This window comes from Candidatus Nitrospira nitrificans, assembly GCF_001458775.1.
Taxonomy (GTDB): Bacteria; Nitrospirota; Nitrospiria; order Nitrospirales; family Nitrospiraceae; genus Nitrospira_D; species Nitrospira_D nitrificans.
In genome coordinates this window covers 115,344-467,695 of record NZ_CZPZ01000012.1, presented here as the reverse complement: position 1 = coordinate 467,695, position 352,352 = coordinate 115,344, and the positions used below count along the sequence as shown (strand labels likewise).

The 352,352-nt window shown below is 57.1% G+C and carries 334 protein-coding genes, 3 tRNA genes and 1 pseudogene (1 of these 338 only partly in view); 145 read left to right on the top strand and 193 right to left on the bottom strand.

Going from position 1 to position 352,352, the window contains the following annotated elements; translation table 11 throughout:
* The 12 genes from COMA2_RS10305 to COMA2_RS10250 form a co-directional block, all read right to left on the bottom strand.
* A partial coding sequence (locus COMA2_RS10305; protein WP_175304522.1) for an alcohol dehydrogenase catalytic domain-containing protein occupies positions 1-386 on the bottom strand: 386 nt, incomplete at its 3' end.
* A 308-nt stretch (positions 387-694) separates the two neighbouring features.
* Positions 695-1,063: a hypothetical protein gene (locus COMA2_RS10300; RefSeq protein WP_090897344.1), complete on the bottom strand. Its 369-nt coding sequence runs from the start codon at positions 1,061-1,063 to the stop codon at positions 695-697.
* Positions 1,064-1,430: 367 nt separating this feature from the next.
* The gene (locus COMA2_RS10295) at positions 1,431-2,843 is read right to left on the bottom strand and encodes a Do family serine endopeptidase (protein WP_175304521.1); all 1,413 of its coding nucleotides are present in this window, start codon (positions 2,841-2,843) and stop codon (positions 1,431-1,433) included.
* A gap of 137 nt (positions 2,844-2,980) precedes the next feature.
* On the bottom strand, positions 2,981-3,310 hold the full coding sequence (locus tag COMA2_RS10290) for a YnfA family protein (protein WP_090897339.1): 330 nt from the start codon (positions 3,308-3,310) through the stop codon (positions 2,981-2,983).
* An 11-nt stretch (positions 3,311-3,321) separates the two neighbouring features.
* Positions 3,322-6,462 (bottom strand): efflux RND transporter permease subunit, encoded by a 3,141-nt coding sequence (locus tag COMA2_RS10285; RefSeq protein WP_090897336.1) that lies wholly within the window; start codon positions 6,460-6,462, stop codon positions 3,322-3,324.
* The gene (locus COMA2_RS10280) at positions 6,459-7,676 is read right to left on the bottom strand and encodes an efflux RND transporter periplasmic adaptor subunit (RefSeq protein WP_090897332.1); all 1,218 of its coding nucleotides are present in this window, start codon (positions 7,674-7,676) and stop codon (positions 6,459-6,461) included. Before COMA2_RS10280 ends, COMA2_RS10285 begins: the two co-directional genes overlap by 4 nt.
* Positions 7,673-8,932, bottom strand: a complete 1,260-nt coding sequence (locus COMA2_RS10275) for a TolC family protein (RefSeq protein ID WP_090897329.1) — start codon at positions 8,930-8,932, stop codon at positions 7,673-7,675. The genes COMA2_RS10280 and COMA2_RS10275 overlap by 4 nt, the downstream gene beginning before the upstream one ends.
* A gap of 98 nt (positions 8,933-9,030) precedes the next feature.
* A complete protein-coding gene (locus COMA2_RS10270; RefSeq protein WP_139077251.1) occupies positions 9,031-9,420 on the bottom strand; it encodes a hypothetical protein in 390 nt (129 codons plus the stop codon).
* Positions 9,421-9,602: 182 nt separating this feature from the next.
* Positions 9,603-10,469: a copper resistance protein B gene (locus COMA2_RS10265; RefSeq protein WP_217490697.1), complete on the bottom strand. Its 867-nt coding sequence runs from the start codon at positions 10,467-10,469 to the stop codon at positions 9,603-9,605.
* Between the two features lie 19 nt (positions 10,470-10,488).
* Positions 10,489-12,282 carry a copper resistance system multicopper oxidase gene (locus COMA2_RS10260; protein ID WP_090897324.1) on the bottom strand — a complete coding sequence of 598 codons (1,794 nt, stop codon included), beginning with the start codon at positions 12,280-12,282 and terminating at the stop codon, positions 10,489-10,491.
* Between the two features lie 27 nt (positions 12,283-12,309).
* Positions 12,310-14,937 (bottom strand): heavy metal translocating P-type ATPase, encoded by a 2,628-nt coding sequence (locus COMA2_RS10255; RefSeq protein WP_090897427.1) that lies wholly within the window; start codon positions 14,935-14,937, stop codon positions 12,310-12,312.
* Between the two features lie 55 nt (positions 14,938-14,992).
* A complete protein-coding gene (locus tag COMA2_RS10250; RefSeq protein WP_090897321.1) occupies positions 14,993-15,649 on the bottom strand; it encodes a DsbA family protein in 657 nt (218 codons plus the stop codon).
* A gap of 55 nt (positions 15,650-15,704) precedes the next feature.
* Between COMA2_RS10250 and COMA2_RS10245 the strand changes: the two genes are divergently transcribed.
* The 14 genes from COMA2_RS10245 (at position 15,705) to COMA2_RS10180 (ending at position 29,871) form a co-directional block, all read left to right on the top strand.
* Positions 15,705-16,286, top strand: a complete 582-nt coding sequence (locus COMA2_RS10245; protein WP_090897319.1) for a Slp family lipoprotein — start codon at positions 15,705-15,707, stop codon at positions 16,284-16,286.
* Positions 16,287-16,380: 94 nt separating this feature from the next.
* A complete protein-coding gene (locus COMA2_RS10240) occupies positions 16,381-17,100 on the top strand; it encodes a GntR family transcriptional regulator (RefSeq protein ID WP_090897316.1) in 720 nt (239 codons plus the stop codon).
* 296 nt (positions 17,101-17,396) lie between these two features.
* On the top strand, positions 17,397-18,110 hold the full coding sequence (locus tag COMA2_RS10235; protein WP_090897313.1) for a GntR family transcriptional regulator: 714 nt from the start codon (positions 17,397-17,399) through the stop codon (positions 18,108-18,110).
* Positions 18,111-18,682: 572 nt separating this feature from the next.
* Complete coding sequence (locus COMA2_RS19770) at positions 18,683-19,126, top strand: oxamate carbamoyltransferase subunit AllH family protein (protein ID WP_139077249.1); 444 nt, start codon at positions 18,683-18,685, stop codon at positions 19,124-19,126.
* A gap of 313 nt (positions 19,127-19,439) precedes the next feature.
* Positions 19,440-20,996, top strand: coding sequence for an acyl-CoA synthetase FdrA (fdrA, locus tag COMA2_RS10225; protein WP_090897309.1), 1,557 nt, complete (start codon positions 19,440-19,442; stop codon positions 20,994-20,996).
* Positions 20,996-22,405, top strand: a complete 1,410-nt coding sequence (locus tag COMA2_RS10220; RefSeq protein ID WP_090897424.1) for an oxamate carbamoyltransferase subunit AllG family protein — start codon at positions 20,996-20,998, stop codon at positions 22,403-22,405. The genes fdrA and COMA2_RS10220 overlap by 1 nt, the downstream gene beginning before the upstream one ends.
* An 18-nt stretch (positions 22,406-22,423) precedes the next feature.
* Positions 22,424-23,374, top strand: a complete 951-nt coding sequence (arcC, locus tag COMA2_RS10215; protein ID WP_090897306.1) for a carbamate kinase — start codon at positions 22,424-22,426, stop codon at positions 23,372-23,374.
* Between the two features lie 37 nt (positions 23,375-23,411).
* Positions 23,412-24,548 carry a BMP family ABC transporter substrate-binding protein gene (locus COMA2_RS10210; protein ID WP_090897304.1) on the top strand — a complete coding sequence of 379 codons (1,137 nt, stop codon included), beginning with the start codon at positions 23,412-23,414 and terminating at the stop codon, positions 24,546-24,548.
* An 8-nt stretch (positions 24,549-24,556) separates the two neighbouring features.
* A complete protein-coding gene (locus COMA2_RS10205; protein ID WP_217490694.1) occupies positions 24,557-25,609 on the top strand; it encodes an ABC transporter permease in 1,053 nt (350 codons plus the stop codon).
* Entirely contained in the window at positions 25,609-26,526 is a 918-nt protein-coding gene (locus tag COMA2_RS10200) for an ABC transporter permease (protein ID WP_090897303.1), read from the top strand. The genes COMA2_RS10205 and COMA2_RS10200 overlap by 1 nt, the downstream gene beginning before the upstream one ends.
* Positions 26,527-26,583: 57 nt before the next feature.
* Positions 26,584-27,264 carry a biuret amidohydrolase gene (gene biuH, locus COMA2_RS10195; protein WP_090897299.1) on the top strand — a complete coding sequence of 227 codons (681 nt, stop codon included), beginning with the start codon at positions 26,584-26,586 and terminating at the stop codon, positions 27,262-27,264.
* Positions 27,261-28,784, top strand: a complete 1,524-nt coding sequence (locus COMA2_RS10190; protein ID WP_090897296.1) for an ABC transporter ATP-binding protein — start codon at positions 27,261-27,263, stop codon at positions 28,782-28,784. The genes biuH and COMA2_RS10190 overlap by 4 nt, the downstream gene beginning before the upstream one ends.
* The gene (locus COMA2_RS10185; RefSeq protein WP_090897294.1) at positions 28,781-29,479 is read left to right on the top strand and encodes a cysteine hydrolase family protein; all 699 of its coding nucleotides are present in this window, start codon (positions 28,781-28,783) and stop codon (positions 29,477-29,479) included. The genes COMA2_RS10190 and COMA2_RS10185 overlap by 4 nt, the downstream gene beginning before the upstream one ends.
* The gene (locus COMA2_RS10180; RefSeq protein ID WP_217490693.1) at positions 29,476-29,871 is read left to right on the top strand and encodes an allophanate hydrolase-related protein; all 396 of its coding nucleotides are present in this window, start codon (positions 29,476-29,478) and stop codon (positions 29,869-29,871) included. Before COMA2_RS10185 ends, COMA2_RS10180 begins: the two co-directional genes overlap by 4 nt.
* A 668-nt stretch (positions 29,872-30,539) precedes the next feature.
* Here the strand turns inward: COMA2_RS10180 and COMA2_RS19765 are convergent.
* From COMA2_RS19765 to COMA2_RS20180, 17 genes are all read right to left on the bottom strand, one after another.
* A complete protein-coding gene (locus COMA2_RS19765; protein ID WP_139077247.1) occupies positions 30,540-30,884 on the bottom strand; it encodes a hypothetical protein in 345 nt (114 codons plus the stop codon).
* 226 nt (positions 30,885-31,110) lie between these two features.
* A complete protein-coding gene (locus COMA2_RS10175; protein WP_090897291.1) occupies positions 31,111-31,635 on the bottom strand; it encodes a DUF6036 family nucleotidyltransferase in 525 nt (174 codons plus the stop codon).
* Positions 31,622-31,948: a hypothetical protein gene (locus COMA2_RS10170; RefSeq protein ID WP_090897289.1), complete on the bottom strand. Its 327-nt coding sequence runs from the start codon at positions 31,946-31,948 to the stop codon at positions 31,622-31,624. The genes COMA2_RS10175 and COMA2_RS10170 overlap by 14 nt, the downstream gene beginning before the upstream one ends.
* A gap of 254 nt (positions 31,949-32,202) precedes the next feature.
* On the bottom strand, positions 32,203-32,535 hold the full coding sequence (locus tag COMA2_RS10165) for a helix-turn-helix transcriptional regulator (protein ID WP_090897418.1): 333 nt from the start codon (positions 32,533-32,535) through the stop codon (positions 32,203-32,205).
* Between the two features lie 241 nt (positions 32,536-32,776).
* The gene (locus COMA2_RS10160; protein ID WP_090897286.1) at positions 32,777-33,124 is read right to left on the bottom strand and encodes a DUF2946 family protein; all 348 of its coding nucleotides are present in this window, start codon (positions 33,122-33,124) and stop codon (positions 32,777-32,779) included.
* 244 nt (positions 33,125-33,368) lie between these two features.
* Positions 33,369-35,735: a TonB-dependent receptor family protein gene (locus COMA2_RS10155; RefSeq protein ID WP_090897284.1), complete on the bottom strand. Its 2,367-nt coding sequence runs from the start codon at positions 35,733-35,735 to the stop codon at positions 33,369-33,371.
* A 92-nt stretch (positions 35,736-35,827) separates the two neighbouring features.
* Positions 35,828-36,145, bottom strand: coding sequence for a hypothetical protein (locus COMA2_RS10150; RefSeq protein WP_090897281.1), 318 nt, complete (start codon positions 36,143-36,145; stop codon positions 35,828-35,830).
* Entirely contained in the window at positions 36,142-36,711 is a 570-nt protein-coding gene (locus COMA2_RS10145; protein WP_090897278.1) for a TlpA family protein disulfide reductase, read from the bottom strand. The genes COMA2_RS10150 and COMA2_RS10145 overlap by 4 nt, the downstream gene beginning before the upstream one ends.
* Positions 36,701-37,978, bottom strand: coding sequence for a sialidase family protein (locus tag COMA2_RS10140; RefSeq protein WP_090897275.1), 1,278 nt, complete (start codon positions 37,976-37,978; stop codon positions 36,701-36,703). Before COMA2_RS10140 ends, COMA2_RS10145 begins: the two co-directional genes overlap by 11 nt.
* Positions 37,979-38,037: 59 nt before the next feature.
* Positions 38,038-38,943: an energy transducer TonB gene (locus COMA2_RS10135; protein ID WP_090897273.1), complete on the bottom strand. Its 906-nt coding sequence runs from the start codon at positions 38,941-38,943 to the stop codon at positions 38,038-38,040.
* A 335-nt stretch (positions 38,944-39,278) separates the two neighbouring features.
* Positions 39,279-40,838, bottom strand: a complete 1,560-nt coding sequence (locus tag COMA2_RS10125; RefSeq protein WP_090897268.1) for a hypothetical protein — start codon at positions 40,836-40,838, stop codon at positions 39,279-39,281.
* 76 nt (positions 40,839-40,914) lie between these two features.
* Positions 40,915-41,259 (bottom strand): hypothetical protein, encoded by a 345-nt coding sequence (locus tag COMA2_RS10120; protein ID WP_090897265.1) that lies wholly within the window; start codon positions 41,257-41,259, stop codon positions 40,915-40,917.
* Between the two features lie 33 nt (positions 41,260-41,292).
* Complete coding sequence (locus COMA2_RS10115) at positions 41,293-42,363, bottom strand: transporter (protein WP_090897263.1); 1,071 nt, start codon at positions 42,361-42,363, stop codon at positions 41,293-41,295.
* A 94-nt stretch (positions 42,364-42,457) separates the two neighbouring features.
* On the bottom strand, positions 42,458-42,760 hold the full coding sequence (locus COMA2_RS10110) for a hypothetical protein (RefSeq protein ID WP_139077245.1): 303 nt from the start codon (positions 42,758-42,760) through the stop codon (positions 42,458-42,460).
* A gap of 15 nt (positions 42,761-42,775) precedes the next feature.
* Positions 42,776-43,327 carry a peroxiredoxin family protein gene (locus COMA2_RS10105; RefSeq protein ID WP_175304520.1) on the bottom strand — a complete coding sequence of 184 codons (552 nt, stop codon included), beginning with the start codon at positions 43,325-43,327 and terminating at the stop codon, positions 42,776-42,778.
* Between the two features lie 274 nt (positions 43,328-43,601).
* Entirely contained in the window at positions 43,602-43,910 is a 309-nt protein-coding gene (locus tag COMA2_RS10100; protein ID WP_090897256.1) for a hypothetical protein, read from the bottom strand.
* A gap of 44 nt (positions 43,911-43,954) precedes the next feature.
* Positions 43,955-44,116, bottom strand: a complete 162-nt coding sequence (locus COMA2_RS20180; protein WP_175304519.1) for a hypothetical protein — start codon at positions 44,114-44,116, stop codon at positions 43,955-43,957.
* A 12-nt stretch (positions 44,117-44,128) separates the two neighbouring features.
* Between COMA2_RS20180 and secA the strand changes: the two genes are divergently transcribed.
* The 19 genes from secA to COMA2_RS10005 all read left to right on the top strand — a co-directional run bounded on the left by secA (position 44,129) and on the right by COMA2_RS10005 (position 66,452).
* Positions 44,129-46,852, top strand: coding sequence for a preprotein translocase subunit SecA (secA, locus tag COMA2_RS10095; RefSeq protein ID WP_090897255.1), 2,724 nt, complete (start codon positions 44,129-44,131; stop codon positions 46,850-46,852).
* Positions 46,853-47,172: 320 nt separating this feature from the next.
* Positions 47,173-47,400 carry an AbrB/MazE/SpoVT family DNA-binding domain-containing protein gene (locus tag COMA2_RS10090; protein ID WP_090897252.1) on the top strand — a complete coding sequence of 76 codons (228 nt, stop codon included), beginning with the start codon at positions 47,173-47,175 and terminating at the stop codon, positions 47,398-47,400.
* 2 nt (positions 47,401-47,402) lie between these two features.
* Positions 47,403-47,801 (top strand): type II toxin-antitoxin system death-on-curing family toxin, encoded by a 399-nt coding sequence (locus COMA2_RS10085; RefSeq protein ID WP_090897249.1) that lies wholly within the window; start codon positions 47,403-47,405, stop codon positions 47,799-47,801.
* A 686-nt stretch (positions 47,802-48,487) separates the two neighbouring features.
* Positions 48,488-49,663 (top strand): class I SAM-dependent methyltransferase, encoded by a 1,176-nt coding sequence (locus tag COMA2_RS10080; protein ID WP_175304518.1) that lies wholly within the window; start codon positions 48,488-48,490, stop codon positions 49,661-49,663.
* Between the two features lie 161 nt (positions 49,664-49,824).
* Positions 49,825-50,196 carry an NADH-quinone oxidoreductase subunit A gene (locus COMA2_RS10075; protein WP_090897244.1) on the top strand — a complete coding sequence of 124 codons (372 nt, stop codon included), beginning with the start codon at positions 49,825-49,827 and terminating at the stop codon, positions 50,194-50,196.
* 98 nt (positions 50,197-50,294) lie between these two features.
* Positions 50,295-50,774, top strand: a complete 480-nt coding sequence (locus tag COMA2_RS10070) for an NADH-quinone oxidoreductase subunit B (RefSeq protein ID WP_090897242.1) — start codon at positions 50,295-50,297, stop codon at positions 50,772-50,774.
* A gap of 83 nt (positions 50,775-50,857) precedes the next feature.
* Positions 50,858-52,609 (top strand): NADH dehydrogenase (quinone) subunit D, encoded by a 1,752-nt coding sequence (gene nuoD / locus COMA2_RS10065; RefSeq protein WP_090897241.1) that lies wholly within the window; start codon positions 50,858-50,860, stop codon positions 52,607-52,609.
* A gap of 95 nt (positions 52,610-52,704) precedes the next feature.
* The gene (locus COMA2_RS10060) at positions 52,705-53,235 is read left to right on the top strand and encodes a complex I 24 kDa subunit family protein (protein WP_090897238.1); all 531 of its coding nucleotides are present in this window, start codon (positions 52,705-52,707) and stop codon (positions 53,233-53,235) included.
* 197 nt (positions 53,236-53,432) lie between these two features.
* Positions 53,433-53,666, top strand: coding sequence for a four helix bundle protein (locus tag COMA2_RS21090; protein WP_342672610.1), 234 nt, complete (start codon positions 53,433-53,435; stop codon positions 53,664-53,666).
* A gap of 19 nt (positions 53,667-53,685) precedes the next feature.
* Positions 53,686-54,993 carry an NADH-quinone oxidoreductase subunit NuoF gene (gene nuoF, locus COMA2_RS10050; RefSeq protein WP_090897235.1) on the top strand — a complete coding sequence of 436 codons (1,308 nt, stop codon included), beginning with the start codon at positions 53,686-53,688 and terminating at the stop codon, positions 54,991-54,993.
* A 62-nt stretch (positions 54,994-55,055) separates the two neighbouring features.
* Complete coding sequence (gene nuoG / locus COMA2_RS10045; RefSeq protein ID WP_090897232.1) at positions 55,056-57,722, top strand: NADH-quinone oxidoreductase subunit NuoG; 2,667 nt, start codon at positions 55,056-55,058, stop codon at positions 57,720-57,722.
* Between the two features lie 47 nt (positions 57,723-57,769).
* A complete protein-coding gene (nuoH, locus tag COMA2_RS10040; protein ID WP_090897229.1) occupies positions 57,770-58,846 on the top strand; it encodes an NADH-quinone oxidoreductase subunit NuoH in 1,077 nt (358 codons plus the stop codon).
* A 14-nt stretch (positions 58,847-58,860) separates the two neighbouring features.
* Positions 58,861-59,427, top strand: coding sequence for an NADH-quinone oxidoreductase subunit NuoI (gene nuoI / locus COMA2_RS10035; RefSeq protein ID WP_245630959.1), 567 nt, complete (start codon positions 58,861-58,863; stop codon positions 59,425-59,427).
* A gap of 88 nt (positions 59,428-59,515) precedes the next feature.
* Entirely contained in the window at positions 59,516-60,058 is a 543-nt protein-coding gene (locus COMA2_RS10030; RefSeq protein ID WP_090897226.1) for an NADH-quinone oxidoreductase subunit J family protein, read from the top strand.
* A gap of 63 nt (positions 60,059-60,121) precedes the next feature.
* Positions 60,122-60,427 carry an NADH-quinone oxidoreductase subunit NuoK gene (gene nuoK, locus COMA2_RS10025; RefSeq protein ID WP_090897223.1) on the top strand — a complete coding sequence of 102 codons (306 nt, stop codon included), beginning with the start codon at positions 60,122-60,124 and terminating at the stop codon, positions 60,425-60,427.
* A gap of 98 nt (positions 60,428-60,525) precedes the next feature.
* Positions 60,526-62,424, top strand: coding sequence for an NADH-quinone oxidoreductase subunit L (gene nuoL, locus COMA2_RS10020; RefSeq protein ID WP_090897220.1), 1,899 nt, complete (start codon positions 60,526-60,528; stop codon positions 62,422-62,424).
* A gap of 93 nt (positions 62,425-62,517) precedes the next feature.
* Positions 62,518-64,107 carry an NADH-quinone oxidoreductase subunit M gene (locus COMA2_RS10015; protein ID WP_090897217.1) on the top strand — a complete coding sequence of 530 codons (1,590 nt, stop codon included), beginning with the start codon at positions 62,518-62,520 and terminating at the stop codon, positions 64,105-64,107.
* Positions 64,104-65,570 (top strand): NADH-quinone oxidoreductase subunit N, encoded by a 1,467-nt coding sequence (locus tag COMA2_RS10010; protein ID WP_090897215.1) that lies wholly within the window; start codon positions 64,104-64,106, stop codon positions 65,568-65,570. Before COMA2_RS10015 ends, COMA2_RS10010 begins: the two co-directional genes overlap by 4 nt.
* A 36-nt stretch (positions 65,571-65,606) precedes the next feature.
* Positions 65,607-66,452 carry a YihY/virulence factor BrkB family protein gene (locus tag COMA2_RS10005; protein WP_175304517.1) on the top strand — a complete coding sequence of 282 codons (846 nt, stop codon included), beginning with the start codon at positions 65,607-65,609 and terminating at the stop codon, positions 66,450-66,452.
* A gap of 89 nt (positions 66,453-66,541) precedes the next feature.
* On the opposite strand, the gene COMA2_RS10000 is transcribed toward COMA2_RS10005, so the two are convergent.
* A complete protein-coding gene (locus tag COMA2_RS10000) occupies positions 66,542-67,702 on the bottom strand; it encodes a site-2 protease family protein (protein ID WP_090897209.1) in 1,161 nt (386 codons plus the stop codon).
* A 70-nt stretch (positions 67,703-67,772) separates the two neighbouring features.
* Between COMA2_RS10000 and COMA2_RS09995 the strand changes: the two genes are divergently transcribed.
* The 5 genes from COMA2_RS09995 to uvrC all read left to right on the top strand — a co-directional run bounded on the left by COMA2_RS09995 (position 67,773) and on the right by uvrC (position 72,642).
* The gene (locus tag COMA2_RS09995; protein ID WP_175304516.1) at positions 67,773-68,492 is read left to right on the top strand and encodes a polysaccharide deacetylase family protein; all 720 of its coding nucleotides are present in this window, start codon (positions 67,773-67,775) and stop codon (positions 68,490-68,492) included.
* Positions 68,485-68,961 (top strand): GNAT family N-acetyltransferase, encoded by a 477-nt coding sequence (locus COMA2_RS09990; RefSeq protein WP_090897203.1) that lies wholly within the window; start codon positions 68,485-68,487, stop codon positions 68,959-68,961. The genes COMA2_RS09995 and COMA2_RS09990 overlap by 8 nt, the downstream gene beginning before the upstream one ends.
* A 61-nt stretch (positions 68,962-69,022) precedes the next feature.
* Positions 69,023-69,430 (top strand): VOC family protein, encoded by a 408-nt coding sequence (locus COMA2_RS09985; RefSeq protein WP_090897202.1) that lies wholly within the window; start codon positions 69,023-69,025, stop codon positions 69,428-69,430.
* Between the two features lie 144 nt (positions 69,431-69,574).
* A complete protein-coding gene (gene dapF / locus COMA2_RS09980) occupies positions 69,575-70,444 on the top strand; it encodes a diaminopimelate epimerase (RefSeq protein ID WP_090897201.1) in 870 nt (289 codons plus the stop codon).
* Between the two features lie 362 nt (positions 70,445-70,806).
* Positions 70,807-72,642 (top strand): excinuclease ABC subunit UvrC, encoded by a 1,836-nt coding sequence (gene uvrC, locus COMA2_RS09975; RefSeq protein ID WP_090897199.1) that lies wholly within the window; start codon positions 70,807-70,809, stop codon positions 72,640-72,642.
* Here uvrC and COMA2_RS09970 read toward each other — a convergent pair.
* Complete coding sequence (locus COMA2_RS09970; RefSeq protein ID WP_245630958.1) at positions 72,634-74,010, bottom strand: OmpP1/FadL family transporter; 1,377 nt, start codon at positions 74,008-74,010, stop codon at positions 72,634-72,636. The genes uvrC and COMA2_RS09970 overlap by 9 nt on opposite strands.
* Before the next feature lie 238 nt (positions 74,011-74,248).
* Here COMA2_RS09970 and COMA2_RS09965 point away from each other — a divergent pair, with 238 nt between their 5' ends.
* Positions 74,249-75,067 (top strand): helix-turn-helix transcriptional regulator, encoded by an 819-nt coding sequence (locus tag COMA2_RS09965; RefSeq protein ID WP_175304514.1) that lies wholly within the window; start codon positions 74,249-74,251, stop codon positions 75,065-75,067.
* Between the two features lie 61 nt (positions 75,068-75,128).
* Here COMA2_RS09965 and COMA2_RS09960 read toward each other — a convergent pair whose 3' ends face one another.
* Positions 75,129-75,884 (bottom strand): acyl-homoserine-lactone synthase, encoded by a 756-nt coding sequence (locus tag COMA2_RS09960; protein ID WP_090897194.1) that lies wholly within the window; start codon positions 75,882-75,884, stop codon positions 75,129-75,131.
* Positions 75,885-76,264: 380 nt separating this feature from the next.
* On the opposite strand from COMA2_RS09960, the gene COMA2_RS09955 reads away from it, so the two are divergent.
* From COMA2_RS09955 to COMA2_RS09945, 3 genes are all read left to right on the top strand, one after another.
* Positions 76,265-77,068, top strand: a complete 804-nt coding sequence (locus tag COMA2_RS09955; RefSeq protein WP_175304513.1) for a sensor histidine kinase — start codon at positions 76,265-76,267, stop codon at positions 77,066-77,068.
* Positions 77,065-77,745: a response regulator gene (locus COMA2_RS09950; protein WP_090897189.1), complete on the top strand. Its 681-nt coding sequence runs from the start codon at positions 77,065-77,067 to the stop codon at positions 77,743-77,745. The genes COMA2_RS09955 and COMA2_RS09950 overlap by 4 nt, the downstream gene beginning before the upstream one ends.
* Positions 77,746-78,349: 604 nt before the next feature.
* On the top strand, positions 78,350-78,925 hold the full coding sequence (locus tag COMA2_RS09945; RefSeq protein ID WP_245630957.1) for a TIGR00645 family protein: 576 nt from the start codon (positions 78,350-78,352) through the stop codon (positions 78,923-78,925).
* A gap of 100 nt (positions 78,926-79,025) precedes the next feature.
* Here the strand turns inward: COMA2_RS09945 and COMA2_RS09940 are convergent, their stop codons facing one another.
* From COMA2_RS09940 to COMA2_RS09930, 3 genes are read right to left on the bottom strand one after another with little or no spacing between them, the layout of a single operon-like run.
* Positions 79,026-80,600, bottom strand: a complete 1,575-nt coding sequence (locus tag COMA2_RS09940; protein ID WP_090897186.1) for an ATP-binding protein — start codon at positions 80,598-80,600, stop codon at positions 79,026-79,028.
* The gene (locus tag COMA2_RS09935) at positions 80,597-83,875 is read right to left on the bottom strand and encodes a PAS domain S-box protein (RefSeq protein ID WP_090897183.1); all 3,279 of its coding nucleotides are present in this window, start codon (positions 83,873-83,875) and stop codon (positions 80,597-80,599) included. The genes COMA2_RS09940 and COMA2_RS09935 overlap by 4 nt, the downstream gene beginning before the upstream one ends.
* A gap of 6 nt (positions 83,876-83,881) precedes the next feature.
* The gene (locus COMA2_RS09930; RefSeq protein ID WP_090897181.1) at positions 83,882-85,024 is read right to left on the bottom strand and encodes an FIST N-terminal domain-containing protein; all 1,143 of its coding nucleotides are present in this window, start codon (positions 85,022-85,024) and stop codon (positions 83,882-83,884) included.
* A gap of 1 nt (position 85,025) precedes the next feature.
* Here COMA2_RS09930 and COMA2_RS20175 point away from each other — a divergent pair, with 1 nt between their 5' ends.
* Positions 85,026-85,184 carry a hypothetical protein gene (locus COMA2_RS20175; RefSeq protein ID WP_175304512.1) on the top strand — a complete coding sequence of 53 codons (159 nt, stop codon included), beginning with the start codon at positions 85,026-85,028 and terminating at the stop codon, positions 85,182-85,184.
* 260 nt (positions 85,185-85,444) lie between these two features.
* Here COMA2_RS20175 and COMA2_RS09925 read toward each other — a convergent pair whose 3' ends face one another.
* The 7 genes from COMA2_RS09925 to pdhA all read right to left on the bottom strand — a co-directional run bounded on the left by COMA2_RS09925 (position 85,445) and on the right by pdhA (position 95,434).
* Positions 85,445-87,853 carry an ATP-binding protein gene (locus COMA2_RS09925; protein ID WP_175304524.1) on the bottom strand — a complete coding sequence of 803 codons (2,409 nt, stop codon included), beginning with the start codon at positions 87,851-87,853 and terminating at the stop codon, positions 85,445-85,447.
* 260 nt (positions 87,854-88,113) lie between these two features.
* Positions 88,114-88,443, bottom strand: a complete 330-nt coding sequence (locus COMA2_RS09920; RefSeq protein WP_090897179.1) for a DMT family protein — start codon at positions 88,441-88,443, stop codon at positions 88,114-88,116.
* A gap of 319 nt (positions 88,444-88,762) precedes the next feature.
* On the bottom strand, positions 88,763-89,350 hold the full coding sequence (locus COMA2_RS09915; RefSeq protein ID WP_090897176.1) for an AbiU2 domain-containing protein: 588 nt from the start codon (positions 89,348-89,350) through the stop codon (positions 88,763-88,765).
* A gap of 254 nt (positions 89,351-89,604) precedes the next feature.
* Positions 89,605-92,112 carry an excinuclease ABC subunit UvrA gene (uvrA, locus tag COMA2_RS09910; protein WP_090897407.1) on the bottom strand — a complete coding sequence of 836 codons (2,508 nt, stop codon included), beginning with the start codon at positions 92,110-92,112 and terminating at the stop codon, positions 89,605-89,607.
* Between the two features lie 166 nt (positions 92,113-92,278).
* Positions 92,279-93,472: a dihydrolipoamide acetyltransferase family protein gene (locus tag COMA2_RS09905; protein ID WP_090897174.1), complete on the bottom strand. Its 1,194-nt coding sequence runs from the start codon at positions 93,470-93,472 to the stop codon at positions 92,279-92,281.
* 20 nt (positions 93,473-93,492) lie between these two features.
* Positions 93,493-94,461, bottom strand: a complete 969-nt coding sequence (locus COMA2_RS09900) for a pyruvate dehydrogenase complex E1 component subunit beta (RefSeq protein ID WP_090897172.1) — start codon at positions 94,459-94,461, stop codon at positions 93,493-93,495.
* A 7-nt stretch (positions 94,462-94,468) separates the two neighbouring features.
* The gene (gene pdhA / locus COMA2_RS09895) at positions 94,469-95,434 is read right to left on the bottom strand and encodes a pyruvate dehydrogenase (acetyl-transferring) E1 component subunit alpha (protein WP_245630953.1); all 966 of its coding nucleotides are present in this window, start codon (positions 95,432-95,434) and stop codon (positions 94,469-94,471) included.
* Between the two features lie 248 nt (positions 95,435-95,682).
* Here pdhA and mpqE point away from each other — a divergent pair, with 248 nt between their 5' ends.
* The 6 genes from mpqE to COMA2_RS21310 all read left to right on the top strand — a co-directional run bounded on the left by mpqE (position 95,683) and on the right by COMA2_RS21310 (position 103,615).
* A complete protein-coding gene (gene mpqE / locus COMA2_RS09890) occupies positions 95,683-96,459 on the top strand; it encodes a methyl-plastoquinone biosynthesis methyltransferase MpqE (protein ID WP_090897166.1) in 777 nt (258 codons plus the stop codon).
* Between the two features lie 80 nt (positions 96,460-96,539).
* Positions 96,540-98,162: a B12-binding domain-containing radical SAM protein gene (locus COMA2_RS09885; RefSeq protein WP_090897162.1), complete on the top strand. Its 1,623-nt coding sequence runs from the start codon at positions 96,540-96,542 to the stop codon at positions 98,160-98,162.
* Positions 98,163-98,394: 232 nt separating this feature from the next.
* Complete coding sequence (locus tag COMA2_RS09880; protein WP_090897160.1) at positions 98,395-100,461, top strand: universal stress protein; 2,067 nt, start codon at positions 98,395-98,397, stop codon at positions 100,459-100,461.
* Positions 100,462-100,541: 80 nt separating this feature from the next.
* Positions 100,542-101,927, top strand: a complete 1,386-nt coding sequence (locus tag COMA2_RS09875; protein ID WP_090897157.1) for a radical SAM/SPASM domain-containing protein — start codon at positions 100,542-100,544, stop codon at positions 101,925-101,927.
* 95 nt (positions 101,928-102,022) lie between these two features.
* On the top strand, positions 102,023-102,532 hold the full coding sequence (locus COMA2_RS09870) for a DUF4149 domain-containing protein (protein ID WP_090897154.1): 510 nt from the start codon (positions 102,023-102,025) through the stop codon (positions 102,530-102,532).
* 462 nt (positions 102,533-102,994) lie between these two features.
* A complete protein-coding gene (locus COMA2_RS21310; protein ID WP_090897151.1) occupies positions 102,995-103,615 on the top strand; it encodes a response regulator in 621 nt (206 codons plus the stop codon).
* 278 nt (positions 103,616-103,893) lie between these two features.
* On the opposite strand, the gene COMA2_RS09860 is transcribed toward COMA2_RS21310, so the two are convergent.
* The 20 genes from COMA2_RS09860 to COMA2_RS09760 form a co-directional block, all read right to left on the bottom strand.
* Positions 103,894-104,352: a hypothetical protein gene (locus COMA2_RS09860; RefSeq protein ID WP_139077243.1), complete on the bottom strand. Its 459-nt coding sequence runs from the start codon at positions 104,350-104,352 to the stop codon at positions 103,894-103,896.
* A 257-nt stretch (positions 104,353-104,609) separates the two neighbouring features.
* A complete protein-coding gene (locus COMA2_RS09855) occupies positions 104,610-105,368 on the bottom strand; it encodes a phytanoyl-CoA dioxygenase family protein (protein WP_245630951.1) in 759 nt (252 codons plus the stop codon).
* A gap of 47 nt (positions 105,369-105,415) precedes the next feature.
* Positions 105,416-106,123: an outer membrane lipoprotein periplasmic chaperone LolA gene (locus tag COMA2_RS09850; protein WP_090897147.1), complete on the bottom strand. Its 708-nt coding sequence runs from the start codon at positions 106,121-106,123 to the stop codon at positions 105,416-105,418.
* Positions 106,120-108,543 (bottom strand): DNA translocase FtsK, encoded by a 2,424-nt coding sequence (locus COMA2_RS09845; RefSeq protein WP_090897145.1) that lies wholly within the window; start codon positions 108,541-108,543, stop codon positions 106,120-106,122. The genes COMA2_RS09850 and COMA2_RS09845 overlap by 4 nt, the downstream gene beginning before the upstream one ends.
* A 148-nt stretch (positions 108,544-108,691) precedes the next feature.
* The gene (phoU, locus tag COMA2_RS09840; RefSeq protein WP_090897143.1) at positions 108,692-109,366 is read right to left on the bottom strand and encodes a phosphate signaling complex protein PhoU; all 675 of its coding nucleotides are present in this window, start codon (positions 109,364-109,366) and stop codon (positions 108,692-108,694) included.
* Between the two features lie 4 nt (positions 109,367-109,370).
* Positions 109,371-110,171 (bottom strand): phosphate ABC transporter ATP-binding protein PstB, encoded by an 801-nt coding sequence (gene pstB, locus COMA2_RS09835; RefSeq protein WP_217490691.1) that lies wholly within the window; start codon positions 110,169-110,171, stop codon positions 109,371-109,373.
* 58 nt (positions 110,172-110,229) lie between these two features.
* A complete protein-coding gene (pstA, locus tag COMA2_RS09830; protein WP_090897139.1) occupies positions 110,230-111,651 on the bottom strand; it encodes a phosphate ABC transporter permease PstA in 1,422 nt (473 codons plus the stop codon).
* A gap of 93 nt (positions 111,652-111,744) precedes the next feature.
* The gene (locus tag COMA2_RS09825; RefSeq protein ID WP_090897136.1) at positions 111,745-114,063 is read right to left on the bottom strand and encodes an ABC transporter permease subunit; all 2,319 of its coding nucleotides are present in this window, start codon (positions 114,061-114,063) and stop codon (positions 111,745-111,747) included.
* 132 nt (positions 114,064-114,195) lie between these two features.
* Positions 114,196-115,188, bottom strand: a complete 993-nt coding sequence (locus tag COMA2_RS09820; protein WP_090897397.1) for a PstS family phosphate ABC transporter substrate-binding protein — start codon at positions 115,186-115,188, stop codon at positions 114,196-114,198.
* Positions 115,189-115,345: 157 nt separating this feature from the next.
* Complete coding sequence (locus COMA2_RS09815) at positions 115,346-116,689, bottom strand: porin (RefSeq protein WP_217490690.1); 1,344 nt, start codon at positions 116,687-116,689, stop codon at positions 115,346-115,348.
* A gap of 615 nt (positions 116,690-117,304) precedes the next feature.
* Positions 117,305-117,868, bottom strand: a complete 564-nt coding sequence (gene msrA, locus COMA2_RS09805; protein WP_090897132.1) for a peptide-methionine (S)-S-oxide reductase MsrA — start codon at positions 117,866-117,868, stop codon at positions 117,305-117,307.
* Between the two features lie 50 nt (positions 117,869-117,918).
* A complete protein-coding gene (locus tag COMA2_RS20165; RefSeq protein WP_175304510.1) occupies positions 117,919-118,077 on the bottom strand; it encodes a hypothetical protein in 159 nt (52 codons plus the stop codon).
* 233 nt (positions 118,078-118,310) lie between these two features.
* The gene (locus COMA2_RS09800; protein ID WP_175304509.1) at positions 118,311-118,691 is read right to left on the bottom strand and encodes a PilZ domain-containing protein; all 381 of its coding nucleotides are present in this window, start codon (positions 118,689-118,691) and stop codon (positions 118,311-118,313) included.
* A 107-nt stretch (positions 118,692-118,798) separates the two neighbouring features.
* Entirely contained in the window at positions 118,799-119,434 is a 636-nt protein-coding gene (locus tag COMA2_RS09795; RefSeq protein WP_175304508.1) for an OmpA family protein, read from the bottom strand.
* 1,048 nt (positions 119,435-120,482) lie between these two features.
* Positions 120,483-121,172 (bottom strand): hypothetical protein, encoded by a 690-nt coding sequence (locus COMA2_RS09790; RefSeq protein ID WP_139077241.1) that lies wholly within the window; start codon positions 121,170-121,172, stop codon positions 120,483-120,485.
* An 869-nt stretch (positions 121,173-122,041) separates the two neighbouring features.
* Positions 122,042-122,118: transfer RNA gene (locus tag COMA2_RS09780), tRNA-Arg, on the bottom strand.
* A gap of 64 nt (positions 122,119-122,182) precedes the next feature.
* Positions 122,183-122,683, bottom strand: a complete 501-nt coding sequence (locus COMA2_RS09775; protein ID WP_090897118.1) for a shikimate kinase — start codon at positions 122,681-122,683, stop codon at positions 122,183-122,185.
* Positions 122,680-123,537, bottom strand: a complete 858-nt coding sequence (locus COMA2_RS09770; RefSeq protein ID WP_175304507.1) for a shikimate dehydrogenase — start codon at positions 123,535-123,537, stop codon at positions 122,680-122,682. Before COMA2_RS09770 ends, COMA2_RS09775 begins: the two co-directional genes overlap by 4 nt.
* Positions 123,538-123,583: 46 nt before the next feature.
* Positions 123,584-124,345 (bottom strand): SDR family NAD(P)-dependent oxidoreductase, encoded by a 762-nt coding sequence (locus COMA2_RS09765; RefSeq protein ID WP_090897116.1) that lies wholly within the window; start codon positions 124,343-124,345, stop codon positions 123,584-123,586.
* Positions 124,342-125,220, bottom strand: a complete 879-nt coding sequence (locus COMA2_RS09760) for a tRNA (adenine-N1)-methyltransferase (protein WP_090897391.1) — start codon at positions 125,218-125,220, stop codon at positions 124,342-124,344. The genes COMA2_RS09765 and COMA2_RS09760 overlap by 4 nt, the downstream gene beginning before the upstream one ends.
* A gap of 126 nt (positions 125,221-125,346) precedes the next feature.
* Here COMA2_RS09760 and COMA2_RS09755 point away from each other — a divergent pair, with 126 nt between their 5' ends.
* The 7 genes from COMA2_RS09755 (at position 125,347) to COMA2_RS09725 (ending at position 132,274) form a co-directional block, all read left to right on the top strand.
* Positions 125,347-126,684 (top strand): NfeD family protein, encoded by a 1,338-nt coding sequence (locus COMA2_RS09755; RefSeq protein WP_175304506.1) that lies wholly within the window; start codon positions 125,347-125,349, stop codon positions 126,682-126,684.
* Between the two features lie 15 nt (positions 126,685-126,699).
* A complete protein-coding gene (locus tag COMA2_RS09750; protein WP_090897110.1) occupies positions 126,700-127,446 on the top strand; it encodes a slipin family protein in 747 nt (248 codons plus the stop codon).
* A gap of 259 nt (positions 127,447-127,705) precedes the next feature.
* Positions 127,706-128,956, top strand: coding sequence for an RNA polymerase sigma factor RpoD/SigA (locus tag COMA2_RS09745; protein ID WP_090897108.1), 1,251 nt, complete (start codon positions 127,706-127,708; stop codon positions 128,954-128,956).
* Positions 128,957-129,159: 203 nt separating this feature from the next.
* Positions 129,160-129,903: a lipoyl(octanoyl) transferase LipB gene (gene lipB / locus COMA2_RS09740; RefSeq protein WP_175304505.1), complete on the top strand. Its 744-nt coding sequence runs from the start codon at positions 129,160-129,162 to the stop codon at positions 129,901-129,903.
* 11 nt (positions 129,904-129,914) lie between these two features.
* Entirely contained in the window at positions 129,915-131,165 is a 1,251-nt protein-coding gene (locus tag COMA2_RS09735) for a Glu/Leu/Phe/Val family dehydrogenase (RefSeq protein ID WP_090897102.1), read from the top strand.
* A gap of 113 nt (positions 131,166-131,278) precedes the next feature.
* Positions 131,279-131,572, top strand: coding sequence for a hypothetical protein (locus COMA2_RS09730; RefSeq protein WP_090897098.1), 294 nt, complete (start codon positions 131,279-131,281; stop codon positions 131,570-131,572).
* Between the two features lie 171 nt (positions 131,573-131,743).
* Positions 131,744-132,274, top strand: a complete 531-nt coding sequence (locus COMA2_RS09725; RefSeq protein ID WP_090897096.1) for a hypothetical protein — start codon at positions 131,744-131,746, stop codon at positions 132,272-132,274.
* Between the two features lie 177 nt (positions 132,275-132,451).
* On the opposite strand, the gene COMA2_RS09720 is transcribed toward COMA2_RS09725, so the two are convergent.
* From COMA2_RS09720 to COMA2_RS09705, 3 genes are all read right to left on the bottom strand, one after another.
* Positions 132,452-133,228: a D-alanyl-D-alanine carboxypeptidase family protein gene (locus tag COMA2_RS09720; protein ID WP_175304504.1), complete on the bottom strand. Its 777-nt coding sequence runs from the start codon at positions 133,226-133,228 to the stop codon at positions 132,452-132,454.
* Positions 133,229-133,608: 380 nt separating this feature from the next.
* Positions 133,609-133,815, bottom strand: coding sequence for a hypothetical protein (locus tag COMA2_RS09710; RefSeq protein ID WP_090897090.1), 207 nt, complete (start codon positions 133,813-133,815; stop codon positions 133,609-133,611).
* A 93-nt stretch (positions 133,816-133,908) separates the two neighbouring features.
* Positions 133,909-135,105, bottom strand: coding sequence for an FG-GAP repeat domain-containing protein (locus tag COMA2_RS09705; protein WP_090897088.1), 1,197 nt, complete (start codon positions 135,103-135,105; stop codon positions 133,909-133,911).
* A 170-nt stretch (positions 135,106-135,275) separates the two neighbouring features.
* Here COMA2_RS09705 and COMA2_RS09700 point away from each other — a divergent pair, with 170 nt between their 5' ends.
* A complete protein-coding gene (locus tag COMA2_RS09700; RefSeq protein ID WP_090897086.1) occupies positions 135,276-135,596 on the top strand; it encodes a hypothetical protein in 321 nt (106 codons plus the stop codon).
* A gap of 73 nt (positions 135,597-135,669) precedes the next feature.
* On the opposite strand, the gene COMA2_RS09695 is transcribed toward COMA2_RS09700, so the two are convergent.
* The 18 genes from COMA2_RS09695 to COMA2_RS09610 all read right to left on the bottom strand — a co-directional run bounded on the left by COMA2_RS09695 (position 135,670) and on the right by COMA2_RS09610 (position 152,527).
* Positions 135,670-136,671, bottom strand: coding sequence for a PCP reductase family protein (locus tag COMA2_RS09695; protein ID WP_175304503.1), 1,002 nt, complete (start codon positions 136,669-136,671; stop codon positions 135,670-135,672).
* A 26-nt stretch (positions 136,672-136,697) separates the two neighbouring features.
* Positions 136,698-136,979, bottom strand: a complete 282-nt coding sequence (locus COMA2_RS09690; protein ID WP_090897082.1) for an HU family DNA-binding protein — start codon at positions 136,977-136,979, stop codon at positions 136,698-136,700.
* Between the two features lie 48 nt (positions 136,980-137,027).
* A complete protein-coding gene (gene sppA / locus COMA2_RS09685; protein ID WP_090897080.1) occupies positions 137,028-137,930 on the bottom strand; it encodes a signal peptide peptidase SppA in 903 nt (300 codons plus the stop codon).
* A 36-nt stretch (positions 137,931-137,966) separates the two neighbouring features.
* Positions 137,967-139,682, bottom strand: coding sequence for a 30S ribosomal protein S1 (locus COMA2_RS09680; protein ID WP_090897078.1), 1,716 nt, complete (start codon positions 139,680-139,682; stop codon positions 137,967-137,969).
* A 55-nt stretch (positions 139,683-139,737) separates the two neighbouring features.
* Complete coding sequence (locus COMA2_RS09675; protein ID WP_090897076.1) at positions 139,738-140,430, bottom strand: lysophospholipid acyltransferase family protein; 693 nt, start codon at positions 140,428-140,430, stop codon at positions 139,738-139,740.
* Positions 140,427-141,086 carry a (d)CMP kinase gene (gene cmk / locus COMA2_RS09670; RefSeq protein WP_175304502.1) on the bottom strand — a complete coding sequence of 220 codons (660 nt, stop codon included), beginning with the start codon at positions 141,084-141,086 and terminating at the stop codon, positions 140,427-140,429. Before cmk ends, COMA2_RS09675 begins: the two co-directional genes overlap by 4 nt.
* A 46-nt stretch (positions 141,087-141,132) precedes the next feature.
* The gene (aroA, locus tag COMA2_RS09665) at positions 141,133-142,455 is read right to left on the bottom strand and encodes a 3-phosphoshikimate 1-carboxyvinyltransferase (RefSeq protein WP_090897071.1); all 1,323 of its coding nucleotides are present in this window, start codon (positions 142,453-142,455) and stop codon (positions 141,133-141,135) included.
* On the bottom strand, positions 142,452-143,345 hold the full coding sequence (locus COMA2_RS09660; RefSeq protein ID WP_090897068.1) for a prephenate dehydrogenase: 894 nt from the start codon (positions 143,343-143,345) through the stop codon (positions 142,452-142,454). The genes aroA and COMA2_RS09660 overlap by 4 nt, the downstream gene beginning before the upstream one ends.
* Before the next feature lie 7 nt (positions 143,346-143,352).
* A complete protein-coding gene (aroF, locus tag COMA2_RS09655; protein ID WP_090897064.1) occupies positions 143,353-144,366 on the bottom strand; it encodes a 3-deoxy-7-phosphoheptulonate synthase in 1,014 nt (337 codons plus the stop codon).
* Between the two features lie 18 nt (positions 144,367-144,384).
* Positions 144,385-145,470, bottom strand: coding sequence for a histidinol-phosphate transaminase (gene hisC, locus COMA2_RS09650; RefSeq protein WP_090897062.1), 1,086 nt, complete (start codon positions 145,468-145,470; stop codon positions 144,385-144,387).
* Positions 145,471-145,472: 2 nt separating this feature from the next.
* Complete coding sequence (gene pheA / locus COMA2_RS09645) at positions 145,473-146,549, bottom strand: prephenate dehydratase (protein WP_090897060.1); 1,077 nt, start codon at positions 146,547-146,549, stop codon at positions 145,473-145,475.
* A 160-nt stretch (positions 146,550-146,709) separates the two neighbouring features.
* Positions 146,710-147,714, bottom strand: a complete 1,005-nt coding sequence (ruvB, locus tag COMA2_RS09640) for a Holliday junction branch migration DNA helicase RuvB (protein ID WP_090897058.1) — start codon at positions 147,712-147,714, stop codon at positions 146,710-146,712.
* 16 nt (positions 147,715-147,730) lie between these two features.
* The gene (locus COMA2_RS09635) at positions 147,731-148,153 is read right to left on the bottom strand and encodes a hypothetical protein (RefSeq protein ID WP_139077238.1); all 423 of its coding nucleotides are present in this window, start codon (positions 148,151-148,153) and stop codon (positions 147,731-147,733) included.
* Between the two features lie 70 nt (positions 148,154-148,223).
* Positions 148,224-148,832, bottom strand: coding sequence for a Holliday junction branch migration protein RuvA (gene ruvA / locus COMA2_RS09630; RefSeq protein WP_090897052.1), 609 nt, complete (start codon positions 148,830-148,832; stop codon positions 148,224-148,226).
* A gap of 47 nt (positions 148,833-148,879) precedes the next feature.
* Positions 148,880-149,638 (bottom strand): YebC/PmpR family DNA-binding transcriptional regulator, encoded by a 759-nt coding sequence (locus COMA2_RS09625; protein WP_090897049.1) that lies wholly within the window; start codon positions 149,636-149,638, stop codon positions 148,880-148,882.
* A gap of 135 nt (positions 149,639-149,773) precedes the next feature.
* The gene (locus tag COMA2_RS09620) at positions 149,774-150,529 is read right to left on the bottom strand and encodes a hypothetical protein (protein WP_139077236.1); all 756 of its coding nucleotides are present in this window, start codon (positions 150,527-150,529) and stop codon (positions 149,774-149,776) included.
* Positions 150,530-150,621: 92 nt separating this feature from the next.
* Positions 150,622-151,353 (bottom strand): PCP reductase family protein, encoded by a 732-nt coding sequence (locus tag COMA2_RS09615; RefSeq protein WP_090897045.1) that lies wholly within the window; start codon positions 151,351-151,353, stop codon positions 150,622-150,624.
* Between the two features lie 256 nt (positions 151,354-151,609).
* The gene (locus tag COMA2_RS09610) at positions 151,610-152,527 is read right to left on the bottom strand and encodes a GlxA family transcriptional regulator (RefSeq protein ID WP_175304501.1); all 918 of its coding nucleotides are present in this window, start codon (positions 152,525-152,527) and stop codon (positions 151,610-151,612) included.
* Positions 152,528-152,677: 150 nt separating this feature from the next.
* Between COMA2_RS09610 and COMA2_RS09605 the strand changes: the two genes are divergently transcribed.
* Together COMA2_RS09605 and COMA2_RS09600 are read left to right on the top strand one after the other, a co-directional pair.
* Positions 152,678-153,208: a carboxymuconolactone decarboxylase family protein gene (locus tag COMA2_RS09605; protein WP_090897042.1), complete on the top strand. Its 531-nt coding sequence runs from the start codon at positions 152,678-152,680 to the stop codon at positions 153,206-153,208.
* 84 nt (positions 153,209-153,292) lie between these two features.
* Complete coding sequence (locus COMA2_RS09600) at positions 153,293-153,751, top strand: HPP family protein (RefSeq protein WP_090897039.1); 459 nt, start codon at positions 153,293-153,295, stop codon at positions 153,749-153,751.
* A 174-nt stretch (positions 153,752-153,925) separates the two neighbouring features.
* Here the strand turns inward: COMA2_RS09600 and COMA2_RS09595 are convergent, their stop codons facing one another.
* The 7 genes from COMA2_RS09595 to COMA2_RS09565 form a co-directional block, all read right to left on the bottom strand.
* Positions 153,926-155,101, bottom strand: coding sequence for a hypothetical protein (locus COMA2_RS09595; RefSeq protein WP_139077234.1), 1,176 nt, complete (start codon positions 155,099-155,101; stop codon positions 153,926-153,928).
* 187 nt (positions 155,102-155,288) lie between these two features.
* Complete coding sequence (locus tag COMA2_RS09590; protein ID WP_245630950.1) at positions 155,289-157,133, bottom strand: GTP-binding protein; 1,845 nt, start codon at positions 157,131-157,133, stop codon at positions 155,289-155,291.
* Between the two features lie 140 nt (positions 157,134-157,273).
* A complete protein-coding gene (gene cysD / locus COMA2_RS09585; RefSeq protein ID WP_090897034.1) occupies positions 157,274-158,071 on the bottom strand; it encodes a sulfate adenylyltransferase subunit CysD in 798 nt (265 codons plus the stop codon).
* Between the two features lie 26 nt (positions 158,072-158,097).
* Positions 158,098-159,138 carry an anthranilate phosphoribosyltransferase gene (trpD, locus tag COMA2_RS09580; RefSeq protein WP_175304499.1) on the bottom strand — a complete coding sequence of 347 codons (1,041 nt, stop codon included), beginning with the start codon at positions 159,136-159,138 and terminating at the stop codon, positions 158,098-158,100.
* Between the two features lies 1 nt (position 159,139).
* Positions 159,140-159,856, bottom strand: coding sequence for a phosphoadenylyl-sulfate reductase (locus tag COMA2_RS09575; protein ID WP_090897029.1), 717 nt, complete (start codon positions 159,854-159,856; stop codon positions 159,140-159,142).
* Positions 159,857-159,872: 16 nt separating this feature from the next.
* On the bottom strand, positions 159,873-162,383 hold the full coding sequence (locus COMA2_RS09570) for a sulfurtransferase TusA family protein (protein WP_090897026.1): 2,511 nt from the start codon (positions 162,381-162,383) through the stop codon (positions 159,873-159,875).
* A 43-nt stretch (positions 162,384-162,426) separates the two neighbouring features.
* Positions 162,427-162,864 (bottom strand): RrF2 family transcriptional regulator, encoded by a 438-nt coding sequence (locus COMA2_RS09565; RefSeq protein WP_175304498.1) that lies wholly within the window; start codon positions 162,862-162,864, stop codon positions 162,427-162,429.
* A gap of 308 nt (positions 162,865-163,172) precedes the next feature.
* Between COMA2_RS09565 and COMA2_RS09560 the strand changes: the two genes are divergently transcribed.
* The 7 genes from COMA2_RS09560 to rplT all read left to right on the top strand — a co-directional run bounded on the left by COMA2_RS09560 (position 163,173) and on the right by rplT (position 167,502).
* Positions 163,173-163,751 (top strand): helix-turn-helix domain-containing protein, encoded by a 579-nt coding sequence (locus COMA2_RS09560; protein WP_090897021.1) that lies wholly within the window; start codon positions 163,173-163,175, stop codon positions 163,749-163,751.
* A gap of 80 nt (positions 163,752-163,831) precedes the next feature.
* Positions 163,832-164,104 (top strand): HU family DNA-binding protein, encoded by a 273-nt coding sequence (locus tag COMA2_RS09555; protein ID WP_090897018.1) that lies wholly within the window; start codon positions 163,832-163,834, stop codon positions 164,102-164,104.
* A gap of 131 nt (positions 164,105-164,235) precedes the next feature.
* Positions 164,236-164,310, top strand: a tRNA-Val gene (locus tag COMA2_RS09550).
* A gap of 82 nt (positions 164,311-164,392) precedes the next feature.
* A complete protein-coding gene (thrS, locus tag COMA2_RS09545) occupies positions 164,393-166,321 on the top strand; it encodes a threonine--tRNA ligase (RefSeq protein ID WP_090897016.1) in 1,929 nt (642 codons plus the stop codon).
* Positions 166,322-166,353: 32 nt separating this feature from the next.
* Positions 166,354-166,842 carry a translation initiation factor IF-3 gene (infC, locus tag COMA2_RS09540; RefSeq protein ID WP_245630949.1) on the top strand — a complete coding sequence of 163 codons (489 nt, stop codon included), beginning with the start codon at positions 166,354-166,356 and terminating at the stop codon, positions 166,840-166,842.
* A gap of 44 nt (positions 166,843-166,886) precedes the next feature.
* Complete coding sequence (gene rpmI, locus COMA2_RS09535) at positions 166,887-167,081, top strand: 50S ribosomal protein L35 (protein ID WP_217490689.1); 195 nt, start codon at positions 166,887-166,889, stop codon at positions 167,079-167,081.
* Positions 167,082-167,133: 52 nt separating this feature from the next.
* The gene (gene rplT / locus COMA2_RS09530) at positions 167,134-167,502 is read left to right on the top strand and encodes a 50S ribosomal protein L20 (protein WP_090897010.1); all 369 of its coding nucleotides are present in this window, start codon (positions 167,134-167,136) and stop codon (positions 167,500-167,502) included.
* Positions 167,503-167,947: 445 nt separating this feature from the next.
* On the opposite strand, the gene pheT is transcribed toward rplT, so the two are convergent.
* The 5 genes from pheT to fmt are packed head-to-tail and all read right to left on the bottom strand — an operon-like array spanning position 167,948 to position 174,350.
* Complete coding sequence (gene pheT, locus COMA2_RS09525; RefSeq protein WP_090897008.1) at positions 167,948-169,663, bottom strand: phenylalanine--tRNA ligase subunit beta; 1,716 nt, start codon at positions 169,661-169,663, stop codon at positions 167,948-167,950.
* Between the two features lie 7 nt (positions 169,664-169,670).
* Positions 169,671-171,236 carry a phenylalanine--tRNA ligase subunit alpha gene (gene pheS / locus COMA2_RS09520; protein ID WP_090897005.1) on the bottom strand — a complete coding sequence of 522 codons (1,566 nt, stop codon included), beginning with the start codon at positions 171,234-171,236 and terminating at the stop codon, positions 169,671-169,673.
* Positions 171,237-171,245: 9 nt separating this feature from the next.
* Positions 171,246-171,947: a ribulose-phosphate 3-epimerase gene (rpe, locus tag COMA2_RS09515; RefSeq protein ID WP_090897002.1), complete on the bottom strand. Its 702-nt coding sequence runs from the start codon at positions 171,945-171,947 to the stop codon at positions 171,246-171,248.
* Positions 171,947-173,368, bottom strand: a complete 1,422-nt coding sequence (rsmB, locus tag COMA2_RS09510; protein WP_090896999.1) for a 16S rRNA (cytosine(967)-C(5))-methyltransferase RsmB — start codon at positions 173,366-173,368, stop codon at positions 171,947-171,949. Before rsmB ends, rpe begins: the two co-directional genes overlap by 1 nt.
* Positions 173,369-173,408: 40 nt before the next feature.
* Positions 173,409-174,350 (bottom strand): methionyl-tRNA formyltransferase, encoded by a 942-nt coding sequence (gene fmt, locus COMA2_RS09505; RefSeq protein WP_090896997.1) that lies wholly within the window; start codon positions 174,348-174,350, stop codon positions 173,409-173,411.
* Between the two features lie 87 nt (positions 174,351-174,437).
* On the opposite strand from fmt, the gene COMA2_RS09500 reads away from it, so the two are divergent.
* A tRNA-Met gene (locus COMA2_RS09500) sits at positions 174,438-174,514 on the top strand.
* A 220-nt stretch (positions 174,515-174,734) separates the two neighbouring features.
* The gene (locus COMA2_RS20160; RefSeq protein WP_175304497.1) at positions 174,735-174,908 is read left to right on the top strand and encodes a hypothetical protein; all 174 of its coding nucleotides are present in this window, start codon (positions 174,735-174,737) and stop codon (positions 174,906-174,908) included.
* A gap of 652 nt (positions 174,909-175,560) precedes the next feature.
* Here COMA2_RS20160 and COMA2_RS09495 read toward each other — a convergent pair.
* Positions 175,561-175,845, bottom strand: a complete 285-nt coding sequence (locus COMA2_RS09495; protein WP_175304496.1) for a GNAT family N-acetyltransferase — start codon at positions 175,843-175,845, stop codon at positions 175,561-175,563.
* Positions 175,846-176,565: 720 nt separating this feature from the next.
* Between COMA2_RS09495 and COMA2_RS20155 the strand changes: the two genes are divergently transcribed.
* Positions 176,566-176,736 (top strand): hypothetical protein, encoded by a 171-nt coding sequence (locus COMA2_RS20155; protein WP_175304495.1) that lies wholly within the window; start codon positions 176,566-176,568, stop codon positions 176,734-176,736.
* Between the two features lie 250 nt (positions 176,737-176,986).
* Positions 176,987-177,349, top strand: coding sequence for a response regulator (locus COMA2_RS09485; protein ID WP_090896990.1), 363 nt, complete (start codon positions 176,987-176,989; stop codon positions 177,347-177,349).
* Between the two features lie 244 nt (positions 177,350-177,593).
* On the opposite strand, the gene amoC is transcribed toward COMA2_RS09485, so the two are convergent.
* From amoC to ttcA, 3 genes are all read right to left on the bottom strand, one after another.
* The gene (gene amoC / locus COMA2_RS09480; RefSeq protein WP_090896989.1) at positions 177,594-178,409 is read right to left on the bottom strand and encodes a bacterial ammonia monooxygenase, subunit AmoC; all 816 of its coding nucleotides are present in this window, start codon (positions 178,407-178,409) and stop codon (positions 177,594-177,596) included.
* A gap of 44 nt (positions 178,410-178,453) precedes the next feature.
* Entirely contained in the window at positions 178,454-179,116 is a 663-nt protein-coding gene (locus COMA2_RS09475; protein WP_217490688.1) for a hypothetical protein, read from the bottom strand.
* A gap of 273 nt (positions 179,117-179,389) precedes the next feature.
* On the bottom strand, positions 179,390-180,304 hold the full coding sequence (gene ttcA / locus COMA2_RS09470) for a tRNA 2-thiocytidine(32) synthetase TtcA (RefSeq protein ID WP_090896986.1): 915 nt from the start codon (positions 180,302-180,304) through the stop codon (positions 179,390-179,392).
* 70 nt (positions 180,305-180,374) lie between these two features.
* Here ttcA and COMA2_RS09465 point away from each other — a divergent pair, with 70 nt between their 5' ends.
* The 4 genes from COMA2_RS09465 to COMA2_RS09450 all read left to right on the top strand — a co-directional run bounded on the left by COMA2_RS09465 (position 180,375) and on the right by COMA2_RS09450 (position 183,657).
* Positions 180,375-180,872 carry an arsenate-mycothiol transferase ArsC gene (locus COMA2_RS09465; protein ID WP_090896984.1) on the top strand — a complete coding sequence of 166 codons (498 nt, stop codon included), beginning with the start codon at positions 180,375-180,377 and terminating at the stop codon, positions 180,870-180,872.
* 151 nt (positions 180,873-181,023) lie between these two features.
* Positions 181,024-182,085 carry a putative zinc-binding metallopeptidase gene (locus tag COMA2_RS09460; protein WP_090896982.1) on the top strand — a complete coding sequence of 354 codons (1,062 nt, stop codon included), beginning with the start codon at positions 181,024-181,026 and terminating at the stop codon, positions 182,083-182,085.
* Complete coding sequence (locus tag COMA2_RS09455; protein WP_090896980.1) at positions 182,082-183,104, top strand: D-alanine--D-alanine ligase family protein; 1,023 nt, start codon at positions 182,082-182,084, stop codon at positions 183,102-183,104. Before COMA2_RS09460 ends, COMA2_RS09455 begins: the two co-directional genes overlap by 4 nt.
* Before the next feature lie 166 nt (positions 183,105-183,270).
* Positions 183,271-183,657 carry a hypothetical protein gene (locus COMA2_RS09450; protein ID WP_139077232.1) on the top strand — a complete coding sequence of 129 codons (387 nt, stop codon included), beginning with the start codon at positions 183,271-183,273 and terminating at the stop codon, positions 183,655-183,657.
* 505 nt (positions 183,658-184,162) lie between these two features.
* Here COMA2_RS09450 and COMA2_RS09445 read toward each other — a convergent pair.
* The 3 genes from COMA2_RS09445 to COMA2_RS09435 form a co-directional block, all read right to left on the bottom strand.
* Positions 184,163-185,449, bottom strand: coding sequence for a hypothetical protein (locus COMA2_RS09445; protein WP_139077230.1), 1,287 nt, complete (start codon positions 185,447-185,449; stop codon positions 184,163-184,165).
* Positions 185,450-186,459: 1,010 nt separating this feature from the next.
* Positions 186,460-186,702: a hypothetical protein gene (locus COMA2_RS09440; RefSeq protein ID WP_090896973.1), complete on the bottom strand. Its 243-nt coding sequence runs from the start codon at positions 186,700-186,702 to the stop codon at positions 186,460-186,462.
* A 559-nt stretch (positions 186,703-187,261) separates the two neighbouring features.
* Positions 187,262-188,296, bottom strand: a complete 1,035-nt coding sequence (locus COMA2_RS09435; protein ID WP_090896972.1) for an IS481 family transposase — start codon at positions 188,294-188,296, stop codon at positions 187,262-187,264.
* A gap of 533 nt (positions 188,297-188,829) precedes the next feature.
* Here COMA2_RS09435 and COMA2_RS09430 point away from each other — a divergent pair.
* Together COMA2_RS09430 and COMA2_RS09425 are read left to right on the top strand one after the other, a co-directional pair.
* The gene (locus COMA2_RS09430) at positions 188,830-190,242 is read left to right on the top strand and encodes an OmpA family protein (protein WP_090896969.1); all 1,413 of its coding nucleotides are present in this window, start codon (positions 188,830-188,832) and stop codon (positions 190,240-190,242) included.
* A gap of 201 nt (positions 190,243-190,443) precedes the next feature.
* Positions 190,444-190,926, top strand: coding sequence for a hypothetical protein (locus tag COMA2_RS09425; protein WP_090896966.1), 483 nt, complete (start codon positions 190,444-190,446; stop codon positions 190,924-190,926).
* Positions 190,927-190,935: 9 nt separating this feature from the next.
* Here the strand turns inward: COMA2_RS09425 and COMA2_RS09420 are convergent, their stop codons facing one another.
* Positions 190,936-191,541 (bottom strand): 2,3-bisphosphoglycerate-dependent phosphoglycerate mutase, encoded by a 606-nt coding sequence (locus COMA2_RS09420; protein ID WP_090896963.1) that lies wholly within the window; start codon positions 191,539-191,541, stop codon positions 190,936-190,938.
* Between the two features lie 68 nt (positions 191,542-191,609).
* Positions 191,610-192,263: a zinc-ribbon domain-containing protein gene (locus tag COMA2_RS09415; RefSeq protein WP_090896961.1), complete on the bottom strand. Its 654-nt coding sequence runs from the start codon at positions 192,261-192,263 to the stop codon at positions 191,610-191,612.
* Positions 192,264-192,433: 170 nt separating this feature from the next.
* Here COMA2_RS09415 and COMA2_RS09410 point away from each other — a divergent pair, with 170 nt between their 5' ends.
* The 8 genes from COMA2_RS09410 to dapB all read left to right on the top strand — a co-directional run bounded on the left by COMA2_RS09410 (position 192,434) and on the right by dapB (position 200,678).
* Positions 192,434-193,651, top strand: coding sequence for an acetylornithine transaminase (locus COMA2_RS09410; protein WP_090896959.1), 1,218 nt, complete (start codon positions 192,434-192,436; stop codon positions 193,649-193,651).
* Positions 193,651-194,628, top strand: coding sequence for an ornithine carbamoyltransferase (argF, locus tag COMA2_RS09405; RefSeq protein ID WP_090896958.1), 978 nt, complete (start codon positions 193,651-193,653; stop codon positions 194,626-194,628). Before COMA2_RS09410 ends, argF begins: the two co-directional genes overlap by 1 nt.
* A gap of 8 nt (positions 194,629-194,636) precedes the next feature.
* On the top strand, positions 194,637-195,851 hold the full coding sequence (locus COMA2_RS09400; RefSeq protein WP_090896956.1) for an argininosuccinate synthase: 1,215 nt from the start codon (positions 194,637-194,639) through the stop codon (positions 195,849-195,851).
* A complete protein-coding gene (gene argH / locus COMA2_RS09395; RefSeq protein WP_090896954.1) occupies positions 195,851-197,263 on the top strand; it encodes an argininosuccinate lyase in 1,413 nt (470 codons plus the stop codon). The genes COMA2_RS09400 and argH overlap by 1 nt, the downstream gene beginning before the upstream one ends.
* On the top strand, positions 197,260-197,487 hold the full coding sequence (locus COMA2_RS09390) for a hypothetical protein (protein ID WP_090896953.1): 228 nt from the start codon (positions 197,260-197,262) through the stop codon (positions 197,485-197,487). Before argH ends, COMA2_RS09390 begins: the two co-directional genes overlap by 4 nt.
* A gap of 44 nt (positions 197,488-197,531) precedes the next feature.
* Positions 197,532-198,803 (top strand): diaminopimelate decarboxylase, encoded by a 1,272-nt coding sequence (gene lysA / locus COMA2_RS09385; protein WP_090896950.1) that lies wholly within the window; start codon positions 197,532-197,534, stop codon positions 198,801-198,803.
* Between the two features lie 2 nt (positions 198,804-198,805).
* Positions 198,806-199,678 (top strand): 4-hydroxy-tetrahydrodipicolinate synthase, encoded by an 873-nt coding sequence (gene dapA / locus COMA2_RS09380; protein WP_090896948.1) that lies wholly within the window; start codon positions 198,806-198,808, stop codon positions 199,676-199,678.
* 196 nt (positions 199,679-199,874) lie between these two features.
* Positions 199,875-200,678, top strand: a complete 804-nt coding sequence (gene dapB, locus COMA2_RS09375) for a 4-hydroxy-tetrahydrodipicolinate reductase (protein ID WP_090896945.1) — start codon at positions 199,875-199,877, stop codon at positions 200,676-200,678.
* Between the two features lie 1,068 nt (positions 200,679-201,746).
* Here dapB and COMA2_RS09365 read toward each other — a convergent pair.
* A complete protein-coding gene (locus COMA2_RS09365; RefSeq protein ID WP_090896940.1) occupies positions 201,747-202,058 on the bottom strand; it encodes a hypothetical protein in 312 nt (103 codons plus the stop codon).
* Between the two features lie 171 nt (positions 202,059-202,229).
* Between COMA2_RS09365 and fsa the strand changes: the two genes are divergently transcribed.
* Positions 202,230-202,877: a fructose-6-phosphate aldolase gene (gene fsa, locus COMA2_RS09360; RefSeq protein ID WP_090896938.1), complete on the top strand. Its 648-nt coding sequence runs from the start codon at positions 202,230-202,232 to the stop codon at positions 202,875-202,877.
* Positions 202,878-202,939: 62 nt separating this feature from the next.
* Here the strand turns inward: fsa and COMA2_RS09355 are convergent, their stop codons facing one another.
* Positions 202,940-203,671 carry a uracil-DNA glycosylase gene (locus COMA2_RS09355; RefSeq protein ID WP_090896936.1) on the bottom strand — a complete coding sequence of 244 codons (732 nt, stop codon included), beginning with the start codon at positions 203,669-203,671 and terminating at the stop codon, positions 202,940-202,942.
* A 119-nt stretch (positions 203,672-203,790) separates the two neighbouring features.
* On the opposite strand from COMA2_RS09355, the gene COMA2_RS09350 reads away from it, so the two are divergent.
* From COMA2_RS09350 to COMA2_RS09315, 8 genes are all read left to right on the top strand, one after another.
* Complete coding sequence (locus COMA2_RS09350; RefSeq protein ID WP_090896935.1) at positions 203,791-204,840, top strand: lytic transglycosylase domain-containing protein; 1,050 nt, start codon at positions 203,791-203,793, stop codon at positions 204,838-204,840.
* Positions 204,841-204,845: 5 nt separating this feature from the next.
* Positions 204,846-206,189, top strand: a complete 1,344-nt coding sequence (locus tag COMA2_RS09345) for a glycerate kinase type-2 family protein (protein WP_245630948.1) — start codon at positions 204,846-204,848, stop codon at positions 206,187-206,189.
* 15 nt (positions 206,190-206,204) lie between these two features.
* Positions 206,205-208,826 carry a PEP/pyruvate-binding domain-containing protein gene (locus COMA2_RS09340; RefSeq protein WP_090896932.1) on the top strand — a complete coding sequence of 874 codons (2,622 nt, stop codon included), beginning with the start codon at positions 206,205-206,207 and terminating at the stop codon, positions 208,824-208,826.
* Positions 208,827-208,956: 130 nt separating this feature from the next.
* Positions 208,957-210,327, top strand: a complete 1,371-nt coding sequence (gene rmuC, locus COMA2_RS09335; protein WP_090896931.1) for a DNA recombination protein RmuC — start codon at positions 208,957-208,959, stop codon at positions 210,325-210,327.
* Positions 210,328-210,337: 10 nt separating this feature from the next.
* The gene (locus tag COMA2_RS09330; protein ID WP_090896928.1) at positions 210,338-210,769 is read left to right on the top strand and encodes a pyrophosphohydrolase domain-containing protein; all 432 of its coding nucleotides are present in this window, start codon (positions 210,338-210,340) and stop codon (positions 210,767-210,769) included.
* Positions 210,766-211,278, top strand: coding sequence for a PilZ domain-containing protein (locus COMA2_RS09325; protein ID WP_090896927.1), 513 nt, complete (start codon positions 210,766-210,768; stop codon positions 211,276-211,278). Before COMA2_RS09330 ends, COMA2_RS09325 begins: the two co-directional genes overlap by 4 nt.
* A gap of 145 nt (positions 211,279-211,423) precedes the next feature.
* The gene (locus COMA2_RS09320) at positions 211,424-211,660 is read left to right on the top strand and encodes a type II toxin-antitoxin system Phd/YefM family antitoxin (protein ID WP_090896924.1); all 237 of its coding nucleotides are present in this window, start codon (positions 211,424-211,426) and stop codon (positions 211,658-211,660) included.
* A 50-nt stretch (positions 211,661-211,710) separates the two neighbouring features.
* Positions 211,711-212,013, top strand: a complete 303-nt coding sequence (locus tag COMA2_RS09315) for a type II toxin-antitoxin system VapC family toxin (RefSeq protein WP_342672611.1) — start codon at positions 211,711-211,713, stop codon at positions 212,011-212,013.
* 235 nt (positions 212,014-212,248) lie between these two features.
* Here the strand turns inward: COMA2_RS09315 and COMA2_RS09310 are convergent, their stop codons facing one another.
* Together COMA2_RS09310 and COMA2_RS09305 are read right to left on the bottom strand one after the other, a co-directional pair.
* Positions 212,249-212,692, bottom strand: coding sequence for a HEPN domain-containing protein (locus tag COMA2_RS09310; protein ID WP_090896919.1), 444 nt, complete (start codon positions 212,690-212,692; stop codon positions 212,249-212,251).
* Positions 212,682-213,020, bottom strand: a complete 339-nt coding sequence (locus tag COMA2_RS09305; RefSeq protein WP_090896917.1) for a nucleotidyltransferase domain-containing protein — start codon at positions 213,018-213,020, stop codon at positions 212,682-212,684. The genes COMA2_RS09310 and COMA2_RS09305 overlap by 11 nt, the downstream gene beginning before the upstream one ends.
* Before the next feature lie 42 nt (positions 213,021-213,062).
* Here COMA2_RS09305 and COMA2_RS09300 point away from each other — a divergent pair, with 42 nt between their 5' ends.
* The 4 genes and pseudogenes from COMA2_RS09300 to COMA2_RS21085 all read left to right on the top strand — a co-directional run.
* On the top strand, positions 213,063-213,254 hold the full coding sequence (locus COMA2_RS09300; protein WP_090896916.1) for a hypothetical protein: 192 nt from the start codon (positions 213,063-213,065) through the stop codon (positions 213,252-213,254).
* Positions 213,255-213,509: 255 nt separating this feature from the next.
* Positions 213,510-213,797, top strand: a complete 288-nt coding sequence (locus COMA2_RS09295; RefSeq protein ID WP_217490687.1) for a type II toxin-antitoxin system Phd/YefM family antitoxin — start codon at positions 213,510-213,512, stop codon at positions 213,795-213,797.
* Between the two features lie 2 nt (positions 213,798-213,799).
* Complete coding sequence (locus COMA2_RS09290; protein WP_090896911.1) at positions 213,800-214,231, top strand: type II toxin-antitoxin system VapC family toxin; 432 nt, start codon at positions 213,800-213,802, stop codon at positions 214,229-214,231.
* A gap of 64 nt (positions 214,232-214,295) precedes the next feature.
* Positions 214,296-214,427, top strand: a pseudogene (locus COMA2_RS21085) (hypothetical protein); the annotation flags it as partial.
* Between the two features lie 183 nt (positions 214,428-214,610).
* Here COMA2_RS21085 and COMA2_RS09280 read toward each other — a convergent pair.
* Both COMA2_RS09280 and COMA2_RS09275 read right to left on the bottom strand, forming a co-directional pair.
* Positions 214,611-215,033: a hypothetical protein gene (locus COMA2_RS09280; RefSeq protein ID WP_139077226.1), complete on the bottom strand. Its 423-nt coding sequence runs from the start codon at positions 215,031-215,033 to the stop codon at positions 214,611-214,613.
* Between the two features lie 145 nt (positions 215,034-215,178).
* Positions 215,179-218,568, bottom strand: coding sequence for a DUF7948 domain-containing protein (locus COMA2_RS09275; RefSeq protein WP_456236590.1), 3,390 nt, complete (start codon positions 218,566-218,568; stop codon positions 215,179-215,181).
* 467 nt (positions 218,569-219,035) lie between these two features.
* On the opposite strand from COMA2_RS09275, the gene COMA2_RS09270 reads away from it, so the two are divergent.
* The 3 genes from COMA2_RS09270 to COMA2_RS09260 all read left to right on the top strand — a co-directional run bounded on the left by COMA2_RS09270 (position 219,036) and on the right by COMA2_RS09260 (position 223,947).
* Positions 219,036-221,054, top strand: a complete 2,019-nt coding sequence (locus COMA2_RS09270; RefSeq protein ID WP_090897380.1) for a TonB-dependent receptor plug domain-containing protein — start codon at positions 219,036-219,038, stop codon at positions 221,052-221,054.
* A gap of 185 nt (positions 221,055-221,239) precedes the next feature.
* A complete protein-coding gene (locus COMA2_RS09265; protein WP_090896900.1) occupies positions 221,240-222,220 on the top strand; it encodes an ABC transporter substrate-binding protein in 981 nt (326 codons plus the stop codon).
* Complete coding sequence (locus COMA2_RS09260) at positions 222,217-223,947, top strand: sensor histidine kinase (RefSeq protein WP_090896899.1); 1,731 nt, start codon at positions 222,217-222,219, stop codon at positions 223,945-223,947. The genes COMA2_RS09265 and COMA2_RS09260 overlap by 4 nt, the downstream gene beginning before the upstream one ends.
* A gap of 60 nt (positions 223,948-224,007) precedes the next feature.
* Here the strand turns inward: COMA2_RS09260 and COMA2_RS09255 are convergent, their stop codons facing one another.
* The 5 genes from COMA2_RS09255 to COMA2_RS09235 all read right to left on the bottom strand — a co-directional run bounded on the left by COMA2_RS09255 (position 224,008) and on the right by COMA2_RS09235 (position 228,986).
* Positions 224,008-225,387 (bottom strand): sigma-54-dependent transcriptional regulator, encoded by a 1,380-nt coding sequence (locus tag COMA2_RS09255; RefSeq protein ID WP_090896897.1) that lies wholly within the window; start codon positions 225,385-225,387, stop codon positions 224,008-224,010.
* A gap of 102 nt (positions 225,388-225,489) precedes the next feature.
* On the bottom strand, positions 225,490-226,356 hold the full coding sequence (gene panC, locus COMA2_RS09250; RefSeq protein WP_090896895.1) for a pantoate--beta-alanine ligase: 867 nt from the start codon (positions 226,354-226,356) through the stop codon (positions 225,490-225,492).
* Complete coding sequence (folK, locus tag COMA2_RS09245; RefSeq protein WP_090896893.1) at positions 226,353-226,907, bottom strand: 2-amino-4-hydroxy-6-hydroxymethyldihydropteridine diphosphokinase; 555 nt, start codon at positions 226,905-226,907, stop codon at positions 226,353-226,355. The genes panC and folK overlap by 4 nt, the downstream gene beginning before the upstream one ends.
* Positions 226,908-226,995: 88 nt before the next feature.
* Positions 226,996-228,171: an LL-diaminopimelate aminotransferase gene (locus tag COMA2_RS09240; protein ID WP_090896890.1), complete on the bottom strand. Its 1,176-nt coding sequence runs from the start codon at positions 228,169-228,171 to the stop codon at positions 226,996-226,998.
* Positions 228,172-228,299: 128 nt separating this feature from the next.
* Positions 228,300-228,986, bottom strand: coding sequence for a type 1 glutamine amidotransferase (locus COMA2_RS09235; RefSeq protein WP_090896889.1), 687 nt, complete (start codon positions 228,984-228,986; stop codon positions 228,300-228,302).
* Between the two features lie 123 nt (positions 228,987-229,109).
* Between COMA2_RS09235 and COMA2_RS09230 the strand changes: the two genes are divergently transcribed.
* Both COMA2_RS09230 and COMA2_RS09225 read left to right on the top strand, forming a co-directional pair.
* A complete protein-coding gene (locus tag COMA2_RS09230; RefSeq protein ID WP_090896886.1) occupies positions 229,110-231,065 on the top strand; it encodes an alpha-amylase family glycosyl hydrolase in 1,956 nt (651 codons plus the stop codon).
* A gap of 111 nt (positions 231,066-231,176) precedes the next feature.
* The gene (locus tag COMA2_RS09225; protein WP_090896885.1) at positions 231,177-231,995 is read left to right on the top strand and encodes a hypothetical protein; all 819 of its coding nucleotides are present in this window, start codon (positions 231,177-231,179) and stop codon (positions 231,993-231,995) included.
* A 27-nt stretch (positions 231,996-232,022) separates the two neighbouring features.
* On the opposite strand, the gene COMA2_RS09220 is transcribed toward COMA2_RS09225, so the two are convergent.
* The gene (locus COMA2_RS09220) at positions 232,023-232,760 is read right to left on the bottom strand and encodes a class I SAM-dependent methyltransferase (RefSeq protein ID WP_090896883.1); all 738 of its coding nucleotides are present in this window, start codon (positions 232,758-232,760) and stop codon (positions 232,023-232,025) included.
* A 285-nt stretch (positions 232,761-233,045) separates the two neighbouring features.
* Between COMA2_RS09220 and COMA2_RS09215 the strand changes: the two genes are divergently transcribed.
* The gene (locus tag COMA2_RS09215) at positions 233,046-233,663 is read left to right on the top strand and encodes a hypothetical protein (RefSeq protein WP_090896881.1); all 618 of its coding nucleotides are present in this window, start codon (positions 233,046-233,048) and stop codon (positions 233,661-233,663) included.
* 247 nt (positions 233,664-233,910) lie between these two features.
* Here COMA2_RS09215 and COMA2_RS09210 read toward each other — a convergent pair whose 3' ends face one another.
* Positions 233,911-234,318: a hypothetical protein gene (locus COMA2_RS09210; RefSeq protein WP_139077224.1), complete on the bottom strand. Its 408-nt coding sequence runs from the start codon at positions 234,316-234,318 to the stop codon at positions 233,911-233,913.
* Between COMA2_RS09210 and COMA2_RS09205 the strand changes: the two genes are divergently transcribed.
* Positions 234,317-234,799: a hypothetical protein gene (locus COMA2_RS09205; RefSeq protein ID WP_090896876.1), complete on the top strand. Its 483-nt coding sequence runs from the start codon at positions 234,317-234,319 to the stop codon at positions 234,797-234,799. The genes COMA2_RS09210 and COMA2_RS09205 overlap by 2 nt on opposite strands.
* A gap of 96 nt (positions 234,800-234,895) precedes the next feature.
* Here the strand turns inward: COMA2_RS09205 and COMA2_RS09200 are convergent, their stop codons facing one another.
* From COMA2_RS09200 to COMA2_RS09190, 4 genes are all read right to left on the bottom strand, one after another.
* The gene (locus tag COMA2_RS09200; protein WP_090896874.1) at positions 234,896-235,318 is read right to left on the bottom strand and encodes a WD40/YVTN/BNR-like repeat-containing protein; all 423 of its coding nucleotides are present in this window, start codon (positions 235,316-235,318) and stop codon (positions 234,896-234,898) included.
* On the bottom strand, positions 235,318-235,929 hold the full coding sequence (locus tag COMA2_RS09195; RefSeq protein ID WP_175304492.1) for a WD40/YVTN/BNR-like repeat-containing protein: 612 nt from the start codon (positions 235,927-235,929) through the stop codon (positions 235,318-235,320). Before COMA2_RS09195 ends, COMA2_RS09200 begins: the two co-directional genes overlap by 1 nt.
* Positions 235,930-236,732: 803 nt before the next feature.
* Positions 236,733-236,867: a hypothetical protein gene (locus COMA2_RS20905; protein ID WP_281176439.1), complete on the bottom strand. Its 135-nt coding sequence runs from the start codon at positions 236,865-236,867 to the stop codon at positions 236,733-236,735.
* A 319-nt stretch (positions 236,868-237,186) separates the two neighbouring features.
* Positions 237,187-238,287, bottom strand: coding sequence for a lipocalin-like domain-containing protein (locus COMA2_RS09190; RefSeq protein ID WP_245630947.1), 1,101 nt, complete (start codon positions 238,285-238,287; stop codon positions 237,187-237,189).
* A gap of 213 nt (positions 238,288-238,500) precedes the next feature.
* On the opposite strand from COMA2_RS09190, the gene COMA2_RS09185 reads away from it, so the two are divergent.
* From COMA2_RS09185 to COMA2_RS09170, 4 genes are all read left to right on the top strand, one after another.
* Positions 238,501-239,190, top strand: coding sequence for an LON peptidase substrate-binding domain-containing protein (locus tag COMA2_RS09185; protein WP_090896866.1), 690 nt, complete (start codon positions 238,501-238,503; stop codon positions 239,188-239,190).
* The gene (locus tag COMA2_RS09180) at positions 239,190-240,155 is read left to right on the top strand and encodes an ATP-binding cassette domain-containing protein (protein WP_090896863.1); all 966 of its coding nucleotides are present in this window, start codon (positions 239,190-239,192) and stop codon (positions 240,153-240,155) included. Before COMA2_RS09185 ends, COMA2_RS09180 begins: the two co-directional genes overlap by 1 nt.
* A gap of 91 nt (positions 240,156-240,246) precedes the next feature.
* On the top strand, positions 240,247-241,026 hold the full coding sequence (locus tag COMA2_RS09175; RefSeq protein WP_175304491.1) for an ABC transporter permease: 780 nt from the start codon (positions 240,247-240,249) through the stop codon (positions 241,024-241,026).
* A gap of 103 nt (positions 241,027-241,129) precedes the next feature.
* On the top strand, positions 241,130-241,987 hold the full coding sequence (locus COMA2_RS09170; protein WP_090896859.1) for a SirB1 family protein: 858 nt from the start codon (positions 241,130-241,132) through the stop codon (positions 241,985-241,987).
* A gap of 37 nt (positions 241,988-242,024) precedes the next feature.
* On the opposite strand, the gene COMA2_RS09165 is transcribed toward COMA2_RS09170, so the two are convergent.
* The 3 genes from COMA2_RS09165 to COMA2_RS09155 form a co-directional block, all read right to left on the bottom strand.
* Positions 242,025-242,780, bottom strand: a complete 756-nt coding sequence (locus tag COMA2_RS09165; RefSeq protein WP_090896857.1) for an MBL fold metallo-hydrolase — start codon at positions 242,778-242,780, stop codon at positions 242,025-242,027.
* Positions 242,781-242,804: 24 nt separating this feature from the next.
* The gene (locus COMA2_RS09160; protein WP_217490686.1) at positions 242,805-246,206 is read right to left on the bottom strand and encodes an AAA family ATPase; all 3,402 of its coding nucleotides are present in this window, start codon (positions 246,204-246,206) and stop codon (positions 242,805-242,807) included.
* A 276-nt stretch (positions 246,207-246,482) separates the two neighbouring features.
* Positions 246,483-248,528, bottom strand: a complete 2,046-nt coding sequence (locus COMA2_RS09155) for an AarF/UbiB family protein (protein ID WP_217490685.1) — start codon at positions 248,526-248,528, stop codon at positions 246,483-246,485.
* Positions 248,529-248,740: 212 nt separating this feature from the next.
* Here COMA2_RS09155 and COMA2_RS09150 point away from each other — a divergent pair, with 212 nt between their 5' ends.
* Positions 248,741-249,376, top strand: coding sequence for a HEAT repeat domain-containing protein (locus tag COMA2_RS09150; protein WP_090896851.1), 636 nt, complete (start codon positions 248,741-248,743; stop codon positions 249,374-249,376).
* A gap of 194 nt (positions 249,377-249,570) precedes the next feature.
* Here the strand turns inward: COMA2_RS09150 and COMA2_RS09145 are convergent, their stop codons facing one another.
* Positions 249,571-249,876 carry a HigA family addiction module antitoxin gene (locus COMA2_RS09145; protein ID WP_090896848.1) on the bottom strand — a complete coding sequence of 102 codons (306 nt, stop codon included), beginning with the start codon at positions 249,874-249,876 and terminating at the stop codon, positions 249,571-249,573.
* A gap of 13 nt (positions 249,877-249,889) precedes the next feature.
* Positions 249,890-250,168 carry a type II toxin-antitoxin system RelE/ParE family toxin gene (locus COMA2_RS09140; RefSeq protein ID WP_090896845.1) on the bottom strand — a complete coding sequence of 93 codons (279 nt, stop codon included), beginning with the start codon at positions 250,166-250,168 and terminating at the stop codon, positions 249,890-249,892.
* Positions 250,169-250,349: 181 nt separating this feature from the next.
* Here COMA2_RS09140 and COMA2_RS20150 point away from each other — a divergent pair, with 181 nt between their 5' ends.
* Entirely contained in the window at positions 250,350-250,490 is a 141-nt protein-coding gene (locus COMA2_RS20150; RefSeq protein WP_175304490.1) for a hypothetical protein, read from the top strand.
* A gap of 24 nt (positions 250,491-250,514) precedes the next feature.
* Here COMA2_RS20150 and COMA2_RS09135 read toward each other — a convergent pair whose 3' ends face one another.
* On the bottom strand, positions 250,515-251,354 hold the full coding sequence (locus COMA2_RS09135) for a metallophosphoesterase (protein ID WP_139077220.1): 840 nt from the start codon (positions 251,352-251,354) through the stop codon (positions 250,515-250,517).
* 125 nt (positions 251,355-251,479) lie between these two features.
* On the opposite strand from COMA2_RS09135, the gene truD reads away from it, so the two are divergent.
* The 3 genes from truD to COMA2_RS09120 all read left to right on the top strand — a co-directional run bounded on the left by truD (position 251,480) and on the right by COMA2_RS09120 (position 254,640).
* Positions 251,480-252,526, top strand: coding sequence for a tRNA pseudouridine(13) synthase TruD (truD, locus tag COMA2_RS09130; RefSeq protein WP_217490684.1), 1,047 nt, complete (start codon positions 251,480-251,482; stop codon positions 252,524-252,526).
* A gap of 72 nt (positions 252,527-252,598) precedes the next feature.
* Positions 252,599-253,843, top strand: coding sequence for an ornithine cyclodeaminase, nickel-pincer nucleotide-dependent (locus tag COMA2_RS09125; RefSeq protein ID WP_090896839.1), 1,245 nt, complete (start codon positions 252,599-252,601; stop codon positions 253,841-253,843).
* Entirely contained in the window at positions 253,840-254,640 is an 801-nt protein-coding gene (locus COMA2_RS09120; RefSeq protein ID WP_090896835.1) for a dimethylarginine dimethylaminohydrolase family protein, read from the top strand. Before COMA2_RS09125 ends, COMA2_RS09120 begins: the two co-directional genes overlap by 4 nt.
* Positions 254,641-255,493: 853 nt before the next feature.
* Here the strand turns inward: COMA2_RS09120 and COMA2_RS09105 are convergent.
* On the bottom strand, positions 255,494-255,853 hold the full coding sequence (locus COMA2_RS09105) for a hypothetical protein (RefSeq protein ID WP_090896827.1): 360 nt from the start codon (positions 255,851-255,853) through the stop codon (positions 255,494-255,496).
* A 261-nt stretch (positions 255,854-256,114) separates the two neighbouring features.
* Between COMA2_RS09105 and COMA2_RS09100 the strand changes: the two genes are divergently transcribed.
* Positions 256,115-257,137, top strand: coding sequence for an NAD(P)H-dependent glycerol-3-phosphate dehydrogenase (locus tag COMA2_RS09100; protein WP_090896824.1), 1,023 nt, complete (start codon positions 256,115-256,117; stop codon positions 257,135-257,137).
* A complete protein-coding gene (gene larB / locus COMA2_RS09095; RefSeq protein WP_090897373.1) occupies positions 257,134-257,931 on the top strand; it encodes a nickel pincer cofactor biosynthesis protein LarB in 798 nt (265 codons plus the stop codon). The genes COMA2_RS09100 and larB overlap by 4 nt, the downstream gene beginning before the upstream one ends.
* Positions 257,932-257,950: 19 nt before the next feature.
* Here larB and COMA2_RS09090 read toward each other — a convergent pair whose 3' ends face one another.
* Positions 257,951-258,451, bottom strand: coding sequence for a hypothetical protein (locus COMA2_RS09090; protein WP_139077218.1), 501 nt, complete (start codon positions 258,449-258,451; stop codon positions 257,951-257,953).
* Between the two features lie 208 nt (positions 258,452-258,659).
* Between COMA2_RS09090 and larC the strand changes: the two genes are divergently transcribed.
* Genes larC through rsmA form a run of 5 tightly spaced genes read left to right on the top strand, consistent with a single transcriptional unit; the run spans position 258,660 to position 263,090 of the window.
* Positions 258,660-259,889, top strand: a complete 1,230-nt coding sequence (gene larC / locus COMA2_RS09085; protein WP_342672609.1) for a nickel pincer cofactor biosynthesis protein LarC — start codon at positions 258,660-258,662, stop codon at positions 259,887-259,889.
* Positions 259,886-260,887 (top strand): sodium:calcium antiporter, encoded by a 1,002-nt coding sequence (locus COMA2_RS09080; protein ID WP_090896814.1) that lies wholly within the window; start codon positions 259,886-259,888, stop codon positions 260,885-260,887. The genes larC and COMA2_RS09080 overlap by 4 nt, the downstream gene beginning before the upstream one ends.
* The gene (gene pdxA, locus COMA2_RS09075) at positions 260,877-261,959 is read left to right on the top strand and encodes a 4-hydroxythreonine-4-phosphate dehydrogenase PdxA (protein WP_090896811.1); all 1,083 of its coding nucleotides are present in this window, start codon (positions 260,877-260,879) and stop codon (positions 261,957-261,959) included. The genes COMA2_RS09080 and pdxA overlap by 11 nt, the downstream gene beginning before the upstream one ends.
* Entirely contained in the window at positions 261,949-262,266 is a 318-nt protein-coding gene (locus tag COMA2_RS09070) for a hypothetical protein (RefSeq protein WP_090896808.1), read from the top strand. Before pdxA ends, COMA2_RS09070 begins: the two co-directional genes overlap by 11 nt.
* A gap of 2 nt (positions 262,267-262,268) precedes the next feature.
* Entirely contained in the window at positions 262,269-263,090 is an 822-nt protein-coding gene (gene rsmA / locus COMA2_RS09065; protein WP_175304489.1) for a 16S rRNA (adenine(1518)-N(6)/adenine(1519)-N(6))-dimethyltransferase RsmA, read from the top strand.
* Between the two features lie 103 nt (positions 263,091-263,193).
* On the opposite strand, the gene COMA2_RS09060 is transcribed toward rsmA, so the two are convergent.
* Positions 263,194-263,817, bottom strand: a complete 624-nt coding sequence (locus tag COMA2_RS09060) for an OmpA family protein (RefSeq protein ID WP_175304488.1) — start codon at positions 263,815-263,817, stop codon at positions 263,194-263,196.
* Positions 263,818-263,831: 14 nt separating this feature from the next.
* Positions 263,832-265,061: a hypothetical protein gene (locus tag COMA2_RS09055; RefSeq protein ID WP_090896801.1), complete on the bottom strand. Its 1,230-nt coding sequence runs from the start codon at positions 265,059-265,061 to the stop codon at positions 263,832-263,834.
* Positions 265,062-265,341: 280 nt separating this feature from the next.
* Between COMA2_RS09055 and COMA2_RS09050 the strand changes: the two genes are divergently transcribed.
* The 3 genes from COMA2_RS09050 (at position 265,342) to COMA2_RS09040 (ending at position 267,133) form a co-directional block, all read left to right on the top strand.
* Positions 265,342-265,539 carry a hypothetical protein gene (locus tag COMA2_RS09050; RefSeq protein ID WP_090896798.1) on the top strand — a complete coding sequence of 66 codons (198 nt, stop codon included), beginning with the start codon at positions 265,342-265,344 and terminating at the stop codon, positions 265,537-265,539.
* 151 nt (positions 265,540-265,690) lie between these two features.
* On the top strand, positions 265,691-266,026 hold the full coding sequence (locus COMA2_RS09045) for a hypothetical protein (RefSeq protein WP_090896795.1): 336 nt from the start codon (positions 265,691-265,693) through the stop codon (positions 266,024-266,026).
* Between the two features lie 189 nt (positions 266,027-266,215).
* Positions 266,216-267,133, top strand: a complete 918-nt coding sequence (locus COMA2_RS09040) for a GGDEF domain-containing response regulator (RefSeq protein ID WP_090896794.1) — start codon at positions 266,216-266,218, stop codon at positions 267,131-267,133.
* 41 nt (positions 267,134-267,174) lie between these two features.
* Here COMA2_RS09040 and COMA2_RS09035 read toward each other — a convergent pair whose 3' ends face one another.
* Complete coding sequence (locus COMA2_RS09035; protein ID WP_090896791.1) at positions 267,175-267,969, bottom strand: right-handed parallel beta-helix repeat-containing protein; 795 nt, start codon at positions 267,967-267,969, stop codon at positions 267,175-267,177.
* Between the two features lie 266 nt (positions 267,970-268,235).
* On the opposite strand from COMA2_RS09035, the gene ybgF reads away from it, so the two are divergent.
* Positions 268,236-268,727 carry a tol-pal system protein YbgF gene (gene ybgF / locus COMA2_RS09030; RefSeq protein WP_175304487.1) on the top strand — a complete coding sequence of 164 codons (492 nt, stop codon included), beginning with the start codon at positions 268,236-268,238 and terminating at the stop codon, positions 268,725-268,727.
* Positions 268,728-268,763: 36 nt separating this feature from the next.
* On the opposite strand, the gene COMA2_RS09025 is transcribed toward ybgF, so the two are convergent.
* Positions 268,764-269,267, bottom strand: a complete 504-nt coding sequence (locus COMA2_RS09025) for a DUF2726 domain-containing protein (RefSeq protein ID WP_090896786.1) — start codon at positions 269,265-269,267, stop codon at positions 268,764-268,766.
* A complete protein-coding gene (locus COMA2_RS09020) occupies positions 269,264-270,463 on the bottom strand; it encodes an anhydro-N-acetylmuramic acid kinase (protein ID WP_090896783.1) in 1,200 nt (399 codons plus the stop codon). The genes COMA2_RS09025 and COMA2_RS09020 overlap by 4 nt, the downstream gene beginning before the upstream one ends.
* 165 nt (positions 270,464-270,628) lie before the next feature.
* Between COMA2_RS09020 and COMA2_RS09015 the strand changes: the two genes are divergently transcribed.
* From COMA2_RS09015 to COMA2_RS09005, 3 genes are read left to right on the top strand one after another with little or no spacing between them, the layout of a single operon-like run.
* Positions 270,629-271,561: a metal ABC transporter substrate-binding protein gene (locus COMA2_RS09015; RefSeq protein WP_175304486.1), complete on the top strand. Its 933-nt coding sequence runs from the start codon at positions 270,629-270,631 to the stop codon at positions 271,559-271,561.
* A gap of 39 nt (positions 271,562-271,600) precedes the next feature.
* A complete protein-coding gene (locus COMA2_RS09010; RefSeq protein WP_175304485.1) occupies positions 271,601-272,392 on the top strand; it encodes a metal ABC transporter ATP-binding protein in 792 nt (263 codons plus the stop codon).
* A 16-nt stretch (positions 272,393-272,408) separates the two neighbouring features.
* Positions 272,409-273,239, top strand: coding sequence for a metal ABC transporter permease (locus tag COMA2_RS09005; RefSeq protein ID WP_090896776.1), 831 nt, complete (start codon positions 272,409-272,411; stop codon positions 273,237-273,239).
* Between the two features lie 53 nt (positions 273,240-273,292).
* On the opposite strand, the gene COMA2_RS09000 is transcribed toward COMA2_RS09005, so the two are convergent.
* Entirely contained in the window at positions 273,293-273,946 is a 654-nt protein-coding gene (locus COMA2_RS09000) for an outer membrane beta-barrel protein (RefSeq protein WP_090896774.1), read from the bottom strand.
* A 266-nt stretch (positions 273,947-274,212) separates the two neighbouring features.
* Between COMA2_RS09000 and COMA2_RS08995 the strand changes: the two genes are divergently transcribed.
* Positions 274,213-274,842 carry an outer membrane beta-barrel protein gene (locus tag COMA2_RS08995; RefSeq protein WP_175304484.1) on the top strand — a complete coding sequence of 210 codons (630 nt, stop codon included), beginning with the start codon at positions 274,213-274,215 and terminating at the stop codon, positions 274,840-274,842.
* A gap of 364 nt (positions 274,843-275,206) precedes the next feature.
* Here COMA2_RS08995 and COMA2_RS08990 read toward each other — a convergent pair whose 3' ends face one another.
* The 8 genes from COMA2_RS08990 to atpH all read right to left on the bottom strand — a co-directional run bounded on the left by COMA2_RS08990 (position 275,207) and on the right by atpH (position 282,638).
* Complete coding sequence (locus COMA2_RS08990) at positions 275,207-275,638, bottom strand: GNAT family N-acetyltransferase (RefSeq protein ID WP_090896768.1); 432 nt, start codon at positions 275,636-275,638, stop codon at positions 275,207-275,209.
* A gap of 317 nt (positions 275,639-275,955) precedes the next feature.
* A complete protein-coding gene (locus COMA2_RS08980) occupies positions 275,956-276,378 on the bottom strand; it encodes a hypothetical protein (RefSeq protein WP_090896762.1) in 423 nt (140 codons plus the stop codon).
* Positions 276,372-277,376: an RluA family pseudouridine synthase gene (locus COMA2_RS08975; RefSeq protein ID WP_090896759.1), complete on the bottom strand. Its 1,005-nt coding sequence runs from the start codon at positions 277,374-277,376 to the stop codon at positions 276,372-276,374. The genes COMA2_RS08980 and COMA2_RS08975 overlap by 7 nt, the downstream gene beginning before the upstream one ends.
* Positions 277,377-277,509: 133 nt before the next feature.
* Entirely contained in the window at positions 277,510-277,932 is a 423-nt protein-coding gene (locus tag COMA2_RS08970) for a F0F1 ATP synthase subunit epsilon (RefSeq protein ID WP_090896757.1), read from the bottom strand.
* 173 nt (positions 277,933-278,105) lie between these two features.
* Complete coding sequence (atpD, locus tag COMA2_RS08965; protein ID WP_090896756.1) at positions 278,106-279,551, bottom strand: F0F1 ATP synthase subunit beta; 1,446 nt, start codon at positions 279,549-279,551, stop codon at positions 278,106-278,108.
* A 30-nt stretch (positions 279,552-279,581) separates the two neighbouring features.
* Complete coding sequence (gene atpG / locus COMA2_RS08960) at positions 279,582-280,460, bottom strand: ATP synthase F1 subunit gamma (RefSeq protein WP_090896753.1); 879 nt, start codon at positions 280,458-280,460, stop codon at positions 279,582-279,584.
* A gap of 108 nt (positions 280,461-280,568) precedes the next feature.
* Positions 280,569-282,089: a F0F1 ATP synthase subunit alpha gene (gene atpA / locus COMA2_RS08955; RefSeq protein WP_090896750.1), complete on the bottom strand. Its 1,521-nt coding sequence runs from the start codon at positions 282,087-282,089 to the stop codon at positions 280,569-280,571.
* 9 nt (positions 282,090-282,098) lie between these two features.
* The gene (gene atpH / locus COMA2_RS08950; protein ID WP_090896748.1) at positions 282,099-282,638 is read right to left on the bottom strand and encodes an ATP synthase F1 subunit delta; all 540 of its coding nucleotides are present in this window, start codon (positions 282,636-282,638) and stop codon (positions 282,099-282,101) included.
* Positions 282,639-282,889: 251 nt separating this feature from the next.
* On the opposite strand from atpH, the gene COMA2_RS08945 reads away from it, so the two are divergent.
* The 4 genes from COMA2_RS08945 to COMA2_RS08930 all read left to right on the top strand — a co-directional run bounded on the left by COMA2_RS08945 (position 282,890) and on the right by COMA2_RS08930 (position 286,638).
* A complete protein-coding gene (locus tag COMA2_RS08945; RefSeq protein WP_090896746.1) occupies positions 282,890-283,972 on the top strand; it encodes a HEAT repeat domain-containing protein in 1,083 nt (360 codons plus the stop codon).
* Between the two features lie 219 nt (positions 283,973-284,191).
* Positions 284,192-285,478, top strand: coding sequence for a DUF2130 domain-containing protein (locus COMA2_RS08940; protein WP_090896743.1), 1,287 nt, complete (start codon positions 284,192-284,194; stop codon positions 285,476-285,478).
* 529 nt (positions 285,479-286,007) lie between these two features.
* A complete protein-coding gene (locus COMA2_RS08935; RefSeq protein WP_175304483.1) occupies positions 286,008-286,340 on the top strand; it encodes a type II toxin-antitoxin system RelE/ParE family toxin in 333 nt (110 codons plus the stop codon).
* Positions 286,327-286,638, top strand: a complete 312-nt coding sequence (locus tag COMA2_RS08930) for an XRE family transcriptional regulator (protein WP_090896737.1) — start codon at positions 286,327-286,329, stop codon at positions 286,636-286,638. Before COMA2_RS08935 ends, COMA2_RS08930 begins: the two co-directional genes overlap by 14 nt.
* 106 nt (positions 286,639-286,744) lie before the next feature.
* Here COMA2_RS08930 and COMA2_RS08925 read toward each other — a convergent pair whose 3' ends face one another.
* The 6 genes from COMA2_RS08925 to COMA2_RS08910 form a co-directional block, all read right to left on the bottom strand.
* On the bottom strand, positions 286,745-287,998 hold the full coding sequence (locus COMA2_RS08925) for a class I SAM-dependent methyltransferase (protein WP_090896733.1): 1,254 nt from the start codon (positions 287,996-287,998) through the stop codon (positions 286,745-286,747).
* A gap of 6 nt (positions 287,999-288,004) precedes the next feature.
* The gene (locus COMA2_RS08920; protein WP_217490683.1) at positions 288,005-289,279 is read right to left on the bottom strand and encodes a Z1 domain-containing protein; all 1,275 of its coding nucleotides are present in this window, start codon (positions 289,277-289,279) and stop codon (positions 288,005-288,007) included.
* 93 nt (positions 289,280-289,372) lie between these two features.
* Positions 289,373-289,594 carry a hypothetical protein gene (locus COMA2_RS20455; RefSeq protein WP_217490682.1) on the bottom strand — a complete coding sequence of 74 codons (222 nt, stop codon included), beginning with the start codon at positions 289,592-289,594 and terminating at the stop codon, positions 289,373-289,375.
* The gene (locus tag COMA2_RS20450; RefSeq protein WP_217490681.1) at positions 289,578-289,859 is read right to left on the bottom strand and encodes a hypothetical protein; all 282 of its coding nucleotides are present in this window, start codon (positions 289,857-289,859) and stop codon (positions 289,578-289,580) included. Before COMA2_RS20450 ends, COMA2_RS20455 begins: the two co-directional genes overlap by 17 nt.
* Before the next feature lie 340 nt (positions 289,860-290,199).
* The gene (locus COMA2_RS08915) at positions 290,200-290,490 is read right to left on the bottom strand and encodes a BrnA antitoxin family protein (RefSeq protein ID WP_086417635.1); all 291 of its coding nucleotides are present in this window, start codon (positions 290,488-290,490) and stop codon (positions 290,200-290,202) included.
* Positions 290,453-290,773, bottom strand: a complete 321-nt coding sequence (locus tag COMA2_RS08910) for a BrnT family toxin (protein ID WP_090896729.1) — start codon at positions 290,771-290,773, stop codon at positions 290,453-290,455. The genes COMA2_RS08915 and COMA2_RS08910 overlap by 38 nt, the downstream gene beginning before the upstream one ends.
* Before the next feature lie 158 nt (positions 290,774-290,931).
* Between COMA2_RS08910 and COMA2_RS21305 the strand changes: the two genes are divergently transcribed.
* From COMA2_RS21305 to COMA2_RS08895, 3 genes are all read left to right on the top strand, one after another.
* Positions 290,932-291,192 carry a DUF1810 family protein gene (locus COMA2_RS21305; RefSeq protein WP_090896727.1) on the top strand — a complete coding sequence of 87 codons (261 nt, stop codon included), beginning with the start codon at positions 290,932-290,934 and terminating at the stop codon, positions 291,190-291,192.
* Between the two features lie 271 nt (positions 291,193-291,463).
* Positions 291,464-291,763 (top strand): type II toxin-antitoxin system prevent-host-death family antitoxin, encoded by a 300-nt coding sequence (locus COMA2_RS08900; protein WP_139077215.1) that lies wholly within the window; start codon positions 291,464-291,466, stop codon positions 291,761-291,763.
* Positions 291,756-292,184 carry a putative toxin-antitoxin system toxin component, PIN family gene (locus COMA2_RS08895; protein ID WP_175304481.1) on the top strand — a complete coding sequence of 143 codons (429 nt, stop codon included), beginning with the start codon at positions 291,756-291,758 and terminating at the stop codon, positions 292,182-292,184. Before COMA2_RS08900 ends, COMA2_RS08895 begins: the two co-directional genes overlap by 8 nt.
* A gap of 88 nt (positions 292,185-292,272) precedes the next feature.
* Here COMA2_RS08895 and COMA2_RS20145 read toward each other — a convergent pair whose 3' ends face one another.
* From COMA2_RS20145 to COMA2_RS08835, 13 genes are all read right to left on the bottom strand, one after another.
* Positions 292,273-292,425 carry a hypothetical protein gene (locus COMA2_RS20145; RefSeq protein WP_175304480.1) on the bottom strand — a complete coding sequence of 51 codons (153 nt, stop codon included), beginning with the start codon at positions 292,423-292,425 and terminating at the stop codon, positions 292,273-292,275.
* Positions 292,426-292,507: 82 nt separating this feature from the next.
* Entirely contained in the window at positions 292,508-293,563 is a 1,056-nt protein-coding gene (locus COMA2_RS08890) for an OmpA family protein (protein WP_090896719.1), read from the bottom strand.
* A gap of 118 nt (positions 293,564-293,681) precedes the next feature.
* Positions 293,682-294,101, bottom strand: coding sequence for a large-conductance mechanosensitive channel protein MscL (gene mscL, locus COMA2_RS08885; protein ID WP_090896716.1), 420 nt, complete (start codon positions 294,099-294,101; stop codon positions 293,682-293,684).
* A 47-nt stretch (positions 294,102-294,148) separates the two neighbouring features.
* Complete coding sequence (locus tag COMA2_RS08880) at positions 294,149-295,246, bottom strand: DUF481 domain-containing protein (protein ID WP_090896714.1); 1,098 nt, start codon at positions 295,244-295,246, stop codon at positions 294,149-294,151.
* A 145-nt stretch (positions 295,247-295,391) separates the two neighbouring features.
* Positions 295,392-296,084 carry a response regulator gene (locus tag COMA2_RS08875; RefSeq protein ID WP_090896711.1) on the bottom strand — a complete coding sequence of 231 codons (693 nt, stop codon included), beginning with the start codon at positions 296,082-296,084 and terminating at the stop codon, positions 295,392-295,394.
* 182 nt (positions 296,085-296,266) lie between these two features.
* Positions 296,267-296,503: a hypothetical protein gene (locus tag COMA2_RS08870; RefSeq protein WP_139077213.1), complete on the bottom strand. Its 237-nt coding sequence runs from the start codon at positions 296,501-296,503 to the stop codon at positions 296,267-296,269.
* 35 nt (positions 296,504-296,538) lie between these two features.
* Entirely contained in the window at positions 296,539-296,853 is a 315-nt protein-coding gene (locus tag COMA2_RS08865) for a hypothetical protein (protein ID WP_090896706.1), read from the bottom strand.
* Positions 296,854-297,195: 342 nt separating this feature from the next.
* A complete protein-coding gene (locus COMA2_RS08860) occupies positions 297,196-298,998 on the bottom strand; it encodes a sigma-54 interaction domain-containing protein (RefSeq protein WP_090896703.1) in 1,803 nt (600 codons plus the stop codon).
* Position 298,999: 1 nt separating this feature from the next.
* On the bottom strand, positions 299,000-299,515 hold the full coding sequence (locus COMA2_RS08855) for a Rab family GTPase (protein WP_090896701.1): 516 nt from the start codon (positions 299,513-299,515) through the stop codon (positions 299,000-299,002).
* Positions 299,512-301,275 carry an OmpA family protein gene (locus tag COMA2_RS08850; RefSeq protein ID WP_090896696.1) on the bottom strand — a complete coding sequence of 588 codons (1,764 nt, stop codon included), beginning with the start codon at positions 301,273-301,275 and terminating at the stop codon, positions 299,512-299,514. The genes COMA2_RS08855 and COMA2_RS08850 overlap by 4 nt, the downstream gene beginning before the upstream one ends.
* 69 nt (positions 301,276-301,344) lie before the next feature.
* Positions 301,345-301,962, bottom strand: coding sequence for a hypothetical protein (locus tag COMA2_RS08845; protein ID WP_090896694.1), 618 nt, complete (start codon positions 301,960-301,962; stop codon positions 301,345-301,347).
* 256 nt (positions 301,963-302,218) lie between these two features.
* Positions 302,219-303,022 carry a mechanosensitive ion channel family protein gene (locus COMA2_RS08840; protein ID WP_090896690.1) on the bottom strand — a complete coding sequence of 268 codons (804 nt, stop codon included), beginning with the start codon at positions 303,020-303,022 and terminating at the stop codon, positions 302,219-302,221.
* A gap of 12 nt (positions 303,023-303,034) precedes the next feature.
* A complete protein-coding gene (locus COMA2_RS08835) occupies positions 303,035-304,684 on the bottom strand; it encodes an AsmA family protein (protein WP_090896688.1) in 1,650 nt (549 codons plus the stop codon).
* Positions 304,685-304,874: 190 nt separating this feature from the next.
* On the opposite strand from COMA2_RS08835, the gene COMA2_RS08830 reads away from it, so the two are divergent.
* On the top strand, positions 304,875-305,192 hold the full coding sequence (locus COMA2_RS08830) for a P-II family nitrogen regulator (RefSeq protein WP_090896685.1): 318 nt from the start codon (positions 304,875-304,877) through the stop codon (positions 305,190-305,192).
* Between the two features lie 52 nt (positions 305,193-305,244).
* A complete protein-coding gene (locus COMA2_RS08825) occupies positions 305,245-305,463 on the top strand; it encodes a hypervirulence associated TUDOR domain-containing protein (RefSeq protein ID WP_090896683.1) in 219 nt (72 codons plus the stop codon).
* Between the two features lie 83 nt (positions 305,464-305,546).
* On the opposite strand, the gene COMA2_RS08820 is transcribed toward COMA2_RS08825, so the two are convergent.
* The 4 genes from COMA2_RS08820 to COMA2_RS08805 all read right to left on the bottom strand — a co-directional run bounded on the left by COMA2_RS08820 (position 305,547) and on the right by COMA2_RS08805 (position 308,421).
* A complete protein-coding gene (locus COMA2_RS08820) occupies positions 305,547-306,197 on the bottom strand; it encodes an isochorismatase family protein (protein WP_090897372.1) in 651 nt (216 codons plus the stop codon).
* Positions 306,198-306,561: 364 nt separating this feature from the next.
* Positions 306,562-307,392, bottom strand: a complete 831-nt coding sequence (locus COMA2_RS08815) for an alpha/beta fold hydrolase (RefSeq protein ID WP_090896680.1) — start codon at positions 307,390-307,392, stop codon at positions 306,562-306,564.
* Between the two features lie 134 nt (positions 307,393-307,526).
* The gene (locus COMA2_RS08810; RefSeq protein ID WP_175304479.1) at positions 307,527-307,961 is read right to left on the bottom strand and encodes a CBS domain-containing protein; all 435 of its coding nucleotides are present in this window, start codon (positions 307,959-307,961) and stop codon (positions 307,527-307,529) included.
* A gap of 13 nt (positions 307,962-307,974) precedes the next feature.
* The gene (locus COMA2_RS08805) at positions 307,975-308,421 is read right to left on the bottom strand and encodes a CBS domain-containing protein (protein ID WP_090896674.1); all 447 of its coding nucleotides are present in this window, start codon (positions 308,419-308,421) and stop codon (positions 307,975-307,977) included.
* Between the two features lie 340 nt (positions 308,422-308,761).
* On the opposite strand from COMA2_RS08805, the gene COMA2_RS08800 reads away from it, so the two are divergent.
* Positions 308,762-309,667 (top strand): universal stress protein, encoded by a 906-nt coding sequence (locus COMA2_RS08800; RefSeq protein WP_090896671.1) that lies wholly within the window; start codon positions 308,762-308,764, stop codon positions 309,665-309,667.
* A 181-nt stretch (positions 309,668-309,848) separates the two neighbouring features.
* Complete coding sequence (locus COMA2_RS08795) at positions 309,849-312,671, top strand: cation-translocating P-type ATPase (RefSeq protein WP_090896669.1); 2,823 nt, start codon at positions 309,849-309,851, stop codon at positions 312,669-312,671.
* A 125-nt stretch (positions 312,672-312,796) separates the two neighbouring features.
* Here COMA2_RS08795 and COMA2_RS08790 read toward each other — a convergent pair whose 3' ends face one another.
* The 10 genes from COMA2_RS08790 to COMA2_RS08740 all read right to left on the bottom strand — a co-directional run bounded on the left by COMA2_RS08790 (position 312,797) and on the right by COMA2_RS08740 (position 327,438).
* Positions 312,797-314,965 (bottom strand): amylo-alpha-1,6-glucosidase, encoded by a 2,169-nt coding sequence (locus COMA2_RS08790; protein WP_090896666.1) that lies wholly within the window; start codon positions 314,963-314,965, stop codon positions 312,797-312,799.
* Between the two features lie 12 nt (positions 314,966-314,977).
* On the bottom strand, positions 314,978-316,267 hold the full coding sequence (locus tag COMA2_RS08785) for an MFS transporter (protein WP_090896663.1): 1,290 nt from the start codon (positions 316,265-316,267) through the stop codon (positions 314,978-314,980).
* Complete coding sequence (locus COMA2_RS08780) at positions 316,267-317,310, bottom strand: BON domain-containing protein (RefSeq protein WP_090896658.1); 1,044 nt, start codon at positions 317,308-317,310, stop codon at positions 316,267-316,269. Before COMA2_RS08780 ends, COMA2_RS08785 begins: the two co-directional genes overlap by 1 nt.
* Positions 317,311-317,495: 185 nt before the next feature.
* Positions 317,496-318,839: an MFS transporter gene (locus COMA2_RS08775; protein ID WP_090896655.1), complete on the bottom strand. Its 1,344-nt coding sequence runs from the start codon at positions 318,837-318,839 to the stop codon at positions 317,496-317,498.
* A 1-nt stretch (position 318,840) separates the two neighbouring features.
* Complete coding sequence (locus COMA2_RS08770) at positions 318,841-319,926, bottom strand: glycosyltransferase family 4 protein (protein WP_090896653.1); 1,086 nt, start codon at positions 319,924-319,926, stop codon at positions 318,841-318,843.
* Between the two features lie 462 nt (positions 319,927-320,388).
* On the bottom strand, positions 320,389-321,621 hold the full coding sequence (locus COMA2_RS08765) for a hypothetical protein (RefSeq protein WP_090896650.1): 1,233 nt from the start codon (positions 321,619-321,621) through the stop codon (positions 320,389-320,391).
* Positions 321,622-321,679: 58 nt separating this feature from the next.
* The gene (locus COMA2_RS08760; protein ID WP_139077211.1) at positions 321,680-322,627 is read right to left on the bottom strand and encodes a hypothetical protein; all 948 of its coding nucleotides are present in this window, start codon (positions 322,625-322,627) and stop codon (positions 321,680-321,682) included.
* A gap of 402 nt (positions 322,628-323,029) precedes the next feature.
* Positions 323,030-325,861 (bottom strand): cation-translocating P-type ATPase, encoded by a 2,832-nt coding sequence (locus COMA2_RS08750; RefSeq protein ID WP_090896642.1) that lies wholly within the window; start codon positions 325,859-325,861, stop codon positions 323,030-323,032.
* A gap of 177 nt (positions 325,862-326,038) precedes the next feature.
* Positions 326,039-327,055, bottom strand: a complete 1,017-nt coding sequence (locus tag COMA2_RS08745) for a sodium:calcium antiporter (RefSeq protein WP_090896641.1) — start codon at positions 327,053-327,055, stop codon at positions 326,039-326,041.
* 107 nt (positions 327,056-327,162) lie between these two features.
* Positions 327,163-327,438, bottom strand: coding sequence for a hypothetical protein (locus COMA2_RS08740; RefSeq protein ID WP_090896638.1), 276 nt, complete (start codon positions 327,436-327,438; stop codon positions 327,163-327,165).
* Between the two features lie 203 nt (positions 327,439-327,641).
* Between COMA2_RS08740 and COMA2_RS08735 the strand changes: the two genes are divergently transcribed.
* Positions 327,642-329,147, top strand: coding sequence for an aldehyde dehydrogenase family protein (locus COMA2_RS08735; RefSeq protein ID WP_090897369.1), 1,506 nt, complete (start codon positions 327,642-327,644; stop codon positions 329,145-329,147).
* A 177-nt stretch (positions 329,148-329,324) separates the two neighbouring features.
* On the opposite strand, the gene COMA2_RS08730 is transcribed toward COMA2_RS08735, so the two are convergent.
* From COMA2_RS08730 to COMA2_RS08715, 4 genes are all read right to left on the bottom strand, one after another.
* On the bottom strand, positions 329,325-329,918 hold the full coding sequence (locus COMA2_RS08730; RefSeq protein ID WP_090896635.1) for a class I SAM-dependent methyltransferase: 594 nt from the start codon (positions 329,916-329,918) through the stop codon (positions 329,325-329,327).
* Positions 329,919-330,040: 122 nt separating this feature from the next.
* Positions 330,041-330,631: a nuclear transport factor 2 family protein gene (locus COMA2_RS08725; RefSeq protein WP_090896632.1), complete on the bottom strand. Its 591-nt coding sequence runs from the start codon at positions 330,629-330,631 to the stop codon at positions 330,041-330,043.
* Positions 330,632-330,987: 356 nt separating this feature from the next.
* Positions 330,988-331,269: a hypothetical protein gene (locus tag COMA2_RS08720; protein WP_090896629.1), complete on the bottom strand. Its 282-nt coding sequence runs from the start codon at positions 331,267-331,269 to the stop codon at positions 330,988-330,990.
* Positions 331,270-331,375: 106 nt separating this feature from the next.
* Positions 331,376-332,212 carry a CBS domain-containing protein gene (locus tag COMA2_RS08715; protein WP_175304478.1) on the bottom strand — a complete coding sequence of 279 codons (837 nt, stop codon included), beginning with the start codon at positions 332,210-332,212 and terminating at the stop codon, positions 331,376-331,378.
* Positions 332,213-332,795: 583 nt separating this feature from the next.
* On the opposite strand from COMA2_RS08715, the gene COMA2_RS08710 reads away from it, so the two are divergent.
* Both COMA2_RS08710 and COMA2_RS08705 read left to right on the top strand, forming a co-directional pair.
* Complete coding sequence (locus tag COMA2_RS08710; RefSeq protein ID WP_090896623.1) at positions 332,796-333,113, top strand: hypothetical protein; 318 nt, start codon at positions 332,796-332,798, stop codon at positions 333,111-333,113.
* Positions 333,110-333,316, top strand: coding sequence for a hypothetical protein (locus tag COMA2_RS08705; RefSeq protein ID WP_090896621.1), 207 nt, complete (start codon positions 333,110-333,112; stop codon positions 333,314-333,316). Before COMA2_RS08710 ends, COMA2_RS08705 begins: the two co-directional genes overlap by 4 nt.
* 389 nt (positions 333,317-333,705) lie before the next feature.
* Here the strand turns inward: COMA2_RS08705 and COMA2_RS08695 are convergent, their stop codons facing one another.
* Positions 333,706-334,191: a macro domain-containing protein gene (locus tag COMA2_RS08695; RefSeq protein ID WP_090896616.1), complete on the bottom strand. Its 486-nt coding sequence runs from the start codon at positions 334,189-334,191 to the stop codon at positions 333,706-333,708.
* Positions 334,192-334,345: 154 nt separating this feature from the next.
* Here COMA2_RS08695 and COMA2_RS08690 point away from each other — a divergent pair, with 154 nt between their 5' ends.
* Positions 334,346-334,798 carry a GNAT family N-acetyltransferase gene (locus tag COMA2_RS08690; RefSeq protein WP_090896615.1) on the top strand — a complete coding sequence of 151 codons (453 nt, stop codon included), beginning with the start codon at positions 334,346-334,348 and terminating at the stop codon, positions 334,796-334,798.
* Between the two features lie 75 nt (positions 334,799-334,873).
* On the opposite strand, the gene COMA2_RS20445 is transcribed toward COMA2_RS08690, so the two are convergent.
* The 3 genes from COMA2_RS20445 to COMA2_RS08675 form a co-directional block, all read right to left on the bottom strand.
* The gene (locus tag COMA2_RS20445; RefSeq protein WP_217490679.1) at positions 334,874-336,115 is read right to left on the bottom strand and encodes a formylglycine-generating enzyme family protein; all 1,242 of its coding nucleotides are present in this window, start codon (positions 336,113-336,115) and stop codon (positions 334,874-334,876) included.
* 394 nt (positions 336,116-336,509) lie between these two features.
* Positions 336,510-339,641, bottom strand: a complete 3,132-nt coding sequence (locus COMA2_RS08680) for an efflux RND transporter permease subunit (protein ID WP_090896612.1) — start codon at positions 339,639-339,641, stop codon at positions 336,510-336,512.
* Complete coding sequence (locus tag COMA2_RS08675; protein WP_175304477.1) at positions 339,638-340,891, bottom strand: efflux RND transporter periplasmic adaptor subunit; 1,254 nt, start codon at positions 340,889-340,891, stop codon at positions 339,638-339,640. Before COMA2_RS08675 ends, COMA2_RS08680 begins: the two co-directional genes overlap by 4 nt.
* A 202-nt stretch (positions 340,892-341,093) precedes the next feature.
* Here COMA2_RS08675 and COMA2_RS08670 point away from each other — a divergent pair, with 202 nt between their 5' ends.
* The gene (locus tag COMA2_RS08670; RefSeq protein WP_090896606.1) at positions 341,094-342,044 is read left to right on the top strand and encodes a glutathione S-transferase family protein; all 951 of its coding nucleotides are present in this window, start codon (positions 341,094-341,096) and stop codon (positions 342,042-342,044) included.
* 557 nt (positions 342,045-342,601) lie between these two features.
* Here the strand turns inward: COMA2_RS08670 and COMA2_RS08665 are convergent.
* On the bottom strand, positions 342,602-342,865 hold the full coding sequence (locus COMA2_RS08665) for an adenine nucleotide alpha hydrolase family protein (RefSeq protein WP_090896603.1): 264 nt from the start codon (positions 342,863-342,865) through the stop codon (positions 342,602-342,604).
* Positions 342,866-342,987: 122 nt separating this feature from the next.
* On the opposite strand from COMA2_RS08665, the gene COMA2_RS08660 reads away from it, so the two are divergent.
* Positions 342,988-343,917, top strand: a complete 930-nt coding sequence (locus COMA2_RS08660) for an MlaA family lipoprotein (RefSeq protein WP_139077209.1) — start codon at positions 342,988-342,990, stop codon at positions 343,915-343,917.
* A 1,279-nt stretch (positions 343,918-345,196) separates the two neighbouring features.
* Here COMA2_RS08660 and COMA2_RS08650 read toward each other — a convergent pair.
* The 8 genes from COMA2_RS08650 to hypD all read right to left on the bottom strand — a co-directional run.
* Positions 345,197-345,850 carry a response regulator gene (locus COMA2_RS08650; RefSeq protein WP_090896597.1) on the bottom strand — a complete coding sequence of 218 codons (654 nt, stop codon included), beginning with the start codon at positions 345,848-345,850 and terminating at the stop codon, positions 345,197-345,199.
* Complete coding sequence (locus COMA2_RS08645) at positions 345,847-347,853, bottom strand: PAS domain-containing sensor histidine kinase (protein ID WP_090896594.1); 2,007 nt, start codon at positions 347,851-347,853, stop codon at positions 345,847-345,849. Before COMA2_RS08645 ends, COMA2_RS08650 begins: the two co-directional genes overlap by 4 nt.
* A 386-nt stretch (positions 347,854-348,239) precedes the next feature.
* Entirely contained in the window at positions 348,240-348,698 is a 459-nt protein-coding gene (locus COMA2_RS08640) for a CBS domain-containing protein (RefSeq protein ID WP_090896591.1), read from the bottom strand.
* An 8-nt stretch (positions 348,699-348,706) separates the two neighbouring features.
* Positions 348,707-349,564, bottom strand: a complete 858-nt coding sequence (locus COMA2_RS08635; RefSeq protein ID WP_175304476.1) for a prohibitin family protein — start codon at positions 349,562-349,564, stop codon at positions 348,707-348,709.
* 46 nt (positions 349,565-349,610) lie between these two features.
* Complete coding sequence (locus tag COMA2_RS20140; RefSeq protein ID WP_175304475.1) at positions 349,611-350,012, bottom strand: hypothetical protein; 402 nt, start codon at positions 350,010-350,012, stop codon at positions 349,611-349,613.
* A 217-nt stretch (positions 350,013-350,229) separates the two neighbouring features.
* Positions 350,230-350,598: a c-type cytochrome gene (locus COMA2_RS08630; RefSeq protein ID WP_090896588.1), complete on the bottom strand. Its 369-nt coding sequence runs from the start codon at positions 350,596-350,598 to the stop codon at positions 350,230-350,232.
* Between the two features lie 311 nt (positions 350,599-350,909).
* Complete coding sequence (gene hypE / locus COMA2_RS08625; protein ID WP_090896586.1) at positions 350,910-351,965, bottom strand: hydrogenase expression/formation protein HypE; 1,056 nt, start codon at positions 351,963-351,965, stop codon at positions 350,910-350,912.
* Between the two features lie 109 nt (positions 351,966-352,074).
* A protein-coding gene (hypD, locus tag COMA2_RS08620; protein ID WP_090896583.1) for a hydrogenase formation protein HypD crosses the window boundary here: on the bottom strand, positions 352,075-352,352 show its final stretch. The gene runs 859 nt beyond the window's last position; the window shows 278 of its 1,137 coding nt (coding positions 860-1,137); the start codon falls outside the window, past its right edge; the stop codon is at positions 352,075-352,077.

Below are 352,352 nucleotides of genomic sequence, written 5' to 3'. Positions count from 1 at the left end.
AAACTGGTCAGCGGAAGCGCCGCAGCTTCCGTAAAGGAGAGGGTGTTCGGTTTCAAGGCCACCAGCCGTTCATCCACCAGTTGCCACGTTGCGTAGGAGCCGGCCCTCTTGAGATCCCCACTGTAGAAGACTTCGTCACCAACTTTGAACCGCGTTGCATCCGTGCCATGGGCAAGCACGATGCCTGCTGCGTCCCACCCCAAGATGACAGGCTGTCCGTCGGAGCCGGATCGCCTGGTTCGAACCTTGTAGTCGATAGGATTCAACCCGACGGCCTTCACCTCAACTAATAAATCACGACCGCTGGGTGTCGGGTCCGGCAACTCCATGGGTTGCAGATTGAATTGATCCAGCGAATGGGCATGGGTATACCCGATCACCTTCATCACTCACCTCCATGTTTGGCTATCTAGAGATACGACTTGATCTCCGTCAAGACAAGGATGCACATTCGGAGTTATCTGATTCATCGGTCCTGGTCATTCACGAGGTTGGTGTTCATTACAGAAACTCTTGCAGTAATTACCAACACCCTCATCTGGTTCACGGACTTAGATTTCAATCTTCAGCTGGTTCCGCTCCAGAAGTGTTCAGGCCTCCTCTGTTGGATCGGAAATTCCGCCGGGCTAGGGGACCCACAGATAGCAGCTGAATTGTGACGTTCTACAAAACTTCGAATGTGCAATTCTGTTCTTCACTGATCGATTGGATTCATACGCTGCTCAAACTCCTTTCGATCAAGCTTCATCAAATCTTTAGAGGCAGCAATGCTTTTGGCCAATCTCATAACCACTGAGGAGGCACAGAGAGGGCCAGCATCCAGCAGAGCATCTCCCAGAGCGTTTCCAATTTTCACCTCCGGCTGTGTGAGAAAAGTCTCATATCGTTCGGCATGTTGTGCTATATCCAGCTCCCCACCAGCTACAGACAACAATTCCGCTGCAGCGGCTGCCAAAAATACTGCTGCTCGCTGGCCAGTAGTGGCCTTCATTTTGACTGCCAGAAGAAGTCTAACTGCTACCACAAGTTCAGGAATTGGATCGTTCTTCCTTTTTCTTGCCATGATGACCTCTCCTAGTTTTTGTTACCTTGTGGAAGTATGACCACGCGTGAATGCGGCATCTCCAAACATTCGAATGTCGTTCAGCATGGCATCAAGTGAATCGCTAGTACCACAGAGTCGACAACTGCCTTTGGGCATGCTTATTCCAGAGATTGGCTGACGACTATAACACGGTCGTCGCTGTGGCTGAACTGTGGCAGAACTATCCTGTCCGATCTGTTTTCATCGGCATCTCTCCTACCTCTTGATCCTCTGTAAGTGATTGAGATTGAAACGATGCGGTATTATCGGAGCCTATAGTCTCTGACCCTGTAGGGGCTTCAAATCTCGCGGACTCTGTCGTCCTAGCGAGCCACCTTCTCTTTCACTACTCTCCCTGAATCGGAATGTACATGATGTTGCCCTGGCGGTTCACCAGGAGGAGGGCGAGGTCGGCGGGTTTGAGGGGATCGGCGAGACGTTGCAGTATCCCGAAGCTGTTCACATGCTGTCGGTTCAGTTCCAGGACCACGTCGCCCGGCTGCAAGCCGGAGGCTTCGGCCAAGCTCCCTTCTTCAATATCCGTCACCACGACTCCGCTATTCACCGGCAAATCCATCTGGCGTGCGAGAGGTGGCGTCACGTCATCGAAGACCACGCCTGCGAGAGGATGGACCGTCGATGCCGTCGACGACGCAGCCTGACTTTTCTTCGTCCGTTCACGCGGCGCTTCTTGAATGATCAGCTCAGCCTGATAGCCCTTGCCTTCCCGGATAAGGTCCAGACGATGCTTGCTGCCGATCGGTGATTGCGCCACCAAGTTCCGCAGCTGGCCGCTGTCCATCACGTCGCGCCCGTCGAAACGCACCACGACATCGCCCCGTTTCACACCGGCCCGTTCGGCCGATCCCTTAGATTGCACGTCCGTCACGATCGCACCTTTGACGTCCGGCAGGCGAAAAATCTTCCCCAGATGGGGACTGACGTCTTGCGTCGAGGCCCCTAGAAATCCCCGCACCACGCGGCCTGTCTTAATGAGGCTTTGCATGGCGGCGCGGGCCATGTTGCTGGGAATCGCAAACCCGACCCCCACACTTCCGCCGGTGGGACTGGCAATGGCCGTATTGATCCCGATCAGCTCGCCCTGGATGTTCACGAGCGCGCCGCCGGAATTCCCGGGATTGATCGGGGCATCGGTCTGGATGAAGTCTTCGAAGTCCGCTACGCCGACGTCTGCGCGACCGACCGCGCTCACGATGCCGAATGTGACGGTGCGGCTCAAGCCCAGCGGGTTCCCGATGGCAAGCACGAAGTCGCCGACGGCCAGATGGCTCGAATCTCCCCACACGGCCGTCGGCAGATTCGACGCGTGAATCTTCACCACCGCGACGTCGGTTTTTGGATCCGTCGCGACGACCTTGCCTTTGTATTGGCGGCGATCGGCCAAGATGACTTCCACATCGACGGCATCGGCGACCACATGATTATTCGTGATGATGTAGCCGTCCGGTGTGACGATCACGCCGGACCCCTGGCCATATTGCCGGCGAGTCGGCGGCTCTTTAAACAGACCAAACGGCAATGCCTCGTCGCTGAACGCCTGATCGCGCACCATGACCGTCGAGGCGATACTCACCACCGCTGGGATGACTTTATTCGCGGTCCCTTTCACCTGGCTTTGCAAATCGGAACTGTTTACGGCGGATATCTGCTGAGTGCCGGCCGATCCTGAAACAGGAAACGTCAGACTGCCCAGAACTCCCCAGATGACGAGGCGCGTCAGAAGTCTGCTCCGTTTCACCGATGCGGATCTCCTATGAGAATGGATGATGCGTTCATACCAATGCCGTCGGCCAGCCTATCACGCAGGACAAGCCCATGCATTCATAATCTTGATAAGACACCCTGGGCATCTCGGATGACATCCCTTGCACGCAGTCATGACCTGGGCGCATACATCATGATGCTCACGCCGAGCAGGCAGAGAACGGCTCCCAATGCGTCGTAACGATCCACGGTGGTTCCGTCAATGCCCCACCCCCACAGTAAGGACAGTAAAATAAACATGCCGCCGTACGCCGCATAGACCCGTCCAAAGTGAGCAGGCTGTAGAGTCGGAATAATGCCGTAAAGAATCAGGATGACAGCGCCCGCTGCGCCGTAGCTCCAGTGCCGGCCCTCTCTAATCGCCAGCCACACCAAGTATCCGCCGCCGATTTCACACAAGCCGGCCAGAACAAAAAGCCCGAACGAGCCAGCGAGGGACATAGATTCCTCCTTCACGATGCGCCGCGAACGGTGGCAGGCCGCATGTCCGGCTGAGGGTCACTGATTCGTTGCTCTGCCCGCTGTTCAATCCATCGATACAAAACAGGCAGCACGATCAACGTCAATGCCGTCGATGAGATTAATCCGCCGATGACGACGGTCGCCAGTGGTCGCTGGATCTCAGAACCTGGTCCGCTCGCAAGGAGCAGCGGCATCAGCCCCAGAGCAGCCACGAGTGCCGTCATCAATATGGGCCGAAGTCGCATGACCATGCCGGTCAACACCGCCTCGTCAAGCGGCATGCCCTGGTGTCGCAATTGGTTGATGTATGAGATCTTCACGACCCCGTTCAGCACGGCCACTCCGAAGAGAGCGATGAAACCGACGGAGGCCGGGACCGAAAGATAGAGTCCTGCGATCAGCAGCGCCGCGAGGCCGCCGACCATGGCAAATGGAATTGCGAGCAGAATCAACGCCGCCTGCCGTAGATTTCCAAAGGTCAAAAACAAGAGCAGGAAAATGAGCCCGGTGACCAGGGGCACCACGATAGCCAGGCGGGTCATGGCTCGTTGTTGATTTTCGAATTGCCCTCCCCATGTCACGTAATAGCCGGGCGGAAGCCGGACCAGACTTCCCACCGCTGCCTGGGCTTCTTCGACGGCGCCGACAAGGTCGCGCCCGATCACATTGACTTCGACGACGATGCGGCGGCTGGCTTGCTCGCGGCTGATTTGCGCCGGACCTTCCACGATCTGAATATCCGCAAGCTCCCGCAGCGGGATGCGGGAACCATCCGGCGCCGTCACCCACAAGGCGGCGATCGACTCGACATCGGCCCGCCGGTCATCCGGAAATCGCACCATGATCGGGAACCGCCGTTGCCCTTCGAAGACTTCTCCCGCCTCAATCCCTGCCCCGACGGCCTCGATAACCTCCGTGATGTCGGCTACATTGATTCCATGTCGCGCCACCTTGGACCGGTCGATGTCGAGTTTCAAGTAATACAGCCCTGCGATCCGCTCCACGCGCAGATCGGATAGGCCTTTCACCTGTCGTACTGTCCGAGCGATCTCGTCCGCCTTCACCTGTAACATAGTGAGATCGTCGCCGAACAGCTTGATCGCCACCTGCGACCGGACTCCGGACACCAACTCGTCCACGCGCATCGCGATCGGCTGGGATAACCCGAACGCAATGCCGGGCACCTGTTCCAGTCGCTCGCGGATCTGTTGTTCAATCTCGCTTTTCGTCCGGGCCCGCCGCTCTGATTCCGGCTTGAGCAAGACGTACATATCGCTGAGTTCCATGCCCATGGGATCCGTCCCCAATTCGTTCGCGCCGGTACGCGACACCACGGAACGCACGTCCGGGATATCCAGCAAGAGCCGTTCGACTTCACCCGCTATCTTGAGTGATTCGCTCAGGCTGATACTCGGAAGTCGCACCAAATTCACTACGACCGACCCTTCATCCATAATGGGCACGAACTCTCGGCCGATGAACGGAATCAGCGCCAATCCGCCCGCGAGCAGGGCAGACGCCGCCCAGATGACGACGGGTGTTTGACGAATCGCCTGCTCCAAGAATCGTCGATAGTACCGACGCCCCCGCGTCAACGCATGCCCGGCTCCCTTCGCCGGGCGTGGACGCATCAACATGGCCGCCAACACGGGCACCACCGTCATCGAGAGCGCCAGCGAACTCAACAGGACAATCACCACCGTCAACGCCAGCGGAATGAACATTTTGCCTTCGATGCCTTGGAGCGTCAGCAACGGCACGAATGTCAGGGCAATAATCAATTCCCCGAAGAGACTCGGTCGCCGCACTTCCAGCACGGCCCGAAGCACCACGGGGAGCCGTTCCGCCAAGGTCGTCGGAGGACTGAGGCCTTCTGATCGCTCATTCAAGTGACGCTCCACGTTTTCCACCTGCACGATCGCCGCATCCACGATCATCCCCAGGGATATCGCGAGACCGCCCAACGACATGAGATTCGCCGACAGACCGGTCCGCTGCATAATCAGGAAGGTGGCCAATGTCGCCAGCGGCAGCATGAGGGCGACCACGAGCGCGCCGCGCACATTCCGAAGAAACAGATAGAGAACCAGGACCACCACCGCGGCCCCCTCCAATAGCGCTCGCTCGACCGTATCGAGCGCCCGGGTGACGAGTTCGAGGCGATCATAGAACGGGGTCAGCGTCACACCGGCCGGCAACACGCGATTGATCAGCGCCACCTTGTCCTTCACCGCGGATACCACCTCTCGGCTGTTTCCTCCTCGCATCATCACGGCGATCCCTTCGAGCACCTCCCCCTTTCCATCTCGCGTGACACCGCCTAGCCGGACGGCGTGGCCTTGCCGAACCTGGGCCACGTCGCGGAGATACACCGGCGTCCCTTTATGAGCCGCGACGACGATGCGTTCCAAATCCTCCGAGGATCGCGCCAGTCCTTGTCCCGTGACGACCAGCTTGTCGCCGCCCTTCTCGATGTAACTGCCCCCGGCGTTCTGATTATTTTCCGTGACGGCTGTCTGCACCCGGCGCAACGTCAGGCTCAGACTCGTGAGTCTGCTCGGGTCCACGAGGACCTCGTACTGCTTCGCCAACCCACCCAAGGTGTCGACGTCCGCCAAACCCGGCACCGCCCGCAACATCGGTCGAACCACCCAGTCTTGGAGCGTACGCAAATCCAGGAGATCGTGCGACGGCCCCTCCATGAGATACATAAACACTTCGCTCAGACCCGTGCTCACCGGTCCGAGCAGGGGTTCAGCGCCCCGCGGAAGCTTGGATCGCGTTTGGACGAGTCGTTCTAGAATCAATTGCCGCGCGAAATAGATATCGACACTCTCCTCGAACACGACGGTAATCACGGAGAGCCCGAAGCGAGAGACCGACCGCAACTCCGTCTTGCCCGGCAGGTTGGTCAATTCGATCTCAAGCGGAAAGGTCACGAGCCGTTCGATTTCAGGCGGAGCGAGCGCCGGGGCGCGGGTGATGACTTGGACTTGGACGGGCGTCACGTCCGGAAAAGCGTCGATGGACAGACGGTTGAATGCCGCGACTCCGCCCACGATCAATGCCGCACCCGCAAGCAGCACGATCAGCCGCTGCTCCAGCGAGAGACGGATCAGCCGTTCCATCATAGCGGACCTCCCATCGGCATTTGCTCGCGGAGCGCTTCGGACTTCAAGGCATAACTTCCCTGAGTAACGACCTCGTCACCCTCTTTCACACCGGTCTTGACTTCGACATGATCGTTCGAAACCTCGCCGATTTTCACTTCTCGCGATTCAAATCGGCGGGGACCTTGCGCGACGAACACCATCGTCCGGCTGCCGACCTGCTGGATGGCCGTACGGGGCACGGCCAAGACCGACTGCTCCGGCGTGATCAACGTCACTTCGGCGAACATTTCCGGACGTAAGCGCCGGTCGGGGTTGGGAATATCCGAACGCGCCATGATCGTCCGAGTCGCCGGATCCACCATGGCGCCCACATAGCTGACGGTGCCGCGAAAGACAGTATCCGGGTAGGCCGCCACACGCACATCGACATTCAGTCCGGATTGCAGTCGCCCGGCCTGTTGCTCCGGAAAGTCCGCGCGAACCCACACGGTAGAAAGGTCCGCAACGGCGAAGAGCACCTTATTGGGATCGACCACCTCCCCGACCGTCGCGTTCCGCTCGACGACTTCACCTGAAAACGGAGCTCGGAGAAACACCTGCGCCACCTCCGCATGCGGCAACTTCTCCGCGCCCAACCGTTCGATCTCTCGCTCCGTCATGCCGAGGAGATGCAGTTTCTCTTCGGCTTCGTGGAGGTCGGCTTTGGCATTTTCGGAGTCGGCCTCGCGCCGCTGATATTCGCCGGCTCCGATGGCACCTCGCTCAAAAAGCGCCTGGGCCCGTTCGAGCGCCTTTTCCGTTACTCTTGCCGCCGTCCTGGTTTTACGATATTCCAACTGCGCCTCTCCGAACGCCGGGCTATCAAGCAGGAGCAGACGGTCTCCGGATTTGACCCGATCGCCGAGATTGGCATACACGGCCACGATCCGCCCCGGCACGCGGGCGCTGAGATGCGCGAGTCGATTCTCGTTGGAAAGAATCTTTCCCGCTTGCGCCTTCAAGGACATCTGTATGGGATGGAATCCCACCCGCTCTGTCTGAAGCTGCGCAAGCGTCGCGCTCCCTTCCTGCAACTCGATCACACCGGACTGAGCCGATGATGTGACTGAAGCCGGTGGCTTCACTGCTTCATCTTGTTTAGCTTGGCAAGCCGTAACAGCGATCGCCGCCGTCAGAACCGTGAGAAAGGAGCGCACGACCGTGGACGGCGGACGCAGCAGGCTGAATCTCATGGCAAACCTCCCACCGCCTGTTCCAGTCTCGCCAGCGCAAGCGAATAGGCTGCTCTGGCCTGTGTCGACTCAAGAAGCGTCTGACGGTAGACGCGCTGCGCGTCGATGACTTCGAGAAGACTCGCCACGCCGTTCCGAAAACTGAATTGCGCGATATCGAGCGCTTCCTTCGCTTGATAGAGAAGCCCCCTTTCGAAGACCTGGATCTGCCGCCGAGCGGTCTGCATCTCTTGGAAATACTGCGTCACCGCCTGTTCCAACTCGTACTGGATTCGGAGACGTTCGGCTTGCGCTCGATGATGCGTCCCCACGGCTGTGCCGATCTCTCCCTGTCGCCGATACCAAAGAGGGACCGGCACGCTCAATCCCGCCACGATGGATTCGTCGCCGGCTTCCCGATGGTACTGCCCGATGACCGACACATTCGGGATACGCGCCGCGCGTTCATGCTCCAGCGAAAATCGGGCTTGCTCCACCGCTTTCTCCTGCCGGCGAAGCGCCGGATGGCGGGCCATGGCCTGCTCCGTCAGGAAGCGAAGATCCGGATCGGCCTTCGGCGCCTCAAATTCGCCGTGAATGGCGAATCGCTCTCCCAGCGCCTTTCCCGCGATCTTGTTGAGATTGGCGCGTGCGACCAGCAATGCGTTTTCCGCGCGCGCCAGGTCCTTATCGGCCTTTTGCAGCTCCACCGTCGCTTTGACCAATTCGAATTTCGGCGACTCTTTCGTTTCCACCCGAGCGCGAATGAGCGTGACGAAATCCTCGACGGTTCTGAGATTTTCTTTGGCCAGCTGCGCATCCTGTTGGGCGAACAGCAATTGATAGAATCCGGCCTTGACTTCCGCCGTGACCGTCACTTTGGCTTCTTCGATTGCGGCGAGCGCGCCGGAGAATCCCGCGTCCGCGGCTCGCTGTCGTGCCGACCGTTTTCCCGGCCATTCCAGCGGCTGCTCAACCGTGATCGTCCGTTCCGCGATTGAGACACCCGTACGCGGGTCTCGAATCGAACCCCGGCCGGCCGCGCCGGTCACGGTCGGATTCAAATAGGCACCGGCGGCGATCTGTCTGCCTTGGCTTTCTTCCAACGCAGCCGCCACCCCGGTCATGACCGGACTGTGTTTATGCGCAAGGGTCAAGATTTCAGGCAGTGAATAGGGCGAGATATGGGAATCGTCAGCCCTTGCCATGTCGCTCACGGTGTGAAGATCCAGAAAACAATAGACGACGAATGCGATCGCGATCTTATACGGAATCATAATCGTCTCCTCGAGAGACACATGCACCCGGCGACGCCCGAGCGATAGGCACCCTCAGGGGGTCTACGACGGCGCGACGTGTTGTGAAAGAATGCGGATTAGACGAGAAGATGGGGCGGCGCGCGAGAGAAAACCGAACGAACAAATGGTTTCGGCGGCGAGACGGCACCGGCGCTGTTCTGAATTCGGGCACACCGCTCCATGCCTGAAACTTCGGCAGGCGAAGCTCCCAGCACCGGCACTAAAAACGGCTTGAGCGACTTTCGATCGGTTGCATCGCTCAGGAGTGATAAACCGAACTCGGGATGCCTGTCTCCGACATGGGCGAACCGGGCACCGATACCTGGATCACCTTGCCGATCGTGGTCGGACTCGCAGTCGAGGTCGGATGACCACGCCATGTGCACCGTCCCACCGTGAACATGCCCGACTTCTCCATGCCGATGGTCCGCCTCGGGATGGACATGGAACAAGGGTGCCGCGAGCATCCAGAGAGCTGCCCAGGCCAGCACAACCATCCGAGACCAAGATGATGTTCCATTTTTTGGTTGCATTACATAACCAGTCTAGCACAGGCGCACATGGGCATCAATTGAGCATCTCTTGCCGTCTATTGCTCGCGCGGCATGCACCGCCGATCCGGACCGGCGCTTCACAACCTCTGAACAAGTCAGTGCCACATCCTCACTCCGACCATGAATCGTATCTGACTCGGGTCTCCCCCCTGTTGACGCACCAGAGTGGCTGTCTCGCCGAAGCTTCGGTCGAATGACAGGCCGATGTACGGGGCAAACTTCCGATGAATTTCGTAGCGCAGGCGAGCCCCAAACTCCAGATTGTTGAACCCTGAGCCGGTTGTAAACTCTTCCACCCGCTGGATAGCCAGGTTTGTCTGAAAGCGGCCCTGGAGGATGAGACGTTGAGTGAGCAAAAAATCTTTCGTATACGACAGACGGGCCGACACAGCGCCGCTCTGATCAATGAATAACGCCGATTCAAACTCGTAGTTGTACGGCACAATTCCCTGTAGCCCGATCACCCCCATGCCGCGCGCCACAGTCCCACCACGAAACGATTGCGTTTCCATTCGACCACCGACTTGAATGTCGTAATGCTTCCAGAGGAACCGGCCATACAGCAGTTGGAAGTCCACATCGTAATCAGCCTTGAAGGCGGTGTCCTGTTGCCCTTCACTCTTGAACCAGAGTCGGTTGTAATCTCCGCCGTACCACCCTTCGATATCCCAGCGGTAATCGCTGTTGCTGCCGTTTCCACCTGTGCGGGGGCGATATTCCAGGACATCGACCAACGTAAATAGGTGGCGTTCCCGATCGTGCACAGGATGAGGCCAATCCTGTCGTGGTATGCCAGTCGCCGGGGTCCGAACGCGCTCCTGCAGAACTTCGACTGGAGCGCCATCCGCATGCGCAACCCCATGCCCATGGTCGGCTTCCGCTGAGACGGTTGTCGATCCGATACCTGCGCTCAATACACAGGCAGCCAACACTCCGCAACCCTTGGAGAGCGCTGAGCTCACCGGCTCAATCTCCCGTTTGCTATGACGTGACCTCGACGATGCGAAACATGCCCGCTTCCATATGGAGGAGGAGATGGCAGTGAAAGGCCCAAGGCCCAGAGGCGTCGGCAGTGACCGCAACGGACAGCCGTTCGGCTGGTTTGACCACGACGGTATGCTTCCGGGGAAGATAGGCCCCGGATCCGTTTTCCAGCTGCATCCACAGCCCATGTAGGTGGAGCGGATGTTCCATCATTGTGTCGTTCACGAACGTGAGCCGAACTCGTTCCCCATAACGGACACGAATAGGCTCCGGCGCATCCGAGAACTTCTTGCCGTCGAACGACCACATGTAGCGTTGCATATGGCCGGTGAGGTGCAACTCGATCTCCCGCTCCGGCGCTCGTTGGTCCTGATAGGGAACGAGGCTCTTCAAGTCGGTGTACACGAGGACACGCCTGGAGCTCTGTTCAAATCCTCTTCCCGGTTCATGCATCCGGTTTTGTGAATATTCAGCTACCGCTTGGTTACCGGTGCCATGGTCATCCGGGCCATGGTTGACCGGTGTTGCGCCAGGGATCGACGAATGGTCTCGACCATCACCCTCCTCGCCATGTTGCATGCCTTTGCCGTGCATTGTGTCATGATCATTCGTGGCAGACCCAATCACGGCATGGCCAGTGTGGCCATGTCTCAACATTCCCATGTCCTCCATCGTGCGAAGCGGGCGGGCACGGCGTTCCGGGATCTCCCCTTCCATCCCTGGCCGGGGAGCAAGGGTTCCGCGAGCGTATCCGCTCCGATCCATGGGTTCGGCAAAGATGGTGTACGCACGATCCTCGGTCGGATGGACAATGATGTCGTAGGTCTCGGCGGGGCCGAAGCGAAACTCGTCAACAACGACCGGCTGCACGTTCTGGCCGTCGGCTTGGACCACCGTCATGGTGTGCCCAGGAATGCGGACATCATAAAACGTCATCGCGGCGGCATTGATGAAACGCAGCCGCACCCGCTCGCCCGGTCGGAAAAGACCGGTCCAGTTGCCGGCGGGTGACAAACCATTCATGAGGAACGTGAACGTCGATCCGGTCACATCGGCAAAATCCGTCGGATCCATCCGCATCTCGTCCCACATCACGTAATTCCGCAGAGCGGGCCACAATCCCCATCTTGCCGCGTCTGAAAGAAATTCACCGGCATCGCGTTTCTGATAGTTGTAATAGCCGGACTGTTTTTTGAGATTGTCGAACAACACCTCAGCAGACTCGAAGCTCCACTCCGAAAGCATCACGACATGCTCCCGGTCATACTGAAACGGCTCCGGCTCGATCGGATCCAGAATGATCGGCGCGTACATACCCTGTAATTCCTGACCACCCGAGTGACTGTGATACCAATAGGTCCCGCTCTGCTTGATGGGAAAGTGATAGGTAAAGGTCGATCCGGGCATAATGCCGCCGAAGCTGACACCCGGCACTCCATCCATGCGAGCGGGCAGGAGTAATCCGTGCCAGTGGATCGAGGAAGTCTCTTTTAATTGATTCATGACACGCAGGGTTGCTGTTTGGCCCTCTTTCAAACGGATGAGCGGACCAGGGATCGTCCCGTTGATCGCCACGGCAATCCCGATTTTTCCGTCCATGGCCAAGGACTCTTCGCCGATCACCAGCTCGATCAACTCCCCACTGAGCGTCGAAATATCCGGACGGGAACGAGCGGCGGATAGCAACGGATGGCTCGCGCAGGAGGCAAGGAGCGGTTGGATCCCGGCAAGCAACCCCAATGCCCCTGCTCGCTTCAGCAAGAGGCGTCTCGATATCACCTCATGATTCATCTTCGATGAGCGGTATGCCCAAGGTTGTTAGAGCGCCAGTTTTCGGAGGCGCAGTGCGTTCGCGATCACTGAGACGGAACTAAACGTCATGGCAGCGCTCGCGATCATGGGGCTCAAGAGCACCCCGACGAACGGGTAAAGAATCCCAGCGGCAATGGGAACCCCAAGGATGTTGTAAATGAACGCAAAGAACAGATTCTGCCGGATGTTGCGCATCGTCCCTCTGCTCAACCGGCGCGCCCGCGCGATGGCTCGGAGATCTCCCTTGACCAGCGTGACCCCCGCGCTTTCCATCGCCACATCGGTGCCGGTCCCCATCGCGATCCCCACCTGAGCCTGCGCCAAGGCCGGTGCATCGTTGATCCCGTCGCCCGCCATCGCCACGACATGTCCTTCTGATTGGAACCGTTTGATGACCGCCGTCTTCTGCTCAGGCAACACCTCGGCATGGACATCATCGATATGAAGCCGCCGCGCCACCGCCTCGGCTGTCGTCCGGTTGTCGCCGGTCAGCATCACGATCCGCAGGCCTTCACGATGCAACAGGTCGATCGCCTCCGGCGTGGAGGACTTAACGGGATCGGCGACCCCCAACAATCCTGCCGGCTTGCCGTCGATCGCCGCGAACATCACGGTCTGGCCCTCAAGTCTCAAAGGTTCAGCCTGCGCCGACAAGGCCGTCGTCTCGATGTTCGACTCGTCGAGAAACAGCGCAGTCCCCACGGTCACCACACGGCCCTCAACCGTCCCCGTGACCCCTTTCCCCGTGAGCGAACGAAAATCCTGCGCCTTCGCGGGAACGATTCCCTTGTCTCGCGCGCCGGACACGATCGCCGCCGCCAAGGGATGCTCGCTGCTTTGCTCCAAACCGGCTACGAGCCGCAAAAGGTCCGTCTCGCTGAAGTCCGATAGCGGAGCGACCGCCATGAGACGAGGCTTGCCCTCCGTCAGCGTGCCGGTTTTGTCCACGACGAGAATATCCACCTTTGCCAAGGTCTCCAGCGCTTCCGCGTTTCGGATCAGCACCCCTGCCGTCGCGCCGCGGCCGGTCCCGACCATGATCGACATGGGCGTCGCAAGGCCTAAGGCGCAAGGACAGGCGATGATCAACACCGCAACGGCATTCAATAGCGCATAGGCCATGCGCGGTTCGGGACCAAGGAAGGCCCACATCGCGAAGGTGACAAGGGCGACCGCGATGACGATCGGCACGAAGTAGGCCGCGACAAGATCCGCGAGCCGTTGTATCGGCGCGCGCGTACGTTGCGCTTCGCTGACCATCCGCACGATTTGCGCCAACAACGTCTCTCGGCCGATTCGCTCAGCCCGCATCACGAAACTACCGGTTCCGTTGACCGTTGCCCCGACGACCTTGTGACCCGATTGCTTTTCCACGGGGATCGACTCGCCGGTGACCATCGATTCATCAACGGCGCTCGACCCCTCCAGCACCACCCCATCCACCGGAATCTTTTCGCCGGGTCGCACACGCAACCGATCGCCGACCCTGACCTGATCCAACGGAATATCCGCTTCTTGCTCATTGCTGCGGACAACCCGGGCCGTTTTGGGTGCCAGCCCCAAGAGGGCTTTGAGGGCGCTGCTGGTCCGGCTCCTGGCTCGCAACTCCAACACTTGCCCTAACAACACGAGGGCGATGATGGCCACCGCCGGTTCGAAGTAGACGGCAAGCTCCCCTCCATGCACGCGGAAGGAATCGGGAAACATCCCCGGAACCAGCGTGGCCGCAACGCTGTAGAGGTACGCCGCGCCGGTCCCAAGTCCGATGAGGGTGAACATGTTCAGATGGCGGCTGACGATCGACGCCCACGCTCGTTCAAACAGCGGTCGACCAATCCATACCACTACCGGCGTGGCCAGCAAGAACTGGAACCACACGAGCGCTCGTCCGGAAACAAGTTGTTGCAACGGTCGGCCCGGCATCATCTCAGAAATCATCAGCGCGAAGATCGGTGAGCCCAGACCCACGCTCTGCCAAAACCGGCGCGTCATATCCACCAGTTCCGGATTGATTTCCTCCACTGTCACCGTGCGTGCTTCCAAGGCCATTCCGCAAATCGGGCAGACACCCGGCGCCGACTGGACGACCTCCGGGTGCATGGGACAGGTATATTCGGTACGGGTCGGCAGCACGCTCACGTCCGCCGGCTCCAATGCCATTCCGCAGATAGGGCACGCTCCCGGCTTGGTTTCGGAAACCTCAGCATCCATTGGACAGATGTACGTGACGACTCCACCGGCTGGAACGGGTATAGGCTTGGGAGCCCGTTGTTCAAGCGGGAGCAGATAATATTCGGGATCACCACGGAACTTTTCGAGACACCGGGTGGCGCAGAAGAAATACTTCTTTCCTCGATACTCGTGGATACCAGCCGCCGTCGCCGGTTGCACCGTCATGCCGCACACCGGATCGATTTCGCCCGGCGTAGCCTGCGCCATCATCGGCAGCGGCTTCCGTGGAGCGGGCATCGTGACGGGAGTGAGCGGTTTTTTGCTCAGCGCGCGCTCGGGGTCGGCGCGAAATCGTTCCAGGCAGGATGTCCCGCAGAAATAGTAGGTCGTGCCTTTGTAGTCATACCGACCCGCCGCCTTGGCGGGATCAACCGTCATACCGCAGATCGGATCAATAGCCATTTTCATCCAGGGAGACGTGCTCACCCCTTACCTTTCGCCTCTCGCTCCTTACCAGTTACTTCTTCGCATCGGCATCGAGAATGCTCCGAATGATGGTGACGACATTTTCAGGCGTCATATTCGCCCCGTCGACTTTGATATTACCGTCCAACAGAAGCGACGGCGTAGATGACACCTTGATCCGTTCGCCCAATCGCCGCCCTTCCTCGAACAGTTTGGCCGGTTTTCCGCTTTCCAGCCCCATTTCGAACATGTTGGCATCCAAACCGACCTCCCTGATCAACATGGAACGAATAGAGCGATCCAGCACCCCATCGAGCTTTTCCTTGTGAATGATGCGGAACAAGACAGCCTTCATCTGATCGCCTTTGCCCATCAGCTTCGCCTGCTCGTACATGTCGAACGGGGTCGGCAGCTTCCCGGGAATCACGGGGAATCCGACCATGGTGACCTCGACCTTGTCCCCGAATTCCTTCAGCAACAGAGGCACCCCCGTCTCCTCGAAGTGATGACAATGCGGGCAATAGAAGTCCGCAAATTCGATCACTTTGACCTTTCCTGGTTGATGGGTCGACGGCTCATCCTTGAGGATCTCGAACTTGCCCTTCAGCTCCGGCTTGGCCGCGGCGGCGCTCACCGATGCATGCACATACCCGATCACACCCACCATCATCAGCACACCCATCCAGATCGACTTCGTTCGACCGTTCATCTGAAAACTCCTTTCACGGGTAAAGACTCGTGCCCCATTATAACGGATAGAGCGAATGAAGCGCTTCCTTGCCGTCTGTTATAATTCATTGATGCGACAATTCCGATCCCTCGTCATGACGGCCTTCTTGTTGGTGGCCCCGGGCTGCGCATTGCTCGGCGGCCGGACCGACATAGACACGTCGAACATTCCGCAGATCACCTTCTCGCAGGTCAAAACGGCGCCCGAATCGTATCACGGTCAGCCTGTCACCTTCGGCGGGAAAGTCCTGGCGGCCAAGCGGCTCAAAGAAGGAACGAGGATCGAAGTTCTCCAATTGCCGCTGACGTCCTCTTCGCAACCAGTCATGGATCTGAGCAAGTCCCAGGGTCGCTTTATCGCTTTGCAGAAGCAGTTCCTCGACCCCGCCACCATTCCGGCCGGCACATTTGTGACGATTGCAGGAGAGGTCGCCGGCTCGTTGACGATGCCGCTGGACGAGACGGAATATACCTACCCGCTTTTGCACGTCACCAACCTGCGAACGTGGGCGGACGACGAAGACGATGCCCCCCGCATTCGTCGCCACATGGGTCCAGGTCCTTATTGGGGTCCGTACTGGTCTCCGTACTGGAGGCCGTGGCCTTACTACTGGTGAGCGCCATCGGTCGGAAGCTCCAGGAGTCGCCCTCGAAGACATCGCGATTGCCGGATGACGGAGAGGAAGATGCCCGCCCGCTGGAGGAGCACAGATGACAAAAATGGCCCGTCGGGAGAATCGAAGAAAGAAACACGGCTCCTCGAACCTGAGCTCGTCCGTCGTGGCCACGCTGAAGGAACAAATCGTTCACTGGCACTACCCGCCGGAACATCGGTTGACCGAAGATGAATTGTGCAAAACCTTCGGCATGAGCCGCAGTCCGGTTCGGGAGGCGCTCCGGGTACTGGCATCCGACGGCTTCGTCAAGAAGCTGCCGAATCGGGGCTACGTAGTCAAACAGCATACTATCGAAGAAATCGAGGAGCTGTACGAGGTGCGTTTGGCATTGGAACTCTATGCCGTCGAATGCCTAGCGAGCAAAACACAGACGACGAAGCTTGCGGCCGAGCTCGCCGACCTCACCCAAACCTGGACCGAACTCTTGAAGGAATCGTCCAAGAAACCGGAGGAATTCGCCATACTGGACACGCTCTTTCACGATACCCTGGCCCGAGTCTTGGGAAACAAATCCCTTCTGCGGCACCTTCGGACCATCAATGAACGGCTGAGGCTGTTTCGAATGCTCGATTTCCAGAGGCGAGACCGCGCCGAACACACCTGCCACCAACATCTGAAGATCTTGGAGCGGATTCGAGTCCGGGATCCGCAGGGCGCGCGGGCCGCCATGCAAAAAAATATCGAAGAGGGACGTCACAATATCGGCATAGCGATCAAGGATGCGCTGGCCAGAGCTTACTTGAAGAACACCTAAAGGGCGCTGTGTAATCCCGCCAATCAGGTGGTCCCCGTCGCGCCTTGGACTGAGTGACGCCGGGTGGCGCAGTGACGACACTCTGTCCCCCCCTCCCCCCTTTTGCAGACGATCGACATTTTTCATGCCCGTGAGAATGAGCACAAGCAGGACGTCCAAGTAGATTGAACTTGGTAGACCTGATTGTATACAATCAAAAAATGGCCGCCGCCGGAAAGACAATCGGTTGTTTGTCCGCGCATGATGACATCCGGCTTGGAATTGTTTCCTGAGACTCGGAGTCCCGAAAGAGCAGCATGATTCGAAACGATCAAATGGCGGAGGGAGAATCATCCAACCTTAGTTCGTCGATTGTGGCCACCCTGAAAGAACAGATCCTTCACTGGCACTACCCGCCCGAACATCGGCTGACCGAAGTCGAACTCTGCAAGACATTCAACGTGAGTCGGAGTCCTGTCCGGGAAGCGCTCCGTGTCCTGGCAACCGATGGATTCGTGAAAAAATTGCCGAATCGTGGCTACGTGGTCAGGCAGCATAACATCGACGAAATCGAGGAGCTCTACGAGGTTCGCGTAGCATTGGAACTGTATGCCGTTGAATGCTTGGCGAGAAAGGGTCCGCTCAATGAGAATGCCAAGGAAGACTTGGTGAAGCTGAAGAGGACATGGACCGACCTACTGAACGGATCTTCCAAGAAAGCCGAGGAACTCGCCAGACTCGACACTCTGTTTCACGAGACGCTCGCCCATGCGGCAGGGAACAAGACGCTCTTGCGGCACCTTCGCACCATCAACGAGCGCTTGATGCTGTTTCGCATGATCGATTTCGACAAGCCGGATCGAGCCAAAAGCACATGCCATCAACATCTTAAAATCCTAAAATGCATAACAGCCAAGGATGCGCCTGGAGCACGGGCGGCAATGCAACAAAACATCGATGAGGGACGCAACAACGTCCATACCGCGATCAAGGACGCATTAGCCAAAGCCTACTCGATGAAAAGCTCATGAGCGCCCCGTAATTTCTGGACGATGGGGTATCCATCGTGCGTTTTCAGGCCCTTTCGGTCGGTATTCAGGTACCGCGCCATCCTTTCAGCGGAACCGTGCACAGTGTGTTCCGCCAGGCCTGCAATCTGTGGCTCGAGCCTGATACACTTCTGACCTTACTTCCATGCCGGAAAGGTAATGTCCCTCACGGCATTCGCCTAGACACCCCATCTCATTTTGTCTTCCCGCATGCCGTTCGAGTCGGACGATCGGCCGCATGTCGGGGAGGAATTCTCCGCATCGACGGAGCTGATTGTTCCGTCGATCTGCGGCCTGCGCGTCCCTGGCACATCGATCTCAACGAGTTGCCCATCGATCTTGGCCGACCCACGCAGGCTCGATCCTGGGCCGTGGCTTGGTCTGAATTGAACAGGCATTGCCACACATACGGCATATCGGAGAATCTGGGAACCTTTTCCCTATCAGAAAGACGACCTGCCACTTCGGCGGTCTCGGAGATTCTTCTCCGACAGGGCGCTCACACGATCCCGTCGCTTCTACAAGCGACGCGCCGCCTTCAAGTAGGAGATGCCATGATCTCCGTTAAAGCGCTAATCGGCCTTGGGCACGGCCTTACGCCATCGGGCGATGATTTTCTCGTAGGTTACATGGCTGGACTATGGTGCACGGCTGGGAGCCACCCATCTCGGATGCGATTTCTGACGGCTTTAGGATCGGAGCTGTCGAAAGTGTCACGGAACACCAATGAGATCAGCTGCGCCTATCTCCGGTCCGCATCCAAAGGCCATGTCTCTGAACCGATCGCGCAGTTGGCGCAGCAGCTGTCCCAGGCGAACGATATGAACGGCGTCAGGGCAGCCGCGCAAACCGCTCTACAGGTCGGGCATACGTCCGGCCGCGACGGTGTGTCGGGGATGTTATTGGGCTGTCTTGTTTGGCAGGAGCTGTCTCCTCATTTGATTTGCGGCGGCCTTCTTCGTTTGTCTGTTCTCTGCGATTCAATGGCCCGACGATGAAACCAGAGTCGAACGATGCAAGAGGCGCAGATGACGGCCGGTCCTCGGTTGATTCGGCCTATGACTTAAAACCCGCGCTTTGCTCTTGACTTGGTATACAATTTTGTGTTCAAGTTCCATTCGACGGTCCGAGAAGTCAGGCATTCAGGTCGGTAGCACTTTTCAACCGATCGGTTCTCTCGTCTAAGACGAGACATCGCGCCGCAGGATTTGCCGTTCGCCACATAAGCCATCGGCGGGAGGTCGACCCACCCGCCTGACGTTGAACGCCGCGAGCCAACCCAGGCAAAGGCGTCAATGGGAGACCCTCTACATGGCCAGGGCGACAAAAATAATCCGGAATTTCTACCGCGATTCCGTCTCGCTAATGCAGCTTTCCTCCTCGTTTGCCAAGCTGCCCGGCGTGGAACAAGCGTCGGCCGTGATGGCCTCTGCCAATAACATCAGTCTCCTCCAAGAGGCCGGCTTGCTGGCCGAATCGATTGAAGCCTCCGCCAACGACCTCTTGATTGCCCTTCAAGGAGAAGCCGATGCGCTGGAATCGGCGCTTGCCGCGGCGGAATCCTCGCTGAAACAACCTTCCCCTTCATCGACCGGCAGTGAACAATCCCGCGGCATTGCTCCCCGCAGCATCGAGATGGGACTCGGAAACCTCGTCGACGCAAACCTCGCCCTGATCTCCACGCCTGGCGAGTACGCGGCGGCGGAGGCCTTCAAGGCGTTGAGTCTCGGCCTCAATGTCATGCTCTTCAGCGACAACGTCGGGCTTGAGGACGAGATCGCGCTCAAACGGTTCGCCCAGGAACGCGATCTCATTGTCATGGGCCCGGACTGCGGAACCGCCATTATCAACGGCATCCCGCTTGCGTTCGCGAATGTGGTGCGTCGCGGAGTCATCGGTGTCGTTGCCGCATCCGGCACCGGTCTCCAACAGGTCACCTGCCTGGTCGATCGATGGGGCGGCGGCATCTCGCAGGCGATCGGAACGGGCGGGCACGATCTGCGCCGCGAGGTCGGCGGTATTTCCATGCTTCAGGGCCTCAAGGCGCTGGCGGCTGATCCCTCCACCTCCGTGATTGTGCTCATTTCCAAACCTCCGTCGCCGGAAGTAGCCGCCAAGGTACTGGAGGCGGCCGGCGTCGCGGGGAAGGCGGTGGTGGTCAATTTTCTTGGCGCCGACCCCGATCAGGCACGACGCAAGAATATGTACCCCGCCGCCACACTCGAGGATGCGGCGGCGGCGGCGGTGGCGCTCGCCGACGGCAAAACTCCGGAAGCCAGGAGAGCGAGCGTGCCTCCTCTTTCCACCACGCTCCTCGCTCCGCGGCAGCGATACGTTCGGGGCCTCTATAGCGGCGGCACCTTTTGCTACGAGGCGTCGCTCCTCCTGAAAAAAGAACTGGGGCAGATCAATTCCAACACGCCCGTGGAGCCGGAGGATCGTTTAAGCGATGTCTGGATCAGTCGAAACCACACGGTCATCGATCTGGGCGACGATCTCTTCACGCGCGGGCGACCCCATCCCATGATCGACCACCGGCTCCGAAATGAGCGGTTGATCAGGGAAGCAAGCGATCCCGAGGTGGCAGTGCTCATCCTGGACATTGTCCTTGGCTACGGATCTCACCCCGATCCTGCCGCTGAAATGATCCCGGCGATTCAGAAGGCGCGTGATCTTGCCGCCGAAGCAGGCAGACATCTGGTCATCGTGGGATTCGTCTGCGGCACGGCTGCAGACCCGCAGAATCTGTCCAAGCAGGAGACGGCTCTTCGAGAGGCCGGGGTCATCCTTGCGGAGAGCAATGCTCAGGCTGTGCGCATGGCTGCCTCCGTGGTCCGGGAGGTCGGCGTCGTCGGAGAACGATTGTGATACAAGCGTTGTTTCAGGAGAAGCTCCATGTCTTGAATGTCGGTCTATCTTCCTTCGCCGATTCCATCACGAGGGCGGGAGGATCGGTGCTCCAGATTGAATGGGCTCCGCCCGCTCAGGGAGAGCAGGAGGCCGGTCGTGCGTTGGCCCGGTTGATCAATCTACTCTCTGTCGAAACCGCCAACCGGACCGCGTTCGATGCCTATCAATCAGCCCAGCCGGTGTTGAACGGCGTGGGCACCGCCGGCCAGGTGTTGCCCCACATCACGGAGCGGATGATCCTGCACAGTGGTCCTCCCATTGCGTGGAAGGAGATGTGCGGCCCCATGAAGGGAGCCATCGTCGGGGCGATTCTCTATGAAGGCTGGGCGGAGAGTCTCGCCGAGGCGGAAGCCATGGCCTCCGGCGGTGACATTGCGTTCGAGCCGTGCCACCACCACAATGCCGTCGGCCCGATGGCCGGGATCATCAGCCCATCCATGCCGGTCTGGATGGTGACCAATACGACCAACGGGAATCAGGCGTTCAGCAACTTGAACGAGGGCCTCGGCAAGGCGCTCCGGTTCGGCGCCAATGGTCCGGACGTGATCACCCGTCTCACATGGATGGGGCAGGTACTCGCGCCGACCCTGCGAGCCGGCATCGAGCTCCTAGGCGGGGTAGACCTCAAGCCCATGATGGCGCAGGCTCTCCACATGGGCGACGAGGTGCATAATCGTAACGCCGCTGCCTCCTCGTTGTTTCTGAAACGCCTCATCTCAGCCTTGTTGAAGACACGCGCCTCCGCTGCCGACATCGCGGCGGTCGTCGAGTTCATCGCCGGCAACGACCACTTCTTCCTGAATCTGTCCATGGCGGCTTGCAAAGCCATGACCGACGCCGCTCATGGCGTTCCGGGCAGCAGCATGGTCACAGCCATGGCCCGTAACGGAGTCGAGTTCGGCATCAGGGTCAGCGGCACAGGGAACGGGTGGTTTACGGCACCCGCGCCGATCGTCGATGGACTCTTCTTTCCCGGTTACACCACGGCCGATGCCGCGCCTGATTTAGGAGACAGCGCCATCACCGAAACCGCCGGTGTCGGCGGATTCGCCATGGCGGCATCCCCGGCCATCGTCAAGTTCGTCGGCGGCACGCCGCAGGACGCGATCGACAACACCATGGCCATGACGCATATCACCGTCGGCCGCAACAATGCCTTCACGCTGCCGGCGCTGAACTTTGCCGGCTCACCGGCGGGCATCGACATCCGGAAGGTCGTCGATACCGGCATTCAACCGATCATCAACACAGGGATCGCCCATCGCGAGGCAGGGATCGAACAAATCGGAGCGGGGATCACCCGCGCTCCCCTCGCCTGTTTCACGCAGGCGGTGTCGGCGTTGGCCAAGATGATGAGCGCGACGTGACGCGCTCGAAGGACTCCTATGGGATCGTCTAACAAACTTGCCGTCGTGGCTGTCGGAGGCAACGCGTTGATCCGCGACAAGAATCACGAATCGATTCCGGATCAAAGTCGAGAGGCGGCCGTCACGACGCATCACATCGCGGACATGATCGCAGCCGGGTGGAATGTCGTCATCACCCATGGGACCGGTCCTCAGGTCGGCTTCATTCTCCGCCGTTCTGAATTGGCCCTGGAAGAAGTTCCTCCCGTGCCGATGGACTATGCCGATGCCGACCTGCAGGGCGGCATCGGATACATGTTTCTCAAAGCCCTCTACAACGAATTCCGCGTACAGAAGATCGATCGGAAGGCGGTGGCCATCATCACGCAGACCTTGGTGGATCGAAACGATCCGGCATTTGCCGATCCCTCCAAACCGATTGGATCGCACATGGACGAAGAGACGGCGCAGCGACTTGCCCGCCGCCAGGGATGGATCGTCAAGGACGATGCAGGGCGCGGATGGCGGCGGGTGGTGCCGTCGCCGCAGCCGAAGACGATCGTCGAGCTGGCGGCCATCAACCTCTTGGCCCGATCGGGGTTCGTCGTGATCGCCTGTGGGGGCGGGGGGATTCCCGTGATTCAAGACGAAGACGGAAGCCTGATCGGCGTCGAAGCCGTCATCGACAAGGACTTGGCATCAAGCCTGCTGGCCCGTGGCATCGGGGCTGATTTGTTGCTGGTCTCCACAGGAGTCGAGAAGGTGGCCATCAACTTCAATACGCCGGACCGGCGATGGCTGGACCGCATGACCGTGGCTGAAGCGAAGAAACATTATGCGGACAATCAATTCGACAGAGGCAGCATGGGACCGAAGATTCAGGCGGTGATCGACTTCATAGAAGGGGGTGGGCAGACCGGATTGATCACCAATCCCGAGAATATCGGTCGCGCCCTTGCCGGCGAAACGGGAACATTTATTGTGAAGTAGGTGTACCGCCACACATCTCACCCTGAGGGAGGACCCTATGTCCGAATCACGCAAACTGACGAGACGCCAAGTGCTACAGGGGACCGCAGCCGCCGGGGCGCTGGGCATGTTGGGCAATGTGGAGTGGATCGGCCAAGCCTGGGGCGCATCGGACAAGGTGAAGATGGGCTTCATCTTTGTAGGCCCGCGAGACGACTATGGGTACAACCAGGCACATTTCGAGGGGAAAGCGGCGGTCGCCAAACTTGATTGGGTGAAGGCCTTCGATGAGGAAAAGGTGCCCGAAACCATCGAGGTCCAGAAAACCATGGAAAGCATGGTCAAACTGGACGGGGCTCAGGTGCTCTTCCCCACGTCGTTCGGATATTTCGATCCTCACATCCTGAAGGTTGCGCCGCAATTTCCCAACATCCGGTTTTTGCATTGTGGCGGGCTGTACCAGGACGGCAAACACCCCAAGAACGTCGGAAGTTACTTTGGCTTCATCGATGAGTCGCAATATATCGCCGGCATCGTGGCGGGCGGGATGAGCAAGAGCGGGAAGCTGGGGTTTGTCGCCGCGAAGCCTATTCCACAAGTGTTGCGCAACATCAACAACTATACCCTCGGCGCCCGCAGCGTCAGGCCCAACTGTACGACCCATGTGATTTTCACCGGCGACTGGTCGCTGCCGGTCCGCGAAGCGGAAGCCACGAACAGCTTGGTCGACCAGGGCATTGATGTCATCACGTGCCACGTCGACAGCCCCAAGGTCGTCGTCACGACCGCCGAAAAACGAGGCATCTTTTGCACCGGATATCACTGCAACCAATCCAAACTTGCCCCGAAGGGGTATCTCACCGGAGCGGAATGGAATTGGGCCAAGGTCTACATGGATTATGCCGACCTGATTCGAAAAGGGCAGACGGTCCCCCATCTCATCCGGGGCGGTTTGAAGGAAGGAATCGTCAAGGTCTCCGAATACAACCAGGTGGTGACGGAAGCCGTCCGCAAACAAGCCGACGCGGCCAAAGACAAATTCATGAGCGGCGGGATGGTCGTGTACAAGGGCCCGATCAAGGACAATACCGGCCGCGTCGTCATTGCCGGAGGAAAGGAGCATGCCCAGACCGACATCTGGCTGGAAAGCATGGATTGGCTGGTCGAAGGAGTCATCGGTTCAACCAGGTCGTGAGCATCGCCGTGCCACAGACCTTGAACAAAGCGCTGGAACCGTTCCTCATCATCGTCGGATCCCTGACGGTCTCCATGGTGTTGTTCGGAATCTTTGTGGCGTCGGCCGGAGCCGATCCGTTCGAGGTCTATCAGACGATGTATCGCGCCGCCTTCGGCACCTCATTTTCCTGGCAGAACACATTGGTGCGAGCCGCGCCGTTGATGCTGACCGCCCTTTGCACCGCGCTGCCCGGGTATCTGGGCTTGATTATTATCGGAGGCGAAGGCGCCGTCGTCATGGGAGGCCTCTTCGCGGCCATTGCGGCTCTCACCATGCCGACAGCTCCACCCATGGTCGTGTTGACCGCCATGACGATGGCCGGCATGGCGGCGGGCGGTCTCTGGCTCGCGATAGGAGGAGCATTGCGGCACTATCGCGCCGTCAATGAAACCATCAGCAGCCTGTTGCTGAACTACATCGCCATCGCCCTGCTGAACCATCTTGTCACCAGCACCTTTCGTGATCCGGAAAGCCTCAATCATCCTTCGACCCATCATATCGGCGAGGCCAATATGATCGGCGTCATTCCTGGAACAGATCTTCACTGGGGATTGGTGTTCGGTATCGTGGCTTGTGTCCTCGCCTGGTTTCTCATGCATCACACCGTCTTCGGCTTCGCGTCTCAGATCGCCGGGGGCAATGTCCGTGCGGCCCGGATCGCGGGCCTGCCGGTCGGGCGGCTGATCATGATCATCTGTTGCGTGGCGGGGGCGGCAGGTGGGCTCGCGGGCATGCTGGAAGTGGCGGCCATCCACGGCAGGGCCAATGATACTCTCAATGCCAATTATGGGTATGCCGGCATTCTCGTCGCATTTGTGGCGCGGAACAATCCATTGGCCATCATTCCTGTCGCCGTCTTGTTGGGAGGCATTCGCGCCAGCAGCGGGTTATTGCAGCGCACGCATGAACTGCCCGATGCGACCGTGCTCGTCATGCAGGGAATCATTTTCCTCGTCATCCTCTTCAGCGAAACCCTGTACGGTCGTTTTGCGAAATTACAGAAACAAGGAGCCTCCTGATGGAAGTCGGATGGTGGGGAGTGCTGATCGCGGTGCTGGGCGGAGCGATTCGAATCGGGACGCCGTTTCTGTTTGTGTCGTTGGGCGAATGTTTGACCGAGAAGAGCGGCCGCATCAATTTGGGCCTGGAAGGCACACTAGTCATGGGCGCGATGACAGGCTATGCCGTCTCGCTGCACAGCGGGTCTCCCTGGCTGGGAGTCCTGTGTGCCGGATTGGCCGGCATGGTGCTCGGCGCCCTGCACAGCTGGCTCTGCAGCTTCAAGCGAGTCAACGATATCGCGGTGGGTATCGCGATGATGCTGTTCGGCACGGGGTTGGCCTTCTTTCTGGGAAAGCCGTATATCCAACCCTCCGCTCCCCGATTGCCCTCCATCGATCTCGGAGGCTGGAGCGAGGTGCCTCAGATCCAGGCGGCCTTGCAGATCAACGCCTTGTTTCTGGTGGGAATCGTCGCGGCTGTCTTGCTTGGGTGGATGCTGAAAAATACAGCCTGGGGGCTGAAAGTCCGGGTCGTCGGCGAAAGCGCGGATGCGGCGCGCGCCCTGGGATTGCCGGTTGATCGGATACGGATCCTCAGTACGGCTCAAGGAGGATTTTTAGCCGGAATCGGCGGGTCCTATCTCTCCCTCTATTATCCATTCAACTGGAGCGAAGGCCTTTCGAGCGGGCAGGGGCTGATGGCGGTGGCATTGGTGATCTTTGCCCGTTGGCAGCCGGTGGGTTGTCTCTGGGTTTCACTCTTGTGGGGAGGGGCAGCTGCGTTGGGGCCATCCTTGCAATCCGTGGGAGTCACCGGCGGATATTATATCTTCAACGCGATCCCTTACATCATGACGCTGGCAGTGATGATCATCACCTGCTCCCCCCGACGCACTCTCGTGGGAGTACCGCACGAACTCACAGTGACCCGCTGAATGGTGATACAGGATGAATCGTGAACATCAAACCTAAAGATCCATCAGAGGTGAGCCATGAGTAGGTATGTCGCATCCGATCCCTATCCCTATCCATACAATGGAGATCTGCGGCCGGACAATTCGGTCTTTCTCATCATCGACATGCAGACGGATTTTTGCGGCAAGGGCGGCTATGTCGACAAGATGGGCTACGACATTTCTCTCACCCGCGCCCCCATCGCGCATATCCTCAAAGTGCTCTCGAAAGCCAGAACCATCGGCATGCATGTCTTCCACACCAGGGAAGGCCACCGGCCGGACTTGGCGGATCTCCCGGACAATAAGCGGTGGCGCAGCCGGAGAATCGGAGCCGGCATCGGAGATCCCGGTCCTTGTGGGAAAATCCTGGTTCGAGGAGAGCCGGGATGGGAGATCATTCCTGAACTCGCTCCTAAGCCGGGCGAACCGATCATCGATAAGCCGGGCAAAGGTTCGTTCTGGGCGACCGATTTGGAAATGTTGTTGCGGCTTCGCGGCATCCAGAATGTGATTTTGGCGGGAATCACCACCGATGTGTGCGTGCATACCACCATGCGCGAAGCGAATGATCGCGGTTTTGAATGTCTCTTGCTGGAAGATTGTTGCGGCGCAACTGATGTGGGGAATCACCAGGCTGCGATAAAAATGGTCACCATGCAGGGCGGCGTGTTCGGCGCCGTGGCAAAATCGGATTCCCTATTGGAGGCGCTGTCATGACGGATGGAGTTCCTCCCGATTTACAAGCGTTGGGGATTACCAAACGTTTTGGGCCGCTCACAGCCTTGAAGGACGTGAACTTTCACTTGCGGTCGAGCCAGTTCCACGCGCTGCTCGGTGAAAACGGCGCGGGCAAGAGCACCCTGGTCAAATGCATCATGGGATATTACCACCCTGATGAGGGAAAACTGTTGTTGGATCAGCAGCCGGTCACGATTCGCAGCCCACGCGACGCACAAACCTTCGGGATCGGCATGGTGTATCAACAATTCACCCTCATCCCCAACATGACGGTCCTCGAGAATCTGGTGATCTCCAAGGCCAAGTTGGACTCCGTCATCGATTGGGAGAAAGAAGAGCATCAGCTGACAGGGTTCATGGACAAAATGCCGTTCAAGGTGTCGCTCGCCGCTCGCGTCAGTTCGCTCGCCGCGGGCGAAAAACAAAAGGTGGAAATCCTCAAACAACTCGCGCTGCGGAACCGCATCCTTATTCTGGACGAACCAACCTCGGTCCTGACGCCACACGAAGCGGATGAAGTCCTAGGCCATCTTCGAGCCATGACCCTGGCGCGACAATTGAGCGTCCTGATCATTACCCATAAGCTTCGCGAGGTGGCGGCATTCGCCGACGAAGTGACCGTCCTTCGCAAGGGGCGATTCGTGGGTTCCGGGAACGTCTCCGAGCTGAAAGTCTCGCAGATGGCGGAGATGATGGTGGGCTCGGAAGTGACGGTGAAGCCGAAGCAACGGACCGTCCCGTTAAGGAAAGTTCCGAAGCTGGTCCTGCGCGATATCCGTGTCAAGGATGATATCGGTGTGGAAGTCGTGCGGGGCCTGCATCTCACCATCCATGAAGGCGAGATCGTCGGAGTGGCCGGGGTCTCGGGCAACGGCCAGCGAGAACTGGTCGAGATCCTGTCGGGACAACGCCAGGCCGCTTCCGGCACGATCCACGTGCAGGATCAGCCGTTTCAGCCGACCCGCGAGAAGATCATGCGACACAAGATTTTTTGCCTGCCGGAAGAACCGCTCCAGAACACGTGCGTCGGACGCATGACGGTGGCGGAGAACCTGGCCTTTCGCAATTTCGATCTTGCGCCTCACGCGGTGGGCGGCTGGCTCATCAGTCGCCCCGCGCTGCGCCGAAGCGCGTTCGGACTCATCGAGCGCTACAACATCAAACCACCCTATCCCGACACGCCCATTCAGTCGCTCTCGGGGGGCAACGTGCAGCGCGCGGTCTTGGCGCGTGAACTATCGGCGGAGGTGGAGATTCTGATCATCGCCAACCCCTGTTTCGGGCTGGACTTTCTGGCCATGGAGGAAATCCGCCTGCAGATCGTCGCCGCGCGCAATCGCGGGACGGCCGTGCTGCTGGTCAGCGAAGATCTCGACGAGATATTGGAGCTATCCGATCGCACGGTGGTGATGTTCAACGGTCGACTGGTCTACGAAACCATGTCGTCCGGCGCGGATCTGGGGATCATCGGGCGACACATGGCAGGACATACGACATGAATACCGTCGTCGCTTCTCCCTATCCTTATCCATTGCCCGTGAGAGACTCGGGCGATCGCGTGGCATTGGTGATCATCGATATGCAGCGCGATTTCGTCGAGCCGGGCGGATTCGGCGCGGCGCTTGGGAATAAGGTCGAGCATCTGCAAAAAATCGTGCCGACCGTCGCGAAACTCCTCAAGACCTTTCGTGAGTTGGGATTGCCCGTGATTCACACGAGGGAAGGCCATCGCCCCGATCTCTCGGATTGTCCATCCGCCAAGAAACGGCGCGGACATTCCACGCTCCGCATCGGCGATCCCGGTCCGATGGGACGCATTCTGGTCTTGGGAGAGCCGGGAAGCGATATCGTCCCGGAATTGCGTCCGGAGGCCGGCGAACTCGTCATCGACAAGCCGGGCAAGGGGGCCTTCTACGCCACCGATTTACAGGAGCGCCTGACGACGCTCGGCATCACGCACTTGGTGTTTACCGGCGTGACGACGGAAGTCTGCGTGCAAACCAGCATGAGAGAGGCCAACGACCGGGGATTTGAATGTCTCCTGATCGAGGATGGGACGGAAAGCTATTTCCCCGAGTTTAAACAGGCCACAGTCCGCATGATTCAATCCCAAGGCGGCATTGTCGGCTGGGTCACTTCGGCTGATCGTCTCATCGAATCTCTTCGGCAGGCCTACGCAGGGAGCGCCTCGTGAATCAGAGCGACGTGCTGCTCGCGGTCAACGGCACGCTGATGCGAGGACTCGAGCTCAACCCAAACATGGTAGCCGCCAAGGCAACGTTCGTCCGGGAGACGATGACCGAGCCGGCCTATCGCCTCTGGACGATCAACGACGAGCATCCCGCCATGCTGCGTGTCACCGACGGGACCGGCGTCAAGGTGGCGGTTGAAGTCTGGTCGGTACCTGTCACGGGGTTGGCGGGGATCTTGCTGAACGAACCCCCCGGTCTGTGCATCGGGAAAGTGCGTCTGGAAGACGGAGGCATTGTCTTGGGCGTGTTGGGTGAGCCGGCGCTCGTCGAAGGTCATCGGGAGATCACCGCCTACGGCGGCTGGCGGTCATATATAGCCCGGCATCCCCGTTAGGGCTTCTCAAAGAAAAATCTCGCATGCCCGTATGATAGATACGGTACGAGGAAATGGATTGTGCTGTGTATCCCCGAAGGGCCAGAGAGTCGGAAGGAGGCAGCCACCGACTCCCTGGGCAGGTCTGGAAGAAGAGTGCGCAACTGCCAGACCCGTTTCCTTTGATTGTTCAGCAAGTGCCGCGCTACGGGACCGATCGCGCTTGTCCGACCCTCTTCGCGTTTCGTACGTTGAGCCTCGGAGTGACGCAAGAACGCCGGCGGCGGACTTTTTCACCATCCTGTTAGACATCGTCGACAAAAAATGAGCCGGGGCGGAGGTAGACGGAGGCAACACCTGCGCCCCGGGTCGGTCCGAGCGAGGGGGAGGCTCGACCGGACAGCGATAGCTCGGTACTTTTCGAATGGGCTTGGATGACTCGCTACTTCCTTCCATTTCCTGTTTCGCGTGGATGGACCTGAGCCGGGCTTCCCTGGGAACGGAATGCCGCGTCCCGATCCTCCGGGGAGAGGCAGGCCGCCGCTCCTGAAATATCATTTCATTGTTCCGATGGACTGACAGATGGATCGAGATGACTCAGACAGAATACGTTCCGGAAAAACGAGACGAACCGGATCGGCAGACCGGCCATCGACTCGATACAGAGCACGGAACGTGTCCCACCTGAATCATCCGAGCGCCAAAACAGGCGGAGCGCGAGCGGGTCGTGAAATAGAGTGATCAACCGAATGCGAACAGGCGATGGACAGTGCCTCCGAGGCTACGACGAGACCGACCAACACAATGGGCGCCGACGCCATTGGCCCAGCCTGTGAGGCCATCTGGCAAGACCAGGTACAGAGCGGTGAATGGGCAGACTCCTGTGAATGGTGATGGGACCCGGACGGCGCGACAGGCATGGAGGCGCACCCTGCCGCCGGCACAACCAGTCCCACATACACCAAGATGGTCAGGCCAACGACGGAACGGCGGAACCGGATAACCCGATATGCGCTGATAGTCTGTCCCTTCATGGCCTTTCTACTTACGCTTTTGTCCTCCATTCGTCCACTGACGCCTGCTCCAGTTGCAACAGAAACTGCGGCGCAATCCACTCCATGCGAAGCGAGCCTTCACATAGATCGGTCATCCATTCCCCGCACAACTCGCGAAGCGCGGAGTCAGCTCCGCTTAGTTGGATTGCGCGGCATGCGCGGCCAGATCCACGCCTGCGGCAAAAACGTTCATTAATAAGGCGGGTTAGGGAGCAGTCTGCACCAAGTCTTGGCAAAACCTGTCGACTGTGCGCTCGAAGAGGAACAGCGCCGTGTCTTCGAGCGAGGCAGCCAAAGCTGCTGCGGCAGCGACGCGGACTTGCTGGGCGGATACGCCGAAGCGCTCCGCGATCCAGGCCGCGTCGGCAAGATCCTCATCGGTGCCGCGGCGGAGTTTGGCAACGATGAAATCCACCGGATCCAAGAGGGACACCCGGACTTTCGATTCGTCGATCATGACCGTGGCGCGATCACGATACCCAGGCGGCATCGCCACCACCGACCAGCCAGACAGACTTTGCCCTAGATTAGCGGGAATGTTGTGGCGGCTCAAAAACGCCTTTAAGGACCGGACGCCGTCACGGAGTTCGCCGTCTATGTCGATCGTTGCGCGGGAGGGATGGCCGTATGCCAGCATAGCCATGCCGCCGATCAAGACTAAATCGACCGCATGTCCTGTCTCATCGACATATTCCCGGAGCAATGCGCGCAGGCGGTCAAGCGTGAGCATGGGCAAATTCGAGAGCCTCCGCAAGCTGACGATGGAGCCGCTCATCGATGGGGCCATGGTCTTCTGGAAGCGGGGCGCGTGATACAAGCCCGGAGACGAGGGTGCGATATCTCGTGTGCCACCGGCATGCCGTCTCATACGCTTCCCGAACCAACGGCTGGCGCAGGGCTGTCCACTCGATGGAATCATTCACCAAAATTTCAAGCCAGAGAATGCGAGCGATTCGCGGATGACACAGCGCCTCATCGAGGGACGCCACTCCAAGATAGGCCGGCAGCAGCTTCAGCAAAGGCGGAGCGGGTGTCGTAGACATGGGTGGGAATTCTACACCGGTTCCGCCACGTTGCCAACTCGAACGAACGAGGCAGGACGGATACCTCATACATCCGGTCAGAAGGCGTCCATTGCTTGATCGATGTTTTCAGTTGGTCTCATACCATGTCACCCTCCACGGCCGTGAGGCTGAGCGTTTCTCAAACTCCAACAAAAAGCCGGCCGACGAGACCCTCCTGCCGCAAACCGATCACAACACGGTTCACCGACCCATAGAATGCCGCCCCGGAAAATTCATTCCCAGAGGCTCAACAGGGTGAGAGACACATCGTCCACACATGGCATCGACGTTGACTGCCGACACCGCTCACCAACCTTGGAGTGATCGACCGCTATGTGAGCGGGCGCTGCGAGGCTTCCGTCCTGCGTGGCGCCCACGCAATGTAGATCGATCAATGCCGACACCGTATTGCTGAAGATTCTCAAACTGCCGGCGCCCAAGCGCGTTCCGCCCAGTCGTCCGGCCTCGACCCAGCGATACACCGTCCAGCGACTCACATTGAGAATCTTCGCGGCTTCGTCCACGCGGAGCAGTCTTTTATGCTGCAAGGTACTGATTGCATTCATGATCAATTCCTCCATCTCTGTCTTGAATAGTGACCTGCGACAATCGGGAAGTCGTTTGCCGGTTTCGCCCCACCCTTCCTTCGCCGTTCACAATGGCAAGAGAAAAGACCGACGCACTCATCCGAGTCAACGACTGCTTGACTCAGACAGCATTCACGATGTGTCGCGATTGAAACGACCTCAAACTACGCATCAAGAGAACGGCATCCTCGGGAACGAGCGATACGTTCGATCTTGCTGCCTATCCGCGCGAGAGAAATACCGCGCTTGGAGGCGCCCGAGGATGACGTGTCGGAGAAGCAGATGAGAGGAAATGTGTGTCAGGAACCGAGATTTGTTGTTCGACAATGGGCCGGGAGACCGCCACCGGCGGCTGCGCCACTGCGACGACATCCGACGTGGCCTGGCAAGCCCAGGCGCAATATGCGCTTTGGGGAGATGATTGTTCTTCACCGTGGTGATGATGCGCCTGAACTCTGTCGGCATGGGCCAGCGTGCAGCCGACAGTCATCACGACCAGTGCCACGTACATCAGCACGACACACCCGGCGATGGAAATGCAAAAAGAAGTCCGGCAGAAGCGTTTCATGTTCGTATAATGTCTACCACCAGGTTGCCGTAGCGTTCTTGGAGACAACTACTCCTATGGCCTTGTACAGGAACGCTCGCCGGCTGTCTACCTACAGGTGCTCACGCATGCTACAGATGTGACCTGCCGCCCCTAGGGCCGTCCGGCATGTTGGCGGCATCTCGTCCAATACAGAGGAACGCCACCATGAGTCCCACCACCGTATGAGTGAGCGCGTCATGCAGCGATCTCTTGCCCCATCGCACTAAAAGAGTCCCAACGTCACACCGCCGTAGATCGCCCGTCCATAGCCGGCGAAGAAGATCTGTTGTCCGGCGGCAGCCGCATGCGTTTCCCCGCCGATCACCTGTCCGGAGGCGGCATACTTCGTATCGGCGATGTTATCGACTTCGATAAACAGCTTGGCGAATCGGAACCATGACGATTTTGCAGTCTCGATGTTCTTGTACACATTCACGTTCCCGATCACGTAGGAAGGAAATCCGAACGTGTTGCTGTTGTTCAAGAAATAACTATTGGAATAGTTGCCTTCCACCCACGCGCCCAATCCCAACGGCGCATGATAGTATTCCAACTTGCCGTTCAAGATGTCGGTCGGCACATTGGGCACCTGCTTGCCGTCGCGGACAAGGAACCCGGCGGCGGTCCGGTCGGAGAAATTGATGTACTCGGAATCAATGTGGGTGTAAGCGCCGGCTATCCGCAGACCCGCCACCGGCCTCCAATCGGCGAACACTTCGACACCGCGGTATCTGGAAGAGTCCGCATTGACCGACGCGGCGAGATTTCCCGTCACCACCTGCGTGATGACTTCGTCTTTGTAAAAGGTGTAAAACGCGGCGACGTGGACCAGCAACGTCGGATGCAGCCTCGCCTCCGTGCCGATTTCCAAGTTCAGGTTCTTCTGTGGCTTCAGGCTGAAGTTGGTCCCGGGTTGTCCCGTAACGGGATCCCGCAGGAGATTGCCGAATTGGGGGATGCCGTAGCCGGTCGACGCTCTGATCCAATGGCGATAGTCCGGTGATGGTTTCCAGGTGATCGATCCCTCCGGCGCCCAGTTGGAAAAGGTGCGATTCGCGCTCGCGCGTGAAGCCAACGCACCGGTCGCTGGATCGTAGTTCGTCGCATGCACGCTGAGACGGGACTGTTCGAAGCCGAGCCCGACCGCCAAGATCCAGTTCGGGTAAAATTCCAGTTCCTCCCGGATACGGCCGCCGATGTTGAAAATGGTCCCTCGGCTGTTCTGGATCAGCGCTCCTTTGGTTCCGAAGCCGTCCGCCAAATTTTGGAAGGTGTTGCCCTTCTGCTCCATCTGATTCACGAAAAAACCGACGTAGCTCCTCAACGGCATGGTTCCCAGCCGGCCATCGTGTCGCAAATCGGCGTAGCTCTTGTAATTCGGGTTGGTGTTCTCGCCGATCGTCGAAAATGACTGTTGGATGTCTTTGACGTCGTAGTCGGCTTCCACCGTCACGACCGTATCGGCATTGATCTGCCGCTCATAGATCCCTCCGATAAGAGTGCGCCGATCGACCCGGCTCTGATTGAGCAAAAGGGCATCGGCACAGCCGCCGTTGAAGGTGCCGGGCGCGCAGATTGTTTGCGCGCCGCCGGCCTGCCGGTCGTCGGCAAAGAATTGTCCCTGCGTGAGTCTGGTCGGCACCTTCGTATTGAGCCAGTTGGTGATCGCCTTGAAATAGAAATTCTGCCGATCATCGATCTTGTAACGAATGTTAAAATTGAGAGTCTGCGTGTTGTAATTACTGTGTTGGATATAGCCGTCCTCCGCGACATGACTCCCGAACATCGAGATATCGAACCGATCGGTTTCTTGACCGATCGCGACACCGTACTTCTGATATCCATAGGATCCGCCCGAAAAGAACGTTTCCAATCCTCGAATGTCGCTCCCTCGTCTGGTTCGGAAATGAACCATTCCACCCAAGGCATAGTTATCATACAAGGACGAGGACGCCCCTCGAATGACTTCGACGCCGCGCATGAACCACGGATCATGAATGTCGAGCCGTGAGAGGCCGTCGGATTGAGTCTGAACGAATCCGTCTTCGTAGACCTTGATGTCTCGAATCGCGAAGGTCGTCTTGGCGCCCTGCCCGCGGATCATGATGCTGAAATCGCGAGGCCCGTTCGCCTGGCGCAAGACGACCCCGGGAAGCGATTCCATGGATTCTTTCATGGTTCTCGTCGGCTGGGATTCGGTTTCGGAAGGAACCGTCGCCGACAGCGAGACGCCTTCCGGTCGCTTCTGAAACCGCTTGCTGACGATGCTCATGTCGGACAGATCGAAATCCGGCTTGGCATCGGCCGCGGCTTCCGTCGCTGCTTCCCCAGGACCAGACTCGGCTGTCTCCTTGATAATCGGCGAGCGCTCGGCTTGGGGCTTTTCACTTTCTTTCTTCTGTTGCAGTTCTTCAAGCTCCTGCAGAATAGTCTTCAGCCGATCTCTCAGCTCTTTCTCTCTCGACATGGCCACCGGATCGGCGGGTGGAGCATCTTGCGCAAACACAGCCGCGCCTCCGATTGCGATCAACGCCAAGACTGCGACGGGAATCGCGGACCACTTTCGAAACGTTCGTGCATCGACAAACATAGCGGCTCACTCCCTCCATGTGGTTAAACGGATCTTCCGGCAGAGAATCCACCTAGGATCCCCTGTCATGACCGAATGAACAGAATGTAAAGTTAGATTGCGCTCAGCGAGGGTGGCGCGCGAGAACGAGAGATTTTCGTCAGAAGACGGGCTGATGGGGCCGCGCTCGCCACCCGCTGCATCGTGATCAAGAGAAGACCGGCAAGCACCGGCGCGGCAGCGTGAAGGCTGCTCATGGAGCTGGCCTGACAAGCCCAGGCACAGAATACGGAGTGCGCGGCATGGGGCGGGTCGTGATGCGCATGCGCGGGTTCGGTCTTCAGCATGAAGAGGCAGCCTGCTGTGCCCCACGCCAGCGCCGAGTAGAGCAGGACCATCCCAACCGCGACGACGGCACACCAACGCTTCATTTCATGCCTTCAAGAACATGCCGCACCAGGGCGACCGACTCTTCGCTGCCCCATGCCCGAGGTCCGACTGCGCGACCGATAGCCCGGCCGTCTTGCGTAAGCAGCACGGTGGTCGGCAAGCCGCGGACCATAAAGGATCGTGAAACATCTTCACGTTCATCGAACAGAACAGGCAGATCGATCCCCAGATGATGAAGAAACTGCTTGATGCCTTGTGGATGCATGTCCGTCGTGATGGTCACGACCTGAAACTGCGCGGGATCGAACCGCGATTGGAGTCCGGCGAGCGAAGGCATTTCCTCTTTACAAGGCCCGCACCACGTCGCCCAGAAGTTCAGGAGCACGACCTTCCCCGCCAGTTCTTCGGAGCGGATCGTTCCGCCATCGAGCCCCTGGAGATCAAACGCTGCGATCGGCTGACCAGCATGAATTCGAGTGACCCGCAGGGCCGCGAAAGGGTCGCTTGTTGCGGCCGCGGCATTATGGAACGAGCTACCGACTCCCAACAGAACCAGGCATCCTGCCGTCAGCCATCTCCGTAGCGCCGCGCGGATCTTACTGCCCATGGTCGTCGGTCCTCTCAAGTCCCTCGCTCTGTGGAGGGAACTGCAACGTTTGGGTCACAAGTCGATGGGCCGGCATGGCGTGTTCCTTCCAACCCATCACCACCGTTCCATGCCGATTGACCGCCACCGTCGGCGTCTGTCCATTTTTCTCGTTCAGCTTGATCGGCGCGTTGAACGACCGGCCACGATCGAGCGAAAAGCTGGCCACGACTTCCCGGCGAACAGGTGACTGTTCTTCCCAGACCACGGCAATCCGTCCTGCCGGATCGACCGCCATCTGCGGATGGTCGGGGAAGGTCCCCTTGGAACGGTTGAGCTGTTTCTTCGTTGAAAACGTCTTGCCCTGGTCGTCGGAATAGGCGAGGTAGATCGCGGGCGTCTCATCGGCCCCCTCCGTGTACCACGCCACGTACAGCCGCCCTTGCCGATCGACCGCGAGCGACGCCGGACGATGGGGGCAGGCCGGATACACCCATCGATCATTGCCGACCACGACCGAAGAAGAAAATGTTTCGCCGCCGTCCGTCGAGCGCGAGACGACGGTCTCGCGAATATGGCCTTCAAAAATCTTTCGCCACGCGACGTACACCACTCCGTCGGCGGATGTCGAGACCGCCGTCCTGCAGCAGACGCAGGTCTCGTCGTCGATCTTGAGGTTCTTCGCGATCGTGCGACCCTGATCCGTCGATCGTGCCACGAATGTTCCCGGTTCCTTTTTCCCTTCGCGGCCGTCGATCCAGGCCATGTGCACAACCCCATCCTGAGCGACCTGGACCGAGTCGAACGTGTGCTGCATGACTTGGCCGTCATCGTTCACGAGCACCGATGGCGCGAATGTCCGCCCTCCGTCGGTGGATCGACTGAGCCGCAGCTCGCCGGCGAACGGCTTCTCCGGCGTGATCTTCGGATGGGTCTGCGACCAGGTCACAAACACGTCGGTTCCGCGGACCGCCACGGCCGGAGATTCTTGACGATAATAGACATGCTCGATCGGCTGATTGACGGGGACGGGAGTTCCAAGGGGTCCACCGGCTTGTTCGGACCTTGCGAAGAAAATCGTGCGACTCTCTTTATCTTCTTCCACCCAGGCAGCCGAAACAAAACCCTGCTCATCAATCTGCACCGACGGGCCGACCACGCTTTTCACCTGGTGCACCGTCATCGTCTTGGGCCCCAGCCGGATGGCCGGCTCGAACGTCCCGGCCCACGCCGTGATCGCGACGAGCAATGGCGGCATCACAAGAAGTGCGGCAGCGAATCTCTTCATCGGTACCCCTTCATGATCATGAATCTATTCGAGTCCAGGACCTCAACATCTCTCACCCTTCAGTTTGCCAAGCTGTACACGATCGGAAGGCTCACGATGATCTGCGGCTTGCCGATCGCATGTTTCATATGGAGCGGACAGGCGAGTTTCACCGCCTCGATCGCCGCCGCATCGAGCGCGCTGTACCCGGAACTTTTCTGGACAAAGACGTCTGCCAAGTGGCCATCGGCACGGATGACGACCTTCACGATCACCTTTCCTTCCTGACTATTCATGCGGGCCGAATTCGGATAGCGCTTGAGCTCCGCCACCCGCCGCCAGAGCGACTCGGCCAGCCACTGATGATCGATTTTAGCTTCAGCGCTCGCTCCAGCAGACCTGATCACCTGTACCGGAGCGGCATCCACCCGATTATCCTGCGACGAAACGAGCGCGGGAGCCTCTTGAGTGCCAGGAGTTTCGGAGGCCGATTGAGGAGCTGGTGCGGCCGGCTCCTGCTGAACAGGGAGGGATTCGACCGGTTCGGGTGAAGCAGCCACGGCAACCGGTTCAGGCATCGGCTGAGCGATTTCGGCGATCGACCGCTCAACCGGCTCTTCACGTACCTGCGGACTCTCTACCTTTGATTCAATCGGTTGCACGGTTTCGATCGTCGGTCGTGATGGCTCGATCTTCCGCTCAATCGGCGTGACGGTCTGAGGCATCGCCGGCACCGATTTCGGTGGAGGTGGAGGCAGGACCTGAGCGGACGGTTGATGATGGGCCACAACCGACGGGACCCGCTCCGATTTCGATTCCGGTTTCGCCGCCTCTACCAATGCCACGTCCCACTGGAAGACTTCCTCAGGCAAGAGGGGTTGGACCTGCGTGACACACATCGCCGCCAACCCCACCGCGAGGCCATGCAAGGTCAGCGAGATTCCCCAGGCCGGGAAAAAGAACCGGTTGTCATCGACCGAGATCATCTCGCATGTCCTTCCGACGCGTCATAGACCGCCGCGCAATCTTCACGACACTCTCCTGGCAGGTCGCGGAACAACTCACTTTGGGCTCCAGCCCCGTCACAGATATTGAGGTGCACAGGATATCAACGCATCGCGCAGGATGCTCAAAAAGTGCGGGACGGAGGCCAAGGGAGGCGCGCCCCCGTCCCACGCTGGTCCGAGCCGGAGGGCAGCCTGCTCGGACAAGATACTCTTCTCGCAATCGATCATCGGTCCATCGATGGGCAGCCCATCGGACATTGAGAGATCCGATGGACTACCCGCTCCAAGCTTCCACTCGGACGAGTGGATCACCTTTAAGAGGTCGCTTGATTATTCGCGGCCGCTATACCCTCGTAGTAAAACAGGATGGCGCCCGGGTTAACCCCGACCACGAGGCTGTTGCCCTGGATCTGGTTATTGGCATTGATGAGGGTCACCGAGCCGGTCACCCCCGCCCCTCCGTTCGACACCAACACCGCGTTCGCCTGGCCGGCGCCCTGCACCAACACATCGAAATTGTGCGTGCCGGCTGGAGCCAGAGTGATTTCGGCTACCGACTGAAGCGCGGCGGGGAAGGCTGATGGGTTGAATACAAAGAGGCGATCCTTCTTCTGCGCAGCCTTTTGAGCGTCATTCCCCGTGTCGGTGTTTGACGCGAGCAAGTACATACGCTGCCCATCCGGCGTGAATTTGAACGTCGACGGAACGACATCCAGAAGATCAGGAAGATTGATAATGGTCAGCGTGCCCGAGCCGCTGAGATCGACCACCCCGAGCTTGCCGATGATGTGTTGGGCATCGGTAGTAAGATCGACCCCTCGGAGGAAAAGGAACCGGCCGTTCGGCGTGATCCCGTACGAGGTATAGGGCGTGCCGGCCAAGCTCAGCCTCCTGGTGATGGCCCCCTCATTATGGCCAGGCCCCAGCGCAACGAGCTTGGGATCGACCTCGACAAATTCGTTATAGCCTTCCTGGAAGCTATAAATCTTCCCCGTAAATGTTGACCAGCGGATGCCATGCGGGTGTGAGCCATTGCCCGTAAAGGGTGCGTTGAGAGCCTTGGCGCTTTCGTCGTCGCAGGCCGGGCCTGGAGGATTCAAGGCCGCCTGGCCGGCGTTCGTGCACAAATCAAGCCTGGCAACCATCTGACGATACGTAGGGGAAGTTGCACTCGTATTGTCGAGAAACGCCATCTGGCCGCCTTTTTCATTCGTAATCACCGTATATTTGGGAATAGTTGAATCGGTTGCTGTGGGTCGAGAAAACGCTGTGACGCCATGCCCGGCCGCAAGCGTGCACGTTGTCCCGACCACCGACGGAGGATTCCCGCCTGTTCCGAGATGAGAGTTGTGGAGGACCGTGACGGATGCGCCGACAGGGCAGCCGGCGTCGTTTCCGTTCGTCGCATCGCCATCGTTCATCGACCAGATGACCTCTCCATCGGTCTGATCACGATAGATATGCACAGGACGAGTCCCTACGGGGAGATTCGCTTCATGAATCGGCGTCGCTCCACTAAGGGGATCGATCGTGGAAATTTTTCCTCCTGCCGTGAGATTCATAAAGACCCAATCGCCGCTGGACACCTGCATATCTCCCAATGCATTGTTCTCGAATTCGCCTGCTGATCCCATTGTCGAAATGAGCTTTAGATTACCCTGCGTGTCCGTGCCGACGACCGACAGTGTGTTTTGATTGCCGACACCACTGTTCTTGACAAATGCGATCGGCCCTTGCAACGCCGCGCTGCCGCCCGAAGACGGGGCTGTTGTCGTGGATTCTCCTGAATTGCACGCCGCGAGACCGATCAGCGCAAGTCCCAACGCGCCGGTTGTGATACTGGATACATAGCTTCGTCGATTTAGAGCTTCCATGAACTGTTCCTTCCTCGTTAGTACCTATCGTCTTTTCACATTGAGGAGCGCAGCCCGCTCCCTCACTGCATCTGTGCTATGCGATCCGACGCGCGCCTTGTGGCGGGCCGCGAGGCGGGAAGTCCCCATCGGAGGCGGCATCTTGTCGGGGGATGACACCAAGGCTCCAGACGCGGCTCACGTGAGTATCGGCTGACAGTATCCCCTGTCCGCCGCCGCCTTGGATATCGAGCCCGCCGCAGTGCCACGCGCAATGAGTGTGACTGTGTTGACCGTTCTGCGTCTGCCCGCTCGGACAGTGGGACGCGGTCCATTGCGGCGTCAGATTCCCCTGCGTGACCGACAGCGATCCGGTCAACCACAGCACGGCGCAACAGCCGCTCAGCATCCGAGAAACTTGTCGTCGCGTCATTGTCGTCATGGCCGATTCGATCCCACTGTTCCCGCCGCCGTTCTAAGAAGAGCCCCCGAACAGTTGGAATGATTTCGTCACCCCGAAGATGTAGCTGATCTGTTGTTCCAGATTGCCGTTGAAGTCTCGATGGATGGGAATTTGCGCGATGAAATAGGCTGAGGCGAAGTTGAAGACGTTCACCATGATGCCCGGCGAATAGGCGACATAGGTCGAGCCGGTGGTCGGTATGGCCCGAAACTTGACCGCCGGATCGAGCAGTATGGGCGCGCCGCCCGGATTGAATTGAAACAGTGACGCGTCCATGGCGTCGTTCTGCAGCCATCGAAAATTGAACTGCTGCGTCAGCACCAACCAGGGAGTCTGCTCGAGCGGGATGATATTGACCCCCAAGCTCGCGTTGATTTCATCGCCGAACTTGTAGCCGTCGCTGTTCTTCGCCGTGTATCGATAACTCGCCGACGCGAACTGATTCACCCGATGGGGAATCAGCTCATAGGTCTGATAGAGCATGGGGACCACACCGACGTTCCCACGACCGATTTGGAGGGTCGATTCGGCCAACGTGTTTCCCTGGGCGAATCGACCATAACTGCCCGTCGGAAAATCAACCCCCACTCCTATGACGATCATGCTCCGCAAGGTGGGCAACACGTTGTATTTCAGGATGGCGCGAATATCGCCGAGTCCCCTCTCGCTGTAGGGCACCGGTGTAAGGCCTCCGATCTGCGCATCCGATTCCACATGCTTGTAGGGGATCGCCACTTGGATGCCTAGACGGTCGGTCAAGCCATAGTTGAGATCCAGCGTCGCGATGCGCGTCGTCGTCTCGATCCGGTTCACATCCAAGTTGGCAAGCGTGAGGGTTCTCCCGCCCTGATCGGCAAAGGGGATACGTCCGCCCTCGCCCGGGGGCGCTTCCATGGGGGTGACGTTGTAGATGGCGTTGACGGTCAACAGCCCTTTCATCGGCACTTGTTGTTGAGACCCGATCACCACAAAGCAACTGACCGAGCCGCATGACGCCTCGACCTGGGACGGGTTGAGCAGCGAGGCCACCATTCCGACGACACCACCGACAGCGAGAACACCGGACCAGACCATGCGCACCATGATTCCCAACTCTTTCTGTTCTTGTGACGCAGCGGAACCCGCACATCGGGTCCTGCCACGGGACACGGTTGTTAAGAATGCCCTCTGTGGGACGTTATGCGAGGAAACGAGGAGGACCGCGGAAGAAGTACGGGAGTGAAACCACACTGAGGGCTATGTCATAGGAAGGAATGGCGATCCATGCCAGAAGCTGAAGACCCGACACCAAATGAACGGCCGAGGAGCCGATCCCCACGCCGCCGGCGCATAGCCATGCACAGATGCCGGTCGAATGAGCGCCGGCCGCATGATCCGCATGGTGCTGCGCATGGCCGACGCTGGGAGCAGCCATGAACCCGCTCATCACCACAATGACGAGCAACAATCCCCAAACTATGGCGGGTCGTCTTGCGTTCATCGTCATGCCGTCTGGTCAGCGCAGAGAGGCCGCGTTCATCGATTCCGGTTTCTGGATCCGCGCCACCGTGTCGAGGATCACCTGCTCAGTCAACAGACCGCCCTTGATATATTCTTGAACGACGCCCTTTTCGTCAATAAACACGCTGACCGGCAACCCGAAGACCCCGAACTGGTTCGCCACTTTGTTGTCTCGATCCATCAACACCGGGAACGTATGACCGTGTTGCTTGATGTGCTCTCGCACTTTGGCCTCGTCTTCCAGTTCGTTGACCGCCAGCACCACGAAGCCCTTCTCGCGAAGTTTGTCATACGTGGCCTGCATCGCGGGCATTTCCGTCGTGCAGGGTTTGCACCAGGTCGCCCAGAAATTCACGAGCACGACCTTGCCTCGATACCGGCTGAGACTCTGCTGCGTGCCTTCCAAATCAACCAAACGAAAATCTTCGGCGGCCGTCCCGACCGCAGGGACCCGAGAACCCATCGCCCAGACCAGACCACCGCCGACCACGAGCGCGAAGCTGAGAACGAACAACCCAATTTTGGATGGATGGTGCTTTCTCGTCATTGTCATCTCCTTAGCCACCGTCATGGATTCGTCATGAGTCGCTTTTCATCTAACTGGAACGGCTTGATCACACCACAATAGTCAACAGTCCGGCTGAACTCGTCCCGCGCCAGACCATGTGAGCGTTTGTACCAAGCAACAGCGAGAATATGGAATGCGCAACCACCATGACGTCCAGGATTCCCTCTCCCAGGTACAACCTTGACTCGCCCACGGAACTAGGAACCGCCGCGTGGCGACGTAGACAAACTGCGCTGACTCACGCGGCGAAGGCTTATGATAAGGAAATGGATGGAGGAGCGCGGCTGGAACAGATACGCAGGGGTTCAGAAAAAAAGTCACTGGAATGAACGATCGAAACAAGAGCGATGGGGTTACGCTCGGCACGAATCAAGACCACTTCAGTGTTGAGGACCGTGCCGGCGGCGCACATCCAGGAACAGAGCAGTGTCCCGTGCGTGGCCGCTTGATGCTGCGCATGGTGTCCGGCATGTTCCGCGGATTGCGCTTGCGCCAGCCCGCCGACTGCCAACACACAGAGCACCAGGACAACGGAGAGGAACTTGCGGAACGTGTAGTCCATTGAAGACGCTTCCCGGAAAGACCGAATGTCGACCTAACCCTACATCACAGCAACAATTCTTGCAAATAGTAGGTGACCAGAACGACGCCTGTCAAGCCGGCGTGACGCCGCCGGAGAATCGCGGTAGGATTCACCGGACAGATGCTGTATACTTCCTGGATTATTTTCGGCGCCGACGCGCCTTCACCGACGACCTTGATCATCATCCTAATCGTCCTATGGTTACACAAGTCCTCAATCTGATCTTCGGCAGTAAAAACGACCGTGAAATCAAGACGCTGCGACCGATCGTGGAGCAGATCAACGGCTTGGAAGCTGGGCTCACGCCACTGTCCGATCAAGCCCTTGCCGACAAGACGCAGGACTTCAAGAAACGGCTGGAAGCCGGTCAGACGCTGGACGACATCTTGCCCGAAGCGTTCGCCGTCTGCCGGGAAATGTCCCGCCGCAAGCTCACTATGCGGCATTTCGACGTGCAGCTGATCGGCGGCATGATTCTCCACCGCGGCCGGATCGCCGAAATGAAAACGGGCGAAGGAAAAACACTCGTTGCGACCTTGCCGATCTATCTCAACGCGTTAGAAGGCAAAGGCGTCCATCTGGTCACCGTGAACGATTATCTCGCCAAACGTGACGCCCAGTGGATGGCTCAGCTGTACCACGCATTGGGGTTGTCCACGGGGATCATTCAGCACGACGCGTCGTTCATCTATGACCCGACCTTCGATGCATCCGACAAACGGCTGCAGCATCTTCGACCATGCACCAGGCCCGAAGCCTATCGCGCGGACATCACGTACGGCACGAACAATGAGTACGGGTTCGATTATCTGCGCGACAACCTGGTGGTCAACGATTTGCGTCAATGTGTCCAGCGCGAGCTGAATTTCGCCATCGTCGACGAAGTCGACAGCATTTTGATCGACGAAGCGCGGACGCCGTTGATCATCTCGGGTCCGACCGACCAGACCACCGACCTCTATTACCGAATCAACGCGATCATTCCGCAACTCAAGGCCGAAACAGACTACACCATCGAGGAGAAGACCAAGACCGCGTCACTGACGGAAGACGGCAATGTGCGCGTCGAAAAACTGCTCGGCGTGGACAACTTGTACGATCCGGCCCACATGGATATGGTCCATCATGTGGTGAAGGCGCTGCAGGCCTATACGCTGTATAAACGCGACGTCGACTATGTGGTGAAGGACGGCGAAGTCATCATCGTGGATGAGTTTACCGGGCGCTTGATGCCGGGCCGCCGGTGGAGCGATGGGCTGCATCAGGCCGTCGAAGCCAAAGAGGGCGTCAAGATCGCCAATGAGAATCAGACGCTCGCGTCCGTCACCTTTCAGAATTATTTCCGCATGTACAAAAAGCTCAGCGGCATGACCGGCACCGCGGATACGGAAGCGGCCGAATTCGCCAAGATCTACAACCTCGACGTCAACGTCGTGCCGACCAACCGCAAAATGATTCGGCAAGATTATGCCGACGTGGTGTATCGGACGGAGAAAGAAAAGTTTGCGGCGATCGTGGAAGAGATCAAGGAATGCCACGAGCGCGGCCAGCCGGTGCTCGTCGGGACCATTTCCATCGAGAAATCCGAAAAGATTGCGGGCCTCCTGAGCCGCAACGGCGTGAAACATAACGTGCTCAATGCCAAGCAGCATGAGCGGGAAGCCGAAATCGTCGCGCAAGCCGGACGCAAAGGCGCGGTGACGATCGCCACGAACATGGCCGGACGTGGCACCGATATTCTGTTGGGCGGCAATCCGGATTTCATGTACAAGCAAGTGCTCTATCGAGAGGAAAACATCGCCGAGAGCCGCAAGCTCGAAATCTATGAAGGCATCCGGTCCGACTGTGAGAAGGATAAGCAGGACGTCATCGCGGCGGGCGGGCTTCACATCCTCGGCACCGAACGGCACGAGAGCCGCCGGATCGACAATCAGCTTCGTGGACGGGCCGGTCGCCAGGGTGATCCCGGTACCTCTCGATTCTACCTGTCGCTCGAAGATGACCTGATGCGGATCTTCGCCTCCGAACGGGTTTCGCAGTTGATGCTGAAGCTCGGCATGGAAGAAGGCGTTCCCATCGAACACGGCATGGTGACCCGCGCCATCGCGAACGCGCAGAAAAAGGTCGAAGCCCATAACTTCGAAATCCGCAAACAGCTCCTCGAATACGATGATGTCATGAACAAGCAGCGCGAGGTGATCTATCGCCATCGCCGCGCCGTGCTGAGCGGAGAGAACTTGACCGCCGACCTCCATGACATGATGACCGGCTCGATCGAATCGACGCTGAACGTGTACTGCCCCGCTGAACAATATCCGGAAGAGTGGGACGTGAAAGGATTGACCGAGGTCATGCATGGTCAGTTCGGCCTCGACATCACGCACGGCAAGCAAGACGGCGGGGACTCGCTCCGCGATGTCGGGCGCGACGCATTGCTGGAGGATCTTCGGGCCCAGGTGCGAGAGGCCTACGCCAAAAAAGAAGAGGAGCTGGGAGCGGAGTTGATGCGTTTTCTCGAGAAAACGTTCATGCTCCAGGTCATCGATCATCATTGGAAGGATCATCTGTTGGCGATGGACCACCTGCGAGACGGCATCGGCCTTCGTGGTTACGGGCAGAAAGATCCATTGATTGAGTATAAACGCGAGGGGTTCGATCTGTTCGCCGGCATGATGGACCGAGTCAAATCCGACACACTTGACCGGCTCTTCCATGTGCAGGCCGTCCGGCACGAAGGAGAACAGCCGGCCACTCCGCCGCAACCGATCATTGCGCATCCGCCACCCAAACTCACCTTGAACCGCGGCGACGAACCGATCGCGGCGCACACCCCCGCCCAGCGGACAGAAAACAAGGTCGGCCGCAATGATCCCTGCCCCTGCGGCAGCGGCAAAAAATATAAGAAGTGCCACGGGACATAGAGGGAGAGGGTCGGGTGTGGGAGCTGGACCTTCAGCTCCGGCATGACTTGATCTGCTCCCACTGCAAGTGAACCGCTTCGCCCTTTCCAACCACGCCTTTGCCAAGCTGTCCACCATGAACTCACACTGCTTACACGCCATCCGTTGATCACGCAATACGCCGTAAAGACCGTCTGGCGGGACAGAAACGACCCACGGGCCGAGTCCTATCCGAGCGGAAGCCCTGCCCTTGGGACGAACACAACCCCTGCGTCGAGATGTGAACGTGCCATGGACACCGGCTCAGCCATGTTGTAACATTGTATAAACGGAGGTGCGAGATGATCAAAACCCTTCAGAAGCACGGCAACAGCATGGCGCTGGTCATCGAAAAGCCGATGATGGAAGCGCTTGGCATCAAGGAGAATACCCCGCTTCAACTCACCGTCAGCGGCAATGCGCTCGTCATCACGCCGGCCAATGTTGGAATCGGTCGAGAGGAGGTTGAGGTGTCGCTGAAAAAGATGCGTCGCCGGTACGGACCGATGCTCAAGCGATTGGCGGACTAACCGTGAAAGAAATTGTTTTTCTCAGTCCGGAAGACGTGCTGATCATTCACTCCAGCGCCATCGAACAAGAGGGCGGCATGGAAGGAATGAGAGATTACGGTCTTCTCGATGCAGCCGTCGCCATGCCTCGGCAACAATTCGGCGGATCGTATTTGCACGAGGACTTGGCCGCTATGGCTGCGGCTTATCTGTTCCACATCGCTCAAAACCACCCGTTCCTCGATGGAAATAAACGAGCCGCGGTAATGGCGGCGTTCGTCTTCCTCGATAAAAACGGCATCGAGCTGATGGTCTCTCCCCAAGACCTCGAAACCGTGACGCGGGGGGTCGCGGCCGGTGAGATGGCTAAGGATGAACTGAGCCGTTGGATGCGAAAGCAGACCGGCGGCGGCAACAGATAGGCTCCACGGGCCACACAACCGTATTCATGTTACTGGTCCGTGGGAATATATGCTCCCAACTTCCTAAGCTTGTCCAACTGGCATCCATCACCAGGCCCGGCTGAAGCAATTTTGAGACAAGTTCTACCCGGGAAATGCCACGAAGCGTACGACTATGTCGGACACAGCGGTTTCTGCTGTTTTGATCACAGCATCTATCGGGTGCAACACGTTGTGGGTCGGTTTGCCTATCCTGCATCTTCTGTAGCGAACCACAGCGTATCCGACAAAGGAGAATAAAAATCCCACGAGCATCGGTGGCGATGCCGTGGGCTCTGTTCGTCAAGAACGCTGGTCTCGAAAGCCCTATGAATATTCGACCCCTATACCAGAGATCAGACTGATGCAACGAGGCCAAAACCCATAGCCAGAGAGCCTGCCCCAAAGCCATCACGCATTGAAGACGTTCGAGCCCGATCACCCCTCACCTTATCGCGATCCGCGTTGACAGACGACGGTGAGCAGAAATCGATGCGCGAGTTCGATCCTGGGCGATAACCTTTGCCTATTCTTCCTTGTTCCGCCTTGACTTACCGCTCTTCCGAAGGCTACTCTACTTCCCCTTCGGCACCCAAAGATGGGCAGGCGCTGCCCATAGGCTAGGGGTGTCGCTTTTTTCATCTTGGATGGTGAATTTGGAGCTTTCCGTGAGCACAGGGCACCCGGAACTCGTTGCTACCATTGCCTCTGAGATCGCCGCTTCAGGCCCGATTCCATTCGTCCGTTTCATGGAATTGGCGCTGTACCATCCGCAATTCGGCTATTACATGCGTCCCGCTCAACCAGCCCAAGAACGGATCGGCTGGCGAGGGGATTTTTACACGAGCTCGGATGTCCATCCCATCCTTGGGCAAGCGCTGGCCGCACAAGCCGAACAGATGTACCGATTACTCGGCCAACCCCATCCCTTTACCATCGTTGAAATGGGGCCCGGCAAAGGTTTGCTGGCGAAGCACATTCTGGCAACCTGCGCGCATCGCTACCAATCGTTTTTTCAGCACCTTCGGTATGTCTTGATAGACCGAAGCCCCGCCATGCGCGAGGTGCAGCGCGCGAACCTGGCTTCTTGGCTGGATCGAGCAGCCCTCCTGACATGGGCGGACGATCTTCCCCATCTGACCCCTCATGGTCTGTCTGGGTTGCTCTTGAGCAATGAACTCGTCGATTCGTTTCCCGTCCACCGCGTTCAGGTCACGGCAGAGGGAATCAAGGAACTCTGGGTGGATTATCGGGACGGGCAGTTCATTGAATGTCTCAGACCGCTGTCCTCCACAACCCTCGCCGATCATCTGGACCGTTTGCGCGCTGAGTGGCCGGAAGGCTATCGAACCGAGATCAATCTCCGAGCCCTGGACTGGATGGAGCAAGTCGCTCGGCATCTGGATCGTGGCTTCGTGCTCACCCTTGATTACGGCCACACGGCCCAGGACCTCTATCGGCCGGATCGAAAGAACGGCACGTTTCTTTGTTACTTCCGGCAATCCGTCAACGAAGATCCGTTTCTGCGCATCGGCGACCAGGACATGACCGCCCATGTGGATTTTTCGTGCTTGGCGGCAACCGGCGAAGGACAGGGACTCCGGACGACCGGTTTCACGAACCAGATGAGTTTTCTCATGGGACTCGGCGCCGAACAGATGATCGCGGAGTTGGAACAGGACAGCCCGGCGTTCAACGCGGCCGTTCATCTGCTCAGACCGAATGGGATGGGCACGACGTTCAAGGTGCTCATCCAACACAAGGGCCTCGCGCGCCCTGAACTCGACGGTTTGCGGTACAAACCGTTCTTTGGTTCGGCGCTGACGACGCAATCTGCCGCATAAGGGATGTAGAATGATGTCATCTGCGTCATCCGGCGACGTTTCACGTTTCACGCTCGCCTCCCAGACTCGTCGATGCGGGCTTTGCGGGCGAAGTCTCGCCCAAGGCGGACGAAGCGGGTTTCACGCTTCACGCTTCACGCTTCACGCTTCACGGAGTTCCCATGGGTGACACAGCCGTTCCGGAAAACTATGTCCCGATCCTCATTTTCATCGGCGTGGGCATCGCCCTGGGGACGCTGACGCTCTTGCTCGGCTGGTTCGTCCGCCCGAATCAACCCTATCGGGCCAAATTGGCCCCCTACGAGAGCGGAAGCCCGCTGTTTCAGGACGCCCGCGTCCAGTTTCCGATGCGGTATTACATCATCGCGATGCTGTTTGTGATCTTCGATATTGAGATTGTCTTTATGTTTCCCTGGGCGGTTGCTTTCACCAGTCTCGGGCTGGTTGGATTAGTGGAGATGACCCTGTTCATCGCCATTCTGGTGGTGGGATTCTGGTACGCATGGAAAAAAGGAGCGCTGGAGTGGGATTAGTAAATACGTTAAACGATATTCGTGAATCGTTAAACGCAAGATCCGCACAACCACGATGAATGCCCTGTCGGTTAACGTGTAACGAATAACGATACATTATGAGTCTATTAGAACGGCAGTTTGACGCGAATATCGTGACGACGAATCTTGACGCGGTCGTCAACTGGGCCAGGAAGTCGGCGCTGTGGCCCATGACGTTCGGCCTGGCTTGCTGCGCCATCGAGATGATTGCGAGCGTCTCTTCCCGATACGACCTTGACCGCTTCGGCGCCGGGGTCTTTCGCGCCTCACCCAGGCAATCGGATCTCATGATCGTCGCGGGAACGGTCTCGCGCAAGATGGCCCCGGTCATTCGACGGATTTACGACCAGATGCCCGAGCCTCGATACGTGATCTGCATGGGCTCGTGCGCGACCTCGGGCAATCACTACAACAGCTACGCGGTCGTTCAGGGTGTGGATCAAATCATACCGGTCGACGTCTATGTACCCGGGTGTCCGCCGCGACCAGAGGCTTTGCTGGACGGACTCTTAAAGTTACAAGAGAAGATTCAGCGCGAAAAGGTATTTGTAAAGTAGTCATTTGGTCATTCGTCATTGGCGCGCGAGATTGGACATCACCACCAACCAGTGACCACTGACTACTGACCAGGCTTAAAACCATGCAATCCCTCACTGAAACCTTGCTGAAGAAGTTCCCCGAGGCGGTCCTTTCCGTCGATGTCGACACGGCTCGATCGGAAGTGACCGTTCATGTCGCTGCCCCAAGAATCTTGGAGATCGCCCGGTTTTTGCACGACGATCCCGAGGCTTGTTTTGACCATATCACCGATATCTGCTCCGCCGACTATCCGGCCGACCAGCAGCGGTTTGAGGTCATCTATCTTTTATTATCGCTTCCCCACGGCAAACGAATCCGCCTGAAAGCGCGGATCACCGAAGACAACCCGTCGCTGGATTCCGTCACGAGCGTCTGGCGCGGCGCGGCATTCCTGGAGCGGGAAGTGTACGACATGATGGGGATCCGGTTCACAGGCCACCCGGACCTGCGCCGCATCCTCCTGCCGGAAGACTACGCGGAAGGCTATCCGTTACGGAAGGATTTCCCGACGGAAGGCCGTGGCTGGCGCAGTCAGTTCGACTTTATTCCTCGTCTTGATGAGCCGCCGATCGAGCAGGTCGACAGTGAAGTCTCCGCGGCTGAAAGGAAGTTGTTCCTGTTGGAGCCGAACGGCTCTTCGTCAAACCGGCGGGAAGAACTGTTGCTGAATATGGGCCCGCAACATCCAAGCACGCATGGAGTCGTGCGGGTTGTCCTGGAGCTGGATGGAGAACGGATCGTCAAGGCCACGCCGGATCTCGGCTATCTCCATCGGGGAGTCGAGAAATTAGCCGAAGGTCTGGCCTACATGCAGATCATCCCCCATACCGACCGCCTCGACTATGTCTGCGCCATGGCGAACAACTATGCCTATGTCCGAGCCGTCGAGAAGCTCCTCGATATCACCGTGCCTGAACGAGCGGAGTATGTCCGCACCATTGTCGCGGAGATGCAGCGCATTCTGGGTCATCTGTTCTGGTTGGGCGCGCAGGCCCTGGATATCGGCGCCATGACGGTCTTCTTCTGGACGTTTCGAGAGCGGGAAACCCTGCTCGACATGTTCGAACGGCTGTGTGGGGCCAGACTGACCTTGAATTATTACCGGATCGGCGGCGTGGATAGCGACTTCACTCCGGAGTTAGTGGACCGCCTGAAAGCCTTTCTCGAAACCTTCCCGCAGAAGGTGGACGAGTACGATTCGCTGCTCGCGGGCAATCGGATTTGGCTGGGACGAACGAAGCATGTCGCCGTCATCTCCGGAGAGGATGCCATCAATTTCGGCATGACCGGCCCTGCCTTGCGGGGATCCGGCGTGTCTTATGATGTACGTAAACTCGAGCCCTACGGCGTCTACCACAAAGTGGACTGGGAAGTGCCGGTCGGAAAAAACGGCGACACGTATGATCGCTATTGGATTCGTGTCGAGGAGATGCGCCAGAGCGCGCGGATCATTTCACAATGTCTCGATCAGATGCCGCCCGGGCCGATCATCGCCGATATCCCGCAATACATTCCTCCGCCCAAACCGCAAGTGATGCGCGACATGGAGAGCTTGATTCACCATTTCATTATTTTTACGCAAGGGTTCAAGCCGCCGAAGGGGGAAACCTATTGCGCGACCGAAGCGCCGAAGGGGGAATTGGGATTTTTCATCATCAGCGACGGATCTCCACGCCCGTATCGGTTGAAAATTCGCTCGCCCTCCTTCATCCACATGGGTGCATTCGACCATATGGCGCGCGGTTACCTGATTTCCGACATCATCACGATTTTCGGCACCTACGATGTGGTCATGGGGGAATGCGATCGGTAAGGACGTTACACGTGAATCGTTATTCGTTAAACGCAAGAATCGACTACATTCCGGCGATTAACTTTTAACGAATAACGAAATGACAAGGTGGTCCAGTGTTGCAAGACAAATATAAGGACGAAATAGCCGAGATCTTATCGCGCTATCCGGTCAAGCGCTCCGCGTTGATCCCACTCCTCTATGTCGCGCAGCGTGACCAGGGCTATGTGACCGAATCGGCCATGCAAGAGATCGCGCATCTGCTCAGGCTGACGCCTCCGCAGGTCTATGAAACGATCACCTTTTACACGATGTTCAACCTGAAGCCGGTGGGCAAATTCCACATTCAGGTGTGCAAATCCCTCATGTGCGCCCTGGTCGGATCGGATACGGTGATCGAATGGATCAAGGCGAAGCTGGGGATCGCCCCGGGTGAATCGACGGCGGACGGACTGTTCAGCCTCACCGCGGTGGAATGTTTGGCCGCGTGCGGGACCGGGCCCATGATGCAGATCAACGAGGACTATTACGAGCAACTGACCGAGGACAAACTGGACCGCATTTTGGCCGATCTGCGCTCGACCGGAACCAGCCGGCTGAAGAGCGGTCCGTTTATGTGGCCCTTGCCGGTGAACGTTGAACGTTAATCGTTATTCGTTAAACGAGGGACTACATACGTCAAAAGATAAACCATAACCGTTCGAACCTTTGAAGGTCTTGATGTCTGGAAGGTTTGTCGGGAGTTATGTATCAGACTTTCGAATTTGGCTGAAACTTTTCCAAAGGATGAAAAAATCGGCTGACTGATCAACTCATTCGTGCTTCTCGTTCCGTAACTGCCAACTTGGCAGAAGGATATGGTGGCTTCCATTACTCAGAAAATGCTCAGTTTGCAAGGCAGGCCCGTGGATCATTGTATGAAATTCTAGATCATTTAATCGCATGCAAAGATGAGAAGATTATTGAAGAAGAAAGCTTTGATCGGATTCGAGGCGACATCTTGAGAGCCATTACCATCGTGAACGGTTTTATCAGGTATCTTAAGTCTGCGAAGTCAAAGTCAGCTTCTGGCGATTGACGGTTAACGATTAACGCATATGGCGAAACACGAACTGATCCTGCTCAAAAATATGTCGCAACCCGGCTATACCGGGTCGCTGTCTGACTATGAGAAGACCGGAGGCTATCAAGCCTTGCGCAACACGCTCGGGAAAATCACCCCGGCAGACGTGACGACGATCGTCCGAAAATCGGGTCTGCGCGGCCGAGGCGGCGCAGGCTTCCCGACCGGCGTGAAATGGGGATTTCTACCGAAAGACTATCACGGCCCCCGATATCTGTGCTGCAACGCCGACGAGAGCGAGCCCGGTACGTTCAAGGATCGTCAACTCATGGAGCGGGACCCTCATCAAGTATTGGAAGGCATCGTATTGGCCTGCTATGCCATCGGCGCGGAATCCGCCTACATCTATATCCGCGGGGAAATGGTCTTGGGCTCAAAGATCTTGGAACAGGCCATCGGCGAAGCGAGAGCCGCCGGATATATCGGAAAGAACATCCTCGGCACAGGCATCAACGCGGACGTGTGGGTGCATCGGGGAGCGGGCGCCTATATCTGCGGCGAGGAAACGGCCCTCCTGGAATCACTCGAAGGCAAACGCGGACTCCCCCGCATCAAGCCGCCGTTTCCAGCCACGCATGGGCTCTATAATAAGCCGACCGTGGTCAATAACGTCGAGACGCTGGCGAACCTCCCCCACATCGTTACCCGAGGCCCCGAATGGTTTGCGGCGATCGGTTCGCCGCCGAAGAGCACCGGCACCAGGGTCTTCTGCGTCAGCGGGCATGTGAAACGACCGGGCAACTATGAAGTTCCGATGGGAATGACGGTCCGCGAATTGGTGTATGAGTACGCTGGCGGCATGCGATCCGACAAGCCGATGAAGGCCTTTATTCCAGGTGGAGCATCGGCGCCTTTTCTGACGCCGGCCCATCTCGACGTAAAACTGGATTTCGAGCACGTGGCGGCGGCGGGATCGATGTTGGGATCAGGGGGCGTGACGGTCATGGAAGAGGGCACCAGCATGGTCTGGGCCGCGCTTCGGCTCATGGAATTTTTCTACCATGAGTCCTGCGGGAAATGCAGCCCTTGCCGAGAAGGCAGTTCCTGGCTCGTCCAGACACTCCGTCGAATTTTGGCGAAGCGAGGTCGGATGGAGGACCTTGAAACCTTGTTGGATCTATGCAAAAACATCGCAGGCCGCACCGTCTGTGCCTTCGGCGACGCGGAAGTCGCGCCGATCCAGAGCACGCTGAAGCATTGGCGGCAGGAATACGTCGACCTCATCAATGAAGCAGAAGCGGCGAATTTGATCATGCCGGGGCAAGTGGGAATAAGACGTTAATCGTGAATCGTTATTCGCAAGAATCATGTTTAACGGTTAACGTTTAACGAATACTGGAGAGCATGGCAGACACAGCAATACCAACTGTGCGCATCACGATCGACGGGATGACGGTCAACGTCCCCAAAGGCACATTGGTGATCGAAGCGGCCCGTCGCGTCGGTGTCATGATTCCGCATTTCTGCTATCACCCGAAACTCAAACCCGACGCCAATTGCCGCATGTGCCTGGTCGAAATCGAAAAGATGCCCAAGCTTCAAACGGCCTGCAGCACGCCGGCCGACGAAGGAATGAGCGTACGCACCGCCACCACGGTGGTCGACGACGCCCATAAATCGGTGCTCGAGTTCATTCTTGCCAATCATCCGCTGGACTGTCCGGTCTGCGATCAAGGGGGGAAGTGCGACCTTCAAGACTTTTCGCACCAGTACACCGCCACCAGCCGGTTCGTTGAAACCAAGCGCATCTTCCAAAAGGAGTATTTCAGTCCGCTGATCGAAACGCAGATGAATCGCTGCGTCCAATGCCTCCGCTGCGTCCGGTACTGCGATGAAGTCATGGACGTCAAGGCGTTGGCGCCGGTCGGTCGCGGCACCATGACGGAAATCAAGCACTTCGGCTCCCACCCGCTCGATTGTGAGTTCTGCGGGGGCTGCGTGCAGATCTGTCCGGTCGGAGCGATTACCAGCCGACTGTCCATGTACGAGTACCGGCCCTGGATGCTGAAACGAGCCGAAACCATCTGCGGGTACTGCGGCGATGGGTGTCAGATCACCGTGCAGACGAAGGGGCAGGAACTCATTGAAGTGAATTCGGCGCATGGAGCGGGACGCAACAACGGCGATCTGTGTGCCCGGGGGTTTTTTGGATTCCATGCGGCCAGCCACCCCGATCGCCTCACTCACCCGCTCATACGGCGTGATGGCGCGCTCGTGCAAGCGACCTGGGAAGAAGCTCTGGAGTATGTCGCAAGCCGTGTCGGCGAAATTAAAGCCGCCCATGGGGGACAGAGTTTCGGAGGCTTGATTTCCGGACGCTGCACCAATGAAGAATTGTACCTGTTCCAGAAGTTTCTTCGCGTGGCCGTCGGCACCAACCATATCGACAGCAGCGCCCGCTATGGCCATGTCAACGGCCTGCATGCCATGCGACTCGTGCAGGGGACGCATCGGTGGACCGTCACCTTCGACGACATCCTGGACGCGGATGTCCTGCTCCTCGTCGGGACGAACATCACCGAGACCAATCCCATCACCGGTCTCAAGGTGAAAGAGGCGGTGAAGAAACGTCGGGCGACGCTGATTACGATCGAGTCGTTGGAGCCAGTCGTCGACACGATCAGCAACATCGCCAATCTCTCGCATCATCATTTCCGCATCCCGACCAGCGACACGCACCATGCGATCGTCGGCCTGGTGAAGGCCGTCGTCGAACAGAATTTGATCCACCCTGATCTTGCGCAACGGCATCCGTCCTACGTCCAGGCCATGACGAGCGCGCTGCAACAGATCTCTTGGCAGGACCTCCAAGCGGCGACCGGGATCGAGCCGGATGCGTTTGCGCGGGCCGCGGCGGCGGCGGCAGGAGCGCGCCGAGTCGTCATCCTGGCCGGTCAGCCCCTATTGCGAAGCGACCATGGCTACCGCGGATGTTTGACCCTCCTCGATCTGCTTCTCCTGACCGGGAAGTTGGAGGAGCCCGGCTGTGGCTTTGCGCCGCTCGCCGAAGAAAACAACGACCAGGGCGCGGTCGAAATGGGAACCATCGCCGAATTTCTTCCCGGCGCGCATCCCCTCGCCAGCGACACGGAGCGCGAGAGGATCGCAACGCAATGGAAAAGCGAACTTCCGACCGAGAGAGGGGCTTCCCTCATCGAGATGTTGAAGCGAGCCAAGGCCGGATCACTCAAGGCGATGTTCATCGTCGGAGAGAATCCGGTCGGAAGCCTCCCTGCGGCGATACATGCCGAGGCCTCGCTGCGCGCTCTCGATCTCCTGGTGTGCCAAGAGCTGTTTTTGACGGAGACGGCCGCCTTGGCCCATGTCGTGTTGCCGGTCGCGTCTTCTCTGGAAAAACACGGAACATTTACCAATACCGAGGGACATGTGCAGGCCGTTCGCCCGGCGATCGAGCCTGTCGGAGAGAGTCGCCCCGACTGGGAAGTCTTTTCCGCGCTTTCCATCTTATTGAACTCACCCATGGAATATGCCGAGAGCAAAGAGATTCTCAAGGAAATCCGAAGCCTCATACCTGGCTACGGCTCGCTGGGGCCGGCGCCGTTGCCGCCCAAAGTGGATCGCTCGGCCGTGGACCGCTATCTCACCGCCGGATATCAGCGCGACCTCGCCACGAGGTACCGCCCGATCCCACGAACGCCCAGACCGGACGGCACCGTGCGGCTGGAATTGTCGCAGAGCCTGTTCCACTCAGGAAAATTGTCCACGCGCTCGAAAGGGCTGTTACAAATCGAGGGCAGCGGCCGGCTCCGCATCAATCCGCTCGATGCCGCGCGCTTTACCTTATCGAACGGCGACCGCGTCCGCCTCTCCAGCACTTCCGGAGAAATGACCACCGAGGTCAAAATTATGGAACGGGTCCCGCAAGGAACGGCATGGTTCCCCTCTCACTTTGGTCAACAGGCCGTCCAACTATTTGAATGCGCTGTCGATCCGATCACCCATGCGCCGTCGTTCCGGACGGCGACGGTGTCCATCATGAAGGTGGCGTGATGACTCTTTTTCAACGCGGATCACTGTGCTAATCGAGGAGTCCTATCGTGACTGAATTCGGATTGCGTCTCGCTATCTCCCTGACCCAGATCGCCGCGGTCATGGGCATCGTAGTCATCACTGTGCTCATCCTCACCCTTGCGGAACGAAAAGTCCTCGGCTGGATGCAGGACCGCATGGGTCCGATGGAAGTAGGACCTTACGGCATTCTCCAACCGTTTGCGGATGCCATCAAGCTCTTCTTCAAGGAAGACATCATCCCCGCCGGGGCCAACAAGTTCCTGTTCACGATGGCTCCGATCCTGTGTTTGATTCCCGCGTTCATCGGATTTGCCGTCATCCCGTGGGGCCCCAATCAGACGTTCGAGGTCGGCGGCATCACCGTGAGGCCGTTTGTCGTCAGCGACATCAATATCGGCATTCTGTACATCCTAGCCTTCGCGTCGCTCGGCGCCTACGGCATCATCCTGGGGGGATGGGCGTCCAACAGCAAATACTCGTTGCTCGGCGGGCTCCGATCGGCGGCGCAGATCATCAGTTATGAGCTCAACGTGGGACTGTCCATCGTCGGCGTGTTGATTCTGGCCGGCACGCTCAGCCTGGTGAAAATCACCGACGCCCAGGCCGGAGGCTTTTGGAATTGGTATCTCTTCGCGCTGCCGGCCCCGCAAATTTTCGCGTTCGTCATCTACGTGATCTCGGCGGTGGCGGAAACCAACCGAGTCCCGTTCGACCTGCCGGAGGCGGAAAGCGAGCTCGTCGCCGGCTTCTTCACTGAATACAGCGGCCTCCGATTCGCATTCTTTTTCCTCGCCGAGTACGCCAACATGGTGTTAGTGTCCTGCGTGGCGGCCGCGCTGTTCCTCGGCGGATGGAACGCCCCGTACCCGGGAACGATTATGGCGCTCCTCGGCCTGCCGTCCTTGGCCTGGGTCGAGAACACCATGTGGTTCGCGGTCAAGACGTACTCGTTCTTGTTCCTCTTTTTCTGGCTGCGAGCCACGCTGCCGAGACTGCGCTACGATCAATTGATGAGGTTCGGCTGGAAGGTGCTGTTGCCCATCGCGTTGGGAAACATCGTCGTGACGGCCCTCGCGGTGTTTTTCTACCAACAGATGAAATAGCGGGCGAGATCGATATGGCATCTACGACGACCACCAAACGTTTGAACCTGCGCGAATGGTTCAAAACGATCACGTTCTACGAGATCCTCGTCGGCATGAAAGCGACGTTGTCGCATCTCCTCAATTACCGTCCCGTGACCTTGCAGTACCCTCACGAAAAACGCACGCTGCCGGATAATTACCGCGGCATGCTCGCGCTGCTCCGATACGACGATGGGACCGAGAAGTGCGTGGGATGTGATCTCTGTGAAGCCGCCTGTCCGTCGCGCGTCATCCGTGTCGTCAGCGCCGAAGTGCCGGGTGAACCGACGAAGCGGTACTCGAAAGAATATTACATGGACATGACCCGGTGCTTGTTCTGCGGGATGTGCGTGGATGCCTGCCCTGTCGATGCGCTGGGCATGACGAGAGAATTTGAGTGGGCGGTCTACGACAAGCGCCAGCTGCACCTGAACAAACAACAATTACTCGCGATCGGCGACCGTTCGTTTCCGATCCGCGAGAAACGTTTGGAACTGCAACATCCAAACGTCGCGTTCTTCAACGTCGCATTCAAACACGTGCCGCCAAAACCGGACTGACTTTCAAAGAACACGCATCGAACGGCCGATGACGACAACACCGTTGCGGTAGTCTAGTCCAGGTCGGTCGCTAACCCAGGAACCGTCCATGTCACAGCTGTTTTTTGGATACTTCGCCGGGATGATCGCCGTCACTTCTATTCTGGTGGTGGCATTGAGAAATCCCGTTTACAGCGCGCTGTCGCTCTTGGTCATGTTTTTCCATGTCGCGGGACTCTTCATCACGCTTCATGCCGAATTTCTCGCGGCCGTGCAGATTATCGTCTATGCCGGGGCCATTCTCGTGCTGTATCTGTTCGTCGTCATGTTGCTCAATGTCACGCAAGACGACCGGTACCACAGCCAATGGCGGATCGCAGGGATTGTCTGCGTGCCGTTGCTCATTGAGTCCGTCTTGCTGCTCTCCGGCGGAGCCGGCGCCGTCATCACCGGGAGTCCGTCGCTCCAGTCGGAGCCGCATGATGCCCTCGCCATCGACAATACCTTGGCCATCGGCAAGACGCTTTTTTCAACCTATTTGTTCCCGTTCGAGGTGGCCTCCTTGGTGCTCCTTGTGGCAATGATCGGCGCCATCGTCCTCGCCAAACGCGACATCGGCGAGGGCGAAGCAGGAGGAGTCAATGGTCAATAGTCAATGGTCAGTGGAGACCGTGCTGCCTCATTCTTCTTTCCAATGACAAATGACTGGTGACCGATGACTATTCCGATTTCCTATTACCTCATCTTGAGCGCCATCGTCTTCCTGACAGGCGTCGTGGGCGTGTTGATCCGGCGCAATATCATCGCCATTCTGCTGTCCGTGGAACTGATGCTGAACGCGACCAACATCAACTTCGTCGCATTCTCCGATCATCTGCAGGATCTCGGCGGTCAAGTGTTTGTCTTTTTTGCCTTGACGGTCGCCGCCGCCGAGGTCGCCGTCGGCCTCGCGATCATCATCGCCCTGCACCGATCGAGATCGACCATCAATGTCGAAGAGTTCAACCTGCTCAAATGGTAGAAAAAGTCAATGGTCAACGGTCATTGTTGAAGAAACATGGTTCAACCTATTTTCGCCGAGTGACCTATTGACCAATGACTAATGACTGTTGACCACTTATGATCTACGCCCTCATCCCACTTCTGCCGCTGATCGCCTTTCTGGTATTAGGCCTGGCGGGATCGCATATTAAGGACCGCGCGCACTTGGTTGCGGTTCCGGCGGTGCTGCTGTCGTTCGCGTTGTCGCTGTCGGCATTTTTCGAGGTCGTCTCGGGGTCCGTCGTTTCTGTTCCACTCTATACGTGGTTGGCTTCCGGTCACCTCGACATTCACATCGGTCTCCATATCGACCGACTCACCGCCGTGATGCTCCTATTGGTCACCGGTGTCAGCTCGCTCGTGCATGTCTATACGATCGGCTATATGCATGGCGAGTCGGGCTATGCCCGTTTCTTCGGCTACATCGCGCTGTTCACTTTTTCCATGTTGATGTTGGTGCTGGCCGACAACTTATTACAGCTCTTCGTGTTCTGGGAGGCCGTCGGGCTATGCTCCTATTTGTTGATCGGGCACTGGTACGAGCGCGCCGCCGCCTGCGCAGCCGCCACCAAGGCCTTTCTGGTGAACCGCGTCGGCGATTTCGGCTTCATGCTCGGCCTTCTGCTCATCTGGTACCAATTCGGCTCACTGAACTATCTTGATATCTTCCCCGCCCTCCATGAAGCGACGGATGTGACGATGAACCTCCTTGGTCCTTTCGGCGGCACATGGGAAGTGTCGGTATTCACGCTTATTGCGCTCTTATTGTTCACCGGCGCAGTGGGCAAGTCGGCGCAAGTTCCGCTCCACGTCTGGCTGCCTGATGCGATGGAAGGACCGACACCGATTTCGGCCCTCATTCACGCCGCCACGATGGTCACCGCCGGCGTCTTCATGGTGGCGCGTCTCGCCCCGATCTATAACCTTTCTCCGATCGCGATGGACGTGGTGGCGATGACAGGCGCGGCGACGATGGTCCTCGGCGCCACGATCGCGCTGACTCAGACCGACATCAAGCGTGTCGTCGCCTATTCGACGGTCAGTCAGCTCGGGTACATGATCATGGCGTGCGGGCTCGGCGCCTATGCCTCCGGCATCTATCACTTATTGACGCACGGCGCGTTCAAGGCCTTGCTGTTTTTAGGCTGCGGCTCCGTGATTATTGCCCTGCACCATGAGCAAGATATGAGGCACATGGGCGGCCTCAAAGACAAGTTGCCGATTACCTACTGGACGTTTGTGGTGGGCTCGCTGGCGCTTGCCGGCTTTCCTCTGACGGCCGGCTTCTTCAGCAAGGACGACATCCTCGTGTCCGCCTGGTCATCCGGCGACCTTGGTCGGATCCTGACGCTCGTTGGTCTGCTGACGGCTCTCCTGACCGCCTTTTACAGTTTCAGGCTCGTGTTCGTCACGTTTTGGGGGACTTCACGTGTCGATCCGCGCCATGCCGATCATGTCCATGAGCCGCCGCAGACGATGACGACCCCGCTTCTCATTCTGGCGTTCTTCAGTGTTCTGACGGGCTATCTCGGCATCCCATCATTTCTGGAGCCGGTCTTTTCAACCGGGGGCGACTCAACCGCTCATCATGGCTCGGAGGGCCTCATGATTATGGCCGCGGCAACCGCGATGGGTCTGATCGGGATTGCCGCCGCCTATTATGTCTATGTCCTCAACCCGGATCTTCCGGATCGCTTGGCTCGGCAGTGGGGCAGCCTCTATCGCGGCTCGTTGAACAAATGGTATGTCGACGAAGCATACGATCGTCTATTCGTGCGACCGACGTTTGCGGCAGCCTCCGGACTCTGGAAGCGGGTTGATATCCAAGTGATCGATGGAACCGTCAACGGTATCGCGCGTGCCGTCACCTGGGGAGGCTGGCTGTTACGATTGGTCCAGAGCGGACAGACCCAACATTACGCGCTGGCAATGGCGGTCGGAGTGGTCGTAATCGTGACAGTCTTTCTGATTTCGTAGAAGGAAGAGTCAATGGTCATTCGTCATTGGTCACTGGAGAGCACGTCGTCCTGCTCTTCTTTCCAACGACGATTGACCACTGGCCAATGACCGATGACCAGTTTCCCTTGGCTTACACTATTGATTTTCATCCCCCTGGCCGGAGCGGCTGCGGTCTTTGTCGTGAAGGACACCTCGACCCGGCTGCTCGCCCTTACGGTCACCGTGATCGACCTCCTGATCTCATTCCCGCTCTGGTGGCTGTTCGATGCGTCATCCGGTCAGATGCAGTTCGTTGAATCGGCCCGGTGGATTCCGGCGCTGTCCATCAACTACCGGCTCGGCCTCGACGGAATCAGTCTCCCGCTCGTCCTCATGACGACGGTCCTGATGCCGCTCTGCATCTTGATTTCCTGGTACTCCATTGAGAAGAGGATTCGAAGTTTCATGGCCATGCTGCTGATCATGGAAAGCGCCATGATCGGGGTATTCTGCGCGCTGGATTTCGTGCTGTTCTATGTGTTTTGGGAAGCGATGCTGATCCCGATGTATCTCCTGATCGGAGTCTGGGGCGGACCCAATCGCCTCTACGCCGCGATCAAATTTTTGCTCTATACCCTCGCCGGCAGCGTCTTGCTGCTGGTCGCAATCTTGGTCTTGTACTTCCAAGGCGGCCATACGTTCGACATTCTTCAATTGAGCCAAGGCGCCTATTCCCAATCGTTGCAATTCTGGCTCTTCCTCGCGTTCTTCGCCGCCTTCGCCGTCAAGGTCCCTATGTTCCCGTTCCATACCTGGCTGCCCGATGCGCACGTGGAAGCGCCCACGGCCGGCAGCGTGATCCTCGCCAGCGTGCTGCTCAAGATGGGCACCTATGGGTTTCTGCGCTTCAGCCTTCCCATGTTGCCGGATGCCTCACAGCTGTTCACTCCGTTCATCGTGGGGCTTTCGATTGCGGCGATCATCTATGGAGCCTATATGGCGTTGGCGCAAGCCGATCTTAAAAAACTCATCGCCTATTCCAGCGTGAGCCATATGGGGTTCGTGACTCTCGGCCTCTTCATGTTCAATATTCAAGGAATCGAAGGCGCCGTCATGCAGATGGTGAACCACGGCATCACCACCGGTGGACTCTTTCTCTGCGTCGGAATGATTTACGAACGCACCCATAGCCGACAGATCGCCGACAATGTCGGCCTCACGAAACCGATGCCGCGGTATGCGACGGTCCTGGTCATTTTCGCCTTGTCTTCATTGGGGCTGCCCGGCACGAACAGTTTCGTCGGGGAGTTTATGATCCTTGTAGGCACCTTCCTCTGGAGCAAAATCGCCGCCGCCCTCGCCTCGTTGGGAATCATCCTCGCGGCGGCCTACTTGCTCTGGATGGTTCAACGTGTCGCCTTCGGCGTCTCCGACCCGCACATGCTCCCGAAACTTCGCGATGTGAACCTGCGTGAGATGATCACCGTGGTGCCGCTTGTCGCATTGATCTTTTTGATCGGGATCTTTCCGAACCCCATCTTGACCCGCATGCATCCCAGCGTTGAGAAAGTCATCGCGCGCATCTCCCCCCCGGTTGCTGAGCGAGCTTCAGCCATGCGCCGAGATGCCTCCTTCACTCCATCGATGGAGCATGCCATCACGACAATCGGACCGACGTTCAGTCAAGAAGCGCAGGCCGGGACGGAGGGCCGACCGCAATGACCTTCTCGGCGGCGGACTTGTTCCTCATCCTTCCGGAATTGCTGATCGTCACGGCAGCCTGCATCGTGCTCGTGCTCGATCCGGTGCTGCGGGCCTCCGACAAAGACGGCTTGGTGTGGCTGAGCCTGGGAACACTTGCCGTGTGCATGGGATTGACGGCTTCCCAAATACAGGCTCCCGCCGCAATCTTCAGCGGGCTCGTCGTGATCGATGCCTACGGAGCCTTCTGGAAGCTGCTCCTCTACTTCGTCACCGGCCTGACCATTCTTCTCTCTCATTCCTATTTGAAAGAAGAGCGGCTGTACTTCGGCGAATATTACGGCTTCGTCCTGCTCTCGCTCTCGGGGATGATGGTCATGGTCTCGTCGGCCGATTTGTTGACCCTCTATCTGGGCACCGAGCTGATGTCCCTCTCGCTGTATGTCATGGCGGGCCTGAAGCGATCGGAACCTCGCTCCTTGGAAGCCTCGGCCAAGTACTTCGTGTTGGGAGCGTTTTCATCGGGAATCCTCCTCTACGGCATCTCGCTCCTCTATGGAGCGACCGGAAGCACCAGGCTGCCGGAGATCGCCGCGGCGATCTCCGGTCGTAACCTGGACGATCCGCTCTTGTTGTTTGCCACGATCCTGCTCGCGGTCGGATTCGGGTTCAAACTTGCCGTGGTGCCGTTTCACATGTGGACGCCGGATGTCTACCAAGGCGCTCCGACCTCCGTCACCGCCTTCATGGCGGTTGCAGCCAAAGCCGCAAGCTTCGGCGCATTTCTCAGAGTGTTCATCGAAGGACTCGGTGGCCTGAAAGCCAACTGGTCCGCGATGTTCCTCATCCTTTGCCTTGCCACCCTGATCTTGGGGAATATCGTCGCATTGGTGCAAACGAATGTGAAACGCATGCTGGCCTACTCAAGCATCGCCCATGCCGGCTACGCGCTGATCGGCGTGGTCGCAACCGGACACATCGGGACCTCGTCCGGTATCGCCAGCGTGCTGCTGTATCTCTCGCTCTATGCGTTCATGACGTTCGGCGCGTTCGCCATCGTCGCCATGCTTCGCAAGGACGGGATCGAAGGAGAAAACATCGAAGATTTCACCGGTCTCGCCAAACGGCATCCGGTGGCCGCGCTGCTCATGTTGATCTTCATGGTCTCGCTGGCGGGCATTCCTCCGACCGCGGGGTTCATCGGAAAACTGTATGTCTTTATGTCGGCGGTGGAAGCCGGTCTGCCGTGGCTGGCTGCCGTCGCGCTCATCTTTGCCGTCATCTCGGCCTATTACTACCTCCGGCTGGTGATGGTCATGTACATGCGCGAGCCGATCGACCTGTCGAGCGCGAGCCCTCGCATGGTCATGTCACCGAGTCTCTCCATCGTGTTGGCCTGCGCGGTGGCCGGGGTGGTCATCTTTGGGATCTATCCGAACCCACTCGTGGACTTCGCCATGCAAGCGGTATCAGCGCTCAAGTAAGGCCGTCGTGGGTTGCCGATCCGCATGCGGAGCATCATGACCGTCCTCCGCTTCCTGATCGAGACTGTCACCGCGTTCTTGCGCCAGGGCTGCCCGAGTCTGGCGGCGGCCTTGGCCTTTTTCTCCCTACTCTCGCTCTTTCCGCTCGTCTTTCTTCTCCTGTATGGGATCAGCTTCCTGGTCAGCCAAACCATCATCGGCGAGCAATTCATCCTGAGCTTCCTGAAGGGCTTTCTGCCTTCATTGGGTGAACGATTGGCTGAAGAGCTGCACCGGATCAGCGCATTGGAAAGTGTGCGCTGGCTCGTATTTCTGTCGTTCTTCTGGTTTGGAGGGCTCGTTTTTTACGAGCTCGACTACGCGCTCAACGTGGTATTTGAAAGCACCCAAAAGCGTCACCCGTTGATTTCTTCCGCGATCTCCATCGCCCTGCTGGGATCGACAGGGCTTCTATTGTTCCTCTCCTATGTCGCCACGCAAACCATCACCTTTCTGACCGCCTATGCGCCGAAGCTGTGGGGGCTCGATCTCGTCGCCCTCGCCGCCCATGATTTTCATCTCACATACACCCTCCCCTTTTCCCTGGCGTTCCTGACGGTGAGCCTGCTGTACCGCCTGGTGCCTCGCCGCCGCCCTCAGTGGCGCCACGCCATGGCAGGCGCGCTGACGTTCAGCCTGCTCTGGGTTTCGGCGAAGTTGTTGTTCGTGAGCTACAGCGACTATGCCACGGTCTACGCACGGCTCTATGGATCGTTGTTGGAGGTCGTCCTCTTGCTCCTGTGGGTGTACTATTCCGCCGGACTCTTGCTTTTCGGTGGGATCATCGCCCGCAAGCTACAACAGGTCACCTGCCTGCCTCAACCAACGACGACTGATGATTAGAGACCGGAATGAGTCACTGGTCATTGGTCAATAGTCACTGGATGGCCGAACATCGTCTAATGACCTATAACGAATGACCAATGACGCGATTATCGGCTGGAACCGCTGCGTAGCTGTAGAAAATGCACGATGGTCGAATGGGTCACAAGCCCGACGATTTCCCCATCCTGCATGACCACCAAGCGATCCCACCCTTCGCGGGCCATACGCTCCAGCGCATGCATCACAGGACTATCCGGCTCGATCACCAACGATTCCGAACGAGGACGCATCACCTGCTCGACCCTGCGCCAGGGCCACAGCGACGGCGGGACGCTCTGAATCTCAAGCGTGGTGATCAGTCCCACCAATCGCCCGTCCTCTAACACGGGGAAACCGCCGTAGCCATAGGATTGGAAATACTGATTCACCGCCACATCCAGCGTGCAATGCGACGGAACGGAGGCGACCGTCGTCGCCATGACATCCCGAATAGGGACCGCCGCCAACGACTGGCGCATGTCGGCTTGGCGACGGCTCGCCAGGGCGGCGGCGAAGAGAAACATGCCGATGACCACCACCCACCCGCCGTTCGATGCCATCGACGTCGGCAATCCGCCGCTCGCGGCCCCGTACAGCACGACAAGGCCCGCCAGCCCAAGCATCAATCCAAACGCAAGGCCGACCCCTGCGGCTTGCTTGGTCGCTCGATAAAAATCCTTTCCCCATGCCCACAGCCCCGCGCGTAACATCCGCCCGCCGTCCAGCGGAAAACCTGGAATCATATTGAAGAGCCCGAGTTGCATATTGACGAAACCCAGCAAGGCCCCGAGCATGACCCACCCCTGGAGGCCATGTTGCCGTTGAATCGCCTCGGCCAGCTCCACGAACCCAAAGCACAGACCGCCGATCACAAAGCTGACCGCCGGCCCGGCCAACGCAATGAGAAATTCGGCGCGGGGTGTGGGGGCTTCCTTCCGCATGTGAGCCACGCCGCCGAAAATAAACAACGTAATCTTTTCAATCGGGATGTGGTAGTACAACGCGACGTAGGAATGGCCGAGCTCATGCAAGAGCACGGAGGCGAATAACAGGACTGCCGCGAGGCCCCCCATGGCCCAATAACGTCCGGACGTGAGCCCGGGCAAACTGTCCGGCAAATACCCGGTCGAGAGCGACCAGGTGACGAGGAGAAACACCACGAACCATGAGGCATGGATGCGGATCGGAATTCCCAACGCGCGACCGATTTCCCAGGAAGGTACTTGCATCGACAACACCGTAACAGCGGAATACGCAAGGGGTCAATTCTTCTCCATCGGTTCAGGTATACTAGCCCCCATGCGACGACACGTTCTGCGACGCCTGCTGATCGGCTTGCTGTCAGCCGCGGCTTCCTGGCCGTTCGTTCCCGTAGACGGTGTGGCCCAAGTGATCAAGTCCGGTCCACCGACCTGCCCGGGTGTGGCACTGACATTCGATCTCTGTCCCGTGCGGAAGGGACCCGGCTACGATCGGCCGTTGATGGACTATCTGATCACACATCATATTCCCGCCACCTTCTTCATGTCCGGCAAGTGGATAGCCAAACATGAACCGGAAGTGAACCGTCTGTTGGGCATGGAATTTTTCGAAGTCGGGACCCATGGTGACGTCCATGCCCACCTTCCCATGCACAATGCCGACGAACAGCGCGCGGAGATCCTTGGCCCCGTCAAAATCCTGCAAGACCGTTATGCCCGTCCGGCGACGTTGTTTCGGCCGCCGTACGGCGAATACAACGACGTGACCGTCGCCGTGACACAGCTGCTCGGCCTGCAGTTCATCCAATGGAACATCGAATCGGGCGATCCGGACCCCACGCTCTCCGCCGAGCGGATCCTCGCCAAAGTCGCGCAGCGCGCGAAACCGGGGAGCATCATCGTCTTCCATGCCAACGGCAAGGGCAAGCAAACCCGGCAAGTGATCGAGCAGCTCACGTCGGACATCCTGCCCCGGAAAGGACTCCGACCCATGACCGTCAGCGAGCTGCTGAACTGTACTCCCCCGACCCATGACTGACCCGGTGATCAGGAACATACAGCCGGACGATCGTGAGCCCGTCGTTCAATTGCTCGGTGAGTCCGATCCCTGGAGAAGACTCGGATACTCGAAGGACGATTGGAACCGCATCTTTTGTCCGACGCCTCAGGGAAGAGACTGTTATGTCGCTCTTCTCGATGGACAAGTGGCGGGCGTCGCCATCGTGAAGCAGAAATTTCTCCTGGGCGATTATTTGGAGCTCTTAGGCGTGGCTGAATGGGCTCGTCAGAAGGGAATCGGCGGTCGGCTGTTGCAGCACATCGAGGAGCTCGTCTTTCAGAGAACCAAGAACCTCTTCGCCTGCGTGTCGGACTTTAACGAGTCCGCTAGGGCCTTCTACAAGAAACACGGCTATCTGGAAATCGGCCCCATGCCCAATTTTTTGATTCCAGGCAGCGCCGAAGTGCTCTTGCGCAAAACGGCAGGACCGGCAAGAAACAGTCAATAGTCATTGGTCACTCGTCATTGGTATGATGAGAGAGCATTCGCCGTTCAATGACCATTGATCAATGACTAATTTACGAGTCAAAAAGTTTCTCCACACCCGCATGCGGGTCAGCGATTTGGATGAGACCATCCGGTTTTACTCGACCGTCTTGGGCCTTGAGGTCATCGAACGGAAAACCTCGCCTCGCGGATCACACCTCGCCTTCTTGAAGGTACCCAACAGCGACGAGTTGATCGAACTGACCAGTTTCCCGCCAAGCGGCCCGGTGAAGGTCCAGGAAGACCTCGTGCATTTGGCTTTTCAAGTCGAAAGCCTCGATGAAACGATCGCTTCGCTCAATGCGCAGCGGGTCAAGATCACCGACGGCCCGACGACCACCTCTTCCGGCAGCCGGTTCATCTTCATTGACGCGCCCGACGGTTATGAGATCGAGCTCATTGAACGGCCGGCCGGCGAGACAATCGTGTGAGACTCGTGAAGCGTATCGGCCAACGGTTTCAGGTTTCATGTTTCAAGTTTGAGGTTTTGGATTCTGCACAACTTGAAACTTCGAACATGAAACCTGGAACTCAGGATCGGAGGAATGAACGACGAGATACGGAGGAGGAGAAGAATGAAGAACGGTTTCTTCCGCGGACATGGCCTCGGCAACGATTATCTGGTGATGGATCGCAAGGAGCTGACGTTCAAGTTGATCCCAAAGAACATCAAGTCGGTCTGCGACCGCAATTGGGGCGTAGGCAGCGACGGAATTTTAGCGTTGGTCCCTTCGAGGAAGGCGGATTTCGGCCTGCGCATTTTCAACCCGGACGGCAGCGAGGCGGAAAAGTCGGGGAACGGCCTCCGAATCTTTGCGCGTTATCTCCATGCGACCGGGAAGACGAAGAAAACGCGTTTCACGGTCGAGACAAAGGGCGGGCTGGTCGGCATTGACCTGCATATAAACCGGCATGGCGATGCAGCCGCTGCGACCGTCGCGATGGGCGTCGCCACGTTCAAGCCGGATGCGCTCCCCTGTTCACTGAACGTGCCTGAGTTGATTCAGCAGCCGATCGAAGCGGCAGGCCGCTCGTTGATTTTTACCGGCGTCAGTGTCGGCAATCCCCATTGTGTCGTCTTCAAGCCCACCGGAGAATCCTGGTCACGGGAGGAACTCTTGGCCCTTGGGCCGGCCCTGGAAAACCACAGGCTGTTTCCTAAACGGATCAACGTGCAGCTCGCGGTTCCAACCGGACGTAACGAAGTCTTCATTCTGATTTGGGAGCGAGGCGCAGGAGAGACGCAGGCCTCCGGCTCGTCGTCCTGTGCGGCAGCCAGCGCGGCGGTGCGCCTGGGCTTGGTCAAGAGTCCCGTCACCGTGAAGATGCCGGGGGGCGTGCTGAATATCACCGTGGCTCCGGACTTCAGCCTCACCATGAAGGGGCCGGTGGCCGAAGTCGCGCGTGGGACATTGAGCCCGTCGTTCGTCCGCTCGCTACGCTGACCACGTCAATGGTCATTGGTCAATAGAACCGGAGAACCGGCTATGACAAATTCAAGGAATGTCACATCTTTCCAAGATTTGGATGTTTGGAGAACCGGGAGAGACATCCGCAGACGTCTCTATCTCATCGCAAATCGACTGCCAAGACGAATCCTACCTGACAAAGGAGGAAGTGGAATCGCTGCATGAAGAATTGTTCACGTTCCTCCGTCTCTTGAACGGATATATCCGCAGCATTGGGACAGCAGACCATCAATAGCCCTCTCCCCACCATCATTGATAAAATGGTTACTCGTCCTGGCGACCATTGACTAATGACCGTTGACCAATGATTGTACCCGTTCCCCATTGACTATCGACCAATGACTGTTGACTTCCAATCCAAACTCGCCCATCTGCCCGGTAGTCCCGGCGTCTACTTGTTCAAGAACGAGCAAGGAGAAATCATTTACATCGGGAAAGCCGCGGTGCTCGCCGATCGCGTCCGATCCTATTTCCAGAAGGGAGCAGACCACAGCCCCAAGACCGGTCTTCTCGTCAGTTGCGTCACGGACGTAGAGACACTGGTGACCCGATCTGAGCTTGAAGCCCTGATTCTGGAGAGCAATCTGGTCAAGCGCCACAAACCCCGTTTCAACATCGTGTTGCGGGACGACAAGCAGTATCCCTATGTGCGGCTGCCCATCAAAGACGATTTTCCACGCCTCTCGATCGTGCGCCGCGTGCAAAAAGACGGGGCCCTTTACTACGGCCCCTATACCCCCGCGAACGCCTTGCGGGAAACGTTGAAAGTCATCAAACACGTCTTTCCTCTCGCCACATGCGCGATAGACATCGACGGGACCGCCGACCGCGCCTGCATCGAATTCGAGATCAAGCGATGCATGGCGCCCTGCACCGGCAATCAGTCGAAAGAGGAGTACCACCAGATCGTCAAACAGGTCCGCCAGTTTTTGGAAGGCCGGGATCTTGAATTACTGGACGATCTGCGTGCCCGCATGGAAACGGCGGCCGACCGGGAGGAATTCGAAGAAGCGGCCCGGCTGCGCGACCGTCTCTTTAAGATCCAACGCATGCTGGAAAAGCAGCGGATCACGCAGACCTCGTCGACCGATCAGGACGTGATCGGCTTAGCCAGACAAGGTTCGGCAGTGGACCTCCAGATTCTGTTCGTGCGCGGCGGCTTGCTGATCGGACGGAAAGATTTCTTCTGGCCTCAGTCGGCGGACACGCCGGACGAGGAGCTGGTCCGGTCCGCGATCGAACAGTTCTACAACAAGGACGGCCAGCCGCCCAGAGAAGTCCTGAGCCCGGCCAAACTGGAGGACGCCATGTTGATCGAACAGTGGCTCTCCGACAAGCGGGGCGAACCAGTCCGGATTCTGACACCCGAACGCGGCGCCAAGCATCAGCTCGTCCTCTTAGCCGAAGAGAATGCGGCGGCGGCGGTCGCCGATCACTTGCGCGATGAGGAACTCGACCGGCAAGCGGGTGAGGAGCTGAAACGGCTGCTGAGGCTGGAACAGGCTCCACATCGAATCGAAGGGTTCGATATCTCGAATACGATGGGCAACCAATCAGTCGCCTCGATGGTCGTGTGGGAAGACGGACAGATGAAGAAGGCGGACTATCGGCGGTTCAAAATCCAAACGGTCACAGGGGCCAACGACTTCGCCAGCATGAAAGAAGTGGTCACGCGTCGCTACCGGCGAGAGGAGAATCTGGCGCAGCCGGATCTGATTCTCATCGACGGCGGGTTAGGCCAACTGGCCGCCGCGCTGGAGGGACTCAAGGAGGCGGGACACCCGGGGCTACCGATCCTGGGGCTGGCCAAGGCCCGCGGCGACAAAGAGGAGCGCGTCTTCTTGGCGGGAAGAAAAAATCCGATTGTCCTCCGATCCACCTCTCCGGCCACCCATCTGTTGCAACATGTTCGCGATGAAGCGCATCGCTTCGCGATCACATTTCACCGAAAGTTGCGCGGCAAGTCACTGCTCAGTTCAAAACTGGATCAAGTCGTCGGGATCGGGGAAATTCGGCGCAATCAGCTTCTCAACCGGTTCGGCAGCCTCGACAAGCTGGTTTCGGCCAGCGATGAAGCCCTACGGGAGGCAGGACTCACTGCGGAGACCGTGTTGAATTTCCGCCGGGCGCTTGAACAAGAGCATCCGTCGACCTCGACTCGCCGCTTAAAATAAATACCGAAAACTGAACGTTCCCAGATGGACGAAGGCGTGGTAGGTCCCGTCCACGGTCGGATTTTGATTGCCGGTCACCGTGCGTGATTCATAGAACCATTCCTGATAAGCAAGATCGAGCCCGATGCCTTTCGGCCACAGCGCCGACTCGCCGCTGCACGGAATCAGACCCAGGAATCGTCCCGCTCCTTTGCAAAGCACTCCCGCGCCGAGGGACAATGTGTGTGCCGTCAGGGAAATGGTCGCAGGATTGAAGGTCCGATCAGGGACGGGATCTTCCGTATAGGTATAACCGGAACGGGCTGCGATGTCCCAATCCGGCAACCAGCGTGGATTCAGCCATTTATATTCGGTTCCGACCGCGATCACCGGCACGTTCTTCCACTGTTGGGGCTGGGGAATCGTCCCACCGGTTGAAAGGCGGACATCAAGATTCCTATTCAAACTCCACCCCACATATTCGACATCGACTTCGACTTTCCATTCCCGCTCTGGGGATCGAATCGGCCAGACCGCGAGCGCCCCGAGCACCATCTGCGGCAATACAAGATCCGTCGAGGCATCGGCCATTTTTATTCCATTGACGAGAAACGACCCTTTCAAGGGCATCACAGCCTGCGAGCGATAGACAAGCCCGATTGAAACAACCGATTTACCGGCCTGGTTCTTCACGGGAGTATAGAGCATGCTCGCCGTCAGGCCGGCTCCGGTTCCCTGACCGTTTAGTTCGACGGACGCTCCGGCCGGAATTCCCAATCCTCCGGCGCTCACCTGTTTTTGTTCCACATGTCCTTCACCGAGAAAGCTTGCAAAGGTATAAATGTCGGCGCTCACACCGACAGAGAGCGCATCGCTTATTTTATACGCAATCGTCGGTTTGATTGCGATCAGCGGGAGCGCGGCCGAGGTGACGGCCGTGTTGAACGGACCATCAACAGGGTAGCTGGTATTCAAGCCGAACGGCGCCGCCAACCCGATCCCCACCGTCACGGGCGAGAGAAGGGGCGATCCAAGCGGGGCGAGATTGGCGCTGAGATAAAAGTTGCTGGGAGGGGGCCAGTTCACGCTCCCGTTGAAATCGCCGCGACTATCGAGACCGGCCGGGCTCTTGAACTTGACGGAACCCCCAACCGCATTCAGCCCCAGGATGCTTTGAACTCCTACCGCTTGAGTCAACCCGGCCGGGTTGTAGTGGATGGCTGAAGCATCATCGGCTTCCGCCGCGAATGCATTGCCCTGCCCCGCGGCGCGCGCCCCTTGAGGCTGAAAACGTAGGGCCTGCGCTTGAGCATCCGTCGGCTCCAGGAGGCAAGACCAGAAGATGACCATGAAAATACCTCCGCCGAGATATCGCGCATGGGTCAACATATGAGCCCTCCACTAACGCGTGTATCCCCCGCTGAAGAAAGGCTACACTGATCGGCTCCGATCCTCCTCGACGCTTTTCATTCGATACATACATAAGCGTACTAGCGTCATATGTCTCACGCATAGAGATGATCGGCCCTAGTACGTATTTGTGATGCCCCTAGTACGATTTATCGAGTTCTACGAGGTGATTGTATGGTAAATTTGAGCCCTCCTTCTTATGTTAGGAGGCTCACCGATGGCTCATGCACTCACGAGACAACCGTTCTCACGCGCGACATTCGACACACTCTCTAAAGTCGAATGTCAAAACCTTCTAGAAATTCTCCACTACGTGATGCAAGCGGAGACTCCCGATCACGTGCGGGATGTGCTTATTCGATTTCAAAACTATTTCTCCTTCACGAAAGCCTTAGGAGGTCTCGTCCGCCTCGGACCGAATCAAACATTCGCCGGATTCGGGAATGTCGTCAATGCCAGTTATCCGGATGAATGGCTGTACCTGTACTGGAAAAATGGGTTTGCGGACGTCGACCCGGTGTTCAAATCAGCCTTGACCTCAGCCGGCACTCAGCATTGGCAGGAGATCTATCGGGGCATGTCCTCCGAGAAGGAACAGGAGTTTATCGCCACCGCTCGCCAATTCGGCCTGTGCGACGGCATCACCACAGGATCGGTCGATCAAGCCTGTGGGGTCGCGACCTTCTGTTCGTTCGCCAGCGAGCAACCGCTTGATGCGAAGCGATTGGTTCCGCTCGTCGAATACCTGGGATATTATATTCACATGGCCTTGCTCAGAACCGCCTCGAAATCGGTGTCGGCAACCGGTCAATGCGTGAAAGGGCTTTCCTCTCGAGAAGTCACGATCCTCAATTGGATGAAGAACGGAAAAACCAATTGGGAAATCGGCAAGATTCTCGGAGTCAGCGAACGAACGGTCCGATTCCACATCGAGCGCATCTTTTCCAAACTCGAGGTGACGTCCCGCTCTCAGGCCGTTGCGACCGCCATCGAACACGGCCTCCCGGCACTTCACGGCTTGCCGTCAGCCATGTAGACATTCCCTTACATCCCCCGAGAGCCGATGCCGCTCTCGGTCGCCTGGTATCGGAGCTCGGCTAGGCGGCGCGCACGAGTCGCCGATCTTTTGCGAATTCAGCATACTCCACGATATCGTTTTCTTCGCGCTCCGTCGACGATTCCAGCTGCGCCCGGCTGAGAGCGGGCGTCGTTGTCGTGAGCCATTCGAGCATGCTCGGGCGACATGCTGAGGCTTGCATGCGAAATTCATCCAGATCGAGCAACCCACCGATAGAGAGCACCTCGGCCGGCGGGAGCGCGACCGGTTCCCCGATGGCATGGCACGGCCACCCCATGCGCTGAACCACCCGCAACAGCCTGTACTCGACCACCATATAGGTGTAGCGAACATCGTGAAGCCGGCACCATTGGTACATGCCCTTGAAGATGACTTTCATTAATCTTGCTGAAAGGCCACGATCAGCAATCGTCGGATCGACGGCTAGTCGTGTAATCTCCGCCGTATCGATTTCCTTCCGAACTTGGTGGCTTCCCACGAGGCAGGCGCTGAATTCACTTTCCAACATGAAGGGGACAGGCGCATGGGTCATGCGCACTAATCCCAACAATCTATTGTCGGCCCCAAACACCCCGATCGAGGTGCTCCACGCATCATAGACATCAGCTTCCAATCTGTCGGCCCGTTCAGGCACCCACTTCAGCCGTTCAGCAAACACACGATGCCGCAATTGATAGGCCTGGGTCATCTCCTCCTTTGTTTCGAGCGTCTTGACCAGAAGCTCTCCTTCGTAGAACGCGACTTCTCTTTCCTCTCTGATTGCTGTGACGTGCATGTGCAACCTCCTTGTCGGATTAGGGCTCGATATAAGCCCAATTCATTGGTGTACGTAGAGTCATTAGGACCGGTCGGCCAGTTAAAGTGGCCGAATGTTTCCATTTCAAGTAGCAAGACGGCACCTGGCGGACTCGCCAGGTGCCGTCCAGGTCTGGCTCACGTAAGTACTGGTACCGTCTGCTTGGTTTCCGGAGATGATGAGGAAGCTGAGGGAGGGATGGTGGCGTGACGGCAAGAGGTCGAGGGATTCACCTAGGGCTTGGCCATCCACCTGGCGTATCCGCCAGGTGTGTTACCTGTCCCTTTAGCTTACAAATACCGATCATGTGGTGCTGAACAGGTCCGTTATTGATGAGAAATGCGAAAGGAGGGTGTGGCGTGACACAAGGCAAGGCCAGTTTTCACTTATTGGACGGAGGGCTTCAGTCAACCTCCATATTGTCGACGGCTCGGCCGGTCCGACCACCGACGGAATCTCTCGATCTTTACCAGTTGCAGCCTTGCGTCGGCGAGTTAACGACCGCATTCAAAGCGACTGAAGGCCGGTTGAGTAAACTCCTGGAAGATCGGAGCCGTGTCGGTCGAGATCTCCATGACTCCGTGCTGCAATCGTTGTATGCCATCGGGTTGAACATAGAAGCGGCGCGGCGGTCTCGGAACGACCAGACGATGGAACGGAAGGAAGCCGACGACCGGATGATCCACCAGATCAATCAACTGATTCATGAGATCCGTGGGATGATTCGAGAGTTAGAGTCGGGCAGTGTTCAAGAATTCGACTTGTCATCGGAGCTCTCCACGTTATGCTCGACCTACGAGCAAGCCGGGCGGTTGTGCATTAAGCTGGATATCCAACGCAGCGCCGTCGAGGTGCTGACGCACGAGGAAGAGCGCGAAATCCTGAATATCGTGCGCGAGGCGCTCAGCAATTGCGCGCGGCACGCCGACGCAACCCGAGTGGTCATCTCGATTCGCATGCGGGGCGCGAGGGTTCGCGTGAGCATTCAGGACGACGGCATTGGATTTTCGCCGTCGGACGGGCATCCACGAGGCTATGGGCTTGCGAATATGGAGGCTCGAGCCAAGCGGCTCGGCGGGGTCTTGCGGGTTCAGTCCAAGACAGGAGCAGGGACGCACGTCATCGCGGAATTTTCCTTAGAACCTCAGTTGACATCCATATGAAACCATCACCGACCAGCATCATTCTTATCGACGACCATGAGATGGTTCGTCGAGGGTTGCGCGCGCTGCTGCACCTCGAACCGGATATGGCGATCGTCGAGGAGGCCGGAACGGTGGCGGACGGCGTCGCGGCCGTGGAACGTCTCGCCCCGCAGATGGTGTTACTCGACGTGAAACTTCCGGACGCCTCGCTGACCGAAGCCTGCCGACGACTGCTGGCCGTGGCGCCGAAGCTTCGGATCCTCGTCCTGACGAGTTACGCAGAAGATTCCTCGGTGATGGCCGCCGTCCAAAACGGAGCCCACGGTTACGTCCTCAAGGATATTCGAATGGATGAGCTGATTCGCGCCATTCGCACCGTCGCCGGCGGACAGGGCTACCTCGACCCACGAGTCACCCAGCAAGCCCTGCGCTGGATTCGGACCAGTTCGCACCTGGGAACGACGCCCCATGGGACTTCTCGACTCTCCCCGCAAGAACGCTTGATCCTGCCGCTTCTGGCTGAAGGAAAAACAAATAAAGAGATCGCCGTCCAGCTCCGCTTGAGCGACAAAACGGTGAAAAACTACCTGGCCAATATCTTTGATAAACTGCAGGTCAAGCGTCGGACAGAAGCCGTGGCCTGGTTCATGAGGGAAACCCAGGTGCCTGGTGGGGCGAGAAGCCAAAACTTCTAACACGTCAAGCACCGACTCATGCCCGCGGTTTTTCCTCATTCCCTCTCTGACCCTGACGCTCCCTCCAGCATTGCCCGCTGATCGCTCACTATCCACTGAACTAGCAGGCTGTTGACAAAGTCCGCCAGCGGCGTTCCCCGCCTTGCCGAAGCGGCTTCGCGAGACAGGTCGCGACGCTTGGAAATGTGAAGCCCGCTTCGACGAGTCTGTGAGGCGCGCGAGGCCCCCGGCTTCGCCGCGCCGGGCGTCGACGAGGCGCGAGGCGAGCGCGCTGGGATGGGCGGGTGAGAATGACGGCCTCTCTGAACAGCCTGCGGGGCATTAGGATTCCCTCTGTGAGAGTAAAGGAGGCTTCATCCCTTGGTCGTCAGATAGTTCGTCAATAACCTGCCAGTCGATTCTCGCCGACAAGTTTGTGAATTGCAGCAGGCATTGGCTCATGCGGAACGTGCCCATCGCCCGGGGCAGGCTGGACGGCTCGCGCGGCCCATCGACACCACGCACACATGGAATTGACAGCTTCGCATTCACTAACTAGGATACGCTCCGTCGTCGATTCGTCACGGGAAAGAGCCCGCATCGTTGTCCAGCTAGGAGGGTTTTGATGTTCGATTCTGATTCGACCGAATCCCACGATATGCACAGACCACCGAAGACTTCACACTCAGCCGCCAATCACGTCGAGGCCACGTTCGAATCCATTGTCTTTGCGAGTCGATGGATTCAAGCTCCGCTCTATGGTGGACTCATCGTGGCGGAGCTGCTCTATGCCTACAAATTTCTCGTCGAGCTCTGGGAAATGGTGCTCCACATCAACAAGATGGATGAGACGGTCTTCATGCTGGGAGTTCTGGGATTGATCGATGTGACGATGGTCGCGAATTTGCTGACCATGGTGATCATCGGAGGGTATGCGACGTTCGTCAGCAAGCTGGATTTGGAGCAACATCCGGATCGCCCCGATTGGCTGACTCATGTCGATCCTGGAACCATCAAGATCAAGCTGGCGGCTTCCTTGATCGGCATCTCCAGCATTCATTTATTGAAAGGATTTGTCGACGTCGCCAATGAAAACCCGGAACATTTGAAGTGGAAGATCTTCATCCACATGACCTTCTTAGCGTCCGCCATTTTACTGGCATGGACCGACAAGATCATGCAAAAGGACAAGAAGCACTGAGGTGAAGAGGCCCTAGAGGCTCTAGCGTCGCTCCCTGTTTTCCATAAGCGGAAATGGTTTGTCGATAACCTGCTGGCGCAGGCACAGAATTCGAGAGCTGCTAGGCGGCGAGTTTGGAGGATCCGTTGGTCTCAACAGCCGACTTGATCGCTTCGACCGTCAACGGCTTGCCAAGACGTCCGTCGATGTGGAACGGAAGGTGCGCCGCAACCTCGCTACCGAACGGCTCCTGCGCCAGCCCTAGAATTCGCAACCGAGAGAAGCGCTCCTTCAACCTTCGCACGTGCATGCGCACTGATTCCTGAGCCAGTACGTTGCACTCGACAACGAACAAGGTGGGCGCAAGCTCCGGCCCTATCTTGGCCAGATCTTCGACATCCGACAGGGTATGGACGCGATATCCGAGTTTTTCCAATGTTCTGTTAATAACGGCTTGACTGACGATTTCGCTCACATAGACCAGCGCGTCACGAGATCCGACTGTCTCCGGCACGCCGTCACCGGCGCGTGCAAGCGGAAGGTCAAACCAGAAGCGGCTCCCCTTCCCCGGCGTACTCTCAAATGCAATCGTTCCCCCCAGCAGCTCGACGAGCTGTTTGGCCAGCGCCAATCCCAAGCCGGTGCCCCCATACTTGCGCCGATAGGATCCGTCTACCTGCACAAAGGGTTGAAACAATCGTTGCGCGTCCGCCGCGCTGATGCCGATCCCCGTATCGGCCACGGTAAATCGGATACGACCAGCGCCGATCCGTTGTCCGGACATCGGTTCATCGGACGGCTGAGAGACCGGGTGAACGTGCACGTAGACTTCCCCACGCTCAGTAAACTTCACGGCGTTACTGAGCAACAGGGAGAGAAGCCTCCCGAGGTGAGCCGGATCGCCCCAGAGCGTCGTCGGCACCGCCGACATGATGTCCTGGCGCAGGACCAATCCTTTCTCTTGTGCCCGCGCTCGGAACGCCGCCACACTGTCATCGACCACTCGACTCAGCACAAACTCCTCCCGATTCACCGTGGCGCGACCGGTATCCAGTTTGGAAAAGTCCAAGATGTCGTTGACGATTCCCAGCAATACGTCGGCGGATTCCTTGATCGTTTCGGCGCAGTCTCGTTGCTCAGGGGAGAGCTCCGTATCGAGCAACAATTCATCCATTCCAATGATGCCGTTCATCGGCGTTCGAATCTCGTGACTGATCGTCGCCAGAAATTCAGATTTCAGCCTGGCGCCTTCAAGCGCGGCGTCGCGAGCCCGCACCAACTTCTCCCGGCTGTCTCGTAGGTCTCGCATGGCCTGACCGGCCCGTACCATATAGCGGACCCGATGCCCAAGGAGCAGGCCATTGATCGGCTTCACGATGAAGTCGGTAGCCCCTACGTCATAGGCGTGAGTAATCGACTGATAGTCCTCCAGCCCGGTCATGATCAGGATAGGTGTATGCGCGCCTTCCGGAATCCGCCGCAACTCGGCGCACACGGCAAAGCCGTCCATTTCCGGCATCATGATGTCCAGCAGTACCAGATCAGGAAGATGGCGGACGAACGCCTCAACCCCAAGACGTCCATTTTCCGCCTCTTCGACCGTCCAACCGGCTTGCTCGAGCGCCGCACGCGCCAGCAGGCGGGCGACGGTATCATCATCGACAAGGAGAACCGTGGGGCGACGTTCCTCCGTCATGCCGCCGCCCTCCCCTTGCTGATTTCAGCATGAAAGGCGACACAGGCCGCGGCGTAGTGGCGCTCCAGTGTCCTGAGCGCTTCCTCCGTTCGCTCCAGCTCTTGACTGGCGCCCATCATTTCCAGATCACGACAGCCGGATGCCACCGCCATGGCTCCCAGCTGGGCGCTGCTCGACTTCAGAAGATGCGCGGCGGCACGCAGCTCAGCCGCATTTCGTGACAAGACGGCACGGCGTATCCGATCGAGGATCTCCGGCGACGAGTCCATGTACTGCCTCACGATGCGCGCGACGATATCGGGTTGGCCTGGTCGTTGCACGGCGCGGATGGCGGCGAGCGCTGATTGATCAATCGCCGCCGATTCAACATTCGTGTCCCGCTGTGTTTCCGCCTTTTGAAAAACGTCCTGCGGTCGGTGATCGTTCCGTCGCAACGGCACACTCGACGACGCGCCGACCCCATCGACCGGGCCGGCTCTCTTCTTGGACACCCAACGGGCCAGCACCTGCTCAAGCTGAGACAGCGTAAATGGCTTTGTCAGGTAGTCGTCCATGCCTGCGGCAAGGCATAATTCTCGATCTCCCTGCATCGCATGTGCCGTGAGCGCAACGATCGGCACGCGGGGAAAAGTTTCGCGTTTCTGGTTTCGAGTTTCTATTCGGAAGCCTGAAACCTGAAACCCCGAACTCGAAACAGTTTTGGCCGCCTCATGTTCTCTGATCAATCGAGTCGCGGTGAATCCATCCATTTCAGGCATTTGGCAATCCATGAAGATGAGCGAGTACTCCGCGCCCTCCACCGCGGCCGCAGCGACCGCCTCTCGCCCGTTCTCAGCCGTCTCAATTTGGAGATCGAACGTTTCCAGCATGCCGCAGGCGACTTCTCGATTCACCGGGTTGTCTTCAACCAACAGAATGCGGACCAGATCTGATCCTTTCGCAGGATGGACGAACGTTTCACCGCCGATGCCGCGTTTCTCGGCGGGAGACGGCAGCGACATCCGGACAGGGTCGCATCGTTTGAAATATGCGTCAAACCTGAAGGTGGATCCCTTTCCCAGAGCGCTTTGAATCTCGATATGCCCACCCATGATCGTGACGAGTTGCTTAACGATCGCCAGCCCTAAGCCGGTGCCGCCATATTTCCTTGTGGTTGAGCCGTCGGCTTGGGAAAACGCGGCAAAGATATACGCCTGAGCCTCGGGGGAGATGCCGATGCCTGTGTCTCGTACCATGACCGACAATCCATACGTCTCCCCTTGCTGGCTCTCTAGGGACACAGCCACCTCGACGCCGCCCCGCTCTGTGAACTTGACGGCATTGCCGACCAGATTGACGATGATTTGCCCGAGCCGCGTCGGATCACCGAGCAGGTAAACGGGAATATCATCGGCAATATGCCACGATAGCTTCAGATGCTTTTTCTGCGCTTCGGACATCGCCAGATCAATCGCTTCCTGAATCGTCCGACGAACCTCAAACGGGATCGCCTCCAGTTGTAATTTCCCGGCTTCGATTTTTGAGAAGTCCAAGATGTCGTTGATCAGCGCGAGCAGGATCGAACCAGATCGATGGATGGATTCCGTCAAATAACGTTCTTTGTCGCCGAGAGGGCATCGGAGCATGAGTTCCGCCATGCCGAGCACGCCGTTCATAGGCGTCCGAATTTCATGACTCATGTTCGCGAGGAACTGACTCTTGGCCCGGCTGGCGGCTTCGGCGGTTTCCTTGGCCTGACGCAGCAGCCCTTCCGCTGTTTTGCGGTCGGTTATATCGATGTGGATCCCGACCATGCGGGGCAATAACTCACTTTCATCCTTGGTTCCGCGTGCAAAAATCCATCGGTACGACCCATCCTTATGACGAAGACGGTGCTCATTCTCGAACGCGGAGGTTCGCCCGTTCAAATACGCCTCAATGGCGTCCAATGACCGCTCGTGGTCTTCAGGATGAATCCGGCTTTCCCATTCCTGAAACGTGTTGGCGAGCTCATGATCCTCATACCCAAGTTGCCGTTTCCACTCGGGCGAGAAATACACGTCGTTCGTATTCAGATCCCAGTCCCAAATCCCGATGTTCGTGCTCTGTACCGTCGTCATCAGGCGTCCTTCGCTGGTTCGGAGCGCCTGTTCGGCCTTCCGTCTATCGGCGGCCTCGATCGCGAGGGCCACCGTATTCGCGACGGATGCGGCAAAATGCTGTTCCTCCATCATCCACTGTCGCTTCGGGCCGATGTGTTCGTGGCAAATGACGCCGACCATCCGGCCTTCCGATCGAATGGGCACGTCCAGCATGGAGGTAATGCCGAGCGGAGCCAGGTAGCCCGCCGTAAATTCCGCTGTTCGCGTATCCGTTTGAGCATCATCGGCTGCGATGACACGTTCGGTTTCGAGTTCCCGGAAGTAATTCGGGTAATCCGTCGCGCTCAACGCCAGCCCCTGAGAATGTTCTCGAGTGGCGAGCTGATACAGATCAGCACAGTGAAGGCCGGATCGATCATCGGTAAAAAACCAGATGCTGACTCGCTCCGCATGGAGACATTCCGCGGCCACGCGGGTGACGGCTTGAACCGCGCCTTGGAGATTACCGCCGTACACGTGCGCATTCTTGGCCAGCTCGGATAATCCCGCTTGAATGCGCCGGAGAAGGCCTTCTATGCGCAGACGTTCTCGTTCGACTTGCTTCTGCTGACTGATATCCCGGAAGACCAGAACCGCTCCCATCACTCCACGGTCCGACAGCATCGGCGTGACCACCAACGAGATCGGGACCAGCTGGCCGTCTGCCTTCACCAGCAAGCCGTCGTCCGTCCGATATGGCTCGCCGGATTCAAGAGGCGGAAACGTCGCATCGGTGATCAAACACTCTTCTCGGAATTCCCCCGGTCCCGGAGAAATCATCTGGTACACGGGACGATCGATGAGGGCGCGAGCCGTTTCTCCCAACAACAGTTCAGCCGCCTGGTTCGTCATCTGGATCTTCCACGCCGGATCGACGACACAGAGGCCATCCCCCAGCGAGTACAACACGGCCTGGAGCTTATTGCGTTCCCGCGCCAGTTGTGTGTCGCTGGTCTGTTTGAGCTGAGCGTAGAGATCCTGCATCTCCTTCGAGGAGAGAGCCAGCGACCGCTCCAAGAGCGCATGGCCCTGATCGGCCTCCACATAGCTCCGTTCAATCCGCTCAAGCAACTTGCTCCAAGCCTCGAGTGACGGCGGCGGATGCTGTTCATCCAGGTCTAAACGTTTCAGTTGTCGAGCCAGCATCGGGTGCATGAACGATCACGCCGCTTCGCTTAACGTCGTTAGCGTCATCGTCTGATTGTGGAGATCACAGGTTCCTGTCGCAAAGGGGGACAGCTCCCCGTAGGAGTAGAACCCGATCTGTCTGGTCCCTTTGGGAAGCACATCCAGAGTCGCCTCGATTTCTTCTTCCGTTCGTTCCCCCAACACCAGACGCCGCCCCACACAACTGATCGCAATCGCAAGGGTGCAAGAACCGCCGTCCGTCGATGGCTTCGTGGAGGAGGCCGCCTCCGACGCGCCTTGAACGAGCCGGTCGAAATTCGCCTTCATCAACTGCACGAACGCTCCTTCCGGAATATCGCCGGCGAACGTGAGCGACTGTTCCCGCTCATCCACGGCCAAAATGGTTCGGACCAGGCTCTTGGCGTCCGATTCGCTGGCGCGCAACGCGAGCGGAAACAAGAGCCCCGTCGCCGGCAATCCCGCAGCTCGATCGCCGAGATATTCCTTGTAGAGCTGGAGGGCGGGGCGACCATCGAGCTCAAAGAGGACGTTTCCTTTCGATCTCGTCACACGACGCTCCGGGCCGAACAGATCCCAGCCCCCTTTCGATCCATGCCCGATCCGAATGCGATCGCCATAGAACCCGACTGCCGTCACAAAGCCTGTTTGCGGCCGTCGGTTTTGCAACACCCAGGTTCGACGAAAACGGTCGCCGTCTCCGGCCAATCCACCGGTCACGACAACGGAGGTCGGGACCGCAGCATTGAGGCCTCGGACCAGCTCGCTCCCGTTCACGCACAGTCCATCTGAAAGGACGAGGATGCCTCGCAATCGAGCATCTTTCAGCTGGCGGGCAATATCCTGCCCGGCGACAAACGAGTCGTCCATCGACTGCACGGGGGCGCTGGCCATCCGAAGATCCGTATGGTCAAAGCGTACGATCGCGGCACTCACACTTTCGTCAAAGATCTGTGTTCCCAGAATCTCTCCGGCAGTCGAGCATCCCATGACGACCGATTCAGGATAGTCACCCATCACCTCGTTGAGCGGGTCGGCCGAATCGAGCAAGCCGGAAGGCCCGAACAGCAACACCAATGTTCGGCGTGAGTCAATCCGTGGACGATTTGTGACGGACCAGCGTTCTTTCTGATCGTAACGAAGGGTATGAACTTCCATCATGTTGCTCCTTCAGGTTGAAGGCTATGCGGCCATCCGCTTCTCAGGAGTAGAGGATCTGTCCGCTGCGCAACGAGTCGCTGCCTGTCGGCTGAACCTCGATCGTAGGAAACCACAGAAGCCGGACAATTCCACGAAGGCGGCACCGCCATGTCTTTGATTCTGAGTAGGCCCTTGTGGAAAGAAGACCTGCCGGAACTGTTGGATGTCAGTGGAAGAATCGGCTGGTTCGGACAAGAACATTGCCACGGAACTCCCTGATACTACATTGGTTTCCAGTAAACCCATACCCTATTGTTTCGGTCGCTCGATCACAAAACTTGATAGGAACCTGGGAGGAGGGAAGTCACGGGGAGCTACATGACTGTCGGAAGAAAAGCTCAAGCTAACCAGCGATATCCGATTTCCTTCGGCTTCGCGTCATGACCACGCGGCTGTCAGGCTTCCATCCTTGTCACGCCAGTGGGGCGTCCAAGCGAGCGCCACGAGCTTGACGGCAATATTGGCTTTGGTGGGCTTGATCGAAATCGTTTCGAGTTTTTCAGTCAGAGGGGCGGTGGCCGCGGTCAGCGCGTCGCTCTCCGACTTAAATTGGGCTTCAAGGTCGATCAGCTGCTGCTGAATCGCTGCGACATTTTCTTCGGCTACGCCCACATCTTTTGACTCTTTCATGACCCGACCCGCGCTGCGGATCGCGGTCGTGGCACGGCCGATGTTCGAGGCGCTGATCGTCTTCCGGCCGAGGAAGGCTCCGAGGATGGAGGCCCCGACGGAAATGGCCGCTTGCACCTGGCTGGAACGGGATTCGGCTTGCTGCTTTTCTTTGGCGAGTTCCGCGCGCCTGATCCGGTCTTGAAGCGCCGCCATCTTCGAGGCATATTTCTGGCGAAGCGCTTCAGCCCCCTTGTCGCGCTGTTCCCGCCCGGTCTGCTGCAACCGCACGCGGAAATCCCGCTCAGACTCCCCTGGTTTCGACAGGTCTTTCGTGCTGGGGCTCCTGAACAACTCGACTTTCTGTGTCCGGAACAGCCAGCCGCCGAAGTCCTTGTTCCAATCGGCATGGCGCTTCGCCTTGCCCGCGCTCGCAGGCAGGGCAAGAAACTGTGCGTTCTCCTCTGGATGCTGTTCCAGATCGGCTACCGCCAGATCCGCGGCCATCGATCGGTCCCAGTCCACCGCGACGGGATCATCCGTGATAGGCGCCAGTACCATGACGTCCCGCGCGCTGTCGATGCCGTTCTTCGAGTCGGAGAAGCGAATGTGCGACGCTCCCAGCAGCATCGGCGCATAGACCAGCTCGCTTCCATCCGGTTTCGTTCCACGCCACGGCACAAAATGCTGCGGAATATCCGGCGGCAGCATCGGTCGTGATTGTAGGGCCGAGTGGTGAGTGCTGAGGGCTGGGTTGGGAGCCCCGAACGCTTCACGCTTCACGCCCAACGCTTCACGTCTCACCGGCTCCATCAACGCTTTGATCTGCGTTCTGGTGAGAGGCCCACGGAGGTAGGACAGACACCACCGTGTCTCGAACACGACCGGTTCGTCCTCGTGCACGTTATTCATCAGGAAGATTCGATTGCCGAGGCCGGCCAGCGTTTGCTCCATGCGGCCACGATCAAACCGCTTCCCGGCACTGGACGAAGCCCCTTCCAGCCCCTCCAAGACACGGGCCTTATCTCGTTCGGTTTGCAATCTCCCAATGAACCAGGTGCCGGTATTGGCCAGGCCCTTGTAGTCGAGATCCACGGGATTCTGCGTGGCAAGAACGACTCCGAGCCCGAACGCGCGCGCCTGCTTGAGCAAGGTCATCAACGGCAACTTCGACGGCGGATTCGAGACCGGTGGGAAATAGCCGAAGATCTCGTCCATGTAGAGCAGCGCGCGCAGACTCGTGGTGCCGGACTGCGCCCTCATCCATCCGACCATCTGACTCAGCAACAACGTCACAAAGAACATGCGCTCCGCGTCGTTCAGATGCGCAATGGAGAAAATGGCCAAGCGGGGCTTGCCAGCCGGCGTATACATCAGCGATTGGATATCGAGCGCTTCTCCCTCGCGCCAGGCCTGGAAGCCCGGCGCGGCAAGCAGATTGTTCAGCTTCATCGCGAGCGCGAATCGATCTTTTGATGGAAAAAATGAATCGACATCCATGACCCCGATCTTCGAGACCGGCGGCGATTGAATGGCTTGGATCAATGATGCGAGATCAAGATCCTCTTCTTTCCTCCAGGTCCGGTCGAGAATCGTGGAGAGGAGAATATGCTCCCGGCTCTGGATCGGATCGGCCTCGACGCCGAGCAGGCCGAGCAGACTCGTGACCGTTGTACTGATACGCTCACGCAGCAACTCCGCATCTTCCCGCGCATCGGCAGCCGGCGCGGCGAACGATTTCAGGATGGAGACCGGCAATCCGGCGTTGCTGCCCGGCGTGTAGATCGCCACATCCGCGGCATCCCGCAATCGCTGAATGCGCGCCCCGTCCTGTTGCCACCCTGCCAGGCCTTTGGCCCATAATTCCGCTTGGCCTTTGGCGTAATCGGCCGGCGACAAGCCTTTCTTGCGCGCGTCGTCTTCGTTGATCCAGGGTTGAAAGTCCTCGCCCTGGAGCGACGGGAACGTGAGCATCAAGTTGCCGAGGTCCCCCTTCGGATCGATGATGATGGCGGGGATATGGTCGATGGCTGCTTCTTCCAGCAGCGCCAGACAAAGACCCGTCTTGCCGCTGCCGGTCATGCCGACGCACACCGCGTGGGTCACCAGATCTTTTGAATCATAGAGCAGCCATCCCGGCTTGGCCTGTTTCGCGGCAAGATCATAGGGTCGTCCCATGTAAAAGATGCCGAGTTTTTCGAAATCCTCCGCCGTGGAGAGGATCGGCGCGGATGATGCCGTGGATTTCTCGGCGGCGCTCTCGGCCTTCGCACTCGAGTCGGTCCTCTTTGCCTTCGGCATGCCTCTGTCCCCCTTCGCTCGACGATCAAGATAAATTTCGCGATATTGTAGTGGCCTAAAAGACGAGCTGCAAGCGGGAGAGGAGTGATCAGATCAACCGGAAGGAGTAGGCGGCATGTATGGCAAGCCGCTGACCGTCACCATTCCTTAAAAATGATGAACACCGCCACCACAATCAACGCGAATCCCACCACATAGTTCCACTTCAACGCTTCTTTGAGGTACACAACGGAGAAGATCGAGAAAACGACCAGCGTGATCACCTCTTGAATTGTCTTGAGCTGTGCCGCAGTGAATTGCCCATGGCCGATCCGATTGGCCGGCACTTGAAAGCAATATTCGATGAAGGCGATCCCCCAACTCGCCAGAATCACCGTGAACAAGGGATAGTCCTTGAACTTCAGATGGCCGTACCACGCAAGCGTCATGAACACATTCGAAATCGTCAACAACGCGACAGTCTGCATCGGACCGACTCCTCCTTCTTTTGAGCAATGCTGGCATATTGTCCCTTGAGTTCGCGCGGCAGGAAAGTAAATGCTCAATTACCGGGATGAACTATCGGGATAACTTGCGAGACATCGATGCATTTGTCAGGTGGAATACCTATACGAGGTAGCGGTCAGGAAGATGTTCGAGATCGTCCGCATGAGGGTTGTCTGCATTCCCATCCTTTCAATTTCGACGTATTGCCGCAACTAGTCAAAACATCATCACCTTCCACTCAATCCATAGTCCTGTGTAAACGATTCAATAGGTCATCAAGGTCATTGATATTCTGCGGAGTCAACACAAACACATTTCCGTCATAGGCAGTTGAATAATGGTTGATGATGTCAGAGAGGACCTCGATGACTTTCTCAAAGTCACCCATACCAACGGCGCGTCGTCTTCCAATCGATGGCGATCAAAAAAGTACTCCTTGTCAAAATGTGCGTGAAACTTGTCCCTGCGTATTGCAAAGCTTTTCAGGCAGTCAAGATTCCTGATTCGTTCACGATTCGCATTAACCGTCTGAAGCGTAATTGCGTCTCTAGCCAGCATCCAATGTCCATCAGGATAGTTTTTCCGACGCTTTAGCTGTTCAATAGCAAGCATGCTGAGGTTGGACTCCACAAATGCCAAGAAGTTAAAAATACCTCTCTGACCCTTCTCAACAAATAGCTTGTCGACCCAGAGGATGATGGCAGAAAAGAGAGCATCTGTTGCGGTCAAGAAGAAAGCTGGAGCCAGATTCATCTCCCGGAGACGATCATTCCTCCGTTCATACAGTCTTTTATATAACGCGACATAACAGGCCAACCGGGTAGCCTCGGAGTTTAGATTGGCGCGGTAGGTCTCAAACTGCTTTTCAATTTCGCGGATATTAGTCATTTACTTTCCACGATGTAGCTAAGGCCCATGCGCACCATCAACCACCACTTCTCCATTTCCTTCTTAGCGGGGATGGAAGGGATGGATCATTCGAGAATCGGCATGGCAAGCGCAGGAGAGATAACAGCCATAAAGGGTGCCGAGTGCGATGGCATGCGATTCTTATCGCGCTTCAGAATCGCGCTCGACTATGCGTATGAGACCAGTTGCAACCACTGTCCATTACATTATGCCGACTCTCGAACGATCCGCCCTTACAACCCTGCTTCCTTCAACACCTGTCCCGTATACGATCGCTTCGACTTGGCGATTTCTTTCGGCGGCCCTTCCGCCACAATTTCGCCGCCACGATCTCCGCCCTCCGGCCCCAGGTCGATGATCCAATCCGCATTCTTGATGACATCCAAATTATGTTCGATCACCAGCACCGTATTGCCGGCTTCGACCAGCCGATCCAGCACATCGAGCAATCGCTGCACATCGGCGAAATGCAATCCCGTCGTCGGCTCATCAAGGATGTACATCGTCCGCCCCGTCGCTCGCTTGGAGAGCTCGCGTGAGAGTTTCACCCGCTGGGCTTCGCCGCCGGAGAGCGTCGTCGCCGATTGGCCGAGCTTCACATAGTGCAGGCCGACATCGTGCAGGGTCTGGAGTTTCGTTTTGATCAACGGAATGTGTTCAAAGAACTCCAACGCGTCGTCCACCGTCATATTCAACACATTGGCGATGCTCTTGCCCTTATGGTGGATTTCGAGAGTTTCGCGGTTGTACCGTTGGCCCTTGCACACTTCGCAGGTCACATAGACGTCCGGCAAGAAATGCATCTCGATCTTGATGAGGCCGTCGCCTTGGCAGGCTTCGCATCGGCCGCCCTTGACGTTGAAGCTGTACCGCCCCGGTTTATAACCACGGACGCGCGATTCCGGCAGATTGGAATAGAGATCGCGGATGTAACCAAAGAGGCCCGTATAGGTGGCAGGATTCGACCTCGGTGTCCGCCCGATGGGCGATTGATCGATATCGATCACCTTGTCGAGCGCATCCACGCCCCTGAGGTCTTTGCACCCATCGATCTTCGGCTTCTTGTGGTAGAGCAGTTGCGAGAGGGAATGGAAGAGCACCTCCAGTACCAGCGTGCTTTTCCCTGATCCGGAGACCCCCGTCACGCAGGTGAAGAGACCCATCGGAATGCGCGCCGTCACGTTCTTCAGATTATGCTTTTGCGCTCCGACTACCGACAGTGTCCCCCGAGGCTTCCGGCTCCGCTGCGGGACAGACACGGTCTGAATGCCACGCAAATATTGGCCGGTCAATGAGTTGGGGTCGACCATGACCTGCTGAGGCGTGCCCTGCGCGATCACATGCCCGCCCTGCGAGCCCGCGCCAGGGCCCATATCCAAGACATGGTCAGCCGCCATCATCGTCTCGGCATCATGTTCCACGACGACGACGGTGTTCCCCAGGTCTCGCAGCCTGAGCAACGTCTGCAACAATCGACGATTATCGCGCTGGTGGAGTCCGATAGACGGTTCGTCCAGGATATACAACACGCCCACCAAGCCTGACCCGATCTGCGTGGCGAGCCTGATCCGTTGCCCCTCGCCCCCGGACAAGGTCGCCGCAGCCCGATCGAGCGTGAGATAGTCCAGCCCCACATTGACAAGAAACCCGAGCCGCTCCCGAATCTCTTTCAAGATCCGATGGGCGATCACGAGTTCACGGTCGGTAAACTTCAACGAGAGGAAAAAGTCGGCTGCCGCGCGAACCGAGAGGCTGGTTACCTCGGCGATCGACTGCTTCGCCAATTTGATCGACAAGCTTTCCGGCCTCAGCCTCGCCCCATGGCAGACGGCGCAGGGCTCCAGCAGCGTGAGATCCGCTTCCTCCTGACAGCCGGGGGGCATGACAGAGCCGATGCCGTCGCAAGCCGGACACGCTCCGTGCGGGCTATTGAACGAAAAGATCCTGGGCTCGACCTCCGGATAACTCACGCCGCATTTGATACAAGCCAACCGGTCGCTGTAGAGCCTGGTCCGGCCGTCGTCCGTCAGCACACCGACCAGCCCGCCCGTCAGCTTGACCGACGTTTCGACAGAATCCGCCAGTCGCCGCATGAGCGCCTCGCCGGATTTCATCACCAACCGATCGACGATGATGTCGATCGTGTGCTTCTTCTGTTTATCGAGCGTGAGATCTTCCCCAAGATCGACAATCTTGCCGTCGACACGCGCGCGGACATAGCCCGCCTTGCGCATCTCCAGCAGTTCCTTCCGGTATTCCCCCTTTCGCCCACGCACGATCGGGGCGAGAATCTGGAATTTCATGCCTTCCGGCAGCGAGGCAATCGCGTCCACCATCTGTTGCACGGTCTGCGCGGTAATCTCTTCGCCACATTGAAAACAGTAGGGCCGCCCGACGCGGGCAAAGAGCAGGCGGAGATAGTCATAGATTTCCGTCACCGTGCCGACGGTGGAACGAGGATTATGGCTGGTGCTCTTCTGTTCGATGGAGATGGCAGGCGACAGGCCTTCAATCGAATCGACATCCGGCTTCCCCATCTGTTCGAGGAATTGCCGGGCATAGGCCGAGAGGGATTCGACATAGCGCCGCTGCCCTTCCGCATAGATCGTATCGAAAGCGAGCGACGACTTGCCCGAGCCGCTCAAGCCGGTGATCACCACCAGCTTGTCGCGTGGAATTTCCACGTCGATGTTTTTGAGGTTATGCTCCCGTGCCCCTTTGATGACGATCGAATTACCCATAAGCGTGGGATTATAGCATGGCGGGATGAACGGCGGCCGGTGGACGCCAACCATTTCGGTTTTCGATGGAAGACGGGCACGAGGATGCTGGGTAAAGGTGTCTGCCGAATGGTCGATGCGGATGCGAAGGATGAGGGAAAGCTGATGAACCCTCCAGACGCTGGCTTCAGGACTTCATCGCCTGGGCGGCAAGTTCTTGCGGGTGTTCGACGATGCGCTTCAGCTCGATCAGAAACTTCGCGCCCATCACACCATCGATGGCCCGGTGATCGCACGACAATGTCACGTGCATTCTGCGGCCGGCTTTCACGGCGCCCGAAACAACGACCGGCACGTCCCGAACGGCACCGACGGCCAGTGTGGCGGCTTGCGGTGGGATGAGGACGGCGAGAAAATTGTCCACCCCGAACATGCCGAGATTGGAGATGGAGAATGTGGCGCCGCTGTATTCCTGCGGTTGCAGCCGTTTCTGTTTCGCCCGCTCGATGAGCGCCCGCGATTCAGATGAGATCGTTTCCAACGTCTTGGCGCCGCAATCGCGAATGACGGGCGTCACCAAGCCGTCCTCCATGCCGACCGCAACGCCGATATCGATTCGCTCATACCGCCTGATCGCCTCGCCGGTATAGGACACGTTCAGTTCCGGATGCTTACGGAGCGCCAGAGCCACGGCTTTGATGAGCAGATCGGTCATTGAAGGATGAGATTGCCGGTCTTTTTTGAACTGACGGCGAAACTGCTCCGCCGCGTCCATGTCGATCTCCCTCGTCAGATAGAAGTGCGGCACCGGCGCTTTGCTCTGCGCCGTCGCCCTGGCGATGGCTTTCCGCATTTGCGTCAGGGGCTGATCGGTTCCGGCCGGCATCGTCGTCGTTGCAGTCCCTTGCGCGCCGGCCACATCCTCCTCGACGATTCGCCCACCGGGACCGGTGCCGGTTACCGCGGAGAGATCGATCCCCCGCTCAGCGGCCAGGGCCTTGGCCCGCGGGGAGGCGATGATGCGATTCTCTCCTGTACCCATGGGTGACGCGCCGGGCGAGATTGTCGATGCAACTGCGGGCTTGGCGCCGGTCGAGGCCACGGGCATGACCTTGTCGGACAAGGCTTCCGTGATGTCTTCATCCGCCTCGCCGATGACGCCCAACAGCGTTCCAGACGCCACTGTTTCCCCATCCTGCACGAGTATCTTCCGAAGAATACCGGAGGCGAACGCTTCAAGATCCATGACCGCTTTGTCTGTTTCGATTTCAGCCAGAGCCTCTCCGGCCTGTACGGAATCCCCTTCTCGTTTCTTCCATTGGAGGAGCACGCCCTCTTCCATCGTATCCGTGAGTTTGGGCATTACAACGCGGCTTGCCATGGCTCTCCTCCCCTCACAGTTCACAGTAGCGACTTGACGGCCTCGATCACGCGCGGCACGTCCGGAATCGCCGCATCTTCCAGCGGGCGGCAATAGGGCATGGGCACATCTTCACCGGTGACTCGCCGGATCGGACCGTCCAAATAATCGAACGTGGTCGAATACACGCTCTCGGCAATCTGCGCGCCCAGGCCACAGAAATGCCAGCCTTCCTCGACGATCACCAGACGCCCGGTCTTTTTGACCGACGCCGCGATCGTCTGAAGATCCAGCGGTTTGAGCGTGCGCAGATCGATCACTTCCGCCTCGACCTCTTCGCGGCTCAGCGCGTCGGCGGCTTCCAGCGCGAGCAACAGCATTTTCGAATACGCGACGATGGTGACGTCCCGGCCCGTCCGTTTCACCTCGGCGACGCCGATTGGAATAGTGAACTCACCTTCTTGCACCTCGCCCTTCGTGCCGTACAAAAGCTGCGCTTCGATAAAGATGACCGGGTTAGGGTCTCGGATCGCGCTCTTGAGCAGACCTTTCGCATCGTTCGGCGTAGCGGGCGCGATGACTTTCAGTCCCGGCACATGGCAGAACCAGGCCTCCAGACTTTGCGAATGCTGGGCCCCCAACTGGTGGGCGGCGCTCCCGGGGCCGCGGATGACGAGCGGCACCGACAGTTGTCCTCCGGACATATACCGGATTTTGGCGGCGTTATTGACGATCTGATCGAGGGCCAGGACGCCGAAATTCATCGTCATAAGTTCTACAATCGGATGCAACCCCGCCATGGCGGCGCCGATGGCCAGGCCGGTAAAGCCGGCTTCGGTGATGGGCGTATCGATCACGCGCTGAGGCCCAAACTCCTCGACGAATCCTTTGCTGACCTTGAAGGCGCCCTGATAGTAGGCGACGTCTTCGCCGATCAAAAAGATGCGCCGGTCCCGGCGCATCTCCTCGCGCATGGCCTGATTCAGAGCTTCACGATACGACAATTCCATTGCTCGCCTACTCCTGTACGACGTCGGCGTGCAGATCCGAGCGGGCCGGAAACGGACTTTCTTCTGCAAACTTCACGGCGGCCCGCACAACTTCTCTGATTTCCCCCTCCAGCTGCTTGAAGTCCGCCTCGTCCGCCAGCTTCCGAGCCATCATGGCGTGCTTCAACAAGACAAGCGGATCACGTTTTCGGTACTCCTCCACTTCCTCTTTGGTCCGGTAGTGACCGTGCGCCGGGTCCGCCATCGAATGGCCCATGAACCGGTAGGTCGTCGCCTCGATGAACCAAGGCCCATCCCCCGCACGGACCTGCGCCACCACCCGCTGCATCGCCGAACGGACCGCGAGCACATCCATGCCGTCCACCGATTCCGCCGCGATGCCGTAGGATCGAGCGGTTTCGGCTACATCCCCATACAGCGCGATGGCCCGTTCGGCCGGTGTGCCCATGCCATACCGATTGTTTTCACAGATAAAGATCACCGGCAGTTTCCACAGAGCAGCCAGGTTGAACGCCTCGTGCGCCTGCCCGCTCGGCAGCGCCCCTTCACCAAAAAAGCAGACCGTGACCAGATCGAGCGATTGATATTTATTCGCAAAGGCCAGACCCGTTGCGAGCGGGATGTGGCCTCCCACGATGGCATACCCACCCATAAACCTGTGCGACAGATCGATTAAGTGCATCGACCCGCCCTTGCCTTTGCAGAGGCCGGTCGCCTTGCCGAACAACTCGGCCATGACTCGGCCCGGATCGGACCCGCGCGCAAGACAATGTCCGTGGTCGCGATAGGCGCTGATGACGTAATCGTCCGGCCGAAGGGAAGCGATGGCGCCGACCGCGATCGCCTCCTCACCGATATACAAATGAAGAAAGCCGGCGATCTTGGCAAGGGCGTACATCTCCGCCGATTTCTCTTCGAATCGACGAATCAGCAACATCTGACGATACAGCGAGAGGAGATCAGCCGGGTCCATATCGACTATTATGCAAGTCGGCTCAAAGGCAACTCAACCAGAATCATACGACGACCGAGAAGGGCTGTAGAGCGCATGAGGACCTGGTCCCACCAAGTCGGACCCCTCATGCGTTTCGCGTTGGATTGCGCCCCGGCAATTTTCAGATTGGATCCCTAACCGCCATGGAGCCGCTCGCAAGATCCGACCACCTGATCACCGGATGACTCACCTTGACAAAGCTTGAAACCGGGTGCTACCACCGTGAAATGGTGGGAACCGATCGTCGTCCATTGGCACAGGATTCAGAGGCCCCGGCAAAGGTGGTGTCCACCTGGTCCGGCCAGGCCCGCGAAGATGCCGTGCAGCGGATGTTCACCTCCATCGCCGGCGTCTACGACCTGAATAACACGCTGTTAAGTTTCGGCCTGCATTATCACTGGAAGAAGATTACCGCTTCTTTCATTACGCCCGTCGGACGGGGGACCGCGCTCGATGTCGGATCCGGCACGGCCGATCTTGCCCTCTTGCTCGAGTCTCGAATGGGGCCCAAGGGACGTGTCATCGCCTCGGACCTGAACCATGCGATGCTCGCCGAAGGCCTTAGGAAGATCGGCGGGAAGGGACTCTCCGACAAGATCACCTGCTTGCAGGCAAGCGCGGAACATCTGGGGTTCGGAGACAACACCTTCGACGCGGTCACCACCGGTTTTTGCATGCGCAACGTTGGGGATTTACCAGGCGCCGTGCGAGAAATTCGCCGTGTGATGAAGCCCGGTGGTCGCTTCGTGTGCCTGGAGTTTTCACGTCCGATATTCGGTTGGTTGCGAACGCTGTACGATTGGTATTCGTTCAAACTGCTGCCCTGGATCGGCACCATCGTCGCCCGCGATCGCACCGGCGTCTATGAGTATCTTCCGGCGTCGATCCGGACATTTCCCGACCAAGAGCGGTTGTGCCAGGTTCTGCGCGATGCCGGGTTCCGTCAGGTGTCGTACAAGAACCTCAGCGGTGGCATCGTCGCGATACACGTCGCAACCAAATGACGCCAATGGTCATTCGTCAAACGTCATTCGGTTACGCACGAGCGCTCTTCACGATTGGCCACTGACGATTGACGGCTCCCATGAACTCAATCCTCTATATCTTCCTCCCCTGTAAGAAGGTCTACCCCATCGGGATCACCTACCTGGCGGATTTTATTCATCGGCGGAAACCGGACGTGCGTCAGCGCATTCTCGATCTCTCGTTGTTTCCAGTCGCGCAGCGCAGCCAAGCCATCCGCGACGCGGCGACGGAATTCAAGCCGGACCTGGTCTGCTTCTCATGGCGAGACATTCAGATCTTTTCGCCGCATGAAGGCGATTCGTCGTTAGAGCATGCTTTTAATTTCTATTTTGCCAGCAACCCTCTCAAGCGAGTCACCGCTTCCATCGCGGGCGTGAAGCAGCTCTACCGGTATTACAATCACATCTATACGATCCTGTCGTACCCGGCGCTGATCCGCAAGGAGTTCCCCAAGGCCCAGATCATGATCGGCGGAGGAGCGTTTACGGCGTTTGCCGATCAGTTGATCGAAAAGCTCCCGGAAGGCACGATCGGCATCCTTGGCGAAGGGGAAGACGCCATCCTGAAGGTCATTGAAGGCCGCTCGATCGAGGATGAGCGGTACATCGTCAAAGAAGGCAAACAGATCCGAAAAGGCCGGCAGGGTTCCCCCGCGCTGTTGGATGCGCTCACGGTCGATCTGCCTTATCTCACCTCGATTTTTCCTCAATATGGGGACTATATCGGGGAATCGATCGGCGTGCAGTCCAAGCGGGGCTGCCCGTACGACTGTGCCTTTTGCCTCTACCCCTACATTGAAGGCAAGCGGGTGCGTTACCGGCCACCGGAGATGGTCGTCAAAGATATTTCGCAGCATTACCATCAGTGGGGCGCCCGTCGGTTCTGGTTTACGGACGCCCAATTTATTACGGGCAAGGAAGCCTATCCGCAATGCACGGAAATTCTTGAGCGAATTGTGGCGGAGAAGCTCGAGATCGAGTGGTCCGGCTACATCAGAACCTCGTTGATTACCCCTGAGCTCGCCAAGCTGATGGTGCGGTCCGGCGTGGGCGATCTGGAAGTCGCCATCACCTCCGGTTCCCAAGAGGTGCTGAACAATTTGCACATGGGCTTCAAGCTGGAACGGCTCTATGATGGCTGCCGGTATCTGGCGGAAGCCGGTTTCAAAGGGAAAGTCATCCTGAACTACTCTCTCAATAGCCCCAAGGAAACGGAAGAGAGCCTCCTCCAAAGCGTGGAGGCCTATAAGAAGGTGGCGGCGATCCTCGGGGAAGAGCGGGTCTTCCCGTTGATGTTCTTCCTCGGCATCCAGCCGAATACCGACCTGGAACAACGTCTACTGGAAGAGGGATATTTGTCGGCCGGCTATAACCCCTTGATGCTGACACCGACCAGTATCAGGAAGCTGCTGTATAACCCTGCCCCGCTCAACAAGATTATCGCCAAGGCTTGTCTCCGGGCCTGGGAACGGAAACAGGGTAGCCGCGATCCCCGCCGATGGACCGGATCCTTGTCCCAGTCATCGGAAGAACCACCCTATGCCGACCAAAACCTCAGCAGAGGGATCGAAGGCAATTCCGGACGGGACGCCTTGCTTTCGATCGAGGAAATCATCCGCTCGCGCAAACCAACCCACTCTCCTCCCCAGACAGCTGAGCCTCGAGCAAGTTCGGTCGGTTAAACTTCGTCATCGGTCATGAGTCGATGGTCACTGGTCGATAGACGGATGATACGTCTTCTGCCACTGACTCATGGCCATGGACTATTGACCACCTGGCGCCTTGCATTCCCGTTTGAGCCAGTGCTATCATTCCTACTCTTTAGAGGCGTTGGCCGTACGTCAATCATTTGGATTTTCATACAATTACGACTCCTCTCCTCTGACCAAACTCGCGCCTTAAGGAGGCGCCTCAATGTATAAGACGATCTATATTCCGGTCGATAACTCCGACCATTCGAATACCGCGGTGGATGTCGGCGTTCATTTGGCAAAAACCTTCGGTTCCAGGATCGTGGGAAGCCATGTCTACGCCGCGAAGATGCATGATAAACGCTTCAAGCAGATGGAAGCGGGCCTCCCGGAGGAATACCATGACGAGAAGGAGCTTGACCGTCAGCGCCAGATCCACGATTCGCTGATCACCCGAGGACTCCAAATCATCACGGACTCCTACCTCGACTACGTCGACAAGAAATGTAACGAAGCGAATCTCCCGGTCGAGCGACGCTCGCTCGAAGGACGAAACTGGAAGGTGCTGGCCGAGGACATCAACACCAACGGGTATGACCTCGTCATCATGGGCGCCTTGGGCGTCGGAGCGGTCAAGGACAGCGTCATCGGCAGCAATACCGAACGCGTGGTCCGCCGGGTCCGTAACTCCGACATGCTGATCATCAAGAACGTTCAGCCCATAACCGGTGGAAAGATCGTCGTGGCCGTCGACGGCAGCCCCTACTCGTTCGGCGGGCTGATGACCGGCTTGGCGCTCGGCAAGGCCTTCAACATGCCGGTGGAGGCGATTTCGGCCTTTGATCCCTATTTCCACTACGCGGCATTCCACAGTATTTCCGGTGTCCTTAACGAAGAAGCCGGCAAAGTCTTTCGCTTCAAGGAACAAGAAAAACTGCACGAAGAAATCATCGACAGCGGCTTGGCTAAGATCTACCAGTCTCATTTGGACATTTCCCGAGAAATCGCCCAGGCCGAGCAAACGGATGTGAAAACGACGTTGCTGGACGGCAAAGCATTCGAAAAAATCATTCAGTACGTCCGCAAAGATGTCCCTGCCTTGCTCATCGTCGGGCGCATCGGCGTCCATAGCGACGAGGACATGGACGTCGGCAGCAACACCGAAAACCTGCTCCGGAGCGCCCCTTGTAATGTGCTGATCTCCAACCGCAAATACGTGCCTCCGATCGATACGCAGGCCGAGTACACGATCGCCTGGACGGAAGAAGCGTTGCGGCGGATGGAAAAGATCCCCGTTTTCGCGCGAGGCGTGGCGAAGACGGCCATTCATCGGTATGCCATCGAAAAAGGCCACACCATCATCAGTAATACCGTCGTTGACGCCGCGGTCGGACACATTCTGCCTAAAGGCGCCATGGACGCCATGCGCGCGCTTGGCGGCAATCTGGACGCAGCGGGCATCGACCGCGATAAGATGCAGGCCGATGAGGGCGTGACCAAAGATCTCATGGGTCCGACATTGAGCGGAATCATGACCCAGATCGTTGAGGAGAAGCCGAAAGAGATCAATGCCTCCACACAGGCCTACCTGGATCGTATGGGGCAAACGTATTTCGTCTGCGACGGCTGCGGCTATATCGGGAAGGGTGACGCCCCGGTCAAATGTCCGGTGTGCAGCGCGGATGGGACGAGATTCAAACAGGTCGATAAAAAGATTTTCGAAGTAGCCGCGACGGCCGAGGGTGAACTGGAAACGGATGTGGCGTACGACGATGTGCCGATGCAATGGACCAAGGATGCGAAAGAAGCGATCCGTGTCGTGCCGGCCGGCTTCCAGCGGAGACGCGCGAAAGCCAGGATTGAAAAGAGCGCGCGGAAGTTGGGCATGACGACCATCACGCTCGAATATGCGGCGCCGGTCATCAAAGAAGCCGCATCCGAAGACTATACACCCATTTTCTCCAACAAGGGCACCGGCACCTCGCCGGCCGCGGAAGCCACCCTTGCGGCGGCGAACGGGAACGGGACGAACGGTCATGTCGAAGCCGCGTCACCCTATACCTGGACGGACGACGCACAAGCCAGATTGGATCGGGCTCCGGAGGGCTTCATGCGTGATTGCACCAAGGCGCTGATTCTCAAGCATGCCGAGAAAATCGGCGCGACCCTGATCACGATTGAGGTCGCCAATGAAGGGATCGAGCAGGCAAAAGAATATATGGCTGAAGCGATGAAGACAGGCAATCTCAAGGACATGATTGCCGACCTCACCGGAAAGGGACGCGGGTAAGTCTCGCGCGCTAAGTTTTTGGTGCTGAACCCCAGAGCCTTCCTCTGACGAGTCCTCCACCTTAACACCTACGACACGTTATGGGTAAATCGCTTCCCATCTTCAACGGTCCTTCGGGCGCCTTGGGCTCCTTGCAGCAACAAATCGCCCAGTTCTTCACCCCCGTTCCAAAGGGGGACGGACCGTTCGATGGGCGGACGGTTGACGACTTTAAACCCTACCTCGTTGCGCTGAACCTGACCAAACGTTGCAACCTCAAATGCAACCACTGTTATCTTGATGCGACGACCAAAGCAGCGGGCGGGGACGATGAGCTGAGCACTGAAGAGTGCTACCGGCTCATCGAGCAGATCGCAGAAGTGAATAAGGGGTGTCTTCTCGTCATTACCGGCGGCGAACCATTGGTGCGTCCTGACATTCTTGACATTGCTCGGTACGCCGTCAAACTCGGCTTTATGGTGGTCTTCGGCACAAACGGGATGCTGATTGACGACCAGATGGCCAAAACTCTTGTGGAAATCGGCGTGATGGGTGTGGGTATCAGCATTGATTCATTGGACCCCGCCAAGCACAATGCTTTCCGTGGCGTTCCAGGCGCGTGGGAGGCCGCGATAGCCGGCATTGAAGCCAGCAAGCGGAATGGCCTCCAATTTCAAGTGCATTTCAGCGCGCAGCCGATGAACTATCGGGAACTGCCCGAGGTCATTGACTGGGCGCACCGACTTGGCGCCCGCGTCCTGAACGTATTCTTTATGGTGTGCACGGGACGTGGCGAGGAGCTGACGGATATCACGCCCGCGCAGTATGAAGAGGTCCTTGGCTACCTCGTCGACTGCCAAGATAATTACAAGGGCATGCTGGTCCGCGCCCGTTGCGCCCCGCACTTCAAACGGTTGGCCTATGAGAAGGACCCCAACTCTCCGATCACGAAGGCGACCGGATACATGGGGGGAGGATGCCTGGCAGGCACCAACTACGCCCGGGTGACGCCGAACGGTGAGTTAACCCCTTGTCCCTATATGCCGCTGTCGGCAGGGAATATCCGCCGACAGAGCTTCGCCGATCTCTGGGAACGATCGGATGTCTTCAATTCCTTCCGCTATCCACAACTCAAGGGGAAATGTGGGGACTGCGAATATACCGACATCTGCGGGGGGTGCCGCGCCCGTCCCTATGTCGACCATGGTGACTGGCTGGATGAAGATCAGTGGTGCCTCTATACCCCGAAAGGCGGCGAAAAAATCAAGGTAGCGTTCAATGTCGCGGAAGAGACCGACGTCACGTGGGACGACGCATCCGCGCTCAGATTGAGCCGTATCCCCTACTTCCTACGCGCCATGGTGAAGAAAGGCGTGGAGAAGCATGCCCGCGAAAACAATGTGCAGCTCATCACCGTTGAATTGATGGAGGAATTGCGCAAGAAACGATTCGGCAATGACGCACCTGTTTTCAAGTTTGACCGTTAATCGTCATTCGTTAATCGTATGAAACCAGCCATTCGTCAGTCTCCATAGCTTTTCACGGTTCACGTTTAACGATTCACGTTTAGCGAGGCCTCTGCATGGATGCTCTCCAAAGTATCACCACCGATCTCAATATCCTCATTCCGATCGTCAACCACTGGTTACATCTGCTTTCAGCGATTATTTGGATCGGCGGCTTGGCGTTTCTCGTGATGGCGGTGACACCCGGGCTGGAGAAGGCCGTTCCCAAGGATCAGATCAAACCCATCACGGATATTTTTTACCGACACTACAAGAAAGTCGCCGGCATTCTCGTAGTCGTCCTGCTGTTCACCGGCGGCGTGAATCTCCACTACGTCAATCAGGTCATCACGTCACAAACGGGGAACGGGATCCAGCACCACTCCAAGTATCTCATGGTCTTCATGATCAAGCTTCTTCTCGTGCTGGGGCTCCTCACACTGTTCCTCTACACGGTCATTTTCAAGGCAGACGACGAGGCCGATGAGGGGGAGTCCTATGAGGCCATCCCCTTCCAGCGCGCCGCCCTCTGGATGGGGTTCTTCATCGTCCTCTGCGCCGCCGCGATGAAACACCTGCATCAATAGCAGGGTGTTGAAAAATTCCACCAGCGCTGTTCCCCGCCTTGCCGAAGCGGCTTCGCGAGGCAAGGCGCATCATTCAGAGGCTCAACGTACCACCGAGCAAGAGCTGCCGGAGCAGTTCGGAGCGGGTGGGTGAGAACAATGGCCTTTTTGACTGCCTGCGAGCGTTCTACGTTTTAATAGTATCTACGATCTCAAGCAGGGCTCATTGCTGTTGTAATTGCTTTTCAACAGCCTGATGGTCTGCGTTCACGCTCACCGTTTTAAGAGACGATTGCTCTGTCTCAAATGAGACAACCGCTGTATCAGCTCGATACAGTTCCGCATTTCAGACAATCGTATATTTCCAGACGTACGATAAAAGAATCAATCACTTAGCCACACAACTATCAACTCGGCAATCCGGAACGGACATTGCTTCCTCAACCGGTGAGGGTCGAAGAACATTTTGGCCATCTTGGATGAATGGAGCGCGCTATGGAGCTGACGGTCACTCACGTGGTAAGAAAACCTCTCTCTTTCTCACGATCTGATGCCCCTTCCGGATCAGGCCCGGCCAAGGCAGCACTGCTCCCTTCAACCATTGCCACGAAACCAAGTGAGACGGTCCAGACAGCCCCTTTCTCCTTCGTCGATTCTGAGATACATCTCCCGCAGGCGGCGTCAGACTCAGATCACAAACTGAGTCCAGACACGAACACGAGCGTTAAGGCGAGAACAGCGCATTCCATATTGGTTGTCGAGGATGATCCCGATATTGCGATGGCCTTACAAGACTTGCTCGAATTCGAAGGATTCCATGTTGACTGTGCACAAACCTGCAGCCAGGCCTTTTCATCCCTCGAACAGAATGCCTACCATGCGGTCCTCCTCGATCTCGGACTCCCCGACGGAGATGGTTCCTCGATTTTGGAGAAGCTCCAAGTTTCCCGTCCCTCCCTTCCCGTGATCGTCTTATCGGCCTCAAACAGGGATCTAGGGCCTTTACGCGCGTATGCCCGTTTGACCAAACCATGGGAGCGAGCAGAGTTATGCGGGATCCTACATCGCGCCATCGGCACGACGTCGTCTTCGACGGTGAGTTGAATCGGAAATGCTTTCGGATAAGAGAGACGGTCTTATTCCTGACGGTCGTCGGGGCGTGATATAGTTTCGGAGAAATTACGGCCTTCCAGGAGTAGCGATTTCCCTCCAAGCAGCTGCATGTTCATTAGTCCGAACCTCAGCGACATTGCCAAAGACCTCGCCGACGAAATGACGATGCGCCCACGATTGTCCCTCAGAAAAATTTTCTCCGTCTCCGTTAGCCGTATTGGAGTTCTCAGATCCTCATTATCCGAGGCGAGAAAAGAAGTTCGGTCATGTTATTCGGTTCGTTCAAGCCACTGGAGAAGCCCTTCGGGTGGATTGGGAGACTCACTCGGGTGATTCGTGAACGAGACATGAATGAGAGCATCAATCTGCTCACCGCCAACAAGCGTTTCCGACAACACCAGTCCTCTGTTCCCCCTTCCGCACGGTCCTAGATCAATCACCTTCAGTTCACCAGACTCGTCCTTCACATGAATCTCATAGGCGACTCCTAAACCACACGCGGTGGGTTGCGGGACCTGAGTAATAGTTTGCACGACTCCTCGGATCCGTACGATTCGGAACTGATAGTGTCCGGGGTCGGACAGAACCTCATGAATGGATGTCATGTAATACGATTGCAGGGACGGCGGTCTCGACCGAGGAACGAATTGTGCGGTACTGACGCTTGCCGTCGCGATGGACAGCAGAACTATCACCACAGAGACGGCATACCGCGTCAGAGTGAGCATGCTCAAAGTATAGTGCATCCTGAACGTGGAAGATCTTGCTACTGGGGTCTCCTGGTTAGAGCGGACAGATTGGTACAATATCGTCTCGTGCGATTTGTCACGAATGACCACTGACCCCTTCTGGAAACATACAGAGGTCTGCCAACCAGCTATCAATGAGCAGAATTTAAACTGGATCGATCGGAGTTGAGAGGCCTTGCGTTATGTAAGAGAACAGATACGCAGATAAAAGAATTACCAAGCCCCTTGGACGAAGGCTACTTGGATCGGTTGAGACCCAACGCCCGCTTGAAGACCGTCGCGAAGCCGAAATAGCCGAAGGAGTCTTTGAGGTTCGAATACAACCGCTTGACCGCGCCCATATCGGGATTCGTGACATATTCCATGGTCAGCGCAATCCGCTCCTCGCCCTCTCCCAGAGGCGTGACGGCATGCCAGAGTTTATCACCGTTGAAAATCACCATGTCTCCCGGTTCGGTCACCAGCTCAAGATGGCGGGGCTGCTTGGTCGGGTGGTCTTTGAAGAGTTCGCACACCAGCTTGCACTGGGTTGACCGATCCACAAGCCCCATCAAGATCGTGTAGCGAGCGCCCTTATAGTAGGACGTATCGTAGTGGAAGCCGATGTGGTCGCCCGGTTCAGTGTAGTAGTAGAGGGCGCATGAATGGGGATCATTGTCCGGGCAGAACATCAGCTTCGCCTGAACAAGCCGGTTCAGGAATGCCCGGAATGACTCAGCCCGATAGAGGTCGAGAAAGCGGGGAGCTTTCTCCTGCACGGTATAATAGCTGACACTCCCGCCCTTCTTATGGCCTGGAATATAGTTTCGATTGAGATCCGCCTTCATGCCCTGAGCCTGTGGAACGAGCACCTCCTCGACGAAGGCACGGGGCAAGAATTGTTTGATGACCAGGAACTCGTTTTGCTCCCAATACTCCTGGTGAAGCCGGTCGAAATCCAATCTTGTGATCGCTTGATCGACGGCTTCAGCCACGCTGCTCATGAGTTTTGTCACTGGCTGAGTTCCCTTAGCTCACGAAGACGAGTCATTCGTCAATAGGTTTACGGCCCGTTCAGCACCGGAGCCCTGACGACTTCCGCATCCGACGGGGTCTTAAAGTCAAACACCTCATTACCTAATCCCTGGTTGGGTTTCAAGTTCGAAAATTCAAAGACGGCGACGTTGCCGCTGACCTCATGGAGGGACACCGTACGGATAAAGTAGGTTTTGGGGAAAACCTCGACGACGATCTTCTGAAGATTCTGAGTGGATTCCTGCTCCTTGGCTTTTGGAATCAGCGTGATGAGCGGCATCCCGCCGACTCCGCGATCTTTCCCCCTAGTAGGCTCGATCTCAAAGGATTCATCCAATTTGGCCGCTCCCTGCAACAGTTCCAACGGCGCCTTGGAGGCCGCCATCTGCGTCAACTTCCCGACCAGGACCTGCTTATGTTCGGGAACATAAACCTTTACATCCTCCTGGTTCACATAGATTTGCTCGGTCGCCGGATCCAAGTAGTCCCACCGTAAGCGGCCCGGCTTTTTGATGTAGACCTTGCCGGATGATGTCACCGGCCGCTCAAACCCTTCAATCTTTGTTTTCTGAGAAAAGTCGGCCTGGAGATCTTTCATCTTCTCGTATCGCGCTTGCAGCTGTTTGACGACTTCACGAACCTCCTGCAAGGCCTTTTCATCAACCGGTCCGTCCGCCGCCCAAGCCGGCAAGACCAATATGACACTCACTGAAACGGCAAGCCACCAGCGCATCATGCTTCCGCCGCGCCGACCGGGCCGCGCCGTCCAAGCACCTCCCGACGCCCATCACGACCAGCCGCCCCCACAATGCCTTCCGATTCCATCTGCTCGATCATGCGCGCGGCTCGAGGATAGCCGACCCGCAGCCGGCGCTGAATCAACGAGGCCGACGCCTGTCCGGTCGACAGCACCAATTCTTTCGCTTGCTCGTACACCTCGTCTTTCGCCTCTTCCTCAGCCGCCTCCTCCAACTTCAGCGACTGCAGCTCCTGGTTATAGATGGGCAGGGCCTGTTCCTTCACAAACTCGACCACCGAGCGGACATCGTCGTCCGAAACAAAGGACCCATGCAGACGCGCAAGACGACCGGTGCCGGAGGCCAGGTACAGCATATCGCCTCGGCCGAGGAGAGCCTCCGCGCCGTTCGCATCGAGAATGGTTCGCGAGTCGGTCTTCGATGAGACTTGGAACGCGATCCGCGCGGGAAAATTCGCTTTGATCAAGCCGGTCAGCACATCGACGGATGGACGCTGAGTGGCCAGTACCAGATGAATGCCGGAAGCCCTGGCCATCTGTGCAAGTCGGGCGATCTTGTCTTCGACATCTTTCGGAGCGACCATCATCAGATCCGCCAGTTCGTCGATCATGACGACGATAAACGGCAGCGGTTCCGGCGGCGTCGGTTTCGGCTGCATGCAACCCCGTTCCCCCTCGGCGATCGACGTTTCACCGGCGGAGAGACGCTCTTCGTCCGAGAGAAACTTCATCGGCGGCTCAGTCTGCTCGACGTCCGATGCGCTCTTTTCAGCAAACACCTCGTGCAAACCGGCGACCTTGCGATTGTACGCCTCAATGTTCCGCACACCGGCTTCCGCCAGCAGCTTATACCGCCGCTCCATTTCAGCGACGACCCATCCCAAGCCCCTTGCGGCTGACTTGGGGTCCGTAATCACCGGCCGCAAAAGGTGCGGGATGCCCTCATACGATTGGAACTCAAGCATCTTCGGATCGATGAGCAACAGTTTCACTTCACTCGGCTTGGCGGAAAAGAGGATGCTGAGCAACATCGTGTTCAGACTGACACTCTTCCCGGCCCCCGTTGCTCCGGCCACCAAGAGGTGCGGCATCGTCTTCAAATCGGCCGTCATCGGGGCACCGAAGATATCCTTGCCCAACGCCAATGTCAGCCTGGATCTTGCCCGCCGAAAGGCCTCGCTCATGACGACTTCTTTCAGAGACACCGTCTCCCGAGACCGGTTCGGCACCTCAATGCCGACCACGGATTTTCCCGGTAACGGCGCAACGATGCGTAAACTCGTCGCCTTCAGCGCCAATGCCAGGTCGTCGGCCAGATTCACAATGCGAGCGACCTTCGTGCCGGGACCCGGCTCAAACTCGTACATCGTGACGACCGGGCCTGGCCTCACTTCCGTCACAATGCCCTCGATGCCGAAACTCATCAGTGCGCGGGATAAGATCTCGGACTGGGCCTTGAGTTCCTCATCCGACATCCGATCCATCGGCCCGGAGGGATCGCTTAACAGAATCTCCGGGTCAGGAAGCTGATAGTTTTCGGATGCAGTTGTCGGAACAACCAGTTCCGGCTCAGCCGCTTGCGCGTCCCATGTTGGAATTGCGACAGGGAATGGCTGGATGATCGGACCCGGAGAAGTCGGGGTCAGTTCAACCTCCTCGATTCCGTCAATTGCTGACTCCTCTCCTCGAGTGACAGGCGCCGGCTTCGACGACCTCGCTCGTGATCGTCGATGGTCGCTCTCTTTCTCGATTTCAATTGATCGCTCAGGCATCACCGCCGACACTCCTTCGCGGAGAGCGGCCCAACAGGCCGGCATCCGACGGACGGCTTCCGCCAAGGACAGTGGGGCCGTCAACAGAAGGGAGACCAGGAATCCTGTGATGACCAGAATATGGGCCCCGGTTCCGGCAAAGACAGCGCGGAGCCCCTCGGCGATCGCCTGGCCGACGACACCACCGCCCATCCCGCGGGAAATCATCCCGCTGGTCAGGGTCGGCACCCCCGTCGTTTCAAGATGCAGAAATGCGCTCAGGAAGAAGACGGCGGCTAACGAGCCGGCGGCCGTCCGCAGCGTAAGACTCACCGGAACCTGAGAGAAACATCGAAATCCCAATCGCCCCAGCAGCAGGGGAAAGAGATAGGCCGCTCCACCGATGCCGAAAAAGAACGCACCGGCCAACAACGCGCCGAACGAACCGATGAGATTGCGTGGTGGATCGGCATCCGGCGCACCGGTCGCCAGCACCTCCGCCTCTCCGGGCACAAACGACAGGAGGCTCAAGAGCATCAGCAGACTCAGCGCGATCAAGATCACGCCGATCACTTCTCGCTGGATATGAGAAGGGGAAGATGGGGCGCGGCGGGCTTCTCCCCGCTTCGCCGAGGTGGTGGCACCCATGGGACGAATGCTAACACAGGGGCAGAGTCATTTCAAACGAACGCGCATCTGGATCCCCGGCAATCGGTCTTGCCGATCGCCGGTCCGATCATGGGGATTTCTTTTTCGATGTTCCGCGCGGCGCCGGCCGGTCAAACCAATCGACTCGTCACAATGGAGCCGACGGCGCCGTATGCCGAATGATCTTGCCTTCCACCAGATAGACGACCAACTCGGCGATATTGGTGGCATGATCGGCCACTCGCTCAAGAGACTTGGCGATAAAGCTCAATCGAATGGCACGGGAAATCGTGTGCGGATTTTCCATCATGAACGAGAGCAGCTCACGAAACAACTGTTCCATGAGGTCATCCACGAAGTCGTCATCCCCGATGACTTTCCTGGCCAGAATGGCATCTTCCTTGACGAAGGCGTCGATGCTTTCCTTCACCATGACCCGCGCCAGGCTCCCCATCCGCGGGATATCGATGTAGGGCTTGAGTTGAGGCTCTTCGTTCAGTTCGATCGCGCGCTCACAGATACTTTCCGACAGATCACTGATACGTTCAAGCTCGGTGGACAGCTTCATGGCCGTCGTCACCAACCGAAGATCGCGCGCCGCCGGCTGGTGGAGCGCCAGCAATTCGATGCAGGCTTCGTCGATCTCGACATCCATCGCATTGACCTTGTGATCCCGTTCGATCACTGCGCAGGCCAAAGCCGCGTCTCGCGTGACCAACGCGGTCAACGCCTTATCGATTTGGTCTTCCGCGAGGCCGGCCATTCGCGCCAGCTTCGTCTTGAGTTCGGCAAGTTCTTCGTCGAAATGTCGGTGTTGAGCCATGGCGTCACCCGAATCGTCCTGTGATGTAATCTTCCGTCTGCTTCTTCGAAGGGTTCGTGAACAACTGCTTCGTGAGGCCATACTCGACCAGTTGGCCAAGGTACATAAACGCGGTCCGATCCGACACCCGGGCGGCCTGCTGCATGTTGTGCGTCACGATGACGATCGTCAACTCTTTCTTCAGCGAAAACAGTAACTCTTCAATGATGCCGGTGGCAATGGGATCCAGCGCTGAGCAGGGTTCGTCCATCAAAAGAACGTCCGGCTTGACGGCGAGGGCTCGCGCAATGCAAAGACGCTGCTGCTGACCGCCGGACAAGCCGAGCGCGCTCTTGTGCAGCCGGTCCTTCACTTCCTCCCATAAGCCGGCTCCCCGGAGGCTTCGCTCGACGATCTCTTCCAACACCGCCCGATTCTTCAGGCCTTGCAGCCGCGGCCCGTACGCCACATTTTCATGGATCGATTTGGGGAACGGGTTGGATTTTTGAAACACCATGCCCACGCGTTTGCGAAGATCGGTGATATCGATCGTCGGATTGAAAATATCCACGTCGTCAAGAAGGATGTTCCCCTCATATCGGGCTCCCTCGATGAGATCATTCAAGCGATTCATGCAGCGGAGCAAGGTGGACTTCCCGCAACCGGACGGTCCGATGAAGGCGGTCACTTGATGTTCGAAAATATCCAAATCAATCTTGAAGAGGGATTGGACCGGCCCGTAGAAAAAATTGAAGCCCTGCACGCGAAGCTTCGACTTCCCCTGAGCGCTGGGCCGATGCGGCACGTTGGAATCATGAGGGTCCATGCTCTCCATCTCCAGTGAGCAAACAGCAGGCGAGAGGGTAGGGATACCGGACGTCATGTCAAACTGCTGACCCAGCATATTTCCTCCTCATTCGATTTCGCAAGAGGATGCCCGTGAGGTTAAGCGTCACCACCACAAGAATCAACACCAATGTGGTCACATAGACCATCGGCTTGGCAGCTTCCACATTCGGCGATTGAAACCCCACGTCATAAATATGAAAACCCAAGTGCATGAACTTCCGGTCCAAGTGAATAAACGGCCAGGTCCAGTCGATCGGCATGGCGGGCGCCAGTTTGACGACGCCGGTCAACATCAAGGGCGCCACCTCGCCGGCCGCGCGAGCCATCGCCAGGATCAGTCCGGTCAAGATGCCGGGGAGGGCCGTGGGAAGCACGACTTTCCAGATGGTTTCCCATTTGGTCGCGCCCAAGCCGATCGACCCTTCTCGATACTCCCTCGGCACGGCTGCCAATCCCTCTTCGGTCGCGACGATGACGACGGGAACGGTCAAGAGCGCCAGCGTCAATGAAGCCCAGAGGATACCACCCGTGCCGAACGTGGGAGTCGGCAGCCGATCGGAAAACCACAGCGCATCCAGCGTGCCCCCCACGCCGTACACGAAAAACCCCAACCCGAACACCCCGAAGACGATCGAGGGAACCCCGGCGAGATTGTTGACGGCAATGCGGACGGTTCGCACGATGACTCCCTGGCGGGCATACTCCCTGAGGTACAGCGCGCCGATGACACCAAAGGGGGTCACGACAAAGCTCATGATCATCACCATCAGGACCGTGCCGAAAATGGCCGGGAAGATTCCTCCCTCCGTATTGGCTTCTCGCGGCTCTGTGGTCAACACCATCCAGACGTTGCCGGCATAGACCCACACTTTCTCCGCCTTCGAAAGGTCGTTGGGGCGCAAGACTCGCATGACTTGGCCGAGCTCAATGGACTTTTCTCTGCCGTTGGCATCGACGACGAGCAACGTATACGCGTACGCGCGCGCTGCCTCACTCGATTCAGCCTGCCGCAGCAGAGCCGGTAGAGACTGCCATACGGCCTCCGAGCCTTCAGCCACAGGCTGGTCTTCCTTGACCAGCGTCCGGAGCCGTCCATAGAAATTCCCCCACTCACGCCGTTCCACCATCACAAGATCGGCGGGCGTGGTTCGTTCGACGATCTGATCGGTGTTGATCCACCGATAGTCCAGACCATACAGATCCCGGTTGCCGATCTTCACCCTGATCCGCGGGATCCCTTTTGGGCTGACTTCCTCGCCGGCCAACTGACCGATCACATGTTTGCCGTCCTTCAGCGTCAATTCGACGAGATCGGCCGGCCAAAAATACCCGAACCCATTGAGGAGAATGAGCACCAGAAGCCCGCCGATCATGAGGAGCGAAATGGAAAGCCCGGCCCCGCAGCCCCAAATGAAGAGCTCACCGCTTGCCATGAAATGCTTGACCCACTGTTTCATCGAATCACTCGCGCACCTGTTTGTCCGGCCCCTCTTCCAACCACCGGGCCTTGCTTCTCATTCGTGAACTTCGCCTTGCCTCAAGCTTCCCGTCTAGAATTGGCTATATTTCTCCCTGAGTCGCTGTCGAACCAGTTCCGCTACCGTATTGAGCAGAAAGGTCGCGATAAAGAGGAGCAAACCCGCCAAAAAGAGCGTGCGATACAAGGTCCCGCCGTGCGGCGCTTCAGGGATCTCCACGGCGATATTCGCAGACAGGGTTCGAAACCCGTTGAAGAGGCTCCAATCCATGATCGGCGTATTGCCGGTCGCCATCAACACGATCATGGTCTCGCCGACCGCCCGACCGAACCCGATCATCAACGCCGAGAAGATGCCTGGGCTGGCCGAGATCAGGACGAGATGGGTGAGCGTTTGCCACCGCGTGGCGCCGAGGGCCAAGGACCCGGCGATCAGATTCTTTGGAACATTGGAGAGCGCTTCTTCAGAAATGCTGTAGATGATGGGAATGATGGCAAATCCCATGGCCACTCCGACCACGATGGCGTTGCGCTGGTCATAATTCAAACCGAGATGAGTTTGGATCCACGGTTTAAAATGACCATCGAACAAGAAAGACTCCCACCAGGCGCTGGTTTCAAGGCACCCCCAGACCACGGCGATGATGATCGGCACCATGAGCAGCGCCTCCGCGCCGGGCCGCACACGATGCTTGAGGGAGGCAGGGAGCAGGAGAAAGAGCCCGCTGGAAAGGGCGATGACCAAGGGCATCATCAAGACCATCCCCGTCATGGCGGGAAAGTTTCGCTCCAGGACCGGCGCAAACCAGAGGCCGGCCAGAAATCCAAGCACGACGGTGGGCAGCGCGGCCATGATTTCTATCGTGGGCTTGATCTTCGCCCGCAGATTGGGATGCATGAACATGGCGGTATAGATTGCGGCCAATACCGCCAATGGCACCGCCAAGAGCACGGCATAGAAGGTGCCCTTAATGGTTCCGAATATCAGCGGGGTCAGGCTGAACTTCGCTTCAAAGTCGTCCGACCCACTCGAGGATTGCCAGACAAGTTCCGGCCGATCATACCCCTCGTACATCACGGGGGAAAATAAGGTGGCCAAGGTGATCTCCGGGTAGGGATTCGAAATATGGTAATGCACCAGTCGATTATTTTCAGCGAGACCGACCAGGCCATCCGCCTTTGGAGAAAAATAGGTGCTGCGGAGCGCCCCCTGTTGTGGAGCAAGCGTCAACAACGTTTGTTCGGACGTCGAATGGTGCAGACGGATTTCTCCCCCGGCATCGGTGGTGATGAATCCCTTATCGCGCTGGGAAATCGTGATGTCGGTGACCGCCCTCTGGTGAGGGGCAAACCGATGGATACGCGTCATATGGGTTGCATTCGTCGCAGCATGTTCCCGCACGGGCATCCACACGGCAATCTGCCCGGATGCGCCGCCGACCACAAGACTCCGGTCACCCATCAAATAGGCCAGCGCGGTAATCGCGTCGCTTCCTTCAGAAACCTGACTTATCTCGACAAGACCGGGCTTCTCCGGTTCTCGGAGGTCGAAATGATAGACCTTGCCCTCTTCCGTGCCGACAGCGAGAAGCTCCGCCCGACTCGCGAGGGTGATCGCCGTAACCCGGCCCGAGATGTGGGGTGTGAGATCAACCTGTGAGATCGAAGCCTCAGCGGTTCCATCGGGGCGGGATGCGGTTCGACTCGTGGTCAGCCAGAGGTGCTGGTCTTGAAGCAGCGTGGCAATCCGAACGTCGGAGTCCGCGCTCTGATACGCCATCTTGGTGATTGGTTGCGGAGTTGGCGCGGCAACCATCGGAATCCCGACCGTGACGGACGGGGCGATCGAACGTTCGTTCCCTTGGAAGTCCTGAGTGAATTCGATCGCCACGGGGATGACGCGGCCGTCTTCCGTGCCCACGGCGAGCGAGTGCCCCTTCCCGAATGCTCGCGCCGATGCTGTGACCGAGCCGCCCGGCAACAAGCTGCGCGATGGACTGTGTGCCGCGGACCCGGCGTCCCCTAAGAAGACAAACTCCAGTGCGTCACCGCGGAGCACATAGGCAAGCTCTTGATGTTCATCGACACCGATCAGCGCAGACGCGGAAGGACGATCAAGCGGAGAGAGTGTAATCGGCTCGGCCGGGGTGGCGTAGGACGGCTGAAAGAGCGGGACGACTTCTTTCACCAGAAAAATGCACATTCCGAGAATGCAAAGGATGATGCTGATCCCACCGGTCTTGATGATGACGTTGGTAAGCCCGTCCGTGATCGATCTGATTTGGCGTCGACTGAACAGTCCGCCCACCAGGGCCGGGGTCGGGACGGAATCCCGGCCTGGGGACGGCTCTCCTTGAAGCACCGGCATCGGAGTGAAAGGGGGAACTGTCATATATTGACTGTCTCGCTGCGGCCTTGCTGAACGGCCTTTTTGAGCATCCTGCTCAACTAGTTGGTGTCGTCCAAAACCTCGATGCCTGTCCCGGCAACAGGAGAAAATGAGTTTTTCCGCAGTCTGTGAAATCTATTCGACTTTCGCCAATTCCTTTTCAATCACGCTCTGCGGGAGTGGGAAGAAGCCATCCTTGATGACGATGGATTGGCCTTCCTTGCTGTAAATAAACTTAATGAACTCCTTTACGAGCGGATCGAGCGGCTTGTTCGGCATTTTGTTGACATACACCAACAGATGCCGCCAGAGGGGATAGGACCCGTTCAGGGCATTTGTCTGCGTGGGAGCCACGAAAGGTGCCCCCTCCTTTTGAGCCAGGGGCAGCACTCTGACGCCGGAGGTCACATAGCCGATCCCGCTGTAACCGATCCCGGCCTGATCTTCCGTGATACCCTGCACCACGGAAGCCGAGCCTGGCTGCTCTTTGACTTCATCTTTATAGTCGCCGTTCTTGAGTGCATACTCCTTGAAAAATCCATAGGTGCCGGATGCTGAGTTACGGCCATAGATGCTGATGGGCGAAGCCGCCAATTCGCCCGTAACCCCGAGCTGACTCCACCGATCGAGATTTTGCTGCGCGCCGAATCGACGCGTCTTCGAGAAGATCGCATCGACCTGCGTCATCGTGAGTCCTTGGACAGAATTATCCTTGTTGACGTAGACGGCCAGCGCGTCGATGGCGACTGGAAATGCGGTCGGTTTATACCTGAATTTTCTTTCGAAGGCATCAAGCTCGGTATTTTTCATCGCGCGGGACATTGGGCCCAGTTGCGCAGTCCCTTCGATCAAAGCCGGGGGTGCGGTGCTCGATCCCTTCCCTTCGATTTGAATTTTGACGCTCGGGTATTGCTTGCGAAATCCTTCGGCCCACAGCGTCATGAGATTATTGAGCGTATCAGAGCCGATGCTGTTGACATTCCCTGATACCCCGCTGACTTTGATATAACCTTTTAACGCTGAATCCAGCACGATGGCGTCGTCGGCATTGACCGATGGGATTGCAGACACAAGAGATCCAAGAAGGGCGATGCAGGTGAGACCAGACTTGGCAGCCGAGATGTTCATACACAGTCCTTTCGTCATCACTGACTATTCCATTGGCACCATAACCCTGTCGTATTGCCGCCACATTACGCGAATGTTACAGGTGTGTTACATAATAAGCGTCCTAGCTAGAGACGAGGCAGGCTGTAGCCGACCGCTGCATCAGATTCCCCTCATGTTAAAAGTTATACTGCAACTGTGTCCGGACAATATCGCCCTCACGGATGTTATAGGGAGCAGTCTGCGTGTCGGTACGTCTGCTTCGGACATAAGCGATCGTGAACTCTACGGCCTTTGCGATTTGCCACTCCATCCCGACTTCCCACTCCCGGACGACATTGAATGGTGAATTGGTGCGGTGTTTTTTCCCACCGCCATACTCTTGGTAACGGACATAGGGAATAAGGCTGGTCAACCACGGCTTGTTTACATCCCACTTATACATCCCCTGGATATAGCCGCCCTGGATGTCCCCTTCCCCAATGGCTGTTTGAGCGACGTTCAACTGAGGACCATTGCCCCAGTTCCACTCCGCTTGGAACCCGATGGGTTGCGGATAGAGCACGAAATGCACCCCGATTCGCTCGTCGAGGATGTTCCCATTATTGATGAGTGCGGGAGTTGCGGCGAGACCGGTGCCGGAGGGAGTCCCAACATTGAACGTGCCACGGTACGCATCGACGCCAAACTGGATAATCTGACCGTAGGGCAGTTCCATGGGATAGGTGGCATGGACGACGATATGTTTATTGTCATTGCGGTCGTTCACATTGATCGTCTGGCCGTTGTAGACACCAATGCCTAAGACGCCGTAGTCCCCAGATCCCTTGAGACCTGAATCGACCAACTTTTTGAATAATTTTCTAGTCTCCTTCGGCGTGTAGTAGATAAAAAACCCGAGGTCACGCTCGCCCTGCACCGCGCTATTGAGCCCGTCGGCGCGGTCGAACGCCGTTCGATTTTGACTGGACTGCAGATTTTCAAATCCGAACGGAACCTTCGATTGCCCTGCACGAACCCGCAATTCCTTTTCCTCAAAGAACAAGAAAGGCACAGGCATGAAAATATCGGCATAGGCGTCACGAAGTTGGACAAAGTGATTACTCTGATCCCCGGTCGTGCCGGGTACGGAGCCGGCGAATTCGGGCTGAATATAAAATGACAGCCAGTCCGTTACGTCGCCCGAAAAAACGAGGCGGACGCGGCGGAAGGCAAAACCCGCATTATCACGAATGGTGTTATCATATTCACTCCGTATGGACTTATCTCCAGGAAGATACGTGTAGCGGGCTTGCACATACCCGCGAATACTGATTTTATCGAACCATTTCTTGATCGATGCCTTCTCCGCCATGATCGCATCCTCTCGTTCGTGCTCGGCCTTGAGCTTGAGCCATTCTTCCTTCGTGATCTGTCCCTTCTCATACAGGAGATCCTCCACGCTGGCTTGTGCCGGATTGGTCTGGAGGATCAACCCGAGACCGAAGGCACATACGGCGACCGCGCACCACCATCTCTTCATTCCGCTACCTCCCTCTGGTTGATCATGTTTCGAATACGTGGCGAGGTATAGTTCAACGGCGTTAAGATGGTGCTACGGGCTTATTGCGGATGTGTTAAATCAACGACGGTCCGGTGAAGGACCATGACTTTCGCAAGGGATGGGCAGCTGCAGCCAATCCCATGGAAGCCCGCTACGGATGAACGAAACACGCGACCAGCACCATACCGAACCCCCTCTCTGGTCAATGGCTGCAGCAATGCTCGTAATTCTCGGCGCCCCGCTGGTTCTCTACTCTTTCGCTCCGACCGGCCCTATTCGAGAGGGAGACACCGTATTCTCAGAGGGTGAACAGCAGGTGCAGATTCGTCAGGCAACTACAGATCAATCGAGGAAGGCGGACAACACGTGTTTACTTGATCCGAACAGTCCGTTGATCGTCCTTCACGCTTCAACCGACCAAGCAGATGGCTCGATCATTGCTCATGTTCAAGGCAACCCCACGGATAAATGGCCCTTTTGCCCCGTACATGCCGAGGTGGTACTGAAAACCCATCAGATATTCCAGAAGCCGGCGGTCTTGGGGGCGGTACGAGAGATCTTGGTTGGATGGTTCAGTCGATGAGGGCGGTGCCGTTACTTTTTCAGGCGCTGAGCAAATTGCTTTCGGAGCTTCGCAACTTTTGGACCGACCACAAACTGGCAGTAACCCTGGAGGGGATTTCGAGCAAAGTATTCCTGGTGATAAGACTCCGCCTCATACCACTGACCAGCTGATACGACCTGCGTGACGATGGGAGCGTCGTAGAGTCTTTCAGCCGTAAGAGATTTAATGACATTCTCAGCGGTTTGCTGCTGTTCCGGGGATGTGTAGAAAATCGCTGACCGATACTGGGTGCCTATGTCGTTTCCCTGCCGATTGAGGGTCGTGGGATCGTGTATGGCGAAAAATATTTCAAGGAGTTCTTTATACGGGGTCACGCAGGGATCAAACGTCATACGCACGGCCTCGGCATGGCCGGTCTGCCCTCCACATACTGCTTCATAACTGGGATGGTCTAGGTTACCACCGATATAACCGGACTCGACCGATTCCACACCCCTGACCTGGTCAAAGACGGCCTCAAGGCACCAAAAACAGCCGCCGGCAAGGATAGCGACTTCGTGCTGAGGTAAGAGCGATTGCGATTCGATGCCCATTGTGTGATCGGTCTATGAACGACAAGAGTCTTGCGGCAGGAGAAGCCCGACTATTCCTCTTCTTCCTCAATATCCTCGATTCCTTCATAACTCATTTCGGGAAAAGACGCCGACGCCTTTTCACAGGCAGTTTCGACCATCTCTTCCGCATCTTCCGCCGAATCGGCATCGACCAAGAACTTCACGGTGATTGCATACCTCTGTTCCACCCCCAACTCCTTTCTCTATCCTTCTGCCATGATTTTTGTATCGAGACATCGCTCCTTCCGTACTTTCTGACAGTTACGGTAGCCATGTCAACCGTGTTCAAGATCGGGATAGCGTCTGCACAACAGATACGGCCGCACGGCAGAGTGGGAGAGCCACGGAATCTCACCGAACACATTTTCAGGAAATTCTGACGAGTGAGAAGGTGCGTACGCTGAAGCGACTAAACGAGAAGTTACTCGTCCTGTTCAAGTTCGGAGAGTATCGTCTTGAGCTTCGCAAGCTCTTCTGGACTAATACGCGAAAAGGCGATCCCAAATGTACCGCCATCGACCCAGCGCACCGTGGCCTCGTCGATCCTCAACGGCCAATCAAGGCCTGGAATGTGGAGTCGGCATTCGAGCTTGGTCCCTTGTGTCACTGTGCTATCACTTTCGATCTTACACCCACCGACGGAAATATCCAGAGTCCGCCCCTGCCCCTCTTCTCGTTGTCCCGAGAAGGTGCTCCGAAACTGAGTGGTGAATCTCGGCTGAACCCGCCGTTCCGCGGGTAGAGGTTTGGCCGGAATCTGATCGGCGGGTTTTGATTTGAAGAATGCACCGAGGTTCTTCAACGATGAAATCCTTCGCTCAATCTCATGATGTGGAAGCACTCCAACAGACTGTTTTGACTCCCGCGAAGAACCGATCCTCTTCTCGGACCGCTCCCTCGTGAAACATCTTACTTCTTGGTGGAAAGAAGCATGTGGTCGCGGCGGTTCTGCTGATAGCAGGACTCATCCCGATCAAAACAAAAGGGGCGCTCTTTGCCGAATGACACGATTGCCACCTGCTTGGGATTTGCCCCGACTTCTGCCAAATAGCTCCGAGCAGCCTTGGCGCGTTTGTCGCCCAACACCATGTTGTAATCGGTCGTGCCTCGCTCGTCACAGTGGCCTTCAATCTTCAGGATGACGCCTGGATGATCCTTAAGGTACGCAGCGTTGTGATTGAGCGCTTCCATGCCGGATTCCGACAAGGTCCACTGGTCATACCCAAAGAAAACATCCTGCAACCCCGCCTCCACGGCGGCCTTTTCTTCTTGTGTGAGTTCGGCACGCTGATGCGCGCTGTGCCCCGATGGATTCAGTGCCGTCGTGTATCCTCCTTGCCCTAGTCGTTCCTCCGACGGATTACGTGAGAACCCGCTCAATTCTCCGCTGGGGCCTCCTTTTGACAGGTTTGGCATCTTCGAACTCTCATTTCCAGTCCCACCTTCACCGCCGGACTTGAGCCATTTCGTGTTGCAGCCCTGGTTCGACAACAAGATTAGTCCCATCACCACCACCGCCCCTGACTTCGCAATCATGTTATTCATGCCCCTGCTCCTCCATGGTGACATCCCAATCCAGCGACTCAGTCGATTTTAATGTAATGAGGATCTTATGCGAGGCGAGCCCGTTGTCCTCCACGCACGAAACAAATATAGCACCGCTGTTGAAAAGGGATGCGTGAGGAGAAGCCTAGCCGATTTATGACAGGATACCTAACAAATTCAAATATCTGATCGGTCGATAGGGGGATATATTCTGGCTGGCGAGAGAACCGAAATTAGATCGGCAAGAAAACGAGGAGGAGGCAAACCAAGCACCATTGCTCGCTTAAATGAACAGACCGCTTCTTCCTCAGCGATATCCTTTGCGATCAGACCAACGGATGGGTTGCAATACCGCTCCTAAGCCAGCCATCGCACAGATAAACAACAGCATGGCAAGTGCAATCACGAGGAAAAATGCTGCTCTCATGTCGTGCAAAACGGGGATCATGGTACCTCCCTCTGCTTGCTCGATTCATTGACTACGCCATCCGCATTCACAAACCCAGGGATTCACTGGGTCCATCTTCTCAAGCAATCTTCCACAACAGGGGCATTCTCTGGTCCAAGCAAACCGCTTCTGCTGTTCAGAGTATACCGCTCCAAACGTTGCCTGTGTTCTATATCGGCTAAACCACGGCACGGAATAACCTCCTTTTGCTCATAGATGTCATCGTAGATGAAATTCCATCAATGGTTCCATCCAGCTTTGGTGGAATGACCGGTAGATCTCACATCGATCTAACTCATTGAAGTCATGGATAGAACGGTCAAATTCCACAGGGCATCCCAGCAAGGATGAGCCCACAACCTACTGGTTCAATGCCCTACAGAAGCGGTTCATTCACCAACATCACACCCATTGGGGAGGCTACACAGACGGATGAATGAAAAGCAAGGTGGGAATGACGCCCCTACGACGGCTATCGGAAAAAAACTTTGCAATCCAACATGCTTCGATCAGGACGGCACCTGCTCAGGAGATATGCACCTCCAAATTCTGAATGATTCGCTTCTTTCCCTCTTCTTCCATCTTTGTCCACGCCACGTCCTAAAACAGCGGCTTCTTCCCGCCTGCTTTCATGATGGCGTGGCGAAAGGCTTTCGAAAGGCTATCCAAGGATGCCATGTCACAGACGGGAATATGGATTTCCCCCTTCCTTTCTCCCGGTTTGTCTTTGGGAGCGCGATCCTCATAGACAAGCTCCTCGAGACTCGTCACGACTAATTTGCCGGTCTTTAGCTCGTGGATAGGTTTACCTGATATCGCGAGCGGCGCCAGCCATTCGGTCACGCAGCCCCCCCGCGCACAGCGTAACCGAACTCCATAGAGGTTGACATTTTCACCCTCCTGCTCTGCGCTCACGCTTGGAGACAGTGCGTTCAGATCGAACTCCTGAATCCTTTCTATGGGTGATTGAAGCCCGAATATGCCGCTCAACTTTCTGTGTTCATTGAGACGTGTCACAACTTTGAGAGTTGATGGAGCTGTCACGACCACATCGACCTTCGCCATTCTATCCATATGCCAGAGGGATCCGTCCTTGGCGATCATCCGTTGCAAACCACTGTGCATTGTCCCACATGCTTCCCACGTGTCCTTGATAAATGCCACCGTCTCCTCCAGCGAGGGTCCGTCCGTGCCTGGTGTGTCGTTCGATACCGCCCATGCACTCGGCAAACTCGTCATGAGGATGATGAGGCAAGTAACTAGCTTCCCCTCTTGCCATTTCGTCATCATTGGGCTCCTATAAATGGTTGGATCAGGAAGGTCGTCACGCTTTGTCTTCGTGTCAAACATGCCGAATCCCTCCTTCACGCTGATTGTCTTGGGGGAATAGTTTCAGGTTCAATGCTCAAATGCAGAGACAGTCCGACGACTGTCACTCCCAACATTGCTCTTTTCAAGATAGCGCAATCTAAGCCTGAGATATCTTGCGCACGCTCGGGAGTCGAATCATGGTAGGTTAGCGACCCCAGTTTTGTATGGGCAGCAGACGATACGACGGGCAGTTCATTCACAGCAATGATCCATTCAGTGACCAGAGATCTCACACGACTACTCCCTGTCAGCTTGCTCTTTGCTCTGACCGGATGTGCGGGTGTTAGTCAGAATGAATACGCCGAATTTGATCACTATGTCGCTGCAAAGGTATCACCTGGAGTACCCACCGCGCAGGCAGTCCAAATCTTGAGTCAGGATAGTTATAAGTGCAAACAGCGAGGGGCCAGAGCGGAATGTCATCGGCACGAAGACGGCTTTATCAAATTCTGCCGTTACCAGGTCCTCATGATTGTAGATACGAAGCAGCAAACAGTTCTCAAGACCAGACCTGATATTCTCTGCGCTAAAAAGTATCCATAAGATTCGACTGCCGGCTCGTATAAACTGGCTGCTGGCGACCAAGGCTAGGTCCCGAACTCTATCTCACACATCTCCTTGCCGTCCGCGTCCGTGACGCAACGGCGCTCTTCAACAGCAGCACTGTGCTGGCTGCTTGATTGATCGGCATATGTGTGATCTCCGCCCTGGAGCTGAAATCGATGATCGTATCCACATTGCTGAAGGCGCAGGCGTTCAGCCTAAGCCACGTAAATGGTTGATGCATATGGTGCGCCCGGAGGGACTTGAACCCCCAACCCTCGGATCCGAAGTCCGATGCTCTATCCAATTGAGCTACGGGCGCAGCAAGCGTACATGAATCATGTTGAGACGAGACTTGTCAAGGTTCAGAGAAGCGGTCGAAGCAACTAGAGTCGTGCCAGAATCTCATCCGCAACTTGCGCTGCAGACTTTCCATCCGTCTCAATGATGCAATTCGCCGCTGCCTGATACTTCGGTGTGCGTTCGCGAAGCACGTCTTGAATCTCATCCACAAAAGACTTCACTCCGGTGAGGGACGGGCGTTGGGTATCGTGACCGATCCGCTCAGTAATCGTGCTCACTGATGCGGTCAACCAGAACAGTCTTCCTGTTCCTTTTAAGAGGTCGACATTTCGTGATCGAAGAATGACTCCCCCTCCGGTATCGACAACCAACCCATTCCGACCGGCCAACTCTTGACAGACCTTGGATTCCAGATCGCGAAAGTACTCCCATCCATGTCGTTCAACGATCTCGGGAATGCTCTGGTCAGCCGACTTCACAACCTCGGCGTCCGTAGAGACAAGGACACGGTCAAGACGGGCTGCCACGAGCTTGCCGACGGTGCTCTTTCCCGTCCCACGATAGCCGATGAGCACCACATTCATCGGAAATGAGACTCCAAGACACGGCGCATCACTTCAACGGGAGCAGGCTGATCGGTCCATAGCTCAAATTGCGCAACCGCCTGATTAAGGAACATGTCCAACCCGGAAATTGTCTTGCAGCCCGCAAGTCCTGCCTCTCTGAGCAATCGGGTCTCGCGTGGATTGTAGACAATGTCCATGACCGCCAGATCGGGATGGAGGAGCGAGCCCGGAACACAGGTGGCCTCGGCTTTCGGAGACATCCCGACCGGAGTGCAATGAATGAGTATCTGCGCGGCAGGAAGAACCCGACGAAGGGCCGACTCATCCAGATACGAATCCTCCACCGTCACCGTTGCCGTAGAACGAATATCCTGAGCCAAGCGAATCCGCTCCGCATCCTCAATCCCCAGCAAGGTCAATTTCTCTACGCCGGACTCAGCCGCCAGCGCGAAAGCAATCGCTCGTGCGGCACCTCCGGAACCGAGGATGACGATGTGTCTTCCCGTGAGCGCAACTCCACCCGCCTTCAACGCCATCCGCGCGCCGGTCGCGTCCGTATTGTACCCGGTGAGCGTGCCTTTCCCAGCCACGATCGTATTGATCGCGCCGATCCGTTGCGCCGTCGTCTCCACCTGATCGAGAAACGGAATCACGGCCACCTTGTGAGGAATGGTTACGCTCGCTCCGCGAAAGTTTCCCAGTGCGCGGAGCCCTTTGACGGCATCACCGATCGCTTCCACTTGCCAGGCGAGATAGACAAAATTAAGCCCCAATGTGCGGAACGCCGCATTGTGAATGGCAGGCGACAGGGAATGCCCGACCGGATTGCCGATGACACCGCAAAACTTCGTCTGAGCATCAATGTCCATCATCCGACCTGTGAACAGACTATTGAAACAGTTCCTGAGCCGTTACCGGTTACCCTTTGTAGACCGTCATGCCCCCATCAATCGGAAAGGTCGCTCCAGTGACCCAGGCTGCTTCATCTGACGCCAGATACAGAACCAGATTGGCCACTTCTTCTGGTGTTCCAGGACGACGAATCGCATATTGGGCAAGAATGGGCTGGAGCATGTCCGGATTGGCCATAAGGGGGGCCGCCATAGGCGTATCGATGAGACCAGGGTTCACCACATTACAGCGAATCCCTTCATTCGCATATTCGACGGCCAGCGCGCGCGTCAAGGCGTCAAGCGCCCCTTTCGATGCCGTATAGGCGGCTAAGCCGGAGAGACCGACTAAACTGGCAATGGACGAGATATTCACGATCGAGCCTCGTCCTTGTTTCAACATGTGAGGAATGACGGCTCGAGTCATGCGGAAGACCCCGGTCAAGTTGATGTCGAGCACACGCGCCCAGACCGCATCATCAGTTTCGTGGAGACGTTTTCCAAATTCACCGATCCCCGCGTTGTTGATCAGAATGTCGATCCGCCCAAAGCTATCGATCGTTCGACGGACAACATCCGACACATGGGTTTCGTCCGTCACTGAACCGGCAACGCCGAGGACTTTCCCCTTGTTATGTCGGATCACACTGGCCACACGATCCACTTCCTGTTGCCGACGTCCCGTGATGACGACCGAGCCTCCCTCCTCGGCAACACGTTTCGCGATCGCTTCGCCGATTCCGGCATTGCCTCCCGTCACGACGGTTACCTTGCCTTCTAACCTATTCATGCGCTCAGCTCCTCTCCTGCTTCATCGGACAGGTCTTCCTGGTCGCCGTCGATAGAAACCCCTTTCCCTGCCGTCGAACGGAGCAGCCCTGGCTCTACCTTTCGGGCGACGGTGATGAATCCAGAATGGGCGACCATGCGATGATCGGGCCGCACGCTCCTGCCCTGTACGGACCAGGTTCGGAGCAACGTTTCAAACGTTTCGATCATTCCGAATACGGTTGCCCGTTCAAGCGCCTCGACCGTTTGTACCACTTGGGGCACGGTGGGAACAAAGCTCAGATAGATCCCCCCGGATCGCAACGCGGTGGCTGCGTGCGGGATCACCTGCCAAGGTTCAGGCAAGTCGAGCACGACGCGATCGAACGAAATTCCATCATCAAGCAGCTCAATGCCTTCATAGGCATTCTTCCGCAATGCCGTCAGATTGGGCACGGGCCCCAGGTAGCGATCGACGTTCTGCAGTGCGGTGCGTGCAAAATCTTCCCGCATCTCATAGGTCACCACCGATCCTCGGGGTCCGACTGCTCGTAACAGCGCCATGGTCAGCGCGCCTGAACCGGTTCCGGACTCAAACACCCGCGCACCCGGATACACATCCGCCCACATGGGAATCAGCGCGAGATCCTTCGGATAGAGCACTTGAGCGCCACGCGGCATCTTCAGCACATAGTCTCCGAAAGTCGGCCGAACCGCCAACATCTTTTTCCCACCCGACAGGACGACGATGGTCCCATCAGGCCGCCCGATGATCGCGTCGTGAGCGATCTTCTGGCCGCTGAATTGATAGGTCTCGCCCGCCTTCAACGTGAGGGCGTACTGGCGCCTTTTGTGATCGACAAGATGGATGCGTTCACCACTGGACAATTGAGACATGCCGCGCATTCTAGGGGGTTCGTTCCGAGGTTTGCAACCAACGGCCATTTCGTGACAGCATGAGCAAGCAGGAGCGCTGTTCACACCCTTTGGCGCTCGTGGCGTCTTGCGCGCATGGAGTTCTCAATGCGTGGCACCGTGTTTCCGTACAGAGCTTTCGGCAGACCAATCCTCGCAGCGACGATGGGAGGGGCGGTCATCGCCTTGTGCCTGATCCTCATGGGCAGTCCGGCCTATGCCGGTGAAGTCATCGTCGCCAGTTATGAAGGAGTGATCAACCCGGTGGCAGCGGAGTACCTGCATGATGCCCTGGCTTTTGCCCACTCGTCGGACGCCCAGGCCCTCATCTTCAAACTCGATACGCCCGGAGGCTTGGACACCTCCATGCGCCTCATGATCAAAGAGATGATCGGTTCGCCCCTCCCCGTGATCGTGTTCGTCGCTCCCTCGGGAGGCCGAGCTGCCTCGGCAGGAGTCTTCATTACGATGGCAGCCCATGTGGCCGCCATGGCTCCGGGAACCAACATCGGAGCCGCGCACCCGGTCGCGATGGGCGGCGGTGAGATGGACGGCACGATGAAGGAGAAAGTGGAAAACGACGCGACGGCTTACATCAAGAGTATCGCGGAGCAGCGTGGACGGAACGTATCATGGGCTGAAGATGCCGTTCGAAAGAGCATTTCCGCCACGGAGCAAGAAGCCGTGAAACTCAAGATCATCGATATGGTGGCTGAAAACATCCCGTCGCTGTTAAAACAGCTGAACGGGAGAACGATTACCATGGCTACCGGATCGATCACGTTCTCAAACGAGACCGCCACGCTCCGCGAATTCCCGATGGGAACGCGTCTGGAATTGCTCAAGACATTGAGCGATCCCAACATCGCCTATCTCCTGATGTCCATCGGAACCATCGGGATTATGGCCGAACTGTACAGCCCCGGGGCGATCCTTCCCGGCATCATTGGCGCCATCAGCTTGATCCTCGCCTTCTATTCGCTCCAATCGCTCCCCGTCAACTACGCAGGCGCCCTCCTTGTGATACTCGGCGTCGTGTTTCTGTTGCTCGAAATTTCAGTGACCAGCTATGGATTGCTCGCACTCGGCGGATTGGCTGCCATGACCTTAGGGGGCCTCCTCCTCATCAAGAGTGACGCGCCATTCATGCAGGTATCCTTGTCATTTCTATTGCCGACCGTCATGACGATCGGCGCCCTGGTTGGAACCGTCATCTGGACGGCCGCCAAAAGCGGGCGCCGCGGGCCAGTGACTGGAGTGGAAGCCATGATCGGATCGATCGGGATTGCGAAAACGGATCTCGACCCGCGCGGCCAGATCGCGTTACACGGAGAGATCTGGGAGGCGACCAGCCAGACTTTGATTCGGCAGGGAGAGGCTGCGGAAGTGACGTCGGTCGAAGGGCTGACGGTGAAAGTCGCCCCTTTCCACAAAGAGAATACCTGAAGACAAGGAGCCGCTATGTCATTGCTCATACCGTTGGTCTTATTGGGATTGGTTCTCTATGCCAGCTTCAAACGTGTCATGGAATACGAACGGCTCGTGGTCTTTGTGCTCGGTAAGTTCCAGACGGTGAAGGGGCCTGGGATCAGATTGGTGGTGCCGGCCCTCCAGCAGATGGTCCGCGTCAACTTACAGACCGTCACAATGGAAGTCCCCTCGCAAGATGTCATCACGCGGGACAACATTTCCGTGAAAGTGAACGCCGTCATCTTTCTCAGAGTGGTCGATCCTCAGCGTGCCGTGCTCGCCGTTCAAGATTATCTCTATTCGACGTCGCAAGTGGCCCAAACCACACTGCGGAGCGTGCTCGGCCAAAGCCAGTTCGATGACCTATTGTCGAAACGTGACGATATCAATGCCGAATTACAGCGGATCATCGATCAGCAGACCGAGCCATGGGGGGTCAAAGTCGCTGCCGTCGAGGTGAAGAACGTGGATATTCCCCAAGACATGCAACGCGCGATCGCTCGGCAAGCGGAAGCCGAGCGGGAACGGCGTGCCAAAATCATCCATGCCGAAGGAGAATTTCAAGCCGCGCAGAAACTGGCTGAAGCGGCGGACGTGATCAGTCAAAATCCTGCCGCTCTTCAACTGCGCTACCTCCAGACGCTCGTGGAAATCGCGGCTGAGAAGAACTCGACGACGATCTTCCCGATTCCGATCGACACCCTTGCTCCGTTTATAAAAGGACTCTTACCGAAATAGTGTGGCATTTCGGCCGGATCGTTGATGCCGATCCTACATAGATGCCGCATAAGTGCGACAGTTTGTCCTGCGTTCTCTCATTAGCCGACACTAATCTTTCTGATTTTTCGGGCTGATCACGCCGACCATTTCTCATCTTCAATCCAGCATCCCTTTTGCTTCGTAGAAGGCTATACAGGCAATGGTTCGGCGAATCTTCTTGGCTCAATAGGGCTCTAACCATAGTGAGCGATGTTCAACCAGCACAAGGGGTGACGTGATGAAAGAAGAACTTCGATCCTCTGAGGAACTGGATATACGGACAAGGTTCGCCCCCGATGCCGATGACGCCAAGGCAAGCGGCATATTGGGGAGGATCGGTCGTGTTGAGACTGAGGAATCCGGAGCGGATGAGAAGCCCCAACCGGTCATGCGTACAAGCCCGGGGGCCAGCCCATTCCTCTTGGAATCGCTGTATTTCAGGTCGTTCGGCAAACGCGGGCTCTTGACGCGAGAAGAAGAGGTCACAATTGCCAGGCGCGTGGACCAAGGAACACGACGCATTCGAACTGCGCTGCGGCAAGCGGTAAAGCTGCTTCTCAAGTCCAAGCGCACGTCGGTCTGTACGGAAACCGTGAAAGTACTCCAAATCGTCAGACGATTGAGCGGACTTTCAGCCACCGCATTGGACAATGTGGAGAAGGCTTTAGGCCTCGCACTGAATCCGTCGGACCCGGCTCTCAGGCCCGCCGCAACCACGGCAAAGCAACTGAAGGTATCACTCGATGAAATCCGATCCGCCAGGATCATTCAGGAGCAAGGCAAGGATGAGCTCGTACGGCATAACTTGCGCCTAGTCGTCGATGTCGCCAAGCATTACACCGGACGGGGATTGAGCTTGCTGGATCTCGTGCAGGAGGGCAACATCGGCCTTATGAAAGCGGCCGAACGATATCAGTATCGGAAAGGATTTAAATTCAGCACCTACGCGACGTGGTGGATTCGACAGGGCATCACCCGCGCGATTGCGGATCAATCGAGAACGATTCGGATTCCGGTGCACCAGACCGAAGCCTCGCATCGGGTCCTCCGTGTCATGCGGAAACTCGGGCAGCAATTCGGACGGCCGGCTCGGTTAGAGGAAATCGCTCATGTGCTGCGTATGAGGCCGGAAAGGCTCCGCGAGACCATGCTGGCGTTTCAGGAACCAATAGCCTTAGAAGCTCCGATTGGTGACGGAGAGACTCAGTTCGGCGACATGATTCCGGACCAGCAGGCCGTTCCACCCGATGCCCATGTCCACCGGGGCGAGTTGACCGATCAACTCGCCCGAATTTTAAGTACGTTGACGCCCCGTGAGCAAACCGTGATCAGACTCCGGTTCGGGATCGGCTACGATGAAGCCAGCACCCTGGAGCAAGTTGGTCAAAGTTTATCCGTGACTCGCGAGCGTATCCGCCAAATCGAAGCAAAAGCGCTCAAGAAATTGAAGACCCCGGAGATCAAGGAACTCTTCGTCGCCATCAAGTAGGACCCTCTTACTCTCTCGTGCCGGCGGCTGAGAATCTAGCCGACGGCACGCAACTTTCCACTGCATGGGTCGTTATGCGACAATGTGCATCCCATGCGGACATGTCTTCTCCCGAATACAGCTGCCCCCTTTAGAGACAAACCCCGTGACAGGCTTTACTTTCTCATCAGTCGATCGACCCGCCTCTTCCAGCAGGTGATCCGGTGACCCTTCCCCAGGCCATCACCGCTCTCGATTCGGATGTTCTCTATCCGCGCGGAGAAGCCGTGCAAGTCTTTACAGCTCCAGTTCCCTACCTTCATGCATGGAACCTGCAGTCTCGCTTGCACGAGGAGCGAGTCCATAATCGGGTGCCGGATACGGTCTTGATCCTCGAACATCGCCCTGTGTATACCTTGGGGCGACGCACCACCACATCGCACTGGGGCGGCAATGCCTCGCTCTTATGTGAAAACGGAGCGGAACTGCACCATGTCAATCGCGGAGGATCTGTGACCTTTCACGGCCCCGGGCAGATTGTGATCTACCCCGTGGTCAAGCTTGACCGACATGCCACGGGTCCAAGGCAATTGGTCTGGGTACTCGAAGAAATCCTCGTTCAATTACTGAGCCGCTGGAATATCACGGGCCATCGTATTCCTGGCAAACCAGGCGTTTGGGTCATGACTCCGGCCCCTGAAAAAATCGGGTTCGTCGGCATACGCATCGAACGGGGTGTGACGCTCCACGGGGTTGCGCTCAACGTGGATCTGGACGTGACCCCATTCCATCGAATCCATCCCTGTGGGTTCTCGGACTGCCGAATAACATCCATGGCCGCGGTATGCCCGAAGGCCATCTCCCTCGATTCCGTCAAACAGGAGCTCGTTCAGCTCTGTCGCACGATGTTCAAGCTCGATCGGCCTGCCGCACTCGAACGGACAGACGACCATCCATCCGATAACTAGGAGGGACGACGATGCAGGAGCTCGACACCCCGACGTTTCGCTTAGCGGTCGCTCAATTCGATCAAGCGGCGGAAGCCATGGGACTTGATCCAAACCTTCGTGAACGACTGAAACTGCCCCAACGCTCGCTCGTCGTCAGTCTGCCGGTCCGGATGGACGACGGACGGGTCGAGGTCTTTACCGGTTATCGCGTTCAACACGATTCATCTCGCGGCCCCTCCAAAGGCGGCGTCCGTTACCATCCCGACGTGAACCTCGGCGAGGTGGCCGCTCTTGCAATGTGGATGACATGGAAATGCGCGTTGGCCGGATTACCATACGGCGGCGCAAAAGGCGGAGTCGCAGTCTCGCCAAAACACCTGTCACCTGCCGAGTTACAGCGACTGACACGACGCTACGCGGCGGAGATTTTCCCGCTGATCGGCCCAGACAAGGATGTCCCGGCCCCGGATGTGGGGACTGATGCTCAGATCATGGCATGGATGATGGACACATACAGCCAGCAAGTCGGCTACGCCGTCCCTGGTGTCGTGACCGGCAAACCGCTCTCGATCGGGGGAAGCCTGGGCCGTGAAGAAGCGACGGGACGCGGAGTCGTCTACGTGACGCGCGAGGTGCTGCGTCACCTCAAATTGTCGATTGAAGACGCCACCGTGGCGATTCAAGGATTTGGAAATGTCGGTTCGCACACGGCCCGCATCATGCAGCAACAGGGTGCACGAATCATTGCCGTCAGTGACGTCAACGGGGGCATCTATAACAACAAGGGGTTGGATATCACGGCGCTCCTTCGACGCGACCCCGGCCGGCCGCTGCATGAAACCAAACTTGGGGACGCGCTCACGAATGAAGAGTTGCTCCAATTAGACTGCACCGTCCTCGTGCCAGCCGCCCTGTCCGAACAAGTCACGGCTAAAAATGCGAATTCTCTGAGGTGCCAAATCTTGTCTGAAGGGGCGAACGGCCCGACAACGTTAGAAGCCGACCGCATCCTCGCGGACAAAGGCATCTTCGTCATCCCCGATATTCTCGCCAATTCCGGCGGCGTCATCGTCTCGTACTTCGAATGGGTACAGGACCTTCAACGTTTTTTCTGGAACGCGTCAGACATCCAGAATCGACTGCAAGACATCATCACGTCCGCCTTTCAGCGCACACTTCATTTTTCGAGTGAACACCGAGTGTCGATGCGCATGGCCGCGCTCATGAGCGGCATAGACCAGGTCGCGCAAGCCCATCTCCAGCGTGGACTCTACCCCTGATCTTCGATTCTTCCATACACGTTCCACATGATGATCTTAGGCTGGGTACTTGCTCCTCGGTAACCGCGTACGCTAGGCTGCCCGCCATGGAGGAGGGGGAATAGGAGAACGGCATGGATCGGAGCATGGTTGCGACAGCGTGGGAACAGCATTGCGCCATCGGTTGGCCTCAGTTTGCGAGTCCCCATCAAGGACAATTGATGACGATCGACACGGTCATTAGTGGCTGTGTGGTCTACTACCTTGATAGTTCAGACGGTCTCGACGACCAACGGGTTGCCATCGTGAAAGACTGCTTGGGAGATCTCGACGAACTGACGGAAACACTGGACACCGAATCCCAAACCTACTTTTTCCGGCTTCGTGAGCTCGGTGCGATGTTGCTAGGCGATGAGCCACTGTCCTGAGGCAAGAGTACCGCCTCCTCCCGACGAGTCGCTGTCCAGTTGCTGCCCGTATGTCCCGTTTCTTGCAGGTCGGACGGCTCTTGGCTACAATGCGCCATATGCCTTTTTGGATTCTACCGGTTCACCCATTCTGATCAATCGCGAACCCATACAAAAGAAACGCCAAACACCATGACGAAAGAGCGTGTCGTGCCAAGAATCATCATCCTGCTGGCGAGTGTCCTCATAGGGCTTGGCTCAGCTCGTGCCGAGCCGTACGAGTTGAGCAAAAACGATGTCATGGAGCCGACGGCGATTTCGAGCACTGAGATCTCGCTGTTCGGCATCAAACTCGGCGATTCAGAATCCAAAGCGATTGAAACGCTCGTCAATGAAAAGATTTCCGGAATCAAAGTTGAGCAGGAAGCGACATTCATCTTCTTACTGGATCAGCGAAAGCCGACGGGTCCAATGGCCGGGGTCCGCATCCAGGACGGAAAGGTCGACCTCCTGTTCATCAATAACCGGTTCACCTATAAGACCAGGGGTATCTTTCGTAACGTCCTCAATAGCGAAAGCCCCGAAGAAATCCGAAAGGTGTTAGGCCACGAGGAGTACGGCGATGAAAACGTCATGGGCGCCGTCATGGCCTACGACAAGCAGGGCTTTCAGGTGAACTACCTCGGAAAGGATATCAACATCGAGTTTGTCACACCACGGTAGTCCAGCCCAGAGGTGGAGTCAGCCTGGGGAATCCATCCTGAGCCATCGATAAGAGGCCTCGCCTGCAAACTCTGAAACAAAACCACTGCTCCAGGCCTCCACACACTGAATCGGTCACGCACCGCTATCTCTGATTATTCGACGGGTCGATATGCCACGGACGAGAGCTGGAGGCAGCTATTGGGGGATATTGGTAAGACGGAACCCATAATCGATGAGACTTTTCGCCGTATTCCATCGGCGATTGGAGTTCAGGATCACAAGGAGCAGATCGCTCCCGTTCTGAGAAACCTTCGCGATAAGACATCGGCCTGCTTTGGAAGTGAATCCGGTCTTCACCCCTACCACACCGGGAATGCGGCCAAGCAAACGATTCGTGTTATGCAGAACGTAGGCGCGATATCCGCTGACCGGCGTGATAATTTCACGTTCCTCCTTGACGAGATCTCGGAACACCGTGTTGCGCATCGCCACTTCACTGAGCGTCGCGAGATCTTCAGCCGTCGAGTAATGGTCGGGACCGTCGAACCCGCACCCATTGCTGAAATGCGTGTCGGATAGTCCAAGTGCCACAGCTTTGGCATTCATCAATTTCACAAACTGCTCTTCATCGCCGCCGACATGTTCGGCAGCCGCCAGGCAGGCGTCATTGGCGGACACCATCATCATCGCTTTGAGCAAATCCCCAAGGCGAAAGACTTCTCCGACCTTGAGTCGCAGGTGAGTCTTGGGGGCCCTCGCCGCATTCCGGCTCACGGTGGCCAGATCATCAAGGCGACCTTTCTCGAGAATGATCAGCGCCGACATAATCTTGGTAAGGCTGGCCGGCGATAGACGTTTCTCCACATCGTATTCGAACAGAATACGGCCCGATCGCAATTCCTTCAGGAGAATACTGTGTGCCGGAATTCGCTTCCACGGGAGAGCTTGCGGAGCATACCTGACAGGGTGCATGGCCGGCTTCCTCGAGCGATCGTCCATTCCTGAAGCCGGGCATATGATGGGTATGAGCAACGAAAAAAAGACGACCGAACTTAGCGCAAGGCGCGGGAGGACCCGACCCCAACTCTGTCTATGACCGTCGGGCGAGATAGGGTCGTGCTGTGCCAGAAAAGACCGCCTCTTTTAGAAAATGAAGGACTCACGCACCTTATCACCTTTTCGCCCACTATCAATAACTTTATGAAAAAACCGGAGGAGGTCGGCCAGATCAATCCAGAACCCGCAATTAAGGCAACGCGCGTAAATCCGGCGATTGACGAGAGTATAGTGGCGTTCCACCAGCATAAATCCCTTGCACTTGAGGCACTGCATACATGTCCCGTTCTCTCCGATTACCGAATGCGATTCATGATGAGCGCGACGCATCCGGCGAGCAAGCCGCCGCCCATGAGTGTCGTGCCAAAGTACACCAAGACATTGGTGCCCCCAGCCGGTTGAGTCCCCTCCCACAAATCTCGGACCCCGCCCTGTACCATCAGGACGGAAAGGGTCAACAGGGCCCCTATCATGAACCACCATGCAAAGGATCGAAGCGCCATCGTAATGCCTGAAAATCGCGGGCAGTTTTACCCACTGGCCACTCTAGCGAAGGCCCTCCTGGCTGTCAAGAATAGTCAGCGATTGCTCGCGTCCTACTCTCTTACCTCAGACTTCGCAACTGGTTTGAGCCCGCGGTGAAGAAAAATCGAGACGCTGCCGCTCCCGTTATCGGCGATGGCCAGACCCGGTTCTTCCAGCCCGGAGGTTGTGACGCGGAAGGACGACAGAGCAAACGGACCGGACTTCGTGCGGTAATTTCTCGGCGGGTAATGAAAGGTCCCATCACCTTTCCCGAACAAGATCGACAGATCATTGGACTGAAGATTGACGATCGCGACGTCCTCTATCCGATCGCCATTGAAATCCCTCGCCAATCCAAAGTTCGGACCGGCGTCAGCCCCGGAATCCTTGCCGGACCGGAATGTCGCGTTGCCGTTTCCAAGAAACGTCGTGAAACTATCCTGCTCTCCGTTGATGACCAGTAGATCCCTCTGATGATCATTGTTGAAGTCGGCAAAGCTCACACCAAGAGGTCGGCGACCCGTCGAATAGTCTTTGGGATCACGAAAGGAACCGTCACCGTTCCCGAGCCAAATGGAGACGGCATTCGACATAGGGCCTCCATTTGTCACCACCATGTCCAATTTCCCGTCGGCATTGAGATCGGAGAGGGCAACGGATGTGGGCGTGTCTCCATGTTCGTACTGAACGCCATGTCGAAACTCACCGGTCCCGTTTCCTAAAAACACTTTGACCTTGTCGTTCCGTAGAGCGACGACAAGATCCGTATGATGATCGCCGTTGATATCATCGGCGGCCAGCGCGATTGGTGCGCGATGGACGGGATACCGTGGTCCCTCTTCAAACTTTCCATCTCCATGTCCGAACAAAATCATGACCTCGTCGCCACCGGAGCATGCCAGGGCCACATCGGCGTGTCGGTCCTGATTGAAGTGGCTCAGCGCGAGGGAACGAGGTTCTTGACAGACGTGGAGCTGCACTTGATCTCTGAACGTCCCGTCTCCGTTTCCCAGCAGAATCGAGAGTGTATTACTTGCGATATTGGTCGTGACGAGGTCGGTGAATGAGTCATGATTGAGGTCGTCGGTCGTAATCGTGGTGGGATTCTTGCCGACCTTGTAGCTGGCAAAATAATAAAAAGGATCCGGTGGGTTATATGGCTCGCTTTTTGAACAGGCCCACGGGCCGTTACTCGTGAGGAGAGACAGCCATAAAAGGGGGAACAGCAGCCTGACTCTGTGTGATTTTCGCTCGATAAGAATGTTCACACCATCCCGGATACCCTAACGTTGGACCAATGGGCCTATGATCTGGAATCAGAGGGCCCAGTATACAGAGGCACTCTTCCCCCTCGCAATCTGCGAGCGTCATCTCATCAGCCTTTGAATTTTGCCTTCCGCTTACGTTATGATGCGCCGTTGCTTTTAGGAGGAAGGTCATGAGCAAAATTATGAACGTTGATATCACGATGTACGGAATTGCGGAAGTTCTCACATGGTGTCATGATCGAAACAAGGGGCGCATTGCAGGCGTGGATACGCCAGGATTTAAAAAAATGCAGGAGTTGCTGGCGCAGAAACCCCAGTCGGCGGACTATTTTACGCTTGATCAGTTTTGGAAGAAAAAAGTGACGTTACCGTTGACTGAAGACGAAGTCGCGACCATTGATCGTTGTTTGTACGATATTCCTAATTTTGACAACGAGCCGCTCCCGCAAATCCGACACAAGTTTTGGCCTCAGCAGGTGGAAGCCCACTGACGAACGGCTACATCCGGTTCGGCTGTATTCTTGGGAAACTGACTGCAATCGACGGGTAAGAAAAGCCGGTCGGTCAGAGTGTTCCTTCGCCCTTGAGATACTTGCGGAAACGATCCATGAGCTCGGCCCCCAGGGTTCCGCCTTCAGGTTTCTTAGCCGACGGATCAGCAAAATGTCCCCGGATTTCCTGAAGGCGTTTTTCCGCCTGATCATTCCCCTGCAGGCGCTTGGTTTTCTTCAAGGCGGTTTCAAAGGCATCAAATGTCAGTTCATGATAACCGAATGAACGGATACGCTTCACGGCTTTCATCATGGCCTGATTCCGAAACGTCGTCAGATGGTCTGAATCGATTTCTTTCAACCCCAGCTTACGAGCTCGCCGTTCAGCTGCCTTCCTGATCCCGCTGCGCACGAAATCAGGAGATGTTTGAAGCCGTTTCCAGGCTTCATCCGTCCATGCCATGCGCTCCTGCGGTGCTTGCCAGAGTTCATGCAGGATCTGCTCATCGATGCGGACAAGCCCCCGCTCTCTGGCCAGATCCTCACTGTCTCGCTTCAGCATGTCCGTCACAAATTCCATTGCGATGGGCGGAGACTCCTTTAATTTGTCTTGGAGTAGCGCCGTTGCCGCTTCAGTCCATTCCATCGCCGGCCCGTGGGCCTCCTGTAAGTCACCGAGGGCTTCCACCTTTTCAAATAATTCGACGTTGACCTCAAGATGCCCCCGTTCTTTCGCAACTTCTTCCGTGATCTGTTTGATCATCGCGCGCATGAATTCGGGCACCGTACCCAACCGTTCTTTCGCGGCGGCGGTCCATGGAAGGCGACCATTGGCCATCTCTTCGACGGCGGAGGCCATGCCGGCGTCGCCGCCCATGCGTCCCATCATCTGTCCCTTAAACTGCTCGAGAATCTCCTCGGTGATTTCCTCGTACCCCAATTCTCGCGCTTTCGTTTCAGCCAAGCGACGGACCATGCCACGCAGGAATATCGGGGCGCGCTCCATGCGTTTGAGGGCATCATCGGTCCAGCGGATGTCCGTGGTATTCGCCTGCGAAGAATCTGATGCCGACATTGGTTTCCTTTTCAACCCGGCCATCGCTACTGTTGATTGAGCAATTCCTTCAGCTCTTTACCGGCCTTAAAAAACGGGACTCGCTTGGCCGGTACCGCAACCGTCTCGCCGGTCTTTGGATTGCGCCCTTCCTTCATCCGACGGGCCCGCAGCCGAAAGCTGCCGAAGCCGCGAATCTCAGTTTTATCTCCGTTTTTCAGCGAATCCCTGACACAATCGAAAATGGTGTTGACCACCACTTCTGCCTGCCGCTTCGTCAGGGTGGTGACTTGCTCGGAAACTTTTTCGATGATCTGCGCCTTGGTCATCTCCACTCTCCCTTCGCTGAAAAAACCGTCACGCCTTCGTGGACACGGCTAGAAGGCCATAAGATACTTCAAATTCACACCCGGTTGAACATCCAACTTGGGAAACAGCATGCTGAGTTTCGAGTCCAGAACTTCGCGAAGGGAAAAGCGACGGCGAGGCTCAATGACCTTCGGTTCCCCTTCGATTCCGGCGACCTCCGCGGCCAGTTGAATGGCGTCTTCCAAATCGCCGAGTTCGTCGACCAGCTTTGCTTCCTTCGCCTGGCGGCCGGTAAAGATTCGACCATCGGCCAATGCTTGAGCAGCCGGAAGTTCGAGTGAACGGCCTTCCGCCACCGCCTCGATAAACTGCTTATGGACATCATCCATCACAGCCTGCAACAAGCCTCGTTCCTCCGCGCTCATCTTTCGAAGCGGGGAACCGATATCCTTATATTTTCCGCTCTTAATGACGACTCCCGCCACCCCGATCTTCTGGAGTAACCCCTCCACATTGGCCGTTTCCATGATGACTCCGATGCTGCCGGTCAGAGTCCCGGGGTTGGCCACGATCCGATCCGTTGCGGCAGCGATGTAATACCCCCCTGACGCGGCGACACTTCCCATCGACGCGATCACCGCCTTGTTGTTCTTGCTTCTGACCCGCTTGACGGCATCATAAATCTCTTGCGACGGCACCACGCCGCCGCCGGGACTGTCAATTCTGATGACGATGGCCTTGATGGAAGGGTTTTCGCTGAATCGCTTCAGCTCTCCAACGGTCGTCTGGGAATCTAAAATGACTCCCTCAACCCGAATCAGAGCGATCCGGTCATCAGTGGACAAATCGAGGTCGGGGAAAAAGAGATTGATCAGAATCAACACTCCAAGCCCCACCGCGAAAAGCCAAAAGGCTTTCCGCAGTAGATGACGCTTGGGGGGTCGTTCCGCCTGTGTCACTTCATCCGCCATTGCCCATATTCCGAATCATGGCCCAAACCGGCCGATTTAGCTTTGATCTTCGGATTGCGACCGTTTCCGGCTCTGCTTGGCCGCCCGCCCCAGGCTCTGATCCAGCACACCTTGTGTCGAGTGATAGTCATCAACCTGCTTACGCTCCCAGTCCAGTTGATGATCCCGAAGGCTGAGCGCAATCTTGCGTTCCTCTCGATCGACCTTGATTATCTTCGCCGTCACGTCGTCCTGCAACTTAAACTTTTCTTCCAGCTTCGCAGAGGATTCGAGACCGGATTCGCTGACATGGATCAAGCCTTCCACGCCGGCATCCAACTCGATGAAGATTCCAAAATCGGCGACTTTCGACACCTTGCCGGTCACTGAATCCCCGATGTGATACCGCGCTGGGATCGCCTCATCCCACGGATCACGCGCCAACTGTTTGTAGCCCAACGAGAGCCGCTCTTTCTCTTTGTCGATGCGCAACACAACCGCTTCCACTTTTTGTCCCTTTTTGAACAGCTCAGAGGGATGCTTGATATGCTTCGTCCACGACATGTCGGAAATATGGATGAGCCCGTCGATTCCTTCTTCAAGCCCGACAAAGGCGCCAAAATCGGTCAGGCTCTTCACTTTTCCTTCGATACGAGTCCCAATCGGATATTTGCCTTCGATCATGTCCCACGGATTAGGCGCCGTCTGTTTCATGCCCAATGAGATCTTGCGGCTCGCGGGATCGACGTTGAGCACCGCGGCTTCGACCTGATCCCCGACCGCCACCACTCTCGATGGATGTCGGACTTCATGCGTCCACGACATCTCGGAAACATGCACCAATCCCTCAACACCCGGCTCGAGCTCCACGAACGCTCCGTAATCGGTCAGACTGACCACGCGGCCGCGGACTCTGGTTCCAATCGGATACTTACCGGCAACATTGGTCCAGGGATCCGCGCTCTTCTGCTTGAGCCCGAGAGAAATGCGGCCGGTTTCACGATCGTATTTTAAGACGGTGACTTCGGCCTTATCTCCCACCGTAAACAGTTCCGATGGGTGTCCGACTCGCCCCCACGACATGTCGGTAATGTGCAGCAATCCGTCAATCCCGCCGAGATCGATGAACGATCCGTAGTCGGTGATGTTCTTGACGGTTCCCTGGATAAGTTGTCCTTCCTTGAGATTGGCCAACGTCGTCTGCCGTTTTTTATCCCGGGTCTCTTCCAATAACACGCGCCGCGAGACGACCACATTCCCTCGTCGGTGGTTGATCTTGATGATCTTGAGGGGGAAGGTCTTTCCAACAAGCCCATCCAGATCACGGACGGGATGCAGATCGATCTGCGAGCCAGGCAAGAAGGCTTTTACACCGATATCGACCATCATGCCGCCCTTGATGCGCGAGACGATCTTCCCTTCGATGCTCTTCTCCTCTTTGTAGAGCTTTTCCAGTTCTTCCCAAATCTTCATTTTGTCGGCTTTTTCTTTGGAAAGAACGAGATTGCCGTCGGCATCCTCACATTCTTCGATATAGACCTGGACTCGGTCGCTGACCTTGAGGTTCTGAAGCTCCTCCGAGGAGAACTGATCGGTTGGAATCATGCCCTCTGATTTGTAACCGATGTCGACGATGACCTTGTCCTTGGTCAGAGCCACGACCCGGCCCTCTGTAATCGTGCCTTCCTCCAGGTTACGGAAGGTTTCCTCGTACAATGCCGCTAAGGCATTGCGGTCTAATTGCGCGTCGCTGCCGTTGGATACCGTACCCATATAAACATCCTACTCTTCCGACTTGCGTCGGGTGCTGATGGTAAAGTCGCCGGACTCACTCAGCCTTGTGAGCCTCGGCGGTCGCCCTATTCGGTGTGTTCGCAACCGGCTCATCTTTCCCCTTTGGAGCGGGAACTTGGCCTAACGCTGCAATGTGCTCGATCACCGTACGGCTGACCTGTTGATAGAACTGTTTCGTCTCTGCTCTCTCTTTTTGGTTCCCCGTTTCAAACCGAATCGGATCTCCGAATCGGACCGTGACCTGACGCAACCGAGGCCAGCGGGCGCCGATGGGTAGCACGTCGAAGGTCCCTTTCAAGTATGCCGGAACGACCGGGCACCCGGTCTGGGACACAATCACTCCGATACCCGCCTTTGGCGGCCGGAGGTGCCCGTCGTGGCTGCGGCCGCCTTCCGGAAAAATCACCACCACGTGACCAGCTCGAATCAGGTTGATGGCCTTCCCGAACGCTTCCCGGTCGAGACGTCCAAGTCTCACCGGGATCCATCCCAACGCCTGCAATATGCCGTTCACCACCGGGATCGGAAACAAGTCGTTCCGTCCCAAGTACCAAGCCCTCCGACGCATCCCGCAGCCGAGTAGCGGAATATCGAGGTAGCTGGCATGGTTTGCGGCAATCAGCACCCCGCCCGTCCGAGGAACCTGACCTTCGACACGATATCGAAAGCAAATCCAGCCGACGACGCGCGCCAACACCCACAAAAATCCGTAAATAACCCCGCTCACGACCCAGTCGACACAGTCGCGATCATCTGAGCCACCACCTGCTCAGGGCTCAGCGCAGACGTATCGATGAATCGTGCGTCATCCGCCGGGACCAATGGATCGATCGACCGAGTTCGATCCCGCCGATCTCGGTCGGACAGATCCCGGGAGGTCGTTTCAACGGTCCCTTCACGGCCTGCCGCGACGAGTTCACGATGCCGTCGCGCGACTCGTATCTCTGCGTCTGCCTCCAAAAAGAATTTATACGGAGCCGTGGGAAAGACCTTCGTGCCGATGTCGCGTCCTTCTGCGACCACCGAGCCTCGTTGGCCGATCTGACGCTGGATCGGCAGCAACCATTCACGGACAGCTGGAATGGCTGACACGATGGAAGCGGCCGCCGTGACGTCCGGCCTACGAAGGTCCCCGGTGACGTCGAAACCATCGACCAAGACCTGCATCACGCCTTGTTGAAACTGCATGTGAATCGAGGTGGCAGGCAGGAGCGTCGCCACCTGCTCGTGATCAGTCGGACGGATCCTTGACTGCAAGGTTTTCCATGCGATGGCTCGGTACAAAGCCCCTGTATCAAGATAGAGATAGCCGAGACGAGCTGCCAATAACTTGGCTACTGTACTCTTGCCCACCCCCGCTGGTCCATCAATCGCGATAATCACTTCAGCACCCTCATTGCTCGAACCGTACCAGCCTGTCTCGCCTCTCTCATCCAGATTGCGCCAACAGATCGGTGAGCGTTTTTTCAAAATTGGGAAATGACGTGTCCACGCAGCTCGTCTCGCCGATCGTCATGCTCTGTTCGGCCGTCAGCCCACCGATGGCGAGAGACATGGCCACACGATGGTCTCCATGGCTTTGAGCCTTGGCCGCCGCCTTCAGCCTGCCGTTCTCCCCTGCTTGGCCTAATCCCCGGATGACCATCCCATCAGGCCTTTCTTCGATGAGCGCTCCCATAGCCTGCAACTCGCGACTCATGGTCGCAATTCGGTCGCTCTCTTTGACTCGCAGTTCCTCTGCTCCGGAAATGACAGTGTCTCCCTCCGCCACGGCGGCGGCCACGCACAGCACGGGAAATTCATCGATCGTGGGCGGGATGAGGTCATGGCCGATCGTCACGCCTTTCAAGGCGGATGACTTCACGCGGAGATCCGCAACCGGTTCGCCGGCCGCTTCTCGCAGCCCCAGCACCTGAATGTCGGCTCCCATTTTTCTCATGACCTCAATAAGGCCGGTTCTGGTCGGATTCATCCCGACATTGTAAATGGTGATATCGGATCCCTCTACAATCGTTGCGCCGACGATGAAAAATGCAGCTGCCGAGAAATCACCGGGAACAGTCACATGAACGCCTCGCCATCCGACCGATGGTCGTCCGTGCAAGACCAGGGCATCGTCTTCTTGTGCCAGGGGCACCCCAAAGAACTGAAACATCCGCTCCGTATGGTCTCGTGAGAGACGTGGTTCCCGATACCGAGTCGTCCCTTGAGCAAAGAGGCCCGCGAGCAGGAGCGACGACTTAATCTGCGCGCTGGCCACGGGGGACGTGTACTCAATGGCATGAAGTCCTGCTCCCGTAATCGCCAACGGCGCCAGCTCCCCTCCTTTACGGCCTCCAATAACCGCCCCCATCTCACGCAGCGGCTTGACGACCCGGCCCATAGGACGCCGTCTGATCGATTCGTCGCCCGTGAGGATCGAGAAAAAATCTTGTCCGGCCAGGAGGCCCGTGAGCAGACGAATGCCGGTCCCGGAATTGCCGCAATCGATCGGGCCGGTGGGTTCAGAGAGCCCCCAAAACCCCTTCCCGCAGACGGTCAATTCAGTCGGAGTCTGCGTAATAGGAATCCCCAGTCCCTGAAAGGCCCGCATCGTGTTCAGACAATCCTCTCCCCGGCAGTACCCCGTAATCGTGCTCGTCCCTTCCGCCAGCGCGGTGAGGATGATCGCCCGATGGGTGAGAGACTTATCGCCGGGAACGGTGGTCGTTCCTCGGAGCGGCCGGCCCGGGGTGATCGTCAATGCTGTCATGAGTGGCTCGGAGAAGAACTCGTCAACTTGTCACGCTCGCCTTTGGCTCGCTCAAGCAACTTCTCGATCCCGGCCGCATCCTCAGCCTTGATCAGTTGCTTCAATTCTTCCAGGGCCCGCGCATATCTGTCGATATAGGACACCACATTATCCCGATTCCACAAGAAAATATCTCGCCACATTTCGGGCGAACTCGCGGCGATCCTGGTCGTATCCCGCAGCCCTCCTCCGGAGTGACCGGCAAGATCCAATGCGGGGACCTGCTGATCGCGAAGCTCGGCCAAGGCATTCATCAGCGCAAAGGCGGCCACATGAGGCAGATGACTGACGGCTCCCAGGATTTGGTCGTGCAGGTGCGGATCCATCAATAAGACAATCGAACCGGCTTCTTCCCATAGTTGCCTGACCCGATCAAGTGCCGCCGGATCTGTTCGTGTCGTCGGCGTGAGAATACAGCGGGCACCCTTGAACAATTGATCGGACCCGGCCGCGACTCCCGTCTTTTCTTTCCCCGCGATGGGATGGGCCCCCACAAAGTGCACGCCGGCCGGGATGATCGCTTCCGACCGTTCGACCAAGGTTCCTTTCACGCTGCCCACATCACTGACGATCGCGCCGGGCGCGAGACAATGGGCCCACTCTCGGAGATGTCGTTCATAGGTATCGACCGGCGTCGCAAGGACCACCAAATCCGCTCCACGCACCCCCTCTTGAGGATCCGCCACGTATCGATCGATCGCACCCAAAGCAACCGCCGTCTTGAGATTTTCGACACGACGACCGACGCCGACGACATGATCAGCCAAGGTCTTACGCCGGAGGATCATTCCGAGTGATCCACCGATCAGCCCCACACCGATGATGGCAACCTGCTTGAAATGAACGGCCATGCCGGCTTTACAGCTCTCTGCCCACAGCTTTGGCGATATTCCGAAGATCGGCCATCAGCGCCTTGAACTTCGAGGGCTTGATGGACTCCTCACCGTCACAGAGCGCACACTCCGGGTTTGAATGAACTTCGATCAGCAAGCCATCGGCACCGGCGGCGACCGCCGCTTTTGACATCGGAGCCACAAGATCCCACTTGCCTGTGGCGTGACTGGGATCAACGATGACGGGGAGATGCGAGAGCTCTTTCAATGTTGGAATAGCCGCGAGGTCCAGCGTATTGCGATATTGCGTTTCGAACGTGCGGATGCCCCGTTCGCACAGCATCACATTCTGGTTGCCGCGAGACATTATGTACTCGGCCGACAGCAAAAACTCTTTGATCGTCGCCGACAGGCCTCGCTTCAAAAGCACGGGCTTATCGTACGCGCCGACCTCCTTGAGGAGTTCGAAGTTCTGCATGTTCCGCGCGCCGATCTGAATAATGTCCGCCTTCTCGAGAAAGAGCTCGATGTCCCTGGTGTCAAGAATCTCACTGACGACCGGCAACCCGGTTTGCTTCCTGGCTTCAACCAAATAGTCGAGCCCTTCACGGCCCAACCCTTGAAAGGAATACGGTGACGTTCTGGGCTTATAGGCTCCACCACGAAGAATCGCGGCTCCGGAAGCCTTCACTTCATGCGCGATCCCCACCGTGAGCTCCAGTCGCTCGACCGCGCAGGGTCCCGCCATGATGACGAGTTTTTTGGCGCCGATTTTGACCCCACCGACATCGATGATCGTCGCTTCCTTCTTAAACTCACGACTGACCAATTTCCAGGGCGCCAAGATCGGCAGAACACTTTCCACACCGGGAAGCGCCGTCAGTGGCTGATTGTGCAGGATTCGGTCATCCCCGATGACACCGATAATGGTGCGTTCCTGGCCCGTGGAGATTTGCGATTTCAAGCCCAGATCCCGCAATCGGTCGATGATGTGGTCGACTTCACTTTCCGACGCTTCAGGTTTCAACACGATAATCATAATTCCCTCACTATATTCTTACCTGCCTCCATGCAGGACCTTCTCGAGAGCCTGGAGGAAGGCAACATTTTCGTCCGGTTGACCGATGGTGACGCGAATCATCGTTCCCTCGATATGCCGCACAATAATCCCCTTTCGCAGCAGTGCGTCGAACACCAGTCGCCCATCCTGTTTCGCATCAAAATACAAAAAGTTCGTTTCACTCGGAATCGGAGCCATTCCAAGCGCTCGCAGTCCATGCTCCATCTGCGCCATCCCAGCCTCGTTGACGGTCCGGCTCTTGGCCACATGCTCATCATCGCTCAAGGCAGCCAGCGCGGCCTTCTGGGCGAGACTGTTGGCATTGAACGGAGGCCGAACTCTATTCAGGAAATCGATCACCTCGGTTGTGCTGATGCCATATCCGATTCGCAATCCCGCCAGCCCATAGATCTTGGAGAAGGTCCTCAAGACAATCGCGTTCCGCCCCTGCTTCACGTACGCCATCGCATCGGGGAATTGCGGATTGCGGACATACTCGAAATAGGCTTCGTCGAACACCACGATGACATCGTCAGGCACGTTGGCCATGAGGCGATCGACCGCCCCGGCCGAAACCATCGTCCCTGTGGGGTTGTTGGGATTACAGAGGAAGAGCAACCGCGTTCGTGGCGTCACGGCCCGTACCATTGACTCGAGGTCATGTGTCCAATCGACAAGCGGCACGACCACCGGTTTGCCGTGGACGGCGGTGACCTCCATCTTATAGATCACGAACGTGTGATCAGCCATGATGGCTTCATCACCAGGCGTCAAGAACGTCCTGGCCAACAACCCGAGGATCTCGTCCGACCCATTGCCCAAAATGACTTGTTCTCGTTCCACTTTCCAGCGATCGGCCAGCGATTGCCGAAGCTGATAGGCGCCACCGTCCGGATATCGATGGAGCAGATCCTGCGCGCCGGTCAGTGCTGCCAAGGCCTTCGGAGAAGCCCCCAGCGGATTCTCATTGGAAGCAAGCTTGATCACGCGGGTGAGCCCAAGCTCACGTTGCAGCTCATCGATTGGTTTACCAGGAACGTAGGGTCTCAGCGATCGGATATCGGGATGGACATGCAGTGCCATGATCAGCTGTGAACCGGGTAGGAGCCCAAAATCTTCATAAAGAGGCAACGGGCCTTCACCTCTTCTATCGCCCTATTGACGCGCTCCTCATTCCTATGCCCCTCCACATCCACGAAGAAGATATACTCCCATGCCTTCCGTTGGGACGGGCGGGATTCGATCTTCGTCATGCTGATGCCGTGCGACGCGAACGGACGGAGCAGGTCATAGAGGGCACCGACCTTATCCTTCACCGACAGCATCAATGACGTCTTATCTTTCCCTGTCCGCTCCGACGGTTTCTGAGACAAGACCAGAAAACGGGTGAAATTGTTCAGATTATCTTCGATACGGGCCTTAATCACTTTGAGTCCATAGATCTGACCGGCCAATTCCGACGCAATGGCAGCCGAGGCTGGTTCATCGATACACAGTTCCGCGGCCCGGGCGGTGCTGGCCACCTCGACCGCCGGGACGTGCGGGAGATTGGTTTCGAGCCAGTTTCGGCATTGGGCAAGGGCATGTGGATGAGAATTGATTTTCTTCACATCCTCGATGAGGCCGGATTTCGATAGGAGGTGGTGTGAGACCTCCTGAAGAATCTCTCCATAGATCAGCAAGTTCGAATCGATAAACATATCGAGGGTGTGATTCACCACCCCCTCCGTCGTGTTTTCAATCGGCACCACCCCGAAATTGGCTCGGCCTCGTTCCACTTCGCTGAATACCTCTTTAATGCTGTGAACAGGCACATACTGGACGGACGAACCGAATTTCTGCATGCAGGCCATGTGGGTAAAGGTGGCCCGTGGTCCCAAATACGCAACCTTCTGGGGAGCCTCAAGCGACAAGGACGCCGACATGATTTCCCGATAGACGGATCGGATGGCCTCACCGGGGAAAGGGCCGGTATTGAGTTTCGTGAGTCGCTCGATGATCTCAGCCTCCCGACCCGCGGTATGGAGGTTTGCGTCGGCATTCTTTTCTTTCTTGATTCTTCCGATTTCGATGACGCTTTTCGAACGCTCATTGAGCAGTCGAATAATGTCCTCATCGATCCTATCGATTTCCTTACGATATTCCGACATATCCTTGGACATACTGCGTCTCGCCTCGGACACCTGATTGCAGGAGGGCTTCCTCATCCCCGTCGGGAAAGAGGATCATAGAGACAAGTGGAGAATTCTACAGGAACGGTTGAATCTATTGCAAGGATAGCGCTTGGATATCAGGAGGTTGACGTATCGGAACGCTGTAGGCTTACATCAACAAGGGAGAGGGCCGCTTCAAGTGATCATAGGCCAAGCGAGTCACTTGCCGGCCACGACCGGTCCGATCCAGGAAGCCGGCTTGGATCAGGTAGGGCTCATACACATCTTCGATCGTGCCCTTGTCTTCCTGGACAGCGGCTGCCAAGGACTCCACTCCGACCGGTCCCCCATTGAACTTTTCGATGATCGTGAGAAGGATTTTGCGGTCCATGTCGTCGAAACCCGCCTCATCGATCCCGACCCAGGCTAATCCCTCCTTAGCCACTTGCTCTGTAATATGCCCGTCCGCCTTAATTTGAGCATAGTCTCTGATGCGCTTAATCAGCCGATTGACAATCCGTGGTGTTCCACGGGCACGGCGTGATATTTCCGCGGCACCTGCCCGATCAATCCCGACACCTAAGACCCCGGCCGAGCGCATCACAATCGACTCCAGCTCGGACGGCCCATAGAACTCCAACCGATAGACTAAACCGAATCGATCCCGCAGCGGGGACGTCAAAGAACCGGCCCTGGTCGTCGCGCCCACGAGTGTGAAGGGCGGCAGATCAAGTTTGACCGTCCTCGTGGCCGGTCCTTGTCCAATGACCAGATCAAGCTGAAAATCCTCCATGGCCGGATACAGCGCTTCCTCAACAGAAGCGGGCAAGCGGTGAATCTCATCGATAAAGAGCACATCATATTCTTGGAGATTGGTCAGAATCGCCGCCAAGTCCCCGGCATGGGCCAAGACCAACCCTGACGTCGACCGCAAGGCCGCGCCCATTTCTTTCGCGATAATGTGAGCGATCGTCGTCTTTCCGAGACCGGGCGGTCCGTAGAAAATGGCATGGTCGAGAGCCTCGCCCCGCTGTTTGGCCGCTTCGATGCACACTCGAAGCGATGCCTTCATTTTCTCTTGGCCGACGTACTCATCCAGCGTCTGAGGTCGAAGAACGTTCTCCTGACCCCGCTCTTCGTCCGTGGCGCGATTGGTCACCACCCGTTCGGTCACGATACGACCCCCATCCCTACTGACCCTCCGGCATCGGTTGATACTTCGGCGGCGGCGGAAAAGCGCCCTGACCAGGCTGGGCCGCGCTGCCGCAATCAGGAGGACACCTCTTATATCCCTGGGTCGAGTCCGGAAAATTCTGCTCCATTTTCCTCAACTGGCATTGCGACAGCCGACCATTATCCTTGTTCCCGCACCGAGCAGGGACTGAGGAACCGCCGATTTCGGCATATCCCTCAGGGCAAGATCCGCACACGCCCAGTATATTCGCTCCCAACGGCACACATTGCACGAGCGTCGGATCGCCGTCTTTACAGATTTCCGGAGATTGGGTGATGCCGGTCGTCGCATACCCCTCCGGACAGGTTCCACAGGTCATTCTGATGCTCTTGGGCGCTGGGGCCTCGTCTGCAAACCCCGCCGGTGGCGCCGTGACCATAAGTGCAATCCCCATCAAACCATTGCACAGGAATAGTTGGGCACCATTCTTTGCGTTGAATGACATCAGCTTACCCCCTTCCAAGCTCCTTGAGCCCTTCACGAATGAGCTCCTTCAGTGCCAGAGAGCCTGTTGCCGTCTTGGTGACTCGCTTCAAGGCTTCCTTGGCATCCTGAGGACGATAGCCCAAGTTTATCAGAGCCGAGAGGGCGTCCTCATACGGACCATCCACGGCGGAGGTATCAGCGGTCGCAAGCCGAGGCGAACCTCCCTGGATTTTTCCGACCTTATCTTTCAGTTCCAGCGCGATGCGGCCCGCTGATTTCTTACCGATGCCTGGAACGGTCGCCAGCTTGTCGACATCCTCGGTTTGGATCGCATGGACCAGCTCGATGATCGGCAAACTCGAGAGCACGCTCAGCGCAAGCTTCGGGCCAATCCCCGACACGCTGGTCAGCAGCAAAAACGATTCCTTCTCGCTTTGCGACAGAAAGCCGAACAGCTGGATCGCATCTTCGCGGAGATGCGTATGGATATTCAGCGCGGCGACTTCGCCAAGATTCGGCAGGGCGTAATAGGTGCTGAGTGGAATATGGACTTCATACCCGACCCCCTGCACATCGAGCGTGAGGTGGGTGGGTGCTTTGAATGCCAACCGCCCCGTGAGAAAGGCGATCATGTCGTTGTGTTATCCGAGTGACATGACGATGTTGATGAGCCGATCAATTATCCCGCCGCAGTCGCGGCGACCTTCTCCATGATTTCGTCCGGGATGTCGAAATTCGCGTGAACTTTCTGCACATCATCGTGCTCATCCAAAATTTCCATCAGCTTGAGCATCTGTTCGGCTGATTTCTCGTCCAGGCGGATCGTGTTCTGCGGAATGAAGGTGATCTCAGCCAAGGCTGTGTCGATCTTGGCATCGACCAACGCTTTCTTCACCGCCTCGAAATCGTGAGGACTGGTGAGCACCTCATAACTCTTCTCGCCGACTTTCACGTCTTCCGCGCCGGCGTCGAGAGCCAACGAAAGCAGCGCATCCTCTTCGACCTTCCCCTTCTCAATTGCCACAAGCCCCTTCTTCTGAAACTGCCAGGCGACGGCGCCCGCCTCCGACATATTGCCATGATTTTTCGTGAGGAGGCTGCGTATTTCCGCGACGGTCCGGTTCCTGTTGTCGCTCGTAATTTCCAGAAGAAGCGCGGTCCCTCCGGGGCCATATCCTTCTAACTGAAATTCCTCGTACATCACACCAGGCAATTCCCCCGTCCCTCGCTGAACGGCTTTCTTCATCGTATCGCCAGGCATATTGGCTTCCTTGGCCTTGGCGATCGCCAGACGCAGTCGGGGATTAGCGTCAGGGTCACCACCGGACCGAGCCGCAATGGTGAGCTCCCGAATGATTCGCGTGAAGATCTTTCCGCGCTTCGCGTCCTGGGCCCCTTTGTGCCGTTTGATCGTGGACCAGTGACTATGTCCACCCATGTGACCCTCCTCTACCCCGACCGAACTTGTGTGATGGTTAGAGACGTGAAAAAGACTCAATGGCGATGAAGGGCTAGACGTAGCATAGGCTTCGGAAAGGTGTCAAATGACATCGAAGGGCTCGTCACCTCTCCGCTATTCGGAATAGATGAGAAGCAGAAGACCAAAGAGGATCACGGACCCCGCCCAGGCAATTTCCCACCGTTTCACGATACGGGGTGAGACACCGGGTAACCACGATGCCAGGCCCTTCGACAAGGCCGCACCGACACCCACACTCCCCAAGAGCGCATGGTGAAATTCGATCCTCGCACTGCCGGGGTGATTCCCGTGTGAATGGACGAACAACAATAGCCCCCCAACGAGAACGAAGAGAATCAGTGGAGCTGCCCAGGCCGGATGCCGAACCCACCCGAATCGGCGTAGCGCCTCACACAAGGCTATGATCGCGGCAAGAACTCCATAAAACTTGTGCTCGACGATTTCCAGGTCTTGGCCGAAAAACGTTTCATGAAACCCGAGAGACCCGATCGGCCAAGCGTCATGGTCGCTCCAAATCAATAGATAGCTCCCTATGAAACCGAGGGCGGTCGGTAGGGCAAGGCGAGTCCATACGGGCATCGGATACTGCAACGCATACCCTAACTCTGCAAATCCAAATAGCACATCGCAAAGACCGGCCAGGTGATGATTGAACTCCGAATAGGCGATGCCTTCTGCCGACCCCTCCCAACCCCCGCCTCCCTCTGTCCCATGGGCATGATGTGTCGTATCCGTCGTAGGGGAAGCTCGTTGATGTTCCAGGGCCGATTGGGCGCACACAGTCGTAGGCCAAGTAAAGAGCACGCACGTAAGGGCCAACACAAACAGCAGAGAACCACCCCACTTCATATCTGAACCCTTTTGCAGAACCACCCCCCATTAGGAGAAAGGCCCATCCAGCTGTCTGGATGGGCCTTTCCTATCGATTTATCGTTATTTCCTTACATGAACTTCATGAACTTGTCTTTCGCTTCATCCATGACTTGCGCGGTGACGGTCGACGCCCCCCGTTCCTTGGCCAGCCGTTCAACCTCTTTTCGAGCCATCGGACGGATGAAGTCCGGAATATTTTCCAGGCGTTGCTCGGCCTCCCGCGACCACGTCATCCCGTCAGGCGAATCATTCTTCGAATCGTCCATCACTTGAAGGGTGATGGTCTTAAACCCTTGTTTACGCGCGTAGGTCTCCACGCTACCCTGAACCATCGGTTTCACGAATGCCGGAAGCCGGTCGAGTTTCTCCTTCGCGTCCGGCGTCCAGGCGAATTCAGACTCGGCAGATCCGCCGTTCGCGGGCTTTCCTCCGGCCGTCAGCCCCATCTCAGCCACCATCGCGGAGAATGGACACCCACTGGCCTTTTCAGGAGCCTTCGCCGGAGACGCAGCGGCTGCGGAAACAGCCGGCATCGATACCGCCGGTTTAGTCGCAGCAGGAGCGGCTTGACCGTTTCCCGCAAGAGCCCGCAACCCTTCCATGGACGCGTCCGGCGCGGACTTCGCGCCTAGCTTCAGGCCCAACGCATTCATCATGTTCGTTTCGCCGACATTCGTCACCATCGAGAATTTCGCGCTACAAGAAGGGCACGCGAAAAAGACGCCGAGCGATCCCTCCTCCGGCTTCTCCACCTTCTCGAGACTCATATAGGTTTCGCAGTTGAGACAGACAAATTTCATAAAGACTCCTGTTGCAGCGGTTCCGCAGAGGTTGGTCGAGTAGGTACGCTATCATACTGATTTTCTTGGAGTCAAACCGTCAGACAATGAGGCCTGAAGCACGCAATTCCAAGGGTGATCAGCTTGCGACATGGCATAGCTAACCGTGCCTGTGCTCTGTGTGAATGCCATGATAGGCAGCGCTCAGGCAAGCACAGCACCATTCGGAGACCACACTGGACCTTGCTCACACCTCCGCCTTTATAAGCTGCGACCTTCAACTGGATGAGATTCCCGCTTTGGTTGCTTTTCGAAATTCAGCGGGCGTCATTCCCAATTCTCGCAAGAAGATCCGGCTGAAAGAGACAGGGTCAGATAATCCAATATCTTCGAGGATCTCGCCTAGGCTTAAACGATGAACCTTCAAAAGTGTCTTGGCGCGATCGATTCTTTTTAGTTGTAGATATTTAACCGGAGAAATCCCGAATTCAGAGGTGAAGTGTCGTTGAAAGCTGCGCAGGCTCATGCCGCTTTGTTGGGCCAGGTCGCACACGGAGAACCTTCTACTCAAGTTGTGTTCAATCCAATGTTCCAAGTTATAAAACGTGGAGCCGATCTGGCGAGGCGATACTAAGCTTTGAGCATAGATGGACTGTTTTTGCTTGATGCTGTTAGCCAGTATCATTTGGCCTAGGTGATGGGCGAGTCGCTTCGAATGGAAACGCTGTATTAGGTACAGTGCCAGGTCAATCGCCGCCAAGTACCCGCCAGACGTTAGTCTCAAGCCGGTATCGCAGATCATTTCGTTTAAATTCCATTTGACGGCGGGAAAATGCTCAGACACGAAGGTCTTCGCGCGCCAATGAGTAGTGGCAATCTGCCCGTTTAAAACACCGGCGGCCGCGGCCAAGAGAGCGCCCATGCAAGCGGAAGCGATCAGTTTAGGTCTCTTGCTGAATTCCCTGATCAGATGAATTTCTTGAGTCAAATCAGCCAGGTTGAAGTCAAAGTCTGCTTGAAAAGGAGGAATCAGTAGAATGTCCGTCGATTTTTCCACAGAGACCGCTGACAACTCGAGATTATGTATCCGCACGAGACGCTTCTTATAGCTGATGAAGACCAGCTTAAAGATGCTGGCTTCACCTAGTAAATTCGCCCTCCCGAAGAGGTCTTGCAGGAGGAATACAATGCTCAAGGAGGCTCGCTCATGAATGAGGAGCGCTATATTGACAGGTTTTGGAAATGGCATAAATAACCTGAACATTGTCTATTATGACTCTGTTTGAAACAAGGGAAAAGTCTTAGGTTGGGGAGGTAGGCGATACAAAACCACGTGGGAGGTATCATGCGCACCCTGGAGCTTTTGGAGATGAATGTGCCCGACGGAAAAATACGAGCGGTTTTCGAGAACGCTAAGGCCAAGATCGGGAAAGTGCCTAATATGATCCGCCTGATGGCTCATTCGCCGGTAGTAGCGGATATTTACTTGGAGATCACTGAGCGTTTAAGTCAGGGTGTACTCAGCCCTGTCATGCGCGAGCTTATTGCCTTAACCGTGGCTAATGAAAATGTCTGCCAGTATTGCCTGCAGGCCCATGCCGCCAAAGCCGCACGCATGGGTGTGAGCAACGAAGAAATCAAACGGGCGGTTCTAGCCGATCAGCATGATGCAAAGATGGAAATCGCCCTGAGATTTGCCCAGGAGACCATTCGTACTCGAGCCGCCAACGAAGCTGTCACGGTTGAGCATTTGATGGATGCGAGTTGGAGCCGGGCCGAGATCTCAGAAATCATTGCGGTGGCGACGTTGAACGTGTTCCCCAATTATTTCAACAAACTCATTGGCACGCCGGTGGATTTTCCGGAATTCAAATAGAGGATTGGAGGGACACTGCCGGCATCTGATGTAAGCTGTCACGTCTTCGGAATCTTATTTCCGGTGCTTCCTGTACAAGGATAAATGATGACGAATGATGCCCCAAAGGCTCAGCTCTTGGTGTGCGCGGGGTTGTTAGGTGGAGTGATGCTCATGGCCGAAGTATCGGGTGTGAGCGCAATGATAGCACCGTTTAGTGCAACGTGTGCTCTGCTAGCACTGCTGCCGAATGCACCATTTTCACAAGCTCGCACTTTAGTGATATCGCACGCGATTTGCATCAGTCTTGGCGCACTTGGTTCATTTATAGCAGCGCCGGTTCTTGTCGTCGCGTTGCTCGTGGGATGGATGGCCATCATCGGGATGGCATGGACGCGCATGTTGCATGCCCCGGCTGTGGCACATACGATTATTCTCGTTTTTGGCAAGCAACCGCCCGATCGCTATATAATCGCTTCGATGGCCACCGTCCTGGTTTGTGCGGCATTTGCATGGATGTGGTCGCGCCGTCGATCTGGCGAAATGGTGCAGTCAAAGGCCTAGTACCGACAACTGGAACTAAACCTGGATCCCGGACTGGAAGACAGTAAAGTTGTGACAAATTAAGGCCAAGGTGGCCATTGCGCAGCAAAATCAGCATGCCGACTTCCGCATAAGGGCTATGACCTGGTAGAGTGAGGCGCTGTCCGGAGTCAACCTGAGCTATTCCGTAGCCTGCTAGGGTGTCTCCGACGTTGTATTTGGAGGCTGATCGTCGCCGAGCCACTGCTTATACTTCTTGTAGTGCTCGACTCTGGCGCTGCGCACCCAGTTTTCTCGCTGAATGCGCCCCGAAAAGTTGGGTAAGAGGAACTCGAATTTGTCGATGTCCGCCTGGCTCCAGGTCGCCACCTGGCTGAACCAGAAAACGCCCCGCTTGTGCAGGAACCGTTCTAACGCCGGCCCGACCCCGCGGATCTGCTTCAGGTCATCGGGCGACTCTCCCACCGCTTGTCCCTCCTCCGACGGCTCCACGGGACCGGCACAGTTTAAGCCCACCGTATGCTCACTCACCTTGTCGATCGGCACCACCCCATTCTTTTCAGCGGGAGTCTCGATCCGCTTCTCGACGACCTTCTCCTCGGCCTGCAACGACAGGGCCCGGAGCTCCGCAATCTGCGCACGAAGGTCGTCGATCACGGCCACCTCGCCTTCCAACGCCTTGATCCTGGCCAGCTGCTCAGAATTGTCGACCGGCACCACCACTCGCCCTTCGATACTTCTCCCCCCAGCCTGTGAAGACACGGTTTGGAACTGAGCGATCTGCCCAAGCAGCCCAACGATCACGGCGACTTCGCCCTCCAACGCCTTGATCCGAGCCAGATGCTCTGGGTTGTCGACCGGCCGATCTGCGACCTTTTCCACGGTCTTTTCAATCGGCACCTCCACCAGCCTCTCGACGATCTTCTCAACCGGCACTTCAACACGTTTCAGCACCACCCGTTCCACCGGCACCTCGACACGCTTCTCAACCGTTCGAACCTCTGGCGGTTGATTCGTGAGCATGGTGACCTTACTCATGAGGCGTGCCACCTCACGGCGCTTCTCATCCATCACCGATCCCAGCACCATCCCCTTGATCCCCCACCCCAAGAAACCAGCTCCTCCCACCGTCCAAAGCCAGCATGTCCAGTTCTCGGACATCATGACTGCTCTCCCCGGCGCAGACACCGACGGCAATGATGGTGTCGATGGCGGCGGCTCAATACGTTTAGGCGCCGTTGGAGGAATTTCAGCCGGGGTTTCCAATGCGACCGGAGGAGGTGCCGTAACCGACCCTTTACCACAGAAGAAGAACGTCGCACCAAGGATGAATAACCCGAGGAGCGCCAAGTAAGGGTCTTTGCCCTGCATGACAGTCACCTTCGCTCAGGAGAGCACCGTAGCACGCCGAAGCAGAATATGGCTGTATGGGGAAAGCCGTCAAGAGGCCGGGCGCGAACCATCGCCTACAGATGGGGAACCAGTCTCCCAACTCCACTGCACAAGAGGGGACTGCCTGGCCAGGCAGTCCTGGGGGAAGGTCAACATGGTGATAGGTTCAGATGGAATACTGAAAGATCGGTTTCGCCCCGATGGCCTGGGCGAGGACGCCCCGGCGTTTCAATTCATCGAGGATGCGCGCGGTGGCGGCATCGAAATCGATGGGGCCTGCGAGGACCACGTCCGTATTCGGCGGTGGCTCTTCTTCTGTCTTGCTCATATGCACAGCGATGACAGGCGCAGGGTTGACGAGTGTTCTAATCGCCTGTGAAGCTTCGCGATAGGCGAGGCCGAAGGGGTTGGTGGTCGAGACGACGATGAGGCCCGTGTCAGTGAGAAGGCGCGCCACCTCGCCATAGCGCCGGGCCATCTCCGTTGTTTGCCCCCGCTCTTCTTCACTCAGATCGGCGTCCAGCCCGCGGCGGAGATTTTCCCCGTCCAAGAGGTAGGCATGGCGCCCATCCGCTACCAGACGGCCTTCGAGCTTCCTAGCCAGAAAGGATTTACCGGTGTGCCGACCTCCGGTAATCAGAACGACCGCCGCGCGGTGGCCATACTGTTGGGCGCGGTCTTCAACCGTGACTTCACCCTTCACCCATGCAAAGTCTCGGCGTCTGGCTTCTTCGCGGAGAAATTCTTGGTCGTCATGGACCAGTTCCGTGACGATGCCGCCGCCTGCAATATCATATTCATCCACGAGAACGAACCGGCCGGTCGATTCAAAGGAAGCCGAGAGGTCGAACGCCACCGGCGTTTTGGTTCGAATGGTCAATTCAGCGACCTGATTTTTATTCACCACATTGCTGCCTTGCTGGTGAGCCAGGTCCATCGTATCGATAATCCGATGGATCGAAGCGACTTCACAGTCCACTTCTTTGGTCGCCACACGCAAGAGATATTTGCGCCCTTTCTCCAGCGGCCGCTTCCCTAACCAAAAGAGGTTCGCCCGGAAGGCGGTGGAGACAAAGGGAAGCTGATCCTGATGCGAGGCAATTTCACCGCGTTCGACGAAGATTTGTTCATCGAGCGTGACGCCGATCGATTGCCCCGCCTGGCCTTCGGTCGGTTGCGGCTCGATATTGAAAGCTTCCACAGTCCGAACGTTGGCTCTCTTATTGGAGGGTGAGAACACGAGATGATCGCCGACTTTTAACCGCCCGGCTGCAATACGGCCGGTGATGATCCGGCGCGCATCGAATTTATAGACATCCTGCACGGGCAGTCGAAGGGGTTGTTCCGACCGAGCCGCTTCTTTTTGGAACGCACTGAGCGTTTCCAGGGCCGTGGGACCGCTATACCACGACATGTGCTCGCTGCGGTTGGCGATATTGTCGCCGAGCTTGGCGCTCACCGGAATAAACTGCGCCGGCACGGCTTTGAACTGTCCAAGAAATTCGCGATACTCTTTCTCAATCCCGTCGAACACATCCTGCCGGTAGCCGACGAGATCCATCTTGTTGACCACCACGGCAAACTGCCGGACGCCCAGCAACGATAAGAGATAGCCGTGCTTCTTGGACTGCTCCTTCACGCCTTCCAACGCATCGATGAGCAGCAGCGCCGCCTCGGCCCGCGCGGCGCCGGAAATCATGTTCTTGAGGAACTCTTTGTGTCCCGGCGCATCGATGATGATGTACTGCCGACCCTTCCACATGAAAAACGTGCGCGCTGTGTCGATCGTGATTCCCTGTTCCTGCTCTTCTAGAAACGCATCAAAGAGAAACGCGTATTCGAATTCCTTCCCCTGTTGCTTGCAGATCGCCTGCACCTTTTCCAACTTGCCGTCCGGCAGCGAGCCGGTATCGGCATAGAGCCGGCCCAGCAAGGTGGACTTGCCGTGATCCACATGGCCGACGATGACGATATTGAGGTTCTCAGATGGTTTGGTATTGGTCGTTACCATTTTCATTCATCCTGCAGAATGCTCAAACAGGCAGGCCAGCGAGGCCGCAGGTGAGAAACAACCGGAATCGTACCCTCTCGGGTACGCTGAGGATTGTTTCGATCCGAGAACGACGCTGGAGGCTTGTTTCAGCATTCTGCCTACATGTATCCGTCTTTTCGCAACAGTTCCATGCCCCGTCCTTCGTCCTGCGCTCGGCCTGATCGCTCGGCCACAGTGGTGTGGCGAAGCTCATCGATGATGTCGTCCACCGTCTTGGCGGTGGATTTGATCGGCGTGGTGCACGGCGCACAGCCGAGGCTGCGATAGCGCGTCCCGTCCCCCTTGTCGAGATACAAGTCGATGAACGGAATGTTCTCGAGCTTGATGTACTCCCAGATATTGATTTCGGTCCAATCCAGTAGGGGATGAATGCGGATATGCGTGCCAGGCGGGAATGTGGTCTTGTACTGATCCCAGAGCTCCGGAGGCTGATCCCGAAAATCCCAGTCTCCGTGTTTATCCCTTGGAGAGAAATATCGTTCTTTGGCCCTTGTGCCCTCTTCATCCGCGCGAACACCGAGAATGACGCCGGTGTACCCCTTGTGCTCCAAGAGTTGCTTGAGGCCGTTTGTTTTCAAGGCGGTGCAACAGACCACGCGGCCCATTGTGTGGTTCATACCCGCCGCCAGGGCTTCTTTGTTCTGACCGACGACCAAATCCAGTCGCCATTCTCGCGCAAGACGGTCGCGGTACTCGATCATCGCCGGTATTTTGTAGCTGGTATCGACATGGAGCAGTGGGAACGGGACATGCCCGAAAAAGGCCTTGCGCGCCAGCCACAACAGCACCGTCGAATCCTTCCCCATTGACCAGAGCATGGCGAGATTATTGAAATGCTTGTAGGCTTCGCGCAGAATATAGACGCTTTGATCTTCCAGTTGCCGAAGGTGTTTCATAACTCTAAATCGTCCTGCCTCTTGTCTTACGCCGCGACCGGCTGTCGCATCAATTCATCGAGTTTGCGCGCTGCGGCTCCACCCTCAACGGCTGCGCGCGCCACCGGGAAGCAGGCCGCCAACGACGTCCCTTTCCCCGCTGCGTACAGCAACATCGCGGCATTCATCAGTACCCAATCCGTGGGACCACTCGGCACCCGATTCTGAAGAATACGGCGGAGCAGATCCGCCTCTTTCTCGCGTTGAGAGGGAGGGAATCCCGCCATCTCACGTGATGGGACAAGCGCCAGCCCGAAATCTTTCGGCACCACTCCCAACGAGGTAATGCGTTCATCGCGCACTTCCAAGACTCTCGTCGCCATCGACGCGGACAACTCCGGATCACCCTCGACTCCGCGGATCACCAGCGCCCGCGAACATCCGAGCATTCGCAAGGCTTCAGCGGTCTTTTCAAAATGCGGCGGGTGCGACAACCCCACCACTTGCACTGCGGCCCGGGCCGGGTTGAGCAGCCTGGCAATCGGATGAAACACGTTCCTGACCCCCAGCTCTTGGCGCATCTCCAAAAACCGATAGAGGGGCGGGTGATAGAGTCCGATATCGAGATAGGCGAAGCCGTTCTTGTTTACTTGTTCAGTCACCCGCTTGGGCTCCGCATCAACCGGAATGCCCAACGCCTTCAATATTCCGGCGCTGCCGGGCCGACCAGGAATGCCGTCGTAGCCGTGCATCAAGACCGCGGCTCCGGCTGATGCCGCCACGATCGATGCGGCAACGATCGCATGAAACGTATCCTGTTTCCCGGCATAGCTCGGCACATCGACGAGGGCCAACTCTCGGGAGACCGCGAGCGGGTGCACGTACTGTCGCGCCGCGGCTGTCAAGGCGGCCAACTCCGTCACGGATTCCATCTTGAACCGCATGGCGATGAGAAAGGCCCCGACTTGCGCCGGTGTCGCCTCGCCTTCGATCAAGGCTTTCATCGCCTGCTTGCACTCATCCCAGGTGAGGTCTTTGGAAGCCTTCGGCCCTCTGGCAATCTTGGCAAGGATCTCTTGAATCGGCATGTTACGCCTTATGTAACCCGCACTCGGTTTTAGAAAAATTCTTCCAGCGCCCGGCTCGGAGATCATCGCCAGACGCCACTGGGGCGGTGCAGTAGGCGCAGCCGATGCTGGGGTAATTCTGATCGTGCAGCGGGTTGTACGGGACCTCGTAGACCTTGATGTAGGTCCACACATCGGGCCATGTCCATCGGGCCAGCGGATTGGTCTTGACCAACCCGAACGTCTGGTCCCATTCGATCAAGCCGGCGTTCGCGCGGGACGGAGCTTGGTCCCGCCTGATTCCGGTAATCCATGCGTCATAGCCTCGGAGAATGCGAGTCAACGGCTCGACCTTCCGTAATCGACAACACTGATCCGGATTGCCGGCCCACAGCGCATCGCCATAGGATTCTGCTTGTTGCTGTGGCGTCAGCAATGACTTCACCTGAATGACCTGCGCCGGCTGAAGGCCATATCGTTCAATCACTCGGTCTCTGGTCGCATAGGTCTCGGGAAACAAAAAGTCGGTATCGAGATAGAACAACGGCACCGAGGGATTGATCCGATGGACCATGTCCACAAGCACGACATCCTCGGCCCCGAAGCTGCAGGCCAGGACAATCTTCTGTGCGTACCGTTCGAGGGCAGCCTCCAACACATCTTGGGGTTGTTTCGTCTCGAAAGACGCGCTCCAGGCTTTGAGCTCCGCGATGCGTTCAGACTGGTCGTTTGCTGTCATGGCGGCTCAGGTCTCTTTACTCTTCGACTTTCTCCACCAGAATCCGATAATGGGATGCGTCCGGTTCCAGTGCCTCTTGTATGAGCACCTTGTGCCCGTCATTCTTGAGGCTCATCGGCACATTCTTGATCGGTTCACCGGCGTCGAGCCACACTTCCAGCTTCTCACCCGCATCCATCATCTCCAGCTTCAACTTCGTCTTCACGTAGTTCATCGGACAGGCGACGCCACGAAGATCGTACACCGGAGCGCCGGTCGGAGCCGGAGTCGCCGGTTTCACTTCAGCGGCGATCGGAACCACCGGCGCTGGAACTTCCTGCATGGCGGCCGTCGTCTCTCGGACCGGGGCAAGCTTCAAATCTTTCCCCATCTGTTCGGTTGCGGCACGGCACGCATCGACAAAACCCTTCGCAAACACCATCTTGTCACGCGCCGACTCCGCAGTCGTATCCTTGGGGCCGAGATCGCCCACCTTCTTATTGAGCTCGCGATACTGCGCTGGGATGACCCCTTTCTGCGCGATCCGGCTGTCAAATTCAATGAAGGTTTCTGAGTCAGTCGACGGCTCAAGCCCCTCGGTCACCAACATCGCCTTGGCCGCCGCCAAGACCGCGCGATAGGACTTGTTCACCGATACGGAATACTGATGCTTCTCGACAAGCAGTTTCGCTTGATAGAGCTCCTGATCGGCCTCCAGGATGCCGTTCTCGATCATTTCCAGCGCGCCGCCGGCACATTCGCCTGGTCCGAGATCCTCGAGAATAAACTCTGCTTCCCCTTCCCAATCGTAGTAGAACGTGGAATCCTCCTCATAGGAGGGCACGATGGTGTACGGGATCAATTCGTCCTTCAACTTGTTCTTCCCGGCGCGTTCAATGAATTTGGGCAAATTCTCATTCTCGTGGCGATCACGCCGATAGACATCGATCAAGTGGGAGATCGCCGCCGGGACCGATTGCGCAGGCAATTTCACGATCATCTTCCCGACCTTGGCGGTGCCGTTCACCGAGCCGCCGAGATGAAGCTCGTAGTGCGGAGCGACATGGTCGCCGAGCCGCTTGCCGACCCCATGCAGCCCGATCGTGGAAATGTGATGTTGCGCGCAGGAGTTATGGCACCCACTGATTTTGACATCGACCCCTGCCAGATCCTCCGGCACTCGACCGGCCGGAAACACCTCGGCCAGCGCTCGCGCAAGACCTTTCGATGATGTAATCCCAAGACCGCAGGTATCTGTGCCGGGGCAGGCGATAATGTCTTCAACCAATTCAGCGCCAGGATCGGCTAACCCACGGGACGCCAAATCTTCGTATAGTTCGGCGATCCTATCGGCAGGAATCCAGCGAATGACCATATTTTGGTTGATGGTGGTGCGAAGATTGCCGTTTGAATAGCGCTCGGCCAGGTCAGCGACGAATAGCATTTGTTCAGCCGTAATATCCCCCATGAACAGCTTGATGGCGGCTGTGACATAGCCCTCCTGTTTCTGCGTGACGACATTGGTCCGTTTCCACATCTCAAACGGCGTCTCGTGACCGATGGCGTGGGCTCCGTTGCGACCCCCAGTTCCGTTTCCGGTTGCCCCGCCGTTTCTGGTCGGCATAAGGAGCGGGAGCGGGTTATCGTGATGCTGAAGCAGGGTCAACGTTCCGTTCTTGGGAAGGGCGTGTCCCATCGAGACATAGGCTGCTTCCCAACGCCGTTTGAACTCGTCAAAGCCCAGCTTGTCGATCACGAATTTCATCCGGGCCTTGTTTCGATTTTTTCGATTGCCGAGTGTATCGAAGACTTTAATAACGGCTTCGATACTGGGAATCAGCTCCTCCATCGGTGTGAACTCACGAAGAAGTTGGGCAACCCGTGGAGCTGAACCGAGCCCGCCACCCGCGACCATCCGAAAACCGATTACTCCGTCGCTTCGCTTGACGGCGAGTAGACCGATGTCGTGAATGGGCGTCAAGGCACAGTCATGCTTGCACCCGGAAAAGGCAATTTTGAACTTTCGCGGCAAGCTTTGGTTCAAAGGGTTCCGCAACAAGTGGTAAGCCACGGTCTTTGCATAGGGCGTCACATCGAAGACTTCGCCCTGGCACACACCCGCCAGATGGCATGCCGTGACATTCCGCACGGTATTGGCGCAGGCCTCTCTGGTCGTCAGGCCAACTTCGGCCAACCCGCGCATGATGGTCGGGACATCTTTCAATTCCACGAAGTGCATCTGGATATCTTGTCTCGTCGTGACGTGACCGACGCCGGTCGCATAGCGGTCGGTGAGCTCCGCGACACGTCGCAACTGATTCGCGGTGATGCCGCCGAACGGGATCTTGATCCGTACCATCTGCACACCAGGCTGACGCTGACCGTAAATACCGTATTGCAGACGGAAAGGTCTGAAGAGATCGGTGGAGATCTCTCCGACCAATGTTCGCTGGGCCTCGGTCTCGAAGGTTTCTATTTCCTCCAGGATGGCGGGAGGAATTGGACTCGTGACAACTTGAGGGCTCGTGGGGGCTTCAACGTGGTTCATAATACCGCTCTCCTACATCTCCTCCGGAGAGGAGCCTCAAAAGTCAGATGTGGTACATCGGACTGCGCTGGGCATCGATCGTTCGTAACCGCATCGCCAAATGTTCGACCGTAACGTTTTCGAGAACTTTTCGTTCCGCCTGCTGCACCTGCTCCCAGACGTCACCGAGCAGCAGTTCCGGCTTGGTCGCTTGACGATCGCGCGCCCGCTGACCGACAAACGACCGATGAAAGACCGGCCCTTCCAATGCCTCGACGATATCGGCGATCGACATCGCTGCCGGTACATGCGTGAGAAGATAGCCGCCTTGGGCACCCCGTTGGCTTTCCACTAAACCCGCTTTCTTCATCGCATGGAGGATCTGTTCAAGAAAACGGGCTGGAATCCCATGACGCCTCGCGATAGCCCGCGCTTGAATCGGGGCTTCCCTTGCATATGTCGCAAGATCGACAGCCACCATAATTCCATATGTGGCACGCATAGACACTTTCATTCTTTATTATTCCTGTCGGAATTGAGTTACATATACATTCCCCCATTTCGATCTGTCAAGGCGCCAAAACTTCGTTGATGAAGATCGACGAAGTTAGGTATTTAGCATGCCAAGCTATATTTTCAGTGAACGTTCCAGAATCGAGAGAACACCACAAGTCATTATTTTTGATATTTATTTCATGCCTGCAACACCATGCGTGGAGCAGAGACGAAGGGCATCGTATCCATAAAATCAGATTGACATCGTGTATGCCCTAGGCAATAATCCAGCCCTCTTCTTCGGGTGGTGCCTTCATGTCTGCGCCGTTATCTTCATTTACTATTCTAGTGCTCACGAACGACACGACCATACAAGCTTTGGCGAGACAGGTATTCAAGGACGCCTCCGTGACGATCGCTCAGGACGTTTCAACCCTTCAAAAGGAGTTGCCGCGACATCGGTTTGATGTCGTCGTGATGGAATCCCAAGTCGAGCAGCAACAGAACGGTACGCTTCCTGAGCACCTCGGCCCCTCTCACACTCTTTCTATCTGCGGGTCTAAGGCTGTCTTGAAAAAAACGCTGAAAATGATCCAGCTGATGAATCAGCCAACCAGCCCCCAGCCGAAGCCATGCGACGCCTCTCTGGAGAGTTATCTAGAAGTGAAAATGGGGGAATTCGTAAAGGGGATGCGAAACGGATCGGCGAAAAACCTTCATCCGATTCTGATTTCCGCCGTGGAACGCCCTCTTATCACCTCGGCGCTGCGAGAGACCGGAGGCAATCAAATACAAGCCGCGTCGCTTCTCGGTCTCAACCGCAATACCTTGCGAAAAAAAATCGTGGACCTGCATATCCCCTTGAAGCAAACGAAAGCGAGAGCCAAATCGTAGCGTTTGAACGCGACGTTCACAGGTGTGCTGCGGGACTCACTTCCCATACCATCTCTCACTATTCATGAAGGAGGGACATCATGACAAAGGAAGAGTTGATCGCAAAGATGGCCGCTTCAGCCGGCATTACTAAGGTCGCGGCCGGAACCGCCCTCGAAGCATTCACCGGGGCGGTGACTTCTTCATTGAAAAAAGGAAAGCGCGTCTCTCTCGTCAATTTCGGCACCTTTACGATTTCAAAACGAAAAGCGCGAATGGGAAGAAATCCGCGGACAGGCGAATCCCTCCGCATCCCGGCGGCGAAGGTCCCGAAGTTTTCAGCCGGGAAAGAGCTTCGCTCCGCCGTGAAGTAGGGTGTCTGCTCCAAGAGAAGGGTCTGAAAGAGAAGGTCTCACTTCTTTCAGTTCGCTGAGGGAATGCGACCTTCTCTTTCGTTTTCTTGACAGTGTCAGTGAGGCTATATTAGCATGCCCCCTCTCTTGATAGGCGCGTAGCTCAGGGGGAGAGCGCTACCTTGACACGGTAGAGGTCGACGGTTCAAGACCGTCCGCGCCTACCATTTCAGGCCGAGGCACTGCTTTGCCTCTTAAGAGGCGTAGTGCCTTTGTTGTTTTTTGCACTGTGGGTCAAGTCCGTACGTCATGAAGATATCGGTCAAAGACGGTCCAAGCGGTGACATTCAGACCGGGGTGACGGTGGGTGGCGCTCTGTCTGAGTTAGGAGTCTCCGGGCAGGATATTCTCGCAGCCAAAGTAGGCGGAGCGGTTGTCGATTTGTCGTCCGCACTATCCGGAAATTCAGTCATCGAACCATTGCGGTTCGACAGTGCGGAAGGCCGAGAAGTGTACCGCCACAGCAGCACCCACCTCATGGCCCAGGCAGTCAAGGAACTCTTCCCGTCCGCACAACTGACCATCGGCCCGGCCCTGGAAGATAGTTTCTATTATGACTTCGCCTTCGAACGTCCCTTTACCCCCGAAGACTTGCAGAGAATCGAAGAACGGGCTGCTGAAATCATCAAGCGTAACCTCACTATCACCAGGCGGGAGTTTTCGAAGCAGGATGCAATTGATTTTTTCAGCTCCCGTGGAGAGCACTATAAGGTCGAGCTGATTCAAAGCTTTCCCGATGGAGAGCCGATCACCGCCTACACACAGGGCGACTTCGTGGATCTCTGCCGCGGCCCCCATCTTCCTACCACCGGTGTCATCGGGGCCATCAAATTGCTCACGACCGGAGGGGCCTATTGGCGTGGCGATGAACGTAATCCGATGTTACAGCGGATCTACGGGACCTCCTTTCCGACACAAGCGGAAGTGGATGCCTACCTGGCTAAGTTGGAAGAAATTAAGCGACGCGACCACAGAAAAGTCGGAAAAGATTTGGATTTGATCAGCATTCAGGATGAGATCGGACCTGGGTTGGTACTATGGCATCCGAAAGGCGCGACAGTCCGCCTCTTGATTGAGAATTTCTGGCGAGAGCAGCATATTCGGGATGGGTATCAGCTGGTCTATTCACCGCATACCGCGCGTCTTGATCTCTGGAAAACCAGCGGGCATCTTGATTACTACCGCGAAAACATGTTCCCATCGATGAAGCTGGAGGGGAGCGAGTACCAGCTGAAACCGATGAATTGTCCGTACCATATCATGATCTATCAATCTCACCTGCGCAGCTATCGAGACCTCCCCATCCGCTATGGAGAACTGGGAACGGTCTACCGCTATGAACGGACCGGTGTTTTACACGGGCTCATGCGGGTGCGCGGATTCACGCAGGATGATGCCCATCTCTTCTGCCGTCCGGATCAAATGGAACACGAAGTCAGCCGGGTCTTGGACTTTACATTTTTCGTGTTACAGACATTCGGCTTCCATCAATTTGAAGTATTTTTGTCCACCAGGCCCAAAGAATCCGTGGGTGGTGATGAACATTGGAGCTTGGCCACCAGCGCATTGGAAGCGGCTTTGAAGAGCCGTCACATCTCCTTTCACCTTGATCCGGGAGGGGGGGCCTTTTACGGCCCGAAGATCGACATTAAGATTAAAGACGCGTTGGGCCGTTCATGGCAATGTTCCACGGTCCAGGTGGATTTCAACAATCCCGAGCGGTTTGAGTTAAGTTACATCGGAGAGGACGGCAAAGCCCATCGTCCGATCATGATCCATCGCGCTTTAATGGGATCCATCGAGCGCTTTTTCGGTATCCTGATTGAACATTACGGAGGCGCGTTCCCGCCCTGGCTGGCTCCGGTGCAGGCCGTCGTCATGAACATCACCGATCACCAGCAAGACTACAGCGCAGCCGTCGTGGCGCAATTGAAGGCGGCCGGCTTTCGTGCCGAAGCAGACCTCCGGAACGAAAAGATCGGGTTCAAGATTCGCGAAGCGGAAAAGGCGAAGGTCCCGTTCATGTTGGTCGCCGGGAATCGGGAGATGCAAGATGGGACTCTCTCGGTGCGAGGCCGAAGCGGGTCGAATTTAGGGAGCAAGACGGTGGCTGAAGTGCTGGATCTCCTGCAAGCCGAGGTCACGCATACACAGCGAGAACTTCAACACACACATTAAAAAAGAGGTGGCCTATCGTTCCCAAATTGCGCGTGAATCGTGAGATCCGAGTCCGAGAAATTCGTGTCATTGGCCCGGAGGGAGAACAACTCGGCATCCTTCCGACACCGGACGCCTTTCGTCAGGCTCAAGAAAGCGGCTATGACTTGGTGGAAGTCGCTCCCAACTCCACTCCCCCCGTGTGTCGCATCATGGACTATGGGAAGTACAAGTATGAGTTGAGTAAAAAGGACCATCAAAGCCGGCGCCATCAAAAGTCCACGCAGGTGAAGGAAATCAAGTTGCGGCCACGGACCGATAAACACGACCTTGAAATTAAAGTTCGGCAGATGAAAACATTCCTCGAAGAGGGCAATAAAACCAAAGTCACCCTCACGTATCGCGGGCGGGAGATGGCCAATCAGGAAATGGGGCGCGCCGTGATGAATTCCGTCATTGAACAATTGGCCCAAGCCGGCACCATCGAGTATGCCCCCCGCATGGAGGGACGAAGTTTGATCATGATTGTGGCTCCCAAATAATCGACGTGCGATGTGGTGATCGATCAACCAAAGGGATTTTTCTGATGAAAATGAAGACGCATTCAGGAACGAGCAAACGATTTACCAAAACGGGAAGCGGCAAGATTGTCCGCCGCAAGGCGGGCAAGCGGCACATACTGACCAGCAAGCGGCACGACCGAAAGCGCCGCCTAAGCGGAACAGCAGTGGTGGATTCCACGGTTGTTTCTACATTGAATCGTCTCCTGCCGTATGCATAGACGACGATCGTGTAGTGTTGTGAATTTCAGGACCCAAAAGGAGTAATCAATCATGCCTCGCGCAAAAGGTGGACCAAAAACAAGAGCCCGACGGAAGAAGCGGATTAAGCTGGCATCAGGCCAGTACGGCGGAAAGAGTCGTCTCTTCCGTTCAGCGACGGAAAGCGTCGACAAGGGGCTGACGTATGCCTATACGGGCCGCAAGAATCGGAAGCGGGACTTCCGGCAATTGTGGATCGCCCGCATCAGCGCCGGCGTTCGGGCCCAAGGGCTGACCTACGGCCGGTTCATCAACGCGTTGAAGAAAGCGAACGTGTTGCTGGATCGAAAGGTCTTGTCGGATATGGCGATCAAGGATTCGGCGGGATTTGAAAAGTTGTGCGGTCTCGCCAAGCAACACCTCACGCCTGCCGCGGTTTAATTTTAGCAGCTAAGACACAATGTTCCTGTTCCAAGGGGAAGCGGCACTCTGTCGCCTCCCCTTCTGTTCGACACCGAAGTGGGCGTCCTCTCTTCACGCTTCATCAGGAGCGAGGGATTCAAGCCGGTGGGCAGACTGGCTGTGACCGTCGTGCCGTTCTTTTCTTGGGCCGGGATTGAGCCCATCGTACACAACATTGGTCGTGGTGCCGCCCGGGCTGATCTCTGTCGAAGCGTTGATGGTTTGCCGTGCGGCGCGGCGAATTAAGCCTGAAGTCTAAAGATCAGCACACCGGCTGACGTTCTCCTGCAAGGGCTATTCCAGTTTCCTGGAGGAGTGGCGCCTTTAGCGTTTAATCGTATGGGGAGTATGGGGAGAAAAAGAGGGCTGCTGTTTTGGCGGAGTTTGAGCGGGTTGATTTCAGGACGGAAGTGCGAGTGAGTACTCAGCCCGCGGTCAGCTTCGACAGGTTCACGTCGAACGCGACGACCGGCATGGAGATCTGCCAACGTTCGAGAACTTCCGGATGGACTTCGCCGATGACGCCGACCGGCTTGCCCGAAACGAGAATGCGGCCGGCACGGCCTTCCAGAAACGATGGATGCCGCAGTGGCTCAAGGCTATAGTCCTTGCCGAGGTAGTAACACAGCACATCCAGACAGGAATGGATTTCCGAGAAATGGGTGGTGGCGTGAGCGATCAAGGCGCCGACGACAGTTTCCGTTCGAGACCCCAACTCGTGGGTCCCATCGGGAATCGCCACATCACCGGCCTCGAAGAGGCGATGGGGGTAGAACGCTCGGCTCGAGGCGGCTTCGATGCGCAACAATGACGGCAGCATCCATTGTCGGAGGCAGGAGAAACTGAGCGACATGACGTTATCGACCTCGACCGTCTTCCCCCATTCCGTTCCTTCCAGACGCATAGAACGGCAATACTGATCCGGCGAGCCGAGAATGTTCGAAATGATTTCCTGAAAGCCGAGTCCCACCATCAATTCTCGGGATCGATCGGACAGCTGCTCAATGGCGGACAATCCTCCCACCGTAAACTGCGCCGGCATGACCGGGGTAAACTCGGCATATCCGCGACTCATAGCGACGTCTTCAACCACGTCCATCGTATGCATGAGATCATGGCGGTACGGCGGGAGCTTGGCCTGCACTGATCCATTTTCCGCCGACACGTCGTACCCATAGGCCTCAAGGGCTTGTGTCACCAGCGCCTCGCCGAGCTCCTGGCCCAACGCCTGTTCAATCGCTTTCATCCGAATGGTCGTGGGCTTCCCAAAATCTTGAGGTGTTGTGACCCTTGTGCCCAACTTCGTGCTCGTCGGATACCGGACTTCCACCGGCTCGATGGTTGCGCCGCGGTCGGCTAAATTCGCCGCGAAGATGTTCAGCGACAGGACCACCATGGGCAGATCCGTCCCGGTCACTTCAACGAAGAGTTCATCATCACCCACCCGAACTTCTCCGATTTCCCGGCTATTGACGATCGGGGGAAACGACAACGGTTGAGCCTTCGCATCTCGGAGGATAGGGAGCCGACTGTGAGCAGCCAGAATAGGCCCATACTCGAGCCCCTTGGGATGAACCATAAGAATTTCCGATAGGGTCATCGTCGTTTCCATGCCCAGCGGGGTAAACCGCACTTCATCCGGTTTCACCAGTTCATAGGTCACGGGAAAGGCAATATTCCGCAGTTGATAGATTCCGATGGAGACGGTCTTGCGCTTACGCCCGAAGATGTCGGCCAACTTCTCTTGCGTTTGAATGAGCTGAGCCAGCCCCTTCTGAGTCACCCGATATCCCTTGGCCGTACAGGCTGCCACATACGGGCGCACCTGCTCCATACCGGGCTTTACGATCAGATGATGCGGCGGCTTAGGCGTTTCGGCGAAGAAGGCATACGGCGTCAACCGGCCTCGTTGCTTGATGCGAATTTGTCTGGCAATCCCCTCGCAACACCAGAGGTCCGGCCGATTGCTGTCTTGCAGTTCGATCCGCAACTCTCCGGTTTCCTGATTGTGCCCCTTCAGCTCGCCTTTCACGAGCATGAGCCACTCTTCCAACTGAGCCATCGGAATGCCACGGTCGACGCCGTCCTCACCCGTGAGAAGCGATTCTAAATCGTCCTTGAATATAGTGATCGTGGGCATAGCGTGATTAGAACAGGCCTCGGGTCGTGCGGATCAATTCCAGGTTGTCGGTGAAGAGTTCCCGTATGTCATGGATGCCCAACGCCACCATCGCCATGCGATCAAGCCCCAACCCCCAGGCAATGACCGGCACCGTGACGCCGAGCGGCAACGTCACTTCGGAGCGAAAGAGTCCAGCGCCGCCGAGTTCCATCCATCCTAGGCGCGGGTGCCGCACATGCAACTCGACCGATGGTTCGGTAAACGGGAAATAGGCCGGTAAGAACTTCACTTCCTTCGCCTGCGCCACTTCCCTGGCGAATAAATTCAAGAGCCCCAATAGCGTCCGAAAGTTGATGTCTTCTCCCAGCACGATCCCCTCCACCTGGAAGAAATCCGTGGCGTGGGTGGCGTCGACTTGGTCGTAGCGAAAACACCGGGCGATCGAGAAATACTTTCCGGGGATGTTCGGCGAGGCGGCCAGCGTTCGAGCCGACACTGCGGTGCCTTGGCTCCGCAACACCAACCGTTTGGCCCGGTGCGCATCAAACGAATAGCCCCAGCCTGCGGAGCCAGTCTCCGCGCCGTTCTCATGCACCTTGGCCACACGCGACAAGAACGGCTCATCCACGGCGGTGGTATGGCTGGGCTCCTTGACGAAATAGACGTCATGAATGTCCCGGGCCGGATGGAATTGCGGCATGAACAAGGCATCCATGTCCCAGAACTCCGTTTCGACCAGCGCCCCCCGCATCTCCTGAAACCCCATGCTCACCAGTTTGGTTTTGACCGTATCGAGAAATTCGCGATAGGGATGTTTCTTTCCCGTTCCGATACGAGGCGGGCGCAGGCTGATCGTGTACTTTCTCAATCGCGTCTGACGCCAACTTCCGTCCTTCAACAAGTCGGGAGTCAACTGCGAGACTTCTTTGGCAACCCCCTGCGTCAGCAACTGCGCCGCCGCGCCGGCTCCGTCCGGTGACAACACAAATGAGCGAGCCACCCGCTCGTCCACACGGAACGGTTCCTTGGCATTGCCGCGTTTCACGGCAAAATCTTCGATGACCTCTCGATGGGCTTCCGTGAAGCTCTTCAACTCTTTCGGCGAGTCATGTATTTCCCCCAGGAGGGTGCGGAGTGCCTCGGCCGTCGGACTCGGGCGGCCGGTTGTTTCGACGCACCCGCCCTGGACGATCAGAACCACCCCTTCCTTTTTCAGTCGCCCCACGGCTTTACTGACAGCGGAAGGGTCCAGGCCGCCTTGCGATTGAAGATCGGGAATGGTCAATCTTTTCCCGTTGCCGGTGGCTTCCCGCGCAGCCGCCAAGACTCGCTCGATGGGCGAGGCGGTCCGGTGATACTCTTCCCCGATCTTCGTCAACGACACGATGGGCGTCACGGTTTCCGTCTGGACCGCGATGAGCGACTTGGCCAATAACCACTCGACCGCCATGCTGAGTTGAGACGCCTCCAGCTCGGCGACGCCGGCCAACTGTTCGCTGTCCAGAGCGGTTCCCGACGGGCGAAGCCCTAAAGCGGTGAGTACCTTGATTTCGAGAGGGTGCAGACTATCGATGAGTGTGGAGATGTCCACCCGAGCCGCCTATTGATGGACCGCGGCGCGTGACGCCGGCGAGACGGCCATTGCTCCGGCCGCCCGCATGGCCGTAATGGTGGCTGCATAGTCGCGTTGGGAAAAAATCGCGGACCCTGCCACGAGGACGGTCGCTCCGGCGGCCACGATCTCTCGAGCATTCTCCACTTTGACGCCGCCGTCGACTTCCAGCAGCGCTTGGCTTTTGATCTTGTCCAACAGTGCCCGCGCCTCGGCGATTTTTCTGAGCACCGATGGGATGAACTTTTGTCCGCCGAATCCTGGATTCACCGACATGATCAACACCAAGTCGACATCGCTTAAGATCTCCTGAAGCGATGAGAGCGGTGTGGCCGGATTCAACGTCACGCCGGCCTTCGCTCCCCGCTCCTTGATCGACTGGATCGTCCGGTGAAGGTGTGGACAGGCTTCGACATGCACGGTCAAATAGTCGGCTCCGGCATGGACAAATTCCTGAATAAATGCGTCCGCATTGGTGATCATCAAATGCACGTCGAGAGGCAACTTCGTGACCTTCTTGAGGCTTTCAATGATGGGGGGACCCACCGTCAGATTCGGCACGAAATGCCCGTCCATGACATCCACGTGCAGCAGATCGGCGCCGGCTTGCTCCACCGCGGAAACTTCGTCGGCCAATCGCGCGAAATCCGCGGAGAGAATCGAGGGCGCAATATGAATTGAACGACCCATTACCCCTTCTTCCGTAAGCGGGCGGCATAAAAGCCGTCCATCCCGCATTCGTTACCCATAGTGGAGAGCGCGCCGCAGATAGTGACAAAGGGGAGAGCAGTGGAGGGAAGCCACGGCGCCACAGATTCACGCATCCATCCAGGATTGGCTTCGCAAAAAGGGGCGACGACCCCTTCCGTCTCTTCCGTCTCCGTCGAGCAGATACTATAGACCAGCACCCCACCGGGTCGCAAGCAGGAAGCCACCGAAGCAAGGATTTCGGCTTGAAGTTTCTGATGCCTGGCGAACGTCGAACGGTCCTTCCGCCATTTCGCTTCAGGATGTCGGCGCAACACACCCAACCCACTGCACGGGGCATCCACGAGTATCCGATCGAACGGCGGCGATCCCTCATGGAGGTTCGGCCCGCGGGCGATCATCCCGACCCATTCGGATGGTGTTCTCACATCGCCGACGATCGGCACGACGCTCTGCGCGCCCAACCGTCCGCAATTTTGTCGGAGAAGGTCCATGCGGACAGTCTTCCGATCAACCGCATAGATCCTTCCGCGATCACCCATGAGTTCGGCCAAATGCGTTGCCTTGCCGCCCGGAGCGGCGCAGGCATCCAATACGGTTTCGCCTGGTTGCGGATCAAGGATCCGAGGAATAAGTTGAGCCGCTTCATCCTCGACATAGAAATCGCCCGTCTGAAACCCCGGCAACGACGTGACCTCCTGACCTTTGCCCAACACCACCCCGACGGGGCTGACAGCCGTCGGGGATGCCTCAATACCGGCCGACCGCAACTTCTCCAACAACTCTTCCCTGGTGAGTCGATTCGCGTTCACTCGCAGTGTCACATGTGGAGCCGTACTGCTTGCCCGACAAGCCGATTCTGCTTGCTCAAATCCCATTCGGTCGAGCCACCGCTCGATCAACCATACGGGAATTCCATGGCGAATAGACAACGATCGAGCCGGGTCACTCAGCGGGTCCGGGAGAGGCGGCGCCGGGACACGAATGAGATTACGCAGGACTCCGTTCACCAACCCGCTCCAATCGCGACCTAATTTGTTGGCGTAGGACTTCGTCAAGAGGACGGCTTCGTTCACCGCCGCAGAAGCCGGGATGCGATCAAGAAACAGCAGCTGATAGGCGCCAAGCCGCAGTAACATCTGAACGACAATGGGCAATTTATGGAGAGGTTTGGAGAGAACCGCGTCCAGTCTCCAGTCGATCGTCTCCTGCCGCCGCAAGGTCCCGTACGCCAGCTCCATCACCAGCGAACGATCACGAGGCTGCTGAACCGACGCGGCCTGTTGCTCGAGGAGTTCATCGAGTGCGTCATCGGTTCGTTGACAGGACAGAAGGATCGAGAGCGCGATAGATCGTGGAGAGAGCCCCCGCACATCGATACGCACCGGTCTTTCGTCAGTCATAGTCGGGGCAAGGAGATGGCGACTGTTGTGAAGAGAAGCGTTATGCAGTCGATGAACTCAATTGCATACCGGCCGTGACTCGGTGCCCGGCCAGAAATTGGCCGACCGGCATGCGCTTCGAATTGGCCGTCTGAATTTCATGGATCTCGAGAACACCCTCCCCTGTCTCCACCACGATCGCCTGTTTATTCACCGCCACGATCGTGCCGGGCTTGTCGACGGATGGACCTGTACGTGGAACCGCTTTCCATACGTTCCAACGTTCTGGGCCACAAAACGTATAGGCCCCCGGCCATGGGGAGAGTCCTCGTATTCGGTCAGCCAGCGACTTGGCATTCCTGGTCCAATCGATCAGACCATCTTCTTTCTTTAAAAGTGGAGCCATGGTTGCCCGCGCATCGTCTTGCTTCGTCGGCGTTATGCTCCCGGCCTTCAGTTGAGCGATCGTTTTGACCAGCAACCTCCCGCCCAACTCTGCCAGTCGTGGCGCCAATGTCCCGGTCGTATCGTCAGGCAAGATCTCCAGCCGTTCCTGAAGCAACATTGGCCCTGTATCCATCCCCTCATCCATCAACATCGTCGTAATACCCGTTTCTGTCTCACCATTGATGATGGCCCATTGCACCGGAGCCGCGCCGCGATATTGGGGCAACAGTGAGCCATGCACGTTCACACAGCCCATCGGGGGAAGACTCAGAATCGGCGCATGGAGAATGCGTCCGAAGGCCGTCACGGCGATGAGATCCGGCCGCCAGGCAGCAAGGGCCTGCAAGAATTCTGGCGTGCGAATCTTCAGTGGCTGTAGGATGGGAATCCCGGCTCGTTCAGCGACCAGTTTCACGGGTGGCGCGACGAGCTGATGCCCTCGGCCCTTTGGTCGATCCGGTTGTGAGACCACGCCAACCACCTGATCGTCGGATCGAAGAAGCGCGTCAAGCGACGGAACGGCGAATTCCGGCGTGCCCATAAAGACAATTCGCATGCTATCGCTTTAGCATCGTGGTCCCAAGAATGCAATCGCGCAACACCTTCACTTGACTTGCCGTTCACCCCTTTGTTAGCATCCCAGCGCGGGGTGGAGCAGCCTGGTAGCTCGTTGGGCTCATAACCCAAAGGTCAGAGGTTCAAATCCTCTCCCCGCAACCAAATCCTATCCCCCTCTTCCTTTTATCCTGATTCAACAACAGCTGCTGAAGCAAAGCGGGCGAGTCTCGCTTCTGGCCCGAGCCACTGCCACGCAGTCGATCAGTATCATCGTGCGGAACCTAGGGACTCCGCTAGGATTCCGGACGAGCCAATACAGCTAGCATGGGCAGAGTTGCTGCCTCCGTCAAACACATCCAAATTACATTACTAGGAGGGCCTGATGCTGGGACTCTTGTTTGCAGCTTTCGAAAGTATAACAGGCAGGGCCAAAGGCCCAGTGGAAAAATCCAAAGGAGAAATGAAGGAGGACGTTAAGAGCAATGAGGTGAATGCGGAAACGGAAAGAGCGAAAGACAATGTAAAGGGTACGAGCGAAGCCAACGAAGTCCCATAAGCATGAGTTCGGCCAAGAACTGCTAAATGCTCGGTGCTTATCGAGTAATCACGCCGTCAAGGCAATGGTCACCGATGGGTTAAATCCTGACCGAATCGCCTCCCCGCGACCAACCTTTTTAAGCAGTTACATTTTCCTAGACGCTAAAAACGTCGTAGTCCTGACGCATTTTTCGTGTTCGCACTCTCTTTGATTCTCATCAGTGTAGCGCATCGGCCCGCCGAGTGGTGACCTTGAAAACAATCCGACCCGGACAAGTAGGAATGGAGCAACGCTGTGACGTATAGGGCTACACCATTCAACCCGCCCACGAGAGCTCATCAATACCGGCCAGTGGGGATTAAATCTGTTCATCGTGTGGTCAACTGAAACAGGAGAAGAAAGTCGGAATTTCTTCATCAGTGATGAATACGCCACGAAGAAAGAAGTCGCGGCTCACTGTTGAACTATGGCCAACAGATTGATGGCACGATTCCCGGCGTTTCGGTGGGATGAGGTGGATGTGATGGAACGCTGGAGTCTCTCGGCGCGAAGACGCCCTGACAAACTAACCTGCCGCGAACGCAGCGGTCCCCTCCCAAAGACCAGGAAACTTCAACTGATGGTCGCGCTTCTCGCCGACCGGTCCGTTCAAGACGGACGATTACAGATACTAATCAGAAACCAGATCCTGATACTCGCTATGCCGCCGAAGCCAACCGGCGGCATAGCCGCATACGGGCACCGCCTTCAGTTTTTCCGCGCGCACAACATGCATTAATTTACTCATGAATTCACTTGCCGCACCCTGACCGCGCAATGCCTGTGGCGCGAAAACATAATCTATATAAAGCATGTTCTTATCCTTGCGGACATTTGCGTAAACCACCAAGTTGCCGAACGGCATTTCATAGCGTTTTTCGGTCTCATTATACGTTACTTGATTATTTGCGGTCATGGCTTTACCACTCCTGTTGAGCACTCTTGATAGGCGCTGGGTCCACTCGCCCGGTTTTCGCGAACGGCTTGGCATCCAAAACACTGAGCGGTTTTTTCTTAGAGGGAACCAATGCTCTTAATGATGACCCAGCGTAGTGAAGCGTCGGTGATTTTCATACTGGGGAAAGCATAGAGCGCTACGCCTACTATTTTCTATCAGGGCGTTTCCTAGTTCACGATTCGGTAGGTCCTTTGCGACTATCCAGATCACTCTATAGATAGAGTAGTCTTACCTGATGCCTGCCCATGCCAGAGAAAAAGTGTGCCCATCCTCGGTGTAATGTTCCGCTTCAGCGGGAAAAGAATTCCGCTCGAATGAATGCTGCGCCGCGGATTGGGAGATAAATGCATGCCCCTGCAAACATCCCGGCTGCTCCCGGGCGAGATACGAGCGTCTGGTTCTTCGGCGGTGAACTGATTTCGGCTAATCACCTCAAACCCTCTCCGTACACTTGTTCTAGCGACCGCTTAATCGGCCTGCGGCAAGATTGGTGACAGTCACAACGATGCCCTTACGATGATGAGCACAAAATAAACGCCGGTCGGTGTGATTGGAACGATGAACACCGATGTGATATCAGTGTGGAGCCAACCGTGTGGCGGACGCGCCACTTTCTGTGGTAATCGCCATATCATGGAAATGACGTTCAAGAACTCGACCTATCGTGGAGACATAGCCATGCCCAAAGCCCGCAGCGCCGGTCAGTGTGATCGATGCGAAGCCCAAGATCGAGTCAGAATGACCTTCATGACCTGTAGCCGGTGCCGCCGGTATTTCTGCAGTGAGCACGGCACCGTGGAATTGGACCAATGTGAAGTGTGTCTGGAAGGCGGCGAAGAGACGGAATAGCGAATGCCGGAGAATGGCGCCACGGCACCTCGTTCGGTCTCACTGATCTGGAGGCGCTCCTGAATGTCACCTGTGAGGCGAAGGGTGGACGATCGCTCACACGATGGAGCGCTGAAGCACTTCAAGCAAGCCTTCGGCCCTCCGAAGACTTCCCCCCCTCTTATAAGTTGCGTTTTTGTTGAAACTTCCCACATTTCACGTAGACTTCGATAGCCTCATTGCTCAGAGAGATGTTCACTGAAGGGGTTGTATGGCCAGCATATTAGTGATGGATGATGAAGCCCCCGTTCGCACGTTGTTGTCGACGGCTCTCCAATCGGCGGGACATGCTGTGGTCGAAGCAGCGAACGGGCGCGATGGCCTCAGGTTGTATCGACAGAGGCCGGCGGATTTGGTCATCGTGGATATTCTGATGCCTGAATTGAATGGACCCGATACGATCATCGAGCTCACTCGCGAATTCTTGAACATCAAGGTCATTGCCATCTCAGGAGTCTTCAGTGATGAGTACATGCTGAAGACGGCCAGACTGTTGGGCGCACGACGGACGTTACGCAAGCCCTTTGGAATTGAGGAGCTGCTGAGCGCCGTCCGATATGAACTGGCGCATTAATTCTCTCACCTGATAGCGGCCATGAGTCAAAGAGCAGTGATCGCTGCCCTGCTGATTAAGCTGTCTGATAATTCGGCGATCTCGGCCTCAGGGGGTCCGTCGGCCGCCCAGACAAAACAGATCCGCCGCTGATCATTGATCTGTGCTGAACGACCCTATACAAAGTCAGAGGGCTGGTTCGGATACTCGAACCAGCCCTCTGACCGTCAACCCTCTGTAAGGATCACAGGTTGAATCGTCTGTCTTAGTATCCGGCCTTGGCGTTGGGGTTCAACTGACTGGGGAACGGATCCAGAATCGTCTTCGGCGCGTTGTTCCAGATCACGTCCGCCAGATTCGACATCCGGCTCACGATCTGCGCCGCGACCCCGCCCGCCGCCCCGAACAACCCGCACCAGCCCAACGTCACGAAGCCCCAGTGCAACGGCGCCGCAAACAGCTCATCCACAAACCAGAACGCATGGCCCCACTCGTTCAACCCCACGTTCGGCAGAATGAACATCGGCCCCACCACCGCCGCCACCAACGGGAACGACGTCGCTTGGCTGTACAGCGGCAACCGCGTCTGCGCATACAGATAGCTCGACACACCGCACGTGATGTACAACGGGAACGTCCCGTAGAACGCCACAATGTGGCTCGCCGTGAAGCTCGTGTCCCGGATGATCACTTGGTGCCACGCCGCATCCTGCTCCAACGTGTAGCTGCCCGCGTAGTACACGCCCCAGATGTAGCACACCAACCACCCCATCCAGTAAAAGTACCGCTTCAACTCCAGTTTCGGGTCCAGGTTCGTCAGGTTCCGGTCCCGCGTCACCCAGATCCAGCCGATCGACACGGCAAAGAACACGGCGTTCGCCAGGATGTTGAACCGCCACAGCCCCATCCACACCGAGTCGAACTCCGGCGTCATGGAGTCCAGCCCGTGCGAGTACCCAAACGTCCGCTGGTACAGCACCCAAAACACGCCGATCCCCAGCATCGCCAACCAGCCGATCTTTACCGGCTTCGAATCGTACCACTGCGAAATATCATACCCGCGGTCACTTGATGTCGCCATAATGAACCCTCCTTGTTAGACGAACCTCTACCTTGATGAAATCTTCACGAAGAGCCGAAAACTCGCCAATTCCTCCATCGCGTGGACTTCGAGACCTCATAGCCGATCAGGGCGAGAAGCAACAGCATGGCCATGGGCCCAATGGCCTTTCGCATAATGGTCGCGTAATCGATTTGTTGGACTCGTAACAAATATGAGGAAGGGCTGAATCCTTCCGGAATGATAATGACCTGATAGAGCCCCTTGGCCAACGTGGCTTCGCCTCTGACCACTCCATCTGGGTGAGTCACCGGGGGCCAGTAGGCGACCGTCTGATCTTCGGCGGTCTCGCCGAGTCCCCTGACAACTCGTATCCCCACCGGTAGATTGCGCAGGCCGGGATCTACCAGATCGACGACAAGGAAAGTGTCCCCTTCACCGGGAATCTCCGTACAGTACTGGGCGTTTGCTTCATGTTGGGGTTGATACGCGTTGAAATGGACGAGGCTTCCTCCCACCCGTTGCACACAACTGTCTTCTTCCATCGCCACATTGCCATGCGCACTAGCGAGGCAGGGCAAGAGGATCGCCAGTACCGCGAGCGCGCCGACTACACGATGGAAATAGACCCCAGGTTTGAATCTGACCGTCCTCAAACTCATGGTCACTCTATACATCACGCCTGCGCCGGCGCTCAGCGCGACCATCATCAGAAGTCCCGTCATCATAGAGGTTCCCCCCTTTCTTCCCGTATAAGCATACTCCTTGAACTATGAAGAGCTGATGAGGAATTCATGAAGACTTTTTCATGATCCGGCTGAATGCGTGAGCCAACCCCCTTCAGGCCTTTCCTCCTGTCTACTCAATCTCCTCACATGATCTGACCGTCGCCACATGCGTGCATCACATGGCGATGTATTCCGACGACCACCTTCGACTGCAGCTGTCGGTGGACCGACGGTGCACCCAAAACGGCAGGGAGCTCCGGTGATGAAACCTATTCAGGGGTGATGAAGCAGCGTGGTCGACAAAGATTCGACAGCTTCATTCTGGTGAGGAACCGGTTCTTGATCTAACCACGCATCGCCTTCCGGCTGATGGCCGGCCTCTGCCGTCAGCGATGTAAAGTCAAAGAGCCGTGGATCCATCAAGAGCGAGGGCGCGACGTTGGTCAATGCCGCGGCGATGCTGTCGGAACAGCCGGGCGACTCTCGTTCCCATTGCTGAAGAAATGCTTTCACTTTCTTTCGCTTCAAATCCTCTTGAGCGCCGCAGAGGTCGCAGGGAATGATCGGGAATCCCCTCGCTTCGGCATATCGCGCAAGATCAGCCTCTTTCACCAACACCAGCGGACGGATGACCAGATGCCGCCCATCCTTTGAACGCAGTTTTGGTGGCATCGCTTTCAACTTACCTGTATAGAAGAGATTCAGGAAGAGGGTTTCGACAATGTCATCCCGGTGATGCCCGAGCGCGATTTTCGTGGCCCCCAGCTCACCGGCGATGCGATAGAGATGTCCTCTCCGAAGGCGCGAACACAATGAGCACGTCGTTTGTCCTTCGGGAATCAGTCGTTTCACGATCGAATACGTATCGCGTGACTCGATGTGAAAGCGGACTCCTCTACTGGTCAGATAATCAGGCAGGACGTCCGCCGGGAATCCCGGCTGCTTCTGGTCGAGGTTGACGGCGATCAGGTCAAAATGAATCGGCGCGCGTGATTGCAGCACGAGGAGGATATCGAGTAAACCATAACTGTCCTTGCCGCCCGACAGACATACCATGACCTTGTCGCCATCCTCAATGAGGCGATAATCGGCGATCGCTTGCCCCACCAGGCGGCAGAGGCGTGTTTGGAGTTTCTCGGTTTCTTCGTCGAGTTTACGACGTGGCGTGGGGGCTGCGGGGATAGGCATGGCGCGATTGTAGCCGCTCTGGAGCTGTCCTGTCGACCATCCGCTGACACATGAAACACATGAACCGCCTATGATGCAATCCATTCTCTTTGTCTGCACGGGAAACGTGTTCCGCAGTGTGGCAGCCGAATATGCGGTCCGGGCACAAAGCGGTCCACAATCCTGTTACCGAGTCGAATCCGCCGGCATCAAAGCTTCGCCTCAATCGGTTCCCCTGGTGGTCCGTCATCCGCTGATCCAGAAAGGCATCGACCCCTCTGCGCACATTCCACAGGCGCTGACCAAAGAACTGATCGATCGGGTTGATCTTATTATTGCCATGAGTCTGAACCATCGTGAGTTCATTCAGCGGCAATTCGGGCTGACGGCTCCTCTCTTCAATGAAGTGTCGTTCGGCGAAGAAACCCCGATTCTCGATTTGCATGAAGCGCTGCCCGATTGGGAGCGTGATCTCGTCCAAGCACGAGACTATGTGGAGGCGGTCATCGACTACATTTGGAAATCCGTGCCGGCATTGATGGCACAACTTCCCCAGTTTCCTGGACGCCGAGATCCCGTAAAACCGTAACCCGGTTCAATCTAGAACGGGTATGGACAATTTGTTCCTCCTTTTCCCTCTTCTAGACCAGGTCCATCAGTCCTCACCGGCGGTTTGAACAAAGAATGCTATAGTTTTTCATGGGCGATACCGACAGGCCCTATGGAGGATGGCGTGTCTCATGGACTCCACGGTTTCCGACGTGCTCAAGACGCCGGTTGTCGGTCAAGACGAGCCGAAGTGGGCCTCCTGGTCGGACGAGGCGCTATTGGACCTTCCGATGTGCGATCTCCACATCGGGCTCAACGGCGGATTTCTCGAACGGCCGATCGCTGAGTTGACCCATGAATTGGAAGAGCGTCACTTGCTGTTTCGCCCGCATTTCTGGCTTTCCAACGAATGGTTTACACCTGATGGAGTGCCTGGCATTGCGATTCCGTTCTACCTCGCTCATCCTCGTCTCGCGAAACTTGAACTAGCTCAAATGCTGGAAGTCGAAGGAGGAACAACGGAATGGTGCCTGCGCATTCTCCGCCACGAGGCCGGCCATGCCATCGAGAACGCGTACAAAATCCGTCGCCTCAAAACCCGTCAACAGATTTTCGGCAAGTCATCCCAACAGTATCCAATATATTACTCGCCCCGCCCCTATAGCCGGAGTTTCGTGCGCCACCTGGACTTATGGTATGCGCAAAGTCATCCGGATGAAGACTTCGCTGAAACTTTTGCCGTCTGGCTGACTCCGGACTCTTCATGGAAAGAGCGATACCATGGCTGGCCCGTTCTGAAGAAGCTCAGGTATGTCGATGGCCTCATGAACACCCTCCGGGGCATCTCCCCTTCCGTCACCACACATGAAGAAATTGACCCGCTCGTCACGCTCAAGAAGACCCTTCGCGAACACTATGAGCGAAAGCGCAGGCATTACGGCATCGAGCACCGATCGCAGTATGACCCGGATCTCAAGCGGCTCTTTTCCCACCTGCCCAACCATGCCAATAGGCCGAGTGCCGCCACCTTTCTCAATCGGTTTCGCCGCGAAGTGCGACGCAAGGTCGCGAGTTGGACCGGCGAGTATCAATACACGATCGACCAAGTGCTGGAGGACATGATTCGTCGGTGCCGTGAATTGAACCTTCGAGTCCCCGTGGCGGAAGAGCAGGCCAAACTCGATTTCACCATCCTCCTGACCGTCCATACGATGAACTTCTTGCGGAGCGGGCGGCATCGGGTGGCCTTATGAAGCGACTGCGCGTGCTCGTCCTCATGCATGAAGACCTTGTCCCGCCGGAACAGGTGAACGGTCACGATCTGAAAACCGTCGCGTGGCGGACGGAGCACGATGTCGTCTCCACAGTGAAGAAGCTGGGTCATGAGGTGTACCCGCTTGGGGTCAAGAGCGATCTCGCCGTGATCCACTCCGCCATCGAGGAGTGGAAGCCGGACATCGCCTTCAACCTACTGGAAGAATTCGACGGCGTCGCCGTCTACGATCAACATGTGGTGTCGTATCTCGAACTCTTGCACCTGCCCTACACCGGTTGTAATCCGCGCGGTCTGATGCTGGCACGAGACAAGGCATTGACCAAGAAAGTGTTGTCCTTTCATCGCATCCCCTATCCGGAATTCATCGAGGTCCCCCAGGGGCGCATGGTCAGACGACCCAAATGGCTCTCCTTTCCATTGATCGTCAAATCCGTCAGCGAAGAAGCCTCATTAGGCATCTCGCAAGCTTCGATCGTGGAAGACGACGACAAACTGAGCGAGCGAGCGGCCTTCATCCATAACAGCGTGGGAAGCGGCGCCCTGATCGAACGGTATATCGAGGGGCGTGAGTTCTATGTGGGGATTATCGGCAACGGCCAATTGCAAGTATTGCCGGTGTGGGAACTCATCATGGACAGGTTGCCGGAGGACGCCAAGCGCATCGCGACCGAGCGGGTAAAATGGAGCCGCAAGTATCAGCAGAAGTATGGCATCACGTCACGAGAAGCTGACAACCTGCCGGATGGGAAGGCCGGAGAAATTCAGGATTTAGCGAAACGCGTCTATCGAGCACTCGGGCTCAGCGGCTATGCGCGCATTGACATGCGAATGGCGGTTGATGGGCAGCTCTATGTCTTGGAGGCCAATCCCAACCCCCAGATTGCGGAGGATGAAGATTTTGCCGATTCGGCGAAGAAAGCCGACTACCACTACAAGGATTTGCTGCAAGAACTCCTGAACGTCGGCCTCCGCTGGCGTCCGGCGAAAGCGGCCTAAATTCGCTGCAACATGGACAGCGAGTGCCGGATGAGATATCTCCCCCTTAGTTGAGTTTTCCGCGCTTTCTTGAGCCTCCCGCCTCCCTATGAAATAGTGAGGGAACAGCGCGCGTTATGCCGGTCTGACGCCGGTTCCTATTCTTTTCCTATGCGGAGGTTCACCTATGAGTTGTCTATTCAGGGTTCGCCGACAGGCAGTGTTGTTATCTGCCCTGCTGGTCTTGATGACGGGCTGCGCCCACTCTATCGTGCAAGTACGTTCGTCACAGGAAGATCTTGGAATGGGGATTGTGTCGGGAACGTTGGGCGAACAGCAACGTGTGGCGCTGTGCGTTGGGGACCCGTCCTCCACGTCGGTCGTCGGTCAGGTGCAGGCACTGGAAGGTGGCGCGTATCTGATCCGAGACGCCCGGGGACAGGACATCCGTATTCCGCATGATGAGAATACGAGGATCGACCGCCCGGCCCATGTGGGCGATCACATTCAATCCTGGCTCGATCGCCAGGGCCGTGCCGTGCTGATCCGCAGCCTCGATAGAAATGGTCGATAGCACCCTCACTAAGTCAAAAGTCCTGCCTGACCCTAATCCTTTTGTGTGAAGCGCGAATATGACAGGTTCTGAAGAGTAGGTCTCGGGTGCGCCTCCCTAGGCGAGTGCGGAGCGCATGCGCGGCTCCTAGCAGTTCTCTCGTCAGTCCTCCACCTCAGCCGCCCGCAGCCCATGCTGGGGGCCTGCTTGGACCTAGATGTCTCGCCTTTCAGCATACTGACCACGAGCGCCAGGCGGCGCTTGACCGTCCATCGTTCAATGGGATCTGCTGATTCGGATGCCATGGCCACCTCCTCGGTCCGCTCAGGACCAGGTCGTGAAGGTCGTCTCAATGACAAGGGGAGCAAGATATGCCCGTAGAGTTCAGGCCAATCATCACATTGAAACTGCCACAATGTAGCGTGCTGTCATCTAACAGTTGAACCGATCTTCTCTGCATGAGTAGCCCTAGGCTGGTCATCGCTCATGATCGTGAGCGTGTGGATGCCCACACGCACGTGTGTTGTTACTGTGGGCTGGTTGGACACGAGCGTCGAGGCTCGAGGATATTATTTGTTTTTGCAAAGGCCTGAACAGCATCAGACGGCAGTGGGCCATTGGCGTTCCAATAATACCTCACGGGGCCTCCCCCCTTACCGTCGACATAGGTACACTGGACTACAAAATACTTATCCTCTTTCATGGCCTGCTTCACATCAGGAGGCAATTGGATTTGTGTATACGTGTGGTCTGGAGTGAGCTCCCTGAGAGCGAGGGAGGACACCCTAACCCACTTCAACCCCGGACGCTCACTACCCTTGTTCAGATAAACAGCAATTTCTTCACCATCCGTTGGCACTGGGAAATCAGGAGAGAATGTTGGTGGGACATTTACATAATACCGTTCAATATAGGCTGTTTGTATTTTCTCCGTATAGGGGTAGGTCCCATTAATTGGTTGAGCGTACACCTCTACCTTAGATACCTCAGATGGGTAGTCGTGCCCTATATATCGATTGTAATTATCCATGAAACGGACTATGCCTGGCTTCCCACAAGCATTGGGAGAAAGCAATACCTTAAGAGAACCCATGGCCTTCTCAAGTCTTTCTTTCTCTTTGAACGCGCCTTCCATGATGATCTTTCCCTGATCCAGGACATTGTCCCACAACCCAGCAGGAGTCGTTCTCTCGGCAAGATTCTTCCGAGAATTCTTCAGCACGGTCGCCATGTCTTTGGCGTACGTTGATCGGAACACTTGCTCGTAGCGACGTTCCATATAGCTCGTGGATACATAATCTTTATAAACGTTCGTCATAGGACCACCGAAGGGATTCCCTTCCCGGTGATGGAACACCTCGACGCTCTCAACCACTTTGATGCGATCCTTGAAAAAGGCGTGACATCCTTTGTCATAGATAGCCATGGCACTCCGGTACAGAATGATCGGAAGATCCTGAAAGTCTGTTCTCTTAGAAAGTGCCACATACTCACCGTCATAGATCATGAGAAAGAGTTTCTTGTGTTCATTGTCGATTCCCGAGACTGATAATTGGCCGTCGGCAGTCGTGCTCGCGGCGGCAAGCTTTTGCTCGGCTGCCTCCTCTGCAGCACGCTGTTGTGCTGCGAACTCTTCTACACGCTTTTTCCATCTATTCCGCTTTGCCAGCTCTTGAGGCGGTGGCTCACGCTTCGCCCTGAGCGCCGCGAGGCTTTCCTCCCTGAACATCGTGTAGGTAAGCGTCCCTTGAGAAGTGATCATAATCGTCATCATGCTTAATGGTTCTCCAGCCCAGAGAACCGATTCGCTCACTGTGTCCTCCTTCATCGACTGATCAATACGCACGCCTTTAATGTAGTGGTGAACATCAACTCTGCTGAGGGATGTACAGCGAGCCTTCAAAATCGGGAGTATTTCTCGTTCGAATCGTTCCGTATAGGTAGGGTCATTCGTAATGACAAAGTCAGCGTCAACTTTAAAAACCTGTCGTACGCTGGCCTCATAGTTTTCGAAACACCAACTCCCTCTATAGCCAGGCTTCCCGTACAGCACATACAGCTCTGTCTCGAGGAGCTTTCCGTCCCCCTGAGTCTGAGGATCAGCTGTTGGAGCCTGTTTGACCGGTTCTCGGGTCTGTCGCTGAGGCTTCGCTGCTTGGACTTGCGGCGTTGGTTCTATGTGCCGTGGAGCTGGAGAAGAAGGAGTGGCCCTATGCCACGATTGGCAACCATGCAATCCCACCGTACACCAGACTGTTATGAGTATGAGAATGAGTCCGCGCATAATGTGGTATCACCTTTCAGGTTGTGCCAAGTCGCTGCTCCCAAAGATTGCTCGTCTATCTATGGGGTGAGTTTCGAAAATTCTATGTGGGCTTCAATTAGCATAGAGCGATGCAGACATACCAGGAGAGAGTTGTGGTCGGACCTGCCCGGGCAAATGTGGTTCAGGGTGAAGGTGAGACTGGACCGGCATGGTCGGTCTGCGGAGGCCACCTACCTCATTGACGAGACGAGAGGAACGATCGCGCACCCATGCCGATCATGCGAGGGTTATCGAAGGCGCATGCATGAATCTTGTGTCAAGCATGACTATTGACTTAACCCGCATCATTCCTCACGGTTCGTGGCGAATCGGCTCATGTCGCGCAACAACCGCAAATAGCGAGGCTCATGTGACGAGCACATCGGGCGGCTGACAGGCACTGTCTCGCCCATCTCAATCGTACGAGTCGAGCTTCCGCGTCGGCGCTCATGAGCACCCCGGAGCCTATCCTCTCCGAACCGAATGTTCTCGACAGACGAAACCGCCGCTCGAACCCATCAGGAGAGCATCGCCGGAAGGCCAGGTCGCCGAAGAGAAGTGAAGACGATCGACGCGTTCTCGACCTCAGCCCACGACAGCACCACCATCTCCTGTTCGGCGTTGAAAGACTGGAGCAGCCAGAGGACACCAAGAAAAATGGCAATGATGCCGGGCCAGATCATCGAGAGCGCACCGACAACTAAGACGAACGTGATCGCCGACAGCGTCAACTGGAGGAATTGGTTCTTGACGGTTATCATAAGGTCCTCCCTGTTTGCTCCCGACCGGAGCGCGGAATTCTGTGTATGTGAATAGCTTCCACATATCCCACAAGTACGGAATTACAAACAACTAGGAATGCTACTGGAAATGTACTTAACATGCCGGATGTCTCAGCCACTCTGCCCACCCCTCGCTTACTCAGAAGAAGCCCTTTCTCATCCGTAATTGCGGCTCCGAGCGACGCAGAGCAACAGCTGGTTGGCTGTATCACCATCCCCGCTGACTGAAACGAACCCCATTCGATCGCACCATGGTCTCTATAGAAAGCGAGAGAAGCGACTTTCCCCTTGCGCATTCACAAAGCAACGACCATGCCGCTAAGGATCCGCGAGAGATGTGTAAGTTTCAAGGGTTTCGCTACTGTTTATCTACGTAGGGGCCTCAGGAGTCGTATCGCTTTCGATTCAGGGTATCCGAATGGATTCAATGAGGTGCGTGGGGCAACACTATCACGAGACCGAAAATGCAGAGGGACACTCGAGTAGGCATGTGTATAAGTCAAGACTTCATCGGACAGACAGCGAGTCCTCACCGGGTTTACGCCGCTAGGATTTTTTCCTTCGCCAAGGGCACACTGTCCAGGAACGTGTGCATCGGGGTCTTGCCATAACACCAACGGCCTTGATGTGGTCGCTGCTGGTTGTATTCGTCCATCCAGACATCGAGATCGGCCTGCAACTCCTCCAGCGTCCGATAGATCTTCTTCCGGAACGCGACGCGATAGAACTCGTTCAACATCGTCTTGTGGAAGCGCTCGCAGATCCCATTCGTTTGGGGATGCCGTGTCTTGGTCCGGGTGTGATCAATGTTCTCCACGGCCAGGTACAGTTCATACTCATGGCGCTCAGGTGCCCCACAGTACTCGGTCCCGCGGTCGGTCAGGACGCGGTTCAGCGGGATTTCGTGCGCTTCGAAGAACGGCAGCACCCGATCATTCAGGAGATCGGCAGCCGTGACCGGCATTTTCCGGTCATACAGCTTCGCGAACCCCATCTTGCTGTAGGTGTCAATGAACGTCTGCTGATAGATGCGCCCGACGCCCTTGAGCGTCCCTACGTAGAAGGTGTCTTGGGCGCCGCAGTAGCCCGGACACTCGCTCTCGAATTCGCCATGCGCTTCTTTGTCCGCCTTCGCCTTCTCCAGCGCCACGACCTGAGCCTCTGTGAGCACCAGCCCCTCTTGGGCCACCTTCGCCTCCAGCGCCTTCAACCGTTTCCGCATCGTCTCCAGGTCATGCCGGAGCCAGATACACCGGACGCCCGCAGGGGAGATCGTGAGTGCCTGTTTGCGGAGTTCATTGGCGACGCGTAGTTGCCCCCAGGCGGGTTGCTCGATCGCCCTCTGCACAACCGCCTGCTCCACCTCCGCCGACACGCGATTCTTCAGGAGGGGCTTCTGGCGGGAGATCTCCTGCAGCGCCGCCTCACCGCCGGTCTCATAGAGCTCCTTGAACCGATAGAAGCTGTCGCGGCTATACCCCATCAGTTGACAGGCCTTCGACACATTGCCCAATTGTTTCGCCAATTCCAACACGCCAACCTTCGCCCGGATAATTTTCTGTTCGGTGGTCATCGTCCGCACTCCTTTCGTGAAGGCGAGGACTCTACCGGACTGTCAGATTAAGTTCTAGCACTTACAAGGCATGCGATTATCCGCTCGCCATGGACCAAACGCCGTGGACTGTCTAATTAATCTCCTATCTTCAAGTCAGTCGATCTTTCATAGGGAGCACTCGCACGGTTCTGTCGGGTAGCCACTAGATGTGGTATGAGGACAGCCTGAAACATCTATTACTTTTTGACCCTTAATCACGTCTTCCAATGAGATACTCTGCTGGCTTCTTGGACACGCGGCACAACCAAATCCTCGGTTGCAAAGCGCAGCCAGACGGCGTATAGGGTAGATTACGCTTTGTTGATTTTACGTATCGCTCGATGCAGCACGGCTGTGTCGGTTTCGTATATGTGGGCGGGTGTCGTTCGACCGTTTCGTGACTGATTGTTTGCGGTATGAACGAGAAGAGCTGTTGCCCCAACATTCGACTTCCAAATCTTGACTCCATACGGTGGAGTCGCTGTAATTTCTCATTCGGAGTGAGGTGAGACATGATGATGAAGCTTGTCGCCTTTGCGTTTCTATTCACCTTCACGGTCAACGGCCAGGAATCGAGTCTGGCTGCCGCCACTCAGCCCACGGTCGATCAGCAGCCGACCGCGGTGCAATCGGATAGCGGGCAGCGCTCTCTTCTCGCCATGCTCGTCGGGCTCTTGACACCGGCCGATGTTCGGCACGCTCGGCAGGACAGCGAGGTGGGTTCGTATGTCCATCAAGTGAACAGCGACGAGACCTCTCCGGCTCCATCAATTACTCCCATGACGTCTATTACGATCGACACTCCCCAGGGCCAACCTTCGGAAATAGAGAAAGAAACAGTACGATTGGAACAGCTCCTCGAACAACTCACGGCCAAAGAGAAAGAGTTGTCTCTCCTGCGAGAGAAAACGGCGGCGGCGGCCAATCAAGTGAACGTCGAAAAAACGCGCGCCGAAGCCCTGGAAGCGCAGCTGACCCAAAAGGAGCAGGAACTCGCGGGGCTCTGCACTCAACGGGACACACACCAGCAAATGTCTCAGGAGCTGAACCGGACAAGAAGCAGCCTGGAGCTGGCCAGGCAACAAGTCTTCGACATCGAGCGGCAATTTGCCACCAACAATGACCAGCTTGATACAGCGATGCAACGGATCGCGGACCTTGACCTGCAATTGGTGGCGAAAGAGCAGGAGTTCCAGCTGGCCAAGGCCAACATGGATATGGAACTCGCCGCCCGCGACTCGCAGCTCGCGCAGGCGAAACGCCTGCTCACGAGTCTGGGCAAGAGCCTTCCGAAGCCGGTCAAACTGCCTTCCTACGCTAAGAATGGGCTGCCTCAGCCGACCATCACAACGGCGCGCGCCACCGCCGACCTCACTCGGGTCAGCGAGAAGCTGGCGAGCGCCCTCCAGGACGAACTCAAACGAGGCACCGTGGTGTTGGAGCAACGGGGCGACAAACTCACGCTCGCATTGTCGTCGGGTGAGCTGTTCGCCAAGGGGCGAGTCACCATGACACCGGCAGGGACCACCTTGGTCAAGCGCATCGGCGTCGCCTTGCGTAAATTCCGTCCCCAGAGCGTTGAAGTCGCTGGACATACCGACAGCACGCCGGTCAAGTACGATAGTCGGCGCCCCTTTAAGGACAACGGTGAGCTTTCTCAGGCGCGCGCCGAAAATGCCGGCAAGGCCCTGATCAAGGGTGGATTAGGCGCCGACCGCGTCAGGGCCGTCGGATATGCGGACGCACGCCCCATCGCGACCAACGATACGGAAGAAGGTCGGAGCAAGAACCGGCGGGTCGAGATTGTCGTGATCCAATCGGCTGAGCCGATCGCCTCCACAAACGAAACGGACGAACAGATTGCGCGTAATGCCCGAGGCACGTCCCAATACGGCGGGATCGTCAAAAAAGTTTCGAATCGCTGATGCTCAATCGATGACCCTGTCGGCCTCTCATGGGCCGACGGGGTCAGTCGGTTTTTGAGAAACCTGCCCCTTCCTGTTTGGAATGCCGCCTTCTCTTCTGTGCTGAAGGACATGCGAATCACCACAATGTTTCCAATTCAAGCCACCACGTGATGGCATGACGAACCCTGCCGTATCCTGTTTGTCGATAGGGAAACCTTTATGACGCCTACCGAAGCCGCAGCTGCCTTGTTCAACGCCATGCCGCCACCTCTCACGGTGTCCCAGCTCGAGGAATACGGGGTCGAGGCGTCGGAATCGACCTCCGCCCAGATCGCTCGTGAAATCTTGTCGTTGAATCTGTATTGGATCCTGGCCGCGGTGGATGCGCATATCCCCACCAAGTACCGAGCCGCCATTACAGAGGACCTGTATGAGTCTGTTCGGAAAGCGTGGTGGGAATCCGGGCGGTGTGGAGTCGGCACCTGGGACGAATATCAATCGGAACTGCGTGAACGACACGCTCACTATGCGCGCCTGGTCGATCAGGAAGGGATCAGTCCCCTGGGTATTTGCGCGGAGACGGCGTCACTGATCGAAGAGCAAGGCATCATTTCGCCGGAGGACCGAGCAAAGCTGCTCGTATTGTTGATCGACTATGCGCCGGCTTCGGAATACGGGAGGTTGCTTGAAGAGGCGGGATAAGTCCCGCGCTCACAGATAGCGGTGTGACAACACCTTGCCGTTGTCGTCCAATTCGTAGAGGAGCGGCACACCGGTTGGAATGTTGAGCTCCAATACCTCCTCCTTCGACAATCGGTCCAACTCCATCACCAGCGCGCGAAGGCTGTTGCCATGCGCCGCAATGATGATGGTTTCCCCCTTCATCAGATGCGGCTTGACCATCTTCTCATAATAGGGCAAGGCTCGCTCGGCCGTATCCTTGAGGCTTTCTCCGCCGGGCGGTTTCACATCATAGCTGCGCCGCCAGATTTTCACTTGCGCGTCACCGTACTTCTTGGCGGTTTCCGCCTTATTCAGCCCTTGAAGGTCTCCGTACATCCGCTCGTTCAATGCTTTATCCTTCTCGATGGGGATGGTCGTTTGGCCGATGGTCTCCAAGACAAGTCTCAAGGTCTCATTCGCGCGAGTGAGCACCGATGTGAACGCCCGATCAAAGGTCAACCCACGGAGCTTTTCACCGGCTTGTTTCGCCTCCTCAATCCCTTTGGGGGAAAGTGGGACATCCACCCACCCCGTGAAGCGGTTTTCCAAGTTCCATTGGGATTCCCCATGCCGGAGCAAGACTAATCGAGCCATCACAGATCCTTTGCCGTCAGCCTGAACATCTCATCAGGGGCCAAAGCATACTGAATTGTCGCGCCAAGTCAAGCCTGTGACAGCAAGACCGCTTGCTTGGCCGGTCGACCGGGTGATTGTTCCACATCGGGCGGGCCTTCTTGCACCATTTTTGTCAACGTCGCCAGGAAGATGATGTAGAAAAATACGCCGACCCAGATGACATAGGGTTGCACACCGCCTGATTCCTTCAAGGCGGTTTCTTGCGCGGCAACATCCATTCGTCCGGCTTTTTTGATTTCACCGATGTGCTCCCGGCAATGCCAAAAGTACAGATAGTTCGCGGTCGCTCCCGCCATGACGCTCCACACGATGCCGGCGGAAAAATCTCCCGTGAGATAGGTCGAGACCATCGGGCCGACCGCATAGACGAAGGCGTGCAGATACATCTTCCGGTACAAAAACCACAGGAAAGAGATATAGAGAAAGGCCGGCCAGTTCCAGGACAGCGCGAACTTCGGCTGGCCGTTCGACGAAAATTTCTTGAACACGGTCAGGTAGTGGTCGGCGTTAGGGCCGATGAATTGTCGCCACAGCGTCTCCTCGCCCACAACCGGCCGAGCAGTGGACACCTCAGAGGCGGTCTCGGCGGCAGTCATCGCTTCAGCTAGTTTGGCTCCACACTGATGGCAGAAACGGGCCTCGTCGGAGTTCTGTTGACTGCATTGACCGCACATCATCATGGCGACGCAGCTTACCACACTCGGAAGACGAGGATACTACCTATCGTTTGTAGCTGATCGTGGAGTGTGGAGCAAGCGACTCTTGACGGCAATCCCCCGCTGCTCCGCTTATTGCTCTTCCCACGGCCCCTGTGCTAGCTTTCCTTTCTTTCTGAAGGGGATACGTCGTCATGCCGACCGAAGAGCTGAAAGATGATGCCGCCAAATACCTGATGCAGACCTACACGCGCCAACCGGTTTCGATTGTGCGGGGAAGAGGCGCGAAGGTCTACGATCTGGAGGGGCGAGAGTACCTCGATTTTGTCGGTGGGATCGCCGTCAATGTGTTGGGGCATGGTCATCCCGACCTGGTTCAAGCCATCCAACGCCAGGCCGCCCAACTGATCCATACGTCCAACCTGTATTACACCGAACCGCAAGTGAAACTGGCGCGCCTGCTGGTGGACCATTCGTTCGCCGACCGCGTGTTTTTCTGCAACAGCGGGGCCGAGGCCAATGAAGCGGCGATGAAGCTGGCGCGGCGCTACGGGCATGAGCGGCATGGGCCCGATCGCTATGAAGTCATCACGATGAAGAATTCGTTCCATGGCCGCACGCTGGCCACGCTCACGGCCACGGGACAGGAGAAGGTTCAGAAGGGTTTCGAGCCGCTGATGCCGGGTTTTGCCTACGCGCCGTTCAATGATTTCGCGACGATCGAATCCATGGTCAATGAAAAGACCGCGGCGATCATGCTGGAACCGATTCAAGCGGAAGGCGGCGTGCACGTGGCCGACCGGGATTATCTGAGAAGCCTCCGTGAACTCTGCACACAACAAGACATCTTGCTCATTTTCGATGAAATTCAAACGGGCATGGGTCGAACCGGCACCTTCTTCGCCCATGAGCAACTAGGCGTGAAACCCGATATCATGACCCTTGCCAAAGGTCTTGCCGGAGGAGTGCCGATCGGCGCCTGTCTGGCGAAAGAGTCGGTGGCCGCGGCGTTCACGCCCGGCTCTCATGCCTCGACGTTCGGGGGGAACCCCTTGGCCTGTGCCGCGGCGCTGGCCGTCTGCCGGGTGCTGCTCGAAGGAAAGGTGCTGGATCAAGCCAAGCGCATGGGCGAGTACTTGGCAAAGGGACTGGCCGACTGCAAAGGCCGCCATCGAATCGTGAACGACGTGCGAGGGCTTGGTCTCTTGCAAGGCATGGAATTAGAGGTCGATGCCCGAACGGTGGTGGCCGATGCACTGGCCCGCGGCGTACTGATCAATGCCGCAACCGAGCGGGTGCTACGTTTTGTGCCGCCCTTGGTGATCACACAGCTCGAGGTGGACAAGCTCATCGACCTCCTCGACATCCTGTTCACCCAACGCCAGACGGCGGGAAAAGATTCACGCCACTGATGGCCCTATCAACCCGACAGAGAATCGGCGGCAATCGCTACGCCAAGGACTTGCTCGACGTCGCGACGATGCCACGGCAACAGATCGTCGACTTGTTGCATTTGGCGACGGCCCTCAAGAAGAAACAACGTCAGGGCGCTTCGCATCGGCTGCTGCCCGGGAAAACATTGGGATTGCTGTTTCAAAAGCCGTCGACAAGGACCCGCGTGTCGTTCGAGGCAGGGATGAATCAACTCGGCGGCCATACGCTGGTCCTTCCCATGAGCGACATTCAACTTTCGCGCGGGGAGACGGTCTCGGATACGGCACGCGTCTTGTCTCGTTACCTGGACGGAATCGTGATCCGAACCTATGACCATGCGATCGTCGAAGAATGGGCGGCGGAGGCCACGATGCCGGTGATTAATGGGCTGACCGACCATAGCCATCCTTGCCAGGCGTTGTCCGACTTGATGACGATTCAGGAGATCAAGGGCCGGCTCAAGGGACTCAGCTTGGCCTACATCGGCGATGGAAACAACGTGGCCAATTCCCTCATCGAAGCGGGAACGAAGATGGGCCTGCGCGTCGCGATCGGGTGCCCGTCCGGCTATCAGCCGGATCAGCGGGTGATCGACCGCGCGAGAATGGACGGACACACCACCGGCGCGTCCATCGAGGTGCTGGAGAATCCCCTCGTCGCCGTGAAAGAGGCGGACGTGGTGTACACCGACGTGTGGATCAGCATGGGCCGCGAGCGGGAGCAGGCCCGCCGATTACGGACGCTCGCCCCCTACCAGCTGAACAAGCGGTTGCTGCAACGGGCGAAACCCGATGCCATCGTCATGCATTGTTTGCCGGCCCATCGCGGAGAAGAGATTACGGCGGAGGTGCTGGACGGCCCACAGTCCGTCGTCATCGATCAAGCGGAAAATCGCCTGCACATGCAGAAGGCAATCTTGACCCAACTACTCAACCAGAAGAAACGTACTGGGTAGGATCCACCATGAAACCAACATCGATCAAGAAAATCGTCCTGGCCTATTCCGGAGGATTGGATACATCCGTCATCCTCAAGTGGTTGCAAGAAACCTATCAGGCCGAGATCATCGCGTTTTGCGCAGACCTTGGCCAGGGCGAAGATCTCAAGGCCGTCAAGGTCAAGGCTCAGGCGCTCGGCGTCAAGAAGGTCTATGTCGAGGATCTCCGTGAGATCTTCGTCAAGGACTATGTGTTCCCGATGTTGCGCGGAAATGCGATGTACGAAGGCTGTTACCTCTTGGGGACGTCGATCGCTCGTCCGCTGATCGCTCGTCGTCAAGCTGAAATCGCGCTCAAAGAGGGCGCCGAAGCGGTGTCGCACGGCGCCACGGGGAAGGGCAACGACCAGGTGCGCTTCGAGTTGACCTACATGGCCCTCGCGCCGAATCTCAAGATTATTGCGCCGTGGCGAGAATGGACCATGCGATCCCGGCGTGAATTGATCGAGTATGCCGATCGCCACGGCATTCCGGTGACCGCGACCAAAGCCAAACCGTACAGCACGGACCCGAACCTGTTTCATATCAGTTATGAAGGCGGCATTCTTGAGGACCCGTGGGAATCGCCGCCGGATGAAATATTCCAGATGACCGTCTCTCCGGAAAAGGCCCCCGACAAGCCGCGGGAAGTGGAGGTCGAATATCAAGCCGGCAATCCCGTTGCGGTCGACGGCAAGAAAATGAGTCCTGCGACCTTACTTGCCCATCTCAATAAACTAGGCGGCGCACACGGGATCGGCCGGGTCGATTTGGTGGAAAACCGTTACGTCGGGATGAAGTCTCGCGGCGTGTATGAAACGCCGGGAGGCACGATTCTGCACGTGGCGCATCGCGGACTCGAATCCCTGACGATGGACCGCGAAGTCCTTCACTTCCGCGACAGTTTGATCCCGCGATTTGCGGATCTGATCTACAACGGATATTGGTTCAGCCCTGAGCGCGAAATGATACAGACCGCTATCGATGAGGCACAGAAGGACGTCAGCGGCATCGCGCGGGTCAAGCTCTACAAGGGCGGTTGCACCCTGGCGGGACGCAAGTCGAAACAGTCGCTCTATCGCCTCGACATCGCCACCTTCGAGGAAGATGAGGTGTATGACCAGAAGGACGCGGAAGGCTTCATACGGCTGAATGCCTTGCGGCTGAAGATTCGCGCGCAGAGAAAGAAGGCCTCGTCCTGATGGCCAAGCGCAGGAACGATCCGAAGTCAGCCGGCGGCGGTGGAAAGGCCTGGGCCGGCCGGTTTCGGGAGAAGACCGATCGATTGGTCGAAGCGTTTACCAGGTCGGTGACGGTCGATAGCCGGCTCTATGGCGAAGACATCGCCGGGAGCATCGCCCATTGCAAGACACTCGAGAAGGCCCGTGTCCTCACGCGGGCGGAAACGCGCGTCATCGTGCGAGGGCTGGAATCAGTGAAGCGGGAGCTGGACCGCGGCCAATTCGCCTTCTCCCCTCACGACGAAGATATTCACATGGCGATCGAGCGACGGTTGACCGAAGTGATCGGCCCATTGGGAGGCAAGCTTCACACTGGGCGCAGCCGGAATGACCAAGTGACGTTGGATGTTCGACTGTACCTGCGCGCTCAGCTTGATCAGCTCCATGAGCGCTTAACCGGATTTCAACGCGTGCTGGTCGCACAAGCCGGCGCGAATCGCGCCGTCATGATGCCCGGATATACCCACTTGCAACGTGCCCAGCCGGTTCTCTTCGCGCATCACCTGTTGGCCTACGTGGAAATGCTCGAGCGAGACAAGGGCCGAATCCGTGATGCGAGAGGCCGGCTCAACGTCATGCCGCTGGGATCCGGCGCCTTGGCGGGCACGAACTATCCGGTAAACCGGCGATACACGGCTGAGCTGCTGGACTTCCCCGCCGTCACCCAGAACAGCATGGACGCGGTTTCTGACCGCGATTTCATGATCGAAGTGGCCTCAGCCCTCTCGATTGTGATGATGCATTTGTCTCGGCTGAGCGAGGAGTTGATTGTGTGGGCCTCGCAGGAGTTTCAGTTCGTCGATCTGCCGGACGCCTTCTGCACAGGAAGCAGCATGATGCCGCAGAAGAAAAACCCCGACGTCCCTGAGTTGGTTCGAGGAAAAACCGGGCGTGTCTACGGCCACCTCGTCAATCTACTGACCCTGCTCAAGGCTCTGCCGTTAAGCTATAATCGGGACTTGCAGGAAGACAAACCGGCGCTCTTTGACGCGCTTGATACCACGGCGGCTTCGCTCCAAGTGATGACGGAATTGATGCACCGACTGAAGGTCAACGGGGAGGCCTTGACGCGAGCGTTGCAAGGAGGCGGACTGCTCGCTACGGAACTGGCCGACTACTTGGTCATGAGGGGCGTGCCTTTTCGCGAAGCCCACGGGATCACCGGACGAATCGTGCGAGCTGCGCTTGACGGCGGACGTGACGTCACGGATTTTTCGCTGAAGGAGTTACAGGCATTTTGTGAACGGATCGACAAGACGGTATTTTCTCGGCTGACGATCGTCGCGGCAATCGATCATAAGGGACAAATCGGCGGGACCGCCCGAGGGCGAGTTGAGCAGCGGATCAAAGAACTTGAACGGTTGCTGTCGTGAGAGCGTTGGTCGTGATCGCTTCGGCAGGGCTCCTGATTTCTTGCGGAGTGGTAGGGACACCCGTCGCCCCGGAATTCGTCGGGGTGGCGCCCACGATCGACAAACAGAAACGACAACATGCCCTTGAGGCAGAGCGGCAGGCAACGGAGTCGGTTGAACCGGACCCCACCCTGGGAGGCCATGAGATGGACCTGCCTCCATCGCAGCCGGTCGGAATACGGTAAGCGGTCTTGGGCCTGAGACGATTGGATTAACTCAAGGATCAACGATGCATAGTTTTGAGTACCACCACGGTGAGTTGTATTGCGAACAGGTACCGGTCGGCCGCGTGGCAAAGGAACTCGGCACTCCCTGCTATATCTATAGCCATGCGACGCTCGTCCGGCATTTCCACGCCTATGACAGCGCCTTCAAGAATATCCCGCATGTCATCGCCTTCGCGATGAAGGCCAATTCCAATTTGGCCGTCCTTCGCCTGATGGCCAAGGAAGGCAGCGGCGCGGACATCGTGTCGGGCGGCGAGCTGTTCCGAGCCCTCAAAGCCGGGGTCCCGGCGTCCAAAATCGTGTTCGCCGGCGTCGGTAAATCGCCGGATGAGATCCGTGACGCGCTGAAGGCCGACATCCTCATGTTCAATGTCGAGTCGTCGGCTGAAATCCATGCAATCAACGAGGTGGCGGCCTCGGTCGGTAAAAAGGCGCGCATCGCGTTGCGGATCAATCCGGACGTGGATCCGAAAACACATCCGTACATCTCGACGGGGATGAAGAAGAGCAAGTTCGGCATCGCCTCGGATCGCGCGCTGGACGAATACAAGATGGCATCCTCGCTGGGCCACATCGACGTGGTCGGTGTCCACGCCCACATCGGCTCACAGTTGACGGACGTGACACCGTTCGTCGATTCCCTGAAGAAGGTCGTGACGCTCATCGATACGCTGAAAAACCAGGGCATCGCCATCCGCTACCTGAACATCGGCGGCGGACTCGGGATCACGTATGCCGAGGAGAAACCACCGTTGCCCCAGGACCTAGCGAATGCGATTTCGCCGCTCGTCAAAGATTTGGGGTTGACGCTCGTGATGGAGCCGGGCCGCGTCATCGTCGGGAACGCCGGAATCTTGGTGACCAAGGCATTGTACGAGAAGGCCGGCGAGACGAAGCACTTCGTCATCGTCGATGCCGCCATGAACGATTTGATTCGGCCCAGCTTGTACGGCGCCTACCACGAAATTCGTCCAGTGAATGAGGCCGTCGGGCATCGGGCCAAACAGACCGTGGACATCGTCGGACCGGTCTGCGAATCAGGCGATTTCCTGGCCAAGGATCGATCGCTGCCGAGCATCATGCCCGGTGAGTTGTTGGCGGTCATGAGTGCAGGAGCGTATGGCTTTGTGATGGCATCGAATTACAACTCTCGACCTCGTGTACCGGAAGTGCTCGTCAAAGGCGAAGAGTTTCACGTGATTCGTGAGCGAGAAACATACGACGACCTCGTACGCGGCGAGAGAATTCCGTCCTTCCTCAACGAAACGGAGTGAATATGTTTACCGGATCTCTTGTCGCAATTGTGACGCCGTTTCGACAGGGCACGGTCGACGAGCGCGCGTTGGCCGAGCTGATCGAATGGCAGATCGCCAATGGCACCAACGGCATTGTCCCCTGCGGAACCACTGGTGAATCGGCCACCCTTTCTCACGGCGAGCATAATCGGGTGATTGAGTTGACGGTCGAGGTGGTCTGTCGGCGAGTACCGGTTATTGCCGGAACCGGTTCGAACAGCACCGAGGAAGCCATCACGCTCACAAAACACGCGAAGCAGGCCGGAGCCGACGGCGCGTTGCTCATTACCCCCTACTACAACAAACCGACCCAGGAAGGACTCTACCGACACTACAAGGCGATTGCAGAGGCCGTCGATCTGCCCTTACTCCTGTACAACATCCCCGGTCGCACCGGAGTCAACATGCTCCCGTCGACGATCGCTAGACTCTCAGCCATCAAGACCATCGTCGGGGTCAAGGAAGGGAGCGGCTCCGTCCAACAGGCTTCAGATATCGTACAAACGTGCGGTGACCGCCTGACCGTGCTGGCCGGCGACGACTCCCTCACGTTACCGATGATGGCGGTCGGCGGAAAGGGCGTGATTACCGTAACGGCCAATATCGTGCCGATGGAAATGGCCGGCCTCGTGAAAGCCTTTGCCGAGGGGAGAATCGACGAAGCGCGACGGATTCATTTTAAGCTCTCTCCCCTCTTTGCGGCGTTGTTCTATGAGACCAATCCCATTCCCGTCAAAGAAGCGTTAGGACTCATGAGAAAAATTGACCCGGAATTGCGCTTGCCGCTCTGCCCAATGGCACAAGACACACGAGAGAAATTGATTCGCGTCCTCAAGGATGCGGCGTTGATCTAACCCAGGATGTTGAAAAAGTCTTCCAGCTTCGTTCTCACGTCGCTCCGAGGCTCAACGTACCGAAGCGTACGCCTCGCCTTTTGGCTCGTTGCGGCCTCGCTGGACAGCCTTTTTGAACATCCTCCGGGCAATTCTGGTTCGATCTGTGCGCGAGTGTCAAAATAGTTTATTGGCATCCTGCAAGGGACACGACAAGATGATCAAGATCATTGTAGCGGGTGCAGCCGGCCGCATGGGTTGTCGACTAGTGTCACTGATCCGAGATTCGACGGCGTTGACATTGGCAGGGGCCTTGGAGGGGAAAGGACATCCAGCGGTAGGAGAGGATGCGGGCGACACCGCAGCCTCAGGTCGTGCCGATATTCGCATCACGGATGACCTCTCGCTCCTGATGGAGCGAGGAGAGGTTGTGATCGACTTTTCTGCGCCCTCGGCGACACTGGAACATATGCGGACGGTGGCTCGCCATCGACGAGCCATGGTCATCGGGACCACCGGATTCTCGGCTCCTCAACTCGACGAGCTGAGGTCGCTGGCCCAGCAGGTTCCCTGCGTCTTTTCTCCGAACATGAGCGTCGGAATCAACCTGATCTGCAAAGTCATCGGCGAAATGGCCAGAACACTGGGGGACGACTACGATATCGAGGTCATTGAAGCCCACCACCGACTGAAAAAGGACGCGCCGAGCGGCACGGCCCTTAAGATTGCCGAAGTCCTCGCCCGTTCCGTGAGCCGAGACTTGGACCAAGTCGGAGTCTATGCCCGCAAGGGACTGATCGGCGAGCGAACCAAAGGGGAAATCGGGATACAAACCATTCGCGCCGGCGATATCGTCGGCGACCATACAATTCTATTCGGTGGGATGGGAGAGCGAATCGAGGTCACCCATCGAGCCAGTAGCCGGGATACGTTCGCCCTTGGAGCCCTGCGAGCCGCCAGGTGGGTCGTCCGCCAACCACCTGGCTTGTACGACATGATGGATGTTTTGAACCTTCGGTGATTATCTTCCCAACTCCGCCTCGGTATCGATCGACTCGACTGCATACATCTTCAATGAATGCACGGGTGTGATGCGGCTACGCAATACCTTCCCACAGGAAATTCAGACAGGCCGTGGCCCACTAAATAGAATAGATAGTGCGTCTCGCAGACGACATTGAATCCATTACCGATTATGGAGGAAGAAGGAATGGACTTTGAAGCCAGAATTCCTGATGAGTCTCCGTCTTGCCACCGGCGAGTGGAGATTAGCCGCCGCCCGTTATCTACGGAGCAGCCGTGACCCCACACTGAGCTGAAAGGCGCTGAGATCAAACCTGACCTCGCAACCCTCCCACTCCTCAGTAGGTAGTGATTTGCTGACAGGAAGGATTAGTGACGAGCCGTAATCGGTCGGGGTTCTTGATCCGCTGCTTTCCGACGACCACAATTCAAACAGGCAAACACGGTGATCGCAAGCCCGGCGTCCAAATCCACCGCCCGTTCCGGCAACATCGCACCATGACATTTATCGCAAGTCTTCATGGTCGGCACTGTAGCACCATAGAATTGGGAAACCAATACTCCTGAAGTACTGGATGGCACTAACAAGAGTCCTAATAGTACCTAGGCACCATAGGCCATTTGTGCATCAATTATCAGGTCCGATCTACGATCTCTGCCCAGTCCATTCTTGACAGACGTATCTTACTCACCTAGGATTGTGGTCCCCAATTGGATAGCCCACTATGTATAGATTAATTCTACTCATTTTGCTTTTTACAACTCTCTACTTCCTGCTCCGACAAATGTTTCGTGGATTCAATAAGCCGATTGAGGATGGTCGGGTGAAATCGTCCCTACGAGTCCAAGATGAAGAACAAGATCAGATGGTCGAGGATCCAGTGTGTCACATATTCGTCCCGAAGCGAATCGCCGTGATTGAGACAATTGGCGCGCGGGAATACTGTTTTTGCAGCCCGGAGTGTGCGGTGAGGTTTCGGAGTGAGCACCCCGTCTAGCAGATGGATTTAAAGATTACCTGAGATCGTGATCGTGGAATAGGCCGGTGATTTCTGCAATAAGTCGGCTAGCAGCCTGAGTAGGTGGAGTCAGAAAGTTTCTCGTCTTTGTCAAACTTGAGGGTGATCTGACATTGGTTGGGAGAGAAATTGAAGAATGGAGCCCCTGATTTTCCTCCGGCGATACGATGGTAAGTCCAAGTCTCTCCACCAAAAAATCTGGAGGCCTTGCCGTCCGGGGCACCCCAGTTCTTTTCGAACCAGCCCTTATCTTTTCCCTGAAGCTCGGCCGGTTTCAGCGATGCCTCGAGATATGGGTTGTTCCCTGAACAGGCAGGAACGACAAAAGCGAAGAGCAGCAACCAGACAAATCGGGGCATCGTGATATCTCCTCTAGGGCCAATGGGCACTGTCAACGGCGAAATTCTATCCCCCGCCCGAAACCCTGTCAAACTTTCGTATCGACTTCTTGCAGTGAAGTTGAGTTCTCCATAGAATGACCGATAGTAACGGTATCGCCTCATGATCTCTTCGCTAGGAAAGGGACAATTATGAAAATCTATCTCGATACAGCCAACGTCAAGGAAATCCATGAAGCGGCAAGCCTCGGATTGCTCGACGGCGTGACCACGAATCCCTCTCTGGTCGTCAAGGAAGGCCGAAGTTTCAGGGAAATGCTGCAAGAGGTCTGCAAGATCGTGGACGGGCCGATCAGCGCCGAGGTTGTGAGCGTGGAAGCGGACGCCATGGTGAAGGAAGGTAAAGAGCTCGCCAAGATCCATAAGAACATCGTGGTCAAGTGCCCGCTGATTCCGGAAGGCCTCAAAGCCACGAAGCGACTGGCGGCCGAGGGCATTAAAGTGAACGTGACCCTCTGTTTTTCACCGACACAGGCGCTATTGGCGGCCAAAGCCGGCGCCTGGTGCGTTTCGCCGTTTATAGGACGGCTCGACGACATCAGTTCAAACGGCATGGAGCTCATTCGACAAATCTTAACCATCTATAAGAACTATGACTACAAGACCTTGGTGCTGGTGGCCAGCGTCCGTCATCCGCAGCACGTCGTCGAGGCGGCGTTAGCCGGCGGGCACATCTGCACAATGCCCTACGGCATATTTCAAGCGCTCTTCAAACATCCGCTGACCGATGCCGGGCTGAAAAAATTTCTCGATGACTGGAAGGCGAAGGGGCAGCAGTAGCGATTGATGAGTGGGGGTGAGCTCCGTATTGGGCGGATGTTCGCCCTCACTCCACACGCCGCTCATTGTTCAAACAGAAGGTGAGTCCCTGTTGATGTTCTCTCATGCCACGCAGGATCAATTTCTTTTCTCGCCTTCCGAAATACTGCGTGAAACATCGAGCGAGTCAATCTTCCGGTAAACGTGTTTTGCTGGCTGGGATGGTAAGAGCCGAGCAGTGTCACGCCCCATGGCAGTCGATAGACCACGCCATGCCCGAACTTGGGAACCGGTGTCGGGATGGTCCTCCCCAGTGTACGGCAAGTCTTAAGGTAGTGATCGAACGCGATCTTCCCCAGAGTGATCACGACACGATGGTCCTTCAGCAGGCAAACCTCCTCCAGTAAGAATCTGCCGCAGCGTTCAAACTCATCCGGCTCGGGCTTGTTCTCCGGTGGCGCGCACCGTACCGTTGCTCCGATGTAGCAATCCGTCAGCGATAGGCCGTCCTCCTTATGTTGAGAGGCAGCCTGGTTAGCGAATCCATACTCATACAGAGCGTCATACAGCCAGTCTCCACTCCGATCACCGGTGAAGACGCGGCCTGTTCGATTTCCACCATGCGCCGCAGGGGCCAGCCCGAGCACATAGAGCTGAGCACGGCGATCGCCAAAACCGGGAACCGGCCGCCCCCAGTAGACCCAATCCCGATACTGCTTCCGTTTCTGCCGTGCGATCGCCTGCCGATAGACGACCAACCGCGGACAGGCCGTGCAATCGGTGATAGTCTTGTTCAGAACCGCCAGGGATCGCATAGGAGCGGCAGTGTAACACGAACGGGAACCCTATTCTGCTTGCTGGTGGTGGAGTGAGCTGTTAGCATAACTTTCGTTTTATGATGGATTGTATTTGGATGCAATAGAGGAGTCCTTGAATGATGATCCGTGGCCCGCAGTCCATATTTTCCATGGTCGGAATCGCTTTCTTGATCCTGTCGGTGTGTCCCTCCGCCCTGGCCGCGTCGGAAACAGCCGAGAACGGCAGCCAAAAGTCAGAGACGGAAAAGGATCTCCTCATACCGGACCTGCTGGATTCGCAGTCTGAGCCGGAAGACCGTCTGGTCATTTTGCCGGAAATCAAACGCGAGGGAGAACGGTTCTTTCTGAGTTCATTCAAGCTACCCGACAAGATCACATTTGCAGGAGTGCCGGTCCCTCTGGATAACTGGCAAGTGCGAGAGCGGATCGAGTACGAGTTCTATCAATTTCTAGAAGATCAAGGCGAAAGCATCATTCTTGCCAAACGTACCGGCCGGTGTTTCCCTCCGGCAGAAAAGCAGTTGGCCGATACCGGGTTGCCGGACGACCTCAAGTACATGTTGTTGGTCGAGAGCAAGTGCATTTCCGCCGCCTATTCGAAAGCAAAGGCGTCGGGCCCCTGGCAGTTCATCCCCTCCACGGGGCGCCGGTATCGACTCAAGAGCGACGCCGTTCGAGATGAACGTCGGAATCTTGAAATGTCGACCGAAGCGGCAGTGAAGTACCTCAAGTACCTCAAGGATTTCCAGGAAAATGATTGGTTCTTGGCCATGGCCTCCTACAATGCCGGTGAAGAGCGAGTCCGCAAGCTGCTCAAAGAGCAAAAAATTACCGACTATTGGAAGATGCATGGCCCACGCGAGACCATGCGATATGTCCCTCGTATCATCGCCGCGAAGGAAATCTACTCCCAGCCCGAGAAGTATCTTGGGTTGACCAAGAAAGACCTCTATATGCCGCTTGAGACCGAAACCATCACGGTAAACGTCAAGGATTCCCAGCGCGCGCTGACCTCGATCGCGGAAGAATTCGGCACCTACCTACTCGAGCTCAAGATGCTGAATCCCGAGTTTAAGAAAGATCTGCTCCCTCATGGCACCTATCAAATCCGCGTGCCCCGGCAGACCTGTCCTAGCCGCTGCTTCAAACAAGAAAAGACTCCGTAACGCTCATGGCCATGCGGCTTCGCCTTCCCTCTTCTTCTGCACGGCCGCTTCTCCACAAGCTGATAGCGGCCGGGCTGAATGCGGCCGACCCCTACCACGCTCTGCTCAAACACGTCGCGCTTGATCGCCGTTCCCTGCGCGTGGGTCGTCGCGCCTACAACCTTTCGCACATCGACCGTATCATCGTCGTCGGCGCGGGCAAAGCTTCGGCAAGGATGGCACAGGCATTGGAGACCGCACTGGGAACACAGTTGGAAGAGGGACTCGTCATCGTCAAGACCGGGCACACACTCACGACCAAACGGATCGCCGTGCTGGAAGCCGGCCATCCCATTCCCGATCGCGCTGGTCTTCACGCGACCCAACGACTTCTGCACCTAACACAAGGCCTGACGCCACGAGATCTGCTGATCGTGCTCTTGTCCGGAGGCGCCTCGAGCCTGCTCCCGGCTCCGGTCGCCGGGGTGACGCTGGCCGATAAGCAGCGCACGACGCGCCTGCTGCTTCGCAGCGGTGCCACGATCAACGAAATGAACGTCGTGAGAAAACATTTATCCTTGATCAAAGGAGGAGGACTGGCCGCGTCCACCCAGGCGAAGATTGCGACCCTCCTCCTTTCGGACGTCATCGGCGATGATCTCGGTTCCATCGGCTCGGGGCCGACCGCGGCCGACCCTTCGACATTTGCGGACGCAGTAGACGTGTTGCAGCGATATCGAAGTTGGCGTGCCGTGCCCGAGGCCGTACGCCGCTACTTAGACCGAGGCCGAAAAGGAGAGGCCTCAGAGACTCTGAAGCCTGGTTCACGACGGTTGCGCAGCGTGCAGCATCACATCATCGGTAACAACCGGATCATGCTGGAGGCCGTCGTGCGCGCCGCCCAACAGGCTGACCTCCACACCCAATTCGTCTCCCACCCCATCACGGGAGAAGCGCGCGTGGCAGCGCAGCAGTTGACGGACCTCGCCAAGGCGATTGCCGAAGGGCATGGCATTTTAAAACGCCCATGTTGCGTGGTGGCGGGAGGCGAGACCACCGTGACGGTCACGGGCCGTGGAAGGGGTGGGCGCGCCCAGGAATTCGCCGTTTCTGCGGCATTGGAGATCGCCGGCCTTCCCAACACATGGGTCGTGGCCCTGGGCACCGACGGAACAGACGGCCCCACCGATGCAGCCGGCGCGATTGTCACTGGAGACACCGTGGCGCGAGCGAAGAAACTCGGCATTGATCTCCAATCCTCTTTAAATCGGCACGATACCTATCCTGCCTTGAAAGCTCTCGGAGGTCATATCCACACCGGTCCGACAGGAACCAACGTCAACGACCTTTACCTTCTCCTTCTGCTCTAGCTACTATGCCGGAGTATGACCCGTCCCTTCATCGTTCCCTTGTCTCAATGCACCGATCTCGATCTTGTGGGAGGCAAGGCCCTTGGGCTCGCTCGTCTCATTGCCGCCGGCTTCTCTGTTCCACAAGGATTGTGCATCACGACAGCGGGCTATATACAGTGCCTGCATGCCTCGGGGTTTATTGAGCATGAGGAGTGGCGGAACGCCTGCGCATTATCAGAAAACGAGCGAGCGTCGGCGCTGGCCGACTGCCGGGTTCGCATGAGACGGATAGAGACTTCTCACCTTGCCGCTCACTGTCTGACTGCGCTCCAAGCTCTTCATCAGCCACCGAACGGGCGCTGGGCCGTCCGGTCATCGGCCACGAATGAGGATACGGCTCATGCCAGCTTCGCGGGGCTCTATCGCACACACCTTGGCGTGGCTCTCTTCGAGATCGACACTGCGATCAAAGACCTCTGGGCTTCGCTCTGGGAAGAACGGGTAGTGAATTACGTCGCTCGCCTGAGCCACCGGACAGCTCCGAGAATGGCCGTGGTGATCCAACCGATGGTCGAGGCGCAATCGGCCGGAGTCGCCTATTCAATACATCCCGTGACCGGACGGTCGAATCAGGTGACGATCAACGCCGTACTTGGACTCGCAGCGCCGCTGGTCGACGGCACGGTCAAGCCGGACCAGTATGTTGTGGAAGTGACCGACGAAGGGCAACCCACGTGGGTTCGTCGACGCGTTCTTGCCCATAAGTCCGACCCTCCGACGGTGGGGAAAGAGGGACTGCGCACCGATCCGCTCAGCGGAGCGATCACACTCCGGTCGTCACTCACTGATGTTCAGCTCTTTTCTCTTGCGCGGACGGCCAAACGCATCGAACGAGCCTTCGGACAGCCAATGGATCTCGAATGGGCTTTTGATACCCGACAATTGTGGATCGTGCAAGCCAGGCCGATTACCGCCGTCCGCCCTTCTTCCGATCTCACCAATGATGATTGCGAATGGTCGCGCACGAACTTCAAGGAAACGCTGCCCGAACTGCCGAGCCTGCTGAGCCTCTCATTTCTTGAACGGTTCATGGATGCCTACATCCTCTCCCATTATCGAAGACTCGGATGCCGTATTCCCGACGGGCTCACGGCAGTCCGTGTGCTGAAAGGACGCCCTTATCTAAACGTCACTCTTTTCCATATCTTAATCGCTCAACTTCGTGGAGATCCCTCCATGAACACCGAGCAAATGGGCGGTGAACCATTGCAGACCATACCCCGGGTCCAGCCACTCGATGTGCCGGCCTTTGTCCGCGCGGGATGGATGATGTGGGGAGAGATGCGGCGGGTGCAACGACAGGGCCCTCGAGTATTCGAGGAAATGAAAGCGCTGGCGGCAACGTATCGCCGCGATCACATTCTGCCCCTCTCAGTAGAGGAACTCGTGCCTGAGCTGGACAAGCTCGGCTCCTGGTTGGAGGGCCGTGAAGTCACGTTTGGCATTGCCGGGGGAGTTGGACAATGCCTGCAAATTTTCAGTCAATGCCTGCCTCGGTGGCTGGGTCCGGACTGGAGGAGTCTGCTGAATGCTGCCCTCCAAGGACAAGGGACCGTCATCAGCGCACAGCAGATTCTTCGCCTCGCTGAGCTCACGGACATCGCCAGACATGAAGCAGTCGCGCGCGCATTCCTCACTTCCGAACCATGGAACCCAGCCACGTTTCGAGTGACTCTTGCCGGCAGCGCATTTCTGCATGCCTTCGACAGATACCTGGAGGATTATGGCCATCGCGCGGTCGGCGAATCGGACGTCATGGCCCCGCGTCTCGCCGATAACCCGGAATCGATCCTCGCGATCTTGCGTGCTCAACTGATCTCCGCCGCTCCTTCTCAGCAAACCGTTCGCTCGCGCCAAGACAAGACGAAGACTGCTGCGCTGGATCAGATCAAGCGGCGAATTGGCTGGCGTCTGGACCGATGGGCCATCTTCTTGTGGTGTTACCGGCGATTGTGCCGGTTCTTTGCGCTGCGTGAAGCCAATCGGCACCACCTGATGTATTACTCAACCGCGATTCGCACCCTTTTGTTGCGCCTCGGAGAACTGTTGGTCGGGCGAGGCCAGCTCAACCAACGCGACGATATCTTTTTTCTGACGATCAACGACCGAGCCGATCTGCTGGCCGGAAGTACCCGAGACTGGAAGGCCGTGATCAACGCCCGGAGAACCGAGCGAGAATGCAACGCCGCGATCGAAGTGCCCGACACGATTCATGACTGGGAAACTGCGAGCGAACAGATCGTGACATCCGACACCTCCAAAGAGAACGGCACCTTGTCGGGCACGCCGATCAGCGTCGGAACCGTGGCAGGCCCGGTTCGGATCATCCGCTCGGTAGCCGATTGGAGCAGGGTGATGCCGGGGGAGATTCTAGTGGTGTCAGTGATCGATCCCGGCTTGGCTCCTCTTTTCGGCCTTGCTGGAGGCTTGATCGCGGAAATGGGCGGCACCCTGTCGCACGGAGCCATCATCGCCCGTGAATACGGCCTGCCGACCATCGCAAATGTCGAAGGCGCCATGGCGCGCCTGTCTGATGAGATGCAGGTCACTATTGACGCAGGAGCAGGGACCATTCGTATAGAGCCATTTCCATAATTTTCAATTGACTAGAGCTGATTGATCCAGGCCTTCTGCTCCTTGACCTTTTTCAATTCCTTGCGTAGTGTTCAATCGATTTTTGATTCTCTACGCTATATGTAGCGGTTCATTGAATTGGATTTGTGACATGGATCAATCACTAGCCGGCATGATTCCCCTGGCCATCGGTTTCGGGGCAGGACTGCTCCTGGGCGGTGTGTTTGCGGGCCTATGGATCACGAGTCGCCTACGGCCTCAGGCGCAGCGGGCGGAGGCGATGGTGGACGAGCTCCGCAGGCAAGTGGAGCAAGAACGAGGCGCGATAGCCTCTCTCCGCCACGAATTGTCCGATGCGCAACAAGCGCGGGTCACCGCGGAAACTAGAATAGAGGACGCTTCGCGCCAGCTCGCAGACCAGAAACTCCTCATCGATCACACGCGTCAGGAACTCGTGGGATCGTTCCAAGCTCTGTCCGGCGAAGCGCTGAAGCAAAATAACGAGGCATTCTTGAAGCTCGCCGCCGTCTCGTTTGAATCGCTTCAGATCAAGGCGGAAGGGGACTTAGCTCAACGGCAGCATGCCGTCGATGCGCTGGTCCGCCCCCTTCAAGAATCCCTGCAACGCTATGATGAACAGTTGCGCTTGTTGGAGCAATCTCGGCAGTCGGCCTACGGTGGATTGGATCAACATTTGAAGTTATTAGCGGAATCACAGCAACGGTTGCAGCAGGAGACTGGAAATCTGGTGAAAGCCTTGCGGGCTCCGACCGTGCGAGGTCAATGGGGTGAGCTGACATTGAAGCGAGTGGCTGAACTCGCGGGCATGGTGGACCATTGCGATTTCGTCGAGCAACTCTCCGTGACCGGCGACGAAGGGCGTTTCCGGCCCGATATGGTCGTGCAATTGCCCGGAGGACGCCAGATTATCGTGGATGCGAAGACCGTGCTGTCGGCCTACCTCGATGCCCACGAAGCCCAGGACGAGGCCCAGCAGCTGGAGGCCTTGCGCCGCCACTCCGCCCAGGTCAAGAGCCGCATGGACGAGTTGTCGCTGAAAGCATACTGGACTCAGTTCGATCGCGCGCCGGAGTTTGTCGTGCTGTTTCTTCCAGGTGAGCAATTTCTCGGGGCAGCGCTGGACCACAATCCCCGTCTTATCGAAGAGGGGTTTGCAAACGGAATCGTGTTGGCAACTCCGGCGACGCTCATCGCGTTACTCCGTGCCGTCTCGTACGGCTGGCGTCAAGAACGCATGACCGCCCATGCGGAAGAAGCCGGCCGATTGGGAAAAGAACTGTATGAGCGCATGGCGGTGCTGGCGGAACATATGAACGATGTCGGCCAGGCCCTCGGCAAAAGCGTGTCGGCGTACAACCGAGCCGTCGGTTCTCTTGAAACACGCATTCTTCCCGCGGCCCGGCGCTTCAAAGAATTGGGGGTCTCGTCGGATCGCGACATCCCGGTGTTGGGGCCGACGGAAGTGGTTCCACGCAAAACCCTGCCGTTTGATATCGAATGAAGGAGCGGGCATGACCGACGAACAAGCCATGGTCGAAGCATTTCATAGCAAGTTCGAGATCGTCGTCCAGACCACCCCGCGTGATGTGAGTGCGGAGACGAAACACCTTCGCATTCGGCTCATTCAGGAAGAGTTCGACGAATTGAAGGAAGCCATGGCCTCCGGAAATCTCGCCGCGGTCGCCAAAGAAATGGCCGATCTCCTGTATGTGACCTATGGAACCGCCGTGTCCTACGGGATCGACATGGAACCGGTATTTCAGGAAGTGCACCGGTCGAATCTAAGCAAAGTCGGTGGCTACAAGCGGGCGGATGGGAAATGGGTGAAGCCTCCCACCTACTCGCCGGCCGATATCGAACCGATTGTAGAGGTCCAGCGGGAGCAACCGCAGGCGGAGCGGCTATCGATGCATGATGCCGCCGGTGTATCCCGGAGTTCATGAGAGATCCACACTGCCCAAGTTGCGGAACTCCCTTCGTCCGAGTCGTCTATGACGAGGGAACCGTCGAGCGAATCTTCAATCGCCTCAGAATGTTCTCATTCCGGTGCCAACTCTGCACGGCGCGCTTCCGTGTCTATCGCAATCCGCCCCCGAGCCGACCCTCCGCCTCGGATCGCCGACAATACAAACGCTTACCCGTGTCGTTTCGGGCCAACCTGCTCGCAGAGAACGCCATGAGGATGGACAATCGCGTGACGGATATCTCCATGGGAGGCTGTACGCTGGAGACGACGACCACCTTGCCTCAAGGCTCGTTTATCGAGCTGGTCATCAAACCGGCTTCCGACGAAGAACCCATTAAGATCGAGACGGCTGTGGTGTGTTCTTCGCGACCGGAATCGATGGGCATCAGGTTCCTTGAAATGGTGAGGGATGACAAGGACCGCCTCAGTCAGGTGATCCTCAGCTTACTGGTCGGACAAAGCCTCCACTCGAATCTTCTTTCCTGAGAGTAACCTTACCCCATTAAGAAGATCGCCGCGAAGGCGAGGCTAGAAGGTTGTCGACAAGCCGAACGGGACCCAACCATACTGCGCCTCGTCTTGACCGCAATCCGCACACGATGTACATTGCCTGTGTACACAAGAGGACACCATGGGAATCGTTAACGTGAAAGAAACCAGGCGCCAGCTCAAGACATTGCTCGACCGTGTCGAGGCGGGCGAGACTATCATCATTGCCCACCATGGAGCCGTGGTCGCCAAATTGATGCCACCGGCGAAACGTCCCAAACGCCTGCCGTCACTGGCGGCCCTCCGTCGCACGATCAGACCGAAAGGTCGCTCATTAAGCAGCACCGTCCAGCAGGCCAGGACTGAAGAACGCGCGTGACGACCTACGTCGACACCAGCGTGCTCGAGGCCTATTAATGCCCCGAATCTATCAGCGCCCTTGCGGAGCGGACATTGCGAAGCCTGACCGCGCCGATGATCAGCGACCTAACGATGGTGGAACTGACCTCCGCCGTTTCACGAAAGATAAGAGAGAAAACCTTCTCTCGCGAAGAAGGCGCCCGCATCCTGACACTATTCGAGACCCACCTGGATGAGGGATACTACCGCATGGTACCTGTACGAACACGCGACTACCGGATGGCCAGATCGTGGCTGGCCCAATTGCAGGGCACCCTCCGCACACTCGACGCCCTACATCTGGCAGTGGCTGAATCCGCCGGAACCCATTAAGATCGAGACGGCTGTGGTGTGTTCTTCGCGACCGGAATCGATGGGCATCCGGTTCTTAGAAATGATGACGGACGATAAGAATCGCCTCAGTCAAGTCATTCTGAGTCTACTGGTAGGACAAAGCGCCAACCTGCAGCTGTTCTCGCAAGGTTGTCGGTACACGAGGACAACCTTCTGGGGAGGTGGCCAGAGATTGCCGGTTCATCATCGGACCCTGGCCTGTATCGTATGATCGCTATCCCGACAGGCTGGAAACGGACCACGAATGTGGATTGCGAGGATTACGGTCGGATGCCGGCGGCATACGAGCAAACACGCAGGCTCGCACTTGCTCAGCCAACTTGACGGCCTCGGCGGCCGTCGGTTGCGGTGGCCAGAATTCCGCATCATATCGTAGTTCAACCGCATATGCAGTCAAGTCCGTGAGGTCACAGGTCTCAAGCTCCGGCCACGGTTCAGGCTGAATGCAGAAACGCTGAAGTTCCTCCAAGTCGTGCGTTCGAGGAATCTCCAAATCTCTCCATGCGAGCACACCTTTCAAATACTTCTCGACAGCTTGCTGAGCATGGAAACACGCGGTGTCGTAAGGACCTTCACTAGCTGTGGTGCGACGCGCATCGGCAAGATCACTGTCAGCCTTCCGAAACCATCCTCGAGCCAGAGCCACCCTATCTTTCATAGAGCATCCTGCCTTCGGCCAGTACGGTAGAGATGAAGGCATTGGGCACAGCCTTCCACTCTTCCACCTCTTGGGGCGTCCAAACCACAATATCCTTGGAGGGAAACACGCCACAGAGCACCCGCCGATACCGTCCCGATCGCCGATAACGCGGTAGATCGGACTCTTCAATGATCAACAGATCCAAGTCACTGTCTGCGCGGGCTGTACCCTTGGCGTGGGAACCGAACAGCACGATCTTGATGGGAGAACCAATCGTGAGAATGCGGCGGACCACTTCGACGAGGAGTTGGTCGTTCACCGGTGGAAATGTGAGAATGCCCGCCATCCGCCCAGATCTCCAAAGAGCCGCCCGTCGTCATGATAGCGAATGCTACCGAGCATTTCCACAAATGGAGGGATCGGTCGCACAGTGATTGGGACCGCCATGGTCTGTTCATCGCGACCGGAATCGATGGGCATCCGGTTCCTTGAACTGGTGAGAGACGACAAGGACCGCCTCAGTCAGGTGATCCTCAGCTTGCTGATGGGGCAAAGCGCCAATTTACAGCTGTTCTCGTGAGGTTATCGGTACACGAGGACAACCTTTTGGGTTGTGCCGGAGATAGCCGGTTCATCATCGGACCCTGGCCGTATCTATGACCGTATCCCGACAGACTGGAAACCCACCACGAATGCGGTTTGCGAGCATTACGGTCGGGTATCAGGCGGCATATGAGCGAGCATGCGGGCTCGCACCAGTGCTTCCCGTGAAAGCAACATAAGGAAAGTGGTTTGCCTTTTCCAGCAGTGGTAGCTACAATAGCTACTGAGGTGAATGATGAGCCAGGTCGGCGTTAAAGAACTCAAAAACCGCCTGACGCACTATCTTCGCCGAACGCAGAAGGGTGAAGAAATCGTCGTCACCGACCGGGGACGGCCGATCGCGCTACTCCAACAGATCGAGGCCGGAAAGCCCGGGACACGCGAGGCGCGGTTGGCGCAACTCGCTGCGCTCGGCAAGATCATTCCGCCGACAGACGTGCCAAGCAAGCGACTGAAACCACTCGTCTATCAAGGCCCATCGGTTGGGCGGGCGGTTATCGACGACCGTGAAGAACGGTAACCGTGTATTATTGGGACACCAGCGCACTCGTGAAACTATTCATCCGGGAAATTGGAACAGACGACGCGCTCGCCCTGCGAGCTGACGCGCCGCCTCATGCCACCGCTACCATCGCCTACACCGAAACTTTTTCGGCGTTTCGCAGGCGCGTCCGGGAAGCCGCGTTGAAAGCACCTCACTACCATGAAGTCGTTCGCCGGTTCGTACAGGAGTGGCCTGCCTACGTCAGGATCAACTTGGACGAACGTATCCTTGAACGATCCAGAACACTACTCGAACGATACCCGCTCCGCACCCTCGACGCCATTCATCTCGCGTCAGCCATCGAGCTGCAAGAGCAGCTAGACGAACCATCGATGCTGATCTCCGCCGACGCCCAACTCCTCAGAGCAGCGATGGCCGAACGTCTTGAAACGAAACGTATCCTGTTGTGAGCCCGTGCAGACATACAAATGTTTCGCACCGACAGCTGAAAGCCGTCGCTACACCCGTACGAACGTCCGGATCAATATCCGCTTATCGACCGCCGACCTTGAAATGCTGAAGCGGCGAGCCGCCGAGGAAGGCCTGCCCTACCAAAGCCTAATCGCCAGCATCCTGCATAAATACGTCAGTCGCTCTACGCCATAGACCAATTCACCAGTCCGGTCTTAGGGACAGGTATCAAGGCGTGCGATCTAAGAACTGACTGCATGCACCAACTGCTCTTCGATACTCTATGCGTGAACACTTAGAAGCTAAGTGACCTATTCCAGTCTGCACTGTCTGCACAAACCAGCTGATGAATGGCGCAAATTATGTCATTCAACTCGATTAGCACCCAGCCTGACCTTTCATGATCGGAATAAATGAAGCTGTGTCGTCCATTATCTCTATAGGAATCTGAGAAAGATCACCTTGCCGACTAAAAACGTTCTCTGCATTTTCCACATTGGCAATCGCGACATTGTCATAAGTAGCGACCGTATTACCTTTTTTATCAACAAGGACAATACTAACCCAGGCGCCTTTGTCACCGGATGGTATGCATTTCTTTGAGACTGCGCCAGTCTTAAAGCGCAAAGTCTTTGTCGTCTTTTCTATGCTAAATTCCTGGGCCCATACACGATTTGCTCGGTCATGGATCCTTCCGCTGCTCTGGGGATAAATAGTTTGAGCTTGGGCATCTTGGCTAAGAGAAGACAATATCACTATTAATGCTATCACCAGAAATTTGAATATGCCTTGACCGATCATATAGCCCTCCATGTTAAGGGTTAATCTAACGGCTCGAATAGCGCGAGAACCCGTTCTGTCCAATAATGTTTCCATCTCTTAGGCTTCCTTCGGCTCTCATATTTTAAAGCGGGAGTCATGCGAAATGGCTCCCGCTTGATGGTCCCTACTGCCCGAAGGAGTTGTGAAGCTGCGGACCTTGGATCGCCTGGTCCTTCTTATTGTGGGGCACGGTAACCTTGACGGTGCCGCTGCAATGTGCGCCATCGGCATTTGTCGCCGTGAACTGCACGACGTATACTCGGCCATTCCCGGATCCAGCTCGTTCTGCGCGTAGCAGGATGTCGTTTCCCGAGACGGCGGCGTCCGGGCTCGTGTCGCCGTCGCCCAGCCCATTGATCGGCTCATCCTGCTTCACCGTCGGATAGGTGATCGTGAGCGTCTGGTTTTGCGGGTCCGTCAGCCCGACAATGCTGACCTGGGTCATGGTGTGATTCGGCGGCCACAGAAGATTTGGGCTCGCCTGGGCCAGGGTGCAGACCGGTGGATCATTCACGTTCACCACCGCCACCTGCACCGTATCGACAGCACTGCTGACGTGCCCGTCGTGAACCGTGAGCTGGAAGGTCAAGAAGGCGCCGCCGGCGGCCACGTTCGGCGCAGTAAAGGTCGGACTCGTGGTATTCGCGCCGGTGAGCAGTACGGATGGTCCTCCGGTCTGGGTCCAACTGTAGCTCAACCCATCGAGATCGGGATCGAGGCTGCCGCTTCCATCCAAGGTCACCAGCGTCTGTTCATTCTTTGTTTGATCCGGCCCCGCATTGGCGGTCGGAGGCTGATTGACATTGCTGATGCGGACACTGTCGAAGTCCGAGTGATTCAGCCCACGGGGATCGGTGACGATGAGTTCAAAGTCCACCTGTGCCCCACTGGTTCCGACAGACGGTGCGGTAAAGCTGGGCGTCGCGGTGTGGGAAGAGGCCAGAGTCACTGACGGGCCGAACACCTGGAGCCAGGTATAGGTCAGCGTCTCGATGTCCGGATCGTAGCTGGCTGTCCCATCCAATATCACCGGACTACCTTCCTGCACTGTCTGATCCGGCCCGGCCTGCGCCACCGGCGGATGGTTCACATCGGTGATATGCACGTTCACCGTATCGGGGTCGCTGCAGTTGCTGCTGGTGCCTTCACAGACAACCAACTCCAAGGTGACGGTTCCCCCGGCGGCGGGCACGTTCGGTGCTGCAAAAGTGGGATGCGCCGTGGACGCGCCGCCAAGCGCCACTGAAGGCCCTGCCACTTGGGTCCAAATATAGGTCAAGGACCCGCCTGTCGAACCTGCCCCATCTAATGTCACAAGCGTGCTTTCAGGTACGGATTGATCCGACCCAGCGTGGGCGAGGGGCTTGTCGGATATTTTTGCGACCCATGCATCAGCACTTCCGCCAAATGCAGCTTGGTAGGGCGACTGGGTGTGGAAATTAGATGACTTTGTGTCACCTGCCACAAGGACATTTCCATTCCCGTCAAGGGCTATGCCTCGAGCATTGTCATCAAGACTGCCACCAAGAAAGGTGGAAAAAATAACAGCAGTTCCGGTCGCACTTAACTTGGTTACAAAAGCGTCTGCAGATCCAGCGTTACTTGGTTGAATTGGACTACCTGAAGTACCAGGCCAGGTCAAAGATCGAGTTCCACCTGATACATAGGCATTGCCTGCGGAATCCACGGCAATGCCTGAGCCAAAGTCGTCACCTGCGCCACCAAGGAATGTGGAATAGACAAGGCTTGAGCCAGCGCTATTCAGCTTAAATACAAAGGTATCTGCATTCCCGCCCAAGACGGGTTGCGCAGGGCTTCCAGCAATGGGAAAGTTCGATGACCTTGTAGAACCAGTCACATAACAGTCTCCGCTTCCGTTCACGACGATATCAGTCCCTCCATCGTTTCCACTTCCTCCCAAGTATGTCGAATACACTAACGTGTTTGTACCGGTATTGAAGCTAGCAACAAAGGCATCCTGTCCTCCGCCTATGGAAGGCTGAAGAGAAGCTGCGTTTACACCAAAGAGGTTGGCAGATGATGTAGTCCCGGTGATGTATACGTTACCGACTGAATCGACCGCGATCCCATTGGCCTCGTCATTGAGAATGCCCCCATAATAGGTGGACTGGATAAGGCCATTCCCAGCAGGATTGAGCACGGCCCAGAATGCATCCCGCCCGCCTGCCAGCGTTGATTGAAATGGGCTCACACCAGCACTAGGGAAATTCGTCGAAACGGTCCATCCGCCGACGAAAGCTTTACCAGAGGAATCTATCGCTATTGATGTACCGACCTCATCCCCATTACCTCCGAGAAAGGTCGAATACAGAAGTCCTGATCCCGATGAATTGATTTTAGTAACAAACGCGTCTGTAGTACTGCCTCTTACAGTTTGCATACTACCGGGTGTCACGGGAAAATTAGGTGAGGCTGTCGATCCGGCTAGATACACATTCCCCGCCGCATCTACATCAAGATCAAATGCTATGGTATTGCCTAGTCCACCTAAATATGTCGAATAGACTAAGGCAGAACCGGTCGGGTTGACCTTTGTTATGAAAGCGTTAAATCCTGCTGATACCGTCTGAAAAGGAGTGCCTGCGATTGGAAAATCCGTCGAAGCCGTGCTTCCTGTGATATAGGCATTACCTGATGGATCAGCTGCAATAGCTCGATTCCTACTCTCCTCACCCAAGGCACCACCGAGATAGCTGGAATAGGTTAGGACCGGATCTATCACGAGCGTCTTGTCATGATCGTAAACCGCAAGTTGAATGCCGACTTCGTGTGAAGCGGGAAGCGTACCTTTACCTGTGTCCGCACCCTGTGAGGACGTGGAGAGGCTAGGCTGAAGAACATAATTCCCCGCCACCAAAGTCTTGTGCCCATCTTTTTCAAACTGATACACGATCGGCTTTTGCACCCGCACGTCTCCGAGCGCCGTTGCTAGCAATATGTCGCCGCTCTCGGCGACTTTGATCTCCGACACCCCCTCGAAGGCCAGCTTGATCTGGTTCGGATCGGCACCAGGCGACACAATGAAATCATATTCCAGCTTGCCTTGGTTGCCGTAGTAGGCCACATCGATGCCGGGGTAGACCTCTCGATAGTTCACCTTCGCGTAGGTGGGAATCTTCGTCCGCCACTTGACCGGATCGTTGCCGATGAAATAGTTCACGATCCCCGGCAATTGCTCCATGCCGTTGACAACTGGCTCAGGATTGGCGCCTTCCAACTTCATCCGCACGACGCTGTGCTTATACTTCTGCGACTCCTGTCCAATGAAATGTGTCGGGTCAGACTCCGCTTCACCCTTCACGCTTGACGCTTCACGTGTGCTTAGCACCATGACCGATTCATTCGGAGTGAGAAACAACGTATAGCCGCCGCCGCGGGCGATGAAATTCACGCTGGGATCGGTTTGTCCATGATTCGCTTCAAAGCGTATCGGGGCATTGAGCACGGTCGCGGTCAACCGTGGGTTCGCACTGAGAGCTGGCGCCGCACTCATGGATGGGCTAATTGGAACAGCGGCTAGGCTATGGGCTGCCACACTACCAAGAAATAGGCCTAGGCAAGTGATCCAACGGAACGTGCGGCCATTCATGTTTGACATATCCCCTCCCCGTTATTCCCGGCGAATAAATTCCATAACCCCGAGCAGATTTACTTATGAACAAATTCCTTCAGCTGCACCACTAGGTCTCTAGGCAACCCCCGTGCCAGCGCGGGACGAATGTTCATGATCACAGGTGGACAGGGCTACAAGGCCATATTCAGCTGCTTCTGGAAGGTCACGTAAACATGGAAGGAGTAGAGGCCTTCATTCCTGGGTGCCGCAGTGAATAAAAAAATCCATTCAGCTATGAATAAAAATTTATCCAGCTCGGGACCATTTCGTATTTGCTTGCCTATCCGTATAATGGCCGGCGCTCCATCGGAATCTCTCTCTTTCTTCGCATGTGTGGTGGCGGCACCATGTTTCCACCAGCCCTGGTTGCGATCACCATATCTCTGCTCATCTGGAGCGGTTCTTGCCTGGCTTCAGATACTTCCCCTATCCCTCGCACCTCGTCGTTGACGGAAGCCGCCTTGAGAGAGGAAGCGCTCTATCTCCAGGAGGAGACTGTGGTAACCGCCATCCGCCGCGAACAGCCGATTTCCCAATCACCGTCCAATCTCCATGTCATCACGGAAGAGGATATCCGCCTCTCCGGAGCCACCGACATTCCCACGCTGTTGCGCCGCGTGCCGGGGATGGAAGTGATGCAGATGACGGCTGGAGAGTTCAACGTGAGTGCGCGAGGCGACAATCAGCAGCGGGCGAACAAGCTTCTGGTACTGGTGGATGGTCGATCGGTTTACATTGACCGACAAGGCCTAGCACCCTGGACGGAATTGCCTATTACGTTTCCGGAGATTAAACGCATCGAGGTTTTGAAAGGCCCGGCTTCAGCCATCTACGGATTCAACGCGTTTGATGGAGTCGTGAACATCATCACCAAGTCGGGAGCTGAGATGGCCGGAACCACCCTCCAAACCGGGTATGGTGAACTCGGGACCCTGCGAAGCGCTGGCATCCAAGCCGGCACCATTGGAAAAAAATTCGACTATCGACTCTCAATCGGCCGCGACCAACAGCAGCAGTGGCGAGATAGGAGTGCGCTCGGTTACCGCGTTCATCGTTTCAATGGACAAGCCATCTATAGCATTGACAGCGACTCGTCCATCAAGTTTGCCGGCGGCCTCGCCGACACAAACCGTTTCGACTTTGCATCTGCGGATTTTCTATACCTCAATACACCATCCACCTATGCATACAGCGAAGTATTGTACGAGCGACCTAATTTCTTTTTGCGATTCAATTGGCAAGGAAATGAGACCACGACTGACAGCGAACCATTGGCGTCGCTTGCAGGACTCATCGCAGTAACCGATAAATTCGGCCGCTCGCGGGGAGTCCCCTATAACGGTCATACCTACAATGCCGAATTGCAACATACGATCGAACTCAACCCTGCTCATCGGCTGATCCTCGGAGGAAACTATAGACGGAATACCATTTCTGGAACCCAACTTACGGAAAACGGCCATGAGGATCGGTTTGGCGTTTACTTGCAGGATGACTGGCGCTTCACTGCGAAGCTGACGCTTAACGCGGGCATTCGTATGGACTTGCACAATGAACTGAATCCCACCTACAGCCCGCGCGTCGCCCTGATCTATTCGCCGATCCCAAATCATACGATTCGACTTTCAGGATCTGTCGCATACCGCAGTCCCACGCTCGTAGAGACCTTCCAAGAGATCCCAACGACGATCACCCTGTTTGGATTCAGCAATACAAGCACACTGTTCGGCAACAAGAACCTGGCGCCGGAACAGATCGTCTCCTATGAGGCCGGTTATCAGGGATGGTATTTTGCCCATCGAGTCCGGCTACGGGCTGATGTCTTTTACAATCGTCTGTCGGATCTCATCGTTCCGATTGAAATTAATGCGAGTGGCAGCGGACTCTATTTGAACCAGGGACAGGTGGATATCTATGGGGGCGAAGCCGGCGTCGAGATTCTTGCCACAACTTGGTTGCGTGGGTTTGCCAATTTTGCCTACCAGGAGATAGTAGATCAAACGTCTATCGACCTTCGGGGTCAGCGTGGAGCCCCGCGGATCAAGATTAACGCAGGGCTCCAAGGCAATTGGAACAATGGGCTCACTGGCGAATTGGCGATTCACCATGTGCATTCAGCACTCTATCCAGTGGAGCAAAACTTCCACACCTTCGCGGGCCTCGGTCTGATTCCGCCGAGTGCCGTCCCTAATAGCCGGGTTGGACACTATACCCTCCTCAACCTGCGTTGCGGTTACCGCTTCTGGCACGACCGCGCCGAGGCGGCGATCTCGGTCTTCAATGCTTTGAACGAACGCCACCAGGAACACCCGTTGGCCGACGTTCTCGGCAGCCGCGTGATGGGCTGGCTCACGCTCAAATTGTGAACCAACTCGGAAGAAGGCTAATACGAAGATTCAGCCTGGAGACGGTGTGTGAAATCGGAATAGTCAAAGTGACGCCAACTCCAGATTCTGAGCGAGCAACCATGGCGGTTTAAGACTGGGTTTGTTCAGACAAAGCCTATAAAATTGGGACTCGCGACGACATTTGACTCAGTTGCTTGTTCTCTATGCCGACTATGTTCATCTTTCGCGCGATTATAGCCGCTCTGCTGTCCCTGCCGGGACCGATCTTCCCGGTGCCTGCTTTTGCGTTGGACGTGGCGATTCTCAAATCGAACGATCTCACTTATTATAATGAGTCCGTTGCCGGAGCCAAACAAGTTCTGCCCGCGGATGCAACGGTTACGATATACGACCTGCGCGGCAACGTGACCAGCGGCCGGAGCATCGCCCAGAATCTCCGCGCCGACCAGCCGGATTTGATCATTGCCGTTGGACTGAAAGCGGCATTGGCCGCCAAGTTGGAAATCTTCGATTCACCGATCGTCGTCTGCATGGTAATGGCCCCCGAGTCGTATGAATTTACGGCGCCGAATCATTATGGCGTTTACATGCGTGTTCCGATTGAGCAACAGCTGACATCGCTGCATGCCGTGATGCCGCAGGCCAAGCGGATCGGCCTTTTGTACGATGAGCGCTTTACCGGCTCCATGATCCAGGACGCCGCGCATCATGCCGAGAAACAAGGGCTCCAGCTCGTCCCCGCTCTCATTGCCACTCCTGACGATCTGCCGGCTGCGCTACGCGCCCTCATCACAAGAATTGACGCCCTATGGCTCATTCAGGACCAGACCGTGATAACCGAACAGTCGATTCAGTTCATTCTGGAAACCACATTGGACGCCAAGGTGCCCGTCTTCGCCTTTTCGACGACCTTGGTACGACAGGGCGCGCTTGGCGCGCTCGTAGTCGACGCAGCGGAGGCCGGTCGCCAGGCCGGACATATCGGCAAACGCCTGCTGCGGAAAGAGCCGATGAAAGGCCCTCGCTTTGTGCCTCCGGAAAAGACCGAGCTAGCCTTAAACCTAAAGGTGGCCTCGTATCTTGGCCTGACGCCTCCGGACCAGGTCGTCCGCGCAGCCGGGAAAATCTTCAACGGGACCGGCAGCTTCGCCAAACGAGAGGCGAATGAGACATTGATTCCATGACCACTCCCCTCCTTCTCTCGATGAAGAAGTGGCGGGCTTCGGCTGCCGCATCCTTGCAGACCAAACTCATCGTCTGCACCTTACTTACCCTCTTGGTCGCGATCGGACTGCTCAGCACGGCGTTCATGATGCAGTTGTGCCGGTCCTCCATCCAGAGTCTTTTGCAAAGCGGTGCCGTCTTGGGGCAACACCTAGCCATCGAGAGCCGATACAGTGTGCTCGCCGGAGACGCCCCTGCGCTCCAACGACTGAGCGAGACGGCATTGGCCGTGGACCATGTGGCCTACCTCGTCATTGGGACGGAACAGGGCCTGACGTTGTCCGCCAAAGGCAAAGGGAGCTGGCTTCCACTTTCTGAACGAGAAGAGGCCGCACTGACTCTGCCGCCGTCGCCAATGGTAGCCCTGGCATCCAAGAACCACAGGCCCACCTTGCAGTCCATCGCTAAAATTCGGTTCGATGACGATCGACCTCAACTCGATACGGACAACCTACTCTCCCTGATGGAATTGCTGTACATTATTGTTGGACGAACCGTCCCAGTGTTTTACGACATCGCTGTTCCTATTCGCCGCCCGTCTCCGGTCGTCGAGCAGGATGCCGGGCTTGGCGTGATTTTGGAACAGGACCAGGGGAGAATCACTGCGGACTCCGCTCGAGTGGATGGGCTGGTCCGCGTCGGCCTCTCGACGGTCACGCTTCAACAAGAACTTCAATCCCTGATTCAGAGGACGATACTTATCACGGTCGGCTTGCTGCTGGCGGCCGGCATCGTGAGCGTGTGGTTCGCCAAGCGCTTGACCACACCGCTTCAAGCCTTGATCAGAGCCGCGGCGCGCGCCTCCGAGGGCGATCTTTCCGTCCGCGTGGTTCCCCATGGAGGAGACGAGGTTGGTCGATTGACGGACGTATTCAACGGCATGACCACGGCCTTGGAGAGCCTCACTCAATCCCTGGAATTGCGGGTCAAGGAGCGCACCCGCGCGCTGGCCGAAGCGAATGCAAAGCTACAAGAACTGGATCGACGGAAATCTCAGTCGCTCTTCACCACTTCTCATGAGCTTCGCACGCCCCTGACCTCGATTAAACTGCATCTCGACAATTTGCTTGATGGAGTCGGAGGACATTTAACCGACAAGCAAACCTCGGTCTTGCAACGAGTCAGGGCCAACATCCATCGCCTGCAGCAATTCATCGAAGAAGCGCTCGACCTCTCCCGGATCGAATCCGGACAGGCGGCGTTGAACCGCAACCCCGTCAATCCGGTAAGCGTGGTGTCCTCCGCCGTCGACAATTTGGCGCCGGTGGCGCAGGAACGCAACATCGTGATCGAGCATGACACGCTCGCGGCAGTGCCGGCCATTCTTGGCGATTCAGCGAAACTCCTGCTTGTCTTCACCAATCTGATTCAGAATGCCATTAAATTTTCTCCCACCGGAAGCACCGTCATCATCAGCTACGCCACGGAGAGTCCTCATGCTCTTACAATCCGAGTGCGGGATCACGGCCGAGGCATCGACCCCATGGAGATCGACCGAATCTTCGAACCGTTTTACCGAGCCAAATCGAGCGAAGCGTCGATAGCGGGGTCTGGATTGGGTTTAATGATCGCCAAGCATCTCGTCGAATTGCACGATGGCCGGCTTTCGGTCGACAACGTTGTCGGGGGTGGGGCGTGTTTCACTGTCACGCTTCCCGCGATGGATTCGACCGCTGTCGCAGGATAACGGCTCCTGCCGGTCGAGTGCCGAACGTCTTCATGGAATGTGCGGATATCCTTCACCTGCCTATTGGTCGCTCGGCGTGGTGGGAATGTTCCTTTGTCGAAGGAGTTTCGTGAAATAGGTGCGCTGGAGTCCCAGCAACTGCGCGGCCTTGGTCTGATTCCACTCGGCGCGTTTCAACGCGTTGAACAGCACGAGATGACTGTAGCGTTCCATGGCCGCATAATAGGGAAGCGCCGTCGGATCTGATTCCGACAGAGGTACCGCCGCCGGCTGCAGGCCAAGATGCTCCGGGCATATCGTGTTGTTTCGGCAGAGAATGACGGCCCGCGCCAAGACATTTTCCAGTTCGCGGATATTGCCGGGCCAGGAATATTCCGACAGCACCTTCATGGCTTGGTCGTCGATACTCATCCCCGCCCCACGGCCGGTTTTGGAGAAGCGTTTGAGAAAATGGTCGATCAGGATCGGTAGGTCGTTTCTTCGCTCACGCAGCGGCGGCAATATGATTGGAAACACATTCAGCCGATAATAGAGATCCTCCCGGAACGATCCAGCGCGTACCGCCGCTTTCAGGTCCCGATTGGTAGCGGCAATGAAGCGGACGTTCACGCGAACCTGGTTGGTGCCGCCGATTCGATGAAACTCGAGGTCCTGTAAGACTCGCAAAAGTCGCCCCTGTAGCCCGATCGGCACGTCGCCGATCTCGTCCAAGAACACCGTGCCGCCCTCAGCCGCTTCCAGCTTCCCGATCATGCGCGTGAGCGCCCCTGTAAAGGATCCTTTTTCATGGCCGAAAAGTTCGTTTTCGAGTAACTGCTCAGGCAACGCCGCACAATTGATGGCCATCAAAGGCTTCCGTGCGCGTGGGCTCCAGCGGTGGATCGACCGTGCCAAGACTTCCTTTCCCGTGCCGGTTTCCCCAAGAAGCAGGACGGTCATGTCCGAAGGCGATGCCTGTTTCGCCATGTCAATCACCGCCGTCATACGATCGCTGTTGCCGACTACCATCTCATAACGTCGTAGCGCATCCGATCGTAGCTGTGTCAGCTCCCCTTGTAGGGCCTGACGCTCGCGAATTTTGTCGATCGCTATTGCGAGATGATCTGCATCGAACGGTTTGGTCAGAAATTCCTGCGCGCCCAGCTTCATGGCTTCCACAGCCCGATCGACCGTGCCGAAGGCAGTCATGATCACCACGGCGGGGCGACAGGAAGCGGCCATTGTTGTGTCACCCGCCAATTGTTTCATGACATCTATCCCGCCCAATTCCGGCATCTCAAGATCCAAGAGGACGATATCGGGATCGTTCTCGCGAATTATGCGAAGCGCTTCCTTTCCGTTCGAAGCGGACTGGCATTGGTAACCGAGCCATTCAAGGCGGTTCTGCAAACTGCTTACAATATCTCCGTCGTCATCGACGATCAAAACTCTTCCAGCCATCAGCGTCCCCCGGCAAGCAAGTCAAATTGTAAAGGAACGGACTATGAAATAACACTTTCTAGGGCAGGGTGAGAAAAGCGAGGCCGACGCTGAATAGGTTTATTAACGCTTACGCCGCGCCTGTTTGGCGGGAACCAGAATATTGTCGATAAGCCGAACTGCTCCGATACGGACGGCTCCCAGCAACACGGCCTTCTGGGTCACTGTTGAAAGCGGTTCGAGCGTTGTCGGATCGCAGACCGCCAGATAGTCGATACTGAATGCAGACTCTTTCTTAATGACCTCGATCATCGCCTCCTGAACTGCCGCCCCCTCAGTCACTCCTCTTCGGATTGCCTCGGCGCCTGCCCGCAGACTCTTGTACAACGTAACGGCGCGTTTTCGTTCCTCCTGCGACAGATAGACATTGCGCGAACTCATCGCCAGCCCATCCTCTTCACGCACCGTCGGATGCACGACGATCTCCACTCCGAGATTCAGATCCTGCACCAGCTGCCGCACAAGTGCCGATTGTTGGAAATCTTTCTGCCCAAAGAGCGCGATCCGGGGACGAACAATCCCGAAGAGTTTCGTTACGACGGTCGCGACGCCTGAAAAATGATGGGGACGTATCTCCCCTTCCCACCGGCGCGCGACGGTCGGAACCGTCACCATGGTTTGAAATCCGTTCGGGTACATCGCTCCTGCAGTCGGCTCAAAACAGACATCCACGCCTTCTTTCCGGCATAGGGCTCTGTCCCGCGAGATAGGGCGTGGGTACTTGGCCAGATCTTCACGGGGACCGAACTGTGTCGGATTCACGAAGATACTGACGGCGAGCGCGTCGCATCGCAACCGCGCCGCGCGAATCAGCGCCCGATGGCCCTCGTGCAGCGCTCCCATCGTCGGAACCAGGCCGATCGTCACGCCCTCGCGTCTGAGTCGCTCGCTCCAGGCTGTCATGGCCGTGGGTGAACGAATGATTTTCATGAGCCGGGCGGTGAACTACAGGCAGGACGCGAGCCGTATCTGGTTGAAGGCTGAGGGAACAGGAGACGCACATGAGACTGGTCCTTGGCCTCCGTCAACAGCTGAGCCATCGATTGATTGAGGATCGGATGGACCCAGAGCGGATCGAGTTCATTCATCGGCATGAGGACGAATCGGCGTTGATGGAGACGAGGATGCGGAATGGTCAGCCCTGGTTCCTTGATCACACGCTCCCCATAAAAGAGGATGTCCAAGTCGATCGTGCGAGGACCGGACCGATTGTCTTCATCTCGGTCCAGCGCGCGCTCGATTTCCTGGAGGGTCGTGAGGAGGCTGCGTGGAGTAATGTCCGTTTCAAGCTGCACCACCCCATTGAGAAACCATCCTTCCCCGGGATCGATCCGGTCGCGGACCGGTTCTGTTTCATACAACAGCGAGACGCCCTGCAGGCGAGAATGTGGGAGGAGGCCGAGCAACGTCACCGCTCGATCGCAAAAATCGACTCGATCGCCGACGTTCGATCCGAATCCGATGAAGACGGTCTCACTCATGAGCGTATCTCGTGAAGCGTTATTCGTGAATCGCTGACACGACGATGATTCAGTATGCGATTCCGGTTAACGTTGAACGAATAACGATCTAGAATCCCACTTTTTTAATTCGCTCGACCGCTTCCGCCAACCGCTCTTTGGTCGTGCAGACCGTCATGCGAATATAGCCTTCGCCCGGCGCGCCGAAGCCGTTGCCCGGCGTCGTCACAATCCCGGCTTTTTCCAACAAATGGGCGGTGAAGGACGCGGAGGTATAGCCCTTCGGCACCGTCACCCAGATATAGAAGGCGGCTGGCGGCGCATCCACTTCCAAGCCCAGCTGCTTGAGCCCCGGAATGAGGGTATCGCGGCGCTCCTGGTAGATCGTTCGGATGCCGTCGGTGACCGAGTCGTCCAAGCCCAACGCGGTAATGCCGGCCTCTTGAACCGCCTCAAAGCAACCGGAGTCGAGGTTGCTCTTCACCTTGCCGAGGCCGGCCAGAACCTCCTTGTTGCCGACGACAAACCCCAGGCGCCAGCCGGTCATGTTATACGTCTTCGAGAGAGAGTGGAACTCCACGCCGACGTCCTTGGCGCCCTCCACTTCCATAAAACTCGCCGGACGCTTGCCGTCGTAATAAATTTCCGAATAGGCCGCATCGTGGCAGATGATGATCCGATTGTCCTGCGCGAACTCGATGGCCCGCTTGAAGTAGTCCTTCGTCATAATCACGGACGTGGGATTATTCGGAGAATTCAGCCACATCAGCTTGGCTTTCTTGGCCACATTCTTTGGGATCGCGCTCAGATCCGGCAGGAATCCGTTTGCTTTCGTCAGCGGCATGATGTGCGACACACCACCTGAAAAGCCGGTGCCGACGGGATACACCGGGTAGCCGGGGCTGGGGACCAGCACGATATCGCCCGGATCGACGAAGGCAAGGTGGATATGCCCGATGCCCTCTTTCGAACCGATGAGGGTCAGGACCTCGCTGGTGGGATCGAGCGTGACCTTGAAGCGACGCTTGTACCAGTCCGCTACAGCCTTCCTGAACGACAGCATGCCTTCATAGGAGGGGTACTGGTGATGTTTGGGGTCTTTCGCCGCTTTCGCCAAACTATCGATAATCGGCGCAGGCGTCGGCAAGTCCGGATCGCCGATCCCGAGATTGATGATATCGACCCCACGGGCAATGGCCTCCTGCTTCATCTTATCGATCGCGGCAAACAAATAGGGAGGCAGCGTTTTGATGCGTGTGGCAACTTCGATCGGAAAACCGGCCATTCCTTTGGCTCCTTTCGAGATGAGTTCACCTATGGGAACGCGACAAGGTCAGAAAGCGCGTAGAAGAACCTTCTAATTGTGAGACGTTCAAACCGAAGGCGTAGGTTACTTCAGGGAAGCGCCGGCAATCAACGTGTAGGGCTAAGAAGATGGCCGATGAGCCGATCAGCCATTTCATGGAGTTGCGGGAGCCGCGGCAATGCGGCCGCTTTGACCTGCCGGGCGGCAAGACGCGCTTTCATCAAATCCGGCGCACATTCTCGGCACAACGAGTCGATACCGTCTTCCTCCATTTCCAAATGAAAGAGCAGGCCATAGGCGCGATCGCCATAACGAAAGGCCTGCAATGGCGCAATGTCCGATCCGGCCAAGGGCACACAATCTTTTGGCAAATCAAAGATCTCTCCGTGCCATTCAAAGACCTCGAAGGACTCCGGGCCAGCCCCGAACACAGGGTCTGTTTTCCCCTCGTCGGTCAACCGAACAGGCGTCATACCGATCTCCAGCGCCTTGCCTGGTCGCACAGTCCCCCCGAGTGCCTTCGCCATGAACTGGCTCCCAAGGCACACCCCGATCACCGGCTTACCGGCGTGAAGGGCGGATCTGATGAAGGCGGCCTCTTCGGCGATCCATGTGTCGGAATCGTTCACCGACATCGGCCCGCCCATGACGATCAGGAGATCACCTGTATCGTGCGGCACGCCTTCCTTCGGGACGAGAGAATAGTCGAGACTCACGCCACGCTTGGCAAGAGCCGTGGTGAACGTTCCAGGACCTTCGAAGGGAACGTGTTGGAGACAGATAGCTGTTGGCATGTACACGTCCGGCTGAATGATCGTCCCCGAGCGTCAGGACCTGGACTTTCGCTGAGTGGATACATACACTGTCCCTACAAAGGCAGCAAGAGAAGAATCCTCAGATAGATGGACGAGGGCCCCATGCCTCCACCTCCTGCTCAAGCTCTCCTTAGCCGTCCGGTCCCTCGGAGCCTCACGGACATCGCCTTGCCACGACGCGCACGGTTTCACTCGTCGCCGGGGGACTGGCGCGACGAAGTCCTCTACTTTCTCTTGGTCGATCGATTCAGCGATGGGCGGGAGTCCTCCAGGCCGCTCCTCGATCGAAACCGCCGCTCGACATTTCGGCCCGGTGGGCATGATGGGCAACCCTGGCGGTGGGATCGCTGGGCTGAATCAGGCGCCCATCGATGGCAAGGCGGAACGCTCCGCGGCGTGGAATCCAAGCTGAGCTACCTCCGAGATCTAGGCATTACCGCATTGTGGTTGAGTCCGGTGTTCAAACAACGTGGTCACCTTGATACCTTTCACGGCTATGGCATTCAGCATTTCTTGGATGTGGACCCTCGATTCGGCACAAGAGAAGATCTGGTGGCTCTGGTCGAGGCGGCTCATGCCCGCGGCATGAAGATTGTCCTGGATATTATCTTCAACCATTCTGGGTTCAACTGGGTTTATCCGGGAGGAGCCAGGGAACCTGCCTACAGATCTTTTCCGGATCACTACGCGTTCGGTTCCTGGCTTGGCCGGAACGGCGAGGAAATAGGCCCTACCGTCGGAGATCTCGAAACCGGCGTCTGGCCGGCTGAGATGCAATCCATCGATTGCTATACCAGAGCGGGCGTCGGAAGTCTCGGGGCCGGCAGTCTGGATGATCCCAACGCCGAACATAAGCGAACCGACTTCTTTACCCTGCGCGACTTCTCGCTCAGCTCACGAGGGGTACTGGATCACCTGGCGGCTTGCTATCGCTACTGGATCGCCCTGACCGACTGCGACGGCTTCCGGATCGATACGCTGAAGCATGTGTCGTTTGAAGAAGGACGCAATTTCTGTGGAGCGATCAAGGAATTCGCCGCCAATCTCGGCAAGACAAACTTCCTGCTCGTCGGCGAAGTCGCCGGAGGGGATTTCGCGCAAGATCGTTACCTCGATGTGCTTGGTCGCAATCTGGATGCCGCTCTCGATATCGGCGGGATGCGGATGACCCTTCACAACGTGGCGAAGGGGTTGGCCCCTCCGCAGACCTACTTCGATGGCTTCGACGCCGGCAATGCGGAAATGGGATCTCACCGGAATATCGGCTTGCGGCATGTCTCTATCTTGGATGATCACGACCATGTCTTCGGTCAAAAGATCCGCTTCTCGAGCGAAGCGGCGTCGGAGGAGCAAGTGGTGGCCGGCGTCGCGCTGCAGCTCTTCACGCTGGGCATCCCCTGCGTCTACTACGGAACAGAGCAATCATTCGCCGGGCCGGAGGAGTCGGAGCGCCGATTTCTCCCCGGTTGGAAGGGTGGTGACCATGCCGATCGGTACCTGCGCGAAACCATGTTCGGCCCGGAACATCCTCGGGCTCCAGGACGGGCGGGCTTGTCAGTGACCGACGGGCTGGACGTGACCCTGCCGGGATTCGGTCCGTTCGGAACAGCGGGCGCCCACTGCTTCGATCCGAACTTTCATGTCTATCGCCGGATTGCAGCCCTTGCTGCCGTTCGCCGACGCTTTCCGGCGCTGCGCGTGGGGCGACAATATTTACGGCCGGTCTCGCTGTTCGACGGACCATTCCTCTGGCAAGGACCGGGGGAGCTCGTCTCCTGGTCCAGGATTCTCAGCGATGAGGAGGCGCTGTGCGTGATCAACGCCCATGGGACTCAGACGCGTGGCGGCGATGTCGTGGTGGACGCGGATCTGAACCAGCCAGGCCTGGCGCTGACCGTCATTGCGAACAGTGTGGAATCGGGAATGGGAACATCCACGGAGGTATCCCATCCGATCGGATCACCACTTCCCATCAAACGCCGCCCCGACGGCACGGCCTTCGTCGAAATCCGCAAGATGGCCCCTTCTGCTGTAATCGTGGCGGTCAATCATCCGTAAGATTCCGTTACGCTCCCCCCAGCGGTATTCGTGCGGGCAAACCCACGTTTCCCGCTGCCACACGCGCACACACCTAGCCCTGAGTCGATTCCTTGCGCTAGAATCGGCGTCGTGAAACACTCGCTCAAGAACGCAGAGGATCTTCGGTGGCTGATCGGCCATACGGGCGGATTCCGCTCAGGGTATGTGACCGACGTCCAGATGTCGAAACGCCGTCTCTTTGACGAAGGTTCCGGACGAGAAGTGCCGGCCGGCACCACCGTCTCAGTATCCATTCGCTATGAAATTCGCGACATGGTGCGAACGGCCAAACTCACCATGACCGGCGTGACGGACTTTTCCATCTTCGAGCAAGATGGGGCCGATTGTTCCACGCTGGGCACCATTCAGGCGGAATACAGCGCGGGCAAACTTCGCTTCTGGTTCGATCCCCAAGGGGAGCTCTACGTGGTATGCGATGAGGCCTCGCTGGATGAAATCGCCACGCCGTTCGTGACGGCCGACCAGGCGGCCGAGTTCGCTCGATGGACGTTCCAAGGCCGAGCGGACGAAGGCCCCACGGTGGAGTGGCTGTTACACAAACTGGATCGAGCCGGTCTGCCCTGCGCGTGGCGTGAAACGGCGCGGACCGTCGCGATTCATCCGGCGGTGCGGTGGGAAGGTGATCTGATTCCTGCAGACGAATCGACGGCCGGCGGGGAGCATATGGTTCACGTCATGGGCTATAGTCCGCTGGAGGGGCAAGGTTTTGGTCTGATGCTGCGGGTGATGGGGATTCAGGATCGGCGGCTGAGCCAGATCCTCGAAGTCTTGGCGAATCAGATCACCCAACAGTTCGTCGGTGACTGTCTCGTCGGCACAACGATCATCCCCGGCCACGAATGGGAGGGCTGGTTGATTCGGGAACACCACACACGAAACAGTCGATGAGCCTCAATGAAGGAGGAGGACGCTGAATCAGTGCGCGTGCTTGGGAGAGTAGTGTCCGTTGCCGTTCCCGTCCGCAAAACCTGGCGCACCGTTGCCGTTCACATACTCTGTCACAGAGTGGGACGCGCCGTTCCCGTTTATCTGCTGGTCCTTGCCGTTGATGCACTCCACCAAGGCCCAAAGCCGTAATGGGTTCACTCGTTGATTCCGAGCGATGCGGAGCGACGTCCCTTCCAACACGGTATTGAGCGACAAATCCGTCCGCCAACCCAGGTGCTTGGTCAGGGGGGAGATCACTTTTTCCACGGCTGCAATCACCTTGTTCCCGTTGCTGAAGTGATTGAGCATGATAATCCGGCCACCGGGACGGCAGACCCGAATCATCTCACTGACCACCGTCCGATAGTCCGGCACCGCCGTGACCACATAGGCCGCAACGACCGTGTCGAAGCTGTCATCCTGGAATTCCATCGCGCCTGCATCCATGCGGTGCAGCTGGACGTGATCGAGGCTATGCGCTTCCGCCTTTTCCTTTGCCTTGGCCAGCATCCCTTCGGACACATCGATCCCAATGATTCGGCAATGTCGAGGATACATGGGAAGGGCGAGCCCGGTCCCCACACCGACTTCAAGAATCTGTTCGTTGGGCTGCACATTCAGATTACGAATGGCCGATTCCCGCCCTTCATGGAAGACTTTTCCAAAAACCTTGTCGTAGAACCCCGCATAAGTCGTGTACACCCGCTCAATCTTGTTGGGATCCATGCTCTCCTCCAAACCTCACACAATCCGCTCTCTGCAAACCTCACACGGTCAGAGGCGGCAGACCGCCGTGGCGACGCGGGGGGAAAATTGAGGCGGGAAATCCACATGGTGCAAGGCCCGCCGGGAACGTAGTCGCCGGTACTGTAGCCAATCTCTCTTCAGCGAGTCAACAGATTCTTGCGGGATCCGAGGAAGAAATACTGTCCCAAGGACATATGGGCCATATCGGTCATTGGGACTTACCCGCCTTGATTCAGAGCTTGTTCCTATGTGATAGCTACGTCCATGATTCTGGCCGGCCTCTTCGCGGGGCTCTTGTTTATCGGACTGATTGTCGGTGATTGGCTGTATTTTATTCGGCCGACCCCGGACGCCATTCGGTATGGGTGTCGTGTCGCAACCAATCCGGACCAGTGGCCTGGAGCCACGTTCACCACTCTAGGCGATCGGTTCACGCCCGAGGGGGTGCTGCTGCTTCCGCATGGTGTCGCCTGGTTTTATCCACGGCTCTCCCAAATTGCGATCCGCCCTCAGTATCGCTTGTTCTCCAGGCGGTTCAGGACCGCCTGGCCGGTGAAAGGGCTTATCCATCTTTCGCCTCAGGATCAGACGCTGAACACGTTGTGCGTGAAACGGATGCCGTGGTCGTCGGCCATTCTGACGCTCCTGTGGTTTGCGCTCGTCTTGATCGGATCTCTGACCTTCGTAGTGCAGTATGCCATGGATGGAGGATTCGCATCACTGGGAGGAACCCTCACCGGCGTGGGGGTCATCGCCCTCGCCGCCCTTGTGCTGGCCTTTGGACTCGTCACGATGGCCCTTGCGTATCGACTTGAAGACAGCCGCCTCATGAAAGTCTATGCCGAGTTACGAGATGCTATCGAGGAACCTAGCCCCTCATAAAGACCCACCTGGCTGACTCTTTTGAGGATGCTGAAAAAGTTCGCCCAGCAAGGCCGCAACGAGCGAAAGGCCGAGGAGGTACCTACCAAGCTTCGCTTGAACCGTTCGCTTCAATCATATGCGAACGGATAAGCACCTTGCCATCGCCTTCCGTACGTTGAGGCCTTGAGCGATGCGACCTGCCTCGCGAAGCCGCGTCGGCAAAGGCGGGGAACGACGCTGGAGGACTTTTGCAGCATCCTCCACCTTAGGCAAGAAACAAGTTCAGGAAGTGATCATATTCAACCGGCAAGTTCAACGCTGCCCGGTTACGGGCCAAGCCGGCAATGATCCCGCGATGTTTCTTCGCAAGCCCTGAGGCATCAAACGCCTGCCCAAACTGCTCCCATTGCAAGGCAGGATCGGAGACGATTCGAAGTTGTTCTTCCTTCGGCCGCGCATGCACGATGGTGATCAGCATCCGAATCGCTTTTTCCACGCTCTCGTACGGCGGAGCCAATTTGAGACGGGCATAGAAAATCTCCAGATGACGGCGGAACTCCTCCTTCAGGATCTGACTCGGATCGGATACGGTAGGTTCGGCATCGGCCATGGCAATCATGCGGATAATACGGTATGAAGAAGGCAGGGAACAACTCTCAATGGAGGCACGCATGATACGGATGTTTGGCGGTGTGCTCAGTGCGCTTACCCTGATGGTGCTGGTCGGATGCTCGTCTCATCACCACCACGGCATGATGGGTGGCGGCAAGAGTGACGCGTATTGGGAAAAGGGCCGGCAAGACATGGAGAACTTGATCAATCGCACCGTGCAGGATCCCGAGAAGGCGAAGCAGGTGAATGCATTCGTCGGCGAGATCATCAAGGAGCTCAAGGAGAGCCGTGAACAGGAACGAGCCTATCACCGGCAGCTCTACACCTTGAACACCAGCTATACCGCGACGCCGGACGAATTTTCAAAAATCGTGAACGAGGCGAACATTCAACGGATGCAGAGCTCGGCCCGGGTGCTGAGCCTCCGGTTCAGAATGAAGGATCAGATGACCGCCGATGAGTGGAAGGCACTTTCGGACCGCATGGTCGCCTATAGCGGCCGTTATCAACACGGGAACGCAGGGGCGAAGACGGGGTATTAAAAGTCGTGAAGCGTATCTCGTGAAGCGTGAAGCGCGCGAAGGTCATCATCAGCGGTCATGGACGGTTAGATAACAAATGACTGATGACCAGTGACGCTACCTTTGAATCTCAGCCGGCGCGGCAGTGAGCGGCACCGCCGCCCACGTCGCGCCGGCGTCAGTCGACCGATAGAGTCCACTGCCGTTCGTGCCGGCGTAGAGCAGTTGCGGATTTTTCGGGTTCATGGCCAGGGCGAGAATATTCCGAGTTGCAATCCCCTGGTTCATTTCCTGCCAGGTCTTTCCGCTATCCGAACTTTTCCATATACCCTTCGACCCACCGACATAGAGCTGCGACGGCTCCCTGGGGTGGAGCAGAATGCTGCTGATAAAGGGATCAGGGAGGGATTGCCCGATCCGCTCCCATTGCTCGCCTTTATTCGTGGTGCGGAAGAGCCCTTTTGTCGTTCCCGCATAGACGATGGTGGGATTCGCCCGATCGAGCTCGATGGCATTGACCCCCAATGCCATCGAGGCCATCAGTTCGCGTCGGGAATCAGCCCGTTGTTGATTCGTTTCCACGACATCGCCGCGTCGTCTGATCGATACATTCCGCCCGTCGTCCCGCCGTACAGGATGGTGGAGTCCTTGAAATCGACGGCGATGGCCGTCACGATGTGAACTTCCTTCATCCCGTTCATCCGTTCTTCCCATTCGCGACCACCGTCTTTCGTGAAGAAGGCACCGACGGTCGTCGCGATATAGATCTTCTCGCTCACTGTCGGATGGAACACGAACTGATTCACGAACGACACGTGTTCTTTTAATCCCACGTTATATGGAAGCCAATGTTGTCCGCCGTCAGGACTCTTGTAGACCGCATCCCCCATCGTGCCGGCATAGATCGTGGCCGGCAGCAGCGGATCGATCGCCAGCGTCGTCACCCGGCGGGCACTGAAACTCGGGAATCGCTCCCAAGTCCCACCGCCATCGCGAGACTTATAGACTGCGTCATTCGTGGCCACATAGAGAATGTTGGCGTTGGTCGGATGGAGCGCGATCGAGACGATCGACTCGCTCTTCTTTTGGCAACCGAGAGAGAAGATCAAAACGGGAAGCGAGGCCAATGTCACGACGGTACGAAGCATCATTGTGGTGCAGGACCTAAGCATAGGGTTGGATGGGAGTCAAGACGAGAAGCGCCCCATGTAGCGCACTAGGCCGCGGTACCGATGAGGCTTTCCAGGGGAATGTGCAACTTGCGGTGGAGTCGACGAATCATTTCGAGCGAGAGATTTGCGCTTCTTCGTCGTCACATCGATCGCATCATACTCCGCGTGGGTGCCGATGAGCTTTGACGGCCGATGGGGATGCCCAATAACAAATTGAAGACCATCCTCACAAAGGCATGGCCGGTAGCTGAGAGACTCATCACGGCTGGAGAGAGGATCGTTGAGATCAGTGATATAACGGGCTAGAGAAAAGACGTCCGTCTGAGGCATTTCATTGATAAGAAGCTGGCCTGTAAGGCCCGTGCCAACTTCAAGATCAAGCGCAGTGTGTAGCAAGAAGTCCTGGATGAAATGGACCAGTGACAGCGATCCACATATGAGACGACTGTGTTCGGAAGACACTCATCCGCGCATGCCCTGAGCGATACGATTGAGACTGAGCTAGGGGAACATCCCCCTCATTCGCCTCATGCCATGGCGTTCTAACCGCAACGCGCACATCACACATACGCCGGTCATCGCTACAGAGGCATGTAAGTCTCCTGTACGTACCAGACATGCCGGTCCATGTGAAACCTGCCACGCATGATGTGATGCCTAACCATGCGTGGCAGGCTCCCTACACACAGACTCACTCTCCGGTGCCCACGCACGAGTGATGTGGGATGCTGGAACCATGCACTCCGAGAAGAGTCACTCTCGACAAACCCAACAACGGCTCATCACTTCGACTGTTCGTACGCGGCCCTCAAGTCACTGGCCGGAGGATTCGTATTACTCACCGTCGTGAGCACGGCATAAATCATCACGGCCGTTCCGACAATAATCCCACCGACATACAACCAGAGCTTATCCATGACATCCTCCTTTGGTTAAAGGTAGTCCGGCGCATCGGCCCTATTTGTTTGGTTGTGGAGGCTCGTGCAGACTTCTCGAGCGGGAGGAACCGGCACTCGCAGGTGATGATCTCCGCCAAGCCGGCGCTCACCCGCCGCGCACGTGGCCTGCCTGTTGGGAAAAATTTTAGTGCAGAAGAATTTATGAGAAAATTGGGACAACTCCCGAAGAGATTTTACCAGTGGCAAAAATCCACAGGTGATTCTATTCGATGCGTGAGCACATCGGAACTTTCGGGCAACACGTTAAAGCTGCTGAAAACCCGAACCGGTGCGCCCCTTACATCTTGAGGCGCTCGACATAGCCGGTCAGCTCGACATAGCCCTGGCCTTTCAGCGGTCGGCCTTGTTTGGTGCCGGTCACCGCTACCGCCCCTTCCCAATAGGAGACCTTGGTACTGCGTGAGGTACGCAATTCCTGGTCGGCAAGCAACGGCGTCACATCCAGCGTAAGGTCGAGCGCCGGGAATGTCAGCCGCCATCGGCTGGGATACGCGGCCTTGCTCTCAGGGCTGGTCCAGGTTGCAGTCGATTCGATCTGAAAGTCGGTGACCTCCAGATGCCGAGTGCGTCCATTCGGCGACACGGCGGTCCCGCTGGAAGCCAGATCGGACGAGCCGTCTTTCCGCCGCATCCGATACAGCATCAGTTCAGTGTCGTCCTCCAATTGGATGCTGAACCAGTCCCATCCCACTTGATCCGCCCCGAGTTCGGTGGACCCGAATTCATGGTCCATCCAGGCGAGGCCGGTCACCTCGAACTGTTCGCCGTGGATCGTCAGGCTGCCCGTTGTCGTAAGTCTGGTAAACGAATAGTAGTGCGAGGCTTGCCCTACATCCTTTCCTTTTCGACTGATGCCGGCCGCCCCGTGGGTGACGAGCGGCTTGGCCGGTTGGAGTGTGAGGGCGAGGGCATGGGTTTCATCGTGGGCGACCAATGTATGTGTCGCGGATGGTTCCGTCGATGCCTCCGCGCGCCAGCCGTCGATCCAGACGCGGAGCCTCGACTCGTCGGCCCCGGCCTTCCCCAACCCTTCCCGGCTGAACTTCTCCGAGAAATGAAACCGCTTTCCATCGACGTCGGTCACGGCAAAATGGGCCAGATACAAATCCTTCACGGACCATTTTGACGGCAGGGTTTTGATTTCTTCCGGCGGTACCCCCCGGCGGAAGAAGGTCAACTCAAAGCCGAACGACCGGCCGCTCTTTGAATGCAGATGCCCCGTGTAGTACCACCATTCAGTTCGATAGGTCGGATGCGATCCATGGTCTCTCGGGAACGTGTACCGGTATCCGGCGGTTGCCGGCTGAAAAGGCGTGGATGCGGAACTTGCCCCGAACGCCGTCGACAGCGTCGCGCTCAGCAAGACAGGGACTACCATTAGGATCCATCTCCGGCCTGTCGCGCACCGCCTTGTTTCGTCAGCCGATCGTAAGTGGATCATGAGAACCCAACCCCTCCCGTACATCGTTTATAACACGCGTCCGGCTCATGAACCAATCGACCGTCTCAGAGCGGTGTTTTGCATTTCCTAACAGCTCGTCGTCCGGCAAACGGCGTTGACAATTTTCACACGGCTCAGCTATCGTGAGTCATGCAGACTGATCGTGAGCGAGGGCCGGTTGATCGGAATTCGTCGAAATATGTCGAACCGTTTCCGATTCCCGAGCGCCTTCCGGTGTTTCCATTACCCAACGTCGTCTTTTTCCCTAGGACGTACCTGCCGCTTCACATTTTCGAACCACGCTATCGCCAGATGATCGCCGATGTGACGATGGGCGGTCAATGCATTGCCATGGCCCTCCTGAAAGAAGGGTGGGAACCGGACTACTATGGGAATCCGGCGATCTATCCCGCCCTGTGCATCGGGCGCATCGTGAGTGTGCAACCCTTGCCGGACGGGCGCTCCAATATCTTGCTGCAAGGGCTCGAACGGTGCGAAATTTCCGAAGAACACTTCGACAAACCCTATCGCGAAGCGACGATTCGCATCACGCCCATGTGCTCCAACGAGGGATTGGCGAAAGGCGTCCGGCGAGCGCTGGTCGATGTGCTCGGACGGTACCTCCAAGCGAGAGAAGACAATGCGGCGTGGCAAGGATTCTTTCGCGAAGAAGTCAGTGATGAAGTCTTGGTCAATACCCTTTCAACCTATCTGGACTGTACCCCCTTGGAAAAACAATTCTTGCTGGAAGCTGACGGGCTCCACCAACGGGCCCGTCGATTGAACGATCTGGTTCAATTCATGCTACACGAACCTCACGGCACAAAAGGCTTGTACTAATGGATCGAACCATCGCAATCAACGTCAGTCGTCTCACCAAAACATATGACAGCCATAAGGCTGTCGATGACCTCTCGTTCCAAGTCTACGCAGGAGAGATTTTCGGCCTGCTGGGACCGAATGGCGCGGGCAAGAGCACCACGCTTCGTACGCTCATCACATTGCTGCACCCGACATCGGGCACGGCGACGGTCATGGGGTACGATACGGTGCGCGATGCGGACAAGGTTCGCACCGTCATCGGATACGTGCCTCAAGAACGGGCGATCGACCGGTTCCTCACGGGACGCGAACATTTGCAATTGCTGGGCGCGCTCTATCATCTGACGAAAGAAGAAGCGGCCAAACGCATTGCCGAGCTGCTCAAACTGGTCGACCTGGAGGCCCATGCGGATCGGGCGGCCAAGACCTATTCCGGCGGCATGAAACGCAAGCTCGATATTGCCTGCGGGCTGTTACCCGACCCCAAAATCTTGTTTCTCGACGAGCCCACGCTCGGCCTCGACGTGCAAAGCCGTCTCCGGATTTGGGAATACATTCGGATGCTCAAAGCCCGGGGGATGACGGTCGTGATGACGACCAACTATCTGGATGAGGCCGATCAACTCTGCGATCGACTTGCGATCATCGACGGAGGCAAGATCAAAACGCTGGGCTCGCCGGTCGAGCTCAAAATCGCCCTCGGTGGGGATATCGTGTCGCTCACGCTGAAAGAGACGGATCGGATCCGGTCGTTGGAGTCGGACCTCACCGGCCGTCCGGCGATTAAGACCGTGAGGGCGACCGCCAAGGGCTTGGATATCAGAGTGGAATCTCCGGAAAAAGCCTTGCCCACCATTCTCGAATCGGCCAATCGATTAGGTTGCGGCATCGAGTTTATTCAATATAACCGTCCGCGCTTAGACGATGTGTTTATCGCACATACCGGGCGCCGCATTCAGGACGAAATTCAGAAGGAGGAGTAACCGTCAAGCGTCAAACGTCGTCAAAAGGCTCCAAGAGGCCCTGCCCTCTCCGGGCTTTTCGTTTCGCGTTTCACGTTTCACGTTTCACGTCATGAAAGACTATTGGCAAGAGATCAGCGCGTTGACGATGCGGTGGGTTCGACGGTTGAGCCGGGAAAAATTCAGCATGCTGTTCACCTTGGTGCAGCCGATGCTGTTCTGGCTCATCTTCTTCGGCAACCTGTTTCAGCGAGCCGCGGACACCGAGGTCATGCAGGCTCCCAATTACATCAGTTTCCTCGCGGCCGGCGTCGTCGTGATGACGGTCCTGAACAACGGCTTGGCCGGCGGGGTCGATCTGCTGTTCGACAAGGAAAACGGGTTCCTCGAGCGGTTGATGTCCACGCCGATCCATCGAACTTCCGTCATCCTGAGCCGCTTTATCTTCGTGATGGCGATCACGTCGATGCAGGTCCTCGTGATTCTCGGCGTGGCGTATCTCTTCGGTGTGCAACCGGCGACAGGCCTTCTCGGCGTGGCGACGATCTTGCTGATCGGCATGATGTTCGGTGTCGGCCTGACGGCCATCTCCATGGCAATGGCCTTCTCCGTGAAAAGTCACGGTGATTTCTTTTCCGTATTGGGATTTCTTTCGCTGCCGATGATCTTCCTCAGCTCCGCGTTGGTGCCGTTGACGGCGATGCCGGGCTGGATGAGCTTTCTGGCGCAATTCAACCCGATGACCTGGGCGATCGATGCCGTGCGACCGTTGATTCTGTCCGGCTGGACGGAAGCGTTGCCGCACGTGGGCATGGTGGTTTTGGTCATGCTTGTGTTCGATGCCTTGTGTCTGTACGGCGGGGCCAAGGCATTCCGCCGTGCGATGGGGTAATCTCATGATGAACCACTGGACCGCTTGACTGACGACGGAATCCATCGGATCATTACTCAATACCCCCAGACGTCAGCCTGTGCGCGACGGAGAGTCGTAGGAGATGATGCCGGACAATCAAATTCGTGCCCTGATTCGCCTGCTGTCCGATGAGGACGACCGAATTGTCCGCACCATCAGCGGGAGACTCATCGATATCGGCCCGTCGGCCGTTCCGCTTCTCCAGGAAGCGGAAATCGAGCAACCGGAAATGGCCGACCGGATCGCGTCCGTCCTCGAGGAAATCCGAGGAAGCAAGCTGGCCGATGAACTGACGAGCCTGACGACCCTCGCGGACGACGCCATGCCCCTCGAAGCCGGCGCCTTTCTCATCGCGCGCTATGCCTATCCCGCGCTCGATGTCGGTCGCTATCGTGAACAACTCGATACGATGGCAGACGAAGTTCGAGCACGGATCGGCTATCGAGCGTCCGGTGAAGAAGCCGTCAACGCGCTCAACCGATACCTGTTTACCGAGCAAGGGTTTAAGGGAAATACTAAAAACTATTACGAGGTTGAGAACAGCTACATCAATTGCGTGATGGATCGGCGGGTCGGCATCCCCATCAGTCTATCGGCCATCTATCTCTTGATCGGACAACGTTTGGCGCTCCCCCTGTTCGGCGTCGGCATGCCGGGGCATTTCTTAGTGAAGTACGAGTCCGATCGGTACAAGATTTTCATCGACTGTTTCAACGGTGGGGCCTTGCTGACCGAAAAAAACTGCGCCCGTTTTCTGACCGAGGCCGGCTATGGGTTCGACGATCAGTACCTGCAAAAAAGCCCGGTTCGGGCGATTCTGTCTCGCATGATCAAAAACCTCTTGGCCATCTACTCCAAGTCGGGGGACGGTGGAAAAACCTCCCGCTTGACCAAATTCATCGAGATCCTCGGCGGGGCTCCCCGCGAAGAAGGACTTTAGTATCCTGCATCAACCGAGTTTGCCGCAGTGCGCGAGGCTAGACTCGAAGGGTTAGCAAGTCTTTTCCTTTCCAAATCTTGCCTCCATGCAACTCCGCTGCCTGTGCTTTGACATCGTATCGATCGGCAATGGGATAAAAATGCGAGAGGACGAGTTGGCCCACCCCGGCCTCCTTTGCCACCTGACCGCACTGTCCGGCATGCAGATGGGCTGGCCCTGGACGGTTGGCGGGGAACGAACAATCGAGCACGGCCAGGTCGGCATCCGCGCACAGTCGGACGAGCGCATCACAATATTGCGTATCTCCAGAATACACGATCGCCTTCCCCCGATACTCGATCCGATAGGCGACGGACGAGAGATCTGGCACGTGGACGACCGGCTTGGGAACGATACGGGTCTCTCCGATCATGAAGGGCTTGCCGGATACCTCGCGGAAGGTCACGCGGAACGGCGCCGATGAAAAACTAGGAAAACTCTGCATGATCGACCGGAGGAGGAGGATCGTCCCCTTCGGTCCGATCAGCGTCATCCCTGGGCGATGTCCTCCTCCGTATTTGGCATAAATGACCGCATCGAAAAAGAAGGTGATGAAATCGGAAAAGTGGTCCGCGTGAAAATGGGAAAATAGGATGTGCGTGATCCGATGCCGGTTCACCCCGGTTTTGATCAGGTTCATCAAGGTGCGGGGACCGAAATCCAAGACAAGATGCTGGTCTGTGCGCACAAGATACCCGGCCGCCGCTCGCGTGGGATGCACGTTGGTTCCGGAACCGAGTATGGTCAGACGCATAGTGCGGACATGTCAGCCACGGATTTAAGGAGCTACGCTCAGTTGATCAAGGATTGTTTGGGCTTCCAGCAAGTCAGGGTTGGCACCTTGTGTGCCAACCCTGGAGCGGACAGAACTCAAGAGGCGTTTGGCAATATCCGGCTTGTTCAGTTTTCTCAACAGCCTCGCCATACTCGTTGCGGCTCGGAGTTCTAACATTCTTGCATGCTGGTCCTGAGCGATCGTCAAGGCTTCGGAAAAACACTGCTCTGCCGCAAAGATTGATTGATCGGATTGCGCCAGTAAGAGTTCGCCTTTCAGCCGAAGCAGTTCGGCCTGCCAGCATAGCTCTCCCTGAGTGGCGGCCAGCTCCTGTGCCTGCTGGATGGCGAGTAAACCGTCCGCTATCTGTTGGTTCCGTAAATGGTTCTCGGCAAGGAGCGCCAAGGTATGGGTGTTGTTGAGACTCGCTTTGGCTCTCCGCGCAGCGGAGAGTCCTTCCACTAACCGTTCAATTCCTTTTTCCTTTCCCTGTTCGGCCAGAGCCCAGCCTTGACAAGACATCGCCCATGCCAAAGGCACTTCAAATGAATACTTGGTGGACAGCTCGATTGCTTCTTCGGTCAAGCTGAGCGTTCTATGGGTGTCGTGGAGAGTCGAATAGACCCATGAAGCGGTCGCTAATGTAAAGGCTATGGTGAACGGATGTTCCAACTCCCTTGCCATGGCGATGGCCTCTATCAGCAGCGTTTCGACCTGATCAAGCTCTCCCAAGATCCACAAGATTCTCGCCAACATGATTCGCGCGGTGATACCGGGATCTTGGGTGTAGGGTAGAGGCTGTGAGCGGTGTCTCGCAGGATCATACAGGGATTTTGCGGCAAGCAAATGGGCTTTGGCTTCATCAAAGCGGCCGAGGAAGAGATAGGTCGACCCGACACTCTCATGAGCCCGAATCAGCATATCGGGATTTTGCTCGAGCTTCGCGAGAGATAAGAGATGTTCGGCCAAGTCACAGGCTGTTGCGAGAGGTCCCCTGACCAGATGGAAGACCCACAGCCCCCAAACAGCGAGAAAGCGATGTTCGGAACCGCTACTTTCCTGGGAGAGTTCTCTTGCCCTTAGATAATTACGCTCGATCTCCTGAGAGGCATATCCTTTCACCGTCACCATGGGGGCTCCGCGCGCGATGAGAAGCTCCAATTCCAATGCATCACGCTCCGTACCTTCCGGCAAATCGTTCAGCAACGTCAATGCGCTATTGAAATGGTTCAGCGCTTCGACATTGGCCGACCGATCTGCGTCTCGTTGGGCGGCGAGACGCCAATACGTGACGGCCGGACGGGTCAAGCCTGCCTGCTCAAAATGGTAGGCCAGGAGTTCCGGTTCCAACTGCACGCGCTCGGCGAACTGTTCTTCCAGTGTTTTGGCAATGCGGGCATGGAGGAGTCGGCGAGATTTCTTGGGGAGCGTGTTGTAAGCCGCTTCCTGCACAAGCATATGCTTGAAACGATACCGCGACAGCGATCCCTCACCTTCTTGCCGAATAAGCCCTGAAGAGACAAACAGATCAAGTGCGCTGTTGAGCTGGCTGTCCGTTACGTCGACGGTTCCCCGTAGCAGCTCATAGGTGAATTCGCGTCCGATGGCTGCTCCGATCTGAACAATCTCCTTAACCGGCCCTAATCGATCCACCCGTTCCATAAGCAACGCCTGTAGACTGTCAGGAATGACCATTTCCTTTAACGGCGCCTTCAGGGTAAATGCGTCGGTTCCCTCGGCCAGTAATCCGGTCTCCAGCAGGTTCTCAGTCAACTCTTCGATATACAGCGGTATCCCGTCGGTCTTTGCCAGAATCGCCTGCTGAACCTCCTGCGGCAGCATCTTTCCTCTGGTCATCGCGGCAATCAGCTCAGCGGTCTGTCGGCGCGGAAACCGACTCAACGTCAGAAACGTGACGTGACTGTATTCCGCCCAAACCGGCCTGAAGTCCGGCCGAAAGGTGATCAGCAACAACACGCGCATCTGCCTGATCCGATCGATGACTCTCGTCAAGAGGTCCAGCGTGGTTGGATCAAGCCAATGCGCATCCTCCACGATGAGCAACACAGGGGAGCGATCCGCCAGCCTTTGCAGATACTGCACGAGCGCTTCCAGGGTCATGTCCTTGCGTTTGTCGGACGACACGTTCGACAGCCGGTGCCGTTCGTCTCCTCGGATCGAGAGCAGCTCCGCGAGCAAGGCAACCGTGACGCGGTCGCCGAGCCCTCTGTCGACCACCAGAGTGTCAAGCTTATGCAGTTGCGTGGGGATGCTGTCCTCACTGGCCAGTCCCGCTGCCTGCCGCAGATACGTAATCACGGGATAGAGCGCTGTATTGATATGATGCGGTGAGCACTGAGATTGGATCGCCTCGTAATGGTCCTGGGCAAGTTGATCACGCAGATGTCGAATCAGTCGCGATTTGCCGATGCCTGCCTCACCGCAAAGAAGAACCACTTGCCCTTCACCGCCGACAGTTTCCCGCCAGCGACCCAAAAGAAGTGCCGTTTCCTGCTCTCTGCCGATGAAGTTGGCTAATCGTCCGGATCGATACGACTCGAACCGGCTCGTCGATGGTTTACTCGAGAGCACTCTCCAGACCTGAACGGGTGTGTCGAATCCTTTAAGAGAAAAAGTGCCATGATCCGCGCACTCGAACTCACTCCCGACCAGACGTTTCGTCACGGAATCAATGACTAATTGATTTGGCGCGGCCAGTCCCTGAAGGCGGGCGGCCAGATTCGGAGTTTCGCCGAACACCGACCGTTCTTTGGCAGCCGCTTGTCCGATAATTTCCCCGACGATGACGTGACCTGTCGCAATTCCGACTCGTACCGCAATTTCCGGTTCTTGAGATGACGGATGATCGGGGGGACAGGCTTTGACTAATTCCAGTATGGCTAGTCCGGCATGGACCGCTCGTTCTGTATCGTGTTCATGGGCATGAGGGTACCCAAAATACACCAAGAGTCCGTCACCCATATATTTTGCGATATAGCCGTTGAATCGACCGATGGCTTGACCACAGTCGTCCAAAAATCGCTTGATAATCTCTTGAAGATCTTCAGGATCCAACCGACGAGCCAGCGCTGTCGATCCGACAAGATCACAAAACATCACGGTCAATTGCCGTCGCTCAGCTTGATCCCGATTGGAAGAGGGCGACGCTATCGTATGAGCGGTGGGAATGGCCAGAGCGGCCGCATGATCCCCTTCACCGCTTTGCGACAATTGTGCGATGGCGCGCAAGAGCCTTTTCCTGTGGCCCAATAAAATGCCCAACGAGGTCAAATCATCGTCCTTCAATTCGGACAAAACATCCCACGTAATAGCATTCTGCTGAAACGCTTCTCGGTAGCAATCAAGTCCCAGACTCTCCAGCCATGCGGATACGCGATCATCCATGATCAACACCGGCCGCACGTGCTCGAGCGCGGACCGATGAGGCGCTGGGGCAGGGCTCCGCCTCTCTTGCGGACGGCGGTGCCTTCATTGATAATAACCATATGATCAACGGCTCGACGGAGAATCTTCATCGATCTTTCATGCGGCAAATAGAGTATCGCTTCATCTCCGTAGGAATGACGGTGATCGCGTATCTGCTCGAGAGGGTGATCCTCCGTTCAATCAAGCGCGGCGGAACGAAATTTTGAGACCAACGCATGGTGCGCAGCGCGCTCGTTAGCGTTCCCATATCAAATCGAGGAACAGCCCTACAATCAGCAGCCCGGCGACGACCCCGAACGTCACTGGAATCCACTCAGCAGCTGTTGCCGAGGTAGCAGTAAACCCGCTGGCGAGAATGCTTGCCGCAGCAGTTAGGCCCAAGGTAAGCCGCCGGCCTGTACGGCGGACTATCTCCTCGAGCGAATTAGCCCGAAAATTGACGACAAGCTTTTGACCAGGACGGGCACCGATAAGGTGCTCGATGGCTTCGACCACCCGTTCAGCTCGTACTTTCAACTTCTGCGACTGATACAATAGGGTTTTAGGATCGAGAGCAGCACCCATCCGCTTGACCGTCACGCGCATCAAGAACTTGCCCGCCACCTCATACGGATCGAGTTTTGGATCTAGATTCGCCGTTGCCAACTGTACTTGGGCGAGGGCCTTGGCGGCAAGCGTGAGCGAGGCCGGCAGCGGCACTCCATGGCGAAAGCCGATCGCGCTCATTTCTTGAAGCAGCGGCCCGATCTGCATCTCAACCAGAGCCGCCTTGCGGTATTTTGCCATGATTTCACCGATTTCACGTTTGAACAGGGGGATGTCCAGATCGCTGCGATCGAGAGAACCTGTCATCATCAGGGTGACATCACTGAGGAAATCAACGTCCTCCTTCCACAGCGCCATCAACAATAACAAGAGATGCTCCCGTACATTGGCATCTACGGCGCCTACCATCCCGAAATCGAGAATGTAGATGCGATCGTTCCACCACATGAGGTTACCTGGGTGGGGATCGGCATGGAAGAAACCGTCGACCATGATTTGTTTGTAGTAACTTTCCAAGAGCTGGCGGGCGGCTTCGATACGCTCCGGACTTTCGGGAGCCTGTGCAATCGGAACACCTTGAATCTCTTCCATCACCAACAGGCGAGATGTCGACAGCTTGTGGTGCACGGAGGGTACAGCGAGATGATCATAGTCCGCGAGAACCGTCCGCATCCGATCGATGTTGCCGATTTCTTGATGAAAGTCCAGTTCCCGGTGAAGCGACGTGGAAAGGTGCTGAAACACGGCCTCCATATTTATCACTTGATTGAGAGCAGGTCGTTGCCCGACCTTCTGCGCGAATATTTCGAGCAGGCCAAGATCCTGTTCAATTTCGGCTCTGGCAGTGGGTCGTTGAACTTTGATGACCACCCGATCACCGGTCTCGAGTGTGGCGCGGTGGACTTGGGCGATGGTCCCAGCCGCGAGCGGTTTGGAGTCGATGGATTCGAACACGTCTTCCCACGGCACCCGTAATTCTTGTTCGGCGACTTGAACAACCTCGCTCTCGGGCATAGGAGGGACATGATTTTGCAACATGGCCAGTTCTTCGATGTATTCCGGGGGGAGCAGGTCCGGCCGCGTCGACAATACTTGTCCAAGCTTCGAGAAAGTCGGCCCGAGTTCCTCCAGCGCGGCCCGTAGGCGCTGAGCTTGCTGGCGGCGAATGGAAGCATTCGATATCTCCGGTCGGCCAAACAGTTCTTTCAGGCCATGTTTCGCCATCACGGTGGCGATGTGCGCGGCTCGGGCTCCCAAATGTGGGGGAGAGACTGAGGATTCAACCGATGGTTTGGAAGCATGTAGAAATTCCGCGCCGGGTCCCGCTGCTGCTGACCGGGTATTCACGATGATGACCGTGCACCGCGAATTATGACTGATACGATTCGGCACATTGCCGAGCAGAAATTCCTTTCGTCCGGCCATTCCGGAATTACCCACGACTAAGACATCGATTGCTTCCTGCTCAGCGGCGTGGAGGATGGCCGAGGCCGGATCACGATCGATGACGGCGACGGAATGTCCGCGCTCTCCGGCGATCTGTCTCACGAAATTTCCCAGTTCGTCGTTGGCAACGGCAGCTCTGGTGTGTTCTGCTGCGCCGAATTCGGTGGTGGAAGGATGCTGGGGCAGGATGACCTGCACGACGAACAGTTCTGCACCGTAGCGTTCAGCGAACTGAGCGGCCCATAAGACGGCCTGATCAGCCGTTTTCGAACGATCAGTGCCCACCATAACACGTCGTATGGCGCTGTTCTGAGGTTGATTCTCCATAGTCTTCTGAGCCTAACTAGGAGGATTGCAGGGTGAGTATGACTACCACAATAATCGCAAGTCAATTATGGCCGCTGCGGCGAACATTACCTGAGCATTATTCCCATAACTGAAGCTGTCTCAAAGGCGATTCATTGACGGCCCCTCCTTCACGTTCGTATGATCTCCACCGTATGGGGGACCATCGCGACCAAGGGCAAGCAAATCTGACGGTGCTTGCCGTGCTGCTCGGCCTGATTGTGACCGGCGTGTGGATCTGGAAACGGCTATCGCCTGACACGCAAGACTATATCATCGATGAAGCGATCCCAATGGCTGCGATCGGTCTGGTGCTTGCCATCTTGCTATTCATCCCGATTCGAGCTGGATTTCGCCGCCATGCAAAGTCCCAAGCGCGAGCCAAGCTTCTGTCATTGTTCGAGCGAGAAACCGTTCACGACAAGAAGCTGGAAATGGCGTTCGCGTTGCTTGAGATGAACGGGTATCACGTGAAAGGCTTGGAGTCCGCGGTGCCGGCCTTAAAAGAGCTGTTTGTCACAGCCATCCAGCGAGCGTTGGGTGATAAACAGCATCGCATCAGAGGAATGGCCGCCAGTCACTTGGGGGCGTTGCAAGACATGTCGGTGGTGCCGCTGCTCATGAAGGCCCTGGAGGATGACCATGCCTACGTGCGTTCTTGCGCCGCCTTGGGGCTCGGACGACTGCGAGCTACGGAAGCGCGCGAACGACTGAAGACCGTCATGGAACAAGATTGGGATCAAACCGCCAGGAGTCGAGCGAGGGAAGCGCTGGAACGGATGCGCAACTAAGGACCACGGCGCGCTAAATAAACGAACCTGGCAAGGGACTAGTAGACCGCAATCATCCCGGCTAGTCCATCCACGGACCTGACACTGAGTGAGTGTTGGGTCATCAGAATTTAAACCAGCCGAGGAAGTTCTCCTTCCGATTTTTATATGATTCACTCTGATTTGGCATCTTTGGAGATCAAGGCCGGTCTTTACTAGGCCGCTGGTGTGGCTTCATCCACTTCGAGACGACTGATCTTAAGTCTTCCTGCGATCCTGGCGGCGTGCGCAAGGTCGTAGTCAAGCTGGAGACCAAGCCAGACTTCCGGTGTGCTGCCGAACGCCTTGGAGAGACGGATAGCCATTTGCGGAGAGATCCCTGCGCGCTCGTTGAGAAGATTGTTAAGCGCCTGCCGCGTAATACGCAAGTGCTTCGCGGCGGCTGTCACCGTGAGATTCAGCGGTTCAAGGCACTCCTGTCGAACGATGCGGCCGGGATGCGGCGGGGTTTTCATACGCATGATTTCTTGCTCCTTAATGATAGTCCACAAGATCAACGTCAAAGGCGTGGCCATTTACAAACCGGAAGATCATGCGGTAGTTCGCCCGGACAGTCACGGCATAGAACCCTTTTAGGTCGCCCTTGAGGGCGTGCAGGCGAAAGCCCGGCAGATTCATGTCTTCGACGGCACGAGCTCGGTTCAGTACAGCGAGAATGTTTTCGATCTTCTCAACATAATCAGCGCGAAGTCCCTTCCGATCACCTTCCTCGAAAAGCCGCTTCAATTTCTTGTGCTTGAATCCCTGGATCACAAACTATGATACGTATGACAAGTGACACTGGTCAACTGTCATGCGTTCACTGCGCGCCGGAGTATTACCCAAGTGGTCCTGACACTTATTTCTCAGCACAAAGGGATGAGAGATAGCTATGTGGGGGCGTTGCAAGATCAGTCGGTGGTGCCGCTGCTGGTCAAGGCTCTGGAAGATGACCATGCCTACGTGCGTTCTTGCGCAGCCTTGGGCGACTCCGGCGACTCAAGCGCGCGAACGACTGAAGACCGTCATGGAACAGGATTGGGATCAAACCGTGAGAAGCCGGGCCAGGGAAGCGCTGGAACGGATGCGGGAATGACGATCTTACGGCTTGCGGCTCGACCTATTCCTGCACCCACTCAATCACGGCAATTTCAGGCCGGCAGTTGAAACGAAACGGCAGGAAAGACCAACCTATCCCTCGGTTGACGTACAGCCGGTGCCGGCCGGATTCGTGCCAGCCCGCCACGCGCCCATTACATCCAGGGGGCAGCCAGAAGGTGGGAATCCCCGGCACTCGCCATTGCCCCCCGTGGCTATGGCCACAGAGAATCAAGTCAATGGCATGATGCTCTTCGACATAATCTAGGATGTTCGGCGCGTGAGCCAGCAGCAACGTAAAACGGCCATCGGTGCGGGGCGGGACGCATCGAAGATCCGCACGATGGAGAGAAGGGTCGTCGACGCCGACAATCGCCAGCTCTCCCCTTTCCGTTGACACGATGGCACGTTGATTCACCAGGAGCGTGATCTTGTGTCGATCGGCCAGTTCGGCATATTGTGCCACCGGTACACCGCTGTAGTGGTCGTGATTGCCCAATGTCATGTAGACGGGGGCGATGGCGCGTAGCTGTTCGAGGAATCGAAAAAGATGGGGCAGACCTTCCGGGACGTTGAGCAAGTCCCCGGTGATGAAAATCCAATCAGGGCGAAGCTCCCTCACGGTGTCGAGGATGCCATCATGCCGTGGGTGATAGCGGTCCAAATGCAGATCTGTAAGATGGACGGCGCGGCGACCGGCAAGGGACGAATGCGGGTGGGTAAGGAGGGACACGTCATGATCGGACAAACCCCATTCCCAATGAGGAGCAAGGCTGAACGCCCGATAGAGTGGTTCGCTTACGCAATATCCAATGAACGATCGCGCGCGATCAGGCCATGACACCGTCCGTCGCCGGCTCATTCCACAACCTGTCTCTTGCCTGATCGTTTCAACATGGACGGGAAAAGTATACCATGGGCGTGTTTCCCACCAGATTTTGACAACACATTTCCGCGGATTGCCGTCAGCCCGACGAAGGAACACCTGTGAGACAACCAATCGATCCCTTCCTCACCGGCGACTTGCCTGGAATCGCCGGAGACATTCGCACCATACCCGAAGACTTTCACGTTGAAGAACGGCCGCTCTATCTTCCTTGCGGGGAAGGAGAGCATCTCTATGTCACCATCACCAAACGTGGTCTTTCCACGCCGGATCTCGTCCGACGGCTCTCATCGTCATTGGGGATCAAGGCGCAGGCCATCGGGATCGCGGGCTTGAAGGATGCTCGAGCAGTCACCACCCAGATGGTGTCTTTGCAAGGAGTCACGCCAGAACAGGTCGCCGGCCTCACGATCGATGACATGGTTTTGAGCCTTCAGGTCCTCGGCCGCCATCGTAATCGGCTACGAACCGGCCATCACTCCGGCAATCACTTCCGTCTCGTCATCCGCAATGTTGCCGCCCACGCGGCGGACACCGTGCCCGCCGTCCTTGAACGCCTGAGCAGGCGCGGCGTGCCCAACTATTTCGGTCCTCAACGGCAAGGGAAAGCCGGAGACAACTACCAAGTCGGCGCCGCGCTCCTCCAAGATGCGCGTCGGCGTGAAAAGATGAATCGCGCCACACGCATCTGGTATCTCAACTCCTACCAATCATTCTTGTTCAATCGGATGCTGGCACGACGTATCGATCATCTCGATCGGATTTTTATCGGGGATTGGGCCATGAAATTGGACAATGGCGCCTGCTTTCAAGTCGAAAATGCCGAGAAGGAACAATCGCGAGCGGATCGCTTCGAAATCAGCCCAACAGGCATCCTCTTTGGTTCGCGGGTATCGTGGGCAAGCGGCGAACCTGGTCAAATCGAGGAAACCGTCATTGCCGAAGCAGGCGCAAGCAAAGAGAGTCTCGTCGCCGCTGCGAAGGCCTGCGGGTTCCGAGGCGAGCGCAGAGCGTTCCGCATCCCTCTTACTGAACTGGAATGGTCTCTTGCCGGCGACATCCTCACCCTTTCCTTTGCCCTCCCGCCCGGCGCTTATGCCACGAGCGTGCTCCGCGAGCTGATGAAAGTTTCTCCCGCGACTTCCTAGCGTTTAATCCGCATTTCCTTTGCGCGCTGGCATTGGGTGGTAGAATACCGTCATATCTTGTGAGCGACACCTATGGGTCTCCACCAAGAAAGCGTATGCCTTCAAGGCCACATTATTGACTCCCTCGTGCTGGCCAAGGTGTTGGACCGTATCCACATGATGGGAGGAACGTTTGACTTAGAGGACGTGCACATCGGCAAGACACGAGAAGAACCCTCTCGTGCCCGCATTGTCATCCAAGCGACATCCAAGGCCCAGTTAGCCGACATCCTCAAGGCGATTCAGCCGCACGGGGCTTCGATCGAACGTGAGGCCGACTGCCGTACCGACAGGGCGCCTGCGGATGGGCTGCTCCCCGATGACTTCTATGCCACGACACACCTTCCCACCCAGATCCGGCTCAACGGTCGATGGCTGGACGTCGATCGAATCGAGATGGACCTCGCCATTGTAGTCAGCGAGGCGGGCTCCGTCGCTCAGGCCGTGCCGATGGGGGCGGTTCGTCGTGGGGATTCGATCGTGGTCGGTCGAGAAGGAGTGCGTGTCATCCCCCTGCAGCGGCCACGCGAACGAGACATCTTTGGATTTATGGAGTCTCAAGTTTCGGCTGAACGGCCCCATGGCCATATCATCGCCGACATCGCCGCTCGAATGCGGCGATTGAGAGAGCAGCATCAGCAAGGACAACCAGACTCCAAAGTCTTGCTCGCCGGAGGACCGGCGATCATCCATGCCGGTGGCCGGGAAGCCATGACGTGGCTGATCGAGCAGGGATTCATTCATATCCTGTTTTGCGGAAATGCGCTGGCTGCGCATGACATGGAAGCAGATCTGTTCGGCACGTCACTCGGCCACGGGCTCATAACAGGGCGCACGGTCCCGCATGGCCATGAGCACCACTTGCGGACCATCAACCGGATTCGGACGATCGGAAGCATCGAGGCGGCGGTCACGTCGGGAACGATCAAGCAAGGAATCATGGCAGCTTGTATCCGGCAGCGGGTGCCGGTGGTCATGTCGGGAACGATTCGTGACGATGGTCCCTTGCCCGGAGTGATCACCGATTCCGTCCAGGCACAGAATGCCATGCGGGCGATGATTCCCGGCGTTGGCCTAGCCCTGTTGATCGCATCGACGCTGCATGCGGTGGCCACAGGGAACCTGCTGCCTGCCGGCATTCCAACCGTCTGCGTGGACATCAATCCATCGGTCCCGACCAAGCTGGCGGATCGAGGCAGCTTTCAGGCGGTCGGCCTGGTCATGGATGCGGCATCCTTTCTGTCGGAACTTGCCAGGCTGTTGGGGAAGTCGACATGAGCCGCCTCCTCGTATGCCCTCCGAAGTTTTTCGGGATTGAATATGAGATCAATCCCTGGATGCGTCTTACCAATCGCGTGGATCACGGACAGGCGGTGCGACAGTGGCATGAATTGATGCGTGTCCTAGAAAAGGACGTGGGCGTCGCGCTCGAGCGAATGACTCCCATTCCAGGATTGCCCGATCTCGTCTTTACGGCCAATGGCGGCATCGTAGTCGGTCGGACCGCCGTCGTGAGCCGCTTCCGGTATCCTGAACGTCAGCCCGAAGAGGCGCATTTTGAAAATCGGTTCCGTGAGCTGGGCTATGACGTGCTCACAGTAGGAAAAGAGCTGTACTTTGAGGGAGCAGGCGATCTCCTGGGCTTCCCGGAATACTGGTTCGGTGGTTATCGACAACGATCGGATATCCGAGTCTTCCCGATCCTCAGTGAGCGTTTTCACCGAGAAATCATTCCCCTCGAACTTGTCGACAGCCGCTTCTATCATCTGGACACCTGCCTCTGCCCCTTGAGCGGCGGCGAGCTCCTCTATTTCCCCGCGGCCTTTGATCGTTATGGGCAGGTCGCGATCGCCGAACGTGTTCCTGACAGACTGCGCCTTGCCGTTCCGGAAGAGGAAGCCTTGAAGTTCGCCTGCAACGCCGTCTGCGCCGGGAAACACGTCGTCCTCCCTGCTGGGTGTCCCGCCACGCAGGATTGGCTCCGTATGCAAGGATATGAAACCCACTCGGTTCAGCTCGATGAATTCATGAAATCCGGCGGGTCGGCCAAGTGCCTGACACTGGCGCTCGACTGAGAAGAGTCATTGGTCAGCGGTCATGGTCATTCGGAAAACAGACACATATTGATTGGATCGTTTCTGAAACGAGGTAGCTGATATGGATTTCCGGGACGAGGGTTCGAACTCTTCGTACCAGTAACCACCCCACATGACTCGGAATCGACGGTCTATTTGGTTGACGCCCCGTTCCGTGGCCGCCCACACGGTCTTCGACAAAGGATCATCCCTTAGCATCCGAATCACCCCGCCGCTCAACCTCGATTTGACGGTAATCGACTGAAGTTTCTGCCGCTTGTGCCATACTTGCACTACAATCCCCTCGGCTGGCCCGTCACCCCCTTCACCGAATGCTGCGGTGCCCAACCAGAGCTGTGGACCGATAATCTCAAGCGCCGCCACCGTGCTGCAGGGCTTGAGGACGTCAGGAAAACGGCGTTGCTGGTAGCGCAGGACATGGGCTTCATCGACTCCTTCGTCGCAGGACCCGGGTGTTTGTTCAAATTCCTCTCCGCCCCTAAGGGGTGTGTCGTACGGCCACCGCGCTTCTCCATTTGCGCCAACCCATCTACCGCGATTTCCTCCACGAATTTACATGCACGAGGTTATGCAAAACCACCCCAAAGGCGGAGTGACCACCTGTTCGACCTGGATGCGCCCGGCGAACTGCGGGCGCTGGTGAGCAACCACGGTCGCGGAGCTGTCCGTAAACGTTTCGACAATGAGCAGTTCAGGATTGGAATCTGAACAGGCAATACACTCGAATCCACGAGCTCCTGCGTTTCCATCGGTTAAAGGAGCTGGGCGAGTGTGTTTGACATGAAAGCCGGTATTAGTTTCATCTTCCAGCGACTGAACCACGGTTGACGTCCTATTTCTTCCGAAAAAGAAACGCCCCGTACATCCCGGCAATGGCAATCGTGACGAGTTCAATCGTCAGGAGCATGCGGCTCACGACGGCGTCCGGAGTTGGAGGAGAGAGGATGAAATACATGCCGAGAAACTCCGGGGGCTGCGTCGGAGGCGTCTCCCAGGGAGGGAACAAGACGGCCAGGATGAGCACGACGACCATCCCATAGAGGACCGCGAGATTGAGTTGATCCGGCGCCGCGTGGCTGGAGAGTGGAGTAGCCGGCCGGCCATCCGATCGATCGGCGAGCCGCCGACCACATTGGATACAGAAACGGTTGATCTCCGGTTGTGACCGGCTGCAGGCAGGACAGACTTGCATCCCTTCATTCCCTGTACGTGTCTACATACCTGGAAATGCCCTAAAGATGCTAGCCCGCTTATTCATGAACACTGCTACTGCAATCGGGCTAAAGGGACCGCTGACATGCCGCCTCGTCCTCAGTCGCATCTCCGTTTGTGAATAGGTCATGCGTGACAAATCGTATGAGTGTTCCATTCGTTGACAGGCTCTTGAGGGCCTTCCTATAATCCGCCTTCCCGAATAGATGGGCAATGATTGCGCCATGAGGCAGAAACGCGTATGCCGACGACAATCAACAAGATCGGCGTTATTGGAGCCGGAGCCTGGGGCACAGCCCTAGCCAAACATCTGGCCGAAAAAGGGCTCGACGTTCGTCTCTGGGCCTATGAGCAGGACGTTGTCCACGCCATCAACACCTCTCGTGAAAATCCTGTCTTCCTCAAAGGCATCCATCTTCCGTCAAATTTGTCGGCCACTTCCTCACTCATGGAGGCCGTACATGGCTGTGACGGGGTTCTGTTTGCCGTTCCTTCGCACCTCACCCGATCCATGTTGCATCAGTTGGCACCCTGCATCTCAGAGCCCCTACCGTTGGTGTGCGCAACCAAGGGCATCGAGGAACACACGGCCAAGTTGATGACTCAGGTCATGGAGGACGAGTTGCCGCCGTCCATGCACCGCTCCCTCATGGTCCTCTCAGGACCCAGTTTTGCCTCTGAATTCAGTGTCGGGAAACCCACGGCCGTGTGTCTGGCCGGCTCTGATGAGCAATTGGTGCATCGATTTCAACGTGCGTTGATGACGCCTGTCTTGCGTGTGTACGCCGATACGGACGTCATCGGCGTACAACTCGGCGGGGCGTTGAAAAATGTCATGGCGCTGGCTGCCGGTGTGATTGACGGTCTGGATCTCGGACTCAATGCCCGCGCGGCGCTCATTACTCGAGGCCTGGCTGAAATCGTCAGACTCGGCGTGGCAATGAAAGCCGATCCACGAACGTTTTATGGACTGTCCGGGGTCGGCGATCTGGTACTGACCTGTACGGGCACACTCAGCCGAAACCATTCGGTAGGCGTTCGGCTCGGCCGGGGAGAAAAGTTGGCTACGATTTTGGCAGGCATGCAGGCAGTCGCGGAAGGCGTTCGCACAAGTCGCGCGGCATTGACATTGGCCCGTCGTTATCAGATCGATATGCCGATCATTCAAGAAATCAACGCCGTGCTGTATGACGATAAATCTTGCAGGAAGGCCGTTACCGATTTGATGGAACGGGATGCAAAATCAGAGAAGGGATGGACATGAATCCGGAAGGACTCGAACAGCTGTTGGACCAAGTCCGCCAAGGAGGCGTCACGGTGGAACAGGCGCTTCAGCGCCTGCGGTCATTGCCCTTTGAGGACCTGGGCTTTGCTTCGCTCGATCATCATCGATCGTTGCGACAAGGATTCCCCGAGGTGGTCTTATGTGAGGGGAAAACCACGGCGCAGATCATCGCTATCGCTCGGGCCCTCATTAGGAAACAGGGCCCGTTTCTTGCCACTCGCGCCGATCCATCGGTCGCGCGCGCCATTCGCCGCCTGGATCGGCGAGCACAGTACTATCCGGATGCCCGCATCGTGGCGATTCGCGCGTCCAAACAGAAACAACATGGACATATCCTTGTCGTGACCGCCGGAACGGCGGATGTGCCCGTGGCGGAAGAAGCCCGGGTGACTGCGGAAGTGATGGGAAGCCACGTCGAGCGGCTATATGATGTCGGGGTCGCGGGTATCCATCGGCTGCTCGGAAAGAAAGATCGGCTGTTTGATGCAAAGGTCGTGATCGTCGCTGCCGGCATGGACGGCGTCCTGCCGAGCGTGGTGGGAGGCTTGGTCCACTGTCCGGTCATTGCCGTGCCGACCAGCCGGGGCTACGGCGCGAGTTTCGGAGGAGTCGCCGCGCTGCTGACGATGCTCAATTCCTGCGCGGCGGGTGTGGGGGTGATGAACATCGACAACGGATTCGGCGCGGCCTGCCTCGCGCATCGCATTAACATGTTGGGAGCCCAGTCATTGGTCAACAGTCATTCGTCATCGAAGAACACGGCTTCCAAGTAACCATTGACCAGTGACTCATTCAGCGCACTTCCAACAGTCCCCGCTTCGGCCAAGCGACCATCGCGGTGCGTAACCCCTTATCTCCGTTTGCCAACAATTTTGTCCGCACTTCATACGAATAGGTACCCACCCCGGCTGGTTGCTTTCTGTGATCCTGGCCATCCCAAGCAAGTTCGACGGATACCTTCGATCGTCCGGTCTCCCCATCCACGGCTGAGGGAACGTGGATGGGCTGTCGATAGGTAAGAAACCGAAGCGAGGTCTTTGACGGAGAACTGATGAGCGATGTCACCTCCAGAATCGCGGATCCATCCACTTCTCTGGGGAGTTGCACGGTGACGGAAAACTGAAGAGACCCGTTGCCCGGGATATAGGGTGTCGGGGCAATGTTAAGGCCGACAATTTTGAGCTCGGGCTCGGGCCTGGGAATGCGGGGCGGCTTCACTTTCGAGAGGCTGTCTGCAGGGAAGGATGCCGTCAGGCAACCACATAGGGCAAAAAACCCGAGCAGAAGTCTCATGCGATGGAACTTTTTTGACGTTTTCAACAAAGACACCGAACCATGCTTTCATGAGTGGGAGGCGTCGCGTGCGGCGCGATGCACTCAACCGCACCCTTAGGGGGATAACATAGCGTTCCTGGACTGTCAACGAAGCGTCGATAACGAACCAGCGATTGCCGTTCGTCGACGCCTTCGGTAAGATGTCCGGTCATTTTACGCATCGCGTGTGAGGAACTGCGTGGGCCGTCATTTGCACTTCGATTGTTTCTCGGGAGTTAGTGGAGACATGGTCCTGGGCGCATTGGTGAGCGCAGGCTTACCATGGACCGACTTGGTCAAGGGCCTCAAAGGGCTCAAGCTCACCGGCTACACATTGCGGAAGCGCGAGGTGCATCGTGGCGCGCTCCCGGCGATAAAAGTCGATGTGATCATTCAGCAAGGGTTCCAACGGCCGCTGCCCCTCTCCCGCATCCGCAAGATCCTTGTCGACAGTCTGTTGCCCGGTCCGGTCAAGGAACGTAGCCGGTTGGTCTTTGATCGACTGGCTGAAGCCGAAAGCCTGGCCCATCGAGTCAATGTGAAGGATGTTCACTTTCATGAAGTCGGGGTGATGGATTCGTTTATCGATGTCGTCGGAGGCGTGCTGGGGTGCTATCTCTTGAACGCCACCAGAGTCACATCGTCCCCGATCAATGTAGGGGCCGGCTCGATTCAAACCTCGCACGGGCTGTTACCGGTTCCAGGACCGGCCGTGGCGGCGTTGGCGAAGGGAATTCCGATCTACGCCGAAGGTCCGCGCTGTGAGCTCGCCACCCCCACCGGGGTGGCGTTGCTTCGGACATTGGCGTCGGAATTCGGCCCGATGCCGACCATGAAGAGTACGGCCGTGGGCTACGGAGCCGGCGATCGAGAGCCAGACGGGTGGTCGAATGCCTTGCGCCTGTTTCTAGAGGACGAGCCCGCGTCGGTGACGGATCAGACCGACCGGATGATACAGATTGACACGAATCTCGACGATCTGAGCCCACAGACCTACGAATACATCATGGAACAACTCTTTCAGGTCGGCGCCGTCGATGTTGTGCTGGCTCCCGTGGTCATGAAGAAAAGCCGGCCAGGAATCGTGCTGAGCTGCCTGGCCGCTGAGGGCCGGACGAATGCCGTGCTCGAAGTTCTCTTCCAGGAAACGACCACGCTCGGAGTGCGCCTTCATGAGGTCCGCCGACGGGTCCTTCTCCGACGATTCGTTCCTGTGACAACCCAAGGCGGAGTCGTTCGCATGAAAGTCGCCGAGGTCGGCGCCGGATGGGAAAAAACAGCTCCCGAATATGAGGATTGCAAGGCCATCGCGCAACGAACCGGCCGCCCCCTCAAGACAGTGATGGAGGAAGCGCTGATGGCCTATCGACGAGGACTCAAAAAGAAGCGACTCACAACCGCGCGAGGCCGGGCATGACTGTTGTGTATTACGTCCTCCTCTTTGTCGTTTCCGTCGCGGTCACGCTGGGTGGGTGCGCGCTCTTTACCAACGCCATTGAATGGCTGGGCAAGCGGCGTGGCATCTCCGAGGGGGCCGTCGGTAGTGTCTTTGCCGCAATCGGCACAACCCTGCCTGAGACCTCGATCCCGATCATTGCGATTTTCTTCGGCGACAGCCGTGAAGAAGTCGAGGTCGGATTGGGCGCCATCTTGGGCGCGCCGTTCATGCTCAGCACACTGGTGCTGCCCATCCTGGCCGTGCTTCTGCTGCTCTATGCGCGAGCCGGCAAACGGACCGCCCGATTTCATCTCAACTATCGTGAAGTGCTGACAGACCTCACGTTTTTCATGATCGGGTATTTTATCGCCTTGGGATGCGCCTTCGTGCCCTCCAAACTGATGCACCTCATCGCGGCGGGTGTGTTGATCTGCTTGTACATCTACTACATGAAGCTCAAATTCTCCCCGGCTGAGGGGGAAGAAGGGGGTGAGCTGGAGCCGTTGATTTTCGACAAGCACGCGGCCACGCCCTCCTATGCGATGATCGGATTTCAAGCCCTCTTGGGGTTGGGTGGATTGATCATGGGCGCCCATTTGTTTGTCATGGCCGCGGAATCGATGGCCGGCTTGTTCGCCATGTCGCCGTTGATTTTGGCGTTGCTTATCGCGCCGCTCGCCACAGAGCTACCGGAGATGTCCAATAGCTTTCTCTGGCTCTATCGCAAGAAAGACCGGCTCGCCGTGGCCAATGTCACGGGCGCCATGGTCTTTCAAGGCACCTTCCCGGTTGCTCTGGGCTTGATCGGAACTGAATGGGTGATTGCGCCGTCGGCATTGACCACTATGATCTTAGCCGTGCAGGCCGTGGGACTCTGCCTGCTGCAGATTCTGATCGGCGGTCGATGGCGGCCGTGGCTGCTCGCCGCCGGAGCTGTATTCTATATCGGCTATACGGTGCATCTCTATGCCAACTGAACCACGGTCGCCTCGCACACGTTCCTCATCCCCTCACCTCCCCTTGTTGGGAATTACGATGGGAGACCCGGCCGGCATCGGCCCGGAAGTCATTGCCAAGACGCTGGCAGGTGCTCACTTGCGCAACGTCTGTCGATCGGTCGTCATCGGATCGCTTCCCGTCATGGAGCGAACGATCAAGGCCCTGAAGCTCAAGCTGAAGGTCGTCCACGTTCACGGTCATGAACCGACGGCGCCGCGGAGAGGAACGGTGGCTGTGCTGGATCCGCTGGAAACACCGCTGCGAACGTTCAAGCCAGGAATCGCCTCGGCGGAGACTGGAGCCGCTTCAGTCGCCTTCATCGAAAAGGCCGTTGAACTGGCGCAGATCGGCTGTATCGACGGAATGGTGACGGCGCCCATCAACAAGGAAGCCATCAATATGGCCGGCTGTCGGTACCCGGGCCATACCGAGTTGTTGGCTGACCTCACCCACGCGACCGAGTCAGGCATGATGATCGTGGGCGGGCCGCTGCGCATCATGTTCGTCACGACACACGTCGCGATCAGAGATCTCGCGGCGCGGCTCACCCAAGCCCAGATTGAACGAGCGATCCGCTTGGCCCAATTGGCGCTGACGACGCTGTTCGGGATCAAACGCCCCAAAATAGGAGTAGCGGCCCTCAATCCCCATGCCGGCGAACATGGATTATTCGGTGATGAAGAAGCGCGGGTTATCCTCCCGGCGGCACGTGCCGCGCAAAAACGGGGAATCCTGGCCAGTGATCCCTTGCCGGCTGATACATTGTTTGGGAAGGCCGCGAAGGGGGCATTTGACGGCGTCGTCGCCCTCTACCACGATCAGGGCCTCATTCCCCTCAAGCTTGTCGCCTTCGGCACCTGCGTCAATCTCACCGTGGGCTTGCCGATCATTCGTACGTCAGTGGATCATGGAACAGCCTTTGATATCGTCGGCAAAGGCGTCGCGGATCCCGGCAGTCTGATTGAGGCCGTCAAGTTGGCTTCCAAGATCGCGCAGCATAGAATGGCCGCGATTCCGACCAAGAAGGGACGAGCCAAACATGTCGCCTGATCCTTCAAAGGGCCTGAGCGTGATTCGGCAGCAGATGACGGAATTGGAGACGCTCGAGAAGCAGACGCTTCAAGACCTGAACACCGTCGCCGGGACAGAACGCATAGTAAAATGGAAAGCCCGCACCGTCGCGCTTCTTACCGAGAGCGTGGGCCATCGGGAAGGGCAAACCTTCGCGAGCGTTCAACCCGGGCCGTCGTTCACACACGACTTGGTTGAAGAGTTTACGGATCTTGTGGAATGCTATCGCACGCCGCTGCGTGTATTGGCCAAGCAATTGGCCCAGCCCCCCCCAACTCGGAGTTGAGGGTGGACTCTTCTCTCCCCCCCGCCGCGATCAAACGCCTCGGGCAGAATTTTCTCATCGACCCCAACATTGTCCGCAAGATCGTCACGCTGGCCGAACTCACGCCGACCAATGCCGTTTTGGAAATCGGACCAGGGCGCGGCATCCTGACCGACGCGCTGTGTCGTGCCGCCGGCCACGTGACGGCGATCGAAATCGATCCTCGGCTCCATGCCTACCTGGCTGAGCGACGGCCCCGGTTTTCAAATCTCACGCTCGTCCTTGACGATGCGATGACTTCGCCCATCGAGCACCTTCCAATCGGCACCATCGTCGTCGCCAATCTTCCATACTATTTGTCGACCCCGCTCCTCTTCCGGCTTCTCGATCAACGCGACCGTTTTGCCCGCATGGTGCTGATGCTGCAAAACGAAGTCGCCGACCGACTCGTGGCGAAGCCGGGAAGCTCTGACTACGGTGTCCTTTCCGTCATGGCTCAATACGCGGCGGACATTGGCAAATCGTTCAAGGTCTCCGCGCAATGTTTCCGCCCTCGGCCGGAAGTCGGCTCCGCTGTGGTTCTGCTGAAGACCAAGCATCAGAGAGCACTGAACCAGGAGGACAATCACAAATTCGCCGCACTGGTGAAAGCGGCCTTCGCCCACCGCCGCAAAACGCTGATCAATTCGCTGAAAGATGAAGGGTACGAACCAACGCTGGTGACAGCGGCGTTGGATTCCTTCAATATTTCTCACTCCACCCGCGCGGAGACCCTTTCCATCGAGCAGTTTATCGAGCTGACTCGCCGAATAGAGAGGCCGAGCGCCTCAAACCTTCATCAATAACAACCGCCGGCAATGAGGCAGGCCGATGGCAGACGAGGCTCGAATCGCTCGGAGATCGGGTTGCACCCGAATCAGCGATGATTAGGAAACCGGCGGCGGCGTGCTATGTGGGGCGCATGTGGATCTTGAAAATGACGCGGCGACTCTTATCGCGGTCCGGCTGTCCGGCATCATTGCGGAGAAGGTTCTGTTTTCCACGCCCGTTCGCGGTGGCTTTCTGCAAGAAGCACTCATAGGCCCAAGGAAGCTTCTCGCGGATCACTTCCAAGCTTTTGGCCAGTACCGCAAAAGAGCGCTCCTGACTGAGTCTTAGATTTCGTATATCGTCACCCAGATCGTCGGTGTAACCTTCGATCACAAAGGCTTCCACTTCTTGCTCTCCAGGCGTGCAGATGAGTGAGGCGTGGTGCGGCATGGCCTCGGACAAGAACGTGTCGGCGGCAGGGAGCAAGGTACTCTTCCCAAACTCAAAATTGATCGCCGTATCCGGCACCGTGATCGTGTGGATATTCGGCCTTGTGGCTTCCAGTGGCGGGTGAATGGGGTCACGTCTCGGCGTGATGTCCGTCGGTGTGCCACGGCTCTTGGCCGGATCGGCATTTCCCCCCTCGACGCGGGTCATATAGGCCACGAGCAAGAGAATGAAGATAACGGCGAGCGAGGTCATGAGATCGGCAACCCCGCTTGTCACCACGGCGGAGCCGTCGCGCGAGTCCTGTGCGAACATCGACTTCATCTCCTTCATTCTCTCCGTCCCCGTTCAGGTAGCTGAGATGGGTTTCCTGAATGGCGATCTTTAGACGCCACACGCGCAGGTTCTGTCGTTACCGTGGTCGTGTTTCTGAGATCCTGAAACATCGTTTCGATCTCGGCTTGAGACAGCTGCACCGGGGAGGCGCGCTCCTTCATCGAGCGGTTGAGAGCGTGAATGGCTTCCAGCAGGGGATTCATCATGGGTCTTAATGCCCGCTGGACCTCATGGCCGATCTCGACGGGCAAATCATCGAGCTTCATCGGTGAATGTTTGGAATTCAAAGCCGTGAGCGCCTTGGAGGCGGAGTTCAGAGCTTCGACGGTTGAGCCGAGGCGCTGCTGCACGACCTCTACCAGCTGATGCGCGGTGTCGTGTCGGATGGGAGCGACGAGGGCCGCCGGAGATCCGTTCGATGATGGTGCCCCCGGGGAATGTTGGTCCGTCGCCCTCTGCGGAAACATTTCGTCCAGGAGGGAAATGCACTCCCGGTGTCGGTTGTCCAACCGATGCCAGAAAGAATGTTCGAGGAGGGTGAACGCATTGGCGCATGCCAAACCGACGATGGATGTCACAAACTTTCCTGAGAGGCCGTTGATCAGGCCTTGGATGCCATCGATCTCCGACCCGTTCGCATGGAGCTTGCTGAGGCCGATCAAGATGGCCAGGAAGGTGAACATCAATCCCATGCCCGTCATGAAGGCGGGAAGTTGTCGGTAAAATCGGACGTTGAGATGGGCGGCGCAGAGAGATTCGAACGAGAAAAACTCACTTGCCGCGCGCTGACTATGGACGGTCGGCTCAAGGAACCAGGCGGGCTGCTCTACCGCGAGGGTCTTGCGGTATGAAAACCAATCTCTGGCAAAATCCTGTTCCGACCGTACCGCGCGATCCAATGCGTGCAGATCGTCAAGATCGCGTCGCGTTTCTGACGACACATCAAGACGCGCTCGTTTTTTTGCCAACGCCGGGATAACCAGCCAATCCTTCGACACCTGTTGCCGTGCCAGCACCAGAGGCGCGACAGACGAGTGAAAGCGCGCCAGCGTCCCTTGGATTTGCAACAACCCCCTGAGAAGCACTGCGCCATGCCAGATGCACAGGGTCAAGATCCCCGCAGCGCCGATCCAGCTAAGGGCGGGACTCTGGAGCCCACCGACGACCGTGACATCGCGAGTGAGCCATTCCCAAAGAGCGGTGAGCTGATCCACTTCATCCATCAGGCAAACCTCGCCGGGGCCTGCGCGCCGTTCTCAGCAACAGCAACGCTCGGTCGTTTCTCTCAATTTCTGTGCCAAAGATAAATGCGAGAAATGGCCGCGTATCCTTGCATGGTTGGGATAACGCCATGACAGGAGGGAAGTTCTTGCCGAGAGGGCGGCAAGTTCTGTAGCGCTCACGGAAGCACGGTGGCCGTCACAAAACTCTTCGTTGCTTTTGAGGCATGGGAACTTGGTGTATGCTCACCCCTCGTTGACGACTGGGAAAGAGGGCAACGTTATGCACTTTGTCCGAATCGGAAACCGTGCGTTCAATCTGGATCTGATCTCTCACTGCGAGGTACAGGTCTGGCATGATGCGATGTCGGTCAAGATCTATATGACAGGGGCAGCCAATAACACGCCGGTGGTCCTGAACGAGGAGGAAGCCAAACAGTTGTGGAAGTACATCGAATACGTCGCGGAGAAGCCGGTCTGATTCGGCCGATGTTCGAAGACCGCGCGCGGTCATCTTCGCCGAGCTGTTCAGGCGATATCGCTCAGTCGATTGAGAGGGGGTGTTCGTGTTATGGTTTAGGTGATGTAATCGGTGCGCCCGTGGACAAACCCGCTGCATGGGAGCGATTCACATGAGTCGGAAAAGAGTGCTCGGTCGACTTGGCGGTGTTCTGTGCGTCGTGCTCTCGATGACAGGATGCGCAAGCGAATTCTCCGTCCTCAGCGCATCGGGTGAGCCGCTCTTGATTTCGCGTCGAGGTTACTCACCAAGTGAATGCACTGAGAAGGTAAAGGACGACGCCGTCCGCATGGGTGTCACCTTGCGATATATTCACATTCGTGGCACCGCCGTCGGCCGTTCGATGCTCTGGCCCTTCGAAGCGGGGTATGCCTGTGAGGCCGCGATCGGCCCAGAACAGGGTCCCATCGGCTCGTACCCGGGCCGTCCTCGCGTCCGCGGTTTGTGATCGAATCTCTCGCCGTATCTTTTCTTCGCTTCAGTCATTCGACGACAACGGAAGAACCGATTGCGCCGGCGCGCGTATTCCTGCGCGATACTTCGGTAAATCACTTGTTGAATCAGTGTCTTTAGCTATACTTATCTCATGCGTAAAAAGGGGTAGTTGGCTAGACGACCGGCTTACGCCCGGAGCGCGATGATCAAGATCTTACTAGTCGAAGACAACGACGTCGATGCGCGCCTCACTCAAGATATTCTGGCGGAATGGGGCATGGAAGAATTCGATATCATCCATGTGACCCGTCTGAGTGACGCGGTCACGCACCTGGCTCGCGCGCGTTTTGACGCCGTTCTTCTCGACCTGTCGCTTCCCGACGGGTACGGGCTCTCGACCGTGCGTCAAATGCACGCCGCGAATCCGACAATCGCCATCATCGTGCTGAGTGGGCTCAATGACCAAACGCTTGCGTTACAAGCTGTTCAGAATGGGGCGCAGGATTACCTCGTCAAGGGACAGGGGCAGTCGGAGCTGTTGGCTCGCTCAATCCGCTATGCCATCGAGCGAAAACGGGCTGAAGAGCGGCTGACCTACCAGGCCCAATATGATCAGCTGACAGGCCTTGTGAATCGCACATTGTTTCGTGATCGCCTTATCCAAGCCATGGCGCGTAGTAAACGGCTCCAACAGCCTCTCGGTCTCATGCTGCTCGATCTGGATCAATTCAAACCCGTGAACGATACCATGGGTCACAATGTCGGTGATCAGCTGTTAAAGTCCGTCGCTGAGCGGCTTCAAGAATGTGTGCGCGAAGTGGACACGGTCGCCCGCATGGGCGGAGATGAGTTCACGATTATCCTTGAAGGCTTGACGTGCGAAGAGGATATCACGCTTGTCGCGCAGCGAATCACCACGTCATTGGCGGAACCGTTCCACCTTGGGGAACACAAGGCGGTGATCGGCGTCAGTATCGGCATTACCGTCTATCCGACCGATGACCACGAAGTCGATGAGCTGTTGAAGCATGCCGATGCCGCCATGTATCGGGCCAAACAACAAGGGGGAAGTTCTTTTCAGTTTCACATTCCCGCCGATTCGCCTTCCTCGCCCGCGTAAGCCCACATTCATCGACCCTTCGGCAGAGCTCGAGGCTGCTCTCACCGACCGATCTGAGCCAGTGGTTGATCGGTGATTGAATAGGCGCCGATCAGATTCAGTTCGAGTCGATTCATCGTGGGAAGCGTCGCCGGCGCCGGGTTGGGATGTGAATCGGGCGTCAGGAGAATCCCCCAGTGCTGGTTGTTCCGGCAGACATTATCGACAATGAGCCCTTCGGCCTGTTGGAACAAGAGCATGCCGCTCAGCATATTGTCTTCACAGAGATTCCGCACCAGTTCCGGACGGCTGCCCGGGTCTCGGACGGCGATGCCGAAATGGTGATTCTCGACGCAACGATTATCGGCCACCCGAGGTTGAGCGCCGGCAAACACGAAAATGCCGGACTCCCGATTGCGGCACACTTCATTGTCGGTGAAGGCGACCCGACATTCAGGGCCATACAACACGACGCCCGACAAAATTCCTTCCATCGCTCGGCACTGCGTGATGATGCAGGTGGAGTTGAGGATGTTGAGCGCCGAATGTTGATCGCTACCGACATAGCGGAACGTGATGCCGGTAATCCACCCTTCCGGCACCTCTTGTAGATACAACGGCCCGCTACGCCGGGAGAAGATTTGGACGCGATCTCGCCCGGCGCCGACTAACCGCACCGGTCGCTGAGTGATCACAAGCTTATCCTCATAGATCCCGGGACGGACATAGACTTGGTCGGATTCACCGGCATCCTTCAGCGCGGCACTGGGAATCGGATAACAGCGAGGATCAACGGGATCGACAACCAATGTTCGTCCACCCAAGGGGTTGGCCGGAATGTCCTCTTCGCTCACCATGTCCCCTTCGCGAGATGGAGATTGATTCTTGATGGAGTTAGCGCGAGCGGAAAATCATTTGCGCGACAAGTAAGAGACCTGAACCACATTGTACGAAACTGTGTCTTCATTCACACGCCTTTGAAACCCCCTCGAGGCGAACGGCTTGGGTGATCGGGAAAAATCTTGTTTTTTCAACGTTTCTCGTTCGTGGATGGTTAGGGGTCTGGCATACCGATTGCGTAGATAAGCCCCTTGTCTGCAGTATGAGACGAGGGAGGCCTGGCATGCACCAGAAATGTATTGGAATTCTCCTGCTCCTAGTCATGTTCTTCTCGGTTGGCCCGTCCCTCGCTGCCCCCACTCAGCGGCAAGATACGACCCGTCGATTATACGATCGCATCATGGATGAATTTAAGCACCGCGACTATAAAGCAGCTATGGCAGGTTTCCAACTTTTCGTCGAGCTGCACAGCGAGTCCGCCTTGGCAGCCAACGCGCAATATTGGATCGGCGAATGCCAATATCGGATGGGGCGATATCGAGACGCCCTCAAGTCATTCTATGATGTCGTATCAAATTACCCGCTCAGCCCGAAATCGGCGGCTTCCACGTTGAAGCTCGGTCAGACGTACACGAAACTGGGTGATTATGAGACGGCGCGGCTGATGTTCGACCGAGTCGTGGACCAATACCCGGATAGCTCGGAGGCAGAAGTCGCTCGCAAAGCTATCGAGCCGACCTCAAGTCCCGAAGACCCGGCGAATCCATCGCCGTAGCAATCCGCGCGTTTGCTTGGCGCGACTCGCCTTCCGTCACTCCTCTGCAGTGATCCCCAATCGAGCGGTCAGATCAGGCAATGTGTGGTGCTTCTTGGGCTGCAACCTGGTCAGTTTGATCCCCGCCGCGTCGAGCACCGACTCGATGACCTGCTGCCGATCGTCATGATGAGGATGGGAAGATCGCTCGATTTGCACCACCCATTCAACGCGGCACGACCCGGGATGGACTAAGGCAAAATCGACTCGCTTGAGTGCAATCTCCCTCAAAAGATCGGAACGCACCTTTGCCTCCGCCTCAACGTCGACAAAGGACCAGAGCGGCACCTGACTGAAGACGAGGTAGCGTTCTTGGACAGCCATTTGCAGGAGGCTATACAACGCGATTTCTTCTTCCTCAAGCAATCGGGTAGACTCGATCGTGACGCCGGAAGGAACGGCAAACGGGGTTGTCCGCTTCTTTCTCCGTCGTGTCCTCCTCAGATAACGCCAAAGCATGATGATCCCCGCGATGACCGCCCCGACCAGAAGAAGTTTCATTTCTTTTTGCGTCCGCCTTTACACAATCGTAGCCGTTCATACCACTGCGGGCCGCTTGGGACGATGCAACCCAATAATCTCGGGAATGCCGCCCCTGTCACCGACGGCACGTTCCCGCATTGTTCCGTCACGGTCTGATAGGCCAGAACGGCAAACGCCACCGATTCCAGCGCCTTACTGTCCCACCCGTGAGACTCAAATGACGTGACCGGCACCGGAGCGAAAATGTCCGTTAAATGTCCCATGATCGCCCGGTTCCGAACCCCGCCCCCCCCCACGATCACGTCATCGATTCCTCCCTTGATCCACCGCCTGGCCGTCCCGACCGCTTCGGCGGTCCAGCGGCTACACGTCGCCAGAAGATCTTCAACCGATAACCGACGCGTGTGTTGCCAATTGAGCAGTTCGTCCAACATCTTCGCTCCGAAGGCTTCTCGGCCGGTCGATTTTGGCGGCGCCTGAGACAGATACGGATGGGCGAGAAGTTTGGCGAGCAATCGTGAATCAACTTGGCCTTTGGCCGCCAAACGCCCTTCGCGGTCCATCGAGGCCCGCCCATTCGTGATGCGAGACATGAGCCCATCGAGCACCATATTTGCCGGACCCGTGTCAAACGCGGCAAGCTCCGCGGAGCTTGATCCCCGGGGAAGATAGGTCACGTTGCTGATGCCCCCGAGATTCACGATCAGCCTCGCGCGGCGCGGGTGGCGAAACAGCAACGCATGCGCCCCCGGCGTCAGCGGCGCTCCCTGCCCGCCGGCCGCGATATCGCGCGGACGAAAATCGGCCACTGTCGTAATCCCGGTACGTTCAGCGATGACGGCCGGCTCGGCGATTTGCAGTGTCGAACGGATGGCGCCGACGCCGGTATCTTTGATGCCATGCGGCAGATGGTGCACGGTTTGGCCATGAGATCCGATCAGATCCACGTCCTCCGGCGACCATTGAGCCGACCGAATGACTCCTAAGGCGGCGTCGGCGAACCATTCACCTAAGAGCGCATTCAGATGGCAAATATCCGTCACCGTTCCGGATACCGAGGCTGAGAGAATGCGTTGCTGCAACGAGCGCGGATAGGAAAGCGAATGAAACGCGACCATCTCGACGTTGAGACCGGTTTTCTGGCGGATGATGGTCACCAGGGCGGCGTCGACTCCGTCGGCCGAGGTTCCTGACATCAATCCAACGACGTTCATCTCCGATATCCTTTCACAATCGCGCAACTACCGAGCGGCTTACGAGGGTCCTACGCTAATCGATCTTTCGTGTACGGTCAAGGAGACGAATGGACAGGGCCTATGAGCGGTAGGGCCTCAGGACGTCGTTGACACCGCCATAGGCGGATGGTACCGTCCCCGCCGATGTTTCCTGTCAATCATGTACGGAAAGCGCCTGCCTTCGTTCTCTTCGTCCTGCTAGTCGGTTTCTTCCCCCTTTTCAGCACCATGACGGAGGCCCGCGACCCGATTCCTATCGTGGTCACGATTCCCGTCCTGAAAGATTTGGCGGAGCAAGTCGGCGGCCCCCACGTCCGAGTCACATCGTTATTGAGCGGCTATGAAAACGAGCATACTTATTCACCCAAGCCCACCGATCTGATCGCCGTCCGGAAGGCCAGACTGTTGTTGGAGATCGGCATGGGACTGGAGGTGTGGGTTTCATCCCTGGTGAAGAATGCGGGAGGGCGATCGTTGCGCGTGATCACAACCTCTCACGGAGTGGAGCTGATTCGAGATGAGACTGAGGATTCCGACGGGGCGCATCACAAAGACACTCACGGAAATCCCCATATTTGGCTGGATCCTGAGAATGTGGCCATCATGCTGCGCCACATCACCGACGCCCTCATCGAAGTGGATCCAGGTCATGCGGCTGAATTCGAACGTAACCACGCGGCCTACCTCCGACAGCTGAGTCAGTTGCAACAGGAACTGTCCGCGCGTACGCAGCGGCTCTCCGACCGACGTTTCATCGCCCATCATCCGGCGTGGCCGTATTTGGCGAAGCGATTCAACCTTGACATTGTCGGCACCATCCATCTGCAGTCCGGCACGGAACCATCCGCCCTCCATCTGCAATCGCTCATCCAGAAGATGAGGCGGGACAATATCAAAGTCGTCGCATCCGAAGTCCAGCTGAGTCAGCGCATCCCGGAACTCCTCGCAAGAGAGACCAAGGCCCGCATCGTCGTGTTGACGACCCTGCCCGGCGGGCTGGCTGGAACGGCAACCTACCTCGACATGCTACGCTACAATGTGCTCCAATTGGCCGTCGCATTGGAAACGACCTCGTAGTCGTTTCCATCACGACCACTGAAAGGAGCGGCAGATTCCGTGTCTGATCCCCGCGAGCCGATCATCCGCTTTGACCATGCCTCCTTTGGATTTCCTGGGCTCATCGCGCTCAAGGACATTTCGCTGGATATTTATGAAGGTGAGTTCGTCGGGGTCATCGGCCCAAACGGATCAGGCAAAACAACGTTGTGTCGCGCCGTACTGGGCCTCCTCGCTCCCGTGGAAGGACATCTCCATATCTTCGACTGTGCCTGCGACGAACTCCGCTGCCACCATCGCGCGAAGATCGGCTACCTCCCGCAGAAAGGGGTCGTCGATCGGAACTTTCCGGTGACGGTCCTCGAAACCGTGATGATGGGCCGTTATGGAGCGCTGGGCCTGTTCAAGCGGCCTGGAAGGAAGGACCGAGACATCGCCCTGGAGGCCCTCGCGCAGGTCGGCATGGATTCTCATAGGGATGATGCCCTTGGGCAACTGTCCGGTGGTCAACAACAGCGCGTCTTTATTGCGAGGGCCCTCGCACAGCAGCCCAAGGTCTTACTATTGGATGAGCCGACAACCGGTCTGGATATGACCGCTCAACACAATCTCATCGAGCTCGTGCAACAGCTGCATGACGAACTCAAATTGACCGTCCTCTTGATTACTCATGATATTAATATGATTCGTTCGCGGGTCAATCGATTGGTTCTTCTCAAAACCAGACTCTTCGCCGCCGCCCCCCCCACAGAGGTCCTCAAGCCGGAGATTCTTCACCAGGTATACGGCAAAGACTTGGTGATTACGGAGAAAGATCTCGTCATCGTCGAAGATTACCACCATCACCATTAAGAACGGACTTCAGGAAATGTTGGACCTCCTCGCCTACGATTTCATGCAACGTTCCCTCCTCGCCGCCGCGATGGTCGGGGGGCTCTGCTCCGTCATCGGGGTGTTCGTCGTCCTGCGGGGACTGGCGTTCGTGGGAGCAGGGACGTCCCACGCGGCGTTTGCAGGTGTGGCACTCGGCTACTTAATAGGATGGCCGCCCTTGTTGCTGGCCATTGTGTTCGGCCTTGCGACGGTCTGGATTACCGGCTGGGTCGAAGAACGTGGCAGGATGAAACTGGATGTTTCGATCGGCATTCTCTATACCACGACGATGGCACTGGGTATTCTCTTCATTGGGTTGATGAAAAGCTACAACGCCGAGGTATATGGATACTTATTCGGCAGCGTTCTCTCGGTCACCCCTGAGGAACTGAGTATCATCGGCGCATTGACCGTCCTCGTGTTAGGCCTCCTGCTGCTGTTCTCGAAAGAACTCTATTTCATCGCCTTCGACCAAGAGATGGCCGAAGCGTCCGGCATACCCGCGCGCCAGGTCTTTTTTCTCCTCTTGACGTTGGTCGCCTTGACGGTGGTGGTCTCCCTCAAAACGGTCGGCGCCATCTTGGTATTTGCCATGATCCTGATTCCGGCCTCGACCGCCTACCAACTCACGCATAGCCTTGCAACACTGACTCTGTACTCCGCAACGATCGGGATATTCACCTCGATTGCCGGTGTCTTGATTTCCGCGCTGTGGGATGTGCCTTCAGGGCCGGCCATCGTGCTCTTAGCTACCACTATATTTTTCATCGCGGTCTTCTTCTCGCCAAAACGCGTGAGGCGCACCAGGCTCGTTCATACGCATTAGGCGGCTTGCCTCGTTCGTCCCTCCTTGCCGCTCCTCCTTTGCACATCCCCAGCTCAAAAGGTATGCCGGACACCGAAGAGCAAACCCATGGTGGAAGCATCACCACCCGATGGATGGTTCCGTTTCCAGACCGCCTCGACATTGAACATCATGCCGCTTGGGGCGTTCGGGAACCAGTTGGTGGCGGCATAGTCGAGACCGCCGCCGAGCCGCCAGGCGAACGTATCCGAGACGTTCTTTGTGTTGATGTTGACCCCGATCCCGGTGGTCAGATAGGGAATGAGGTTCCCAAAATGTCCGGGGCGATACTCTAAGTTAACGGGCAGAAGCGTGACCGTATTGACTGATCCGGTTCCCGGGTCAACCCCATGATTTTGCCATTCGAGCATCATTCCGACACGGAACCATCTGTTGAGCCCGTACATGCCTTGGAAATTGAGGAGCGGCCCAACGGTCGATAGGCCTGAACTTTGGGTGGTGAAACTCGGCCCCACTCGAAACCCGGCGGTGATTTTACCCTCTTCTGCCATCCCTTCGTGAACCCAGCTCAAATCGGTGGTTTTGGCGGCACCGATCGCGAGGCCGGGCATCTTCCCTTCATCCTCCATTGGTCCGTGGACCCAGATCAAATTGGCGGCTTCGGCGGTCCCGGTCATGAGGCTGAAGACGAGAGCGACAACGGCCAAGTGGTGGCTGATCCTATGCATAACCCCTCCTGTGTGGCAAAACATTCTGGACGGTGCACTGTAACTGAGCCCCCATTCCGCTTGCAATCGTGCGGAAGGATTCTTGAGCATGCGCCAACCGACTTCGTGATACCCTCGGCACTCACGGCCTAGATCTTCTTCTGAAACCAAAGTTTCTTCTGGTTCATCGACAGCAAGTCAGTTCGTGCATGACGGGGCTGAAGTGTGCGATCATACTGAATCAGCGCTGCGCCTGGTCATCTCACCGTAGGAGAGGGAGGTCATTCATGCGTAAGGGGTCGTTCAAAGCGCGATCGATCGGAGTACTGCTCGCTGTCTCCACTATCCTATTTGCACTTCCATCACCCGTTCCGGCCGAAGAGTTCGGCGGGACTGAACCGGGCCAATGGATGCTCGGCTTTCGTGTGGGTTTCGCTCCTCTGACTCAACAGCTCTCGGACAATACCTCAACATCGATCGGCCCCCTGGTCAATTTTCAAGGGCTGTATAGCCTCAATACGTGGCTTTTGGTCGGAATGATGCTTGAGTGGGAGCGACATGGTGTGAGCCTGGAGAGGCCGGAGGCGGATCTCGGCCATCAAGACACCGTATCGGTGCTGCCGACCCTGGAAATACGACCGGTCAAATTAGGCCAGGTTATCCCCTATGTGAATATGAGCTTTGGCGTGAATGTGAACAGTTTCGGCGAGGATACGGCTGGTCGCATCAGCCCGAGCAATACCTTTGCCTGGCGACTCGGGTGGGGAGCGGACTACAAGCTCAGTGAACGGTTCGCGCTCAATGCAGAATGGGCGTACAAACGAAACGACGGCCATACGACCGGCACCGGCGGACGGAACGATGACTGGAATGCATCCTCGTTTGGCTTTCTATTCGGAGGAAAGATGTTCTTCTAGACACATGCCAGCTCAAGCGTGAGAGGTTACACCACTCATACTTGGCGAGGGTACCAACCCTGTCGTTGAAGGATACCGGCTCACTATCAATACGGGTTTGGCGATAAAACACCGTCGTCACAACGTGTCTCATAATCATTCCCCCGCTTGAGGGTTTGGCACGTTTGCCCCAATGGGCCTTTTTGCACGGGGCCAACAATCTCCGGACATCCGAGTGTTTTCTGAGTCATCCAAGAACACTCAACTCCCCTTCCAGGAACCTGACTGTGCGGATTCCCATTTTTGTCATGAGTGGCAGGAAAACACCCGGCGGTTGTGGCGGACAAGAGGAAAAGTACTAAATTAAGGATGCGCATACTCGGCATCACTCCATGCGGGCTTGCTTGCTTCGACTCCACACCAGCCCTATCTGTTCTTTCGAGCTGAAGCCTAGTTTTTCATAAAAACCCGGTCGTCGGGTGCAAAGCCAAAAGAGCTCCACCCGCTCGAGTCGTGGATGCTTCAGGATGCGTTGAACGATCTCGGTTCCCACGCCTTGTCCCTGATATGCCCTGTCGACGATCACATCCCAGATCGTTGCGCGATAGATAAAGTCGGTGAGGACTCGACCGAACCCGATGAGACGCTCCCCATCCCAAGCACAGAGCGTCAAATCTGTATGGAGGAGCATGGCCTTCGCGTCTTCGAGCGACCGGCCCTTGGCCCAGGGGGCTTGGTGGAATAGCCCAAGGAGCTGGGACGCGTCAGGGGGCTCGCATTGGGAGTAGGTGACAGCGGACTTGAGGGTTGGAGGCATCTTATACTAGAGTATCCCCCGAATGGTCTTGGAGTGTACGAGGAAACCGATGTCAACGCAAGTCCGAACCTGTCCAAAGTGCTTCCAGCTGATGTGGCTGAAGGCGGATGAGTACGAAGTGCTCGACGAGGAAACCGTTCGAGCGAAGTGCCCCCACTGTGGTAGCGCGGCTCGCTTCAAACTCGTCACTGTTGGAGCGAACGCGTTAGGGCCCAAGATGGGCCATTGATCGCGTCGCTGAGTTTTGATCGTCGTGTCGGAGGTGGACTGCCTCTGAAAAGCTCATGGCGAGCCGCTCAGAAGCCACCAGAACGGTATTACAGGCCTCCTCCCGCGCCATCCAATTCCGGCCGATTGCCGGGAAGTATCTTGTGCAATACGGCGCGGTATTCGTTGAGTCGCTTTTCGTCCATCCGCCCGGCCTCGATTTCTTGATCCCGCCGCATTCGCTCCAAGTGATCCAAGACGGAGAGCAATGGCTGAACGGCCCCAAGAAGGTTTCCGATTTCAAACGCTTCCAGCGATGACACGAAGGGTTCATTCAGAGCCTTGTACGGAGTCCCAGCGCTCTGGCTTCGAACACGAGATACGATGGTTTCATATCCCTCAACCGCCTCGAAGGAAGGTTTGACGGCCGATGGCACGGCGCTCAAGTGGACAATAGGCGGAAGTTTGGCGGCATAGGACTTGATGTGAGACGTCAATCCTCCCACGGCATCAAGGACTTCGCCGGTCAGCATCTATCCTCCGCAACATGGCTATCAGCGAGTGGTCCAGGTGACTTCTTCTCTCCAGGGAGGCCGAGCTGTTCGAGCGCAGACATCACTTTTCCCATATCGCTCGGCACCGACCTTGTGAAGTCCTCCGCCTGACCGGTCGCCGGATGGGTAAAGCCGAGGGTTCTGGCATGGAGCATGACCCGGGGAATCTCCACTCCATCGACCGTACAGACCTTCCGCCCGCCGTACGTGTGATCTCCCAGAATGGGATGTCCCAATGAAGTGAGGTGAACCCGAAGCTGATGCGTTCTCCCTGTTCGCGGGTACAGCAACACATGGGCCGCCACTTTGCCATACCGGCGGTCCACCACATACTCGGTCACGGATTCCTTGGGACTGGTCGTTCTCGATGAAAAGGTCTTGCGGTCTTTGACGTCTCGACCGATCGCCAGTTCGATCATTCCTCGGCCTTTCTTGGGCACGCCCCAGACCAATGCCTCATAGACGCGGGTGATGGTATGGAGCTTGAACTGCGCCGCGAGGGCACGATGGGCCGTATCAGTTTTGGCGATCACCATGACGCCGGACGTTTCCTTGTCCAGTCGATGCACGAGGCCGGGTCGCTCTTTCCCCCCGATGGCCGAAATCGATCCCCCCGACGTTTGGAAATGATGGAGCAGCGCGTTGACCAGCGTGCCGGTCCAATTCCCCGGGGCAGGATGCACAACGATGCCGGATGGTTTTTCCAACACCAGCAGGGATTCGTCTTCGAACAGGACTTCCAGCGGGATCGCCTCTCCCTTGATCGAGAGCGGCTCAGGCTTGGGGACATCCATGGTGATCCGATCGCCGGGCTTGATCTTGTGGCTCGGTTTCACGATCTGATCGTTGATGCGGATACGTCCCAGCTCGATCAGACGCTGCAACGCCGACCGCGAAATGTCTCGTTCTCGATTGACGAGAAAGAGGTCGAGTCGCTTGGGTTGCTCCCCGGATGTGACCAGAAACTCCGTAATCATGGATTTTACGCTACTGTGGAGGAGAGGCTGATTTCAAATGAGATGAAGCGGCTCAGAGCGTCGTATTGTCGTAGGGGCAGGCCAGCGACTGAACGTAGTGGGCCTGGCAAAGAGCGAGGGCGAGTCGGCCGCACTAGGCGTGGCCGGTCTTTCTTGTACGTTCCGCAATCTTTTTGCGGAGCCGAGCCTTTTCCAGGCTGACCTGCGCGTCTTTCACTTCGGACGGCAAGCCGCCCGCTTGAAGACGTCGCTCCGCTTCAGCGACTTTGGCGGTGGCCCGTTCCACATCAATGTCTTCGGCCTGCTCCGCAATTTCAGCCATGATGGTGACTTTGGTGGGGGTGACTTCGGCAAAGCCCCACAGCACGGCCATGGAATGCGTGTGATTATCAACACGGTACCGAAGTTCGCCGATGCGAAGGGTCGAGAGGAAATGACAGTGCCCCGGGAGCACGCCAAACTCTCCTTCAGACCCAGGGGCAATGACTTCATCCACCTGCTGACTCAGCAGCTGCTTCTCCGGCGTCACGACTTCTAAGAGAATCTTCCCCGCCATCTTCTTTCCTCAGTCTTCCTTCACCGCCAACAGGCGGGCAATCGAGCGCCCTCTACTGCGCGCGACATCTCACCCACCCACCTCTCGACGCGCCAAGACGCGTCGTTCCCCAGTGAGGTCTTTTGAGACCGCGCGTCGCGCGAGCAAGGAGGACGCTCGGTTCGCCCGACTACCTAAACTTTTACGCCCATCTTCTCGGCTTTCGCCAGAGCTTCTTCGATCGGGCCGACCATGTAGAACGCCTGCTCCGGCAGATGGTCATATTTGCCTTCCAGAATCTCCTTGAAACTGCGGACCGTATCTTTCAGCTTCACGTACTTGCCGGGAGCCCCAGTGAAGGCTTCGGCCACGTGGAACGGCTGCGAGAGGAAGCGCTGAATCTTTCTGGCGCGCGCCACGGCCATCTTATCGTCTTCCGACAATTCGTCCATACCAAGAATGGCGATGATATCTTGGAGGTCCTTGTAACGCTGGAGGACGGATTGTACGCCGCGCGCAATTTTGTAGTGCTCTTCCCCGATGACTTGCGGATCAAGAATACGCGACGTTGAGTCTAACGGATCGACGGCCGGATAGATGCCCAGCTCCGCTAACGACCGTGAGAGCACGGTGGTCGCGTCCAAGTGGGCAAACGCCGTGGCCGGCGCCGGATCGGTCAAGTCGTCGGCCGGCACATAGATCGCCTGCACCGATGTGATCGATCCACGCTTGGTCGAGGTAATACGCTCTTGTAACGCGCCCATTTCCGTCGAGAGATTCGGCTGATATCCGACGGCCGACGGCATGCGCCCGAGCAATGCGGAGACTTCGGAACCAGCCTGGGTGAATCGGAAGATATTGTCCACGAACAGCAGCACGTCCTGGTTTTCTTCGTCACGGAAGAATTCGGCGACGGCCAAGCCGGTCAACGCGACCCGAAGACGGGCTCCGGGCGGCTCGTTCATCTGGCCGTACACCAGCGCGGCTTTGGACTTCGAAAAGTCGTCCGGGTCGATGACCTTCGACTCCTGCATTTCGTGCCAGAGGTCGTTGCCTTCACGGGTCCGCTCGCCGACGCCGGCGAACACGGAGAAGCCGCCGTGGTGCAAGGCGATGTTGTTGATCAGTTCCATGATGATGACGGTCTTGCCGACACCGGCGCCGCCGAATAGTCCCACCTTGCCGCCTTTGCTGTACGGCTCAAGCAGATCGACCACCTTGATACCGGTCTCTAAAACTTCGGTCCTGGTTTCCTGGTCTTCCAGCTTCGGAGCGGGGCGGTGAATGGGATACGCCTTCTTTGCCTTGATCGGACCCCGCTCATCGACCGGCTCGCCGAGCACGTTGATGAGGCGTCCGAGGGTTTCCCGGCCGACCGGGACGGATATCGGGGCTCCGGTATCCTGCACATCCATTCCGCGCGTGAGACCATCGGTCGTGGACATCGCGATGCTGCGGACTCGGTTTTCGCCCAGGTGAGACGCAACCTCAAGAGTGATCCGAATGGCAGGGGTACCCGCCTCCTTGTTCTCTTCCTGGGTGACTTTGAGCGCATTGTAGATATTCGGCAGTCGGCCGGGAGGGAACTCGACGTCCACCACCGGTCCGATGACCTGGATGACTTTGCCTGTTGCAGCCACGGAATGCTCCTTTCGACGAAACGGGGTCGGCTATTTCAGCGCTTCGGCGCCGCCGACGATATCCATCAGTTCTTTCGTAATCGCAGCCTGTCTGGTCTTGTTGTAATACAGCGTGACTTTCTTGATGAGTTGGCCGGCGTTGCGCGTCGCCCCATCCATGGCGGCCATGCGGGCGCCGTGTTCAGCGGCCGCGGACTCCAATAAAATCCGGTACGCCTGTACCTGGAAATGTTTCGGCACCAAGGCGCTCAGCAGCGCCGCTTCATCCGGCTCGTACAGATAACTGCCGCTGGTCGGTCCTTCCGCTTGCGCGACACCGAACTCAACCTGCGCATCCACGGGGAACAGCTTTTCGATGATCACGCGTTGTTGAATGGCGGACTTAAATTCGTTGTACACGACGTACAGTTCGTCAAACGTGCCTTTCACGAAACCATCCGTCAGATCTCCGCCGATGTCGATCGCATGCTCGAAACTCAACTTATCGAAGATGCCGGTCCACTCTTGACGGATCGGCCAGTTCCGCCGTCGAAAATAGTCGCGGCCTTTGCGACCGATGAGGCTCAAATGGACTTGTACGCCTCGCGCTTCGCACTGCCGGACGAATTCCGAGCTTTTGCGAACGATGATGCCGTTGAAACCGCCGCACAACCCACGGTCGCTCGTGACGACGAGCACCTCGATCTTCCTTCCTTCGCGCTTCTGCAGAAGCGGATGAGAAGACCGGTTCACGCGCTGGCTCAGGTTACTCAGCACCCCGCGCATTTTATGGGCATAGGGCCGCGCGGCAAGAATGCGGTCTTGCGACCGCTTGAGTTTCGCCGCGGCCACCATCTTCATGGCCTTGGTGATCTTCTGGGTATTCTTAAACGCCGCGATCTTGCGGCGCAAACTTTGTAAGCTTGGCATGTATGTACTTCAGATCAATGGTCAATAGTCACTGGTCATTGTGACGGAGCAACTTGAAGCCGCCTTCATTCGCCCAATGACGAATGACCGCTGACCAATGACATGGCTTTACGCTTTCGCTCCGTACCCCATCTTCTGCTTGAAAGTCGTGATGATCTCTTTCACGCGACCGCCGACCTTGTCGTCGATCTTGCCGATGGTGGTGACTTCTTTTTTCAGCTCCGCGTGGTTCTGCTGGATATAGTGGAGCAGATCGCTCTCGAACTGCTGCACCTTGTCGACCGGCACATCGTCGAGGAAACCTTGCGTCCCGGCATAAATCGAGAGGACCTGGTCGGCCACCGGCATCGGTTTGTACTGCCCCTGCTTCAACAGCTCGACCATGCGGACGCCGCGAGCCAGCTGCATCTGCGTCGCCTTGTCGAGTTCGCTGCCGAACTGGGCGAACGCCGCCATTTCGCGATATTGCGCGAGGTCCAAACGGAGCGTACCGGCCACCTGCTTCATGGTTTTGATCTGCGCGGATCCTCCGACCCGGGAGACCGACAGACCGACATTGATCGCCGGGCGGATACCGGAGTAAAAGAGATCGCTGCCCAAATAGATCTGTCCGTCCGTGATTGAAATGACGTTCGTCGGGATGTAGGCCGACACGTCGCCGGCCTGGGTTTCGATAATCGGCAACGCCGTGAGACTGCCGCCGCCGAGCTTGTCGCTCAATTTTGCCGCGCGTTCGAGCAGGCGGGAGTGCAGATAAAAGACATCGCCCGGATAGGCTTCGCGGCCCGGCGGTCTGCGGAGCAACAAGGAGAGCTCACGATAGGCGACCGCGTGCTTGGATAGATCGTCATAGACAATCAACGCATGCTTGCCGTTGTCGCGGAAATACTCGCCGATCGCGGCGCCAGAAAATGGCGCCAGAAACTGCATCGGCGCAGGGTCGCTGGCGCTGGCCGAGACCACTATGCTGTATTCCATCGCATGGTTTTCTTCAAGGGTCTTGACGACGCGCGCGACGGTCGACCGCTTTTGGCCGATGGCGACGTAGATACAGAACACGTTCAGGCCCTTTTGATTGATGATCGTATCGACGGCGATTGCGGTCTTGCCGGTCTGACGATCGCCGATGATCAATTCGCGCTGTCCGCGTCCGATGGGGATCATGGCATCGATGGCCTTGATGCCGGTCTGCAATGGCTCCCGAACCGATTGGCGGGTATTGACGCCAGGGGCGACCATTTCGATGCGCGAAGACAGTGAGGACTTGATGGCTCCCTTGCCGTCGATCGGCTGGCCGATCGCGTTCACCACACGGCCGATCAACGCGTCACCCACCGGAATTTCCGCGATGCGGCCGGTGCGCTTGACAGGATCACCTTCCTTGACGCCGACGGAGTCGCCCATCAACACGGCCCCGACATTGTCTTCTTCAAGATTCAGCGCGATGCCGGACAGGCCGCCCGGGAACTCCAGCATTTCGCCGGCCATGGCTCCGTCGAGGCCATAGACCTTGGCGATGCCGTCGCCGACCTGGATGACGGATCCCGTTTCCTTGACATCGACCTGCTTGTCGAAGCCTTTGATCTTTTCTTTGATGATCGCACTGATTTCTTCTGCCCTGATCTGCATGGCTACTCCTTATTCTCGCGTCAACAGGACTTGCAAGTCGCGCAAGCGACCTTGGACGGTGCTGTCGACCACCTTGCTGCCGATGTGAATCTGCAAGCCGGCGAGGTGACTGGCATCGGTCTGAAATGTGACATCGACGTCGCGCTTCAGCGTGTCACGGAGGCGCGTCCTGATTCGATCTTGTTCCGCCGACGGAAGAGCCGTCGCGGAGGACACGGTCACCGGCTGCGTCCGTTTTAATTGATCAACCAATTTGCCGAAAGCGTCGGCGATTTCCGGCAGAAAGCCCACCCGATTCTTCTTCACTAATTGGCCCAGAAACGCTCGACCGGCAGGAGGGCATCCCAGCTTGTCGCCAAGCGCGGTCAGAACGGCAATTTTCTCCTCCACCCCGAACGCAGGCGAGGCCACCACATGGCGAAGCTGGGCGGACTCCTTCATGGCCTGACCAAGGTCGGTGAGTGTCCCACGTGTGGCTTCGATAGTTGAGTGATCGAGGAGCTCGAAGAGGGCTTGTGCGTAACGTCGCGCAACTGTTGTCTTAATCACCGTTTAACATCCACATGCGTTATTTGGACAAACCTACAAGATTTCGTGCGAGGCACGAAGCAGAGCTGCAAGAATTAGCATTGAGACCCCTGAGCTGTCAATACGCTACGGACACGGGCGGGCAAGATCTCGTCAACACAGTCGGGCGAGGAATACGGTGTATACTGGAAGTCGATCGGTGGCATCTATGTCCGGTTCCTCAAGAGATTCCACCTACGCCTGAACTCGATACCAGCGGGCTGAGGTGAACCATGCGAACACGATTGGTTTCATCGACCCTCGCGCTTTCTCTCGTGCTGAGCCTGATGCACTCATCCGCCTCCGCGTACCGTGAATATTTCACCCCGGAGCAAAAGAATCGGCTGGAAACGATTCAGACCGTGTTGGTTGAGGTCATCACCATCACGGATCAGGGCGGAATGGATGCCGGCGCCTTGGTCGATCTCGTCGCGCAACGTCTGGACGAAGCCGCGTACGCGGCCGTTCGAGATCCGGCTACCCCGCATGATGTCGTCTTGCGGGTGAAATGCGAGCAACATAAAACGTGGGAAGGCACGACGGCAACGGGAGGAGATGCCGACCTGCCCGACGCTCCATCACGCCTCTGGAAGGGGCCTGCCTGCCAGCTCACCTACCTGCTCGGCGGGATGAAAATCAAGTGGCAGAAAGAGGTGCGCACGGAGTTCGAAGACGCCGTGGCGGCGGCACAGGCGGCCCACGTCGCCGATCCCGGCCTGTATGCGATGACCAAGTTGCAGGAAGCGCTCGCCACGTACGATTTTCCGCTCCTCCTCGCGGCGGAATGGGGCCATGCCGACCGGCTCCTCAAGATGCTCGATTCCTTGAATGTCAGCCAGGCCCGAAAAATCAAAATCATGTCATTGCTTGGCGAGATGCAGGCTGACGAAGCCCTGCCAAAGTTGAAAGAAGCGCTGAAAGATCGAGATCTGGCCAAACAGGCGATTCTCTCCATGGGCAATCTCGGCAAAGACGGCATTCCGTTGCTCGTCGACATGATGAATTCCTCGCCTCAGCCGGAAGTTCAAGCGGCTGCCGCCAAAGGGCTGGGGCGGATCGGAGGAATCAATGGCGATGCATCCGTGGTGCCCCCGTTGCTGGCAAAGCTCCAGGACACAAAAACAGATTGGGCGGTTCTGACGGAGGTAGCCTGGGCGCTCGGCAAAATTCCCGACAAGCGATCGATCCAACCGCTTTATGACTTAGATAAGAAGCTGCAGGCCATTCGCGATCCCGACAACGTGACGCTCAAGAAGCTCAAGGAAGCCGTCTTCTGGTCGATCAAACAGTGTGACACGTGGGATCAATATAGCTGAAGGGAGGCGGCGGACCAGTCTGGTCGTCCTCCTGCTCAAGGAGCGCGCACGATAAGTATGTGCCCGTTCGACGCGCGCAAGCGAGGATCGACTGTGCTCATGCAACACGCAGTCGCAGACTCCCCCTGCCCCATGACCCTATTCTGGACTGTTGATTTATTCACTCCTTGAGCGTAGGAATTGCCCCGATAGATACTCCGGCATTACCGAGATTTCTCTATGTCAGAACCCACCATTACCTGTCCAAATTGCAAGACTGAAATCAAGTTAACTGAATCCCTCGCCGCTCCCTTGATCGAGTCAACTCGTCGCGACTACGAGAAGCGGCTGGCGCTGAAAGATACGGACATTGCGAGGAAAGAAGAGTCTTTGCGTGAGCGAGAAGCCGCTGTTTCAAAAGCCTCGCAAGCGATCGACGATCAGGTTGCCGAGAAGATCCTGGTTGAACGAGCGAAGATTGTTAGCGAGGAATCCAAGAAGGCGAAACTTGCCCTGCAGACCGATATCGACCAGAAAGCACGAGAACTGGCTGAGCTTCAGGAAGTCCTCACTCAACGAGACGTCAAACTCGCTGAGGCTCAGAAGGCACAGGCCGATCTCATCCGACAAAAACGTGAGCTGGACGATGCCAAGCGTGAGCTAGAACTCACGGTCGAAAAACGCGTCCAAGATGGGCTTTCTATCACCCGTGAGCAGGCCAAGAAGGAGGCCGAAGAAGGGCTCAAGCTCAAGGTGATGGAGAAGGAGCAAACCATCGCCTCCATGCAGACCCAGATCGAAGAGCTTAAGCGCAGGGCCGAACAGGGATCGCAGCAACTCCAGGGCGAAGTCCAGGAACTCGAGCTGGAAGCGGTGCTTAGAGGAAAGTTCCCGAGAGACACGATCGAACCGGTCCCCAAAGGCGAATTCGGCGGGGATGCACTCCAGCGGGTCATGGGACCTCTCGGTCAGGTCTGTGGAACCATCTTATGGGAATCCAAGCGAACCAAGAATTGGAGCGACGGCTGGTTGGTCAAACTCCGTGACGATCAGCGAACGGCGAAAGCAGACATTGCTATCATCGTTAGTCAGACTCTTCCCAAAGACGTTGAGTCTTTTGATCTGGTCGCTGGGATTTGGGTGACGAACGCAAAGTCGGTATTCTCCTTGGCAGTCGCTCTCCGCCATTCCTTAATCGAACTCGCCTCAGCTCGACAGGCACTTGATGGCCAACAGACCAAGACCGAAATGGTCTATCAGTATCTCACCGGCCCACGGTTCCGCCATCGAGTCGAAGCCATCGTCGAGGCGTTCTCCTCGATGCAGGAAGATCTGGACAGAGAAAAGAAGGCCATAACCAAGCAGTGGGCGAAGCGGGAAGAGCAGATTGAGCGCGTGATGGGCGCTACGGTAGGCATGTACGGTGATTTACAAGCGATTGCCGGAAAATCGCTCCAAGAAATAGAGGGGCTCGAACTAGGAGCATTGGAGTCCAAAGAGCCAATCCAACAATTGCTCCCTGAGTAAAGAATCAACGGTGATGCGTCGGTGGTGCTGCCGTTGCTGGAAAAGGTTCAAGATTCAAAGACGGACTGGACCGTCCTGACGGAGGCGCATGGACGCTTGGGGAAATCCCGGATAAGCGTGCCATACAGCCCCTCTACGATCTGACAAGAAGCTACAAGCCATCCATGTCCTGACAATCTGACGCTCAAGAAGCTGAAGGAAGCGGTCTTTGAGGCGATCAAACAATGCGATACGTGGGATCAATTCCGCTAAGCCTTCCTGCTACAATTTCTCCAATAGTGGGATGCCACCTCATCCAATTGCGTTGCGCGCATCTGCATGTTGCGTCAGCTCCTGATGTGACGCTCTGTCCGTGAGCTTGGTAACAGTGCTTACCGTCGTCTGGTACTACGAAAGCATTTTAGATAATTTGCGTTCATTTATTATGCCTGTCCCCGTTTTACAACCCGTGCCTTCCATTTAACGGCAACTCCACCGATCGTGGCACCACCCTCTTGCCAATGTCCTGAGTTTGAGACATACTCCGCATGTGAAGTTGATCACCTTTCATCCGAAAGCCCTGGCATTTATCCGAGACCAGTCGCCGACGCTCAAGCGGGAAATCGGTGAGGCACTTCGGGATCTGCAGAAAGGCATCAGCATTGGCCTCCCGCTCAGCAGACCAATGCCTTCAGTCGCGGCAGGAGCATTTGAGCTCAGAGTGCGAAGCGCGACAACGACAGCGCGAGTATTCTACTTTATTAAACTGGCCGACACGATTCTGGTGTTTCATGGCTTTCAGAAGAAGACGCAGAAGACACCAGCCCACAAACTTGCACTCGGCCAACGGCGTTTACAGGAGATGGTAGATGGCATCGGCTAGAACCAGCAAACGAGTGACGGTACGGACAGCTGAAGATATGGGGCATGCGCTGGGTTTGTCAGCGGCGGATACTGCTGAAATGGAATTTCGATCGGAACTCACCGTCGCCCTGGCCAGGATCATTCAAGCCGGGCGGCTGACCCATGCAGCGATTGCAAAGGGCGCAGGCACCTCGAGAACGCGGGTGACGGCGATTGCGAATGGGAATACCCACGGGGTCTCGACCGATGTGCTGATTCGAGTCCTGGCCGCAACCGGTCATCGGGCAGAAGTCCGGGTCAAAAAGGCAGCAGCCTAATCCGAACCAAGCACAAACATTATTGAGCGAACAGCGCCCCCTCAGGTGCCAAGTCAAGCAACGACCTCGCTTCCCGATTCCTTTCCTTTCCCCAATGAGATGTGCGTCATCCGGCGGGCTTCGTAAACGAAAGGACGACTTCGCGGCGCATCCGGACTTCGATGGATGACGATGTAGCACCGCGTTTCGGAGGCGGCATGTATCTACGGTTCGCGGGCAGTGTCCGCGAGTGCCGAGACTCGAGCGTCAGCCCATTCTCTTGGGCAACTGCGGCGACAATCGCCGAGTTACGAATGAATGTGCCCCGCACAGTCGAATCGCCAACCACATAGACGGCTCGTCCACCCGCCTTCAGAACGCGAGACACTTCCGCGAGCGCTCCGCCCATATCATGCGCGTAGCGGGCTAGCAGCCCCCGGTCATGATCAGAGAGCTTCTTTGCCAGGCCCAGTTGCTTGATGAGAACTTGCACCCACGGAGTGTCCATCGCCGCTTCGGATGACGCCTCCGCCCCGACACTGTCTCCGCGAATCTCCCGAAGGCGATCAACGTTGTACCCCATCCACACCAGCGAGAACTTGCTGCATCGCATATAGTCGATGGCGTTCAGATACGGGGGTGAAGTCAAGACTAAGTCGATCGAACCCGTCGCAATATCGAGGCGACGAGCGTCACCCCGCTTTACAACGGACACTGGTCCCACCGGAGTTCCGTTCCGCCGGGGACAGACCACGGTCTCAACCGCCGAAAGGAACTTGGAGAACGGCTTGACAGGAGCGCGGTCGAACTCCTTATGAGGACGGCTATGAGACAGGTCCATCGCCAACGACGCGCCAGAACTCTTTGTGATTATGAGCCGCGAAAATCCGCACCAAAGAACATCGCGCACCCTGTCATCATGGACGCGTCCAATGGCAGCGGAGAGCGCAGTCAACTGCCGACGGGCGTAGTCGTCGAACCAATACCGTATGAACTTCCGAGTTGGCACGTCACTACCCTCAGGGTACGCTTGCCCAGTGGTCAATGGGGCGAACGCTGAGTATGCGCGATCGAGAACTTCGGCAGCTTTATCGCTGACGGCCTGCGCATCGACGGTGCGGGTCCAGACACCGGCAAGAAGCACGGCCAACGGATCGAGATCCACGCCAATCGCGTGATGACCATTCGCCCGCGCGACGGCCAGCACCGTTCCCGATCCGGCCATCGGATCGAGCACTCGCAGCCGATTCTTGCTCTTACCGAGAGCTTCGAGAGCGATGCCGGCGGCCATGCGCGAAGGGAATGGATGAACGGGGCCTCGTCCCAGGATATCGGCGACTGTCTTCGTGTGCGAACGGATCATCGTTGCGATCGCTTTCACCGTTACTCAAGCTTGTTGATTCTGCACGAACTGGATGTTGCCGGTGTTCTTGTAGAAGACGCGCGCCTTGCCCTGATCATTGTGAAAGATCTTCACGTGACGCACCGCTGCCGGAAAGCGTTGCGCCTCCAACTGTGACTTACCGATGAAACCCTTGACACGTCGGATCAACTTCTGGTCCGTGCCCGAACCCTGACCAGCGATCGACGTCGACTTGTGAATCGCGAGGCTCTGTGGCGCCTGAGCGACTTCCCCACGCAGATATTCGATCAAAAACTCCGGCACCGAACTCCTGACCGTTTTGGCCAAGTCTTTCAGAGTTGCGATGTCTTGCGGGGCGGCATCCACAATCTTGTCCAACGCGGCGACATCGCCGCAGTCGAATAAGGAAAACGACATTTCACCACGATTGAAGTCAACAGTCGTGCGATCGATGCTCGAAGAAGATACGACCGCAATTCGTTGATCTCCGATCCAGACCGGCGAGTCACCGCCCGTCTGGATTGAGTCAAGCGCAAGGCGGTGAAACGCAAAGCACCGCTGCCAATCGGCGAACAGCGCCGATGGAATCGTAAGTTCAAAGTGCGGCAAGTACGCGCCCCGGGAGCCGAACATGCGCGCACGCTGGATATAGGTATCCTGCTGGAGCTTAGTCTGAACGTCGCGTGTAAAGAACATCGCTAAGAGATTGGGAAAGGTCACGCCTCGCGAAACAATATTCCCTCCGATGATGATAGTGAATGGACACGTCGGGTTTGTTCGATTGATTCCCGCCGTCGCTTTGCGGGTTGTGTTATTGAGGACAATCGTCTCGCTCCGTGAAGCATTGGCGACGACATACTTTATCAGGGCGTCTGAATCGTCCTGCGGATACAGCGATTGCGCCTCCGCGTGCAACATGACGACGAACGCGTTGAACGCTGCGCCAGTCATGCCGACAAGCGCGTTCATCGTCGTTTCGATGGTGTTTCGGTCGGTCGCGTGATCGCTCGTCTTGCCACTGGTGTGGACAAGGAAGCTAAAATTCCGCTCTCGCTGACCTGATTTCGTCGCCGCGAGGTTCAGGTGCGCCACTGTGATGCAGAAGCGGGCCAAAGCTCGCCGTGCATCGTCGGCGTTGCCCGGCCCCTGCAGGAGCATCAACCGATACGGACGTGGTCCGGATTGCGCGAAGAAGATGTCCTGTCCTGTATATGCCGGATGTGGCCGGAACCGAACCCATGTTTCCGTCCGAGTGTTGAAGGTGTTATTGAGGTTCAAACGCGCCGGTATCGCCGTCACACCGATGTAGACGCCGTCAGCGCCAAGTAGCTCTGATACCAGCCTGTTGATTTTGGTTTGGTCCGCCTGGTTGATCTTGGCGTTTGGCGTCGCTTAGTCCGCCTCATCGTCGATCACGATGACCGGTCGCACATTTGAAATGGCGGTTACGGCCTTGGCTAGGTCTCTGGCGTTCTTCTTGCAAAACAAGAGCGCGTTGTGTCCTTTGGTGATCGGTGTAGCCGCCATATCGGTTGCGTTCCTAGGCGCAGGGGCGAGACCGGCGAGCTTGAACCGGTCCAAGTTCTGGCCGAGCAAGTCAACGCTGTCGGTCACGAGGTGAACGATAGAATGATGGCCAGCGTCCAACAACCGTGCCGTCAAACAGATCATCAATTCGGTCTTCCCGCTCTGAAGGGTCGCCGTAGATCACGAGCGAGTTACCCTTGGCCTTGGGAAGGTTGTCGAGTACCCCTCTCACAGCCTCGTCGATCATATCAGTGGTGTTGCCGTCTTTCTTGATCCGGTCAAGTTGCTTCTGGTATTGATCGGGAAGCGTTGCGGTTTTGACCAATTGTGCGATATCAAGCTTCTTTGCCATATTTGCGTGCTCCTGTCGGTCCACGAAACACCTTTCCAGCGCTGCAAGCTTAATCCGGTTAATAGGCTGATCCGCATAAGAGCCAGATCGGCTACTTTCTTCCCCTAAATAGGCCACTTCGGCTTGTGAACCATACGCCGGGACCGTTGCTGTATCAATAGTGTGGGGCGGTGGGTGTACAAAAGAGGAGGCATTCTAAGTTTCCAATCGTGAGGCAGGTATACTCCCTGCTCACTCACCTCCCGCGTGATGGACCATGCCACGGTGCTAGGAAGCATGCGCGCTGCCCCGCCCGCCACATTCAAACCAGCTTCCAGCAATCGCCGTGATCAGGAGCGCGCTAAGAAGCTTTGGCGGGTTTGTGATGCAACTCGGCCTGGACGCGTTCGAGCACGAAGAGCTTGAGCAGTGTCTGATACGGGACGTCGCGTTTGTTCGCGATCGTCTTAAGTTGATCCAAGAGGGATTTCGGCAGACGAAGCGAGATCGTCTCGGTGGACGGCTTCAACCGGGGAAACACCATCCGACGACTCTTGGAGTAGTCGACATACTCCGTTGAGTCGTGTGACGCCCAAAACTCAGCTTCCTGTTTCTCACTCTTGAACGTCGGTCTTTTTTTGAGTTTGGTCACGATAGGTCCTCCGCTCCTTGAGACTCATATCTCTGGCTGAAATAATGCGGATGCGCCGTCGACGGATGGTGAAGACGATAAACAAGCGGCGTCCGGCATCAGTCTGTCCCAGCACATAATATCGAGGCTCCACCATAGAATGGGCGAGGTCATCGGCGACCACCAGCGGCAGATTGAAGAAAACCTGCTCGCATTCCCACTGAGTAACCCGGTGCTTCTCCCAATTCTTGGCAAGATTTGCCTCGTCCCAATTAAATCCTTCCACACCCGGCAGTCGCGTCATCTCATGCCTTATGTTGTATATGGCAACCATATACGCGATGACGCCGGGCTGTCAATCACACACTGGCGAGTCGGCCAGGAAGGAGTGACGGCCTGGCAATCCATCAGTGCCAGGCCTGATATCGTCCTGGAAAGAATGTACTTGGCTGCGGATAGTGTATGAGCGATCCTTACAATCTCCACCACTTTCTCGATGCGCAAGAAGTCGTCTATGACACCGTCCTTGATGAGCTGCGTGCCGGGAGAAAGTCCAGTCACTGGATCTGGTTTATCCTTCGCAGATCGTCGGTCTGGCCGCGCTTCGCGCGGCCAGCGGGCGGGCTCGTCATGAACCGTCATGAACAATGCGGGCTAATCAAAGACTTCGACGGCAAGCCTGACCAATCGACTCTCCATATCCTGGCACAGCAATCGCTTTAGAGCAGATAAAAGGGCAGGAACAACGACACCCTCAGCTGGGACCGGACCATAAACCGAACATCTCTGCTTGAGCTTGACTGGTAGGGCGATTCTCTTGCATTACGCAGAGGTAGTTGAGGAAGTGAAATAGATCCCGGCAACCCTCACAGGATCGACCTCATTGAGGCTTTCGGAGAGTCTCTTGCGAGCAGCGAGAGAAAGGATCGGCGCGGGTGTCATCGCATCCTCCTCTGCGTTTGACTTCGCCATAGTTGCCCTCTACAATTTGCCCATGACTAAAACGGTGAATGAGAAACGTGCAAAAACTGTGTTTGCCGAGTTGGTTGGGCGGGTTTCCAACAAAAAAGAGACCGTTATTGTGGAACAGCACGGGAAACCTGTCGTCGCCATGATCGACTTCGATCGTTATCAACTCCTCACCGAGAAACGGAAGAGCCGCTTCAACGTGCTCAATCGCGTGTGGGCAAAAACTCAAGCCAAATCGGCTCGGATAGCGTATCAGGACGCCACTCACGCTGTGAACCTCGTCCGTAGCAGCTCCTCTCGGAGCCATAGACGTCGAAGTGCCTAGAGCGGTTCTCGACACCAACATTCTCATCAGCGGACTGATCACACCTCGCGGAACCCCGGCAAAGATACTGCTCGCCTGGCGGGCAGGTCATTTCAACCTCGTGACCAGCGTCCCTCTCCTTCTCGAACTGAAAGAAGCCCTGGCCCGTCCACATTTGAAAGATCGTTATCACCTTTTACCTCGAGATATCCGCGACTTTATCGCTTTGCTCACGGACACCGCGTTACTGGTGACAGACCCAGGAGTTGTCTCGGCGCAACTGCGCGATTCAGACGATCTTGCTGTTCTGGCATGTGCCTTGGCCGGCAACGCTGAGTACATCGTCACAGGCGATCATGATCTTCTCGACCTGCACTCGTTCAAAGGAGTGCAGATTGTTCGGCCTGCCCTGTTTCTTCAGCTTCTTCATTCGTCGTCATAAGCTGCTCACCGCACCGGCGCAGGAACCTCCTTCGTGCCTCACGTCGAGTCTCGACCTTCAGGAAGTCCTCACCATCATCACGCAGAGATTAGCCACCCTCTTTTTTCACGCTCTCCGTCTGACCTTTTACGGTCTCAATCTTCTGTTTCATGACATTCATGTCGACCGCCCACGCCGGGGCGGTAAGGCCGATCATGAAAACCGTCAACAGCGCGCTCACGTGGGCCATGTTCACTTTCATTGCACTCTCCTCTCGAGCGGATGACCGGTGATCGCAGGAGGAGCCGCGACAAGGTCGCAGCTGCCCCCCATTGCCTGCCCGGTTACTTCACGACGCTGATTTCTACCCGGCGATTCTTCGCTCGCCCCTCGGAGGTGAGATTCGGCATCACCGGCTTCGTATCGGCGACTCCCATCGCATGGACGCCGGAGAGCCCCCCGTCCGCCAATGCTTGCGCGGCGTTCGCTGCTCGCGCTTCGGACAATTCCTTGTTGGACGGGAACTTCTTTTTCAGCGCACCGAGAATCGGCCGATTGTCGGTATGGCCTTCCACATGAACTTTATACTCCGGGAAATCCTTGAGGATGGATCCGACCTGTTTGAGCGCATCCGCTCCAGCCGGCTTGAGCTGGTCTTCGCCCGATCCGAATAGGTAGCCTGAAGCCAGATTGATGAGCAATCGTTCGTTATTGAGATCGACGGTAATATTCTTTTCTTCGATTTGCGGCTTGAGCGCCCGGATCAATCCACGTTCCGCCTGTTTCAATTTTGCCATCTCCGCGGAAAGGTCCCCGCGAAGACCGGAGAGCTCCTTATCTCGATCGGCTAATTGGGACTCAAGGTGGGAGTTGCGTTGCCTCAACGCTGCTAATTGGGACTCCAACTCCGTTGCCAGCCGGTCATGATCCTCGTTATGTTGTCTCGCCGCAGCCAGCTCAGCGGCAAGCCGATCCTTGTCCTCTTGTGACTGGCTCAAATTGCTCTGTGCCGCCGATAGCTGACTCGAGAGGGACGCATTGTCACCGGATCCGGAACGAAGCGCGGCGATTTCCCGATCACGATCGGCGAGCTGTCCTTCCAGATCGCTGACGCGGCTGCTGAGGGTTCCGTTCTGCCTTCGCGCCGCTTCCAGCTCTTCGGCCAATCGTGATCGATCTCGTTCCAGAGCCGTTAGACGGGCGGCCATTTCTTGCGAAGCATCGGGTGCCACAACTTTCGCCGTGTGAGAGGGACACCCCTTGCCCGGGTGATAGCCGTACCAACCCTTGTCGATACAGACGGTCGGCTGTTTGATATACGCATCCGACTGCTTAAATGAAGAACAGCCCGTCAAGGTGATCAACCCTGTCACCAGTATGATGCTTCTACTGATTTGCATAAAACCTCCTTCTATCTTCTACCCGTGTCATGACACCAGCTGACCTCTCTATAGTGAGTTCTGAACTCAATGTCGGTGAAACTGGGATGAACCCTGGCTTTAGTGGTGATACCAATCTTCATTTGCGATTCTTGAGTAAATCACGGATTTCCGTCAACAGCTTCTCCTCATTGGTAGGCGCCGGAGGCGACGGTGGGGCAGCAGGCGTTTCTTTCTTAAACCGATTCACCTGCTTGACCAACATGAAGATGACGAAGGCGACGATGATGAAGTCGAACACGCTCTGCAGAAAGACACCGTAGTTCAGCGTGGGAGCCCCGGCGGCTTTTGCCGCGGCTAAGGATGGGGGTGATGTTCTAGACAGATCGACGAACAGGCTGGAGAAATCCACCTTGCCCATCAGCAACCCGATCGGCGGCATGAGGACGTCGCTGACCAGGGATGAAACAATTTTTCCGAACGCTCCACCGATGATGACACCGATCGCCATATCGAGGACATTGCCCTTCATGGCGAATTCTTTGAATTCTTTCAACATAGGCTCCTCCTCATGAGAACGCAGCTCAGGACAATGCGATCGTCACCCTATCGTGTGCGGGTGGTGTCGAATATATACCCCAGGGTGAGCAAGTAAAGATTATCGGTATCGCCCGTGCCGGCAGGCGGCCGATTGTTGTAGCGCGTGGTCACCTGGAACCCGCTTGCCAGACCGGCCAAAATCTTCATGCGAATCCCGTTATCCATCGTGAAAAAGAAATCCGACGCGTTCTGAACCGAGGGGAAGATCTCGTTGTAATGGTACAGCGTGACACGGCCATCGAACAACGGCCAATCCCATTTCATCGCCACGCGCGCGCGAAAGCTCGCGCGATCCCCTGTGATGCTATTATCCCGGTAGTCCTCGTTGAAATACGTCGGGCCGGCTTCGGCGTAAAAGGTCATATCTTTTAAAATACCGGTCAGGTCTCCGCGCTCGAGGAATTGATATCCCGGGCCGCTGGAGATCGCCGTTCTAAGCTTGAGGTTCTGGAAATAATCGTTTTCGACATAGGCCGATGCGAACCAGAACAACCGCTTGGTGATAAAGAAGTCCAACTTGATGGTTCCTCGGGCGTTCCTTACCTGTAAACTGCCGTTGTTGTCTCCGTTGACATAGCGGCCCAGGAGGGTCAGCCGGAGCTGCTCACTCCGGGCGATAAAGTCTCCGAGAATGCTGACGTTCCGAAGATGGCTGTTTCCCGCAGATTGCGAGTAGCCCGCGTTGAGGCTCCCAGAGTAAATAACCGGCGACTGAACAATCGGGTTCACGTGGGTTACGGCATTGATCGGAACCGTCATCGTGTCTCCGTTTGGGCCGGCCTTGACCTTCATCGTTCCCGGTTCCCCCTCCTCAACCGTTCCGTTCAGGATCGTCCCTTCTTTTAAATGAAAGGGAATGGGATGAGAGACGGCTAACTTGCTCACTTCCGCCCACTTCACCTTGATGATGTCTCCCGCCCAGGCGCTCTTGATCTGTAAGATTCCGCCCGACATCTCCACGACTTCGCCGTAGATGATACTGCCGTCTGTCAGGGTCACGACATCGAGGTTCGGCGTTGTCGCGGACGCCCCATCATCGGCGCAAACCGATGTCGCCATGACACCGAGAGCCAAGACCGCGACCAGCAGCATGAGTGGCTTCATCCATCCTCCTTCGTATGACTAAGTAATTCGGTTTGGGTGAATCGCCCCTGGGTATATACCTAGTTTCACGCGACACTGCAATAGGTTGCAGTCCGCCTTCACGCTCGCCGGATCGTCCCCGTACAGGCCTGATACGGTTCTAGTTCTAGCAAGAACAGTTTTCAAGCCCATGCGGATCCTTTTCCGACTGCACATAGTATCGCGCCGCTTCGGATCGCCTGGATATCTTCAAACGCTTATAGATTCTTTGTAAGCGAGTCGACACTACACGAAGCGCAAGGTTCATTTCTTGCGCGATCTCCCTGTTTGTCTTCCCGAGGGCCACAAGCGAGAGCAGTCGGCGATCGTCGCTCGAACAGCGATAGTGGATCCGCTGCTGTGCCGCCTGCCCTTCATCTCGGACCCACGTGATGACTTGTTGAGTCAACTGCTGGTCCATGATCGCTTTCCCGGTCGCAATAATCTCGATGCTCCTGACGACAGCCTCGGCTGCCGCGCCCTTCAGAAGGTAGCCGTGCGCATCGGCCACGATTGCCGCGCGCAGAAGTTCCGTATCGTCGTACGCGGTAAAAAAGAGAACCCCGATGTTCGGATGCGACTCACGGATGGCTCTACACAAGTCGATGCCGCTCGCTTGCCCCACGCGGGCCTCTAACATCACGACATCCGGCTGGTGAGCCCGTATCGCGTCGAAGGCTTCGATCGGCGTGCGGGCGATGCCCTGGATTTCGATGTGGCGGCTCGTGGACACGAACATCTTGAGCCCATGGAGAGTCAGAGTGGAGTCGTCGATCAGCAACACACGGATCGGTTCTCGTATTCCAGTGAATGTGTCCATCGGGTAATCCCTGTTTCGTGAAAGTGCCGGAATTCAGCTGTGCTCAACCCAGAGGAAATATGTCGCCCATCGGGATCGACAGATGGACTGTTTCATATACAGACACGGGTGATATCCGCCCCTGTCATTGCGCCATCGGGACTTCATCGGGCGCGATAGGCCCCTAACCCTTCTCGCGTTTCTCACACGTCCCCTTTCATGGTAAGCCGGCGTTCTGTATGGCGACGCCTCGGAACGGATTGCCTGACAGGCGCGAGTCCTTCGGTATATTGAGCCGCAAGGTTTCTCAGCATCCTTATGTTCACCATCGCCCCGCAATTCACGCAGCGCAACGCCCCCCGCCCCGCCGCCTGCTCCGCGAGATCTTCATCCCCGCCCAGCTCCACGATCATCAATCCACCACATCGTTTACACCTCATCGCGGGTCTCCTTGAGTTATGCCGTTGGATCTATCCTAGTTACAGGGTCGCCGGGCTTTGAGATGGAACGTGCGTCGCGGGCGAGATCGACCTGACATGGGAGCGATCGCCACGATCCGATCTGCGCCGGACGAGTTCAACACTCTGCAGATATCCACAAAGAAATCGACAAATGCGCCGATCAGCAATTCTCGACAAGCCGATTCTTCAGGTCCCTTTACGGGTTTCCACTGACCATTGATTCGTTGCAAGGCGACCAATTGATGCCTCCTCATCCCCGTGCGCGATTCAGTGCTCAGAAGGAAGTCCTGTCCGTTATGGTCTTCCACGAGCAACCCTCGCACATGCATGCTGCGTGACCTCTCAAATCCTCTATCCGTTGATGACGTACTCTGAGACGAGTCGCATCACGTTCCCTTGATAGCCATGGCGATAGTACAACCCTCGTGCCACATGGAGGGGCAACGGCAGCTTTCCATGTAATCAACCAGTTGCCGGCATTCTGAACCTCGCGGGAATCGAGCCCGCTGTTTCACCTGACACAACGACGTGTCTCATGAGACAGTCATCCCGATTCGTGAGACGATTCCGGAGAGCGTAACCGACGGGCGCTATCGCAGGAGGAGTGGAAGGGCAGTCGTGAGAGATCAATGCCCTTGCGGAGCAGGAGACCGCTGCGCCGGCAGATCGACCTAGCTGGGTTGAATATTAAGCTCGACCAGGCGGCGATAGAACGTGGCTCGGCTGACTCCCAGCCGTTTGGCGGCTTCCGTCCGGTTACCCTTTGCCTCGGAGAGGGCGGCAAGCAGTTTAGATTTCTCGTCCTGGCCCGATAACGGAATCCACGTGGAGGGACGGGGGGCAACCGGGGCGGCCGCTATTTCCGGCGGGAGATCCGTGGGAAGAATGTCTCTCCCCTTGCAGCTGATCACCGCGAATTCGAGGGCGCTTTTCAGCTCGCGCACATTGCCCGGCCATGCGTGGCTCATGAGGAGCCGGAGTGTGTCCGGACTCAGGTCATCAACGGTCTTTCCGGTGGCGGCACAGAGCCGGCTCAGGAACGAATGGGCGAGGAGGGGGATGTCCTCGCGGCGTTCTCGTAACGGGGGAAGTTGGATTCTGGCGATACGAATGCGGTAGAGAAGATCCGCTCGAAACGATCCTCGAATGACGTCTTCGCTCAAATTATGGTGCGTGGCCGCCACCACCCGCACGTCGACTTTTCGAGGCCTGGCCTCTCCCAGTCGTGTGATCTCCTTTTCCTGCAACACCCGCAGAAGCGCCGTTTGGACCGGCGACGGGATATCTCCGATTTCATCAAGGAACAACGTTCCGCCTTCCGCCGCCTCGAAGAGTCCCTGCTGATCGGCCACGGCCCCGGTAAAAGCCCCACGCTTGTGGCCGAACAGTTGGCTCGTGAGGATTGAGTCGGTTAATCCCGCGCAATTGGCGGCAATGAACGGCTTCTGCGCTCTCGCGCTGGAGAAATGGATGGCTCGAGCGATCAATTCCTTTCCTGTTCCGGTCTCTCCTTCGATCAAGACCGTCGTATCCACCTGCGCCACATCTCGAACGAGTTGGTACGTTCGAAGCATTGCGCGACTCTTGCCCACAAGATCATGGAACGAGGCCTGCTCGCTGAGCGCCTGACGGAGCGTATGGAGCTCGGTGCGGTCGTTCAATACCACGATTTGCCGACCCGGCTGGCGGGGGTCTCGATGGACCTCCATCTCAACCCAAGCCGGACGAGGTCCGCCGAGGTACAACGGGCCGACTTTCCTGTCGGCTGAGGAGGCGTCAATCATCTCTCGAATCATCGAGCGATCTTGCGGCTGGAGCGGAAGCGCTTGGTCCCACGCCCGGCCGATCAGGTGTTCGGCCGCGCATCCCAGTATCTCAAGACCGCGATCGCTGGCGAACGTGATGCACCCACGTTCGTCGAGAACAAGCGCGGCGAGCCCGAGGTGCTGAAGTAGAGCCAGCGCGTCGTCCTTGATTCGCTCGCTGGCTTCGAGTTGCCCCATCAGGCGCGTCTCGGCCTTGCGGTGAGACTTCACGGTGACGGCTTCGGCCAGCATCTTTTCCCTGGCCCGCTGCACGATGGCGTGCATCTGTTCAAAACCGGCGCCCAGGCGTTCAATGAGCAAGAGCCTTCGGGATCCGATCGCAAGAGCGGTGGCCTCCAATGTCATGATGCCCCCCTGTCGATCGGACTCCGTCCATGGGCCTGATTTCTCTATCGTGCCGGGCTTGTCGTCCCAAGCAGGGTGAGGATCGGCCACATAATCCTGCAAAAAGGGCGACCATTGGAGGAGGTTCAATACGTGGGATTCCGTCGGACCGACGCACTGACGCCACCATTCCGGCGGCAGCCCCCGAAGATGAAAGGCGTCCCCGCTGTCGCTCCGCTCAAGGACCGCCACATTGAGCGCCGACAGAACACGATGAAACAGGGAGTCGTCGACCGGCGCGAAATCGGGATTTCGACGTTCCATGTCAATCACGGAGAAGCGCGGAGGCACTCACGATCTGAGCGGCGAGCAGCGCAAACAGCTCTTCGACCCCTTGACCGAGCTTCGCGCTGCCGAACAGGACGGTCCAGCCTCGTTCGCGGAGCTGCTCGATCACGCCCTCGTCGATCTCCCACTCCGATCGAACGTCCGCTTTGTTGATGATCGAGACAAACGGAACCGCTCCTATCGTTCGAGCGGCCGTCTGTTGCAGCGCGATCGCCGTGTCCACGGTGGATTTTCTGGTGCCGTCCATGACCAAGATATAACCGGATGAGCCGCGAAGATATGACTCACGCACGCGTTGCAACTCGTCTTCTCCGTACAGATCCCACAGCAGCAGCGTCACGTCCCGGTTGTCGACGCTGACGCTCTTCTTCTCCACCGTTACGCCGATCGTCGTGCGATAGTGATCCGAAAACACATTGGTCATGAATCGTCGCACGAGGCTGGTCTTCCCGACCGCGAATCCACCCAGCATGCAGATCTTCTTCTGCATCATGGACGGGCGACCTCATTTTCCAGACCCGCCGGAGTGAGGGAGGCCCGCATGGTCACGATCCGTCGGTTCTCGGATTTCCCCTGCGCCCCACGCTGCTCCAGAGAACCCTCACTGTTGTCGACCACTGTCGTGGCCTTCCCCATGTGCTCCCCACCGAGAAGCGCGAGAACGGCCTGGGCCCGTTCCTTACTCAGTTGAATATTAAGGGTTGCCGGGCCTGTCTCGTCGGTCGAGCCACGTATCTCGAAGACCACGCCCTGACCAGACTGGAACGCGGCTTGATCCAAGTCGCGCAACGCGGCTTCTACAGAGGCCAACGCCGCCCGTTCAGCCGGCCCCACGGTCGAGGAACCGGGACCGAAATGAATCACCGTCTGATTGATCTGAGCCAAGAGGTCCGTCGTGACGAGGCCTTCGTCTCGGTAGTGAATGACTCCCGGAATCAGCGGCGCCAAACGCTTGGTCTCCCTGGCCCACTCGGTTGAAGCGGAGCCCCTGGCAACCAGCGCGTCTCCTTCGAGGCGCAACTTGACGGTGCTCGGTGGTTGCAGCATCGATTGAGCCCTCGTTTCGACGAGTCGAGAGTCCAGCGAATAATAAGGAGACCAGACGGCCGTGATGGTCGATGGGTCAAAACCGGCTGCGATGACCATCGCCGAGGGGTCTTTGGCCAAGGGGTCTCGCAACCCCTCCAGGCGATACCCTCTCCATGTCGATTCCGCCATGGTGACCACGATGCCCGGCTCCGCTCCCAACTCCGCCAGCAGATTGGACCAGCGAGCGTGGATGTGGTAGGCCATTGCGCCCCACCACGAGAGCAGGAATAGACCCACTCCGGCCAGAATCCATAGCTTCAAGCCGTTGGATCGCGATGGTGATTCATAGCGGGCTTGTAAACAGCTTTCCAGGTAGGTCTGTGTCGTCTTGAACGGCGCCGCGTCTCCATCAAAGTGAGTCAAGGCAACAGCTTGCTCTGCATGGAGACGATCCAGCGCGTCTCGGAAATCCTCTCTGAGGGTCGCAGGTGGAGTTCCTCGAATAACGCCTGCCAGGTAGGCTTCTGACCCCTGTTCGATCCAGACCGTCCAGTCACCGACTTGAAACTGGTCGAGTGTCTGGTCCTGTGAGGCTCCGAAGGAATCCCGCACATAGTTCTGAATCGCCGTCAGCATGCCGGACAAGACGTGCTGGTCCTGGACCACGGCCCCCTCAGCCGCCAGGTGGCGCAGGAGGAGCCCGGTCTCGCGATGGATGAGAAACACTTGCTCCACGCGATAGCGCAGCGTATGGAGCAGAACGACTTCGGCGAACGGGCGCCCTGTCCGCCAGGCTTCCAATCGCCAATGGAGGCCACGAAGGGAGAGGCTCTCGTCCAAGGAGCGGTTGAAGGACTGCGTCATGCTCTGTAAGGCGCGCGTGATGGCTTGCCGGATGGCCGGCCCCATGATCGGGGCGATGGCATCGACGATCGCGCGCGGCGACTTCCGCACCGCCGCGGCAAAACCATTCTCCACGTAAGGCGTCAGGACGTTCGACAACTGTTGATCGCGTTCGCCGCGCATGGCCAACGCCTCGGGGAGCACCCGGCTGACCTCGCGAGGCTGAATCCCTCGATTGTCGAGCCGTTCACGGAGTTCGTCGAGTTGCGTCTGCTCCGGAGAGAGTAAAAGCGTGCGCAGCTGGGTCCAGTCTTCGTCTACGGACGTGAGTCCTTCAGCAGATGGAGAATCGCGATGAGGCCTGTGTGGATCGGTAGACATGGGGCAATACGATCGTCATGGACTCGATAGATCACCAAGAGACTGCCGCGCGGCCCGCTGTTGCGAGGCTCAGCCGCGACCGGAGACCGCCTCATCATCGGACAGCCGTTGAGATGCCTCCAATAAAATGGCTGCGAGCGTCGCACGATCCGTCTTTTCCGCGCGGAGATCACGGACGGCCTGGTTGAGCGCCGACGTGGCTTCGGCATGTCGAGCGCGAACGTCGGTCGCCAGCTCGCTTGTCCGTTCTGTCAGCTGCCGGAGAACATGCGCTTGCGCTTGGGTCGCCTGCATATCCAACAGACGCGCTTTCGTCTCAAGGGTTGCAGCCAGTTGGGTGAGGTCCTTCGTCAGGTTCGTGACGGATTCCCCTCGGACTTCCTGCTCCTTGGTCAACCGGCTCGTGAGCGCATCCACTTCTTTTTTGATGTAGAGCTCAAGGCTTTCAAAACGTCGTTTGAGATCGTTGCGGAGATCAGAGGCTTCACGGATTAAATGTTGTTCGAGTTGCGCAAACCGACGGTCATGCTCTCGGGCTTGCGCGCCGAAGAGAATATCGCGAATCTTGTCGAGGTTCCCGCTTGCGGATCGATCGTCAGGGTGCGGCAGCCCACCGACTCGGTCAGGGTCTGTCGCCGGGTCTTCGCGGGCGATCAGGGGCTGATCTGCGGAACGTGATGTAGTCATCGCTTCACCTTCCTCTCGGGGTCACGAGGTCACACGACCGGTAGCAACATGCGCCTCGTTGCTCTGTGTCCGGCCGTCGGATCGACTGCCGTTCGATTCGACGGCCGCAAATAGTTCGCTTCCCTCTCCGTATACGGCACTCGCGAACAACAGAGGGGGTCATCCTAGCACTGGGACGCGCCATCAACAAGACCGAATGTGCCGCGCCCGCGGAACGTCCGAGAAACGGAGCGCCGTTGTGAGCCCCGGCGGTTTGTTAGTTGTTCACCACATGGACGGTAAGACTTGGGGAGGGAAGCGCAATCTCACGTTCTTGAAATCGTTGAAGGATCAATTTATTCAACTCGCTCTGTGTCGAGCTGTAGTTCCCCACGGCCGTCCAAGGCTCGGCGGCAATAGCCACGGTCAGTGCCGATTCCCCTAGGGATGATACTCCCACTGAAGGAACAGGGTCTTTCAGGACCGATGGATGCCGATTGAGGACATCCCAAACTTGCGCAAGGGCCTCATCGAGATTCGCTTTCGGTGACACGGGAATGGTCAGATGCATCTGACGGATTGTTCCAAAGTTGTGCAGAATCTCTCCGACGATTTTTCTGTTCGGAATGATGACGCGCGATCGATCCGCGTGCATCAGTGTCGTGGTGAAGATGTCGATGACCACGACATCCCCGTGGACGCCGAGCAGCGAGATATGTTCGCCGACCTTATAGGGTTTGCTGAAGATAATCGACAGTCCGGCCATCACATTGCTCAAGACACCCTGCAAGGCCAACCCGACACCGACACCGGCGACTCCGACGCCGGCGATCAGCGGAGCGATGGGCACGCCCAGTGTTTGAAGCGCGATCATCGCCGTAAACAGCATGACGACGATTTTCACGATGCGCACCAGGAGCAGGCGCAGCGGCGGCTCAAGGGTCTGTTTTTCGAGCGCCCGTCGGGCAAAATCGGCGGCCCCGCGAGCCACCATCATTCCGCCGATGAGGATGCCGAGCGCGACCGCCGCCTGCAACCCGTACTGCACGGCATATTGAGTGAGCGTATCCAGAATAGTCATAGAGATATTTCCTTATCGACCGAACAATCCTTTGAGCAGCTCTTTCCCCTCTTTCTGGAGGTCCTCGGGCTTTGTCGTCCCTTTGAGCAGCCCATCGACGGCTTCCTCGACCCTTTTCTTCACCTGCTCCTGCACTTTCCCGGTGAGACCCTTCAGATCCACTCCATACGAGGGAGCTTGAGTCGTTCCGGTAATCATGAGCGGAAGACTCAACCGGCCGTCTTTCAAGGCGATTTTGGCGACGGGCGATGCGGCCGCGATCTTTTGGCTCACACCTTGGGAGAGGGTGAGATTCACGGCAAGATTCAGCCGCTGATCAAACCCGATCGTGCCCCCGCCGGTCGCTTGAAAATCATGGCTATCCATCAAGAGCCGCTGCACATTGATCACCCCTTGCTTGATGGCGAGATCCGTCTCGATCGTCGAAAAAGCCGTGGCCTTCACATCGTCGATGGAAATGCCGGCCACTTTGAGGGCCGAGACCACTTCCTGGAGAAGATTCACCCCTTCGATCTTTCCATCTTTCACGGCCATGCGGCCGGTCCCCTCCAACGCCTTGGTCAGATCCGGCATTGAGAACCCCCGCCCTTGCACCGACAGGTCCGCACCGGCCGTCCCGCTGATCGAGATCGGCGTCTCGGCGACCGCATTCAGCGCCGGGCCGAGTTGCAATCCTTGAATCGTCACGGCCCCCTTGAACGGAGGCATGTCCGATCCGGCGATCACTTTGCCTTGCCCCTTCACCTCGCCGTCGAACAGGCGGAACGACAGGGATTTCAGCTTGGCCTCTTGCCCCATCACTTCCGCCGTCATCTGGAGATTCTTGATCTCAACCGGTGTTTTCAGGGGAAGCGCAACCGGTAAGTTCGCGGTATTGATCACCGGCGAGCTGATATCGATGATGGCATCATTCCCCGCGGCTTTTCCGGTAATGGTAAAGTCCGTCTTTCCCAGGCCCAGCTGGAAGTTGATCGCCTCGATGTCCATCGTCTCTCTCAGCGGACCAAAAGAACCGTCGAGTTTCACCGGCAGATTGAACGGCTGCACCAGCGAGCCGACATGCAAACTCGGCGTTTGCCCAAGCCGCACTGATTGCAGGAGCACCTCCAAATCTTGCAATACATATTCCGTCGGTTTGGCGGCAGAGAGGTCACGATAGGTCAATTTCCCGCCGTCGATCGACACTCGGTCCACCGCCAGCAGCGCCAAAATCTTGAGCGGCCCTTCCGTCGAAGGAATCGGGGCGCGCGAAGGTTTCTCAGGCACCGGCACGCCTTTGCGTCCGATGGTGGAGGCGTTCAGAACCCCGTTTTTGTTCTTAATGACCGTAATGACCGGCCGGCGAAGCGTGATCTCCTCCACTTCGACTTTGCCGCTCAGCAACGGCATCAGTTTCACACCCACATCCAACGACGAGAGCGACGCAAAGGGGTCCGCGCTAAAGGCCTGATCATCCAGCACCGCAAACCCCGTCACCCGAGCGCCGATTCTTGGCCAGACCGTCAATCGAATATCTTGTAGTTGGACCTTGCGATTCAGCGCGTCTTCGATGAGCGGCTTGTACTGGTCTTGATACTTATTGAGGTCGATCAGGAAGGGCAGCGCGAGCGCCACTCCGACGAGCAGGCCCACTAAGACGAGCAAGCCAATGGCTATTTTCATCTGGATCGTCTCCGGTTGAGGATCTTAAGTATATAAACGGATTCCTGGCGAGTCAAACGATCGGCGCGGAGGACATCGGTCTGAGCACTCTTGAGGCAGCGCGACACCGCATTGCTTTATGAATGTTCACTGCTGTGGTAGGCTCAACAAGGATATCCCCGGCCACCACACACCGTCGAAGAGGACGCCCATGAAGATGCTTCACATTGTCTGTGGGAAGGGGCTTGAAGACGAGATCGTTGCGCTATTCAACAAACTTGGGATCAAGGGATACACGGTGATTTCAGGGGTGGGAGGCAGGGGCGTGACCGGGACCGTCCCGGCTTCCAACTCCTTAACCAACCATGGTACGAATACGCTGTTTATGGTTGCGCTCGGATATGAGGCCACGTTTCTGCCGCAGATCGTTACAGCGCTCAAGGAGCTTCGTGCCAACCATATTCAAGGCCATGATGACCGTCAAATCCCTCTGAAAGTCTTTTTACAACCCTGCGAGATCATCATGTAGTCCATTCTTTCCGCTTTGCGTCTCTGGTCGAGCACTGGAAGGAATGAGGAGGATGGCTAAGAAGTTTAAGATCGGCGATCATGTACGCTGGAATTCCGAGGCGGGCCGAGTGTCGGGAACCGTCATTGCCGTCCATACCAAGAATTTCGACTACAAGGGTCATGTGCATCACGCCTCGGAAGACGATCCTCAATACGAAATCAAAAGCGACAAGACCGATCATATCGCGGCCCATAAGGGCAGCGCCCTTGAATACGCCGGACGAAGGTAAAGCGTAAAGCGGCCGCCTATTATCCGAAAGCCATATGTGGCGATGCCGGTCCGGCGCGTTGCGGAGAAGAGCAACCATCTGAGTCAGCGGCTGAATCGTTCCACAACCTGAGCGGTGGTGGCGACTTCGCCGAAGATGCCGCCTTCCACGCCGATCATGGCCAGAGCAGCCTCGTGCAGAACCGGATTGCTCGAAGCGCAGGCATCGCTCACGGTAATACAGCGGTACCCGAAGTCGACTGCCCCACGCAACGTCGAGCTGACGCATACCTCCGTGGTGACACCCGTCAAAATCAGTGTTTCAATGCCTCGCTTCGTCAATGCTTGTTGCAATCCCGTATGAGCGAATGCGCTATACCCAGGCTTGTCGATGACGATCTCCCGTTCCAGGGGGCGCAGAGCATCCACGAAATCGTGCCCGGCTTCGCCCCGCACCAGCAGACGACCGAGCGGGCCCTTGGAGCCGATTTCCGCGCCGGCCCTGCGACTCCGCTCCAGCTTGTACGGCGGACAATCGGACAGGTCGGGCACATGGCCTTCGCGGGTATGCACAATCAGCAGGTCGGTTTTTCGCCCTATCGCGAGCAGTTTTTTGATCGGATGGATGGTCGCGGCCAACGGCGCGATGTCCAGTCCCGCCTGCGCCGCGTACCCTTCCGGCAGAAGAAAGTCACGCTGCATGTCGATCACCAGCAAGGCCGTGCGAGCGGGAATCAGTGAATCGAGGAGGCTCATGGTCGATCGGTCCATTCCATACGATCTCCCCGTGAAGACTCCTAAATTGCCCAGTAAGGCGGAAACCCCCAAGCCGGCCGCCACCTTGCTTCCGTGAATCAGAATGTCACGCCGCGAAGGGCCGGCGCCCCTCGTATCGTCGCGGTCACTGACGAGAGGGCTTGCCTCGTCGGCTTTCTTCGCCGCCATGATCAGCCTCCATATTCGCTGAAGCAGTCATCCAATACCGTCCGCTTGAGTTCTTCTATCAAGCAAATGGTCGCTTCGTCAATTGACACCGCCACGTCACCTGGCGGAATCGCACGCTTGTCGCCTTCATCGCAACGGCGTCACGGTCGATCGCTGCTGCACAACCTGCCCCCCTTCACCTCTCGATGAAGTTGAGCAGATCCGCGTTGATGACATCGGCATGCGTGGTGCACATGCCATGAGGGAGTTTCTGGTAGACCTTCAGTGTGCCCTTCTTGAGGAGCTTCGCCGAGAGCAGCGCGGAATCGGCGATCGGCACGATCTGGTCGTCGTCGCCATGCATCACGAGCGTCGGCACGTCGATGAATTGTAGGTCCTCGGTGAAGTCGGTCTCCGAGAACGCCTTGATGCCGTCGTACTGCGCTTTCGCGCCGCCCATCATACCCTGGCGCCACCAATTCTCGATCACGGCCTCGGACACCTTCGCGCCCGGCCGGTTGTACCCGTAGAAGGGGCCGCTCGCGAAATCACGATAGAACTGCGCGCGGTTGGCGGCGAGCTTTCGCCGAAGGTCGTCAAAGACCTCAATCGGCAAACCGCCTGGATTGGCGGCCGTCTTCACCATGATCGGCGGCACCGCGCCGATGAGCACCAGCTTTGCGACATGGCCCTTGCCGTGGTGAGCGACATAGTGCGTCGCCTCGCCGCCGCCGGTCGAATGGCCGATATGGACAGCGGCGCGTAGCCCGAGATGCGTGACGACCGCGGCGACGTCCGCGGCGTAGTGGTCCATGTCATGACCATCGGTGACCTGGCTCGATCGGCCCTGGCCGCGCCGGTCATGCGCAATGACGCGATACCCTTTCCCAACGAAGTAGAGCATCTGCGTGTCCCAGTCGTCGGCGCTGAGCGGCCAGCCGTGATGAAAAACGATGGGCTGCGCGTTCTTAGGACCCCAGTCCTTGTAGAAGATTTCGACGCCATCTTTGGTGGTGATCATGCTCATGGAGTGTCTCCTTTCCTGACATCTCATCGCACCGAGACGCGCGCTCCGGCAGTTGCTTCTCGGATCGTGCCCGACGACGACTCATATGCTTGTCGAAGCAGGCGATGATTTGTTCCGGATGCCGTCCGGAGTAATCACGACCAATACTGCGACGCCTTCATATAGCCATACAATAGATCACGCCTGGCCAAAATCCCCACCAACTTGTTGTTCCGGACCACCGGCACGCGGGTCAAATAGCGATCCTGGAAGAGGTCGGCTACCTGATGGAGGGTTTGATCCTCCGTCACGGTCACGGGATGAGCCGACATGATTTCCGCCGCCGTAACCTTCCGAAGATCCCGGCCGTCGAGCATGGCCTGGAGGAGATCATATTCGGTCACGATCCCGACCAAAGTGCCATCCTCTTCCACGACAGGAAGACTTCCAAAGTTCCGATGGGTCATCATGTGGGCGATCGTCGAGGCGTCCGTGCGCGAGCTGCATCGTGCGACAGCGTCCTGCATCAGCTGTCCCACCGTCAAGGTCTTCGGATCGCAGGCCTTCAGGAAGAATTCGGTTTGTCTCATACGCTCCTCACTGTTATCGTTTGCCGCCGGTGGCGAGATAGGTTCGCAAGACATCGCGTCTCGCGATGATACCGACCAATTTATCCTTGTCATCCACGACGGGGACGCGGACCAGATCGCTTGCGCGCAGCACATGGACCAACGTCCCGAGCGTCGTTTCCGGCCTGACTGAGTAGGGGTTGGAAGTCATGACATCTTTCGCCGACACCGCGCCAAGCCCATGACCGTCGTCGACGGCCGCCAGCAGATCGTGCTCGCTGACGATCCCGGCCAGCTTGCGTCCATTCTCGACGACCGGGACGGCCCCAAAACCCTCGATCATGAGCGACGCAATCACGTCTGCCTTCGTCCTCAGGCGAACGGACTGGACTGCCTTCTCCATGACCTGACTGACTGTCATGGAATCGAAGTCTTTGACTTTGATTACCTTTGCCCTCTTCACTGTGTTCGTCTTTTTCATCGTCCCTCCTTCGACGCGGCTACGCTCCAACACACTTCCTTTTATCGCCCTCCTGCGATGCGACTTTCAATCAACCGACAGACGATTTGTCCATATCCCCCATATCTAACGATCGCGTTCGCACCAGCTCAACTGACGCGAATTACCACAGTGGCTCACCTGCTCCTGCCGCAAAATACCGCAACATCTCGAAGCGATGAGAGACCGCTTCCCTCCGTAAGTCATTGGGAGAAAGCCCATTCTTCCTCCATGCGCCGTCTTCTCACAGGCATATCCGATGCAGGTCTGATACCCAGAATGATTTCCACAACATCACCTTCGTCGAGGAGGGAAATCCATCATGCGGATCTTGTGTGCGGTCGATGGGTCGGAGCATTCCCAGTGGGGAATCCAGGCGCTCGAGGCGCTTGCCGGCCATGAACTCGAACAGGTCACGTTGCTTCACGTCGTGGATAAGCCGGCTCTCCAGGCCGTTCGGAACAAGAACCCCGTCGCGGCGACACGGGCCGTTGTCGCCATGGAGAAGGCCGGAACCATGATCCTGCGCAATGCAGCGCGAGCAGCTCGCCTCGCCCTCGGACAGGCTGCCATGGGGCCACACACCACGGTTCACACCGTCCTCGCGCATGGCTCGCTCCCCCATACCATTGCGAAAACGGCCAGGCGGTTGAAGACCGACCTCATTCTGATGGGATCCCGTGGCCTGAGCGACATTCAAGGGTTCTTGTTGGGAAGCGTCTCTCGGCAAGTGGCTTCGGCTACTCCTTGTTCCCTGTTGGTCGTGAAACAGCCGATGCCGAAACTTCTCCATGTCGCCCTTGCGGTCGATGACTCCAAACCGTCACGGGCCGCCGCGCGGTTTCTCCGTGCTCGCATTCTTCCCGAAGCCGCCACCGTCACGATTCTGACCTCGGCTGCAAGTCCGGTCACGGACTTCGCCGCGCGTTACCTCTCCGAGACGCAACTGGCCGAATTGAAACGACCGGTCATCGAACGCGCAACCACGCTGGTCAATGCCCTGCGGGACGAGTTCATCAAAGAAGGCTACCCCGTCGTCACACAGATCCAGATGAATCACGTGATCGATACCATCGTGAAATCCGTGGAGGCCAATCATGACCAGCTGCTGGTGATCGGCTCGCGCGAGTTGACCAAGAGCGAGCGGCTCCATCTCGGCAGCGTGTCTGAAAGCCTGTTGAGACATGCTCCCTGCTCGGTGCTGATCGTGCGAGGAGCCCGTGCCTGACGTTAGCGGGGACGTTGAAAAAGGCCGCCAGCATTGTTCTCGCATCGCTCAGACCCTCAACGTACCCCAGAGGGTACGCCTCGGCCCTTCGCTCGCTGCGGCCTCGCTGGTCGACCTTTTTGAAGCTCCCACTCGGAGACACTTGATGAATCGTTCGCCGATGCATTTTTAAGGTATCAGTATGAACTTTTCCTATCCCTATCACGACATTCACCAACTTCCGATCGAAAATGTCCTGAAGCGGCTGGAAACCAGCAACGATGGTTTGTCTTCCGATGAGGCGCAATGGCGATTGGCTCGATACGGACCGAATGTTCTCGTCGAGCCGGATCACTACTCGCTCTTCCGTGGGCTCTTCCGCCATTTCACCCACTTCCTCGCCATCCTCCTCTGGGTCGCAGCCGGCCTCTCCTTTGCGGCCGACTTCATGCGACCCGGTGAGGGTATGGCAACGCTGGGTTGGGCCATCCTCTGCGTCATCATCATCAACGCCGGGTTCGCTTTTTTCCAGGAATACAAAGCGGAACATGCCGTTCAGGCACTCCGCCGCCTGCTGCCGAGCAAAGCGTGGGTCACGCGAGGCGGGCAATCCGTCGAAGCCGCACGAAACGAAATCGTGCCCGGCGATGTACTGATCTTAGAAGAAGGCGAACGGGTGCCGGCCGATGCGCGCCTCATCGAAGCGATAGGCATGCGGGTGGACAATGCCGCCCTAACCGGCGAATCAAGTCCGAAACGACGGATGGCCGAGGCCACACAAGACGGACACTGGCTCGACCTCCCGAATCTCGTCTTTGCCGGCACCACCATCCTATCGGGACATGGTCGCGCCGTAGTCTTCGCCACTGGAATGCGTTCGGAGTTCGGCAAGATCGCTGCGCTTACCACCACGGTCGAAACCGAACTCAGTCCCCTTCAGCAAGAGATCATTAAGGTCACCCGTATCGTTGGCGTCATTTCATTGGCCATGGGAGCCACGTTCTTCGTGATCGGTGTCTCAACGGGACTCGGATTCTGGATCAGTGCGATCTTCGGCATCGGCATCATCGTGGCCAATGTGCCGGAGGGTTTACTCCCGACCGTCACCCTCGCCCTTGCCATGAGCAGCCTTCGGATGGCGAAGCGCAACGCGTTGATCAAGCACCTGCCCTCCGTTGAGACCCTCGGCTGCACCAAGGTGATTTGCACGGACAAGACGGGGACATTAACGGAAAATCGCATGAAAGTGGATCGTTTCTTCGCCGACGGACTTGTGATCGAATCACGCGAGGGTTGCTTTTTCACCAGAGGCCGCATGATCGGAACAGCCGACGCCGTGCAATGGCGTTCCTTCTTCGATGCGCTTCTTCATTGCCAGAACGCCAAGCGCGTCCGGAAGTCCGATGGACGTTTCGTGGTCACCGGCGATCCGACGGAAGTTGCGTTGTTGGAATTTGCCGTCAAACATGGACTGGCTCACCGACCTCCCCTGCGGCGCATGGGAGAACTCGCGTTCGACGCCGATCGGAAGAGGATGAGTACTCTTCATTGGTCTGAAGGACGACTCATCGCATTCACCAAAGGCGCTCCGGAGTCGGTTTTGCCTCTCTGCGCCAACACGCAGGTCCATGGCAATGCCATAACCATGACCTCGCATGAGCGCACGCGCATCCTAAGCCAGAGCCGATCCTTCGCCGAGCAGGCCTACCGCGTGCTCGCCGTCGCCACGCGCGAAGTGGCTCATCAGCCTGAGCACATTGAAGTGGAAACGATTGAATCAGGCCTGACGTTCCTCGGACTGGTGGCCATGATGGATCCGCCGCATCGAGAAGTGCCTGAGGCCATCACGAAATGCCAAAGAGCCGGTGTCCGCATCGTGATGGTCACCGGCGACCATCCGCTCACGGCACTAGCTGTGGCACGCAAGATCGGCCTGGTTCCTGAACAGGCTGCATCGTCACCGAGCAGTTTCGTTCCGGTCATCGAAGGGCCGCAGCTCGATAAGATGAGCGACGAGCGACTCCGTCGGCTGCTGACCCCGTCTCGGCCAGGCGAACCGGACCCGGTCTTTGCCCGGATGGCCCCGCGCCACAAGATGCGGATCGTGTCCACGTTCAAGGAGATGGGGGAAGTGGTTGGAGTTACCGGCGACGGAGTCAATGACGCGCCGGCTCTCAAGAAAGCCGACATCGGCATCGCGATGGGCATCACCGGCACGGATGTCGCCAAAGAAACAGCCGACATGATACTGCTCGACGACAACTTCGCGACGATCGTGAGTGCGATCGAAGAGGGCCGCACTGTCTATGACAACATTCGCAAATTCTCGTCCTACATACTGGCGAGCAACGTCCCGGAAATCGTCCCATTTCTTGGCTATGGTTTCATCGGCATGCCGCTGGCCCTCACAATTCCGCAAGTCTTGGCAGTCGACCTTGGGACCGACATGATCCCCGCCCTGGGTCTCGGAACAGAACGGCCACAATCCGATGTCATGGACCTTCCCCCACGCGCACGAAGCGAGCGACTGCTGAGCCTCCCCATCCTGCTGCGGGCCTATCTGTTCCTCGGGCTCATTGAGACAGGGATCGCGATGGGAGGATTCTTACTCTATCTCAACAGTCAGGGTTGGACCTGGGGAGAACACCTGGATTGGTCTTCCCCATTATATAAGGAGGCAACAACCGTCACCTTCGCCGGGATCGTGTTCGCACAAGTCGCGAACGTGTTCGCCTGCCGATCCGACCATCTGTCGGTGGCTCGACTCGGATGGCTTACCAACCCGCTCATTCTGTGGGGGATTCTCACCGAGCTTATCATCTTGGCGCTCATCACCTACACGCCGATCGGGAACGAGATCTTCGGAACCAGCCCCTTGCCTCTCTGGATCTTCGGACCACTCGTGTTAGGGGCGTTGGCACTCTTGTCGGCGGAGGAGGGCCGGAAGTTCATCGTAAACCGTCGCAAGCGGATGTCGATCTCGCCGAAACCAACTACCGAGACGCGGCAGCCAACGTCGAACTGAACCCAATCGAAGCCCTGCGCTATGAATAGTCGCGAGACGGATTTTTGGAGCATACCGGCGAATCAACTCTTCGGTCGACTCGGTTAGAGACAGGAGGGCGGCATGGATCTGTCGATACGATCCCTTTACATCGTGAGCGCCACCTCCACCTCGCCGGTGCGCCGCGCGACCCTCAGGGCCACTTCGTTTTCATGACGATCAAGCACGAGGTCGAGGCTCGCAGTGCCGATCGTGAGGTTGCGTAATTCGACTCGTTCCAGGAACGGTGGGAGAACAGGGTGCACAAACTGCACGAGGCGGCGAGTCCCATCGATCTGTAAACCCAGACAGGCTTGTAATGCCTGAAAACCGGCGCCGGCCGCCCAGGCTTGCGGGGCACAGGCCGTGGGATAGCGTGTCGGGCTTTCTCCCGGACGCCGGGAAAATCCGCAAAATAATTCCGGCATTCGGTGGAGGTCGAGAAACAGGCTGGCGTCGAACAGGCCGGTGAGAATTTTGATGGCCCCTTCTTTGTATCCGTAGGCCGCCATGCCGGCTGCGATGATCGCATTGTCGTGAGGCCACACGGATCCGTTGTGATAGGACATGGGATTGTAGCGTCTCTCCGATGTGGCAAGCGTTCTGATGCCCCATCCGCTGAACATGTCTTCGCGCAACAGGGCCCGGGCAGTGCGTCCGCCGCGATCCTGCCCGGCAATGCCGCCATACAGACAATGGCCTGCGTTCGAGGTGCGCACACAACAGGGGCGCCCCTTTCCGTCCAAAGCCAGGGCATAGGAACCGAGCCTTTCACACCAGAAGACGCGTTCGAACCGTTCGCGTAGCGAGTCGGCTTCCTTCACCAACCGATCGGCCTGATCGATAGCTCCCAAGACCCGCGCCACGTCCGCCGCCGCTCGTTTGGCTCGATATACGTAGGCCTGAACCTCGCACAGGGCAATCGGTCCGTTCGCAGCCGTTCCATCCGCATGAAACACAGAATCATGAGAATCTTTCCATCCTTGATGCACGAGTCCGTTGGCAGACTGCCGCGCATAGGTGGTGAAGCCCATGCCGGTGGGGTCGCCGTACTGATCGATCCACCGGAGAGCGAGCTGAATATGCGGCCAGAGTGTCGCGAGAAACCGGCGATCGCCGGTACGTTCGTAGTACGCGCCCGCCAGGACGATGAATAACGGCGTCGCATCGACGCTGCCGTAGTATTTCCCGAAGGGAATCTCGCCCAGGGCCGCCATCTCCCCGAGGCGCGTCTCATGCAAAATCTTTCCAGGTTCCGCATCCTGCTCAGGTCGAACATCCGTCGCCTGTGTCGCGGCCAGAAACCCTAACACCCCTCGAGCAACCAACGGATTCATCCACAACATCTGTAGCGCCGTGATGATGCCATCCCGACCGAATGGAACGCTGAACCAGGGGACTCCGGCGTAGGGATAGAGTCCCTGCGGAGTTGCCGAGATCAACATATGGAGATCAGCCAATGATCGATTCAACCAGTGGTTGAATTGTTCATTCGCCGTATAGACGTGGGCGTCATCGGCTTTGTCGCTCCGCAATGCCCGATCCACCTCGTGGCGCGCTCGGTCATAGGCGAGTGACGTTCGGTCCAGTTGCGGCTCGATTTCACAAGCGATGGAGATCTCCCATGATAAATTTGCGTGCGAAGGAATGTTCGATTCAATCACGAAGCCGTCGGCCGTCACCCGTTTCGGATCCGGAGAGCATCGGACAGACGTTCGGCGGATAGTCCCATCAAGGCCTTTGTACCCGAACACCAGTCCGGCTTTAGAGCGAAGAGTCTTGAGACGAGACCCACGACGCGGCCGCTGTCGGCCTCTCGCTTCGAAGAGATCGGCGAAATCCGTATCCAGGATGACGGTGAGCGAGAGGGGAACTTTCGTGGTCCCGTAGTTGTGGACGCGAATGCGCTCGTGCCAGGTCCCTTGCCATAGAAATCGCGTGCGGCACACATGGAGCGTGCCGCGCGGAATGGGCCGTTGCCCGTCCAATATCAAATCCGGGTTGGTGAGGTCGCCGGTGAAGAGGGCATTATCATCTTTCACCGTGGCGCTCAGGAGCATCGGACGCTGCGCCTGCAACAACAGTTCGAATCGGGACAGGAAGCGCGTGCCCTCGTGGTAGAGGCCCTGTGGGCCGGAAAGCGCGTGGTGAATATCGCCATAGCGATCAAACACCGCAAAGGTCTCGCCCTGTTTCAAGACCTCCGTGCGCCCATCGGCCAACGAAGAGGAGGCGCGGATATAGTATTGATCGTTCCAGCGGATGATATCGTTCATGAACGGTTTCCTTTATGTGTTGGCGCTCACCCGACTCATCCGTGTGGCGACCAAGCCCGTCAGCATGAAAACAAGCGCGATGCCGAGGATGCCGGTTTCAGGGCCCTGTTGCTCCGTAATCCATCCGAAGGCGGAGATTCCTCCGATGGCGGCGGTCATGGCTCCGGTTCCATACAGCCCGAGGACTCGACCGATCATGTGACGGGGGACGATTTCTTGAATGATGCCCCAGGCGATCGGCGTAAACGCACCCATGCCGCAGCCGATGAGTCCCATGAAGAAGCCGGCGAGATATGGATCGACCGTCCATGTGAACGCGCACAGCGCGGCGCCGCTCAAGACGCTGGTGCCCATAATCAGACGCATGCGATCCTTGACCATCCAATCCGTCACCCAGAGCAGTCCGATCGATGTCACCAGCAAGCCGAGGCCAAGCGCCGACCAGAGATAGCCGACCTCAACCGGACCCAGCCCGAGCAATTTCCTCGCAAACACCGGGAGCAATGCGGTCCACGCGCTGGTGCCGAACGTATAGAGAGCGGCGGTGCCCGTCAAGAGCAACAATCTCGGTTGCGTCATGACGCTGTAGCGAAATCCTTCGACCAGATCTTGCAGCATGGTCGGCCTGGCCACGGGTGAAGGAACCGCGGCGACAGGGTTGCGAAACCGGACCAGCATCAGACACGCAGCCGAAATCATATAGGTCGCGGCGTTGAGACACAGGACCTCCTGTGATCCGTACGCGGCAATGCCGAGCCCGCTGAGCGCGGGGCCGAAAATAATACCGAGACTGGTGGTACCTTGCAGAAGGGCGTTGGCGGCCGTGAATTGCGTCTTCGGCACGAATGCGGGGATCGCGGCCGTCAGCGCCGGGCCGAACACCGCCGTGGCAATGGCATGGAGCAACACCAGTAGGTACAGCACCGATACGGTGAAGGATTCCACAGGGATGAGACAAGGAATCAACCCGATCAGCAAGGCGCGCAACACATCGCTGGTGATCAGCAGCACCTTTTTCGGAAGACGATCGACATACACGCCGATGAGAGGACCGAGAACGATCGGGGGGATCGTCTGGAGCAGCCCGATGATAGAGGTCTTCAGCGGCGACCCGGTGACGGCATAGACAAACCACAACAGGGCCAGTTTGGAGACACCGTCGCCTATTTGAGAGATCAGTTGTCCGGACCACACGAGTCCGAAATCACGGGTCAGGAGGAGTGGACGATTCTCGACCAAGCGGGTATTTGCCTGTTCCGCTGCGGGGGGAGCGCCAGCCAATGAGCCGGAGCGGCTCTGCATCAGCTCTCACCCTCCAGCCGTATCTTCTCGGTGTTCACGGCTCGAACACCCGGCACTTGCCGGGCTGTCTCGGCAGCTTCGAGTGCGATAACCTGAAAACGCACGGTTCCGTTGAGCTGGACGATACCGTCCTCCGTTTTCACCTCGAAATTCGCCGCTTTCAGGGTGACACTCTTGGCGAATCGTTCCTTGATCATGGCGGTAAGGATTTCGTCCTGCTTCTTCAACAACGCTTTTGCCAGATCTTTCTCCACGGCCAGCTTGTTCACGATGGTTTTGACGCCTGGGACAACCTGCGCCACCTCTGTCGCCGCCGTTTTTTCTTCTTCCGTCGATACACGCCCGGTCAAGGTAAGAGTCTGTTGATTGTCCTCTGCTTCAATCTCGTAGTGAAAGAGTCTTGGATCTCCCATCAGCGCAAGTTTGACCGACAGGATCAGCGAGCCCAGCGTCTTCTTGGGCGTCTCCTTCCCTGGCTCTTTCTCCTTGACCGACTCTTTCTCTTTGATCGGCTCCTTCTCTTTGACCGGCTCTTTCTCTTTGGTTGACTCTTTCTCTTTGACCGGCTGTTTTTCTTTGGCCGGATGCTTTTCTTTGGCCGGTTGCTTCTCCTTGACCGACTCCTTCTCTTTGGTTGGCTCTTTCTCCTGCGCTGATTCCTTCTCTTTGACTGACTCCTTCTCGGGGACAGGTTCTTTCTCTTTGGCTGACTCCTTTTCTTTGATCTCCGAGTCGGGCGTCCCATCAGTCTTGACTGGAGGAACAAGCGGTGATGGCGTTTTTGGTTCAGACGATGGCTTGTGCGGCGCCGACGGACTGTCGGGCGAGGCCGGGGGGTGTTGGGGACGAGGCGCATGCTTTTCCGGCACGACCTCTTTGTGCTCGGTCGACGTGTCCGCCTTCGGCGCAGGAGCGGACTGCGGCTTTGCGTCCGCCGCGCCTTCTTTTTCTTGTGTCTCGGAGAACGCTGAACCCACGCCGATCGACACCAGGAACAACAAATTCATACCCAGAACGATCAGCGCTCTCGACGACGTGATCATCGTGCGAGTCCTCCTCGTGAATACACTTCTGAGATTGTCTCAGGCATTGTAGCTTGCTCACAATGCTCTGTCATCTGCGCACGGGCGAGAGAACCCCTCTCGTAAGGGAACTGATCTGATCGACGCGCCTCCGGTTGAGCCGGAGGCTTCTGTCTCGTCGTTCAGCAGGTCGTGAGTGCCTGTTTCTATGATTGGGCAGCGCTTGGTTGCGGGGTGAAGGAGCCGGATGGAGAAACGGCCAATCCTCGGGGGTGTGCTTTATAGAAGCTGAAGAGCCACGCAGTCGCGGCCGTCAGAAGAAGAATGAGACTGATCCCTCCTAAACTGGCGGCAGGACCCATGTGATCCGCCGCCCATCCAAAACCGGCCATTCCAGCCATCGATGAGGCCATTCCGCCGGTGGCGAAACTCGTAAAGACTCGCCCGAGCAGATGTTCCGGCGTCAGTTCTTGAAGCATCGTCCACACCAACGGTGTAAACATGGCGGTGCTTCCCCCGATCACCGCGAGCAAGATTCCGGCGGCGACCGGAGCATCGAAGAAACCAAGCGCGGCAACGGCAATGCCGCCGACCGCCAAGGCGCCGGACATGAATCGCAGACGCCACGGCACGTCTCCCTGCGCAATGGATGTCAAACTGAGAGACGCGAGCAACATGCCGACGCCGAGCGACGACCACAGCCATCCGAGTTGGATCGGCCCCACGCCAAGCACATCTTTCGCAAAGACCGGCAATAGAAAGATGAAGGCGCTGATGCCGACACTATAGAGGGTGGCCGTCAACATGAGAAGCGTGACCGTCTTCTGTTCAACGAACACGAAACGGAAACCCGCCATCAAATCGCCGGCGATGCCTTCCGTCAACCCTTTACTTGCAACACGGAAACGGTCGATCGTTTCATGCACCCGAATGGGGAACAGGCAAAGCGCGGAGATGAAAAACGTGGCCGCATCGACATACAGCACGTTTTGCGCTCCGATGAGCGCGATCCCGAGGCCGCTGACGGCAGGCCCCACCAGCAGTCCAACGTTGGTCGTCGTCTGCAGCAACGCATTGGCGGCGATCAGCCGCTCTTTGGGCACAATGAGAGGAACCGCCGAGGTCAAAGCCGGGCCGAAAATCGTGGAAAAGATTGCGGTGGCAAACACAAGAATGTACAGCCGATCCAGCGACAAGGCTCCCATGGCAAAGAGCACCGGGATCAGGAGCACCATCAGGGTTCGGAGAAGGTCCACCCCGATCATCACCGGTTTCTTTCGAACGCGATCCAGATAGACACCAATGAGCGGCCCAAACAGCAGGGGGGGTAGTGTTTGGAGCAGTCCGACCACCGCCATCTTGAGCGCCGAGCCGGTGAGGTCGTACACAAACCAAAGCAACGCGACCTTGTTAAGACTGTCACCGATCTGAGAGATCGTTTGGCCGGCGAACAAAAAGCCGAAGTCTCTCGTTTTGACCAACTCCCAGCCTCGACCACGGCTCGGAGTGGAACCAGTCCCTTGTGAAGGAGTAGTACATACGTCAGACATGTCAGCCTCGTCCTAGAATCTTATGCGGTTCGGCAGTGAAGGCGTGTGCGGCTTGCGCGGATCCGTCCTCGAGAAGACATTCATATAAGGCCACATAATCGCGTGCCATCCGCTCAGCGGTAAACCGATCGTCAAAGGCCGCCCGACAGCGCCGTCGATCAATAAAGGAGAGCTGTCCGACCGCGTCCACCATTTCGGACACCGTCTCGCAAATAAAACCGGTGACGCCGTGGTTGATGATCTCAGGAATCGATCCCCGTCGGTACGCCAACACCGGAGTTCCGCAGGCCAAGGCTTCGATCAGCACCAACCCGAAAGGTTCCGGCCAATCGTAAGGACACACCAGCGCCATCGCATTGCCGAGAAAGTCGTCTTTCTCAGCATCGGAGATCTCTCCGACGAACTCAATCAGTGGATGGTTGAGCAACGGCTCAATCTCAGCTTCGAAGTAATTCTGATCGGCAGGATCGACCTTTGCCGCAATCCGCAGGGGAAGGCCGGCCCGTTTGGCGATTTCGATCGCGTGGTCCGGACGTTTTTCAGGGGAAATTCTCCCCAAAAAGGCCAGATACCCCTGCGCCTGAGGATGAAACGCATAGAGATTTCGAGGAAGACCATGGTGGATCGTCGCCGCCCAATTGGCCCAAGGCAACGGTTTGCGCTGGGCGTCTGAAATGGACACCAAGGGCATTTCCGAGAATTCACGGAAGACCGGTTCCAATTCGGGCAAATCCTGCCGGCCGTGCAAGGTCGTGACAACCGGAATGGTGTTCCTCCGTGCCAGCGGGAATCCGATGAAATCCAGATGGGAATGGATGATATCAAAGCCCCGCGCCGCTCCAAGGCCCCGTTCCTGAAGCATCATCATCGGAGCGTCCCGGTTGAAGATGCCGGTATTCAATCGGAGGGCCTGAGGGCAGATCGCTTCAAGCCGCGCGGTTGTTTCTGAGTCGCCGCTGGCAAACAGCGTGACGTCATGTCCCTGCGCGACCAACTCTTCCGTAATATACGAAACGATTCGTTCCGTCCCCCCGTACAGTTTGGGCGGGACGCTTTCCCACAATGGAGCCACTTGCGCGATTCTCATAAGTCTTTCCTTTCCGCAGATCGACGTCTCAGTCGCCAGCTTGTTTGTGTTATTTATTTTTATATGGTTCGGTGTGAAAGCCAATATCTGCTGACGGGCCGGAAACCTGCCATGAGTGACATGATGCGATTTTCTCGCTCATGTGCGTACTGGATTTTTCCCTTGCTCATGAGTTTCATGCTACTCATTCCATCTCGCTTGGCTCAACGGACAAAACTTCCATGACTGAGTCGGAATATGTCCACTGTTGATCGCTTGACTGAACATTGAGCCTCATGATTGGCGCCCATCGAGCAATGAAGCACTCCATGGCTGCCTCGGGCTGACTCGATACGATGCTTTATCGGCCACGAACATCCACATCCCGTCACGGAGGGAACGCCTCCCCTCCCCCGCGATCTCGACAGGTCCATGCCCATCGAACGATGCCGCGGGAAAAGGCTCCGCTCACGGAACGTCCTCTTACTGGCTGATCCGCGCTGCCTTGACGATTTTTTCTCCTCTGACCTGCTCCAAGAATCGATCGGGGGGGACTGCCGGAGGAAGAATCCGGACTTCCTGCCAGCCTTCGCTGATCGCTCCCTTGTGACCCTTCATTTCATGCACCCATTTATCGATGCTTTCTTGACTGGTTCCATCACTGAAGGTCACCCAGAAAAGAAACGGCGTCTGCTGGGTCGCCTGGAGATTATCGGCCATTTTCAAGAGCCGCTCGGAACTTGAATCGACGGCTTTGGAGGCATTTGCAACAGCCGTCTGGAACTTGGTCCGCAACACCTGATTATGTTCTTCCAAGCTGACGACTTCTTTGGAGAGCCGAGCATTGTCCGCGGTGAGACTCTGAATCGCCGCTTCCAACTGCTCCTGCTCGATCCGCCCTCGGCTCGCCATTTGGCGTGCCTGGCGATCGGCTTCGCGACCGACCGTTTCCAGCCGCTTTTCGATCTCCTCCCTGACGGTCTGCGCATTGGACTCGAAGGACTCCTGTGTCGACGACAGCTTGAGCATGGCCTGTTGCAGCTGCGCCATGCCTTTCTGTTGCGACCCAAGCGCGTCATCAACCTTCGTCTGCATCCGTGCCAGCTCATCCAGCTGTTGTTCGAGTTTTGCCATGTCGACAACCGGAGCCGACGAAAGAATCGCTGATTGAACAATCGAAGACGGCGTCGGCTCCGAAGTTCCCCTGATCGTGATACGGTCGGCGACCAATCCGACGACAGCGACCGCTACGAGCGCTTGCGTGAAGGCGACCGTTCGCATTCCATATGCGAATGCCGGTTCCGGACGGCGGGCCACCAATCTGTCGGCCATATCCGCGATGCCCTTCCACGCTCGACTCCAGATACTCGGCGCAGGAGTGAACAGCGCGCTGAGCGTTCCCCCTTGTGCCATGTTGTGAACAGAGAGCTCCACCGTATCGGCGGAAAGCCGGATCCGGTCCGTACGATATCCACACTCGGGAGCCGTGAGCCCCCCTAAGAGCGTTCCGTCTTCGGCGCGAAGCTGTACCGTCTCGATGTGATCGACGCACTGAACGTGCAGTGTCGCGCCGATCCCTGCGCCTTCCAGCTCCCCAACACGCCGCTCATTGACATAGACCTGTATAGGATCCGACACGCCACGAATCGTGGGCCGGCTGTTCAATGATTCAAGGAGTTGGGATCGATACCCTTCCAAATCCTCTTCGTGACCCATAAAGAACCTCCTTACCTGACTTCACTTCTGAATCCACACGCCCACCAGGCGTCCCTCGTTACGGCCGCACCTGCAATTCCAGACGAGGTTTTTCGCCGGTCAACGACCCGTTGGATCCCAGCCCCCAGGCCGTTTGCATGCAATCGAGACAGAGCGCCAGATGCCAAATTCGATAATCGCAGCCGTAACCTTGAGCGAACATGTCTCCCCATTGAGACCGTGAAAGACAGGGGTAATGGTCCGGCTCGCTTTTTCGGTAATGCGCCTGTGCCACTCGGATAAGTCGCTCGGCCTCGCCGTTGAATCGTTGTCGATGTCGCTGCTGCTGATTCCCGAGCTCGGCCAGCTCCGCCTTCGTAAGGCCCACCTCATCCATCGTGCGCTGCCAACCACTCTCACGCCATCGTCGAAAATTCTTATAGATGCGCTGGCTTTCCAACCCATTGAGTCCGGTCACCGCGATCACGTCCCCCGCGCCCCATCCGTACGAATGACGATATAACGCGATCAGCGCGTCACGGCTGACGACCGCCCTCGCCACGAGCCCATCGAGAAATCGACCGAGCGGCCGCAGCAAGTCCGGGTGATAACAAAATGGTTCCGGCTTGCTGTGCTGTTTGGCCACCAAGGAGTCGAACAGAAACAACGGCCGGCAGGGAACTTCGCTGCGTCCACAGACCAGAAACCGTTCGAGATATTCAGAACCCCAGCGCAACGCGAATTTTTCATGCTCGATGTCGTCGTTCCACTGGCCGGTCTCCCGTAAAAACCGTTTCGTATAACCCGTCGCCCGATCCAACAGCGCCGGCAAGGCTCGCGAGACGACCTGATCGAACTCGTCCGATGTCGACACTACCTCTTCCAGGCGGCTCACCGTTGCCATACGATCAGCCATCACATGACTCTTACTGAGCGTATTGCGCATGCTCGTCACGGCCATTGTGCCTCCATCGACAGCAGGGGAGCATTGGACAAATACCCCCACTCGTTCGTTGGTTTTGTCCATTGCTCCGATCGTCGCACCCCTGGTACAAGTGTTTCGTTTACCGTCTTTCCCACGCGGAACCGGACAAGATAACGGTAATCCAACCATTCTCCGTTTCGCAATCCCTCTTTCCGCTCATGAAGGCAGGACCTTTCCCTGACGTTGATCGCACCGCTTGTCTTCGCCCAAGTCATCACCGACAAAAACCGGGCCGTCATCGGGCGCTATCAATGTCATGAGAACCAGGTTGCGGCGGCATCATCAAGACCGGCTGTCATGATACGTTCGTCGTCTACATTCTAACCAGAACGGGGTGAGTAATTACTAGTGCCCCACCGGTTGACTCGGTGGAGTAAATCGCCCATGGAGACCGGGGTTGTCTCTGCCCTGAAATGCCCCACGCTGCGGAGTTCATTGATCGCTTTATGTCTTCTGTAGCCCGGCGCTTATTCGTCGTTGAAACCACTTGACCGCCTCGACAACGGCCAACGGGAGAAGCGCCATGGCCATCATGAGTTTCCAATCTTCAACCGGCAAGGGCGCGACCTTAAAGATGGGCTCCAGCACCGGAATGGTCAGAATGCCGACTTGCAGGGCAAGGGAGGCCGCCACAGCCAAGATGAGCGCATGGTTGGTCGTCGCCCCCACCTGGAACAATGACCGGCGATCACTCCGGCAATTGAAGGCATGCACCAGCTGAGCGGCAACCATCACGGTAAACGTCACTGTCCGAGCCTGCTCGATCGGCTGTTGCCAGACAAACAGGCTGTACGAAAACGTGCTCAGGGCAATGACCGCCAACATCAGCCCCTCGCCGGCGATGGTCCAAAGCTTCCCCCCGTCCAGTAAGCGGGCCTGGGTCTGTCGTGGCGGCTGCCGCATCAGATCCGGCGCTTTCGGATCGACCGCCAGCGCAAGGGCGGGAAAGCCATCCGTCACAAGATTCATCCACAGGATGTGGATCGGCAGGAGCGGAAGCGGCAAGCCGAACAGGGTGGCGAACAGCATGACGAGCACCTCGCTCACATTGCACGACAGCAGAAAATGCACCGTTTTCCTAATGTTGTCGAAGATGCCCCTGCCTTCCTCGACCGCGGCGGCGATCGAGGCGAAGTTGTCGTCCGTCACCACCATGTCCGACGCTTCTTTGGTCACATCAGTGCCGGCCATTCCCATGGCCACCCCGATATCCGCCGCCTTGATCGCCGGCGCGTCGTTGACCCCGTCACCGGTCATGGCGACAATGGCCCCCTTCCGCTTCCAAGCCTGAACGATCCGGAGCTTGTGCTCGGCCGACACACGGGCGTATACCGTCACGCGCTCGACTCGTTGCGTCAATTGCTCGTCGGTTAAGCCATCCAGCTCTGACCCGGACAACGCCACCCCGTCATCGCGGTACAGGCCCAACTCCCTGGCAATCGCGATCGCGGTCTCCTTGTGATCACCGGTGATCATTGAGGTGCGGATGCCCGCATCCCGACAGAGGCGCACCGCCTCCGCCGCTTCGTGCCGCAAGGGATCCTTCATCGCGAGGAGGCCGAGAAAGATCAACTCGCGCTCGACCTCTCCGTCCGAGCTTGCCGATTGGCCGAGGGGCCTATACGCGACGCCCAGTACGCGGAGGGCTTGTTGTGCCAACGACGCATTGGCGTCGCCGATCAGCTGCCGGTGAGCTTCGTCCAGGGCCTCGGTCCGACCATCCAGCGTGACACGCGCAGCGCAACGGTTCAGCAGGACATCAGGCGCTCCCTTGCAGTACGCCACATGGCCTTGCTCCGTCCGGCGGACGATCGTCATCATCTTCCGCTCGGCATCGAACGGAACTTCTCCCTCCAGCGGCGCCCGGGGCTCCAACTCAGCCTTCGTAAGACCGGCCTTCGCCGCCGCCACGAGCAGCGCGCCTTCGGTCGGGTCACCGATGATCAGCCAAGTTCCGTTCTCTTGTCGCAAGGTCGCGCCGTTGCACAGCACGGCGGCCGTCAGGAGTCGGCGTAAACCTTCCGGAAGTGAGGGGCGATGGGTGATGGAGGAGGGAGGGAAAAGGGACTCATTCCCCTCGCCGGCATTGGACGATTGTCCGTTGACCATGAACCATTGACCATTGATCATTCCCTGTATCTCTCCTACAGGCTCATATCCCTCGCCCGTCACTTCGAACTGTGAGCCGTCCATGACCAAGCGCGTCACCGTCATCTCATTCTTCGTCAACGTACCGGTCTTATCGGTGCAGATCACGGTGGCGGAGCCGAGCGTTTCGACTGCGGGGAGTTTTCGAATCAACGCATGTCGCTTGGCCATCCTGGTCACGCCCATGGCCAGCGTAATCGTCACGACGGCGGGGAGGCCTTCCGGCACGGCCGCCACGGCGAGGCTCACCGAGGTGAGGAACATTTCCATCAGCGGTTCCCCCCGGAAATACCCCAGGGCGAACACCACCGTCACCACGCCGAGCGCCAGCCACAGCAGCGTATAGCCGAATTGCTCCAACCGACGCTGCAGAGGTGTTTCGTCACGCTCCGCCTCGGCAGCCTTCTGAATCATGGCGGCGATCCGGCCCAGCTCCGTATTGAGACCAGTCGCCACCACCAAGCCACGGGCCTTGCCGGACACGGCGGCAGTGCCCATGAAGACCATGTTGTGTTGATCGGCGAGCGGGACCTCGATGACTTCGATCCGTTCCGCCTGTTTTTGCACGGGTGTCGATTCCCCGGTGAGAGAAGCTTCTTGAGCTTGGAAATTCGTTGCGTAGAACAGGCGCGCATCCGCCGGAATGCGGTCACCCGCTTCGAGGGCGACCACATCTCCGGTGACCAGTTCCCGCGCCGGGATGGACTGCAACCCACCGCCGCGAATGACGCAGGCCGTCGCGACCGACATCTTGCGCAGCGCCGCCAACGATCGCTCGGCTCGGAACTCCTGCACAAACCCCAACAGCCCATTGAGAAACACGATGGCCAGAATCGCCGCCGCATCGATCCAGTCTTCCAACAACCCGGACACAACGGCCGCCCCGATCAGCACCCAGACGATGAGGCTTGAGAATTGCGCGAGAAAGAGTTTCAGCAGCGAGGGAGGAGGAGCGTCGGGCAGTTCGTTGGGACCTTCTTGCGCTAGTCGACGCGCCGATTCTTCGACGGTCAGACCGACGCCGAGGTCTGTTCGAAGCTCACCAACCAGAGCGTCCGTCGGTTTGCCGTACCATGCCGGTGCGCTCGTCGTCCCACTGGCTTCCGGTAGTCTCTTCTCAATCCGCATATTGTCTCTTTCGTGAGGATTGTTCACAGCAGGGTGTGTGCCATGCGTAGCATTCGACTATTCAGACCTCCTTACGCCGGTCACTGTGGCGTGATGCCACGTCGGTAAAGGACCATAGTGGTCAAATGCAACACAAAGAAGGTGGAAGTACGCGAGGAGTTGTCGGTTGAGTTCTGGTTACCCGTTGAAGAGAAGCCAAAGCCCCAAGACGTAGATGCCGATCATCAAGAGGCTATCCGGCTCAATGAGCATGAACCGTCGTTCCGCCCGATAAATGATCCCCATCAGCCCGATGTTCATCATAATGATCGACCACAAAGCCGTGAGCGCATGCGTTGAACTCACGGCGCTCAATAACCCTCCCCCGCGATAGGCCAGATCGGCAAAGAAGAACGCCGCCATGTTGAAGGCATTGCTGCCGAACAGATTGCCGACCGCCAAATCGAATGCGCCCAATCGGACGGCGGAAATCGAGACCACCAGCTCCGGCAATGAGGTGGTGATGGCAACCAGTGACGTTCCGATAAAGGTCGCGGTAATACCGCTTTCCTCCGCGATCCGCTCAGCCGACCAGGCCAAAGCGGGGGCCGCGATCAGCAAGACGAGGGCACCGACGGAGAACCCTCTGACGGCCCGACGGAGCTCATCGCGTCGGCTTCCGTCGGAGCCCGGCTTCTCAGCCATGCCCTCCACGACGACTTTGTGTTCGAGTTGACGGCGCGCCATGTCCTCTTGCCGAAACACCAGCCTCATCCCTAACACATAGAGGATCAGGAGCATCACGCTCTCAAAGCCCACGCCGAGATGGACAACCTCGATCCGCAAGAGCACGAAAAACGCCGCGAGGGCCGTCAGCACCATGGCAAGCGTTGCCGTCAACGTATGCCCCAAGGCCGCCTGCTGCCAAACCCGCTTCTGACGGTACAGGAGATCGATCAGCCCAAGCGTCAGCATGTTGCTCATCCCGGCCCCGAAGAGGTTGCCGGCCGCCAGGTCGGGCGCATCGATCCAGCCGGCGCTCATCGTGGTAAAGACTTCCGGAAGGGACGTGGCGGCGGCCATCAACACGACGCCGATCCACAATCGCCCCAAGCCGGTCAGCTCGGCAATCTGATCACCATAGCGTGAGAGTTTCGTCCCCGCGAAGACAATCGCGGCGGCGGAGACGACGAAGAAAAGCCACGGGAGGAACATGCTCGTGTCTCCGGATGGGCCAGAGCAACAGAACTCAGAGCGCTAGCGGGGGATGCGCCGAACCAGCGGGTCAGCGACGGTCGGTCACCCTCCCGCCCGAGGCTCGCTCACCATTGATTGTGGAAAAAGAGGAAGTATCCGATCGCGACGACGATTGCTTGCAACAGGATCAACCAACGCATGAGGCCCCATTTGGTCTCCGCTTTGGCCTCTTTCAGTCTCATTGTCGCTTGCAGAGAAGGGTCTGAGAAGATGTAGGTCGCAACCAATTCCCTGGCGTCCTCCCGACTCATGTTCCCCTCAAGCTGAACCTGTTCGACCGCTTTGTTGCGATCGCCTTGCGACAGCGCCTCCAATGCCTTCCTGGGAAGATCGTATGCCACTCTTCATTCCTCCGTCATTGTGACCGGCAGAGTCTACCAGAAAAGACGGCCGCGCGTCTTCCTGATTTCCACCGTGCCTGAGCGAGACGCATGGATGCCGAGACCTGGATTTTCCCCCGGCCGATTCCTCTATTATAATGAGCGTGTGCCGTCCAAACCCCACGCACCTCATACTCATTGAGGCCTTGAAGAGGAGGATGATCATGACACCCGTCACTGAGCAGATCTCTTTACACGAACAAGTCCGATCGTTTGTCGGCGCGCCTCGCACGATGCTGATCGGTGGTCGATGGCTCGACGCCACGTCGGGAAAAACGTTTGCCACCTACAATCCCGCCACCGGCGACGTCCTCGCTCAAGTGGCCGAAGGGGATCGTGCCGATGTGAACCGTGCCGTCACCGCGGCGCGGAATGCCTTCGAGAGCGGCCCCTGGCGTAGGCTCACCGCTTCTGAACGTGGCCGGCTGATCTGGAAACTGGCTGACTTGGTGGAATCCCATGCAGAAGAATTCGCTCAACTTGAGTCACTGGACAATGGGAAGCCGGTCGGCGTGGCCCGCATGGCGGATGTACCGCTGGCTATAGACCTGTTCCGATACATGGCGGGGTGGGCGACGAAAATCGAAGGAACCACGATCCCCATCTCAGTGCCTTACACCCCGGGTACCCAGTACCTGGCCTACACACTCCGGGAGCCGGTGGGGGTGGTGGCTCAAATCATCCCCTGGAACTTTCCACTGCTGATGGCGGCGTGGAAGCTCGGACCAGCCCTGGCCGCTGGCTGCACCGTGGTCTTGAAGCCGGCCGAGCAGACCCCGCTGTCGGCCTTGCGGCTGGGTGAACTGATCTGTGAAGCGGGATTCCCGGACGGCGTCGTCAACATCGTGCCTGGGTTCGGCGAGACCGCCGGAGCAGCCCTGGCGGCCCACCCGAATGTCGATAAAGTGGCCTTCACCGGATCCACGGAGGTGGGAAAGCTTATCCTTGGCGCGGCGGCAGGAAATCTAAAAAAAGTGTCATTGGAGTTAGGAGGAAAGTCGCCCAACATTGTGTGCCAAGACACTGACGTGGAAGCCTGTATCCCCGGAGTGGCCAGCGCGATTTTCTTCAACCAAGGCCAATGTTGTTGCGCTGGTTCCCGCCTATTCGTCGAAAAGGGCATCTTCGACAAGGTCGTTGAGGGTGTGGCGGCAAACGCGAAGAAGATCAAGGTCGGGCCGGGCATGGATCCCGCCACCCAAATGGGTCCGCTCGTCTCGGACGAACAACAACGGCGCGTGCTCGGCTACCTCGAGGCAGGATTCTCCGATGGTGCCAAGGCCATGGCAGGGGGACGCAAACTCGGAAACAGGGGTTACTTTGTGGAGCCGACCGTCCTCGTCGACACCAAGCAAGACATGAAGGTCATGCAAGAGGAAATCTTCGGCCCGGTCGTCTGTGCCGTGCCGTTCACCGATCTCGACGAAGTGCTTCCCGCGGCGAACGACTCCATCTATGGATTGGCCGCGGCGGTATGGACTCGCGACATCGGCAAGGCCCACCGCATCGCGGCTGAGCTGCGGGCCGGCTCGGTCTGGATCAACTGCTACAACATCTTCGACGCGGCGCTGCCGTTCGGCGGCTATAAACAATCTGGCTGGGGGCGGGAAATGGGCCATGACGCATTGGAGCTCTACACCGAGGTGAAGGCCGTCACCGTGCGGCTGTGACGCAGTGAAGCACTTGCAGTGCGGCACACATCATGTCCATTGACTCGTAATGGACGATACGACTCGCACAAGCGCAACCCGGCTGTGGTCACGGCATTCGAGTTGTTGTGCGGAAGGTTGGACATGTTGATCTGTCGCTGACGACAAACCTGCTCTCCCAGACAGGAGGGGCTCGTCTCACCAGGCAGCTCCGCCAATCTTTTCGGCTTCATAGTAGTTGTTTTCGCCTTCATCGACATGCGTGCGGATCACGCGAAGGCCTACGCGCTCGAGAGCGCGAGTGTACGCGATTCGACCGAGTGACCAACATTCGAGACCAGTTGTGACGTCCTGCCACGTTCCTGTTTCGACAGGCGCCGTGAAGAGAAAATGCCCTCGCGGCTCGAGGATCTCCGATACACGACGGATGAAGGCCAGCTGCTCGTCCTCGCGAAGAAGAAACACGAGGCCGATCGAGATGACCGCCTCGAATGTCCGTCCAAAGTAGTCACTGTTCAGGGCCGACGCGCATTGCGTGGGAACCGTGGGAAAACGTAATCGAAATTGCCTCAGCAATGTGGGGGACGTATCGATCGCCCATACCGCGAGCCCAGATTCCACCAGGACCTGTGTAATGGGATACCCTCCGCCGCAGGCGATTTCGATGACGGACGCGCCAAAAGGTAGCGATCTTGCCCAATGCTCAACGATCTCGACTCCCACACGGGATCGATCTCGAGCGTCAAGATACTTCAGCGCCTGCATTTCATAGAAACGGCCCGCATCTATCATGCGGTTATTTCCTCCACTCAGGAATCAATTGTCAAGTTGAGAGTCACCCGGTGTCTTTTGCTCTTCGCCGCCATGCCGACGATCATGGCTCGCCGCAGCCTGCTAAGTCTCGCCACGGATAATCAAAACAGCGGGTGATGGGGCGCGGATGAGAAGGGAGCGCCGGCCGGCACCTCTCCGGCATTGCCAAGAAACCGCCAGGCATCACCCTCTTTCACCAGATAGTGAACTTCACGAAACCAACTGTCGAGTGTCACGCGATTCCCTGTGCGCTCATCGGTGCCGTACAGTCCTCCCGTGCAGGTCACTTCCACGCGAACTTCATCATTCATCTGCGTGACCTTGATATCGGAAAACAAATGCAGGGATTCCACAGCCCGATAATGTTCGAACACCTCTCCCCATACCCGACGGACATCGCCCGCTTTCAATCCATGATAGTCGTAGGTCGAGGCATAAAACTGCATGAGCTCGTCCACGTCTTCTTTTCCCAGCGCCGCTTCCGCCCGCTCGAACGCCGCAAGCAGCCCTTTCACGACAGGATGGCGCAGGAGGCCGCTTTGTCCGGTGATCTTCTTTGCCTCCTTTCCCTCCACCAGCAACGTCGTCTCCGGCAAGACCTGTACCTTGGCCGACACCGCCTCCACTCCCAACAACGAGCATAAGACCAGACCAAGACCAATGTGCGCCTTCACTTTGCCATATCGCCACATCGACACACCTCCATCAACCAACGAAGCCCGTCGCCTGCCATGCGATAAGGCGGACCATGTTTGTCTGCCTGAGTGTCTTTCCGATTGATTTGAAGGCTTAGAAGTGAAACGGTTGAACATCACACCTCAGCATGGTGCAGTTCTCACCACGATCATTTCTCGGGCAAATTCTTCCGACAGGAAGGACTTTCCCACGGAGATCTTTCGCAAGTCGTAATAGGCCGCGATCTACACCGAGGTGAAACCGTCATCTTTTCATGACTGGGGCCAGTCGACGGAATCACAAGGATCGGCGGAATGAATGAAAGACGATTCCCAGGGACCGGTCGCTGACATTCATCGTTGTGATGGCTCATTCATTGCCCCCGCATCACGAACAAGGCGACACCGGCCGCAAGCACCAGAAATCCGACCATCCAACGGATAAATCTCTGTTTCGCCGTGACGAGGACCTGATCCATCTTCTTCTTGAGGGCCGGCTGGGAAGCGAGATACACCTCCACCTCTCCTTTGGCCTCGTTGAAACCGATATGCCGTTCCTGGCGGACGACCTTGATCGCCTCGATCAAATCCCCGCGCTGCAGCGCGTCAACCGCTGCTTTGGGAAAATCTGAAGCGCGACGCAGTTTGTTTGACATAGCAGGAAGATGCCCGAAAAGCTGGCTCGGTTGACAGTCGGCCGTTGACGCATGACGCTCCGCCTGAGCGGCGCCAGAACAAGCCGACAGATTGTTCAACAACCTGCTAGGTCTGACCGAGAAACCTGGGCCGATCCCGAACGGAGACCATTTTCACTAAGTCACGTACGGAGAGTACCCCGACGATCTTCCCGTTGTCCCTCACGGTCAGGTGACGCACCCCCTGTTCGGACATCACCGTGCTGGCATCGCGTATCGTGCGATTGACATCGATACTCAGCAGCGGTGAGCTCATCACGGCGCTGACGTGCGTGTTGCTTGCGTTCCGGTTGGACGCGAGCGCTTTCCAAACCAGATCGCGCTCGGTCACGATGCCGACTGTTTCACCGGCTTCGGTCGTCAGCAATGAACCGATCCGCTTTTCGCGCATCAGCTGGGCAGCCGCAACCAGAGACGCGTCACTAGGGATCGTCGCGGGCGCGGTCGCCATCAAGATGCTCAGCGGGCGGTACACCTTGTCAAGGTCGCAGATGGGGCCGCTCTCCACATCCACAAACGATCGCACGAGGTCCCGCACCGACAGGATCCCGACGATCTCACCGGCCTCGACCACGCAGAGGTGACGCACATGGTTGGTCTCCATCATATGGCTGGCATCCAACATTGAGCGGTCCCCTGGGATCGTCAAAATCGGGCTCACCATCACACCATCCACCATCGTGATCGTGGGGTCTGATCCCGTCGCGAGCACTTTCCGCACAAGATCCATCTCCGTCAGAATTCCCAACGGACCTCGGGTGGGATCATCCGATTCCACCAACAGACAACCGATCCGCTTGACCCCCATCCGCTCAGCCGCGGCCGCAACCGTCGTGTCTTGTGGAACCACTTCCAAGTAGCGATGCATGAAATCTTTAACGACTCCGCCTCCAAACTCGCTCATCTCAACTCCTGGTTCACTGGATAGATTGTGCGTTCGTTCACTCGTCCGAGACCATCTTTGTCCGGAATCCCCGGCGACCACTATACCCGATTCAGAGGAGGCACGCACACACACGATCGTGCCGCGAGGAGTAGAACCAGCCGATCGAATGCCAAGGCCTACGCTCTTGCTCATTGCTCGTTTCGCAAGAACACATGCAATTCATTGCCCGGCACGTTGTACACCGTTCTGATCCCATGCATCGTTTCGACTGAAGATCCGGCCGGTCGCCACCGGAACACATGTCTGGAGACTGTCTTTTTCTTTCCGCTCTCATTCCCAGGCATCTAACTAGGGTTATTCCTAGGATTATTATGAAGTACTAATCTCTTTAGCCTTCACCCCTCCACTAGCCGCGGCGACTCGCTATCCATGGGCCTTGTCATCCCCGACCTTACTCCATCGCGTAACTCATTATAATTACGTACGAAGCTACTGCGCGAGAGAACCATTACAACGGAGTTCTCGGCCTCGGTCCGCCATGGCATTCAACTTGCTGCCGTTATGAATAGGACATGATTGGATACCTAATAAGAGGTGAACCATGAACCATACATCCGACCCCATCACTGTTCGCATTGAGTGGTGTCGACGGCAATCCGCGCAGGCTCGCACGGAACCGGAAGTCGAGGGGTGGCGTGCCGAAGCAGATGGACTGCGAGATGCGCTGATGAACAGCAACCATACCGACACCTATCAACTGTGCCCTCCCGAGGTCCTGAGGCGGTACATGATGGGTTTCCAAGATGGGACAGCCTTGCTGCAAGCCGCGCGAGTGCAGCGTGTGCACGCCGCCGCTACCGGAACTCCGCAGCCTGATCCTCGGAGAGGAAAGGACATTCGACCGGGGGATGAACGATGAATTGCCTACGGTGCAACGGCCTTGCCGTCAGTGACGACAGCTTCGCGGTGCAGACCGGTTCGCCGGCTGATTTTCATGGTTGGCGCTGCGTCAATTGTGGAATGGTCATCGACGATGTGATCCGGGACAATCGGCGCGTCACGTCACAGACGAGGAGAGCCGCATATCCCGAGCGCCGGCGGTACGGCGGCCAAGCTGCGTGACGGGCATCACGCCGCCGGCCGATTCCGAAACCGCCCGCGGACCAAGAAAGAACGACCGGGGCCGAGTGTGGCCGTGCAAACGGTTTTGATGGCCTCAAGCCGCTTGTCCATGAGCAGCTTCCCGGCCCTGCATTCGGCGATACTCGGGATGCACGGCAAGACGGCCGAACTCTGCCCCGAGATCGGAATGGGGCCCCGAAAGTCGAACTTGCTGGAATGTGCCGGATAGTCTTCATCGGCCAGAAGCTTGGTTGACGAATCGGACATAGGTGCCCGGAATTCGCAGCGCAATCAGCCGGTCATGCAGGTCTCGCGGAACTTGTCGCATGTGGACGCTCTCCGTGCGCCGATTCACATTGACCAAGCCTCCTCAACTGGGCGACGAGACTTCATCCCTCCGTGGCCTGGACACCCGGCTGATAGGTTGCGTACACGTATATGGGAACGGACAAGTGGCCGAGATGCTTTTCAATCAACGGCTTGATCTCTTTCCAACCGAGCCCACCGACGCCTGTTGCCAAGCGGGGAAGCGCCACGCTCTTGATTTTCTCGCTCTCGATCAACTTCGCGAAGGCTTTGAGGCAGTGATTCACGTTCTCAATCGTGGCTTTCCCCGGTTTAGCCCCGTGGCTGGGAGCTGGTTCTTGCGTAAACAGACTCACAATGCGCACCCCGCCGACCCCCGCCCAGGCCCACAGTTCCCCGGTCTTCGGCGTAAACGTCTGGCAATAATGTCTGAAATCTTTGTACATGGCGGGCCATTGTTGCCGAAGGGACAACGCGAGGCCGTTCGCAAAGCCGTCATTCGGAGCCACACCGTGTGCCATTATTTCCGCCTTTGTCCGCAAGATATCGCCCGTGACTTCTTTCAGCATGGAATCTCCCTCGTGTCCTAGAGTTGGAAAAGCATGGTGATGGTACAGGCGATGCCTCTCATCGTCCTGTTCCGACGGCACATGGAATCCTTGCGAATTGCATCTTCTTCCTTTATGAAGATGAACTCATTTCTCCTCTTCCTGGAAACAGGTCATGGTTCACATCCGACCGGCAACCGAAGCTGATTTTTCCTCCCTTCTTCACGTACAACAGGCCGCGTTCGGTGAATATGCCGGCCTCTACACAGTCAGCGGGTGGACGACGGAAACCATCGAGAGCCTGCGAGAAGACGCCAGAGAGAAACATATTTTCGTGGCGGAAACGGGAGGCGCGATTGTCGGCTCCGTGCGCTTCTGGACCGTGGCCGGCGTCTGCGTGATCCGGCTCCTGTCGGTGAGTCCCGAATGTCAGCACCGAGGAGTGGGGAAAGCGCTGATCCGCGAGCTCGAAGGAGCGGCAACCGATGCCCACAAGTTCTACGCCTGTACCATGTTGCGCACGGCCAGAAATATTCAATTCTTTCTCAACCTCGGTTACAAGGCCGAAACGATTCTTCCCGATCATTATGACCATCTCGACTTGATCTGCTTCGCCAAATATCGTTGAGCCCTGTCTCGTGGAGCAAGGAAGCGCGCCGACATACCCACACGTCCTCGTCAGCCGGAGCCGCAGGCAAAAGGATCACGGTGTCTTCGCGCAACGGAACCCGTATCCGAAGAGCCGATTCGTGGGTTGCGCATCGAACCGGTGCGCGGACCGCAGAAACTCGGACACGTACAGCCAAGATCCGCCCCGCAACACTTTTCCCTCGCCTTTTGCCGGCCCGATGGGGTTCTTTTCAGGACTTTTCTTGTAATAATCCAGTTCATACCAATCGAACACCCATTCCCAGGCATTCCCGGCCATGTCATAGATCCCGTAGGGACTCTTCCCCGCTTCATACGACCCGACCGGAGCTAAGGCGAGGTGGTCATCCCACTCCTTTCTTCCGTAATTGGCATGGAGCCGGCTTGGAGCTTCATTCCCCCAGGGATAGATCCGTCCATCCGTTCCCCGCGCCGCTTTTTCCCACTCCGCCTCCGTCGGCAGACGCTTGCCGGCCCATTTGCAATAATTGACGGCATCCTCCCAATTCACATTGACGACCGGGCGTCGCTGATGTGGCGGTTGATTCATGGTGCTCCAGTCCGGAGGCTCCTCCATGTCGGTCGCCTCCAAGTACCTGGCATACTGCCCGACCGTCACTTCATATTTATCCATATAGAAGGCATTGAGATAGATCTGGCGAACGGGTTTCTCATCGTCTCCGAGCTGGCTTCCCCGCATAAACTTCCCCGCCGGCACGAGGACCATCTGCGAATCGAGCGCCTCGGTCTCCCCCGCGCCTCCTGCCGATCCGGCGGACGTCATATATTTCAAGGCGGCAGATCGTGATCGTGGCAGTTTCGCCTGCAACCGTTGATAGAGTGTCTGTTGCTCATTGTTGAGGCCAAGCTCCTCGGCGCTGCGCAGCGCCTCCTCCGCCTGCTTCGTTTTTCCACCGGCGATCAGCCCCTTCCCCTCGTTCAGGAGACGCCAGACCGTCGTTTCCTCCCGTAACCGCCACACCTTCGCTTTCGTCTTGGGCAAATAGGATTTCGTCCCGGATTTGGCATCCAGATCCAGTGCGCTCTCGTAATGTTGCTCCGCGCAGGCCCAGGATTCTAGGGCTCGGCAAGCCTCGGCCAGATTGAAATGGGCCTGGATATTGGACGGATCTTTTAGAATGCCGGCCTCCAGCGCCGCCCGCGCCTCCGCATACTGCTTGTTCTTCAACAGGTTTTCCCCTTTGGACAATTCCTGTTCCCCGTTGGCTGCATGCACAACAGCCCCAGGAACGATGAAGAGGCACAACAAGGTCATTCCCGCCAACACATATCTCATAAGAAGCCCCCCTCCCGGTTCTGGCTGATCGCTCTGTGGATTCGGCTCACGTGCCGACAAAACCAGGCGAACTTACCAACAAACACTTACAAGTTTAGTGCCTAACGTTACACTCTGGCCTAACGACCAATACACGCGCCTATTCAGTTTACTCATTCCTCATTTCCTACCCGACGACTGGAATGGATGGGAAGAGAGGCTGTACTCTCGCATGCCCAGGCTTCACTCGTCGGTGATGACAGCCAACGACGGCATGGCGCCCCTCGGTACGGCTTCTTTTTTCCTCCTTTGCGCGGGCGGCAGAGGGCGATCCCTCACCGCCCGCATTGAGGGAGCGCATTCTGATGTGAGGCCTCAGCGCGCGCAGGGATGGCCCCTGTTGCCCATCCTTCTCTCATACCCATTCCGGCGCCTCCTCTTTCCTCACCTCTCGTCCCGCAAACGTACTATAGAGCGCGGGCAGTACCACCAGCGTCAGCGCCGTGGATGTGAAGAGTCCGCCGATGACGACACTGGCGAGCGGCCTCTGAACCTCCGCCCCGATTCCTTGCGCCAGTGCCAGCGGAAGGAGACCGAACAAGGTGGTCATCATCGTCATGACCACCGGGCGGAGTCGTCGACTACAACCGGTCAGAATCGCGTCCTCGACCTGTTGTCCCTCGTTGCGCAGCTGGTTGATATAGGAGACCAGCACGATCCCATTCCCCACGGCCAGTCCGAACAGCTCGATAAAACCGATAGAGGCCGGCACGCTCAGATACTGCCCGCTCAGCCATAGCGACACGACGCCTCCGATCAACGCGAACGGCAGGTTGATGATGATCAAGGTTGCGTATCGCAGAGAATGAAAGGCCCAGAACAGAAGGAAGAACACGAGGCCCAGCGTGATCGGCACGACGATCATCAATCGCGCATTGGCCCGTTCCATGTTTTCGAACGCCCCGCCCCACACGATGGTATAGCCCTCCGGTAAACGGAGCTGGGCCGCAAGCTTCGCGCGTCCTTCGTCCACGACCCCACCGATGTCCCGGCCGACGACGTTGAAACCGATATAGATGCGGCGCTTCGCATGCTCTCGACTGATACGAGCCGGGCCTTCACGCATTTCAATCGTGGCCAAGTCGCTCATGGGAATGAGGGCGCCGGAAGGAGACTTCACGCGGATTTCTCCTATGGCGGCGACGCTGTTCCGGTATGGTTCTGAAAATCTCAGGATGAGCTGAAACCGTCGTTCGCCTTCATAGACCTGCGTCGCCGTCTTGCCGCCGACGGCGGTGGCGACAATCTCCTGCACGTCGGCCACATTGATGCCGAAACGGGCGATCTTCTGCCGATCGATGTCGATAACGAGGTAGGGCTGCCCGGCGACCTGTTCGACTTTGATATCTTTGACACCGTTGATGTGTTGCATCAGGACCGCGATGTCCTGAGCCTTGTCGCGGAGCACATCGAGATCGTCTCCGAACAACTTGACGGCGCATTCGGTCCTGATGCCTGAGATCAACTCGTCCACTCGTTCCTGGATCGGCTGACTCATGAGGACGGAGATGCCAGGAATTTCCGCCAGCTTCCGGCGGATCGCCTCGGTCATTCCCGATTGAGTCTTCGCCGTCTTCCAGGTACTCCGGTCGTGCAGTGAGACAATCGGATCACTCTCATAGAGGTCTTCCGGATGGTAGGGAATTTCCGCCCGGCCGATCCTGCTCACGGCCATCTTCACCTCGGGAAACTCCAGCATGGCCTTGTGAGCCTGCTTCTCCAACTCGATGGACTCAGGGAGCGACACACTCGGCAGCTTCACGACTTGGGGAGTCAGGGACCCTTCCTCAAGGAGCGGAATGAATTCCCGCCCGACGAACGGAATGAGCGCAAGGCTGCACAACACGATCACGATCGAACTCGTCAGGATGAGGCCGCGATGCCTGAGCGTCCATTGCAACACCGGCAAATAGCCTTGTTTCATCCAGAACGTCACGCGCGTCTCTTCAAGATGGCCTCCGCGCAAGAGAAGAGACACAAGCACGGGCGACAGGGTCAGCGTCACCACGACCGAGGCCAAGAGCGCAATCACCAGCGTGTAGGCCAGCGGCGCGAACATCTTGCCTTCCATTCCTTGCAGGGTCATGAGCGGCAGGAAGACGACGCTGATGATCAGAATACCGAACAGGATTGGTCGGCCGACTTCCTTCGTGGCATGGAGAATGACGCTGAACCTGCGTTCCTGAGACAGGCCGCCGTGTTGGGCCAGATGCCGATAGGCGTTTTCCACGAGGACCAGGGACCCGTCGGCGATCTCGCCGATGGCGATCGCCAACCCACCCAGTGTCATCAAGTTGGCCGAGAGCCCGAACCACTCCATCACGATAAAGGTGACGAGCGGAGTGACGATCAACGTCACCGTGACAATAACGGCGCTGCGGACATGGCCCAAGAAGAACAAGAAGACGAAGACCACCAGCACGATCCCTTCGATCAACGCATCCCGCACTGTATGAATGGCCGCGGTGACGAGTTCGATGCGATCGTAAAAAGGGATCAGCTTTGTGCCTTCCGGAAGAATATTATTCCGCCGCAAATCCGCTATCTTCGTCTTGACCGCCTCAACCACCTGACGAGCATTGCCTCCGCGAAGCATGAGCACTGTTCCTATCACGACTTCCCGTTCCCCATTGAGGACCACCGCACCATGGCGAACGGCGTGGCCGATGCCGACTTCGGCGACATCCCGGACGAATACCGGCGTGCCACCGACCTCTTTCACAATGATGGATTCGATATCCCCCACGGTCCTGATCAGTCCAAGCCCTCGAACGATCGCGCGTTCGGCATGCCGCTCCAGCACGTTGCCTCCGACATTGGCGTTGTTCTTCACCACCGCCTCGTAGATTTGGCGCAGCGTCAGGTCGAACTTGCGCAGCTTGGCCGGATCGACCAAGACCTGATACTGCTTCACGAATCCGCCCATGCCGTTGACATCGATCACTCCCGGCACGCTCTTGAGCAGGGGACGCAGGACCCACTCCTGCATGGTGCGCTGATCCGTCAACTCGGCCTCGACCATCTTCGCGTCGGTCGCTGTCGCATGAGGCCCTTCAAGATAATAATGAAAGACTTCGCCCAGCCCCGTTGTGACGGGAGCCATCACTGATTCGAGCCCCTCCGGTAACCGATCTTTCGCCGCCATGATTCGCTCGAGGACCAATTGACGGGCAAAGTACATATCCACGTCGTCGTTGAACACGACTGTGATTTGGGAGAGCGCAAATTTTGAAAGAGACCGGATTTCCGCCAATCCGGGCAACCCTGTCATCTGAAGTTCGAGCGGATAGGTGATGAACCGCTCGACTTCGACCGGCGACAGCCCCGCCGCTTCGCTCAGTATCTGTACTTGGATGTTCGTCACGTCGGGGTAGGCATCGATCGGAATCGACTCAAAGGCAATCACGCCGACGACGGACAGCAGACAGGCCAGACCCAGGACCAGTATTCGCTGACGCAGCGAGAATTCCAGAAGCGAGACGATCATAACGAGGGCTCGATCTTGTGCCGTTCCATTTCTGACTTGAGGGCAAAGGAGCCTTTCGTCACAACCTGCTCGCCGGCCTTCACCCCCTCCAAGACTCTGATCACGTCTCCCTCTTCGTTCCCCAACTTGATCGGCCGCGGCTCGAACACACCGGGCTCCCGTTGAACGAACACCATCGGGCCGGCGGGCCCATCCTGGACAGCCGCGAGCGGAACGCTCAGCACGTCAGGGCTTGAGGTTGCCGACACGCTGATGATGGCGAACATTTCTGGTTTCAAGAGACGATCCGGGTTCGGCACGGTGACCCGGAGGCTCATGGCGCGGGTTGCGGGATCAAGCACGTCTCCGACATAGGTGATGGCCCCGCTGAAGATCGCATGGGGATAGGCCGCCACGACCACGGTGACCTTCTGGTCCTTGAGGATGAACCGCACGTCTTTCTCCGGCACATTGCCGATCACCCACACATCCGTGAGATCGGCCACGGTAAAGAGCGTCTGTTCTGTTTCGACGACTTCTCCCCGTGTGATGTTGCGCGTGATCACTCGCCCATCGAACGGCGCGCGTAGAGGCATGTCGGCCTTGATGGTCAATTCCCGTTCAAGCCTCTCGATCTCCTCCGGCGGCACACCGAGCAGTTCGAGTCGGTTCTTTGCTTCCCGCAGTTCGGCGCGCGCCGTCTTCATGGCGGCCTCGCGTCGTTGCAATTCAGCGAGACTGACGGCCTTGTTTTCGTACAGATCCTGGGCGCGGAGATGCGCTCGCTCCGCTTCATGGAGCCTTGCCCCGGCCTTGAGATAGTCTCCTTCCGAGACGCCCAGGTCCACACTGTGGAGCATCGCCAAGAGAGCGCCCTTTTTCACGTCCTGCCCGACATCGACGTGGACTTTCACAACCCGGCCACGGATCAGAGTAGTGACCTCAGCCGATTCATTTTGGTTCGCCTGGACAGTCGCGGGAAACTCACGATGTGAAAGAAGCTGCCCCTGCGCTACGGATATCAGTTCCAGCCGCATTCGAGACAACTCTTGCGGCGTCAGGCGCAACAACCCCGTTCGGGCGGAAGGCAAGTCGGGTTTGACGGTGGAGGTCTCTGACGGTTTATTTTCGCACGCGATGCCCGCCGCTAGAATCACGCAAACCGCCAGGCCATGCATGACTCGAGCACGGCATTTGAGCATGCGCTGATTCAGGCAGGTATGAGCCACAAATCTCATCTCCTTGATCCGCTCTTCGCCATCGGATGTCATCCACCTGTCCCCGACTGTAAGTTTCTCGCACGGCGCATGCCTCCCGAATATGCTGTATTTCCCATGCATCGCCGTATATTCGTGGCCTTTTGCTACTGTGATCGCTTGAGGCTGTCGCGAAATGCGACAGCCATGCAGAGCGACTCTCCCCTGCACAGTGGTTGCGGATATGAGATACTGGTGTATAAGGGAGTGCCGCTGTATGGAAGTTCGAGCCCAATTTCCAAACGAACAATCGCCGGCCGGTGAGTTCGTGCGCCAGCCGGACGTGTTCCGAAGGTGGGTGACAGCCGACGGTAGTTCGGGCTATCCCGCCGCGGCCGGACGCTACCATCTCTACGTGTCATGGGCCTGCCCCTGGGCCCACCGCACGATCATTGTGCGTAAGCTCAAGAAGCTGGAGCCTGTGATCGGCATGACCGTCGTGGATCCCATTCGTGACGAGCGAGGATGGGCATTTCGAGAAGGGGCAGGGCATTCCCTAGATTCCATCAATGGATTTCAGTTTCTCCGAGACGCTTACAAAGCGACGGACCCGAACTATATCGGACGTATTACAGTGCCTGTGCTGTGGGACTCCGTCACCAGACGTATCGTCACCAACTCCGATGACGATCTGATGAGAATTTTCAACGGTGAGTTCAATCGATTCACCGAAAGCCCGATTGATTTGTATCCGGATGGCCTCCGGCAAGAAATCGATGAGCTCAACACGTTCATCTACGAGAATGTGAACGATGGAGTCTATCGCGCGGGGTTTGCCACATCCCAACACAGCTATGAACGAGCGGCACGGCGATTATTTACCGCGCTGGATCAACTCGATGCGCGCTTGGCAACCCACCGTTACTTATTCGGACCGGAGTTCGTGGAAACCGACTGGCGGCTTTTTGTCACATTGGTTCGGTTCGATGCCGTGTATCACGGCCATTTCAAATGCAATCTTCGGCGAATCGTCGACTACCCGAACCTGTTCGGGTATCTGAAAGATCTCTACCAAACCGATGGCATCGCCGAAACCGTCAATGTCGACCACATCAAACGCCACTACTACATCACGCATGACGACATCAACCCGACCCGCATTGTCCCGATCGGCCCCGACCAAGACTTGTCGGCGCCCCATGGACGTGGCCGCCTGATCGCTTTTTAGCCCCTTCAGCCAAGCCATTGCAGACATTCGATTGTTGTTCCATCTCGTTGATCTGTCCAGTTGACTGGACAGCCTTGATGACATTTTCCCCAGCTCGCTGAATAGGTTTGGCATATAGCGCGTTGTAGACACCTCTTTTCAGGAGTTTATGGACTGCTGTCCTCGATCCATCCAAGCACAAGAGTTGCTCCTTGCAAATGCAAGGGTTTTGTAATCTTTCTCAACCGAAAGGAGCGGTTATGGATATGTTGTGGATGTTCGTGGGGGTGATGGCTGCGCTTCTCGTTGGTGGTCTTGTGGTGTACAAGAAAGGCGCATAGTTCGCCGGCCCAGCATTGGGATTCCTCCTGGAGGAAGGCCTCATCTTTCTGAGAAGTACTCTTGCACGTTAGATGATTAGGTTTGCTGGAGAGAGACATTTCTCAGGGCAAGGGCCCTTTCGTTTCGTCGAACCCCTTCCGATGAATGCCATCGCTCGTCTCTCTCAGAGGCGAGCGATGGTTCTGTTTCCGTGTGAGCGATGACCATCAGATTCGGCTGTTCACGACTCACCACTTTCATAATCTCCTCAGCGGCCGGCCCCACACAGGAAACTGTCTGACGCGATACCCGACTTTTTCAAGCTTGGCCGCCTCCTGCGCGAGCCATTGTTCCCCCGCCTCCTTCGCCATCGCATAGCGCGAAGACGGCATCATATGGACCAGCAGAATCAGGAGCGGCTTGGCATCAGGCTCGGCCGTGAATTGTTTGGTCATGAACTGGAGCGCTTTCTTGGATGACGGAGAGCCGTCTTCTACGGATGCTCGGCGGGCGTAGCCCATGGTCTCCGTCCACAAGAACAATTCCGAAATATTTGATTGGCGGGTGAATCGACTTTTTTGATAGAGTGCGGCACCGTGTGCTCAATGCCCGTTTTATTACTCTCAAGAAGGTTATTCAAAGCATGAAGACAACAGCTATGCGTAGGCCGGTCTGCTTCAGGCGAAGTCAATTTGGAATCATTCTTACTGTCTTATTGATCGCGCTCTCGGGTTGCGTTACTCAAAAGGGTTCGACAAGCTCACTCAGCCCAACCATCGGACAGAATGCTCAGCTCATTCTTGTCGCTGATGCCGATCCCAAGACCGTTCCGTCAGAAGCGCCGGGCCACGACGCGTCTTCCGAAGAGCCACTCGATCCGTTTTCTAAACCGGGCGATGAGGCAGGCGACGAGTACGACCCGTGGGAACCGCTGAACAGTAAGGTGTTTGAATTCAACTGGCAGCTCGATCGCTGGGTGCTGAAGCCGGTCGCGAAGGGCTACAACTTCGTCGTTCCTAATATCGTCCAGGTCGGCATCGGCAATATCTTCTACAATAGTCGTGCGACCCCGCGATTCCTGAACAATATGTTTCAAGGAAAATTCAAAGGAGCCGGGATCGAAGTCGGGCGGTTTCTCATCAATACAACGGTCGGGATCGGCGGATTTTTCGATGTAGCCCAACACTACTTCAAGCTGACGACACCGGAAGAGGATACGGGACAAACGCTTGGGTTTTATGGAGTGCCACCCGGCCCCTATCTCATGATACCGATTCTAGGACCGTATACGGCTCGAGATCTTCTCGGCTATGCCGGAGACATCGCCCTCAATCCGATTTACTGGCTCATCCTGCCGACCATGCATAACATCGATTCCATTCCGACAGTGGTGTCCATCGATGAGCGGGCGGCCACGTATGGCATATCGATTGGTGCGCGCGCGACTGAAGTCGTCAATGAACGCTCCCTGAATTTAGAAAAGTTCCAGGGGGTTGAAGAATCGACGCTCGACCTTTATGCCGCGGTCCGCAATGCCTATCTCCAAAAACGAGCCAAGGCCGTCCGAGAATAGCGATTATATTCGGCTCAGCGTCGCTTGTAGCCTGCGATTCGGCTTGGCGCCACCTTTAACCGTCTTGCAGTTGTAATACCCCGGCGGAATAAATACTCAAAAGCACGAGGGAACAGTGCCAGGAGGGACGGCTAAAAAAGACAAACTCCTAAGCTTGAGCTCAGCATCCATCACAGCCACTAGAATAGGCCACAAAGCACTAAGCCCTTCACGAAACGACGATATAGTGTAGAGGGCGGTTTACTCGCTCTTCTTGTACACGATAATGCCGCCGATGAAGATCACGAGCATCACAATTGCAAACATTAAGAAGGTACTATCCATGGTTACTCCTTTCGTCCGGACCCGTCACGCTACGAAGTGATATCCCACAGCACACCTCCCAAGGAATTGAGGCCGGCAGAAATCCTTTCTCCCCGGATAAAGCTGACAAGCATGACACCGACACGAGTCAGCCAACAACTTGGCCCCATGGCCCTTTGGGATTTTTCTGGGGCGTAAATTTATTCCTGAACACATCGACTGTCAAGTAGAACCTTCCCTCTTCTAGAGATTTATTGAGAACGCATCTTGTCTTTGAAACTATTCTACAAAGAGGCAGCAACCTCATGCGGGTGAATTCCGGCATTGAAAACTTGCAGAATCGTTAGAAGTGCAGAGAGAGGGCTCAGACCACCGCGGAAGGGCTGCTCAATCCATGAGGCATTTTTTAATTTTGAGCGAGGTTCTAGGCAGCGCTATGGGCGTGATCTTGCTTGGGGGAGAATGTTGTCTCGGCGGCTGATGGATACACCCGGACTGTGTACGTCCTGTCTGGATCGAGGGTCACGGAGACCTTTCCGGTCTTGTTCAAATAGTCAATGGCCAGATACACTTGGTTCCACGTCAGGTCTGGACAAAGCCCGACCACCTCTTCCATGGAGCAAGTAGTGCCAAACTGCTCTAAGGCATGATAAACACGGTCGATGATCGCTGAAACTTGCATACATTTTCACCCTGCACAATGGTTAAAACTTACAACGACCTCTTATTACGAAGGACCCTCGCTGCTCAAAGAACAGGTATTGCAAGCGCCAATGTACAAAGAGTACAAAAACGAAACATCCTTTCGTTCACTAATAGTAAGGATATGGGACGGACCTTGTGAACTAGGAAGCCCACTAGAATGGTATGGGGAAATTACTAGTGCGGAATGGTAACACCGGTATATGAAATCATCATGATGTAGTGAGCAATATCATGTCCTACATTGGGTAGTAGACTGTACCAGCGGGCGCAACTACGAGGATACACTTACCAGGCCCTCGGCGATCGCATATTTGACGAGCTCGGCAGTCGAGTGGAGATCGAGTTCACTCATAATGCGAAACTTGTGAAACTCCACGGTTTTTACAGAAATGTTCAGGATCGAGGCGATGGCCTTGGTACCTTTTCCCTCGGCCACGAGCTGTAACACCTCCCGTTGCCGCTGTGTCAGGGAAGTCACCAAGGGCTTACTGGGCTGACCACCGGAGGATTGGAGTGTCGCTGCCAAGACATCTTTCGTGATAAGCGGGGTCATATAGTGTTGTCCTCTCATCACCGCCTGAATGGCTTGCTTGAGCTCCACGGCGGCGGACCGCTTTATCAGATAGCCCGAGGCCCCGGCCTTAAATGCTTCGGTCGCATAGGTGGGGGTGGCATGCATGGTCAGGAAGATCAGCTTGCTTTCCGGCACCAGCTTACTTATCTGGCGCGCCGCATCGAGTCCGTTGAGCAACGGCATCGAGATATCCAACAATACGATGTCGGGACGAAGCTGCTGCGCCGCTTCCACCAATGCTCGCCCGTCCTCCACCATGCCGACCACTTCACCCTCGGCTTCCACGAGCTTACGAAGTCCGGCTAGGACGATGGCATGATCATCGGCCATTAGGATCCGGGGGCGATTCATGCGACCTTCACCTCGCAAGGCACCCACGCACAGACCTTGGTGCCGTGGGATGGGCGAGATTGAATTCGAAAGAACCCGTGTAGTTGTCGCAGCCGTTCTTCCATGCTGCTCAATCCCAACCCCTGTTGATGGGTGCGCAGGTCCTGTGGGTCAAATCCCTTCCCATTATCGACGACGGACAGAGCGACTCCCTTTGATGACCCACGGAGCTGGACCGTCACGACCGTGGCCTGCGCATGTTTCACCACATTTTGGACGCTTTCCTGCATGACGCGGAAGAGACAGGTCGCCTGATCAAGCGGCACCGCGTTCGGAACATCAAGAATCTTCAGATGAATGGGCAGGCCCGTGCGCCGAGAAACCTGCTGAACATGGTCCTCGACCGCCGGGCGCAATCCTGCGTGCTCCAACAGCGAGGGATGAAGCCGGTACGCGAGCGTGTGCACATCGTCAGACAGCTGCTCCAATTGTTCACGAAGTGGCGCCAGCGATCGAGCAAGCCCACCGGATACAGTAGAAGGATGCTGTTCCAAGGATGCGACTTCCAAGACCAAGGCGGCCAATCGCTGGCTCACATCGTCGTGCAGATCACGGGCAATTCGCTTCCGCTCATGCTCCTGCGCCGCCAGCAGCTTAGACGTCAGTTCTTCCAATTGCACTTGCTGCAGATGCAATTCCAGCTGGTTGCGATGAAGCGCCTCCTCCGCCTGTTTCCGTTTTGTGATATCGATCATCGCCCCCAAGGTGCGCGTAGGGCGACGCTCCGGCCCTTCATTGTCGAATAACGTCCATGACCGAAAACTCACCCACCGGACACTCCCGTCACGGTGCACCACACGGTGTTCTACCGAAAAGAGATCGTCACCGGTAGGATCTTGAGCCTGCTTGACGGCCAGCACCACTGCTTCGCGGTCTTCCGGATGCAGTAATTGGATATACCCCTCGAAAGACGTTTGATCATCCGGCCCCACTCCGTAGATTTCTCTCATCGCGGGAGACCAGTACATTTTTCCGGTGCGGTGGTCATGATCGAAAATGCCGAAGTTGGCCAACTGAATGACCTGGTCGGACCGTTCCTTCCTTTCATGCAAGGCGTTCTGTGCTTCCACGCGAGCCGTCACATCTTCCGTGGCAATCACGATGCCGCCGACCTCATCGCCGCTATACCAGGGGCGAACATCCCAGGTGATCCACTGCGGGGAGCCATCATCTCGAACGAACCGGTCTTCATCTGCGCTCAGAATTTCTCCCGCCAGTCCGCGGCGATGGATCTCCTTCCATCGTGGTGCAATCACGGGAAGCAGGTCATAATGCGATTGGCCGAGGATAGCTCCGGTGAGCCGATAGTCTTCCATCCAACGGCGACTAGCCGCCAAATACCGCATGTTGCGGTCAAACATCGCAATGGCAGCCGGCACATGCTCGATGAACAAACGGAACCGCTGCTCACTATCCCGCATCGCCGCATTGGCTCGCTCGAGGTCGACGGTTCTTTCCTGGACGCGTTGTTCCAACTCTTCATGGGTCTGATGCAGCGCCTCCTCCGCCCTCTTGCGCTCGGTAATGTCATTGCCTATCGTCAGGAGACAAGGCGTTCCCCCGAGCGTGATCAAGTCTGTGGAAATGAGAAATTGTCGCGATTCACCGCTCTTCATCCGCAGCGACACTTCAAGAGTTATGGCCGACTTTTCAGATTTCAATCGATCGATGAGCCGGACCCGCTCACGAGGATCAGGCCAGATCCCTAACATCAACGTCGTCTTTCCGATGACTTCGTCCCGGTGAAAGCCGAACGTCTCCAGACCGGCGTCATTGATTTCCAGACAAACCCCGGTCTCAAGTTCCGTGATACCGATCGGGTGAGGACTTAGGCGGAAGGCTTCGGCGAAGAAATCGTCTTTTGCCGATTCGACCGCCTTCCCTTGCCGATCTTCGGCGTGGGATACCGGCGAAAGCGGTCGTGCCCTCACCCAACGCTCTTTTTTGGCGGCTTTGGGTGTCATGGCGAGAGAAGTTGATTCTAGTCCACCTAGAGAGACCCCGCAAGGTCAAATTCGGCGCACGGTTATTTTTACGGATATGACGAGCGGCTCACACTTGGAAAGGAAAGAACAGCCAAAGCATGCAATGCAATCTATGCATTAAATCGGTTGGGGCAAAGCGCAACAGGTCGCGATCGAGAACGGCATGGTCACTTTGCATCGTGTGGACCTGAACATAACGTGTGGGTTCGATCGGCGAAGATAGCAGAGAGGGTTGCGGACTGTCGGAGGTGCGGAAGGGATCCATGACACACGTTGCAGTCGTCTTGATCGGTCCTCTTACATTTGCGATAAGTCCTGCAACGCTCCGAGACTCTACAAGCCGAGCGACGTGGCACGCTCCAGAATTATAGATCTCCGCCCTTCCTTGGCCTCCAATATGAAGCCGTGGCCTTCACATAGGCGAACACCGCATCCCGTCTCGTGGCGATCCCGACCAACGTGTTTCCTTTCACCACCGGAGTTCGGATGAGATGTTTCTCTTGAATGAGTTTGATGAAGTCCTGCACCAGCATGTCTTCGGTCACCGTCACCACATTTCTCGTCATCATGTCTTCCGCCATGATGTGGCGAAGATCTTTCCCCTCGTCGATGGCCCGTAACAGATCAAATTCTGACACGAGGCCGACAAGCGTTGAATCACGCTCCACGATGGGCACCGCCCCAAAATTCCGCTCGGTCATGATCTCCGCGATCCTGATCCCTCTGGTTTCAGGGCTCACCGTGAAGACCGACCCCTCCATGATTTGTCGCACCGTAAGCGTCTTCGGATCATAGGCATGCTCGAAATACTGCGCCAGTCTCATGACGACTCCTATTTCGGGTGATCGGCGCCCGGACTCAGAATCAGCGGAACATTGAGCCTTTCCGGTACGATGATGGTCTTGGCATTGGAGTTTTCATAAAGCTTGAACTGCAAATAGGTCGGCGTCAGCGTCTTGGTGATGATCTCCTGCGCCTGCGCCTGCCCCACGGCGCGGATCCTCATGCTGTCGGATTCGCCTTCCGCGCGAATTTTCAACGAATCGCCCTCTCCTTTGGCTTGAATCCGAGCGATCTCGGCGTTGCGCTCCGCAATGACCACTTCGAAGTTCTTCTGCTCTTTCTCCTGCTCCTTCGCCTGCTTCTGTTCGATGGCCCGCAAGACCATCTGGGAGAATTCCATTTCCGAAAGGGCCACGTTGTACACGTCCAGATGGCGCCCCTTCAATGCTTCAACCACCACCGCTTCGATCTTGTTCCCGATTTCACTGCTGCGCTCCGGGAGGGTGACCATGGAGTAGTTCGCGACCACACCGCGCACCGCCGACAACAGTTGCGGATGAACCAGCTGCTTGTACCATTCAGGCCCCACTTCCTGAGCCAGAAAATAGATTTCATCAGGCATGGGGCGCATCGTGATCGTGGCATAGACGGTAACAGGCAGATCGTCCGCGGTCAGCGCATCCACCTTTTCTCTAAAGCTTTTCCATCTCGTGTCATAGACGAAGACATCGTTCCAAGGCGCTCGCCAGTAAAATCCTTCCTTGAGCGGTTCTTTCGCTAATCCGCTGGAAAGGGGATACCACCGCAGCCCTCGACTTCCTGGATTCACAATATTGCTGCAACTCTGAAGGGTCATCAGCAGCGGGATCAGGAGAAGAAGCAGCCGAGCGGTGAAAGACGCGTTCATATATCCCTCCCCTTCTTGCGTTGTGCGTTCCGTCGAACTTGACGGCCTACGGGACAGCCGCGGGCGTTCGCGTGCTGCGCGCAACGGCCGCATGCGCTTGAGCGACTCGTTCCAGCTCCAGGGCGGTCTGCTCATAGTAGTGTGCCAATGACTTCGCGCCGGAGACCAAGTCGGCCTCAGCCCCAAAGAGTGCTTCATAACGCGCCGCAGCGGTCGCTTGCGCATTGGATTTTTCGCGCATGGCCATGGCTTGATTCGAATAGTACCGGGCAATGGCTTTCTGATCATGGGCTGGATCATAGGAGCCCAGATCTATCGCTTCAGGCGCGATACAGCCGGAGATCCCCGCCATGACTATGCAGAGCAGCAGGCCTCGGACTATCAATGCAATCGCCTGATCGCCATGACTCGTTCGTTGTTCACATCTACGGCCGGAGGTATCGATCATCCGTATCAGACCTTTATCTCTTGTTACCTGAGCCAACGGGACCTTGTTATGACACACATCGTGAGCTGCGCACCTGCGATGATTGTACTACACGGAATGCTCCCGACAACCGGGCATGGGAGGCCCATGTTCGCAACACGAATCTTGTCATCCCCCTCTCTCCATTCCGTGCGCCACGACATTCACATTGCCATGGCACTCACATCTCAGCTGATCATCATTGAGCCAACGATCGGATGTACCGGAGGACATTCTGCTTGTCCCTGTCAGACAGGGTCCATTTCCAGGCTCCCATCGCGGTGCCCTGCTCACCTCCGTGAATGATCTGTGTGAGGTCGAAATCTGACTTCTGCTGAACGGCGGGACTCGTGAGATCGGCCGGCGGGGGAGTCACATCAAAGGCCTTGCCTTTCCCCTGTTCTCCATGGCAAAACCGGCAATATTGCTCGTAGAGACGCTTGCCCTCTTGAAGATCGTAGTGTTCACGTAACGCCTTTTGACTGCTGCTCTCCTCCGATGCAGCATGAGCACCACCCAAGCAGAACAGCGTAAACAAGACCGACAAGACCATGGATCGTGATGACATAACCCTCCTTGAACAGAACACCCTTGAAGGATCAATGCGCAATCATTGTGCCATTGGATGAAACCCTACATGCCTCTCCGACCAAGCTGAAAGTGTTGAAAGCACAAGACTTCGCATCGTCTACAATGCAATACCGGTGTAGCGTCGGGAAAAACTCCACGGAAGGTCAACCGATCACTGTCGCGAAACGCCACAGCCGCAGTGGGGCCGTCATACTCAGAGATGAGATTGCATCAAGCGGGGCAATAACTCTTGAAGACAGCTGAGAGTTGGTGGGGCCTGATGATCGGCTTGCTGTCCTCCTGCTTGGCTCAACAAATGCGAGGCAGTTGCTCGCCCGACAGCAGATCGAGGACACGATGCGTGCCGACAACAGTCCGTAGAACGACCATCGGAGGATCGCGGTCTGCCACCGTCCCGATCTGAGCCGCCAAGCTGGCTGTCTTGTGCCGGTGCATCACCGCCAGCGCGGCTTCGGCCTGCGGCGCCGGGACCATCGCGACGAAGCGCCCCTCATTCGCCACATAGAGCGGATCGAGGCCTAGCAGCTCACAGGCTCCACGCACCGGCTCGTTCACCGGAATGGCTATCTCCTCCACAATCATGCCCGCCTTCGCTGCAAGGGCCAGTTCGTTCAATACGCTGGCCAGCCCGCCACGGGTAAGATCGCGCAGACAATGGATGTCGATGCCGCTCTCGAGTAGGTCAGCAACAATATGATGCAACGGCGCCGAATCACTTTCGATATTGCTCGTGAATGTCAGTCCTTCCCGCACGCTCAGTACCGCCACGCCGTGGGACCCAAGATCACCGCTCACGAGAACGGCGTCGCCCGGTTGGATCAACGTCGGCAGCACGCGGACTCCGGCCGGCACCAGACCAACCCCAGCCGTGTTGATGAAGATCCCATCGCCCTTACCTCGATCCACAACCTTCGTATCGCCGGTCACAATCGGTACACCAGCTGCCCGCGCTGCCTCGGCCATCGAGCGCACGACTCGCTGGAGCACGTCCAAACTCAGTCCTTCTTCCAGAATGAACGCCGCACTCAGATAAAGGGGCTTCGCGCCGCACATCGCCAGATCGTTGATCGTGCCGTTCACCGCCAGACTTCCGATATCGCCGCCGGGAAAAAACAGCGGACGCACCACGTAGGAATCTGTAGTGAAGGCGAGCGTGCCTTTCTCCACAGGCCATGTTGCGCCGTCATGCAAGGAGTCCGGCAGCGGATTGCCAAATGCCTGCACGAATACGTTTTGAACCAACTCCTGCATGAGCCGCCCGCCCCCGCCGTGCGCGAGCTGCACCGTGTTCTTTGCCGAGATCGGCAACGGACAAGCCGGCTCATAAGATTTGTTATCGGTCATCGTCCTGTTTCGTATCTTGATCCTGAGTTGCTAGCTTCACGTTTCAAGTTCGCAGAAACCAAAAGTTACAAAATCAAACATGAAACCTGAAACTGTCGGCCTATACGCTTCACGCTCGCCTCGCTGAGTCGGTGAAGCGGGCTTCACGCTTCACTTGCCCCCGGTATCTATAGTAAGCGGCGCAGGCCCCTTCGCTCGACACCATCGGCGCGCCTAAGGGCTGTTCCGGCGTGCAACGAGTCCCGAAGGCCGGACAGTCCATCGGCTTGAGCAGACCCTGGAGAACGAGCCCGCTCCGGCATTCTGGATCCTCCTTTCCTTCGACGAGTTGCGCAAGTTCCCGGCGAAACTTCACCTCTGCGTCGTAGGCGCTGTACGCGGCTCTCA

What these genes read in the sequence shown, in the direction of transcription:
- COMA2_RS10300 (WP_090897344.1), bottom strand. Translation starts at nt 1,063, where the DNA reads ATGGCAAGAAAAAGGAAGAACGATCCAATTCCTGAACTTGTGGTAGCA.
- COMA2_RS10290 (WP_090897339.1), bottom strand. Translation starts at nt 3,310, where the DNA reads ATGTCCCTCGCTGGCTCGTTCGGGCTTTTTGTTCTGGCCGGCTTGTGT.
- COMA2_RS10285 (WP_090897336.1), bottom strand. Translation starts at nt 6,462, where the DNA reads ATGATGGAACGGCTGATCCGTCTCTCGCTGGAGCAGCGGCTGATCGTG.
- COMA2_RS10280 (WP_090897332.1), bottom strand. Translation starts at nt 7,676, where the DNA reads ATGAGATTCAGCCTGCTGCGTCCGCCGTCCACGGTCGTGCGCTCCTTT.
- COMA2_RS10275 (WP_090897329.1), bottom strand. Translation starts at nt 8,932, where the DNA reads ATGATTCCGTATAAGATCGCGATCGCATTCGTCGTCTATTGTTTTCTG.
- COMA2_RS10270 (WP_139077251.1), bottom strand. Translation starts at nt 9,420, where the DNA reads ATGCTCGCGGCACCCTTGTTCCATGTCCATCCCGAGGCGGACCATCGG.
- COMA2_RS10260 (WP_090897324.1), bottom strand. Translation starts at nt 12,282, where the DNA reads ATGAATCATGAGGTGATATCGAGACGCCTCTTGCTGAAGCGAGCAGGG.
- COMA2_RS10255 (WP_090897427.1), bottom strand. Translation starts at nt 14,937, where the DNA reads ATGGCTATTGATCCGATCTGCGGTATGACGGTTGATCCCGCCAAGGCG.
- COMA2_RS10250 (WP_090897321.1), bottom strand. Translation starts at nt 15,649, where the DNA reads ATGAACGGTCGAACGAAGTCGATCTGGATGGGTGTGCTGATGATGGTG.
- COMA2_RS10245 (WP_090897319.1), top strand. Translation starts at nt 15,705, where the DNA reads ATGAAGCGCTTCCTTGCCGTCTGTTATAATTCATTGATGCGACAATTC.
- COMA2_RS10240 (WP_090897316.1), top strand. Translation starts at nt 16,381, where the DNA reads ATGACAAAAATGGCCCGTCGGGAGAATCGAAGAAAGAAACACGGCTCC.
- COMA2_RS10235 (WP_090897313.1), top strand. Translation starts at nt 17,397, where the DNA reads ATGATTCGAAACGATCAAATGGCGGAGGGAGAATCATCCAACCTTAGT.
- COMA2_RS19770 (WP_139077249.1), top strand. Translation starts at nt 18,683, where the DNA reads ATGATCTCCGTTAAAGCGCTAATCGGCCTTGGGCACGGCCTTACGCCA.
- fdrA (WP_090897309.1), top strand. Translation starts at nt 19,440, where the DNA reads ATGGCCAGGGCGACAAAAATAATCCGGAATTTCTACCGCGATTCCGTC.
- arcC (WP_090897306.1), top strand. Translation starts at nt 22,424, where the DNA reads ATGGGATCGTCTAACAAACTTGCCGTCGTGGCTGTCGGAGGCAACGCG.
- COMA2_RS10210 (WP_090897304.1), top strand. Translation starts at nt 23,412, where the DNA reads ATGTCCGAATCACGCAAACTGACGAGACGCCAAGTGCTACAGGGGACC.
- COMA2_RS10200 (WP_090897303.1), top strand. Translation starts at nt 25,609, where the DNA reads ATGGAAGTCGGATGGTGGGGAGTGCTGATCGCGGTGCTGGGCGGAGCG.
- biuH (WP_090897299.1), top strand. Translation starts at nt 26,584, where the DNA reads ATGAGTAGGTATGTCGCATCCGATCCCTATCCCTATCCATACAATGGA.
- COMA2_RS10190 (WP_090897296.1), top strand. Translation starts at nt 27,261, where the DNA reads ATGACGGATGGAGTTCCTCCCGATTTACAAGCGTTGGGGATTACCAAA.
- COMA2_RS10185 (WP_090897294.1), top strand. Translation starts at nt 28,781, where the DNA reads ATGAATACCGTCGTCGCTTCTCCCTATCCTTATCCATTGCCCGTGAGA.
- COMA2_RS19765 (WP_139077247.1), bottom strand. Translation starts at nt 30,884, where the DNA reads ATGAAGGGACAGACTATCAGCGCATATCGGGTTATCCGGTTCCGCCGT.
- COMA2_RS10175 (WP_090897291.1), bottom strand. Translation starts at nt 31,635, where the DNA reads ATGCTCACGCTTGACCGCCTGCGCGCATTGCTCCGGGAATATGTCGAT.
- COMA2_RS10170 (WP_090897289.1), bottom strand. Translation starts at nt 31,948, where the DNA reads ATGTCTACGACACCCGCTCCGCCTTTGCTGAAGCTGCTGCCGGCCTAT.
- COMA2_RS10165 (WP_090897418.1), bottom strand. Translation starts at nt 32,535, where the DNA reads ATGAATGCAATCAGTACCTTGCAGCATAAAAGACTGCTCCGCGTGGAC.
- COMA2_RS10160 (WP_090897286.1), bottom strand. Translation starts at nt 33,124, where the DNA reads ATGAAACGCTTCTGCCGGACTTCTTTTTGCATTTCCATCGCCGGGTGT.
- COMA2_RS10155 (WP_090897284.1), bottom strand. Translation starts at nt 35,735, where the DNA reads ATGTTTGTCGATGCACGAACGTTTCGAAAGTGGTCCGCGATTCCCGTC.
- COMA2_RS10150 (WP_090897281.1), bottom strand. Translation starts at nt 36,145, where the DNA reads ATGAAGCGTTGGTGTGCCGTCGTCGCGGTTGGGATGGTCCTGCTCTAC.
- COMA2_RS10145 (WP_090897278.1), bottom strand. Translation starts at nt 36,711, where the DNA reads ATGGGCAGTAAGATCCGCGCGGCGCTACGGAGATGGCTGACGGCAGGA.
- COMA2_RS10140 (WP_090897275.1), bottom strand. Translation starts at nt 37,978, where the DNA reads ATGAAGAGATTCGCTGCCGCACTTCTTGTGATGCCGCCATTGCTCGTC.
- COMA2_RS10135 (WP_090897273.1), bottom strand. Translation starts at nt 38,943, where the DNA reads ATGATCTCGGTCGATGACAACCGGTTCTTTTTCCCGGCCTGGGGAATC.
- COMA2_RS10125 (WP_090897268.1), bottom strand. Translation starts at nt 40,838, where the DNA reads ATGGAAGCTCTAAATCGACGAAGCTATGTATCCAGTATCACAACCGGC.
- COMA2_RS10120 (WP_090897265.1), bottom strand. Translation starts at nt 41,259, where the DNA reads ATGACGACAATGACGCGACGACAAGTTTCTCGGATGCTGAGCGGCTGT.
- COMA2_RS10115 (WP_090897263.1), bottom strand. Translation starts at nt 42,363, where the DNA reads ATGGTGCGCATGGTCTGGTCCGGTGTTCTCGCTGTCGGTGGTGTCGTC.
- COMA2_RS10110 (WP_139077245.1), bottom strand. Translation starts at nt 42,760, where the DNA reads ATGAACGCAAGACGACCCGCCATAGTTTGGGGATTGTTGCTCGTCATT.
- COMA2_RS10105 (WP_175304520.1), bottom strand. Translation starts at nt 43,327, where the DNA reads ATGACGAGAAAGCACCATCCATCCAAAATTGGGTTGTTCGTTCTCAGC.
- COMA2_RS10100 (WP_090897256.1), bottom strand. Translation starts at nt 43,910, where the DNA reads ATGGACTACACGTTCCGCAAGTTCCTCTCCGTTGTCCTGGTGCTCTGT.
- COMA2_RS20180 (WP_175304519.1), bottom strand. Translation starts at nt 44,116, where the DNA reads ATGATGATCAAGGTCGTCGGTGAAGGCGCGTCGGCGCCGAAAATAATC.
- secA (WP_090897255.1), top strand. Translation starts at nt 44,129, where the DNA reads ATGGTTACACAAGTCCTCAATCTGATCTTCGGCAGTAAAAACGACCGT.
- COMA2_RS10090 (WP_090897252.1), top strand. Translation starts at nt 47,173, where the DNA reads ATGATCAAAACCCTTCAGAAGCACGGCAACAGCATGGCGCTGGTCATC.
- COMA2_RS10075 (WP_090897244.1), top strand. Translation starts at nt 49,825, where the DNA reads ATGGGTGACACAGCCGTTCCGGAAAACTATGTCCCGATCCTCATTTTC.
- COMA2_RS10070 (WP_090897242.1), top strand. Translation starts at nt 50,295, where the DNA reads ATGAGTCTATTAGAACGGCAGTTTGACGCGAATATCGTGACGACGAAT.
- nuoD (WP_090897241.1), top strand. Translation starts at nt 50,858, where the DNA reads ATGCAATCCCTCACTGAAACCTTGCTGAAGAAGTTCCCCGAGGCGGTC.
- nuoF (WP_090897235.1), top strand. Translation starts at nt 53,686, where the DNA reads ATGGCGAAACACGAACTGATCCTGCTCAAAAATATGTCGCAACCCGGC.
- nuoG (WP_090897232.1), top strand. Translation starts at nt 55,056, where the DNA reads ATGGCAGACACAGCAATACCAACTGTGCGCATCACGATCGACGGGATG.
- nuoI (WP_245630959.1), top strand. Translation starts at nt 58,861, where the DNA reads ATGGCATCTACGACGACCACCAAACGTTTGAACCTGCGCGAATGGTTC.
- COMA2_RS10030 (WP_090897226.1), top strand. Translation starts at nt 59,516, where the DNA reads ATGTCACAGCTGTTTTTTGGATACTTCGCCGGGATGATCGCCGTCACT.
- nuoK (WP_090897223.1), top strand. Translation starts at nt 60,122, where the DNA reads ATGACTATTCCGATTTCCTATTACCTCATCTTGAGCGCCATCGTCTTC.
- nuoL (WP_090897220.1), top strand. Translation starts at nt 60,526, where the DNA reads ATGATCTACGCCCTCATCCCACTTCTGCCGCTGATCGCCTTTCTGGTA.
- COMA2_RS10015 (WP_090897217.1), top strand. Translation starts at nt 62,518, where the DNA reads ATGACCAGTTTCCCTTGGCTTACACTATTGATTTTCATCCCCCTGGCC.
- COMA2_RS10010 (WP_090897215.1), top strand. Translation starts at nt 64,104, where the DNA reads ATGACCTTCTCGGCGGCGGACTTGTTCCTCATCCTTCCGGAATTGCTG.
- COMA2_RS10005 (WP_175304517.1), top strand. Translation starts at nt 65,607, where the DNA reads ATGACCGTCCTCCGCTTCCTGATCGAGACTGTCACCGCGTTCTTGCGC.
- COMA2_RS10000 (WP_090897209.1), bottom strand. Translation starts at nt 67,702, where the DNA reads ATGCAAGTACCTTCCTGGGAAATCGGTCGCGCGTTGGGAATTCCGATC.
- COMA2_RS09995 (WP_175304516.1), top strand. Translation starts at nt 67,773, where the DNA reads ATGCGACGACACGTTCTGCGACGCCTGCTGATCGGCTTGCTGTCAGCC.
- COMA2_RS09990 (WP_090897203.1), top strand. Translation starts at nt 68,485, where the DNA reads ATGACTGACCCGGTGATCAGGAACATACAGCCGGACGATCGTGAGCCC.
- COMA2_RS09985 (WP_090897202.1), top strand. Translation starts at nt 69,023, where the DNA reads ATGACTAATTTACGAGTCAAAAAGTTTCTCCACACCCGCATGCGGGTC.
- dapF (WP_090897201.1), top strand. Translation starts at nt 69,575, where the DNA reads ATGAAGAACGGTTTCTTCCGCGGACATGGCCTCGGCAACGATTATCTG.
- uvrC (WP_090897199.1), top strand. Translation starts at nt 70,807, where the DNA reads ATGACTGTTGACTTCCAATCCAAACTCGCCCATCTGCCCGGTAGTCCC.
- COMA2_RS09970 (WP_245630958.1), bottom strand. Translation starts at nt 74,010, where the DNA reads ATGTTGACCCATGCGCGATATCTCGGCGGAGGTATTTTCATGGTCATC.
- COMA2_RS09965 (WP_175304514.1), top strand. Translation starts at nt 74,249, where the DNA reads ATGGCTCATGCACTCACGAGACAACCGTTCTCACGCGCGACATTCGAC.
- COMA2_RS09960 (WP_090897194.1), bottom strand. Translation starts at nt 75,884, where the DNA reads ATGCACGTCACAGCAATCAGAGAGGAAAGAGAAGTCGCGTTCTACGAA.
- COMA2_RS09950 (WP_090897189.1), top strand. Translation starts at nt 77,065, where the DNA reads ATGAAACCATCACCGACCAGCATCATTCTTATCGACGACCATGAGATG.
- COMA2_RS09945 (WP_245630957.1), top strand. Translation starts at nt 78,350, where the DNA reads ATGTTCGATTCTGATTCGACCGAATCCCACGATATGCACAGACCACCG.
- COMA2_RS09940 (WP_090897186.1), bottom strand. Translation starts at nt 80,600, where the DNA reads ATGACGGAGGAACGTCGCCCCACGGTTCTCCTTGTCGATGATGATACC.
- COMA2_RS09935 (WP_090897183.1), bottom strand. Translation starts at nt 83,875, where the DNA reads ATGCACCCGATGCTGGCTCGACAACTGAAACGTTTAGACCTGGATGAA.
- COMA2_RS09930 (WP_090897181.1), bottom strand. Translation starts at nt 85,024, where the DNA reads ATGGAAGTTCATACCCTTCGTTACGATCAGAAAGAACGCTGGTCCGTC.
- COMA2_RS20175 (WP_175304512.1), top strand. Translation starts at nt 85,026, where the DNA reads ATGTTGCTCCTTCAGGTTGAAGGCTATGCGGCCATCCGCTTCTCAGGA.
- COMA2_RS09925 (WP_175304524.1), bottom strand. Translation starts at nt 87,853, where the DNA reads ATGGGACGACCCTATGATCTTGCCGCGAAACAGGCCAAGCCGGGATGG.
- COMA2_RS09920 (WP_090897179.1), bottom strand. Translation starts at nt 88,443, where the DNA reads ATGCAGACTGTCGCGTTGTTGACGATTTCGAATGTGTTCATGACGCTT.
- COMA2_RS09915 (WP_090897176.1), bottom strand. Translation starts at nt 89,350, where the DNA reads ATGACTAATATCCGCGAAATTGAAAAGCAGTTTGAGACCTACCGCGCC.
- uvrA (WP_090897407.1), bottom strand. Translation starts at nt 92,112, where the DNA reads ATGGGTAATTCGATCGTCATCAAAGGGGCACGGGAGCATAACCTCAAA.
- COMA2_RS09905 (WP_090897174.1), bottom strand. Translation starts at nt 93,472, where the DNA reads ATGGCAAGCCGCGTTGTAATGCCCAAACTCACGGATACGATGGAAGAG.
- COMA2_RS09900 (WP_090897172.1), bottom strand. Translation starts at nt 94,461, where the DNA reads ATGGAATTGTCGTATCGTGAAGCTCTGAATCAGGCCATGCGCGAGGAG.
- pdhA (WP_245630953.1), bottom strand. Translation starts at nt 95,434, where the DNA reads ATGGACCCGGCTGATCTCCTCTCGCTGTATCGTCAGATGTTGCTGATT.
- mpqE (WP_090897166.1), top strand. Translation starts at nt 95,683, where the DNA reads ATGGTGGGAACCGATCGTCGTCCATTGGCACAGGATTCAGAGGCCCCG.
- COMA2_RS09885 (WP_090897162.1), top strand. Translation starts at nt 96,540, where the DNA reads ATGAACTCAATCCTCTATATCTTCCTCCCCTGTAAGAAGGTCTACCCC.
- COMA2_RS09880 (WP_090897160.1), top strand. Translation starts at nt 98,395, where the DNA reads ATGTATAAGACGATCTATATTCCGGTCGATAACTCCGACCATTCGAAT.
- COMA2_RS09875 (WP_090897157.1), top strand. Translation starts at nt 100,542, where the DNA reads ATGGGTAAATCGCTTCCCATCTTCAACGGTCCTTCGGGCGCCTTGGGC.
- COMA2_RS09870 (WP_090897154.1), top strand. Translation starts at nt 102,023, where the DNA reads ATGGATGCTCTCCAAAGTATCACCACCGATCTCAATATCCTCATTCCG.
- COMA2_RS21310 (WP_090897151.1), top strand. Translation starts at nt 102,995, where the DNA reads ATGGAGCGCGCTATGGAGCTGACGGTCACTCACGTGGTAAGAAAACCT.
- COMA2_RS09860 (WP_139077243.1), bottom strand. Translation starts at nt 104,352, where the DNA reads ATGCTCACTCTGACGCGGTATGCCGTCTCTGTGGTGATAGTTCTGCTG.
- COMA2_RS09850 (WP_090897147.1), bottom strand. Translation starts at nt 106,123, where the DNA reads ATGATGCGCTGGTGGCTTGCCGTTTCAGTGAGTGTCATATTGGTCTTG.
- COMA2_RS09845 (WP_090897145.1), bottom strand. Translation starts at nt 108,543, where the DNA reads ATGGGTGCCACCACCTCGGCGAAGCGGGGAGAAGCCCGCCGCGCCCCA.
- phoU (WP_090897143.1), bottom strand. Translation starts at nt 109,366, where the DNA reads ATGGCTCAACACCGACATTTCGACGAAGAACTTGCCGAACTCAAGACG.
- pstB (WP_217490691.1), bottom strand. Translation starts at nt 110,171, where the DNA reads ATGGACCCTCATGATTCCAACGTGCCGCATCGGCCCAGCGCTCAGGGG.
- pstA (WP_090897139.1), bottom strand. Translation starts at nt 111,651, where the DNA reads ATGAAACAGTGGGTCAAGCATTTCATGGCAAGCGGTGAGCTCTTCATT.
- COMA2_RS09825 (WP_090897136.1), bottom strand. Translation starts at nt 114,063, where the DNA reads ATGACAGTTCCCCCTTTCACTCCGATGCCGGTGCTTCAAGGAGAGCCG.
- COMA2_RS09820 (WP_090897397.1), bottom strand. Translation starts at nt 115,188, where the DNA reads ATGAACATCTCGGCTGCCAAGTCTGGTCTCACCTGCATCGCCCTTCTT.
- COMA2_RS09815 (WP_217490690.1), bottom strand. Translation starts at nt 116,689, where the DNA reads ATGAAGAGATGGTGGTGCGCGGTCGCCGTATGTGCCTTCGGTCTCGGG.
- msrA (WP_090897132.1), bottom strand. Translation starts at nt 117,868, where the DNA reads ATGGGCATCGAATCGCAATCGCTCTTACCTCAGCACGAAGTCGCTATC.
- COMA2_RS09795 (WP_175304508.1), bottom strand. Translation starts at nt 119,434, where the DNA reads ATGAATAACATGATTGCGAAGTCAGGGGCGGTGGTGGTGATGGGACTA.
- COMA2_RS09790 (WP_139077241.1), bottom strand. Translation starts at nt 121,172, where the DNA reads ATGATGACGAAATGGCAAGAGGGGAAGCTAGTTACTTGCCTCATCATC.
- COMA2_RS09775 (WP_090897118.1), bottom strand. Translation starts at nt 122,683, where the DNA reads ATGAATGTGGTGCTCATCGGCTATCGTGGGACGGGAAAGAGCACCGTC.
- COMA2_RS09770 (WP_175304507.1), bottom strand. Translation starts at nt 123,537, where the DNA reads ATGATGGACATTGATGCTCAGACGAAGTTTTGCGGTGTCATCGGCAAT.
- COMA2_RS09765 (WP_090897116.1), bottom strand. Translation starts at nt 124,345, where the DNA reads ATGAATAGGTTAGAAGGCAAGGTAACCGTCGTGACGGGAGGCAATGCC.
- COMA2_RS09760 (WP_090897391.1), bottom strand. Translation starts at nt 125,220, where the DNA reads ATGTCTCAATTGTCCAGTGGTGAACGCATCCATCTTGTCGATCACAAA.
- COMA2_RS09755 (WP_175304506.1), top strand. Translation starts at nt 125,347, where the DNA reads ATGCGTGGCACCGTGTTTCCGTACAGAGCTTTCGGCAGACCAATCCTC.
- COMA2_RS09750 (WP_090897110.1), top strand. Translation starts at nt 126,700, where the DNA reads ATGTCATTGCTCATACCGTTGGTCTTATTGGGATTGGTTCTCTATGCC.
- COMA2_RS09745 (WP_090897108.1), top strand. Translation starts at nt 127,706, where the DNA reads ATGAAAGAAGAACTTCGATCCTCTGAGGAACTGGATATACGGACAAGG.
- COMA2_RS09735 (WP_090897102.1), top strand. Translation starts at nt 129,915, where the DNA reads ATGCAGGAGCTCGACACCCCGACGTTTCGCTTAGCGGTCGCTCAATTC.
- COMA2_RS09730 (WP_090897098.1), top strand. Translation starts at nt 131,279, where the DNA reads ATGGATCGGAGCATGGTTGCGACAGCGTGGGAACAGCATTGCGCCATC.
- COMA2_RS09725 (WP_090897096.1), top strand. Translation starts at nt 131,744, where the DNA reads ATGACGAAAGAGCGTGTCGTGCCAAGAATCATCATCCTGCTGGCGAGT.
- COMA2_RS09720 (WP_175304504.1), bottom strand. Translation starts at nt 133,228, where the DNA reads ATGCACCCTGTCAGGTATGCTCCGCAAGCTCTCCCGTGGAAGCGAATT.
- COMA2_RS09710 (WP_090897090.1), bottom strand. Translation starts at nt 133,815, where the DNA reads ATGGCGCTTCGATCCTTTGCATGGTGGTTCATGATAGGGGCCCTGTTG.
- COMA2_RS09700 (WP_090897086.1), top strand. Translation starts at nt 135,276, where the DNA reads ATGAGCAAAATTATGAACGTTGATATCACGATGTACGGAATTGCGGAA.
- COMA2_RS09695 (WP_175304503.1), bottom strand. Translation starts at nt 136,671, where the DNA reads ATGTCGGCATCAGATTCTTCGCAGGCGAATACCACGGACATCCGCTGG.
- COMA2_RS09690 (WP_090897082.1), bottom strand. Translation starts at nt 136,979, where the DNA reads ATGACCAAGGCGCAGATCATCGAAAAAGTTTCCGAGCAAGTCACCACC.
- sppA (WP_090897080.1), bottom strand. Translation starts at nt 137,930, where the DNA reads ATGGCGGATGAAGTGACACAGGCGGAACGACCCCCCAAGCGTCATCTA.
- COMA2_RS09680 (WP_090897078.1), bottom strand. Translation starts at nt 139,682, where the DNA reads ATGGGTACGGTATCCAACGGCAGCGACGCGCAATTAGACCGCAATGCC.
- aroA (WP_090897071.1), bottom strand. Translation starts at nt 142,455, where the DNA reads ATGACAGCATTGACGATCACCCCGGGCCGGCCGCTCCGAGGAACGACC.
- COMA2_RS09660 (WP_090897068.1), bottom strand. Translation starts at nt 143,345, where the DNA reads ATGGCCGTTCATTTCAAGCAGGTTGCCATCATCGGTGTGGGGCTGATC.
- aroF (WP_090897064.1), bottom strand. Translation starts at nt 144,366, where the DNA reads ATGATTATCGTGTTGAAACCTGAAGCGTCGGAAAGTGAAGTCGACCAC.
- hisC (WP_090897062.1), bottom strand. Translation starts at nt 145,470, where the DNA reads ATGGCACTGCATGTCCATCCCGATATCCGATCGCTGAGACCCTACGTT.
- pheA (WP_090897060.1), bottom strand. Translation starts at nt 146,549, where the DNA reads ATGTCCAAGGATATGTCGGAATATCGTAAGGAAATCGATAGGATCGAT.
- COMA2_RS09635 (WP_139077238.1), bottom strand. Translation starts at nt 148,153, where the DNA reads ATGGTCACGGCGCCACCGGCGGGGTTTGCAGACGAGGCCCCAGCGCCC.
- ruvA (WP_090897052.1), bottom strand. Translation starts at nt 148,832, where the DNA reads ATGATCGCCTTTCTCACGGGGCGGTTGGCATTCAAAGCACCCACCCAC.
- COMA2_RS09625 (WP_090897049.1), bottom strand. Translation starts at nt 149,638, where the DNA reads ATGGGTGGACATAGTCACTGGTCCACGATCAAACGGCACAAAGGGGCC.
- COMA2_RS09620 (WP_139077236.1), bottom strand. Translation starts at nt 150,529, where the DNA reads ATGAAGTGGGGTGGTTCTCTGCTGTTTGTGTTGGCCCTTACGTGCGTG.
- COMA2_RS09615 (WP_090897045.1), bottom strand. Translation starts at nt 151,353, where the DNA reads ATGAAATTTGTCTGTCTCAACTGCGAAACCTATATGAGTCTCGAGAAG.
- COMA2_RS09605 (WP_090897042.1), top strand. Translation starts at nt 152,678, where the DNA reads ATGCGCACCCTGGAGCTTTTGGAGATGAATGTGCCCGACGGAAAAATA.
- COMA2_RS09600 (WP_090897039.1), top strand. Translation starts at nt 153,293, where the DNA reads ATGATGACGAATGATGCCCCAAAGGCTCAGCTCTTGGTGTGCGCGGGG.
- COMA2_RS09595 (WP_139077234.1), bottom strand. Translation starts at nt 155,101, where the DNA reads ATGCAGGGCAAAGACCCTTACTTGGCGCTCCTCGGGTTATTCATCCTT.
- COMA2_RS09590 (WP_245630950.1), bottom strand. Translation starts at nt 157,133, where the DNA reads ATGGTAACGACCAATACCAAACCATCTGAGAACCTCAATATCGTCATC.
- cysD (WP_090897034.1), bottom strand. Translation starts at nt 158,071, where the DNA reads ATGAAACACCTTCGGCAACTGGAAGATCAAAGCGTCTATATTCTGCGC.
- trpD (WP_175304499.1), bottom strand. Translation starts at nt 159,138, where the DNA reads ATGCCGATTCAAGAGATCCTTGCCAAGATTGCCAGAGGGCCGAAGGCT.
- COMA2_RS09575 (WP_090897029.1), bottom strand. Translation starts at nt 159,856, where the DNA reads ATGACAGCAAACGACCAGTCTGAACGCATCGCGGAGCTCAAAGCCTGG.
- COMA2_RS09570 (WP_090897026.1), bottom strand. Translation starts at nt 162,383, where the DNA reads ATGAACCACGTTGAAGCCCCCACGAGCCCTCAAGTTGTCACGAGTCCA.
- COMA2_RS09565 (WP_175304498.1), bottom strand. Translation starts at nt 162,864, where the DNA reads ATGCGTGCCACATATGGAATTATGGTGGCTGTCGATCTTGCGACATAT.
- COMA2_RS09560 (WP_090897021.1), top strand. Translation starts at nt 163,173, where the DNA reads ATGTCTGCGCCGTTATCTTCATTTACTATTCTAGTGCTCACGAACGAC.
- COMA2_RS09555 (WP_090897018.1), top strand. Translation starts at nt 163,832, where the DNA reads ATGACAAAGGAAGAGTTGATCGCAAAGATGGCCGCTTCAGCCGGCATT.
- thrS (WP_090897016.1), top strand. Translation starts at nt 164,393, where the DNA reads ATGAAGATATCGGTCAAAGACGGTCCAAGCGGTGACATTCAGACCGGG.
- rpmI (WP_217490689.1), top strand. Translation starts at nt 166,887, where the DNA reads ATGAAAATGAAGACGCATTCAGGAACGAGCAAACGATTTACCAAAACG.
- rplT (WP_090897010.1), top strand. Translation starts at nt 167,134, where the DNA reads ATGCCTCGCGCAAAAGGTGGACCAAAAACAAGAGCCCGACGGAAGAAG.
- pheT (WP_090897008.1), bottom strand. Translation starts at nt 169,663, where the DNA reads ATGCCCACGATCACTATATTCAAGGACGATTTAGAATCGCTTCTCACG.
- rpe (WP_090897002.1), bottom strand. Translation starts at nt 171,947, where the DNA reads ATGGGTCGTTCAATTCATATTGCGCCCTCGATTCTCTCCGCGGATTTC.
- rsmB (WP_090896999.1), bottom strand. Translation starts at nt 173,368, where the DNA reads ATGACTGACGAAAGACCGGTGCGTATCGATGTGCGGGGGCTCTCTCCA.
- fmt (WP_090896997.1), bottom strand. Translation starts at nt 174,350, where the DNA reads ATGCGAATTGTCTTTATGGGCACGCCGGAATTCGCCGTTCCGTCGCTT.
- COMA2_RS20160 (WP_175304497.1), top strand. Translation starts at nt 174,735, where the DNA reads ATGCTGGGACTCTTGTTTGCAGCTTTCGAAAGTATAACAGGCAGGGCC.
- COMA2_RS09495 (WP_175304496.1), bottom strand. Translation starts at nt 175,845, where the DNA reads ATGACCGCAAATAATCAAGTAACGTATAATGAGACCGAAAAACGCTAT.
- COMA2_RS20155 (WP_175304495.1), top strand. Translation starts at nt 176,566, where the DNA reads ATGCCCAAAGCCCGCAGCGCCGGTCAGTGTGATCGATGCGAAGCCCAA.
- COMA2_RS09485 (WP_090896990.1), top strand. Translation starts at nt 176,987, where the DNA reads ATGGCCAGCATATTAGTGATGGATGATGAAGCCCCCGTTCGCACGTTG.
- amoC (WP_090896989.1), bottom strand. Translation starts at nt 178,409, where the DNA reads ATGGCGACATCAAGTGACCGCGGGTATGATATTTCGCAGTGGTACGAT.
- COMA2_RS09475 (WP_217490688.1), bottom strand. Translation starts at nt 179,116, where the DNA reads ATGATGACGGGACTTCTGATGATGGTCGCGCTGAGCGCCGGCGCAGGC.
- ttcA (WP_090896986.1), bottom strand. Translation starts at nt 180,304, where the DNA reads ATGCCTATCCCCGCAGCCCCCACGCCACGTCGTAAACTCGACGAAGAA.
- COMA2_RS09465 (WP_090896984.1), top strand. Translation starts at nt 180,375, where the DNA reads ATGATGCAATCCATTCTCTTTGTCTGCACGGGAAACGTGTTCCGCAGT.
- COMA2_RS09460 (WP_090896982.1), top strand. Translation starts at nt 181,024, where the DNA reads ATGGACTCCACGGTTTCCGACGTGCTCAAGACGCCGGTTGTCGGTCAA.
- COMA2_RS09455 (WP_090896980.1), top strand. Translation starts at nt 182,082, where the DNA reads ATGAAGCGACTGCGCGTGCTCGTCCTCATGCATGAAGACCTTGTCCCG.
- COMA2_RS09450 (WP_139077232.1), top strand. Translation starts at nt 183,271, where the DNA reads ATGAGTTGTCTATTCAGGGTTCGCCGACAGGCAGTGTTGTTATCTGCC.
- COMA2_RS09440 (WP_090896973.1), bottom strand. Translation starts at nt 186,702, where the DNA reads ATGATAACCGTCAAGAACCAATTCCTCCAGTTGACGCTGTCGGCGATC.
- COMA2_RS09435 (WP_090896972.1), bottom strand. Translation starts at nt 188,296, where the DNA reads ATGACCACCGAACAGAAAATTATCCGGGCGAAGGTTGGCGTGTTGGAA.
- COMA2_RS09430 (WP_090896969.1), top strand. Translation starts at nt 188,830, where the DNA reads ATGATGATGAAGCTTGTCGCCTTTGCGTTTCTATTCACCTTCACGGTC.
- COMA2_RS09425 (WP_090896966.1), top strand. Translation starts at nt 190,444, where the DNA reads ATGACGCCTACCGAAGCCGCAGCTGCCTTGTTCAACGCCATGCCGCCA.
- COMA2_RS09420 (WP_090896963.1), bottom strand. Translation starts at nt 191,541, where the DNA reads ATGGCTCGATTAGTCTTGCTCCGGCATGGGGAATCCCAATGGAACTTG.
- COMA2_RS09415 (WP_090896961.1), bottom strand. Translation starts at nt 192,263, where the DNA reads ATGATGATGTGCGGTCAATGCAGTCAACAGAACTCCGACGAGGCCCGT.
- COMA2_RS09410 (WP_090896959.1), top strand. Translation starts at nt 192,434, where the DNA reads ATGCCGACCGAAGAGCTGAAAGATGATGCCGCCAAATACCTGATGCAG.
- argF (WP_090896958.1), top strand. Translation starts at nt 193,651, where the DNA reads ATGGCCCTATCAACCCGACAGAGAATCGGCGGCAATCGCTACGCCAAG.
- COMA2_RS09400 (WP_090896956.1), top strand. Translation starts at nt 194,637, where the DNA reads ATGAAACCAACATCGATCAAGAAAATCGTCCTGGCCTATTCCGGAGGA.
- argH (WP_090896954.1), top strand. Translation starts at nt 195,851, where the DNA reads ATGGCCAAGCGCAGGAACGATCCGAAGTCAGCCGGCGGCGGTGGAAAG.
- lysA (WP_090896950.1), top strand. Translation starts at nt 197,532, where the DNA reads ATGCATAGTTTTGAGTACCACCACGGTGAGTTGTATTGCGAACAGGTA.
- dapA (WP_090896948.1), top strand. Translation starts at nt 198,806, where the DNA reads ATGTTTACCGGATCTCTTGTCGCAATTGTGACGCCGTTTCGACAGGGC.
- dapB (WP_090896945.1), top strand. Translation starts at nt 199,875, where the DNA reads ATGATCAAGATCATTGTAGCGGGTGCAGCCGGCCGCATGGGTTGTCGA.
- COMA2_RS09365 (WP_090896940.1), bottom strand. Translation starts at nt 202,058, where the DNA reads ATGCCCCGATTTGTCTGGTTGCTGCTCTTCGCTTTTGTCGTTCCTGCC.
- fsa (WP_090896938.1), top strand. Translation starts at nt 202,230, where the DNA reads ATGAAAATCTATCTCGATACAGCCAACGTCAAGGAAATCCATGAAGCG.
- COMA2_RS09355 (WP_090896936.1), bottom strand. Translation starts at nt 203,671, where the DNA reads ATGCGATCCCTGGCGGTTCTGAACAAGACTATCACCGATTGCACGGCC.
- COMA2_RS09350 (WP_090896935.1), top strand. Translation starts at nt 203,791, where the DNA reads ATGATGATCCGTGGCCCGCAGTCCATATTTTCCATGGTCGGAATCGCT.
- COMA2_RS09345 (WP_245630948.1), top strand. Translation starts at nt 204,846, where the DNA reads ATGGCCATGCGGCTTCGCCTTCCCTCTTCTTCTGCACGGCCGCTTCTC.
- COMA2_RS09340 (WP_090896932.1), top strand. Translation starts at nt 206,205, where the DNA reads ATGACCCGTCCCTTCATCGTTCCCTTGTCTCAATGCACCGATCTCGAT.
- rmuC (WP_090896931.1), top strand. Translation starts at nt 208,957, where the DNA reads ATGGATCAATCACTAGCCGGCATGATTCCCCTGGCCATCGGTTTCGGG.
- COMA2_RS09330 (WP_090896928.1), top strand. Translation starts at nt 210,338, where the DNA reads ATGACCGACGAACAAGCCATGGTCGAAGCATTTCATAGCAAGTTCGAG.
- COMA2_RS09325 (WP_090896927.1), top strand. Translation starts at nt 210,766, where the DNA reads ATGAGAGATCCACACTGCCCAAGTTGCGGAACTCCCTTCGTCCGAGTC.
- COMA2_RS09320 (WP_090896924.1), top strand. Translation starts at nt 211,424, where the DNA reads ATGGGAATCGTTAACGTGAAAGAAACCAGGCGCCAGCTCAAGACATTG.
- COMA2_RS09310 (WP_090896919.1), bottom strand. Translation starts at nt 212,692, where the DNA reads ATGAAAGATAGGGTGGCTCTGGCTCGAGGATGGTTTCGGAAGGCTGAC.
- COMA2_RS09305 (WP_090896917.1), bottom strand. Translation starts at nt 213,020, where the DNA reads ATGGCGGGCATTCTCACATTTCCACCGGTGAACGACCAACTCCTCGTC.
- COMA2_RS09300 (WP_090896916.1), top strand. Translation starts at nt 213,063, where the DNA reads ATGCTACCGAGCATTTCCACAAATGGAGGGATCGGTCGCACAGTGATT.
- COMA2_RS09295 (WP_217490687.1), top strand. Translation starts at nt 213,510, where the DNA reads ATGATGAGCCAGGTCGGCGTTAAAGAACTCAAAAACCGCCTGACGCAC.
- COMA2_RS09280 (WP_139077226.1), bottom strand. Translation starts at nt 215,033, where the DNA reads ATGATCGGTCAAGGCATATTCAAATTTCTGGTGATAGCATTAATAGTG.
- COMA2_RS09275 (WP_456236590.1), bottom strand. Translation starts at nt 218,568, where the DNA reads ATGAGTGCGGCGCCAGCTCTCAGTGCGAACCCACGGTTGACCGCGACC.
- COMA2_RS09270 (WP_090897380.1), top strand. Translation starts at nt 219,036, where the DNA reads ATGTTTCCACCAGCCCTGGTTGCGATCACCATATCTCTGCTCATCTGG.
- COMA2_RS09265 (WP_090896900.1), top strand. Translation starts at nt 221,240, where the DNA reads ATGCCGACTATGTTCATCTTTCGCGCGATTATAGCCGCTCTGCTGTCC.
- COMA2_RS09260 (WP_090896899.1), top strand. Translation starts at nt 222,217, where the DNA reads ATGACCACTCCCCTCCTTCTCTCGATGAAGAAGTGGCGGGCTTCGGCT.
- COMA2_RS09255 (WP_090896897.1), bottom strand. Translation starts at nt 225,387, where the DNA reads ATGGCTGGAAGAGTTTTGATCGTCGATGACGACGGAGATATTGTAAGC.
- panC (WP_090896895.1), bottom strand. Translation starts at nt 226,356, where the DNA reads ATGAAAATCATTCGTTCACCCACGGCCATGACAGCCTGGAGCGAGCGA.
- folK (WP_090896893.1), bottom strand. Translation starts at nt 226,907, where the DNA reads ATGAGTGAGACCGTCTTCATCGGATTCGGATCGAACGTCGGCGATCGA.
- COMA2_RS09240 (WP_090896890.1), bottom strand. Translation starts at nt 228,171, where the DNA reads ATGGCCGGTTTTCCGATCGAAGTTGCCACACGCATCAAAACGCTGCCT.
- COMA2_RS09235 (WP_090896889.1), bottom strand. Translation starts at nt 228,986, where the DNA reads ATGCCAACAGCTATCTGTCTCCAACACGTTCCCTTCGAAGGTCCTGGA.
- COMA2_RS09230 (WP_090896886.1), top strand. Translation starts at nt 229,110, where the DNA reads ATGCCTCCACCTCCTGCTCAAGCTCTCCTTAGCCGTCCGGTCCCTCGG.
- COMA2_RS09220 (WP_090896883.1), bottom strand. Translation starts at nt 232,760, where the DNA reads ATGGATCCCAACAAGATTGAGCGGGTGTACACGACTTATGCGGGGTTC.
- COMA2_RS09215 (WP_090896881.1), top strand. Translation starts at nt 233,046, where the DNA reads ATGATTCTGGCCGGCCTCTTCGCGGGGCTCTTGTTTATCGGACTGATT.
- COMA2_RS09205 (WP_090896876.1), top strand. Translation starts at nt 234,317, where the DNA reads ATGATACGGATGTTTGGCGGTGTGCTCAGTGCGCTTACCCTGATGGTG.
- COMA2_RS09210 (WP_139077224.1), bottom strand. Translation starts at nt 234,318, where the DNA reads ATGCGTGCCTCCATTGAGAGTTGTTCCCTGCCTTCTTCATACCGTATT.
- COMA2_RS09200 (WP_090896874.1), bottom strand. Translation starts at nt 235,318, where the DNA reads ATGGCCTCGATGGCATTGGGGGTCAATGCCATCGAGCTCGATCGGGCG.
- COMA2_RS09195 (WP_175304492.1), bottom strand. Translation starts at nt 235,929, where the DNA reads ATGATGCTTCGTACCGTCGTGACATTGGCCTCGCTTCCCGTTTTGATC.
- COMA2_RS20905 (WP_281176439.1), bottom strand. Translation starts at nt 236,867, where the DNA reads ATGGATAAGCTCTGGTTGTATGTCGGTGGGATTATTGTCGGAACGGCC.
- COMA2_RS09190 (WP_245630947.1), bottom strand. Translation starts at nt 238,287, where the DNA reads ATGGTAGTCCCTGTCTTGCTGAGCGCGACGCTGTCGACGGCGTTCGGG.
- COMA2_RS09185 (WP_090896866.1), top strand. Translation starts at nt 238,501, where the DNA reads ATGCAGACTGATCGTGAGCGAGGGCCGGTTGATCGGAATTCGTCGAAA.
- COMA2_RS09180 (WP_090896863.1), top strand. Translation starts at nt 239,190, where the DNA reads ATGGATCGAACCATCGCAATCAACGTCAGTCGTCTCACCAAAACATAT.
- COMA2_RS09175 (WP_175304491.1), top strand. Translation starts at nt 240,247, where the DNA reads ATGAAAGACTATTGGCAAGAGATCAGCGCGTTGACGATGCGGTGGGTT.
- COMA2_RS09170 (WP_090896859.1), top strand. Translation starts at nt 241,130, where the DNA reads ATGATGCCGGACAATCAAATTCGTGCCCTGATTCGCCTGCTGTCCGAT.
- COMA2_RS09165 (WP_090896857.1), bottom strand. Translation starts at nt 242,780, where the DNA reads ATGCGTCTGACCATACTCGGTTCCGGAACCAACGTGCATCCCACGCGA.
- COMA2_RS09160 (WP_217490686.1), bottom strand. Translation starts at nt 246,206, where the DNA reads ATGGATGATCGCGTATCCGCATGGCTGGAGAGTCTGGGACTTGATTGC.
- COMA2_RS09155 (WP_217490685.1), bottom strand. Translation starts at nt 248,528, where the DNA reads ATGGTGGGCACTGATCGTTCGAAAACGGCTGATCAGGCCGTCTTATGG.
- COMA2_RS09150 (WP_090896851.1), top strand. Translation starts at nt 248,741, where the DNA reads ATGGGGGACCATCGCGACCAAGGGCAAGCAAATCTGACGGTGCTTGCC.
- COMA2_RS09145 (WP_090896848.1), bottom strand. Translation starts at nt 249,876, where the DNA reads ATGCGTATGAAAACCCCGCCGCATCCCGGCCGCATCGTTCGACAGGAG.
- COMA2_RS20150 (WP_175304490.1), top strand. Translation starts at nt 250,350, where the DNA reads ATGCCTACGTGCGTTCTTGCGCAGCCTTGGGCGACTCCGGCGACTCAA.
- COMA2_RS09135 (WP_139077220.1), bottom strand. Translation starts at nt 251,354, where the DNA reads ATGAGCCGGCGACGGACGGTGTCATGGCCTGATCGCGCGCGATCGTTC.
- COMA2_RS09125 (WP_090896839.1), top strand. Translation starts at nt 252,599, where the DNA reads ATGGGTCTCCACCAAGAAAGCGTATGCCTTCAAGGCCACATTATTGAC.
- COMA2_RS09120 (WP_090896835.1), top strand. Translation starts at nt 253,840, where the DNA reads ATGAGCCGCCTCCTCGTATGCCCTCCGAAGTTTTTCGGGATTGAATAT.
- COMA2_RS09105 (WP_090896827.1), bottom strand. Translation starts at nt 255,853, where the DNA reads ATGCAAGTCTGTCCTGCCTGCAGCCGGTCACAACCGGAGATCAACCGT.
- COMA2_RS09100 (WP_090896824.1), top strand. Translation starts at nt 256,115, where the DNA reads ATGCCGACGACAATCAACAAGATCGGCGTTATTGGAGCCGGAGCCTGG.
- larB (WP_090897373.1), top strand. Translation starts at nt 257,134, where the DNA reads ATGAATCCGGAAGGACTCGAACAGCTGTTGGACCAAGTCCGCCAAGGA.
- COMA2_RS09090 (WP_139077218.1), bottom strand. Translation starts at nt 258,451, where the DNA reads ATGAGACTTCTGCTCGGGTTTTTTGCCCTATGTGGTTGCCTGACGGCA.
- COMA2_RS09080 (WP_090896814.1), top strand. Translation starts at nt 259,886, where the DNA reads ATGACTGTTGTGTATTACGTCCTCCTCTTTGTCGTTTCCGTCGCGGTC.
- pdxA (WP_090896811.1), top strand. Translation starts at nt 260,877, where the DNA reads ATGCCAACTGAACCACGGTCGCCTCGCACACGTTCCTCATCCCCTCAC.
- COMA2_RS09070 (WP_090896808.1), top strand. Translation starts at nt 261,949, where the DNA reads ATGTCGCCTGATCCTTCAAAGGGCCTGAGCGTGATTCGGCAGCAGATG.
- COMA2_RS09060 (WP_175304488.1), bottom strand. Translation starts at nt 263,817, where the DNA reads ATGTTCGCACAGGACTCGCGCGACGGCTCCGCCGTGGTGACAAGCGGG.
- COMA2_RS09055 (WP_090896801.1), bottom strand. Translation starts at nt 265,061, where the DNA reads ATGGATGAAGTGGATCAGCTCACCGCTCTTTGGGAATGGCTCACTCGC.
- COMA2_RS09050 (WP_090896798.1), top strand. Translation starts at nt 265,342, where the DNA reads ATGCACTTTGTCCGAATCGGAAACCGTGCGTTCAATCTGGATCTGATC.
- COMA2_RS09045 (WP_090896795.1), top strand. Translation starts at nt 265,691, where the DNA reads ATGAGTCGGAAAAGAGTGCTCGGTCGACTTGGCGGTGTTCTGTGCGTC.
- COMA2_RS09040 (WP_090896794.1), top strand. Translation starts at nt 266,216, where the DNA reads ATGATCAAGATCTTACTAGTCGAAGACAACGACGTCGATGCGCGCCTC.
- COMA2_RS09035 (WP_090896791.1), bottom strand. Translation starts at nt 267,969, where the DNA reads ATGGTGAGCGAAGAGGACATTCCGGCCAACCCCTTGGGTGGACGAACA.
- ybgF (WP_175304487.1), top strand. Translation starts at nt 268,236, where the DNA reads ATGCACCAGAAATGTATTGGAATTCTCCTGCTCCTAGTCATGTTCTTC.
- COMA2_RS09025 (WP_090896786.1), bottom strand. Translation starts at nt 269,267, where the DNA reads ATGAAACTTCTTCTGGTCGGGGCGGTCATCGCGGGGATCATCATGCTT.
- COMA2_RS09020 (WP_090896783.1), bottom strand. Translation starts at nt 270,463, where the DNA reads ATGAACGTCGTTGGATTGATGTCAGGAACCTCGGCCGACGGAGTCGAC.
- COMA2_RS09015 (WP_175304486.1), top strand. Translation starts at nt 270,629, where the DNA reads ATGTTTCCTGTCAATCATGTACGGAAAGCGCCTGCCTTCGTTCTCTTC.
- COMA2_RS09005 (WP_090896776.1), top strand. Translation starts at nt 272,409, where the DNA reads ATGTTGGACCTCCTCGCCTACGATTTCATGCAACGTTCCCTCCTCGCC.
- COMA2_RS09000 (WP_090896774.1), bottom strand. Translation starts at nt 273,946, where the DNA reads ATGCATAGGATCAGCCACCACTTGGCCGTTGTCGCTCTCGTCTTCAGC.
- COMA2_RS08995 (WP_175304484.1), top strand. Translation starts at nt 274,213, where the DNA reads ATGCGTAAGGGGTCGTTCAAAGCGCGATCGATCGGAGTACTGCTCGCT.
- COMA2_RS08990 (WP_090896768.1), bottom strand. Translation starts at nt 275,638, where the DNA reads ATGCCTCCAACCCTCAAGTCCGCTGTCACCTACTCCCAATGCGAGCCC.
- COMA2_RS08980 (WP_090896762.1), bottom strand. Translation starts at nt 276,378, where the DNA reads ATGCTGACCGGCGAAGTCCTTGATGCCGTGGGAGGATTGACGTCTCAC.
- COMA2_RS08975 (WP_090896759.1), bottom strand. Translation starts at nt 277,376, where the DNA reads ATGATTACGGAGTTTCTGGTCACATCCGGGGAGCAACCCAAGCGACTC.
- COMA2_RS08970 (WP_090896757.1), bottom strand. Translation starts at nt 277,932, where the DNA reads ATGGCGGGGAAGATTCTCTTAGAAGTCGTGACGCCGGAGAAGCAGCTG.
- atpG (WP_090896753.1), bottom strand. Translation starts at nt 280,460, where the DNA reads ATGCCAAGCTTACAAAGTTTGCGCCGCAAGATCGCGGCGTTTAAGAAT.
- atpA (WP_090896750.1), bottom strand. Translation starts at nt 282,089, where the DNA reads ATGCAGATCAGGGCAGAAGAAATCAGTGCGATCATCAAAGAAAAGATC.
- COMA2_RS08945 (WP_090896746.1), top strand. Translation starts at nt 282,890, where the DNA reads ATGCGAACACGATTGGTTTCATCGACCCTCGCGCTTTCTCTCGTGCTG.
- COMA2_RS08940 (WP_090896743.1), top strand. Translation starts at nt 284,192, where the DNA reads ATGTCAGAACCCACCATTACCTGTCCAAATTGCAAGACTGAAATCAAG.
- COMA2_RS08930 (WP_090896737.1), top strand. Translation starts at nt 286,327, where the DNA reads ATGGCATCGGCTAGAACCAGCAAACGAGTGACGGTACGGACAGCTGAA.
- COMA2_RS20450 (WP_217490681.1), bottom strand. Translation starts at nt 289,859, where the DNA reads ATGGCAAAGAAGCTTGATATCGCACAATTGGTCAAAACCGCAACGCTT.
- COMA2_RS08910 (WP_090896729.1), bottom strand. Translation starts at nt 290,773, where the DNA reads ATGACGCGACTGCCGGGTGTGGAAGGATTTAATTGGGACGAGGCAAAT.
- COMA2_RS21305 (WP_090896727.1), top strand. Translation starts at nt 290,932, where the DNA reads ATGAGCGATCCTTACAATCTCCACCACTTTCTCGATGCGCAAGAAGTC.
- COMA2_RS08900 (WP_139077215.1), top strand. Translation starts at nt 291,464, where the DNA reads ATGACTAAAACGGTGAATGAGAAACGTGCAAAAACTGTGTTTGCCGAG.
- COMA2_RS20145 (WP_175304480.1), bottom strand. Translation starts at nt 292,425, where the DNA reads ATGAAAGTGAACATGGCCCACGTGAGCGCGCTGTTGACGGTTTTCATG.
- COMA2_RS08890 (WP_090896719.1), bottom strand. Translation starts at nt 293,563, where the DNA reads ATGCAAATCAGTAGAAGCATCATACTGGTGACAGGGTTGATCACCTTG.
- mscL (WP_090896716.1), bottom strand. Translation starts at nt 294,101, where the DNA reads ATGTTGAAAGAATTCAAAGAATTCGCCATGAAGGGCAATGTCCTCGAT.
- COMA2_RS08880 (WP_090896714.1), bottom strand. Translation starts at nt 295,246, where the DNA reads ATGAAGCCACTCATGCTGCTGGTCGCGGTCTTGGCTCTCGGTGTCATG.
- COMA2_RS08875 (WP_090896711.1), bottom strand. Translation starts at nt 296,084, where the DNA reads ATGGACACATTCACTGGAATACGAGAACCGATCCGTGTGTTGCTGATC.
- COMA2_RS08870 (WP_139077213.1), bottom strand. Translation starts at nt 296,503, where the DNA reads ATGAGGTGTAAACGATGTGGTGGATTGATGATCGTGGAGCTGGGCGGG.
- COMA2_RS08865 (WP_090896706.1), bottom strand. Translation starts at nt 296,853, where the DNA reads ATGCATGTGCGAGGGTTGCTCGTGGAAGACCATAACGGACAGGACTTC.
- COMA2_RS08860 (WP_090896703.1), bottom strand. Translation starts at nt 298,998, where the DNA reads ATGGAACGTCGAAATCCCGATTTCGCGCCGGTCGACGACTCCCTGTTT.
- COMA2_RS08855 (WP_090896701.1), bottom strand. Translation starts at nt 299,515, where the DNA reads ATGATGCAGAAGAAGATCTGCATGCTGGGTGGATTCGCGGTCGGGAAG.
- COMA2_RS08850 (WP_090896696.1), bottom strand. Translation starts at nt 301,275, where the DNA reads ATGTCTACCGATCCACACAGGCCTCATCGCGATTCTCCATCTGCTGAA.
- COMA2_RS08845 (WP_090896694.1), bottom strand. Translation starts at nt 301,962, where the DNA reads ATGACTACATCACGTTCCGCAGATCAGCCCCTGATCGCCCGCGAAGAC.
- COMA2_RS08840 (WP_090896690.1), bottom strand. Translation starts at nt 303,022, where the DNA reads ATGACTATTCTGGATACGCTCACTCAATATGCCGTGCAGTACGGGTTG.
- COMA2_RS08835 (WP_090896688.1), bottom strand. Translation starts at nt 304,684, where the DNA reads ATGAAAATAGCCATTGGCTTGCTCGTCTTAGTGGGCCTGCTCGTCGGA.
- COMA2_RS08830 (WP_090896685.1), top strand. Translation starts at nt 304,875, where the DNA reads ATGAAGATGCTTCACATTGTCTGTGGGAAGGGGCTTGAAGACGAGATC.
- COMA2_RS08825 (WP_090896683.1), top strand. Translation starts at nt 305,245, where the DNA reads ATGGCTAAGAAGTTTAAGATCGGCGATCATGTACGCTGGAATTCCGAG.
- COMA2_RS08820 (WP_090897372.1), bottom strand. Translation starts at nt 306,197, where the DNA reads ATGAGCCTCCTCGATTCACTGATTCCCGCTCGCACGGCCTTGCTGGTG.
- COMA2_RS08815 (WP_090896680.1), bottom strand. Translation starts at nt 307,392, where the DNA reads ATGAGCATGATCACCACCAAAGATGGCGTCGAAATCTTCTACAAGGAC.
- COMA2_RS08810 (WP_175304479.1), bottom strand. Translation starts at nt 307,961, where the DNA reads ATGAGACAAACCGAATTCTTCCTGAAGGCCTGCGATCCGAAGACCTTG.
- COMA2_RS08805 (WP_090896674.1), bottom strand. Translation starts at nt 308,421, where the DNA reads ATGAAAAAGACGAACACAGTGAAGAGGGCAAAGGTAATCAAAGTCAAA.
- COMA2_RS08800 (WP_090896671.1), top strand. Translation starts at nt 308,762, where the DNA reads ATGCGGATCTTGTGTGCGGTCGATGGGTCGGAGCATTCCCAGTGGGGA.
- COMA2_RS08795 (WP_090896669.1), top strand. Translation starts at nt 309,849, where the DNA reads ATGAACTTTTCCTATCCCTATCACGACATTCACCAACTTCCGATCGAA.
- COMA2_RS08790 (WP_090896666.1), bottom strand. Translation starts at nt 314,965, where the DNA reads ATGAACGATATCATCCGCTGGAACGATCAATACTATATCCGCGCCTCC.
- COMA2_RS08785 (WP_090896663.1), bottom strand. Translation starts at nt 316,267, where the DNA reads ATGCAGAGCCGCTCCGGCTCATTGGCTGGCGCTCCCCCCGCAGCGGAA.
- COMA2_RS08780 (WP_090896658.1), bottom strand. Translation starts at nt 317,310, where the DNA reads ATGATCACGTCGTCGAGAGCGCTGATCGTTCTGGGTATGAATTTGTTG.
- COMA2_RS08775 (WP_090896655.1), bottom strand. Translation starts at nt 318,839, where the DNA reads ATGTCTGACGTATGTACTACTCCTTCACAAGGGACTGGTTCCACTCCG.
- COMA2_RS08770 (WP_090896653.1), bottom strand. Translation starts at nt 319,926, where the DNA reads ATGAGAATCGCGCAAGTGGCTCCATTGTGGGAAAGCGTCCCGCCCAAA.
- COMA2_RS08765 (WP_090896650.1), bottom strand. Translation starts at nt 321,621, where the DNA reads ATGGGTCACGAAGAGGATTTGGAAGGGTATCGATCCCAACTCCTTGAA.
- COMA2_RS08760 (WP_139077211.1), bottom strand. Translation starts at nt 322,627, where the DNA reads ATGGACAAAACCAACGAACGAGTGGGGGTATTTGTCCAATGCTCCCCT.
- COMA2_RS08750 (WP_090896642.1), bottom strand. Translation starts at nt 325,861, where the DNA reads ATGCGGATTGAGAAGAGACTACCGGAAGCCAGTGGGACGACGAGCGCA.
- COMA2_RS08745 (WP_090896641.1), bottom strand. Translation starts at nt 327,055, where the DNA reads ATGTTCCTCCCGTGGCTTTTCTTCGTCGTCTCCGCCGCCGCGATTGTC.
- COMA2_RS08735 (WP_090897369.1), top strand. Translation starts at nt 327,642, where the DNA reads ATGACACCCGTCACTGAGCAGATCTCTTTACACGAACAAGTCCGATCG.
- COMA2_RS08730 (WP_090896635.1), bottom strand. Translation starts at nt 329,918, where the DNA reads ATGATAGATGCGGGCCGTTTCTATGAAATGCAGGCGCTGAAGTATCTT.
- COMA2_RS08725 (WP_090896632.1), bottom strand. Translation starts at nt 330,631, where the DNA reads ATGTGGCGATATGGCAAAGTGAAGGCGCACATTGGTCTTGGTCTGGTC.
- COMA2_RS08720 (WP_090896629.1), bottom strand. Translation starts at nt 331,269, where the DNA reads ATGTCAAACAAACTGCGTCGCGCTTCAGATTTTCCCAAAGCAGCGGTT.
- COMA2_RS08715 (WP_175304478.1), bottom strand. Translation starts at nt 332,212, where the DNA reads ATGAGCGAGTTTGGAGGCGGAGTCGTTAAAGATTTCATGCATCGCTAC.
- COMA2_RS08710 (WP_090896623.1), top strand. Translation starts at nt 332,796, where the DNA reads ATGAACCATACATCCGACCCCATCACTGTTCGCATTGAGTGGTGTCGA.
- COMA2_RS08705 (WP_090896621.1), top strand. Translation starts at nt 333,110, where the DNA reads ATGAATTGCCTACGGTGCAACGGCCTTGCCGTCAGTGACGACAGCTTC.
- COMA2_RS08695 (WP_090896616.1), bottom strand. Translation starts at nt 334,191, where the DNA reads ATGCTGAAAGAAGTCACGGGCGATATCTTGCGGACAAAGGCGGAAATA.
- COMA2_RS08690 (WP_090896615.1), top strand. Translation starts at nt 334,346, where the DNA reads ATGGTTCACATCCGACCGGCAACCGAAGCTGATTTTTCCTCCCTTCTT.
- COMA2_RS20445 (WP_217490679.1), bottom strand. Translation starts at nt 336,115, where the DNA reads ATGAGATATGTGTTGGCGGGAATGACCTTGTTGTGCCTCTTCATCGTT.
- COMA2_RS08680 (WP_090896612.1), bottom strand. Translation starts at nt 339,641, where the DNA reads ATGATCGTCTCGCTTCTGGAATTCTCGCTGCGTCAGCGAATACTGGTC.
- COMA2_RS08675 (WP_175304477.1), bottom strand. Translation starts at nt 340,891, where the DNA reads ATGACATCCGATGGCGAAGAGCGGATCAAGGAGATGAGATTTGTGGCT.
- COMA2_RS08670 (WP_090896606.1), top strand. Translation starts at nt 341,094, where the DNA reads ATGGAAGTTCGAGCCCAATTTCCAAACGAACAATCGCCGGCCGGTGAG.
- COMA2_RS08665 (WP_090896603.1), bottom strand. Translation starts at nt 342,865, where the DNA reads ATGGGCTACGCCCGCCGAGCATCCGTAGAAGACGGCTCTCCGTCATCC.
- COMA2_RS08660 (WP_139077209.1), top strand. Translation starts at nt 342,988, where the DNA reads ATGAAGACAACAGCTATGCGTAGGCCGGTCTGCTTCAGGCGAAGTCAA.
- COMA2_RS08650 (WP_090896597.1), bottom strand. Translation starts at nt 345,850, where the DNA reads ATGAATCGCCCCCGGATCCTAATGGCCGATGATCATGCCATCGTCCTA.
- COMA2_RS08645 (WP_090896594.1), bottom strand. Translation starts at nt 347,853, where the DNA reads ATGACACCCAAAGCCGCCAAAAAAGAGCGTTGGGTGAGGGCACGACCG.
- COMA2_RS08640 (WP_090896591.1), bottom strand. Translation starts at nt 348,698, where the DNA reads ATGAGACTGGCGCAGTATTTCGAGCATGCCTATGATCCGAAGACGCTT.
- COMA2_RS08635 (WP_175304476.1), bottom strand. Translation starts at nt 349,564, where the DNA reads ATGAACGCGTCTTTCACCGCTCGGCTGCTTCTTCTCCTGATCCCGCTG.
- COMA2_RS20140 (WP_175304475.1), bottom strand. Translation starts at nt 350,012, where the DNA reads ATGATCGATACCTCCGGCCGTAGATGTGAACAACGAACGAGTCATGGC.
- COMA2_RS08630 (WP_090896588.1), bottom strand. Translation starts at nt 350,598, where the DNA reads ATGTCATCACGATCCATGGTCTTGTCGGTCTTGTTTACGCTGTTCTGC.
- hypE (WP_090896586.1), bottom strand. Translation starts at nt 351,965, where the DNA reads ATGACCGATAACAAATCTTATGAGCCGGCTTGTCCGTTGCCGATCTCG.